Source organism: Haloarchaeobius amylolyticus (assembly GCF_026616195.1).
Lineage (GTDB): Archaea > Halobacteriota > Halobacteria > Halobacteriales > Natrialbaceae > Haloarchaeobius > Haloarchaeobius amylolyticus.
In genome coordinates this window covers 437673-880877 of the sequence record NZ_JANHDH010000001.1, presented here as the reverse complement: position 1 = coordinate 880877, position 443205 = coordinate 437673, and the positions used below count along the sequence as shown (strand labels likewise).

The window sequence follows — 443205 nt, the reverse complement described above, 5'->3', positions numbered from 1 at the left end:
CGTCGCCGATACGGTCCTCCTCCCGGGCAACCCGGAGCGTGTCGAGAAGATCACCGAGTTCTGGGACGACCACGAGGAGCGAGCCTACCACCGCGAGTACCGGACCGCGACCGGGACGTACGACGGCGTCCCCATCTCGGTCACCTCGACGGGTATCGGCTCGCCGTCTGCGGCCATCGCGGTCGAAGAACTGGCTCGCGTCGGCGTGGACACGTTCATCCGCGTCGGCTCCTGCGGTGCCATCCAGCCCGAGATGGACGTCGGCGACCTCGTCATCACGACCGGCGGGGTCCGCCAGGAGGGGACGAGCAAGGAGTACGTCCGTGAGGACTACCCCGCGACCGCCGACTTCGAGGTCGTGAGCGCGCTCATCGCGGCCGCAGAGCGCCTCGGCTACGACTACCACACCGGCATCACGATGTCCGCGGACTCCTTCTACGCCGGACAGGGCCGTCCCGGGTTCCAGGACTTCATGGCCGCCGGCGGCGAGGAACTGGTCGAGAACCTCAAGGAGGCGAACGTCAAGAACATCGAGATGGAGGCCGCCGGCATCATGACAATCGCGAACGTCTACGGCCTGCGCGCCGGGGCGGTCTGCTCGGTGTACGCGAACCGGGTCACCGGCGAGTTCCGGACCGAGGGTGAGTCCCGGGCCTCCGAGTGTGCGTCGCTGGCGACGAAACTGCTCGCGAAGATGGACGAGAAGAAGGCCGAAGCGGGCGTCGACCGCTGGCACGCCGGCCTCTCGCTGGACTGACGGGTCGGGTTCGGGAGGGGCGAACAGGCGACGAGGGTCGGGCTGCCCGCGCGGAGGGTCGTCGCACACCCGCCGTGTTCCCCGCGCGGCTGGCATCAGCGCACGGCGGGACTGGTGCCGTTCTGGTATTTGAACGCCCGGCCCCCACGGTCAGGGTGGCTGATTACGGTCGCCGGCCGCCATATGTGACGTATGGACCTCCAGTCGGTCGTCGCACGGGCGAAACTGGTCAAGCGCGTCTTCAGCGAGAAGAACGTGACCTTCCTCGCCGGCAGTATCGCCTACAGCGCGTTCGTCTCCCTCGTGCCGTTGCTCCTGTTCTTCTTCCTCGCCGTCTCCGTGTTCGGGGCCCCCGAGCTGCAACAGCGCATCGTCGAGGTCACGACCAGCAGCGTCTCCCCGTCGGTCGGCGGCGTCATCGAGGTGATGCTGGAACAGCAGAACGACGCGGGCACCGGGTCGACCGTCGGCGCGTCCATCATCGGCGTCCTCACGCTCGTCTGGGGTGCCATCAAGGTGTTCCGGGGCATCGACACCGCGTTCTCGGAAGTCTACGAGACCACCGCGAGGGAGTCCTTCGTCGGGCAGGTGAAGAAGAGCCTCCTGATGCTCGTCACCCTCACGCTGGGTGTCGTCGCGATGGTCGGTGCGACCAGCGTCGTCGCGTTCTTCTCGTTCGTCCCGTTCGTCGGGGTCGTGGTGCCCCTGGTGCTGGTCGTCGGCCTCGTCGTCGCGTTCTTCCCGATGTACTACCTGTTCCCCGACGTCGACCTCGAGCCACGCGCAGTGCTGCCCGGGACGGTCGTCGCGGCCGTCGGCTGGACCGTCCTGCAGGTGCTGTTCCAGATATACGCCTCGCTGAGCGGGGAGGACGGCAACCTCGTCGCGAGCATCCTGCTGCTCGTCACCTGGCTCTACTTCAGTGGCGTCGTCCTGCTGCTCGGTGCGGTCGTCAACGCGGTCGAGATGGACGGTGTCGACGTGACCGAGGACACTACCGCGGGGTCGTCGCAGTGAGCCGGGCGTGGGGCAGGCTGTCCGCGGTGTGAAGACGAGAGAGAAAGACGGCGGACCGGTCTACAGCGCGTCCCAGGACTTCCGGGCGCGGTTCCAGGAGGTGAGGGTCGCGATCCAGCGTGCGGCGATGAGCTTCTTCAGGGTCTCGGCGGGGAAGCCGCCGAACGTCGAGATGGGGAGCATGTCGACGTCGTGGGCGACGGCCTTGTCGCCGACGGAGACGACGGTCCCCTTGTCGTTGTGGGTCCACGTCTCCAGGCGCTGGCCGTTGATGGCGCGGAAGACGTTCTCGGCGGCGACCTCGGCGGCCTGCCAGGCGGCCTGGGCCGTCGGCGGGGCGGGGCGCTCGCCGGGCTGCTCGATGACCGCGGAGTCGCCGATTGCGAAGACGCGCTCGTCGGAGGTCTGGAAGGTCATGTCCGCGTTGACGCGGTTGTGCTCGTTCTCGAGGTCGACCTCGTCCATGCAGTCGTGGCCGGTGATACCGCCGGTCCACAGGAACACGTCGAAGTCGAGGGGCTCGCCCTCGTCGAAGTGGATTGTGCTCTCCTCGGCCTCGGTGATGGGGTCGTTCGTGAGAATCTCGATGTCGGCGTCCTCGAGGCGCTTGCGGAGTGCGCCCTGGATCTCGGCGTCGCCCGGCGGGAAGATCTCCTCCAGCGCCTCGACGAGGTAGATGTCCATCGGGGCGCGGTGCTTGTCGCGGAACTCCGCGATCTCACCGGCGGACTGGATGCCGGAGAGGCCGGCACCGCCGACGACGATGGTCGCGCGGTCGTCGCGGGTCGCGTCCTCGGCGGCCTGCTTGACCTGCTCGTGGATCTCGAGGGCGTCGTCGAGGTTCTTGAGCGTGAGCGCGTTCTCTTCCATCCCGGGGATGCCGTAGTAGGCGGTCTGGCTACCCAGCGCGACGACGACGTAGTCGTAGTCGACGGTGGTGCCGTCGGCGAGTTCGACGATGCGCTCGTCGACGTCGACGTCGGCGACCTCGCCCTTGATGAACTCCGTCCCGGGGTCGGCGATCTCACCGACGGGGATGGTGATCTTGTCCTGGACGTTCGGGTCCCGGATGCAGCGATGGGACTCGTGCAGAACGAGATGGTAGTCCTTGTCGGCGACCCAGGTCAGCTCCACGTTCGGGCCGACCTTCTCCTGTAAATCGTTGATGGTGCCCGCGCCGGCGTAGCCTGCACCGAGCACGACGACCTTCGTAGCCATACGGCAACCTCAGAAACCGACCGATACAAAGGTGTTGAAACCCCGCCGGGTGTGCGAAGTGTTGCCAGTCTAATGCTCAGGCTCTTCGGCCGGCGCCTCCATCCCGTCGATGCGAAGGATGACGATATTGTTGGTGTCGTCCTTCCCGTCGACGGTGCCCGTGATGCGGAGCTTCGAGAGGGGCGTCGGACCGACGATGACGGAGTCGCCCTCGTGGATGTCACGGACCGAGCCCTGGACGTGGATCTCGGCGCGGCAGAGCTCGGGATGGTGGACCGACGAGAGGTCGATCTCCTCGACGATGGCGTCCTCGACCTCCTCGCCCTCGTGGAAGAACGGGACGGTCGCGGGCTCGTCCATCTGCTGTATCTCGAGTGCCTCGTACGCTGCTGCGGTCGGTTTGTACCCGCCTTTCGGCCCCGGTACACCCTCGACCAGCTGGAGCGCCTTCAGGCTCTGCATCTGGTTCCGGATGGTGCCGGGGTTCCGGTCGACGCGTTCGGCGATGTCTTCACCCTTGACGGCGTCCTCCGTCTTCCGGTGGAGGTTGATGAGCGCCTGCAGGATGTTTTTCTGGCTCGGGGTCAGCTCGATTGACGACATGGAAAATCATTCGTAATTAGCGTCCTTAAAGGCGTGGGTGTGTCGTCGGGTCCGGAACACGTCTGTGTGGCAGTAAGAGGAGAGGAAACGATAGAGATACAAACCTGCTCGCACCACCCGCACCCATGCAGGACAAGCGCGTCCTCGTCACAGGTGGCGCAGGCTTCATCGGCTCGAATCTCGCGAACTATCTCGCCGAGGACAACGAGGTCGTCGTCGTCGACGACTGCTACCTCGGGACCCCCGAGAACCTCGACGACGACGTCGAGTTCGTCGAGGCCAGCGTCCTCGAGGACGACCTCCCGACCGAGGGCGTCGACGTCCTCTTCCACCTCGCGGCGCTCTCCTCGCTGAAGATGCACGAGGACTCCCGCGAGAACCTCCTCACCGGCCTTCGCGTCAACGTCGAGGGGTTCGCGAACACCGTCGAACAGTGTCGACAGGACGGCTGTGACACGGTCGTCTACGCGTCGACCTCCTCCATCTACGGGAGCCGGACCGAGCCCTCGCCCGAGTCGATGGCCGTCGAGGCCAACACCGGGTACGAGGCCTCGAAGCTCGCTCGCGAACGCTACGCCGAGTACTTCCACAACTACCACGACCTCTCGATGGCCGGCATGCGCTTCTTCTCCGTCTACCAGGGCTACGAGGACGGCGCCGAGGAGCACAAGGGCGAGTTCGCCAACATCGTCGCCCAGTTCGCGGACTGGCTGGCGAACGACGAACCGCCGGTCATCTACGGCGACGGGACCCACACCCGCGACCTGACCTACGTCGACGACATCGTCCGCGGACTGGAGGCCGCCGCCGACCACGAGCTGACGGGTATCTACAACCTCGGCACCGGCGAGCAGTACTCCGCGAACGAGATCGTCGAGACGCTCTGTGACATCATGGGCAAGGACATCGAGCCCGAGCACGTCGAGAACCCCATCGACGAGGACGTCTTCGTCCAGCACACCATGGCGGACCACGAGAAGATGACCGAGGCGACCGGCTGGGAACCGCAGGTCGGCTTCGAAGAGGGGATGCGGCGGGTCTGTTCGCCGTACCTGGACTGACCCAAGAAGAAAGAGAAGAGCCGAGCGTCGCGGGCGGTCAGTCGAACTTCCTGCCGTCGGTTATCGCCTCCCACTTGCGCGCCTTCGCGTACTCCTCGGTGTCGGCCGCGTAGGTCATCATGCGAACCACGGCCCATGGGAGCATCCACATCGCGATGAACCCGCCCGACGCGACGACGACGATGGCGGCCGCGTCGGGGCGGGCGACGAACAGCAACCAGTACGCGAACGCGCCGATGACCGCGTGGGTGCCGAGGCGGAGGAGGACCTGTTCGGCGCGGAGCTGCCGGAGGTCGTAGAGGGAGTTGTTCTGGAACAGACGGCCGAGGAGGATGGCGGCGAGGAGCCAGACGACGAACCGGAAGGGGAGACTGCCCAGCCCGTCGTAACTGGTCGATGCGTCCGTGCTCATGTGACTCAGTGACGCGGGATGGTGACTTGTAAGTGCGGGAAACTACAGCGAGCCCTTTCGTTATCGTGTCACCGATGCAATCGGTCGGTGGTGGCAGGCGACCCCGCCCGCGTCGCCGCCTCCCAGACCGGTTCGTTCTTACGGCCGCCGCGAGAATTGCGGGCCATGAGCAGGAAGGTCCGACTCATCGGGGCACCGACCGACTACGGAGCGAACCGACGTGGCGTCGACATGGGGCCGTCGGCCATCCGCTACGCCGGGCTCGCGGACGAACTCGACAACGCCGGCGTCGAGTGCATCGACACCGGCGACCTCCTCGTCCCGCCGGCGGAGACCCGCGACCCGGCCGCCGAGGAACCGACGGAGGAGGGCCGGGACGCCAAGTTCGTCCGCGAGGTCGAGGACGTCTGTACCCGCCTCTCCGAGCAGGTCGCCGACTCCATCGAGGAGGGCTACGTCCCGGTGGTCCTCGGCGGCGACCACTCCATCGCCATCGGGTCGCTGAAGGGTGCCTCCCGCGACGCCGAGATCGGCACCATCTGGTTCGACGCCCACGGCGACTACAACACGCCCGAGACCTCCCCCAGCGGGAACATCCACGGGATGCCCCTCGCGGCAGCGCTGGGCTACCGGGACTTCGCCGGCGTCGAGTGGGCGAACTCGCCGAACCTCAGCGAGGAGAACACGGTGTGGGTCGGCCTGCGCGACATCGACAGCCAGGAGGCCGAGGCCATCCGCGACAGCGAGGGCACGGTGTTCACGATGTCCGACATCGACGAACACGGCATCGCCGAGGTCGTCGACCAGGCGCTGGAGATCGCGACCGCGGGCGTCGACGGCATCCACGTCAGCCTCGACCTCGACTGGCTCGAACCCAACGAGGCTCCCGGCGTCGGGACCCCGGTCCACGGCGGCGTCACCTACCGCGAGGCCCACTACGCGCTCGAACGCGTCGCCGAGTACGACCGCAACCACGACGTGCTCCGGTCGATGGAGCTGGTCGAGGTGAACCCGGTGCTCGACGAGCAGAACCAGACCGCGAAGCTCGCGACCGAACTGGCGGCCAGCGGCCTCGGCAAGCGCATCATCTGAGGCTCCCGGCCGAGTTCGCCCCGGCTCAGCGACCGTTCCTCACGGGTCCCGGGCGCCACCCGGTGCCCACGAACTGTTGCTCGGCCCCTTCGTCTTGATGAGGTATGCGAGACAGAGCAGGGCGGGGACGACCGCCGGGAGCGAGAACGTCAGGAGGTTCGCGACGAGGGCGAGGAAGGAGGCGACGATACCCGCGGTCAGCGCCCACTCCTTCGCGGTCCAGATGCCGAGTGCGATGGGGAACAGACACACCCCGACGAGGACGACGAAGGCCGCGTACGGTGTGCTCTCGGTGCCGATGAACCCGATGCCGAACAGGACGAGGACGAGGGCGTTGAGTGCGAAGTACGCCCCGACGAGCCGGAGTTCTCTGGTCGGGTGCCTGACAACCATGGGGGGTGTGTTCACAGCACTTCCTGAAAAGTATCGTGGGGGATTCCGTCACGTCGAGGGGCTATCGATGCCGTCCCACACGTCGAGGAGGCTCGACACGTCGAGGAACGTCCGCGATTCTGCGACCAGGCCATCCTCGAACGCGTAGAGCACCATCCCGCCGGTACGGACCTGTTCGCCGGTCGCAGAGACACCGGCGATGGGGCGCTCGTGGGTCCCGGTCGCGCTGAAGTGGACCGCCACGAAGTCCCCTTCGCAGACGACGGCCCTGACGGTCGTTCGCAGGTCGGGGAACGCCTCGTGGACCGCGGCCACCGCGGCAGCCTCGCCCGCGGCGTCGGTCGGCTCGGTGGTCAGGCCACAGGCCTGGTAGTCCTCGGTCACGAGGTCGGGGTCGAACTGGCCCGTCTGCCACCGGCTCTCGAACAGGGAACAGGCGTGCTCGCGTCTCTCTCGAACCGTCTGGGCGGGTGGGCTGAGTGTCGGCATGGGTGGAACGTCGGCTGATGTCGGCCGGACGGCGGTCGGTTGCCCCACCGTCGTCGCTGGCGCCGCGTGTCCGCAGAGATGCACGCCGGCAGGATAGCTAATGAGCGACTAGACCGGTTCGACGAGCGAAAGAACGAGACTGCCGGGGGATTACTCCGCGGACTCGACCTCGACGTCGTCCTCGTGGTCGTCGGCCGCCGGGATGACCTCGACGGTCGCGACCGCGTCGTCCGCCTCGACGTCCATCACGGTCACACCCATGGTGTTGCGACCCTGGAGCGAGACGTCGGAGACGCGGGTCCGCATGATCTGGCCCTGTTCGGACATGACGACCGCGTGGTCGTCCTCGCCGACCGCCTTGACCGAGGTGACGGTCCCGTTGCGCTCGTTCGTCTTGATGTCGATGAGGCCCTTCCCGTAGCGGGACTGGCGCCGGTAGTTCGACAGGAGCGTGCGCTTGCCGTACCCGTTCTTCGTGACGGTCAGGAGCGCGCGGTCGTCGGACTCCTTCGTCGCGACGAGGCCGGCGACGTGGTCGTCCTCGTCCAGTTTGATGCCCCGGACACCGCGGGTGTTGCGGCCCATCGTCCGGACCTCGTCCTCGTCGAACCGGATGGTCATGCCCTGCTCGGTGCCGATGACGAGGTCGGTCGTCCCGTCGGTGACCTCCACGTCGGCGAGTTCGTCGCCCTCGTCGAGTTTGGCGGCGATGATGCCGGTCGAGAGGATGTTCTGGAAGTCCTCGGTCTTCGTGCGCTTGACGTAGCCGTTCCGGGTGACCATCGTGATGGCCTCGTCCTCGTCGAAGTCGTCCGTGTTGACGACGGCGGTGATCTCCTCGCCGTCGTCCAGGTCGATGATGTTCACGGCCGACTTCCCGCGGGCGGTGCGGGACATCTCGGGTATCTGGTAGCCCTTGAGCTGGTAGACCTGCCCGTGGTTGGTGAAGCAGAGGAGGTAGTCGTGGGTGCTCGCGCGGAACACCTTCGACACCCGGTCACCCTCCTTGATGTCGCCGCCGATGATGCCCTTGCCACCGCGGTTCTGGGCGTCGAAGGCGTCGACGGGCATGCGCTTGACGTAGTCGTCCTCGGTGAAGACGACGAGGACGTCCTCCTCGGGGATGAGGTCCTCGTGGGTGACCTCGCCGGTGTCCTCGACGAAGGAGGTGCGGCGGTCGTCGTCGAACTCGTCTTTCACGTCGCGGAGTTCGTCCTTGATGACCGAGAGCAGTTTCTCCTCGCTCGCGAGGACGGACTCGAGGTACTCGATGGTCTCCTGGACCTCCTCGTACTCGTCCTCGATCTCGGCCGCCTCCATGCTGGTGAGCGACCCGAGTTGCATCCGGACGATGTGCTCGGACTGGGCTTCCGAGAGGTCGTACGTCTCCTCGAGGCCGGCCTTCGCGGCGTCGCGGTCGTCGGAGTTCCGGATGAGTTCGACCACGTCGTCGATGTGGTCGAGCGCCTTCAGGCGGCCCTCGAGGATGTGGGCGCGGTCCTCGGCCTCCTGCAGGTCGTACTGCGAGCGCCGGCGGACGACCTCCTTGCGGTGGTCGATGTAGTGCTCGAGCGTCTCCTTCAGCGAGAGCACCTTCGGCTGGCCGTCGACCAGCGCGAGGTTGATGACGCCGAAGGTCTTCTCCAGGTGGTGCTCGACGAGCTGGTTCTTGACGACCTCGACGTTCGCGCCGCGCTTGAGGTCGATGGCGATTCGGACGCCGTCGCGGTCGGACTCGTCGCGCAGGTCCGAGATGCCCTCTATCTTGCCCTCGTTGACGTTGTCGGCGATGCGCTCGACGAGACGGGCCTTGTTCTCCTGGTAGGGCAGTTCGGTGATGACGATGCGTTTCCGGTCCTTCTTCCAGTCCTCGACCTCGAACTCGGCGCGGATGCGGATGCGCCCGCGGCCGGTCGCGTACGCCTTGCGGACGGCGTTGCGGCCGACGATGTTCGCGCCGGTCGGGAAGTCAGGCCCCTTGACGTGCTCCATCAGGTCGTTCACGTCGGCGTCGGGGTTGTCGATGACCTCGATGGTCGCGTCGATGATCTCGCCGAGGTTGTGCGGCGGGATGTTCGTCGACATCCCGACCGCGATACCGGTCGAGCCGTTGACGAGGAGGTTCGGGAAGGCCGCCGGGAGCACGTCGGGCTCCTGGAGGCGGTCGTCGTAGTTCGAGGAGAAGTCGACCGTGTCCTTCTCGATGTCCTCCATGAGCGTCTCGGCGATGGGCGCCATCCGGGCCTCGGTGTACCGCATGGCCGCGGCCGGGTCGCCGTCCATGCTGCCGAAGTTCCCCTGCCCGTCGACGAGGGGGTAGCGCATGGAGAACTCCTGAGCCATGCCGACGAGGGTGTCGTAGATGGCCTGGTCGCCGTGGGGGTGGTAGTCACCCATCGTCTCGCCGACGATGGACGAACTCTTGCGGTGGCTCGACCGACTCGTGACGCCCATGTCGTGCATCGCGTAGAGGATGCGGCGGTGGACGGGCTTCAGGCCGTCACGGACGTCGGGCAGGGCCCGACCCACGATGACGGACATCGCGTAGTCGATGTAGCTCTGCTCCATCTCGTCCTCGATGCGGACGTGCTCGATGCGGTCGGCTGGAACGTCGGGGGATTCGGGGGCTTCTGAACTCATCTAGATATCGACCCAGTTGGCTTCGGGAGCGTGTTCCTTGATGAACTCCTTGCGCGGGCCGACGGCGTCGCCCATCAGCACGGAGAACATCTTGTCCGCTGCGGCGGCGTCCTCGATGTTGATCTGCTTGAGGACGCGGCGGTCGGGGTCCATCGTGGTGGACCAGAGCTGCTCGGGGTTCATCTCGCCGAGGCCCTTGAACCGCTGGACCTGCGTCGGGTTCCCGTTGCACTTCTCCTCGACCACCTGCTCGCGCTCGGCCTCGTTCATCACGTCGTAGGTGTTCCCGTTGTAGCGGATGCGGTAGAGCGGCGGCTTCGTCGCGTAGACGTAGCCGGCCTCGAGCAGGGGGCGCATGTGCCGGTAGAGGAACGTCAGCAGGAGCGTCCGGATGTGCGCCCCGTCGACGTCGGCGTCGGTCGCCATGATGATCTTCTTGTAGCGGGCGTCCTCGATGTCGAACTCGTCACCGATGCCGGTACCGATGGCGGTGATGAGGTTGCGGATCTGCTCGTTCTCGAGGATGCGGTCGAGGCGGTGCTTCTCGACGTTGAGCACCTTCCCACGGATGGGCAGGACCGCCTGGAACTCGGGGGCGCGGGCCTGCTTCGCGCTGCCGCCCGCGGAGTCGCCCTCCACGATGAACAGCTCCGCCTGGTCGGGGTCGCGGGTCTGGCAGTCCGCGAGCTTGCCCGGCAGGGAGGTCGTCTCGAGCGCCGACTTCCGGCGCGTCAGCTCCTCGGCCTTCTTCGCGGCCTTGCGGGCCTTCGCGGCCTCGACAGCCTTCGAGATGACCGCCTGTGCGGTGTTCGGGTTCTCCTCGAAGTAGGTGCCGAGGTGTTCGTGCATCGCGCTCTCGACGATACCGCGGACCTCGGAGTTCCCGAGCTTCGTCTTGGTCTGGCCCTCGAACTGCGGGTCCGGGTGCTTCACGGAGATAACCGCGGTGAGCCCCTCGCGGATGTCGTCGCCCTTGAGGGTGTCGTCGAGGTCCTTCAGCAGCCCGTTGCTGGTCGCGTAGTCGTTGACGACGCGGGTCAGGGCCGTCTTGAACCCGGTGAGGTGGGTTCCGCCCTCGCGCGTGTTGATGTTGTTCGCGAAGGCGTGGATGGAGCCCTGGAGTTCGTCGGTCGCCTGCATCGCGACCTCGACCTGGATGTCCTCCTCCTCGTCCTCGAAGTAGATGACGTCGTCGTGGAGCGCGGTCTTGGTCTCGTTGAGATAGCGGACGAACGCCCGGATACCACCCTCGTAGTGGAACGTCTCGGACTTGCCGTCGCGCTCGTCGACGAGCGAGATGTTCACGCCCGAGTTGAGGAACGCCAGCTCGCGCAGCCGGTTCGCGAGCGTGGTGTAGGAGTAGTCGTCGGACTCGAAGATCTCCTGGTCGGGCCAGAAGTGGATTCGCGTCCCGTTCTCCTCGTCCGGCTCCATGTCGCGGACCCGGTCGAGTTCACCCTGGGGGACACCCCGCTCGAAGGCTTGCTTCCACACGGCACCGTCACGTGTCACCTCGACCTCGAGGCGCTCGGAGAGCGCGTTCACGACGCTCACACCGACGCCGTGGAGCCCACCCGAGACCTGGTAGGACTTGTTGTCGAACTTCCCACCCGCGTGCAGGACGGTCATGATGACCTCGACGGCGGGTTTGTCGTACTCGGCGTGGGTGTCGACGGGGATGCCGCGCCCGTCGTCCTCGACGCTGATGGAGTTGTCCTCGTGCACCGTGACGGTGATGTCGTCACAGTAGCCGGCGAGGGCCTCGTCGATGGAGTTGTCGACCACCTCGTAGACGAGATGGTGGAGACCCCGAGAGTCGGTAGAGCCGATATACATCGCCGGCCGCTTTCGTACGGCCTCCAGGCCTTCGAGGACCTGGATCTGACCGGCGCTGTATTCACTTTCTTCGGACATGAAAACCTGTATCCGGGTAGATTGCCGGGGCTAATAAAAGTCACGTGTGCGCTCGCGCGCGTGAGCCGAATTCACAGACGGCACCACGGCGACGCCCGGCGCGAGGAACCGTCATCTGGGGCCGATGCGGTCGCTCACGGCAGTGCAGTCAGCAGGTGAGAACGAAGCCTCAGATATCCTCGATGTCGTACGTCCCGAGCAGCTCGGTCCGGGTCTGCTGGTACCCACCGACGACGGCGAAGAACACGCCGAACGCGCCGAGCAGCATCACGGTCGACGCCTCGTGCCCGGTCGTCATCGTGTAGAGCGCGAGCGCGGCGAGCAACACGGCGTTGACCGCCGAGAACGCGATGCCCGCGAGGAACCACAGCGGCGTCTCGTCGACGGACCACGGGCTGTTCCGGAGCGTCAGGAGCGTCGCCGTCGAGACCAACAGGGCCGCGAGCGAGACGGCGACGACCACGAGCGTGTAGTCGGTTCCGGTGGGTCCGAGTATTGGCATCTCTTGACACGTTCGTACGAGAGGCCCCCATATGATTGTACTGGCCGGGGTGCTTCACTTTCACCGTGCTTGCGCACGGCTTTTAACCCCGCGGGCGAAACGTTGCGCCACAGAATGACGTCCTTCCAGTCGACACTCGGCGAGGAGGCAGGCATCGCCGAGGAGTTGGCCGAGAGCCAGCGGGCCATCTCCATCGCCGAGTTCTTCGAGAAGAACAAACAGATGCTCGGCTTCAACAGTGGCGCGCGAGGGCTCGTCACTGCGGTCAAGGAAGCCGTAGACAACGCCCTCGACGCCGCCGAAGAGGCCGGAATCCTCCCCGACGTCTACGTCGAGATACAGGAGGCTGGTGACTACTACCGCCTCATCGTCGAGGACAACGGGCCGGGCATCACCAAGGAATCGCTCCCGAAGGTCTTCGGGAAACTGCTCTACGGGAGTCGCTTTCACTCGCGCGAACAGTCCCGCGGGCAGCAGGGTATCGGTATCTCCGCGGCCGTCCTCTACTCCCAGCTGACCAGCGGCAAACCCGCAAAGATAACCTCCAGAACCGAGGGCGCCGCCGAGGCGAACTACTACGAGCTCATCATCGACACGGACGACAACGAGCCAGAGATCCGCGCGGAGTCGACCACCTCGTGGGACCGCCCCCACGGCACGCGCATCGAGCTGGAGATGGAGGCGAACATGCGGGCGCGCCAGCAGCTCCACGACTACATCCAGCACACCGCGGTCGTCAACCCCCACGCCCGCATCGAGCTGAAGGAACCGCAGGAGCACTTCAAGTACGAGCGCGCGACCGACGAACTCCCGAAGGAGACCGAGGAGATCCGCCCGCACCCGCACGGGGTCGAACTCGGGAACGTCCTGAAGATGCTGAAGGCGAGCGATTCGCACTCCGTCTCGGGCTTCCTCCAGTCCGAGTTCACCCGCGTCGGCCGCAAGACCTCGAACAACATCATCGACGCGTTCCGCGACCGCTACTACGGCCGCGAGATGGCGTGGACCCTGCCCGACGACGAGGCCCTCCAGGGGGCCATCGACGACGCGGTGAACAACAAGCCGGCGGACGCGAAGGCGACCTTCGCCGACGCCGTCGTCGCGAACCTCCACGACGCCGCGACCGACGGGCGCGTCGCCCACCACCAGGTCGCCGAGGCAGTGAACGACGCCGCCAGCGCCGACGACCTCGGGACCACCTTCGGCAGCACCGTCTGCGAGAACGTGGTCGAGGCGGTCTGGCGGACCATCACGGGCTTCGGGCTCGAGGAGGAGCCCGACCGACTGCGCGACGACGTCCGGGGCTACGCCGACGAGGCGACGAGCGTCCAGAAGGACGACGCCATCGTCGTCGCGTTCGCCGACCGCCTCGCCGCCAAGTTCGTCCCCGAGGAGGAAGACGACGACGTCCGGAACCGCCTCACCCGCAAGCAACTGCGGGACTACGTCGACCGCGCCGCGGACATGACCGAAGAGCGCGAGGAGGCGACCTTCGGCGACACCGCCCGCGAGAACGTGGTCGAGGCGGTCTGGGGCGGCATGGTGACGGTCCCGGACGACCCGCCGAGCGTCAAAGACCTCGCGGACGACCGCGACGGCGCGAGCGACCTCGTGTCGGCCATGCGCGTCACCGACATCATGGCCCCACCCACGTCGTGTCTCTCGCCCATCACCGACGACCTCGTCGAGGCCGGCCTGAAGAAGGTGTACGACGCCGAGTTCTACGCCTCCGCGACGCGCGACGCCGAGGTCCACGCCGGCGACCCGTTCATCGCCGAGGCCGGCATCGCCTACGGCGGCGAGTTGGCTGCCGAGGGACAGGCCGACCTGCTCCGGTTCGCCAACCGCGTCCCGCTGGTCTACAAGCGCGGTGGCTGTGCCATCACCGACGTGGTCAAGGGCATCGGCTGGCGCAACTACAACCTCGACCAGCCCGGCGGCTCGGGCATCCCGAACGGCCCGGTCGTCATCATGGTCCACGTCGCCTCGACCAACGTCCCCTTCACCAGCGAATCGAAGGACGCGGTCGCCTCCGTCGAGGTCATCCAGGACGAGATCGAACTCGCCATCCGCGAGGCCGCCCGCGAACTCAAGTCCTACCTGAAGAAGCAGCGCTCGATGCGCAAGCGCCAGAAGAAACAGAACGTCCTCGCGGAGATCCTCCCGCAGATGGCCGAGAAGGTCGCCCACGTCACGGGGCGCCCCCAGCCCAACATCGACGACGCGATGGCGCGCATCATGAACAACGTGCTCGTCGAGCGCGAGACCGAGGCCAACGGCGACAGCCAGACCGTCCGGGTCCTCGTCGAGAACCACTCCAGCAGGAACGAGTCTCCCGACGTGACGGACATCGTCACCGCCGAACCGCAGGACGTCTCCGACGGTGCGACCGTCGTCGAGATGGACGGCGAGTGGTTCGTCAAGTGGACGCCTGACGTCAAGAGCGGTGACGAGGCCATCCTCGAGTACACCGTCGCCGCGGACGCATCGTTCGACCTCAGCGTGAGCGAGGTCGAGGCAGCGAAACTCACCGTCAACCAATGAGCACCGACACAGACGCCGAGGCCCGGCAGAAACTCATCGACCTCGCCGCAGAGTTCTACGACCAGTTCGAGGGGGGCGAGATTCCCCGCATGACCCTCCCGACCCGCACGAAGTCCAACATCGAGTACGACGAGGACAAGAACGTGTGGGTGTACGGGGACCGCACCTCGACGCGCTCGGCCAACTCGGTCCGGGGCGCACGAAAACTGCTGAAGGCGGTCTACACCATCGACTTCCTCGCCCAGCAACTCGACGAGGACCGCTCGTCCACCCTGCGTGAGCTGTACTACCTCTCCGAGTCGTGGGACAACGAGGAGGCGCAGTTCAACGGGCAGGACGAGTCGAACAAACTCGTCGAGGACTTAGAGATCGTCAGCGAGGTCAAACGCGAGGACTTCCACATGCGGCCGGAGGAGTCGGGTGCGACCCTCATCGGCCCGCTGAAGATCCGCGAGCAGACCCGTCGCGGCGAGCGCGAGATCCACTGCCAGAAGGACGTCGGCGAGGGCGGCTACCAGATCCCGAACAACCCCGACACCGTCGAGTTCCTCGACCACGACATCGACTTCGTGATGTGCGTGGAGACCGGTGGTATGCGCGACCGTCTCGTCGAGAACGGCTTCGACGAGGACCACAACGCACTCGTCGTCCACCTCAAGGGGCAGCCCGCGCGAGCGACCCGTCGCATCACCAAGCGCCTGCACGACGAACTCGGCCTCCCGGTCGTGGTCTTCACTGACGGCGACCCGTGGTCGTACCGCATCTTCGGGTCGGTCGCCTACGGCTCCATCAAGTCCGCACACCTCTCGGAGTACCTCGCCACGCCGGAGGCCCGGTACGTCGGCATCCGGCCACAGGACATCGTCGAGTACGACCTGCCGACCGACCCGCTCTCGGACTCCGACATCAACGCACTGGAGTCCGAACTGGAGGACCCGCGCTTCCAGTCCGAGTTCTGGACCGAGCAGATCGAACTCCAGCTCGACATCGAGAAGAAGGCAGAACAGCAGGCACTCGCGGCTCGCGGCCTCGACTTCGTGACCGACACCTACCTGCCCGAGCGCCTCGACGAGATGGGCATCATCTGAGGACGGGTCACCACCGTCCGGGTCGGCAGCCAGTCCGACCGATTCTGGCGGCTCAGGTCCCGAGAGCGACGGCACCCGTCAGAAGTCGTGCTCGAACTCGAAGCCGCCGTCGTCGGAATCGGCGGTCGTCTCACTCTCGGACTCCTCCTCGTCTGCATCGGGAAGTTCCGTGTCCGTCTCCCCGTCGGCGCAGGACCGGCAGTAGTGGTTCGAGCCGGACTCGTAGGTCTTGACCGGGAGACCGGCCACGAGGAACTGGTCGGCGTAGCGGCGCTCGACCCCGGCCTCGATGGGCGACAGGCAGGCCGTACACGGCAGGTCCGGCTCGTAGACCACGCGCTCGGTCACGTCCTTCGTGCGGCCGAAGTCGGTGATGGAGTGGTCGGACCCCGAGGCCTTCGAGGCGGCGACGCCCCCGGCGAGCAACAGCGCGCCGATGGCCAGGACGACCGCGACCTCCTGGAAGATCAGCGCCAGCCCGAACAGCAGGGGCAGGAACAGCATGAGCCCCAGGAAGCCGAGGATGAGCCCGGCGACGACGGCCGCGGTCCCGCTGGACCGCGAGCCCTCGTGGGACTCGGTCACGACCGGACCGTTCGGGCCCTCGCGACGGGTCAAGATCAGGCGCTCGGCGTCGGCGTAGTACTTGTAGGCGGCGTAGGCGGCGTTCCCGAGCCCGGACGTCCACCAGATGGTCGCGAGCGCGATGATGACGTGCATCCCGGCGCTCCCGTACGACCGGTCGACGAGCACCACCCGGTCACCGTAGTCCTCCTCGACCTCCCACCCCTCGACGAGCCGGGCGTCGACGCGCTCGCGGAGGGCCGGGCCGTGGCGGCGACGGTCGTCGCGTCGGCTTTCCTCGCTGTACTGGCCGTCTTCGCGCTGGCGCTCCTCGCGTCGGTCGTCCTCCCGGCGCTGGCCGTCTTCGCGCTGGTTCTCGGTCCTGTTCCGTCGGTTCTCGTCTCCCCGTCGCTCGGACTCTCGCGGTCGGTCGTCTCGACGTCGTTCGCGCCGGGTCTGTGCTCGCCGACCGCTGTCGGCGTCGCTCTCGTGGAGGGGCGTCACGCGAGAGCCACACTGGGGACAGAACCGTGCATCGGCCCCGAGCCGGGACCCACACCGGGAACAGAACGGTGGGGCGGCCGTGCCCTCGTCGTCGCGGGGACTACCGGCGTCCATACGTCAACATAGTGACGAGCGCGGTAAATCGTTTTGGTCGCGGCGGTGTCGAAACAATGGTACGAGCTGTCTGTACTCCAGCGCTTGGTCCGGTAGGGACAGTACCGAACCACGACATGAGACGCGTGCTGGGCCTGCTCACACGCACTCTTATCGTATCGCCAATCCTATCACCCACATGAATGGACGACTGGTACTCGCAGTGGTACTGGCACTGACCGTCCTGAGCGCAGGGTGCCTCTCGGGGGACACCGGCGCCGACGTGACGACGACACCCACGACCGCTGGCTCCGGCGGGGGCGGCGACGGTTCGGGCGATGGCGCCGGTGACGGGTCGGGCGATGGTGGCCCCGTCTCGTCGCTCCAGCCGGGCGAGTGGACCGTCTTCGACTTCGACGAGCCGGCGACGTACACCTACGACGTCTACATGGAGGGCGAGGGTGACGGCCAGCTCGTCTGGGACGTCCAGAGCGTCGACGGCGACACCGTCACCGTCCGGATGGTCTACGACGTCGCCGGCGAGCGCTTCGAGTCGACGGTCACCGGGACGAAAGAGACCGTCCAGAGCCAGCTCTACACCAACCCCGCCGGCATCCTCCTCGTGACGACCATGTTCACGCCCGCGACCTGGTACGCCGGCCAGGACCTCAGCGAGGGCACCAAGTGGTCCTACACCACCCAGGATGGCTCGGCCTCCTTCGCGGTCACCGGGACCGACACCTACGCCAACGTCGAGTGCTACGCCTCCGAGATGACCGTCGACGGGCAGGTCCTCCACGCGGGCTGCTTCGCGCCGCAACTCGGCCTCGCACCCTACAGCGCGTACTACAACGAGGACGGTACCCTCTCGATGGAGATGACGCTCGTCAGCTACGAGAAGAACTGAACCCCGAATCTCACCGTTTTCGCCGTCTCCAGCGTTCTCACAACTCGTCGAGTACGACCGGGATACCCCGCCGTGCCACGTCCTTCGCGAACTCGCCCGAGTCCGTGGTGAGGATGTCGATGGTGTTGTAGTGGACCGGCAGGACGAGGTCCGGGTCCATCGCCTCGGCGAGGGCGGCCGACTCGTGGCGGTCCGACACCACGCTCCCGCCGATGTTCGCGAGGAACAGCGACACATCGAGTTCTGCGAACCCGTCGAGCGCGTCCGAATCACCCGGCCAGAACACCGAGACGCCGCCGATACCGACCTTGAACCCACAGCCGAAGCCCTCCGGGTGCGAGACGCTCCCGTCGGCCTTCGCGTGCGGGCCATCCGGCTCGTTGTACGCCGGGACCGACCACACGTCCACCCCGGCCGCGCTCACGTGGGCCTCGTCGTCGACCCGGACGACCTCGTAGGGGAGTTCGTCGACCGGTGTCACGTCGCGGTCGATGTTGCTCGCGTCGACCGCCTCGTACACCACGACCGTCGCCTCGCTGTCCGCGACCCGCGTCAGGGCGTCCGAATCGTAGTGGTGGTCGTGCGTGATACAGACCACGTCGCCGTCCTTCGGGTACTCGTCCTGCGGTTCGGGATGCGGGAGGTCCTGCCCGCCCGGGGGCTCCCACTCCCCCGAGAGCACGCCGTACCGGCCGGGGTCGAGGTAGACGACGGTCCCGTCCGGGGCCTCGATGCGCGTCGTCGCGTAGCCGAGCCAGTCGACCAGCAGGCCGTCGTGTCGAATCGTCATGTGGGGCGCTTGGCCGCCACCGCGGAAAAGCCTCCCGTCGGCGGAAACGACTACGTACTCCCGGGGCGAACGCGGTGGTAGTAGATGGCCCTGGAGTACCGACAGACGACCGACCCGTGTGGGATCGAGGTGCTGGACCCGCTGGCACAGGTCAGTGTGCAGTTCGAGACGTCCGGGAACCAGTTCTCACCAGGCCCGACGGACGTCCCGTTCTGGGACCTCGTCGACGAGACCATCGAACTGGAGACGGACCACGTCGAGTTCTCTAGCCAGTTTGTTCTGCATGTGTTCAACGAGGAGATGGAACAACTGCGACAGCGGTTCGGGAAGGAACAGTTCACATTACCTTTCGGTACCTATGTGATCAATTTCCCGAGCCCTGTGAAGATGTACTTGATGGTGACCGGTCAACCAGATATCCGAGGTGGAGTCGGTTATACACGGGTCGAATTTCAGGACCGTCGACAGGTCGTAATCGGGTTCCGGTCGAACCACTCCGAGCCGATGGCGACGATTCAGACACCGGACCGACCCGAGGACATGGCCACGGCTATAAGCGCACTCGGGGGGTCGTTCTCTACAACCTCACCGGACCGATCCTGGGCCGGACTCCGTGATTACCCACCGAAGCTCGAGCTCGGACCAACACTCTCGATTCCGGACGAAATAGAAACAAGAGAGACCGATATCGACGTCATCGTTCCCCCGCGATACGGGGCATTGTTCACCGCGGCGCCACTAACGTACTACCTCTCGGGGAGGCTTCGATCTGGACCGGAACCAGCCATAGTTGCCGGTGATGAGCACGTCGACATCGGGGTCGAACGATCACTCGAAGACGACCTCGTCAGGTTGCAGCGACAGATGTTCTTCCTCGATTGTGTCGTCCGGTCCATCGGTGTTTACCAGCACGACCCCATACTCGACGAAGCGACGATTTCGGAACTGCCCTTCGACCTGGATTGGGCCTATGACGCCACGCCTGCCGAGCGGTTACAAGCGTATCTCCAAGTAGAATTCACGGATATAGAAGCCGACATGCCGAGGATTCCGATGGTCGCTCACCTACCCCCACGACCAGAGTCTGTGACCGTTCTCCCTCACGTGCTACACCGGCTCGGAGCTGTTCGCCCTGCTAGAGGGCGCCCCACCAAGCCTGTCTCATCGACGATATCTGCCTTCACGCGGGATTTCGAATCCCCATTCAGCAGTGGAACTGTAAACGATATCCAGGACCAGTCATACGTCGAACTGTCAGCTCCGGATGATGCAGTGACGCAGGCCTGGTTCGGCCCGGGCATTCCGACGAATGCGAGTAAAGCGACGCAAGCGAGTCTCGAACACGGTCTAGATATCGATAACGAGAAAGATTCGATCAAGGTGGCGATGGTGTGTACCGACGAATCGATGCTGCCAGCGCGCGATGCACTCGACGATCTCTACGACAAAGACAGAGGCATCAACCGGGAAATCGTTCGTCTCTTCGACCCGGACCGGGCGAAACTGAGGTCGGTACTGGCTGACGACCAATACGACTTACTCCATTTCATCGGACATGCGAATCGGGCAGGACTCCACTGTCGAGATGGAGTACTGGACGTCGGTGACCTCGCCCGTGTCGGACCGGACCTGTTCGTCCTGAACGCCTGTGAGACGTACCACCAGGCGAGATCTCTGGTCGAACAAGGCGCTGTCGCCGGTGTCACGACGCACTCGCGTGTCGCCAACCGAGATGCGAACATCATCGGCCGGAACATCTCCCGGTTGCTCAGTGAGGGGTTCTCCATGAGTGCAGCCGTCGAGCAGGCGACGATGCATCTCGACTCGAGATCTCAGTATCTCGTGGTCGGTGACGGTCTTTCAAGGTTCTCTATCCGTGGAGATGTGACACCAACTGTGGTGACCGTCAATTTACGAGACGAAGATTCGGCGGTACTTTCGGTGAAGACGTACCTCTGGGAACCACACAAGGTCGGAACGGTGACGATGAACTGTGTCTACGCGGAAGACGAGACAGAGACAGAGTGGATGGACACGATATTCGATCCGGGAGAGACCTCTACATATACAATCGACCGTGTTCGCCTACCGAAGGCCGTCATGGAGTTCGGCGACTCGGAGACGGGACCCCCGCTCTGGGTGGCCGGTGAGCTCCACTGGCCAGAGTCAGAATCAGACGTCGAGCGCCTGCTCAAGGAGTAGGGTGACTCTTCGGTGAACCAGGAGGTGTCAGTCCAGTTCGTTCCACGACCGCTGCGTGTCGTAGTCGACGATTTCGATGATGTCGTCGACGGCTTCGAGCGGTTCGTCGAAGGCACGGCGCAGTATCTCGGCGGCGACGTAGGCGTCGGCGGAGGCGACCGGTTCGTGGAAGCGGACGGCGATACCGCAGTCGCCGTCGACCTCGACCGTCATCTGCTGGTCGGCGGCGACGGCGTGGACCATCCGGCGGACGTCGCCTTCGACGTCCTGGGCGTAGTGGACGCCCTTGATGTAGTCGTAGCGGCCTTCCGGGCCGTCGTAGAGGCGCACGCGGGTGTGGTCGGAGACCATCGGTCGGGCGAGGTGGGAGTCGAGGAACCGGGTGAGGCGGGCCCGGTCTTCGTCTGCGACCACGACGTCGCCCTCGGTGTTCCGCTCGACGTAATCCCACACGACTGCTGGCGGCACGTCCAGTTCTGTCGCACGCTCGAGTACCCATTCCGTCTGGTCCTCCCGAACACCACCGGGAGGGATGCCGAAGCTCATACGGCACAAAGCACACCCCACATGGTAAAAGATGTTGGCTTGAGAACCAATATTTTCAAAGTATTGTAGTTAATAGGCCGATATATTCAACACCTGTTCGATACTCTCGTCTCGCTTGGCCAAAGAGTCGTCTTCAAAATATACTTGTCCTCATAGTTCGACGTGTCCACCGATGGGCACCCCACGGTCGTTCGAACCACCGTTGACGCGGGCGCTCGCCTATCCTGCCAGGGTCGCGATCCTGGGAGTCGTCGTCGAGCGCCCGGACGAGCGCCTCGGAGCGAGCGAGATCGCCTCCGAGGCGAACCTCTCGCCGAGTACCTTCCACGACCACCGGGAGGAACTCATCGACCTGGGGCTGCTGGAGAAACACGACGGGGAGGGGTACCCGTCGTATTCGCTCGCCGACACCGACCAGACGGCACAGCTGGCAGAACTGAACGCGACGCTGAGCCGGGTATACGCCGAACGAGAGGATTACGCGGCGTCGGTCGAGGAGTTCGTCGAGTGAGCAAGAAGCGTTTTGATAGTGCGGCTGGTAGGAACCTCCGAATGGACGCCGACCGAATCGTCTTCGAGCGAGAACTGTCGGGTGCACAGTTCCGGGACAGTAGCGTCGAGACGGATTTCTCGTCGATCCTCGCCGACTACAAGAAGCACGGGTGTGCGATGCTGGTCACCGGTGCCGTGAGCGCAGCGACCGTCGCACGAGCGTTCCGACTGCTCGGTGGGGCGGCGGACGCGGACCGGAAACGGGTGGTCGTCACGCCGGGGTCCGAGCGGGACCCCGTCCCGTACCTCCCGGAGGGTGTGTCGCCGACCGACCCGGACGTCCGGGTCCATCGGGGTGACGAGTACCGCAGCCTGTCCGGTATCCGGGGGGCGGTCCTCGAATCGGTCGTCCGGTACGACAGTCGCGAGGACGGGCTGGAGCCCGGCCAGTTGCGGCTCCTCGCACCGGGTGCGGAGTCGTTGCTCGCCGGGAGCGACGCCGAGAGTCGAGAACACTTCCTGCGCGGGCTGGGAACCGTCGTCCGGGGGTGTCGCGGCATGGGTTACGTCCACCTCGGGACGGACGAGGTGTCGGACGACGTGGTCAACCTCTTCGACGGCTGGATCGAACTCAGAGAGACGGGGAACCGGGCACAGCAGCGCTGGCACGTCCCACCGGGCGAACGGACGACGAACTGGATGACGCTCTGAGCCCGGTGGTCACTGTTCCTCGGCCAGCCGTTCGACCCGTTCCAGCGAGTCCGCAGTGCCGGGTTCCTTGTCGTCCCTGACCGTCACGAACCGGGGGAAGCGGAGCGCGTAGCCGGAGGAGTACGTCGGCGACGCCTGTATCTCCTCGTATCCGACCTCGAAGACGACCGCCGGGGAGAGCGTGACAGTCTGGCCGACCTGCGACTGGACGTGTGGTTCGAGCAGGTCGGTCAGCTCCGCGAGCTCCTCGTCGGTGATGCCGGTGGCGACCTTGCCGATGGTCTCGAACGCGCCGGCGTCGGCGTCGCGGACCGATAGCTCGAAGGTGCCGAGCAGTTCCGCGCGCCGCCCCTCGCCCCACTCAGCGCCCGTGACGACACAGTCGAGGGTCTCGACGTCGGGTTTGCGCTTCAGCCACTGCTGGCCGCGTTTCCCGGGGCTGTACGTCGAGTCGGGGTCCTTCAGCATGATACCCTCGTGACCCGCTTCGAGTGCCGCCTCCTCGACCGACGCGACGGTCTCGGCGTCGGCGGTCAGCGTCAGGTCGGCGACGTTCGCATCGAGGACCGTCCCGAGGCGGTCGTGCCGGTCACGCAGGGGCGCGTCGAGGAGGTCCTCGCCGTCGGCGTGCAGGCAGTCGAACGCCCGGAGTTCGACGGTCACGTCCTCGCGGGCCTTCGCCACGTCGTGCTTCCGGCGGAAGCGCCGGAGCACCTGCTGGAAGGGGAGCGGGTCGCCCGAGTCGTCGATGGCGACGACCTCCCCGTCGAGGATGGCGGGCGCGTCGCAGGCGGACTCGACGAACTCCACGACCTCGGGGAGCGCGTCGGTCACGTCCTCCATGTTCCGGGAGAAGACCGAGACGGTCTCGCCGTCCCAGTGGACCTGGACGCGGGCACCGTCGAACTTCGTCTCGACCGCGGCTTCCGCCCAGGAGTCGAGCACGTCGGCGGCGGTCCCGGCCTGTGCGAGCATCGCCTGGACCGGGCGCCCGACCGTCAGGGTGTGCTCGGCGAGGCCGTCCTCGCCCTCCTCGCGGGCGGTTTCGGCCACCAAACCGTAGTCGTTCGTCACCTGGACGGCACGCTCGACGGCCGAAACCGGCACATCGAACGCCTCCGCGATGGCGTCGCGGACGGCCCCCTCACCCACGCCGATGCGCATCTCCGAGAGGACGAGTCGGGCGAGGTAGCGTGCCTCGTCGGGACTCGACCGGTTGAACAGCCCGAACAGCAGGTCGAGCTTCGTGTCCTGGCTGCCGTCGCCCTCGGTGGCGGCGAGGCGCTCGAAGTCGTCGTACAGCGAGGCGACCGTCAGGTCCTCGCCGCCGCCGGCGCCGAACGCGGCGAGTCCCTGCTGGCCGCCGAGGTCGTAGCTCGCGGCGACCGCGCCGATCTCGCCCACGTCTGCCAGTCGCGCCTCCACGTCGTCGGCGGTCACGTTCTGGCCCGCGGCGCGGGCGATTGCGGCGTACACCGTGTTCGGCCCGACGTCGAGTTTCCGCTCGTCCCACGCCGGGAAGACCCGGCCCTGGACGAACCGGGCCACGATGGGGAGGTCGTCCCCGGCGTCGCGGAACAGGTCGCAGACGAGCGAGACGGTCTCCAGGTCGGCCGGCTCTGCCTCGATGTCGGCCGCGCGGTCGGCGAAGGCGGCGAACTCCATTGCCGGACACTCCGCCCGACGCCGGTATAAGCGACCCGAATCTCGCGATGCACGCTGGGTAGCGAGTTCGCCATCTGTCCCCGAGGGTTCATACGCGAAGCCGAACCCAGACCCGGCGTGCTCTGACGAGTCACCGCCGACGGGAGTGCGGGTGTGCGACACCACCCGTCGGCGCGTCGCTGCGGTGTCGCCTGTCAGCAATCGCTGCCTCGAACGCGCGGCCAACCCTGAGTACCCGCGGGTTTGAAGACGGCCCCGGCCTGATTCGGAGGTATGCCGGAGGACGACCTCGCCGCAGCAGTCGAGGAGGTGCTCGCCGTCGACCCCGAGGCGTTCCAGACGCAGGTCGAGGAGGACGCGGAGGTCATCAAGGAGGAACTGGCGGCAGGGACGTTCGACAACCCCCAGGCCATCTTGGGGTTCGAGTACGAGTTCTACGCGGTCGCCGAGTCCGACGAGGACACCCAGGGCGAATCGGACGAGTTCGCCCTGACCCGCGTCCCGCGTCGACTCCTCGAGTTCATCGGGTTCGAGAAGGAACTCGGCCTGCACAACGCCGAGATGTCGACCAGCCCCCAGCCGTTCAACCGTCACGGTCTGCTCGCCCAGGAGCACGAGGTGCTCGCGCGGCTCCAGACCGCGCTCGATTGCACCCGGTCTGAGGGGATGCGACTGGTGAGCGACGGGATGTGGACCATCCCGCCGGAGGGAGAGACCGCCCGCGAGTACCTCACCGACAGCGTCGAGGACCGGGGCATCCGCATCGCCACCAACATGAGCGACAGCGCCCGGTACCACGCGATGGCGAACACCGACCGGGCGACCGCCGCCGGGATGCGCCTCGACGCCCCACACGTCGACCTCCAGGCGGACACCGTCTTCCCGGAGAGCCTCATCACCTCGATCCAGCCCCACTACCAGGTGCCCCACGCGGCCGACCTGCCGACGTACTTCAACTACGCCGTGCGCATCGCCGGGCCCCTCCTCGCGCTGGGGACGAACGCGCCGTTCTTCCCGCCGGACCTCTACAACGACGACGCCACCCCCGAAGAGATACTCGAGGACGCGTGGATGGAGCACCGCATCAGCGTGTTCGAGACGGTGCTCAACGCCGCCGAGGACACGGTCGGGAAGGTCCGGTTCCCCCGCGACCTCGACGACGTCGAGCAGGCCGTCGACCGCATCGCCCAGGACGACACGTTCGTGCCGATGCCGGTCGAGGAGTCGGACCGCTTCGACGACGCCTTCGCGCACTTCCGGACGAAACACGGCACGTACTGGCGGTGGGTCCGGCCGGTGTTCGGCGGCCCGACGCGCTCGTCGGCGAACGCCCGCATCGAGTTCCGGCCCATCCCGGCCCAGCCGACGGTGACCGACTCGGTCGCCTTCCAGGCCGTCTACGCCGGCCTGATGGACAGCCTGCCGCGGCTCGAACACCCGGTGCTGGACCTCGACTGGGAGCTCGCCCACGACAACTTCTACCAGGCCATGCGCGACGGGCTGGACGCCGAGTTCACCTGGATCACGAACGACGGGAAGGAGACCAAGGACACGACCGATATCTTCGCGGACATCTTCGACCACGCCGAGGCGGGCCTGAAGAACCGCGGCCTGGACGACGACGAGGCCGCACACTACCTCTACCCGCTCCGGACGCGGGTCCGGCAGGGGACCACCCCGGCGAGCTGGAAGCACGAGCGCGTCGCCGAGGCCGTCGCGGACGGGACCGACTTCGCCGACGCGGTCCACGCGACCCAGCGCGAGTACGTCTCGAACCAGCGACAGACCCTGCTGGACGGTACCTTCGCCGACTGGCTCCGGCAAGGCCGGAACTGATTATAGCCCCCACGCTGAAACGGGGGCACATGGTGACGTTCCTCTCCGGTGGCACCGGGACACCCAAACTCTTGGACGGTGCCGCTGCCGCCTTCTCGCCGGACGAGACGACAGTTATCGCCAACACCGGGGACGACATCGAACTCGGCGGGCTGTTCGTCTGCCCCGACATCGACACGTTGCTCTTCCAGGGTGGTGGTATCCTCGACCGCGAGACGTGGTGGGGCATCCGCGGGGACACCACCCGGACCCACGACGCCCTCTCCGACATCGCGAACGCGGTCGGGCTGCCGGCGGGCCCGAAGTTCCTGCCGCCGGAGCGACAGACCGCGGGGCGGGACCTCGCGCGCTGGCGGCGCTTCTCGGGGGTCGCGGAGTTCATGGAGATCGGTGACCGCGACCGCGCGGTCCACATCACCCGGACGAGCCTGCTCGACGAGGGCCACACCCTGTCGGAGGTGACGGAGAAACTCGCCTCGGGTTTCGGCCTGAGCATCGACATCCTGCCGATGACCGACGACCCGGTCGCGAGCCTCATCCACACCGACGAGGGGTTGATGCACTTCCAGGAGTACTGGGTCGCCCACCGGGCGGAACCCGACGTCGAGAACGTCGAGTTCCGGGGCTCCTCGAAGGCCGAGCCCGCGCCGGGCGTGCTCGACGCACTGGAGGACACGGTCGTCATCGGCCCGTCGAACCCCGTGACGAGCATCGGGCCGATGCTCTCGATTCCGGAGTTCGGGCAGGCGCTCAGCGAGACGACCGTCGTCGTGGTCTCGCCGTTCCTGGGCGACGAGGCGTTCTCCGGGCCGGCGGCGAAGTTGATGAACGCAGTGGGCGGGGAGCCGAGCACGAGCGGCCTGCGCGTCGCGTATCCGTTCGCCGACGCGTTCGTCGTCGACGAGTCCGACGACGTGGACTTCGACGCGCCGACCGTCCGGACGGACATCCGCATCGACGACCGCCAGGACGCCGGGCGGGTGTGCAAGGCCGTCGCCCGGGCCATCGACGCCGCCGAATGACCGCGGTCGAGTTCTCGCCCCGCGTCGCACTCGCCAGCCTGAGTGGCGAGGCCGACGCCGAGTGGGCACGCGCCGCCAGCGAGTACGCCGGACTGGCGTTCCTCGGCGGTATCGCGCTGGACGACCGGTCCCGCGAGGCGGCCCGCGAGCTGGTCGCCCGCGACCGGAACGAGTTCCTCCCGGAGGACCCGGTCGCGTTCGTCGACGAGCAACTCACAGCCCTCGCCGACGCACCGATCCGCGCCGGGTTCAACGTCCGGAGCGCGACGGTCGACCCGGTGGGGGAGGCGGCCCGCGTGTGCGCCGCCCACGACGCGATTCTGGAGGTCAACGCCCACTGCCGGCAGGACGAACTCTGTGCGGTCGGCTGTGGCGAGTCGCTGCTCCGGGACACCGACCGGCTCTGCGAGTACGTCGCGACGGCGGCCGAGGTGGGCGCGACGGTCAGCGTGAAGGTCCGCGCCGAGGTGCCCGGCGTCGACCTCCCGGCGACCGCGTCCCGGCTGGATTCGGCCGGGGCGTCGATGCTCCACGTCGACGCGATGGACTCCGAACCCGTCGTCCGCGACGTGGTCGACGCCTGTGACTGCGTGGTCGTCGCGAACAACGGTGTCAGGGACCGCGAGACGGTCCACGAGTACCTCGGCTACGGCGCCGACGCCGTCAGCGTCGGCCGGCCGAGCGACGACCCGCGGGTCATGGCACGGGTCTGCGAGGCGACCGAGGCGTGGTTCGCGGCGGGGGACTGACCAGCCGCGGATTCGCCGGTGGCGCTTCTTTCTTGAACGCGGGCGACGAACCGCGGGTATGCGAACACCAGCACAGAACGCGGAACTCGCCCTCCTGCTGGAGGTCGCGGGGACGCCGAAGCCGGGGAACGTCGACCGCCACCGTGACTTCGACGACCTCCGGTTCGAGCACTTCCTCGCGGGGGCGGTGGGCGCGAGCGAGGGCCTGCGAGCCGCCGAGGGTGGTGGCGGGGTCGGCGACGCGTTCGAGACCGCGGTCGCCGGGATGGCCGACCAGCGCGGCGGCAACACCCAGTTCGGCGCGCTGCTGTTGCTCGTCCCGCTGGTCCGGGCGGCCGGCGAGGATGCTCTGACACCCGCCGGTGTCGAGTCGGTCGTCGCGGACACGACGGTCGCCGACGCCGCCGGCTTCTACCGGGCGTTCGACCACGTCGACGTGTTCGTCGACGACCCGCCCGCGGACGCCGACGACCTCGACGCTCGCCGGGGGAGCGACGCGATTCCGGCGGTCGAGGAGCGCGGGCTGACCCTGTCCGACCTGATGGAGCTGAGCGCCCCCGAGGACGACAACGCCGTGGAGTGGACGACCGGCTTCCCCCGGACGTTCGCGGTCGCGGAGTCGGTCGCCGCCGGGACCGGGCCGGTCCCCGACCGCATCGCCGACGCCTTCCTCGCGCAACTCGCCGAACACCCCGACTCGCTGGTGGCGAAACAGCACGGGCGCGAGGTGGCCGACGAAGTCGCTTCGCGGGCTGCGGCCCTCCTCGACGACGAGGCACCGGCGGAGGCGGTCGACGCCTTCGGGGACGACCTCGTCGAGCGCGGCGTGAACCCCGGCACCACCGCCGACATCGTCGCGGCCGGGACGTTCGTGGCGCTGGAGCGCGACGAGGTGGTCGTATGAGTGGCGACGACGGCGTCGGGACTGCGGACTGGCCGGCCGACCTCCACGGCGTCACCGAGTCCGTGGTCGCGACGAAGGGGCCGAACGGTCGCTGGAACCTCGCGGCGCTGGGCCTGCACGCCGGCGACCCGGTGACCGCCCGGACGTGGGGCCGGACCCGGACCCGCATCAACTTCGACCGCCGGGGCGAGGCCGTCGTCCAGTTCACCCGCGACCCGGTTCACTTCACCGAGGCGGCCCTGAACGTCTTCGAGCGCGACGAGCCCGTGCTCGACAGCGCCGACGCCTGGGCCCGGGTCGACGTGGAGCACGTCACGACCGGCGACGACGGCACCACCGACTGGGCGGAGTGGCGGCTGTATCCCACCGAATCGGTGGTCGAGCGCGAGTCCGTGGTGCCGGTCAATCGCGCCGTCGGAGCGGTCATCGAGGCGACCGTCGCGGCCTCCCGGCTGGACGTGCCGAGTTACGACACCACGACGCTCCGCCAGCGGCTCTCGTACTTCGAGGCCGTGGTCGACCGCTGCGGCGGCGAGCGCGAGCGCGAGGCGATGGACCGAATCGCCGTACTCACGGACTGGAAGACGCAGAACGAATCCTTTTAGGGGCCGACCGAGGAATCAACCGGTATGGCAATCAAACCCGACTACGTCAAGAAGACGGGCACAATCCTGCTCGAACGGTACCCGAAGGCGTTCACCACGGACTTCGAGACGAACAAGAAGAGCGTCTCGAAGCTCACCAACATCGAGTCCAAGGGCGTCCGAAACCGCATCGCCGGCTACGTCACGCGCAAGAAGAGCTCCGGCGAACAGGAGTAACGCGGTTCTCACTGAGTTCTGCAGTCTCTCCTCGTGTCGAGTGACGACTCAGGCGTCGCTGTCTCCCGGCGAGTAGCGGTGTGCCCACTGTTCGTCGGCGTGTGCCCCGAGACAGAGGACCCGGCCGCTCGCGGTGTCGCCGGCGTCCTGGCCGACCGCGACGATGCCGCCGCCGGGTGCCGCCGCGATGTCGGCCGTCTCCAGTCGCCCGGTGAGGTCGGTTCGCCAGTACTGCCGGCCGTCGCCGTCACCGGTCTGGAGGACGGTTTCGTGGTCGCCGCCCTCACCGACGAGTGCCCAGCCCCGCCCGTTCCGGGCCGCGAGCGCGTCGACCGAGACGAAGCGCGTGTCGCTCTGCCAGCGCGTCTCGCCTGCCGCCGTCAGTCCCCGGACGCCGGAGACCGTGGACCCACCCGCCCCGGCCACGTAGCCGTCCCGCGTCGAGACGACGCTGCCGACGGTGCCGGGGTCGTGTGTCCGACCGGTGACGGCCGAGGCGAGGTCGAGCGGGTCCGGCGGGTCGCCACCATTCCAGGACCGCCAGCTGTCCTCCAGTGGGCCCTCCCCACGGGCGAAGGTCCCGGTCCACTGCTGGACGACGCCGTCGTCGTCGCTGCCGGTGAGGATTCGCTCGTCTCCCTCGACGGCGACCCCGTTCAGGTGTATCGTCGAACTGGTCGCGAGTGCGACCGGGTCGTCCACGAGGTCCGTCCTGAACCCCCAGAGGACGCTCTCGTACCCGTCGGTGGCGCCCTCGACCGGCCGTCGCCCGACGGCGAAGCCCCGCCGACCGTCGATGGCCAGCGCACCCTCCAGGTCGGCCGCCGGCGGGAACCGGACCGAGGCCGCGAGTCGACCCTCCTCGTAGCCCCTGAGTTCGGCAGGCCGGCGGGTCGTCTCGTCGCGCGACGCCGGGGCGAACACCTCCTCGAGAGTGATGAGGCTCTCCTGCCCGCGGCGGATGGCGGCCTGGACGTGCGGTTGCTCGTCCCGGATTCGACTGACGACCTGCCAGACCGGGTCGCCGCCCTCGTCCAGACTCAGGACGATGCGGTGGGTCCGGTTCCCGTCCGTGTCGAACTCGTGTCCGACGACGAGGAGCCGGTCCCCGTCCCGGACGACGGCCTCGAACCGGCTGCGGGTCGAACCGAACAGCGGGCCGTCCTGCAGGGCGAGTGCGCCGCCGCCGAGGACGGCTCCGCCGAGCACTGTGGTCCCGATGACGTCCCGGCGGAGCCACCGCTTCCTGCTGGCGGCGTCGCTGGCATCGCCGCCCGAGGGCGGCGAGCCGTCACCCCGGCGGTCGGTCGACGTATCGGGTGACTGTGAGGAGGGCATACTGGGTGCGAATCGTCCGTGGGCCTTGAACATGTCTGTTCGCTGTCCAACACGTCCGGGCGGGTGGAAGGACGAGAGGGCGGGATGGGACGACCGGCCCGCCGCCGGGTCGCCAGCCTGCCCCGACCCGAACCCCTTTCATCCGGACGCTCTTCGCCTCGGCCATGAACGAGCGACGACTCGGCTCGACTGGCGCACAGGTCACGGAGGTCGGCCTCGGCTGCTGGCAGATCGGTGGCGCCTGGGGCGACGTCTCCGAGGAGGACGGGAAGGCGGCGGTCCACGCGGCACTCGACGAGGGAATCAGGTTCCTCGACACGGCCGACGTGTACGGCGACGGCCGGAGCGAACGACTCATCCGGGAGGTCCTCGACGAGCGCGACGAGGAGCCCTTCGTGGCGACGAAGGCGGGCCGCCGGCTCGACCCGCACGAGACAGAGCGGTACAACCACGAGAACCTCGAACGCTTCGTGGACCGGAGCCGGGAGAACCTCGACGTGGACACCCTCGACCTCGTACAGTTGCACTGCCCGCCGACCGACGCGTACTACCAGCCCGAGACGTTCGACGCGATGGACGCCCTGAAAGACGCGGGCAAGCTCGCCCACTACGGCGTCTCGGTCGAGCGCGTCGAGGAGGCGATGAAGGCCATCGAGTACCCCGGCGTCGAGACGGTCCAGATAATCTTCAACCCGTTCCGCCAGCGCCCCGCCGAGCGGTTCTTCGAGGCGGCCCAGGCCGAGGACGTGGGCGTCATCGTCCGGGTCCCGCTGGCCTCGGGCCTGCTCACCGGGAAACTCGACGCCGACGCCGAGTTCCCCGAGAACGACCACCGGAACTTCAACCGCGAGGGCGAGGCGTTCGACATCGGCGAGACGTTCGCCGGCGTCCCGCTGGCCGAGGGCGTCGAGGCCGCCGAGGCGCTCCGGCCGGCGGTCCCGGAGAACGCGACGATGGCGCAGTTCGTGCTGCGCTGGATCCTCTCGTTCGACGCCGTCTCGACCGTCATCCCGGGCTCCACCTCCCCGGACCACATCGCGGACAACGTCGCGGCGGCCAGCCTCCCGGCGCCATCGCCGGAGGACCACCGGCTGGTCGAGGCGGTGTACGACGAGCGCGTTCGCCAGTACGTCCACCATCGCTGGTGAGGCGGTCGGAGACTCGCTTGCGGTCGCCGAGCGCGAACACCGTCGCCGGGAACGGGCTGGGCGACCAGGCCTGAGAAGAAGGGCGTTACTCGTCTGCCGGCCGGGACTCGGTCTCCGGTGCGTCCTCCGTGCCGGCTGGTTCCTCGGCAGTCGTCACGTCGGTCGCTTCGGCGGCGTCCTCGTCGTCCGCATCCCCGACCGCGTCCGTCTCCTCCTCCAGTTCCTCGACGATCTCCTCGCGTCGTTCCATCACCGCCGACGAGACGGCGTTCGAGGCCGCCGCGGTGGCGACCGGGTTGCCCTTGACGCGGGCGCTCCGGGCCACGGCCTCGGCGGCTTCGCGCGACGTCGCGGACCGTGCGGCGCGGCGGACCTGGGCGAGCGAGACGAGGGGTACGTCGGGGGCGGCGATGCCGACCGTGGCGTAGGAGGCGCCCGAGAGGAGGAGTTCGCGGCGGTGCATCGGGAACGAGCCGTCGCGCTCGTCGTCTGCGTCGGTCGGTTCGGTCGGAGTCGAAGGTGTCTCGTCCATGCGAATCACGTCGACGCGGGACCGGCGCGGGGGAGGCTGGGCCGGCCCGTTGGCTGGCCTGACATTCTGCGGGAGCGGGTAAACCAGTTGCGGCTGGCCGGTTCGGGCCGCGGGCTGCGGTCGGGCCGCGGTGACGACCGCAGCAAACGCTGACCCCACCCGAAGCGTTTTGCTGTGGCAGGGGTTTTCCGTCAATAATGACTGTACGTGTTGGCGTCCTCGGCGCGACCGGTGCCGTCGGACAGCGACTCATCCAGCTCCTCGAACCACACGACGACTTCGAAATCGCCGCACTCACGGCCAGTGACTCCAGCGCGGGGAAGACCTACCGCGAGGCCGCGAAGTGGCGCGTCGACTCGCCCATCCCGGAGAGCGTCGCAGAGCAGACCGTCACCGCGACCGACCCCGACGAGGTCCCCGACGACGTCGACCTGCTGTTCTCCTCGCTCCCGTCCTCGGTCGGCGAGGCCGTCGAACCCGCCTTCTGTGAGGCGGGCTACGTCGTCTCCTCGAACTCCTCGAACGCCCGGATGGCAGCGGACGTACCCCTCGTCATCCCCGAAGTGAACGCGGACCACCTCGACATGCTGGAGGTCCAGCGCGAGGAGCGCGGTTGGGACGGCGCGCTCGTGAAGAACCCCAACTGCTCGACCATCACCTTCGTCCCGACGCTCGCCGCGCTCGCCGACGCCGGCTACGAGCTCGAGACCGTCCACGTCTCGACCCTGCAGGCCGTCTCCGGCGCGGGCTACGACGGCGTCACCTCGATGGAGATCATCGACAACGCCATCCCGTACATCGGCGGCGAGGAGGACAAGCTCGAGACCGAGTCCCGCAAGCTCCTGGGGTCGTTCGACGGCGCGAGCATCGAACAGGAGGACTTCGAGGTCGCGGCCTCCTGTAACCGCATTCCGACGCTCGACGGCCACCTCGAGAACGTCTTCGTCGGCGCCGCCGAGGAGCTCACCCCCGAGGACGCCGCCGCGGCGATGCGCGAGTACCCGAGCCTCGACCTGCCCTCCTCGCCGGAGCCGCTCATCCACGTCTTCGACGAGCCGGACCGCCCGCAGCCCCGCCTCGACCGCACCCTCGGCGGCGGCATGGCCGTGGCTGCCGGCGGCTTCAAGCAGACCGGGCTCGGTCTCCAGTACAACTGCCTCTCGCACAACACCATCCGCGGCGCCGCGGGTGCGAGCGTCCTGAACGGCGAACTGCTGCTCTCGGAAGGCTACCTGTAGGGCAGCCCTCGATTCTCGCTACGCCTTCTCGTCGGTCGCCTTCAGCACGACCGGGTTGACCGGCGCACCCGAGCCACCGGGCACGTTCAACGGCGCGCCGGTGAACAGGAACTCGTAGATTCCGTCGGCGGCACAGGCCGCTCCGAGTGCCGACAGGTCCAGTATCTCCAGCAGCGTGATGCCGAGGTTCCGCAGGAGCGCGCCGTGCAGGGGTGCGAAGTACAGCTCCCCGTCGACGACCTGGGCGGCGCGCTCGATGGCGACGTTGTCCGCCCCGACGACGGGCGTCTCCAGCTCGTGGAACCAGCGCACCAGCTCCTCGCTGTAGACCAGTCCCGGTTCGGTCAGTGGGTCGTACTCGGCGTCCGGGTCACGGGCGCGCTCGACCGAGCCCGTGCGGACCAGGACGATGTCGTGTTCCTGCACCTCGACGCCCTGTGCCTCTGCGGTCGCGCGCAACTCGTCGAGGCCGATACCGAAGTCGGGCGCGAGCCGGCCGTCCTCGTCGCCGAACTGCCGGCCCACGTCGAGGAGGACGCCCCGGCCCGCGACGCCGGCACCCGCGGCCGCGGTCACGTCGGCCTGTCCGAGCCCGTAGGTCGTCGTGGTGTCGTAGGTCTCGAGGTCGCCGTCGAAATCCGCGTCCCTGAGGCCGGTGACGGGGTCGTCGTAGGTGGTCGGGGTCGCCGTGCTCGCCTGCGGATAGCCGTTGTAGAGGTGCTCGCCGTACCAGGCGTGGCCCAGGGCGTCCATGTGGGTCGTCCCCTGCAGGAACAGCCGGGTCGCGAACGCGTCGTCGGCGTACTTCAGGCCGCCCGGAAGCGGGATGGGACTGCCCTCGACGCCGTCGAACCGGGCGTCGAGCGTGTTGTCCTTCCGGGCCGGGAAGCGACCGACGAACAGGGGGTCCTGTGCCGCCTCGCCCGTCACGGAGAGTTGCAGCGTGAACCGCTCGATGCGCTTCCGTCCGCCGCTGACCGCGGCCTGCATCCCGTCGAAGGCCTCGGCGCTGCCGAGGAAGTTGAGCGCGCCGCGTTCGTCGTCCTCGCCCCAGCGCCCCCAGTTCGTGGGGAGGCCGTCGAGGAGGGCGGAGAGGTCGCCGGGCGTCGGGCCGCCCTCGGCCGCCGTCGGTGTCGCCGCGGCGGCCATCGCGAACACCGCGCCACAGCCGCGGAGGAACCCGCGTCGGTCGATGCCGGTGCCACAGTCACAGTCGTCGTTGTCGAAGGTCATGGGTGTCGCCGCGACGGGCACTCCGGCCGGCGCGACGACGGTGATAACCAGCGGAACCCGAATAAATCACCTACCGTATATGTCAGGGGCTGTCATACCGCTCGTGGACCCGCATCTCGATGGGCGAGGTCGGCCGCGTCGTGATGCTCGCGGCGAGGTCCAGCGACGGGTCCGAGACGAGTTCGAGGTGGTACGTCTGCAGGATGCTGGCGAGCACCAGCCGCGCTTCCATCATGGCGAACCGGTCGCCGATGCACCGCCGGGGCCCGCCACCGAACGGGAAGTAGGCGTATCTGGGCAGTTCGGCCTCGAAGTCGTCGGTCCAGCGGTCGGGCCGGAACGCCATCGGGTCGTCGTAGTGTGCCGGGTCGCGGTGGACCGTCCACTGGGGCATCGAGACGGGCGAGCCGGCCGGAATCCGGTACCCGTCGAACACCACGTCCTCGGTCGGTTCCCGGATGATGGCGTGGACCGGCGGGTAGAGCCGCATCGACTCCTTCACGACGCGTTCGAGGTAGGGCAGGTCCCCGAGGTCGGCCACGGTCGGGGTCGCGCCATCGAGATTCTCGTCGAGTTCCGTCACCAGTCGGTCCTCGATGTCTGGGTGCTGGGCGAGCACGAACAGGGTGAACGACAGCGAGAGCGCGGTCGTCTCGTGGCCGGCGAGGAACAGCGTCATCACCTCGTCGCGGAGCTGCTCGTCGCTCATCGTCCGGCCGTCCTCGTCCTCGGCCGCGAGGAGCGCGGAGATGACGTCGTCGCCGGGGTCGGCGCGGCGCTCCTCGATGATGTCCTCGACGACCGCCTCGAGCACCTGCATCGCCTCGTCGAACCGTCGCTTCCCCGGGGTCGGCACCCAGTTCGGGACCATCGACGAGGAGAGCGACTCCGCGTAGCCCATCACCACGTCCAGCGCCTCGGCGACGACCTCGGTCCGGTCGCTCACGTCCACGCCGAACAGCGACCGCGCGACGATCTCGCCGGTCAGGGCCAGCATGTCCTCGTGGACGTTGCGGACCTCGCCGGGGGTCCAGGTCGCCAGTTCGTCCTCGGTCTCCTCGACCATGATGTCGGCGTAGTGCGTGAGGGCGTCGGGGGCGAAGGCGGGCTGGATGCGGTGGCGCTGTTTGCGCCACTGCTCGCCCTCGCTGGTGAGCAGGCCCTGGCCGACCACCGGCGAGAGCAACGTCTGGAAGATATCGCCCTTGATGAACTTCTCGTTCTCGTGGACGAGGACGCGCTCGATATGCTCGGGGCCGGTCAGGAGGTAGAACGTCTCGGTGAGCACGTCGAAACTCGCCACCGGGCCGTAGGTCCGGGCGACCTTCGTCCGGAAGCCGAAGGGGTCGCGCTGGAAGTCGAGGGTACTGCCGAGGACGGGGAGGCCGCGGGGACCCGGCGGCCGCCAGTCCGTCGTCTGCTGGGGCATGTGTCGCCCCTTGGACCCCTCCGGCTATGAAACGCACGACGGCGGGCCTACACCTGCACCTGGTTCTCCAGGCCCTCGTACTCGCCCGTCTCGGTGACGTGGCGGACGTTCGAGGCCACGATGTCGGCGAGTCGCTCGTAGTAGTGCGGGGTGTGCCCGGCGTTGTGCGGGGTGATCTGGACGTTGCCGAGGTTCCAGAGGTCGTGGTCGGAGGGCAGCGGCTCGGGGTCGGTCACGTCCAGTGACGCGCCGCGGATCCACCGGCTCCGGAGCGCGTTGAGCAGCGCGTCGGTCTCGACGACCGGCCCGCGGGCGACGTTGACGACGACCGCCTCCGGCGGAAGCGTGACGAGTTCGGAGGTGCCGACGAGGCCCTCGGTCAGGTCGGTCAGGGGACACGCGAGGACGAGGTAGTCGGTGCGGGCGAGGGCGTCGTGGAGGGCGTCCTCGTCGAAGCCGATGACCTCGTCGGTCGGGCCGCCCTTGTCCGGCGAGTAGCGGACGCCGACTGTCTCGACGCCGAAGCCCTCCAGGCGCTTCGCGGTCGCCTGCCCGAGCGCACCCAGGCCGACGATGGTGACGGTCGAGCCCTCCAGCTCGTGGGTCTCGTAGCTCCGCCACTCGCGCTCGCGCTGACGCCGGAAGCCCTCGTGGAACCGCCGCGAGAACGTCAGGATGGCCCCGAGGACGTGCTCACCGATGTTCGGGCCGTGGACGCCCGAGGCGTTCGTGAGGGTGACGCCCTGCTCGGCCAGACGGTCCCGGGGGAGGTGCCCGGTCCCGGCGTAGGCGCAGGCGAACAGTTCGAGGTTCTCCGCGTGATCCAGCAACTCGTCGGTGAGCCACATGCCGGTGACGATCTCGGCGTCCTCGATACCCTCGCGCTCTTCTTTCGGGGTGCGGGCGAGGGTGACGTCGTGGTCCGGCAGGCGGTCGCGCAGGGCCTCGGCGTACTGCTCGATGGGGATTCCGTGTGCGCCTTTTCGAAGCACCAGCACGGCTGGGGCGTCGCTCATGGCTGGCCGAAGGAGGGCCGCGGGCTAACGGGTTACGGGATGGGGCGGGGCTTGCCGGAACTCGCAGCGGCCGGGCAGGGTGTGACAGACCTGTTGGCTGCCAAATCGTTTATGACGGACTGCGACTTTGGCATGGGTATGTTTCGCACCGCCAGGCGAGCCATCACGGTCGTGAACCGACGGCCGGCGGTGCTGCTGGGTGGGTTCGGGCTGGCGGTGGCACAGGGCATCGCCCTCCTCGTGGGCTGGACCGTCGCCACCGCGCTGGGCCTCTCGCTCGCGCCGGCGGTCGTGAGTGCGACCCTGGGCGAGAGCCTGGGTGCACTGGCTGCGGGTATCGTCGCCGGTTCGGCGGTCTGGGGCCTGCTCGCGCCGGCGGCCCTCGCCGCCATCTACCACCTCGGCCGCGAGACCCTCGTCTACGGGACACGCGGGGACGACCTCCCCGCGGAGGCCCGTCACGCCGTAAACGCAGTACGGGCGTACTACACCGAACTGCTCGCGGCCGCCGGCTGGCACCTCCTCGTCCGCCTCGTCGCGACCCTCCTCGCCTCGTTCGTCGTCTTCGGCCTCCTGCTCGTCGCGCTCACCCCCCTCCAGTTCCTCGGGTACCACACCCCGCTCGCGCTCCCCTGGGTCGACCCGGTGGACTACGGCATCCTCGCCCTGCTGGTCGTCGCCGGCGCACACGTCACCGGCGGCCTCCCGGTTCGCTTCTTCGACACCGTCTCGCTGTTCGCCGCCGAGCGCCCGAGCCGCGCCTGGGCGACGAGCCTGCGCTTCGCGCTTGTCCGCCCCGAGAAACTGCTCCGGTACGCCGTCGGCGTCTTCCCGCCTACGGCCGCCTTCGCCGTCGTCTTCTGGCTCACCGTCGAGGCGCTTCCCGGGCCGCTCGCGCTCCCCCTGGCCGGGTTCGTCTTCGTCGTCCTGGGCGGGTTCGTCGCGGCCTACACCCGGGCGTTCCACCTCTCGTTCTTCGAGTACACCGTCTCGCCGACGGTCTGCCGGCTGGCGCCCGCCGAGGCCGCGCCGGTCCGGTCGGTGACGGCCGAGGAACTGCCCGTGCTGACGGACAAACCGCGGACGCTCGCGAAGGTGCTCGTGTTCGTGTTGCTCGTGACGAGCGCGGGGGCGGTCCGGGTGGCCGACGTCGGTGGGACGGGTGACCCCGGCGTCGAGACGCCGACCGACCTGGACCGACTGGACGGCGATGGAGGTGCCAGTATCGAGCCCGCCGGCACGGACGCGAACGCGAAACCCGGTGCCATGCCGGAGACGGAGAAGAGCGGGGGCGGGACGGTGACCGACTGGCTCTGGGACGTCGCGCTCTACTGACGCCGACCCACGCTCAGTTCCCCTCGAACTCGGCCTCCTCGTCGCCGAAGAACGCCGCGTAGCCGCGCTCGTAGTCGCCGGAGTTGGCCAGCCGCGAGATGGCGTCCTTCTCGGCCGAGAGCTGTGCCGAGAGGGTCCGTTCGTCGGACTTGTCCAGCAGGCGCTTGACCGTCCCGAAGGCCTTCGTCGGGCCACCGGCGAGGTCGGTCGCGACCGCGTCCACCCGGTCCGGCCAGTCCTCGTCCGCGACGACCTCGGTCGCGAGCCCGTCCTCGACGGCCTGTTCGGCCGGGATGGGTTCGTCGAGCAGGGCGATCTCGCGGGCCTTCCGGTAGCCGACGAGGCGCGGCAGGAACCACGTCGAGCCGCCGTCGCCCGACAGGCCGATGCGGGGGTAGGTGAACTCGAAGCGCGAGTCCTCGTGGGCGAGCACCACGTCGCCCGCGAGCGCGAGGCCGAGGCCGCCACCCGCGGCGACCCCGTTGACGGCCGTGATGGTCGGCTTGGGCGCGGTCGCCAGCGTCTCGACCGCGCCGTGGAGCCGTCCCGCGAGGGTGTCGAGGCGCTTCGAGTCGGTGCTGTCGCCCTCGAACGTCGTGAGGTCGGCCCCGGTACAGAACGCCGGGCCGGCGCCCGTGAGGGTGAGACACCGGACGTCGTCGTCACCGGCGAGGTCGTCGGCCGCATCGCGGAGGTCCGCGGCGGTCTCCGGCGCCAGCGAGTTGTACTTCTCCGGGCGGTCGATGACGATGCGGCCGACGCCGTCGGTTCGCTCGACGGTCACGTGGTCGTAGTCGCTCATGTCCCGGCCTGCGCAGGGAGGCGACAAAAAGCCGCCGAGGCGGTTCGGGGGCTTTATTTGGGACTGCCGAGAGGGAACGAGGTATGAAGCGCGTTGACGTGGCCATCGTCGGCGGCGGGCCGGCCGGCACATGTGCCGCCATGGAAGCGGCCTATCACGGTGCGGACGCCCTCGTCCTGGAGAAGGGGGTGCCCCGCGCCGACCGAGAGGGCCTCGGCCCCGACTCGACGGACGCGGCCGGGATGCTCGACTACTGGGTCGACATCATGGACTTCGACCCCGACGAGTTCCCCGACGGCATCGTCCTGCAGGAGCTCGACGCGGTCGACTTCGTCGGCCCGACCGAGACGACGACCCTCCACAGCACCGGCATCGACTCCTCCTACGACGAGTTCGGCTACACCTTCCAGCGGGCCCGGATGGACGACTGGCTCCGCGAGCAGGCCGAGGAGGAGGGCGCGACCTACGAGGTCGGCGTCTCCGTCAGGAGCGTCGACTCGGACCTCGACGCCGAGTACCGCCACACCGTCCACCTCGCCGACGGCGAGGACGTCGAGGCGCGCTACCTCGTGCTCGCCGACGGCCCCCAGCGCACCGTCACCATCCCGACGCTGGACCAGTTCATGCCCGCGGGCAAGAGCGTCTCCGACGTGTTGAGCCCGCCGACGGCGAACCACATCGCCTACCAGGAGCACCGCGAGGTGCCCGAGGAACTGTTCGAGGAGGACCGCCTGAAGTTCTGGTGGGGCTGGATGCCCGGCGAGACCGCCTACCCGTGGATCTTCCCGAACGACGGCAACGTCGCCCGCATCGGCCTGACGATGCCCATCGGGATGACGCTCGACGACGTGGAGAACCCCGAGGCGTACCGCCTGCTCGACCCCGACGACGAGTCGCTCCCCCGCGCCGGCGAGTACATCCGCCGGCTGCTGGAGATCGAGTACGGCGACGAGTACGACATCGAGGAGGACTTCCCCCTCGTCGAGGACCGCGGGAAATCGGGCGGTACCGAGACCTACCCCATCTCCTCGACGAAGCCCATCGAGTCCCCGACCGCGGCCGGCATCGCGGTCGCCGGCGGCGCCATGGGCACCACCTCGGCGTTCCACGAGGGCGGCTACCACGTCGCCTGCCGGACCGGCAAGATCGCCGGCCGGCTCGCCGCCGTCGACTCGCTCGACCGGTACAACGACGTCTGGCGGAAGGCCGTCGGCGACGAACTGGTCCGGAACGTCACCTTCGCCGACATCGTCGCCGAGTACGGCCCCGACGACTGGGACGAGACGTTCCAGATGACGAACAAACTGCTCAGCGACGGCAGCGACGGCTCGCTCATCAAGAGCCGCCTCTCCGGTGGCATCTCCGGGCTGAAACTCCTCGCGACGTACAAGCGCACCAAGCGCTCGCTCCGCAAGAACGGCTACGTCCAGCTCACCGAGGACGACTACGCGGTCTGACCCGGCGCCCTTTCCGGCAGCCGGCGTCGCCTGACGACGTGTTTTTGTGCTGGCAGTCGAAGACAGGGCCATGACGCGACCCGACGCCGAGACGGACCCGTTCCTCTCCTACCTCGGCACCTACCGGCTCCCGGACCGCTTCGACCGCTCGGGGCGGTCGGCCGCGGTCGTCGGCGGTGCGATGGCCGGCCTCGCCGCCGCCCACGCCCTGCGGACGCTCGAGTACGACGTGACGCTCTACGAACGCCAGTCCTACGACGAGAAACGGGTGAACTGCGGCGAGGCGATGACGAACGTCTCGATGCTCCCGATGGCGAAGACCCGGACGAACGGCTTCGCGAACCACACGCCCGCCTTCGACGTGGAGGTCTACACCGGCGACACCGGTGCCCGCCAGCTCGCGGGCAAGGGCCGGTTCCCGTCGGAACACGGCTACGTCACGGACCGGAACCTCGTCGAGCGGACGTGGGCGAGACAGCTCGACGACCGGGGTGTCGACGTGGTCGAGAACCACGGCGTCTCGAAGGCCGAGTTCGAGTCCCTGCAGGCCGAACACGACATCGTCGTCGACGCGACCGGCCAGCCCTCGATGGCGAGCAAGGTCGAGGGCACGACCGGGGAGTACGCCGGCGCGATGACCGCCCTCAACGCCGACGTGGAGGGCGACTTCTCGGACCTCTACCCCGACTCGCTCATCATCTTCGAGAACTATCTGGGGTATTCGTGGGCGTTCCCGAAGTCGAAGACGAGAGCCAACGTCGGCATCGGTTGGGCACAGGACAAGAAGCCCGACGACTACATGGCCGCCTTCGAGCGCGCCTGCGAGCGCAACGACTGGCCCGTCCCCACCCGCGAGGAGGCCAACGTCTACACCATCCCGCGCGGCCCCTCGCTCGACCCCCGGCGCACCTACCTGCCCGAGAAGCGCGTCGTCCGGGTGGGCGACGCTGCCGGCATCGCGAACCGTTTCACCGGCAAGGGCATCTCGCAGGCCGTCGAATCCTCGTACCTGATGGCGAAACTCGCCGCCGAGGACAAGCTCGTCGACTACCCGCAGCACCTCTACCGGCGCCTGCGCAACGAGTACCGCCTCGCCTACATCGTCCGGGGTGCCCTGGAGGACGGCCGCCCGGACCTCCTCGGTGGCGTGATGGACGCCGTCTCGGGCATCGACGTGGAGGAGGTCGACCGCAACCCGAAGAAGGCGTTCCTCCGACTGGCGCGTCGCCCGAAACTGCTCGCGGGCCTGCTCCAGAACGAGACGATGCGGACCCGGCTCTACCGCGCCTACACCGACGACTGGGAGTACAAGCACATCCCGGGCGCGACGTGACCGGGGCGAGTCTTCCCGGCCCGCACCGAGTCGCAAGACCTTACCCCGGTCGCCGGCTACTCACGCCTGCGTGCCACAAGTCCCCGCTCCAAGCGAACCCATCTCGGCAGCGATGACGAAGCGGAGAACCCAGGTACGCGACATCGTAACTGCTGGTCGCGGCAAGCGACCCGCCCGGCACGAGGGTTTCCCGGTTGACGCGGCACGCCGCCAGGGATGATACCGGTCGTTAGTGTTCCGGGCGACAACTCCGAGTTCACCAGCGGTAGCTCCGCTGTGGACGTGTTCTCGCATCGCTGGTGCCTTCCGTGTACGACTCGTCTCGCGCGACCGAATCCTTATCGGGGACGTCCTACTATCTCAGACCACCATGGCCAGTTCGACGCGAGATGGGTCGCCACACGACGACGAGATCCGTCTGTGGCGCGAGGATAGCTGGTGGGTCGCCGAAGACGTCGAGTCAGGTGTCACCACACAGGGGGAGTCCCGCGAGGCCGCACTGGCGAACCTCGACGAGGCAGTTGCACTCCACAACGACGAGGTCGGCAGAGAACCGACCGACGAAGAACTCCGTGAGATGGGTATCGACCCTGCGGACAACGCGACTGGTGAACAGGAGCCGCCGGACGTTCTCGAATAGTCGATGGGGAGGAGAACGGTTCTCCGGCCGGGAAGTCGTGAAAGTGCTGGTCAACGTCGGCGGATTCGAGTGGCGTCGAACGACTGGTGACCACGCCCGATTGTACTACGAACATCCCACGAACGAAGACGACAGGCGGCGAGTCACGGTTCCACTACACGACGAACTCCGAACAGGGACGCTTCGTGGTATCGCCGACAGTGCTGGTGCGAGAGACTTCGAGGAGTTCTGTGAGTGGCTCGACCGTAATTCGTAGCCCTTGGCTGTGAATGCGGAGAACTCGATCTCTGTCTGAATCTACTAGTCGTTTGTCGATTGGTAGTGTTCCGGGCGACAGTCACTTCCTCACAGAGACACCTCTCGAACACCAGCAGTGTCGGCACGCACCGTGAACCACCGTCGACATACTTGTGTCTCGGTCCCGGAGTGGACGTATGCAACCATCCCACGTCCTCGTCCCGCTGGACGGGTCGCCACTCGCAGACGACGCGCTGGCACACGCACTCGCCGTCTTCGACTGTCCGGTGACGGTCTTGAACGTGGTGACGCCGCTCGATAGCGGCATGAGCGAGGGAGGTGTCATCGAGGTGGACTCGTCACGGGAGACGACCGCGCAGGAACGGGCCGAGTCCCTCATCGCGGACGCGAAACGCCGGGTCGAGGCGGCGGGCCAGACCGTAGACACCGCGGTCGAGACCGGCGACCCGGCGGAGACCATCCTCGCGTACGTCAGCGACCACGATGTCGACCACGTCGTGATGGGCGGCCACGGCGGGGAACGCAACGCACTCACCCGTCGTCTCCTCGGGACCGTCGCGTCGACCGTCGTCGGCGAATCCCCCGTCCCGGTGACGGTCATCAAGTGATCACACGCCGAGCACCGTGGCGAAGGCCCGGTAGAGCCCGAAGCCTATCACTATCGACGTCCCGAGCGTGAAGAACCAGAACCCGACGGTGAGACCGATCTTCCGGCGGGAGACGCCGGCGGAGCCACCGGCGAGCCCGCCACCGATCACGCCGGAGATGATGATGTTGTTGAACGAGATGGGGATGCCGAGCGCGATGGCGACCTGTGCGATGACGAACCCGGGCACCAGCGCGGCGATGGAGCGTCGGATGCCGAGCTGTGCGTACTCGCGGGACGTGGCCTGCAGCAGTCGTGGCGCGCCCATCCACGCCCCGGTGAGGATGCCAGTCGACCCGAGCGCCAGCAGCCCGATGACCGGCAGTCCCAGTTCGCCGCGGTAGAGGTTCTCCAGCGGCCCGGTCGCCAGTCCCACCTGGCTGCCGCCGCTGGAGAACGCGACGACGCTCCCGAGCACGATGAGGAAGGTCTTGACCCCCCTGTCGACGGAGGTCTGGGTTCGTCGGCGGATGAGGTGGAAGCTCACGGCGGCGAAGGCCAGCGTCACGACGACGGTGGCCACCTCGACGCCCCCGACGGTCAGGACCGGGACGACGCCCGAGACGAACCCGGCCACCGACTCCTGTGACGCACCCGTCGGAGACGGGATGATGCTCAGCTGGATGTTCGCGACGATGCCGCCGACGACGCCCGCGAGCAGGGGAATCGCCACCGTCTCCGGGATGTCGTCACGACGCAACATCTTGGCCGTGAGGTACGCGAGCCCACCGGAGACGGGCGGCACGAGCGCCCAGAACAGCGCGATGCGCCGGTACGTGTCGAACGCGGGTGCCCCACCGAGCGACAGCCCGACGCCGACCATCGCCCCCGTGGTCGCGAACGCGGCCGGCACCGGGTAGCCGGTGTAGACACCGAACGCCATGAAGGCGGTGGCGGTCAGGAGGCCGGTGGTCGCCGCCAGCGACGTGAACGCGATGCCGTCGATGAGCCCCGACCCGACGGTCTCCGAGATGCTCCCGCCCTGCGTGAGCGCACCCAGTGCGGCGAGGATACCGATGAGGAAGGCGGCGCGCATCGTCGAGACGGCGTTCGCGCCGATGGCCGGGGCGAACGGCGGCGAGTTGCTGTTCGCACCGAGCGCCCACGCCGTGGCGAAACTGGTGACGGTCGCGAGCGCGACGAGGACCCAGAACACGAGCCCCGTCATCGTCGGTGTGAGCGACCGCGGTCGGGTTCGGGACCGACAATCGGGGTACCGGTCCGTGCGGGGAGCCCCGTCTGGAGGTCGGCGCGGCCGCCGGCGGGACGAACCGACTGCTGGCCAGTCTGTACGCTCTCGTTTCCGACGAGTCTGGACCTGTCCGACCTCGGGTGATGCATCGTACGGGCTTCTCCCCGTCGGGGCAAAAGCGTTCGCGCTGGCGGCAGGACAGTTCGGGAGGACGACGCCTCCTGGCGCATCCGCGTTCGACTCTCCGACGTGACCGAGGGTGTCGGCGACGGCCCTACTCGCTCTCCTCGTCGCTCTCGTCGCCGTCCGGTGCCTCGTCGGTCTCCAGGAACCCGTGGTAGGGGCAGACGTACTCGTCCCGGATTATCTGCTCGTCGACGATGTCGAGGCCCAGCTCGTCGAGTTCGCTGGCGATGCGGTTGAGGTCGTCGTGGGTCTTGCCGATGGCGTTGACGTAGACGTTGCGCTTCCCGGTCATGATCTCGCGGACCGCCGTCACACCGTGGACCTCCCGGGCCTTCGTGGCGAGGGTGTCGCGCTCGGGCACCGGCGCGGTGCAGATGATCTTCGTGTAGAGCGGGTAGCCGGCCAGGTCGTAGTCGATGTCGACGTGGTAGCCGCGGATGATACCGCTCTCCTCGAGCTTGTTGAGCCGCGTCCGGACCGTGCTCGGGGAGAGGTCGAGTTGCTCGGCGATGTCGTTCGAGGAGGTCCGACGAGCGTCCTGCTGGAGGTGGTAGAGGATGGCCCTGTCGACGGAATCCAGTTCGCCGTCTTTCATGCTGGCGGGGCTTCGTCGCGGCGTGTCTTAGCAGTGTTCCATCGCCGTCGGTGTAGTGGCCCGTCACTGCCGGCGCGTGGGCCCTCGCACGCGTGTCCGGTTTCCCCTGTCGGTCGTATGCGCACCATTCCGATGACGACAGTAGATATTAACCGGGTAGATTTTGACGATTCGTCGATGGAATGCATGACTTTATACTAATCCGTGATTTAGGATGTGGTACGACCCCGTGTCCGGTCGTCGTCGAGAGGCCGGGCACACGTGCCACATCCATGCAACAGCAACCGACGGTACCGAGACCCCATGAACCGACCGACGACCAACCGAGCCACGACCGTACGGAGTTCGCCCGTTCCATCCCGGGACGCGACCGCGAGGAGGTGACGCCCGGCCCGGGCCACGGTCCATGAAGGAACTCGAACGCGACCTCGGCCTCCCCTCGGTGTTCGCCATCAGCATCGGCGCGATGATCGGCAGCGGCATCTTCATCCTGCCGGCACTCGCCCTCGAGATCGCCGGCCCGGCCGTCATCGTCGCCTACCTGCTCGCCGGGCTGCTCGTGGTCCCGGCCGCACTCTCGAAGTCCGAGATGGCCACCGCGATGCCAGAGGCCGGCGGGACCTACATCTACATCGAACGCGGGATGGGGCCCCTGCTGGGCACCATCGCGGGCGTCGGGACGTGGTTCTCGCTCTCGTTCAAGGGCGCACTCGCCCTCGTCGGGGGCGTGCCGTACCTGTTGCTCCTGTTCGACCTGCCGCTGAAGCCGGTCGCCATCGGCCTCGCGGCGCTGCTCATCCTGGTGAACCTCGTCGGCGCGAAACAGACCGGGCGCCTCCAGCTGGCCATCGTCGTGGTCATGCTGGCCGCCCTCGGCTGGTTCGCCGCCGGGAGCGCCACGAGCGTCCAGTCGGCCAACTACGGGAACTTCTTCGACGCGGGGGTCGGCGGCCTGCTGGCCGCCACGGGCCTGGTGTTCGTCTCCTACGCGGGCGTCACCAAGGTCGCGAGCATCGCCGAGGAGGTCGAGAACCCGAGCCGGAACATCCCGCTCGGCATCCTCGGATCGCTGGCGTTCACGACCCTGCTGTACGTGGCCATCGTGGCCGTCCTCGTCGGCATCACCGAACCCGGCAGCGTCGCCGGGTCGCTGACGCCGGTCGCCGTCGCCGCCGAGGTGACCCTCGGGCAGGCGGGCGTCGTCGCGGTCATCCTCGCGGCCATCCTCGCGCTCGTCTCGACGGCCAACGCCGGCATCCTCTCGTCGTCGCGCTACCCGTTCGCGATGAGCCGGGACGCGCTGGCGCCGCCGTCGCTCTCGACCATCAGCGAGCGCTTCGGGACGCCCGTCACCTCCATCACGCTCACGGGCGCGGTGCTGCTCGCGCTCATCGCGTTCGTCCCCATCCTCGAGATCGCCAAACTGGCCAGCGCCTTCCAGATCATGGTGTTCGTGCTCATCAACGTCGCCGTGGTCGCGTTCCGCGAGGGCGAGACCGAGTACGCACCGACGTTCCGGTCGCCACTGTACCCGTGGGTGCAGGGCTTCGGCGCGGTCGCCGGGGTCGGCCTCCTGACCCAGATGGGACCCATCGCGCTCGCCGGCGCGGCCGTCATCACGCTCGGGAGCGTCCTCTGGTACCTCGCCTACGTCCGCCCCCGCGTCGGCCGCGAGGGCGTCGCGACGGCCGCCATCCGGCGACAGGTCGGCAAGGGTGCCCTCACCGACATCGAGGCCGACGACGACCAGACCCACGAGGTCCTCGTCGCCGTCACGAAGGCAGTTGGCGAGCACCGCGAGCGCGCACTCGTCGCGCTGGCGGCCGACCTCGTCAGAGAACGCGACGGCCGGGTGGTCGTGGTCCGGTTCGAGGAGGTCCCGGACCAGGCGCCCCTCACCGACGAGGTGACCGTCCAGTCCTCGTCGGACCTCTCCTTCGAGACGCGGGTGGAGGCCCTCGCCGACGAGTTCGGCGTCGCGGTCGAGGCCGACGAGATCGTCAGTCACGACACGAAACACGCCATCGTCAACGTCGCCGAACACAGCGGCGTCGACGCCATCCTGACCGAGCACGAACCGCTCCGGCTCCGGTCGCGGCTGTTCGGCGACCCGGTCGACTGGGTCGTCCGCCACGCCCCCTGCGACGTGCTCCTCGTGGATAACGTCGGATACGACAGCCCGGAACGGGTCGCGCTGGCGGGCGACGGGCGCCCGTACACGGCGCTGGAGGTGAGCCTCGCCGAGGCGGTGGCCAGGGCCAACGATGGCCGCATCGCGCTCTGGGAGCCGGTCGATTCGGCGGACCCGGACGACCACGGCAGCACGGACGACCGGCCGGACACCGGCGGTGCCTACCGCGCCGGCCTCGCGGACGTGCTCTCGGTCCCCATGTCGACCGAGCCGGTCCGCGCCGACGGCGGTCGGCTGGCGAACCCGGACCTGCTGGTGCGAACCGGCGCCGACCCCCGGCTCCGGAGCGCGCTGCTCGACCGTCGGCCGGCGGTTCCGCGGCCGGGCTGTACGACCCTGACCGTCTACCCGCGGGCCGCGCGGCGGCCGTCGTTCGCCCGCCGGGTGCTCGAACGCTGGGTCTTCTGACCCGCCAGCGTCCGGGTTTCGGCCACCCCTCGATTCCTCACCGCTCCGCCTCGGCTGCCGCGGCCGCGCCACGGGGCGGCCGGTCCGTCTCCTCGTCGAACAGCCGCGCACAGAGCTTGCGCTCGCCGGCCCGGAGGTGCTGCATGAACGTCGACTGCGAGATGTCCATCAGGGCGGCGGTCTCCTCGCCGCTGGTCTCCCGGGGCCACTCGAAGTAGCCGGCGAAGTGCGCCGTCTGGAGGGCTTCGAGTTGCCGGTCGGTGAGGGCGTCCTCCAGAGCGGCCCGGAACTCGCCGCGGGTCTCCGTCGACCGCTCGCGCTCGCGCTGGGCGACGAGGGCGGCCCCGGAGTGCTGGGCGCAGACCGCCTCGACGACGCTGCCGACGGGCGCACTCTGGGGCAGTTCGGCGGTGACGCGCCCGCCGGCGGCGTCGGCGGTGAGCGAGTCCACCACACACCCCCGGTCGGCCAGCGTCGTCACGACGGAGTCGTCGCCGACGACGAACCGGACGACGGTCTCGTCCGGGCCCTCCGAGAGGACCTGCGCCGCCTCGAACCCGGCGTGGTCCGCGGCGTAGTCGCAGACGGCTTCGGCCGCCGCGTCCCGGACCGTGACGTACTCCACCGGGTCGCCCTCGGGGGCGACCGAGAGCCGGTCGAGGTCGACCGTGCAGTCGAGGGCGGCCGCGAGGTCGAACAGCGGCCCGCCGTCGGCGTCGCCGTCCAGCCGGAACGTGAGTTCGGTCACGCGGTCGGCGACGAGCGACTGCTTGCGCTCGGCGGCGTCGATGGCGTAGGCGATGGTCTCGCCCAGCTCGTCGAGGACGGACGGGTCCACCGCGTCGAGCGCGTCGGCGTCGGCCGCGTGGACGACGAGGGCGCCGTAGGAGACGTCCCGGTAGGTGAGCGGGACGGCCAGCGTCGCGGCCGACCCTGCCGGCGCGAACGCGGTGTCCTCGCCGGTTCCGGCGACCGCGGTCACGCCCTCCGAGAGGGCCCGGTCGACCGGGGTCTCGGCCGACGCCTCGTTCAGGGCGTCGACGACCGCGTCGAGGTCGCCGCGGTCGATGCCGGCGTGGGTGCGCTCTCGCACCGCGTCGTTGACCATGTTCCGGGTCGCGACCCAGGCGGCGTCGTAGGGGCCGGTCGCGGCGAACTGCTCGCAGGCCGCGCGCTCGACGTCGTCGCGGTCGTCGGCCTGCACGAGCCGGCGGTTCACCTCCCGGAGCACCTCGTTGGTCTCGTTGAGGTGTTCGAGGCGCTCCTTCTGGGCCCTGATGCGGAGTTCGCGCTCCTTGCGCTCGGTCACGTCGGTGTCGACGGCGACGAACCGGTCGACCGCGCCGGTCTCGTCCGTGATGGGGGCGACGGTCATGTCGACCCAGCAGAAGCTCCCGTCGCGGCGCTCGTTGATGATCTCGCCGTCCCAGACCTCGCCGTCGGTGATGGTGCCCCAGAGGTCGGCGTAGAAGGCGTCGTCGTGTTCGCCCGACCTCCAGAGGCTCGGGTCCTCGCCGACGACCTCCTCCGGGGCGAACCCCGTGACCGACTCGACGGCCGGGTTCGCGTACTCGATGGTCCCGTCGGTGTCGGTCAGGAAGATGGCGTGGCCGGCGTGTTCGACCGCCTTCCGGAAGCTCCGGAGCTCCTCGTTGGTCTCGCGGAGCCGGGTCTTGATGCGGTCCTCCTCCTCGACGTACTTCGAGAGGTAGTGGACGGTCGCGACCGCGAGCCCGCTGACGACGAGCCCGGGGAGTTCGGAGAGCCCGGTCACCGTCGTCGACAGCGCGGTCCAGGTCTGGCGCGCCGCCATCAGCGCGAGCATGAGCGTCAGGAACCCGAACCGGCGGTCCCGGCTCCGGTAGAGGAGCGCGAGCGAGTAGCCGACGCCCCCGAGCCGGAGCGCGATGGAGGCGGCCAGTATCGAGTTCACGGCCACGGGGCCCACCTCCGTCCAGTGTTCGGGCGAGTGCGGTGCATGGTCGAGTGTCCGGTCGCCACGCGGTAAAACCGGGACCCGCGTTTTCACGAGGCTGGAATCGGTCGGGAGCGCCACCTCGCGGCCGGTTCCGGCGGTATCTGGCGCGACCCCTCGCTGGCGGTGGCGCCCGGCGAGTTCCCGGGCCCAAACAGTATGGGTACCCGAAGATGGGGGTGTCTCGTCCCCGTCTCGAGGGTCCAACAGTATCGGTAGTACGCTCAGCCCCCTGGGGCGTGTCTGTCTACACGTGATGAACCCGAACCAGCCGCGGTACGGACGGGTGCCGAGAGGTGGTCGGCGATGAGTGGGGCCGACGACCGGGCCGACTCGACCCGGCGGCCCTCGGTCCCGGACACGCCGACGCTCGACCGGATGGTCGACGCGGAGACGGCCGACCCAGCGGAAGAACTCGCGAAGACCGACTACAGCACCGACCTCGGCGTGGCGATGGCCGAGGACGCGAAACGCGTCTCCCGGGGCGAGCTCTCCGGGGACGCCTACTGGGAGAAGTACGACGCGGCCGCAGAGGCCGAGTTCGGGGACGACTACCGCGCGACGCCGAACCCGGCCATCGACGGCGACGGCCAGACCGTCTCGCGCGAGACGGCCGACCGACTGGGCTGTTCGGTCGGCTCGATGGCCTCCGTCGCGGAATCGCTCGAACAGCCGGGCGAGGACGGCCCGGACGGCGACGAGACGTGGGGCATGGTCATCGACCTGCAGAAGTGCGTCGGCTGTGACTCCTGTACGGTCGCGTGCAAGGCCGAGAACCGCACGCCTCCGGGGGTCTCCTACAACGTCGTGATGGAGGAGGAACACGGCGAGTTCCCGAACGTCACCCGGACGAACGTCCCCCGCCCGTGCATGCAGTGTGAGAACCCGCCCTGCGTGCAGGTCTGTCCCGTCTCGGCGACCTACAAGATGGACAACGGGGTCGTCAACGTGGACTACGACCGCTGCATCGGCTGTCGCTACTGCATGATCGCCTGCCCGTACGGGGCGCGGTACTTCGACTTCGGCGAGAACTACGACGACGAGGTCGACGGCAGCGGCGAGGTGACGAGTCCGGAGTACGGCGTCGACCGTGGCCCCCGCGAGGACGGCAAGTCCCCGGTCGGCAACGTCCGGAAGTGCAGCATGTGCATGCACCGGCTGAACCGTGGCGAGGAACCAGCCTGCGTCGAGACGTGCGTGGGCGACGCCCGCAACGCGGGCGACCTGGACGACCCCGAGAGCGAGGTCGCCGAACTGGCCGACTCGACCCGCTCGTTCCAGCTCAAGGAGTCCGAGGGGACCGACCCCAACGTCTACTACCTCAAGTAGGACCATGGCAACGACCGAACTCGACTACGACCCCGGTTTCCGGAACGGACGGTTCCGCGTCGCGTGGTACGCCCTGCTGGCCGTCCTGCTGGCGGTCGGCGCGTGGGCCACGTGGCGCCGCATCAGCGTCGGCATGGCGAGTACGAACCTGTCGAGCATCGCGCCGTGGGGCGCGTGGGTCGCGTTCTACATCTACTTCGTCGGCCTCTCGGCGGGGGCGTTCCTCGTCAGCACGCTGGCGAACGTCTTCGAGGTGGAGGGACTGGAGAGGATCGACCGCGACGCGCTGTTCGCGGCCATCATCAGCATGGTCGTCGCGCTGCTGTTCGTCTGGACCGACCTCGGCCGGATGGACCGCATGTACCACCCCTTCATCTGGCGGCAGCCGACCTCCGCGCTCTCGTGGGAGGTCCACGCCTACGTCGCCTACATCGGCGTCCTCGTGACGGAGCTGTACTTCTCGATGCGCATCGACCTCGCCCGGGTCGCCGCGCACGCCGAGGGCTGGCGGGCGAGACTCTGTGGCCTGCTCACGCTCGGCCGGCGCGACACCTCCGAGGCGTCCCACGAGACCGACGAACGCTGGCTCAAGCGCGCCGGCCTGGTCGGCATCCCGCTGGCCATCTTCATGGTCCACGGCGGGACCGGCGTGCTGTTCGCGGTCGCGAAGGCCCGCCCCTACTGGAACAGCGGCCTGTTCCCGGTCATCTTCGTCATCTCGGCGGTGGTGTCCGGGACCGCCCTGGTCGCGGCGCTGTACGTCCTCCGGGCGAAGCTCCTCACCGGCGAGGCCCTCGACCGCGACCTGATGGACCGCCTCGGCCAGCTGCTCGGGGCGTTCGTCCTCGCCGATGCGGCCTTCACGGCCATCGACGCGCTCATCGCGCTCAACAGCCTGCACCCCCACGAGGTCGAGACCTGGCTCATCGTCCTGTTCGGCGAGATGTCGTGGTCGTTCTGGGTGTTCATGGTCGGCTTCGGCTGGGTCGTCCCGCTGGTGGTGCTGAGCAAGCGCGCCTGGCGACGCTCCGCCCTGCCACTGACGCTCTCGGGCCTGAGCGTCGTCGTCGGCATCGTCGCGGTGCGGTTCAACATCGTCGTGCCGCCACAGATACTGCCCGTCATGGAGGGGCTGCCACACGGCGAGTACTTCCCGAGTGCGGTCGAGTGGCTGACCTCGGCGGGGATGATCGCCGTCGGCCTGCTGCTGTACTCGCTCGGGGCCGAGGTGCTCCCGCTCCGGCCTCTCGACGGTGTGGGCTCGCAGGATGCATCGACCGCCGACCAGCCGACCGCCGCCACCGACGGCGGCGTCTCCGACCACGGAGGTGACGACAGATGAGTTCGACCGACGACCCGGACACCGACCCCGACGCAGACGCATCGCTCACGCGGCGCGACTTCGTGAAGGTCGCCGGCGGTATCGGCGCCGTCGCGGCCGGCGCGACCGCGTCCGTGAACCTCGACACGACCGACCTCTGGACCGACGACGCCGAGCACTACGTCGGTGACGACTTCGGCGACTACGGCGCCGACGACGTGCTCTACACCACCTGCGGGCAGTGCAACACCTTCTGCCCCATCAAGGTCCGGCTGGCCGACGGGAGCGAGACGGGCGAGTACAGCTCGCTGGTCCGCAAGCTCGCGGGCAACCCGTACTCGTTCCTCAACACCCAGCCGTTCGCGCAGGTGCCCTACGAGAGCGACCCCGAGGCGGTCGCCACCGGCGACCTCGAGGGGACCGGCGACGTCGACACCGACCGCTGGTCGGTCTCCGGCGGCCGGATGTGCCTCAAGGGCCAGGCCGGCATCCAGACCGCGTTCGACGCCTACCGCGTCCGCAAGCCGATGAAACGCGTCGGTCCGCGTGGCTCCGGCGAGTGGCGGACCATCTCGTGGGAGCAGGCGATCGAGGAGATCGTCGAGGGCGACGACGACCTCGGCCACCCGGGGCTGCGCGACATGTGGGCCTTCGCGCCGAAGGAGGAGGTCATGCGCGACTGGGAGGCGGTCCAGAACGACGAGATGGCCAAGGCCGACTTCGACGAGAAGTGGGGCGACGTGCTCATCGACACGGACCACCCCGACCTCGGGCCGAAGGCGAACCAGATCGTCGACGTCGGCGGCTTCCGGCGCAACTTCATCCGCGCCCGCCTCTGGAAGCAGGGGCTGGGCTCGGTCAACAGCATCCACCACGCCGGCACCTGTGGCTTCTCCAGCGTGATGGGGAACGTCCGGTCGTTCGGCGGCAAGAAGAAACGCCAGTTCGCCGACATCGAGAACTGCGAGTACCTGCTCGTCTGGGGCACCAACCCGATGGTCGCGAACAAGGGCCCGACGTGGCTCGCCCCGAAACTGACCAACGCCATCCAGGACGGCATGCGGATGGACGTGGTCGACCCGCGACTCTCGAAGACCGCGGAGAAGGCGGAGACGTGGGTCCCGGTCGAACCCGGCGCGGACGGCGCCCTCGCGATGGGGATGGCCCGCTGGATACTGGAGCACGACCGCCACGACGTCGAGTACCTGCGGAACCCGTCGAAGCCGGCGGCCGCGGCCGACGACGAACCGACCTGGAGCGACGCGACCCACCTCGTCCGGGTGGACGCCGAGGCCGGCCCGAAGGCGCGAGCAGCCGACCTCGGGCTGGTCGATTCCGACGCCGAGACCGCGGACGAGTTCGTGGTCGTCGACGCCGAGACGGGCGAGCCGGTGCCCGCCAGCGAGGCCGAGGCGGGCGTCCTCGACGTCGACCTCGAAGTCGACGGCGAGCGCGTCCGGAGCGCCTGGTCGCTCTACCGCGAGCGCGTGTTCGAGCACACCGTCGAGGAGTACGCCGAGATGGCGGGCGTCGAGCCCGACACCATCGCCGAGGTGGCCGACGAGTTCACCAGTCACGGGAAGCGCGCGGCCATCATGGCCTACCGCGGCCCGGCCAAGCACAGCAACGGCTTCCACAACCAGCGCGCCATCGCCACCCTCCAGCACCTCATCGGGAACTACGACTGGAAGGGCGGCCAGATAACGCCCTACGCCGGCTACAGTACGATGAGCGGCCGGTACCAGCTCGGGGCGGTCCCCGACGGTCACAGCCCGTGGGGCATCCCCCTGCTCCGCGGCGGCGTCAACTACGAGGACACGTCGCTGTTCGAGCGCGACGACGGCTACCCGGCGAAGCGGCCGTGGTTCCCCGTCGCGCCGCCGTACGCCGCCCAGGAGGTCTACGGGAGCGCGACGGACGAGTACCCGTACCCCATCGAGGCACTGTTCATCCGGCCGTACTCCAACAACCACGTGATGGCGGCGGCCGGCGGCGACCAGATTCCGGCCGTGCTCGAGGACACGGACGCCATCCCGCTGGTGGTCGCCAGCGACACCGTCATCGGCGAGACCAGCAAGTACGCCGACTACATCCTGCCCGAGCCGACCTACCTCGAACGCTGGGAGAACTTCGGCACCTACCCGAACAAGCGCCTCGCCGACGAGAAGATCAGCCAGCCGACGGTCCGGGTCGTCCCCGACGCCCGGCCGTTCGAGGACGTGCTCGTGGACATCTGGAAGGAACTCGACCTGCCCGGCGTCGGCGAGGACGCCATCCCGGACGCCGAGGGCGACCTGTGGCCGCTCCACCAGGCCGAGGACTTCTACCTCAAGCTCGTGGCGAACATCGCGTACGACCGCGAGCCGGTGGCCGACGCGACCGACGCCGAACTGGAGACCTTCCGGACGGCCCACGAGAAGGGCCTCGGCGACTACTTCGACCTCGACCGCTGGAAGCAGGCGGTCGAACCCGACGAGTGGCGCAAGGTCGTGACGGTCCTCAACCGCGGCGGCCGGTTCGAGGCGCCCGTCGAGGACTACGGCGACGCCTTCGCCGAGCACGGGTTCGACTACGACTACGCCGACCGCTACGACGACCGCTCGAACGCCTACGACGGCGAGCACATGCGGTACAAACTCGGTGCCCGGGCCGACTTCTACAGCGAGGTCGTCCCGAAGGGCAAGCACGCCTACACCGGCGAGCGCTTCGACCCACTGCCCCGGGTCGCGGACGTGCGCCACTACGACGGCTCGGTGCAGGCCGGCGTGGTCTCCGACGAGGAGCCGGACCGCCCGCTCCGGCTCATCAACTGGAAGCCCCGGACCCAGGGGATGCACCGCACGCAGAACAGCCCGTGGCTCCGCGAGACCCGGCCGGAGAACCCCCTCTGGCTGAACCCCGCGGACGCCACGGAGCGCGACATCGAGAACGGCGACCACATCGAGATCGACGCGGGTCGGCGCACCGTCGAGGGCGTCGCGATGGTCACGAGCGGTATCCGGCCCGGCGTCGTCGGCGCGATGTGGGGCTGGGGCCGCGAGGGCGACGGCGCGGTCGCGGAGACCGTCGACGGCGAGACCCGCGAGCCGGCGGGCCGCGACGGCACGACGCCCTACCGGTTCGCCGAGCCGATGCACGAGGACGCCGGCTACGCGAAGGGTCGCGACGCCGGCTTCGCCATCAACCACCTGCAGCCCCTCGACGCGGAGCTGGGCGACATCGGCATGAGCGACCTCATCGGCGGGAGCAACGCCCAGTACGACGCATTCGTCGAGGTCCGGAAGCGAGGTGACGGCGAATGAGCGCGGTCACCGCCCCCGGCGACGACCTGCCGGCGACCGACCCACAGGTGCTCCGGGCGCGCGCCCGGACCTACGACCTGCTCGCGGCCTGCCTCGACGGTGACGTCGACGTCCTCGCGGGTGCCATCGAGGACGGCGACTTCGCCCGGCTCTCGGCCGCGCTCCCGGTCGACCTCGCCCCCGACTTCGACGAGAATCCCGACCGCGACGCGCTCGCGGTCGGCTACGACAACCTGTTCGTCGTGCCGGGGCCGCACTACGTCCCGCCGTTCGCCTCGGCACACGCCACGGACCCGTCGGCCGACTACGAGTCCGATTCGGCCTACCACGCCGGCGACGCGGGCGGGGAGCTGCTCGGCGACCCCGCCGAGGCGGTCGCCCGGCTGTACACCGCCGCGGGCTTCGAGCCGACCCGGGGGGACGCCATCCCCGACCACGTCGCGGCCGTGTTCGAGTTCCTCGCCGCACTCGCGGCGACCGAAGCCGACCGGCGCGAGGCGGGCCGGCGCGAGGACGCAGACGGCCTGCGTCAGCTCCAGCGCCTCGCGCTCGACCGGCTCGGCTGGCTCGACACCTTCCACGAGCAGGTCCGCGAGGCGGACAGCGTCGAGGGCACCTTCGCCCGGCTCGTCGGCGTCGCCCGGACCTTCGCGGCGTGGGACGCCCGGGCCGGCGTCGGTGCCGCAGACGAGCCCGAACCGACCGCAGCAGTCGACAGCCGACACGATTCCCATGAGTGACGACGCAACCGCTTCCGACCTGCGGGACAGCCTCCGTCGCGTCGCGGACCCCGACCTCGACGCCGACGTGCTGACGACCGGCCTCGTCCGCGAGGTGACCGTCGAGGACGACACGGCCCACCTCGACCTCGCACTCGGGGCCGTCCACGCGCCGACCGACCAGCGCCTCGCCGACGAGGTCCGCGGGGTCGTCCGCGAGGCCGGGCTGGAGCCACACCTGACGGCGACGCCCGAGCGCGCACCCGGCGCGGACTCGGTGCTGCCCGGGGTCGACGCCGTCATCGCGGTCGCCTCCGGCAAGGGCGGCGTCGGGAAGTCGACCGTCGCCTCGAACCTCGCGGCCGGGCTCGCGGACCGCGGGGCCAGCGTCGGGCTGTTCGACGCCGACGTGTACGGCCCGAACGCGCCCCGGATGCTCGGGACGGACGCGACGCCAGAGGTCGAGACGGTCGACGGCGAGCGACGCCTCGTCCCGCCCGAGAACCACGGCGTGACGGTCGCCAGCGTCGGCTCGCTGGTCGGCGACGACGAGCCCGTCATCTGGCGCGGGCCGATGGCCCACAGCGCCCTGACCGACCTGCTCGACGACGTGGCCTGGGGCCGCCTCGACTACCTCGTCGTGGACCTGCCGCCGGGGACCGGCGACGCCCAGCTCTCGGTGCTGCAGAGCCTCCCCGTGACGGGCGCCGTCGTCGTGACGACCCCCCAGTCGGTCGCCACCGACGACACCCGGCGGAGCATGCGGGCCTTCGGCGAGTTCGACACGCCGGTCCTCGGCGTGGTCGAGAACATGCGGACGTTCGTCTGCCCGGACTGCGGGAGCGCCCACGACGTGTTCGGGTCGGGTGGCGGCGAGTCCCTCGCGGACGCGACCGACCTGCCCTACCTCGGGTCGCTCCCGCTCGACCCGGCGGTCCGCGAGGGCGGCGACGACGGGACGCCGGTCGTCCTCGGCGAGGGCGAGTCGGCCGAGCCCTTCCGGGACCTCACGGCCCGTATCGCCGACCAGGTGAGCCTGCTCCGGCGCCACCGCCGGATGAAGAACGTCGCCGACCCGCCCGAGGTGACGCCGTGAGCCGGGACGGGGCCACGACCACCGGGGTCGTCCTCGCCGGCGGCGACAGCACCCGGTTCGGGCAGGCCGAGAAGGCGACGGCGACGGTCGCCGGGCGGGCGATGGTCGACCACGCCGTCGCGGCGCACCACGAGGCGACCGGCCACCGGGTGGTCGTCGCCGGCGGCTCCCCCGCGAAGTGCGACCGACTCGCGCCAGCTATCGACGCGCCCGTCACGTTCGTCACCGACCCGCCGGGGTTCGGCGGCCCTCTCGCGGGGCTCGTCGCCGCGGCTCGCACGGTCCGGACGCCGACGGTCGTCGTGTCCGCCTGCGATATGCCACTCGTCTCGCCGGGACCGCTCCGGTGGCTCACCCGGGTCTGGCACCGATGTCCGGCTGCGGTCGACGCCGTGGTTCCCCGGGACGAGACCGGCACGAGTCAGCCACTCCTCGGGCTCTACGACGCGGCGGTCCTCGCCGACCCCCCGGTCGGTGGCGACGCGAGTCTCCGGGAGGTGCTGGACGCGCTGACCGTCCAGCACGTCTCGCCGGCCGACGAACCGGCCGGGTGCTCGCTCGCCAGGGCGACGACCAACGTCAACACGGCCCGCGAACTCGCCGCGCTGGCGCGCGAGGCGGGCGGACTGGACGGCGAGGGAGCGAGGGCGGGCTGTCGGTGCTGAGTGCCGGCGACGTCGCCGTGGGAGCCGCCACGCTTGCCCCGTACCAGCACCGTTAATCGGGTCCTGCGAGATATGCGGGGCATGGACGTCTTCGTCGCCGGCGGCTGCTCGTACGACACCATCGTCTACCTCGAGGAGTTCCCCCGGAGCCCGGGGACCCGAACCGCCCGTGGCTTCCAGGAGACCGTCGGCTCGACCGGCGTCGGCAAGTCGCTGAACCTCGGGCGCCTCGGCGTGGACGTGACGTTCCACGGGCTGGTCGGCGACGACCGGTACGGGGAAGCCATCGCGGAGACCTTCGTCGACGAGCCGGTGACCTTCCTCTCCGACGGGGACCCGAACGGGACCGAGCGCCACGTGAACCTGATGGACGCCGACGGGGAGCGTATCAGCATCTTCGTGGTGGAGCCGACGCCGGACCCGGACATCGACTACGACCGGCTCGAGGACCAGGTCGCCCGGAGCGACGTGGCCATCGTCAACCCCGTCGACTACACCCGACCGCTGCTCGCGGCGGCCGAGCGCCACGACACGCCCGTCTGGTGCGACGTCCACGACTACGACGGCGAGGACCCGCACTTCGACGAGTTCGTCGCGGCCGCGGACCGCCTGTTCCTGAGCGACGCGGGGCTGGCCGACCCCCGCGAGTTCATGCGCGAACAGGTCGCCGCCGGGACCGACCTCGTCGTCTGCACCCGGGGTGGCGACGGCTCCATCGCGCACACCGGCGACGGCGAGTGGGTCGAGGTCCCCGCCGGGGAGTTCGAGGTCGTGGACACGAACGGCGCGGGCGACGCCTACGTCGCCGGGTTCTGCTACGGCCACGCCCAGGGCGAGTCCGTCGAGACCTGCATGCGGCTCGGGACGCTCGCGGGCGGCCTCGCGGTCGAGTCGTGGGACCTCGCCAACCCCGCCCTCTCCCCCGACCGACTGGCGGCCGCGTTCGACCGGCGGTACGACGACGGGTGAGGGAGACGGGGGCAGAGAACCGGCCCCGGACGTGGCGGCTGCCGACCTGTCCGGGAGACGTACTCTTTTGTCCGTCTCGGGGGAACCATCGAGCATCCGACGATGGTCTCGCTCCCAGAACCGCTTCGCAGACTGGACCCGAGCCGCCGCATCCGCCACGTCATCTACTACCTCACCGGCCTCGTGGCGCTCGTGTTGCTGTACACCCTGGCGTACAACTACGCGCTGGCACGCCTGGAGGGCGTCGACCAGTCCATCTTCGCGTCGTTCGAGTTCGTCATCCAGACGATGACGACCACCGGGTACGGGCAGGACTCGGACCTCTGGAGCCACCCACTGATGTTCCTGTTCGTCGCCGCGATACAGCTCTCGGGTATCGCCATCGGCTTCTTCACGCTCCGGCTCATCATCATCCCGCTGTTCACCGGGGCCGAGGTCAACCTCGACGACCGGCTCAGCCGCAAGAACGACCACGTCGTCATCTGCGAGTACCGCCGCGACTCCGCGGTGTTGCTCGACGAACTCCGTGAACTCGGCATCGACTACGTCCTCATCTCCTCCTCGCGGGAGAACGCGGAGGAGCTCTCGAACCGCGGGTACGCCGCCATCCACGGCTCCCCGCAGGAGACGGAGACGTTCGAGCGAGCCAGCATCGACACCGCGCGGGCGGTCATCACCGACGCCGGCGACGCGAACGTCAACACGATACTCACCGTCAAGTCGGTCCGCCCCGAGGTCGAGGTCATCGCGCTGACCGACGACAGCGAGATGGCGGACGTCCTGCGGGCGGTCGGTGCGGACACCGTGCTGTCGCCACACGGCGTGCTGGGACACCGCCTCGCGGAGAAGGCTGTCGCGACGTTCAGTGCCGACCTCCGGGACACCATCGAGATCGGCGGCGACACGCGGCTGATGGAGCTGCCGGTCTCGGACACCAGCGAACTGGTCGGCCGCAAGATACGCGAGGCGAGGGTCAGGGAACGGACCGGCGCCACCATCGTCGGGGCCTGGATCGACGGCGAGTTACAGCTCCCGCCGAGCCCGGACGCGGTCGTCAAGCAGAACACCGTCCTGCTGGTGTCGGGCGAGGAGCGGGCCCTCGAGCAACTGAGCGAGTTCATCCGCCCGCCACGGTCGTTCACGGAGCACGAGCGGTTCGTCCTCGTCGGGCTGGGCGAGGTGGGTCACGCCGCCAGGTCGGTCATCCAGGAGGCCGGCGGCGAGGTCGTCACGGTCGACGTGGCGGACCGGCCCGAGGTGGACGTGGTCGGTGACGGCGGGTCCCGGGCGGTCCTCCGGGAGGCGGGCGTCGAGGAGGCCGGGGCTATCATCGTCGGCGTCCCGGACGATTCGGCCGCGCTCCTCACGACGGTCCTCGCACAGTCGCTCAACCCCGATATCGAGGTGCTGGTGCGCGTCAGCGACGCGGACACCACCCAGAAGGCGTTCACCGCCGGTGCCGACTACGTCCTGTCGGTGCCGCGGGTGAGCGCCAGGATGGTCGCGAAGGAGCTCCGCGGCGAGGACGTGCTGGCCCCGGCGAGCCAGATCCGGCTCGTCCGCGTGCCGACCAGTCCCTTCGCCGGGTCGACGCTCGCGGGCTCGAACATCTACGAGCAGACCGGCTGCCGGGTCATCGCCATCGAGGACGCGGCCGGCCAGACGGTGCCGGTCGACCCGGGGCGGGAGTTCACCGGCGACGAGCGGATGACCATCGTCGGGTCCGACGAGGCGGTCCAGCGGTTCCTCAAGCGGTTCGACGTGTCGCCGACGGAGTTCCGGTGAGCGCGGGGCGCCTTCACTCGCGATGGACAGTGCCGGAACCGGAACTTACACGAAGAATTATGAACGTACCGGCGGAAGCGTCCCCCATGAGCCGGTTCGAGCAGTTCGGGCACGAGCGACGGCGGCAGATATACCAGTACGTCGAACGTCGCGGTGCGGTCGAGCGCGAGGAGGCGCGCCAGAACGTCCTGGTGCGGCCGGAGAGCGCGTCGAAGCCGGCGCGGTCCGGCCCCGAGCTTGACCCCTCGGTCCCGATGCCGGCCGAGGAGTTCGACAGGCACGTCGCCGCACTCGTCGGCGACGGCTACCTCGAAGAGCGCGCGGGCAAGCTCCGGGTCGCGCTCCCCGTCGAGGACGAGGAGGCGACGGTCGAGCTTCCCGAGGCCGAGGCCACCGTCCGGCCGGCCCGGCAGGAGGACATCGCGGGCATCGTCGACGTCATCGAGGCCATCGCGGCCAGGGACGAGTACGTCGTCGCGAAGCGCCTCGCACAGACGGTGAGCCACGACGAGGTGCTCAGGCGGCACAACCGGAGCGAGAACCGCGTCTTCTTCGTCGCGACCGTCGACGACGAGCCCGTCGGCTGGCTCCACGTCGAGGCGGTGCAACTGCCGATGATGGACCACACCGCCGAGTTGACCGTGGGCATCCTGGAGGACTACCGCGGCCACGGCCTCGGGTCAACGCTGATGGAGCGCGGCCTCGGCTGGGCGCGCTCGCAGGGCTACCGGAAGGTGTACCAGAACATGCCGGCGACGAACGAGCAGGCGATCCGGTTCCTCGAGGAGGCGGGCTGGACCGCCGAGTCCGCCCGCGACGGCCACTACCTCATCGACGGCGAGCTGGTCGACGAGGTCCAGCTGGCCATCTGGGTCGACGAGTAGGTCGGGCGAAACTTTTCTACGGTCGCGGGTGAACCGCCGACGAGTACCACGTATGGGCGGGACACTGGAGTACGACGAGGCGGAGGCGCGCCGGGAGGAGGCCATCTACCGGACGCCCGCGGCGGCGGCCCGACGGAAGCGGGTCAGGGACCTGCTCGCGCTCGACCCCGGCGAGCGCGTCTGCGCCATCGGCTGTGGCCCCGGGTTCGAACCGCTCGAACTCGGCCGGGCCGTCGGGGCGACCGGCCAGGTCCTCGGGATCGACCGGAGCGACGCGATGCTGTCGCTGGCGGCCCGGCGTTGCGACGGCCAGCCGCAGGTGACGCTCTCGAAGGCGGACGCCCGGTCCCTGCCCGTGCCCGACGGGGCGGTCGACGCGGCGACCGCGGTGCAGGTGTACGAGTACCTCGACGACCCCGCCGACGCGCTCGCGGAACTGGCACGGGTGCTGCGCCCCGGCGGCCGCGCCGTCGTCTGTGACACCGACTTCGACTCGCTGGTGTGGCGGTCCGCGGACGACGAGCGCATGGCTCGCGTCCTCGACGCGTTCGACGACCACTGCCCCCGCCCCCGGCTCGGCTCGGCGCTGGCCCCGTACCTGCGCGACGCCGGGTTCCGTATCGAGCGCGTCGAGCCGAACACGATGCTGAACACCCGTCTCGACCCGGGCCGGTTCGCCTACCACCTCATGGCGTTCATCGAGGACTACGCGGCCGACCACGAGGCCATCGGCCCGGACGAGGCGGCCGCGTGGGTCGCGGACCTCCGCGAGCAGGACGAGGCCGGCGGGACGTTCTTCACCGTCACGCAGTACTGCTATCTCGTCCGGAAGGCGGCGCGGTAGCCCGTGCCGGTGGACCCGCCGCCAATGCTCAGTTCTCCGATACAACTTTGCCGCACGGCCGCGACCATCGGGTATGTCCTCCCCGAATCGCCGTCGGTTCCTGCTCGGCGCGGGCAGCGTCGCCAGCGTCGGACTGGCCGGCTGCACCGGTGTCCGGGAACGCCTCGGCGACCTCCGGCGCGAGTCCCCGGACCGCCGCGTCGCGCCGGACTGGCGGCCCGGACCGGGGACGTGGGCCGAACGCGGCCACGGCCCGGCGAACACGAAGCACAGTCCTCACGCGACGCCCCCGCGAGAGGAACCGGCAATCGCCTGGCGGCACGACCTCGACGGGTCGTACGACGGCGATATCGTGGTCGCCGATGGGAGGGTCTTCCTGGCGACCGATACCCACCTGCTGGCTCTGGACGCCACTGACGGGACGCTCCGGTGGGAGCACCCCCTCGACGCCCCGTGCCAGCTCAAGTACGTCGACGGCCGCCTCTACCAGCTGAACTGGGACACGCCCGAGTCCGACGTCGTGGCGTGGGCGTCCGACGGAACCGAACGGTGGCGCACGACCCTCCCCGGGCAACTTCGCGACGTGCACGAACAGGACGGCTACGTGTTCGTCACGGCGAGGGACAGGTACTGGACGCTGCACGCCGACACCGGGGCTGTCGTCCGGGCGCGAGACCAGTGGGTCCGGTACGTGGCTTCGGCGGGTGACGCGGTGTACGCGACCTACGGTGGGTCCCTCGTCCGGTACGACGTCGACGGACGGACCCTCGCGCAGCGGTGGCGAGCACGGAGTGACGCCGTGGGGACCCACGGGCGCCCCGTCGTCGTGGGTGAGCGAGTGTACGTGCCACGACAGGACTTCTCTGGCGACGGTGAGGGCGTGGTAGCGTACGACCCGGCCGGCGAGAAGCGACTCGGGGTCACGTTCGACGAGGGACCGCCACACCTGACTTGGACCGGTGATGGGCTACTCCTGGAGCCGACGACGACGGGCGACTGGAGCGGCCTGCTCGCGCTGGCCCCAGACGGGAGCCGGCGCTGGCGAACCGATGCGGTCGGAGGCGCCACCCCGATCGCCGCCGACGGCACGGTGTTCACGGGGTTCCCCCTGACCGCGCTCGACGCCCAGACGGGCGACCGGCTCTGGGAGCTGGACCTGGGTGGCCCGCGCCGGTTCGCGGCCGCGGGGTCGACGCTCTACGTCGGGACCCGCGAGGCCGTGTTCGCACTGCGAGCCTGACCTCGTGGGCGGGTCCAACACTTACCTCACGAGGGTGTGAAGAAGGCACATGGCAACCGGCACGGACCTCCTCGTCGCGGCGCTCATCTTCGGCGGTATCGGGCTGTTCCTGGTCGGCGCGGGCCTCCGCGAGGCCTATCTCGCGTTCCGGCTGTGGCGCATCCGACCGGTCCCCATCGGAGGACTCGACGAGGCCGCGGGGACCGTCACGGTCTCCGGGACCGTCGAACGACTCGACGAGACGGTGCGGGCGCCGCTGACCGGCACGGACTGTCTGGGGTACGCCTGGCGCGTCCTCGGGGTCCAGACGACCCGCGGGTTCGACGGTCGGATAGAACAGTCCTACCACCAGCTCGGCACGGGCCGGAAGGCCGTCCGGTTCCGGCTCCACGACCCGACCGGAAGCGTCGTCGTGGACCCGGACGGGGCGGCGCTCCGATTGCAGGAGGAGCACGTCGTCGACCCCGTCGACGACCCGGTTGGGCGTCGCGCCGGCACCCTGCCCGGGGTCGACTTCGACGGGCCTCGCCAGTACTACGAGGCGCGAATCGACGAGGGCGAGACCGTCGTCGTGCAGGCCGGCGTCCGCCCCAGCGACGACCCGCGCCTCGACGTGGAACGCGTCGGCGTCCAGCTCTCCGGGCGCGGCATGTACGTCTCCGACACCGGGCAACGACAGGCGATGCGACGGTCCGCGGGTGCGGCCGCACTCTCGCTGGTACTCGGGCTGGCCGCCCTCGCGGTCCTGGCCGTCATCGTCGGCGTGGTCCCGCTGTGACCGCCCCGAATCTGTAAGCCGGTTTCGCAGCGCTCGTCGAGTCGACGTCGCCGGGTCGCCGTCGTGGAGCTGACGACGAGTACCGGGCCGGCGCCGCGGGTCGCAGGGGAGCCGTGAGCGCTCAGAAGAGACCGAGTTGCTGGCAGGAGTCGAACCGGTCGTCGTCGAGGTAGACCGCGTCGCCGCGGCGTTCGACGCCGATTGGGTTCAACTCGTCGCCGCTACAGGGGCCGCTGGTGCAGAACCCGTCGTCGCAGTTGAACTGTGCGCCGTGCTTGTGGCAGACGATCTGTCCCTCCCTGACGAGGGCGCCGAGGCCCTTGTCGAGTTTCACGTCTGGTTCGTGGGGACAGGAGTTCTCCCAGGCGAGGACCGAGTCCCCGTTCCGGCACAGGAGTGCTTCGCGACTGTGCCCGCCCGCCGTGACCTCGAACCGGAGCGTCCCGTTCGCCGGGACCTCCTCGAACGCGGCGATGTGGTGTGGCCCGGGCGAGTTGCCCATTCCGTGTTCCTCTCGCATACCCTGACGTATTTAGGCCGCCCTAAAAAGAGTTGTCGAGGCGCGTTGACGGGTCACCAGAGCGAGATACCGGGACACCAGCCGGCGCCCGGCCCCCTGCGAGCAGTACCAGTTAGGGCCTATCGTGATAGCCGCCGGCCGCCTGGTATCGACCGATGCGACCGACCCGCACCCTGACCGTGCTCGTGGTTCTCCTGCTGGTCGCGGCGCCGGTCCTCGCGCACGTTCCGAACTTCCCGGTGGACAACACCAGCCCGGAGCAGGCCGTCGAGGTCCCGGACGCGGTGAAATCGTGGTCGTTCTACGACAGACTCGGGGACGGTGGCGCGAAGTACTACCGGGTCACGCTGTCGCCCGGCGAGCGCCTGCAGGTCGGGACGTTCACTCCCCGGGGCGGCGAGTTCACTCCCTCACTGGTCGTGATGAGTCCCTCACTGGAGGGAACCGGGGACGTGCCGGCGGGCGTGACGGTCCCCGAGGGGATGGGCGCCGTCGTGGTCGAGGGTGAACGCCCGGCGTCGGCCAGCTACGAACCGTTCGCGCCCTCGGCGAACTACCACACGGCCGAGTTCAGCAGGCAGGTCGAGACCGAGACGACGTACCTCGTCGCGGTCTACGAACCGGCGAACCGGAGCGGCCCTGCCGGGGTCGCACTCGGCTACAGCGAACAGTTCTCGCCGGTCGAGTACGCGATGGTCCCGTTCGACCTCGTCCGGACCCACCTCTGGGCGGGCCAGCATCCCCTCGTCGTCCTCGGCCCGATGCTCCTCGCGCTGGTGGCCGGTGCGAGTCTCACCAGGAATCGCTGGCGGGAAGACTGGGGGTCCGTCCCTGCCCGCCTCCTGTTGGCGGGTGGCGGGCTGTTCGTGCTCGGTAGTGGGCTGAACACGGCGCTCCAGATGGGGTTCGCCCTGCTCCGGACCGGGCCGACCGCCGGGGCGGTGGTCACGGGTCTGTTCGTCGTCGTCCCGGTGCTCTGTGGCGGCTGGGCGCTCGGGCTCGCACTCCGGGGCGACCTCGAACTCACCGCGGGCCGTCGGGCCGGTATCGCGGCCGCAGGTGGGCTGGCGCTGCTCACCTGGGCGGGGTTCATCATCGGCCCCGCCGCCCTGCTGGTCGTCGCGGTGGCTCCCGGCCGCGTGCTGAAGACGTAGAAGACGGGTCCAGAGTCGGCTGGCCTACAGGTCGGCGACGTCCTCGATGGCGTCGGTGAGAGCCTTGATGGACTCGAGGTCGTGTTCGCCCATGTGCCCGATGCGGAACGTCTTCTCGCCGAGGGCGGAGCCGTACCCGTTCGAGAAGACGTAGTCGTACTGCTCGGAGACTGCCTCGATGGTGGCGGCCACGTCGATGCCCTGGGTGTTCTCGATACAGCTCACGGTCTGGGACTCGTAGCCCGTCTCGGGGAACATGTCGAAGTGCTCGTGGGCCCAGTCGCGGGTGTACTCGGCCATCTCGCGGTGGCGCTGGTCGCGCCCCTCGTGCCCCTCCGCCAGCATGTGCTTCATCTGCTTCCGGTACGCGAGCATGACCGGAATCGCCGGCGTGGAGTGGGTCTGGCCCTTGCGGTCGTAGTAGTCGAGACAGCGCTGGAAACCGCCGTACCACGACGCCTCGTCCTTGCCGACCTCGCGGTCGTAGGCGTCGTCGCTGACGACGCAGACCGCCAGCCCCGGCGGCATGGCGAACGCCTTCTGGGTGGACGCGAAGATGACGTCGATGTCGTGCTCGTCGATGTCGACGTAGTCGCCGCCGAGGGCGGAGACCGCGTCCACGACGAAGTAGGTGTCCGGGTACTCCGCGACCACGTCGCCGATCTCCTCGATGGGGTTGCGGACGCCGGTCGAGGACTCGTTCATCACGGTCGCGACCACGTCGTAGTGCTTATCGCTCTCCTCGAGCGTCTCGCGGATGTCCTCGGGCTTGATGGCCTGGCCCCACTCGTACTCCAGCCGGTCGACGTTCTTCCCGAGTCGCTCGGCGACGTTGGCGTGGCGCTCGCTGAAGCTCCCACACGTCGGGACGAGGATGTTCTCGTCGACGAGGTTGAGCGTCGAGGCCTCCCAGAACTCGGTGCCGGAGGCCGTGAGGACGATGACGTCGTTGGTCGTGCCGAGGAAGTCCTTCGTGTCCTCGACGATGGTCGTGTAGAGGTCGGTCATCCGGTCCATCCGGTGGCCGAACATCGGCTGGGCCATCGCCTCGATGACGTCCTCGCGCACCTCGGTCGGGCCGGGGATGTACAGTGTCTTCTCGGGATAGTCGTCGGTATACTCGCGTTTCTCGGTCACGTGAACCACCTGAGTACGCTCCACTGCGTCGCCGGGTGGCATGGTACTTGTGATACCGGTTCCTTTGGCGCCGCGCCGCGGGCTCGCGAGGATAGTGGAAGATGGCAGGAATGGCGGCCGTCGGGTGGCAGACCCGGACCGGGCGACAGGTACCGGCGGCGGTGGCAGCCGCGCCGGCGAGGACGTGCACTGTGGTTGGCAGACAGGAACTCGCCCCGCCCATGGTAGTGTATGGCAGACGTTCGGGGCGGTGCGATGCTCCCTGTCGGGTGATTACCTCACCCTCACACTACCGTAGGCGCGCCGCGAAGATAACCGATCCAGTTCCCGACAGGTGACGAAACCACGGGGCGGGAACCGGGCCCGACCCCACGCAGGAGCGTCCTCAGGAGAGCCAGGAGGCGTCGGCGACGATGCCGCCCCGGTAGGTCCAGACCCGGCGACGGCCGACCAGCACGCCGCCCTCGTCGCCCGTCGTCAGCGACGCCTCGTCGAGGTCGCCGTCGCGGAACGTCGCCTCGACGTCGACCGTCCTGTCGGCGGCGGCCTCGAAACCGTCGTAGATGAACGCGGGGCAGGGCGCTGCGTCGGGCCCGTCACGACGGAGGCGCACCACGACGACGTCCTCGCCGTCGTGGCCCGTCCGGCGGGCGACCGAGACGCGCTCGAGTTCGTCGGGGGCCACGTCGACCGCCGCCTCGGCGAGCAGGGACGAGAAGGCCTCCGAGCCCCGGAACAGGCGCTCGTACCGCGTCGCACCGGCGTCGTCGAGCGGAGCCTCCTCTGTCATCGTCCAGAGTATCGCGGAGGTGAGTGATGAGTCCTCTGGCAGCCGGGGACCTGGAGTGACTGCCGGTCGTCAGTCGTCGCTGACGCCGAGGTCGGCGTCGTTGTCGTAGACCGTGAACCGGCCGACGTCGACGTGTTCGGAGAGCGTGTAGGCGCCCCCGACCAGCAGGACGAGGCCGATGAGCAGGGCGGGAACCGCGGGCAGTCCGTAGCCACTCGCGAGGAAGAGCAGGGTCGCGATGACCCCCGCGAGGACCGCGTACGGTATCTGCGTGTTGACGTGGTCGACGTGGTCGCTCGCCGCGAACATCGACGAGAGGACGGTCGTGTCCGAGATGGGCGAGCAGTGGTCACCGAACAGCGCGCCCGTCAGGATGGCCCCGATGGCCGACGGGAGCGGCGCGCCCAGCTGGTAGGCCAGCGGGACGGCGACCGGGAACAGGATACCCATCGTCCCCCAGGAGGTGCCGATGGAGAACGCGATGAGCATCGAGGAGACGAACACGATGGCGGGCAGCATCGCGGCGGTGATGACGCCCTCGGAGATGCCGACGATGAAGGGGCCGACGCCGAGCGTCTGCGAGACCGCCCCGATGGACCACGCGAGCGAGAGCACCGCGACCGGGAACATCACCATCTTGAAGCCCTCGAAGATGGCGTCGGAGACCGGTTCGAGGCCGACGCGGGCGTGGCCGACGAGGATGGCGAGGATGCTCCCCGCCCCGGCGAAGGCCGCCCACAGGATGGCGTTCGCGGTCGAGGCGTTCGAGATGGCCTGTACGAGGTTGTTCCCGAGCGTCTCGAAGTTCATGCCCAGCAGGGGCGTGACGACCGCGTCGACGGTCAGACCGCCGGTGAACAGCAGGCTGAACCCGGTCATGAACACCAGCGTGACGATGGGCACCGCGAAGTACCACCAGCGCGGGTCGAGGTCCTCGGGCGTCTCGATGTCGTCCTCCTGCGTCTCGATGAGGGGGTCGGCGTCGTCGCGCAGGACCTTCCCCGTCTGCTCGGCCCGCTGCTCGGCGCGCTTCATCGGACCGAACTCCCAGTCGGTCAGGATGACGATGAAGACGAGCGCCATCGCCAGCAGGCTGTAGAAGCGGAACGGGAGGCTCTTCAGGAACATCACGAACGGGTCGGCCTGGATGCCGAGGTTCGTGAACTGCTGGCGGATGAGCCCGACCTCGAAGCCGAGCCAGGTCGAGACCACGGCGACGCTCGCGGTCGGCGAGGTCGTCGAGTCGAGGATGTACGCCAGTTTCTCGCGGCTGATCTCGAACGTGTCGGTGATGGGGCGCATCACCGACCCCGTGATCATCGTCGACGCGTAGGAGTCGACGAAGATGAGCATCCCCAGGGTGGCGGTGCCCACCTCCGCCTGCTTGCGCGTCTGGATGCGCTCGGCGATGCGGGTCGCGAGCGCCGACATCCCGCCGGAGAGGAATATCATCCCCAGCATCGCGCCGACGAAGAAGGTGAACAGCAGCAGTTTCATGTTCCACGTTGCGGTCACGTTGCTCACCACGAACTCCAGGGCACGGGCCGCACCGGCGATCGGGTTGTAGCCGGTCAGGATGGTTCCACCGAGCCATATCCCCGCGAACAGCGACAGCAACACCTGTCGCGTCTTCAGGGTCAGGCCGATGGCGACCAGTGCCGGGAGCAGGCTGATGACGCCGTGTGTTTCTCCAGGCATCAACCGGAGTTGCTAAGGCAATCTGAAAAGATTGGTGTTCTGACGGCGCAACTGTTACGTTTCTGTCCCTACTCGGCCCAAAATATGCGTATTCGTGATTGCATCCGTTCACATTCGAACATCGTTCACCACCTGCACGGTCGGCGCGAGACCGGTCCGGTCACGCGGTCGAGACGGTACTCCCGTCACCCGACCGGGGTGGTCTCGGTGACGAGCGGGAACGTGACCTGTCGGCGGACCCGGTAGCGCCGCCGCCCCAGCGTGGTGTCCTCGCTGAGCACGACGTCGAGGTCGAGGAACAGCTCGGCGACGGGGTGGACGCGCGACGGTTCGAGGACGAACTCGAGCGTCAGGTTCGCGTCGCCGGGTGCGCGGCCACGGACCTGTCGCCCGAGGTCGGCGGCGCGCACCACCGTCCAGCCCGCGGCGTCGGTCGTGACCGAGAGCGGGTCCCAGCGGTCGTCCACCATCGGCCGGACGTAGACCGCGGCTTCGTGGGCGCTCCCGTCGCTCGGTGGGGCGCGAAGTTTGAGGGCGATGCGCTCGGTCCGGAGCCCCCTGCGGTGGTGGAACAGGGCGAACATCGGAATCCGGGGCTGCCCGGTCGGCTCGGCGGGCACCGGCGTCACCTGTCGAACCGTCAGTACGAACGGCAGGTCCTCGCCGCCGAACAGCTGGTGGCGCTCCATCCCGTCGCGGTCGACGGTCTCGCCCGTCCAGTCGATGGTCGTCTCCGGGCGGGTGCTCCGGCTCCCCAGGCAGCCAGCGAGCGAGAGGAGGCCGCCGGCACCCGCGGTGGCGAGCCATCGCCTGCGGGAACAGCGGGGACGCGAGTCCGGTATCATGCCCGAGATACGACGTATCGACCGATAGCTGTGCCGTGAGACTAGCTGTCCTCGTGCACTGCCGCCGGTTCCTCGCCCTCCTTCGTCCACTTCTTCTCGACGGCCCCGTTCGCCAGCACGACCACGTCACCGCCGTCGAGTTCGATGCGGGACTTGCGCAGGCCGATGCTCCTGACCTCGCCGGTCACCCCGTCGGTCGTCACCCGGTAGCCGGGGTTGAAGTCGGGGTCGCGCAGCAGGTAGACGCCGGCGACCGTGTCGGCGATCATCCCCGAGAGGGCGTAGGAGACGCCGAGGGCGATGAAGCCGGTCGCGGTGCCGAGGCTGGCCGCCACGTCGCCCATCCCGAGTATCTTGAGCAGGGCGAGCCCCGCGGCGAACCAGAGGAACAGGCCGGCGACGGTCACGCCGAGGCTCACGATGAGGTCCTGCTCGTCGGGGTAGATGGCGTCGAGGGCGCTGCGCGTGATCCGCAGTGCGATCTTGATGCCGACGTAGGAGAGGGTGAGGAAGACGAGCCCCATGACGAGCCGGGGGAACGCGTCGAGGACGCCCGCCTGGAAGGTGGTGAAGGTCTCCTGTACGAGTTCGACCAGGAAGTCGGCTGGACCGGCCATGGGCCGGTCGTCGAGTGCCGCGGACAAAACGGTTGGGTGACGGGACGTAGGCGGTCACCCCTCGTCGGCGCGGTCGCCCAACCGCCCGGCGAGTTCCGCCGCGACGCCCGTCAGGTGTGCCGTCCCGAACAGGGCGACGAGGAGGCCACCGAGCGTGTTGTACCCGAGGTCGAGCAGGGTGTCGTCGAGGCCGTACTGGGTGAGGACCGTTCCGGTCCCGAGTGCCCCCGCGAGGACGCTGATGTAGAACTCGAGGAGTTCCCACACGACACCGAAGGCCATCACGAACACGAGCAGGTAGACGAACAGGAACCGTGGCGGCAGGACGATGGCCTCGGCGTGTTCGTCCAGTGCCCGGGCCACGGCGTAGGCGACCCCGGCGACGAGCGACGACGACAGCGCGTGGGTCATGTGGTCCCACCACCACGTCGAGCCGTACAGCGTCGCGAGGTCGGCGCCGGGCAGTGGCAGGGTCCCCAGCGCGTGCAGGAACATCGCGACGGTGATCCACAGCACGAGGCCGACGCTCATCGTGAACCGGTAGTTGCGTTCGAGGTACGCCGGGAGGAAGGTCACACAGAGCCCGACGGCGGCGTTGACCACGACGCCGGCGTTCCCGAGCCACACCCCGACCGACAGGATGCCGAACATGACCGCCTGCAGGGTGTGGACGAGGGTGCCCTGTCGCTCCGGCGTGAGCCCGACGCGGCGCGCGACGCTCATGCGACCTCACCCTCGGCGGGGGTCGCGCCCGGGGCCGGGAGCCCGAGCTGTCTGCGGAAGTACCACCGGAAGACGAGCCCACCGACGACGCCGCCGAGCAGGGCCGCGGTGAACACCTGCATCAGCTCGGTGTTGGTCGCGACGAACCCGGTCCCGAGGTAGGTCGCCGAGAGAGCCGACCCGACCGCCCAGTAGCCGGCGAACGCCAGCGTCGTGAGGACGGTGAACGCGACCGCGACCGCGGCCGTCATCCGGACCGTGGTGACCAGCTGGAGCGTCGCGACGAGCAGCATGCCGAGGCCGGCGATACCGACGCCGGTGACCACCATCCCGACGAAGGCGGTCGTCTCGAACGCGCCGCCGAGCAGTGGCACCACGGCGAGCAACAGCAGTGGCCAGGGGACGGTCGTCGTCCACGACCGCGAGACGAGTGCCGGCGCGACCGCGATCAGCACCGCACTCAGCCCGAGGACCACGTCGACCACCCTGAACCGGAGCAGGCTGGACAGCGTCGCCAGTACCAGGAGGGCGGTGAGGACCCATGCGACGCCGGCGTTCACGCGACTGTGCGATTCGAACCATTCCCGTCGTAGCTCTTGGCTCATGTCTCCCCCTCGAGGACCCTGCCGGCCGGAGCAACCGCCCCGGTCATGCGTGTCAGTGCCTCACAGGAGCGGAGGGGACAGGCTCGAATAAGGATTTTTCGCGCCTGCTGGGGGGTCGGTCGATGCCGGAGCGACACATCGTCTCGGCGTCCCCGGTGTGCTCCTGCACTTATCTGCGAAGCGCCCGTCTGACCATGCATGGGACTGTTCCGGAAGTTCGGACGGCGGGTCGGCCGTCTCACCGAGGAGGCCCGCGAGGCGAAGGAGGCGCACGCCACGTATCGCTGTACGGAGTGCGAGGCAGGGTTCTACGAACACGAGGGCGAGTGCCCGGAGTGTGGCGGCCCGGTCGTCGTCGAGGCTGATGACGAAGCGGACGACGAGCCCGCCGACCGCGAGCAGACGCCAGACTCTGCGCGAACGGACGACCCCGAGTAAGCCGCCGGCCAGCGACTGCCAACGTTTTTGTCGACCCCACGACAGAGGCCACCATGGCCGACGATGGCGACGACGAGCGGTCGCTGGCGCACGAAGCCGTCGGCGTCGTCACCGGCGTCGCGACCGTCGTGCTGGCGCTGGTCGCGGGACTCGCGGCCGGCTTCGAGGTACTGCTGTTCCTCGTCCGCCTGTCGAACCGTCCCCGGTTCGCCGGGCAGGTCGACACGCCAGCGGTCGCGGTCGGGCTCCTCGCCGTCGTACTCGTCAGCGTGGCCGTCTTCCTCGCCTGCATCTACGTCGCCTCGCGGCTGTTCGAGGCGGTCGAGACGCGGGTGACCTGAACGCTACTCGTCGACGCGAACGAGGACCTGCGTCGCGAGGGGTTCCGGGAGGCTCTCTGCTCCCTCCTCGCCAGCGACGTCGACCGTCACCATCCCGAAGGGGGCGACCTCCGCGACCGTGAGTCTGGCACCCGGTTCGATGCCGGCGGCGACCAGGTACGAGAGGGTCTCCTCGTCCTGCGTGCCGATGCGGGTCACCTCGGCGGCAGTTCCCTCGGCGACGTCGACCAGCGAGACGGCCGCTGACTCACCGCGGAGTTCGAGGCTCGCGTCCGGGATGGGGTCGCCGTGGGGGTCGACCGCGGGGTGGCCGAGCACGCGGTCGATCTCCTCGCAGAGTCGGTCGCTGATGTGGTGTTCCAGCGCGTCCGCCTCGGCGTCGACCTCGCTGATGGCGAAGCCGAAGTGCTCGGTGAGCAGCGTCTCGACGAGGCGGTGTCTGCGGACGATACGGAGGGCTGCGCGTTCACCGTCAGGGGTGAGGACGACCGGCCGGTACGGCTCGCGGTCGATGAGGCCGCGGTCGGCCAGCACCTCGAACATGCTGGTGACCGAGGGGCGACTGACGCCGAGGCGGTCGGCGAGGTCGGCGTTCGACACCCGGCCCTCGGCGGCCCGTTCGAGGGTGTAGATCTGCCGGAGGTAGTCCTCCATCACGGGCGTCAGGTCGGCCGTCGCGTCGCGCTCGTCCCGCGCGTCGGGGCCAGTCGTCGCCATCTCAGTCGGAGGTGGCCTGGCTCTCGGCGCCCTCGCTGGCGTCGATGCTGCCGACCGTCGGCGTCGCATCCTCGCCGGTGCGGGCCTGGACCTTCCCGGCGACGACGGTCACGGCGTAGATGGCGACCGCGACGAGGACGATGACGCCCCCGGCCGTGGCCTCGCCGTAGTAGGCGACGGCGATGCCGACCGTGACCGCGAGTTCGGCGAGGACGACCGAGACGAGCAGCGACTCCGTGAAACTGCGCGAGACCTGTGCCGCGCCCGCCACGGGGACGACCAGCATCGCGGCGACGAGGATGACGCCCATGATCTGCATCGCGCCGACGACCACGAGCGCGGTCAGCATCACCATGACGCGGTTGTACCAGTTCACGTCGATACCGGCGACCGCGGCGGCCGTCTCGTCGAAGGTGACGTACAGCAACTGGTTCCGGGTGAGGCCGACCACGCCGACGATGACGAGGAACAGCACCAGCAGGATGGCGGCGTTCTCGGCCGAGACGGTCGAGAGGTTGCCGAACAGGTACTGGTTCACGCCGACCGCGAGCCCCCCGGCGTTGATGCTGATGAGCACGGTCCCCAGCGCGAACCCGGTCGAGAGCACGATGGCCATCGACACGTCGTTGTAAGCGCCGGTCGCCTCGGAGATGAGTTCGATGAGCAGCGCCGCGATGACCGCGACGACGACCGCCGTGAGGTAGGGCGAGACGCCGAGGTTCAACACGGCGTTCAGGAACAGCCCGATGGCGACGCCCGCGAAGGCGGTGTGCGCCAGCGCGTCCCCGATGAGCGCCAGCTGGCGGTGGACGAGGAACGTCCCGATGAGCGGGGCCATGACGCCGATACAGAGCCCGACGAGGATGGCGCGGTGCATGAAGCCGTACTGGAGGAACTCGATGCCGGTCGCGTCGTACAGCCCGTTCATCAGCACGGTCCATAGCGAGAGGAACCAGTAGAACGGTGCCAGCACGGTGTCGAGGGGGCTCGACGACTGGAGCAGCAGGCCCGACAGCGCGCCGGGTCCCGTCATCGCGAACCACCCAGCAGGCTGGCGGCGGTCCCGAAGGCACGGCCGAGGGCGTCGCTCTCGACGAACTCCTCGGTCGGCCCGTCGAAGTACACCTCGCGGTTGAGACAGACCACGCGCTCTGCGTGCTCGGTGACGGCGCTCAGGTCGTGCTCGATGAGCAGGACGGTGATGCCCTGCTCGTTGAGCGATTCGAGCAGGTCGTAGAACGCGTCGACCGACTCGACGTCGACGCCGACGGTCGGTTCGTCGAGTACGAGGAGTTCGGCCTTGCCGGCGAGCGCCCGGGCGATGAACGCGCGCTGGCGCTGGCCGCCCGAGAGCTTCGTCACCCGGCGGTCCGCGAAGGCGGTCATCCCGACCGTCTCCAGCGCATCGTCGACGATCTTCTCGTCCTCGGGGGAGAGGAGGCCGAAGCCGACGTGGGGGAACCGCCCCATGCGGACGACCTCGCGGACCGTGATGGGCATCTCCTTCGAGGCGCTGGCCTGCTGGGCGACGTAGCCGATGCGGGCCCCGTCGTCGAACTGGTGGGAGGGTTCGCCGAAGAGCCGGGCCGTGCCGGTGTCCGGGCGCAGGAGCCCGAGCATGAGCTTCATCAGCGTCGACTTCCCCGAGCCGTTCGGGCCGACCACGGCGACGTACTCCCCGCGGTCGATGCGCAGGGAGATGTCCTCGACGACCCGGCTCGCGGTGTAGCCGAAGTTCACGTTCGAGAGTTCGACGACGGGGTCGTCCGTAAGACGCGCACCCGTCGTCGCGTCGTCGGCCGGGGCGCTCATTCGAAGTTCCTCCACTGCTCCGCCCAGCCGTCGGGGCCGACGTCCTCGGGCGCCTCGTTCCCGAGAACGACCTCGAAGGTGGGCATGTTGATGTTGTAGGCGATCTCCTCGTAGCCCCAGTTGTTCTCGACCCACTCCTCGCGGACGCCGGCGTACGGCGTGACCGGGAAGTACGCCTCGACCTGCGTCTCGGCCAGGAGCTGCTTCGCGGGCTTCCGGGACTCGAACACGCCGTTGCCGATGTATCGGATGTCGTTCTCCTCGATGGTCTCCTTGGCCTTCGTGATGTCCGAGGGCTTCACGTCGCCGCTGGCGGCGAGGTTGACGACCAGTGGCCGCATCTCGACGCCGTAGCGGACGCCGATGTACTGGAAGGCGTTGTGCGCCGCCAGCTGGACGACCTTCCGGTCGGCGCGGTCGAAGATGTCCTGGTAGTCCGAATCGATGGTCTCCAGCACGTCCGTCTTGTACGTCTCGGCGTTCTCGCGGAGGGTGTCCTCGTGGTCGGGCGCGAGCTCGACCAGCCCCTCGGTGATGTTGTCGACCGAGATCTTCGCGCGCTGGGGGTCGAGCCAGAAGTGCGGGTCCTTCCCGCGGTTCTGGCCGACGCCCTCCTCGTCGGGGTCGAGGGTCGCCGCGAGGTCGGCCAGCTCGACGCCCTCGCGGACGTTGATGAGCTGCGTGTCGACGTTATCGTCCTTCAGCGTCTGGATGGCGCGGTCCGCCCAGGGCTGGAAGTCCTCGCCGACGTGGATGAAGGCGTCGGCCTCGATGATGTCGCGGGTGACGCTCGCGTTCGGCTCCCAGCCGTGGCCGTGCAGCCCGGTCGGGACGAGGTTCTTCACCGTGACGGGGGTGTCGGTGGCGAGCTTGCGCGCGAAGTCGAAGAAACTGAAGAAAGACGCGACTGCCACCGGACCGTCCTCGGAGCCGTCCGACTCGCCGGAGCTGGTGCCGCCGGAGACGTTGCCGAGACAGCCCGCAGCACCGGTCGCGAGGAGTCCCGCGCCGGCGGCCAGTGCACGCCGTCTGGTCACCTGTCGCCTGTTACTGGAACGCGTGTTCGATTCTGCCATTATCGGACTTAGAGTGAGTATGGTATTTAGTAGTAGTGCTCTAAATACCGAATTAGACAAATCTAATCCACTCGGGCCGCCCGTCTCGCCCCGGTCCCACACTGGCTCGGCCGAAGACCTTTCACTCGCCGGGCGCAGGTGCGGGTATGGACGGGGACCGGTCCACGGAAACTGGCGTGTCGCGGCGACGGCTCCTGCAGGCGGTTGCAGGGGGTGGCACCGCGGCACTCGCCGGCTGCTCGCTGCTGGAACGCGAGTCCGACGCGACGGCGACGACCATCGAGGACGACCGGGCGACGGCGCTCGCCGAGCGGTTCGCGCCGCGGCTCTCCTTCGACAGGTACGAGCGCTGGTTCCCGACGGACCCGCGCCAGTACGAGCACGAGGAAGACGGCGAGACCGTCGTCGACGGGTTCGACGCGTTCGACGGCTACACGAAGCAGTTCGAGGCGGGCGGTGAGCCGCCCGCCCCGACCGTGTTCTACCACGCCGTCGAGTACGAGGAGTCGCCGCTGGCGGTCGTGCAGTTCTGGTTCTACTCGGTGTTCGACCAGTTCACGACGAACTTCCACTGGCACGACTGGGAGCTGTTGCAGGTGTTCGTCGACACCGAGACCGACGAGCCACAGCTCTACGTCGCCAGCGCCCACTCGCGGAAGGTCCCGAACAACGAACACCTCGACCCCCAGCAGCGCCCGCGCATCCTCGCCGAACTCGGGTCGCACTCGAGCACCGTCTCGCTCAACGAGCGCCCGGAGAGCTTCCAGCGCCTCCCCGTCGGCGACGTGGCGGCCGACATCACCAACCGGGGGCTGGAGGCGCTCGAATCGCTGTCCCAGCTCCCCATCGCCTACGGGCTCCCCCGGGACGAGGGCGGGCGGTTGCCCTACGTCGTCCCCGAACTCGACGGGGCGCCCATCTACGAGCACGACCGGCTGCCGTCGGTCGACCGCGAGAGCCTGGTCGACGACGCGGTCACCATCCGGTCCTACGACGCGCTCTCCAGCCCGCCGGGGTCGATTCCCGCACGCGAACCCGGCCTGACGATGGAGCACGCGGGGCGGGAGGACACGGGTGCCGACGCCACCTACGACCTTGTCCCCACCACCGAGGCCGAGCACATCTCGGCGTTCACCGGGCCGCAGTTGAGCTTCGAGTTCGCGATTCCGGGGTTCGTCGAGGACGCGGTCGCGGGCCACATCACGACGGCCGGCGTGCCCTGGGACCAGACCCGGTACGCCAACCCGGCCGCCGACATCTCCGAACCGGCCCACCGCGCGACCCTCGCGGACCGGTACGACGCCATCGGCGCGCCGAGCGCGGTCAACAGCGTCATCGCCACGGTCTCCCGGACCATCTCGTCGGACGAGGCACCCGACGGTCAGGGCGTGACGACCGCCGAATCGCCCGTCGAGACGATGGCGCTGCTGGAGTCAGAGCCAGAGGCGGTCCCGACCTTCCGCGGGGTCGCGATGGTCCAGGACGTGCCCGCGGGCGAGCACCGGCTCACGGTCAACGGTGCCGGCTTCGAGCCCCACAGCGAGCCGGTCGGGGTCGAAGACGGCGGCAGCACCGCGGTCGCCGGCGTCGAGGGCGAGATACCCCTCGTGGCCAGCGAGGACGCCGTGAAGCTCCGAGTCGACGCCGACGGCACCGACGCGGACCTGACGGACGTCTCGGTGGCCGACGACTTCGGCGGGAGACTATACGAGGCCAGCATGGACGGCCCCGACGCCGTCTACGTCCACCGCGGCGGCGCGTACACCACCGAGGTCAGGGACAGCGACGACGCCATCGGAGCGTTCCGGGTCCGGCCCGGCACCGGCGCCGGTGATGGCGACAGCGACGACAGCGACGGCGACGACAGCGAGGTGACCATCGAGCGCCCGGACACCGGCAAGGCGTCGCTCTCGCGCTTCCTCGCCGACATCTCGGCCGAGACCGCCACCGACGTCGACCGGGCCACCGGCGCGGACGACGATGGGCGCCCGAGTTCCGTCAACGGCCTCGTGCAGGCGCTCGAAGCCATCTCCGAGGCCGCCGACCGGGCGGCGAAACGGGCGGCCGAGACGGACTCGAAGGGTGCCGACCGCGCCCTCGAGGCGGTCACCGAGTCGCTGGAGCGGGCCTCCCAGCGCCTCGCCGAGGCGCGCGAGGACGTGCCGGCGCCGACCGCGAAGGCTTCGGAGAAGCGCCTCGCACAGGCGGACCGCCGGGCTGAACAGGCGCTGGCGTCCGAGAAGCTCTGAGCCGTTCCGAAACCACTTAGCGCCACGACCCGTTCTCGCCGGGTATGAACCGGGACCGCTTCGTCACCCTCTCGCTGGTCGCCTTCGGGCTCGTGGTCACCAGTTTCATCGTCCTCGGCGTCAGTCGGATATTCCTCGGCTACCGGACGGCACAGCTCCTCTCGGCGCCCATCGGGCTCGTCGGGTTCGGGCTCGTCCTCGTGCTGTTCCTCGACGCGGTCCGGACCACGGTGGTCGGGTCGCGCGACCAGTGACGAACCGACAGCGGTCAGGAGGTGGCCGACACCCCCGGTAGCAGCAGACGCGGAAGAAACGGTTTTTCCTCGCCCGGCCGAACCGTGGCGTATGAACCTGCAACCGGTGGCCGACCTCGGCCCCGACGACCGACGGAACCTCTTCGAGCGGGACGCCGGCATCGACGAGATCCGCGGCGACGTCCGCGACATCGTCGAGCGCGTCGCCGAGGAGGGCGACGTGGCGGTCCGGGAGTTCTCCGAGGAGTTCGACGGCGTAGCGGTCGGCAACCTCGACGTCTCCGACGCGGCCGAGCGCGCCTACGAGGACCTCGACGAGGAGTTACGCGAGACCATCGAGACGGCGGCGGCGAACGTCCGCGAGTTCCACGAGCGCCAGGTCCCCGACGACTGGCGCGACGAGTTCCCGAGCGAATCCGGCACACGCGAGCTGGGCCGGCGCTTCCGACCCCTCCAGCGCGTCGGCGTCTACGCGCCCGGCGGGACCGCGGCGTACCCGTCCTCGGTCATCATGGGCGTCGTCCCCGCGAAGGTGGCCGGCGTGGACGAGGTCGTCGTCTGCACCCCGCCCGCCGAGGAGCTGAACCCGGTCACGCTGGCGGCCATCCACGCCGCCGGCGCGGACGAGGTGTACTCCGTGGGCGGCGCCCAGGCCGTGGCCGCGATGGCCTACGGGACCGAGTCCGTCCCGGCGGTCCAGAAGGTCGTCGGACCGGGCAACCGCTGGGTGACGGCCGCGAAGGCCGAGGTGCAGGGCGACGTAGCAATCGACTTCCTCGCCGGTCCCTCGGAGATCCTGGTCGTCGCCGACGAGACGGCGACCCCCGAGTACGTCGCTGCCGACCTCGTCGCCCAGGCCGAGCACGACCCGAACGCCTCCGTCGTCTGCGTCACCGACGACGAGGCCCTGGCCGAGGCCGTCGTCGAATCGGTCGACGAGCAGGTCGGCGAGCGCGAGCGCGAGGCGACCATCCGCGAGGCACTCGAGAACGACGCCTCAGGCGTCTTCGTCGCCCGGTCGATGAGCGAGGCCATCCTCTTCGCCGAGGAGTACGCCGCCGAGCACCTCTCCATCCAGGCCGACGACGACGAGGCCATCCTCGACCGCATCTCGAACGCCGGTAGCGTCTTCCTCGGCCCCTACACCCCGGTCGCGGCCGGCGACTACGCCTCCGGGACGAACCACGTCCTGCCGACCGGCGGGATGGCGAAGCGCCACGGCGGCCTCTCGGTCGACTCGTTCCTGCGGTCGACGACGGTCCAGCGACTCGACCGCGACGGCCTCGACTCGCTCTCGGACACCATCACGACGCTCGCAGAAGCCGAAGGGCTTGACGCCCACGCCGAGAGCGTCCGGAAACGGTTCGAGTAGTCACGGCCCTGGAAAAGCACTTCGAGCGATTCTGCCGAATCCGCCTAGTCGACGCCCTCCGGCGAGAGGTCGGTGTCGACGCCGATGCCACACAGGGCCATCGGCTCGCCATCGTCGTCGGTCAGCATGGTGGCGCTGAGTCGCTTCGGGACCGTCTCTCCCGACTTCGTGAGGACCCGTGCCTCGTAGACGACGGTCTCGCCCGCGTGGACCTCCTCGATGACCGAGGCGATCCGCTCGCGGTCCTCCTCGGCGAAGAACTGCTCCGGCGGTAACTCGCGCATCTCCTGTTCGGTGTAGCCCATCAGGTCCTGCAACGCCTGGTTCCAGCGCCAGGCCGTCCCGTCCGGGTGCGAGATGTAGAACGTGTCCGGGAGGGCGTCGAGGGCGGCGTCGAACAGTTCGCGTTCCTCCCTGAGTTGCTGTTTCGCCTCGTGCTGTTCGGTCACGTCGCGGGTGTTGACGACGAACCCCTCGACGGCGGGGTCGTCGCGGCGGTTCGCGGCCCGCGATTCCAGGACGTGCCAGGTCCCGTCGCCGTGCTCGAACCGGTAGGTCGCCGTCGGCCGGACCGAGGGGTCGTCGAGACACTCGCGGAAGGCGGTCTTCACGGACTCGCGGTCGTCGGGGTGGACGTACTCGAAGGAGCTCGTGCCGACGAGTTCTTCGGGGGGATAGCCGAGGATGCCCTCGGCGGCCGGGCTGACGTACTGGAAGACGCCCTCGGCGTCGAGGATGGCGACCGAGTCCGAGGAGTACTCGATGAGCGCCCGGTAGCGCTCCCGGCTCTTGCGGCGCTCGCGCTCGGCTCTGTACTTCGCGACGGCGTTGTCGATGCGGTTCGCCAGCACGAGGTAGCGGTCGGTGCCGCCGCCCTTCTGGAGGTACTCGGTCACCCCCGCGGAGATGGCCCGGCTGGCGATCTCTTCGGACCCCTTCCCGGTGAAGAGGATGAAGGGGAGGTCGTGGTGGCGCTCCTGCACCGCCGAGAGGAACGTCAGCCCGTCCATCCCGGGCATGTCGTAGTCGCTCACGATGCAGTCGTAGGTCGCATCGCCGTCGAGTTTCGACAGTGCCTCGTGTGCGTCGGTCTCCGTCTCGACGACCATGCTGTCGTGCTCGCGCTCCAGCATGGTCTTGGTCAGGTCGAGCAGCGCCTCGTCGTCGTCGACGTGAAGCACCCTGATGGAGCGCGACATTCAACCGGGAGAACCCACCGACGGGATTTAGAGATGTCGGCAACGGTCCTGACATGTCATGTGAGGTCGGCAACACAGTTAACATCCGTCGCGCCGATAGTTCGTAGCATGAGTACGGGAACCGCTGAGGGCGACGTCGGCACCCGCATCGAGGTGACGGAGACGGCCGCCGACGAGGCGCTGTCCCTCCTCGAGAGCGAGGACATGGACACCGACGTCTCGGGGCTTCGACTGTTCGTCCAGCAGGGCGGCTGCGCCGGCCTCTCGTACGGGATGCGATTCGACGACGAACCGGAGTCCGACGACACCATCTTCGAGCACCACGGACTGCGCGTCTTCGTCGACCCGGCGAGCATGAAGTACATCGAGGGCAGCGTGCTCGACTACGAGGGCGGGCTGCAGGGCGCCGGCTTCCACGTCGAGAACCCGAACGTCGTCAGCGAGTGCGGCTGTGGCGAATCGTTCCGGACGTAACCGAACCACTCGTTCTCACGAGAAGATTTATTCTCGACGTGTTCGCAGAGGAGAACATGTCCCCGAACCAGCAGTGGGAGTACAAGGTGGTCGAACTCTCGTCGTCCTTCTTCGGCCACGAGACGAAGGTCGACGAGGAATCGCTGAACGAACTCGGTGCCGAGGGGTGGGAACTGGTCGAGACGCTGTCGGAGGGCGGTGGCAACACGCAGGCGCTGGTGTTCAAGCGCGAGAAGTGACTGGCTGGTGTCGGATTGCCGCCGCGAGAAGGGTGTGAACGCAAGACCCGCGTCTGGCTCGGCGCGGGGTCGCCATGACGCTCCCGTGCTACTCCTCCAGTCTGAAGGCCACCTCCACTTCGGCCTGGTACTCGCGGTCCGCCGCCGAGGCGATCTCGACGCCGAGTTCCTGTACCTCGATCCAGTGGACGTTGTTCAGCGTGTCCTGTGCCCGGTCGATGGCGTCGTCGGCAGCGGCCTCGAAGCTCTCGTTGCTGGTGCCGATGAGTGTTATCTTCTTGAATACCATTCACGTGCTACCACTCACCATGGTAACTTAAACCTAGCCGCGGCGTCCGTCGATTCCACCCGTCTTCGGCCCGCAGCCTGACCTGTCAGGCCGTCCGTTGCTCCAGTCGGTGCCGGATGGCCCCGACCACGTCCGAGAGGTACGCCTGCCCCCAGACGGCCACGACGAGGCCGCCGAGGGTGTTGAACAGGAGGTCGCGCATGGTGTCGTCGACGCCGAACTGCGTGAGGAACGCCTTCCCCTCGTAGACGTTCGCGAGCAGCCCCAGCGCGAACTCCACCACCTCCCAGACGACCCCGAAGGCGATGACGAACGAGAGGATGAAGACGAACGTGAACCGTGGCGGGAGGTAGATGTCGTCGCGGTGCTCGTCGAGGGCCCGGACCGTGGCGTAGCCGGCCCCGGCGACCACCGAGGACGACAGCGCGTGGGTCATGTGGTCCCACCAGGAGGTGGCGACGTAGAGGTTCTTCGACATGCCGGGCAGTCCCGCGGTCCCGAGCGCGTGCAGGAACACCGCGGACGTGATCCACAGCGTCAGGCCGGCGTCCATCGGGATACCGTAGTCGCGTTCGAGGAGCGCGGGCAACTGGAGCACGAGGAGGCCGATGCCGGCGTTGACGACCACGCCCGGGCTCGGTTCGTAGAGGCCGACGAAGAACAGGCCGACCAGCCCGATCTCCATGGCGCGGCTCAGGAGGTGCTGGGCGCGTTCCGAGATGCCGAGGTAGTCCCGTATCCTCATTCGTCGGCCACCTCCTCCGCGAGTTCGGTCAGGCCCTCGTGGGCGACCTCCTCCGCGGCGTCCAGCGCCCGCCGGGCGACCTGCCGGCGCCGGCGGAAGTACAGCTCGAAGGTGACCCCGGCGCCCAGCCCCGCGGCGGTCGAGTAGACGAACTCCCACATCAGCAGGTCGAGGTCGTCGGGGCCCTCGTAGAAGGGCGTGCCGAGGTAGATGTGCGAGATCCACCGCAGGATGGCCCAGACGCCCGCGGCGGCGAGCGTCATCACGACGACGGTGAGGATGGCGAAGCCGACGGTCATCCGGACCGACGTGAACACGTGCAACTCGACCGCGACGATGAGTGCGACCGCGGCCACCGCGAGGTACGTCGCGAGCGCGCTCGACAGCGCGTTCGTGGCGAACACCCGGCCGATGACCGGGAGCGCGGCGAGCAAGAGCACCTCCCACGGGAGCATCACCCGGGGCGAGCGGAACGCGACCGGCGGGACGAGCGCGAGCGCGGCGACACCCACAGCGAAGGCTGCCCAGAGGAGCTCGCCGAACAGGACTTCCTCGACGGCGGTCAGGCCGACGAGGACGACCAGTAGCCACGCGAGCGCCGCGTTGACGCGGTGTTCTTCGAAGAGGCGACCGAGGTCCTGCGCCGTCATAGCTGGGCGTTGGCACCCGGCCGGTAAAAAAGGCTACCCGACGAAGACGCCGAGGGCCCCGAGCGACCCGAGGGCGGCGGCGGTGTAGAGCAGGGCGTACGCCGCCAGCGCGAGGGTGACCGCGGCGAGGCCGGTCAGGACCGCCGAGAACAGTCGGGCGACGTCCCAGTCCCGGCGGAGCCGTCGGACCGACCGGAGCAACCGCGCCCGGAACACGTCGGGGGCCGCGACGACGGTCCCGACCGCGAGGATGCTGAAGACGAAGTGGTAGGAGACGTCGAGCGTCGGCGGGGGGATGAGGAAGGCGACGCCGCCGTAGGCGAGGCCGGCGAGGGCGCGGGCGTCGAAGGTCGGGCGGAACTCTTCGGAGGCGTCGAGGACGACCCAGACCGCGAGCCAGACGGTCAGGAGTTCGAGTGCGAACGCGCCGAGCAGGTGCAGGGTCGGGTCCGGCGCGAGTACGACGCGCTCCGCGAACAGGAGCGTGTCGAGGGGCCAGAGCATGGCCGGGGGCTCGCCGGTGAACAGGTCACCCCACGGGTGACTGACGAGGCCGACCAGCGCCAGCGCGAAGGTCTCACCCGCGCCGAGCGCGGTCCGCCACCAGACCGCCAGCGCGACGGCCACGCCGGCGAAGACGAACGCGCCCATGACGACGAACCCGAGCAGGCCGTGCTTGACCGTGGCGACCAGCACGAGCGTCCCGAGGAGGAGCGTCCCGAGGAGCCGGGCGTGGTGGACCCAGCGCCCCCGGACGGCCCAGAGCGCGAACCCGAGCGCGGCGACGGGTGCGACGACGAGCGAGTGGGTCATCGCCCGGTGGACGACCGTACTCGCCGACCAGAACGCCTTCGTGACCGCGAAGACGCCGGTGAAGTCCGCGTGGACGACGCCCACGAGGGCGTACACCATGTCGACGTCGGGGACGGCGGCGAACGCGCCCGCGACCACCCCGAGGAGGAGCGCGCGGTCGCGGTCGACGTTCGCGAGGCGCCCACAGAGGGCGACGAGGGCGAACGCCAGGAGCGCGTGGCCGACCATCATAGCTACTGAAGGTATGACAGGCGACCGGATAAGTTAGTCGCTGGCTGGGGAGTGGTACCGTCCCTCACTCCTCGCCGGGGAGTGCCTCGGCGAGCTTCTCGACCGGGTGTGGCGGTCGCTCGGCCCCGGGTCGGTCGCCGAGCTGGGTCCGGCAGGACGCCCCCGGTGCGACCGGGGTGCCGTCGGCGTCGTCGACCTGCTCGAACAGGATGCGCCCGATGGCCTGCGAGAGGTCGTAGTGCTCGGTCTCGTAGCCGAACGACCCGGCCATCCCGCAGCAGCCTGAGTCGAGGGGGTCGACCCGGTAGCCGGCCCGCCGGAGCACGCCGACGGCGTGGTGGTCCTGCCCGATGGCCTTCTCGTTGCAGTGGCCGTGGTAGACCAGTCGCTCGTCGGGGGCCGCGAAGTCGATGGCCTCGGCCAGCCGATGCTCGTCGAGGAAGCGACAGAGGCCGCTGGTCGCGGCCATCACGGCGTCCCTGTCCGGACTCGCGGGCAGGAGGTCGGCGTACTCGTCCTGCACCATCACGGCCTCGGAGGGTTCGACGAAGACGACCTGCCAGCCGTCGTCGACCCGCGGCGCGACCGTCTCGACGAAGGTCTCCGCCCGGTCGCGGGCGTGGTCGAGGAACCCGAGGGAGTAGGCGGGGCGCCCGCTGGGGCCGAGGTCGGCCGGGACCGCGACGTGGACCCCCGCGGCTTCGAGTACCCGGACGGCCGCCTTCCCGACCGCGGGGTCGGTGTAGTTCGTGTAGGTGTCCGGGACGAGGACGACGCGGTGGTCGGCTCCCGAGGCGGACACCGACGAGCCACGCGCGTCGAACCAGTCGGTGAAGCTCTCGCGCTGGAAGGAGGGAAGCTCGCGCTCCGGGGCGATGCCCGCGACCGTCTCGGCGACGGCCCGCGACCCGGGCAGTTTCGCGGCCCAGTTCGAGACCGGCGCGAGCTTGCTTCCGAGCGCCGCCCACCGGTCGATGTCGCGGAAGAGGCGCTCCCGGAGGGTCGCCCCCTCGCGCTCGTGGTACTGGTGTTTCACCTCGCTCTTGAGCTTGGCGAGGTCGACGCCGGTCGGGCAGTCGCTCGCACAGCCCTTGCAGCCCACGCAGAGGTCCAGCACCTCGGCCTGGAACCGTTCGGAGTACAGCTCGTCCTCGTCCAGTTCGCCTGAGATGGCCGCCCGGAGCATGTTCGCGCGCCCCCGGGTGGTCTGTAGCTCCTCCTGACTGGCGCGGTAGGTCGGACACATCGTCCCCGAGCCCTCCTGCCGACAGGTGCCACAGCCGTTGCAGAGTTCGACCAGGTGCGCGAAGCCGCCGTCGTCGTCGAAGTCGAGTGCGGTCTGTGGCTCGACCGTCTGGTAGGCCGGGCCGTACCGGAGGTGCTCGCGCATGTCGGCGCCGACGCCGCGCTTCGTCGCCGGGCCGTGGTCGTCTGGCGAGTCGCGGTAGACGACGTTCCCCGGGTGACAGAGCCACTGCGGATCGAAGGCGGTCTTCACGCGCTTGAACGCGTCCCAGAGGGCGTCGCCGTACATCTTCGGGGTGAACTCGGTCCGGGCCATCCCGTCGCCGTGCTCGCCCGAGAACGAGCCGTGGTACTCCAGCACGAGGTCGGTCACGTCGTCGGCGATGGCGTGCATCGTCTCGACGTCGGCGCCGTCCTTGAGGTTCAGGATGGGTCGGATGTGGAGGGTGCCGACGCCGGCGTGGGCGAAGTACGCCGCCGAGGTGCCGTGCTTCTCGAGGACGGCCTGGAACTCCTGGACGTACTCGGCGAGCTGGTCCGGTGGGACGCTCGCGTCCTCGATGAACGGGTAGGGCTTCGGGTCGCCCTCCATCGACATGAGCAGCGGAATCGCGGCCTTGCGGAGCTTCCAGAGCCGGGCCTGCGCGTCGGCGTCGTAGGCCTCGATGCGGTCGAACGCGTCGCCCTCGGTCTGGAGGGTCGTCGTCACGTCGGCCATCGCGGCTGCGAAGTCGTCGTGGAGTTCGGAATCGAACTCGACCATCAGCAGGGCCGCCGCGTCCTCGGGGATGGGTTCGGCGTACTCGGCGTAGGCCTGGGACTCTCGGGCCATCGCCACGACCTGGTCGTCGACGAGTTCGACCGCGCTCACCTCGTGGGAGAGCGCGTCGGGGACCGCCGCGAGCGCGGTCACGAGGTCGTCGTAGGCGTACACCGCGAGGGCGCGCTCGTCGGGCCGGGTCACGAGGTCGAGTTCGGCCTCGACCACGACGCCGAGGGTGCCCTCGGCCCCGACCACGAGCTTCGCGAGGTTCATCACCTGCTCGCCGTCCTCCTCGCGGACGACCTTGTTGAGGTTGTAGCCCGAGACGCTGCGCTTGAGCTCGGGGTAGCGCGATTCGATCTCGGCCTCGTTCTCTGCCACGATGTCCCGGACGGTCCGGTGCAACTCTGCGACCCGGTCGTCGCGCGAGACGAGGTCGTCCCACTCGGGCGAGTCGAGCACCACGTCGCCGAACTCGGCGCGGGTCCCGTCGGGCAGGACCACCTCGACCTCGCGGACGTAGGCGTCCGTGATACCGTACCGGACCGAGTGCGCCCCGGTGGAGTTGTTCCCGATGCCGCCGCCGACGGTCGCGCGGGCGGAGGAGGCCGGGTCCGGCGCGAACTGCAGGCCGTGGGGTTCGAGACGCTCGTCGAGGTCGTCCTGCACCACGCCGGGCTGGATGCGGGCGACCTGCGCCTCGGGGTCCACCGAGAGCACGTCGTCCAGTTCGACCGAGCAGTCGAGCACGACACAGCCGGGGCCGATTCCCTGCCCGGCCAGCGAGGTGCCCGCCCCCCGCGGCATGATTGGCACCTCGTGGTCGGCCGCGACCGAGACCGCGGCCGCCACGTCGGCGGTGGTCTCGGGGACCACGACCCCGGCGGGCCGGGCCTGGTAGATGCTCCCGTCGGTCGCGTAGAGCACCTGCGCGTACTCGTCGAACCGGACCTCGCCGTCGACCGCCTCGCGGAGGTCGGCCGCGAGGGCGGTGTAGGCCTCGTCGTCCACGTGGTCGAACCCGAGTGCGTCGTGGCCGGGACGCAGGGAGCCGTCGGTCGCCATTGTCACACGTGAGCAGCCCTCACGGTTTAACGATTCGGGACGTTCGCCGGTGACACCACCTTTTTTGCCCCGACTGAGCCAACCAGTACGCATGTCCGAGATTCCCGACGCGCCCGACGTGGGCGAGCTGACACCGCCGAACCGAACGCTGATGGGGCCGGGCCCGAGCGACGTGCACCCGCGCGTCCTCCGGGCGATGAGCACGCCGCTGGTCGGTCATCTGGACCCGTCGTTCATCGACGTGATGAACGAGGTCCAGGAGCTGCTGCGGTACACGTTCCGGACCGGGAACAAGTGGACCATCCCGGTCTCGGGCACCGGCTCGGCCGCGATGGAGGCCGCCATCGGGAACGTCGTCGAACCCGGCGACACGATGCTCGTGCCGACGAACGGCTACTTCGGCGGCCGGATGGCCGAGATGGCCCGCCGCGCCGGCGGCGAGGTCGTCGAGGTCGACGCGCCGTGGGGCGAACCGCTCGCACCCGCGGACGTCGAGGACGCCTTCGCGACCCACCAGCCCGACGTGTTCGGGTTCGTCCACGCCGAGACGAGTACCGGCGTGCGCCAGCCGCAGGTGGCAGACCTCACCAGCATCGCGCACGAACACGACGCGCTCGTCATCGCGGACACCGTCACCAGCATCGGCGGCGTCGAGCTGCGCGTCGACGAGTGGGACATCGACGTGGCCTACGCCGGCCCGCAGAAGTGTCTCTCCTGCCCGCCGGGAGCGTCCCCCCTCACGCTCAACGAGGCCGCGATGGACAAGGTGCTCGGCCGTGAGGAACCCGCCCGGTCGTGGTACCTCGACCTCTCGCTGCTGGAGGGCTACTGGGGCGAGGAGCGCGCGTACCACCACACCGCACCCATCACGAACGTCTACGCCCTGCGCGAGGCCCTCCGCCTCGTCGCCGAGGAGGGCATCGAGAACCGCTGGGAGCGCCACCGCGAGATGGCCGGCGCGCTGAAGGCCGGCGTCGAGGCGATGGGCATGCAGATGAACGCCGCCGAGGAGTTCTGGCTCCCGAGCCTGAACGCGGTCCGGGTCCCCGAGGGCGTCGAGGACGGCGACGTCATCTCGCGGCTCATCGAGGACTACGACCTCGAGATCGCCGGCGGCCTCGGCGCGCTCTCGGGCGACATCTTCCGCATCGGCTGCATGGGCCACTCCGCCCGGCCGAAGAACGTCTCCTACCTCATGAGCGCGCTGGGCGCGGTGCTCGACGATATGGGTGCCGACGTCGACGCAGAAGCAGGCATCGCGGCGACCGCCGACCGTCTGTAGTCGACGCCGGACCGCGACGCGGTCGTCCTCCCGGTACTCGCGCTATCCTCTCAACTCGGCGGGGCGCGTTCGACCACGTACTGGTCGTCTTCGCCGACGCCGATGACGGCCCACTCGTAGGCCGGATTCGATTCCGAAACCCTGCGACGCACGCGCTCTGCGCGCTCCTTGTTCGTCACGAAACACTGCAGTCCGTCCCCCGCTGTCGACGGTGGCTCGCGCAAGTCCGTCGTCGCGGTCACGTGCACGACCTTCCAGTCGCGTTCTGCTCGGAACTCGTCCCCGTCCCCAGTGACGGTGTACCCCAGGCGGTCGAAGACCTTCCTGGCCTGCTCGCCGATGTGGCGGTTCGTGTTAACAGGGCACATTCGTTAGCTCGTACCGTAGCCACGGTAATAAATATTCACCCGTTTCTCACGGTCGAAATCAAGAGTGCTCGCGAAGAACCGCCGAGACGTTCACCGAACCGGGGAGTTCGTCACCGACCGTCAGAAACCGGGGGCGGTCACGAGAAGGGCTACTCGTGGGCCGCGTCCCACTCGGTCGGCTTGCGGAGGTTCCCGCACGCGTTGCACTGGATCCGTCCCATCGTGTCCATCGCGTTGTCGAACGTCTCGCAGTTCACGCAGAAGTAGCCGTACTTGCGCTCCTTCTCGGCGGTGCGGTAGGCGACGAGGAAGGGGGCCTTCGAGCCGCGGTCGCCCTCGCGCTGGGAGACGTACACCGTCTCGCCGTCTTCCGTCACTCGTTCCTCCAGTGCGGATTCGCTCATGGCCATCGCTTGGGAGGGGGCCCGCTTAGGTCTGTTCGTCCCGGACCTGCCGCAGGACGAAGGACTGGCCGTCGAAGCCGAACCGGAACGGCTGGTCGTCCCCGGCGAGCCACTCCACCTCGGGCCCGCGATACCGGGCCCTGGCGACGTCTGGTCGGGTCACGAAGGGCACGGTGTTCCGGAGTGGGTCGACCTGCATCACCTGCTCGGGGACGAGCGTCCGGTCCGCCGACGAGGCCGGTTCGAGCACCATCGTCGCCGGCTCACGCGCCGTCTCGACGGCCGGGCTGGTCACGACGACGGTGTCGCCGTCCTGTTCGACGGTCAGGTTCGCGTCGGCCTCGACCGAGACCGCGGGCGCGTCGACCGTCACGAGGGCGGCCATGTAGTCGAAGCGGTCTTCGAGCCGGTAGCTCACGCCGAAGGCGTAGGTTCCACCGCCGAGGTGCCCCATCCCGAGGGTATCGGGCACGTCGAGTGGGTCGCCGTGCGTCGCCAGCAGCGACCACGAGTTCTTCTCACCGGGCAGGAGTCGGCGAGCCGTCGGTCCGACCAGCCCGAACCGGATGGCCTTCCAGCCGTCGTCGGTGCGCTTGAACAGCTGCCAGTTGTCCGGGTTCCCGGTGACCTGCTGCGTCGAGTGGTTGACGAACTCGAACCCCAGGCTGGCCGGGAGGCTGACGGACTCCTGACTCGGCCGGAGGAAGACGGGTGTCTCGTGGGTGGCCTCGTGGAACCAGCTGGTGGTCCCCGGCCCGTCACCCAGTGCCGGAATCGAGGGGTCCTCGAACATCGAGAGTTGGGCGGGCCCGGGGGCGTCGCGCTCCCAGGCGACGACCGACAGGTCGGCCCCGAACGAGTACCGCCCGGTCGGGAAGCCGCTGGCCCCGGCCGTCACGAGGGCGTACTCGCCCGTGACCTCCTCCCGGGGGCCGAGTTCGAGCTCCGGCGGGAGGCTGAAGTCCTCGGTCGACCCGGCGAGCCGCCAGTGGACCGACTGCCCCTGCGCCCACTCGGCCGGCTCCTCGGCCAGCGGGTGGGCAGGCGTCGGGGCGGCGACGACCACCGTCGGCTCCTCCGCCTGGAACTCCGCCGTCGGGTACGCCGTGGACGCCCCGAACAGGGGAATCGACTCGGTGTCGACCGTCTCGTCCCAGCCGTTCCGGTTCTCGATGGTCGCGGCGACCCTGGCGGGGTGCTCCGCCGTCGCCGGGGCCGTGAACGCGAACGACGCGGTGACGCCGTCCTCGAGTTCGATGGCGCCCGGGACGAGGGCGACCGTGCGGTTCCCGACCGCGAACTGGCTGACGGTGGGGCCCTCTGCGATCAGGTTGCGGTCGTCGTCCTCTTGCCGGTCCTCGACGGTGACCGGGTGCTCGTCCTCGGTCTCGGGGTCGCGTGTCGGCGCGTCGAACGACTCCCGTCCGGACGTGTCGAAGAAGCCGGAGCACCCGGCGGAGAGGGCGGCCCCACAGCAGGCGAGGTAGTGGCGGCGCTGCATGGGCCGGACGTGACAGCGAATCGGTAAAGGTTTTCAGCAAGGTGAAAGATGGATTTCGGTCTCTGATGAGCAAGCGACAGCGCTCACTCGACCAGTTCGACGACTGCCCCGAATCCGTCGTGGCAGGACTCCGGACTGTACTCGACCCAGAACGCGTACGTTCCGGGTGCGAGGTCGCCGACGCTGGGTTCGGCCGGCCGGTCGGGGTCGCAGGGGAGCACCGTGTCGGCGCGGGCGCGAAGCCGCCAGCGTTGCGCGTCGCCGGGCCAGAGGGGGCTCCCGACATCGACGAGGGTGTGATGGGAACGAGACTCCCACACACCGTCGACGAGTTCGTACAGGACCCAGCGCGTCTGGTTCCCGAAGAGAGTCCGATTGCCCCGGTTCACCAGCGTGAACTCGATGGCAGCCGGGAGTTGCGCTCGTTCGGTACTCGGCCGCAGATACACCGGAGTTTCGGGTGTCGCGTCGTGGAACCAGGCCGTCTCGTCGGCGAGGGGAACCGGCGGGAACGTCGTTCCCGCGAACCGTGAGTCGCCGTCAGGAGACGGGCCGGGCGCACTCGTCTCCCAGATGGCCAGCATCGCGTCGAATCGCGGGATTCTGGTCTCGCCACCGGGGAACCCACGGAAGCGGTATCGTCCGGGAAGGAGCCGGTCTTCGTCCGGCCCGACGAGCAGGTGGTACTCCAGGACCACGCGCTCGCCCGGGTCGACCATGATCTGTCTGGGCGTCTCGGCCCACCCCTGGTTGGGGTGGTCGGTCGCCCGCCAGACCCCCGACGATGCACGCTCGACCGGGACGGGGTGTTCGAAGAAGGCGTGGTTCTCCGTGGGAAGGAGCCAGAGTGAGTGGTTCTCTCCGGTCGCCGTGCCACCCGCGAAGGCTGACACGGGTCTATTCGGCCCCTCGAAGGGGAGGTCGCCGAGTATCACCGGGCGTGGGTGGTCACCCTGGTTCTCGATGATCGCCCGAAGTCGGGGTGGCCCGTCGGCCTCCGTACGAAGTTCGGCGTGGAGCTGGACGCGGTCTCGACTGTCGAGCCGCGTCGGAAAGAGTGCGAGCGTCCGGTCGACCTCGGCGAGGTCGAGACGACTCGTCTCGGCGAACTCGTCCATACAGGAGAGAGACACGGGGGGCGCAAGGGCGTATCGCCGGTGTCTCTCGACCGGGCCCGCAAGAAATTTCTCGCGCGCCAACAGGAGTCCAGACGTGACCTGTCGCCTCCTCCACTACGCCGACATCGAAGCCGCCTACGACGTGCCCGAACGCGTCGGCCGCCTCGTCACGGCCATCGACGCGTTGCGCGACGAGCACACCGTCGTCACCGGGGGCGGGGACACCACCGGCCCCTGCGTCCTGTCGATGGCGACCGGCGGGGCGCAGGCCCTCGACTTCTTCGAGGCCGTCGACCCCGACGTGGACGTCTTCGGGAACCACGAGTTCGACGACTCGCCCGGGCGAGCCAGAGAACTGGCCGACGAGTCGCCCCAGACCTGGCTGAACGCGAACGTCTTCGACGACGGGGTGCGCTTCGCCCGCGAGGAGACCACGCCCGTCACGACCGTCGAGAGGGCCGGCGGCACGGTCGGCCTGTTCGGGCTCTCGCCGCCGGACCTCGCCGACATCAAGCCCCACCTCGACTTCGAGGTCGAGGACCCGGTCCCGGCCGGGGAGCGGGCGGTCCGGCTCCTCCACGACCGCCACGACGTGGACCACGTCGTCGGCGTCTCGCACTGCGGCGACGACACCGACCTCGCGGAAGCCATCGACGCCGCGGCCATCCTCGGCGGCCACGACCACGAGACCCGCGACGAGGTCGTCGCGGGGACCCGGCTGGTCCGGACCGGCGCGGCCGGCCGGCACCTCGTCGAAGTACGCATCGCCGACGACGGCACGACGGAGACGCGCTGGCACGACGTGACCGCGTTCGAGCCCGACGCGGCCGTCACGACCGCCCTGCGGGGGCGCCTCGCCGATCTCGGCCTCGGCGAGACCGTCACCGAGGTCGACGGGCCGGTGTCGCGCGACGTGCGGGACGGTGCGTCCCCGGTCGGCACCTTCGTCGCCGAGGCGTTCCGGCGGGCTGGCGATGGCGGTAACGCCGACGTCGGCCTCATCAACAGCCTGACGATGCGGGACTGTGGCGTCTCCCTCGACGGCGCGGTGACGCTGGCCGACCTGCACTCGCTGGTGCCCTTCGGTGGCGACCTCGTGACGCTCGCACTCACCGGGTCGGACCTGCGAGCCGTCGCGAGGGAGGCCGCGGGCTGGCACCTCGACCGCGACATCGAGCTCTGGAACGGCCAGTTCGCCGGGCTGGAGCTGACCTGGAACCCGGCCGCGGGCCGGGTCGAGTCGCTCACGGTCGGCGGCGAGCCGGTCGTCGCGGAGGGCGACCTCGTCGCGCCCGAGCGCGAGTTCACGATGACGACCATCCGGTACCTCGCCATCGAGGACGTGGAGTACCCGACGCTGACGGCGGACCAGCAGGTCGGCGAGCCGGGGCAGGTCCACGACGCGATGGCGGCTCACGGCCGCGAGCACGGGATTCCGACGCGGCCGCAGGGCTGGCTCACTCGCCGACAGCCGGGCGAGAAATCGAAGCCGACAAGTCGGTAGTCCGACTGGTCGGGGGCATGTCCCTCCGCATCCTCCACTACGCCGACGTGGAACGTGCGACCGACGAGCCCCGCCGGCTCGGTCGCCTCGTCGGCCTCGTCGAATCGCTCCGTGACGAGGAGACACTCGTCGTGGGCGCGGGCGACAACCTCGCGCCCGGCGTCCTCTCGCTCGTGACGGAGGGCCGGCAGGCACTCGACTTCTACGAGGCGGTCCAGCCCGACGCCGAGACGTTCGGCAACCACGACTTCGACCACGGGCCCGCCGCGACCCGCGACGTGGTCCGGGACTCGCCGATGCCCTGGGTCTGTGCGAACGTCTGCGAGGGCGAGGCGGCGGCCGACGACGCCTCCCCGGACGACCTGTTCGCCAGCGAGCAGGGGACCGTTTCCTGGCTCGTGGCCGAGCCCGGCGACCATCGGGTCGGCATCGTCGGCGTCACGACCCCGGAGACGCCAGAGATGAACCCCGAGGCCGAACCACTGGCCTTCCGCGACCCGGTCGAGATGGCGGCCGACGCGGTCGCCGCGGTCCGCGAGCGCGACGTGGACCACGTCGTCGTCCTCTCGCACATGGGCAGTGGCGACGACGACCTGGCCGAGGCACTGGACGTGGACTGCATCCTCGGCGGTCACGCCCACACCGAGCGCATCGAGACGATCGAGGGGACGCTGGTCGTCCGTCCCGGCGGGACCGCCGGTGGCCTCGCCGAGGTCGTCTTCGACGACCGGCCGACGGCCTACCGGTACCCACTCCGGGACGCGCCGGTTCACGAGGGCGTGGTCGAGGCGCTCGAAGCCCGCCGCCGCGAGGCCGGCCTCGCCGACGTGGTGGACACGGTCGAGGACCCGATTCCGGTCACCCGCACCGCGACGAAGCAGGGCGAGAGCCGCGTCGGCAACCTCGTCACCGACGCCTACCGGTGGGTCGCCGACGCCGACGTGGCGGTCCACTCGACCGGCGGGCTGCGCTCCGGCGACGCCCTCGCCGGCGAGGTGACGGCGGCGGACCTCGTCGGGCTCTGCCCGTTCGAGAACGACCTCGTCCGGCTCGAGGTCACCGGCGAGCAACTCCGGCGAACCGTCGCCAACCTCGGCCTCGTCCAGTACGACCCCGCCGACGTCCCGGCGCACTACTTCGGGCACGTCAGCGGCCTCGATATCGTCTGGGACGACGAGCGCCGCCAGCCGCGGTCCATCGCGGTCGGTGGCGACCCCGTCGGTGACGACGCGACCTACACGCTCGCGACCTCGAACTACTACGTCGAGTCCTCGCACCTGTTCGACGCGTTCGCCCCCGAGGACGTGACCGACTCCCTCGGGCCGCAGTACGAGGCGATCGTCGAGTACTGCCGCGAATGCGGCATCGAGGCGACGCTGGACGGGCGGATCGAGCGCCCACTGCTCGACGGCCAGACCGTCGTGTCGCGGCAGGACTGAGCGCGGTCGGGCTCGTCGCATCGGGTCGACTTCCAGCCGTCTCGTGTCGAAGCCTACTTGCGAAACCACCTGCAAGCCTGTCCGTATGTCCCCCCGTCTCCTCCACTACTCCGACGTCGAGAACGCCTACGACGACCCCGAACGCATCGGTCGCCTCGCCGGCACCATCCGCGAGCGCGACGGCGACGATGCACTGGTCGTCGGGACCGGCGACAACACCGCGCCCGGCGTGCTCGCGCTGGTCAACGAGGGCCGACAGGCGCTCGACTTCTTCGCGGCCATCGACACCGACCTGGAGACCTTCGGGAACCACGACTTCGACTTCGGGGCCGACGCCACCGTCGACCTCGTCGCCGACTCGCCCCAGACCTGGCTCACGGCGAACGTCCGCCAGAACGGCGACCGCTTCGCCGCGGCCCACACCGAGAGCTGGACCATCCGCGAGGTCGACGGCGCCCGCATCGGCTTCTTCGGCGTCACCGACCCCCGGACGCCCTCCATCAACCCGGCCGCGACCGGCCTCCACTTCACCGACCCCATCGCGGCCGCCGAGGAGGCCGTCGCCGACCTGCGTGCCGAGGGCGTCGACCACGTCGTGGCCGTCTCCCACCTCGGGAGCGACGACGAGGAACTCGCCGTCTCGGTCGACGTGGACTGCATCCTCGGCGGCCACGTCCACAGCATGGTCGAAGAGCGCATCGACGACACGTTGCTGGTGCGCCCCGGCGTCAACGGCGGGGCCATCTTCGAGGTCGAACTCGGACCCGACGGCGCGAGCGCGACCCGGCACGACCCGACCGAGGGGCCGCTCGACGAGTCCGTCGCCGACGCCCTCCGCACCCGGATGGACGAGGCCGACCTGACCGAGGTCGTCGCCGTGGTCGAGGACCCCATCCCCCGGAGCCACGCCGCGGCCTTCCGCGGCGAGAGCCGCATCGGCAACTTCGTCGCCGACGCCTACCGCTGGGCGACCGACGCGGACGTGGGGCTCCAGAACTCCGGCGGCATCCGCGAGGGTGACGAACTCGTCGGGGAGGTCACCATCGGCGACCTCATCTCGGTCGTCCCGTTCAAGGAACCCGTCACGGTCGCCGAGCTGACGGGCGCGGAACTGCTCGACACGCTCCGGCAGGCCAGCGGTGCCAACGTCGCCTTCGGCGAGCCCGACTGGTGGCACGCCCACCTCTCGGGCGCCCACGTCACCTGGGACCGCCAGACCCACGAACTCGTCCGTGCGACGGTCGACGGCGACCCCATCGACCCCGAGAGAACCTACACCCTCGCCACCACGGACTACCTCTTCCACACCGACCACGAGTTCCCGGCGCTCGACGACCAGCACCGTGCCGGCACCTACGACATCCAGTACGAGGTGCTGGCGGCGTACGCCCGCGAGTGCGGCGTCGACCCCGTCGTCGAGGGCCGCGTCGTCTGGAACGGCGACGACACGTGACGGTTTCCGTGACGGTACCCGATGACGGCGAGGTGATTCCGGTGCGGTGAGTGAGAAGGTTTACGCGTAATCGTCGACTAGTCTGGAACAGATGACCCGCGTGGTGGTTCCCGTCCGGTATCCGCTGACGAAGCATTCCCGTCGCACACTCGAATCGGCCATCGACGTGGCCCGCGAACACGAGGCCGCGCTGACCGTCCTGCACGTCAACCTCTACCAGGAGTCCAAGCGCGTGACCCGTTCCGACCTCAAGCGGGCCACCGAACGCGAGTTCGGCGCGCTGGAGCACGTCCGCTACGTCGTGCGCCGCGGCTTCCTGGTCGAGGAGACCATCCTCGACGAGGTCGCCTCCGAGGGCGCCGACGTCGTCGTCATCGGGAACAAGCAGGCTGGGCGCTGGCGACGCATGCTCCAGAAGCTCGTCGACGACCCCGACATCGACCAGTACCTGCGGCGCAACCTCGACTGCGAAGTGATAACGGTCCAGGCGGCCTGATACGGCGGTTCTGACGGTTCCGCGTTCTCGAGACGCTACTCCTCCTCGCGGTCGACGCCGGACGCCGGGCCTGCCTCGCCCGGCCGCACACCGCCCGGACCAGCCCGCCGAGTCTCACCCTCTCGCATCGAGATGGGGAGCTCGCCGCTCGTCTCGTCGAAGACGACGTGCGAGTGCGGGTAGGCGATCTCGACGTCGGCGTCCTCCAGTTTCGCCCAGACGTTCTCCTGTACCCGCGAGCGGACCGTGAGCAGTTTGTAGGGCTGTTTCGCCCAGTAGCGCAGCGTCAGCATCACGCCGTGGTCCGCGTACTGGTCGATGTAGCACGTCGGGGCGGCCGGGTAGCGCGCCGAGCCGATGCGGATGTCGGGGCCGCCCGGGATGACCATGTCGACCTCCTTCGCCGCGTCCTCGATGAGTTCGCGCGCCTCGTCGAGGTCGCCCTCGTAGGTCACGGTGATGGAGAGCGAGAGCCGGGTGCGTTCGTCCTCTGCGGAGTAGTTGACGACGTCCCGACCGCGGATGGAGGAGTTGTCGATGACGAGGAACGTGTTGTCGAGCGTGAATATCTTCGTGTACCGGATGGTGATGTCCTCGACGAAGCCGGTGGTGTCCCTGTCGGCGAGTTTGATCATGTCGCCGATCTCGTATGGCTGGTCGGCAAGCACGAACACCCCGTTGATGATGCTCCCGACGATGGGTGCGAGGACGATACCCAGGACGGCAGAGAACACCGTCACCGAGAGGAGGATGTCCCCGAACTGGAGCCCGAGCAGTGGGGCGACGATGGTGAACGCGATGCCCATCACCGCGATGCGGACCATCCGGAGGGCGGTCCGGGTGACGCTCGGGCGCTGGAGGCGCTGGGCGATGGTCCGGCCGAGAAGCCGGACGACTAGCTTCGAGGCGTACCACGCGAAGGTGATGATGGCCACCGCGAGCAGGAGGTTGACGAGTTCCTGGCTGGGGAACCACGGTGGGACGAGCTGGTCGAGCTGGCCGGCCAGCACATCGCTGATCGCGTCGACGCCGTTGGCCTCCTCTGCGGTGGTCGTCCCCGCTGGTCCACCACCGGCGCCGCCGGGCTGGCCGGTCGTGGTCTCGGCCCCGGCTGTCGTCGTCGACGTGTTCGTCCCGTCCTGTTCGACGGCCGCGCCCCCTGGCATATCCCACCCGTGACGCCCTCCGGAGATAAGGGTTGGGAAGCCGACAGCCCCCGGCAGGTATCGCTCGTCCACCCGGACTGTGACGTGATACCACAGGAGTCGATTCCGGAACCCAGTGCTACTCGGATTTCAGTAAATCATTTAGGGACGGACCGCAGTGTGTAGGGTATGCCATCCGACGACCTCCGTGGGACCATCGAACGTGTGGGGGACCGGTTCAATCTCGGCGAGTACGAGATCGACGCCTACCTCACCGTCCTCGACCACGGCCAGCTCACGGCGAGCGAGATCGCCGACCGGACAGAGATACCCCAGCCCCGGGTGTACGACACGGTGCGAAGCCTCTCCGACCGCGGCCTCGTCGAACTCCGCGAGTCCCGGCCGATGAAGATCATCGCGGTCGACCCCGACGACGCCTTCTCCGACGTGCAGTCCTCGCTCACGGAGATGGTCGACGAACTCGCGGCACGGTACACCGCCCCCGCCCGCGACACCGAGGCCGTCTCGCTGGTGAAGTCCCGCTCGACCATCCTGCGCTACCTCGAGGAGGTCATCGACGCCGCCGAGTACGAACTCTCGCTCTCGCTCACGCCCGACCTGCTGGAGCGGTTCCAGGACCTGCTGGCGACCCGCCACCACGAGGGCATCAGCATCGAACTCCTGGTCACGCCGGCCTCCAGCGCCCCGGACCCGGACGAGTACGACTACAGCCGCATCGCGACCTCGGTCCGCGCCCGGCGCGGTATCACCAGCCCGGTCATCGCGGTCGCCGACGGCGAGTACTCCATCTACGCGACCCAGGACGCCCTGCGCGACGACCAGGACCGCTACGGCGTCATCTTCAACCGGTCCGCACTGGGCTTCCTCGTCTCCGGGTTCTTCGGGACGGTCCTCTGGACGACCGCGAGCGAACTCTACAGCGACGGCGAGGACCGGCCGTTCCCGCGTCGCTACTCCTCGATCCGCCGGACGGTCAAGGACCTCATGGAGGAGGGTGGCGAGTTCTACGCCACCATCGAGGGCCGCGACGTCGAGACCGGTGCCCCCCGCATCGTGCAGGGGCGCATCACCGACATCTCCTTCGAGATGACCGAGGAGGTCGCCGGGCTCACCCTCGAGACCGGGGACGGCGACGAACTGACCGTCGGTGGCCGGGTCGCCGCGCTCGAGGACATCGAGGCCCACGAGATAACGGTCGGGCGGAACGAACCGCCCGAGGTCGAGCGCTGAGAACCGAGAATCGACGGCCCAGTCAGAACGTTCTCTCGCCGTCGTCGGTGACGACCGACTCGAGCAGCGACACCGGCGTCTCGTCGTAGGCCGGGTTGCACACCTCGAACCCCTCGGCCGGCTCGCGCATCACCTCGCTGGGCGAGCGGAACTCGTTCTCGAACCGGAAGCCGTCCTCGATGATCTTCGCGCCGGACCCGACCACGGTCACGGGTACGTCGCACTGGGCGGCCGTCGCCGCGATGGGGAAGGTCCCGACGCGGTTGTACAGGGTGTCCTCGACGATGCAGTCCATCCCGATGAGGACGCGGTCGCACTCGTCCATGTAGTAGCCGGCGCCACTGTCGGTGAGCAGGTGCGTCTCGACGCGGTCGTTCCCGGCGAGCGTCCGGGCGGTCTTCCGGCCGAGGTAGCGCGGGCGGGCCTCCGTGACGTACACGTCGATGTACGCACCGTCGCGGGTCGCCAGCTCGACGGCCTCGAGGACGGTCGAGGAGTAGTCGTGCGTGAGGACGGTCGTGCCGTCCTCGATGAGGTCCGTCGCGTTCTCCGCGGCGCGACGTTTCCCGTGCTCGACGTCGTCGACGACGGACTCGATGGCCTCGCTCAGTGCCGCCTTCGCGTCGGTGACCGTCTCCGGGTCGGCACCGTCGACGTGGGTGCAGACCCCGCGCATCGCGTTGTGCAGGGAGGCGTGCGACGGGTTCGCGCGCTGGAGCGCCTTCGCGTTGCGTTCCAGGCCGCGCTGGAACTCCTCGACCGTCGCGTACTCCCGGTCGAGCAGGTCGGCGAGCGCCTGGGTCGCCTTGACGGCGACGACCGACGAGGAGTGCGTCTGCATCTCTTCGATCTCCTCGACTGTCTCGTCTATCATGTGTGAACCGTCTGCGGTAGCCGGCAAAATCCTTTCCACTACGCTGGTCGGGTCGACCCGCCGACTGATTACGCTCCGGGTCCAACCACCGGCATGGTCGAAGTCACGTACTACTGTCCGTACTGCGGCGCGCTCACGAGCCTGGAGCGCGACGCCTACATGGCGGACAAGTGTGTCACCAGAGAGCCCCTCAAGGGCTGGTCCTACGAGAGCACGACGGGCGAGTACGAGGACGCCGACGGCGTCGAGTTCGTCTGTCTGGGCGACGCGGACCCCGAGCAGGACGGCTGTGGCCGGACGTTCTACCTGAACTTCGTCAAGTTCGCCGACGGCGAGGAGGTCTCTCACCGGATGCCGGACATCGACCGGCCCCGGTTCGATTTCAACGTGTAGGGAACCGGTGCGTGGATTTTTATCTCGCGCTGTTCTGAGGGCCGGTGATGGACGACGAGATACTCGACCACCAGCGCGAACTCGTGCGCCTGCTGGAGGAACAGGGCTGGGACGTGACGGAGACGGAGCTCTCGGTCTACGAGAGCCCCTGGGAGGACGACGACACGCCGGAGGCGAGCATCACGCTCAGCGCGCGCAAGCAGTTCCCGGGCGACGGCGACGACGAAGACGACGACGACAACCCGTACCGGGTGAAGTGAGCAGCGGCTGCGTGGCGCGTCGTGGCGAACAGGCGGCACCCGTACTCGGCCCCGCATCCGGTGTGCCGCGCGACCGCCTCGGCCGGGATGCAGTGGGGTTCAGACCACGGCCCGTCTGGCCGCGGCATCACGGATAAACCCGGGGACAAGGTTGAACTGCGACACGGGAGTCGGTGAGAGACGATGAGAACGACGGCTGCCCTCGTGGCCGCGACCGTCCCCTTCGTCGTCGCTACGGCAGTCGTTCTGGGCGACAGGACGGGTGAGTCGGTGTGAAGCTCTCTGACGGCCAGCGGCGACTCGTCGCCGGCGTCGCGCTGTTCCTGCTCGTGACGAGCCTGCTCGCCCTCGTCGCCGCCGGGGGCGGAAAGTACGGCATCAGCGAGAGCGTCGTCGAGGCGCTCGGATTCGGCGAGTTCCAGTCGCTGGTCGCGGCGTACGGCCTGGGCGGCCTCGCGGTGGCACTCGCCCTCGGCAAACTGGTCAGTATGAACAAGACCGACGAGGAACGCCACGGCCTCAACGAGCAGTGAGCAGAGGGGCGGTCAGCCCTTGATGTTGCAGACGGGGAAGGTCCGGACGACCTTGTCACCGATGCCGAGTTCGTCGCTGACGCGGACGACCTCGTCGACGTCCTTGTAGACGCCGGGGGCCTCCTCGGCGATGGTCGCGCCGGACTGGGCCTTGACGTAGATGTGCTGTTGCTCGCGGAGTTCGTCCTGCACGTCGCCGCCCCAGTAGTCCTTCTTCGCCTGGGTGCGGCTCATCAGCCGGCCCGCACCGTGGGCGGTCGAGCCGAACGTCTCCTTCATGGACTGTTCGCCGCCGCGGAGGACGTAGCTGCCCGCACCCATGCTGCCGGGGATGATGATGGGCTGGCCGACGCCCTGGTAGGCGGGCGGGAGTTCGGGGCGTCCGGCCGGGAAGGCCCGGGTCGCGCCCTTGCGGTGGACGTAGAGTTCGCGCTCCTCGAAGTCGACGGCGTCCTCGTCGGGGACGGCCTCGCCGTCCGCGTCGATGCCGACCTCGTGGACCTCCTTCTTCCCGATGTTGTGGGCCACGTCGTACAGCAGGTCCATCTCCATGTCCTGCCAGTCGCGGCCGAACACCTTCTCGAACACCTGCCGGGTGCGGTGCATGATGAGCTGGCGGTTCACCCACGCGAAGTTGATGGCGGCACACATCGCGCCGTAGTAGTCGTCGGCGAGTTGCGAGCCGGCGGGAGCCGCCGCCAGCTCCTTGTCCGGGAGCTGTTTGAGGAGGCCGGCGTGGGTCTTCTCGATCTTGCGCAGGTAGTCGGTGCAGGTCTGGTGGCCGAGGCCGCGCGACCCGCAGTGGATGAGGACGACGATCTGGTCCTCCTCCAGCCCGAACTCTGCGGCCACGTCGTCGCGGTAGACGTCGGTGACGCGCTGGACCTCGAGGAAGTGGTTGCCCGAGCCGAGGCTGCCGACCTGGTTCTTGCCGCGGTCCTTCGCCTTCTGGGATATCTTCGAGGGGTCGGCGTCGTGGCGCACGCCCTCGTCCTCGCAGTGTTCGAGGTCCTCGGGGACGGCCCAGTCGTTGGCCAGCGCCCACTCCATCCCGTGGTCGAGGATGTTCTCGATGTCGTCGATGGTGCCCTCGAAGACGCCGCCACCGCCGAGGCCCGAGGGGATGTTGGCGAACAGCGCCTCGACGAGTTCCTCCTCGCGGCCCTGGAGGTCGTCGTAGGTCAGGTTCGTCTTCATCATCCGGACGCCGCAGTTGATGTCGTAGCCGATCGCGCCGGGTGAGATGCAGCCGTTCTCGGCGTCCATCGCGCCGACCCCGCCGACGGGGAAGCCGTAGCCCTGGTGGCCGTCGGGCATGCAGATGGCGTACTTCGTGATGCCGGGGAGCTGCGTCGAGTTCTTCAGCTGTTCGAGCGTCTTGTCGTCGCTGATCTCGTCCAGGAGCGACTCGCTGGCGAGCACGCGCGCCGGGACGCGCATGTCGCCTTCCTTCGGAATCTCCCAGACGTAGTCACGGACCTTCCGGAGCGTGACGTCGCCTGCGTCGTAGGTGTCCATACCCGAAGATGGACGCGGCACCCCGGAAAGGATTTCGTTGATGGTCCCGCCGGCAGCGGTCGGGGCGACCGCCTCAGACGTCGAGGACGACGTACGCCCGCCAGCCATCGGCGGTCTCCTCGACGGCCATCTCGGAGTAGGTGACGGCCTTGATGTCGCGGGCCGAGACCTCGTCGAGGGGGACGCCGCGGGCGCTGCCCTCGAGGTGCCACTCGCCGTCGGCCTCCGCGATACTGGCCGCGTTCTCGACGGGGAGGACGAGGCGCACGTCGCGCTCGTAGATGAGCTGGTCGAGGTAGTCGAACAGGAGCGCCTCGGCGTTCTCGGCGTCGAGGGCGAACGAGAACCGGTCGCCGGTGTCCGGCCACTCGTCGCACATCGCGGCGGTGAGGCCGTCGGCGACCGCGGCGAACGTCTCCTCGAGGCTGTCGCCGGTGGCCTCGACGGCCACGTCGGCGGTGTGGTCCCGGAGCTGGAAACTCATTTGGCGTCTCTACTCGCCACGTCGGCCTCTGTCTGTCGGTTGTCGATGGGGTCGGTCGCCTCGTCCGCCTCGCTCCGGCCCATCCGGTCCTCGGCCTGCTGGAAGGCGTCCATCTGGCTGAGTTCGGCCTCGGAGAGGCGGGCATCGCCGTTCGCGGAGCCGTCGCCGGTCGCGACCCCGCTGGTCACGATGGTCCGGATGCCCTCCTCGACGGTCATGTCGACGTCCTCGACGCGGTGCTCGGGGACGTGGACGAGGTTCCCGCCCATCACCGGGTTGGGCGCCAGCGGGAGGAAGACGGTCACCATGTCGTTGCGGCCGGCGGCGGCCTGGAGGGCCGCGGGGGTGTCGGCGGTGAGGAACCCGAGGGTGTAGGTGTCCTCCTGCGGGAACTCGACGAGTTTCACGTCGCGGAAGTTCTGCTGGTCGCTCTCGACGATGACGTCCGACATCTCGCGGAAGCCGTCGTACACCGAGCCGACGCCGGGGATGGCGCCGATGAAGTCGTCGGCGTACTGGATGAACCGCTCGCCGAAGGTGAACCGCGTCAGGAAGCCGAGGCCGAGGATGACCGCGGTGAGCACCACCAGGGTCAGTATCTGCAGGACGAGTTCGGCCGTCGCGGGCGTGATGGCCGCGAAGACCCGTGCCTCGGCGGGGCTGAGGTCGTACGCCTGGATGAACTCGACGAACCCGGAGAGCGTCGAGAAGACGTAGCCCGCGAGCACGTTGAGGACCACCAGCGTCACGATGACCGGGACCACGATGGCGAGCCCGGCGACGAAGGCGTCCCTGATGGTATCGACGACGGTCCGACCTGCCTCGCGAGTCCGCTCGAACTCTTCGCCACCAGCTGACAGCATTGTTCATGTGAAGGACCGATACTGTTGAAAAACCACACCCAAACGGGTTCGACCGACCCCGGGCGAGGCGACCCACCGCTGGCGGCGACATCACTTCGGACTGCCGGTGGAATTATATCGTCGTGCCCTCCACTATCAGAACAGTGAGCGTCAACATCGACACGCGCGTCGTCGGTCCGGGGAACGACGAGTACGTCGAGGATGCGTGGCAGCTCAAAGAGCGCATCCGACAGCGCGAGGGCGTCCTCAAGCAGCGCAAGGGCTTCTTCAGCGACGCCTACCGGCGGTCGAAGGTCCACCTCTTCGTCGAGGACGGCCCGAGCACGTCCATCATCGGGTTCTGTGCGGTCCGCCGGGACGGGTACATCCTCTTCCTCGCCGTCGACCCCAGCCACCGCGGCGAGGACATCGGGAAGAAGCTCGTCGCGATGGTCGCGGAGGAACACCGCTCCGTGACATGCCACGCCCGGACCACGAACGAGAACGCGCTACGGTTCTACGAACACCTCGGGTTCGACATCAAACGACGCATCGACAACTACTACGAGGACGGCGGCGACGCCTACTACCTGAAGCTCGGCGACGACGCGAGCCTGACCGCGCGGCTCTCCGAGTTCATGCGCCGGTAGGACTGTTTCTCTGCCCCTCGACCGACTCCGCTAGGTTCTTTAGACGCCTCCTCTAACGAATCGAGAGCCATGGAAGAGCGCACCCGACGGTACCTCCGCGGTCGCTTCGGCGACCACTATCGACAGCTGTCGGTGACGCCGCCGCCGGACGCGAACGAGCGCGAGTGGGGGTGGGTCACCTGGAGTGCCGGTGGGACGACGATGGTCCGGCACAACTCGTGGCTGGACATCGGCGACCTCGGGACCTTCCTCGCGGACGAGCGCCCGCGCCACGTCTACTTCTCGGCCGGGCGGTACGACGACCCCGGCGCGGGGTCGATGTCGAAGAAGGGTTGGCGGTCCTCGGACCTCGTCTTCGACCTCGACGCCGACCACCTGCCGGGCGTCGACCCCGAAGAGGACGCCTACGCCGACATGCTCGAGACCTGCAAGGGCGCGCTCTTCCGCCTCTTAGAGCTGCTGGAGGACGACTTCGGCTTCGAGGACCTCACCATCGTCTTCTCGGGCGGCCGGGGCTACCACGTCCACGTCCGCGACGAGGGCGTCAAGGAACTCGGCCGCGGCCACCGACGCGAGATCGTCGACTACGTGCTGGCGACCGACGTGGACTTCGACACGTTGCTCCAGCACGAGGCGGTCGCCGGCATCGGCCGGAAGACCCCGGCCGACAAGAAGACCCTCGACACCACCGGCGGGTGGAGTCGCCGGGTGCAGCGCCGCATCGAGGCGTACGTCGACGACCTGCTCGAACTCGACGACGAGGACGCACTGGCGCGCCTACAGGAACTCGACGGTATCGGGCAGGGCCGCGCCGAGGGCATCCTGAACGCCGCGCGGACGAACGTCGACCAGATACGCGCCGGCAACGTGGACGTCCACCCGGCGTTCCTGACCCTCGCACGCAGCCTCGCCGCGGAGACGTTCACCGAGGAGACCGCCCCCATCGACGAGCCGGTGACGACCGACATCAACCGACTCATCCGGCTCCCGGGGAGCCTCCACGGCGGGAGCGGCCTCGAGGTGACGCGCATCCCGCGGGCCGACCTCGAGGACTTCGACCCGCTGCACGACGCGGTTCCCCGCACCTTCATCGGGAGCGAGATTCGGGTCACGGTCACCGAACCGGTCGAGGTACACCTCGGTGGCGGTACATTTACGTTGGAGCGTGGCGCACACACTGTACCGGAGTACGTGGGCGTGTTCTTGATGGCCCGCGGGCAGGCCGAGAAGGGGAAAGAATGAATCTGAACGAACTTCGCTCCGCGCTCGACACGGAACGACAGAAGGGTGGGCTCCAGCAACTGCGCGACTCGTTCTACCAGGAGGTCGCCGAGTACGTCGAGGAACTGAAGACGAAACGCGAGAGCAAGGCTGCCGAGGCCGACGACCCCTTCTCCTCGCCCGAGATCCAGCGCCTCACCGACGAGATAGAGACGGCGAAGAACGCCGCGGAGTCGCTGTACGAGCGCCGGCTCGGCAAGTTGGTCAAGCAGGCCAGTCTCGCAGCCGCCGACATGGCCAACGCCGAGCAGGTCCAGGGGCTCACGGCCGAGGAACGACAGCTCTACGACGACCTCGTGAGCCGCATCGAGGAGAACAAGGCGCACATGCTCGACGTGGTCGCGGGCGAGGCCGAGACGACGCCGGCCGCCCGCGCCGCCGACGAGGGCGAGGGAGCCGGGGCCGACGTCGGGGCCACGGACGACGTGCCCGACCCCGACCCGGCGCCGGAGTTCGACCCCGACCCCGCGACCGACCCGCCGGCCACGGAGGAGCAGACCGGCACGTCGACACCGGACCAGCCGGCCGACGACGAGGACGACGTACGGAGCGACCCAGACATCTCTGCGGCCGAGGCGCGGGCGGTCGCGGACGCCGACACGGGGTCGGCCACAGAAGACGGCGGCGTCTCCGCCGCGGACGTGATGGGAGACACGGCCGGCGACGAAACCACGGCTGGTGGGGACGAGCCCGCACCACAGGGCACACCGCCACAGGAACCCATCGACGAGGGCGCAGGCGACGACGGGGCGGTCCCGTCCCGCGAAGCCGACGGCGGCAGCGAGGCCGCGGCCGGCGCCGACGCGACCGACGAGGACCTCGACCGGACCGAGGTGCTCATCACCCGGGACGTGGGCGACATCTTCGGCGTCGACGAGCGCGAGTACTCGCTCTCGGCCGACGACGTGGTCGAACTCCCGTCGGCCAACGCCGACCCGCTGGTCGAACGCGACGCGGCGAAGCGACTGGAGTAGCTTTTTCTCGGGGGTTCACCAAGGACTCGCCATGACAGGGACGGTCGAGTCCATCCACATCGCACGCGAGTCCGGCGACCCCGTCGAGACGGTCGAAACCGTCGAGGCGGTCGCCGGCGCGGGCCTCCGGGGGGACCGCTACTTCGACGAGTCGGGGACGTTCTCCGACGGGACACCGCGGGGTATCACGCTCATCGAGGTCGAGGCCATCGAGGCGGCCGAGCGCGACTACGATATCTCCCTCGACCCGGGGGAACACCGGCGGAACGTCACCACCCGCGGCGTCGCCCTGAACCACCTCGTCGACGCGGAGTTCCGCGTCGGCGACGCGGTCTGTCGCGGCGTCGAGCTGTGCGAGCCCTGCTCGTACCTCGAATCGCTCACCGAGGACGGCGTCGCCTCCTCGCTGGTCCACCGCGGCGGCCTGCGCGCCGAGATAATCGAGACGGGGACGCTTTCGGTCGGGGACGGCGTCGAACCGCGCTGAAACGAAATCGACTAAAGCGCCCTGTTCGTTGCCGGGGCTATGCTCGACGAAGGCGAGGCGGCTCCGGACTTCGAACTGCACGACCAGAACGGCGACTCGGTCTCGCTCTCGGACTACCGCGGCCAGCGCGTCGTCCTGTACTTCTATCCCCGCGCGAACACCGAGGGCTGCACGACGCAGGCCTGCTCGTTCCGCGACAACTGGGACGCGTACCAGACCCACGACATCGCCGTCCTCGGCGTCAGCGACGACGAGGTCTCCGACCTCAAGACGTTCGAGGGGGACCACGACCTGCCCGTGACCCTGCTCTCGGACCCCGACGGCGAGGTGTCGACCCTCTACGAGTCCTACGGCGAGAAGCAGATGTTCGGGAACACCTTCGACGGCGTGTTCCGGAACACGTACGTCATCGACGAGTCCGGGGCCATCGAACGCGTCTACGAGGGCGTCGACCCCGAGGAACACGCGGAGACGATTCTATCGGACCTCGGCCTCGACCTCGACTGAGGCGTCCGACAGGGCACTCGAGCCCCGCCCGGGACGGGGTTCGTGGTCCCTCGTAGGTCGAATCCATTTACGTCTGCAACCTCATGTTCCGGGCGATGGTGACCTCGGCTTCACTCGAGGTGCTGCTCGACCACACGCAGGACAAGATCATCCTCCTCGACCCGGACGGGGAGATACAGTACGTCAACGAGGGCGCGAGGCGCATCCTCGGCTTCGACCCCGACGACCTCGTCGGCGAGGACGCCTTCTCGTACCTCCACCCCGACGACGTCGAACGGACGAGGGCAGCGTTCGAGCAGGCCATCGAGAGCGAGGGCTACACCGAGACCTCGGTGGAGTACCGCCACCGGGCCGACGACGGGTCGTGGGTGTGGCTGGAGGGACGGATGTCGAACGTGACCGACGACTCGCTCGACGGCTACGTGGTGAGTTCCCGGTGTATCTCCGACCGTATCGAGGCCCAGCGCGAGAGCAGGGAGACGGCGGCCCGGTTGCGGGAACTGTCCTCGACGACCGGCGAGGTGCTGTGGATGTTCGACAGCGACTGGTCCGAACTGCTGTTCGTCAATCCCGCCTACGAGGCGGTCTTCGGCGGGTCCATCGAGGAGGTCGAATCGGACCCGGCCGCGTTCCTCGACCAGATACACCCAGCGGACCTCCCGGCCGTCGAGGAGGCGATGGAACGCATCTCGGCGGGGGAGTCCGTCGAGATGGAGTACCGCGTCAACCCGGAGAAGGACTACAACGTCTGGCTCTGGGTCCAGGGCGAACCCATCGTCGAGGACGGCGAGGTCGTCCGGGTGACGGGTTTCTGCCGGGACATCACGGACCGCCACCGCCGGGAACGCCAGCTGTACGTGATGGACAACATCCTGCGACACAACCTCCGCAACAGCCTCGGTATCATCCTCGGGAACGCCCAGCTCATCGAGGAGGACATCCCCGACGCGGCCGACCGGACCGCGGTCATCCGCCAGACCGGCGAGGAACTCCTCGCGAGCGCCGAGAAGGAACGCGAGATAATCGAGGTCATCACGGAACAGACGATGCCCCGGCGGCTCGACGTGTCGTCGCTCGTCGCCGAGAGCGTCGAGACCATCCGGTCGCGGTTCCCGCGGGCACAGATCGAGTACGAGGGCGTCGACGAGGCCCACGCGTCTGTCATCGACGAGTTCGGACTGGCCGTCCTGGAGCTCCTCGAGAACACGGTCACCCACAGCCTGCGCGACGAGCCGACGGCCCGGGTCACCCTCGAGCAGGACGACGAGACGGTGACGCTGTGCATCGAGGACGACGCACCCGAGATACCCGAGGTCGAGTCGCGCGTCCTCCGGGGGGACCACGAGATGGACGAGGTGTACCACAGCAGCGGCCTCGGGCTCTGGCTCGTCTACTGGGTGGTGACGCTCTCGAACGGGAGCATCACGGTCGAGACCCTCGGAGAGGAGACGAGGAACCGGGTGCAGGTGACGGTTCCCCGGGCCCTGCGCGACGACTGAGCGTCGTCGGTTCCTCGGCGCGAGCCAAGACAGTTCGACGGCACACTCTCCCGTGTCACGGGTGAACCACGAGCCATGGTAGAGCGAACTCGCTCGCTGGGCTTCTGGGTCGCCTTCGCGATGGGGCTCGGGACGATGATCGCCGCCGGCATCTTCTCGCTGTCGGGCCAGGCCGTCCACGACGTCGGGTCGAGTGCCGTCGTCGCGTTCGTCATCGCGGCCGTCGTCGCCGGGGTGACCGCGGCATCCTACTCGGAGTTCGCATCGATATACGCACAGAACGGTGGCGGCTACCTGTTCTCGTCGCAGACGTTCGACAGTGACCGGTTGACGTTCGCGGTCGGCATGTCGCTGTTCCTCGGCTACACGGGGACGACCGCGTTCTACCTCGCCACGATGGACCACTGGGTCCGCAAGTTCATCCTCCCGGCCGGCATCCACCTCCCGCACGGGCTGGTCGGCATCCTCACCGCGCTCGCCCTCGGCGCGCTGAACGCGGGCGGGACCGAGGAGAGCGGGACGTTCCAGGTCGCGGTGACCGGGCTCAAGGTCATCGTACTCCTCATATTCGTCGGCGGGGCGCTGCAGTTCGCCGGGGTCCTGCCCGCGGTCGGCGAGTTCGCCGGGAACTTCGAGACCAAGCCCGTCGGCATCGTCTCGACGGCCGGGACCGCCTTCATCACCTTCTTCGGCTTCTCCGCCATCGCCGCCAGCGCCGGCGAGATAATCGAGCCGCGGAAGAACGTCCCGAAGGCCATCGCGGCGAGCATGCTGACGGTGACGGTGCTCTACATCTTCGTCATCGTCGCCCTCGTCAACACGCCGGCGAGCGTGCGGGGCGCCCTGACCGCCGGCGAGACCGCGATGGGGACGGTCGCGAAGGCCTTCATCGGCCCCATCGGGCAGTGGGTCATCGTCGCGGGGGCGGTGTTCTCGATGATCAGCGCCTCGAACGCCAGCATCCTCGCCGGTAGCGGAATCGGCTACCTGATGGGCCGGCGGGGACAGGCTCCACGCGACCTCTCGCGGGTCCACCCCGACTACGAGACGCCACTCTACGCGGTGGGGGCGGTCACCGGCGCCATCGTCGCGCTCATCGCGGTCTTCGTCTGGTTGCTCGGTGCGGGCGGGCCGGTCCACATCGGGCTGGCGGGGCTGACGAACTTCGCGACGCTGAACCTGCTCGCGCCGCTCGCGGTCGTGAACGTCGCGCTCGTCTACTCCCGCCGCCGGCACCCGGACCTCGACCGGCCCTTCGAGGTGCCCTTCGGGTCGGTGTTGCCGGTCGTGGGCGTCGTCGCGAACGTCGCCCTCATCGGCTTCCTCGCGGTGAAGGGCATGCGCTTCGGGAGCGCCCCCGAGGGCGCGCAGTTCGTCACGGCGGTCGGCGGGACGACCGTGGCCCTGCTGCCCTCGGTGCTCGGGCTGGTCGCCGGGGTCGTCGTCGAGGTCGTCGCCGTCGCCGCCTACCTCGCCTGGGGCGGCGAGGCCGACGTTGAGGACCTCGTCAGCGAGGTCGAGACGCCCGAACCGGCCGACGAAGCCGCCGCGACGACCGCCGACGAGGACGCCTTCACGGTGCTCGTGCCGGTCGAACGCGTCCAGAACGCCGCCACGTTCGGCCGCATCGCGGCCCGGCTCGGTCGGAAGGCGGGGACCGACACCGTCGTCCGCTTCCTCCGGGTGACGCAGGTCCCGGACCAGACGCCGACCGACGCCGTCGACGAGGTCGCCGCAGAGCGAGCGTCCCGGCTGACGGAGGCGCTCGACGACGCGGACCTCGCGGTCTCCTACGAGGTCGACGCGCACGTCTCGCGCGACCTCGGCTACGACATCGTCTCGACCGCCCGCGACGTGGACGCGGACCGCATCGTCATGGGGTACCCCGAGAAGAACGTCGCCGCCGTCGAGAAGGTGGAGTACGACGCGCCCTGTGACACCGTCTTCGTCGACGGGGAGATGGCCGACGCCGACTTCGACCGGGTCGTCGTCGGGGCCGGTGCGGGCCCCCATCACGAGGCGTTGCTCGCCAGCGCCCCGTCGCTGGTCCAGTCCGGCGGGCAGGTCCACGTGGTCTCGGTCGTCCCCCGCGGCAACGACGGCACGCCCGAGGACGCCGCCGAGACCACGGCCGCCTTCGACGAGGCGACGGTCGAGCACCACGACGTGCACTCCTCGGACGTGGCGACCTCGCTCGTCCTCGCCGCCGAGGAGCACGACGCCGTGTTGCTCGTCGGCGCCTCCCGGACCCGGCGGCTCCGGCGCTGGGTCTTCGGCAGCACGCCCGACCGGGTCGTCGAGCGAGCGGACGAGGCCGGGGTGCCGGTGCTGGTCTACGCGGCCGAGTCCGGCGCCCAGCGTCGCCTCGAGGAGTGGTCGTTCCCGGTCTACCGGTACCTGCGGCGGGCCGTGCCGACGTGACGCTGCGGGCTCGGCGGGGTCACGCCTCGTCGGCCAGACAGTACAGGTTGCCGTCGGCGCAGCCGACGTAGGCCCGGCCGTCGACGACCGCCGGGGACGAGTTCACGTACTTCTCGAACGCGACCCGCCAGCGCTCGCTCCCGTCGGCGCGGGCGACCGAGACGATGCCCTCGCCGTTCCCGACGTAGATCGCGTCTGCGGTGACCGCCGGCGAGGACCGGAAGTCGCCGTCGGAGTCGTAGGTCCAGGCGACGCTCCCGTCCGCGACCGAGAGCGCCTGTAGCCGACCGTAGTTCCCGTCGGCGGCCGGGCCGCTGGCCGTCGTGGTCGCGGGCTCGGTGGTTTCGGTCTCCGTCCCGTCGTCCTCCCCACCCCCCAGGAGGACCCCGGTGGTTCGCTTCCCGGCGACGAAGACGTGGTCCCCGTCGACCGCCGGCGAGCACTTCACGTTGGGCGTCCCGAGGTCGGTCCGCCAGCGAACCTCGCCGGTCTGGGCGTCCAGAGCCACACACGCTCCACTCCCATGGAGCCCCACGTAGACCGTCCCGTCGTGGTACGTCGGCGGCGCGGCGAAGGTCTTGGCGTCCCAGCGCCACTGCTCCTCGCCGGTCTCGACGTCGACCGCGTAGAACCGGTCCTCCTCGTTCCCGGCGAAGACCAGGCCGTCGCCGACGGCCGGCCCGGTGAACCAGTCGGTCGCGCCGAACTCCCACTGCTTCTCGCCGGAGTCAGCGTCGAGTGCCACCAGCAGGCCGGCCTTCGACTCGTCGGTGTCGCCGCTGACGACCGCGGGCATGGTCCCGGCGGTCCCGACGTAGACCGACCCGTCGTGGACCGTGAGCGCCTGCGACCACAGGTTGTGGTTCGTCTCGTGGGTCCAGACCGCCTCGCCGGTCTCCGCGTCGAGGGCTAGGACCGCCCCGTCGCTGTGGGCGGTGTAGACGACCCCGTCGACGACCGCCGGCGCACAGGGGACGAAGGGCCCGGTCTGGTATCGCCAGCGTCGCTCGCCAGATTCGGCGTCGAAGGCGTAGACGGCGTCGCCGCCGACGAAGACCGTCCCATCGACCACAGCCGGCGAGCAGTTCACGGTCGCCTTCGACCCGATGCCGGTCCACGCGACCGACGGGTCGCCGGGACCGGTGTTCCCGGGCGCGAAGCCCGTGTTCCCCGAATCGACGCCGAATTCGGTCCAGTCGACCGGGTCGGCATCGCTGGCGGGGGTGGTCGGCGCATCCCCGGTTCCGGGACCGCCGGCCGGGTCGGTCCGGTCGGAGAGCGTGGTCGCACAGCCCGCGAGACCGATACCGCCGGCCGTGAGGGCGAGTCGCTTGCAGTAGTCGCGACGGGAGGGCATGGTTCACGTCTCGGATTCCGTATATGAATGGTTTGTGCAAGGTGTGACGCAGGTTTCAGTCTGGGCCCCGGCAGGTGACCCGGTACCACACCTGCGATAGACCCAAGTGGTCGGTGCCGGTCCGCACCGACATGGACCTCGTCGAACTCCCCGCCGACGAAGCCGCCGTCCGTCGTTTCGTCGAATCCCTCTGGCTACCCTACAACCGCGAACTCGAGGCGACCGTCGAGCAGTTCGCCCTCGCTGACGACGTCGACCTCGTCGCCGAGGAGGTGCCGTTCCGGGTCGACCGAGTCGATACCGACGGCTACCGGCTGTGGGTCGCCGTCGACGGTGCCACCGCCGCGGACAGCCTCGCCGACGTCGACGGCGAGTTCGCCGGCTTCGTCGCGGCCGAACTCGACCCCGCCCCGAGCGTCTTCGACCGGCCGGACCGCCTGTTCGTCTGTGACATCTACGTCCGCGAGCCCTACCGCGGGACGGGACTGGCCGACGAGCTGTTCGACCGCCTGCGGGACTGGGCTCGCGAGGCGGGCTGCGAGGAGTTCAGTCTCGACCCACACGTGGACAACGAGCGAGCCATCGCCTTCTACGAGAAACTCGGCTTCGAGACGACCCAGGTCCACATGGTCGCCAGCGTAGAGGAATGAGAGCGGTCGCGGTTGCGGTGCGGTGCGGTCGCGGTTGCGGTAGTCGTCAAGCGCGGCACCTGCGAGCGAAGCGAGCAGCCTTTTTAGCGTAGCTTTTTGGACCGAGTGGTTCCCGCAGGGCGCCGGAGGCGCCCGAGGAAACTCGAGGTCTAAAAAGGTCCTATTGGAACGTCCGACCGAACTCGCGCTCTTCGAGTTCGGGCTGTTCCCGGCCGAAGCGCTGTTCGATCTCGGCGTAGCGTTCCTTGGTCTCCTCGGTCACGCTCGCGGTCACCTCCTTGAGCGCCTGTTCGAAGTGCTCCTTGGTGATGCGGACGTTGGTGACGGAGTCGTCCATGTCGTCGGGGTCGACGCTGTTGATGAACTCGCGGGTCGCGGCGAGGGAGGCTTCGCGGCAGACGGCCTCGATGTCCGCGCCGACGTAGCCCTCGGTCTTCTTCGCGAGCCATTCGAGGTCGACGCCGTCGGCCAGCGGCTTGTTCCGGGTGTGGACCTCGAAGATCTTCTCGCGGCCCTCCTCGTCGGGGACGGGGACGTGGACGTGACGGTCCAGCCGGCCCGGGCGCAGCAGGGCGCTGTCGATGAGGTCGGGACGGTTGGTCGTCGCGATGACGACAACGTCCTCCAGGTCCTCGAGCCCGTCGAGTTCGGTCAGCAGCTGCGAGACGACGCGTTCGCCGACGCCGGAGTCACCGGAGTGGCGGCCACGTTCGGTGGCGATGGAGTCGATCTCGTCGAAGAAGATGACCGTCGGGGCGTTCGACCGTGCCTTGTCGAACACCTCGCGGACGCCCTTCTCGGACTCGCCGACGTACTTGTTCAGCAGCTCCGGCCCCTTGATGGAGATGAAGTTGCTGTTGGCCTCGTTGGCGACGGCCTTCGCCAGCAGGGTCTTCCCGGTGCCCGGCGGGCCGTACATCAGAACGCCGCGGGCGGCCTCGAGGTCCATCGCCTGGAACACCTCGGGGTAGTCCAGCGGCCACTGGATGGTCTCGCGGAGGCGTTCTTTGGTGTCGTTCAGGCCGCCGACGTCGTTCCACGTGACGTCGGGGACCTCGACGAACACCTCGCGCATCGCCGAGGGTTTGACCGACTTCATGGCCTCCTTGAAATCGCCCTCGGTGACTTTGAGGTTCTCCAGGACCTCGGCGTCGATCTCCTCCTGTTCGAGGTCGAGTTCGGGACGGATGCGCCGGAGCGCGTTCATCGCGGCCTCCTTGGCGAGGCTCTCGATGTCGGCGCCGACGAACCCGTGGGTGTTCTCGGCGTACTGGTCGAGGTCCACGCTGTCCGACAGCGGCATGCTGCGGGTGTGGACCTGCATGATCTCGAGGCGGCCCTCCTTGTCGGGGACGCCGATCTCGATCTCGCGGTCGAACCGGCCACCGCGGCGGAGCGCGGGGTCGAGGGCGTCGACGCGGTTGGTCGCCGCGATGACGGTGACCTGGCCGCGCTCTTCGAGGCCGTCCATCAGCGAGAGGAGCTGGGCGACGACGCGGCGTTCCACGTCGCCGGAGGCCTCGCCGCGCTTGGACGCGATGGAGTCGATCTCGTCGATGAAGACGATGGCGGGCTGGTTCTCCTCGGCCTCCTCGAACACCTCACGGAGCTGCTCCTCGGACTCCCCGTAGTACTTGGACATGATCTCGGGGCCCGAGATGGTGTGGAAGTGCGCGTCGATCTCGTTGGCGACGGCCTTCGCGATGAGGGTCTTCCCGGTGCCCGGCGGGCCGTGCAGGAGCACGCCCTTCGGCGGCTCGATGCCGAGTTGCTTGAACAGCTCGGGGTGGCGCATCGGGAGCTCGATCATCTCGCGGACCTGGTCGAGCTCCTTGTCGAGGCCACCGATGTCCTCGTAGGTGACGCTGGGGACGCCCTCGCGGCCGCCACCGCCGGCGCCGCCGCTGATCTGCTCGGCGGGCTTCTCGCTGATCTGGATGTCGGTCGAGTCGGTCACGATGACCGTCCCCGAGGGGTTGGTCGATGCGATCTTCAGCGGGACGGACTGGCCGCTGCCGGCCATCGGGCCGAACGAGAGCGAGAACGGGACGGTCTGGCCGCCCTTGACGGCCTGTCCGCTCAGTTTGTCGCGGACGAGGGGGCCGATGTTCCCGCGGATGCGCAGGTTCTGCGGAAGGGCGACCGTGACGCTCTTGGCGGGCTTGACGTCGGCCTTCTCGACCTCGACGCGGTCGTCGATGCCGACGTTGGCCTGCTGGCGGATGCGCCCGTCGATGCGGATGACGCCCTGGCCCTGGTCCTCGGGGTAGCCGGGCCAGACGCGGGCGACGGCGCCGCCGTCACCCTTCCCGCTGATCTCGATGTAGTCGCCGTTCTCCAGGTCCAGTTCCTGCATGGAGACGCGGTCGATGGCGGCGAGGCCGCGGCCCGCGTCCTTCTGTTTGAGTGGTTTGACGGTGAGTTTCATGCATCGACCTCCATCTCGATAGTGAGGATGCCGTTTCTGATAAACGCTCGCGCGGTCCCGGGGACCTCGATCTCGAACTGGTCGTGGTCGTCGCTCGGGACGACGATGACGGTGTCACCGGCGACGTCCACGGTCGCCTCGGAACCGAGAGCGCCGAGGTCGGCGGCGATGACGTGCACGTCGTCGTAGGCGTAGTGGCGAACGAACCGCTCGCTTCCAGAGACGAATTCTTGTAAGTGCATGTACTTGCTAACCACAAGTTAGTCTTCATAGTATAAAAGGTTATCGCCTACCTAATCGGGGTACGGGAGCGGGTTCGGCGTTCTCGGGTAGAACTGCGGTTCACACCGGCTTAGGCTTTATGCCCTCCACCGACCAAGCCACGGGTATGCAGACCATCACGCACCACGGCCGCCGGACTGCGTACGAGGTATCCGACCGCGGTGGCGACGGGGCCCCGGTCCTGTTCGTCCACGGGAGCGGGGGAACACGACGCCTCTGGAAGTCCCAGTCGCGCCTGAGCGACGACCGACCCGTGGTCACGCTCGACCTGAGCGGGCACGGCGAGAGCGACGACATCGACGCCGACCCCGGCTACGAGTCGCTCTCGGCGTACGCGGACGACGTGTTGGCCGTCGCCGAGGAGACCGACGCGAGCGTCGTCGTCGGGAACTCGCTCGGTGGCGCCGTCGTCATGCACCTGCTGCTGGAGCGCGACCACGACTTCGACGGGGCCGTTCTCGCCGGGACCGGCGCGAAACTCGCCGTCCTCGACGACCTGCGCGAGTGGCTGGCGGACGACTTCGAGCGCGCAATCGAGTTCCTCCACGACGAGGACCGCCTCTTCCACGACCCGGACCCCCGCCTCGAAGAGCTCTCCATCCAGGGGATGCGGGCCTGCGGCCGCGCGGTCACCGAACGCGACTTCCTGACCTGCCACGAGTTCGACGTGCGCGACGAGGTGGCCCGCATCGACGTGCCGACGCTCTGTCTCGTCGGCGAGTACGACTACCTGACGCCGCCGCACTACCACGAGTTCCTCGCCGAGCGCATCGACGACTGCGAGCTGACCATCGTCGAGGAGGCGGCACATCTGGCGATGCTGGAACGGCCGGACGCGTTCAACGCCGCCGTCTCGGGGTTCTGTGAGCGAGTTGGAGAATAGGTGGGTTCGGTCGTCAGTACAGTTCGTCCAGGTCCTCCTCGACGTGGCTGTGTTCCTCGCCGGGGAACTCGCCGGACTCGACCGCCTCGCGGTAGCTGTCGATGGCGCTCGTCATCTCCTCGCGGAGGTTCCCGAACTCCCTGACGAACGACGGCGTCCAGTCCGACAGCCCGACCGCGTCGTCGACGACGAGCACCTGCCCGTCGCAGTCCGGGCCGGCCCCGATGCCGATGGTGGGGATGTCGATGGCCTCGGTCACCTGCGCGGCGACGTTCGAGGGGACGTGTTCGAGCACGAGCGAGAAGGCGCCGGCCGCCTCGTGCTGGCGCGCGAGGTCGAGGATGCGTTCTGCCTCCTCGTTCGAGGTGCCCTGGCGGGCGTAGCCGGTCTGGTTGACGCGCTGGGGCGTCAGGCCGAGGTGGGCCTGGACGGGGATGCCGAGCTGGACCATCCGCTCGGTCAGGTCGACGGTGTGCTCCCCGCATTCGAGTTTCACCGCGTGTGCGCCCGCCTCCTTGAGCATGCGCCCCGCGTTCTCGATGCTCTCGGCCTCGTCGTGGCCGTAGGAGAGGAACGGCATGTCCGCGATGACGAGTGCGTTCTCGGTCGCGCGTGCGACGGCGGCGGTGTGACTCGCCATCTGGTCGACGGTCACCGGGAGCGTCGAGTCGTGGCCGAGGACCGTGTTGCCGACGCTATCGCCGACGAGGATCATGTCGATCCCCCGCTCGTCGACGATCTCGGCGGTCACCGCGTCGTAGGCGGTGAGCATCGTGATGGGCTCCTCCCCCGACTTCGCGAGCACGTCTCGCACCGTGGTTGGCATAGGCAAGAATTGCACAGGGGGGTTCAAACGCCTGCCGATTATCGGCCAAACCGGCAGTGCTTATGTGGTGGCGGCCGCAGTTCCGGGCGTGACAGGGGACGACGAGGAAGGCGCCAGCGACGCTCCGGCCGCGGCCGACGAACCGCGAGACGAGCCTTCGGGCGGGCCGAGCACCCGCGAGGCCGTCGAGACGGACGACCTCTACGCCTGGGTCATGCAGACCACCTTCGTCGTCACCATCCTCGTCGGCGCGCCGCTGGTCGCCATCTTCTCCGTGCTGTTCGACCTCACGTCGTGGGCCGCCCGCGCCGAGTTCGCGGTCCGCATCGGTGCCATCGTCTGGTTCGTCACCGCTATCGGCGTGTTCGTCTACGCGAAGAAGTACCGCGAGCCGACCGGTGAGGCCGGCGAGGCAGGTGAAACCGGGGACGCCACCGAAACCGGCGATACGAGCGCCTGAGTCCGCGGCGTCAGACCCACTCGAAGTCGGTGCCGGCGCGCCGCGCGGTCTGTTCGTCGCGCTCGCTGTCGCCGACGAAGACGACCGACCGCGGGTGTCTGTCGATGGCCGAGACGGCGGTGAGCAACGGTTCCGGATGCGGTTTGTACGTCGCGACGGTGTCCCGCCCGACCACGGCGCGGACGTGGTCGCTGAGGCCGTGGGTCTCCAGCGCGATGTGGCAGGCGGCCTCGCAGTTCAGCGAACAGACCGCGATCGGCCGGTAGTCCTCGGCGAGGGCGTCGGCCAGCGGGAGGCGGTCGGAGGTCCGTGCCCCCTCGCGCTCGTGGTGCGCGATGGCCTCGTGGACCGGGTCGCGCAGGCCGTGCTCGGGGGCGTCCTCGAACAGGCCCCAGAGGTCCCGGCCGTCGGGCGAGACCCCGGCCTCCCGGTATACCGTCGTCACGTCGCTGGCGACCGCCTCCCAGTCCACGTCGAGGCGGACCAGGGTCCCGTCGAGGTCGTACACGACGCCGTCGTACTCGCTCGTCACGCCCGAGGGTACGCGAGCCAGCCGATTAAGCGGGTCGGTCGGGAGGCGTGGTACCATCCCGGTTACGGACCCCCTAGAAACCGCGTAGTTTTTCATCGTCGCAAGCGCATGACAGAGTATGACGGTCACCGTCACACCCGGTGGGAACGTCCACGACCAGACGCAGTCTCGGTCTGGGTGTTGCTGCCGCATCGAAGGCGGTGGCCACGCAGGAGACCGACACACGCGAGCGGGGTGGCCGTGATGGCTCTCCTTCGCGCACTCCGCATGCTGCGCGAGGACGTCCGGGCCGTGCTCGAGCGCGACCCGGCGGCGCGCGGCGTCCTCGAGGTCGTCACCTGTTACGCCGGCCTGCACGCCGTGTGGGGCCACCGCATCGCCCACCGGCTCTGGAACGACGGCTACCACCTGCCGGCACGCGTCCTCTCGCAGTTCGTCCGCTTCATGACCGGCGTCGAGATCCACCCCGGCGCGACGCTGGGTCGCCGGGTCGTCATCGACCACGGGATGGGCGTCGTCATCGGCGAGACCGCCGAGGTCGGCGACGACGTGCACATGTACCACGGCGTCACGCTGGGCGGGAACTCCCCGCGCCCGGAGAAGCGCCACCCGACGGTCGGCGACCGCGTCATCATCGGCGCGAACGCGACCCTCATCGGTGACATCACGCTCGGGGACGACGCACGCGTCGGCGCGGGGTCGGTCCTCACGACCGACGTCGAGCCGGGGGTCACCGTGACCGGGATTCCGGCGACGCCGTACGAGTCCAGCAGTGAGTCCGAGGCGGAGGACGAAGCGTCCGCTCCCGCGACCGAGGAAGACGGGAACGGGACCGTCGACTGCGTCGACGTGCCCTCGGAGGATGACGTGTCCGACGCCAGCACCGGCACGGAGGGCGTCCCCTCCGAGACCGACGGCGTCGAGGCGGACGACTAGGCGGGGTCGGCGGCCGCGCCGTCGGTGCCAGCACCGTCGGCCGCCACCCCGTCGACCACCCGCGACCCTTCTGCGACCGATTCGACGTCCAGCGAGCCGTCGCGCTGCTCGCCGCGGCTACAGCGCGCGGCCGTGACCACGACAGACTCCTCGTCCGAGACGACCGCGCCGCCGGTCGCCGTGACGGGGAACGGTAGGACGAACCGGACCGCGTGCTCGGTGCGGTCGGTCCCATCGGCGGTCTCGCGCTCGCCGAGCAGCCAGACGCAGACCGCGCCGTTCTCGACCCGGCAGTCGTAGTGGTGCTCGGGCTGGGCGGGGCGGTCGAACGTGAGTTCGAGGGCGTCGTCGGTCACCGTCAGGGTCGCGTCGACCCCCGCACGCTGGCGCCAGAGCGAGAATCGTTCCACGAGGCCGCCGATGGCCGGGACCAGCGTCCCCGCGACGACGCCCTCGCCCCGGAGGCGCTGCCAGGTGTACGAGGGCGGGCTCTCGGGCGCGTCCGGCGGTCCGTGGCGACCCTCGCGCAGGAAGTCGTCCCCGACCCGGTGGAAGGTCGCCTCGCCGTCGATAGCGTCTTCAGAATCGCAGCGCCGGAGGACCGGCCGGACCAGCCGGATGCCGCCGGTGGCCTCCGAGAGCCGGGTCACGACAACCCGCGAGCACGCCAGCGTGACCGGGTGCGAGAGTCGGGTCGAGGCGGCGAGTTCGTCGTCGCCGGACCGGACGACACGGGTGACCTCGGTCCCGCCGTCCTCGGTCGCCTCGACCCGGAGCGTCACCGACTCGGTCTCGCCGATGGCGGTCGTCAGTCGACACGTCAATGCGTCCGGGGAGACTGTGGCTGGCACTGCGAGGGGGTTCGCGAACCGCCGGTATAGTGCTTATTTCGCTCGATTGAGAACTCGACGGGGCGACCGATACTGTCGGAGGTAGGTGAGCCATGGATTTCGACACCTCCGGGTGTGAAACATCCTCACGAAGTCACGTCCGCCAGGTTCTCTTGAAATGTTCTATCGCTGTGTGTCTGGTTGGGTCGTGCTGACTACGGGGCGCGAGTCCGGTATCGCCCAGTTGCTTGGTGGGAATCGTTTGGATCGGTCGATTCAGAGGGCTGGGTCTGTCGTTCTATTGGTCTCGATATTCGAGGAACTCGGCGTATATCGGGACGGTCAACGTCCGTTTCCGGTCCCCCAATCGATACGTTGCTGTGACTTCGCTCGGTGTAGCAGCGACGAATTCTTCGAACTCGATATCTGTCTCATGGACGACCCCCCCATCGCAGTCTGCTGTTCTCCAATAGGCAGTAACTATGGCATCTGGACCGTCCTCTGATTTTCGTGTGGCCGATACGCCACCAGAAGCCACACGTTTACCGAATACGTCATTGACCTGTTTGGCTGCCACCTCGCCAGCCGCCTTCAGACAACGAGTCCGACTCCAGCTCTCGAATGGTTCGGTCGCAAAGTTGGCATTGCTGATTTCTTGCTTGGGGCCTGCCCAATGGGCGACGTATCTGACAGTTTCATCCGCTCCAAGGTACGTCACATTCTCATCGTCTTCGATGGAGACAACTGAGAGTTCAACATCGCTCTGTCCCCTGACCGGCCCGTGCATGGCGCATACTACTTGGTCACGTTGGATAATGGCCTCGCCTGATTCAATCCGGAGCCACTCAGAATAGACTCGACAAAATATGTGCCAGACTCGCACTCTCGGTTTATCGGAGGATTCAGCGAAAACAAGCCGAAACGGACGAACGACGGTTGCTGACTGCATCCCCCCTGCAGCACGCACGTTCTATCGAAACCAGCGGATTTAGACAGTTCTTTGACAGTCCCAGCGCCACGCGACCGGGACGTGGCCGTCGCAGCGGTCCTCCGGCGCACAGCGTGGCAGCCGGACGACGAGTTCGTCGTCCGTGACGGTCACCCGGGCGCCCTCGGCCGTGATGGGATACGGCGGAGCGACTGCCACCGCCACGTCCTCGTGTCTGGTCCGTGCCTCGCCGTCGCTTCTGGCGGCGTCCAGTTCCGCGGTCTCTGCCGCGGTCCCCGCCGCGGTTTCCGCCGGCTGTTCTGCCCGGGCGTCGTGGTGACGCTGCTCGGCCAGCCCCGTCAGGAACAACTCGCCGTTGCGGACCGAGGCGTCGCAGGTGAAGCTCCGGCCCTCGGGGCGCGGGACGGTGACCTGCATGGTCGTCTCGTCGTCCGACACCGTCACGGCTGCGTTGCTGGTCGACCGGGCGGTGGCGACCTGGAAGAGGCGTTCGCCGACCGACCGGACCGCCGGGGCGAGGGCGTCCGCGCCCGGCCAGGGCTGGTCCTCGTCGTACCAGCGGTACCAGAACTCGCGGGGACGCTCCCGGCGGGTCGGGAGCGACACCTCCTCGCGGACGAAGCGGTCTTCGACCCAGCGGAACGAGACGGAATCGCGGACGGGCGGCCGGTCGTCGAGTTCGCGGAGGGCAGGTGCGTAGCCGAGGCGACGACCCTGGTCGGTCTCGGCCGTCTCGGTTATCTCCAGTCGGGCGCCTTCGAGGGTGAGCGCGGCGTCGACGGCCGCGGCCCCGGTCGTGGTGTAGCGGGCGCCGTCCTCGGCGGTCGCGGTGAACGTCCGGGAGACCTGCGTCCCGTCCCCGAGCGGGAGCAGTTCGAGGTCGACCCGCTTCTGCCGGGCGTCCGCCGCGTCGAAGGCGCCGAGCAACTCGTCGACGACGGTCCGGTCTGCCTCGAGACTCATCGTTCGGGACTCACCCGAACCCACGATAAAACTGCTGCCTGCCGACGCTCAGTCGAGCAGGTGGCGGGCGATGATCTTCTTCTGTATCTCCGAGGTGCCCTCGTAGATGGTGAGGATCTTCGCGTCGCGGTAGAAGCGCTCGACCGGGAAGTCGGTCGTGTAGCCGTAGCCGCCGTGTATCTGGACGGCCTCGTTGGTCACGTCCATCGCGGCCTCGCTGGCGAAGTACTTCGCCTGGGAGGCGGCGAAGGCGGTCTCCATCTGGTCGCCCGCGGTCTTCTTCCGGGCGGCCTCGCGGGTGAGCAGGCGACCCGCGGTGAGCTGTGTCTGCATGTCCGCGAGCTTGTGGCGGATGGCCTGGAAGTCCGAGATGGGCTGGTCGAACTGCTCGCGGTCCTGGGCGTACTGCAGCGCCTCGTCGAAGGCGGCCTGGGCGAGCCCGACCGACTGGGCGGCGATGGCGATGCGGCCGCCGGTGAGGATGTGGAAGGCCGCCGAGAGACCCTTGCCCTCCTCGGTGAGCTGGTACGCCTCGGGGATGCGGACCCCGTCGAACATCAGCGTCGTCGTGTCGGAGGCGCGCAGGCCGAGCTTGTCCTCCTTCTTGCCGACCTCGAGCCCGTCGACCTCGCTCTTGGGGACGAGGAACTGGGTGATGGAGCCGGGGTCGTCGCGGTCGGTCTTCGCGAACAGGATGACGACGTCGCCGCGCTTCCCGTTCGTGATCCACTGCTTCTTGCCGTCGATGACGAACTCGTCGCCGTCGCGGCGGGCCACCGTCGACATCTCGGCCGGGTTCGAGCCGGCCTCGGGCTCGGAGAGGGCGAACGCGCCGACCGGCCGGCCCGTGGTCATCTCGGGCAGCCACGCCTCCTTGAGGTCCTCGTCGCCGAACTCGGCGATGCAGGAGGTCGCGAGGCCGTGGACCGAGAGGGCGGTCGCCACCGAGAGCATCCCGTAGGCGAGTTCCTCGTTGATGATGGCGTAGGTCATCGGGTCGGCGTCGTAGCCGCCGTACTCCTCGGGGACGGTGAGCCCGGTCAGGTCGAGGTCGGCGAGCTGGTCCCACACGTCCTCGGGGAAGGTCTGCTCGGCGTCGCACTCGGCCGCGACCGGCCGCAGTTCCTCCTCGGCGAACTCCCGGACGACGTCCCGGACCGCCGCCTGCTCCGTTGTCAGTTCCATACCACTCACTACGGACAGGGGTGGAAAAAGTTGCCTGATTATTCGTCGGCGACGAACGCCTCGACCGGTGTGGCCTCGTCCCAGACCCGCTCGAAGACCGACGCGCCCCACTCGACGCTCTCGGGCGACCGGGCGACGAGTTCCGTCTTGGCGTCGTAGCCACCCTCCAGTTTCGGCAGGGAGACACACACCTGGTCTTCGGTCACGGCCATCGCGAACCCGGCCGTGGTGACACGGACGTCGAGGTGGGCGGTCTCCTCCTCGGCTGGCCCGTCCGTCTCGACCGCGCCCTCCAGCAGCTGGGGCGTCACCAGCAACCGCGGCGACGGGTCATCACAGTCGACGAGCGCGTCGGCGAACCGGTCGTCGTACACCGGCGCGATGACGTCGACCGACGCCGAGCCCTCGATGGCGTCCTGGACGCACCGGGCCGCCCGGAACGGGTCGGCATCCGGCGACCGGACGACGGAGCAGCCCTCCAGCCGGTTGAGCGTCCGCCGGCCGCACTCGGGGAGGACGGAGAGGTCGTGCGTCTGCCAGTACTCGGCCGCGTCGTCCATGACGCCCTCGACGGCCTGGATCTGGTCGAGGAGGTCGTGGACGGCCCAGCCCGTTCCTGTCAGTGCCCAGTCACCGTCGTCGCGCTCGTAGACGTACCCTCGCCGCTGGAGTCGATTGAGTGCGTCGTACACCGCGGACTCGCTCGCACTGACGGCATCGACCACGGCCTGCCGGGGGCGGGCGTCCTCGGCGAGGGTATGCAACACTGCTCGTCGCGCAGCCGAGTTCGAGACGAACCCGAGTCGCTGCGTGGGACCAACCATGTCTCCCTTTCGTAACGCCGTCGACATATTACTTCTCCTCTAGGTATATTTACTACACGTTCCTGACGGGTCGGACCGGTCCAGAACGCATCGAACGCTCCAGCTCAGGTGGAACAACCCGGTACTCCCGGAATAATAACCTTTAGACAGGTTTCTGTCGAAGGGTGGACTGCTGTCTGTCGGTGCACCAGACGACCGGACCCCTCGCCGGTCGTTTACATCATCCGTCGAACCCCTGGCCGCCCTGTCCCCGCAGGTCGGCGACGACAGCATCCGGGGGCGACGCGATTCCCCCACCCTGGGCGAATCGGTCGCTCCCACCACCCCCACCGCCGTGTTCGTCGGTCACTGCCGATACGACGGACGCGGCATCGTGCCCATCCGTCGCTCCGACGACCACGAAGGTTCCTCCGTCGTCTCCGACGAGTGCCACCACGTCGGCGCGGTCCCCCGCTGCCGCTTCTACCACGGACCGGAGGTCGTTCGGTCCGACGTCCGTCACCGACCCGACCAGCCAGGTCGCCCCGTCGCGTTCGACCGGGTCGAGCGCGGCCAGCTGTGACTCGACCAGTTTCGTCCGGAGGGCCGCCAGCTCCGACTCCAGCCCGGCGACCTCGTCCTGCAGCCGGTCCACGGCCGCGGGGACGTCCTCGACGCCCGTGCCGAGCCGCCGGCTCGCCTGCAGCACCGACCGCTTCTCGGCGGCCCGTCGCTCGATGCTCCGGGGGCCGACCGCGAACTCGACCCGCGTCAGGCCCTCGCCGGGGTTCGACCGGTCCAGCACGGTGACCGGGCCGATCTCGCGGGTGTTCCGGACGTGGGTGCCGCCGCAGGCAGCCACGTCCCACGGCCCCGCCGAGGGCTGGCCGGGGACCACGTCGCCCTCGCCGACGGTGACCAGGCGGACCGACTCGGCGTCGGCGAACACGTCGGCCTCCGTCTTCGTGTTGAACGCGACGAACTCGTTCTCGTGGACCTCCTCGAGCGAGACCTCCTCCCAGGTCACCTCGCGGGACTCCCAGACCGCCTCGTTCACCAGGCGCTCCAGTTCGACCAGGACCGCGTCGTCGACATCGGTGGAGGTCTGGAAGTCGACGCGGACCTTCCCCACGTCGGCGGCGGGGGTCTCGGGGTCCGTCTCCTCGCCGGGGGCCGAGGCGGCCGAGATGCCGAACCCGCCGTAGCCGAGGTCGTCGAGCAACCGCCGCCCCGCGCCATAGAGGACGTGGCTGGCGGTGTGCGCCCGCATGCAGTACATCCGGAACGTCCAGTCGATGTCGCAGACGACGGTCTGTCCCGCCCGGAACGTCGGGTCCTCGGCGAGCGTGTGGACGTGGGTGCCGTCGTCGGCCTGTTGCACGTCGGCGACCGGCACCCCGCCGATGGTACCACGGTCGGCGGGCTGGCCGCCGCTCTCCGCGTAGAAGAAGCTGGTCTGGAGTCGCACCTCCCGGCCGTCGATGGCCGTCACGTCCGTCGAGAAGCGGGTCGTGTACGGCTCCGCCGCAGCCTGTTGGGTCATCGACCGAGGGAGACACGCCCCGGAGACAAAAACGCTGTGGGGACTACGAGTCGTCGAGTTTCACGTCGAGTCGGTCCTCGAGCGCGGCGATGAGGCCGCCGCCGATGCCGGCCTGGGTCGCCCGGCCCTGCTCGATGGCGATGATGTCGGACTCGTCGACGCCGAGTTCCTCGGCGAGTTCCCCGCGCTGGAGGCCCTCGGCCTGGCGCTTCTCGGTGACGAGCTTCCCGTAGTCCTTCACGAGGTACGGGAGGGGGTCGTCGTCGTAGTTGGTCCCCTCCTCCTCCCAGCGGGAGGAGTCGCCGTCCCAGACGTCGTTCGCCTTCGCGGCGTTCTGGACGGCCCGGCGCTTGCGGTCGGACTCGTCCTGCTGGTTCGAGCGGTTGCTCCCGCCCGATTGCTGCTTCTGTGCGTCGTCGTGGGGCGCACACGAAGGGCACACCTGCAGTGTCGCGCCCGCGACGTTCGCCTTCCGCAGGCCGTCGCTCGCCGCGCCGCAGAGCTCACAGGTGTCACCGTCGCTGCCACCCGACGAACCGCCCGTCGAGTACTTCGCCATACCCGACCCTACCGTGGCGTGGCATTTGAATACCCCGCTTTCTCGCGTTCCACCACGCCGCGGGCCGCCACCGGCCGCGGAAAAGGGCGGGCGTGCGCTCCCGCGGTACACGGAAAAACACCCCACGATGCTTACTCGCACGGCGGCGACGAAAAGACAGGCTTTTATTTATCCCCCCAGAACACGAAAGTGCAGCAAGACACAGCGAGCGTGGGTAGCCAAGCCAGGCCAACGGCGCAGCGTTGAGGGCGCTGTCCTGTAGAGGTCCGCCGGTTCAAATCCGGTCCCACGCATCGCACCGGTGGTCACCAACTCGGCCACCAACACGATGCGGGTGCTCTCCTGACGGACAGCACCCACGCACAACTTACTGACGACGCAACACCAGACAGCCTCGGCGCTGCCGTGTTGCGTTCGAAACGGAGCAACACCCCGGCAGCGGCGACGCTGTCCTGTCGGTTCCGGTGTGTGACAGGGGCCGATATGCTTTTTCCGCCACTCCGCCGATACCCGGACGATGTTCCCGACGGACGACCGCGCCCTCAACGAGCAGATCGCGCTGGTGTTGATGGTCGCGGTCGCGTTCGTCGGCGCCGGTGCGATATTCCTCGCGGGTGCCGATATCGCGTCGCTCGTCCAGGACCCACCACCGCAGGCCGAGTTCGGCTTCGCGTTCAACGCGAGCAGTGGAGTCGTGGCCGTCACGCACGAGGGCGGGGCGACCATCGACGCCGAGTCGGGGGCACTGTCTGTCGTGGTCCGGCCTGCCGGTGGCGGCGCACCGCAGAACGCGACGTGGGTTGGCGACGGGTCGGCGACGAGCGTGGCTGCCGGTAGCTCCTTCAGCCTCAACGCGAGCAACAGTCCCGGGACCGCGGACGCGACGTACCCGCCGGGGCTGGTCGCGGGCGACGTGGTCCAGGTCGTCTGGACCTCGCCCGGTGGCGGCCGGTCGGCTGTGCTCGCACGGTACGAGGTCACGGAGGACTCGAACCCCGCGGTCCGGTTCGAACAGGGCGTCGCCTACGAGTACTACGAGGCGGACTCGCAGTACTCGAGCATGCCGGACTTCTCGACGGAGACGCCGACGGCGGTCGGTGGGACCGGCGACTTCGACATCTCCGTCCGTGAGCGCGACAGCGAGTACGCGTTCCGGTTCAGGGGCCACGTCGTGGTCCCAGAGGACGGCCAGTACACCTTCTCGACGTCCTCCGACGACGGCAGCGAGCTGTACATCGACGGGGCTCGTGTGGTCGACAATCGCGGCCTGCACGGGGACCGAAAGCGATCCGGCACTGTGACGCTCACCGCGGGCTACCACCCAATCACCGTGACCCACTTCGAGCACACCGGGAACGAGGTGCTCGACGTGACGTGGGCCGGGCCGAGCTTCGGCGAGCAGCCCCTCGGAGTGAGTGCGCTCCGCAGGCAGCCGATACTGACCGCCGCGTTCACCCCGACGTGTGCCGGGCTGAACTGCTCGTTCGACGCGAGCGCCTCGACCGACGAGAGCGGGGCCATCCAGGAGTACCGCTGGGACTTCGGTGACGGAACCACGACGACCACCACCGGTCCGACCGTCGACCACGAGTACGGGTCGACCGGCGACCGGACGGTCACGCTGACCGTCCTCGGGTCGACGGGAGCGACCGAGACGACCAGCACCACGGTGACGGCAGAACCGATGCGCGCCCCGGACGCCACCGGTCCGACCGAGCAGGGCCTCGAGTACGAGCACTACGATGGGAACTGGGACGTCCTGCCGGACTTCGACGCGCTGACGCCGACCAGCACCGGTGAGACGACCGACTTCGACATCTTCGCCGCGGGGCAGGACGACGACACCTTCGCGTACCGGTACACCGGCTACGTCGAGGTGCCAGAGGACGGCGAGTACACGTTCTGGACCGGGTCAGACGACGGTAGCGCGCTGTACATCGGCGACGAGCAGGTCGTGAACAACGACGGGGCACACCCCTACCGCGAGGAATCGGGGACCATCGACCTCGAGACCGGGACCCACGAGATAACGGTCACCGTCTTCGAGCGGACGGGCCAGGAGTCCCTCGAGGTGTTCTGGGCCGGGCCGTCGTTCGGCAAGCAGGAGGTCCCGACCTCGCGGCTGGTGCGGAACCAGTCCTCGCCGGCCATCTGGGACGCGACCGAACCGTGGGCGTCGCCGGCCGCCGGTGGCGACGATGGCGACGGTCGCGACAGGCGCCCGGACCGACAGCAGGACACGACTTCCGCGGCCGACACGGTTAAGCGCTCACCGGCGGTTTCCAGCCGCTGAGAATCGGGCACCGGGTTATGCTGGCCTGTTCCTAACTCACGCTCACAGATGACTGACGATTCGACGGTCGACCGACGGACAGTGCTCAGAACGACAGGTGTCGTGCTCGCGACAGCAGGACTCGCCGGCTGTCTCGGCTCGGACAGCGAGGGCGAGCGGACGACGGCCGAACCGACCGAGGAACCGACGGACACCCCGACCGACATGGAGCCCTCCGGTGACACCGGCGCGGCGACCGTCGAGGTCGGCCCCGAGGGGGAGTACGTCTTCACGCCCGGGACGGCGGAACCGCTGACCGTGAGCGCCGGGACCACCGTGACCTTCGTCTGGGAGTCGGACACCCACAACATCGTCGTCACCGCCCAGCCCGACGGCGCGGACTGGGGTGGCCACGAACCCATCGAGAACACCGGCTTCGAGTACGAGTACACGTTCGACGTGCCCGGCACCTACGAGTACGTCTGCGAGCCCCACGAGGCGCTCGGGATGGTCGGCGAGCTCGTCGTCGAGGAGTGACGCGAGCCGCGGACTTCCCCACAGCACCGACCGACTGAGTAACCGCTTTCTGCCTGCGTTCCCGAGACCCCCGCATGGAGAAGACGGTAAAGCGGAACGTCCCGGCCCTGACGGCGGTGCTGACGGTGGTCTCGCTGGCACTCGTCATCGGGGCAGCACGGCAGCTCATCCCGAAGTCGATACTGCCGAAGGCACCGGAGTGGGTGCTCTCGGCCATCCCGCACGTGAACGCCGGCATCAGCCTCGTCGCCATCGTGGTCATCGTCGCCGGCCTGCGGGCGATCAAGCGCAACGACTACGAGCGTCACCGGAAACTGATGCTCGCCGGCGTCGGGCTCTTCCTGCTGTTCCTCGTGCTGTACCTCTACAAGGTCGCCCTGAAGGGCCCGAACGCGTTCCCCGGGACGGGCCTGGTCGAACTGGCGTACCTCGGCATCCTCGCGATACACATGCTGCTGGCCATCCTCTGCCTGCCGCTGCTGTACTACGTGCTGTTGCTCGCGTGGACGCACCCGATGAGCGAACTGAAGAACACGAGACATCCGACCATCGGCCGCATCGCCGCGCCCCTGTGGCTCGTCTCGTTCGTGCTGGGGAACGTGGTGTACGTGCTGCTGTACCTGGTCTACTGATTCTGGACGGCGCTCGCTACTGGTCGTCCCACCACTGCTCTCTCGTCACCGCGTAGACGTTCGAGTCGTGGTGTTCGCCGCCGACGAACGCCCAGTTCGGGAGCGTGCCGACGTGGCGCATGCCGATGGACTCCAGCAGCGCGTTGGACTTCTCGTTGAACGCGTAGGCCTCCGCCCGGACCGTCTGCATGCGGCGCTCCTCGAACAGGTAGTCGACGAGGGTGCGCGTCGCGTCGGTGCCGTAGCCCTGGCTCTGGGCGTCGGCCGCGAGCCAGCACGAGAGGATGGCGTGGCCGTGGCGCTCGTTCATCCAGTTCGACCGGATGAGGCCGGCGGGCTCGCCAGTCTCCCGGGCGACGATGAGCAGGGTGAGGTCGTCGTCGGAGGAGACCTCCTCCTCGAACCACTCCTCGTGTTGCTTCTGGTTGCGTGGCTGGGCGATACCGAGTGGGACGCGGACGTCGGGGTCGTTGACGCCCTCCGTGACGAACTCGAGGTCCTCCTCCTCGACGTTACAGAGGTCGACAACGTCGCCGGACAGGAATGTGGCTCCGGGCATGGGAGCACATTCACCGGCGGTTATATAAAGCCGTGTTCAGGTGTGGTACCATCAGGCAGGCGTCAGTTCCACGCGTCGGTCGTCGCCGACGGGGGCGAGCAGGGCCGCCGAGGCCTCATCGACGGGGCAGCGGTCGACGGTCTCACCGCTGAGGAAGGGAGAAAACTGTCGCTTGAGGGGTACCAGACGGGGGCAGGATGGGCCGTTCAGTCGTCCGCCGCGAGGTCCGCGCCGCCGATGACGGGGCGCTCCACGTCGCGGTCGGTCGTCTCGCCCTCGATGTCGTAGGGGTACTCGCCGGTGACACAGCCGAGACAGAGGTCGCTTCGGGAACTATCCAGCGCGCTGGCGACCGCGTCGATGGAGAGGTACGCCAGCGAGTCCGCGTCGATCTCCGCACAGATGTCGTCGGTGGACTGGCCGGACGCGATGAGTTCCTCGCGGGTGGCCATGTCGATGCCCATGTAACACGGCGCGACGATGGCGGGGGCACCGATGCGCATGTGGACCTCCTCGGCGCCGAAGTCCTTGAGCAGGGAGACGAGCTGGTTCGAGGTGGTCCCGCGGACGATGGAGTCGTCGATGATGGTGACGGTCTTGCCCTCGACGGTGGACTTGATGGGGTTGAGCTTCAGGCGGACCGCGCGCTCGCGCTCGTCCTGGGTCGGCATGATGAACGTCCGGCCGACGTAGCGGTTCTTCATCAGGCCCTCGGCGAAGTCGGTCTCGGCGCCGTCGTCCTGGGCGGCCTCGGCGTAGCCGGAGGCGAACGCGCGCCCCGAGTCGGGGACGGGCATGACCACGTCCGTCTCGATGCCGGACTCCTCCCAGAGCTTGCGGCCGAGTTCGCGTCGTACCTCGTAGACGAGGTGGTCGTCGATGACGGAGTCGGGGCGGGCGAAGTAGACGTGTTCGAAGAAGCAGTGGGCCGTGTTCTCCTGGTTCACGAGCTGGTAGGAGTCGAATCCTGTCCCGTCCTCGTGGAGGACGACGAGTTCGCCGGGTTTCACGTCCCGGACGAGTTCGCCGTCGAGCGTGTCGATGGCGGCGGACTCGGAGGCGAGCACGTAACCGTCCTCGAGCTTGCCGATGCAGAGCGGGCGGTTGCCCTCGGGGTCGCGCACGCCGAGGACGGTCTCGTCGTGCATGATGGTCAGCGAGTACGAGCCGTGGATGCGGCTCATGGTCCGCTTGACCGCGCGGACGAGGTCGGCCTCGAGCAGGTTGCGCGCGAGGTCGTGCGCGATGACCTCGGTGTCGCCGTCGGAGGTGAACGCGTGGCCCAGGCCGGCTAGCTCGTCGCGGATCTCGTCGGCGTTGACGAGGTTGCCGTTGTGGCTGAGCGCGAGCGACCCGGACTTGAACGAGACGGTGAAGGGCTGTGCGCAGGACTTGTCGACGCTGCCGGCGGTGGGATAGCGGACGTGGCCGATGCCGGACTCCCCGTTGAGGGCGTCGATGTCGGCCTCGTCGAACGCGTCGCCGACGAGTCCCATGGCGACGTGGTCGTGCTGCTGGAAGCCGTCGTGGGTGACGATGCCGGCCGACTCCTGCCCGCGGTGCTGGAGGGCGTACAGCGAGTAGTACAGCGGACGCGCGGCGTCGCGGTCGGCGAGGGAGACCCCCACCACGCCGCACTTCTCTGTCGGACCTTCCATCTGGGCGACTTCACCCGGCCCCTGTGTCATGGTCGAGGCTCAGGTGCCCGACGGTAAAAATCCCCGTGGTTGTGCCCTACTACCGGCTCTCGACCCCAGAGATATACACATACTTGCACATTTATGGCTGCACGGCCGGCAGGCAGCGGGACACACGTGGCAGCGGCTCTCGGCGGGACAGGGAGGTGACTCCGACTCGACGACGCACTGGAGAAGGCTGTCGCTCGGGAGGCGCTACGCGAAGACAGAAATCAGAGAATCTACTCGCCGGCCTTCGACTGCCAGGCGTACTCGCGACGCTTGGCGGACTTGCCGAATCCGCACGCCGAGCAGACCTTCTTCTTCGAGTGGTACGACTTCTCACCACAGCGTCGGCACTTGACGTGTGTGGTGGTGTTCTTCTTCCCCTGGGAGGGTGTTCCTGCGCCAGTCATGGGCTTATCGAGACGACGTTATCGCCGCGTATAATGGTTGTGTTGTCGTCCTGTTCGAGCACGAGGTTCATGTGCTGGTCGTAGCCAGTGAGTTCGCCCTCGTACGACTCGCCGTCCTTGAGTTTGACCGTGACGTCCTCGCCGACTGCCGCCTCGAGTACGTCGAGCGGTCGGCCACTCGATTCGCTCATACCTCGAAAGCTTAGCGTCGCGTGCTTAAACGTACCGAGTTAGTTCGACCGTGGAATCCCACCGGTGGGGCGGGTCAGACGTCGACCGCGAACGTGTCGTACCGGCTCGCCTGCTCGGTGAAGGCGGCCAGCAACTCGGCGACCTCCTCCAGGTCGTCGGTGTCGATGACCTCGACCGGCGTGTGCATGTAGCGGTTCGGGACGCTGATGTTGACCGTCGGGACGCCGCCGCGGGCGACGAAGAACTCGCGGGCGTCGGTCCCGGTCCCCATCCCGGCGGCCTGCAGCTGCACGTCGATGTCGGCGTCCGCGGCCGCCTTCCGCACCGCCTGCGTGACCACGGGGTGGTTCGCGCTACCGCGGCCGACGACCGGGCCGGCGCCGAGTTCGATGTCGCCCGCCTTGTCCGGGCGGCCACCGGGGTAGTCCGAGACGTGGGTCACGTCGACCACGAGGACCGCGTCGAGGTCGAGCTGGAAGCCGACCATCTTCGCGCCGCGCGTGCCCAGCTCCTCCTGGACGGTCGAGACCGCGACGACGGTCGCGTCGACCTCGGCCTCGGCGGCCAGCCGCAGGCCCTCTGCGGCGGTCCACGTGCCGACCCGGTTGTCCATGCCGCGGGCCGCGACGCGGGTGCCCATGAGTTCCTCGACCGTGCTGGAGAACGTGATGGGGTCGCCGACCTCGACGACCTCGGTGGCCTCCTCCCTGTCGGCCGCGCCGATGTCGACTGCCTGTTCGGAGATGTCGTCGAGCTTGTCCTCGTCGGCGTCGCGGAGGTGGATGGCCGTCTGGGCGATGACGCCCGAGACGGGGCCGTCGGCGGTGTGGACCGTGACGTGCTGGCCCTTCGTGACGGTGCGGTCCGACCCGCCGATGCTCCCGAGGTGGAGGAACCCGTCGTCGTCGATACGGTTGACGATGAAGCCGATCTCGTCGGCGTGGCCGGTCAGCGCGATGGTCGGCCCGTCGTCGCTCCCCTCGTAGGTCGCGATGGCGTTCCCGTAGTCGTCGGTCCGGACCTCGTCGGCGAACGCCTCGACGTAGTCCACCCAGACGCGCTGGCCGCGGGTCTCGTAGCCCGACGGACTCGGCGTCTCCAGCAGTTCCGTGAGGAAGTCCCACTGCGAATCGTTCATATCGGTGCCTTGGACGGGGGAGGTTTCAACCCCCCGGTTGCGGCGCCGTCGGGCCAGTCAACACAACGACTAAGGACATTGTCGAAGAAGTGAGAGGTATGGAGAAGTTAACCCTCCTCGAGATCCACCTGAACGACGAGGTCAGTTTCAGCAACGTCGTCGGCGGCGACGCCGATGAGGCCGAGGCGGCCACCGACGGGGGGACCGCCGAGGTCGCCGCCGACGCGGCCGCCGAGTCCCGGTCCGAATCGGACGCCGAGGCCGACGAGGCCGAGAGCGGCGGCCCCAACCCGCTGCTCCTGCTCGCCGGCTTCGTCGCGCTCGTGCTCGTCGCCGTCGGCGTCCGGAAACTCGTCGGGGGCGACGCCGACGAGGAGTTCGAACCGGAGATGGTCGACCTGGAGGCCGACGAGTAAGGAACCGGCGGCCGGCGGCGATTCTGGCCCCAGAACAGACAGAAGGGTTTTGCCTGCACGGGCCCAACTCGGGTCCGTGAGTCTCTTTCGTAGTGTTCGCGCGGTCGCCGCTTCCTCCAGTGGCGACGGCGTCATCGACTGGCACGCGGTCGCCGAGGCGGCGAAGGGCGCGACCGACCCCGGCTCGGTGACCCTCACCGCGGACGAGAAAGCCGGGTACGCGACGGACGTTCGCGACGCCCGGGACCGCGTTCGACAGGTCGCGGGCATCGACTTCGACGTCCCGCGGACCATCGAGATACAGCACCGTCATCACTGGATCGACGCGAACATCGGCACCTTCCGCCGGGTCCTCAGACCCCTCGAAGCACAGGAGGGGTCGATGTTCCCAGGCGTCGCCCGCACCGTCAACACCGGCACGATGTCGTTCATGCTCGGCTTCCTCGCCCGGAACGTCCTCGGGCAGTACGACCCCCTCCTGCTCGCCGGCGAGGAGGTCGACGCCGACCACGCGCTGTACTTCGTGCACCCGAACATCGTCCGCGTCTCAGACGCACTGGACGTGGACTTCCCTCGCTTCCGGCGCTGGATCGCCTTCCACGAGGTCACCCACGCCGCCGAGTTCGGGGCCGCCCCGTGGCTCTCGGAGTACCTCGAATCCCGCATGGAAGAGGGGCTCGCGGACCTCAAGCACGGCCACCTCGACCGCGAGGCCTTCCGCGAGATGAACGCGGCGATGACCGTCGTCGAGGGCTACGCCGAGTTGCTGATGGACCACGCGTTCGACGACGAGTACGAGGACCTCCGCCGGAAGGTCGACGCCCGCCGCAAGGGTGGTGGGCCGCTGACCAAGCTCGCCAAGCGCCTGCTCGGACTCGGCCTGAAGCGCCAGCAGTACGAGCGCGGCAAGGACTTCTTCGAGTACGTCGCGGCAGAGCGCGGTATCGCCGCCGCCGGCGTCGTCTGGGACGGGCCCGAGAACCTCCCGACCGACGAGGAACTCGACGCGCCCCGCAAGTGGCTGGCGCGCGTGAATCCCTGAGAACGAGCTTCGAATCCGCCTTTCTGCCCCTGAGAACGAGCTTCGAATCCGCCTTTCTGCCAGGCTACGGACGAGCGACCGCTATCGTCGCCGGCGCGAACTCCCCTGCCGGAACGCGTAGACGAGGTACGCCCACAGCAGCGCGCCGGCGACGGCACCGCCGACGATGCCGGCGGCGACGTAGAGGAGCGTCGCCTCGACCTGCAGGGCGACCATCGCACCGGAGGCGGCGACCATGGCGATGAAGCCGTACCGGAGCCTGTTCATCCCGATGCGCCGGTCTTCATCCGACATCGAGGGCCCGACCATGTCAGAGGTCGTGCGGGGCGGAGACGTGCATGCTCACGAACTGCCACTCCTGGTCGGCCTCGTCGATGCACTCGAGGGTGCCGCTCCAGCGCGAGTCGAAGCCCCAGCGCTGGCCCGTCTCGGTGTCGGTCCAGGCCATGCGGACCTCGTCGTGGAAGACGGCGTAGTCGTCGCGTTCGGTGACCGAGAGGTCGTGGCTCTCGACGGTCCACTCGTCGGTCGTCTTCGTCTGCCTGCGCAGGGCCTCGGCGACCGCGTCGTAGCCGCTGTACTGGGTGCTGATGGCGGCCTTCCAGGTCGCCTCGTCCTCCAGGAAGTAGGGGTAGAGCGGTTCTCCCCGCCGGAGGGCCTCGTAGTAGTCCCGGACCGTGTCCTCGGCGCTCATGTTCGTCCGAAGGGGACGGGGTGGCTTGAAAGCACCCCATCCGCCGACAGTTGCCGGGTGCTCGGCGGCGCGCCGTCGCCGCCTCAGCGACCCGTCGCCGACTCCGGCGGGACCAGCAACACGTTGTTGTTGCCCTGGGCGACGATGGACTCGGACGTGCTCCCGAGCAGGAGTCGCCGGAGCCGGCTCTGTCCCCGGGACCCCATGACGGTCACGGTGGCGCCGACGCGCTCTTCCTCGGCCAGAATCTCCTCGACGGTGTTGCCGGTCCGGACGGTGACGCCGGTCTCGACGCCCATCCGGTCCGCGAGTTCGGCCGCCATCGATTCGAGCCTCTCCCGTGCCTCGGCCTCGGTGCCCTCCTCGTCGGGCTGGTTCGGCCGCCGGACGTGGAGCAGGTCGACGCGCTGGGTCGCGCCGGTCAGCCGCGGGATGAACTCGAAGGCGGTCTCGGCGTTCTCGGAGAAGTCGGTCGGGTAGAGCACGTGCTGGAACAGGTGCTCCTTGACGACCTCGTGGTCGCCGTCCTCGCGGGCGATGCGCTCGACGAGGAGCGGCTTCACCGCGGTCCGGGCCACGTTCCGGGCGGTGCTCCCGATGAGCCGGTTCTGGAGCGGGCTCTGGCCGCGCGAGCCGACCACGATCATGTCGGCCAGCAACCGGTCGGCGAAGCCGTTGATGCGCCGATGTGGCGTCCCGCGGGCGACGTGGGTCTCCACCGTGAACCCGGCGTCCTCGAAGAACTGCCGCTGTCCCCTGAGTGCCTTCCGGGCGTCGGTCGCCACGTCCATCCCGGGCAGGCCGCTGGACACGTTGTCCGGCACCACGGTCACGAGGTGGACCTCGTCGACCCCGATGTTGTCCAGGCACTCCAGGCACGTCCTCGACCTGATGGCCGCCTCGTTCGCCTCCGAACGGTCTGTCGCGAATACGATGCGCATACTCGTACTACACGCCCCGGCGATTAATATTGTGCGGTTATTCCAATACCGCGAAAACAGGGTTGCGTACTCGGCTGTCGGGTTCGGGTATCGGACGTCTCGACCAGACGAACCACGCTGGACTGGCGGAGCAGTGTCGGAGCCGCAGAAGCAGTGGCCGGGTGCTGGAGCCTGCCTACATGAAGCCGCGGTCGACCTCGTCGTCCTCGATGAGGTCGTCCAGCTCGGCGTTCAGGACCTCCTCGGCCTCCTCGAACGTGGTCGAGAGGTCGTCGAGCCTGTCGGGGCGGTCGTACTGGTCGTACTCCATCGGCCCGAACGCGGGACTCTCCAGCGCGTCCATCATGTCGTCGAAGAGGTCCCCCGGCGTGGTCGGGGCGTCGGCGTGGGCCTGCAGCACCGCCTGGAGTCGCTTCGCCTTGTCCTCGGCGTCGTCCTCGTCCTCGGGCGGCGACTGGACCGCGAAGCGGCTCGCCTCCTCCTGCTCGGGGAAGAACGAGCCGATCTCGTCGTCGAGCTTGCGCGCGACCTGGGTCCCGACCCCCTTCACCTCGAACGGGTTCTTCGCGTAGGTCTTGAGGTGATAGACGCCACTGCTCGGGTGGCCGACGTAGAAGTCCTCGCCGAGGCCGTTCGCCCGGTCGCCGGCGACCGCACGCCAGTCGTCCGGGTCTGCCTTCGACTCGACCACGTCGGAGACGATGTCGTCCCAGTCTCTGACCCGCATACCCACCGGTACTCACTACGGAAGAAAGAACGTATCGCTGTCGGGGGCCGGTTGAGGGCCTCGGCGACCGCGAAGAGAGCCAGCGTTTATAGCCGAGCGCGACGGAACACCGACAGTGACTCTGCGAGGTGTCGTCACGGACGTGGGGGAGGAGCGGACTGTCAACACGAGTTACGGGACCTCCGACCTCGTGGAGGTCGGGCTCGACCGGCACGAGGCCGAACCCACGACCGTCACGCTCTGGGGCCGGTGGACCGAGACCGCCGAGGTCCTCGAACCCGGGATGGAACTGCTCGTCACCGAGCCCGAGCAGGACGAGTACCGCGGCGAAATCCAGTACTCCACCACCGGCGACTCCTACGTCGTCGTCGAACCGGACTTCCTCGTCAACGTGACCGACATCCGCCAGTGGGTGCAGTGCCCGCGGCTGTACTACCTGAACAAGCTCTCGCCGGTCCCGCTGGCGTACCCGGTGACGAAGGGGACCATCGTCCACCAGGTGTTCGGCGACCTGCTCCGCGGGCGCGACCTCGACGAGTCCGTCGAGGACCGGGTCCGCGGGAACGCGCTCGAACTCGGGCTGCTCGGGAAGTCGGCCGAGGACGTCGAACGCGAGGTCGAACAGAACGCCCGCGCCATCGAGGGCTGGCTGGCCCAGGGGCGGCTGAGCGACGAGGACGAGTGGCGCTCCGAGCAGTTGCTCATCTCCGAGACGTTCGGCATCAAGGGGCGGGCCGACGCCATCCGGCGGGGGCAGCCGGTCGAGTTGAAGACCGGGAAGAACCTCAAGTCAGACCCGCGGTTCCCCGACAAGATCCAGGCCGCGGCCTACGCCCTGCTGTTGCAGGAACGCGGCGTCCCGGTCGACACGGGGACGCTGCTCTACACGAAGAACGAAGCGCTCGACCGCGACGAGTTCACGGGCGACTTCTCCCCGGCGAAGGACTTCTCCATCGGCGGTGGCCTGCTCAAGTTCGTGGTCCGGGCCCGCAACGAACTCGCGGCACTGGAGCACGGCGTCGAGGTTCCCACGGGGTACGAGGCCGACGCTGACTGCGAGCGCTGCTTCGAGAGCGACACCTGCATGGTCGTCTCGGGGCGGCTGGACCAGACCTCGAAGGCCGGGCAGATCGGCCGCGCCATCCCCGAGGACGAGCGTGACTACTTCGACCGGATGTACCGGGCCATCGAGGCCGAGCGCCGCGAGTCCCACCGCTCCTTCGCCAAACTGTACAAGCAGAGCGCGGCGGAACGCGCCGACGAGGACCGGGCGCTGGTCGACCTCGAACCGGCCGGGAAGCGCGAACTCCCCGCCGGCCGGTGGGAACTCCGGGCGGAGCGCACCACCTCGGCCGTCTCGAAGATTCGCGAGGCCGACTACGTCCTCGCCAGCGACGGCGACCCCATCCGGGGCCACGCCGAACTCGCCAGAGTCGAGAAGTTGGGCGACGAGGAGATACTGCTCACGGCCGACGAGCCGGTCGACGTCCACCGGCTCGACACCTACCCCTCCGAGATGGGCATCAGCCGGATGTTGACGGCGGTCCACGACGCGCTGCTGAAGGGAGACGAACGCCGGAAGGACGTGCTGTTCGGCCGCCAGGAGCCGGAGTTCGAGACCACCGACGAGGTGTTCATCGACAACAACGAGGCGCAGGACGAGGCGGTCCGGAAGGCCGTCACGGCCCGCGACTGCGCCCTCATCCACGGCCCGCCGGGCACCGGGAAGACCTACACCATCGCGCGAGCCATCCGGGCGATGGTCGACCGGGGGGAGCGCGTCCTGCTCTCGGCGTTCACCAACCGGGCGGTCGACAACGCGCTCGAAGCACTGCGCGACCAGGGGATGGAGGACATCTGTCGCGTAGGCACCGAGTCCGGCGTCCGCGAGGACATGCTGGACCTCCGGCTCGACCAGACCGGCGACCCCGACGAGTGCGTGGCGGAACTCGAATCGGCGTCGGTGGTCGCCGCGACGACCGCCACCTGCGGCGGCACGGTCATGCGCGAGCAGGACTTCGACGTGGCGCTGGTCGACGAGGCCGGCCAGCTCACCGAACCCGGGACCCTCGCGGCGGTGAACCTCGCGTCGCGGTTCGTCCTCGTCGGCGACCACCAGCAGCTCCCGCCCGTCGTGCGGGCAGACGACGAGTTCCTGCACCGGTCGCTGTTCGAGCGCCTCGTCACGGAGTATCCCGACGCTGGCATCCTGCTCGACCGCCAGTACCGCATGTCCCAGCGCATCCAGGCGTTCTCCTCGCGGGAGTTCTACGACGGCCAGTTGCGCCCGGCCACGGGCGAGGTGGCGGGTCGCTCGCTCGCCGACCTGTCCGGGGTGTCGGTCGACGCGCTCCCCGGGCACCTCCGAGACGGCGTCGTCATGGTCGACACGCCGGGCGACGGGAACCGCCACACCGACGCGGTCGAGGCCGCGACGGTCCGGGAGGTCGTCGACGCGTACCTCGACGCCGGCCTGGAACCAGACGACGTGGGCGTCATCGCCCCGTTCCGGGCACAGGTCGCCGAGATCGGCAAGCAGGTGCCAGCGGGAATCGCGGTCGACACGGTCGACCGGTTCCAGGGCTCCGCGAAGGAGGTCATCGTCGTCTCGTTCGTCGCCTCCGGGGACCTCGAGAGCCCCATCTTCGAGGACTATCGCCGGATGAACGTCGCGCTGACCCGGGCGAAGCGGGCGCTGGTCCTCGTCGGCGACACCGAGACGCTCGCGACCGACGACGTGTACGCCCGGATGGTCGACTGGGCCGACCGCTGACCGGCCCCTCCAGACCGGCCGAGCCCCGCCGCGGGCGGCGACAGACGTATTGTCACCGAGTCGCATAGTCGGCCCCATGGCTTCGAACCGGGTGGCCGCAGGCGCCGGCGTCGGGGACGTCGACCTGCAGGGGAAGACGGTGCTGGTGACCGGGTCGACGGGGGGTATCGGGCGAGAGACCGCACTCGCGCTCGGGAGCCTCGGCGCCAGGGTCCTCGTCCACGGCCGGGACCGGGAGGCGGGGGCCGCGGTGGTCGAGGCGTTACACGAGGCCGGTGCAGAGGCCGAGTTCATCCGTGCCGACTTCGCCAGCCTCCCCGACGTGCGCGACCTCGCCGAAGACGTGAAGACCACGACCGGGCGGCTCGACGTGCTGGTCAACAACGCCGGCGGCTACTTCCGCGAGCCGCGGCTCACCGAGGCCGGCGTCGAGTACACCTTCGCGGTGAACCACCTCGCGCCGTTCCTGCTCACGAACCTCCTGATTCCGACCCTCCGGGCGGCCCCGGCGGGGCGCGTCGTGACGGTCTCCTCGGAGGCGCACCGGTCGGGGACGCTCGACCTCGACGCGGTCGAGTCGGTCGAGCGCTACGCGCCCTTCTCGGCGTACGCCCGGTCGAAACTGGCGAACGTCATGTTCACGTTCGAACTCGCCCGCCGACTGGACGCGGTGACCGCGAACTGCCTCCATCCGGGGGTGATTCCGGCCTCTGGGTTCATGCGCAACCTCCCCCTGCCCATCCGGGCGCCGGCGCAGTTCGTCGGGTCGGTGCTGACCTCGGTCCCGTTCTCGCCGGTGTCGTCGGTCCGCGAGGGGGCCGAGACGCCGGTCTACCTCGCGGCCTCCCCCGAGGTCGCCGACGTGACCGGCCGGTACTTCGACGACTGCCAGCCACGACGGGCCGCCGCCGCGGCCAGGGACGAGGGCGCCCAGCGTCGGCTCTGGGAGTACAGCGCCGAGGTCACCGGGCTGCAGGACATCGAGGAGGTCTGAGTCCGGACCTGCTTCCGTACATACACGAAAGGTTGAAACAATGTGGCTGCGAGGGGTCGCTATGGTTCGACTGGTCGACGCCAGCGAGGCGATACGGGCGGCCTTCCCCGCCGAGTACGCGGACGTGTACGCCGGTGTGACCTCGCTCGGCGACCCTGCCGTGTTGACGCTCCTGCTGGCGGTGGTGTACTGGACCTACCGCCGGGAGGCGACCGCACAGCTGGTCGGGTACGCCTTCGTCGCGTTCTCGCTGACGGTGCTCACGAAGGGCTTCTTCGCGATGCCACGGCCGCCGGAGGCGGTCTGGCTCGTCGAGACCGACGGGTACGGCTTCCCCAGTGGACACGCCATGGCCGGCGCGGTCGTCTACGGCGGCATGGCCCTCGAGTTCGGCTGGCTGGCGTCGCGGGCCCGGGCGGCGGCCGCCGCGGCCGTCGGCCTCGCGGTCGGGTTCTCCCGGGTCGTCCTCGGCGTCCACTACCTCGGCGACGTGCTGGTCGGGCTCGCACTCGGGGTCCTCGTGCTCCTCGCGGGGCGCACGCTCTGGCGTGACCGTCCCGTCGTCGGCTACGCCGTCGCGGCCGTGCTGGCCGTCCCGGCCCTGCTGGTCACCGGTGGGAGCGAGATGGCCCTCACGCTGTTCGGGTCCTGTCTGGGTGGCGTGCTCGGCTGTCAGGCGCTCCTCGAGGAGGGCCCCCCGGCGTCGCGGGCCGAGACGGCCACGCTCGCGGTCGTCGGCATCGTCGCGATTGTCGGAATCCGTGCCCTCGCGCCCGTGTTCGACTCCGTCTCGGTCGGTATCGTCCTCCACGACGCCCTGCTGGTGGCCGTGATACTCGCGCTGCCGGCGGCTGTCCGGACCGTCAGGGCCGCCATCCCGGTCCTGCCGGACCCCGCGACCACGAGAAAGTGACGTAATCTGATAGTTGCGAGGCTCTTTAATCCTGCCATGCCATATCGTACCACATGGGAAGCACCTACACAGACGTCGAGGACGAGACCATCGGCGAGGAGTCCGTCGACGAGCGGGAACGCGAAGACGAGTTGCGTGCCGCGCTGGCGAGCGTCGCCGCCGGTATCGTCGGGACGGCGCTGATGACACTGGTACTGGTCGTGATCAACGCGATATACGGACCGAGCCTGAACGTCTTCGCCACCCTCGCCGAGCTGGCCGGTGGGGGCTCGAACGTTCCACTCGGGTTCGTCCTGTTCTTCGGCGCCGGCGCGGTCGCCTGGCCGCTGCTGTTCGTGACGCTCGGGGCGTACCTGCCCGGGAAGACCCGCCCGCAGCAGGGGATGGTGTTCGCGGCCATCCTCTGGACCGGGTTCGTCACGGCGTTCGCGACGCGGTACACCGGGACCGACCTCCTGGTGTTCTTCGCGTTCTCCATCGTGACCCACCTGGTGTACGGCTACCTGCTCGGGTTCGTCTCGGCCCGGCTGACGGGCCACTACGAGCGCCCCGAACTCGCGGTCTGACCGCCCCGGCACCTCTCCTGCGCCCCGCACCCTCGACGCGGCCGACCTGTCGGTGACCGAGCACCTGGTCGGCTCGAATCCCGGACGAATTCTAGAACGATTCGCGACCGTCTCCGGAGAGAGTCGAGTCGAACCTTGAAAAATCGCCTTTTACCCGCTCTGTCTCCGCTCAGGTGGAGAACCATGCGAGACGCACCCACTTCCACGCGGCGTCGCTTCCTGACCATCGCTGCCGGCTCGACCGTGGTCGGGCTGGCCGGCTGTCTCGGCGGCGACTCGGGCGGTGACCCGACCGAGGAGGACCCGATGGGCGACGACGAGATGACCACCCAATCCGACGACGGTATGACGGACGATGGGATGACCGAGACGGACGACGAGATGACCGACGACATGATGTCGGTCACCTTCACCGTCACCATCGAGAACGTCTCCGAGAAGGGGACCATCACGACCGGCGACGGCGACGAGGTCGCGGTCCCGCTCTCGCCCGGCGCCTACGCCATCCACGACGACATGGCGACGGCGTTCTCGCCCGGCTCGGCCGCGAGCGCGGGCCTCGAAGCCCTCGCCGAGGACGGGATGCCCGGCGGCTACGCCGACGAACTCGCCGGCGCGGAACACGTGGCGAAGACCGGGACGTTCACCACCCCCGACGGCGCCGACGGTCCGGCGCCGATCTTCCCGGGCGAGACGTACTCCTTCGACGTGAAGGCCCACGCCGGCCAGCGCCTCTCGCTGGCGACCATGTTCGTCCAGTCGAACGACCTGTTCTACGCGTTCGAGCCGACGGGCATCCCGCTGTTCGAGGACGAGACGCCCATCTCGGGCGACGTGACCGACCGGCTCCTGCTGTGGGACGCGGGCACGGAGGAGAACCAGGAGCCCGGTGCCGGCCCCGACCAGGCCCCGCGCCAGTCCGGGCCCGACACCGGCCCGGCCGAGGACGGGCCGGTCCGGCGCATCGACGAGGTCGACGACATGTACCAGTACCCCGACACCGCCGAGGTGCTCAAGGTCACCGTCACGCAGATGTAGGTGCTGTCCCGGCTGAGCGCCCGGAGGAGGCAGGCGAGGCGGGTGTGGCCCCGTCTCGATTCCGGAGGAACCAATAGGCGCACCGTGAAAGTGCGACTATCATGTCCATCGACTGGCGCGACGTCACCCACATCACCAAGGTCGACCCGGCCGAGGCCCTGCCGGCGGACCTCGACATCATCGGCCACACGGACGCCGTCATGGTCGGCGGCTCCGACGGGGTCACACAGGCGAACTCGCTCGACGCCATCGAGCGAATCCGGGACACACACCCCGACCTCACCATCCTCCAGGAGCCCTACAGTTCGAGCCACGTCTCCTCGGAGACGGTCGAGGCCGCGGACTACCTCTCGGTCCCGGCGGTGTACAACGGCGACCGCGACAACTTCGTCGCCAAGCACGTCGAGTTCTTCACCCAGATCGGCCAGAAGCCCGAGGAGATGCTCGGGACGAGCATCCCCCTCGTGGGCGGGCTCATCCAGTCGAAGGCACAGGACGCCATCGAGGACGTCGCCGAGAAGGTCCTCGCGGAGGGCTACGTCATCCAGAACCTCGACTCGAAGGCGGCGACCGTCTCGGGCGTCGACACCCTCTACAGCACCGAGGAGGTCGCCGGCGCCGCGCTGGCGACCGAGTCGTTCTACGAGTTCCCCATCTTCTACATCGAGTACTCGGGCACCTACGGCGGCCCGGAGGACGTCGAGGCGGCCGCGCGGTACCTCGACGAGACCGCCCTCGTCTACGGCGGCGGCATCCAGAGCCAGGCACAGACCCAGAAGATACTCGCCGCCGGCGCGGACGCGGTCGTCGTCGGCGACTGCTTCCACGACGACCCGGACCGCTACCTCGAGACGATTCCCTGAGTCGGGGCGACCGACGGCCGCCAGTCACTCCTCCCCGCCCGCGATGGCACCGGTGCCAGTCATCGAGTCCTCGCCGATCTCGTCCAGCACGCGCTGATGGAACTCCTGTAAGGCCGCGCTCTCGTCCTCGGCGAGCACCACGTCGCTCGCCATCAGCGTCGCGAGGCCGAACGCCCGCGGCGTCGGGGAGTCGACCCGGGTGTGGGTCACCTCCAGCTGGTCGGCCTCGATGGCCCGGACGACCTCCTCGATACCCTCGACGTTGAGTTTGTCCTCCAGGATCTCGCGGTAGGTCTCTTCGATGACCGCGAAGTCCTCCAGGTCCTCGGCGAACCCGAGCAGCATCTCGCTGGAGACCTGCTGTTGCTTCGCGGACTTCTCGTAGCCCTTGTACCGCTTGAGTATCATCAGGGACCGCGTCGCGTTGATGCGGAAGTAGCGCTGGAGCAGTTCGGTCTCCGCGAGGCTCTGGCGCAGGAGGTCTCGCACCGCGGTCGCGTCCAGCGACTCGACGAGGCCGACCACGTCCACCTTCCGGTTCAGGGGCATCGACAGCACGAAGCCGTTGTCGGCGACGCTCAGGCCGACGTTGGCGTTCGTCTCCTGGGCACAGCGGTACGCCAGCAGCCGCGAGAAGCCGTCGTTGAACCGGCGGCCGTAGGTCGAGTGGACGTAGTACTGGCGCTTGTACTCCTGCCGGTCGACCTCCTCCTCGATGGCGAGGCGGTCGTCGGTGCTCAGGCTCTCCGGGCCCGTATATCGGATCTGCTCGTCGAACATCCGGGCGATGGCGCGGACGCTGTTGTCGTCGAGGGGGAACTGCCGGAGCCAGTGCCGGACCGCGGCCGCACCGCCGCGCTCGTGTTTCGCCAGCAGGTCGCCCTGGAAGCTCGCGAGTTCCTTCCCGAGGTCGTAGGAGAGAGGGAGGCGCTCGGAGTACCACGAGGGGACGGTCGGGGCGGCGCTGGTCGGGTCGACGTACACCTTCGAGCCGCGGCGGTACTTGAACTCGAAGTTGCGCCCGCCCAGCACGAACACGTCGCCGGGTTCGAGCGTGTCGAGGTAGTTCTCGTCGAGCTGGCCGACCCACTCGTTGTCGGCGCGGGTGAACACCTCGCAGGTGAACGAGTCGGGGATGGTCCCGATGTTCGTCATGTAGATGACGCGGGCGAGGCGGCCACGTTTCCCGACCAGCGTCTCGCCGACGGGGAAGTCGTCGTAGTGGTACTCGCCGTCGGGCGGGTCGTTCTCGTCGCGCCAGATCTTCGCGTAGACGTTGCGGTCCTCCAGCCCCTCGTAGTCCGCGGTGAGGTACCGGACGAGTTGCGCCCAGTCGTCGTCGGTGTACTCGCGGTAGGGCCACGCCGACCGGAGGATGTCGAGCACCTCGGCCTCGGGGCGGACCTCCGCGATGGCCATGCCGTAGACGTGCTGGGCGGCCACGTCCTGCGGTTGCTCGGGGATGGCGACCGAGTCGACGAACCCCTCCGCGGCCTTCTTGAGCATGACGGCGCACTCGACCAGTTCGTCCCGGTCGAGCGCGAACACCCGGCCGGTGACGGTCTGGCCGACCCGGTGGCCGGCCCGGCCGACGCGCTGGAGCAGCGAGGCGACCGACTTGGGCGAGCCGACCTGCACCACGAGGTCGACGTGGGGCATGTCGATGCCCAGTTCGAGACTGGTCGAGGAGGTCACCACGTCGAGGTCGCCGGCCTTGAGCTTCGCCTCGATGCCCTCGCGCACGTCCTTCGACATGCTCCCGTGGTGGCAGCCGGAGTTCTCCTCGTCGTAGCCCTCGTACTCCTCGCGGAGCCGCTTGAGCACGCGTTCGGCGCCCGAGCGCGTGTTCGTGAAGACCAGCGTGTTCGTGTGGTCCTGTATCAGCTCGTGGAGCTGGTCGTAGAACCGCTCCGTGACGACCGCCCCCGGGGTGTCGATGAGGTCGTCGGTCGGACAGCGCAACTGGAGGTCGAACTCGCGGGCGAAGCGCGTGTCGACGATCTCGTACTCTCGTGGCTCGCCGTCGTCCTGGCCGACGAGGAACTCGGCGACCTGGTCCAGCGGTTCGATGGTCGCCGAACAGCCGATTCTGGTGGGCGACTCGTGGGTCAGCGCCTCCAGTCGCTCCAGCGACACCGAGAGGTGGGTCCCGCGCTTGGAGGCCGCCAGCGAGTGTATCTCGTCGACGACGACGTACTCGATGGTCCGGAGCTTCTCGCGGAACTTCGGCGAGTCGAGCAGGATGGCCAGCGTCTCCGGCGTCGTGTTGAGGATGTGCGGCGTCTCCTCGAGCATCTTCTGGCGCTCGTTGCTGTCGGTGTCGCCGTGGCGGATGGCGTGGCGGACCTCGCCGACCGGTTCGCCGCGGTCGGTGGCGATGTCGCGGATGCCCTCCAGCGGTTCGGTGAGGTTCCGGTGGATGTCGTTGGCGAGCGACTTGAGGGGAGAGACGTAGAGGCAGTAGACCGAGTTCTCGAGGCCGTCGTCGGCCTCGCGTTCGCGGGCGAACAGCTCGTTCAGGATGGCCGTGAAGCTCGCGAGCGTCTTGCCCGAGCCGGTCGGCGAGCAGATGAGCGAGTTCTCGCCCTCGTGGATGAGTGGGATGGCCTCCTTCTGTGGCGGCGTGAAGAAGCCCTCGTTCTCGGCGGCGTAGGCCCCGAACTGGTCGACCCACCACTCGCGGACCGCGGGGTCGAGCAGGTCGAGGACGTGCTCGTCGTCGAGGGTGACCGTCTCCGGGTCGCCCTCGAAGCCCTCGGTCTCGGCGAGCAACGCTCTCCCGTCCATTGGCGGGGTCTCGGGGTTGCGCGGTCAAGTGCCTTTGCCTCGCGGACCACGGGGTAAGCGAACCGCTTTGTCTACGGAACTCGTCATATCGACCATGGGAGGGGAGAAGGGCGACCACGGCGAGCGGTCGCCGAGTCCGGAGTGGAGCGCCCTCGCGGGCGAGACCACCCGCGTACCGCGGGACGCCATCGTCGACGAGTGGGAGGCCTGCGTCGAGGCGATGGCGACGGATTCGCGGCGGGCAGTCGCGGTGCTGCGCGGTGTCGCGTCGCTCGCTTCGGAGGAACCGGACGCGGCGCTCCACACCGTCGCCGACGTGGCGCCCTACGCCGCCGCGGGCGCGACCAACGTCCGGCAGCAGGCGACCCTCGTGCTGGCCCGGCTCGCCGAACACGACCCCGGCGCGGCCGCCTGTGCGGTCGACGACCTCGGCGTGACGGTGGCGAACGCGCCCGACCTGCCGAGCCAGCGCCGGGCCACGACCGCGCTGGCGCACGTCGCCCGGGTCGACACCGGGGCGGTCGCCCGGGTCGCCGACGACCTGGTGCCACTGCTCGACAGCGACGACGACTTCCTGCGCGAGGACGCCGCACTCGCGCTGGGACGGGTAGCCCACCGCGGGTCGCTCCCGGTCGACCTCGACCTCGACGTGGACAGGCTGTTGCCGGCCTACGTGGCCGCGCTGGGCGCACAGTTCCGGCGGGCGGCCCGGGTCGACGCCCTCGACGACTGTCTCGCCGCGGGCGAGGAACTCGACGACCTGCTGGCGACCATCGCGGGCTGTGAGGACCTGCGTGCCACGCTCGCGGTCATCCTCGACGCGGTCGACGTCGCGGCGGCCCACGGCGGGGTCGCCCCCGAACCGCTCCGGGACCGGGTCGCGGGCGTCGCCGACCAGGCCGAGCGCATCGCCGAAGAGCAGTAGGGTCGGCTCGGTTCGGCGCGGTCGGGCCCCCGGGGAGCGTCAGGGCTTTCCCCGTGGCCCGTGGGCACTCGCACATGCGAGTCACCTTCCTCGGAACCGGGAGCGCGATGCCCACCGGCGACCGGGTCCAGACCGGTATCCTGCTCGAAGACGACGAGCCCCTGCTGGTCGACTGCGGGAGCGGCGTCCTGCACCGCCTCGCGCGCACGAACCGCGGCTACGAGGGCGTCGAGACGGTCCTGCTCACGCACCACCACCTCGACCACGTCTCCGACCTCATGGCGCTGCTGAAGGCGCGCTGGCTGGCTGGGGAGGAGACGCTGGAGGTCGTCGGGCCTGCGGGCACCGAAGACCTCGTGGACGGCCTGCTCGACGTCCACGACTACCTGCAGGGCCGCGTCGACCTGACGGTGCGCGAGGTCGGTGCCGACGAACCCTTCTCCGTGGCCGGCTTCGACGTGCGGGCCTTCGAGACGCGCCACTCGATGCCCTGCCTGGCGTATCGCTTCGACGACCGGTTCGTCTTCTCTGGCGACAGCGAGGCGTTCCGCGACCTGACCGAGTTCGCCGACGAGGCCGCGGTGCTGGCTCACGACTGCTCGTTCCCGGACGGCATCGACGTGTCGAACCACCCGACGCCCGCGACACTCGGCGAGGCGCTCGCCGGGCGCGACATCGGGCGCGTCTACCTCACCCACCTCTACCCGCACACCCACGGCGAGCACGGCGACATGCTCGACTCCATCGCGGAATCGTACGACGGCGACGTACGCATCGCCGACGACATGCTGTCGCTGACCATCGAGTAGCAACCGATTACCCGTTCAATTCTATTTATTCAGTTCGCCGATAGCAGTGGGTTTATGATGCAACTGCTGTTAGTAGCTTCATAACAACACAACTGTCGTATGAGTAGTCAACACAGCAGAGCCGCCGACGCCAGACGGGTGAGTCCCGCATGAAGGCGTTCGACCGGCTCACAGACGGTATCACGTCGCACAGTCGCATCGTCATCGTGGTCATGCTCGTCCTCACCGTCGCCATCGGCGCGGGGGCAGGCGGCGTCGAGAGCTCCTCCTCGCTCGACCAGTTCGAGAGCGACTCCCCCGAGGCGAAGGCGTCGGACTACATCAGCCAGAACTTCACCGCGGGCGACCAGGACACACAGATAACGCAGGTCATCGTCAGGAACCAGCAGCAGGACGGGAACGTCCTGACGAAGGACTCGCTCCTCCGGTCGCTGCAGTACCAGCAGGAGCTGCGGTCGAACCAGACCATCAACGAGACGTTCATCGAGGACAACGCCATCGTCGGCGTCTCGAACATCGTCGCCATCACCGCCATCACGCAGGAGCAGGCGGGCGAGCTGCAGGCTCGTGCGGCCGAACTCCAGCAGCGCCAGGAGCAACTCCAGCAGCAACAGGAACAGCTGAACGAGTCCTTCGCCCAGTTCGAGCAGGACCGGGCACAGGTCGAACAGCGCAGCCAGACGCTCAACCAGACCGCAGAGCTGCTGCGGGCCGAACTCACCGAGTTGCGCCAGAACCCGGACGCCGACGTCCGGACGCAGTTCGAGCAGGTGACGGCGAACACGTCGGTCACGCTGAACGAGACGCAGTACCGGACGTTCGAGCAGGCCGCCGAGGACCTGCGGAACGCCCAGAGCCAGTCCGAGGTCGAGGAGGCGTACACCCTCGGGACCCAGGGCGTCCTCAGGGCCGAGTTCCAGGCCCTGCAAGAGCGCAGCCAGGAACTCCAGCAGCGCGGGCAGGAACTCCAGCAGCAGGCCGACCAGCTGAAACAGGAGGGCCAGGAACTCCAGGAGGCCTTCAAGGAACTGCAGGCGGACCAGCAGGCACTCCAGGCGTCCGGCTCCCCGTCGCTGTCCGAGCAGATCGACCAGCTCGAGTCGATGAACGAGTCGGAGGTCGACGACGTGCTCGGCATCGTGCTCGCCGAGAGTGACGGCGAGAACGGCGGGTCGCCGTTCGCGGGCCGCGCGCTCCAGCTGATGGAGAAGAACTACGAGCCGGGCTCGACCACCGCGGACGCCCGGATGATGATCATCCAGCAGGTCAGCCAGTCCAGCAGCGACATCCAGGGTGGCGGCTCGGTCGCCGACGCGACCATCGACACCCAGCTGGAGATGCAGGACGTCGCCGAGGCGACCTCGCAGGACAACGGCGACGAGTACATCGTCTTCGGCTTCGGCGTCATCTCCCAGGAGATCGACCAGTCGCTGTCGGACTCGCTGGCCATCGTCGGGCCGTTCGCGCTGCTGTTCGTCATCGTCACGCTCGTCGTCGCGTATCGCGACCTGCTCGACATCGTCCTCGGCCTCGTCGGCATCTTCGCGGTGCTCATGTGGACGTTCGGGATGATGGGCTACCTCGACATCGCGTTCAACCAGATCATGATCGCGGTCCCGGTGTTGCTCATCGGGCTGTCCATCGACTACGCCATCCACATCTTCATGCGCCACCGTGAGGAGCGTCTGGACGAGAACACCCCGAGCGACGTGCGCGGCTCCATGCAGTACGCGCTCGCCGGCGTCGGCATCGCCCTCGTCTGGGTGACGGCGACGACGGTCATCGGGTTCCTCTCGAACCTGACCAGCCCGCTCGGGCCCATCGCGGACTTCGGTATCGTCTCCTCGTGGGGTATCGTCGCGGCGCTGGCCATCTTCGGGGCGTTCATCCCCGCGCTGAAGGTCGAGGCCGACAGCCTGCTCGAGGGCTGGGGCTTCGACCGCAAGAAGCGGGCATTCGGGACCGGCGGCGGCCGGTTCAGTCAGGTCCTGAAGGTCGGTTCCGTGCTGGCGAAGAAGGCCCCGGTCGTGGTCATCCTCGTCGCGCTCACCCTCTCCGCGGCCGGCGCCTACGGTGGCAGCCAGGTGTCGACCTCCTTCGCACAGGAGGACTTCATCGCCGGCGAACCGCCGGAGATCATGTACGAACTGCCCGAGCCGCTGAAGCCGGGCGAGTACAGCGCCAAGCAGAACCTCGACTACGTCAACGACAACTTCCAGCGCGAGGACTCGAACGCGCAGGTGCTGATAAAGGGTGGCCCGACGGACCCGAAGACGTTGCAAGCGTTGGCCGACGCGAACCGTCGCATCGACGACGGGGCGTACGACACGCCCTTCGCCGGTGCCAGTGGCGAGGTCAACACGCGGTCGCCCCTGACCGTCATGGCCCAGGTCGCGGCCGAGAACGAGAGCTTCAACCGGACGTTCACCGCCTCGGACACCGACGGTGACGGCGCGCCCGACCAGAACGTCACCGGGGTCTACGACCAGCTGTTCGAGGTCGCACCCGACCAGGCCGCCGGCGTCATCCACCGGACCGACGGCGGCTCCTACGAGGCCGTCCGCCTCGTCGTGCCCGTGAAGGGCGGCGCGTCCACCTCGGAGACGACCAAGGAGATGCGCGCCATCGCGGACAGCGTCGAGAGCGGCGCCGGGCTCGCCGACGGGCTGGTCATCGCGACCGGCTCGCCCGTGGTGAACGAGGTCGTCCAGAACGACCTGCTCGACACGGTCATCCAGAGCCTCGTCATCACGCTCGTCGCGGTGTTCCTCTTCCTGATGCTCGCCTACCGCATCACGGAGGGCAGCGCGACGCTGGGCATCGTCACCCTGCTCCCCGTCGCCCTCTCGGTGGCGTGGATCCTGGGGACGATGTACCTCATCGACATGCCGTTCAACGTGCTGACGGGGATGATCACGAGCCTGACCGTCGGGCTCGGGGTCGCCTACAGCATCCACGTCTCCGAGCGGTTCAACCTCGAGTTGGGCCGCCGCGACACGAAGTGGGAGGCGATGGACAAGACCATCACCGGGACCGGTGGTGCACTGCTCGGCTCCGCGGCCACCACGGTCGGTGGCTTCGGCGTGCTGAGCGTCGCCATCTTCCCGGCACTCCAGCAGTTCGGCATCATCACGGCACTCACCATCATCTACGCGTTCCTCGCGAGCGTGCTGGTGCTGCCGAGCCTCCTCGTGGTCTGGCACCGCTACGTCGGCGAGACCGACGACATGGTCCAGATAGAGGAGGAGCCCGAGGCCGCGCCGGTGCCGGCCGAGACGGGTAAGACCGAGACGGACGTCCCGGCCCAGGCAGCCACCACGAGCCCGAACGGCGGGGCGGTCGACACCGAGCAGGCCGACGAGGAAGCGGACAGCGCGGCGTCCGACGACGGCGAATGGACCTCGCTCGCGGCCGCGGACCAGCCCGCGACCGGCGACGAGGACGAGAGTGCTCCGGCCGGGGCCGTCCCGGCGACCACGCCGATCCTGCGCGGGACGCGGACCGTCGCGGACGAGACGCCGACGCCCGGCAGCGAGTTCACCGCGTCGCTGGCCATCCCGGACGCCGAGGGCCGCGTCATGCTCGCGGAACGGGTGCCCGGCACCGGGGGCGAGGTCTCCGAACTCTCGCCCCGGCCGACCTCCTACTCGATGGTCGGGCGCCGGCTGTACGTCCTGTGGGAGCTCGACGAGCCGACCGACCTCTCGCTGGCGTACTTCGCAAACGTCCCCGAGGACGCGAAGGCGGGTGAGCGACTCGAGTTCGAGTCCACGCTGCGCACCGCGGCCGGTGACGGCACCATCGAGGGGCCCGCGGAGCTGACGGTGATGACGCCGTTCCTCCGCGAGACGCTCGAGACGCCGCTCACCAAGACGACCCTCGACGAGGCCAGCCAGAAGGCCCGCGAGGGCAAGTTGACCCGTGACGAACTCGAGGTCCTCTACGAGCGCTGGCTCGACGGCGAGGACGACGCCGGCGCCGAGGCGACAACCGGGCAGGACGGGGGTGCGGACTTCCAGGGATGAGTGTCGAGGAAGACGACGCCATCGAGTCGCTGGAACGCCTCGGCCTCACCAGCTACGAGGCCAAGGTGTTCATCGCCCTGCAGAAGCTCGGCACCGGGACCGCCCGCGAGGTCTCCCGGGTCGCCGACGTGCCGCGTTCACAGGTGTACAGCGTGACGGAGGGACTGGAGGACCGCGGCCTCATCGAGGTCCAGCAGTCCAGCCCGATGCAGTACCGCCCCGTCAGCACCGACGAGGCGCGGTCGATGCTGCGCGAGCGCTTCGAGCGCGAGTCCGACCAGGCGTTCGACTACGTCGAGACGGTGCGAGAACAGTACGGCGACGACCAGGAGGAACAGGAGGCCATCTGGACCATCCGCGGCCGCGAGCGCATCTCCGACCGCGCCGCCGACCTCATCCGGCGCGCCGACGACTCGGTCGCCTACGCCGTCGCCTCCCCGGACCTCGTCTCGGACTCCATCGTCGAGGCCCTGCGGGCGTGCGCCGACCGCGGCGTCGACACGGCCGTGCTGAGCGAGGACCCCGCCGTCCGCGACCTGTTCGCCGACGAGGCGGGCATCCGGACCGACGAACCCGAGAACCCCCACGACGTCGACCCCGGCGAGGGTGGCCCCTGCCGTGGGGTGTTCGTCGACGACGACGCGCTGCTGATGAGCGTCCTCGGGAACGGGCAGGAACTGCCCGGCATCGACCAGGAGACGGCCTTCTGGAGCGAGGAGACGAACTTCGCGAAGATGCTCATCCAGCTGGCGAAGTCGGCCGGCGGTCCGGTCGAGTAGCGGCACCACTCTCTTCGATTTCTCGCATGTCCCGACAGCGACCCGTCAGCTGTCGCTATGTCGGTAGGCACTGTCAGGAAGGGGGTGGGTGGGGGAAAGGGTGGGGTGAGGGATGGGAGGGCGTCCGAAGCGGGGAGCCGGACGGCGTGGGGGCCTGTGACTCCGGTGGCACGGTGGTGGGATGGTGTCGAGCCTGTACGACGACCGCATCAGTACGTATCGGCTGCTGGGTATTGGAGCTATACCCAACGAGAATAGGGTCCGGTGTGCGAGCGGCTCAGACCGGGGCGACACGCGGCGGGTCGACTCCCACCGCGGCGAACAGCGACGGGTCGACAGCCGCGGCCGGGCCCGCGACGACGCGCGAGGAGTTGTTCGTCGCGTTCGCGTTCCCGTTCGGCGAATCCACCTCGCGGGTCAGCGTCAGGCCCGAGTCCGAGGGGATGTAGACCGTGTTCGGGTTCGAGCGGATGGCGTCGATGTACCGGAGCTGGAGGATCTCCGGGTTGTCGCGCAGCGCCTCGCCCTTGATGCGGATCTGTTCGGCCTCTGCCTCCGCCTCGATGACGGCGCGCTCTTTCTCCTTCTTCTCGATCTCGATCTCCGTCTCCTTCTTCTCCAGTCGCTTCTCGGTCGCCTGCTTCTCGTTGATGGCCTCGACGACCTTCGGCGGCAGCTGGACGTTGCGTATCTGGACGGTCTCCAGTGCGACGCCGTTGGCCTCGAACTCGGCGCTCAGCTGGGAGTTGATGCAGGTGCGGAACCTGTCGCGGTCGGTCGAGTAGATCTGCAGACCCTCGTACTCGGCGGCACAGCTCCGGACCGCAGAGCGCGCGGTCGGCCGGACGATCTTCCGGTTGATCTCCTCGTTCGAGGTGCCGACGGTCGAGTAGATGGCGTCGACCTCGTTCGGGACGACGTGGTACCGCACCGTCACGTCGATGTCGAGTTCCATCCCCTCCGAGGAGAGCGCCGTGATGGAGTCGTCGCGGTTCGACTTCACGCCCTCGCCGGAGGACGAACTCATCGTGTACTCCTGGGTCCGCACGTCGAAGTGGTGCGCCCCGTCGATGACGGGTAGCTTCACGTGCCAGCCGGGGCCGTAGACGCCGACGACCTTGCCCTGGCTCGTGTGTACCGCACGGGTCCCCTCGTCGACGGTAACGATGCCGCCGAAGACGAACGCCACGAGGACCACGACGAGCACGAGGAGGGTCAGGCCGGCGGCGGCGACCACGAGGCCGCGTCGGCCGCCACCACCACCGCTATCGCTACTCCCACTGCCACCACCGAGGTCGATGTCGAAATCGTCGGAACTCATCGGTGGCTGTCCCTCGGGAGCGGACCACCAATTCGTTTGCTATTCCTTCGTATCGAAAACAGGACAGGTCCCCGGACGAATGGGTGGGGTGCCGGCGGGTCAATCGAGCCGGTACCGCAACAGCGCCGCGATGCCGCCGAGGTTCTTCAGCTGCTGGCCCGGCGGGAACTCGCTGGAGAAGACGGTTATCTCGCCGCCCTTGCGCTCGACGTTCGTGATGAGCTCGTTCACGTCGAGGTCCCACTCGCCGTCGGGCCCGCGCTCCTCGCGCAGTTTCTCGTCGAGGACGAGCAGTCGGTCGATGGCGCCGTAGTCGGCGGCCTTCGCGACCATGTCCGGGCCGTAGGCGGCCTCGTGGCCGGTCGCGATGCGGGCGGTCAGCTCGTCGATGTACTCGGCCTCCTCGGCGATGCGGGTCTCGCGCTGGACGTCCTCGACCGCGCCGCGCTTGAGCACCTCGTGGACGCCCCGGTCGCCCACCGAGGCGGTGTCGACGATGGTCGTCTTCTCGGCGACCTCGGGGTGGTTCTGCTCGATGTACTTGAACGCGTCCTGCTTGGTGAAGCCGGGACCGGCGAGGATGACCGCGTCGACGTCCATCCGGGCCAGCGCCTGCGCCAGTTCCGCGAACAGCTCCGAGCGACCCCGGGCGTACTCGCCCTTGCCCGTCGTGCCCGTGAAGCTCCCGCGGTCCTCGGTGCCGTACTGGGCGACGGTGTGGATGTGCGCCTCGCCCTCCTCGACGGTCGCGATGGCCACGTCCGGGTTGTCCGCGGACTCCTCGGCCTCCGAGAGCCGGTCGAGCTGGTCTGGCTTCCACACCTTCTCGACCTCGATCTCGTCGTGCTCCTCGACGTTGAGCGTGTGGTGGAGGCCGAGCTGGTCCTCGCGGGAACAGCGTTCGATGGTCCCCGACACCCGCAGGCGGTTCGCGAACTTGTGGAACTCCACCTCCTCGACACCGATGGTCACGTGCATGTGCTCGCGCTCGCCGCCGGTGTCGCGCAACTGCTCGTCGTCGCGCTGGATGCGGCGCGTGGTGTCGCCGGCGACGAGGTCGCCGGGTTCGAGGACGTACTGGAGGTGCCACAGGTCGTCGATGGTCTCGGGGACGAGCGTGATGCGTTCCGAGCGCCCGTCGACCTGCACCCGCTCCTTGATCTGCATGTGGGCGATTCCGGCCGCCGGTCGTACAATCCTTTCCTTTCTCCCGCAGCGTGGCTACCCGACGACGCGCCGGTAGCCAGCGCCCGTCAGCCGGGCGGCGACCAGGCTGGTGTACACCGAGACGACGAGGGCGAACAGGCCGAGTGCGCCCCGGTTGGCGAGCACGACGCCGAAGAGGGTCGCGCCGATGCCACCGACGACGAACGCGACGGTCCACGTCAGGAAGTAGGCGCTGTGGCGGTAGACGTGGAGGCGACCGCGGGGGTCGAGTGCCTCGGCGAGGGAGCCATCGGTCGCGAGGACCGCCAGCGCGCCGGGAAACAGGTAGACGATGGCGAGGGCGAGACAGACCGTGACGGTGCCGCCGAGCACGAACAGGGCGCCGCCGCCCCCCGAGACCTCGCTCGGGGACAGCGAGCCGACGCCCTGGACCGTCACGAGCAGGACGACGGTCGGAATCGAGAGGCTGGCGACGGTCAGGACAGCGGTCCGGGCACCGTCGCTCCCCAGTTCCCGCATCGAGCCGAGGCTGGGCGGGTCGGCGTCGCCCGCGATGGTCGTGGCGACCACGGCGTGGCAGTACCCGGCCCAGAGCAGGACGGGAACGACGGCGAGCAGGGCCGGCACCAGCGCGACGACGGTCGGGTACAGGCCGACCGCGAACCGGGCGAGGAGGGCGGCCGCGAGGCCGAAGCCAGCGAGTGCGGCCCAGACGGTCCGGGCGTCGTCGCCACGGAAGGGGTAACGAAACGCGTCGACGAGCACTCAGCAGTCACCTCGGCGACGGGTCGGGCCGGTCATGGTTCGCGGTCGCACCCGGAGTCGCAAGTGCCTGCTGGTTCTCGACGCTGCCCCGAACCGGTCGTTAGACCGTTCGAGAAACCCACAACGGGTGCATAGGTTTATCGTGTGACATTGTGATAGGACCACATGGCAACCGACGACCTCACGGCAGACCCCATCAGCACTGCAGATTCGACCAGCGAGCCGACCGCGACATCGACCAGCGAGAAGACGAGCCTCGGCGTGGACGAGAACGTCGCCGGCGCGCTCGCCTACGTCTTCGGCGTCGTCTCCGGCGCCATCGTGTTCGTCCTCGAATCCGAGAACCAGTTCGTGCGGTTCCACGCCGCCCAGTCCATCGTCCTCTCCATCGCCATCTTCGCGGCGTCGTTCGCACTGGCGATGGTGAACATCGTCCTCGGTATCGTCATCGGTGGGCTCCTCGGCGGACTCATCTCGCTGGTGCTCTCGCTGGTCGGCCTCGTGGCAGGGTTCGGGGCGTTCGCGCTCTGGCTCTACATGCTTTACAAGACGTACCAGGGCGAGACGGTCCGGGTCCCGGTCGTCGCCGGCATCGCCGACAGCATCGCCTGAGACCGAGCGACGCGACCGACGCGACCTGTTTTCGCGACGCCCCTACTCCTCGAGGATGCGGCTCCCGCCCGGCGGGAGGAAGTGCTGTATCTTGTCCGGGCTGGCCACCTTCCTGACGAACGACGTGTCCGTGAACGCCTCGCGGAACCCCCGGTAGATGCGCTTTGCCACGTCGCCCTGTGCGAACCGGCCGGGTTCGACCCGCGCACTGACCTCGGTCCGGTCCTCGATGGCCGAGGGCGGCCCGCCGATGACCCGGGTCAGGGGCTCGCACTGGATGCCGACCGCACAGCCGACCGCGGTGTCGTTGTGGTAGGTTCGGTCGCGCCGGATGGCGAACGACCCCTTCTCGAGGTACTCGCCGCTCTCGGGCGTCTTGGTCACCTGGTCGCCGTCGACCGCGTACACGTCGGCGGCGAAGACGCCGTCCTTCCAGACCGAGGAGTACGTCACCGCGAACTGGGCGGCCTCCTCGATGCTCGACTCGGGGAAGTCGACGTCCCGTGACGGCTCGCTCGGGTCGGTCGCCTTCAGGACGGTGACGGGCGCGCCGTGGGCCTGCGTGTGGAACACCTTGTCGCCCTTGTCGAGGTACTTCTTGACCAGTTCCTCGTTCTGGTCGGCGTTCCGCCCGCCGATGACGAGGAAACCGTCGCTGGTGTGGAACCAGCGGAAGCGCTCGAACCACTTCTCGTCGGTCCGGATGGGCACCGACTGCAGAGCGAGCCAGTCGGTCTCGGCGTCCTCCTCGTCGCCCGCGTCGTCGTCTTCCTCCTCGCGGGCGTCCCACTGGTCGCGGCGCTCCTTGATGTCCGCGAGTTCCTCGCGGGTGTCCTCGATGGCCGCCAGCGCGCCCTCTTTCTTCTCCTCGACGCGCTTGGCCTCGGTGTAGAGCCGGTCCGCGTTCTTCTCGACGCCCTCGAACACGTCCACGGTGACGTCGGTCCCGTCGAGGTCGAGCGTGACGGTCCGTTCCGCTCCGTCGACCGAGACGACGGCCTCGGCCTCGGGGATGCCCTGCTCGGCCCCCTGGTCGAACTTCGCGGCGATGTCGTCCCACGGGACCTCCTCCTCGCGGGCGGCCCGGATGGTCGAACAGACCTCGTCGACCAGTCCGTAGTGGCTGTACAGCAGTTCGGCCTTCTCGCGCTCGGCCTCGGCCTGCTGCTCGAAGCCCTCGATGGCGCCCTCCTGCTGCTCGATGATGCGCTCGTGCTTGGCGATCTGCTCGGCGAAGTCCGGCCGGTTCGACCCGCTTTTGCCGCCGGACTCCTCCTCGTCCTCGACCTCGAGCTCGTAGAAGTAGTCGTCACAGGCGCCGTTGAACGTGTCGTAGACGTCGCTGGCGAGCGTCTCGCGCTCCTCCAGCGGGACCGGCGTCACGTCGAGGACGCGGCGGCTGCCCTCGTCGTCCTCGGGTTCCTCGTAGTAGATGCGGGGGTCGAGGTCGGCCGACGAGAGCGACTGCGCGAGGCGCTGGACCGCGTCGTATATCGCCTCGTACTCGGCCTCGCCCGCCTCGGCGATATCCATCGCCTTCTCGACGCCGGCGCGCTGGCAGAGCTCTTCGCCCCAGAGCCCGCCCCAGTTGAGCTGGGTGGCGAGCGTCCGGACCACGTCGGTGTCGGACTCGTTCATCTTCGCGACGAAGGCGTCGTAGTCCACCGTCAGCGGGTTCAGTCGCGACTCCGGGAACTCGTACAGCGAACCCGGCGCGACGGTTCGCGACTTGAGGCGGACGGTGTCGAGGCAGTCGACGACCTCGTAGTTCTCGTCGCAGACCGCGACGTTCCCGTGGCCGAACAGCTCGACGATGATCTTCGTGTCCTTGTCCTCGCGGGAGAACGAGAACTCGAGGATGCGGTCGAACTCGAACTGCTCGACGCCCTCGAAGTCAGCGCCGGAGAGGCGGTTGCGCAACATCATCGCGAAGTTCGGCGGCCGCCCGGGCGCGTCGGGGACGTGACTCGGCGCGGCGACGTGGGCGCGTTTCGTGTCGCCCACCTCCAGGAGCAACTCGACCCGGCCGCGCTCGAAGTCGCGCATCTTCAGGCGGAGCATGTCGTCGCCGTAGAGATACGCCTTGTCGAGCTTCGCGCCCCGGTAGGCGTTCAGCTCGGAGACGAGGGCGGCGAGGTCGACGCTCGTCAACTCTCGCTTGGGTTCCATGCGCGGGTTTTTACGTGGGGAGGGTAAGGGCCTGTCGTTCAGGACCGCCGGGCAGAACGGTTATGTCGCTCGTTCGAGTCGTCCCGACAACATGGCCGCAGGCCCGCCCTCCGCCCCCGACGGCGCGTCGATGATTCCCCTCCCGGCTCGGCTCGTCGGTGGGGCGACGATGGCACTCGTCGTGGTCGCGCTCGTCAGCTACGCCATCTACCTCGGTATCGTCGGCAAGGGCGCGAACGCGGCCGTCCTGCAGGTCTGTCTCGGCACGTTCGGCCTCGGTGTCGTGCTCGTGCTCTGGGACGAGTTGACCGACTTCTTCGACGAATCGCGGCCGTGAATCGCGTGGCGAACAGACGGACGCTGCGGGAGGAAACACGCGAGGCTGGCCCGTGCAACCGCTGGGCCTCGCGTGCTGGCTGGTCAGAACACGCCGATGGTGGCCGCCTGCTGGTACAAGAAGAGTCGGGTCGAGTCGGTCCGCACCCGCGTCTACAACCGCTTGCTCACGTACGGCCCATCCTGGTGGTACCCGAGCTTGTTCCGGTAGTACTCCCGGGCACCGATACCGGAGATGACGCTGACCTTGTCGTAGCCGGCGTCGGCCGCCAGTTCCTCGGCCTTCGCGAGTAGCTTCTGGCCGTAGCCCTTGTGCTGCCAGTCGTGGCTCTGCTGGCCGACCTCGACCATCGGGCCGTAGACGTGGAGTTCGCGGACGAGCGCGGCGTTCTGGAGTTCCCGTCGCACGGGGTCGCCAGGGAAGCGCAGGCGACAGAAGCCGACGAGGAGGTCCTTCTCGGGGTCCTCGTAGCTGATGAAGTGCTCGGTGCCGCCGGCGGCCTCGTAGGTCATCACGTCGAGTTCGACCTCGTCGGGCACCTCGTCGTTCATGCCGACCTCGCGACAGCGGATGCAGTCACAGGTCCAGCCGTGGTCCTCCATCTTCTTGCGGGCGAGCTGGCGGAGGTTGGACTTCCAGACGCCGGCGTCGATGAAGTCCGCGGGGATGTCGCGCTGGACGCGCTGGAGCCGGGTGTACTTCGGGATCATCGATTTGATCTCGGCGACGAGTTCGGCGGCCGTCTCGTTGTCCAGGGGTTCGTACTCGCCCTGGTGCCAGGAGTCGTAGACGAGGGTGCCGCGGACGACCAGCGTCGGGTAGATTTTGAGATAATCTGGCCGCCACTTCTCGTCCTCGAACAGCCGGCGGAAGTCCTCCAGGCACATCTCCCTGGACATGCCGGGCTGGCCGGGCATCATGTGGAAGCCGACCTTGAACGCCGAGTCACGGAGGCGCTGGTTGGCCTCGATGCTGGCCTGGGCGCCGTGGCCGCGGTGCATCTCGCGGTTGATGCGCTCGTAGGTTGTCTGGACGCCGACCTCGACCTTCGTGCCGCCGAGGTCGAGCATCCGGTCTATCTGCTCGGGGTCGCACCAGTCGGGCTTGGTCTCGAAGGTGGTCCCGATGTTGCGGACGTCGGCGGTCTCGTTCTCCGCGATGACGTCCTCCAGGTACTCGAAGTCGTACTCGTCGGGCGCTTGCGCGAAGCTCTCGCCCTCGGCGGGTTCGGGCTGCTTGTCCACGTCGTAGTCGTTCATCGCCTCCAGCGCGCGCTTGACGAACCACTCCTGGTAGTCGTGGCTCCGGGCGGTCATCGTCCCGCCCATCAGGATGAGTTCGACCTTGTCGACGGGGTGGCCGATCTCCCGGAGCTGTTCGAGCCGCAGGGTGACCTGCCCGTACGGGTCGTAGTCGTTCTGGACGCCGCGGGCCGCCGCGGGCTCGTGGCCGGTGTAGGACTGCGAACTGGAGAACTCGCTGGCCGGGCCGCCCGGGCAGTAGAGGCACTTCCCGTGCGGGCACATGTGCGGCGAGGTCATGATGGCCACCGGAGAGACGCCGGAGGCGGTCCGGACGGGCTTGCGCATGAGGACGGACTCCAGCTCCTCGCGGCGCTCCTGGGGCGCGTGGTCGAGAATCTCCGAGTTCTTGGGGACCTTCGGCGCGGAGTGTCGCGAACAGGCCTCGAGCTTGGCCGACTCCACGTCGTCGCGTTCGAGGTCGCCCGCGAGGATCTGCTCGACGAGGTCCTCGCAGACGGCCGCGAACGCGTCGGACTCGGTCGGGTCCGTCTCGGTACTCATTGCTATGGCATGGCCGTGTGACAGCAAAAAGGGTGTCGGGACCGCGTCGCTAGCGCTGGTCGCACGGCGCCCCACGCCCTCCTATATATATCGAATCGCGGAACCGTCATATCGCCTCGGCCCGTACACTGCCCACTCTGGGGGGAGCACAAGTGGGAGTACCGACAGTCGTTCCGTTAGCCGAACCGCTCGCGACCGACCCGAAGTGGACCGGGGGCAAGGGCGCGAACCTGGCGAGACTCGTGGCCGTGGACCTGCCGGTCCCGGCGGGGTTCTGCGTCACGACCGCGGTCTACTGCGAGGTGGTCGCCGACCCGACGGTGCAGGCCCGCATCGCCGCACTGGCCGACCTCGACCCCGCCGACACCGAGGGCATCAAGGAGGCCGGTCGGCGCACCCGCGAGGCCATCCGGGCGCAACGCCTGCCAGCCGCCATCAGGCAGGAGATAACCGCCGAACTCGGCATCCTGGGCATCGACGACGCCTACGCCATCCGGTCGAGCGCGACCGCCGAGGACCTGCCACACGCCTCCTTCGCCGGCCAGCACGACACCATCCTGAACGTCGTCGGGCCCAACGCGGTCTGCGGGACGGTCGTCGAGTGCATGGCCAGCGCGTTCACCGACCGGGCCATCGTCTACCGCCAGCGAAACGGTATCCCGCACGAGGCGGTCGGCTGCGCCGTCGTCGTCCAGCGCATGGTCTACCCCGAGGCGTCGGGCATCCTGTTCACGGCTGACCCGGTGTCGGGCAACCGCACCCGGGTCACCATCGACGCGGGCTACGGCCTCGGGGAGTCACAGGTCGGCGGCCGCGTCACCGCGGACACCGTCCACGCCGACGCGAGCACCGGCGAGGTCCTCGAGTACACCGTCGGCGAGAAGCGCGAGGCCGTCCACGCCACGCCCGGCGGCGGGACCGAGACGACGCAGGTCTCGGCGAAGAAGCGCCGCCAGCGCGTCCTCACCGACGCCGAGGTCCGCGGGCTCGTCGACATCGGGAACCAGGCCCACGACCTGTTCGGGGCACCGATGGACGTGGAGTGGTGCCGCGACGACGACAGGTTCCTGCTCCTCCAGGCGCGCCCCATCACGACCCTGTTTCCGGTCCCGGAACCCGCACCGGAAGACGACGCCCTGCACGTCTACTACAGCTGGAACCACAAGGAGGCGATGTCGGCGGCGATGCCGCCCCTCGTCGTGGACGTCTGGCGCGACCTCCTCACGGAATCCATGCGCCGGTTCGGCCTCGGGGGCGAACGCGAGGTCGCGACCGCCGGCGGGCGACTCTACCAGGACGTGACCCCCTTCGTCCGGAACCCGCGGCTCCGCGGGCGGTACCTGGCAGCCATGGCGAGCGTCGACGAACCCGCGGCCGTCGCCATCGACGCCTTCGTCTCCGAGCGCGACCCCTGGCCCGACGAGGCCGGGCTGGTCCGAACCGTGGGCCGGAACCTCGGGACGGCGACACGCGTCGCGCCCCTGCTCTCTCGCATCACCGGCAGTGCCCTCGGCGCGCTCGTGCTCGGGAGACCCGACGCTGCTGCGGCCCGCCAGCGCGAGTGGTACGACGAGTTCGCCGCGGACGCGGTCACGCGAATCCGGCGCGAGCAGACCGTCGAGGAGCGCGTCAAGACCGCCCTCGACGAACTCACGGGGTCGGTCTTCGGCGTGATGGGACGGTTCTTCCCGTTCTACGCGACGTTCGTCGCGGGCGCCGCGCTCCGGCGGCTCTGCCCCGGCCACGAGGCCGACATCGACGCGCTCGGACGCGGGCTGGCCGGCGACGTGGTCACCGACATGACGCTCGCACTCGGCGACCTCGCGGACCTCGCGCGGTCGCTCCCGGCGGTCGCACGCGCCATCGAGGCCGGGCAGGACCGCGAGACCGTCGCCCGAACCGAGGGCGGGGCCGCCTTCGACGCGGCGCTCCAGTCGTTCCTCGACGAGTACGGTTTCCGCGGGCCGACCGAGATAGACCTCTCGCGGCCCCGCTGGCGCGAGGACCCCTCGCAGGTGCTCCAGACCGTCCGGGGAGCGTTGCTCGGAGGCGAGACGGGGCTCCACCGGGCGCACTTCGCCGACCTGGTCGAGGAGGCCGAAGCGGCGGCGACCCGGCTGGAGGTCGCCGCAGCCGAGCAGGCAGGACGTGGTCCCCGCGGGCAGGCCAGGGCCGCCGCGGTCCGCCGACTGGTCGCGGTCTACCGCGGCTACCTCGCCCTCCGCGAGCACCCGAAGTACGGCATCGCGCGCCTGCTGGCCGCGGTCCGGGAGCAGCTGGTCGCCGCCGGGGAGACGCTCGAAGCCGCGGACGTACTCGTCGACACCGGGGACGTCTGGTACCTCCACCTCGACGAACTGCAGGCCGCACTCGCCGGGGAACCCATCGCGCCCGACCTCCGGCGGCGCAAGGCCCTGTTCGCCCACCATGCGGCCATGCACGCCCCACGGGTCGTCACCAGCGAGGGCGAGGCCCTGGGCGAGCCACGCATCGCCGAGGACGACGCGCTGGAAGGCACACCCGTCTCTCGGGGCGTGGTCGAGGGCTTCGCCAGAGTCGTCCGCGACCCGACCACAGAGACGCTGGCCCGCGGCGAGATCCTCGTCACGGAGTTCTGCGACCCCGGCATGACGCCCCTGTTCCTGAACGCGGCCGGCCTCGTCACCGAGGTCGGCGGTCGCATGACCCACGGTTCGCTGGTGGCCCGCGAGTACGGCATCCCGGCGGTCGTCTCGGTCCCGGCGGCGACGGCCCGCATCCAGACCGGCCAGCGCATCCGGGTCGATGGCACCCACGGGACGGTCGAGGTGCTCGACAGGATACCGACCGAGGAGTTCCCGAAACTGGAGCGGGTGCGGCCCGCGTTCGAGTCGGAGACTCCCGAGTCCGGAAGCGGGCCGGCGGCGTCGGACACGGCGGCGTCGCGGACCGACGGCTCTGCGTCTGAGCGACGACGAGAGGACTGAGAACGGCGCGAACGCCCTGTTCTACGGCTTGAACGACTTCGCGATGGCCGAGACCGTCGCGTTGAGCACGTCTTCGCGCTCGCCGGAGAGGTACTCGAGGTGGCCGTCGCGGCCACCGACGACGCTCAGGCCGGACTCGGGAACGACCTCCGCGACCTCGTCGGCGACGCCACGCATGTCGACGTGGTCCGTGCTGCGGAGGTAGAGGTCGTCGTCACCAAGTGCGAGCGTGACGAGCGTCTCGTCGGTCTCTGCGGCCTGCTCGCGGTGGAGCGCCTCGAGCAGGAGTTCCGTCGGCGGGAAGTCGAAGCGGTGCGTGAACGCGTCGGCGTCGAGCACGGCGAACTCGATGCCCTTCGCGGTGCGCGTCGAGACGTTGCGCCGGGCCGTCTCGAGTTCGCGCTCGAGCTTGATGCGGAACTGCTCGCTGACGTGGCCGGCGAGCCCGTCGCTCTCGTTGAACAGCAGGTCCGTGATGAGTTCGCGCTTGTCCTTGTAGGACTGGTAGTACGCCTCCAGCGCGATGGCCTCGCGGAGTTCGCGGGTCTCGTCGGCGTCGTAGCCGGCCTCGCTGGCGAGGTCGGTGTAGGCCGACGGCGCGTCCGCCCAGAAACTGACGGCGGGGAGGTGACGCAGGTCCTCGCGCACGTCCTCGTTGACGTGGGCCGCGACGTTCGCGGCGAGGGTCGCGCTCGTCACGTCGTCGCCCGACCCGGCGAGGTGCGGGTTGACGATGCCGGCGACCGAGTCGACGATCTCCTCGTCAGGGTGGCCCGCGTCGACGACGACACGGTCGGCGTCGTAGACGTCGAGCAGGTCGTAGCTCTCGCGGGACTCCAGCGTGCTGCCGAGGTCGGCGAGGACGACGAGCGGGAGCTGCTCGCCGTGGCGCTCGCGCGCGTCGAGCATGTCCGTCACGTCGTTCGTCGCGGCGTCCATGTCGTACACCGGCTCGTCGAGCGGGCGGCGCTCGAAGAAGTGGTAGACGGCGTCGTCGCGGGCGTGCTCCTCGCGGACGAGCGGGAGCACGGCGCGCTCGATGGCGGCGCCGGCGACGTAGCCCTCGGCCGTGGCGCGGTGGCGCACGACGACCGGGCGGGACTCGATGACGGCGCGGCGGATGGCGGTCGCGACCTCGCGGATCTCGTCGGTGACGGCCGCGACGGCGTCGTGGTCGGCGAGCAGGTCGATGCTGCCGGGGTCGGCCTCGTCGTCGATGGCGGCCTGCATGCGCTCGTCGACGGCGGCTGCCTCCTCGCCCTCGAGGATGGTCAGGGACTCCGTCTCGACCTGGATGTTGTCGTGGCGGCGCTCGACCTCGCCCTCGAGACGGACGACGTCGTCGACGCTGACGTCGGGGTAGGCGCGCACGCCGGCCTCCTCGAACGCGGCGCACTCGATGACGCCGCTCTCGTCGCGCAGTTCGAAGACGGTCGGGCCGGACGTCTGCCGGACGCTGATGACCTCGCCCTCGATGCTGACGACCTGGCCGACCTGCTCGGTCAGACCGTCGATCTGGGTCCGGGCGAGCGGTTCGTCGTCGCTCGGCTCGGGCGCGGCGTCGCTCTCGTCGGCGGTTGCGGGTTCGTCGGCGGCGGACTCGTCCTGTGCGGACTCCGCCTGTGCGGACTCCGCCTGCGCGGACTCATCGGTTCCGTCCTGCTCGTCGTCGGCCCCGGACGCGTCCGAGGCCGAGTCAGCGTTTCCCTCGTCGGGCGCCTCACCGGGTTCTTCGGTCTTGTCGCTGCTCGGGGTCGCGTCGCTGCCGTCGGGGGTGCGGACCTGCGTGGTGGCCTGCTGGGTCCCCTCGGTCGTCGCGGCGACCTCCTGCTTCTCCTCCTCCTCGGGCAGTTTGTCACCGCTCGGGTTGTCGATGAGCTTGCCGCGGAACTCGGCCTCGTCCTGGCGGATGGACCAGCCGAGGTCGATGTTGCCGTTGTCGCGCACGTCGGTGACCTGCACGTAGACGGTGTCGCCGGACTGCCAGTCGAGGCTGTCCAGGCGTCGGTCCAGCTCGCTCCGGTGCAGGAGCCCGGTGACGGACGTCCCGATGTCGACGAAGACGCCGAACTCGGCGAAGCCGTCGACGCTTCCCTCGTAGTAGCGTCCGGGGGTCAGTTGGTTCGGGGAGTTGCCCTCGAAGACGAAGACGACGTCCTCTTCGTGACTCTTGCAGATGTGCCCGTCGACCGAGGCACCACAGATGATACAGTTACCCATTTGCCGGAGTAGAATGGACCCGGCCTAAAACTGTTGTCGAAACTCGCTCAGCGGTACAGGGAGAGATACAGCATGCTGAACCCGACGATGAACGGCACCGTCTCGGCGATGTTGAAGTAGACGACGCCCTTGGTTATCTGCATGCTGATGTTCGTCAGGGCGACGCCCATGCTGATGAAGGCGAAGCCGATGAACGCCGATTCGAGCCGTTTACCGCCCTTCTGGTTGTACGCCTGAAAACTGATGAAGGTGAGTCCGAGCGCGAGCGCGAACAGGATCAGTCGCATCAGCATCAGCACCATCCCGGCGATTTCGATCAACTCGACCACGGTTGCTCACCTGCTACTGTGTCCGGGGATATAACTGCACCGCCGGGGGCCCGGTCAGCGACCGAGCTCGTCCCAGAGGCTGGAGAACCGGTCCGGGAGGTTCTCCTTGCGGTAGATACGGATGTCGTACTCGTCCTCCTTGAGCCGGATGACGGTCGCGTCGAAGTTGGACTTGATGGCGTCGTAGTGGTTCCCGTCCTTCGCGACGAGCGTCTCCGAGGTGACGAGGTCGTGTTCTTTGAGCATCTCGATTCGTCGGTACACCGTTGGGAGGGAGAGGTCACAGAACTCGGCGACCTGCTTGGCCGAGCGAGGCTCCTCGCTGACCGCGGCGAGCACTTCGCGCGCGTGCTCGTCGCCGATGGTGTCCAGAATCTCCTCGATTGGCCGCTCGTCGTCCACGGACATACGTCGCCGGTTCCGGACTATAAGGTTTTGGGCTCCGGTGGAATCCCCGAAATACGCAGGATGGGAACGGGATGGTGGTCGCATCGGCCACTATTTTTAAGTAGCCTCGCCAGTGCGAACAAGTGCTGGAACGTGGCCTACCTGGTGCGTTCCCAGGCCGCTACTAAGTGGTACCACAAGGTTATTTCTCAGCCTGAAAACGCTAATCGGGCATTATAACAGTAGAGGCTAATCTCCATGTATGGCAACGACTGACGACTCATTCAATGGGCTGACCGAACGCTGCGACTGCTGTGGCACGGAGACGCTGCACAAGGTCTCCGTCCAGATCATCACCGAGAGTTCCAAGCAGGAGAACGCGCAGTTCTCCCGGGAGCCGTACCGCGTCAAGGAGTGCCAGACCTGCGGCGAGCGCTCCAGCCAGCGGATGAACAACGCCTGAGGCGGCGCCAGAACCGACAGACCGACTGACGGACCGCCGGCACGACAGCTGGGTACTGTCCGCCGGCACGCGTATCCCACACCGGGTGGTTCGGGGCCTTCACATAGGTGCAAGGCGGAAGCCCACGGCTTCAGCCGTGGGGGAGGCCGACACTCGCGCCACTCACATTCTAGCACAGCGTGTCTGACTCCCCTGTGCTGCGGTTTTTATACGAGGACGAGGCCAGAGTCGGGTACAGATGGAGGTTTCACGTACCATCCCCGTCAAACTAGATGTCCCCGACGAGCGGTGCGTCGACCTCCATCGAACCATCTCGCAGTTCACCCACGCCTGCAATTACACTGTCCAGCACGGCAGGAACGACGAGGGCTTGCTCATCCTCAACAAGTCCACCATCCACGACGAAGTGTACCACGACCTGCGAGACGAGACAGACCTGCCTGCAAACCTCTGCGTTCGAGCGTACTCGAAAGCCGTCGAAGCCATGAAAAGCACCGTCGCAGACTGGAAGAAAGGTAACAGCCGACCACTCCCACGATTCACCGAACTATCCGCCGTCTACGACAAGCGAACGGTGACAATCAAGGATCGGTCGGCCACCCTCTCGACCATCAACGGACGAGTCGCCGTGGACTACGTTCTCGGTGACTACCAGAAGTCGTATCTGGATGATGAGGACTACGAAAAACGGATGGGGACGCTCCACTACCGCGAGGATGAGGACGCGTTCTACCTCCACATCGTCATCAAGAAAGAGGTCGAAGAACGGGACGGCGATACGGTACTGGGGGTGGATCTGAACCTGAAGAACGTCGCCGTGACCAGTACGGGGTCGTTCTACGACGGTGGCACCCTACTGTGGGGACAGAATCACTACTTCCGCGTGCGTCGAAGCCTTCAGCACAAAGGCACTCGCTCCGCCAAGCAGGTACTCCGGCGACTGTCGGGGCGAGAAAACCGCTTCGTGCTGAATCGCCTGCACACGATTTCTCGACGTATCGTCGAAGAAGCCGACGCCCACGATTGTTCGTACATCGCTGTCGAACAACTGACCCACATCCGCGAGCGGATGGATAATCGGAACGACCGAGTGAAGCGGCAGATGCACAACTGGGCGTTCCGCGAACTCCAGGAGATGCTCGCGTACAAGGCCGCAGAGTATGGTATCCGTGTTGAACAGATACCGCCCGCGTTTACGAGTCAGACCTGCTCGAAGTGCGGGCAGCAGTCCAGCACGAACCGCGACAGCAAGACTGGGTGGTTCGAGTGTAACGACTGTGGGTACTCGATTGATGGCGACTACAACGCCTCGAAGAACATCGGTCTCAAGTTGGTAACTGTACCAGAGGGCAAAAGCCCCTCTGGGTTGGGCGACGGTCATCTCGCCCTGAAGTCCGGGACGCTGAACGGGAACGGCGAGTACACCGCCTACTCCGATTCGGAGGCAGACCGGAAGTCCACGGACAAGCCCACGACTTCAGTCGTGGGTCGATGACTCGAAGACCGCGGACTCCTCTTCCAGTTCCTCGACGTCCTTCGTGAGCGACCGCACCTGCTCGGGGAAGAGCGCGACCTGTACCTCGTTGCCCTCGTCGTCCTCGAAGACGAGCTTGACGCGCTTGTCGCCGAACTCGCGCGCCTCGGCCGTCTCCACGTCGAAGAGCTTCGCCGACCCGGACTTGTTCGCGGGGCCGACGTTCTTGATGGACCCATCTTTGAGCTCGACCATGAAGTCACTGAGCTGTAGCGTGAGCATGCCGCGGGCTACGCCTTGTGGGACAAATAACCCGCCGGACGACCGTCGTGGACTGCCGTCGCGTGCAGTTTTAAGTTCATTTCGGGAGTAGTACCAGACGCCATGCAACTTACCTGGTACGGCCACTCGACGTGGCTCGTGACGGTCGGCGACACAGAGCTGCTCATCGACCCGTTCTTCGAGAACCCGAAGACGTCGACGGACCCCGAGGAGCTCGACCCCGACTACCTCCTGCTCACGCACGGCCACGCCGACCACATCGGCGACGTGGACCGCTACGAGGGGACGAAGCTGGTCGCCACGCCGGAGGTCGTCGAGTACTGCCGCGACGAGTTCGGCGAGTACGAGGCCGTCGGCGGCATGGGCATGAACCTCGGCGGCACCGTCGAGTGCGGTGACGCCTACATCACGATGCACCGTGCCGACCACACCAACGGGATGGACACCAGCTACGGCACCTCCGGCGGGATGCCGGCCGGGTTCATCATCTCCGACACCAAGCCCACGCAGGTCGCGGACGAGGACTCCCAGACCTTCTACCACGCGGGCGACACCTCGCTGATGACGGAGATGCGCGACGTCATCGGCCCGCACCTCCAGCCCGACGCCGCGGCCGTGCCCATCGGCGACCACTTCACCATGGGCCCGTGGCAGGCCGCCATCGCGGTCGACTGGCTCGACGTGGACTACGCGTTCCCGATGCACTACGACACGTTCCCGCCCATCGAGCAGGACCCGCAGGACTTCGTGAAGGAGGTCAAGGCGACCGGCAGCGACGCCGAGGTCGTCGTCCTCGAGGGCGACGAGTCCTGGGAACTGCCCGGGAGCCCGCTGGACTGATCGGCGGTCGCCCCGCCGAACACCCGGTCGACGCGACCACATCGCTTCTTTCCCGGTTCACCGACCGATTCGTCCCTCACGCGAGATAGGTCACACCGGTCACCTCGATAGAGAGTCCCGCATCCGACGGTGACTCGACCGCGATGTCCCACCCATGCGCGGTCGCGATGTCCTCGACGATGCTCAGTCCGAGGCCCGTCCCGCCCTCCTTCGTCGAGTAGCCGGTCTCGAACAGCCGGTCTGTCTCCGCGTCGTCGAGGCCGGCCCCGTCGTCGGTGACGGTGAAGCCGTCGGTGGTCGACGCGACCTGGACCCTCACGTCGGCGCCCCCGTGCTCGATGGCGTTGTTGAGCAGGTTCTCGAAGAACTGGGCGAGCCGACCCCAGTCCGCTTCGACCCGACCCTCGGCGTCGTTGACGAGTGTCGCCTCCGCCGTCTCGACGTTCCGCCACGCCTCGTCGACCACGTGGGAAAGCGGGACCGGGGCCATCTCCTCACTGCGGCGACCGTCGCGCGCGAGCGTGAGGAGCTGGCTCGTCAGCGAGTCGATCCGGTCGAGGCTCTCTGCCGCCACCGTGAGGTGCTCGCTGTCGTGCTCCTCCGCGGCCATCTCGATGCTCGCGGTGGCGACGCTCAGGGGGTTCCGGATGTCGTGGGAGAGGACCGACGCGAACTGTTCGAGGCGCTCGTTCTTGCGTTCGAGTTCGCGCTCGCGGGTCCGCTGGTCGGTCACGTCGCGGTAGAGCCACAGGTTCGCCTCGCCGTCGGGGAGTTCGTAGGGGACGTAGGTCCGCTCGACGATGCGGCCGTCGTCGAGTTCGAGCGCCTCGCCGTGGACCGGCTCGCGACGCTCCAGTACGTCGTCGAGGCGGGACAGGAACGGCTCGTCGTCGGCGAAGGTATCGGCGGCGTCCCGGGCCGCCCGGGCGCAGTCACGGCCGACGAGTTCGTCCGGTGGCTGGTCGATGTCGAGGACCTCACAGAGGGCCTGGTTGGCGACCACGACGGTGCGCGATTCGTCCTCGACGAGGACGCCGTAGGGCAGGTTCTCGACCAGCGTCTGGAGGACCACCGCCGAGGACGTCGCCTCTGACTCTCCCATCTCATCAGTCAGTTGAATCGTCGTGTGATTAATGCTTCCGGCTAGGTGTGTTGCACACCGCGGTTGCCGGGGGTCTCGCCGCTACTCGTAGCTCTGGTGGAGCAGTATCAACACCGCGATACTGGCGAACACGTCGGGGATGAACGCGAAGGGGCCGATGCTCGCGGCCAGCCCCTGCCGGAAGCCGCCGAAGACGATTGCGACCAGCGGGACCGACGTGATGGCGTACAGCAGCAGTGAGAGACAGAAGATGATGAGACTCAGCGTGAAGCGGTTCGGCAGCTCCCGGTACACCGTCAGGTAGTTGGCGGTCAGGGCGACGAGCAGGACGACCGTGAACGTCGAGACGAACGTCTTCACGAGCAACTGGAGGGCGATCTCGGGGTTCGACCCGAGCGGGAGCCGCCGGACGACCCGGACGAACACCAGCGTCGAGATGACGGCGATGACGAAGGCGACGACCGCGACCGTCAGCGTCCGCCGGCCCGCGCGCGACTCAGACATCCACATCACCCAGGTCCGCCTGGTCGGCGATCTCGTCGAGGACGTCCATGTTCGCTTCCATCTGGTCGGTCAGAAAGTAGGTCTTGCCGTAGTCGTCGCCCATGGTCATCAGTACGTTGTTCTCGGTCAGTAGCTCGAGGTGGTGCTGGACCGTCTTGTAGTCGAGGTCGAGCGCCTTCGAGAGCTGGTTGGTGTTCATCGGTCTCTGGTCGAGTGCGTAGACGATGCGCAGGCGGTTCCGCCCCCCGCGCGCACCGCCGATGAGCCACCAGAGCACCTTTCGCATCGATGTCTGTCTCCTGTACCGCGAAAACGGTAATAAGTCACGGGGGTCGCTGGCGGGTCGGTACCGGGGCCCGGCTGTCGGGTCGGGGGCGGTGGAGGGCCGTCACGGTAGCGTCAGGCGGGGGCGACGGGGCGCGCGCTTGCCTCGCCAGCAGACTCCTCGTCGGACAGTTCCTCGGCACGTTCCCTGATGTACTCGCGGACCTCGGCCCACGAGGCGCCGTCGTTTCGGAGGTCACGGGCCTCGGTGAGGGCCGTCCGTATCTCCTCGCGGGTCAGGTCGGACTCGTCGTGCAGGTGGTGTGCGACCCGCTTCACGGCCGCCCTCTTGCGGTCGTCGGTGGTGTACTGTCTCACCGTCTCGCGGACGGCCTGCCTGACCTCTGCCCGGTCCGCACCGTTCTCGCGGAGGTCGCGGGCGGTGGTGACCACGTCACGGACCTCCTCGCCGCTGAGTCCGTACCGGTGGGCGAGGTCGTGGACCTGCTTCACGTGGTGGAGCTTCTGGCGCCAGTCGGTACGGTCGACGCGCTGGGCGTCGAACTCGCGGAGGTTCGCCCGGACCGAGTCCTGGATGTCGTCCCAGGTCGCGCCCTTCTCGAACAGCGCGCGGGCCTCGGCGACGACGAGCCGAGCCTCGGACTCGCTCAGGTCGAACCGCGCCAGCAGGTGCTCGTACCGGGCCTGCCAGAGGCGGTCCTCGAGGGCGGTCGTGTCGACGCCGTAGTCCTGCAGTTGCCGGACGACGGCGTGCTTGATCTCGGGGATGGCCTCGCCCTCGTCGTACATGGTCACGACCATCGTCGTCAGTTCGTCGAGCTGGGCGTCGGTCAGGTCGTAGTGTCCCTGCAGCCTGTAGAGGACGCGGAGCTGGGACTTCTCGCGGATGTCGCGCTCGTCGACGCCGTACTGGCGCAGCGAGTCCACGACCTCGCGGCGTATCTCGGCGGCGCTCGCACCGTCTGCCTGCATTCGCTCGGCCTCGGCCACGATGGCGTCGACCTGGTCGTCGCTCAGGTCGAACAGGCCGAGGTACCACGCCAGTTCGGCGCTCCAGTCGCCGGTCGGTTCGGGTGCGGTCGTCGTCTCGTCGGGCGTCGCCCCGACCACGCCGAAGACACTCGACGTGAGGAGCAGGGCGGCGAACCCGACCGCGGTCAGCGTTCGTCTCTTCATGTCTGAACCTCGGCCTGACAGAGCCCGGACCTGCTAAAGAGCGTTCGCCGAGATTACAGGAAAGTCGACCACAGGTTAGACCCAATTTCGTCCCAGGGCAGTGCCAGAATCGGCCGAAGTCTGGCGGTTCTTGGTCTGCGCACCGCGCGCCAGGAGGTGTCGGAGACACCGGACAGCGACCACCGCGAAGCCAAGGCTTACCTCGGTTCCGTGAGACGTATGGAGTGCAATGTCCAAGGAAGTCCGCACCATCTCCGAGGAGGGGTTCAGCGCCACGAACGAGATCCGCGATTTCGAGACGACCATCGACGCCACCGGTGAGGACGCGCCGGACACACTGGAGAGCCTGCTGGCCTCCTACGCGGCGTGTTTCGTCCCCGCGCTCCGCGTCGCCGCCGAGCAGCGACAGGCCGGCGAGCTCGGGCGCGTCGAGATCCACACCACGGGCGACCTCAACGAGGACGACAAACTCGACGCCATCACCTTCGACGTGAAGGTCGAGAACGAGGTCGGCGACAAGGCCGACGCCGTCGTCGAGCGCGCCGAGGCCCTCTGCAAGGTCCACGACGCGCTCAAGGAGAGCCTGCACGCGACGGTCGAACTCGAAGACGGCGCGTTCTGAGGTAAGTGGCGGGTCTGGGGGGTGACTACCCCCGACCCCGTCTCACTCGTCCGGCCGCGGTAACGCGATGTACGTCTTCTCGACGACCTCGAAGGGATCGTACACCGACTGGTGGCAGCCACAGTAGCTCTTGTTCGCGGCACCGAACTTCGGCGCGTCGCCGCTGTCCTTGAACCCGGGGATGCAACAGAAGTGGGTACACTTGTTCAGGTAGGCGATACAGCCCTTCACGGTCGAGGCCGCCAGCCACTCGTCCTCCTCGGCGGCCGCCTCGATGCGCGGACTCCGGATGACCTGGACGGGGAGCGTCTCCTCGGAGGGGACCGAGTCCGCCTGCGAGCGCCAGTTGCAGGTCGCGGGCTTCCCGTAGCCGGGGTCGCCGATGTCGTTCGTCCAGTCCTCGTAGGGTTCGAAGTCCTCGGGGTGGACCTTCGCGCCGCCCTCGACGGATTCGCGCTGCCAGCCGTAGGTCGTCGCGGGGTCGTACCGGATGTAGTTGTCGTGGTCGGCGTCCGGCCGGATGTTGCGGTACGTCTGGACACCGCAGTACTGGAACCACCGCGAGGAGTAGGTGACACCGGCGATGTCCGTCTCGGCGACCGTTATCTCGGTGCCGTCCTCGAGCGTTCTGGTCTCGGCCTCGGGCCAGACGCCCTTGATGTAGCCCTCGTCGTCCGTCTCGAGGGGTATCTGGGGGAGGCCGCGGGGGGCAGGCCCGGCGGTGTTCCGGATGGCACGGTAGGTCACGGACCCGCCGCCCTTGCCCACGTCGGTCGTGCTGGTGTTCACCGCGGCCGCGCCGGCCGTCGTGATGGCGGCCATCGAGGAGCCACCGACGACGCCCTTGACGAACCGTCGTCTATCGGTCTCGGGAGGGTACTTGTCTTCGTCCATGAGGGGACCATCTCGCAATCGCGATGGATGACAGACGTAAGTATTGCCTGATTCTCACGGCCTGTCAAACGGCCGAAAACTTATGTATTCGAAGTGAAAATACTGTGGGGTCGACACCCTGCCCGAGACACAATTCTGATACGTACCCTTCCCGAACTACCGGCCATGGCAAACTGGCAGGACACCATCGTAGGCGACCGGATGACCGTCGACAAGGAGTTCACGCAGGAGGTCCTCGACTCCGAGTTCACGAACCAGGAGTGGGACCTCATCATGAGCGCCATCGAGTTCGAGATCGAGAACCCGGAGAACCCGGAGCAGGCACGCATCGTCGCCAACGACGAGAAGCTCTCGGCCGTCATCCCCGAGTTAGAGCGCATCTCCCAGCAGATGCAGGGCATGGGTGGCGCACCCGGCGGTGCTGGTGGTGGTGGCGGCGGCGGCGGTGGTGGTGGCCTGTTCGACTCCGTGAAGAACGCCCTCGGGATGGGTGGCAGCGACGAGAAACGCGAGGCGGAACGGTCCGAGGCGGCGAGCAGGCTGGCGACAGAGTACGCCGAGACCCTGCAGGCACACCTCGAGTCCAAGGGGCGCTGGGAGTCCGTCTGCGCCCGCGCCGCGAAGTCCGAGTAGAATCAGTCCCCTGCGTGGAACAGGGTCCGCTCGCTCGCCTCGTAGATGTTGATGAGTTCGGTGATGAGTTCGTCGTCTGTCTCGTCCTCCTCGCGGAGGGCGTCGAGTCGTTCCTGCGTCCTCTCGCTGATCTCGATGGTCGGCATACGGGTAGAGATACGACCGCGAGCCGATTAAATCTCATCCCGGTCCGCTGGTGACTCGCCCCGTCCCGGAGCACTCACCGGGCGTCCGACCCCGGGGCCGCGCCCGTCTCGCCGGCGAGCACCTGCAGCCAGTCCGGCTTGGCCTCGACCGCGACCGCGTCGAAGCCGTTCTCGGCGAACAGGGTCCGGACTTCTTCGACGGTGTAGCGCTCGAAGTAGCGCCCGTCCTCGGCGTAGCCGCTCTCGGTGCCGCGCTTGAGCGTCACCAGCGCCACGCCGTCGTCGGCGAGGACGCGGCGGAACTCGCGGATGGTCGCCGGGACGGCCTCGCGGGGGACGTGCAGGAGGGAGGCAGACGCCCAGAGCCCGTCGAAGTGTCCCGACGCGAACGGCAGGTCGCGCATATCGCCGCGGACGTACCGACCCTCGGGCACGGCCTCGCGGGCCGCCTGCAGGAAGGACCCCGTGCGGTCGAACCCGACCACGTCGAGGCCGCGGTCCGAGAAGACCGCGGTGTCGGCACCGGGGCCACAGCCCACGTCCAGCACGCACGGTCCGGAGAGGGCGTCGAAGAACCGCTCGCCGTACAGGTCGGCGACGGATTCGGTCTGGTACTTCTCGACGAACGCGTCGCTCTCGCCTTCGTAGACGGATTCGGTGCGGGAGACCTCGTCCATACCTCGGTGTCAGAACAGTGATTGAAAGTGGTACCGGTTTCGAGGCCGGTCCCCACAGCGCCGGCTCAGAGCCGGTCGACGATGGCCGCGGTGACCTCCTCGGTGGTCGCGTCGCCGCCGAGGTCGGGGGTGTTCGGACCCTCCGCGAGGGTCTCCTCGACCGCGTCGCGGACGCGCTGGCCCTCCTCGTCGTAGCCGAGGTACTCCAGCAGCATCGCCGCCGAGAGGACGGTCGCGCCGGGGTTGGCGACGCCCTCGCCCGCGATGTCGGGGGCGGTCCCGTGGACCGGCTCGAACAGGGCGTTCTCCGGGCCGATGTTCGCGCTCGGGAGCAGGCCGAGGCCGCCCACGAGGCCGGCCGCGAGGTCGGAGAGCACGTCGCCTGCGAGGTTCGGGCAGACGACCACGTCGAACTGCGTCGGGTCGAGACAGACGTGGGTCGCGAAGGCGTCCATCAAGACCTCCTCGGTCTCGACGTCGTTGGCCTCGGCCACGTCGACGACGGTGTCCCGGAAGCGCCCGTCGGTCTCGCGCATCACGTTCGCCTTGTGGGCGACGTGGAAGCCGTCGAGGCCGCGCTCGTCGACGTACTCGCAGGCGTACTCGGCGAGCTGGGCCGACGCCGACGAGGTGACGACGCGGGTCAGCGTCGAGAGGTCCTCGGAGAGGCGGTCCTCGTGGCCGGAGTAGACGCCCTCGGTGTTCTCGCGGAGGAAGACGAGGTCGGTCTCGGGGCGCAGCGCGTCCACGCCCGGGTACGCACGCGCCGGGCGCACGTTCACGAAGGAGTCCACGATGTCCCGCAGCGGGAGGATGACGTCGGCCGCGGTCTCGCCGGCCGCGCCGAACAGCGTCGCGTCGGCACGCGCCGCGAGCTCTCTGGTCTCCGGGGGGAGTGCCTCGCCCGTCTCTGCCTTCGTCGCGTCGCCTGCCTCACCGTACTCGAACTCGAAGTTGCCGACCGCGTCCAGCACCTCGACGGCGGCCGGGACGACCTCCTGCCCGATACCGTCGCCGGGGATGACGGCGATGTGTTCGCTCATTGGACGCGAAGACGGTAGGCCGGGGGGAAAGGTATTCGGTATCGGCAGATGTTCTCCGGGGCTGTCGGTGCGGCCGACGCGGGCGCTCTTCGCCCGGTCTCACCCCAAGACTTTTGTCCCCGGGCATCGAATTATTAAATGCAGAGACAGTGCGAAATTAAATCGCCAGTTTCTTGTATCAGTCTCCAGTAGCTACTTCTCCGGAGCACGAGCCTCCGGTGTTCGGCCGCATCACGGCCGGTGACGCACGCGACGACGACAGCACCACTCCCGACGAGCCGCCGCCACTCCGACAATCGACAGGACACATGAGAGACATCTCCGCCGGTTCCAGGTCCCCAGCTGACGCACGCCCTCCGGTCCACCCCGGTCGAGAGAACCGGGTCGTCACAGCAGACGGCCACTCGACGCTCCGGCGATGACGGGAGCACCGCCCGCGAACCAGCGACACACTGCACACATGTCCGACCACGCCACACCACCCGCGACCGACGTACCGCCCACCTTCGAGCAGTTCTCCGACCTGCAGTCCCTCGCCGACGAGGTCGACGCCGACTACCGCGAGACGCCCAACGACCACGAGAGCGAGAGCCACTGCGAGGCCGAATACGCCGGCCGTGCCATCGCCGGTATCACCGACGAGCAGGGCCGACTCCTGCTCATGGTCCACGAGCCCTCCGGTAAACCCCTCATGCCCAACGTGAAGGTCGAAGGCGACGAGGCGTGGCTCCCGCCCGCACTCGCGGAGATCGACCACCTGGTCGGCCTCGCGGTCGAGTTCGCCGGCACCGAGCGGATTCGCCGGGTCGACCACCACATCGAGGGCTCCGACGAGGTCTTCGAGTCCACGACCCACGTCGTGTTCCGCGCCGTCCCCGCGGCGGGACCCGAAGACCGCCCCGAACCCAGCCTGAACCCCGACGCCATCGAGAACGACGACGTCGACCCCGGTGACTTCACCGTCGACTGGTTCGCGTCGATTCCCGGCGACGAGTCCGGGATGGTTGAGGCCGACGCCGCGCTGTTCCTCGAGTGAGCACCACCGACCCCACCCACACCAGCAGGGCCGAACCGCCCGCACACCGTCCCCACCCACCACCATGACAGCGACAGACCAGACCCACCCCGACACCATCGACTGGAACCGGTACTGGACCGACGCCGACGACGAGGCCCGCGAGAGTGCGACCCCGAGCGCCCACCACATGCGCGAGCTACTGGCCGACTTCGTCGCCGCGAAGGGCGTCCCCGACACGGTCGCCGACGTGGGCTGTGGCCCCGGCGTCCTCACCTTCGACCTCGCGGAGCGCCACCCCGAGACGACCGTCCTCGGCTACGACGCCGCCGAGTCGATACTGGCCGAGAACCGGACTCGCGCCCGCGAGGAGCAACTCGAGAACGCGCGATTCGAGCAGGCCGTCCTCCCCGACTTCGACCCCGACACCGGGTTCGACCTCGTGGTCTGCTACGGGACGCTCTGTTACGTCCCAGAGTCCGAACAGGCACTCCAGGCCCTCTACGACGCGGTCGCGCCCGGCGGCCACCTCGTGCTGGGCTACATGAACAGCCGCGCCGCGGCCCACCATCGCCGGCTGCAGGCGGCCGACCCCGACGACCTGGACCACGAGTTCGACCCCGACGCTCACCGCGAGCGCTTCGGCCTCGTCATGCGCGAGGAGAGCACGCTCTCCTACCGGCAGATTCACGACGCCCTCGGCACCTGGCCGCGCAGTTTCTGGGAGGTCACGGAGAAGCCCGAGCAGCGCTGGGCGTGGGACCACGTGCCCTCGGTCTGGCTGCCGAAGTGAATCGACCCGACTGCACCGCCCGCGACCGACCGCACCACCCCATCCATGACGGAGAAACCGCCACAGCACGACCCGAGCACCGACGCCGCAAGTGACCAGCAAGCCCTCGCCATCCACGCCCCCGAGACCAGCCATACCGACGAGCAGATCTCCATCCGACTGACCGGCCTCATCCCCGGCGAGTCAGTCGAGTTCATCGCCTCCCTGACCGACGACGACGGCGTGGAATGGTACTCGGAACTGACCCTCCGGGCCGACGCCGAGGGTGCGGTCGACCTGTCCCAGCAGGCCCCCGAGACCGGCAGCTACGACGGCTGCGAGCCCATGGGCTGGCTCTGGGCGATGGACAACGACGCGGACGAGGCCTACCCCGCACTCGGTGCAACCCCGACCGTCGAGGTCGAGTTGCGAGCGACGACCGACACCGGGGAAGCGACCCGGTCCACCACCCGCGTCCTCTACGACCCCGGCATCACCAGCCGGCCCGTCGACCGCGAGGACGTCGTCGGCACGCTGTTCGAGCCGCCGGGAGACGGTCCACACCCCGCGATTCTGGACCTCCACGGCTCGGCCGGCCGCCTCGGCACCCGCCGGGCGAAACTCCTCGCCGACCAGGGTTACGCCACGCTCGCCATCGACTACTTCGGCGAGGGCGACCCCATCCCCGGCGAACACCGGAACGTCCCACTGGAGTACTTCGATTCGGCCCGGGACTGGCTCCGCGAGCAACCGGGAATCGACGCCGAGCGCGTCGGGGCCTTCGGCGTCTCCCGCGGTGCCGAACTCGCCCTCCTGCTCGGGTCCCGCCGCGACTGGGTCGGCGTCGTCGTCTCCTACGCCGGGAGCGCCCTCGCGTGGGACACGCCCTGTGGCGAACCGGCGTGGACCGACGGCGGCGACCCAGTCCCTCACATCGTCGCGGAACCGACGCCCGGCGCGAGCATCGAGCAGGGCCTCGACGACGGTGAAATCGAGCGCGCCGTCTCGCGGGTCGAGAACACGGACGGGCCGATACTCCTGCTCTCCGGTGGCGACGACGAGGTCTGGCAGTCGCGCTACCTCGCCGAGCTGGCCATCGACCGCCTCGACCGCCACGACTTCGCACACCCTTACGAGCACCTGACCTACGACGGCGTCGGCCATTACATCGGGACCCCCTATCAGCCACTCTCGGGTGTTGGTCCTGCCGAGGTCGCGAAGGCCACGGCTCGCGCCAGCGAGGATTCGTGGCCGCGGGTGCTGGAGTTCCTCGAGAAGGGGCTCGGCTCTGCCCGAGGCACTCGCGATGGGTGACAGAGGCCGCGGGTGAACCGCGAGAACAGGTAGGTCCGGCGCCGGTCAGGATGTGTCGACGCTGTCGGACTCGAGTATCGCCTTCAGGTTCTCCCCCTCCTCTCTCATGTGCGTCCTGACGGCGTCGAACTCGCGCCGGTTGAGGCGCGCACCGATCGGCCCGGTCCGGACCTTGATTCGTTGCGTGACTTCACAGCCGTCCTCCTGCGGGTCGAAGGTGAAACTGATCGACGGCATGAGGAGCCCGACGAGCAGCGAGGTCGGCTTGAACTCGATGTATCGGTCCGGGTCGACCTCGACGAATCGCACGGTTTTCTGCTGGGTCTTCCCGGCGATGCGCTCCTCGAAGTACGCTTCCGTTCCCGGTTCCAGCCCGTCGCCATCGACCCACCTGAACTCGACGTGGTCGGGATGCCACCGCTCGTAGTTCGCGTCCATCCGTTCGAAGAATCGGTAGACGTCGCCCGGGGACGCGTGAATCCTCGTCGTTTCCGCCAACAACATCTCGATATCTCTAGTCGACCCCCGACGAGATAGCTGTTCGTCCGGTATCTCCGGTCGATTTCTACCGGGTGTTCCCTGACGTGACTGAATCGCCACACCGGGGACGTCCGTCGAAACAGACAGTGAAAACGAGTTCAGACCCGCTTGCCGTCCTCGACGTACGGCAGACTCTCCGCCGTCTCGGAGACCGCCTGCGCGTTCGCCTTCATCAGCGCCGTGGTGTCCCAGACGCCCTCGACGAGCGCCTTTCGCTGGGCGTCGTCGACGGTCACGTCCACGGTGGTATCGCCGTAGGTGACCGTCTCGTTCGCCACGTCCACGTCGATGTCCTCGTCGGGGTGCTCGTCCACCCAGTCCTGGATGGCCTCGACCGTCTCGGTGTCGGCCGTGACCGTCGGGATACCGAGCGCGAGGCAGTTGCCCGCGAAGATCTCCGCGAAGGACTCGCCGACGAGCGCGTCGATACCCCAGCGCATGAGCGCCTGCGGGGCGTGCTCGCGCGAGGAGCCACAGCCGAAGTTGGAGTTGACCACGAGGACGTTCGCGCCCTCGAACTTCTCCTCGTTGAAGGGGTGCTCCTTCGGGTTGTCCTCGTCGTCGAAGCGCTGGTCGAAGAACGAGAACTGCCCGAGGCCGTCGAAGGTGACGACCTTCATGAAGCGCGCCGGGATGATCTGGTCCGTGTCGATGTCGTTGCCACGGACCGGGATACCCGTCCCGGAGACGTGTTCGACCGTCTCGGCGGGGCCGTCGTCACTCATTCGTGACCACCTCCGTCTCCTCGACGGTGCGAACGTCGGTCACTTCGCCGTTGATGGCCGCGGCGGCGACCATCCGCGGGTTCATCAGGACGGTGCGGCCGTCCTTCGACCCCTGGCGGCCGACGAAGTTCCGGTTCGACGAGGAGGCACACGCCTCGTCGCCCTCGAGGGTGTCCTCGTTCATGCCGAGGCACATCGAACAGCCGGCGTTGCGCCAGTCGAAGCCGGCGTTCTCGAAGACCTCCTTCAGGCCCTCCTGCTCGGCGGCCTCCTGGACGCGCTGGCTGCCGGGGACGACCAGTGCGCGGACGTCCTCGTGGACCTGCTTGCCCTTGACGATGCTCGCGGCGCGGCGCAGGTCCGGCAGGCGGGCGTTCGTACAGGAGCCGAGGAAGGCCACGTCGATGGGGTAGCCCTCCATCGTGTCGCCGGGTTCGACGCGCATGTGCTCCTGGGCGCGCCGAGCGGTGTCCTGCTTGTCCGCGGGCAGTTCCTCGGGTTCCGGGATGGGCTCGGTGACGCCGACGCCCTGCCCGGGGGTGGTCCCCCAGGTGACGACCGGCTCCAGCTCGGAGCCGTCGATGGTGACCACGTCGTCGTACTCGGCGTCCTCGTCGCTGCGGATGGACTCCCAGTACGCCTTGCGCTCCTCGAAGGCGTCGCCCTCGGGCACCTCGTCGCGGCCCTCCAGCCACTCGTAGGTGGTCTCGTCGGGGTTGACGTAGCCCGCGCGGGCACCGCCCTCGATGGACATGTTGCAGATGGACATCCGTCCCTCCATGTCGAGGTCCTCGATGGCCTCGCCGGCGTACTCGTAGACGTAGCCGACGCCGCCGTCGGTGCCGAGCCGGCGGATGATCTCGAGGATGACGTCTTTCGCCTCGACGCCGTCTGCCAGTTCGCCCGTGACCTCGATCTTTCTCACCTTCTGCTTCTCCATCGCGACCGTGCCCGTCGCGAGCACGTCGCGGATCTGGCTCGTCCCGATACCGAACGCCAGCGCGCCGAAGGCGCCGTGGGTCGACGTGTGGGAGTCGCCACAGACGATGGTCATGCCGGGCTGGGTGAGCCCCTGCTCCGGCCCGATGACGTGGACGATGCCCTGGTCGCCGGTGGTCGGGTCGGAGAAGTCGATGCCGGCCTCGCGCACGTTCTCCTCCAGTTCGGCCATCATCTCCTCGGCCGCGTCCTCCTCGTACGGGCGGGACTGGTCGGCCGTCGGGACGATGTGGTCGACGGTCGCGTGCGTGAGGTCCGGGTAGGCGACCTCCATGTCCCGCTCTCTGAGCATCCCGAACGCCTGCGGGCTGGTGACCTCGTGGATGAGGTGGAGGCCGACGAACAGCTGGTCCTGTCCGGTCGGCAGCGTCGTCACCTTGTGCCGGTCCCACACCTTGTCGTAGAGCGTGCCCTCGGACATCTTACTCCTCTGTCTCCTCGCCTACGCGCTCGCCCCCACGGGCGAAGGTCCGGTCGGTGCCTTCGCCGTCGTCGTGGGGCGGGGTGTGGTCGACGTCTTTCATCTCGGTTCCGGTCAACTCGTCCTCGTCCTCGACGTCCTCGCGCTCGGGGTCGCGGCCGCCGTCGGCGACGATGGTGACACCGTGTTCGAACACGGAGCCCATGCTCTCGCCGGTGTAGGGGTTGGTGTGGCTGACCTCTCGCATCGTTTCGTTGTTCTTGCTCATTGTCTCAGTCGTCTGCTGCGGGTGGTTCCTCGGGCTGTTCGTCTTCCTGTGCCTCCCACGCGAAGAGGCTGCGCAGCTCCTCGCCGACGGCCTCGATGTCGTGGTTCTCCTCGGCCTCCTTGAGCTGGGTGTAGCTCGGGCGGCCCGCCTGGTTCTCGGTGATCCACTGGCGGGCGAACTCGCCGTTCTGGACCTCCTCGAGGACCTCCTCCATCCTCTCGCGGGCGTGCTCGTCGACGATGCGGTCGCCGCGGGTCAGGCCGCCGTACTCGGCCGTGTCCGAGACGGAGTGCCACATGCCGCCGAGCCCGTCCTCGTACATCAGGTCGACGATGAGCTTCAGCTCGTTCAGGCACTCGAAGTAGGCCATCTCCGGGCTGTAGCCGGCGTCGACCAGCGTCTCGTAGCCCTGCTTGACCAGCGAAGTGACGCCGCCACAGAGGACGGCCTGCTCGCCGAACAGGTCGGTCTCGGTCTCCTCCTGGAACGTCGTCTCGATGACGCCGGCGCGGGTACAGCCGATGGCCTGGGCGTACGCCAGTGCCTCGGACTTCGCCTCGCCGGTCGTGTTCTGGTAGACCGCGACCAGGCCGGGGACGCCCTCGCCGTTCTCGTAGGTTCGCCGGACGATGTGGCCCGGCGACTTCGGGGCCACCATCGTCACGTCGACGTCCTCGGGCGGCTGGATCTGGTTGTAGTGGATGTTGAAGCCGTGGGCGAACTGGAGCGTGTCACCGGCGTCCAGCGCGGGCTCGATCTCCTCGAAGACGGCCGGCTGGACCGTGTCCGGCACCAGCACGACCACGACCTCGGCCTGTTCGGCGGCCTCGCGCGGCGTGGCGACGGCCAGCCCGTCGGCTTCCGCGGCGGCGCGCGAGGAGGAGTCCTCGCGCAGGCCGACGACCACGTCGACCCCGCTCTCGTCGAGGTTCTGGGCGTGGGCGTGGCCCTGGCTGCCGTAGCCGAGGACGGCTACCGTCTTGTCTTCGATGTACGTTGCGTCGGCGTCGTCGTCGTAGTAGACGTCTGTGGTGAACTCGTCTGTCATTGTCGTTGTGCGGTGTCGGTGGTGGCTCGCGCCAGTGCGGCGGTACCGGTGCGGGTGATCTCGCGAACGCCGAAGCGTTCGAACGTCTCGATGGCGGACTCGATCTTCTGTCGGCTCCCGGTTATCTCGACGGTGACCGTCTCCTGGCAGGCGTCGACCGTCTTCGCGTCGTACATGTCGGCGACGGCCGAGACCTGGTCCGGGTGGTCGGCGTCGACCTTGATGAGCGCCAGCTCGCGGTTGATGGCGTCGTCGGGCAGCTCGTTGACCGAGATGACCGGCACCAGTTTCCGGAGTTGCTTCTCTATCTGGTCGATGCCGGGGTCGGGCTCCTCGGTGACGACCGTGATGCGGGCCCTCGAGTCGTCCTCGGTCGGCCCGACGGTCAGGCTCTCGATGTTGAACTGCCGGCGGCTGAACAGGCCGGAGACGTCCGAGAGGACGCCCGGCTCGTGTTCGACCAGCACCGAGATGATGGCCCGGCGGGGCTCGTGTTCCGCCTCGACCTCGGGGTCGATGCGGATGCCCTGCTTGTTGCGCCGGCCCTCGGGGCGGGCGCGTTCCTCGGGCGCGGGGCCCTGCAGGCCGCCGCTCATAGGTGGCCCTCCGTCAGCGCGAACTGACCGTTGTCGCCGCCACTCGGAACCATCGGGTAGACGTTCGCCTCGGGGTCGACGTGGAAGTCGACGACGGCGGGCCCGTCGTAGTTCAGGGCCTCGTCGACCGCGTCGGCGACCTCGTCGTAGTCCTCGACCGCGATGCCCTTCGCGCCGAACGCCTCGGCGAGCTTGTCGAAGGCGGGCACCCAGGGGTACTCCGAGGCCATGCGGCGGCCGCCGAAGAAGGCGTCCTGCCACTGGCGGACCATCCCGATGTGCTCGTTGTTCAGCACCGCGACGGTGATGTCGAGGTTCTCGCGGACCGCCACGGAGAGTTCCTGCATCGTCATCAGGAACGAGCCGTCGCCCTCGAAGCAGACGACCTCCTGGTCGGGGGCCGCGACCTTCGCGCCGATGGCGGCGGGCAGCCCGTAGCCCATCGTGCCCAGGCCGTGGCTGGAGACCCAGGTCCGGGGCGTCTTGTACGTCCAGTACTGGGCGGCCCACATCTGGTGCTGGCCGACGCCGGTCGTGACGATGGCGTCGTCCGCGGTCGCCTCGTCGAACGCCTCGACCACGAACTCGGGTCGGAGGGGTTCGTCCTCGGGGGCGTGGTAGTCCATCGGGTACTCGGACTTCCACTGCTGGCAGGTCGCGCGCCACTTCTTCGTCTGGGGCGCCGCCTCGATGGCCTCGTCCAGCTGGTCGAGGACGGTGGCCGCGTCACCGACGAGCGGGTAGTCGGCCTCGACGTTCTTGCTGATCTCGGCGGGGTCGATGTCGATGTGGACGACCTCCGCGTCGGGCGCGAACGTCTCGATGCCGCCGGTCAGCCGGTCGTCGAACCGGCAGCCGACCGCGACGAGGCAGTCCGTCATCGTGATGGCCATGTTGGCGTAACCGGTGCCGTGCATGCCGGCCATCTCGAGGGACAGCTCGTGGTCCTCGGGGAACGAGCCCAGCGCGGGCATCGTCGTGACGACCGGGATGTCGTAGGTCGTCGCGAACTGTCGTGCCTCCTCGCTGGCGTCGCCCTTGATGACGCCGCCGCCGAACAACAGCAGCGGCTTGTTCGCGGACTGGATGGCGTCGGCGGCCGCCTCGACCGCGTCGGGTGCCGCGCTCTCGGTCACCTGGTACGTGTCCGGCAGCTGCGGCGGGCCGGCGTCGGCGTTCGAGTCGGCCTGCGTGATGTCCTTCGGCAGGTCGACCAGCGTCGGGCCGGGACGGCCCTCGCGCGCCAGCGCGAACGCCTCCGAGACGGTCGTGCCGACCGTGTCGGGGTGGCTCGCGAAGTAGTTCGTCTTCGTGATGGGCGCGGTGACGCCGGTCGTGTCCGTCTCCTGGAAGGCGTCGTTGCCGACGAACTCGGTCGGGACCTGCCCGGTCAGGGCGATCATCGGGTCCGAGTCCATCGAGGCGTCCGCGATGCCGGTCACGAGGTTGGTCGCGCCGGGGCCGGACGTGGCCATGCAGACGCCGGGTTCGCCGGCGACGATGCCGTAGGCGTCCGCCGCGTGGGAGGCACCCTGCTCGTGCGCCATCGTGACGTGGTAGATGTCGGAGTGGTACAGGGCGTCGTAGACGGGCATGATGGCCCCGCCCTGGACGCCGAAGGCGAACTCCACGCCGGCGGCCTCCAGCGACTCGATGACGGCGGTCGCGCCGGTCTTCGGGACGGTCGGTTCGGCGTCGGTGTCTGTCTCCGCGCCGGACGATTCACCGGTCGCTGTGCTGCTCGGAGTCGTGCTCGCGCGTTCACTCATGCTTTCGGTCCTGTGGCTGTCGCGTCGAACGCGGCTGGTGTCGGTCGGGAGCGATGCGGGGTGTCGGATGTGTACTGGGACATTGCTGACGTACGTGCTGTCGGCTGTGACTGATGGAACGATGCGGAAACCGGGTCAGGAGAGGGTGGTGTAGGGGCTAGACGGCCCCTACAATCGACAGCGTCCGTACGACAGCACCGCTGCTGGCGAGGCGTGCCCCGTCTGCAGCTGGTGACTGTCTCATTACCGACTGTGTACGACCCCCGGTTCATATAAACCTTGGTGGTGGGGCAGACCTTGCGGGGATGGCCCATCAGGCCCTCACCTCTTCGGTCTCCTCCTCGGTGGGGATACCGATGTCGCGAGCGAACTCGAAGAGCGTGCTCGCGGTGACGCGCTCCTTCTCCGCGCCGTGGTCCTTGACCTTGCGCGTGACCGCGCGTACCTGGGACTCGGTCGGGTCGAACCCGGCCTCGACCAGGTGCTGGCGGACGGCGTGGACGCCGGTGTGCTTGCCCAGCACCAGCTCGCGGCTGGCACCGACCATCTCCGGCGTCATGACGCCCGGTTCGAACGTGTCGGAGTTCTCGATGACCCCGGCGGCGTGGATACCGGACTCGTGGCTGAAGGCGTTGTCGCCGACGACCGGCTTGTTCGCCGGGACCGGCATGTCCGAGCGCGCCTCGACCAGTTTGCTCAGCTCCGTGATGCGGGTCGTGTCGATGCCCGTGTCGGCCTGGTACACCGACTCGACGGCCATGACGAACTCCTCGTAGGCCGCGTTGCCGGCGCGCTCGCCGATGCCGTTCACCGAGACCTGCGCCTGGTGGGCGCCGGCCTCGATGCCGGACAGGGCGTTGGCGGTCGCCAGCCCGAAGTCGTCGTGCGTGTGCACGTCGATGCGAGCCGTGGTGTGCTCGTTGATGGTCTCGATCATGTCGTAGAACCGCCGCGGGGTCGCGACCCCGCAGGTGTCCGGGACGTTGATCCAGTCGGTTCCGGCCTCGGTGACGGCCTCGACCATCTCGATGAGGAAGTCCTCGTCGGTCCGGGTGGCGTCCATGGGCGAGAACATACACTCGACGCCGGCCTCCTTGACGCGGCGGACCGATTCGATGGCTCGCTGTTTCACCTGTTCGCGGGTGGCGTGCATCGAGTCCTCGATCTGGACGTCGGAGGTGCTCACGAAGACGTGAATCATCTCGACGCCGGAGTCGATCGCGGCCTCGATGTCCTTGTCGACGACCCGGGCCAGCCCGCAGGTCGTCGCATCTGTGTACTTGGCGATGTCCGAGACGGCCTCGAACTCGGCGTCGGAGTTGACGGGGAACCCGGCCTCGATGACGTGGGTGCCCATCTCGTCCAGCACAGCCGCTATGTCCCGTTTGTCTTCGTAGGAGAAAGACGTCCGTGGGGACTGCTCGCCGTCCCGCAGTGTGGTGTCGAATACGCGTGCGGTGTCGAATTCAGTTGTGGCGTTCAGTGTGCCCTGGAAGAACTCGATCGCCCTGACTGGTGTCAGAGCGGGTGTCGTGGTGCGACATTGTATCTCACCCAAAGCCCGAACCCATATTTAAACTTGGTGGTGTGACAGGTCGCTGGCGCGCGGCGGAACGTGGCGAACGACCGTCATGAATCACAGAATCGCACGAGGGCGGCGACTACAGTCTGATACATATTCCTTATATTCCTACGAGTCTGCTTGTCCACATCCTGATACGAATGCGGGGCGGGGCTGCAGGTCGTGCCAGTTCGGGGTCGGTGCGACGGGGTGTGTGGCTCGCGCGCACTCCACGTCGTGGTGGCGGGTCGGTTCGACGTCCGTCAGGGGCGTGATGGCGGACCGACCGTCGGTCGCGCCGGCGGTGTACCGCGCCTAGCTTGCCTTTGGCCCCATCGTTATGTCGTTCCCGAGAGAAGATTCACGTATGACAGACCAGCAGGTCGTCGACCTCCTGAAGAAGGCGTACAGCGACGAGATCGAGACGGTGATGAACTACATGACGAACGCCATCGTCCTCGATGGCGTGCGCGCAGAGGAGATCAAAGAGAGTCTGGACCAGGACATCCAGGAGGAGCTGACACACGCGCGCCAGCTCGGCAACCGACTGAAGCAACTCGACGAGGCACCGCCTGGCTCCATGGAGTTCGAGGCCCGGCAGGAGACCCTCCAGCCCCCCGAGGACACGACGGACGTGCTCTCGGTCATCGAGGGCGTCATCGACGCCGAGGAGGACGCCATCGAGACCTACCGCGCCCTCATCGACGCGGCCGAGGCGGCCAACGACCCCGTGACCGAGGACATCGCGGTGTCGCTCCTCGCCGACGAGGAGGCCCACCGCACCGAGTTCCGTGGCTTCCGGAAGGAGTACAGGCAGGACTGACTGCGGCTAGTCGCCGGCCGTTCCGGCACCCGCGTTCTCTTCACCGTCCGACCCGTCGCCAGCCGCGGCGCCCTCGGCGGTCGCCTCGCCGAGGTCTGCACCCGCGTCGACCACCTCCCAGTGGTCGTCGTCGGGGAGCGCCCAGACCGTCCGCGTCGCCAGCGCCAGCGACCCGCCGAGCCACAGCGCCAGCCCGACGACGTTCGCCAGTATCGCGCTCGCCGGGACCGTCGCGGCTTCGACCGTCTGGACCGAGAGCGCCAGCACGAGCCCGCGGAAGGCACTCGCCGGGCTCAGCGCGAGCAGGTAGCGCAGGCCACCCGGCCCGACGACGCCGGCCGAGAGCGCCCCGACCAGCCCGAGGTCGAGCCCGACGACCAGCAGGACGACGAGGCCGACCGCGGCGGCGATGGCGCTCCGGCCGGTCGCGGCCACCGTCGAGACGGCGACGACCGCGGCCAGGACGACTCCGGCGTACAGCGTCGCCAGCAGCACGAACCGGAGGTAGGCCGTGAACGAGCCCTCGCCGCCGTGGGTCGCGATGGCCGGGTTCCCGCCGGGCGCGAGCAGGGCGGTCAGTATCCCGGCCAGCAGGAGCGTGACGAACACGACCGAGAGGACGACGGTCGCGCGGCCGAGGTACACCCCGAGGACGTACGCCCACCGCGGGAGGGGGTAGGTCCGCAGGACGGCCAGCTCCTTGCCGGCGGCGTCGGCCTGGATGGCGCGGTAGCCGAACGCGACCGCCAGCAGGGGCACCAGCACCTCGACCGGCGTGAGCAGGTCGACGGTCACGGGCACGTAGCCGGTCGTCCCGCTGGCGAGCGTCAGCCCGAGCAGGATGACCGCGAACCCGAGCGCCACCGCGACGTAGACCGGCGTCCGCACGACGGTCGTGAGCTCGCGGTCGACGACGGCCAGCAGGCGGTCGCGTGCCGTCGTCATCGGTCACCCTCCGTCTCCTCGTCCTCGGCCTGTCGGTCTGGCTCAGATTCCGCCCCCGAGCGGACGGTCAACTCGTCGCCGACGAGGGCGCGGAACGCGGCCTCAAGCGACTCCGTCTCCGTGTCCTCGAGCACCGCCTCGGGCGACCCCGACGCGACGATGCCGCCGCGGTCGAGGACGAGCAACTGGTCGGCGGTCTCCGCGCCGACGAGGTGGTGCGTCGCCAGCAGGACCGCCGTGCCCCGGTCGGCGATGGCGCCGATGGTCTCGAAGATGTGCGCCCGCATCGCCGGGTCGAGCCCGCTGGCCGGCTCGTCGAGCACCAGCAGGGGCGGGTCGCCGAGGACCGCCTGCCCGAGGCCGAGCAGGCGCTTCATGCCGCCCGAGAGCGCCGAGACGCGGCGGTCGGCGACCCCGTCGAGCCCGACCAGTTCGAGCGTCTCGGTAACCGAGACCTCGGCATCGAGCAGGTCGGCGTAGAACGACAGCGTCTCCTCGACGGTGAATCCCGGGCGGAACGTCGGCTCCTGCGGGCAGAACCCGACCGGCCGGGAGCCGCCGGCCGCCACGGTGACGGTCCCGGTGGTGGGCGACAGCAGCCCCGCCACGACGTGGACGAGCGTCGACTTCCCGGAGCCGTTCGGGCCCACGAGGGCGGTCACGGCCCCCTTCGGGACCGCGAACGACACGTCGTCGAACACCGTCACGTCCCCGAAGGAGACGCCGAGGTCGGTGGCGCTGGCGACTGGCTGGCCGGTCGTCGCGGCGGTCGCTGTTTCTACCGATTCGGACTGGTCGCTGGGCTGTTCAGTGGGCTGTTCTGTGGGTTGCTCGGTGTGCGATTCGTCCGCCGCGCCCGGCTGTTCGCTTGCGTCGCTCATGCGGTCACCTCCGTCGTGCTAGCCGTGGTCCGGTTCGCCCGGGCCTGCACCCAGTCGAGGGCGTCGGCGACCGCGTCCGGCCTGACGGGGCTGGCCCGGGGGGCCTCGTCGACGACGCCACTCGCCCGGAGGCCGGGGACCGACCCCTGCTGGGAGCGCAGGAGGTCCACGGCGGGCGAGTTGGCGAGGACGTGGACGTCCGGGCTGTCCGCGGCGTGGCGGTCGACCGGTCCGGTCGGGTGGAACGCCCGGTCGATGAAGCCGTCGCCGTCGCGGTCGACGCCGGGGGCGCCCGCCCAGTAGTTCCCGGCACCCGCGTCGGTCCAGACGCGGACTGGGCCCAGCGAGGCGAGGACGTACCGGTCGTTCGCCACCACGTCGTTGTCGACCACGGTGTTCGTCGGGATGAGCGTCGAGGCGGTGATGCCGATGTCGTTGCCGACCACGACGTTCCGGGCGAAGTACGACCGGTACGAGCCCACGTCGAGGCCGCGGTCGTTCCCGACGACGGTGTTCTCGACGACGTAGGAGGCTCTTCCAGCCACGTCCAGCCCGGTGGTCGAGTTCGTGACGTGGTTGGACGCGACGACGTTGTCCTCGGGGGCGGTCATGACGACGATGCCGATGTTGGTCTCGGTCGCCGTGTTGTTCGCCACCAGCGTCCCGGAGCTGTACATCTCGTGGACTCCGAAGCGCAGGTTCTGGAAGTGGTTGTCCCTGACGACGGTCCCGTCCCCGCGGTGCATGTAGACGCCGTCGCGCCCGCCGACGAACGTGGAGTCCTGGACGAGCATGCGCGAGTGGACCGTGATGGTGCTCATGAAGCCCTCGCGCCAGGGGCTCTCGCCGTCGACGCGGACGCGCTCGATGACGGTCCCGTCGCTGTAGCGCACCGTCACGCCGTTGGTCGGCGTGTCGATGTAGACGTCCGCGACGTAGGAACCGGGGGCGTGGTCGAACTCGATACCGGAGGCGGCGTAGCCGTAGGCGCGCAGGACCTGGGCGTCCCAGCGGTCGGTGTCGACCGAGACGTTCGGGGCGGCCTGGGCCTCGCCGATGCCGCGGATGGAGAGCCCCGTGACGGCCACCCGGTGGTCGAAGACCCGGAGGACGCTCCCGTTCCCGGTGCCGACGAGCCACGTCTCGTTCGCGCCCGCGCCGGCGATGGTCACCGGCTTGCGGACGGTGAGGTTCACGTCGGTGAACTCGCCGGCGGGCACCTGGATCGTGGTGTTCGGCGGGGCCTGCGCGATGGCGGCATCGAGTGTCGGCGCGTCCTGCCCGACCACGACCGAGACGGGCCGGTCGGTCAGTTGCCGGGCGTCGGCGGCGGCCGCGTCGGCCCAGGCGGTCCGGGTCGCGATGCGCTCCTCGGCGGCCGCCATCGAGAGCCGCGAGGCGCCGAAGTCGTGCTGGCGCAGAGTCTCCCAGTCGACGACGCGCCCGCCGTAGTCGTCGGCGACGGCGCGGGCGTCGTCGGCCTGCGAGAACGGCAGGATGGCCGCGCCGCCGGGCCGTCTCGCCGAGGAGTTCACCACGAAGTGGGCCTCCTCGACGGCGACCCAGCGGGTGACCCCCCGCTCGACCCGGACGTAGCCCTCCTCGGTCAGGGTCAGTTCGGCGGGCGAGTAGTCGGTCACGTAGATGCTGAGCGGGGTGCCGAACTGGCGCTCGCGGCCGTCGCGGTCGAGTTCGGTGACCAGCGACGCGATGCCCTGGTGGCCGACGACGTAGCGGTACCGCGAGTAGAACACCTCCGCCTGCGGGACCGAGAGGCCGCGGTCGCGGGCGGTCCGCAGTTCGGCCTCGGTCATGTCCGACATTGTGATGGTGTCGTCGAAGTCGACGACCGCGGCGCCCTCGCTCGGCGACACGTCCACGACGAAGACGGTGCTACTCACGAGCAACACCCCGGCGAGCACCGCGAGGACGTATCGCGACTCCATCGCTCACTTCCCGACCAGCGCGGGCGAGATGTCGTCGAACGCGACGACGGAGCCACCGTACTCGTCGGCGAAGGCGTCCGCGTCGTCCTGGTCCGAGAACGGGACGAAGTCGGGGCCCATCGCCCCCTGCACGTCGCTCTCGACGACGTAGTACATGTCCTCGGCCGCCCCGAACGACCCGGGCTCGGTGTGCGAGCTGATGTAGGGCGACCCCTCGGATTGGGAGACCGTGTACTCGACCGCCGAGTAGTCAGTGACGTAGGTCGCCGCGGCCGCCCAGTCGAGGTCGGTCTTCTCGAAGCGGTGCGGGAACAGGCACTGCTTCAGGGAATCGAAGCGGAAGGGCGAATCGTGGCCCTCCGGGTCCTCGCCCTTCCAGAACACCTGTCCGTTCGGGCCGGGGTGCTTCGAGATGACCATCCCGCAGACGTCACAGGCGTCCTGGTCGCCGATGGCGACCGCGGCCGGGGTCTCGCCGTCGCCCGACCCGCCGAGACAGCCGGCGATGCCGGTCGCCGCGACCGCGGCCCCTGTGGCGAGGACGGCCCGGCGAGTGGGGCCGGCGCTGGACTGGCGCTGCTGTTCGTGGTGCTGGCAGTGGTGACCTCCGTCGTGTTGGCACATGTGGGGACACTCCGAGCGGCCGTCGCTCACTAGAATGTTGTGCGGCAAGCACAATATCACTGCCTCCCGTTCCCAGTTTCTGGGTATCACTGCTCCTGCAGGGAGTTCGCTCCCGGAGCCGAGGATTTTTCTCACCGCACCCCGAGTAGACGCCCATGGGCGACTTCGACCTGGACCTGCGGGCCGTCGAGGACCACCTCGACGAGGACGACGAGGACGGCGACCTCGTCGGGGGCGTCGAACTGGGCATCCTCGACGGGTCCACCCCGCCGGCAGAGTGGATAGAGACGGTGATGAACGGCCGCATCCTCGTGTTGCACATCGAGGGCGACGTGAACGAACTCGCGGCCGGCTTCGCACGCGACGTGAAGAAGTCGGGCGGGGAACTCGTGCACTTCCGCGGGTTCCTCATCGTCTCCCCGCCGGGCATCGAGATCGACACGGGCCGGCTCTGAGACGCGACCCTTTCTTTCCCGCCGTGACCCGACCTACGCCTCGTCCCTGACCGTCAGGTAGTGCCCGTCGGGGTCGAGGATTCGCACCCGGTCGTCGTCGAGTCGGTCGACCTCGCAGGCGGCGTCCCCGACCGCGTCGACCACGACGTCGGGGTCGCCCGCGAAGCCGAGGTCGACGTGCAGGCCGCCGCGGGCGTCCGCGAGGCCGAGATGTGGCTCCCACAGCTCCAGCGCCATCGGGCCCTGCAGGCGGACCCGGGTGCGGTCCTCGCCCCGGTCGACGACCCCGAAGCCGAGGTCCCGGTAGAACGCCTCGGCGCGGTCGAGGTCGGCGACCTCGAGGACGACCTCGAAGACGCCGTCGATGCCGGGGCCCGCCACGTCGCTCTGGCCCAGCTCGACGCAGTTCCCGTCCGGGTCGTACAGGTAGAGCGACCGCGACTCCCCGAAGACGTGCTCGTCGAGGTCGTGCTCGCGGGCGAGTCGGTCCCACCAGTCGTCGTACTCGGTGGCCGGGATGGAGAACGCGTAGTGGGTGTGGACGCCGCCGCGGGGGACCGCGGCCGGGCGGCGCAACACGAGGTCGGTCTCCCCGGCCGCGTACGCGACCTCGGACTCGCTCCGGCGGCGCTCGGTCATGCCGAGCGTCTCGCCGTAGAAGTCCATCGCCGAGCCGAGGTACTTCACTTCGAGCGCCAGCCAGCGGAGGGTCGAGAGCATACCCCTCCTTCGTGGGCTGGTCGCTTAAACGTGGGTCGCGAGACGCGTCGCTCTCCGGCGCCGGTGTCTCGAAGAAATGCGTCGAGGAGGGAGGAATCGGACGGGCGGACTGTCAGGGTCGGAGTCCGTTGCGGGTGGTCGCCGACGGTGTCACCGACGACCGGGTGATGGCAGTGGACCGCAACAGTGGGTGGTCCGGGGCGTTACTCCCCGGCGAAGGTCGGCTGCTTGGCCGCTTCGCCGGCGATCTGGGGCTGGTACATCTTGTAGAGGCCCCACAGCAGCAGGATCACGAGGCCCAGGATGACCAGTCCCGTCCGGAGTGCCGGGTCGACCGCCGGGGTGGCGACGATCTCACCGGCGTCGTTCTTGACCGGGGAAGCCCCGTAGGGCTTGCCCGCCAGTATCTCCACGATGCCGAGGACGACGATCCCGATGAACATCAGCGCGCCGCTGAGTCCCATCGCCGTCTTGTCGATGATTTCGTTATCCATTGTCTGTCACCTCCTTAGCCGAGCAGGTACCGGAGCTTCGGGCGTTGCTTGACGAATCTGGTCTTCTCGATGATGGCGTCGAGGCCGAAGTACCGGCCGGCGCCGACCACCATCATGGTGGCGAACAGGAGCAGCCCCATGAGGTCCCCGTTCACCAGGCCGTGTCCGAAGCCGGCGTTGCCGACCCAGAACAGGACCATGAAGAAGACCCCGAAGAAGGACGCCAGCCGGACCAGCGCCCCGACCATCAGGCCGAGCCCGATGAGGGTCTCACCGAGCGGAACCAGGGCTGGGAGCGCCCAGCCGAAGTACTCCGCCATGAGCACCGGAATGGGCCCGAGGGCGGTCCCCGTCATCCCTTCGAGGTACGCGGGTGCGTAACTGAAGTTCAGCCCGCTGTCGATGAGCTTCGTCACCCCGGCGTGGAAGAACCACCAGCCGGTGATGACGCGCAGTAGTGCGAACCAGTATGCCGTCACTGGCCGTGCCAGGTCGAACTCGAACTCGTCCGCCAGTGGGTTGGCCGCTTGATAGGACATCGTTTCTCCTCACCTCACATGTGAACCTGTGGCCGCGATGCACGTATAAACGGGTGCGCATTCTCAGGGACTAAAAACGACGGAGGGCGCCACGGTCGCGTTCCCAGCCGATGAAAAACTGGGGGGCGGCACCCGGATGGAGGGGAACGAGGTCGGGGGCGTGAGTTGGAGGGATGGCGGCAGCGGGTCGGGGGCGTGAGTCGGAGGGATGGCGTCAGCGTGGGACCTTGGGAGATGGCGGCAGCGGGGTGGGGGATGACAGCCAGGCGTCCCGGTACCGCGCCGGGACGAGCCTACAGCGTCTCGCCGACCAGGTGGACGGCGAACACCGGGAGGCCGACCGCCATCCCGAGGAGGACCGTCCAGGCGACGAGCGCGAGCAGGACGGCGACGCCGGGGAACTGCGCGGCGGCGGTGCCGACCGCGGCCACGAGTGCGACCGCGACCAGCGCGAGCGCGAGGACGCGCAGTCCGACGTGGAGTAGTTCGACCGTGTGGTGCTTCAGAGCGGTTCGTTCGAGGGTGGCAGTTGCGTTCATCTACAGCTAGTAGTAGACCCCCGATGCACAAATAGGTAATCTGAATTACATTTCTGTAAGCCGTCGAACTGAAATTCGTTTCAGTACGGCGGCGGGCTGGCACCCCCCACCGTCCAGATGCTCAGGCGAGCCGCGAGGCGGGCTCGGCGTCGCCCTCGCTCCGTGCCAGGAGGTAACCGCCGAACACCAGCAGCCACACCATCGGCGGGTAGACGATCATGCGCTCGGTCCCGCCGTGGCCGATGGGGCCGAACAGCGCGGTGTTCCCGGCGTCCCCGAACGCCATGACGACGAGGAAGACCAGGCCGACCACGCCGGCGAGGACGGAGAGGACCCGCATCGGGCCCCGGACCACGGTCGCGACCCCGATGGCCTCCAGGTTGAACGCGAGGAAGGCCACGAGCGCGAACAGGCCGTGCAGGCCCGTCGGGCTGTCGAGCGGGAAGACACCGGTCCCGATGGCGCCGATGCCGGCCAGCACGAAGACCCCAAGGAGCCAGCGCTTGCCGTGGACGCGGTAGAGGTACAGCCCACCCACGATGTTCAGGGCGCCCACGAGGCCGAGGGAGGCGTTGAACAGCAGTGCAGTCTCGGACATGACCCCGAGGTCGCTGATGGCGGAGGGATTGAGTTCGTAGGCGGGGGCCATCGCCGCCGCGAGCATGATACCGACGAGGAACTCCGCGGCCAGGACGACGAAGGCCACGCCGGCGATGCGCTCGGCGCGGGCGACGGTCGTCTCGGTCGGTCGTTCGAACGAGGTGGGAGACGTGAATCTGGACATGTTCTGGTCACCAGCTAGAGATACGCGCCAGGAGAGGGTGACCGAGGAGGGTGATTCTCGCCCGATAAGAAATATGTCAGGACGTGTCTCGGTGGTCGTGGGGCCGGTCCTCACTCACTCATCCACTCACTCGCCCCCGGGGACGCGGGCGACCCCGAGCATGTGCGAGGAGAGGTCCACGACGGAGCGGTCCTCCCGCAGCAGGTCGTTCACCTCGCGGACCACCGTCTTGCGGTCCTCGTCCAGCGCGTCCTGGGCGTCCCGGCGGGTGGCGGCGACGCCCTCCAGTGCAGCCAGCGTCTCGACAAGGAGCCCGGAATCGGCGAGCAGGTCCTCGAGTTCTGCGGCCCGGAAGAAGTGGCAGTCGGCCATCACGGGCTCGACGTCGTGGCGGGCACACAGGTCGCCGGTGTAGTCCTGCTCGCGGACGAGGTCGGGGAGGATGGCGTAGTCGTCGTACTCGTCGTCGAGGCGCTCCCTCCCGGTCTCCTTGACCGTGTTCAGGACCGCCGAGAGCAGTCCCATCACGGAGACGAACACGGGCGCGCCGGGGCGCCCGACCCGCCGCAGCTCGCCGACGGCCTGCTCGCGCTCGGCCGCGTCGACCACGTGCGAGAGGGGACCACCGAGGCAGAGGACCGCGTCGAACGCGTCGTCGCCGAAGGCGAGGTCACGCACGTCGCCCTGCTGGAGGGTCACGCGGCCCTCGACGCCGTATTCGGACACCTTCTCGCGCGCGAGACCGAGCTGTTCCGAGCTCAGGTCCACGAGCGTCACGTCGTAGCCCTGCTCGGCCAGCCAGACGGTGTACCGCCCTGCAGCCCCGCCCACGTCGAGGACGTGGCCGGAATCGGGCAGGTATCGCGTCAGGTACTCTGTCGTGGCCTCCCACTCCAGCCGGTGGAAGAAGTCGCGGTCGAGGCGTTCCCACTCGCGGGTGCCGTACTGGTCGTAGAACGATTCGGGGTCGGTGGAGGGCGTGTCGCTCATACCTGTCGAGATGGCCGGATGACACTTGAATCGCGCCGGTGGTACGGGAGGGGCTGTCAGACCCACAGACGCGACTGTAGCATCCGTGCGAGCGCAGGTTCCGTTAGGCAGTCACTTATTCCCGTCGCGCGCTTACGTGCGGGTATGCCGATGAAAGGGTCCGGGTCCGCCGACCAGTACCGCATCGTGAACGAGCACGACGGTGGCTTCGGGTGGATCCCCTATCCGGACGAGACGATGCAGCGGGCGTGTCACGCCCTCGTCGTCGACGACGAGGTGTGGGTGGTCGACCCCGTCGATATCCCAGACCTCGACGAGTTGCTCGCAGAGCGCGGCGAGGTCGCCGGCGTGGTCGTCACGCTGGACCGCCACAAGCGCGACTCGGCGGCCATCGCGAACCGTCACGACGTGCCCGTCTACATCCCGACGTGGATGGACGGCGTGGCCGAGGAACTCGACGCGCCGGTCGAACGCTTCGGCGACGAACTCGCCGATACGGGCTACCGGACGCTCCGACTGCGGGACAACCGCTTCTGGCAGGAGGCCGGCCTCTGGAACCCGGAGACGGGGACGCTGTGGGTGCCCGAGTCGGTCGGCACCGTCTCGTACTTCTGTGGCTCCGGCGAGCGCCTGGGCGTCCACCCGATGCTCCGCGCCGTGCCGCCGAAGCGCCTGCTCGGCGACCTCGACCCGGACCGCATCCTCGTCGGACACGGTGAGGGCGTCGAACTCCGGCCGCGCGAGGCCCTGCAGGAGGCACTGTCGAACTCCCGCAAGAAGATGCTCGGGCTGTACGCGAAGAACGCGAAGTCGCTGCTGCCGGTCTGAACCCCGATCAACTCATTCTCGTGAGGCGGAGGGTGTTCGCGCCCCCGCCGGTCGCGTACACCGCGCCGTCGACGACGACCGGGCCGTGCTCGAAGCCGAGCCGGTCCTCGTCCGGTCCCCGATCGAGCTTCCAGCGTAGCTCGCCCGATGCCGCGTCGAGGACGGCCGGGACGGTTCCATCGTCCCGCCCGACGGTGGCGGTGACGTAGACCTTCCCGTCCGCAATCGTCAGCCCGGAGTCGTAGCTCCCGGCGTACTCACCGGTCGACCAGCACGGCGTGCCCGTCTCGGGGTCGAGCGCGTACAGCCTGCTCCGGGTCCCGACGTAGGCGTTCGCGCCGTCGCAGGCGACCACCGCCGGTTCGCCCCCGACGCTGTAGGCCCACCGGCGGTCGCCGGTCGCCGCGTCGAACCCGAACACGTCCCCGTCGATGGTCGCGGTCACGGCGGTCCCGTCGGCGACAGCCACGTTGCACCGAATGTGGGTCTCCGTCTTGTACCGCCAGCGCATCTCGCCGGAGGCCCGGTCGAGCGCGTAGACGTAGGTGTCGTCGTCGCCGTAGAAGACGGTGTCACCGACGACCGCAGGCGTCGAGACGGTCTCCTCGCCCGTCGTGTGCCTCCACAGGATGCTCCCGTCGGCCAGGTCGAGGGCGTACAGCGAGAGCCCGTAGGGGACGAAGGCGGTGCCGTCAGCGACGACCGGACTCCCACTGAAGAGGTCAGGATTCCCGGGTGGGCCGCTCCAGCGTTTCTCGCCGGTCGCCGGGTCGTAGCCGACGACGTGGTCCTCGGCGATGACGACCACCGCGGCCTCGCCGACCGCGGGCGACCCGCGTGGCTCCGTGATGCCCTGCTGCCAGACCGACTCACCGGTCTCGGTATCGACCGCGTACACCGTCGAATTCAGGTCGTGCGTGTACGCGCGACCGTCCGCGACGGCTGGCCGCGTGGTGCCCGAGACGCCGTCGATGGGGAACGTCCAGTCGACCGAGAACGGTGTCTCGGGGCCGGCCGCGGCGGGCGCGACGCCGGTCCCGGCCGGGTCGCCGCCGACGGTGTGCCAGCCGGGCGTCCCCTCGACGGTCGGCTCGTAGGCGCCACAGCCGTCGGCGCGGCCGACGCCAGGAAGGTCGGCTGCGTCACCGCCGGTGCGGTTACAGCCCGCGAGCGCGGCCAGCGAGCCGGTGGCGGCCAGCCCTCGGAGGAAGTCGCGGCGCTTCATGCGAGTTTCACCACCCCCCGGAGCTGGTGGGCGAGGTACAGCGCGTCGCCGGTCACGGCCGCCGAGACCACCGGCCGTCGGCCGTACTCGTCGTTCGAGAGGTCGTCTTCGACCTCTGCCGTGGGGTCGCCCCACTTGTGCGTCCCGTCCACCGGGTCGAACCCGGCCGCCCGGAGGTACACCGTGTCGTCGGTCACGGCCGGGCGCGAGAGGAAGGGCACCCCGTTCTCGAACCCGACGGTGACGAAGGTCGCCTCGTTGACGACGCGCCACTGCTCTGTCCCGTCCGAAAGCGAAAGCGCGTAGAGGTTCTTCGCGCCGACGTACACCCGCTCGCCGTCGGTGGCCGGCGCCCCGGTCGAATCGTGGCCGGTGACGAAGCGCCACTGGCGGTCGCCGGATTCGGCGTCGATGGCGTGTATCTGGTTCCCGGCGGTCGCGACGACCGTCCCGTCGACGACCGCGGGCGTGTTCGGCGGCCGGTAGCTCGCCGGGAACCCGTACGACCACCGCTGGCTCCCGTCGTGGTCGAACGCGAGGACGCGGGCGATCTGGTTGTCTCGCGATTCGGGGTTCTCGTGGAGGGTCACGTAGACGCCCGAGGCGTCGACCGCCGGAGCGCTGTTCACGGCGTAGGACTCGCCGCCGAGGATGCCGTCGAGGAAGCCCGACGGGTCGTGTCGCCAGCAGTGTTCGCCGTTCAGTTTGAACCCGTGGATGGTCCCCGAGTCGTCGGCGACGTAGCAGTGCGAGCCCGCGACGGTGCAGCCACCGATGGGCGCGCCGAGGTCCCTGCTCCAGTGGTGCTCGCCCTCGGTGGAGAAGACGTGGAGAGTGCCCCCGGCGTCCCCGACGAACAGCCGGTCGCCCGCGAGGGCCGGCGACCCGCCCGCGAGCCGAGGGAGGTCGACCCGCCAGTTCTCGTCGCCGGACTGGTCGTCGATGGCCACGAGGAACCCCGGTTCCTCCGAGCGTTCGTGCCTGACGTCGTAGTCACGCATCGCGGTGAAGACCTGCCCGTCGGCGACGAGGGGCGTACTGAAGTACCCCAGAAGATACGGCTTCGACCCGGTCTCGCGGGTGGCAGTCCAGCGGACGGCCGGGTCGGTCGGGCCGGCCGGCGCGTGGGCGGTGTTGGTCGGCCCGTAGCCGGCGAGCGGCCAGCGGTCGCGCGGGCGGTCGGGGTTGTCAGGCGGTGGCTCGCACGAGCCGCCACCGGCGTTGCAGCCGGCGAGGGCCGCGGTTCCGCCGGTGGCGAGGGCTGTGAGGAGGGCGCGGCGGCGCATGCCCGAAGCTCTGGAGGCCCGACATATGTTCTTTGTGACTGGTGCGGCGACGATACTTCGTGGGAGAGACCGGGACGCTGGGTACTGCTGATTCATAGTCGGTTATTGGGAAGTTTACGGCCTAAGCAGGGCCGAGAAGGTGTTTGGTCGATTCTCCGCGGTCTCATAGTCGGATTCCGCCCCGCAAGGTGGCTTGTGCAGGTGGGTCGTCGGGCGGTGCGGAATCGAGGACGAGATTCGGGTGTGCTGTCACGGTCGGGACGCCAGAGAGAAGACCGTTCAAACGCTCATGTACAGGAGGATGGGAGCCCTCCAGAGTACGAACCCGCGTCGGAGTTCGAACACAAGTGGGCGGTAGTTCTCAGATGGCCGCGCGGAGATCTTCAGAATCGGTTGCCGTCTCTCGATTACGATGTCCGATAGTGGGTACCTATTACAGGATGTCTGATAGACTCCGGCGTCTGAAACCCTCTAATTCAGGCTCGTCGACGGTCGTGCTCGTCCATCGCCAGGTCTGCCCTGTTCTTGCCCCCGTAACAGCCTCATACTCGGCTTTCCAGTACCGCCGGAGGCCACCTTGCGGGGCGGAACCGGACTATGAACTCGCGTATATCGGTCGAAAGGCCCTTGCCAGCCGCCTGGTGGCTCGAGAGCCCGCAATACGAGTATGAACTCAGTCCTGGTGCGCGAGTGGCAACCGTGGTCGTCCGGAGCCACCGGAACCGTCGCTCACCGCCATATCGAATCCGACATCTCAGATACCGTGGCTAGTCCTCACGGGGGCAGCGAGGAACGGGGAGCAGTCCTTCGCAGGTGAACTGCGGTGGCTTCACCAGGTCAGTCCTTCGTACGTGATACCCTCGCGGCGTTCGACGACGTGTCGGCCGTCGACGACGACCGGGTCGGCCATCGCGTCGAACTCGGCGTCGAGGGCGGCGAACTCGTCCCAGTCCGTGACGACCGCACAGCCGTCGGCTCCCTCAAGTGCCCCGGCCGCGGAGTCGACGTACGTGATGTCCACGTCGGGATAGCTCTCGCGGAAGCTCTCGGCCGCGACCGGGTCGTAGGCGACGACCTCGGCGCCGCGCTCGCGGAGTCCTTCGATGACAGGCAGGGCGCGGGTCCCGCGTACGTCGTCGGTCCCGGGCTTGAACGAGAGGCCCAGGACCGCGATGCGTGCGCCCGCGAGGTCGACGTGGTCGGCGAGCAGGTCGAGCAGGCGCTCGGGCTGGAGGTCGTTCACCTCGACCGCGGCCTCGAGCAGCGGCGGTTCGTAGCCCTGGTTCTTCGCGGCCGCGATGATGGCGGCGACGTCCTTCGGGAAGCAGGAGCCGCCCCACCCGAGGCCGGAGCGCAGGAAGCGCTCACCGATGCGGTCGTCCAGCCCGATGGCGTCGGCGACCTCGTAGGAGTCCACGTCGAACTCCTTGCAGATGTTCCCGAGGTCGTTGATGAGGCTGACCTTGCTCGCGAGGAACGCGTTGTTCGCGTACTTGATCATCTCGCCCTCGCGCAGGCCCGTCTCGACGATGGCCGGATCGGCGGCCTCGAAGATGGGTTCGAAGAGGTCGTGGAGGGTGTCGAGCGCCCATTCGTCGCCCTCCTGCGTCCCGAAGACGACCTTGTGAGGGTTCTGGAAGTCCTGGACAGCGGTGCCCATCTGGAGGAACTCCGGGCTGACCGCGACGTGGACGTCCTCGCCGATGGTCAGGTCGCCGCCCTCGGCCAGCAGGGGTGCGACGACCTCGTCGGTCGTCCCGGGGACGACCGTGCTCTTGACGATGACGAGGTGCTTGCCCTCTTTCTGTGCGAGCGTCTCGCCCAGCATCTCGGTCGCGGCCTCGACGACCGAGGTGTCGATGCTGCCGTCCTCGCGCGAGGGTGTGCCGACGGCGACGAACGTCACGTCCGTCTCCAGCACGGCGTCGTAATCGGTGGTGGCGCGCAGGCGGTCACCTGCATGCTCGCCGATGAGCTCGTCCAGCCCGGGTTCGTGGACCGGGGACTCGCCCGCGTTGATGCTCGCGACGATGTCCTCGTCGATGTCGACGTTGACGACGTCGTGGCCGAAGTCCGCGAGACAGGCGGCGGCCGTGGTCCCCACGTAGCCACTACCGATGATACTGACCTTCATTGCTCGCAGGTACTCGATGGCCGGTCTTTACCGTGATGGTTGCCGGAGGACAGGGACCACCATGGCTGGCAAGGGCCGTCGGCTATGGTGATAGCCACCGTCGTCTCACCACGTCATGACGAACGTCGCGGTCGCCTGCCAGGGCGGCGGGAGCCACACCGCCTTCGCCGCGGGAGCACTGCAACGTATCCTCGAGGACTGCCCCGACGAGTACAACCTGATAGCGCTGAGTGGGACCTCCGGCGGCGGCATCTGTGCGCTGCTCGGGTGGGCAGGGCTGGCTGCGGGCGCGCCCGAGACCGCGGTCTCGAACCTCACCGCGTTCTGGCGGGACGTGGCGGCTGATTCCTATGCCGAAGCCGTCGCGAACGACTGGTCGCTGGCGAGTAGCAGGTTCATGAGCGAATTCGGGTCCGTCGGCGTCAGCCCCTACTACAACCCCTGGGCCGACGTCGGACAGGACCAGTTGCGCGAGACAGTCTATCGCTACTGCGACGTGCCCGGTGCCTTCGAGGATAGCGAGGAGGCCGACAGCGATGAAGCCATCCCCGCACTGTTCCTCGGCGCGGTCGAGGTCCAGAGCGGCGACTTCACCGTGTTCACGACCGATGCAGACAGGGTGGCCGCGAAACCCGAAACCTTCCAGCACGTGGGTTCCCCCGACGAGGCGGCCGACGCTGCCCTCGCTTCGGCCGCTGTCCCGACCATCTTCGAAGCCGTCGAGATCGATGGCCGCTACTACTGGGACGGCCTGTTCTCGCAGAACCCGCCGATACGCCACTTCACGGCCGGCGTCGACGTCGCGGACAAGCCCGACGAGATCTGGATCGTCCGCATCGACCCCAAGGCGATGGACCCCGAAACTCGGACGGTCCCGCCGCGCTCGATGCTCGAGATAACCGACCGGCGGACCGAACTCTCGGGGAACCTCTCGCTCGACCAGGAGAAACACACCATCGAGACGGTGAACGCGTTCGTCGAGGGCAATCCCGATTACAAGGAGATACAGATTCGCGAGGTTACCCTGCGGAAGAACCTCGACGCGTACTCGAAGTTCGACCGCGACCCTGACTTCCTCGCCGACCTCCGACGCCGCGGCAGAAGCAGGGCGAGCGAGTTCTGGGACGGCTGAACCGGGTCTCGGTCCGGCCGGCCATCGTTATCCACAGCAGCGAGACGAACGACCGGACGGTTTTAATCATCACGCGTGCTAGAGACCGTCGTGGTCTACGTAACTCGCGGGTTGCTCGAGGTCCTCGTCGACATCGCCGAAGAGGCAGACCCGGAGGGCGTGACGCTCTCGCTCGCTGCCTCGGCGGCCGGCGACCTCGACGGCGCCGACGACCTCCCGCCCGAGACACCCGTCTTCACCGACTTCTACCTGCCCGACGCCGGGCGCTCGGTGAACGCGGTCTTCGGTGTCGACCTCTCGACGCCCCCCGGCCAGACCCACGGCCGGTTCGTCTCGCACCCGACCGGCGGGCGGTCCGTCTCTATCGAGGACGACCTGCACGCCGTCGTCTTCGTCGCGATTCCACCCTGGGAGGCCGAGACGGTCCGTGCCTTCGACCGTGCCGGCACCCAGCAGGAACTCTCGGTCGTCGACGCCGAGCCGCCCCAAGAACAGTTCCAGTGATTCTCTCGGCTGTTCCTCGCTACTCCAGGTAGCCCAGGTCCCGCAGCTGGTTCGTGATCTCGTCGAACTCCGCCTCCGACAGCCCGTCCGAGCGCTGGTGCTGGATGACGATGCTACGCAGCAGGAAGCGCACGAGGTCCGAGGTCGACGAGAAGCTCGTGCCCTCGATGGTTTCGTCGACGCGGTCGGCGAGGTCCTTCGGGATGGAGACCGTCGTGTACTCGGTCATACACGGGGTGAACACGCCGGTGCCCAAGTTGCTTTCGACCGAAGCATTTTGATGCTCGGGTCCCGACAGGACGCATATATGGCAATGCGCCCGCCGTCGAACGACACGAACGAAGCTGGCGCGATGGACTTCGGTATCGCGCGGGTAGACGCGGAACTCGACCACTACGACATCGACTACCCCGCCCGCGCCGAGGACCTCCAGAAGCGACTCGGCAACGTGGAGATACCCTATGACACCCGCGGGCGGACGATCAAACTCGGCAAGGCGATCGCCGAGGCCGGTGTCAGGGAGTTCGAAGACGAACAGGCCCTCCTGAACGCGCTGTATCCTGTGTTCGACGAGTACCGTTCGGGGAGCGTGAGTTTCGTCGAGCGGATGCGGGGCGTCCTGCCCTTCTAGTTCTCGGCCGAGGCGGTCTCTTCGACGGTCTCCGTGTCCGCGCGCGTCTCCTCCGCGATTCGTTCGAGGCGGCTGCGCTGTTCCTGATGCAGGGAGACGATGGTGTCCGCGAGCACGCCGAACATGGCGAGCTGAACGCCGAGTAGTAGGAGGACGCCGGCGAGCATCGCCAGGATGTTGTGCGGCACGCCTCTGAAGAACCACTCGTACCCGACCCACGCACCGATGAAGATACCGGCGAGGCCGCTCATACCACCGACGCTTCCGAAGTAGAACAAGGGATTGTGCGTCTTCGAGCGCAGGTACAGCGTCAGGAGGATACCGCCCCCATCCCGGAACGGCCGCAGGTTCGTCTGTGACTCGTCGGGGCGCGCGAGGTAGGTGATGTCGACCACTTCGGTTCGGATGCCCTGGCGCGCGCACTCAACGGCGAGTTCGGTCTCGATACCGAAGCCCTCCGCGTTGAGCGTCATCCGCTCGAACGACTCGCGAGTGAAGGCCCGGTAGCCGCTCAGGATGTCCCGGAAGTTCTGCCCGTGGATGACGGCGAAGCCCGTGTTGATCATCCGGTTGCCGAAGCGGTTGAGTCGCGTCATCGCCCCTGACTCCATGTCGGCGAACCGGTCGCCGATGACGTGCTCGGCGCGGCCCTCGAACAGAGGTTCGAGCATGTCGTGGGCTTCGTCGGGTCTGTAGGTTCCGTCACCGTCCAGCATCAAGACGTACTCCGCGTCGATGTGCTGGAGGACGCCCTCGCGGACGGCTTGCCCCTTTCCGGAGCCGCGTCCGGACCCGCTCTGCTTGACGACGCGTGCGCCGTGCTGTTGGGCGATGTCACGGGTTCCATCCGAGGAGTGCCCGTCGATGACGAGGACGTTCTCGAAGCCCTGCTCGCGCATTCCGTCGACAACCTCGCCGATGGTCGCCGCCTCGTTGTAGGTCGGGACCAGCACGCACACGTCGTCGCTGTCGGCCATCGCCCGGACTTCCTCGGTGCGGGCGCAAAAGAGTTGCTGTCGGCGTGCCGACGCGCGGGCTAAAAGTATTTAGCCACGGGAGAATGGAGACTGTTGTATGAAAGCAGTCGTCCTCGCAGCTGGGAAAGGTACGCGATTGCGGCCACTCACCGACGACAAACCGAAAGGCATGGTCGAGGTCGCCGGCAAACCAATCATCACGCACTGTCTGGAGCAACTTCGCGACCTCGGTGCCGACGAGTTCGTCATCGTCGTCGGCTACATGAAAGAGAAGATAATCAGTCACTACGGCGATGAATTTGAGGGCATACCCATCACGTACGCTCATCAACGAGAGCAGAAGGGCCTCGCGCATGCGTTATTGACTGTCGAGGAGCACATCGACGACGACTTCATGCTCATGCTCGGCGACAACATCTTCGACGCCAATCTGCAGGACGTGGTCCGTCGGCAGCGGGAGGATAGAGCTGATGCGGCCTTCCTGGTCGAGGAAGTGCCCTGGGAGGAGGCGAGTCGCTACGGCGTCTGTGCGACGAACCAGTATGGAGAGATTACGGACGTGGTCGAGAAGCCCGACGATCCGCCGTCGAACCTCGTGATGACCGGATTCTACACGTTCACGCCCGCAATCTTCCACGCCTGTCACCTCGTGCAGCCGTCGAACCGCGGCGAGTACGAGATATCTGATGCTGTGGACCTGCTGATTCAGAGTGGGCGGACCATCGACGCGATTCGTATCGACGGCTGGCGGAGTGATATCGGGTATCCGGAGGACCGAGAACAGACCGAGCACAAGCTTCAAGAAACGGGTGAAACCGGGGTTGACGACGACGCGGGCGCTCCAGATAAGGATGCTCAGGAAACGACCGCAGAGAGCCGGTCCGAGTAGATGCAGTCAGTAGTCGTAGCCGCCGGCAGGGGTACCCGAATGCGCCTCTGAACGTGAACCGGCTGGGACCGGTGCTCCTCATAGCCGGCGCCCAGTTAGTCGTATGAGTATTGGACGTGCGCACGCCGTACGTTGAGCGCGGCGTCATTCCTCGTTGGCTACCGTGACGAGGTCATCCGCGACCTCGGCGGCGACATCTGACACAGGCTCCCGTCGAATACGGTGAGTAGACCGAACAACTCAGGACTACTTACGCTGGCGACAGTTCGCTCCTTATGCTGAACAGCGACGTGGTCGTCACCGACGGGCTGGTTGGCGGGCTGGTCGAGGCCAGCTGCACTGCCGCCGGCAACGAAGCCCGTCAACGTACCCTCGAACTACGGCATCGTCAGCGACGGTTATGACCGGCTAGCCAAGCAGGCGGAGAAGCCCCCTAGCTGCATCGAACCTGCTGAATCTGGCACTTTACGAGTTCGAGGAGTCTATCTTCGACGCTATCAATCGTACTGAACTCAGTGAACGCAGCTAGTACGGAATCACGGACTCCAGATATCACATGCTAGACGGCGATGTAAAGGATGATGCGACGTTATCCGGCCCGGTCGTCGTCTAGGAGGGTGAGTGGTTTCGTAACGACCCCTATATCCAAGGGTCAGTGGTGCTGTACTCCGGCGCGGACATCGGTCTCAACTCCTTCGTTCGCGGTATGAGTATGGTCGGACCAGACGTTAGAGTTGGGAATATGGTAGAGGTGAAGAACTCGGACTGATGCGCGGTAGGAACGTTGTGCATCGAGAGTGCGTCTGAAATTGGTGTCTAGCAGGATTAGAACTTTAGGGCTGGCAGGAAGGTGGCCAATTTGCGCCACGAAAACGGGTACGTCCGGATGAATGTGAAGGGGTAGTGGGTCGATATCGGATGATTGAAGCTCAGCCTCGTGTCTTGACGAAGCGAAGATGGGAATGATTCTAGTTTAGATGCTGGCGTCGTGTTGGACGGGGAAGACGAGCAAGCTTGGCGAGGCGGTGATGCGGGACCGGTAAGCAAAGGTCGACCGCGTACAACCGACAATCACTAATCCAGCTGTAGCTGCTTTCTGAGGCCCTTCAGTGTCCGTTTTGAGAGATATGAAAACATATATGCGATGGCCGTGGAGAGGTTGACAATGAATCTCTCCTCGAAACTCGCCGAACGCACGGTGTTCGTCACCGGCGCGGACGGATTCGTCGGAAGTCATCTGGTCGATACACTCGTTGAGTACGACGCCAATGTCCACGTTTTCGTCCGTGCAACGTCGAGTGGCGAACTCAACAACATCCGTCACCACTCGGAGGATGTCACCGTTCACAGGGGCGACCTCCGAGACAAGCACTCGGTTGAGCGCGCGCTCTCCGCGCTCAAGGGTCATTCCGACTCGCTCATCTTCCACCTCGGGGCGCAGGCACACGTCGGTGAGTCGTGGGAACGCCCGTACGAGACGGTCGACGCGAATGTTGGCGGGACGCTCAACCTCCTCCAGTCTGTGGTTGACCTCGATTTGGACATCGCGAAGTTCGATACCGCTGGCACTTCCGAGGAGTACGGCAACGTTAGGGACGAGGTGCGTGAAAACCACGACTTCGTCGACGACGGCCGAGTCCTGCTCTCGGAGCGCTCGCCGGTCAACCCGACGAGCATCTACGCCACTTCGAAGTTGGCGGCGGACTTCCTGACGATGAACTACTACGACGCCTACGACGTGCCCACCGTCACCACGCGCATGTTCAATAACTATGGGCCACGACAGAACCCGCGCTACATCACAGGCACTATCATCTCGCAGGCGCTCAAACGGGATCGCGTCGAGCTCGGTAATCTAACCCCGAAACGCGACATGTGCTACGTTGAGGACGGCGTCCGTGGGCACCTCCACGTCGCGCTCGGTGGAAACCCCGGCGAGCAGTACGTCTACGGGTACGGCGAAAACGTTTCCATGCAGGAGTGGGCGGATACGATTCTGCGCGTCGGTACGGAGGAGGGCTACTGGGACGACCCGGAGATTGTCCAGGATGAGGACCGCTATCGACCGGGCGACAGCGATGTCGAGGAGCTACTTGTCGGTCATGAAAAACTGACTGAAGAGACTGGCTGGGAACCTGAGGTCGGTTGGGAAGAGGGCATACGGCGGACTATCGAGTGGTACGCTGAGAACGAACGGCGCTGGATTGGTCGGGTGGACTGGAGATGAGCTACTGGGACAACAAGTCGGTTATGGTGACTGGTGGCGCAGGCTTTCTCGGCAGTCACCTCGTGGACGACCTCAAGTCGCGCTCCGAGAACATCGACGTGTTCGTCCCACGGAGCGACGAGTACGACCTCAGGAACCGTGATGATATCCGCCGTGCACTCGACGACTCCGACCCCGACGTCGTCATCCATCTCGCCGCGACGGTCGGCGGTATTGGTGCGAACCGCGAGAACCCGGGGCGCTACTTCTACGACAATGCCGTTATGGGCATCGAACTCATCGAGCAGGCCCGCCAGTTTGACGTGGAGAAGTTCACTATACTCGGAACCATCTGTGCCTACCCTGAGGAGACGTCAGTCCCCTTTTCCGAGGATGATTTGTTTGACGGCTACCCCGAGCCGACGAACGCGCCCTACGGCATTGCGAAGAAGGCCCTGCTCACGCAGTCCAAAGCCTACCGGAAGCAGTACGACTTCGACAGCATCTACCTGATGCCGGTGAACCTCTACGGTCCGCGCGACGACTTCGACTTGGAGAGCTCACACGTCATTCCCGCCATCATCCGGAAGTGCGTGGAGGCGCGCGAACGCGGCGATAACAGCATCACTGCCTGGGGTACCGGCGAACCGACCCGTGAGTTCCTCTACGTGAAGGACGCTGCCGAAGGTATCCTCGATGCGACCGAGAAGTACGACCGGAGCGAGCCTGTAAACTTGGGGAGTGGCATGGAGATAAGCATCAGGGAACTGGTCGAAACTATCTCAGACGTGACCGGCTACGAGGGCGACGTCGAGTGGGATACGTCAAAGCCCGACGGACAGATGCGACGCTGTCTCGACACCTCGCGTGCGAAGGAGTACTTCGGCTGGGAGGCGACCACTGGCTTCGACACCGGACTGGAGCGCACGGTCGAGTGGTTCGAGAAAGAGTATGTCTGAGTTCACGCCGAAACTAGACCGTATCGCCGAAGACGAGTGGGAGACCGTCGTCAGGAACGTCCCTATCGTCTCCATCGACCTCGTCGTCCGCTCGCCGGACGGCATCGTCCTCGGGAAGCGGACGAACGAGCCGGCGAAAGGAGAGTGGTTCGTCCCCGGCGGCCGCGTTCACAAGCACGAACGACTTGTGGACGCCGCCCGCCGCGTCGCGAGCGATGAGCTCGGGGTCAAGGTCGAAGTTATCGGGGAACTTGGTGCATACGAACACCTCTACCACGAGGCCGAGCTCGACGGCGACGGCAAGCACTACCTCGCCAATGGGTTCGTCGTCGAGACCGACGTGGGTATCGACGAGATGGAACTCGACGACCAGCACGATGGACTGCGCGCGTTCGAGCCAGCGGATCTACCTACTGATCTCCACGAGTACACCGCTGCTTACTTACGCGACTCGAATAGCATTGAATTTCCACCAGAGTAACGATAATTTAGTCACCTAGAAACTCGCGGTCTGTCCACCACCGTACTGCCTGTCCGCGTTGTATAAAATAACTCGATGCCAGCGCCCAATCCGTCTTCGTCACAGGATGTACCTACTATATACACTAGGCTCAACGAACTGATGGTGATGGATTCATGACCGGAACGCAGCAGACCGACATTCGACCGCTTCTTGTCAACACTGCCGACACGGGTGGGTCGGCGACGGCCACGACGCGGATTCATCGGGGTCTTCGACGGCTTGGCGTAGACTCTCGGCTGCTGGTCCAGGAAAAGTCAACGGACGAACCAACCGTCGTCGGTCCCGAATCTACGATTGACCGGGCCTGGAGCTTGGCCCGTCCGCACGTGGATTTGCTCCCGTTGAGGCTGTACGGAAAGTCGGGAGGGTTCGGGATAAACTGGCTTCCTGAGCGGAAGCTCAGTTGGATACAAGATATCAACCCGGACCTAATCCACCTGAATTGGGTCTGGCGGGGCGCGCTTTCAGTTCGGAGTATCGGACGGCTCTCACGCCCGGTTGTCTGGCGCCTGCCCGATATGACCGCCTTTACTGGCGGCTGCCACTATTCCTTCGGCTGTGACCGGTTTGAGGAGCGTTGCGGAAGCTGTCCACAGCTAGATAGTAGCATCGATACAGACCTGTCCCGCATCGGCTGGCATCGCAAGGCTCACCACTGGGACGACCTTGACCTCACCATCGTCACACCGTCGACGTGGCTCGCGGAAGAGGCTCGACGGAGTTCCCTGTTTGGCGACAGACGCATCGAGGTTATCCCGAATGCACTCGATACCAAAACGTACAGGCCCCGGGACCCATCACTCGGCCGTGATTTTTTCGGGCTACCGTCTGACAAGCGACTCGTTCTCTTCGGTGCAGTTGATCCGATGGGTGACCACCGGAAGGGTGCTGATTTGTTGCAGGAGGCGCTTCAATCGCTCTCTGGGGATGTCGACGATGTTGAACTCGTCGTATTTGGTGCGAAAGAACCCTCCGAAGCACCGGATTTTGGGTTCCCAACCAACTACGTTGGCTACCTCCACGATGACCCAAGCCTTGTCATGCTGTACAGTGCTGCCGATGTCATGGTCGTCCCGTCGCGGTACGAGGGGTTCGGACAAACAGTCTCCGAATCACTGGCCTGCGGGACGCCGGTTGTGGCATTTGACGCAACCGGTCCCAGCGAAATCGTTGACCACACTGAGTCCGGTTATCTGGCACGGCCGTACGACAGTGAAGGCCTCTCGCGAGGTATCGATTGGGTGCTTAATGAGGCGAACACAGAGAATCTCAGCGAAACCGCACGCGAGCGTGCGGTTGAGCGGTATGAACAAGAAGCTGTCGCGGAACAGTATCTGGAACTCTACAATTCAATCCTCTGACTGAACAGGTCTCAAAGTTAGCTTTTCGACAAATAGAAAGTGCCGGTTTAGTGAACAATAGAATGCTTGTGGATTGTGATATTGAAGTACATTCTATGTTCACCTGTAGGCTTTGAGGAAAAGTTCAGTTTCACCTCGGGTATGGAGGTTCTCAACGGTGAAACCGAATCCTTCGAATCGTTCTCTTATGTCAGATACGGTGGTGCTGAAATCCTCAATGGAGGGGCGGTGGCTGACGCCAGGTAGGTGCACTTCACAGTAGACAATCCTACACTCTTGCTGCGAGAGGGCATCAGCTAGTCCTTCAATCACCAACGGTTCAGCACCTTCAACGTCGATTTTCACTACATTTGGCTGGGGGGCTCTCGTAGACGATATCAGCTGATCACCTGTGGTTGTCGGAACGTCTATAGTGGAGTCTGATTTCTCGGCTTGTATCGACGAAGAACCATAGCCGACATCTGCTACCGTGGGCTGGCTGAACTCAATACTACCAACTGAGTTTGAGAGCGCTTTCTCTATTACCGTTACGTTCGTCAGGCTGTTTCGCTCGATATCCTTCTTCAAGAGTTGGACGTTTGGCGGATACGGCTCAAATGCTATCACTTCCCCTTTGTGGCACTTCTTTGCTGCAAAGAGCGTGTAAAGACCGGTGTTCGCACCGATATCGTAGACGATGTCGTTTGTTTCGATTTCGCTAACAAAGTCCTTGAGCTCCGCTTGCTCCCAATGAAACCGTTCCACGTTGCGTCGTACCATCGTGCTGTTCGGTGCGGAGAAGGTAATCGAGTGTCCGCCAATGCGGAGGGAGTATTTTCCGCGGACAGCAGCGACACCGTACCTGAACCTCTTCGACAACCTGTCAAAGAGTCCTTTTGGGCCCTCATTTTGAAATACAGACACAAATTCGCTGATAATACTCTTCACGATTCGTTCACAGTTGATTAAGAATTCGTATAGCAGTTTTGGTCCACGGTGACCGCTGGTCTGAGGGTTCTCTGTTAGACATAACAGCCATCTCCAATTGCAGTCTCCTTCGTCCAAACGAGGTTGCGCTTCCGAATAGAATTTATAGGCCAAATAGATAGGCTATTGTATGACTCCACAAAGAGCTCTCGTAGCCGGCGGTGCCGGTTTTATCGGAAGCCACCTCTGTGACACCTTGCTTGATGAGGGGTACAGAGTATACTGCATCGACAACTTCGGGAGTGGGCGGTCAGGGAATATAGATCATCTTCTGGACAACCCGCGGTTTGAATTACAAGAGGTAGACATCCGACAACCGCTTGCTCTCCCACCAGTCGACGAAATATATCACCTTGCGTCCCGCGCTTCTCCACAGGACTTCACTGATTTTCCTGTCAGAATCGCTCTTACTAACACGGAGGGAACGCGCAACCTCCTTGACCACGCTGTCGCGTGTGAGGCAAAAATGCTCTTTGCAAGCACAAGCGAGGTATATGGGGACCCGAAAGTCCATCCACAAGAGGAGTCGTACACTGGAAACGTGAACATACGTGGTCCCCGTGGCTGTTACGACGAATCAAAACGGTTCGGTGAGACGCTCACAGTCGCCTATGAACAGGAGTATGACCTTGACGTTCGGACAGCACGTATCTTCAATACCTATGGCCCTCGTATGCGTCCCGACGATGGACGTGTGATTCCGAACTTCGTCACCCAAGCACTCACAGGGCGAGACCTAACGGTGTACGGTGACGGCTCGCAGACCCGGGCGTTTTGCTTCGTCGACGACTTGATTCGAGGACTCCGGAGACTGATGGATGCCGAAGATCTTCAGGGAGAGGTCGTTAATATCGGAAGTGAACAGGAGGTATCCATCAACGAGCTCGCTGAGACGGTTCTATCCCTCTGTGACACCGATAGCGGTCTGACCCACAAGCCGCTACCTGAGGACGACCCGGCAAAGCGCCGCCCCGACCTCACCAAAGCACGAGACATTCTCGGCTTTGAGCCGGAGGTTGATCTGAAGAATGGGCTTGAGCGGACTATCGAATACGTGAAGACCACACACAAGGCCAGTGCCTCACCCATGCTGGGAGAGTAATTCCGCCAGTAAAGACTTGACAGCCTTCGGGTTGACGACAATGTCTGACCCATCAGATTCGCAGGAAACGCTTACGTAGTCAAACCCGATACCTCGTGCGAGCGTAAAAAAACATGCATTTTCGTAAGACCCGAACAGTTCAATTATTTTAGCATCGGTTGAAAATATCATATTCGTTAGCCCTGCCCCATGAGGACCGAGAATGGTTTCTGCCTCCGCGAAACGCCGGACTTGTTCTTCAAAGCTGTGTTCACCGGGAACGAACCGCTCGAATCCATATTGATCAAGGACTGTCAAGAGGTCTGTCTCGTTCTGGACCCGGCGATTAGGTGCATCTGACCGTGATACATACAGCCGTCGTCCTCCTTCGTCCATATTGGTTGTAACAGCGGACCGAATCCGCTCGCCGAGTCGTTTTAGGGCGGCCGGAGAGTATATATACTCGCCCGATTTTGGCGAGCTTCGGTACCGTGCCGAGCCAATAATGATTTGGTGGGCTTGTGCCCTCCCGCCGGACCACTCCCTGAGCCGGTCTGAACCAATACCGGCTAGCGAGAGCGAATCAAGCACCCAACTCGGAGGGTCCGACGGAATCAGAACGAGAGGGTCTACGCCAGTTCGCTCGCAGTAGGCCTCTAGCGAAAACACCTTGACCAGATAGTCGGTTATCCAGTGGAAGTACTCGGTCGCCCACGGTCCAACAAACAAGAACAGTGGGTCGTCGTACCGCATTGTAGGTCGCTGGAACCGTGTCTGGACGGGGAGTTGTCCTGCGGCCAATGCCCGTACTGATGAATCGAGCAGCCGTGGGTACGTACCACGGGTTGATTCGAGGAGGATTCGCTTATCGACGGTTACGAGCGGCGACGGACCAATCACGGTCGCGTCGGTTATCTCCGCGACGAACGGCTTGGGGACAGTCCACTCGCCTACCTTTGCCGCGATCGCGTTGGGAAGCGGCCCGGTGTGACGCGGTCGATTAAACGTGTACTGCTCCACAGCCCCGAAGTTGAAAACCCTGCATCCCTCCGGTGGGTTAGCGAGCAACTCGTCACGGGTCAGCAGACGGGACCCGAGTAAACGGCGGTAAGCGTCCGCAAGTTCCGGCCTGGCCCGGCGATACAGTCTCCGTAACATCAATATCACTCAAGATATCCGAGGTGTTCAAGGTCCTGCCTGATAGCCTCGCTGTAGCTTTCTTCTTGTGAACCGGGGGGAAACTCCGTTCCGAGGGTTTCGTGGACCCGGTTACGGTAGCGCGTGAGTGACTCCGGATCTGGATTCGGTAATTCTGTCTCAGATTCGCGATCGTAAAGTCGTTCTTCACCGGAGGAATCGATAGTGTAGAGATGTTCAGTCGTCCGGATACTCTTTAGGCCTCTCCCGAGTCGGTCGACCATCTCCGGCGGGAGGTGGTCCTCGAACACTGTCGGCGTTTCGCGGACACCGTTCTCGGCAAACACTGCGTCGCGGGGGGGTGCTTCGAAAAGATCTTGACCATCTACAGAGGCTGGGACAGCTATATTAGATTTCCCACATAATGTCGGGAGGATATCAATGAGAGAGACAAAGTCGGATCGGGTAGAGCCAGCAGGGATGCTGGGACCAGACATCATTAGTGGTACGTGGAGACATGGTTCGAAGTGGAAGTACATGTGTCGGGTTAATCCATTCTCTCCTAAATGTTCACCATGGTCAGATACTAGGACAACAATTGTATTATCAAGTGCTCCAGAAGATTCGAGACGCCCGAAGAGCCTCGAAAGCTGATTATCAAGATAATCTACAGACGCTTCATATAGGGCGCGCATCGTCTCAAGTTCCGCAGTGGACAGGTGTTGAGAGTCGGCGAGCAGTTTCGCAAATCCACTGGGGTCGTTCATCTCAGTAATTTTATCCAAATGTACGTCTTGGCGGCTGATATACTCGGAAGTAATCGGCTCTAAGAATCCTAATTTAGACCGATTTAACTCTGGGACCTTCTTTTGTTTATACGGACGGGGAGGATTATATGGCCCATGAGCCGTTGTAATATTTATGAAAGAGAACCACGGTTCCTCAAGGGACTGCGTCTTGTTACTAAATACATCAATTAGATATGAAGTAAAATCGTCATCTCCGTATACTGCGCGCCGCAAAACCTCTTTAGGCATCGGACTCACCAACGAAGGATTTTCGATACCTCTTTTCAAATCTCCGAAACTAATTGAAGAGGGAATATCCTTCCATTTTTCAAGATACTCTTCAAATCCCCGATCGTAGTTCCAGTGTGACCCAATTCGTGAGGGGCCAGGCATACCAAACGTGGTATACCCTGCCTCTCGTAATAAATCTGCGATATGGGGTTTCGTCGGCGGGAAGTCAACTTGTCCACCGACTCCGTTGGTGGAGGGGTATTGCCCGCTGAAAAGTGCCGCGTGGGAGATAGACGATCCTGGACCTGCCGCGAAAGCCTGCTCAAAGATAGTCCCAGACTCCGCGAATCGATCAAAGAAGGGTGTTTCACGTTCCTTATTGTAAGGAGAAATATAATCTGGACGCAAAGTATCACAGACAACTAATAATATGTTGGGCTCTTCCACTGATGATTTCATATGCCTGTGTATCGGGTCCGGGGATAAATCTGTACTCCTTTCTCCCCAATCGATTTCCTAATAGATTCCTTATAAAAATCTGAGGGGAGGAATAATGGTGAATATTTTATTATTTCTGGTTCTCACGTCAGTTCGAGAAATCCGAAGGAAGTTGGCTGGTTTCACCTAGGGACAGACTGATTCACATTAATATAATTTCCATTATTTATATCCAAGAGCATCTAATTGCTCTTCTGCATCAAAATCCTTGACATCAACTTCACTCGTCGAATAGCCCGAAGATTTGTTCGCTGAAATCTCGGCCCAAGGAACATGGCGGACTTCCTTAGTAGGCGCCCCAAACGGGTGGCCATACACGTTCCATTCGCCGGCAGCATTACCATGGTCTGCCGTAAGGGCAACCTTCGCGTCGATTGAGTTGATCAGGGTAGTGATTCCATCCTCACCGAGTACCCAGTCCAAATTATCACGATACGCTTCAAACAAGGCCTCCCTGTCCAAGTCGTACCGGATCTGTTTCCAGATGTCAGCCCCCCAGCTATCTTCACCAACATTCGATGTGAACCACTCTGGACGAGACCGGAACGGCACGTGCGGTTGCATGTAGTGAACGACGAGCCGACTGATATCGTCTCTGTTGTGCCAGCAATTAATCGCGAGGTCTGTTAGTACGTCAGGTGGAACCGTTTCAACTCCATAATCGGTTTCTTGAACTCCGACTAAGCACAGTTCTCCAAACTGGTCCGGGTCAAGATTAGAAGCGTGCGGGTTTGCAGATATATATCCCACTTCAGACAAATCCTGATACTGTTGGTTAACAAAAGTGCTCTGGATCCACTCACTGCTTGTTGAACCTACTGATGTTAGGGATTCACAGTTTCTATCGTAGACGTTTCTGAAGGTATCGACACGGCATCCATCAAGTATACAAAGTACATCCCAGTCCTTCTCCCAAATTAGGTCGCCTGATAAGAAGCCACTAAGAGAAGTGAATAGGTGATTTTGTATATAATCGTTAACACCCCAAAGCACACGTACAACGCCATCATTATGATATAATTGACGAACCCTGCGAATCATAGATAGCCCTTATTTTATCCAAATTTATGTCTTATGGCTACTATGGGACAGTCAATTGCCATCATGTCCCCCCATTTAAATTCCCCACCATCTGATTTATTATAAACTTGATGAGTCCAAACATATTATCATTATATTGGATGTGTGCGTTGACTCACCAAGTGAGTTCATGACTGCATCTGGACTCCACAACGAGAAAATCGACTACTATTCACAAAAGTTATTTCGTGATATGACCAAGCCCACCCATGAGTATAAACAACGTCTACATCTTTGCCGCAGACGCCTTGAGAGACGACTATCTCCCAGATTCCGTCAAGGAAGTTGGGGAATACGTCCCAACTGTTTCATCTGGAACAATCTCCCCGGAGGGGTTCTCGAGTATCGTATCTGGACTTTATCCCTACCAGCATCAAACACATGCGTTTACAAACAGGCTTGAGCCACGGTTCAACTATTTGAACGCCGTCGCAGAGACCTATGATACCCGCTTCTTCCAGATTTACAACACCGAACTGGCTAAAGTGCTAGGAATGGAACAAGACACATCAAACCCTGTCGAAAGTCTTGAAGAACCGTTCATTGTCTTGGAGCGGGACATGACGACGCACGCACCATATAATTATTCAAGCTACAAGGACATCGATGTCGGACCCCAAGAGTACTTTGGCGGGAAAAACGTAGAGTGGAGCCGGATTCGATCCGATTACGAAGCAGCCAGTAAACAGGTGGGAGAACGCTTTCGACAGCGTCTCGACGAACTGGATTCGGCCGGACTCTTGGACGAGACCTTGGTGATATTCACCTCTGACCACGGGGAACTGCTCGGTGAGTACAGTGAGCAGAGTCATGGCGACCCCTTAGTGCCGGAGCTCGTCGAGGTCCCAACAGTTATCAGATGTCCGGATTCCTCGAGTCAGCCCGTAGTTCCAGAGTTTATGAGTCACGTCGATATCCTTCCAACAATCATTGACGCGTTAGACGAGGAGAAACCATGGACGATGCCTGGTGACTCGGTATTCACTGACGGAAGTCCTCCGTACCGACTGTGCGAACACCGTGACAAACCCCACAGTCTTGAGGAGTTCTCGTTCCAGAACTACTACGATCAGAATCTTCGGAGCGTCTGGGATGCCAACGGTGGAGTAGTGTTTAATGAGACAAGTGTCCCTGGTCTCGGCGTACATGCGTTCCGTCAGGCTCCGTTATTCAATCCGCTTCGAGGGAGGGATGTGTTCCGCGCTTTCGGTGCGCTCTACCACCATCTCCGGCCAACGAGAACGTTTGGGGACCCTGGATTCACTCCTTCCGAGGCCAGAGAGTACATTCAGGAGATTGATGACCTCTCGATTCGACTTTCCAAAGGAACGGAAGAAATTTCCGAGGAGGCCCGCGAAGAGCTGGAACATCTCGGATATCTGTAGTACCGGGAATCAGTGACTGGGCACAGGAATGCCCCACTGGTCGGTAATGCTGTCGGGAATTGGCCCTCAGGAACGTCACCACTAATCGGCAGCCTTTTCGCTCCCCCGAATATACCGCGACTCAACGATGGACGATGATGGTCGAACCGTTATTTTACTCGGAGATTATAACGGTGATTACTACCGTGAGGTGTCGCTCCGCGACGGGCTTCGGGCTCAAGGAGTTACCGTCCATGAGTGCAGGTACCGGGACGAACCATTGTTCTTGGGTCCAAAGAAACTCTCACTATTGCCGGTGTATTATTTGCGTATCTGGCGGGGCGTTCGGCGAATAACTCGAGAGAGTGAAGATGAGATTGACGCCATCCTTGTCACAAAATTTAATCCACTCATTCTCCCAATCGCTGCCCTGTTAGCATGGCGCTTGGGAGCGACGCTGGTCTACGACCTATTCGTCTCACTCGCGCGGACCGTCGAATTGCGCGACTACGACGACTGGAAGGTGAAGATTGTGTACTTGATTGAGTACTTTGCCCTGAGGTTGCCGGACCTGAACCTCACGGAAACTGACGCCTTCAGCGACCTCTATACTGACTACTACAATCTTCCTAGAAAGAAACTACTCGGGGTGCCAGTTGGTGCTGAAGACACTTGGTTCCATCCAGATAATATGGAGGATGCGGCTGAGGAGTTCACTGTTGTCTACTGGGGGAATTTCCTCCCGCACCATGGTCTCGACACTGTAATCGACGCGGCTGAAAGGCTTCGGGATGAGGACGTCTGTTTCGAGTTCTACGGCGAAGGTCCAGAAAGGAAGCGCATTCAAAGTCTGGTTGACCAGCGCGGTCTTAATGATGTCAGTTTCCATGGGAGAGTCCCCTGGGAGGAACTCTCTGTGGCCGCAGCAAGTGGGGATATCGCCCTCGGGATCTTCGCCGACGACATGCGTTCCGATGCGAGCATCACCAACAAGGTGTCCGAAGCGGTCGCCGCCGGTACCGCAGTTGTGACTATGGACGCACGCGGGGTCCGCGAATGGTTCGAACACGGTGAAGATATATACCTTGTGCCACCCGCCAATGGAGACGCATTGGCCGAAGCTATTCTGACACTCCGAGAAAATCCTGATCTCCGTAAAGAAATCGGGTCAAAAGGCCGCGAAACGTACGAACAGGCGTTCTCAATCGAGCGCATCGGAGCCACCATCATGGAGCGACTTGGATGGTCCACTCTGGATGAAGACTGATATTCAAGGAAGGTCTTACGCTGACGCCAAGACTTGTCTGAGGACATTCTCAGAGGCAGACAGTATTTTATAGCCGTGAGTAAAAATCATTAGTGACAGGTTGGCAGCAAACAACTGTTTCTGTTGTCGATCACTACCAACTGCCGAAATCACGCTTAGATCAACGCCGACGATTCCCCAGTGGTTCAGAGAAACCACGTGACTTATTCTACGACGATGCACCAAACGCCAGACTGTACACTCGTCGAAAAATACGGACTTACATAACGGTCAGAGTTTCAAACAATAGTTGGTCGCGTCCGGGTCAGGTCAAAAATATCCTTGTGTTAAATGATAGCAGAACAAGATGGCATGAGCACGTCAGTAAATGGCGAACCAGTGATATTTCGCTCTTTGAGGCGTTCGCACATAATCAGGGTGCTGATGAGAAACAGTTACATCTTAAAATTTGGACTATATAATCCGACGAAGAACTCTGGAGCCTCAGTGTGTCACACTATATCTCAACTGGGAGGTTATCGACTATCGTCATCCGAAACTGCGAAGAGATAGCCAACAGCAATCCGAAGTAGACCGCCGCCCCGAGGCTGACAAGGCAGGTAACGTACGCCGCGTTAAAGCTGGTGAGAGGATGGCCCTCCGTGAATGCCCGGACAGCGTAGACGATACTACCCATTGCAATTGCCGCTACCCACTGTCGGCCAATCTCACCTACGGGGGTCTGCACGTCAATCAGTTGATTCACGTACCGTGCAGAAACCACGATACCGACGATTCCTGAGAGGAGCGTTGCGACTGCTGCACCAACCCACTCATACAAATAGATGAGGACCAGATTTAGCACGATATTTGAGCCGATAAACACAGCGTTCGTTCGGAACGCGAGGTCTGGTCTATTAACCGCGTTAAGCGTGTTCAACAGCTGCTTTGTGTATGTATATATAAGGAGAGCGAACAAGAGGATTGCGAGCACCTCGGTACCAATTACGAAGCCCTCCCCATAGATACGTAGCAGTCTGTCTCCGACGATGAGGCCACCGACGAAGCCGGGAATCAGTAACAGCCCTGTATAAGTGAGAGCATTTTCTGTCAACGTGGCAACCGAACTATCATCATGGGAACTCGAAACCTTGCTCATCTCTGGGAACATGGCCGCGCGGATAGCGTCTCCGAACAGGTCAAGGACCATGCCGATTGACCAAGCAGCCGAGTAGATTCCCACGAATCCCGACGCAACGAATAACTTCAGGAGTAGGATGTCAAGCGTATTGAACACCCGGGATTGGACATTACCAAGCCAAGAGAATTTGGCGAAGTCGAATAACGATGTGAAGTGCCGTCGCGATGGGAATGCCGGGCGAACCCCGATATACTTGAAAGATATGAAACCTGGAATCGCTCGGGAAAGTGCATAAGCGGCAAGCATTGCTTGGAGCCCAGCCCCCGCGAACAGAAGAGTGATTTGGACGCTACTCCGGATGAGTTGCGCTAGCGTCGAGAGGATTGAAGAGATGTGGACGAGATGGCGACCTTGGATCGCTGCGCTCCCAAAGGAATTGAGCAGTGACGTAAGTACCATGATGATTAAGAGGAAAGTGACAGGAGTGCCGACATAGGCATTCACCCAGTCTCGGAGAAAGACGGTTACTCCAAGGACCAAGATACCGATACCACTTGTCGCCAGAAGGCCAGCACCGACGTACTCCGCCACCTCTTCTCCCTCGCTGAGGCGCTTAGTGATGGACTCAGACAGGCCGACCTTTCCCGCAATGGTCAGCCAAGCAACAAGGGCGAGAACTGTTGCGTACTGTCCTAGAACAGCCTCGCCGAGAATTCGTGCTAGTACTACAGATGCAGCGAAGCCAATGATAGAGCCGAGAAACTTGGAGATGAAGAAGATGGCGGATGTCTGGCCAAGACGCATATAATCTATTGTCGTGGGTTCTCGTGCATAAATGAACTGTATTCGGTACCGGGATGGACCGTCGACAAATTAAGGCCTCCCGGTTGGCCAACAGATTTTGATTCAGAAGAGCGTATAAGTAGCCGAAGCCGACCATTGAGGTGAAGATGAGTCAGGCGAAGAGTTGTTTTATCTATGTGAGTTCGGGTGCTCTGATGAGGGGAGACAAGCCGATTGGGGACGTGCTTTGTGAACAGAAAAACTAAGCACTCATTGTTGTCCGCAGACGTCTCTGGACCAGATGGCCCATTATACGTTTTGAGTATCACTTCCAGAACGACCGACTGGCGAGATACTTGAAACCACTACGGTACTCAAACAGTTTTTGTCGCGTAACTGCCTCTTATTATAGATAACACCGCGACCGTACTCCTTACACAACCGTGCTCCAAACGTCTCTCATGGGACTGGACCTGCTTGTGGCGCTCTGCCGGCCCGTGTTCTCGTCGTGCCAACCGACGTTCACGATCACGTCAAACCGGAACGAGATATTTGAGCGATAGGTTTCGTGATCTCCTCTATGTGTTCGCCGAAGTCCTTCTCGTTACAACCGACGAGCAAGTCGAACTACGCGTCGAAGAAGCCCGGTTACGTTATCTTCTAACTTAATTCGACAAGCGGTCTCCTCGTCGTTATGCGTTCGCCTTCTCGACGACATCAGGCGTCACCATCGCATACAGGTAGCCGAGTCCGACGACAGCAGTGAAGACGAAGATCGTAACAAGCTGTTTCACTCTCGGAATCGACGGGGACCGGGCGAGTTCGGCGACCCGCTTCGGAACGAAATGCGTTAGCAACTGCTTCAGGTACGCGCTCTTGTCGTCAGGTGCGTTGGGGTACAGCAGGTCCATGACTCGCTTCGAGTATCCTTGCCAGAAGGAACGACTGACCAGCCACCTGTAGTCACCCCGGTAGTCGAAGAGCTTGTGGTGGACGACCGCGTCCTCGACGAAAACCATCCCTTTCCCGTACTCCTCCAACATCCGGATTCCGGCGGGGGCTTCGTGTGCCTGGAGATGCTTGTCACCTTTTCGGCCCGTGTTCGGGTCGTAGCCACCGACGTTCAAGAACACGTCACGGCGATACGAGATGTTCGAGCCGTACGTATTCCGGACTTCCTCCCCGTCCTCGGCGAACCCGGGTTCGACACAGCCGACGAGCCAGTAGAACTCATCAGGAAAGAAATCTGGTTTCTCGACCTGCCAGTCTGGCCTGACGTCACCGCCAACAGCTAATGCATCAGTAGTCTCGTACGTCTCGACCAGCGTCTCAATCCAATCAGGCTCCGCAGTGGCGTCGTCGTCGATCATCGCGACGATCTCACCCTCGGCCAGCTCTGCTCCCTTTGTCCGACTGTACGAGATGCCGTGGTTCTCCTCGTTACAGTGGATTCGAACGTTTTCAACGTCACCGAAGTCGTCGACCGTCCACTCGTGCACCTCCTCGTTGCCGTCGATAACCAACACGACCTCGAGATCTTCGTATGTCTGGTCGAGAACACTTTCCACGCATTCGTGGAAGTACTCGTAGCGGTCCGTCGGGTACGTACAGACGACGACGGAGACTTTCATTGTGCGCACCAATCACGGACGCGCGAATAAGGGTTTTGAAAATCGGGTGACGGGAAGGTGTCTACACATGAACGGATTACACAAGGCTTATTCGTCGCTTCAGACTTTTCCCGTACAATGAGCACGTCGACTGGCGAGCAGACGGAATCCGAGCAGGTGAGTTCGGACTCCGTCATCGACCTTTTCAAACGCTGGTATCACGTGCCCGGCGTGGGGCTGATTATGGCCTTCATGCTCTGGGTGCGCCTCCAACCGCTAGATAACTTTATACGAAACGGGGAGGTGTTCTACGCGGGTAACGACGCCTGGTACCACCTCCGTCAGACCTCGTACACGGTTCGGCACTGGCCGACGACGATGCCGTACGACGTCTACAGCGAGTTCCCCACAGGCGTACGCGCAGACCAGTTCGGGACGCTGTTCGACCAGCTCGTCGCGACCGGCGCACTCATCGTGGGTCTCGGCGACCCCTCCCAGCATACCATCGCGATGTCGCTGCTGGTCGCACCGGCCGTGTTCGGGATGCTCGTCGCGATTCCGACGTACTTCATCGGCCGCCGCCTCGCCGGCCGCTTCGCCGGTGTCACCGCGGCACTGGTCCTCGCACTCCTCCCTGGTGTGTTCCTTCGACGCTCGACGGCCGGGTTCTCGGACCACCACGTCGCCGAGGTCCTGTTCCAGGCCATCACCGTGCTCGGCATCATGGTCGCTCTTCGCTCTGCGGAGCGCGAGAAGCCTATCTACGAACTCGTCGCGGACCGTGACTGGGACGCGATGCGGACGCCGGGCAAGTGGGCGGCCCTCGCCGGCATCTCCGCAGGCCTCTACATGTGGGTCTGGCCGCCGGCCGTGGTCCTCCTCGGTATCCTCGGGGTGTTCTTCGCCATCGCACTCTCTATCGAGTACTTTGCGGGTCGGAGTCCTGACCACCTGGCGTTCACCGGCATCGTCGTCGGTGTGGCTGCTGGATTCACCGTCCTCCTGAGCATCGACGAATTCGGTCTGGCCGTAACGTCGCTTTCGTTCCTCCAAGTCGGCCTCGGACTCGGCCTCGCCGCGGGTTGTGCGTTCATGGCGTGGCTCGCTCGCGTCTGGGACAGCACGGACACGGACCTCCTCCGGAACGCGTCGCTCGGCGCGTTCGGGCTATTGTTCCTCGGGATAATCCTGGGGGCAGTCGCGGACCTGCCGTTCCTCGGCCTGCCGTTCGCGCTCGTCCTCGTATTCGGAGGGCTCTTCGGAGCCGTCGCGTACATGCGCGACGAGAAAGCAGAGAAGAAAGCGTACTACCCCGTCGCTATCTCCTCGATTCTCGTCGCGGGTCTGACGGTGCTCAAACTCGCCCTTCCGGACGCATTCGGTATCCTCATCCGGAACGTCAACCGAACGATCGCGTTCGCCCAGAGCGACACCACCCTGACCATCGGTGAGGCGCAGGCGGTCGTCGGCGCGGGTGAACCGTTCATCCAGACGATGACCCAGTTCATGGGCGCGCAGTATGGACTGACCTACGTCGTCGCGGCCGCAGCCTTCCTCTGGCTCGGCTGGGACCTCTACTCGAGCGACGAGTACCGCGCAGAGTACCTCTTCGTCCTCGTCTGGGCGGTCTTCATGTTCCTGATGGCGATGACACAGGTGCGGTTCAACTACTACTTCGTCGTGACCGTCGCGGTCCTGAACGGCTACTTCATCGGCCGTGTCGTGCAGGTCGTCGGCCTTCCGGAGATCTCGACAGACATCAGCTACAGCGACATCAAGCCCTACCAGGTGATGTCCATCGTCGCAGTCGTCATGCTCGTCGTGATGCCCCTGACGCCGGTGCTGGCGATGACCTCGACGACGGTCGACGCACAGGCGGATAGCATGGGTCCCGGCTCGGTCATGCTCTGGGACAACAGCACCGACTGGATGGAGAAGAACACGCCCGAGCCCGGGCAGTACGGTGGCGCGAGCAACGAGCTGCCGTACTACGCGACCTACGAGAACCAGGACGACTTCGCCTACCCCAACGGGGCGTACGGCGTCATGTCCTGGTGGGACTACGGGCACTGGATTACGGTGAAAGGCGAGCGCATCCCGGTCGCCAACCCGTTCCAGCACAACGCGCGGGAGGCGTCCGACTACCTGCTCGCACAGAACGAGACGCACGCGAACCTGCTGCTGGAGGCACTGCCGAACATCCGCGAGGCGGACAAGCCGGTCGACCAGCTCTCGAACGAGGACCTGCAGCGTCTCGTCGACCAGCAGAACGACCAGCAGGCGGGTGAGGACACCCGATACGTCATGATCGACTACCAGATGGCGACCAGCAAGTTCGGCGCCATCGCCACCTGGACCGGGCCGAACCCCCAGACCTACTACACGAACAAGCAGGTGAACATCAACAACTCCTCGGTCGTCCTGCCCGGGATGAGCGAGCAGTACGAGAAGACGATGCTCTCGCGGCTGTACTACGACGACGCGAAGGGGCTCGAGCACTACCGGCTGGTGCACGAGAACCCCTCGCGCGTCGGTATCGCCTCGGTCGCAGTCAACCGGGAGGGTCAGTGGCGCGCCGCAGCGGTCAACCGGGCGTTCAACGTCCAGCAACTGCTGCAGTACCAGTTCAGCCCGCAGGTGCAGGTCTACGACACGCAGATAGAATCGGCCGTGAAGACCTACGAGCGCGTGCCCGGGGCGACCATCGCCGGCCAGGCGGACGTCTCCAGCGCGACGAACGTGACCGCGAGGGTCGAGCTGTCGTCCCAGACGACCAACCGGACGTTCAACTACACGCAGACGGTCCAGACCGACGGCCAGGGCAACTTCGAGCTCACGGTCCCGTATGCGACCGACGACGCGATGAGCGTCGAGGAAGGGACCAGCGACCCGACCGTCGAGGCCACCGGTGAGTACACCATCACGGTCGCCGGCTCGAACGAGACCGGAACCGTCGCGGTGCCCGAGTCGGCCATCATGACCGAGGACGGCGAGCCCATCACCGTGGACCTCTCGGCCTCGGGCGGCAACACGAACAGCTCGATCAGCACTGACGCGAACGCCACCGACTCTGAGTCCAGCGCGGACGACGACAAGCCGCGTCTGGTCCAGTCGGATTCCGGAACAGTCGCGCGCGCGGCCTAATCACCGAAGGACAACCGTTTTCTCGCTTCCAGCGATACCTGAGAGCGATGCGTGAGTCATTCGCGGTCTACCTGAAGGGATTCATGATGGGCGCGGCCGACACCGTCCCCGGTGTCTCTGGCGGTACCATCGCGCTCATCACCGGTATCTACGAACGGCTCATCGAGGCCATCACCGCGTTCGACCCGCGCGACCTCAGACACGTCCTGCGCGTGCACGAGGAGTCCGGGCGGACGGCCCTCCGTGACCTCTTCTACCGTGTCGACGCGCCGTTCCTCGTGATCCTCGGACTGGGTATCGCGACGGCCGTCATCACCCTCTCGCGGGTCCTGCACTCCGCCATCCAGCAGTACCCCGCGCTGGTCGCGGCGTTCTTCTTCGGGCTCATCGCGGCCTCCGCGGTGGTCCTCTATCGCGAGGTCGACGTCTCGACACCGAGCCGGCTCGCGGTGGCAACTGTCGGCATCGTGCTGGCCGCCAGCGTGACGCTGCTCCCGAAGAACGCACTGGGCCACTCCAGTCCCGTCGTGTTCGTCTCGGGCGCCATCGCGGTCTCTGCGATGGTCCTGCCCGGGGTCTCCGGGTCGTTCTTCCTCGTCGTCCTCCAGCAGTACGAGTACATGACGGGGACACTCAAGCGGTTCGTCGACGGGTCGCTGTCGCTCGTGAGTGGCGGTGAACTCCAGCCCGTGCTCGAGTCCGGGACGGTCGTCGTCACCTTCTGTACCGGGATGGTCATCGGCCTGCTGAGCATGTCCCGGCTCATCGACTGGGCACTCGACAACTACCGCGCCGGGACCCTGACCTTCCTCGTGAGCCTGATGGTCGGCGGCCTCGCGGTGCCGTTCGAGGAGATACTGGCCAAAGGGAACCTGTCCTCCGGTGAGTCGCTCGCAGGTATCGTGATCGTCGCGCTCGTCGGCGGGTTCCTGGTCCTCGGTGTGGACTACGTGACCCAGGACTTCGACTACGCCTGAGGACCGGGCTGCACCGTCGACGTGGCAGATTTGCTGTATTCTTCCGTTTGTAATCTTTATCGGTGATTTCTAGCGGCTACTTTCAAGAATTCTGGGTAATTTGTGAACATCAGAATAGAGATTCGTGCCATCTAGCTACGTATGTTTTCTAAACACCTAAGAAATATGTATTTTTTATAAGTAAATTTAAGATAGATTAATGTCATTCACTACCAAACGTGCTGTTGTCATGGAAGAAGACAACGACACCCTGGCGAACTACCTCGCAGAACACCCGCGGATGATCGGCGTGCTGTTCATGATTGGACTGCTGCTCATGCAGGCCAGTCCCGTAGTGGCAGGAAACAGCGCCACCTCTGGCCCGTGACAATACACGATAGAACATCGGTGTAGGATTTTCATTCTGAGAGGTTGACTGTGCCCAGCGTATTGTTCCAGTGGAGCCTACCCTCTAACTCGAATGGGTACATCGACCAAGTTAGGTAGTCGTTCAACTGCTGCTGCTTGATACGGAACGGTGGGAGTCCACCGGGATGAATGAAGTGTTGGTCAATGAAATCTAAATCAGGTGTCACACTCGAGCCGAGTTGGAATTTCTTCGTCGGGAAGAGGTCGAGTACGATCTCGTACTCATCGTCGACTGCGGTGGAGTCGATATGACACACCATCGGTGCGCCTGTCTCGGGTTGCACAATGTCTAGTGACCCATCACCAACAATCAGGTACTGGCTACCCATCTGGGTATACTGGTGAACCAATTCCACGGTTGCCCGAAGAGGGAACCCAAGGTTCAGTAGATGGGCAATCGCCTGTCCGATATCGATTGCGTGAGTGTTGACTACGTCTCCGAGCGTCGCGACACCACCGAATGACCCCAGTTCGACGAGTGCCTCTGCCTGTTCGAACGAGCGACAGGCGTTCAGTAGGAACACATCTACTGACACCGAGTCCAATCGTCTCACGTCAAGTTCACCATCAGGACATCGGAGTCCTGTCGGTGTGGCGTGACCGATGTAGTGGAGGAAGTCACAGCCGTCCTCCGTCAGGAGGTATTGGAGTTGGTCCTTTGAGACCCCGAAATACGAATCGACGCTGTATGGTTGGTCTTCCCGGTCCCCGTAAACACCATCCAGGGACATCTGTTCGTCCAGCATCTCCGGGTCGTTGCAAACGACCGTGATGTCGATTGACTCGTTCCGTTCGACGTTTCGAAGTTGGTTCTCGAACGATTCTACCGATGCTTTGGATGCACCGAGAGGAATTCCATCAGCAAACCATGCGTGTTCGATCGACTCACCAAGGCGAATCGGCTCAACGACCGACATCGAGACCTTACTACTGCTGTCACTGCGAGCGGTAGAGCGCACACCTTCGCTCTTTACCGTCTCTACGTTTCGAGAGATGCTAGTCGAATTGGCTCTCGGTTCGCGTACCACTCCAAGCTCGTTCACTATGTGTGGGATAGCCTCGATACTGGTAGGCTCACTCGGGAGATGTGCCGTGAGAGGCCATCTGGGAAGATATGGTTCGATAGTATCGAAATCGATTCTCAAATAAGATTCCAACTGGGCTGGGAGAGGTCGGTCGTACATCTCGGCCACGTCAAACGGAAGGTCTGCTTCGACCTGTGACCGTTCGTACGAATCGACCTGGTAAATCCCTTCAGTCCGAACGATACAATCCAGAAACAGCGTCTGTTTCAGGACTTCCGCTACTTCGTCTTCGAACCAGTCTCCACGTGAGAGGTCGTATTCGAAAGAACCGGTTGTAATTCTAGGATTATCACCGACTACGATTTTAGCGCCGAGATAGAACGCCAACGTCGACACTCCATAGATGTAACTGAAATCTGGGGGAATAACGATATCAATGCCAGTGTTCTTCGGCTCTATACCGGCTGGCAAATCGACTGACTCTCCCAATTTGATACGAGGCGGGTACCCACGTAAAGTTGGATAGGACCGTTCACAAGAGGTTGTCTTTAACGAAGAGGAGAGTGCGTTGACTGCCGTTATAATGTCCTCTGGGTCATCCGTCGTGGTGATCGTTCCAGCTGGCTTCTTATGATAGGACCTGACCCCGAATTGAACGGTCGTCTCTTCGGTGAAACTCACCTGAATGGAATCCATTCCCTTCGAAATCGTCGGGTTTCCAGCAAATTTCCAGTATAGCTTTACAGGGGCACTGAAATCCATACTATACTCGCCTATGCCCGGTTCGATTGTCCGGTGAGTTCTGACAGTACAGTCGATTTCCCCGTTAGTACTTCGCAGGTAGACTTCGGGAGACTGGCTCAATGTCAAGCTAGTCGCTTTTACACTGAAAGCTTCGTCGACAGGGTACCTGAATGAATCAACGTTACCCGACCTTGGCGAGACAGACGTATCGGTAAGGATTCTAATTTGCCGCTGTTTCACGTGGTCCTTGATGACCACTCCCGTCGGATTCTCGGTCGTTCGATAGCTTATCTTCATTTCTGGTGACGACCGCGCTCGTCCGCGCCGCGTCGGACGGTGTTCCCACTACTCCCGAATCACGCCAGGCAGATGACCGTGTGAATCGCGACGCCCAGGAGAGGGAGTCGTTGCCCATCGATTCCACGTCCGGTCGATCGCCAGTCGATGCTGCGTGCCAGTCGAGTGTATACCTACAGGGTACAGTTAGGACCACTTAAATTTCTGGTCAAAGATGATGTGTTTGAGACAACACTCGGTAGCACGTCGGAGAGGAAGGAACTGGCCGGGTCAGTCGTCGCCGAGCGCGTCCGCGACGACCTCCAGCGTGTGCCGGACGTCGTAGCCACTGCCGTGTTCCATCTGCATGGCGCAGGTCGGGCACTCGGTCAGTCCGGTCTCTGCGGGGGCGTCCTCCATGTGGTCGAACATCTCCTCACCGATAGCCATCGAGGCGTCGTAGTTCTCCTCCTTCCAGCCATAGGTGCCGGAGATGCCGGAGCAGGATTCGCCCACGTCGTGGGCGTCGACGCCCTCGACGTTACCGAGAACCTCCACGGCCTGCCCGTCGAGGCCCTGGTTGCGGGCGTGGCAGGGGGCGTGGTAGGCGAGGTCGTCGAACTCGCCGTCGTAGTCGTCGGTCTGGGCGAGTTCGCCCTCGAGGTCCTCGAAGGTGCGCAGGTACTCGACCGCGTCGTAGGTGTGGGCGGCGACGCGCTCGGTGTCCTCGAAGTCGAACAGTTCGGGGTACTCCTGTCGCAGCGCCATCGAGCAGGAGGTGCACGAGCAGACGACGTCGTAGCCGTCGTCGACGAGATCGGCGAAGGTCTCGACGTTGAACTTGGCGGCGCGGTGGGCGTCGTCGAGCATCCCGTTGGCGAACATGGGCGTGCCAGAGCAGCGCTGTTCCGGAACCCTGACCTCGTAGCCAAAGTGCTCGAACGCCTGCACGAGGGATTTGCCGACCTCGGGGGTGTTGTAGTTCGCGTAGTCGCCGTGGAAGTACGCGATGCGCCTGTCCTCGCTCTGGACCTGTGCGCCGCCGCGCTTGTCGAACCACTCGCGGAAGGTCTCGGTGGCGAACTCGGGGAAGTCACGCTCGGCGGTGATACCGAGCAGTTTCTCGTTGACCTTCTGGACGAGGGAGTTCCCCATCATGAAGTTCGTGAGCCGGGGGAACATCGAGCCGAGCTTGCCGAGGCGGCCGTAGTTCGCGAGGATGCGGTTGCGGATGTACTCCCGCGAGAAGGTGTCGAGGTGCTCGTCGACGTACTCGGCGCGGGCCGTGTTGTGCATCTGGCTGAGGGGCACGTCGGCGGGGCAGGCGCCGTCACAGCGCATGCAGTTCGAGCACTTCATCACCGACTTGTCGATGTCGGCGTCCTCCTTCTGTTTGAGCCGCCACTGTTCGGGCCCCTGGAACTTCGGGCCGGGGAACTCGTCGTCGACCTCGGCCACGGGGCACGAGGTATCGCACGTCGAGCACTTGTAGCAGCTGTCGGCCCCCGGGCGGAGGTCGGCCTCGCCCTCGGGGAACACCTGTATCGGTTCGAACTCGTCGTCGCCGGTTGTCGTGTCGTCAGTACTCATGTGTGTCCTCCTGCCCGCGTGCCGGCGAGCCAGCCGGTCGCGAGCGAGATACCGCTACCGGAGAGCTCCATCGCGAAGTCCGCCCCGCCGACGACGCTGCCGGCGGCGCGGAGGTTCTCGTAGGCGACCGCCCCGTCCGCGTCGAGCGGGCGGCCGTCCTCGTCGATTCGCACCCCGAACCGGGCGAACGCGTGGTCGCCGAAGGCGGCCTCGGCGGACCAGTCGTACCGGTCTTCGGGGTGGGGGACGTGCAGGCCGAACAGGGGCTCGCGGACCGACTCGCGGTCGGTCTCGATGCCCCTGCCGACCAGGCCGCCCGTCGCGAGCACGACCTGGTCGGGGTAGTGCGGGATGGCGGCGCCGTTTCGGTCCATCTCGAGCACGTCGATCCGTCCGTCCTCGGCCTCGAAGCCGACCATCGGGCAGCCGGTCGTGACGGCGACGCCGGCGTCGCGCAGGGCCGACCGCATCGTGTCGCGCAGGCGCATCCCGGGCAGGCTCGGCGGGCCTGTGGGCACCTCGAACACCGGGACGCCGAGCGCCTTCGACAGCGAGTCGACGACGGGCCCGGGGTGCTCACCGAGGACGGCCGGGAAGCCGACGCGGTCGGCGCCGGCGTCCTCGAGGTGGGGTTCGACGGTGCGCGCGAGGTCGCCGCGGACGCCGCCGTCCTCCGCGAGGAGTCTGGCGAGGCGGGTCGGCTTCACGTCGTCGCGTAGGTCGACGGGGAACGAGATCTCGACGCCCGTCACGTCGCCCGGGACCGTCTCGTCGAGTTGCCGGGCGGCCAGTGGGGCGTCGAAGTCGGGGTCGGCCTCGAAACTGACGAGCAGGGTGGCGCGTCCGTCGCCCGCGAGGCCGGCCGCCATGCTCTGCGGGTATCTGAAGGTGGGCTTGACCGTCCCCTGCGTGGTCGGCACGAGGACGTTCCGGTCGTCCTCGCTGCCGCGGTAGGCGTCGCCGGTCACCTCGTCGAAGAGCGCGAAGCCCTCTCGGATGGCCTCCTCGCCGGCGATGGTGTAGGGGTGCTCCTCGGGGAGGCTGTCGAGCCCTTCGAATGGGTCGGCGAGCAGGTCGCCGTCACCGCCCGCGTACCCGAGGCAGTCCGCGAGGCCGGACGCCTGGCGCATCGTGCTCTCCTTCGCGGAGACGAGGCGGACGTCCGCGCCGGTCTTCGCGGCGGCGAGCGCGGCGGTCGAGCCGGCGAGGCCGCCGCCGACGACGAGCACGTCGTCCGCGATCATCGGTCGGCACCTCCGCGACCGAAGGCGTCCCAGTCCACGTCGTCGGGGTCGTGCTCGTGCCCGCGGTTCCACGTGGTGGCGTGCATCGCGTGGTTGAGCATCGCCTGCTCCAGTTGCTCGCCCCAGAGGGCGTGGCGCTCACCCTTCCAGCGCTCCTGCCAGAGTTCGTCGAGGGCCGCGTCGGCCTTCCCGGCGTCGTACTCGGGGTGGAGTTCGTTCGCGACGCGGTGACAGCACATCCCGCCCTGGCAGTTCCCCATCGAGGCGCGGGTGCGGATGCGCACCGCGTTGAGGTCGGTCCCGGACTGGGCGATGGCGTCCTGCACCTCGGCGCGCGTGACGGCCTCGCACTCGCAGAGCACCGGGTTCGGGTCGGTCCCAGAGAGGACCTCGTCGGCGCGCGAGCCGAGGCGTTCCTTGCTCCGGCGCGCGACCGGGGAGCGCAGCCCGTAGGCGTTCATCCCCTGGTCGAGGCGCTCGGGGTCCTCGCTGCCGGGGAGGGGCACGTCCGCGGTCTGGCAGGAGGCGCGGACGCCCAGTTTGTCGCAGACGTGGTCGGCCACGTCCTCGGCCATCATGCGGTAGGTGGTGAACTTCCCGCCGACGACGCTGGTCAGGCCGTCGAGGTCGTCGCGGTCCTCGTGGTCGAGCAGGAAGAAGTCGCGCGTGATGTCGGTCGGGTCGGTCGTCCCGGTGTCCGGCGGTTCGTACAGCGGGCGGACGCCCCAGAACGACCGGACGGTCCGGGCGTCCGAGAGGATGGGGACGAGCTTCGACAGCTCGTCGATCATCTTGTCGACCTCCCAGCCCTCCTCGGGGTAGTCCTCGGGGTCCGAGACCTCCTCGTCGGTGGTGCCGAGGATGGCCGTCGTCTCGTGCGGGACGACGATGTCGGCGTCGCCCTTGGGTTTGCAGCGGTTGATGACCGTGTCGACCTGCCGGACGTTCATCACGACCATCACGCCCTTCGAGGGGCGGACCTCCACGTCGACGCCGGCCATCTCGCCGATGCGGCCCGCCCACGCCCCCGTCGCGTTGACGACGTAGTCGGCGTGGATGTCCTCCTCGCGCCCGGGCAGGCCGTGTTCGCGCTTGCCCGGCCCGGACTCGTGTTTGACCCGGGCGCCCGTCACGCGGTCGCCGTCGGTCAGCAGGTCGACGACCTTGGCGTGGGTCTCGACGCGCCCGCCGTGGTCCTCCGCGGAGATGGCGTTCGCGACGCAGAGCCGGAACGGGTCGACCGCCCCGTCCGGGACCTGGATGGCCCGGTCGATGTCCTTCGCGAGGTACGGTTCGACCTCGCGGGCCTCCTGGTTCGAGAGGACCTCCGTGGGGATGCCACAGTCCTCACAGCCCTGTAGCTTCTCCTCGAAGTACTCCTCCGTATCCTCGGGGCGTTTCACGAACATGCCACCGGTCATCTCGACGCAGTGGCTCGCGATGTCCCGGAGGACGCGATTCTCCTCGATGCACTCCGTCGCACTCGCCTGGTCGGCGACGGCGTATCGGCCGCCGCTGTGAAGCAGGCCGTGCATCCGGCCCGTCGTCCCGTGGGTCAGGTTGCCCTGCTCGACGAGTGTCACGTCGAGTCCACGCATGGCGAGGTCGCGGGCGATACCGGTACCCGTCGAGCCGCCGCCGATGACCAGGACGTCTGTTCTCGATGCCATTCGGTTGTCCCAACTCAGGAGCGTAGCTACTTTATTTTTTACCCTGTACCCGGCACCCTCCAGTAATTTCCGACTCGGTCGGTCGCGGTTCAGGTAAAACTCGCCATAGTTTCCTGTTCACGCCCGCTAAGTATCGGATTGCAGACGAGTGGCACCGGGTTTTATCATGATGGACCATACACTTTACTGGCAGTGGCCGACCCCCAGTAAACTACGGTCGGCCGGCACAGGGTAAACCATGGCAGACAAAACCTACGTTGGCGCGATAGACCAGGGGACGACAGGGACTCGATTCATGGTGTTCGACCACAGCGGGCAGGTGGTCGCGAACGCCTACGAGAAGCACGAACAGATCTACCCGGAACCGGGGTGGGTCGAGCACGACCCGATGGAGATCTGGGAGAACACGAAGGAGGTCGTGACCCGGGCGCTCGCAGAGGCGGGCGTCGAACCGGAGCAGCTCGAGGCACTCGGCATCACGAACCAGCGCGAGACGACGCTCATCTGGGACCCCGAGACGGGCAAGCCCATCCACAACGCGCTCGTCTGGCAGGACCGCCGGACGACCGACCGCGTCGAGGAGCTCCAGGCTGAGGACAAGGTCGAGTGGATCCGCGAGAAGACCGGCCTCGAGGCCGACGCGTACTTCTCCGCGACCAAGGCCGAGTGGCTCCTCGACAACGCCGACCCCATCAAGATGGAGCGCACGCGGCCCCAGGATATCCGCGACCGTGCCGAGGAGGGGGAGCTCCGGATGGGGACCATCGACTCGTGGCTCATCTACAAGCTCACGGGCAACCACATCACCGACGTCACGAACGCCTCCCGGACCATGCTCTACAACATCCGGGAGATGGAGTGGGACGACGAACTCCTCGACGAGTTCGACGTCCCGGCGGGGCTCCTGCCGGAGGTCCGGCCGTCGAGCGACGAGAACACCTACGGGACGACCGACGCCGAGGGCTTCCTCGGGGCGGAGGTCCCCGTCGCGGGAGCGCTGGGTGACCAGCAGGCCGCGCTGTTCGGCCAGACCTGTTTCGACGAGGGTGACGCGAAGAACACCTACGGGACGGGCTCGTTCTTCCTGATGAACACCGGCGAGGAGGCCGTCACCAGCGACCACGGCCTGCTCACGACCATCGGCTTCCAGCGCTCGGGCGAACCCGTCCAGTACGCGCTCGAGGGCGCCATCTTCATCACGGGTGCCGCCATCGAGTGGCTGGAGGACGTCGACCTCATCGACGACCCGGCCGAAACCGCCGAGCTGGCCCGCAGCGTCGACTCGACCGACGGCGTCTACGTCGTCCCGGCGTTCACCGGCCTCGGTGCGCCCCACTGGGACGGGCGCGCACGCGGGACCATCGTCGGGATGACCCGTGGCACCCGTCGCGAGCACATCGTCCGTGCGACGCTCGAATCCATCGCCTACCAGACCCGCGACGTGGCGGAGGCGATGGAGGCCGACTCCGGCATCGAGATGAACCGGCTCCGCGTCGACGGCGGGGCGGTCAAGAACAACTTCCTCTGCCAGCTCCAGTCCGACATCATCGACACGGAGATCGCCCGGCCGGAGGTCGACGAGACGACCGCCCTGGGCTCGGCCTACGCGGCCGGCCTCGCCGTCGGCTACTGGGACACCGTCGACGAGCTGCGCGACAACTGGCAGGTCGACCGCGAGTTCAGCCCGGACGCCGACGAGGCGGAGATGGACCGCAAGTTCGGCCGCTGGCACGACGCCGTCGAGCGCTCGCTCGACTGGGCGAAGGACGGTGGTGACTGACGATGGGGGTCGAGGCAGTCATCGAGGCGCTCGCCCAACCTGAACTGTGGATCGCCGCCTTCGCCGGCGGCGCGTTCGGGGCCGCACTCGGCGCACTCCCGGCGTTCATCTTCACGGGCTTCATGGTCATCGTGGGCGAGGCCGCCAACATCCTGAAGGCTGAACTCGCCGGCGCGGGCGTCATCGCCTCCGACGCGTTCACCCTCGGCATCACGGGTAGCATCGCGTTCGGCCCCGTCTTCGGGCCGCACGTCTCCTTCGCCGGTGGCGCGGCCGCGGCCGCCTACGCCGCCCGCAAGGGGTACATGGACACCGGCTTCGACTACCACGAGGCCAAGAACATCGCCCACGCGCTCGGGACGAAGCCCGACGTGCTCGCGGTCGGTGGTGTCTTCGGCATCCTCGGGATGCTCGTCCGGCAGGTCTCCTTCGGCTTCGCGATGCCGTGGGACCCCATCGCCATGGGCGTCGTCCTGTCGGCCGTCTTCCACCGGCTCATCCTCGGCTACTCCATCATCGGCAAGGTCCGGAGTTCGAGCATCTTCGACATGGGGCCGTTCAAGGCCGAGGAGATGCGCCAGACCGCAGAGGGCGGTGAGGTCGTCGCCGACGGCGGCACCGCCGTCGCGAAGGAGCGCCTGAAGGTCGAGCCGTGGCTCCCGCACCAGTACGAGTGGAGCGGGGTCGCGATGATCGGCCTCACGGTCGGCATCCTGGCGGCCTACATCGCGGTCACGACGGGGAGTTACTTCCTCGCGTTCGGCATCAGCGCGGCCAGTCTGGTGTTCCTGAACTGCGGCGTCGAGCAGATTCCCGTCACGCACCACATCTCGCTGCCCGCGAGCACGGCCGCGCTCGCCATCGTCCCGGCAGCAGAGGCCGTGCCGATGCTCCCGGCGCTGGCCATCGGCGCCGCCTTCGGCATCAGTGGCGCACTCACCGGTGAGGTCGTCCAGCGCGTGTTCTACGCGCACTCGGACACGCACTTCGACCCGCCGGCAGCAGCGATCGTCGTGAACACGTTCTTCATCGCGGTGCTGGCGATGGCGGGCGTGCTGCCCCAGGCCGGCTGGGTGCCGCTCCCCTGACCGTTCTGGGCAGGCGATTTTTATTTCCGACTCCCATACGACCGCAGTGAGACCAGCATTTCACATACGATACCCACAAGAATGGATCTGAAGACGCGGATACGTCGCCGCCAGCGGAACGGCACCGATGCGCCCATCATCCTCGAGTACGACGCCATCAGCCCGGTCGTCCACATGGAGGAACCGACGGGCCGCGGGCCGGTCATGGAGCGATTGCTCGACTACCTGGACCCGGTCTTCGACCGCGACCTCCCGATGAACGCCTACGTCTGGGGACCCGCCGGTTCGGGGAAGTCGGCCGTCCTCACCTCGCTCACGACCTCGCTCGACCGCCTCATCTCCCAGTCGCGGTCCGTCATCCACACCACGACCCGGGCCCAGACCGCGCCGGCCCCGACGTTCGTCTACGTCGACGCCCGGCAGGCGAACACCGACCTCGGGCTGTACCACGCCGTCCTCGACAGCATCCTCGACGAATCGGTCCCGAAGAAGGGCGTCGGGAGCGACGCGCTCCGGTCCCGGCTCGCGGACCTGCTGTCCGGCTCCCGCCAGAACGCGGTCGTCACCGTCGACCACGTCGGCGAACCCGGCACGCTCTCGCTCGCATCGCTCGCAGAGACCTTCGGGCACTTCGAGGACTCGCTGGCGTGGATCGCGGTCGGGCGCGACGCACCCGGCGACCTCCCGGCGGACGCGTGCCCGCCCGAGCACATCGAGATTCCGGCGTACGAACGCCACGCGCTCGTCGACGTCCTCACCGGTCGGGCGTCGGATGGCCTCGCCAGACAGGCCATCGAACACGGGCAGGTGCGGCGACTCGCGGACTGGGCGGACGGTGACGCCCACGACGCACTCGCCGGCCTGTTCAGTGCGGCCCACCTCGCGACCGTGGCGGGCCACGACCACATCCGGGAACGCGACCTCGAAGGCGGGATGGACGCGGTTCCACGCCCGTCGGTCTCGCTCGGGCGCGTGCTGACGCTCCCGGCGAACCGACAGCTCGTGCTCAGACAGCTGCTCGAACTCGACGAGACGGCGGCAGCGTCGGTCAGCGACGCCGCCGAGGCCATCGCGTCCGCGCCGGACGTGGACCTCTCGGCCGCGACCGTCAAGCGGTTCCTCTACGAACTCGCCGAGGCAGGCATCACCGAGCGCGTGCGGGCGGACCAGGCCGCCGACCGCGCGGGCCGACCGCCGAGTCGACTGGAGCCACGGTTCGCGACACTCGTGTTCAGGCGGCTGTACGACCTGCAGAACGAGTGAGTCCCTTCTACTGACCACCGTCTTCCGACCGGGAGCGTGAACGATTTAGGCCACCTGCCCCGAGCACAGGTATGACCGAACTCCCCCCACTCGTCCTCGACATCGACGGGACGCTCACGCGCCCCGACCACGGGCTCGACCCCCGTGTGTTCGACCCCATCCGCGACTGGCCCGCGCCGGTCGTCATCGCCACCGGGAAGGCGTTCCCCTACCCGGTCGCGCTCTGCCAGTTCATCGGCATCGAGGAGCGCGTCATCGCGGAGAACGGCGGCATCGGCTTCGTCGACGACGAGGTGCTCGTCCACGGCGACGGCGAGTCCGCGACCGCCGCGGTCGAGGCGTTCACCGAGAACGGCGGCGACCTCGGCTGGGGGCGCTCGGACCTCGTGAACCGCTGGCGCGAGACCGAGGTGGCCATCCGGCGCGACGCCGACGAGGAGTTGCTCCGACGCATCGCGACCGACCACGGCGTCGAGGTCGTCGATACCGGCTACGCGTTCCACGTCAAACAGGGCGACATGTCCAAGGGCCTGTTGCTGGAGGCGGTCGCCCCGCGGCTGGGGTACGAGCCGGCTGACTTCGTGGCCATCGGCGACTCCGAGAACGACGTGTCCACGTTCGAGCGCGTCGGCCGGAGCTACGCGACCGCGAACGCCGACGAGGCCGCGAAGGCGGCCGCCGACGTGGTCCTGGAGGGGGCTCACGCGACCGGGACGCTGGCGGCGCTCTCCTCGCTTCGGCAGTCGTAGGAGCAGGCGCGGTACCTTTCGCGATTGGGTGAGAACGAGTGCGGGGACCTGTCCGGGGACCGGTCGTCAGGGCATGGAGACGCCGCGGCGGGCGAGGAACTGGCTCGCCCGTTTTATCTCGACCGGGCTACCGACCAGCCGGCAGTGGCTCCCTTCGTCGAGGATGGTGAGTACGAACTCCTCGTCCAGGTCCTGTCGCACCTCTGTCAGGGCGTCGTCGGGGATCACGATCTGGGTGCTGTCACGGAGCTGCGACGGGTCTGGCATGCCTCGTTTCCGCCGTCTCGGCCGTTAGATATTAATGCACCGAAGTGTTCGGACCCACGGCTCGTGGGGACGCGTCCCACGACGCGCCACGACGCGAGTGGACAGGTTTTTCGGTGCAGACAGCGGACGTATCACCAAATGGGGCTGAAAGAGGAGATCGAGGAGATCGAAGAGGAGATAGCCAACACGCCCTACAACAAGTCGACGGAGGCCCACATCGGCCGGCTGAAGTCGAAGCTCGCACAGAAGAAGGAGAAACTGGAGAAGCAACAGTCGGGTAGCGGTGGCGGCCAGGGCTACGCCGTCGAGAAGCACGGCGACGCCTCGGTCGCCCTCGTCGGCTTCCCCAGCGTCGGGAAGTCCACGCTCATCAACGCGATGACCAACGCCGACTCCGAGACCGGCGAGTACGAGTTCACGACGCTGACGGTCAACCCCGGCATGGTCGACATCAAGGGCGCGGACATCCAGCTCCTCGACGTCCCCGGCCTCATCGAGGGCGCCGCGGAGGGCCGCGGTGGCGGGAAGGAGGTCCTCTCGGTCGTCCGCAGCGCCGACCTCCTCGTGTTCGTCCTCTCCGTGTTCGAGATCGAGCAGTACGACCGCCTCCGCGAGGAGCTCTACAACAACAAGATCCGCATCGACCAGAAGCCCCCGCGGGTCACCATCCGCAAGAAGATCAAGGACGGCATCAAGGTCACCTCCACGGTCGACCAGCCGATGGACGAGGACACCATCAAGCAGGTGCTGCGCGAGCACGGCTACGTCAACGCCGACGTCAACCTCGGCGAGGAACTCGACATCGACCGGCTCATCGACGGCATCATGGACAACCGCGTGTACACGCCCTCCATCGTCACCGTCAACAAGGCCGACCTCATCGACCCCGACTACAAGAGCCACGTCGACGAGGAACTCCGGAAGCGCGACCTCGACCCGGAGAAGGTGACGTTCATCTCGGCCGTCGAGGAGAAGGGCCTCGACGCGCTGAAAGAGCGCATCTGGGAGAACCTCGGGCTCATCCGCGTCTACATGGACAAGCCCGGCCGCGGCGTCGACTGGGAGGAACCCCTCGTCGTCCCCGAGGGCTCGACCATCGAGGACGCCCTGCCCGAACTCGGCGGGGACATCGAGAACCGCTTCCGGTTCGCCCGCATCCGTGGCCCGAGTGCGAAACACGACGGCCAGCAGGTCGGCAAGGAACACGTCCTCCAGGACGAGGACGTGCTGAAGCTCATCCTCCGCAAGTGACCGCCCGCGACACCGCTGGCTCCCGGGCCGCTCTCGGCCGGGTCGGCGCCATCCTCCTCGTGTTCCTGTGCCCCTGGGCGGTCGTTCTCGCCAACGGCGAACTCACGGCCGTCCTCCCCTTCGCCCTGTTCGACCCACAGCCGTTCCACCTCACCCTGCTGCAGGACTACCTGTTCCGGTTCACCGGCGGGTTCGCGAGCCTCCCACCCTTCCTCCAGGCGTGGCCACTCGCGACGCTCGCACTCCTCGCGGCGCTGGCCGCCGCCGTGGCTGCGTATGCGACCGGCCGCGAGGACCCTCGCGTGACGGGGGGCCTCCTCGTACTCGCGGGCATCACGAGCTTCCGGCTCGCCTTCGGCTTCCTCGCCCGGCCGAACCAGACCGCCATCCCGGTCGGTGGCTTCGTCGCCATCGTGCTCGCGTGGTGGCTGTACTGGCCGCTGGTTCGGAGGCAGTTCGTAGGATAGTTCATCACGCACGCGTGGGCGCGGTCCGGGTTCGCTTATCGCTCCTCCTCCAGTTCGATGCGCACCACCACGGTGTCACCGAGGCCCGCCGCCAGTTCCTCGACCGACGGGACCCTCTCGCCCTCGATGGCGATGGCCAGCCGGCTCACCTTGTCCAGCCCGTGGCGGTCGATGAACCCCCGGACGTACTCGGCGACCGCCTCGTCGTCCTCGATGACGGTGGCCGTGGCATCGCGTCGCTCCCCCCTGAGCCGTACCGTCACCGGTGCCCCACCTCGGAGATTCTTCCACCAGACGCGGTCGGTCTGGGAGGTGACGTAGAGGTCGCCGTTCAGTTCCTCGTACGCCACCGGCGTCGTGTACTGGGTCCCGCTCTTGCGCCCGGTGAAGGTCAGGAGCAACAGGGTGTCGCTCAGGAGTCCGTGCAGCGGGGACCGGAGCAGCAACTTCAGCAGTGGATTCACGAGGTACTCGAACACCGGTTTCGGGAGCGGCGGGCCACGAGTCTCGATCCGCCCTGTGGACTGCTGGCTGTCCGGTTCGCTCATGTTCTCAGATACCGGACGAGGCCGCATATCTCTTCCCGCGGGGGGTCGGGCGATGGTTCGGTTCCCGTCCCCGGGTACCCCGTCTGGCCTTCGTGTTCCGGTACCCATATGCGGCCCATCGACGTATCCCCGCCCATGTCAGCGACGCTCGACCACACGATGATGCGTGTCGAAGACCTGGAGGCCTCGCTCGACTGGTACCAGACACACCTGGACTACGAGGAGAAGGGTCGCTGGGAGGCGGACACCTTCACCAACGTCTACCTCGGCCCCGAGGACATGCACGACGCCGGTGCGACCCTCGAACTCACCTACAACCACGACGACCGTACCTACGAGATGGGCGACGCGTGGGGTCACATCGCGGTCCGCGTCGACGACGTCTACGACGCCTACGACGAACTCATGGCCCAGGGCGTCGAGGACTACCGCGACCCCGACTCCTGCGGCGGCTCCTACGCCTTCGTGACAGACCCCGACGGCCACGAGGTCGAGATCGTCGAGCGCGACTACGGCGCGAGGTGGAGCATCGACCACACCATGGTCCGTGTCGAGGACGCCGACGCCGCCATCGGCTGGTGGAGCCGCAAGTTCGACTACGACCTCGTCCGTCGCTCCGAACTCGACACGTTCGCGCTCTACTTCATGAAGCCCGGCGACGCACCCGAGGAGGCGATGACGATGGAGCTGACCTACAACTACGACGGTCGCTCCTACGACCAGGGCGACTCCTGGGGCCACGTCTGCGTGCGCGTGGACGACCTCGACGACGCCTGGGACGACCTGATGACCCGTGACGCCGCCGACTACCGCGACCCCGCGAGCTGTGACGACATGTACGCGTTCACGAAGACCAACGACGGTCACGAGGTCGAGCTTCTGGAACGCGAGTGATAACTCGAATTCGACTCAATCGGTGCGTGACGGCCTCAACACACTGATTCTATCTGTTTCTCGGCAATCCGATTGCGAACTACTTTAAGTATCTTGTGTCGGTGACGACGATTGCGACGCCAGAGCCGAAACCCGGCGAAAGCACGTCTGCAGGGGTGTGAGACGTGTTCGCATCACCACGGCTTCACCACAAAGCATTTATAACAATGGTCCGTGGCTTATTGATGTACCCCTACCCATGGTGACAGTACCGAGTACACCCGGTCGCCCCCCACAGGCGTCGGGTGCGAAAGGTGATGTCGCCGCCGAAACGAACCTACATTACAACCTATGACAGGAAACAAAGACAAAGCACGCAGCATTCTGCTGGCGGCGCTGATGGTCACGTCCGTCTTCGCGGGCGTCATCGCGTTCTCCGGTAGTGCGGCTGCGGACTCGACACTCGCGCCTTCGGTAAACAGCGCGGTCGAGTACGACGACGGTGGTACGTCCACCATCGAGATTGCACTCTCTGAAGCATCGAATTCCAGCCTCAGTCCGAACATCACCGTCACGAAGAACGGTAACGATGTCACTGGCGACTACAACGTTGACGCTACCGACGACGGTACGACGGGTACCCTCGTCCTTACGTCGACCACCGAAGACATCGACCCGACGGACACCCTTACGGTGACCATCGAGTCGGCTGACTACACGACGGGCACCTACACGCTCGGCGACGTCAGCCCGACCATCACCAGCTACACGGTCAACGCTGGTACCTCGGGCCAGAACTTCTACGCCGGTGGCAAGGTCGCGTTCATCGCGAACCAGACCGACACCGGTCTGGACGTCACGAAGGACGGTTCCGTCATCTTCAACGGTTCCACTGGTGCGAACAGCTCCACGTACGTGTTCAACACGGCTAACCGTAACGTCTCGGCGACCTACGGCTTCACGGTCTACGAGAACGGCTTCGAGAACTCCACGACCTTCGACCTGCGCGAGCTCACGCTCGACGCATCCGCCGACGACACGTCCATCACGACCGACGACTCCCTGACGGTCTCCGTCAGCGAGAACCGCGGTGGTGCGACGGTCCAGGGTGTCCTCCTGGACTCCAACGGCGACGAGGTCTCCTCGCAGGACGTCACGCTCGACGGCTCCGGTGAGGCTACCTTCGACTTCGGTACTCAGGACGCCGGCAACTACACGGTCGAAGTGACCGACGTCCAGACGGGCAAGTCCCTGACGACCGACACCATCGTGGTCGACGAGGCCGCGACCGGTGAGGTCAGCTTCGCCCAGAGTATCTACACCGACGAGATCGGTGACGTCGCTGACATCACCGTCAACTTCCAGAACACCGACTCCGCTGTCGTCCACATCGGTAGCGACGAGGCTGGCTACGAGGCCAACCTGACCGTCGTTGACGAGGACGGCGACGGCGAGGCGACCGTTCAGGTCAACACGTTCCTGCTCGGTGACACCGGTAACACGTCCGCTGCCTTCACCGCAGCAGGCGACGACACCGTTGCGAACCCGGAACAGGACGGCCTCGGTGGCAGCCTCATCGACACCGGTGACTACGACGTTGAGGTCCTGAAGGGCGACAGCGACAACTACGGCGACGACGCCGAGGCTGTCGCTACCCTGAACATCCGCGACCGCACGACCGACAACCTCCGCACGTGGACGGCCCCGCAGGGCGCGTCCGTCTCGGATGTCTCCGACATCCTCGCAGCCGTTGAGGACGGCACCATCACGCAGGACAGCTCCATCGCCGCTGGCGACGTCCTGATCCACGAGCTCGAGGCCTCCGGTCTCGAGGGTGTTACCGCCACGCAGGGCGGTCCGAACACCTCCGCTCAGTTCTTCAACGTGACCTCCAACACGAGCGCATCGCTCGCGGTCACGCAGACGAACCCCGGTCAGAACCGCCAGCCGCGCATGATCGAACTCGGCGCTGACAACACGACCGTCATCGCCGACGCTGACAACGAGACGTACTACCTCATCACCCCGACGGACGGCCTTCAGGCCAACCGCAGCGGGAACTGGGAATCGGTCCAGGCTGGTGACGAGTACGAGGCCAACTTCACCGTCGGTGAAGGCGTCCTCGCCAGCTCCGACCAGACCGTCACGACCGAGTTCGAGGTCGAGGAAGTCGACGTGACCCTCGACAAGAACGCGAACGACGAGGTCATCGTCTCCTCCGCCACGAACCAGAGCATCTCCGGGACCAGCACGCTCGCTGCTGGCTCCGAGGTCACGGTCCGTGTCAACAGTGACGACCAGAACGAGCCGTTCCTGAAGCCGGGCACGGCAACGGTCTCCAGCGACGGTACCTGGAGCCTTGAGCTCGACTTCAGCGACGTGCCTGCTGGTACGAACTACACGGTCTCCGTCCGCTACGACGGCAGCCAGTACGACTCCGCTGAGGGTCAGGTCGCTGAATCGGACCAGACCACGACGACGCAGCCGCCGACGACGACCACGACGCAGCCGCCGACGACGACCACGACGCAGCCGCCGACCACGACTACGACGGCTCCGCCGACGACCACGACGACCGAGCCGCCGACCACGACCACCACGTCCGGTGGCGACGGTGGTGACGGCGACGGTAACGGTGGTCAGCCCGGCTTCGGCATCGGCGTCGCGCTCGTCGCGCTCGTCGCTGCTGCGCTGCTCGCGGTCCGCCGCCAGAACTAATCGCTAACTAACCGGACCTCGTCCGGTCCTTGACGCACTCCGCTTTCTTTCGGACGCTACACCACACAGCGACAGCTCTGTGGGGCGATACCGGAGAGAAAGAGACGGTGCGATTCTGGTTCTGCGTCTACGCGTCGAGCAGGTCCTCGGGCGCGCCCGCGAGGTCGCGCAGGGCGTCGGCCTCGATGAGGTGGAGCTCGCCGGGAATCACGAGCAGGTGGAGCGGGTCGCCGAACTCGCGGTCGGCGAGCGCCGAGAGCCGGTCCGCGGCGACGAGCGGGTCGGGACTGCCGGCGCGGGCGACCACGACGCCGAGCGTGTCCGGGTAGTATTCAGCCAGCAGGGTCGCGGCGTAGTCCGCGGTCATGTACTCCTCGTGGTCGGGGTCGTCGCCGTCGGGGCCGCGGCCGACCTTGATGTCGAGGTAGACCACGGTGTGCAGGCCCTGTTCGCGGTTGGCGTCGATGGTGCGGCGGACGCTCTCGGGCACGTCGTCGCCGCCGTGAGCGTACTCGAAGGGGAGCGTCGTCGCCTTTCCGAAGCGGTAGTTCTGCAGGCCGGTGAGCGAGCTGGTGGCGGTCTGGGCGGTCGTCCCGTGGACGATGCGGGTGTCGATGCCGCGCTCCTGGGCGCGCAGGCGGAGGTCGACGTGGGTGGTCGAGATCATCGTGTCGCCGGCGGTCAGGAACGCCACGTCTTCGGACTCGGCAGCGTCGAGGATGTCCTCGGGGTGCTGTTCGACGCCGGGTCGGTCGCGGACCTCGATGTCGATGTCGTGGTAGGCTTCGAGGTCCGCCACGTCGGCACCGATGAGCTTGCTCGTGTAGAACTCCGCGTAGGCCCGGTCGGCGGCCTGGAGGCGCTCCGCCCCTTCGACGGTGATGGAGCGCTCGTCGTACAGGCCGAGGCCGATGAAGGTGAGCATACCGTCCGTAGCGCCATGACGGGCTATAACGTTTCGACCCGTGGGCGCGAGGGGCCACCGCGAAGCGTCAGCGTTAGGACGCCTGCACGGTTCGCACACGATATGAACGTCCCCTGCGTGCGAGTGGAGCGGTCGGCGGGCGAGGCGACGCGCCAGGCCCTCGCCGAGGCGGACCTGCTCTCCGACGAGTACCAGATTTCTGCTGCTGACGGCTGGGTGTACATCCCCGTGACCGACGCGGCCGCGGTCCCGGCCGAGTACGAGGTGGTCGAGTACGACGCCGAGAATCGCCGGACTCCGACGACGCCGGCTGACATCCTCGGCTACGAGCCGAGCCACGAGCGCCTGGGCGACATCGCCATCGTCGACGAGGACGACCCCGAGGTCGCGATGGAGATGGCACGGGCCATCGTCGACTCGGACTTGCCGGTCACGACGGTCGTGAACCGCGCCTCCGAGATTAAGGGCGAGCTTCGCGTCCGGGACTGGGACGTGCTCGTCGGCGAGGACACGGAGACGGTCCACCGCGAGTACGGCACCGAGTTCGCGCTGGACATCGCCGAGGTGTACTTCTCGCCCCGGCTCGCGACCGAGCGCCACCGCGTCGTCGAGCAGGTCCAGCCCGGCGAGCACGTCTTCGACATGTTCGCGGGCGTCGGCCCGTTCGCCATCCCGGCCGCGAAGCGCGAGGCAGAGGTCGTCGCCGTCGACCTGAACGAGCGCGCCATCGAGTACCTGCGGGAGAACGCCGAGCGAAACGGCGTGGCTGAGCGCGTGACCGCCATCCAGGGCGACGTGCGCGACGTGGCGGGCGAGTACGAGGGCTGGGCCGACCGCGTCCTGATGAACCTGCCCCACAGCGCCGACGAGTTCGTCGACACCGCGGTCGCACTCGCAGGCGACGAGTGCGTGCTCCACTACTACGACATCCAGCACGAGGACGACCGCTTCGGCCCGGGCGAGCGCGCCATCCGCGCCACCGCCGAACCCGAGTACGACGTGACCGTCGAGACCCGCCAGACCGTCCGGTCGTACGCGCCCCACGAGTACAACGTCTGCCTCGACGTTCGCCTGACGCGGCGGTGATGGTCGAGTCGATTCGCAACCCTTATTGGTATCATCGCAGTACGTGAAGATGCGTTCGAGTGCCCGACGCGGGCCCGAGCGAGTGTACGCCCGCGCCGGTGTAGCTCAGACTGGCTAGAGCGATTCCTTCGTAAGGAATAGGTCGAGGGTTCAAATCCCTCCACCGGCTTACTTCTCCCGCGAACTACGCCGCCGAGCACCTCGTGTGCTCGGCACTCGTGAGCGGGTGAATCAGTGACTGGAGGGATTTGAATCAGCGAGCGACTGCAAGGAGCGAGTGAGGTTCACAATCCGCTCCACCGGCTGTTGCTGCCGAATCGCATTCACGAGCAGAGCCGACTCTCGACTTCGTCCCTGTTCCCAGATTCCCGCCGACACCAGGCGAGTTAGAGAGTACCCTTGCTCGAGGCATCGGGTATCGTCAGCAGACGAAGGGTGAGAGCCGGTGAGAACGAACGGGTTCGCCCGGTTCGTCTCGGGCCGGCAGACGACCGAGAGGCGGCCACCCCGGTAGCACGGAACCTGACAGGATTTCGATGCCGTGGTGTCCGCCTCTGCTCCGCAGTTCAGCGGGGACGGTAATCCGTGGTTGCCATGATTTGTAATGGACAGAGGGCATCAGGGGCATCGACACCCGACTCCACCGGATACCCCTCTAGTCGATGCAATTACCATACTGCCGAGAGTAGTCCCTCGCATGCGAATCAAGACCCTCGTCAGCGACGTGATGCGCCAGACCATCGAGACGGTCTCCGCCGGCGCGACGGTACGGACCTGCGCCGAGCGTCTCCGGGACGCGGACGTCGGCTCGCTGGTCATCACGCGCGACGGTGACCCGGTCGGCATCGTCACGAAGAGCGACCTGGTGAGCCTCATCGCGGATGGGGCGGACCTCACCACACAGACCGCCGACTCGTTCATGTCCTCGCCCGTGGTGACGGTCGACCGGTCCCGGTCGGTCGAGCACGCGGCGTCCCTCCTGCGCGAGGAGGACATCGAACAGCTGGTCGTCACGGAGGGGGAGGCGCTCGTGGGCGTGCTGTCGGTGACGGAGCTGTCGTACTACCTGCCGCGGTTCCAGTACGAGACGACCGTCGAGACGGGCAAGGACTGGGAGTACGCCTACGAGGACCGGGAGAGCCAGGGCCTGAGCGTCGGCGACGTGGTGCGGTTCTCCCAGCGACTGACCGAGGCGGAGGTCGAGGAGTTCGCGTCCCTGAGCGGGGATACGAACCCGTTGCACCTCGACGACGCCTACGCCGAGCAGACCCGGTTCGGCGGCCGGATCGTCCACGGCGCGCTCGTCTCGAGCGTCATCAGCGCGGCCCTCGCGAAGCTCCCGGGACTGGTCATCTACCTCAACCAGAACCTGAGCTTCCGGGGGCCGGTCCACCTCGGCGACCACGTGACCGCCGTCTGCGAGGTGATGGACCGCGTCGGGGAGCGCCGCTATCGCCTCCAGACGGAGGTCTTCGACGACGACGAGGAACTCGTCATCTCGGGCGAGGCGGTCGTCCTCGTCGACGAGGCCCCCGCTGTGGAGCGCTAGGGGAGAGTCAGCGGACGACCGTCACCGGGACGGGCGAGCGCCGGAGGACGGTCTCCGCGACGCTCCCGAGGAAGACCCGCGAGAGCCCACTCCGACCGTGGCTGCCCATGACGACCGCGTCGACGTCGTTGGCGTCGATAAAGCGCAGGATCTCCCGGGCCGGGTTCCCCGTCTCGACGGCCGTGTCGACCGCGATGCCGCGGTCGGCCGCGACCGCTTCCGCCCTGTCGCACAGCTCCGCACCGTGTTCTCTGGCGGCCTCGACGTAGGAGCGCCCCTCGCTGGGACCCTTCGCCTCGGCGAGGTACACCGCCTCCACCGGGTCGACCACGTGCAGGACCGTGATGGCCGCGTCGGGGTAGAGGTCGAGTGCGTACGCGAGCGCCCGGTCACCGAGTGGTGACCCGTCGATGGCGACGAGGACGGTCTGCATGTACAGAGAGAGGACACCATCGCTGATAGGGGAGACGGGAACACTGGCGACGGGGACGGGAGGGAACTTCTTGGTCGTCCGAGGAGTACACCCGGGCGATGCTGCGAGAACTGCTCGGGGACGACGTCGGGGAGTCGGGTCGCTACATCGCGGAGGTCATCTACGGGGCGAACGACGGCATCGTGACGACCTTCGCGGTGGTCTCCGGGGTCGCCGGGGCCGCGCTGGAGCCGCGCATCGTCCTCATCCTCGGCGTCGCGAACCTGCTCGCCGACGGGTTCTCGATGGGGATGAGCAACTTCCTGAGCCGGCGGTCGGAACTCGACTACGCCGAGGCACAGGGCGAGCGCCGGGACGACGACGGCAAGACCCCGGGCCGGACGGCGCTGGCGACGTTCCTCGCGTTCGTGCTCGCGGGCTGGACGCCGCTGTTGCCGTACCTGCTGTCGGCCGCCCCGCTGTTCGAACTCTCCATCGCGATGACGGCGGTGGCGTTCTTCGCGGTCGGGGCGAGTCGGAGTCTGGTCACCGACCGCTCGTGGGTCCTCAACGGCATCGAGATGCTGGTCGTCGGGATGCTGGCCGCGTCGGTTGCCTACGGCGTCGGGAACCTGCTCTCGGGGCTGGCGTAAGCGTCCAGCCCTGCGGCTGGTGGATAGGATGGAGAGAGAAGCGGGAGCGGCTGGCTGTGTTACGTCTCGGTGACGTAGCGGTACGCGCTGAGGCTGAGCATGATGACGGCCGCGACGAGGCCGAGGAAGAACAGCGACACCAGCATGCCGAAGATGGCCTGACTGAAGCCGCCACGCATCCAGCTGAAGAGGTCGTTCGCGACGTCGAGGAGGATCAGCATCACCAGCAGGACTGCCTCGGCGAGGGCGAAGGGCTTGAGCCACGCGTTGCGGGAGAGGAAGCCGTCGTCGGCCTCGTGGGGACTCCGCATCTCGGCGGCGTCAGCCTCGGTTCCAGTGCTCATGTGAACAGTGTACGCGCCCCCACGCAGATAAAAATTGCCTGTTTCTCCCGTCACCGCGGCGAGGCGGAATCGGCGTCCTCGACCGGTGGCTCGGAGGGTTCGACGGTCGTTCGGTCCTCGTGGACCTCGCGCTCCCAGGTCCGACGTTCGTCAGGGTCGGGCGCGCCCGTGTCCGTCTCGGCCTCGACCTTCTCGGTGAGCAGGTCGACGGCCATCTGGTTGGCCCCTTCGGGGATGATGACGTCGGCGTTCTTCTTCGTCGGCGCGACGAACTGCTCGTGCATCGGCTTGACCGTCGAGAGGTACTGGTCGATGACGCCGGCGAGTTCGCGCTCGCGCTCGATGACGTCGCGCCGGATGCGCCGGAGGATACGCACGTCGGCGTCGGTCTCGACGTACACCCGCAGGTCGCACATGTCGATGATGGCCTCGTTGTAGAGCGCGAAGATACCCTCGACGACGATGACGTCGGACGGTTCGACCGTCACCGTCTCCTCCTTGCGGTTGTGGACGGTGAAGTCGTACTGGGGCATCTCGATGGGCTGGCCCATCAACAGCGAGTCGAGCTGGTCGATGAGCAGCTCCCACTCGAAGGCCTCGGGATGGTCGTAGTTGAGCTCCTCGCGTTCTGCCATCGCGAGGTCTGAGTTGTCCTCGTAGTAGTTGTCGAGTGGGATGCGTGTCACGGCCTCGCCGACCGTATCGGCGACCTCGCGGGCGACAGTCGTCTTGCCTGCCCCCGTCCCGCCCGCGATGCCGATGACGAACGTCGGGATGGTCATCGTCCGTACAACGGCCGAACAGGTTTTCAAAGAATCGATTCTGGCCAGCAGCCCCCGAGGTCCGCTCTGCCCGCTGACCGCCGGGTTACTCCCGCCGCGTAAGTGTCGGACAGTCTATATTATATCGGATGCTGGCCTAGTCGCAACCGACCCTGGGACCGGCCCGCGAGCGACCCAGCCGACGCGATGGTCGCGGGCGCGAGCGTGCCGGGACCACGACGATACTATGGCAAGAAAGCATCTGACACGGCGACAGCTCCTGCGGCTGGCGGGCGGTGGCCTGGCGGTCGGGACCCTCACCGGCGCCGGCCAGGCGGCGCCCGTCGCACACGACGGCGAGATGGCGGCGGGCAGTCACCGCATCGCGGACCTGACCCCCGAGGAACCCGAGGACCTGCGGCTGGTCGTCGCCTGGGAGGAGCGCTTCAACGGCCGCGTGGTCGACGCGTACCCGGCCGACCGGACGGGCGTGCAGGCGCCGCTCCTCTCTCGCGCGCAGTACCGGGACCGCTACCCGTCGGTCGACCCGCGGGCCATCGAGGGGGCGTTCCGCGAGCAGTTCCTCGACGTGAACGCACTCTACGGCGCCTCCGGCGACCAGCCACTGCTCGACCTCACGGGCATCCGGCCGGGTGACGAGGGCCAGCTGGACCTGTTCGTCCAGCCGGTCGGCGGGCACGGCATCGTCGGTGTGACCGGGCGACTGCTTCCGGCGACGGCGACAGCGACCGCGACCACCGAATCGGCGACAGCCGAGCCCGAGGGACCCACAGAGAACACCGCACCGGAGTCCGGGCCAGCAGCGACGCCCATGGCGACGGTGCCACTCGCCGACGCGGTCACCGCGAAACTCGTCCAGACCGGCCACGTCGGCGTGGGCGAACGAGCCACGGTCGTCCTCGCGGAGGGGACGCTCCGGGAGGTGCTGGCGGCGGTGGCCGAGCGACCGGTACCACTCGACGGCGACCTCGCGACCCCGACGCTCGACTGCACGACCGACCGGTCGGTCCCCCACGTCCGGCTCACCTGGCAACTCCCCGAGACGGCGACGGTGGCGGCCGACGACGAGGCGCGCTTCGACCTGCGGTTCACGGCGGTTCCGTGCCCGACCGGGACCCGGCCGAGTCTCTCGGTGACGTCGAAGTCCTACGCCCCGCGCGAGGGGGCCCTCGTCTACATCGTCCGCGTCCGGAACGACGGCCCGGGGACCGCCCGGAACGTCCGGGTCGTCCCGCAACGCCCTCCGGGAATCGAAGGCCAGCGGCAGGCCGTCGCCGGCTTCAGTAACTGTCTCGTCGACCAGTACGGCTGGCTCGAGGTGGAGGCCCTGCGGGTCCGTCGAGGCCCCACCGTGGCGATGCTCGCCGAGTTCTCGAAGGGCGACGCCGGCGGTGGCCTGACCTACGACGAGACGTTCGACCCGACCACGGGCGTCTGGCACCTCGGGACCGTCGAACCCGGGCAGGTCTTCGAGTTGCTCCTCTGGCTCCGGGCCGGTCCCTGCGCCCAGGGCGAGGTGTTCCGCAACACCGTCGAGGTCCGGACCGACGACTGGTTCGGCAACCGCCTGCACGACCCGGCGGCCTGGACGGCGACGACCCAGACAAGCCTCTCCTGAGCCCTCCCGGGCTCGCTCTTCGTCCTGTCGCGAACTCGTATCGTCTCGCTGGGGACCATGTGTCTGTGCTAAGCGTGCGCATCCCGTAGTACACGACGTCCGGGGGGACAGACATGACGACGTACCACCGACGGCGACGGCGGTTGCTCGCCCTCCTCGGTGCCGGAGTCGGCACCAGTCTGGGGGGCGGGCGCGCCAGCGCCGCAATCCAGCCGGCAGCACAGCCAGCACGAGCGCAACCAGCACCCAGCGGGGCGCCAGCAGTCGCAGAGACACCGACCGTGGAACTCGCCTGGCAGACGACCCGAAACGGCGTCGTCCAGCCGGGCGGGCAGGCGGCCTTCGTCGACGCGGCGGACGCGTTCGGCTGTGACGGGGGCGGGCCGACGGTCGACTTTACCGGCCTCGCGGCAGGCGACTACGGGTCGGTCTGGCTGAACCTGCGGCTCGTGGGCGGAAAGGGGGCGGCACTCCTGCGGGGCCGGCCCTGCAGAGACGACGGGCCACCAGCCATCGACGCGACGGTCATCCCGATTCAGACCGAGTACGGGGTCGCCCGGCCGATGCCGGGGCAGTTCCCGCTGACGGAGGAACTCGTGCCGAGCGACCTGCTTCCCATGGTCGAGGCGACCGTCGTCCAGATCGGCGACGACGAGGGCACGCCGGTAGAGACCGTCCTCGGAGAGGGGACCATGGAGTCGGTACTGACCGACATCGCGCAGGGTAACCTCTGGGTCGGCGCTGACCCGTCGATTGCGGGAAGTTGCCTCGTCCCGGGAGCGGCCGAGACGGTCCGGGTCGACTGGGCGGTTCCGGACGATGCGAGCCTGCCGGACTGCGAGGACGCGACGCTCGCGGTCGCGCTCGGCGCCGAGGCCATCGCCTGCGAACCGCCCGCGTAGCGACGCCCCGACTCGCTGCTCGCCTCGCCCGCGAACGCGACGCTTACCCGTCCCGACACACAACGACTCGGGTATGACCACCACCAGCGGTCGCTTCCGGGTGCTCGCCAACCCGCGCGAGGACGACGTCTGGACGTTCGTCTCGCTCCCCGAGGACCCCACAGAGCCGACCGAGGACGCCTACGAACTGGTCGACGTGGCCCACGCCGGCCACGGCGACCTCGACGAGACCGTCGCGAACCTCCGGCCGGGCTACGTCGTCGCGGCCGACCTCTCGTGGGCCACCGAGGACCCGACCGTCGAATCGCTCACCGTCGAGAAGCGCACGCTCTACGCCCACGCCGACGGTGTGACCAACCTGTTCGAGGCCGCCCAGGACGCCTGGCAGAACGCCCGCGCCCAGGGCGAGTCGATGGCCTCGCAGGTCACCCGCGACACCGACGGCGCGGTCAACGGCGTGCTCTACGTCTTCGGGGAACCGCCGGGCGCCGGCGACCTCTACGAGGAGTTCGTCTCGGGGCGCCGGCCCATCGAACCCCTCGTGGCCCGGGTGAACGAGAACGAGGAGCCGGGCGACCGCGAGGTGTTCGTACTGCGGCCCGCCGGCGAGGAGTTCGTCGTGGTCTACATCGCGCTGGCGAAAGAGGGCCTGCTCGCCGATACGGTCCGGGACACCTACGACCTGTCGCGGCCGGACGAACCGCTGGCCTGAGCACCGGCCGCCGACACATCCGGTATCCGAGAAGACTTTTGGCCCGTCCGGCCGCGTGCTGTGCTATGTCCATCCCCTCCCGCGCCCGCCGGCCATCCACCGCCTGCCGGTCACATCCTCGCCGGTCACTCTCGCGTCGCTCCCTCCTCGCCACCGTCGGCGCCGGCCTCACGACCGCCCTCGCCGGCTGTTCGCAGTTGTCCTCTTCCACCTCCTGCTCGACCGTCACGCCCGGTGCCGGTGACTGGCCACAGGTCGGCCACGACGCGCGCCACACCGGAGCCGACACCACGCTTCCGGACGTCCCGGCCGGCGGCGTCCACTGGCGCACCGACCTCGGTGACGACCTCGACCCGGCGGGCGTCGCGGTCGACGGCGACAAGGTCGTCGTGGGCGGCCGGCGCGCGCCGAACGCCGGCTTCCTCGGCCAGTGGTCGCTCGGCGACGGGGAGACGCTGGAAACGACAGACCTGGACGCCCGCGTGACCGGCCCGCCCGTGCTGACCGGCGACATTGTCCTCGTCTGCTGCACGGCCCCGGACGGGACGAACACGCTCCGCGCGTACGACCGAGCGTGGAACGAATGGTGGCGCCGTCCTCGCGGCGGCTCCCACGCCCAGCCGACACCTACAGTCGCCGGGTCGACGGTGTACGGTGGCGACAGCGACGGGACGGTCTTCGCACTCGACGCGGCTGACGGTACGCCGCGCTGGGAGCGGACCTTCGGCGACGAGCGACAGGGCGGCGCGGTCCACGCCCCGGTGACGGTCGGGGACGCCGGCGTGTACGTCCCGGTCGCCTCCTCGCGCGAGCAGGGCATCTACTGCCTGTCGCCCGAGGACGGACAGACGAGGTGGCAGCAGGAGTGGGTCGACGTGCAGTCGGTGATGGCGCTGACCGACGACCTGCTCCTGGTCAGCTACCCCTCCTACGAGGTCGCCGCGTTCGACGCCGAGACGGGCGAGCGCCGCTGGTCGACCGGACTGGACAGCCGCCGCATCTCGCCGCCGACCGTCGCCGACGACACCGTCGTCGTCGCGGACGAGACGGGCCTGTACGGCCTCGACGTCGCCACCGGGAAGCGACGCTGGAAGCGCACGACGGACGCGACAGCGTTCGCCAGGCCAGTCGTCGCGGGTGACACCGTCGTCGCCCAGACGACCGATGGCCTGGTCGGCTGTTCGGTATCGACCGGGAAGCGGCGCTGGACTGTCGAGGAGAGCTCCGGCGTCCCGGTCGTGCCCGTCGAGCACGGGTTCGTCTTCAGTCCGGAACCCAATGCGCTCGCCGTCTACACCGGCTGTCGGTCGTGACGGAGGCCGCTCGCCTCGACGTCACGCCTCGAACGCCAGTCGCTGCACCCGCCCGTCCGTGTAGATGACGTAGATCTCCTCGCGGCCGTCGTCGTCCGTGTCGGCCAGCACCGGGTGCGCGAGCACGTCCACGTCGCGGCCGTGGCTCGCCAGCACGTCGCCCGAGTCCGGCGCGACGACCGAGACGCCGCCGTCGTTGCTCGCGACCACGAGTTCGGCCGTGCCGTCGCCGTCCACGTCGCCCAGCACCGGCGGCGGCATCATGGTGACCTTCTCGGTCTCGACGGTGCTCTCCCACCGGACCGAGCCGTCGCGGCCGTCGAGGGCGACCAGCGAGCCGTCGCCCGCGGTGGCGAAGACGGTCGGGACGCCGTCGACCTCCCCCACGGCGTGGACCGCCGAGAGGAGCTTCCGGTCGTGCTGCCACTCCGGCTCGCCGGTCCGGCCGTCGACCGCGGCGACCTGTCCCTGCTGGGTGCCGACGACGAGTTCGCGGGCCGGGTCCGAATCGAGCTGGCCGGTCGTCATCCAGGTGACCGCGTCCGCGACTGTGGTCTCCCAGACGGCCGCGCCGTCGGCGTCGTAGGCCGCGAGGACGCCGTCCCGGCCCGCGATGGCGACCTCGGTGTGGCCGTCGCCGTCGAGGTCGGCGACGGCGGGCGTCGCCCAGACGTATGTCGAGCGGTTCACCGACCAGACGACCGCGCCGGCCTGCGAGCGCGCCTGGACGAGTCCCCGGACGTCCGCGACCAGCGTCTCCGGGGCGGCGTCGCCGGTGACGTTCGCCACGATAGGCTTCGAGTAGCCGTAGGCCGACAGCGGGTAGCGGTCCTCGACCGTCCCCGTCAGTGGGTCGTAGGCGACGAGGTCTCGCTCGGTCGTCGTCGCGAGGACCGACCGGGCGCCGTCGCCGTCGTGGTCGACCACGGACGGGTCCGCGACCGAGTGGGTGGTGCAGTTCGCGGCGGGGACCGGGTCGCGCCACCGTTCTGTCCCGGTCTCGGCGTCGAGCGCGACGAGGGCGCAGTTGTCGTAGGCGTTGGTCGAACTGACCGGCGCGAAGACCAGTGGCTCGCCGTCGACGACCGCGACCGCCGGCTCGTGGTGGTTGCTCCCGCCCGCGACCGTGGTGTCGCTCGTCCACGCGACCGTGAGGTCGCCGCCCTGGCCGCCGGAGAGGCCGACGTAGGCGACCCCGACGAGGCCGGCGACGATGACGAGCAGGGCGACGAGCGTGCGGGTGCGCATCGTGCTGGCGGTTCGGGACACGCTGGAAAAACGTTGCCCGTCCGCAGCCGCGATTCGACCGGCGAACCAACGGGATTTTGAGGGGTGCGGGCAGACTCGCTGGCAATGAGTCGGCTCACCCGTCTGCTGACCGCCGTGGTGGTCGCGTCGCTGGCGCTCGTCGCGCCGGTCAGCGCCCACGGGAACACGTCGGTCGCGCCGCCGATTCCCCCGATGCTGCTGTTCCTGGGGGCCGGCGGTGCCGTCCTGGCGACCGCGGTCGTCGTGAGCCGGCTGGACACGGAACCCGTGGGGGGCGAGGACGTGCTGGTCCGGGTCCCCGCCGGAATCGGCGAGGGACTCCGACTGGTGGCTCGCACCGCCTTCCTCGTCGGGTTCCTCGTGGCCATCTACACCGGCCTGACCGGGCCCCAGACCCCACAGGAGTTCGCGACCGTGTTCGTCTGGCCGGTCTGGTTCAAGGGCCTGCTCGTCGTCTCGGCAGTGGTCGGGAGCCCCTGGCGGTCGCTCTCGCCGTGGGAGACGCTGTACGACCTGCTCGCGCGACTGGAGGGCGACGAGCCCGCCCTCGGCGAGTACCCTGCCACGTTGGGGACCTGGCCGGCGGCCTTCGGCTTCCTCGTCCTCGTCGGCTTCGCGGAGAACCTCAGCGCGGTGCCGACGAGCCCCCGGCTGACCGCGGTCACCGTCGCCCTGTACGCGACAGTCATGCTGGTCGGGGGCGTGGTCTGGGGTCGCGAGTGGTTCGCGAAGGCCGACCCGCTGGCCGCGTTCTACCGACTCGTGGGGCGGGTCGCCCCGCTCTCGATCCGCCGGGCCGACTCGGGCGAGGCGTTCCACGTCGTCCAGACCTCGCCGTGGCGTGCCTGCAGCGAGGCCCTCCCGGACCGCGGTTCGGCCGCCCTCGCGGTCGCGGCGGTCTACACCGTGAGCTTCGACGGGCTGGAGGCGACGCCCGAGTACCAGCAACTCCGGTTCTGGACGCTGGAGACGCTCGGGCTCGGCGTCTACACGAAGCTCCTGCTCTACGTCGGCGGCTTCGTCGCGTTCCTCGCGCTGTTCTGGTTCACGGTCCGGGTCGCGGCCGGCCTCGGCGACGGGAATCCCCGGCGGGCGACGCTGGCCTTCGGCGCGACCCTGCTGCCCATCGCGGTCGGCTACGACCTCGCACACAACTACCCCTACGTCCTCCGGAACCTGCTGACGTTCGTCGAACTGGCGACCCAGCAGCCGGTGGCCGCGACGCCCCTCGCACTCGTCCCGCCGGCCGCCATCTGGGGGACCGAGGTGGTGCTGGTCGTCGCTGGCCACGTCGCTGCCGTACTCGCCGCCCACGCGGTGTCGCTCCGGGTGTTCGGCTCGCTCGACCTGGCGCGACGCGGGCACGCCCCCATGGTCGTCCTGATGCTCGGGTACACCGTGCTGTCGCTGTGGGTGTTCTCCCGCCCCGTGGTCACGACGGTCGCCTGACCCGCAGGCTGGCCGTTCCCGCCCGCTTCCGGCAGTTCGACCCGTGAACCACAACGGTTTTTTGCAACTTCTCGCTACACCGCACCATGCGACGCCGCCGACTCCTCCGCGCCCTCCCCGCGGCCGCACTCCCCGGTGTGGCCGGCTGTCTCGGTGACGGTTCCACCGGGACCGAGACGGCAACCACGACCAGTCCCCCGACGACCAGCCCGCCGACGACGAGCGCGCCGGACGGTCCCGCCGGCGTCTACGTCCAGTCCTTCCGCGAGGGCATGGCCACGTTCGGGCCAGTGACCGAGGGCGACTACACCTTCGCCCTCCTGCTCGCGGTCCCCCACGACTTCTGGACCGTCACCGGCACCGAGCGCTCCCCCAAGAAGAAGTCCGACGAGCACGCCGTCCACCTGATGGCACAGGTCTGGCACGAGGAGAGCGGGCAGGTCCTCGCCGACACCAGCCTCTCCGTCGAGCTCCTCCAGGACGGCGAACTCGTCAGCGAGGAGGTCATCTACCCGATGCTCTCCCAGCGGATGGGATTCCACTACGGCGGCAACTTCTCGCTCCCCGGCGACGGCAGCTACACCGCGAGACTGTCCGTCGCTGGCGTCCAGATCGGGCGCATGGGCTCGTTCGCGGACAAGTTCGGCGAGCCCGCGACCGCCGAGGTCGACTTCGAGTTCGACGAGCAGGTCCGGGAGAAGATGACCGTCACGGACCTCGAGGCCGCCGGCCAAAAGGGCGCCATCCGGCCGATGGAGATGGGGATGATGCCCATCGGCATCGCCCCGGAACCCGAGGACCTCCCCGGGATGACCATCGGGACGAAGCGGGTCGACGACGCCGACCTCGTCACGAAGGCCGTCGTGGGCGGCCGCTTCGCCGACTCGGACCAGGCGTACCTCTACGTCTCCGCGCGGACGCCCTACAACGACCTGCTGTTGCCGATGATGGGCCTCGACGCGACCGTCACCCGGGACGGCGAGACACTGTACGAGGGCAAGCTCGCCCGGGCCATCGACCCCGAGCTCCACTACCACTACGGCGCCACGATGCCCGTGGTCGAATCGGGCGACGAGGTCCAGCTGACCGTCACCGTGCCGCCGCAGGTCGCCCGACACGAGGGGTACGAGCGCGCGTTCCTCCAGATGGACGGCGCGACCCTGCGCGTCTAGCGATAACCCTTTTTTCGTGGAATCCGCAGGTGCGAGCATGCGCCGCCCCCTCGCCCTCCTCCTCGGTCTGGTGGTGGTCGCCGCAGCGGTCACGGCCGTCGTGACGCCGGCGGCCGCCCACGGGAACCACCTGAGCGTCGACGCGCAGGTCTCCAGCGACGGCACCATCGTCGTCGAATCGATGTTCATGACCAACCCCGGTCACCTCGTCGTCCACCAGGACCGCGACGGGTCCATCGGCCCGCCACTCGGCCACGCCAGCGTCTCGCAGGGCTTCCACTCGGACTTCGAGGTCGCCGTCGACGACGAGTACTGGGCCGACCAGAACGGCACCCGCACGTACTGGCTCGTCCTGCACCGCGACGACGGCGACGGCGAGTTCGAGCCCGGCAGCGACACGCCCATCCAGGGCATCGCCGGCCAGTACGCCGGCCAGCAGGTCACCGTCGGCAAGAGCGCCGACGGCGCGGTCCGGGTCGTCACCGGCGGGTTCACCACCCAGCGCGTCGACAGCGCCGCCGTGACGGTCCGTGGCGTCGACCTCGACCGGCCCGGCTACGTCGCCCTCCGGAACGTCACCGACGACGGCACGACCGGCGAGGTCGTCGGCACGAAGCGCCTCGATGCGGGCTCGCACGACAACGTGAGCGTGGCCGTCTCGGAGTCGTTCTTCGGCTCGCTCGCGACCGGCGAGACCGCGGAACTCGAGGCCATCCTCCACGCGGCCGACGGTGACGGCGAGTTCACTGTCGACGGGGACCAGCCCATCCGCGTCGGCGAGGAGACGGTCAGCTCCCGGTTCGACGTCAAGAAGGTCCAGAACGCGCAGGCGACCACGCAACCGCTCATCAACACGCCCGAACCCACGACGACGGGTGCCACGACCGGCCAGTCGTCGGCGACCGCCACGGGCCCCACCGCGGAGACCGGTGGCGCTGGCGGCGACTCCCAGAGCGCGGTTCCCGGCTTCACCGGTATCGCGACCGTAGTCGCCCTCGTCGCCGGGGCGCTGGTCTGGCGACGACGGGACTGACTGCTGCGACGCCTGCTGGCCTGCCTTCTTCACTGCCGACCCATCGTGATGTGCTTCCCGGGGCTATCTGCGACCACACCCAATGACAATAATACTCGATAATATTGTTTTGTCGTCGTAATAAGAAGGTTTATCTACCTTGTCTGGACTCTCTCAGGTAATGGCAGTTCGACAACCCCCCGCAGAACCGGTCTTCGATTGCCCGGACTGTGCTGGCAGCGTCAGTATCGTAGACAACTACCTGAAGTGCGAAGCGTGCGGCTACGCCCCCCGTCACGCCGCGGACTGAGCGACGAGACGGCCTCTCTCCTGCGTTTTTCCACGGTTCCAGACAGTTTTCTGTCTGATTCTGTCCTGTCGTAAGGGCGGACCCTGATTCGCGACCGTCCCCTAGATTCGCGTATGCCCGTCAAACGACGGACTCCAGACCCCGACAGGGAGCCGACGACCTCGGTCCCCGCGGGTGCGCTGGAGTCGTTCGCGGCGACCGTTCGCGGTGCAGTACTGGCTCCCGGCGACGAGGCGTACGAGGAAGCACGCCGGGTCTGGAACGGGATGATCGACCGACGGCCGGCCGTCATCGTGCGCTGTTCGGGCGTCGCCGATGTGGTCGCAGCCGTGGGGTTCGCCCGCGAGGAGGGACTGTCGCTGGCGGTCCGCGGCGGCGGCCACAACGTCGCCGGGACCGCCGTCTGCGACGACGGCCTCGTCGTGGACCTCTCGGCGATGACCGGCGTCCACGTCGACCCTGACGCGCAGACGGTCCGCGCCGAGGGCGGGGCGACGCTGGGTGACGTCGACCGGGAGACGCAGCTGTTCGGGCTGGCCACGCCCCTCGGGGTCGTCAGCAAGACCGGCATCGCCGGCCTGACGCTCAACGGCGGGCTCGGGCACCTGCGCCGGCAGTTCGGCCTATCATGTGACAACCTCGTCTCGGCCGAGGTCGTCACGGCCGCCGGCGAGGTCCTGACCGCCAGCGCGGCCGAGCACCCGGACCTCTTCTGGGCACTGCAGGGTGGCGGCGGGAACTTCGGCGTCGTCACCTCGTTCGAGTTCGCCTGCCACGAGGTCGGCCCCGAGGTCTCCGGGCTGTTCGTCCTCCACGCCGCCGACCACGCGACGGAGGTGTTCCAGCTCCTGCGCGAGTTCGCGGCCGACGCACCCGAGGAGGCGGCCGTCATCCCCTTCCTCGGGTTCGTGCCGGAACTCGAGGCGGTCCCGCCCGAGCAGTGGGGCGACCCGATGGTCGCCGTCCTCGGCTGCCACCTCGACCCGGGCGACGCTGGCGCGGCCGTCCTCGAACCCTTCCGCGAGGTCGGGACGCCCATCGCCGACCTGAGTGGCCCGATGGCCTACACCGACCTCCAGTCGATGCTCGACGAGGACTACCCCGACGGGCTCAACTACTACTGGAAGGCGACGTACCTCGACGACCTGGACGACGAACTCGTCGACCTGCTGGTGGAGCGCTGGCGGGCGAGTCCCTCGACGCTCTCGACCGTCGACGTCTGGCAACTCGGCGGTGCCATCGCGGACCGGCCCCAGGACGCGAGCGCGTTCTGGCACCGGGACAGGAGCTACCTGCTCACCTTCGAGGCGAACTGGGAGGACCCGGCCGACACCGACGCGAACGTCGCCTGGGCGCGCGAGAGCATCGACGCGGTCCGGCGGCTGGCGGGGGCGGTCGGCGGGTACGGGAACTTCCCGGGCTTCCACGAGGACCCGTCCCAGACGCTGTTCGGGGACAACCTCGACCGACTGGTCGCCGTCAAGACGCGGTACGACCCGGAGAACCTGTTCCGCCTCAACCAGAACGTTCAGCCGCGTACGGACGCGTCGCACTGACCCGGTTCGGCGGTTTCCTCGTCCTCAGTTCGGCCGGGGCGGGAGCCAGAGGTCCTCGAGTTCGGGCAGGTGCTTGACGTTGAAGACGACCTGCATCGTCTCCGTGGTCGGGGTCCCGATGCAGGAGAGGACGATGCCCTTCTCCGAGAGTTCGGGCGGGATGACGTGGTCGACGAACACCTCCATCTCGCCCTCGACGACCGCGACCGCGCAGTTCGCGCAGGCGCCGCCGCGACAGGAGAACGGCCACGACCGGTCGGCGTCCTCGGCGGCCTCGAGGAGGGAGTCGTCGCCGGTCACGACGAAGTAGCCGTGGTCCGAATCGTCCAGCCCCGCCTTGCGCGCCTTCTCGAAGAGGTCCTCGTCGTCCAGCGACCAGCCGTAGTCGTCGAGCACCTGGTACTCGAGGTACTCGACCTCGGTCTGGAACTCCTCGGGCGCGGCCGGCTCGGGCTCGGGCTCCGGGCGCGGGCGCGGCCCGCGCTTCCCGTTCTCCTTCTGCCAGGCCTCGACCTCCCCGGACGAGATGGCCTCGTAGGCGTCCTTCACGCGCTGGAACTCGCGTTTCGACCCGCCCTGGTCCGGGTGGGTCTCCATCGCCCGCTGCCGGTAGGCCTGGCGGACCTCGTCCTCGTCGGCCTCCTGGCTGACACCGAGGATCTCGAAGGGAGAGTCCACAGCCACAGTAGCGACAACAGCCCCTTAAATCGCTCTCACCCGGCACGGCTCGTACCCTGCCGGACTCTTTAAAAAAGACCTGCGCAACGTTTAACGGGAAGGGCAGGTGCTATAACCCGGACGCGTCTCATGTGTGGCATGAACGAGACGGTCGTGGACCTCCTGGCGGACAATCTCGAGCACGCCAGGGAGTTCGAGTCACGCTTCGACGAGGTACAGGACGCCCAGTTCCCGGACGCCGTCACGGTCTGTTGTTCGGACTCACGGGTCCTGCAGGACCACATGTGGGGCAACGACCAGCCCGGGCGCCTCTTCACCTGTGGCAACATCGGCAACCGCGTGATCCAGCGGACCGAGGCGGGCGAGGTCGTCGCCGGCGACGTGCTCTACCCGGTCGCACACACCGGGACGGAGACGGTCATCGTCGTGGGCCACACCGGCTGTGGCGCGGTCACGGCCACCTACGACTTCCTCGCCGGGAAGGGCGGGTCCGAGCCGGCCGGTATCGAGCACTGTATCGGTATCCTCGCACCGCACCTGGAGGAGGGCGTCGAGTCGCTGCCCGACGACCGTGGCCGCGCCGAGTCCATCAACTCGCTCGTCGAGTACAACGTCGACCAGCAGGTCCAGTTCCTCCTCGACAGCGACGACGTCCCCGACGACGTCGACGTGGTCGGCGTGGTCTACGACTTCCAGGACGTCTACGACGGCAAGCGCGGCGAGGTCCACGTCGTCAACGTCAACGGGGAGCGACGTGCGGGGGAACTCTGCGAGTCCGAACCGGCCCTCGAGGGGCGCATCCAGCGGCTCTGGGAGTACTGAGCAGCGTCGCTATCGAGGCTCGGACGGCCTCACCCGGCCGCCGACGCGGCATCGTCTCCCGCCTCCGGGCCGGCCCGGTCGTCCCGCCGGGACACCCGGGCCGCGAACTCCCGCACTGCGGCCGTGAAGTACTCCGGGTCGTCGAGGTTCGACGCGTGCCCCGCACCCGGGACCACGTCGACCTCGCAGTCCGCGAGCGTCTCGGCGAACTCCTTCGCGTGGCGCTTTACGAACCCCAGTTCCTGCTCGCCGTAGATGACGAGCGTCGGGACCGTGACCGTCTCGAGGTCGAGCGGGTACTCGTGTGCCCGCGACATCGACCTGATGACCTTCGTGAACTCCGGGGTGGTGATGGTCGGGCCGTCCTCGCGCAGTCGCTCGACCGCCTCGTAGTCGCCACTCGCGCCCGTCGAGACCCGTTCGGAGACCCAGACGTTGAGTCGCTCCAGTCGCTCGATACCCAGCACACGGACCAGCGGGACGAAGGCGTTCATCGCGACCCGCCGGAGGAACCACTCGCTCCGGGTGTGGATGGTGGGCGCGAAGGTATCCACGAGTACCAGCCCGGAGAGCCGGTCGGGATACCGGACGGCGTAGGCCTGCGCCACGAGGCCACCCATCGAGTGCCCGCAGACGATGGGCCGCTCCAGGCCGAGCGCCGTGACGAGTTCGTGCAGGTCGCTCGCGTAGAGGGCCACGTCGTAGCGGTCGCGACTCGACCCCCCGGTCCGGCCGTGCCCGCGAACGTCGTAGACCACGGTCGTGAAGTCCCCACGCAGGGCGGCCACCTGGTCGGCCCACATCCCCGAATCGACGATGGACCCGTGGACGAACACGATGGCGGGACCGTCCCCTCGTCGTTCGTAGTAGGTCTCGATGTCGTTCGTCCGTACTGTCGGCATGGGGGCTAGAGAGGCGTGCTGGAGATATCAACGTATGCGAGGTTCTCGCACGGAGAGAACGTCGGGTCGGCCGCGGCTCTCCCGCCGGTCACTCGAGGTCCTGCACGAACGTCACCTGCTTCGGCTCGAAGCCGGTGTCACGGTAGAACCGGCGGGCACCGTCGTTCTCCCACTCGCAGGCGACCTTCAGGTGGTCACAGCCGTTCTCCCTGGCGATGGCCTCGACGCGGGAGACGACCTCCGCACCGTAGCCCTGGTTCCGGTATGGCTCCCTGACGAGCAGGTTGACGATCTTGGTGAAGCGCGTGTACTCGCGCGACGGGTGCTCGCCCTCGCGGGTCGTGACCCAGCCGACGAGCTCACCGCCGTCCTCGACGAGGAACTCGGTCACGTCGTCGCTCTCGAGGTGGCGCCTGAAGCCGTCCGCGGGGACCTCGTCGGGGTCGTCGTAGGACAGTTCGTTGAACGCCGAGTACTGCTCCATCCCCGACGCGAGGGTGTACCAGCACTCGACGAGCGTGTCGAGGTCGTCCTCGGTCGCTTCGATGAGTTGCACGTTCCTGTACTCCAGTGTACTGGGTTATCGGTCTTGCCCCGGTGCGGGAGGGCACCCCAGAACGATTCGGCAGGAGTCTCTAAGTGCGAGCACGACGAGTGTCGAAGCGGAATGGATGCGGACGAGCGACGGCGGGACCCGGAGCGAATCGAGCGGTTCCTCGAACTCGTACTCGACACCGGGGAGATGAACGGGGCCTTCGTGGATACCGACCTCCGGCACACGTGGGTACACAACTCGGGGCCAGAACCTGCGCCCGAGGAGGTCATCGGGAAGAGCGACGCCGAGTTGTTCTCCGAGGAGGTAGCGGCCCCGACCATGGACATCAAGCGAGAGGCGATGGAGACGGAGTCACGGGTCGAACGCGAGTTCACCCTGGTCGAGCCGTGGGGCCAGCACCGCTACCGGGCCGCGGCCGAACCGCTCTACGACGAGTCCGGCGCGGCCGAGGGGGCGATGTTCACGGCCATCGACCTCTCCGAGCGCTACCAGTTCCTCGAACGGACGACGGACGCGGTCTTCACGGTGGATTCCGACTGGGAGATAACCTTCTGGGACGAGCGCATCACGGAGCGAACGGGCGTCGACCCCGAGACGGTCGTCGGCCGGAACCTCTGGGACGCCTTCGGCGACTCGATACCGGACGAACTCGCGACGCGATACCGCGAGACGATGGACACCGGCGAGCCGGCCAGACTGGAGCAGTACCTGCCCGAACCGTACGACTACTGGGTCGAGATACGGGTGTTCGCCGACGACGACGGGCTCTCGGTCTACTCGCGCGACATCACCGACCGGGTCGAACACGAACAGCGCATCGAGCGCCAGCGCGACACCCTCGACCTCCTGAACCAGGTGCTCAGACACGACATCCGGAACGACCTCCAGCTCGTGCTGGCGTACGCGGAATCCATCGTGGACGACCTCGACGAGGAGCACCGGGAGTACGTCGAGGCCATCTGCGACAGCGCCGACCACGCGGTCGATCTGACGACCACCGCGAGAGAGATCTCCGACGTGCTGCTGGCCGACGTCGGAGAGACCGAACAGGTGAACCTCCGTCCGGTCCTCGAGCGCGAGGTCGGGGCCGTCCGGGCGGGGAACCCGGGCGCCGCCATCGCCGTGGAGACCCCGGTCGCCGACGTGACCGTCCCGGCCAACGACCTGGTGAACTCGGTGTTCCGGAACCTGCTGAAGAACGCCGTCATCCACAACGACAAGGAGGTCGCCGATGTGACCGTCTCGACCGCGGTCCATGACGACGAGGTCGTCGTTCGCGTCGCCGACAACGGGCCGGGCATCCCGGACGACCACAAGGAGACGGTGTTCGGGAAAGGCGAGCGGGGCCTCGGGAGCCCGGGGACCGGTATCGGACTCTACCTCGTCAGGACGCTCGTCGAGAGCTACGACGGCCGGGTCACCGTCGCGGACAACGACCCGGAAGGGGCCGTGTTCTCGGTGTGGCTCCCGCTGGCGGAGGAGGCGTGACGACGATAGCTCACGCCGATTCCAGCATCGCGACGTAGTTCACGATGTCGTCGCCGGGGCGTATCGGTTCCTTCCACAGCACCTCGTAGCCGAGCGCGTCGAGTTCGGCCTCGACCGCCGCCTGCGAGCAGCCGACGTGTGGGTGCGCCTCGACGGTCAGGAGGCGGGGCCGGCAGGGCATCCCGCGAAGTATCTCCAGTTCGGCCCCTTCGCAGTCGAGGTCCAGCACGTCGCAGTCGGGCAGTTCGTCGGGCGGGACCTGCTCGCCGTCTGCCTCCCCGAAGATGCGCTCGCTGTTCGCCGAGACGGTCCCCACCGCGGCGTGTTCGACGCTCACCACGTCGGCGACGCGGTTCACGTCGATGGTTCGCCGGAGGATGGCGAGCATCCTCGGACTCGGCTCGTACGTCGTCACCGCCCCCTCGAAGTGTGTCATCCGCGCCGCGACGACCGAGGTGGTGCCCCAGCCGCCACCCACGACGACCACGCGGTCGCCGCGGCGGACGTGGCGCCGGAGCGCCCGGACGACGGTGCCCTCGTGGTCCGGGTAGTGGTCGGCCTCCTCGTCGAACTCGGTGCCGGGGACCGCGACCCCGTTGAGGACGCGTGTGGACGGCACCGGCTCTTCGGTTGCGTCGAGCATGGCTAAGAGCGACTCGGGCGCGTGGGAAAACGGTTCCCCGGGCGTGTGAACTTGTGACGCCCCGAGTAGAAGACGGGCTTCGTCAGCGGTTCTGGCGCTGTTCGACCTTGTTCAACTCGATGAGCAGCCGGAAGATGGCCTTCACGAGGTTCGCGTCGACCTCGAAGCGCTCGGCGTTCGCGCCGGCGCGGTCCATCACCGCCTGCTCCTGCTGTTCGTCGGTGGTCGGGAGGTCCTGGTCCGCCTTGACCTGCGCGATGGTGTCGGCGACGTACGTCCGTCTCGCGATGAGTTCGACGATGTCGCGGTCTATCTCCTCGATCTCCTCGCGGAGCTCGTCGAGGGTCATGTCGTCCGGCAGCCGGTCTGTCGTGTCGTCGTAAGCCATGTGTGTCCGTCTCGTTGGTTCCAGGTGTCTGCGAGCGATTCGAGCGTGTCGCGGTCGCCCACCGCGACGTAGCTGGGGCCGGTGCCCGACAGGGAGACGCCGTCCACGTCGGGCAGGGCTTCGAGCATCGGGTCGGTCGGGAAGCCGAGCGCGCCACAGAAGGCGAAACCGTTGACCGTCATGGCCTCGCCGTAGCGCCCGTCGAGGGCGAGTTCCGCGACGAGGTCGGCCATCGGCGCGACCCGTCTGCACCGCTCCGTATCGGCGTCGGCGCTGAATGCCTGCTGGTCGGGCCACCAGACCAGCACGTCCCAGTCGACCGCCTCGCGGGCGAGCAGTTCGTCCTGCGTGTTGTCGGTGACGGTGATGCCGCCGAGCATGCTGGCGCTGGCGTCGTCGAACGCGCCGGTGACCGTGACGCCGGCGTCGCGGGCGGCCTGCACGCCCAGCCGGCAGGCGTCGAGTGGGTCCGGGTCGACCCCGAGCGCGTCGCAGGTGGCCAGTACGGTGGCGTTGGCCGCGGCGCTCGAGGATTTGAGCCCGGCGGCCATCGGCACCTCGCTCTCGGTCCGCACGTGTGCGCCGGTCGTCGCAGCGTCGTCGCCCCACCGGGCCACCGCGAGCTCCGCGCAGCGCTCGACGAGGCCGGTGTCGGCGTCGGCAGCCTCCGCGACCTCGCCGCGGAACGCCCCCGAGTCGTCGAGGGTGACCTCTGCGGTCGTCTCGAGGTCTATCGCGAAGGCACAGCCTCGTCCGTTGGCGAGCGCGTTGAGCACCGTGCCCGCGGCCGGGGCGGTGGCGCGACCGTGACCGTCCATGTCAGTCCGGACTACGGACGTGAACTTGGGGGTTGCGGTGGGTGCGAATTCGGCCAGTGCTTCGGCGGGTGCGGCAGACGGCGGGCGACCGCGAGAGGTCTCTCCAGCCGCTCCCGCCAGCGTGGTCAGCCCTGGTACGTGGCCGACCTGGGCCCGTCTGAGGCCGGGCCGGGCGTCAACTGCTCGGGCGCCAGCACCTGCTGCAGGCCCTCCGCGAGGGGGCGGTGCTCGATGCCGAGTTCGCGCCTGGCCTTCGCGTTGTCCCCGAGGTAGGTCGCCCCGGCGAGCACGCGCAGGGCCTCCGAACTGTACTCGTCGGGCAGCGAGACGACTCGCTCCGCGAGTTCGGCCAGTCGCGACACCCCCATGAACCACGCCGCCGGCACGGTCCGCGGCGGGTCACGACCGAGGACCTCGCTGGCGCGCTGGACGGCCTCGGCGAGGGTGTGGGGCTCGCCCGCGGTGATGTACGTCTCGCCCGGCACGCCGCGGTCCATGGCGGCGACGTAGCCCTCGACGGCGTCGTCGACGTGCGCCCAGCAGAAGGCCGTCTTGCGGGGGACCACCGGCAGGGTCCCGTCGAGCCAGTCGACCGTCCGGTCGCGCAGCGAGAGCCTGCCATCGGGGCCGTAGATGGCGCCGGGCAGGACCGTCACGACCGGCACCCCCTCGGCGGCCATGGGTTCCGCGACCTCGTGGCGTGCCCGCCACATCGTCTCGTCGTAGACGGAGCGATGTGGTCCCTCGAACCGGTAGTCCTCGCCGACGAGCATGCCGCCGGTGTCCGAGTTCGCGGCGAGGCTCCCCCGGTAGACCACCTTCTCCACGTCGTGCTCGCGGGCGAGTTCGAGGACGTTCCGGGTTCCCCTGACGTTGACGCGTGCGATGGCTGCCGGGTCACGGTGGTCGGCGAGGGACCGCCCGCCGAGGTGGAACACCCTGTCCACGTCCTCGAAGGCGTGGCGGATGCGCTCCTTGGCAGCGACGTGCCCGCCACAGACCATGCAGCCGGACTCCGCCAGGTCGATGGCCTCCTCGGGGTTCTGCACCAGCACTGTCACCTCGTGCCCCCCGACGAGGAGTCTGTCGACCAGTCGGTGCGTGACGAACCCGGTTTCACCCGTGACGAGGTACCGCATACACCATTGCAGAGCAAGGTCGGCCATCAACCCCGCTGGTCCTCCCGGTCGCTCCCGCGCTGGAACGGTGGCGGCGACGCACCCGTCCCGACCGCCGACGCGGCGCCGGTGACACACGCCGCCGGCGGTGGCATTTCACCGCCCCTAAGCCCGCATAACGCGTCGTTACCGGTCGCTCAGGGTGGTCTCGCGGTGACGGGTCGAATCACTGTTGCACGCGCCGAACTGTTTCTGGCGCGCGACTCAGGACTGCCCGAGCAGGGCCTGCTCGTGTTCGAGTACCTCGCGCAGGCCCTCGTCGAAGGGCCGGTGCTCGATGCCGAGTTCGCGCCTGGCCTTCGCGTTGTCCCCGAGGTAGGTCGTCCCGGCGAGCACGCGCAGGGCCTCCGAACTGTACGCGTCGGGCAGCGAGACGACGTGTTCCGCGGCGCCCGCGAGCACCGACAGCGCCCGGAACCACGTCGGCGAGACGGCCCGGGGCGGGTCCCGGCCCACGATGTCGCTGGCGATGGCGAACGCCTCGACCAGCGTGTACGGTTCGCCCGCGACGATGTAGTCCTCGCCCGGGTCGCCCTGCTCCATGGCGGCGACGTGGGCGTCCACGACGTCGTCGACGTGTGCCCAGCAGTAGGCGGTCTCGCGGGGAATGACGGGCAGGTCGCCCTGCAGCCAGTCGACCCAGAGGTCGCGCAGCTGGCTGGTGTCGCCCGGCCCGTAGACCACGCCCGGCATGACCGTGACGATGGGGACCCCTCCCGCGGCCATCGGTGCGGCGACCTCGTGGTGGGCGCGCCACTTCGTCTCGTCGTACACCGAGAGGTGGTCGCCCTCGAAGCGGTAGTCCTCGTCGACGCGCGCCCCGTGCGTGTCCGAGTTGACGGCCAGCGTGCTGGTGTAGACGGCCTTCGGGATGTCGAGTTTGTCGACGAGTTCGAGGACCTTGCGGGTGCCCTCGACGTTGACCTGCTCGAGCAGGCCCGGGTCGTCGACGCCGAGTCGGTACAGCGCGGCGAGGTGGAACACGCCGTCGGTGCCGGCCATGGCCTCGCGCATGCTCGCCTGCTCGGTGACGTCCCCGGCGACGAGTTCGACCCCGTACTCCTCCAGGTCGGCCGCCTCGCCGGGCGAGCGGACGAGGGCCGTCACCTCGTGGCCGTCGTCGACGAGCCGGCGGGCGAGTCTCCCGCCGACGAAGCCCGTCGCGCCGGTGCAAAAGTAGTGCATACGCGGTGCTCCGTTGCCTGCTACATCAAGCTTTCACTCGCCACCGGCTCATCCTCGCCGGCTCACTCCCCGCGAGTCCGGAGCAGGTGGAAGACGTACGTCTGGACGTAGCCGGCGTACTGCCCGCCGAAGGTCTCCCGGAGCGCGCGCGAGGTCTCGGCGTAGTTGCCGCGGTCGCACTCGGGGTAGTAGTCGGCCACGACCGTCTGCATCCAGGTGTCGAGCGGGATGGCCTCGAGGTAGCCCAGCGAGAACAGGAGGATGCAGTCGGCCACCTTGTCGCCGACACCGACGAACGTCGTCATCGCGTCGCGGGCGTCCTCGTAGGCCATGTCGAAGAAGTCCGCGGGGTGGGCCTCGCCCGACGCGACCATCTCGGCGGTGCGCTGGACGTAGGGCGCGCGGTAGCCCAGTCCGAGGTCGCGCAGGTCCTGCTCGGTCGTGGCGGCGAGTTGCTCGGGCCGCGGGAAGGCGTGGTAGGTCCGCCCGTCGAACTCGACCTCGTCGCCGTAGGCGCGCGCCAGCGAGGAGACCATCTCGTGGATGCGCTCGACGCGCATCTGCGCCGAGCAGATGAACGATATCAGGCAACCGAATGGCGGGTCACGCACCAGTCGCAGCCCCCGGTGGGCCTCGTACGCCTCGTGGACGAGGTCGCGGTCCGGCGCGTCGGCGATGATGCGGTCGAGGTCGTCGTCGAGCCGCAGGAGGTGGGTGACGAGGTCGTGGGCGTCGACCGAGGACTCCCACTCGACGGCCTCGTCGGTCACCCGCACCCGGACGACGGTCGGGTCGTCGCCGGCGTCGTCTGGGACGGGCGTCGCGTCGCGGTCCTTCTCGTCGAGGTCGAGGACGGTGTAGTACCACGGCGAGCCGTCGTCGTCGCCCTCGTACATCCGGCCGTCCTCGCGTCGCCAGAGGTAGGACTGGCCGCTCTCGAGGGTGACGTGTGCGTCGAACCCGCCGGAGAGCGACGACAGCGGTATCGTCCCGGTTTCCATCACCCGGGCGTTGGCGTGGGGACGTTTCTGGCTTTCGGGTCGCAGCGGGCGGGGTACCGTGTCAGGGCCAACCTTGATACTACTTGCCCGGGAATGAAAAAACGACTATGAACTGCAGAGTGGTCGTCGAGGCTGCAGTGCCGGTTTACGACGTCGAGACAGAGGACGAGGCGATCCGCATCGCCATCTCGAAGACGGGCGAGATGCTGAATCCCGACCTCAACTACGTCGAGATCAACATGGGGTCGCGGACCTCCCCCGGTGGCGAAGAACTCCCGCCCGCCTTCATCGCAGCCGACGAAGCACTCGTCGCCCTGGAACTGGAGATGACGGTCTTCAACGTCGAGCGCGAGGAGCACGCCTCGCGCATCGCGCGCAAGGAGATCGGCCAGCGCCTGACCAACATCCCGCTCGAGGTCCTCGAGGTCGAGGTCATCGAGGAGGAGGAACTCGACGAGGAGACCGACGACGAGGCCGAGGTCGAACCGGAGGTCAGTTCACCTGACGGCGGCGAGGCTGTCGGCGACGAGGGCGAGGCGGACGACGAGGAAGAGGACGTCCTCCCGGAGTTCGAGGACCTGATAGAGTAACGCGAGACCGGTCGGTAGGGAGGATTCTTTTCGGGGTAAGTTACAGCGTAGGACTGCGCGCCGTCGTCAGTCTGCGGAGATGGCGACGGTCTCTTCGGTCTGCTCCTCGTGCATGTCCGAAGTGATTCCGGTCGCCAGTGCAAAGACTGCTGCCTTGTGGTCGGTTTTCGATTTGTGGATGGACGTTGGGCGAATACCAAGAGACTCGTACTCGTCGAGACTAAGGTCGTCCTCTGTCCGTGTGTCGTAGTGATTGCTTACCTCTGCCAGCAGGCCGTGAAGGTGAATGAGCTCCTGCTTCTTCATAACCAAACTGGTCTACCGGTTCAAGGGTTATATTATTATCCTGAGTCGCGTTAACACACGGCGTCAGTAGATTGGCGGTCTGAATGGGTAGAGCACACCGAAAATACGTTTTCGGGGTTGAATTAAGCAATATTTGCGATAGAAGAACCCAGTTCGGTGGAGTATCAAGATATTTCATCCGCTCGGCCCGAACGTTCCCCCATGGATTACGAAGACCACCTGGACCGAGCGATCGAGGAGTCCGCCGACGTCGAGGCGTCAGGTGACCGCTTCAGCGTCCCGGACCCCGAGGTCCGCCAGGAGGGGAAGATGACCGTCTACGAGAACTTCGACGGCACCGTCGACGTGCTCAACCGCGACGCGAACCACGTCATGAAGTTCCTCCAGAACGAGCTGGGGACGAGCGGCCACATCGACGAGAGCGGGCGCGCACGCCTCACCGGGTCGTTCCGACAGTCCCGCGTCGCGGACGCGCTGGACGCGTACGTCGAGGGATACGTCACCTGTAGCGAGTGCGGGTCGCCCGACACCCATCTCCAGGAGCGACAGGGCACCACCGTCCTGAAGTGCGACGCCTGTGGCGCGCTGTCGTCGGTCAGTCAGGGCTAGAAACCGCTACTGGAGCTGCCGGAGCGCGTCGAGGTCGTGTTCTGTCCGCATGAACTCCGCGGTGCGACGCGTCGCGTGGCAGTTCGGACAACTGAAATTCTTCCGCGGTCCGGGCAAGGAGCCGGGGTTCGACTCCCAGTCTTTCCGGCATTCCGGACACATGAGGCGGACGTAGGTTTCCACCATGGCCGTACCTAACACAGGTGGGTGTGAAAAACTTTGTCGCGGTAAGCGGTACCGTCCGTCAGCCAGCCATCGTCGGCGAGGGGGCGCCTAGAGGGACGTCAGCGAGGTGTCGGAGGCGTCGAGCAGCTCCTTGTACCGGTTGCGGATGGTGACCTCGGAGATGTTCGCCACGTCCGAGACCTGGTTCTGCGTGACCTTCTCGTTGGTCAGCAGGGCGGCGGCGTACACCGCGGCGGCCGCGAGGCCGACGGGGGACTTCCCGGAGTGGATGCCCGCCTCGCGGGCGTTCTCGAGGAGCTGGCGCGCGCGGCGCTCTGCCTCGTCGGAGAGGCCGAGTTCGCTGGCGAACCGGGGGACGTAGTTCTCGGGGTCCGCCGGCTTGATCTCGAGTTTGAGCTCGCGGACGATGTAGCGGTACGTCCGGGTCAGCTCCATCTTGTCGACGCGGCTGACCATGGCCATCTCGTCGAGGCTGCGGGGCGTCCCGGCCTGTCGCGCGGAGGCGTACAGGGCCGCGGTCGCCACACCCTCGATGGAGCGGCCGGGCAGGAGGTCCTCGTTGAGCGCGCGGCGGTAGATGACCGACGCGGTCTCGCGGACGTTGGCCGGGAGGCCCAGCGAACTCGCCATGCGGTCGATCTCGCCGAGCGCCTGCTTCAGGTTGCGCTCTTTCGAGTCGCGGGTGCGGAAGCGCTCGTTCCAGGTGCGGAGGCGCTGCATCTTCTGGCGCTGGCGGGCGCTCAGGGCACGCCCGTAGGCGTCCTTGTCCTGCCAGCCGATGTTGGTCGACAGGCCGTCGTCGTGCATCATCTTCGTCGTCGGGGCGCCGACGCGCGATTTCTCGTCCTTCTCCTTGGAGTCGAACGCGCGCCACTCGGGGCCGTGGTCGATGTTGACCTCCTCGACGACGAGCCCGCACTCGCCACAGACGACCTCGCCGTGGTCGCTGTCGGTGATCAGGTCGCCGCCGCACTCGGGGCAGTCGGTCTGCTCGCGCTGGACCTGTTTCTCTGCCTCGCCAGTGGTGGTCGTTCGGGTGGTGGTGTCGCTCATGATGTATCTCCCTCGTGATGGCCGCGGGCAGGTGCCGGTATGGGTGGAAAAATTCACGCCCAGACGGGGACCCGTCCTCACTCTAAGTAAGACCGCAAACTACTTAAAGTTATTGGTGGGTTTAAATACTCATGAGTTCAAAGCTTATCAGGCCATCGGTAATCGAAAAAAGGTTGATATCACTTTCGACACTCCAAAGAATATAACGCTGGCGGCCGCTGAGGGATGTCAGCGACCGGCGCGCCGGATACCGAATGCCAGCGTGCCAACCAGTGCGAGCGCGACCGCGACGATGCCGAAGCCGGGCGAGCCGCCGCTGTCGGCGTCGTCACCCGTGCCGTCGTCCATCATCGTGGTCCCCTCGCCCATGGTGGTTCCCTCGTCCATGGTCGTCGTCATCGTCGTCTCCGTCATCGACTCGCCCGTGTAGGTCACGGACGCGCCGGAGACGACCGCACCGTTCGCGACGTAGGGGCCGTCAGCACCGCCCTCGCTCTCGACGAAGGCGTACGTCTGGTCGTCGTTCGTGTCGCGGTGGGGCATCGCGATGAGCGTGGAGTCCTCCTCGACCGGCTGGTCGAGCGTGACCGTCACGTTCTCGTGCGTGCCCGGTGCGAGGTACGCGGAGGTGCCGCGGACGCTGTCGAAGACCGCGCCGTCCTGCAGGCTCGCGTCGTGGATGGTGACGAAGCCGCCGTCGTGGAGCGTCACCGAGTCGACCACGACCGTCTCACCCATCGTCTCCTGTGCCTGGAACGTCACGGTCGCCTGGACCGAGGCGCGGGCCGTGTCGACCACGGCACCGCCGTCTGCGGTGTAGGGCCCATCAGCGCCGCCCTCGTCCTCGACGAAGGAGTACGTCTGGTCGTCGTTCGTGTCCTGGTGCGCCATCGGGACCAGCGTCTGCGTGGACCGGATCGGGCTGTCGAGCGTGACGGTCACGTTCTCGTGGTGGCCGGCCTCGAGGTACGCGGAGGTGCCGACCACGCTGTCGAAGGTCGCCCCCGCGAACAGCGAGCTGTCGTGGACCGTCACGAAACCGCCCTCGGAGAGGTCGACGTCCTGCACGACGACCGTGTGCCCGTCGGAGGGCTGGTCGGCCATCGAGACGCTCGCGGAGATGGTGACGTTGCCCGCGTCGACCACGGCGCCACCGTCGGCGGTGTAGGGGCCGTCGTCGCCGCCTTCGCTCTCGACGAAGTCGTAGGCCTGGTCACCGTCGGTGTCCATGTGCGGCATCGCGATGAGGGAGCCGTCCTCGGTCATCGGCTCGTCGAGGACGACCGCGACGTCCTCGTGGTAGCCCGGGGCGAGGTACTGCGAGGTGCCACGGACGCTGTCGAAGACCGCGCCGTCCTGCAGGCTCGCGTCGTGCATCGTCACGAAGCCGCCCTCGGGCAGGAAGACCGAGTCGACGACGACGCGGTGGCCGCCGGCGGCCTGCGCGTCGAACGTCGCGGTCGCCTCGTCGGCGAGCGTCACCGCGGCCGTGTCGACGACCGCGCTCCCGTCGGCGGTGTAGGGCCCGTCGGCCTCACCCTCGGACGTGTCGAAGGTGTACGTCTGGTCACCGTCGGTGTCCCTGTGCGCCATCGGGACCAGCGTCGTGTTCTCCGTCAGGGGCTGCTCCAGCGTGATGCGCACGTTCTCGTGCACGCCTGCGCTCAGGTACTGGGAGGTCCCGCGGATGCTCTCGAAGACGGCGCCCTCGGTCACGGTCGCGTCGTGGACCGTCACGAAGCCGCCCTCGCTCAACTCGACGCGGTCGACGACGACGGTGTCGTTCGCGACCGGGCCGTCGGCCATCGAGACGGTCGCGGAGACCGCCACGTCGGCGGACTGCATCACGATGTCACCGCCGGCCGTGTACGGCCCGTCGACCGAGCCACTCGACGCGACGAAGGAGTAGGTCCGGTCGTCGTTCGTGTCCTGGTGCGCCATCGCGAACAGCGTGGCGTCCGACGAGAGCGTGTCGTCGAGGTGGACGGTGACGTCCTCGTGCGTGCCCGGTTCGAGGTACTGGGAGGTCCCCCGCACGCTCTCGAGCGTCTTCCCGTCACCCAGCGTCGCGTCGTGGATGGTGACGAAGCCACCCTCGGGGAGGGTCACCTCGTCGACCACGACGGTCGAGCCGCCGGAGGTCTGTCCGCTGAACTGTACCGCTGCGTCTGCCGCGGTCGTGCCCTGACCGGCGGCCGCCGTGCCCGCCAGCCCCGTGCTGACGAGCATCGCGACGACCACCAGCGTGGTGATGCGTTGCCGCATACACAGGACGTCGGACAGGGTATTAAAACCGATTTGCCGAACTGCGACCCAACGCTCACCCAATTCTGACCACAGTCTCGTCGCAGTGTTGCGGTTTCTGGGTTCGGCGACACTATGACTAGAATCGGGGAGGAAACGCGGAGGTGTATAAAAAGGCGGGTCGCGGAGAACGGTGCAGGCCGGGGCGGCAGGACGTGTCGACCGCGTCAGTCCCAGGTGACCCAGGCGAGGAACCCGAGGCCGATGGTCTGGAGCGCGTGGATGGCCATCTGCCACTGCCAGACGACGGTCGGCACCAGGCTCTCGTTGTGCCACCACGCCGAGAGGTCCGGGTCGATGAGGTAGTAGTAGAGGATCAGCAGGTTCTCCATGAGCAACAGCGCGGAGAAGACCAGCAGGCCCATCGTGTGCTTCGAGCGGAACTTCACGAAGTTCCGACCCCAGACGTACCCGAGGGAGAGCAGCAACACGACGTTGGCCACCGTCGCGGCCTTCGCCAGGTCGACCCAGATGCTCATCTATTCCTCCGTTTGCTGCAACCGTGGTTATACTCTTTCCCAATTTCGGCCATACTCAGTCCACCTTGTCCATGATGTCTTCGACGGTGTCCCAGTGGTGGCGGGCCTGGTCGGTCGGCAGGTAGATGGCCCCGTAGTCGTCGCCACTGTCTTTCACGATGTCGTTCTCCGCGAGGACGTCGAGGTGGTGTCGCACCGTCTTGTAGTCCAGGTCGAGGTCCTCGGCGAGCTGGTTGGCGTTCCGTGGGCGCTCGTCCAGCGCCCGCAGGATGCGGACGCGGTTCTCGCCACCGCGCGTCCCGGTCAACACGTACCACAGGACCGCCTCCATCGTCTACCCCCGACACGGGCCCCTCATGTAATTCCATCGCCAACGGGCGGCGAGATCCGCCGCGGTCCCGGCGGTCTCGGGCGCGAGTGCGAGCGAGCTACACCGTGAACAGGTGGCCCTCCCGCGGCACCTCGAACAGCCCGATGCGCGCGCCGGCGTCGAGCCACGCGTGCCCGTAGGAGAACGCGGCCAGCGCGTTCACCCAGTCGTCCTGCTCGCGGAAGTGCTCGCCGTCGTCGAGGTAGGACTCGGCCATCTCCAGGCACTCCAGGGCGGCCTCGCCCATCGGCGTGTCCGTCTGGGGCGCGACCTCGGCGGCGTCGAGGGCCTCGGCGAGCAGGTCGTGGTACCGGTTCGTCTTCTCGTGCAGGTCCGCGGCCATGCCCGAGTCGATGCGAGCGCCGGGGGTAAGCCCTTCGTCGTCGACCTGTGGCGAACCCCACCGGTCACCCGCGAGAGGACTTGGCTGCATCGTTATCCGGGGGCCGGCGCAACCCAGAGGAAATGCGTCTCGTACGCGTGCTGGTCGACGAATCGCAGGTGGACGACCTCCTCGACGTGCTCGAAGACGAGAACATCGACCACGTCATCACGTCGGAGGCCCGCCAGGACGACGACGCGGTCGTCATCGAGTTCCCCATCCCCATCCAGGCCGTCGACTACGTCCTCGACCAGTTGCGCGAGGCGGGGCTGGACGACGAACGCTACACCGTCATCTCGACGGCCGAGACGGCCAAGACGAACCACTACGACGAGCTTGAGGACCGGTTCGTCGCGGGCGTCGAGGAGGACGACACGGTCGCCAGCGAGGAGATACGCGGGAAGGCGCTGGGCATGCACCGGAACGCGCTCACCTACTACTCGATGACCGGCCTGAGCGCGGTCGTCGCCGCCATCGGCCTGTTGCTGGACTCGCCGGCCATCGTGGTCGGGGCGATGGTCATCGCGCCACAGGTCGGGCGGGCGCTCATCACGAGCGTCGGCATGGCCCTCGGCGACCGCCGGATGGTGAAACTCGGCGTGCGGACCCAGCTCGCGGGCTACGCGATGGCCGTCGTGGGCGCGACCCTGCTCGGGGTCGGTATCCGGTTCGGCCAGCTACTGCCCGTGAGTCTGCACGTCGCCGGCGTCGGGCAGGTGGCCAAGCGCGTCTCGCCGGGCCTGCTGTCGCTCGCGGTCGCGGTCTGTTCGGGGGCGGCCGGCGCGTTCGGGCTCGCGACCGCGCTCCCCGTCTCGCTCGTCGGCGTCATGATCGCCGCGGCGCTCATCCCGGCCGCGGCCGCGGTCGGCATCGGCATCGCGTGGGGCGAACCGATGGTCGCCATCGGCGCGTTCGTCCTCCTCGTGGCGAACGCGGTCGCGGTGAACCTCTCGGGCTTCGCGGTGCTGTGGTACCTCGGCTACCGCCCCGACGACTGGGAGGGGCTGTCCAGCCTGCGGGCGCCCCGCAAGCACTGGCCGACGTTCGTCACGCTCGTCGTGCTCCTGCTCATCGTGACCGCCGCGGGTACCGTCCTCGCCGGCAAGGCGTCCTTCGACACGCAGACCAACGAGGCCGTCACCGACGTACTCGAGAAGGAGGAGTACGCCGCCCTCGAACTGGTCGCCGTCGAGACGGAGATGACGGGGCTGGACGTCGCCGGGACCGACCCGGCGCGGTCGGTCACCGTGGTCGTCAACCGGCCCGTCGACCAGGAGTTCCCCCGACTCGCCTCGACGTTCGAACGGGCCATCGAACAGCAGACGCGGACGAACGTGTCGGTCGACGTCGAGTTCAACGAGGTCCAGTCGTCCGAGCGACGGAACGGGACGACGAGTGCCGGCGTGACGGGCGCGGCCTGTCCACCCGGACAGTCGTGCCATGCTAGTGCAAGACAGGATGGCGCAAGTCGTGCAGCACAACGCAACTATAAAAGCAGTACAGGCGGTAGGAACAGGCATGACAGACTCGCCGCACGTGGAGATCTACACCAAGGAGAACTGCCCGTACTGTGACAAAGCGAAGGCGCTCTTCGACGAGAAGGGTGTCGAGTACGTCACGTACAACGTGACCGGCGACGACGAGCTGTTCGAGGAGATGGTCGAGCGCGCGAACGGCCGCAAGACCGCGCCCGAGGTGTTCATCGACGACGAACTCATCGGCGGCTGGGACGACACCTGCGCCCTGAACGAGACCGGCGAGCTCGACGAGAAGCTCGGACTGGTCGCAGCCGACGGCGGCGGCGACGTCGCCGAGCACCGGAAGATGATCGTCGCCGGGACCGGCATCGCCGGCCTGACGGCGGCCATCTACGCGGCGCGCTCGAACAACGAGCCCCTCGTCATCGAGGGCGACGAGCCGGGTGGCCAGCTCACCCTGACGACCGACGTGGAGAACTACCCCGGCTTCCCCGAGGGCATCTCCGGGCCCGAGCTCATCAACAACATGAAAGAGCAGGCCAAGAAGTTCGGCGCCGAGACGAAGAACGGCATCATCACGGACGTCGACGACTCCTCGCGCCCGTTCCGCGTCGAACTCAAGGACGGGACGGTCTACACGGCCGACAGCGTCATCGCGGCCTCCGGCGCGTCCGCCCGAACGCTCGACATCCCCGGACAGGACGAGCTGATGGGCTACGGGCTCTCCACGTGTGCGACCTGTGACGGCGCGTTCTTCCGCGGCGAGGACATGCTCGTCGTCGGCGGGGGCGACGCCGCCATGGAGGAGGCCTCCTTCCTCACGAAGTTCGCGAACAAGGTGTACATCGCCCACCGCCGCGACGAGTTCCGCGCCGAGGACGTCTGGATCGACCGCGTCATGGACAAGGCCGACGCCGGCGAGATCGAGGTCCTCTGGAACACGGAGGTCACCGAACTCCACGGCTCCCAGGAGGAGGGGATGGACCACGTCACGCTGGTCGAGCACCCCGAGGGCCACCCGACGGCCAAGCTCGACGACCCAGAGACGAAGGAGTACGACATGGACGTCGGCGCGGTGTTCTACGCCATCGGCCACACGCCGAACACGGGCTACCTCGAGGGCACCGGCGTCGAGATGGACGACGAGGGCTACCTGAAGACGAAGGGCGGCTTCGGCGGCGGCCAGACCGAGACCCACGTCGAGGGCATCTTCGGCGCGGGCGACGTCGTCGACTACCACTACCAGCAGGCGGTCACCGCGGCCGGGATGGGCTGTAAGGCCGCACTCGACGCCGACGAGTACCTCGAGAGCCACGTGGCGACGAAGGCCGCGGGCGCCGAGTCCACGGCCGAGGCCGACGACTGAGTACCCGCTGGGGCGACAACTCAGCGCGGTGAGAACTCACCGACCTGAATACTCTACCTACTGTTTTTTACGGGTTCCTGTGGTGTATCACTCTGTACCATGGGGGCTGCGGACACAGAGACGGTGCCGCCGGTCGACGAGTGCGCGGTAGGGGTGGCCGCGCTCGACCCGGACGGGCGGTACGTCTTCGCGAACGGGACCTACGGGGCGATGTACGGGTACGACGACCCGGCGGACCTGCTCGGTGCGCACTGGCGGGAGTGTCTGCCACCGGTCGAGCACGGCGTCGTCGAGGAGGGACTGGAGGCGGTCGGCCGGACCGGTCGCTGGTTCGGCCGCATCCGCGTCGAGACGCCGGCGAGCGACGGCGGTGAAGACACGGCGGCTTCGGGGCGCGCCGCCGAGGACTACCCCGAGAGCCGCCGCGTGACCATCGTCCGGGCGTCGACCGGCGAGACCATCCTCGTCGTCAGGTCGGGGCGGGGGCCGCTGGACCACGAGACACAGCTCGCCGCCCTGAGCGAGGCGAGTCGCGACCTGTTCGAGGCGGAGGACCCCAAGGTCATCGCGAAGACGACGGTGAACGTCGCACAGAACGTCTTCGACCAGTCGTTCGTCGGCGTCTGGACGCGCGATGGCGACACCGGCCCGCTCGAACCACTCGCCGGCACCGACGGGCTCCGCGTCCTCACCGGCCACGAGTCGCTCACGCTCCCGGACATCAAGCAGGGGACGTTCGAGATGTCGGTCTTCGAGCGACGCGAACGCGTCCTCGTCGAGGACTTCGGGTCGACCGCGAACCGGGCGCATCCCGAACTCCCGCTGTCGGTCGTGTTGCTGGTCCCACTCGGCGACCGCGGCCTGCTCGTGGCGGGGGTCCCACACTCCGGGCAGTTCGGGGACCCGTCCGTCGAGTTGCTCACCATCCTCGGCCGGAACGCGGGGGCCGCCCTCGAACAGGCGTCCCAGCGGCGCGAACTCAGAGAGCGCAACGAGCGCCTCGACGAGTTCACCAGCATCGTCAGCCACGACCTGCGCAGTCCGCTCTCGGTCATCATCGCGAACACGGAACTCGCCCGGGAGACGGCGGAGGTCTCGTACCTCGACGACGTCGAGCGGGCGGCCCGGCGCATGGACCGCCTCATCGACGAACTGCTGACGCTCTCGCGGGAGGGCCAGGACATCGGGGCGGTCGAACCCGTCTCACTGGCGACCGTCGCCACGCTGGCGTGGAGTTCGATTCCGGCTCCCGACGCCACCCTCGAGGTCACGGCGGACACCACGGTCGAGGCCGACCCGGAGCGCTTCCAGACGCTCTTCGAGAACCTGTTCCGGAACGCCCTCGACCACGGCCCCGACGACGTCCACATCACGGTGGGGGTGACCGACGACTGCTTCTTCGTCGCCGACGACGGCCCGGGCATCCCACCCGAGAAGCGCGAGACCGTCTTCGAGCGCGGGTTCACCACCGACGCCGACGGGACCGGCTTCGGGCTGGCCATCGTCCAGCGGGTCGCCGACGCCCACGGCTGGGCGGTCGACCTCACCGAGTCCGCCGATGGCGGGGCGCGCTTCGAGTTCCACGGGGCCATCCCGGTCCAGCAGCGGTCCGCGCCACTGAACGAGTAGCGACGGGCGCGCCTTGCGGCCGGCGCTGTGCCGGCCGCCCGTGCATGCACCGGGCACGGAACCCATAGAGGCTTTACGTGCCAAGGCCGACTCCTGCAGTATGGCAGACGACATCGAGACGATCACGTTCACCATCGAGTCCGACGACGACAGCGACGAGGTCACACTCCCCGCGGACCTCCTCGACCTCCTCGCGGAGGGCGACCAGAGCCCCGCCGAGGTCGTCGGCGACATCGCGATGCTCTCCTTCGCCTCCCGTGCCCACCACATCGTCCACCACGGCGAGGGCGACGACCCCGAACTCGACGCCGTCGAGCAGGCCGCGATGGACCTCTTCGAGGAGCGCTTCGGCGTCACCTTCGGCGAGGCGACCGGCCACCAGCACTGACCCGGCGAACGGCGCCTGCGACCACGGCCCACACAGACCCAAGTACCGGGTCCGATAGCTTCTCAGTATGACCACCGCCCCGCCCAGTCTCGCGGCCGCCATCGACGAGCTGGAAGCGACCCACGACTGCACCGTCCTCGCGGCCCGCGACGTGGGGAGCCGGGCGTGGGGGCTCGCCAGCGAGGACAGCGACTACGACGTGGCGGTCCTGTTCCGGCAGTCGCCCGTCCGGTACGCGACCCTCGGCGAGTACGTCCCGAGCGTCGAGACGGAACACGGGCCCGACCTCGAGCTGACGGGCTGGAACGTCAGGCGCTTCGGCGAGTTGCTCGCGGACTCGAACCCCTCGACCCTCGAGTTCCTGCACTCGCCCCTGCGCTACCGCGAGTGCGACGCCCTGGCGCGTCTCGAGGCCGACGTGGCCGGCGACTTCCGGCCCATCCGGCTGTACCACCACTACCGGTCGCTCGCCGAGCACCAGTACCGCAAGTACATCGAGCGCCGGGTGCTGCGAGACGGCGAGCCCGCGCTGGTCGTCACCGACGAGACCGACACCCACTGGGTCGGCGAGCCGGTCGGGGACGGGCCGTCGAAGGTCCCGAAAGCCGACGACCGCTACGCCGAGGGGACCTGCGACCAGACGGTCAAGCGAACCCTGTACGTCATCCGGGCGGTCCTCTACGCGCGGTACGTCCGGGACACGCACGCGTTCCCCGCCCTCGACTTCCCGTCGTTCCTCGACGAGTGCGAGGCGGATGGCCGCGAGGACCCGTCCGTGCTGGCGCGAGCCCGTGACCTCGTCGCGCGCAAGCGTGCCGGTGAGGGCGATGTGGTCGTCGGGCAGGTGTTCACGCCCGACGAGGTCGCCCTCCCCGAGGAGATTCCGCCGGCCGAGCACGCGGTTCGCGGCATCGCCACTGCTCGGGTGAACCGGTTCGTCGAAGAAACGTTCGAGTTGTAGCCGCCTGCCGGAGGTCAGTCGTCGTCCGCTTCGAGCTCGAGGTCGACCTCGATGTCGATGACCTCCTCCTCTTCTTCGGTGCGCGGCGGTTCCTCACTGACCTCGCCCATCTGGACCTTCTTCGCGTACTCCAGGTCCTCTTCGATGATCTGGGATTCCTTGCCGAGGTGCTTGCGTTCGCGTCCGCGCTTCGTGTCTCCCATGACAGACGATATCTAGGACCACAGTTGCCTTAACTGGTTCGGCGGTTCCTCGCCAGTTCCTGACACGCCGACACCATCGGGACCCGGCTCAGGCGACCCGCCAGCGCAGCAGCACGCCGTCGTCCACGCGCTCGACGCCGGTCAGCTCCAGTTCGGGGAAGTCCGCGGTGAACCCCTCGCCGTCGGCCAGTGTGGGCGCGTCGCGCCCGCCGACGACCATCGCGCCGACGTACACCGTCAGCTGGTCCACGAGACCGGCCGCGAACAGCGAGTAGATGAGTTCGCCGCCGCCCTCGACCATCAGGCGCTCGATGCCGCGGGATTCGAGTTCGGCGAGCGCACCCGCGAGGTCGACGCGCTCTTCGCCCGCGACGACGACCTCTGCACCGGCGTCCTCCAGGGCTGCGATTCTGTCGTCGGGCGCCGCCTCGCTCACGCAGACGTAGGTCGTCGCGGTGTCGTCGAGGATTCGGGCGTCGGTGGGTGTGCGCGCCTTCGAGTCCGCGACGACCCGGGCCGGGTGCGGGCGCTGGCCCGTCGACTCGCGCTTCCCGATGCGCTCCTCGTCGTCCAGCGTCAGCGACGGGTCGTCGGCCAGCACCGTCCCGACCCCGACCATCACGCCGTCGTTCTGCGCCCGGACGTGGTCGACGCGCTCGAAGTCCTGCGGGCCACTGATGCGCAACTGCGCTCGCGTGCGCGAGGCGAGCTTGCCATCGGCGCTCATCGCGGCGTTGACGTGGACGTGCATGGTTCGGGTTGGGTGGCAGGAGGGGAAACTGGTTTCGGTGCTGTCGGTTCTGGTGGGTGGCTTCGGAGTCGTCGAGTTGGATGTTGGTACAGCGGTTGTTGGTGTCTCTGGTGGCGACAAGCAGCCCGCTCGTGCCGATGGCAGTGGAAGACCGCCACCGCCCCGCACAGCACCACGCCCTCCCCAGCCGACTCCCTCCGCTTCGCTTCGGTCGTCCCTCGCACAGTTCCGGCTCGGGGCTTCGCTGTCGCTCAGCACCCTCACCAGTGCGCGCCAGGGTGGGTGGTTGGATTCCGACGGAGCGACCCGACTCCAACACCGAATTCTCGCCCACACGCCCACGAATCCTTTTAAACGATGCCGCCGAACGCTCTCGCATGAGTCTCGACGACCGCGCCGAGGAGCTCGCCTCCGACCTCGGTGTCGACAAAGAGGAGGTCAAATCCGACCTTGAGAACCTGGTGTCGTACAGCGTCCCGATGGACGAAGCCGTCCAGAGCCTTCGCCGGAAGTACGGCGACGACTCCGGCGGCGGCAGTTCCGCGCCATCCGAGAAGACCATCGGCGACGTGACGCCCGACGACAGCAACGTCAGCGTCACCGCCCGCGTCCTGACGGTGGGCAAGCGGTCCATCCAGACCCAGGGCGAGGAGCAGGTCATCTTCGAGGGCGAACTCGCCGACGACACGGGGAAGATATCCTACACGGCCTGGACCGACTTCGGCCTCTCGGCCGGAGACACCGTCCAGATCGGCAACGCCGGCGTGCGCGAGTGGGACGGCCGGCCCGAACTCAACCTCGGCGAGAGCACCTCGCTCTCGTTCCTCGACGAGGACCTCGAGGTGGCCTACGAGATCGGCGGCGAGGCCCGCCTGCGCGACCTGCAGTCCGGCGACCGCGGCGTGACCGTCGAGGTCGCCGTCGAGGAGGTCGAACGCCGGACCATCGACGGCCGGAACGGCGAGACCGACATCCTCAGCGGCGTGTTCGGCGACGAGTCCGGCCGACTGCCGTTCACCTGCTGGGAGCCCGACCCGGCCATCGAGAACGGCGGGACGGTCCGCATCGAGAACGCCTACGTCCGGGAGTACCGCGGCGTCCCGGAGGTGAACGTCTCCGAGTTCTCGACGGTCACCGGGCTCGACCATAGCGTCGAGGTCGGCTCCGCGGCCAGCGAGATGAGCATCGCGGAGGCGGTCGCCTCCGGCGGTATCTACGACGTCGCACTCGTGGGCAACATCATCGCAGTCCGGGACGGCTCCGGGCTCATCGAGCGCTGCCCCGAGTGCAACCGCGTCGTCCAGAACGGCCAGTGTCGCGCCCACGGCGACGTCGAGGGCGTCGACGACCTGCGCGTGAAGGCCATCCTCGACGACGGGACGGGGACCGTGACCGTGGTCCTCGACCGCGACCTCACCGAGGAGGTGTACGACGGCACCCTGGAGGACGCGAAGCAACAGGCCCGGGACGCGATGGACAAGGAGGTCGTCGCCGACAGCATCCGTGACGCCATCGTCGGCCCGGAGTTCCGGGTCCGCGGGCACTTCTCGGTCGACGACTACGGCGCGAACCTCGACGCGACCGAGTTCGGCCGCACGGAGGACGACCCGGCCGACCGTGCGAAGGCGCTGCTTTCGGAGGTGGACGCATGAGTGGCATCCAGCGCCGCGAGGTTGCCTACCGCCTCTTCGCCAGCGAGTTCGACGACGCGACGCTCTCGCACCAGGAGTCCGACGAGGAGCGCGCCCCGAACTACGTCGTCACGCCCTCGGGCGCCCGGGTCAACCGCATCTTCGTCGTGGGCGTCCTGACCGAGGTCGAATCGGTCAACGAGGACGTGCTCCGGGGGCGCATCGTCGACCCGACCGGCGCGTTCGTCGTCTACGCCGGGCAGTACCAGCCCGACGAGATGGCCGCGCTCGAACAGGCCCAGCCGCCGCAGTTCGTCGCCGTGACGGGCAAGGCCCGCACCTTCTCGCCGGACGACTCCGACCGCGTCTACACCTCCATCCGCCCGGAGAGCATCAACGTGGTCGACGCCGAGACCCGCGACCGCTGGGTCGTCGGCACCGCCGAGCAGACCCTCCAGCGCGTCGCGACCTACGCCGAGGCCGCCGCGATGGACGAACACGGCGAGGCCCTCGCGGGTGCACTCGAGGCCGAGGGCGTCCCCGAGGGGCTTTCGAAGGGCATCCCCCTCGCGATGCAGCACTACGAGACCACCCCGGCGTACCTCGACGGCCTGCGCCAGACCGCCATCGAGGCGACCCGCGTCGTCGCGGGCGAGCAGGACGAGGTCTCGGGAAGCAGCCTCGCCCCCGGCGACCAGGGCGACGGGACCGTCACCTGGGGCGACCTCCGGGATTCGGAGCGTGCCGCCTTCGGCGTGATGCCCGTCGACCCGGGCGCCGGTGTCGAGCCGCCGGAACCGGCCGAGGGCGACGCTGCGGCGGACGAGGCAAGCGAGAGCGAGCCGACCGAGGAAGCCGACGCCGAGGTCGCTGCCGCGAGCGCGGGAGTGGACTCCGGCACCAGCGACGCAGAGGCCGAATCTACCGATGCCTCGGTCGATGCCGAACCGGAATCAGAGCCCGAACCGGCCGGTACGGACGACACCACGTCGGAACCCGAACCGGAGACGGAGCCAGCGACCGCCGACACCGAGTCCGAACCGGAAGTCGAGGCCGAGGCAGAGCCCGAATCGGAACCAGAAGTCGAGGCCGAACCCGAGCAAGAGCCCGAGCCAGCATCGAGCCTCGACTCGGCCGACGACGACGATATCGGCGACTTCGAACCGGGCGACCTCGGCGGCGACGACGCGGCCGCCGAGCCGGCGACCGAGGAGCCGGAACCGACTGCTGACGAACCGGCCACCGAGGAGCCGGCGGCCGCCGACACCGGTTCCGAGGGCATGTACCAGATGGACGACGAGGAGCGCCAGCAGATCGAAGAGGAGTTCGGCACCGACTTCACCTCCGGCTCCGAGGTCGACGAGCCGGGGAACGCCGACATCGACACGCCGTCGCCCGACGAACTGGCCGAGGAGGAAGCCGACGACGAAGCCGATGCAGCTGCCGAGCCGGATTCGGAGCCGGCGGAAGCCGAGACCGCGGCGGCATCCGCGGACGAGGCCGAGTCTGAAGCCGACGACACCGACGCCGACGAGGAACCCGCCGAGGACGTCGACCTCGACGACTACGTCATGGAGGTCATGAAAGAGCTCGACGACGGCGACGGCGCGGACCGCGAGGAACTCGTCGAGCAGGTCGTCGCCGACACCGGGTCGGCCGAGGCCGACGTCGAGGACGCCATCCAGAACGCCCTCATCGGGGGGCAGTGCTACGAGCCCGACGACGACACGCTCAAGCCCATCTGATGGCCGCGGTCGAACCGATCCCGAACAGCCCGGCCGCCGTGGTCGAGACGGGCGAGGAGCGACTCCTCGTCGTCGCGGACCTCCACGCCGGCATCGAAGACGCCCTCCGTGTCGAGCGCGGTGTCCACGTCCGGAGCCAGGCGAGCGACCGCCGCGAGCAGTTGCTCGACCTCGCGGCCGAGACCGACCCGGACCGCTTCCTCGTCCTGGGCGACATCATGCACTCCATCGGGGGGCCCGGCGGCGCGGAACGCGGCGAGATAGAGGTCCTGCTGGAGGAACTCGGCCTGCCGACCACCGTCGTCAAGGGGAACCACGACGGCGAGGTCGAGTCGTGGATCGACGCCGAGGTCACCGACGGGACCGGCGTCAGGCTCGGGGACGTGGGGTTCACCCACGGCCACACCTGGCCGTCGGCCGAGGTGCTGGGCGCGGCGGTCGTCTGCATGGGCCACGAACACCCCTGCGTCCGCCTGACCGACGAGGTCGGTGGCCGACGCATCGAGCGCGTCTGGCTCCGGGGCGACCTCGCCCGCGAGCCGTTCGCGGCGCGCGACGAGGCGCTCGTGGCCGACTGGCGACACCCGGAGCTGGTCGTCTTCCCGGCGTTCAACGACCTCTGCGGTGGCACGTGGGTCAACACGGAGAACGAGTTCCTCGCGCCGTTCCTCCCCACCGGGCTCGCCGACGGGCAGGCGTACCTGCTCGACGGGACGCGCCTCGGCGCGTATCAGCGCGTCTGACGGCCGGTCTCGGGCTGCTGTTCCGACCGGGCCGTCTCGAGTTCTGCCTCGAGTTCCGCGATGCGGTCGGTGAGCCGCGCGATCTCCTCGCGCAGGACCTCAAGGTCCTCGGACGGCTCTGCGTCCCGGCGACGCTCGGCAGCGGTGGCCGGCGGCTCCGCGAAGGGTTCGAACGTGCTCCCCCACGCGGGCGGCCCGTCGCTCGAGTCGGCGTCTTCGTCGGTGTTCGTGTCGACGCTGTTCTCGTCCTTTGTCCCCGACTCAGTAGCCGACGCTGCTGTCGGCGCCTCGCTCTCGGCGGCCGGTTCGCCACCCGCGGTCGGCTCGCTTTCGGTCACCCAGACCATGTCGTCGGGTTCGGTCGAGACATCTGCGCTGGCGGTGCTGGTTGTCCCCCCGTCGGCAGTGGGAGTCTCTGTGTCGGCCGTGTCGACAGTTGCGACGTCGGCCGCCGAGCCCTCGGCGCTGGACGCGTCCGGGGCGGCAGGCATGGCGGTCGCCCCGGCCTCGTCGGTTGCTTCTACGTCGTCGCTCGTGCCCTCCTCGACTGCCGGCTCCTCGACCGCCGTCTCCTCGTCGCCAGACCCGTCGTCCTCGACCGACGCGACCAGTTCGTCGATGCTCAGCTCGTCGTCGTCGCTCAGCCCGGGGAACGAGACCTCGTCGAGTTCGGCCTCGAGTTCGGCCGCGTCGACCGGGTCGAACTCGGCCTGCATCGCCGCGAACTCGGCGGCGGCGTCCTCGGACTGGGACTCGGACTCGCCCTCCGCCGCGGGCAGGGGCTCGGGCGCGTCGGACTCGAACAGCGGCGAGACGAGCACGTCCGAGACCTGCGAGCGGTCGGCCAGCGCGGAGACGATGCGCTCGGTCGGCTGGTCGGTCCTGACGACGGCCTCCACCACGTCGACGTTGCCCTCGCCGGCGAGGCGGCGCCCCCGGATGTCGAAGGCGTTCGCCAGCTCCTGGACCACGACGACGGCGCCGCCGCCGTGGTAGGTGTCGGTCGTCTCGACGCGGACGAGGTGGTCGCCGGGGCCGCCCGAGGCTTCGGCGAGGTCGTCGATGTCGTCGCTCGTCGGCAGGTCGAGGTCGCCCTCGCCGGCCCGATGGACCGGGTGGGGCCACGCCGTCGTCCCGTGGTCGACCTGGACCTCCGTCTCGGGCGGCTGGTCCTCACCGGGGCTCTCGGGCTGTGCCGGGGCGACCGGCGTCCCGAGGGACCGCTCCACGTCGTCGAGGACGCGGGTGAACCGGTCGGCCCGCGAGAACCCCCGGTCGACGCTGCGGACGTCGGTCTCCACGCCGACGGGCCGGAGCGACGGCGCGTTCGGGTCCGAGGTGACCCGGAGGTACGGTTCGGTCAGGAACCGATAGATGTGCTCGGGTCGCTGCAGCCACACCATGTAGAGCGTGACGACGGTCTCGCCGGGCGGGACCGAGCCGGTGTAGACCAGCCGGCCGTCCTCGAACCCGGTCCAGTTCACGCCGTCGTGGTCGGTGTGGACCGCCACGTCGTCGAACGTCACGTCCTCCGGGAGCTGTTCGGTCAACCGGACGCCCACGGGTGCCTCGCGCGCCGACTCGAACGCGAACTTGATGGCCGGCAGCGGTAACGTTTCCAAGTCGAGCCCCTTCCGCACCGTCACGCCATCCCTGGTGGCGTCGATGGTGTATCCCCCATACCATCCGGATACACTCATTTCGTGTATCAGAGACCGAGACAGGAGGAGATAGTCGCTTTGCTCAACTCGCCAACTGGAAGGCGTGAAATAAAGGTGACGGCCGTCGTCCGAGAGGATTAACCCCCTCGCCTCGCTAGTGCTGGCGATGACAGCGGACGCAGCCGCGTTCACGGTGCTCGGCGACGTCGTCCGGGGGGCGCTCTCCGAGCGGGGCTTCAGGACCCCGACCGAGACGCAGGCGCGCGCCATCCCGGCCATCGCCGAGGGTCGACACACCCTCGTCGTCGCGCCGACCGGGACGGGCAAGACGGAGACGGCGATGCTGCCGGTGTTCGACGCGCTCGTCGGCGAGGAGCGATTCGGCATCGGCGCGCTGTACGTGACGCCGCTGCGGGCGCTGAACCGCGACATGCGCGAGCGCCTCGACTGGTGGGGCGAGGAACTGGGGCTGGACATCGACGTGCGCCACGGCGACACCAGCGACTACCAGCGCAGCAAGCAGGCCAACGACCCGCCTGACGTGCTGGTGACGACGCCCGAGACGGTACAGGCGATGCTGACGGGGTCGAAACTGCGAGTCGCGCTGGAGGACGTCCAGCACATCGTGGTCGACGAGGTGCACGAACTCGCGGCCTCCAAGCGCGGCGCGCAGTTGACCATCGCGATGGAGCGCCTGCGCGAACTCGCCGGCGACTTCCAGCGTATCGGCCTCTCGGCGACGGTCGGCGACCCCGACGCGGTCGGCGCGTTCCTGACGGGTGGGGCGGACTGCGCCATCCGGCAGGTCGACGTGGGCAGCAACCTCGACCTGCGCGTGGTCGAGCCCGACGTCACCGACGAGGACGGGACGCTCGCCAGCGAGCTGATGACCGACGCGTCGGTGGCGAGTCACGTCCGCACCATCCGGGACATCGTCGCCGAGAACGAGTCCACCCTCATCTTCGTGAACACCCGCCAGACCGCCGAGGCGCTGGGCTCGCGGTTCAAGGAACTCGACCTCCCCATCGGCGTCCACCACGGGTCGCTCTCGAAGCAGGCCCGCATCGAGGTCGAGGACGCGTTCAAGGCCGGCGACATCGACGCCCTGCTGTGTACCTCCTCGATGGAACTGGGTATCGACGTGGGGCGCATCGACCACGTCGTCCAGTACCAGAGCCCGCGGCAGGTCGCCCGCCTGCTCCAGCGCGTCGGGCGGGCCGGCCACCGCCGGGACGAGGTCTCGGCCGGGACCATCGTCACGACCCGCGCCGACGACACCTTCGAGGCGCTGGCCATCACCCGGCAGGCGAAGGCCGGCGAGGTCGAGCCGGCGGGCATCCACGAGGGCAGTCTGGACGTGGTCGCCAACCAGATCCCCGGGCTGGCGATGGACTTCGGCGAGATATCCGGCCGGAAGGCGTACGACCTCGTCACCCGCGCCTACCCCTTCCGGGACCTCTCGGAGGACGACTTCAGGGCGGTCGTCCGCGAACTCCACGGGAACCGCGTCGTCTGGCTGGACGAGCAGGCCGACACCATCGAGAAGACCGGCGGCACCTGGCAGTACGTCTACGCGAACCTCTCGATGATCCCCGACGAGGAGACCTACGAGGTGTACGACATGGCCGCCGGCCAGCAGGTCGGGACCCTCGACGAGCGGTTCGTCACCACCTTCGCCTCCCCCGGCGAGGTGTTCATCCAGCGCGGGGAGATGTGGCGCATCGTCGAGGTCGACGACGAGACGTCGAAGGTGAAGGTCTCGCCCATCGAGGACCCCGCCGGCGAGGTGCCGACGTGGGTCGGCCAGGAGATTCCGGTGCCCGAGTCGGTGGCCCGAGAGGTGGGCGAGATGCGGGCGGTCGCGGAACCGCAGTTCGCCCGCGGCGCGCCCCGCGAGTCCGTGGCCCGGGAGTTCTGTTCCCGCTACCCCACCGACGAGCACACGGCGAGTTCCGCCCTCGAACAGTTCGAGCGCCAGGTCGAGGCCGAGGCGCCGATGCCGACCGCGGACCGCCTCGTCGTCGAGGGCCGGGCGACCACCTTCGTCGTGAACGCCCCCTTCGGCCACAAGGTGAACGCGACCCTCGGGCGGCTGCTCTCGGCGCTGCTCGGCCAGCGCACCGGCTCGACAGTCGGGCTGGATACGGACCCGTATCGCATCGAACTGGAGGTCCCCTCGGGCGTCGCCCTCGGCGAGGTCGAGGAGGTCCTGCGGACCACCGACCCGGACCACGTCGAGCCACTCATCGAACTCAGTCTGAAGAACTCCGACTCGCTGAAGTTCCGGCTCTCGCAGGTCGCCGCGAAGTTCGGCGCGCTCAAACGCTGGGAGGGCTCGGGCATCTCCGGGGACCGTCTGCTCGCGGCCCTGCGGGACACACCGATGTACGACGAAGCAGTGAGAGAGGTGTTCCACGAGGACCTGGCGGTCGAGGCGACCAGTGCGGTCCTCGAGGCCATCCAGGCCGACGACCTCGAGGTCGTCCTCCACGGCGACCTGAGCCCCATCGGGACCGACGGGCGCTCGGCCGGCAAGGAGCTGCTCTCGCCGGAGAACGCGGACGCGAGCGTCATCGAGACGGTCAAGGAGCGCATCCAGAACGACCGCGTCATCCTGTTCTGCCTGCACTGCCAGGAGTACGAGCGCACGAAGAAGGTCCGGCGGGTCCGCGACCAGCCCGAGTGCCCGAAGTGCGGGTCGACGCAGATCGCGGCGCTGAACCCGTGGGCCGACGAGGTCGTGACGGCGGTCCGGGCGAGCGAGAAGGACGAGGAACAGGAGAAACAGACCGAACGCGCCTACCGGGCGGCGAGTCTCGTCCAGAGCCACGGCAAGCAGGCCGTCATCGCGCTCGCGGCGCGTGGCGTCGGCCCGCACAACGCGGCCCGCATCATCAACAGGCTCCGCGAGGACGAGCAGGACTTCTACCGGGACATCCTCACGCAGGAGCGCCAGTACGCCCGCACGCAGAGCTTCTGGTAGGTCGAAAACGGCCCCGCCGACGGGGAAGGGGGGGAGTTGGGGGGTGTCGGCGGGGTGGGGAGTATGCAGCCTCAGAACGCCCGGTCACACAGTGGACAGTAGTAATCCGACGACGGCCCCGCGAGGGGCGTCGAGACGGTGTTCGCCGTGCCACAGTATGGGCAGTTGGGGGAGTACTGCATACTGGTAGTATCAACATCCGAATGTATAGCCCTGCGCTCTAATCTGTATGCGTCACTCGCCAGCGTACTCATACCAATTAGGGTATCCCGACCCCGAAACGCTGAAACCACTCGCCGCCTGCTTCCCAGACGAGACCGATGCGCTTCGTTCCCCAGGGCCGCCGCTTCGCCGCCGTCCCGCTCGCGCTCGCACCCATCGCCACCGTCGTGGCCACGCCCATCGCGGGCCTCGTCTGTGTCCTGCTCGGGGCCGCGACGCTGCACTTCTTCCGCGACCCGCCGCGGTCGCCACCCGAGTCGGGCGTCGTCTCGCCAGCCGACGGCCGCGTCTCGGTCGTCCGCGAGGAGGACGACGGCCGCCTCCGCGTCGGTGTGTTCATGAACGTCACCGACGTGCACGTGAACCGCGCGCCGGTCGCCGGCACGGTCGAGTCGGTCGAGCACTCGCCGGGCCTGCACCGCCCCGCGTTCTCGAAGGACTCGGACCGGAACGAGAAGGTCCACATCGAACTGGCCACAGACGACGGGCCGACCGAGGTCACGCTCATCGCGGGCGCGTTCGCCCGCCGCATCCACCCGTGGGTCGACGGTGGCGAACAGCTCGCCCGCGGCGAGCGCCTCGGTCACATCGCGTTCGGGAGTCGCGCCGACGTGCTGTTCCCGCCCGCGGTCGAGGAATCGGACCTCCGGGTGTCGAAGGGCGACACCGTCCGGGCGGGCGAGACGGTGCTGGTGGACCGCTGAGGACGCCCGGGCAGTCGACCGGTGACACAAGGTTTACCCTCACGCCCGTGAAGCGTCTCGTGTGAACTGGGAGGCGGTCCGCCGACGCTTGCCGACGCCGAGTGACGGCACCGGGGACGCTACCGACGGTGAGGACGCGGAGAGCCGCGAGACCCCGACGCTCACCCGCCGCCGGCTCGTGGCCGGTATGGGCGGGCTCGGGGCCCTCGGCGCGGGCAAGGCCGTCGACAACATCTTCCTCGGGTACGGCGTCCTCGTAGGGACCAACCTCCTGACGCAGGACCTGCCCACGCTCGCGGGCGAACGCCTCGGCCCGAGTCCCTTCGAGACGACGGTCACGGACCGGGGCGTCGCGGTCGAGGGCGGGGAGATACACGTCGCGGATTCCCCCGAGGGCGACCCCGACCCCGTCCTCTCGCTGGCAGCGTCTCCAGCCGACGCAGCGAGCATCGACGAGGAGTACGGCCTGCCCGGCGTCGCCACGGAACTCGTCCGTGACGACCCCCAGCTCGCAGCGATGCTCGGGGAGGCCAACGCGAGCGAGGTCGAGAACGTCCGGTTCGAGTTCCACCAGTACGAGGACTTCTTCGAGCGCGTCCGGAACGCGGAGGCCCGCCCCTTCAGCGTGATGCGGCTCCGCGGGAGCCGGTACCGCCCGGTCAGCACCGAGACGGTCCGGACCTTCACCGACGCCGACCCCGCGGACCCGAAGGCGGTCATCGAGGGCCTCGTCGGCGGGTTCCGCGAGTACTCCGGGTACGACATCCCGCGGTACGCCGCCGGCTCGCTCGAGGACAACGTCCTCATGGGCCACGGCGATTTGCGCCGGCACTTCGAGTCGCCGACCTCCTTCGACGCGCTGCTCGACGGGCGCAACACCGGCCTGTTCTGCTACGAGTTCGTCCACCGGTCCATCGAGGCGCTGCACGCCGTCCCCGCCCACGCACAGACCGCGCCCGTCTTCGGCGGCGTCGTCACCGACGCCCGCCACAAGCACGCCTACACGACGGTCGGGAGCGTCCTCCGCGAGGACGGCGACCTGGTGATTCCGGTCACCTTCGTCGACTACACGCACTCGACGCTGTACGACGACCTGCTGGCGACCGGGGTGCTCGGCCGGGGGCTGCGCGCCTACGACGACCGCCACCGGGCGGGCGAGATCTACTGGAACGCCTACGCCAGGGTGTAGGGCGGCCGACACCTCACGAACCCATCGGGTTTTTGGTCGACCCCTCCAGATACTGGGGCGTGTACATCGGGCATGGGCTCCTGGCGTTCGCACTCGGCGGTGCCCTGGGGCGGCACCTCGACCTGAGTCGCTCGCGAGCACTGGCGCTCGCGTTCGTCGCCGGCGCCTTCGGGATGGTCCCGGACGTGGACCTCGCCTACACGGTCTACGTCGTCGTCAAGGCCGGGCCGCAGAACGTCTTCCCGACCACCGAGTACGTCTGGGCCGAGGCCGGGTCGTGGGCGGTCCACCGCAAACTGACACACTCGCTCGTGGTCGGCGCCCTCGGCGTGGCCGTCGTCGGCTCCCTCGCCGCGGCGCTCCGCGACGACGCCCACCCCGCACTCGCGTTCGGCGGCCTCGGGGCCACACTCGCCGCGCTGTTCGCCGTCGTCCTCTCCTCGCACGAACTCATCGGTCTCATGACGCTCTCGCTGTACGTGCTCGCGGCTGCAGGCATCACCGTCTGGGCGGTCCGGCGCGACCTCGCGACGCGACTCGTGGCGGCCGCGGCCGCCGTCGGCCTGCTCTCGCACCCCTTCGGCGACGTGTTCATGGGGACGCCGCCGTCGTTCCTCTATCCCCTCTCCGCCATCGGCCCCGCCGAGAAACTCGCCATCGCGCCCGACCCGACGGTCAACCTCGTATCGCTGTTCGCACTGGAGGTCGGCCTCGCGTGGGCCGCCATCTGGACCGCGATGGGCCTCACCGAACGTCGGCTACTGAGCTACGTCACCCCGCGGGCCGTCCTCGGCGGCGGGTTCGCCGCGGCCGCGCTCGTCATCCCGCCGCCGACGCTCGACCTCGCGTACCACTTCGCGCTGGGGACCATCGGCGTCGGCGTGGCCGTCGGCGCGATGCCCTCGCTGGTCGTCGCACGTGGCTACGACCGCGAGACGGTCCTGCAGGGCCTCGGCACCAGTCTGGCGACGGTGACCTTCGCCATCACGGGCTACCTCGTCGCGTACGTCGTGCTGACGCCCTGATTCTGCTCAGACCGCTTCGCGGTGCTCCTCGACCACGGTAAGCCCCCGGTCGACAACGAGGACGAGTCGCTCGTCGTCCAGCGAGAAGGAGAGTTCGACCCGGAGTGGGTCTTCCTCGACCACGTCAGCCGTCTTCGTCGACAGCCAGTCGTGCTCCCACAGGGGCGTCTCCCGGACGTCGATGCCGTGGTCGTGGTGGAACGCGACGATGGCCGGGTGCGAGAGCAGCGCCGCGCCGAGGTCGCTGTACGAGCTGTCCCCACAGCGCTCGCACTCGTTCCGGACCGCGACCTCCCAGCCGTCGTCCTCGGTCAGCCAGTCCGGGGGGTCCGGGTCCCCGCTGGAGAGCACCCGGCGCGAGAGCGGGCCGTCACACGTCCCACAGAACCCGAACTCGTCGATGTGGATGTAGCGTTTCAGCCAGCGGTCGACGACCGCGGGGGCATCCTCGCGGGCGTGGCCCTCCATCACGCCGGCGGGCACCTCGATGTCGGTGAACATCTCGCCGCACTCTGGGCACTGGACGCGGATGCGGTCGGTCTCGAAGGCGAGTTCCATCTCCTCGCCGCAGAACAGACAGCCCGACCCGACGGGGACGGTCTCGCCATCGATGGTCTTGGTCAGGCCGCCGGAGAGGACCCCGCCGACGACGCGCTTGCCCGCGGCGGTGAGCTTGTACCGCCCCGCCGACCCGTCGTCGTCCTCGACCTTCCGGACGAACCGGTCTGTCAGTTTCCCGAGGTGGTAGTTGAACTGGCCGGTGTCGCGCATGCCGACGCGCTCGCGGAGCCGGGCGAAGGCGAGGGGTTCGTCGGCCTCGTTGAGTTCCTCGAGGATGCGAAAGCGCGTCTCGTGAGAGATGAGGGCGAACGCTTCGTCTGGTGGGAGCTGGTCGACGACGACGTCACTCATGGCCGAACAGTTCGGGAACCAGTCACAAGGAAGTTCGGGTGCGAGACACCGGTCGGCCGGTACCGCCTCGCTACAGTCGCTTCTTGGCGGCCTCGAAGTGGCGCGGCTCGATGACGAGCTCGTCCGTCTTCGCGTTGGCCTCCTCCGGTGAGAGCCCGTCGGCCAGCTCGCGGATGGCCCGCATCGAGGCGTCCCTGACGAGAGCCTCCACGTCGGCCCCGGTGTAGCCCGCCGTCTCGCTGGCGAGTTCGTCGAGGTCCACGTCCTCGCCGAGGGGCTTGCCTTCGGTCTTGACCTCGAGTATCTTCCGGCGGCCCGCCTCGTCGGGTTCGGGCACCATGATGTGGGTGTCGAGGCGGCCCGGCCGGAGCAGGGCGCGGTCGATGAACTCCATCCGGTTCGTCGCCGCGAGGACGACGAGGTTCGGGTTCTCGGCGAGGCCGTCGAGTTCGGTCAGGAGCTGGGAGACGACGCGTTCGGTCACCTCGTTGGTGTCGCCGTCGCGCTCGCCCGCGATGGCGTCGAGCTCGTCGAGGAAGATGATGGAGGGCGCGGACTGGCGGGCGCGCTCGAACACCTTCCGGACCGCCTTCTCGGACTCGCCGACGTAGCGGTCGAGCAGTTCCGGGCCGTCGACCCGGATGAAGTTCACGCCCGACTCGCCGGCGAGGGCGCGTGCGAGCAGGGTCTTCCCGGTCCCCGGCGGGCCGTGGAGGAGGACACCAGAGGGCGGGCTGGTGTTGGCAGCCTCGAACAGCGGGCCGTAGCTCAGCGGCCACTCGATGGCCTCCCGGAGCGTCTGCTTGGCGTCCTCCAGCCCGCCCACGTCCGAGAAGTCGACGTTGGGCTGCTCGGCGATGTACTCGCGCATCGCGGAGGGTTCGACCGACGCGAGCGCGGACTCGAAGTCGCTCTTCGAGACGGAGGGATTGCGGTTCCACGCCTCGCGCTCCTCGCCCTCGGCGGGGCGGTTCCGGATGGCGACCATCGCGGCCTCGCTCACGACGCTGTCGAGGTCGGCCCCGACGAAGCCGTGGGTCCGGCTGGCGATCTTGTCGAGGCTCACGTCGTCGGCCAGGGGCATCCCGCGGGTGTGGACGTCGAGGATCTCGCGGCGGCCACGCTCGTCCGGGACGCCGATCTCGATCTCGCGGTCGAACCGGCCGCCGCGACGGAGCGCGGGGTCGAGGGCGTCGACACGGTTGGTCGCGCCGATGACGACCACGTCGCCGCGCGATTCGAGGCCGTCCATCAGCGAGAGCAACTGGGCGACGACGCGGTTCTCCACGTCGCTCTCGTCGTCGCGCTTGCCCGCGATGGAGTCGATCTCGTCGAAGAAGACGATGGCTGGCGCCTCCTTGCGGGCTCGCTCGAACGTCTCCCGGATCTTCTCCTCGGACTCGCCCTTGTACTTCGACATCACCTCCGGGCCGGAGATGTTGATGAACGAGGCGTTGACCTCGTTGGCGACCGCCTTCGCGATGAGTGTCTTCCCGGTGCCCGGCGGCCCGTAGAGCAACACGCCGCGGGGCGGGTCGATGTTGAGCTTCTGGAACAGCTCCGGCTCGGAGAGCGGGAGTTCGACCATCTCGCGGACGAGTTCGAGCTCGTCGTCCAGCCCGCCGATGTCCTCGTAGGTGACGCCGCTGGGCTTCTCCGGGGGTGGCGACTGCGTGCCGTCGGCGGTCTTCGGCTGGCCGTCGGTCCCGGCGGGGGCGCGTCGCTCGGGGTCGTAGGCCTCACCCTCGACGACGATCTCGGTGGCGCTCGTGATGCGGACCGGCGAGTCGGGCGTGGTCGAGACGATGCGGAAGGGCGTCGAGGAGATGCGCTCCAGCCGGATGCGCTCGTTGACGCTGACCGGCCGGCCCTCGAGGTCGCGGGTGATGGCGCGCTGGATGATGCCGGTGGGGACGCGTTCGAGGGTCTCCGGCGGGGCGAGGTGGATGACCTCGGCGTCCTCGACCTCGCGGGCGGAGACGGTGACGCTCTCGCCGACCTTCGCGCCCGCGTTGGCCCGCGTGTCGGCGTCGATCTGGATGACGCCGTCGGGGACGTCGGGGCCGGCGGGCCAGACCTTCGCGACGCTCCGGCGGGACCCTTCGATGACGACGGTGTCGCCGCTCAGCACCCCGAGAGCCTTGCGGGCCGATTCGGGGATGCGTGCGACACCGCGACCGGCGTCGCGCTTCTCGGCGGCTCGTACCGTCATGACCAGGTCGGTCCCTGCCTGGGAACTCATACCGGTTTCTTTTCATCGACGTGACTTGAGAATTGTCCTCTGGGCATGCCTCGAAACTCCGGGTGAGGTTGAAAGGTGTCGGCCGGCATGGTTCCAGCATGGTCGTGAAACGAGAACGAGACGGCGAGACCTGGTACGAGTGCGAGGACTGCGGCCTCATGCTCGACGACCGGGACGACGCGAAGGCACACGAATCGGCGTGTACCGGCGAGGAGCCGGGGTATATCCAGTAGCCGTCTCGACAGCTCAGAGACGCTCGCGGTGTGTCTCGGCCAGTTCGGCGGCCTGCTCGCGGGTCTGGACGACCTCCCAGCGGACCTTCGCCGCGTCGCGGTAGGAGAGCGCCGACTTCAGCTCGTCGTGGAGGACGCCGTGGCCGACCGCGACGACGGTCCCGTCCTCGTCGCCGAGTTCGTACATCCCGAGCCGGTCGGGGACCGTCCCGAGGACCGAGCGGTCGAAGTCGTGCCAGCGCTTCGGGAGGGGCATCAGACGATCTCGTAGGAGTGCTCGCTCATCTCGTCCTCGGCGAAGACGAAGACCCGCCCGCGGGCCTCCTCCGGGTCGGCCTCGACGGTGACGCGGACGCCGCCGCGCTTGACCGTCACGCCGGGGAACAGCTCCTCCTCCTCGCCGGTGTCGAGCAGCAGGCGGCCGACACCGGTCGATTCGAGGATGTCGTCGCTGGTCTTGCGGTCGTTGACGTAGACGAGTACGCCCTCCGTCTCGGTCGGGTCCGTCACGAGGACCTGCACGAGCTTGCCGGGCGGGCACTCGACGCTCCCCTCCTGTTTGTCGGGGACGCCGTGGTAGAAGACAGAGCGCCCGTCGGTGTACTCGACGGCGATACCGCCGTCCTGGAGCTCGATGCCCAGGGTGCTGGGCGCGACGTTGCTGCGATGCTGGGACATGCGCGAGGCTTGGGCGTCGGGTGGGAAAAGCGCGCCGAAGAACGTTTTTCCGGCTCCCGACCGAACGTGAACGTATGTCAGGGGATGACCGCACTCGCGCACACGTCTTCGTCTCGGGTCGGGTCCAGGGGGTCTACTACCGGGCCAACACTCGCGACACCGCCCAGGAGAAGGACATCGACGGCTGGGTCCAGAACCTCCGCGATGGCCGCGTCGAGGCCGTCTTCGAGGGGCCTGAAGAAAAGGTCGAGTCGATGGTGGAGTGGTGTCACGAGGGCAGTCCCGCCGCCGAGGTCGAGTCTGTCGAGGCGGAGTACGAGGAGCCGGAGGGCGAGGACGGCTTCCGGATTCGCCGGTAAGAGCAGCTATTCCGGGAACAGTTCCTCGCCGCGGTCGAGGTCGTCGATGCGGGCGCACTCGGCTTCGCTGAGGCCGATGTCGGCCGCGGCGAGGTTGCCCTCCTGGTGCGTCCGACCGGCGGCCTTCGGAATCGTCACGACGCCTTCCTTCTGGCAGAGCCACGCGATGGCCACGTCGGCCGGGGTCGCGTCGTGGGAATCCGCGATGTCCTGCAGCGTCGGGTCGTCGAACACCTTGCCCTGCGCCAGCGGCGAGTACGCGACCACGGTCTCGTCGTGGGCGCGGTTGTCCGCGAGCAGCTCCGGCGTCTGGAAGAACGGATGGTACTCGATCTGGTGGGCGAAGATGGGGGCGTCGAGGTGCTCGCGGGCGGTTGCGAGTTCGGCTTTCGTGAAGTTCGAGACGCCGACGTGCTTCGTGAGGCCGTCCTCGACCAGGTCGTCGAACGCCGGGAGGGTCGTCGCCGGGTCGTAGGCTTCGATGGGCCGGTGGACGTAGAGCAGGTCCACCGAATCGACGCCGAGGCGGTCGAGACTCGCCGCCGTGCTCTCGCGGACGTCCTCGGGTGCGAGGTTGGTCGCCCAGACCTTCGTCGCGAGGAAGACGTCTTCTCTGGGCACGTCGCTCTTTGCGAGTCCCTCGCCAACGACGCCTTCGTTCTCGTATATCTGTGCGGTGTCGAGGTGGCGGTAGCCGGCATCGAGGGCGGACGCGATGGCGTCCGGGTCGTCGATACCCATGGTACCGAGGCCGACCAGCGGGAGTGTCATAGATGGTAACTCGGCGCCGAGTACGAAGTTCTTCTGTGTGGTGGGCCGGTGGTCGTCGGTTGCGGAGTTGCGTCGAGAGTCCCTGTGTCGGTTGTCGCTGGCGGCAGCGATTTCGAGAACAGGTTCACTCGAGCTTGCGTCGTGACAGCAGCCTCGCCCTCCCCAGCCGACTGGATGCTCGTTCCGTGTCGCTGCGCTCCACTACACTGCGCGTCTCATCCCTCGCGCGGCTCCGCCTCGCGGCTTCACTTCGTTCAGCACGCGAACCAGCACGCGCCACCCGGTTGTTCGATACTCGACTCCACCTCTGGGTTCGACGGACGCGACGCCACTCTTTACCTGCCACCGCCCGAACCACCGGCCATGATAACGAGCGACCGGATGGCACAGGTCGACCGGAACGCCGAGGCGCTCGGCGTCCCCCGGAAGCAGCTCATGGAGTCGAGCGGGAACGCGGTCGCCCGGGTGGTCCGCGAGCACGCCGACCCCGGTGACCAGGTCGTCGTCGTCGCGGGCCGCGGGAACAACGGCGGCGACGCCTTCGTGGCGGCGCGCTTTCTCGACGAGTTCGACGTCGAGACCATCCTGCTCGGGCGGGCCGAGACCATCACGACCGACATCGCCCGGGAGAACTGGGACGCCCTCCAGCAGGGCGAGTACGACGCCCGCGAGGTGCGGGACTCGGCCGACTTCTCGCTCCCCGACTGCGACCTCGTGGTCGACGCGATGCTCGGAACCGGCGTGACGGGGGCGCTTCGCGAACCGGAGGCGACCGCGGCCGAGGCCATCAACGACTCCTCGGCCTACGTCGTCTCGGTCGACGTGCCCTCTGGCGTCGACGCGGACACCGGCGAGTCCGCGGGCGTGGCGGTCCACGCCGACCACGTCGTCACCTTCCACGACGACAAGCCCGGGCTGGAGGCGGTCGACGCCCCCATCATCACCGTCGCGGACATCGGTATCCCGGATGCCGCAGAGCTGTTCGTCGAGCAGGGCGACCTGCTCGCACTCTCGCGCGACCCGCAGGCGCACAAGGGCGACTTCGGCGAGGTCCTCGTGGTCGGGGGCGGTCCCTACACCGGCGCGCCCGCCCTCGCCGGCCAGGCCGCGATGCGGGCCGGCTGCGACCTCGTCCACGTCGCCTGCCCCGAGAACGTCGCCGGGGAGGTCCAGGGCTACGAGGAGGGGCTCATCGTCCACGAACTCGCGGGCGACCTGCTCCGACCCCGGCACGTCGACGAGTTGCTCGACCGCGCCCTCGACGCCGACTGTGTCATCCTCGGACCGGGCCTCGGCCGGGCCAGCGGGACCCTCGACGCGGTCCGGGAGTTCCTCGAGAGCTACGACGGCCGGGCCGTGGTCGACGCCGACGCGCTCCGGGTCGTCCCCGACGCCGACACCGAGGCCGACCTCCTGTGTACGCCCCACCAGGGCGAACTCGCCGCGATGGGCGGCGAGACCGACGAGGACTGGGAGACACGCATGGACCTCGTGGAATCGTTCGCCGGCGACCTCGACCAGACGCTCCTCGTGAAGGGTGCCTACGACGTGGTCTCCGACGGCGAGACGACCCGGGTGAACCGGACCGGGAACCCGGGCATGACCGTCGGCGGGACCGGCGACGTGCTCGCGGGCATCTGCGGCGCGCTCGCGAGCACCCACGACCCCGTCGAGGCCGGCGGTATCGCGGCCTACGTGAATGGCGCCGCGGGCGACGCAGTCGTCGACGAGCAGGGGTACGGCCTGCTCGCCTCGGACCTGCTGCCCGAGATTCCCCACGCCATGTGGGGTGGTCGCGATGAGTGACGAGTTGACCCACACCGACGATGCAGGTGAAGCCCAGATGGTCGACGTGGGTGACAAACCAGACACGGCCCGGCGGGCCGTCGCCGAGGGGACGATCCACCTCCAGCCGTCGACCATTCAGGCCATCCGCGACAACGAGGTCGCGAAGGGCGACGTGCTGGCGACCGCCCGCATCGGGGCCATCCAGGCGGTCAAGCACACCTGGGAGACCATCCCGATGTGCCACCAGATTCCCGTGACCAACGTCGACACCGACTTCGACGTGGCCGACGACCACGTCACCCTGCGGGTCGCGGTCGAGACGACGGGCAAGACCGGCTGCGAGATGGAGGCCCTGGAGGGCGTCACAACCGGCCTCAACGTCGTCTGGGACATGGTGAAGGCTGCCGAGAAGGATGCCGACGGCCAGTACCCCGACACCAGAATCGAGGGCGTGCAGGTGGTCTCGAAGGAGAAACGGGAACTGTAGCGGCCACCCAAGAAACTATCCGTTTTCAGACAGACTGTCGAGCCATGCGACGACGTGCCCTCCTCTCCGGCCTGACCGCGGCCGCGACAGTCGGACTCGCCGGTTGCTCGGCGATGGACGATGACGACGACGACCCCGCGACCCTCGACCGCATGCTTCTCCGGTCTGACACCGGCGAGCCCGAACTGCTCTCGCTGACGCTCGTGTACGCGCCCCGGGACGGGTCAAACGAGCGTCCCATCTGGGGGACGTTCGAGGCCCCGGCCGCCGACGAGCCCCGCGCAGTCACCGACTTCGAGGGGGACCCAGGCTTCTACAGCCTGACCGCCGTCTCGGACCGACACCACACCCACGAGGTCGTCTCGTTCAACTCCCACGGGGCCGCCGTCGGTGCCGGCCCCCTCCAGTTCGAGGTGGTCGTCCAGGAGAGCGGTGACCTGTGGGCGAACCTGGGCGAGGCCGGCGACGAGGTGTCGATACCGGCGTAGGCCGCCCCCGGCCGGCCACCCTCACTCGCCGGTGAACGTCTCCAGCACGGCCGGTGACGCCCCCGAGCGCGAGAACACCGTCACGAGGTCGTCCGGTTCGACGGTCACGTCGCCCTTCGGCGTGATGACCGACCCGTCGCGCTCGATGGCGACGACGAGCACGTTCTCCCCGATGAGCCCCTCGTCCGCCGCCTCGGTCAGGGTCAGGCCCGCGATCGGGGCGTCGTCCGCGACCGACACCTCCACGACCTCGGCGCCGCCGGCGAGTTGCATCATGTCCGCGAGGGCGCTCCGGCGTGCGTCCTCCTGGGGGCCGAACGGTTCGTAGGGCCGCGTGCGCTCCTTCTGGACCAGTTGCTCGTCTTCGATTTCGACCCCAAGTTCCGTGAGAGCGCGGGCGATCCGCGTCACGGTGGCCATGTCGCCGCCGACCGCGACGACGTGGAGGTTCGCGCCGCCGGTCATCAACTGGCGGACGTTGACGACCCCGGGCACCTGGAGGGCCTTCTCCGCGATGGTCTCGCGCTCCGGGACGGGTGCCCGACAGATGAAGAGGTTCGTCAGTGGCGCGCCGGTTCGCTCGAAGTCCACGCTGGCGTGGTACCCCTGGATGACGCCGCGTTCTTCCAGTTGGGCGATGCGGTTCCGGATGGTGCCCGCCGAGACATTCATCTCCTCGGCGATCATCGGCGCCGAGACGTTCCGGGCGTCCCCCATCAGCCGGTAGATGATGCGACGGTCGATCTCGTCGATGCGGTCGCTCATACACTGGCTGGTGGGCGCGACGACCTACAATCTTCCTGCCCGCGACGAGATTACTGGATGCGAAATATAGAGCAATATATTTACTGAATCAGTAATTTAATCGGTGCGTTTATGTTCGAGGGGCGGTTCGGACACGGACAGCAACGCCGAACGACCGTCGTTCGGGAGAGAACCATGTCCAACGCACACCACGCACTGGTCGTCAGAACCGATGGGAAGATCGCCGACGGAATCGTCGAACTCGCCGTCGAACTGGCCGGCGACGGACTCCCACCAGGGTTCGAGCCGACCATCGAGGTCGTCGCGGCCGACCAGCAGGAGACGTTCCCGGCCGAGACAGCCAGGCACACGGCCTCGACTGCACTGCACGTCCGGGAGCTCGTCGACGACTCGGTGACCGTCGAGTGGCACACCGTCGAGGCCGAGACGCCTGCCGACGCGCTGGAGACGACGGCGACGGCCGAGGAACCCGGCATCGTCGTGGTGTCCGACGACCTCGGCGCCGCGGTCGCCGAGAGCGTGTTCGAGGCCACCGGCGCGACCGTCGTCCTCGCCCCGAACGACTGGCGACTCGACCGCGTCGAGACGGTCCTCGGCGCGGTCGGGACCGGCCCCTACGGAGGAAGCGTCGCCGAGACCGTCGGCGCGCTCGCGCACATCGCAGCGGCGGACGCGGAACTGGCCCACGTCGGCGACGAGGACGGCCTCCTCGACGCGGCGGCGGCCTGCGTGGACGACGTCCCCCTCGAGACCCGGCTGCTGTCGGGGACGGTCCACGAGGCGCTCTCCGATGCCGCATCGGACGCGGACGCCCTGGTCATCGGGGGGCCGAGTCACGACCACCTCCGCCAGCTCGCGTTCGGGTCGACCAGCCGGCGGCTCCGCGAGGAGTCGGACACGCTCACGCTGACCGTCTGGGCGGCCGACGACAGCCTCCGGGGTGACCACTGATGTACGTCATCGTCGTGGGTGCGGGCGACATCGGCTGGCCGCTCGTCGACATGGCGACAGGCGCCGGCCACGAGGTCGTCGTCGTGGACGCCGACGAGCAGACCGCGTCCGAGGTCGCCCGCGAGTTCGACTGCCTCGCCATCAACGACGACGCGACCGAGGCAGACACGCTCGAAGAGGCGGGGGCACGCCGGGCCGACGCCATCATCTCCACGGCGGAGTCCGACGCCACCAACATCATGGTGATGCTGCTCGCCGAGGAGTACGACGTCCCCTCGCGTGTCTCGGTCGTCCACAACACGGACCACATGTCACTGTTCCGGCGGTCCGGCGCGAACGTGGTCGAGAACCCCCAGAAGCTCATCTCGGAGCACCTCTTCCGGGCCGTCCAGCGCCCCTCGGTCTCGGACTGGATGCACCTCGCGGACGACGCCGAGGTGTTCGAGGTGCGAGTGGACGAGGAGGCCCCCATCGCCGGCCGTCGGCTCTCGGAGGCCGACGAGTCCGGGCTGCTCGCCCCCGACGTGCTGGTCGTCGCCATCGAGCGTGATGGCGGCGTCGTCACGCCGAAGGGCGGGACGACCATCCGGGCGGGAGACTCCGTGGCCGTGTTCTCGGAGCGTGGCTTCGCCGACGACGTACTGGAGACGTTCGGGGCAGAAGATCAGATCGCGACGGGCCACGCGGGCCTACTGTAACGGCGTCGAGAGGTCTGCCGCCCGCGAGCGCGCCTTCTCGACCACGGCGGGCCGTGCCTCGAAGTCGACGAGCACGTCGTCGTCGCCGTAGTTCACCTCCTCGACGTTCGCGTTGTCGTGGATCCACGAGACGACGCTCATCGTGTCGTCGGTCATCGGGAGGACGAGGCGCTCGCGCTCCCAGTCCGGGAGCTCGTCGACGATGCGCTCGCGCAGCTGGTCGACGTTGAGGGCCTCCTGGCCGGAGACGGCAACCGGGTTCGGCGCGAGCGCGGAGAGCGCCTCGCGCTTCTCCGCGAGTTCCTCGTCGTCGACCGAGTCGATCTTGTTCAGCACCGTGACGATGGGTGCCTCGTTGCGCTCGTACAGCGTGTCGTGGCTGGTGACGAGCTTCTCGCGGATCTCCTCGATGGGCTCGGAGACGTCCACGACGAGGAGGACGAGGTCGGCGCGGTACACCGAATCCAGCGTGGACTTGAACGACTCGACCAGCCAGTGGGGCAGGTCCGAGATGAACCCGACCGTGTCGGTCAGCAACACGTCGCGGGTGTCGAGGTCCATCCGGCGGGTGGTCGTCCCGAGCGTGGTGAACAGCCGGTCCTCGGACTCGGCGGTCGCGTCGAGGTCCGGGTGGAGGTCCTCGTTCTCGTCCACGTCGAGGTCGGCCGCCATCTGGCGCATCAGCGTCGACTTGCCGGCGTTGGTGTAGCCGGCGAGGGCGACGAGGTCGAAGCCGGCCTCGTGGCGGCGCTCGCGGCGCTTCTCCTCGGTCTGCTCGATGCGTTTCAGCTCGTCCCGGATGCGGCTGATCTGGTCTTTGATGTCCTGCTCGCGGCTCTCGTCGTACTCACCCAGGCCCATGAAGCCGGGGTGCTCGTCGCGCTTGGCGAGGCTGGTCTTCGCCTCGGCGCGCGGGAGTTCGTACCTGAGTTCGGCGAGTTCGACCTGGAGCTGTGCCTTCCGGGTCTGGGCACGCTGGCCGAATATCTCCAGGATGAGCGTGAAGCGGTCCATCACCTCACAGCCCTCGGGGAGCTTCTGGCCCAGGTTGTACGTCTGGTAGGGGCCGAGGCGGTTGTCGAAGATGACGACCGCGGCGTCCTCGCGGTGGGCGCACTCGGCGAGTTCGTCCGCCTTCCCCTCTCCGAACTGCAGGCCGGGGTCGGCCTTCCGGGACTGTGTCAGTTCACCGACTACCTCGTAGCCGGCGGCTCGTGCGAGTTCTCGGATCTCCGTGACGTCGGCGGTACCTGAATCGACGCGTTTCGCGATGAGTGCCTTCATGAGACGTATCCGGCGTTGTGACTACTGTATCTCCGGCTGCAGGTCGCTCCGACCGGGCGCCATCCCGGCCGGCGGGCGGTCTCAGCCTCGCCGGGCCTGCACCTCTGTTGGTCGTCGTGCTGTCATACTCGCACATTGCCGCCCCGTCCTCTTGAATCTCTTGTTGCGCGTTCCATCTTCGTGATATGTTTGCTGGCGAGGGGGCGGGCCAGTCGGGGACGGTGGCGGTGACGGCGGTAGAACGCCCCAAAAGACTTATCAGAAAGCGGCATACCTCTATGTGTATGATTCCGCTGGAGCTGAATCCGCAACAACTCGGCCTCGAGTTCGGTTCGGGTGCCGTCATCGGTGGCATCATCGGATTCGCTGCGAAGAAGATAGCCAAGATCATCGCGGTCCTGGTCGGGCTGGAGCTGGCACTGTTCAAGTTCCTCGAATCGAAGGGCTACATCACCGTCAAGTGGGACGAGCTGTCCGGGGGCATCCTCGGGGCCGCCCAGAACACCCAGGACATCCAGGCCGGCTGGATCGAGCCCATCCTCTCGACGCTCTCGGTCGGCGCGGGCTTCACCGGCGGCTTCCTCGTCGGCTTCAAGAAAGGGTAGTTCTTCAGGCTCCCGGCGACTCTTCTTTCGGCGTGAACGGCCCGATAGAGGCCGACAGGCGGGCGATGGTGGCGATGCGCAACACGTAGGCGAACAGCACCGCGAAGGGCGCGAACCCGAGTGCCAGCGCCGCGGCCACCACCACCAGCAGGGCGGTCCCCGCGACCGGCGGCCCCGTCGACAGCGCGTACGCCAGCACGACCAGCGCCATCGCCAGCAGCGACGGCGCACCGACGTAGAGCAACAGCCGGGAGAGCCGCGCGAGTTCCTGGTGGACGTACAGCGTCTTCAGGTACTGTCTCGTCACGCCGACGGCCCGGAGCAGCCCGCGTACGTCCTCGAGCGTCGAGCGCGCTGACTCCGAGAGCGCGTCAGCATGTGCCTCGCGGAGGTGACGCGCCGACCGCATGTTCTGGGAGTAGTTGTCCATCATGACGGCCGAGAGCACGTCGAACGTCTCGGCGCCGCGCTCGTCGAGTTTCTCGTCGACGCCGTCGGCGTAGTCCTCGATGTCGGACGCGAACTCGGTGACCGCGTCGTCGACGTCCTCGTCGTCGGACTCGGCGATACCCGACTCCAGGTTCTCGGCCCGGTCCTGCAGGGTGTCGACGACCAGCCGGGTGAACTCGGCCGGGTCGGTCGGCGGCGCGCTCACGTCGCTCCGGTCCTCGATGCGCTCCCGGAAGTCGATAGAGCCGTCCATCTTCTCGGCGATCTCCCCCGGCGACCCGAGCACGCGCGAGAGGACGAGCTGGTTGATGGAGAGGACGACGCTCACGATGGTGAACACGCCCGTGATGGTCGCCCCGAAGACCGGAATCACCGCACTCCCCTTCGCCGTCCCGATGATTCCGAGGACCCCCAGTGCGAGGACGAGGCCGAAGACGAGGAGGACGAAGGCCCCCGCGACCAGTCGGCGGTCGGCTTCGAGGAGGACCGAGTGGCGCAGCCCCTGCCACGAGGACGGTGCCGTCGAGTCGGCGGCGCCAGCGGGGTCGGTGACGGGGTCGTCGCGTTCGGCGTCGCTGTCGTCGCTGGTTTCCATGTGGTCGAACGGTCGCCCCGTGGGTCCTTACAGTGCGGGCCAAATCACCGCCGGAGGAACAGCTGGTGGGGCGTCGAGCCGCCGAGACCCCGACCGTTACCGCGTGCTCAGGTCGTCCTCGTCCTTGATGATGCGCGTCTCGGCCTCCCCGCTGGTCATGTCGTTGACCATGTCGTAGAAGTCGTTCTGCATCCCGGCCGGGAAGGTGACGACGCCGACCCACGAGCCGTCGTTCTGCCACTCCTCGCGCTCGAGGTCGCCGTAGTTGCGGACCTTCGCCTGCGTGCTGCCCGCGTAGTCGGCGGGGACGTGGACCGCGATGGTCACCTCGTCGAACCGGATGGGGATGACCGGGCGGAGCGCGTCGAGGGCGTCGTCGACCTGGCTCTCGACCGGCTCCATCGGGTCGACCTGGAAGCCCGCCTGCTCCAGCGCGGACTCGATGCGGTCCGGCGGGTGCGGGGCGTTGTCCATCTGCGGGTTGACCGCGTTCCGGGCGATCTTCTGGATGAGCTGTTTGCGCTTCTGTTCTTGCATCTCGCGGCGCTGCTCGGCCGTGATCTGTATCTCCCCGCGCTTGATGACCTCGGGGATGATCGCCATCGGGTCTGTCGTCTCGAAGACCTTCTCGAGGTCGTCCTCGGCGGGTCGGTCCCCGCGCGAGGCGTCCTCGAACACGTCCTCGGCCGCGATGACGTCCTCGAGGTCGCCCTCGAACTCGCCGCGCTTGATGGCCAGCGCGGCGTCAGGGTCCACGAGGACCTCGAAGCGTGCGCCGTGGCTCTCCAGTCGCGCCGTCACCGCTTCGTCAAGTGAAATCATACGCGAAACTTACGCGGTGTGGTTAAAAAGGTGTTTCCCGAACCGGGGGCGGTGGGGTTACTCCTCGGTCGACTCGTCGGCAGATTCGTCGGCGTCCTCGCTCTCCTCGGGCGCGAGCAGGTCGAGGTCGTCGAGGTACTCCTCGACCTCCTCGTCGGTGAGCGAGACGAAGCGCTCGGACTCCACGTCGACCGTGGCCATCCCGAGGCTCTCGGGGCGGAGGCCCTCCTCGTTCACCTCGCCGAGTGCGCGCAGGGCGAGTTCGATGCCGCCGTCGAGGTCGGCAGCGTCGTCGTAGTTCGTCTCGAGGTAGTCCTGTATCTCGCCGCGGTCGGCGCCGACGGCCAGCGCCTTCCACTCGTAGGGCGTGCCCGACGGGTCGGTCTCGAACAGGCGCGGTTCGCCGTTCTCGATGCCGCCGATGATGAGCGCGACGCCGAAGGGGCGGGCGCCACCGACCTGCGTGTACTGCTGGATGTGGTCGGTGACGTCCTTCGTCAGCGTCTCGACGCCGATGGGCTCGCCGTAACGCAGCTGATTGACCTGCGAGTCACGGCGCGCGAAGTCGATGAGCTGGCGGGCGTCGGCGACGTGGCCCGCGCTGGCGATGCCGATGTGGTCGTCGGCCTTGTGGATCTTCTCGACGCTCGACCGTTCCATCAGCGGCGAGCGGATGCGCTTGTCCACACAGAGGACGACCCCCTCGTTCGTTCGGACGCCGATGCTGGCGGTCCCTCGCTTCACCGCTTCGCGAGCGTACTCGACCTGGTAGAGGCGACCGTCCGGGGAGAAGATGGTGATACCCCGGTCGTACGCCTGTTGTGACGCTTGTCCCTGCATTGTAGATCACTCGAAATCGAGGTGCGTCGCGCCGATGTACTCGCCGTCGACCCGCACGTCGAGAACGGATTCTCGCTCGATAGCGGCCCGGTCGTCGTGCTCGAACGCGACGGTTCTCTGTCTCGCACCTTCCGACGGGCGTCCTAAATACTTTTCTTCACAGGCCCGTATCGTGCCCGAGATTCCCCGGACGTGGAGGCCGCAGTCGGCCCCGTTGATGCGGGCGATGCAGGCGATGGCGGCCCGGGCCGGCTCGGTGTGGCCGTGGCGCACGCGGACGATGGCCTCGCCGGCGCCGTCCTCGAAGTGGAACTGGATGACGGTGAGGTCGGCGTCGGCACTGCCCACGTCGCCGACGAGGTTCTGGGCGGCGTACCACAGCTCGCGCTGGAAGTCGCCGCGGGCGAACGACGCGTCGGGCGTCGACTCGATGCCGACGGCGAGGTAGCGCCGCTTCGGCCGGAGATGCTTCGGGAGGTGCTTCATCGACTTATGGGGCTCATTCGTCCACGGCCACGCGCTCGCCGACGAGGACGCCGACCTGGTCGTGGACCGGTTCGACCGCGGTCAGGACGAAGCCGGCGTCGGTGAAGGCGTCGGCGAGGTGGCCGACCGTCGAGGGGTCGTCGACCTCCGGCGAGTAGAACGGCTCGTCGGGGTCGGGCTCGCCGAAGAACATCACGTCGCCGAGGACGAACTTGCGGGGGCCGAGGTCGGCGATGGCCTGGATGGCCTCGCGCTTCTCCTCGTCGGAGAGGTGATGCATGGCGAAGTTCGAGACGACGACGTCGACGTCTCCCTCGAAGTTCGGTTCCCGGAAGGTGCCCTCGCCGAACTCGGTGTTGTCGAGTCCAGCCTCGGCGGCCTTCTCGCGGGCCTGTTCCAGCATGCCCTCGCTGATGTCGCGGCCGACGACTCTGCCGGCGTGCTCGGCGAGCGCGAGGCCGATGGCACCGGTGCCACAGCCGAGGTCGAGGACGGTGTCCTCGGCTGTCAGGTCCTCCTTCGCGTGGTCGAGGACGAACGAGACGCAGGCCTTGTACTCGTCCGTCTGGTTGACCTCGTCGTCGTAGCGACCGGCCATCTCGTCGAAGCGGGCGGCGTGTTCCTCAATCGGTCTCTTCATAGCGACCTCTACGCACGCCGGGTTCGATGAAAGCGTCGGAGTCGCGCTCGCGGTTCCGCGACGCGAGCCGACCCCACTCGCGCAGCCCCTCGGCGATCTGCTCGCGGTCGAAACCGATGGTCTCCCCGACCGCGAGCAGTTCGCGGGCGGCCCGCAACTGGAGGTGCGAGGACGGGTCGCCACTGACGACGTAGGGCACGTCGTACTTCTCGACGAGTTCGCGCAACTTGCGCAGCGACTGGAGGCTCTGGACGCGCTGGCCGCCCGTCTGCCGGAGCACGTGGTGCAGGTTGAACTCGACGCGGACACCGTTCTCGGCGGCCGCCTTCGCGAGGACGTGGTTGAAGTCCCCCTGCCCACGCATCGGGTGGGCAAGCACGTCGATGCGGGGCTGCTCGACCGCGAAGCGGTTCAGGGACTTCGAGCCGCCGTGTAGCAGCAAGAGCGTGTACTGGCGGCGGTAGTTGCCCACGTACCCCGACGCCTGGTTCTGGTCGTCGGCGCGGACCTCGAGGCCGCGGACCACGTCGATGCCGTACTCCTCGGCGATGCGCTCGGCGTCGTACTCGGCGCGAGCATCCCCGTGGTTGCGGACCACGATGCCGTCGTACCCGTACTCGGCGGCGGTGTGTGCGAACCGGGCGACTGTCGTCTCACCGTCGGGGTGGGCGTGGACGGCCTCGTACATAGAACGTGCTCCCGCCAGCAGGCACCTTACGCTTCCGATTCGGTCACCCGGGGCGCTCGACTCACTGCTCGCGCAGCGATTCGAGCGTGTCGCGGGCGTTCTCGACCGCGGCCGCCTTCTTGGCGGGGTAGGCCTCGACCTTCGCCCGGAAGGTGATGCCCTCACCGAGGGCGGTCTCGCCGGCGAAGGCGGCCTGCTTGTCGAGCCGCATGAACAGTTCGCAGTTCTCGGTCACCCGGTCGTCGAGTTCGCCGATGACGGACTCGATGTCCGCCAGTTCCGCCACCTTCGCGAGCACGTGGCGAACGTCGTCGGCGTTCTCGACCCGTGCCGAGAGCACGACGATGCGGTCGCCGTGGTGCCCCTCGTTGACCATGCGCTCGATCTCGTAGTCCTCGGGGAGGTAGTAGCGCAGTGCCTCCTCGACGCGTTTCTCGTCCTCGGTCGCGTAGCAGAACGCGCGCAGGTCGACGTAGTGGAACGGAACCTTCGGCATCTGAGAAGTGGATTACTCTTCGTCGTCTTCGTCGGCGGCGGCCTCGAGCTGGTCCTCCGGGATGCCCTGCTCCTGGCCGTCCTCGAACTGGATGGTGTACGTGGCGTCGCCGAACATGGTCTCCATGACCTGTGTGATCTTGCCGGTCTGGCCGTCGTACTCGCTGTGCTTGTCGTGCAGGACGACGCGGTCGTCTTCCTCGAAGCTCATACCTCGGCGTACCCACGGACCGATTAAAAAGGGACTGATTCGCGCCCGGCCCCGGTCGCTGGCGGCTGGTCGTCGTCGTGACGAACCGGCTCAGGCCGGCGCCTCGATGCCGAGTTCGTCGAGCAGCGTCCGTGCCGCCGCGGCGGACGACCCGGGACCGCGGGCGGTCACGAGGTCGCCGTCGACCGTGACGCTGGTGTCGCTGTCGAGTTCGGCGTCCCAGTTCCCGCCCGCGGCGACGACCTCGTCCTCGACCCAGTACGGGAGCTTGCGCCCGTCGGGCATCCGGTCGTACTCGTCGACGATGTCCTGCTCCCACGCGTTCGGGAAGCCGGTCACGTCCCGGCCCTCGACGACGAACTCGCCCGCGTCGTCACGGGTGAACGCGAGGATTCCGACGGCGTGACAGACCACGAGCGCGACCCCGTCGTCACCGGCCACGGCGTCCCGGAGGAGCCGCCGGGCGTCGCTGTCCTGGTTCACGTCCCACTCGGTCCCGTGGCCGCCGGGGAAGACGACCGCCTCGTAATCGGCCGCCTCCTCGCCCGCGACCGGGACCGGGTCGTTCAGTCGGTCGTCCGTCTCGTCGAACTCGCGGTAGTGCTCGGCCGTCTCCTCGCCCACGTCGTCGGGGTCGAGGGAAGCCTCGTCGACGACCGGCGGCTCGCCGGTCGGTGTCGCGACGGTCACGTCCACGCCGGCCTCGTCGAGCGTCGTGAGCGGCTCGATGCATTCTTCGGCCCAGTAGCCCTCCTCGCTGACGACGAACAGTGCGGAAGTCATTGCACCTCGGAATCGGGGCGTCCCGTTCCTAAACCCCGTGCCAACCGTCGGGCGTGCCGGCACCGAAGGGTTCTCCCGTGTCGAAGCGATTTTGCTCCTCGATACGATAGGTCATCACAATGATTCCCCTCGCTATCCGGTCTCTCGCTCGTATCGGTGCCGACCGACCGCCCTCCGTCGGGTCGGCGTGATGCGGGTCGACGACCTCTGGTACCTCGCGGACCAGGCCGACCAGTTCGCCCAGCAGCGGTACCACGACCTGCGCGACCGTCACGACGACCCGATGGAGGTCACCCGGACCCGGTACGTCTCACGCCGGCGCTTTCGCACCCTGGCGGAGCGGACGAACCGGACCGGCGCCCCCTACGGCGCCCACACCATCGTCTACCGGACCGACGGGGCGGTCCTGCTCGTCCGCCACGAGGGCGTCGACCTCTGGGTGCTGCCCGGCGGCGGCATCGACGGGGACGAGAGCTACCGCGAGGCCGCGGCCCGCGAACTCCGGGAGGAGGCCGGCGTCGAGGTGAGCTACGACGGGCTGGCCATCCTCACCCGGCTCCGCATCGTCAGCGGCGAGCAGTCGATGTGCGGCGTCCTCCCGGTGTACGCCGCCCGGGCGAAGACGACCGACCCCGACATCACGGACCCCGACGACGAGATCTCGGCGGCGCGGTGGTTCCACCGCCTGCCCGAGGACACCCGCGACCGTGAGGACCTCCTCGCGTGGCGCGAGCGCAACCTGCCGGAGCTGACCGGGTGACACACCGGGAGTACGTTTTTGTCGGCCGTCCACGAAGTCGACGGTAGGATGACCCTCTTCTGAGTCGGTGGTCGGGCCGCTCCCGGCCACCTCACCGGTCCGCACCGCCCGCCAGCCGCGACGCCGTCGTTCGCTTCGACGGCCCACACACGGCTCACAGAGCCGACTCACCACCCATGCGATACCGACAGGCCACAGCCGACGACCAGCCACGAATCGCCCGCGACCTCCTCGTGCCCGCCTACGAGGCGGCCGAGGAACGCGAACCCGAATACAGCAACCTCACCGACCAGGCCCGCACCGACCCCGACATCAGCTACTGGCTCGAGGAGGACGACCGCGTCCTGTTCGTCGCCGAGACCGACAGCGGTGACCTCGCCGGGAACGTCTCCGGTGCGGTCTCGCCCACGCCGCCCATCTACGACCGGCCACCCGCGGTCTACTGCGACGGCCTCTACGTGAAGCCCGAGTACCGCCGCGCGGGGGTCGCGACCGACCTTCTCGACCGGCTCGTGGCGTGGGGTCGCGAGCGCGACTGCGGGTTCTTCTCGCTCTCGGTCCACGTCGACAACGACGGCGGGAAGGCGTTCTTCGAGGACTACGGGATGACCCAGCAGTACCACTCGATGCGGATGCAGCTCTGAACCGCGTCAGGACTGGGCAGCCTACTCGAAGTCCCCGAACGTCTCCCCGTCCTGCGAGTCCGCCTTCATCCGGCGGATGGCCGCACTCGCCTGGCTCGCGTCGTAGCCGAAGTAGACGTCCTCGGCGTAGGCGTCGGCGACCTCGGTCGCGTGGATGAGACTGTCGATGTCGACGTCGACCGCGTACAGTTCGATAGAGAAGGGCTTCGACAGCGCGTCCTGGAACCCAGACGCGATGACCTCCAGCCAGTACGTCGTCGAGTACGCCATGTCGTAGAGGGGAACGACGAACTCGTCCACGTACTCCGAGAGGGCGTCGAGGTCGAGCCCCGCGCGCTCGTAGAGGTGGCCCGGGTACGGGTCGGGATACAGCGTGAGGTAGGTCTTCCCGGGGATGCGCTCGGTGGCCTCGGCGACGAACTCGGTGATGACGCTGGCGCGCCACGCGAAGCGGTCGTCGTACTCGCTCTCGGCGAAGGCCTCGTTGCAGTGCTCGCAGTAGCAGTACTCCTCGCGTGGGAACCCGACGTCGTCGAGGCGCACGTCCTCGTTCTCGGCCGCGCAGTCCTCGATCATCTCCAGCAGTCCCTCACGGTAGCGCTCGCGGGAGGGACAGATGTAGCCCCAGTCGAAGTACGGGCGCTCCCGCGTGGCCTGCTCACCGTCCTCGGTGACGGGGATGAGTTCCGGTTTCGCCTCACCGGCGGCCGTGTCGCCGAAGCAGGACACCATGTTCACCGCCTCGGCGACGGGTTCGACCGCCCGCCCGGTCACGTCCTTGACCTCGTAGAACGCCCGGTCGAACTCCGACCAGTCGAGTTCCGGTTCGTTGCGCGTGACGACGCCGTACATACCCGTGGCTGGGGAACCTGTAGGGGTACGTGTTTCGAAAAATGCGGGAACCAGTCGCGTGGCGGGTCTACTCTTCGACGTCGTAGTCGACCTCGACGGCGGTGCCGGATCCACCGGCGACCATCTTGTACACGAGGACGGCTGCGACCAGGGCAAGTACGAGTTTGAACTTCTTCGACATGGTAATTGGTTCGTCCGGTGACTATTTAGTCCTTTCTGGAGCAGGTTCCTTCCCTGGGGTGGTGTACTGTAACGAAACCGTGAACGAACCCACCCTGCTCGGCGGAACGTGTCAGTTGGTGGTGATGTGTGAGGCGATGTCCTCGCGGACGATGGTCTCGCAGTAGCTACAGCGCACGCCGTCACGGAGCACCTGGAACTCGGTGTCGACCGGCTCCTGGGCGTTCGTGATGCAGTTGTGGTTCGGACACGCGAGTACGCCCGAGACGGAGTCCGGACGCGAGACGCGGTGCTTCTCGACGACCTCGTAGTCGCGGACGATGTTGATGGTCGCGTCGGGCGCGATGAGCGAGAGCACGTCGACCTCGTCCTGGCTCAGCTCGCGGCCCTCGACCTTGACGACGTCCTTGGTCGCGAGCGTCCCCGACGGCACGTTCATCCCGATGGAGACCTGCTCACCACTCGTCCCATCGATACCGAGGATGGCCAGCACGTTCAGCGCCTGGCCGCCGCGGACGTGGTCGATGACGGTACCGTTGCGGATCTTCGAGACGCGGAGTTCCTTGTCGGTGTCGCTCATCGGTCTCCCTCCAGCAGCAGGTCGAGCAGTGCCATGCGGACGGGCACCCCGTTGTGGGCCTGTTCGAAGTAGTTCGCGTACGCGGTGTCGTCGATGTCGGCCGCGATCTCGTCGACCCTGGGCAGCGGGTGCATCACCGACAGGTCGTCCGAGGCCTCCTCCAGCGTCTCGGCGTCGATCTGGTACTCGCCGGCCACCTGCTGGTACTCGTTCTCGTCGGGGAAGCGCTCGCGCTGGATGCGCGTGACGTACAGCACGTCGAGTTCGGGCAGGATGGCGTCGAGTTCCGTGTGCTCGCGGACGTTCGCGCCCGCCTCGTGCAGGTCGAAGCGGACCGACCGCGGTAGCTTGAGCGACTCGGGCGCGATGAAGTGCTGGTTCGCGTCGAAGTTCGTCAGCGCGTTCGCCAGCGAGTGGACGGTGCGCCCGTACTTCAGGTCGCCCATGATGCCGATGGTCAGGTCGTCCAGCCCGGCGTTCTCGCGGATGGTGTAGAGGTCGAGCAGTGTCTGTGTCGGGTGGTGGCCCGCGCCGTCGCCGGCGTTGACCAGCGGCACCTCGACGAACTCGCTCGCCATCTTCGCCGCCCCCATCAGCGGGTGCCGGAGCACGAGCGCGTCGGCGTAGCCCTCGACGACGCGCATCGTGTCGGCCAGCGATTCGCCCTTCTTGACCGACGAGGACTCGACGGGGCCCATGTCGACCACGTCGCCGCCGAGTCGTTTCATCGCCGCCTCGAAGCTCATCTTCGTCCGGGTGCTCGGCTCGAAGAAGCACAGCCCGAGGAGCTTCCCGGCGTGGCGCTCGCCGAACGCCGCCGGGTTCTCGTCGACCTCGGCGGCGTGGTCGAGCACCGTCTCGATGTCCGCCCGCGAGAGCTGTTTCGCGGTGAGCAGGTGGTCGTGACGCATCAGGTTGATGACCTCGGCCACACACCTTCAACCTCACTGTTCGCGGTCGGTCGCGTCTCCGAGGACCTCCAGCAGCCGCCGGGCGTCGCGGACCTTCTCGTCGATGCGGTAGCAGTGGGACTTGACCGTCCCCACGTCGATGCCGAGCCGCCCGGCGATGTCGGCCTGCGTGAATCCCTGCTCACGGAGGGTCTGGACCGCCCCCTGCTGGTGGGAGAGACCGGCGCGGACGAGGGTGGCGACCCGCAGGGACGGGAGTACCAGGGGTGCGAGCGAGGTGGCCGTGTCGTCCGAGACGGTCTCCGGGGCAACGTCCCCGGCGTGGGTCGCGTGCACTGCCCGGACGGCGGCCGCAAGCTCGTCGGACAGGTCGAATCGGTCGGTCAGCCCGTCCCAGGTCGCATCGTCGACCCAGACGACGGTCACCAGCCCGGCGGCCCCCGTGACCGGTTCGGGAACCGTCTGTGCGTCGAGGTCGGCTCCGTACGCAGGAACGTCGGGGTTCGAGCCGGTGTAGTAGACGTGGATGGCGTCTGCCCCCTCGTGGAGGTCGTCGTGGATCCGGTCGAGGGCGGTGCCGAGTGCATCGCTGGCAACGTCGTGTCGGTCCGCGACCTCGTCGACCAGCGTCGCCGGTACTGGGCCAGACCTGGCTGTCATAGCTGCTGAGACGACCCCGGCGAGCAAGTAGTTTACGTATATTGTAAACCATCGCTCGGCGACCGTTCAAGTACCATGGCGCGGCCAGAGTCCCCATGCTCGCCATCGCCGGCGGCAAGGGCGGCGTCGGGAAGACCACCACGACGCTCGCGCTGGCCGCCACGCTCGGAGACAGCCGTCGCCCCGTCCGGGTCGTCGACGCCGACTGCGACATGCCCGACCTGCACACGCTGGCGGGGTGCGACCGGAAGCCGACCCTGGCCACGGTCGGGGACCCTGCCGCCCCGGCCGACAGCCCGGTTCCCGCCTACCCCGGGGTCCGCCTGGTCGGAGCGCCGACTCCCGGCGCAGGGACCAGTACCGACGTCGTCGCCGCCCTGCGGGCCCTCGCCGACGGCGACCGCCTGCCCACACTGGTCGACACGCCCGGTGGCGCCGGCCCGCCGGCGGTCGAGCCACTCCGGGCCGTCGACGCCGTTGTCCTCGTGAGCGACAGCACGCCCCAGTCGCTGCTGGACGCCGCGAAGACCGCCGCGATGGCGCGCCAGCTCGACGCGACGGTCGCCGGTGTCGTCCTCACTCGCACCCGCGACGCACCCGAGGGCGTGCCCGACCTCCTCGGCGCACCGGTGCTCGCGACCGTCCCGCCGGCGAGCCAACCGCTGGAGTGTGCCGGGGTCTGGCGGGCCTACGAGACCGCGGCCCGGGAGTTGGGTACGCAAACAATTATTTAGGTGGCGGCTGCTAACCGAGACGTAGATGGCTGGGCGGCTTGAGACTGGTATCGACGTGCTCGACCGGAAGCTCAACGGTGGTCTCCCACCGGGGGCGATCGTGGCGTTCACCGTGGACCCTGCGAGTCAATCCGAGCTTCTGCTGTACGAGCTGACCGCCGCCCGCGGCACCCTCTACCTGACGACCGAGCGTTCCGACCAGGCGGTCCGGGACGCCATCGAGAACACCAACGCGCCCGTCGGGAGCCCGACGGTCCGGGACATCTCGGGGTCGGAACCGCTCGACCAGGCCAACCGCCTCATCCGGGCGCTGCCGGAGGGTGCCAACCTCATCATCGACACCGCCGACGTGCTCGAACGCGGCGACCGCAACCGCTACCGGAGCTTCATGACCGAGCTCCAGACCCACATGGTCAACACGGGCTCCATCGCCTTCCTGCACTGCCTGAACGGCCACCACATCCCGACGAACCGGGACACCACGAAGCATATGGCAGACGTGGTGTTCGACCTCACCACGCAGGTCCGCGGGACCGAACTGGAGAACCGTCTCTCGGTGCCGAAGTTCCGCGGCGGCCAGGCGCTCACCGAGACGGTCAAGCTCGAACTCGCGGACCAGGTCGCCATCGACACCTCGCGCGACATCGCATAGCGAGTCCGGCGACCGACCCTGCCTCAGGCAGTGCGCTTTTGCGGGTTCGACCGATACTACCGCGAGAGACATTCATGCATGGGGGCCGCCGGGAAACACCAGTAGTCCAAATCAGAACAAATTACATGGAGGGTACTGAACAGGTGGGTAACGCGCAATCGGACGTCGCGACGACGCCTACTCTACCATGACTGAAACATACGATGTGGTTATCGCCGGTGCGGGCCCCGCGGGCGGGCAGGCGGCACGAGACCTCGCCTCGCGAGGGTACGACGTGGTCGTACTCGAGACCGAGGCCGAGGACGAGTTCCCGAGCAGGAGCAACAAGTCGACCGCGGGGACGTTCCCCTCCACCATGGCCGCGTTCGGCATCCCCGACGAGGTCGTGATGAACTTCACTGACGACGTGGTGCTCGAGTCCCCCAACCACCACTACCGGCGCCACCAGCCCGGCGCCGTCCTCGAGTTCGCCGACTTCAAGAACTGGCTGGTCGACGAGGCCGTGGCCGACGGCGCCGAGTACTGGTTCGACGCCCGCGTCTCCAGGCCCATCACCGAGGGCGGGGACATCGTGGGCGTGCAGTACAACGGCGACGAGGAGGTCTACGCCGACATCGTCATCGACGCCACCGGCCCGGCCGCCCCTCTCGCGAAGAAGCTCGACGTCTGCAACCTCAAGCGCGAGAAGCAGGCCATCGGCATCGAGTTCGAGTACGAGGGCATCGACGTCGACGCCGAGGGCTACGCCGACCTCACCGACGCGATGATGCTCCGGCTCGACCACGACATCGCCCCCGGCGGCTACTCGTGGATCTTCCACACGGGCGAAGACACCGCGAAGGTCGGTGTCTGCTACCTCCAGAACGAGAGCCACCGCCAGAACTCGAAGTCGGGCTACACCATCGACGACTACCTCCAGTACTGGGTCGACACCGACCCGCGCTTCGACGACGCCATCCGCAAGGAGGGCATCCAGCACCGCGGCTCCGCGCACATCCAGCTCCCGGACCGGATGAGCACGGACAACTTCATGGCCATCGGCGACACCGTCCCGACGGTCGACCCGCTCTGGGGCGAGGGCATCGACAAGTGCATGCGCTCGGGCCGGGTCGCCGCCGCGACCGCCGACCGGGTGCTCACCCACAGCGAGCGCGACACCTCCGCCTCGGAACTCGCCATCTACGACCAGCTCTGGCACGAGCGCGTCGCGCCGAAGGTCAAGACCCGGCTGTTCATGACCGAGATGCTGTACCGCGTCTCCAACGAGCGCTACGACGAGCTGATGCGGGACCTCCACAGCATGCCAGCCGACAAACTGGAGTCCGCCAACAAGGGCGACCTCCTCGGGATGCTCCGCATGATGAAACTGGAGGACCTCACGACGCTCGCGCGGACCGCGAAGGACTGGTACAGGAACTAGTTCCGACGACTTCGTTCTCTCTCTCTCGACTTCCTCACGAGCGACAGCGCCCGGTCGGTGTCGCTCGCGGCGCGAGTGCTGTCGCTATGTGACGGTGAAAACGGAGAGAAGGTCGGCGACTTACTCCTCGTCGAGGTCGGCTTCGATGTCCTCGGCGTCGATGTCGGCCTCCGCGAGGGCCTCCTCGATGTCGGCCGCGTCGGCACCGCCGGCGCCGCCGGCGCCGCCCATCATGCCACCCATGCCACCCATCATGCCGCCCATGCCACCGTCGATGGTCTCCTGGACGATGACACGGTCGATGTCGAGGTGCTGCATGAGCTGCTGTGCGACCTGCTGCTTGCCGAACATCCACTGCTGGTTCATCTGCAGCTGCGGGTCGGACTCGATGTAGAGCGTCTCCTTCTCGACCGTCTGGGTCTCGAACTCGGGCTCTGCGTCCTCGTCGTCCTCGTCGGACTCGACGCGGACCTCCTCCTCGACCTCGTCGGTCTCGAACCACATGTCGAGGTCGACGTCGAAGAACATGTGCATCAGGCCCTGGGCCTTCTCGACGCTGTCCTCGACGACCTCGGCGATCTCGTAGTCGTACTCGAGGTCCTCACCCGCGAGCGGGTGGTTGAAGTCGACGCGGGCGCGGCCACCGATGATGGTGTTGATGAAGCCCTGCTCGCCGTCGATCTGGACCTGTGCGCCGGGGCGGCGGGAGTCCTCGGGGATCTTCTCCGCGCTGACGGTGCGGACCTGGGAGTCGTCGTACTCGCCGAAGGCCTCGGCGGCGGGGATGGTGACGTGACCGGAGTCACCGACCTCCTTGCCGCGGAGCTCGTCCTCGACAGCGGCGAACATGTGACCCTCGCCCAGCACGATGACGCGGGGCTCGAAGGGACGACCCTCGTCGTCGACGCCCTCCTCCTCGGCGACCTCCGGGTCGGTCGTGTCGACCAGCTGGTCGCTCTCCTTCGTTCGCGCGGTGTACTCGAGCTTGATGAAGTCGCCGTCCTGCAGTCCTGTCGTCTCTGCCTCCTCTGCAGCCTCTTCCTCGGCTGCTGCGTCCTCACTCACTTCGTCCTCAGCGTCGGCCAGTTCGGCCTCTTGGTCATCGGTCATACGTTATCCGTCTCACGGTCAGCATTTAAGAACCACGTTTCTGGCCCAACGGCTACGCTTTTGATGCCCCTCGCTCACGGTACTGGCATGTACGAGGTGGAAGTGAAGGTGGCGGCGGCCCACGGCCCGGTCCGGGAGCGACTGGCCGCACAGGAGGCGGTCCCGGTCGACGCCGTCGTCCAGGAGGACGTGTACTACGACGCGCCCCACCGCGACTTCGCGGAGACCGACGAGGCGCTGCGCATCCGGCGCGAGGCGACCATCGAGGGCGGCCTGGACCAGGACGCCCCGCCCGCCGCGGCGTTCGAGCGCGTCGACCCGGCCGCGTTCGAGGCCAACGTGACGTACAAGGGGCCGCTGGTCGAGGCGGAGTCGAAGACCCGCGAGGAGTTCGAGACGCTGGTCGAAGACGGGGAGACGATGGACGAGATACTCGCGCGACTGGGCTTCGACCCGGCCGCGACGGTCCGCAAGCGCCGCGAACGCTTCGCCCTCGACGGCTACACCGTCACGCTGGACGCGGTCGAGGGCCTCGGCGAGTACGTCGAGTGCGAGGTCGAGACCGACGAGGGGGCGGTCGAGGACGCCCGCGAGGGCGCGTTCGAGGTACTGCGCTCGCTCGGGCTCGACCCCGACGAGCAGATTCGCACGTCGTACCTCGGGCTGTTGCTGGCAGAGGCGGCATCGGAACAGTAAATACGTTCTTTCGACACCATCTACATAGTCGATGGACGTTCCCATCTGGAACCTGACGCGGACGACCTACGGCCGCCGGTTCTACGAGTTCCTCGAGTCGCGCGGCCTGAAGCTCTCGTTGATGCACCTGTACCGGAAGGACCTCGGTGCAGAACCGCCGGGCGAGCCGCCAGCGGGCGTCTCTCTCTCGGTCCACGAGGCGGCGACCGTTCCCGAGTGGCCCGACGAGCAGTTCGAGTCACTGGCGGCGGAGGACCACGTCGTCCTGGCCCGGCTGGGCAAGACGGACGTGGACGACGGCAAGGTCGTCGGCTGGGTGTTCCTCACGACGGACCGCGCCAAGCACGTCGAGCCACTGGAGACGACGGTGCGCTTCGACGGCGTCTACGTCTGGCGGCTGTGGGTCGAACCCGAGTACCGCGAGCGCGGCATCGCCTCCGCGCTGGTCGCCGAGGGCACCCGTTTCGCCCGCGAGGAACTCGGCTGTGCCACCGCGACAGCCTTCATCGCGGTCGACAACCAGCCGTCGAGGTGGGTGTTCGAGTCGAGGGGCTTCACGGAGGCCACGCCGGCCCGCTACGTCGGGCTGTTCGGGTGGGAGCACCGGAGCGAACTCCTGCGGCGCACGTAACCTATATAGTATATAGTCTATTTATTTATATTTCCAGAAGACTTTAGCGGGAGGTTTCACGACGTCTAGCCACAGAATGTCAGACGAAAGCGAGCGGGCCGGCAGCCACCTGCAACGCACACTCGGCCGGAGCGCGAGACGGACCGGGTTCCGGTACGAACCCGGCAACATCCTGTACCGGCTGACGGTCGCCGACTACGTGAGCCTCGTGGCACTGTTCTTCGCGTGGACGGCGTCGCTGTTGTTCCTCTCCGGGGAGTCCAACTACGCGGTCGTCGTGATGTTCGTCGCGTTCCTGTTCGACAAGCTGGACGGCTACCTCGCGCGCCGACTCGACGTGACCTCCTCGCTCGGCAGACAGGTCGACTCCTTCATCGACATCTTCGTCTACCTCGTCACCGCGGCCCTGCTCTTCTACTACGAACTGGCCCCTCGCCTCGTACTCGGCGCGGAGGGCGAGATACTCCGCATCGCGACCAGCGCGGTCGTCGGCTTCTGCGTCCTCGCGTTCGGCGGCCTCCGGCTCATCCGGCACAACAACGAGGGCTTCATCGAGGACGACACGGGGACGAGCCACTACCACGGCATCACCGTCGTCCACGTCAACGCGGTCGTCGTCCTCAACTACCTCCTCGTGCTGTCCGTCGCCCCGCTGGGCCTCTGGAACGGCTGGGCCGCGGCGGCGACGACGATGGTCGTCTGTCCCCTGATGGTCTCGGACTACCGCAGTCCGAAGACCGAGTTCGTCCACTGGGTGGTCGGTGCGGCCTGCGTGGTGGTGTCGGCGGCGGTGCTGTGGGTCGAGTTCGGGCTCAGTCTCGCGGCGCTCGGGCTATGACACGGACGCTGCGGATCGACCCCCACGTCCACACCCGGTTCTCCTACGATGCTTCGGCGTCGGTCGAGGCGGTGCTCGAACACGCCGCCGCGGCCGGCCTCGACGGGCTGGTCGTGACCGACCACGACGCCATCGTGGGGAGCCGACGTGCGGTCGAGCTGGCCCCTGACTTCGGGCTGGTCGCCCTGCCCGGCGTCGAGGTGTCGACCGCCCACGGCCACCTGCTCGCGCTCGGGGTCACCGAGCGCCCGGAACCCCACCGCCCGCTCGGGGAGACGATGGACGCCATCCGCGACGCCGGCGGGGTCGCGGTCGTCCCGCACCCGTTCCGCCTGACCAGTCACGGGGTCCGCCGGAGCCACCTTGCCGACCCGGACGCGGTCGAGATCTTCAACGCCTGTACCCTGCTCTCGTACCGGAACCGGCAGGCCGCGGCCTACGCCGACCGGAACGGCCTCCCCGGCGTCGGCAGCAGCGACGCCCACACGCCGAGTGCGGTCGGTGACGGCTTCACCACGGTCGAGGTGGCGGACTCGGGCCACCGGACCGACGTGGACCCGGTGGCCATCCTCGACGCCATCCGCGCCGGCCGGACCACGGCCCACGGCCAGCGCGCCTCCCTGCTGCGCTACCTGAACAAGTACGCGGTCAACGCCTGGCTGGCGGCCGCGAGGCGGTGAGGATGCTCGGCGACTGGCTGCCCGACGGGCCGGTGTTCACCTCGCGGGCGAACCGCCGCAAGGCACTGCTGTCGGCGGTGGTGCTCGTCGGGGGCACGGTGCTCGCGGCGTGGCTGGTGGTGCAGGTGGAGCCCCGGGTGACCGACCAGTCGTGGCTCGCGGCCCAGTTCGCGCGGTTCGACCGGCTGGCCCCGGTCGTCTTCGTCGCCATCCAGACCGTCCAGGTGATACTCGCGCCCATCCCCGGGCAGACCCTCGGCGGCGTCGGCGGGTTCCTCTTCGGCTGGGTCGCCGGCACCGCCTACTCCATCCTCGGGGTGGCCATCGGGAGCCACGTCGTGTTTCTGTTCGCGCGGGCGTACGGCCGCCCCGCGGTCGAGGACTGGGTCACCGCCGACGTGCTCGACGGCTTCGACGACTTCGTCGACGACCACGGCGAACTCGGGCTCTTCCTCGCGTTCCTCTTCCCCGCGTTCCCCGACGACGCGCTCTGTTTCATCGCCGGCCTCTCGCCGGTCTCCGGCCGACGGTTCCTCCTGCTGGTGGTCGTCGGCCGCCTCCCGTCGTTCCTCGCGGTCGCCTACGCGGGCGACAGCCTCGCCACCGGCGACCCGTGGGAGTTCGCCGCCATCGTGGCGGTGCTCGGGGTCGGCTCGCTGGTGGCGTATCTCCGGCGCGACGCGCTGGTCGGACTGGTCGGGCGCGTGTCGGACACCTGACGCGCTCTATTACCGTCGAGAATATTCTGTCGCGGGGCCTTTTCCGCAAGTTATAGAAACTGGGGTGGTCAACTCCGGGTAATGACAGAGCGCAATATTCGCGTCGAGCCCATCGACAGGCTCGCGGTCGAAGACCAGGAGGTCGAGATCGTCGAGCGAAAGGGCATCGGCCACCCCGACTCTATCTGTGACGGTATCGCCGAGGCGGTCTCGCAGGCACTCGCACGAACCTACCTCGACCGCGTCGGACAGGTCCTCCACTACAACACCGACGAGACCCAGCTGGTCGCCGGCAGCGCCGCACCGGCCTTCGGCGGCGGCGAGGTCATCGAACCAATCTACCTGCTCATCGTCGGTCGTGCCACCAAGCACTACGTCGACGAGTCGGGCGAGGAGTACCACATCCCCGCGGAGACGGTCGCCCTGAAGGCCGCCCGCGAGTACCTCGGTGAGCACTTCCCGGAACTGGAGTTCGGCACCGACATCGTCGTCGACGTGAAGCTCGGCGAGGGCTCGGGCGACCTCCAGACCGTCTTCGGCGAGGACGGCGCCGCCGTCCCGATGGCCAACGACACCTCCTTCGGCGTCGGCCACGCGCCCAAGAGCGAGACCGAGCAGATCGTCCTCGAGGCCGAGCGTCGCCTCAACGGCGAGTACCACGACGAGAACCCGGCCATCGGTCAGGACGTGAAGATCATGGGCAAACGCGAGGGCGACCACATCGACATCACGGTCGCCGCCGCCATCGTCGACCGGTACGTCGAGGGCATGGACGACTACATCGACGAGGTGGAGTCCATCCGCGACTACGTCACCGAGGTCGCCCACGAGCACACCGACCGCGAGGTCGAGGTCCACGTCAACACCGCCGACGACTACGAGGAGGGCGCCATCTACCTCACGACGACCGGGACCTCCGCCGAGCAGGGTGACGACGGCTCCGTCGGCCGCGGGAACCGCGCCAACGGCCTCATCACGCCGAACCGCTCCATGTCGATGGAGGCGACCTCCGGCAAGAACCCGGTCAACCACATCGGGAAGATCTACAACCTCCTCAGCACCGACATCGCCGAGAGCGTCGTCGCCGAGGTCGACGGCATCCGCGACCTGCGCATCCGCCTGCTCTCCCAGATCGGCCGCCCCATCGACCAGCCCCACGTCGCAGACGCCCACGTCGTCACCGAGGAGGGCGTCGACCTCGCGGACATCGAGGCGGACGTGACGGCCATCATCGACCGCCAGCTCGCCGACGTGACCGACATCACCCGTCGCGTCATCGACGGCGAACTGACCACCTTCTGAGGCTCGACGGGGAGGCGCGGCGCTCCCCGGTCAGGCGCGCCACGCGAGCACCGCAACCGACTCCCTCTGCGGGTCGACGACCGCGACCCGGCACCGGACAGTGGTGGTCGTCCCCGACTCCGCACTGAGCGTCACGGTTCCCTCCTGTGTTCGGCCCGTCTCGCGCGTTCGTTCGACCAGCCGGGTCAGTCCGGCACCGAGCGCGGGAACGGTGAGCGCGAGCAAGGTGTCGCGCGAGTGTCGAACCAGCGTCAGGAACTCGTTGTTCGCCCCGACGATGGACTCGCCCTCGACGAGCATCGCGCCCGTCTCGTGGGCATGTAACACGCGCTCGGCGACGGTCTCCTCGCTCACTGCCACGTAGTCGGTCATGTCGCTGATGACGCAGACGTGTCCCCCACCGTCCATGTGGGCCATCGAGAGGTCCTTCGGGAAGCGAGAGCCGTCGCTGCGGACCCCGGTCACGCTCCCGCGCCAGGTCCCGACCGACGAGAGCTCAGGCATGATCTCTTCGCTGAACACCGCGACCTCCTCGTCGGTCGAGAGCACCTCCCACGTCTCCCCGAGCAACTCCGCCACCTCGTACCCGTGCATGGCGGCGTACGCCTCGTTCATGTAGACGTACCGCCCCTCGTCGTCGAGGATGGCGATGCCCTCGCGGGCCGCCTCGATGGCCTGCACGCGGAGGCGGAGCGCCTCCTCGGCCCGGCGCTTGTCGATGAGGTTCTTGACGCGGTTCGCGAGCAGCGCCAGCTGGTCGATGCCGCCCTTCTGGAGGTAGTCGCTGACACCGGCGGAGATGGCCTCGCTGGCGATCTCCTCGGAGCCCTTGCCGGTGAAGAGCACGAACGGGAGCCCGGCGTCGCGCTCGCGGACGACCGACAGGAAGGCGAGACCGTCCATACCGGGCATGTCGTAGTCGCTCACGACGCAGTCTATCTCGCGGTCGTCGATGATGGTGCGTCCCTCGTCGCCGCTCGTGGCCGTGACGACCTCGGCGTCCTCGTACTCCCGCTCGAGGTACGCGGCCGTGGCCTCGGCCATCTCCGGCTGGTCGTCGACGACGAGGATGGTGGGTGTTCGGCCGTCGTCACCGACGGGACCGAGGGTGCCGACGCTGGTCTCGGCGCGGCCGCTGACGAGGTCGCCGTCTCCGGAGGGCTGCGGGACGGGGTCCTGCGCGGGCATCGGTCAGTACACCCTTGGCCCCCGGTCAGTATGACCCTTTTCGAGGACCTATCAGGCCTGCTAGAGGAGAACGCTGCCTCCCTCGCGGTGTCCGGGGTATCCGACGGTCGTTTAAACTTCGATGCGGTACTCCCGGCCATGCATCCCCCGGGGGCCGGGACGGTCGTCGTGCGCCACGGCGACCTCAACGTGAAGAGCACGGGCGTCCAGCGACGCATGGAGCGCCGCCTCGTCGAGAACGTCGAGGCGTTGCTCGCGGCCGCGGGCGTCGACGCGACCGTCGAGCAGCCCTGGTCGCGCATCCTCGTCAGGACGGACGAGGCACAGGTCGAGGCCGCGACCGAGGCCGCCGCGAAGGCCTTCGGCGTCGTCTCCGCCAGCCCGGCCCTGTCGGTCCCGTCCGAGCGCGAGGCCATCACCGAGGCACTGGTCGCGACCGCCCGGGCGCACTACGACGGCGGGACGTTCGCGGTGAACGCCCGCCGGTCCGAGAAGTCCCTGCCATTCGACAGCGAGGACGCCCAGCGCTGGGGCGGGCAGGCCATCTGGGAGGCGGTCGAGGACGACTTCGAGCCCGCGGTCGACCTCGACGACCCGGACCTGACCTTCCACGTCGAGATCCGCGGCGACGAGACGTTCGTCTTCCTCGAACACGTCGACGGCCCCGGCGGCCTCCCGCTCGGGACGCAGGCACCCATGGTCGCGCTGGTCAGCGGCGGCATCGACTCGCCGGTGGCCGCCTTCGAACTCATGCGCCGCGGGAGTCCCGTCGTGCCGGTGTACGTCGATTTGGGAGACTACGGCGGTCCGGACCACGAGGCCCGGGCGGTCGAGACGGTGCGCACCCTGGCCGAGTACGCGCCCAACTTCGACCTCACACTGTGGAAGGTTCCAGCAGGGGACGTGGTCGCCGCCCTCGTGGACGCGGTCGAGACCGGACGCATGCTCGTCTTCCGGCGGTTCCTCTACGTGGTCGGCGAGCTCATCGCCGGCGAGACCGCGGCCGCGGGCGTCGTCACCGGCGAGGCGCTGGGCCAGAAGTCCAGCCAGACCGGCCAGAACTTCGCGGTCACCTCGCAGGCCATCGACCTGCCGGTCCACCGCCCGCTGCTCACGTGGGACAAGGCCGACATCGTCGAGGCGGCCCGCGACATCGGGACGTTCCACGACTCGACCATCCCCGCGGGCTGCAACCGGATGGTGCCGGCCCAGCCCGAGACCCACGGGTCGGTCGCCGCGGTCGCGGCCGCCGAACCCGACGACCTGCGAGAGCGTGCCCGCGAGGCGGTCGAACGCGCCGAGCGCGTCTCCTTCTGAGCGAAATCCACAAACCCCCCGCCCTCCAATGGCCGCCAGTGACCGACGTCTGTCTCATCGGCTCGGACGATTCCGTCCTCCGGTACGAGTTGCTCTCGCGCGAGACCGCCCGCGAGGCCCTCTCGACGTACGACCTCTGGGAACCGTTCGAGAACGCCATCGCCTGCCGGACGGTGAGCGTCGGGGCAGCCGTCTCGCTCTGTAACGACCTGAACTGGTACCTCGTGCGGTTCGTCGACGACGTGTTCGTCCGCGAACCCTCCATCGTCGAGGACGAGTGGCTCTCCCGGGACCTCGCGACACAGGTCAGAAACGATGCAGTCAAGCCCGACGAGACCGGGCAGTACTGCAAGATGTACGGAGTCCTGGCGAACGAGGAGGGGCCGCCGTCGCTGGTCGAACCGCTGTTCGTGCAACGGACCGACGACGGCCTGCCCGAGTACGACCTCCACCCGGACGTGGACGAGACGGTCGTCGTCCGGGTGAGCGCGGAGGAGTTCGGCGCATGACCGGGGGCCACGGGGTCGCCCAGGTCGACGGTCGACGCATCCACTACCGGCGGGCCGGCGTCTCCGGCCCGGTCGTCGTGCTCCTGCACGGCGGCGGCGTCGACGACGCGGGACTGTCCTGGAAACTGACCATCGAGGAACTGGCCGACGCGGGCTACCGGGTGTACGCCCCGGACTGGCCGGGCTACGGCGACAGCGACCCGCACGCCGAGCCGTCCATCGCGAGCTACGTCGAGGTGCTGGAGGGATTCTGTGAGGCGCTCGCGTTCGACAGCGTCTCGCTGGTCGGCATCTCGATGGGCGGGGCGGCCGCCCTCGGCTACACGCTCGCGCACCCCGAGCGCGTCGAGAAGCTCTCGCTCGTGGACAGCTACGGGCTGGGGTCGACCGTCCCGGCCGGCTCGGTCTGGTACACCCTCGCCCACCTGCCAGGGGCGAACGCGGCCGGCTGGTCGATGATGGGCGTCTCGAACGAGGCCGCCGCGCTCGGGCTCGGGAGCGTGGTCCACGACCCGAACGCGGTGCCCGGGGCGTTCGTCTCGGACGTCCGCCAGCGCGCCAGCGAGACCGGCGCGGGCCGGGCGTTCACGAGGTTCCAGCGCAACGAGATCGGGCCCGGCGGCCGCGTGAAGACGAACTACGCGGACCGCCTCGACGAACTCGACCTGCCGGTCCTGCTCGTCCACGGCGAGGGCGACCCCCTGTTCCCGGTGGGGTGGTCGCGCCGCGCCCACGACCGCATCGCGGACTCGGAACTGGTCGTGTTCGAGGACTGCGGGCACTGGACGCCCCGCGAGAAACCACTCCTGTTCAACACGGCCCTGGTCGAGTTCCTGCGCCGCGGCACGGGCGGGGACGCGGTGGCGGGGACCGCGACGGTCGAGAGCTGACCGCTCCCCCGAGACACTTCCCCGGCCGTCAGTCGAACAGCCCGAGCGACATGTATCGCTCGCCGGAGTCCCAGAAGACGGTGACGACGAGCGGGCAGTCGTCGTAGTCGCCGCCGTCGGCCTCGAGCGCCTCCTCGCCCTCCTCGCGGAGTTCCGCCGGCCCCGGCGGGCACTCGGCCTCGGGGTCCGCGATGCGTTCTGCCACCCGGTTCGCGACGACGTGCATCGCGCCGGAGGACTGGCCGACGAGGATGCCCTCCTCGCGGGCGAGCCGGCGACACGCGGCCTCCGCCTCGTCGAGTTCGACCGTCTCTATCTCGTCGATGAGGTCGGTGTCGAGGTTGTCGCTGACGAAGCCGGGGCCCATGCCCTGGAAGTCGTCGCTCCCGGCCTCGCCGGTCGAGAGGACCGCGTTCGAGGCGGGTTCGACGGCGACGGCGGTCATGTCCGGGAACTCCTCTTTCAGCCGCTTCACGTTGCCGGAGAAGGTGCCGCCGGTGCCGACGCCGGCGACGAAGTAGTCTATCTCGCGGTCGCCGACCTGTTCGAGTATCTCTTCGGCGGTCGTCCGGTAGTGTGCCCGCGGGTTCGCCGGGTTCTCGAACTGGCGGAGCTGGACCGCGCCCTCTTCTTCCTCTATCTCGTCGGCACGCGCCCGGGCCGTGGTCATGTCGCCGGTGACGAGTTCGATGTCGGCCCCGTACGCCTCCATGATCTCGCGGCGCTCCTGGGACATGTCGTCGGGCATGACGATGGTGATGTCGTAGCCCTTCGCGGCCGCGACCATGCAGAGCCCGATACCGGTGTTCCCGCTCGTCGGCTCGACGAGGCGGTCGCCCGGGGAGAGCTCGCCGGCCTGCTCGGCCGCCCGGACCATCTCGCGGGCCGGCCGGTCCTTCGCCGACCCGCCCGGATTGAACGACTCGACCTTCGCGGCGACCGTGACGCCGGGGGGCGAGGAGACCTGGACGAGTGGCGACCCGATGGCGTCCAGAATGCTCTGGTACATACCACGGGATTGTGCGGCCACGGATAAACCACCCGTGGACTCCGGCAGGACGTGCCCCGGCCGTCAGGGCCGGTCCCGCGAGACGCGGGCCGGGACTTCGACGCCGACGAGGCCGCCCAGGAAGTCCCGGTACACCGCGACCGCGTCGGGGACGCCCGCGAGGCTCACGACCGGGTTCACGTCGACCACGACCCAGTCGGCGGTCGCCTCGGCGGTGGAGGTGACGAGCGTCCCGGCTGGCACCTGACTGCCTGCGCCGAGCCGGACCGCGTCGAGTTCGAACACGCGGAGGCCGAACAGGTGCCTGACCCGCCGGACGATGGACTCGAGGCCGGGGTCGAGTGGCACCGACGCCAGCCCCGCCGGCGACTCGCGAACCGCCCGGACCGCCTCGCCGACCACGTGGACCTTCACGCTGGCGGTGTGCGGGACGTACGCCTCGACCAGTCGCTCGCCGTCGTACCGGACCGGCCCCGCCGTGACGAACTCGTGGTCGTGGCTGTGCTCGCGCCCCTCCTCGCGGGTCTTCACGAGAACCGGTGGTGTGAGCGAGACGGTCGCCGCGGACCCGAACTCGGCCCGGGGGACCGGCACCCCGGCGTGGACGAGCGCCTCGTGCCGGGCGAGCCGGTCGCTGGTCTGCCCGACCGCGGCCGCCGGGTTCACCGTCTCGATGCCGGCGGCGGCCGCCCGGTCGAGGTCGGCCAGCGACGCGGGCCGTCGCTTGGCCGCGTGGAACAGGTCCAGCCCGAGGGTCGCGAGGTCGTGGTGCTCGCGCTCCGGGTCCAGCCAGACCACCGCAGCGTGGTCGGCGAGCGATTCGAACGCCCGGCGCTTGCGCGGGTTGCCGCGGTCGCGCCAGTACGAGAGACCGATGCGAGGGCGAGACGACTGCAAAACTGGTGAAGAAAGGAGACGACCCGTGATAAACGGTGGCGCGACAGCGTTATGTCTCGTCGCACCTAGCCACAGTCGACTGATGGACGCCGACGATGGGACGTCGACGGTGGGCGGCCGGAACCCCGGGTTCGCGGCCGCGGCAACGACCGACTGGCTCGCCGGTGACGGGTCGGGACCGAGCGGGTTCGCCGCCGGCGACTCGTTCGCCGACGTTCCCCTGCGGCGGGACGGCCCGGCGCTGCTCGCACGCTTCGCAGAGCCAGCGACGACAGAGCCCGCGAGCATCGCGGTCGTCTCCGACGTGCACCTCTCGACGCGCGAGACCGGCTCGTGGAAGGTGTTCCACCGGACCGAGACGTTGCTCCGGCGGGCCGTCGCCGACCTGAACGACCACGACGTCGACCTCGTGGTGTTCACCGGCGACCTCACCGAGAACGGCGCGACCGCGGACTTCGAACTCGTGAGCGACGTGCTCGGCGAGTTGGACCACGAGTTCGTCGCGGTCCCCGGCAACCACGACGTGCCGAAGACCTTCGACGAGCACGCCGTGCCGCCCCTCTCGCGCTTCGAACGCGAGTACACCCCGGGTGGGTTCCCCTTCACCGTGGAGGCCGGCGGTGTCTCCATCCTCGGGCTGAACACGGCGCACGCCCCCGACGGCTCGCTGGACGACACCCACGAGGGGACCGTCTCGCCCGACCAGCGCGCGTGGCTGGCCGACGAGTTGCCCCGCCACGACGCGCCCCTCGTGGTCGGCCACCACAACCTGCCGGGACTGCTCGACGCGACCGGCGGGCACTCCTGGCGCGGCTCCTTCCCGATGCGCGACCCGGGCCCCTTCGCGGACGTGCTCGCCGGCGGTGGCGCCCCCCTGTACCTCTCCGGGCACCTCCACGTCCCGGCCGTCGCGGCCACCGCGGGCGTCCGCGAACTCGTCTCCCCCGCCGTCTGCTCGTTCCCGCAGGCGTACCTCGTCCTCGAGGTCGGCCCCGCCGGCACGAGCGTCTGGCACGTCCCCGTGGCGACCCGGGCCGACGCCACCGAGGCGCTCGACCTCGCCCACGCCTACAGCGAGCGCAGCCGGATGGTCGCCGGCATCGTCCGCCGGCAGACCGGCGCGTACCCCCTCGTGGACGAACTCGCGCCCGCGGACGAGCCGGGGTCGCCCGCCGCGACCGGCGAATGTGACTAACGTCTATTTTTTACTGCTCGGTGGCGAATCGGTGCGCATGGAACTCGAGACGATGCGCCCGACCCCGACGTGGGACGGCGCAGGCTACGAGGACAGCCTCGACGTGTGGCGCGCCCTCGCCGACGACATCGTGGTGAAGGTGTGGGGCGGCGACTGGTGCAAGGACTGCCGCAGCCAGCTCCCGGACTTCGGTGCGGCGCTGGCCGAGGCCGAGGTCGACGACGTCGAACACTACCCGGTCGAGAAGGCGGACGACGGCTCGAAGGTCGGCCCCGGCGTCGAGGAGTACGGCATCGAGTACATCCCGACGATCGTCGTCGAGGACGCCGACTCCGGCGAGGAACTCGCCCGGTTCGTCGAGGAGGAGGACCGGCCCATCGCGGTGTGGCTGGCCGAGGAACTCGAACAGTACGTCTGAGACGCCGTCTCCCGTTCTGCCGAACCGCTCGTCTCAGAGGTTCTCCTGCGCCCAGTCGATAGCCTCGCGGACGCTGTCGGTCGGCGGCGAGCAGGTGAACTGCTTGCAGGCGTAGACGGTCGGCCCGTCACGGGCCTCGCGGTCGGCCCAGACCGGCGGCGCCTCGTCGCAGTCGAGGTCGGCCAGCCAGCCCTCGAACGTCTCCTCGTCGGCCGGCCGGGGCGCCAGCAGACGCAGGGGCAGGTACGTCTCGGCGAGCGTCTCGCGCCACTCCTCGGGGCGCTCGTCGGCGACGAGGGTCAACTCGAGGTCGCCCGTGTTCCAGCGGTCCGCCGCCAGCACCAGCGAGGCGTACTCCAGCGGGCTGGACTCGATGCGGCCGCCGTGCGTGGTGAGCACCGACTCGACGACCGTCTCGAAGTCGTCCTCGGGCGCGAAGTGCGAGAGCGAGAGCAACACGTCGAGGGTGACGCCCAGCGAGGAGGGCGTCGACTGGTCGCGCAGTTCCTGCGGGCGGGCGACGAGGTCCTCGCCGCCGGCCGGCGTGAAGAAGACGGTCTCCTGCTCACTATCCCAGAACTCGCGCTCGATGGTCCGGGCGAGGTCGAGTGCGAAGTCGAGGTGGGCGTGGTCCCCGGTCGCCTGGTAGAGGTCGAAGGCGCCGCGGGCGAGGAACGCGTAGTCCTCGAGGTAGCCCTCGCCCTTCACGTCGCCGTCGGCGAAGCGGCGGGTCAGCCGGTTCGACTCCTCGTCCCACAGGTGCTCGCGGACGAACGCGAGGGCCTGCTCGGCGGGCTCTGCGTAGCCCTTATCGAGGACGATGGCGGCCTCGGCGAACGCAGAGAGCATCAGGCCGTTCCATCCGGCGAGGACCTTGTCGTCGCGGCGGGGTCGCGGGCGCTCTTCGCGGGCCTCGAAGATGGTCTGCTTCGCGTCGGCGAGGCGTGCCTCCACCTCGGCCTCGGGCAGGTCGTGGTCCTCGGCCAGCTGCTCGATGCTCGCCGAGAGCGTCAGCACGGTCTGGCCGTTCTCGAAGTTGCCCTTGCTCGTGACGCCGTAGCGGTCGCAGAACAGCTCGGCGTCCGTCTCGTCGTCGAGCACGTCCTGCACCTGTTCCGGCGTCCAGACGTAGAACGCGCCCTCCTCCTGCTCGCCCTCGGCGTTCGCGGACTGGGCGTCGAGCGTCGCGAAGAAGCCGCCGTCGTCGTGCTGGAGCTCGCGGGTGACGAACTCCAGGGTCTCCTCGACGCGGTCGCGGTAGCGCTCTTCACCCGTGACCTGGTAGCCCGCGAGGAAGATCCGGGAGAGTTCGGCGTTGTCGTACAGCATCTTCTCGAAGTGGGGCACCGTCCAGTCGCGGTCGGTGCAGTAGCGGTGGAAGCCACCGCCGACGTGGTCGTAGAGGCCGCCGTCGCCCATCGCGTCGAGGTTCGCCGTGACGGCCTCGCGGAAGCCCTCGCGCCCGGAGCGGTCGAAGGCGCGCAGGAGGACGTGCAGGCGAGCCTCCTGCGGGAACTTCGGCCCGGAGTTGCCGAAGCCGCCGTACTCGGCGTCGACGCTGCGCATCAGCGAGCCGGCGGCGTCGGAGAGGATGTCCTCGCCGGGGGCGTCCTCGCCCGGCGATTCGACGTCCTCCAGCTGGTCCTTCGCCACCCGGGTCCACTGCTCGGCCCGGTTCGCCATCTCCTCGCGCTGCTCCGGGTCGTTCCAGGACTCCGCGACGTTCTCCAGCAGGGAGAGGAAGCCGGGCATGTTGCGCCTGGCCTCCCGCGGGAAGTACGTCCCGACGTAGAAGGGCTTGCCCTCGGGTGTGAGCCACACCGAGAGGGGCCAGCCACCGCGGCCCGTGACGGCCTGACAGACCGTCTGGTAGATGGAGTCGAGGTCGGGGCGCTCCTCGCGGTCGACCTTGATGGGGACGAAGTGTTCGTTCAGGACCTCGGCGACGGCCTCGTCCTCGAAGCTCTCGTCCTCCATGACGTGACACCAGTGACACGCCGAGTAGCCCACCGAGAGGAAGATGGGTCTGTCCTCCTCGCGGGCTTTCGAGAGGGCGGCCTCGTCCCACGGCTGCCAGTTGACGGGGTTGTCCGCGTGCTGTCGGAGGTACGGCGATGCCTCCTCGTCGAGCCGGTTCCGCGCGGTTGGGTCACTCATGCCTCCCCCTTGGCTCGTCAGCCGGTAAAAGCGTGCGACTCGGGAGGCCGACGGTTCCCGTCGCCCACACGACCCAGCGCCGGGGAACCGACACGAACGTGTATAGTTCTGCTCGCGGGAAGGGCAACCTTTACACTCTCATGCGTACCGGTATCGCGTATGTCCGATACCCTCTTGCTCGTCGGCGGCGGCGGGCGCGAGCACGCCATCGCCCGGGCGCTCGACGAGTCTCCCGACCGAGACGAGTTCGACCTGTACGCCTGCGCCGGCAACCGCAACCCCGGCATCGCCCGTATCGCCGCGGGCTTCGAGACACTGGACACGAGCGACCCCGACGCGGTCGTCGCCTACGCCGAGGAGGTCGGCGCGACGCTGGCCGTCATCGGGCCGGAGAAACCCCTCGCCGAGGGCGTCGTCGACGCGCTCGAAGCCGCCGGCGTCTACGCCTTCGGGCCGAAGCAGGCCGACGCCCGCATCGAGGTGGACAAGTCGTTCCAGCGCGAGTTCATGGCCGAGCACGACATCCCCGGCTGCCCGGACTACGCCGTCTTCGACGACATGGAGGCCGCCTGCGAGTACATCGACGAGTACGACGGCGACCTCGCCGTCAAGCCCGCCGGCCTGACCGGCGGCAAGGGCGTCCGCGTCACCGGCGACCAGATCACCAAGGAGGAGGCCAAGGCGTACCTCCGTGACTCCGACTACGAGACGGTCGTCCTCGAGGAGCGCCTCGTGGGCGAGGAGTTCACCATCCAGGCCATCGTCGCCAACGACGACGTGCTCATCACGCCCGCCGTGCAGGACCACAAGCGCGCCTACGAGGGCGACGAGGGCCCCAACACGGGCGGCATGGGCAGCTACACCGACGCGAGCTTCCAGCTCCCGTTCATGACCGAGGCCGACAGCGTCGAGGCCCTGAACGTCCTCCGGTCGACCGTCGAGGCCCTCGACGACTACCGCGGCATCCTCTACGGCCAGTTCATGCTGACCGCGGAGGGCGTGAAGGTCGTCGAGTTCAACGCCCGGTTCGGCGACCCCGAGGCGATGAACACCCTCCCGGTCCTGAACACGGACTTCTACGAGATTCTGACGAAGGCCCGCGACGGCGAGCCCCTGCCGGAGCTCGACTTCCAGGAGAAGGCGACGGTCTGCAAGTACGCGACCCCCGCCGGCTACCCGACGAACCCGGAGGCCGGCACGAAGATCACCGTCGATGAAGACAGCGCGGGCGACGCGCTACTGTACTACGCCTCCGTCGACGAGCGCGACGACGGCATCTACACGACCACCTCGCGCGCCTTCGCGGTCGTCGGCGTCGCCGACACCATCGCCGCGGCGGAGGAACAGGCCGAGGACGCGCTGGCCGTCGCCGGCGAGGACGGCCTGCACATCCGCCACGACATCGGCAAGGCCGACCTCGTCCAGCGCCGCATCGACCACGTCGCCGAACTGCGCGGCGAGTAAGCCGACCCCTACGCCGCCGTCCCTTCTTCCCGGCGCTCGAACGCCGCCTGAACCGCCTCGCTCACGTCCAGCGCGTCCAGCTCGGCGGCCACGTCCACGTCGTCGAACCTGCCCCCGTCGCGCTGCTGGAGCACCCGGACGTGGTACAGGTACGACAGGCGTACCAGCCACAGGGCGTGCTCGAAGTCGTCGGAGGACTCGATGTAGTAGGTGGTCCACCCCGAATCGGTGAGCAGGTGGTGGACGCCGGTCTCGCCCGCCTCGACCAGCCGGTCCCGGAGCGCCTTCAGGTAGGAGATGTCGAGCATCCCCGAGTCGTGGACGTGGCCGATCTCCCGCGAGTCAACGAGGAAGGCGGTTCCGCCGTAGCGGTGTGCCTCCTGCCTGACGTGCGGCCAGTCCGTCACCGTCTCAACGAGCGATTCCACGACGTCCCCGATGAGTCCGGACGAGTCTGCCATGGCACCTCTAGGGCTGCTGCGGGAATCAACACGTCGCCGGCGGGCGCCGACCCGGCGGCCCGTCCGGCCGCGCGACCGGGGTGTTCATGGCCCCCGGCGCCGAAGCCGACCCCGTGAGCGACGACGAGTCCCGTCACGAACGCGTGACCGCGCACCCGACGCCTGGCCCGCTGAACTCCCTGCAGCACTGGCCGGACGCGAAGTCACCGCTCCGGGTGGCGTTCAACTACGCCGTCGTCTGGCTCGTCCGTATCTCGCCCTCCCTCCGGCTGAAGAACTGGCTGCTCGGCCTGCTCGGCGTCACCGTCGGCGAGGGCGTCTCGTGGGGGCTTGAGGCCACGCCCGACGTGTTCTGGCCCGAGCACATCACATTGGGCGACCACGTCATCGTCGGGTACGACGCCACCGTGCTCTGTCACGAGTTCCTGCAGGACGAGTATCGCGTCGGTGACGTGGTCGTCGGCGACCGGGCGATGATCGGCGCCGGCGCCATCGTCCTCCCCGGCGTCGAGATCGGCGAGGGCGCACAGGTCGCGGCGAACTCACTGGTCACCGAGGACGTGCCGGCAGGAGAGACCGTGGCCGGGGTGCCGGCCCGCCCGATGAGCGACTGGGCGATGCGCGACGCCGACGGCGACGACTGAGGCAGAAGCAGCGACTGGCGGCGACTACTCCCGGATCCTGACCACGCCGTTCTCGAAGACGCGGTTGTTCGGCACGATGTACTCCGTGCCACCGGACTCTATCTGGGTCACGAACAGGTCGACCTCCTGGACGACGCCCTGCTTGTCGCCGATCTCCACCTCGTCGCCGATGCCGTACGGCTGGCGCAGGAGCAGGTACATCCCGGCCGCGCTGGCCCGCAGGAAGTCCCGGAACGCCAGCCCGCCGAGGAAGATGAGCGCGAACAGGTACGCCGCGAGCAGGACGATGAGCGCGAGCATGTTCACGCCGATCTGGCTCAGCGCGACGAGGAACGCGATGTAGATGACGCTGTACTTCACGAGCCGCGGCAGGAGATTCACCTCGGGGAGTTTCACGCCGCGCAGGCGCTCGCTGGTCAACAACTCGGCCTTGTCGGCCGCGACGAAGCCGACGATGAGGACGAAGATGGCGATGAAGACGTCGGGGACGAACCAGACGATGCTCAGCCAGAACTGGTCGGTCCGGATGATGTTCGCGACGTGGACCGCCGCGAGCACCGCGATACCGTAGATGAACCACGAACTCAGCCGCGCGACGATGTCGACCGTCGAGGTGCCCAGACTGCGCGCACTCGACTCGAACGGCGTCCCCTCGACCATGTCCGGGACGCCCGCCGCCCGGAGCAGGCGCTTGTTCAGTTTCCCGACGAGGATGCCGACGACGACCCCCGCGACGATGACGCCGAGGGCGAGTACGAGCGGTTCCTGCAACAGTGCGCTCAGGTCCAGCCCGGTGCCGTTCCCGGTCGACGTCCCGGTTCCGGTGGTCGTGGTCCCGTCCTGTAGCAACGGGACGCCACCGGAGAGCGTGTCCGCTCGGCCCGCGGTCGACAGCCACCCGAGCATCGTCAGTAGTCCTCCGGGTCGATCTCGAGCAGCAACTCGCCGCTCTTGAACGCCCGAACCAGTCCGTCGCTCTCGGAGAGCACGATGGCCGTCGCGTTCGTGTCACGCGTCACCGCGCCCGCGGCCATGTGCCTGGCACCGAGGCCCTTCGGGATGTCGACGCCCTCCGCCGACGGTTCGAGGTAGCGGTAGGCGCTGACGATCTTCCCCGAGTCCGAGATGACGAACGCGCCGTCCAGTCGGGAGAACTCCTTCAGCATCACGTTCACGATGGGGTCGCCCACGTGCACGTGGCTCTTCTCGAAGGGGTTGTACGAGAGCGGGCGAGACTTGTTCATGACCTTCCCCGCGTCGCCGACCACGAACAGCGCGCCGACGGGCTTGCCCTTCTGGCCCTTCTTCCCGAGTTCGACCGCGAGCTCGAGCACGTTCTTGATGACGTTCGGCTCGGCCCGGGAGTTCGAGAACAGGTCGTACACGCCGGACTGCTTCGAGGCGTCGGCCCTGACCCGCGAGATGGTGTCGATACCACTGTCGAAGACGCTCGTCGCACAGAGCAACACGTCCCCGTCGTCGAGGAGCCCCGCGTCGAGCGCCCCCTCGAGTCCGAAGCGCACCCGCTCGGCGACGTTCTCGAACTCGAGTGGCAACTCGACGAACGAATCGGCGTCGACCGTGTTCTCCGTCCCGACGACGACAACCTCCGGCTCCTCCAGCTCCGAGAAGCGCTCGAAATACGAGCCACTCGGTGAGAAGAGCACTATCGCGTCGACGTCTGCGAGTATCTCGCCGAACAGCTCGCCCAGGTTCGCCATTGGGCGTAAGAACTAACCCGGGGTGAAAAAGGTTTGTGGGCTTGGTACGAAGGGCCCCGTCTCTTTCAGGCGGTCGTGTTCGTACTTTCCTGCCAGATGACGCTGTTCGTCGGCACGTGCACCACCAGTATCGTCACCCGGTCGCCCTGGGTCACGTTCGGCAGATCGACCGCGAGCCGCTCGCCCGCGGCCAGGACGCCGTCCGTCGACGCGGTCGTGACGAGCTCGCCCTCCGCGCTCGATTTGTTCACCATCCCCTCGACCCCTTCGAGGTTGGCCGACGTGAGAGCGCTCCCGGACGCCCGCAACGCGACCAGCCGGACCTGACTGTCGTTGCCGTGGTTCCGGATGACCACCTCCAGGTTCTGCATCTCCAGTTTCTCTCCCCCGTTGACCGTCACCGCCACCGTCCCGTCGCTCGCCGAGACCGGCTCCAGGTTCGCGTGCATCTGCGGCGACGGCTGGCGCTTCTCGTCCGCGAAGTCCAGCGCGTACACGCTCGCCGTGACGGCCATTATCAGTACGATGCCGACCATGAGCACCGTACTCACGACCGACGAGACACCCCGCCTCGATTGCATGCCCGAAGACTCGTCGTTTCGATATATGTTTCTGGTGGCCGATTCAGCCGTGAGATAGTGTGTCAGGCCTGCTGAAGGATTCCTATCCGGACGTGACGTGTGCAAGAAGAGTCTCTGTGGCAGGAGTGTCGGGTGTGTCGAGAGGACCGGTGCGACCGGATTCGAACCTCACTCGCTCCGCTTGCGCTTCGCAGCGAAACAGACCTGGGCTGCGCAGTCGGTGACTGGGGTTCCAGAACAGGTAGCTCTGTTGAAGTCTCTAGAGCCTACCAGAATTCAGGTGACACACGCAGAGGGTGACTCCATCATCGACGGTGGACCCGCATACTGACCCTGGTGTTTATACTATTCTTCCGTATATATTCGATATATGAGATTTGGAAGAACGAGTCGACTCCTCAATACCCACGGTGTCAATGCAATAATCCTCTCGGTAGCTGGCTTCGTGACGGTGATTGTCGGGGTACAGCAGGGGATTTTCCACGTTGCACCGGGGTACCAGGGGACGATTAACGCCGGTGGGGAAGCACTCGGTCGGCGAGAGTGGTTGCTCGCAGGAGTAGGAGCCGTTGGGGTTGTTGGGGCGGCTTTGTCCATCCGGAGGAAGCGTCTCTCCGTCGTGCCAGTTGTGGGAGGAGGAATCGTCCTATTCGAGGTGTTCCGGACGATTATTATCGCCTGGAATGCGCTCCCCTATCCGCTTTTCACGGAAACGACCTACCGAAGGTCTGGGGAGCCCGTCATGTTCATTCTCGGCGCAGAGCCCTTCATGCTCATCGCCGGTGGATCTCTCCTTTTCGGCGCCGGAATCGCCGGGATACGAGGGTCTACCCACCGAGAGGATGGTGATGAGATGTCGTCACCGCCATCGACCTCGGCCTAGTGTAGGTTCCTGGTTTTCGGCGTTAGAATCGGTCCAGTGCTGATGACGATCGCCGTGGTCTCTCGCTGGTAGTCAACCAGAACAACCCCGCAGGACTGGTTCAGCGTGCCACTCGTAGCGATTCACTCTCGGCCGACTCGCGCCCTGTATTCATCACGACCTTGACCGAGGACCGGCGAGCTGTCAGTAACGGCGCGCAAGATACAGAGGATGCAGTCAGCAGGGCGCAGATTGGTTCGACCTGCTTCGATTTCAGCCAACGACATTAAATTGAATAGCTAAATATGGAGCAGACCCTATCAGGACGAACCGGTATGCCCCCTCGGTCAATGGCTGCTGGAGGTTGGATGCGTTGACTTCTAGTGCCTGCTCTGAGAGGGTAATTTGCTCAGTGCGTGACTTCCCAGCTCCGAGTTGAGTCAGGCAGAGTTGATAGAACCGCTCTCCCGTCCATGTCACGTGCTTCCACCCCTTGCTGGTCTGGTATTGGAGTGCCCATGGGTTCTTACATCCCAGGGAGACGGACGAATCGCTGGTATTCGTGACTTCGAACTCGATGGTGTCCCCCAGATGGACAGGGCGATCGGTGAGTGAAAGTCTCAAATCGTCTCGGTAGTAAACTATCGGCTCCTGATCGAGGTACTCTGGACCTGAACCCTCCGAACCAAGGACAGTACATCCAGATATTGCGACCACACTTGTCCCGAACGAGGCCAATACTGTCCGACGTTTCATAGCCGCACGAACAGCGTACTACGATGAATCCTTTGGGGTATGTCAGCCATTTCTGGATTACCTGCCAGAGGCAATCCATCCGTGACCGATTCGCGCCCTCTATCCAGCAGAGCTACTGAAATCTATCACCTATTGAGAGGTTCGACAGGGCCGAACAGGTGGGACCGGATTTGAACCTCACTCGCTCACTTCGTTCGCTCGCTGGTTCAGAATCCGGTCCGTCCGATTGCTGCCGCTCACGAGTTGTTCGCGGCAGCAATGCGTGGGACCGGATTTGAACCGGCGGACTCCTACGAGACAGCGTCCTAAGCGCTGCGCCGTTTCCTGGCTTGGCTACCCACGCGCGACTCCGACTTTTCCGCTGGAAAGTAAGAACCTGTCGGGTTCGGTCCGGTGGTTTAAGTCCCCGAAGGCAGTACGGCGGGGTATGTACAGCGCACGAGACCGGGTGGACAACGAGGAGTGGCTGGCCGAGCTCCAGACCGCTGCCGACCGGCTCGAACTCGACGCTGACGCGCGGTCGTACGCGGTGGACCTCTTTCTCTCGTCGGTGCCGGAGTCCGAGCGGTCGAAGAAACCGGCGATGGCGGCGAGTCTCTACGCGGGGGCGCTCATCGCGAGCGACGGGCGCTCACAGACGGAGGTGGCCGAGGCTGCCGGCGTCTCGCGGTTGTCCATCCAGCAACGGTGGAAGGACGTGCTCGAATCGGCAGGGCTCGAACCGCCGTCGTGGTGAGGAGCGAACTCAGCGGGTGGCTTCGCGGCCCTTGCGCTCGGGCGTGAGGTTCCCGTGTTCGTCGATCTCGCCGTTGACGATGCGGGTACTGGAGATGATGTCGCCGTCCTCGGCGAGCACGTGGTCGACGACCGCTATCTCGAGGGGGTCGTGCCCGCGGTCCTCGCGGATCTCGTTGATCTTTCTGGCGCCGTCGACCGTCTCGGGTGAGACGACGAGGTAGTCGAACTGGGGTTCGGTCGCGATGCCCGTGGGTTCGGTGAGTTCGCGGACCTCGAACTCGCGCTCCATGCCCCGGGACATGGCGGCGAGTTCGGCCTCCAGGTCGCGCTTTCGCTCGTCGTATGACCGGACGTACCGGTCGACGTTCCGTGTCTTCGGGGCGAGCGTGTCGCTCGTCAGTCCGACGGTGACGTCTCCGAGTTCGAACGCTCGCTCGAAGAGGGCACGATGGCCGTCGTGCACGGGGTCGAACGTCCCGCCCAGCGCAACCTTCATGGACGGTGCAATGCCTGCCCTCGCAATAAAAGAGTCGGAAACAGCAGGTTACTCGGCGGACGTGGAGCCGTCGTCGCTGGCGCCTGCGTCGTCGGATTCGGCGTCGGACTCGTCGGCCTCGTCGTCCCCGTCGTCGACCTCCTCGACGGTGATGGTCACGGGTTCGCTGGTGCGCTCGTCGTCCGCCTCGTGGCCCTCGCGGTCGAGCATCTTGTCGAGGTTGAAGACGGTGTTGAGCTCCTCCTGGACCTGCCCGACGATGCCACTGACGAGTTCGCTCGGCGGGATGGCGGTGTACTCGTAGGGGTTGTTGCCCGCGCCCTTGCTCTGGCGCTTCTCGCGGTGGACGACCTCCTCCTCGTGGAGGGCCGCGAGCGCCTCACGGACCGTACTCGGGTAGAGGCCGGTGCCCTGGGCGATCTCCTCGCTCGTGCTCCCCGGCCGCTTCTGCAGGAAGACGTAGATCTTCGCGCGCGTCTCGGTGTCGAGCACCCAGGAGAGCAGGTCGACCAGCCCCTGGTCGAAGCCCTCGACGGCGCGGTCGCGCCCCTCTTCGATGCGCTCGCGGGGGGTTCGCTCCTCGCCGGCGTCGCTCTCTGTCCCGTGGTCCTCGGAATCAGTGGTATCGTCCGCAGACATGTCCTCTCAAGAAGGACAAAAGGAACCTGGCAGTAAAAACCCATTGCTCGGGTGGCACGCCCGGCCTGCTCAGAGCACGAGCGACTCGCACACCGCGTCGAGCCCCTCCTGCTCGTGGAGGCGACGCTGTCGGCTCGCTCCGCTCTCGTCGTCGTATATCTCGCGGATGCCGGTCACGCCGAGGCGCTCGCACTCGGTGTCGACGACCTCGCCGAGCGAGACGGTGCCGGAGGCGTCGGGCGCGACGAAGGCGGCGTCGTGGCCGTGGCGGATGGCCCGCCACTTGTTCTCGTCGAGGACTTCCCGGCGCAGCCCCTCCTCGCCGGTCCCGGTCTCGCCGTCCTCGAAGCGCGCCGAGAGGTCCTCGACCAGCGCCTTCGTGTACTCGACGAACGCCATGACCACGTCGGGGTCGGCGTTCGCGTCGGGGGCGCGGACCTCGACGGTCCCGTGGGCCGAGTGCGGGCGCACGTCGTACCACAGCTCGCCGCGGTCGTTGATCGAGTCGGTGTCGATGAGGAGGTTCTCGAAGCGCTGGTACTCCTCGAAGTCCGCGAATCGGGTCGGCATCCCCGTGTTGGGGAGGTTCTCGAATATCTTCGCCCGCGCCGAGGCGAGCCCGGTGTCGAAGCCGTTCCAGTACGGCGAGTTCGCCGAGAGCGCCAGCATCACGGGCAGGTACCAGCGCAGCTCGTTCGACACCCAGACCGCCTTGTCGGCGTCGTCGACGCCCACGTGGACGTGCAACCCTGCCGTCGTATTCCGGTGCTGTGGGTACTGGATGCGGTCGAGTTGCGCCCGGTAGCGCGGCTTCTGGGCGTGCTCGAGTTCGCGCCACTTCGCGGCCGGGTGCAGCCCCGCGGCCGCGACCCGGTAGCCGTGCTCGGCCGCGTACCCCGTCAGCGCCTCGCGGACCGCGTGCAACTGGTCCGAGGCCTCCGCGAGCGACTCGCACTTCGGCGTCTGCGTCTCGATGACCGTCTTGAACAGCTCGTGGTCGATGCGGTCCTCGAGGAGTTCCGGCGGGTCGCCCTCGTAGACCAGTGCGTCGCTCCCCGAGACGGGGCGGCCACGCTCGTCGACGACGAAGAACTCTTCCTCGATACCGAGCGTTCCCTCCTCGGCGAACACGTCAGGCGACCCTCGCTCCATCGGACCGTGGTTCGCGGCGACAACTAAAAAGCCGTTTGGAGTCGGGCGTTCCTACCGCGGACGCGCCACGACGCCGAGATGGTCGTCGTGGAGCGGGTCGAGTCGCTCGGTCGCGAGTATCTCGTACTCCTCTTTCATGTCCGAGAGGACGGCGTCGAACACGTCGCTCGGGTCGCCGGTCACGTCCTCGCTGCGGGCCTTGATGGCCGCGACCAGCCGGCCGTCGTCCGCGAGGAACTGCCGGTTCCGGCAGGCGACCTCGCCCTGCCCGCGCGTCGCCACGTCCTGCACGATGGCGTCGACCTCGCTCTCGACGACGTGGGCGTAGGTGTCGGGCTTGCGGGCGTCCTTGAGGAGCGGGAACAGGTTCGGGCGGTCCTCGGCGACGCCGACGAGCTGCCGGGTCGGGCGCGCCGCGAACTCGACCGCGTAGGTGGGGCCGGCGAAGTCGGCGACGTGGCTGACGGTCGTCCCGCTGGCCGCCCCGAGGTAGAGCACCGTGTCCCCGCCGGCGAGGCCGGTGTCGACCTCGCGGGCGAACAGCGCCCCGAGCTTCGAGCGACCCGGGTCCCACGCGCGCCACTCGCCGTCGGTCGGCTCGCCGTAGACCGGCGTCCCCTTCGTCGCGAGCCGCTCGTCGCCCGAGATGGTGCGTCGCTCGACGCCGTCGGGCAGACGGCCCGACGAGCCCCCGCTCGCTTCGCTCGCGGGGACGCCTTCAGGGAGCGTCATTCGCCGTCACCCCCGTCGGCGCCGGCGGCACCGTCCTCGGCACGTGCCTGTATCGTCGCGATGCGCTCGTCGAGTTCCGCGTCGAGTTCGGGCTTGCGCTCGCCGGAGTAGTGGTCCACGCGGGCCGCGATGCTCAACTTCCCGGCGAGTGCGCGGGCGGCCGACCCGCGGTCCTCCGGGCGCGTCCCGCGGACGTACTCGTGGGTGAAGATGACGCCGTGCTTCGGCGAGGAGGCGTGTCCCCGCAGATGGGCGAACAGGGCGTCCTCCGCGCCGAGGACCTGCACCGTCCCGCTCGGCTTCTTCGCCAGCGACTCCAGCCCGCCCGCCAGCGAGATGAGCCGCGCCGCGAGCACCGGCCCCGCCAGCGCCGCGAGGTTCGGCGCGACCTCGGGTGCCCGCGTCTCGACGTAGGACTCCAGGTCGTCCGCCTCGTTGGCCAGAGCGACGACGCGCTCGGCCAGCGAGACGACCTGCGTCTCGTCCGGGCCGGCCGGGTTGCGACCGGCGAGGTCCCGGGCGTACTGGATGCCGGCCCGGTCGTCGTCGAACAGCGCGTTCGCCCACTCGCTGGTGCGCTCGGCCAGCTCGTTCGCGGTGCGCAGGCAGTCGTCCATCGCCCGCACCGCGTGGACCAGTTGCTGGTCGCCGGCGCGCTCGCGCTCGGTCGCGGCGGCCCGCGTGGCGGTGACCGTCGCCTCGTGGAGCGCCGCGTAGTAGTCGTCCTCGTCCGCCGCGAAGCCGGACTCGACGGCCTGTGCCGGCCAGTCCGCGGGTGCCGCCGCGGCGCCGGACCGGATGGCGTCGGCGGCGGCGTCCGTCTCGTCGCGGTCCAGGCCGGCGAACCAGCCCGACCCCGGTGCGTCCTCGCTCATGTGGCGGTCGTATACGCCCGGTCTGTAAAGGCGTCCCGATACCGCGAGTGGTTGGGCCGGTGGGCGGGTCTAGCCACTCCCGAGGACGATATATCGGTAAATAGCCTCATGTATGGTTATTTTCCCGAAAGTATACGCTTCCCAAAGGTTTCATCCGTGTAATCGCCGTCTACTACGACAATGACGACCGATACCACGAGTGCCGGCGGCTCCGAGCCCCGGCCGCGAGGTGGCCGGACGCATGCCTGAGGACGACGAGGCGGCGACCACGTGGTCGCCGGCGGGCGTCGACCTGACCGACAGCGAGTACTACCTCAACCGCGAGCTGTCGGAGCTGGCCTTCCAGGGACGGGTGCTCCACGAGGGGCTCGACGACCGGAACCCGCCGCTGGAACGCCTCCGGTTCCTGGCGTACTTCACGAAGAACACGGACGAGTTCTTCATGAAGCGCGTCGGCGGGCTGAAACAGCAGATCGACGCCGGCGTCACGGAACGCTCGCCCGACGGCCGCACCCCGCAAGAGCAGTGGGAGGAGGTGGTGGACGCGGCGCGCCCGATGTTCGAGCGCCAGGCCGAGTCCTGGCAGACCGAGCTGAAACCGGCGCTCTCGGCGGCGGGCATCGACTTCTACGACCACGACGCGCTCTCGCCGGGCCAGCAGGAGGAACTACGCGAGTACTTCCAGGAGTCCATTCAGCCGACGCTCACCCCGCTCGCGTTCGACCCGGCACACCCCTTCCCGTTCATCTCGAACCTCTCGCTCTCGCTGGCGGTGCTCTCGGAGTCACAGGCGGACGAGGGCGTGACCTTCACGCGCATCAAGGTGCCACAGAACCAGCCCCGCCTCGTCGACGTGCCCGGCGAGGAGCAGAGCTACGTCCTGCTGGAGGACCTCATCGAGGCCAACATCGACCTGCTCCTCCCGAACATCGACATCCGGGACGTCTCGAAGTTCCGCGTGACCCGGAACGCCGAGGTCCGGCGGAACGAGGAGGTCGCCGAGGACCTCATCGACATGATCGAGGAGGTCATCGAGCAGCGCCGGTTCGCGACCGTCGTCCGGCTCGAGGTCGCCGAGGACATGCCAGAGTACTCGCTGGAGATACTCAAGGAGCAACTGAACCTGTCCGACCGCGAGGTGTACCGCCGACGCGGCCCCATCGACTTCCGGGACTTCTTCGACATCGCCGACCTCGACCGCCCGGACCTGAAACTGGACGAGTGGACCCCGCAGCCACACCCCCGGCTGCAGGCCGAACGCGACCCATTCGGCCGACAGGAGGACGAGGAGGTGAACATCTTCGAGGAGATACAGGAGGGGGACATCCTCGCGCACCACCCGTACCACTCCTTCGAGGGCACCGTCCAGCGCTTCCTCGAGGCGGCCGCGGAGGACCCGAACGTCCTCGCCGTGAAGGCGGCCATCTACCGGACCGCCAGCGACTCGAAGATCATCCAGAGCCTCATCGACGCGGCCGAGAACGGCAAGCAGGTCGCGGTGATGGTCGAGCTGAAGGCGCGCTTCGACGAGCAGAACAACCTCGAGTGGGTGCGCAAGCTCGAAGAGGAGGGTATCCACGTCGCCTACGGGACCGTCGGGCTGAAGACCCACACCAAGACCGCGCTGGTGGTCCGGCGCGAGGCCGACGGCGTGAAGATCTACTCCCACGTCGGCACGGGGAACTACCACTCCGAGACCGCGAAGGGCTACGTCGACCTCGGCATCCTCACGACCGACCGCGACACCGGGCAGGACCTCACGAAGGTCTTCAACTTCTTCACCGGCCCGACCCTCGACGAGCAGTTCCGCAAGCTCCTCATCGCGCCGGTGAACCTCCGCGAGCGCTTCACCGAGTGCATCCGGCGGGAGGCACGGCGCGCCCGCCGGGGCGAGGAGGCCCGCATCGTCGTGAAGATCAACGGGCTCGAGGACCCCGATATCGTCGAGGAGCTGTACCGGGCCTCCATGTCCGGCGTCGACATCGACCTCATCGTCCGGGACATCTGCCGGCTCCGGCCCGGGCTGGAGGGCATCAGCGAGAACGTCACCGTCCACTCCATCGTCGGCCGGTTCCTCGAGCACTCGCGCATCTTCTACTTCCGCAACGGCGGCGACCCCGAGTGGTACATCGGGTCGGCCGACTGGATGACCCGGAACCTCGACCACCGCGTCGAGGCGGTGACCCCCGTCGAGAGCCGGGACATCCGCAGGCAGCTGCGGTTCATCCTGGAGACGCAACTCACCGACAACCGTCGTCGCTGGCTCATGCAGAGCGACGGGACCTACGAACAGGTGACGCCGGCCGACGGCGAACCGGTCCGGGACACCCAGGACCGGCTGATGGCGGCGACCCTGCGGGCGGTCTCGCGCGATTCGGACCTCGGAATCGCCATGGACGGCGACGGCCACGACCACGACCTCGACCTGCTCGTCGAACCGGTCGACGACGAGGCCGAGCGCGCCGACAGCGAACCTGCCGACGCCGAACCTGCCGACAACGAACCGGCGGAGGCCGACACGGCGGAGGCCGAAGCGACCGTCGGGAACGACGGTGGCGAGGCGCTCCCGCCCGTCTTCCAGACCCACGACGAACACTGGTACGTCCCACAGAGCAACGACTACGACTGGGCCGTCCGGACCCGGGACGGGAAGCGCCGGTACTTCAAGTCCCGGCAGGGCGCGGCACAGCGGCTCCGGGAGGAGTACGAGTAGGGGCCGTCTCCCGGTGCGCGAGGTGCTTCGGTAGCCTCTCGCCGGGGCACGACCGGCCGACCTTAGTGACCATTATATTCTCGATATCCGCGGAACCAGTCACCCCGGAAGGCTTATACCTACGCGGTCATCGGTATCAATTAGCATAGACGCGGGCGACCGCGCAACAACCCATGAACAGTACGAACGACGAGACCCAGACCGGCCCGCCAGACATCAACAACCGCTACAGAGCACGTGACACCGACGAGGGACACGTAGAAATCTACGACTCCAAGAACGGGGACGCGTGGATCCGCTCCGACTACACACTCGACCTCGCGCGACCCAGCTGAGGCGGGCCGCCTTCTACCAGACCTTCGGCATCACCGCGTAGCGCAGCGTGAACGCCGGCCGTTCCTGCACCACGACCAGCGGCTCGCCCGGGCCGGTCTGGACCGTCAGGTCCCCGGAGACCGCGTCGAACAGCGCCGCGAACGCCTCGTCGTACTCGTTGGCGACGTCCGGTCCCTCGACGGTCGCCTCCAGTGTCCCGGCCGCCCGGGTGTACTGGCGGTTCTCGAGGACGAGGCGCAACTCGCCGTCCTCGACGACGAACGGGTACGACGAGAGGTGCGAGTCGAGTTCGACGCCGGCCGCGATGCGCTGCATCGACTCGGCGGTCGTCTCGACCACGGTCGGCGCCAGCGAGCCGTCCTCCAGCCGGAACCGTTCGTCCGCGGTGAACCGTCTAGGCAGCTCCATGGTTATCTGCTCGAACAGCTCCGGGTCGCGATAGCAGTCGATGTGGGCGGTGACCCGGCCGTTCGTTACCTGCAGGTCCGAGGCGTTCCCGGTCTCGGGGTCGCCCACGAACTCGACGGTGAGGTCGTCGGTCGGGTCGGTGGCGACCCACCCGAGCCACTGGAGCGTCTCCCGGATGTCGAAGATGGCCGTCACCGGGCCGTCGTGTGCCACCTCGCTACCCGGGAGCACGTCGGTCGAGACGGTCCCGTACGTCGCCAGCGACGAGTCGACGCTGCCCGCCGGGGTCTCGATACGGTCCTCGTGGACGCGCACGTACATCTCGTCGTAGTATGGGTCCGCGCTCCGGTCCGGCTTGACCCCCGCCATCGACACCATCCGGCGGAAGACGGCATGTGGGCCGTGGAGTCGTGCCAGCGTCCGCTCGTCCATATACCCTCGTGGATGCGCCCCCGGTACAAAAAGAGTTGGCGGGGATTACTCCATCTTCTCGAACGGCTGGTCGCAGTCGTTGCAGTAGTGCATCGACCGGCAGAGCGACGGGCCCTTCGGGTGGTCCCGGACGGTGTTCTCCGAGCCACAGTAGGGGCACTCCGCGCCCGTGCTGTCGCCGCTGGTCGTGACGGATGGGTCGGGTCGTCTCATATGCTCAGTCCGAACTCGCGCAGGTCTTCCTTGCCCTGTTCGGTCACCATCTCCAGGTTCCACTCCGGCGACCAGACGAGCCGCAGGTCCACGTCGGAGACGCCCTCCACGCCCGCGACGGCCTCGCGCATCTGGTCCTGGAGCATCGTCCGGGCCGGACACCCGGAGTAGGTCAGCGTCATGTCGACGGTGACCTCGCCGGTCCCTTCGTCCGCGGTCACGCCGTAGATGAGTCCGAGGTCCACGATGGAGATTGGCATCTCCGGGTCCTCGATCTCGTAGAGTACGTCCCAGACGTCGCGTTCGAGGCCCTCGCTGTCCTCGCCGGTCGCGGGGACCTCGTCGCTCGCTTCGCCCTCGACGTACTCGGTGTACGCGCAGGCGCTCGTGCCGGCGGGGTCGACGCAGTCGTCGTCCTGCGGGTCGACCGAGTCCGGCACGTCGTCCGGGTCGTACACGTCACTCATCGTCGGGGTCCTTCATGATGCGGCTCGCACTCTCGCGACCCAGCTCCTCGTAGGTGTGCGTGAAGTCGTCGTACAGGTCGAACCAGGCGTCGGTGTGGGACTGGTCGCGGCCCACCTCGTCGGGCGTCTGGAACGCCGAGTGGTGCATGTCGTACTGCTCGGGCAGTTCGGCGTCGTCGACGCTGAGGCCGAGGGACTCGAGGAAGGGCACGACCTCGTCGAGCCACTCCTCGCGCATCGTGACGAGGGGTTCGCTGCGGATACCCAGCTCGACGATGCGGTCCTCGACCGCCTCGTCGGTCGGGGAGAACAGCGTCAGCGCGTACGGGAACAGGCGGTCGAGAGCCTCCTGCACGCGCTCGCGGCCGTCGTCCTCCTCGCAGAGCCGGTCGAGCCAGTTCTCGGCGTGCTCGCGGTGGTAGCCCTCCTCGTCGAGGATCTTCCCGACGCGGTCGCGGATGCGCGGGTACGACGACTCCGCCAGCGCGCGGAGTCGGATGTCCTCGGCGACGTCGTAGAGGTACGACCGGAGGATGGCGTCGGCCCAGTCGCCCTCTTCGAACTCGAGTTCACAGAGGGTGGCGTGGCGCCACTCGTCGGCCGGGCGCTCCCAGATGAGGTCGGACTCGGTCGCGCCCCAGTCCTGGAGCAGGTCGTACCAGAGGCGGGCGTGGCCGTACTCGTCCTGGGCGATGTTCGCCAGGGCGAGGTCGGACTCGAGCGTCGGTGCCCTGACCTGCCACTCGGTGTAGCGCTCGGCGATGACGAACTCGTCGTCGGCCAGCCGGTAGAGCTGGTGCTCGATGGCCTCGCGCTCGTCCTCGGACAGTTCTTGCGGTTCGGGGAGTGTCTCGGCTGCTGCCATCAGTTACCACCTGCCTTCTCGACCTGTGCGCGGCGTTCGCGCTCTGCGGTCGCCTGTTCGCTCTCGGACTCCTCGACCTCCGAGGCGGCGGCCTCGAAGTTGTACGTCATGGCCCAGCGGTAGGCCTTGTCGGTCGTGCCGCCGAACTTCGCGTCCTCGGTGTCGACCTCGCCGATCTCCTTCTGGGGGACGACCCAGAGGCTGTTCGTCGGCTTGCGTCGGGCGTGCTGTACCTCGGCGAACATGAGCGCCATCTCGCGGTCCGGCGCGTGCACGTTGCCACAGTGGGTGTGGTACCCACCGGCTTTCTCCTGTCGGAATACTTCCCAGATCATGGTTCTCAGTCGGCTGCCTGCGGTTGGCTCCCGCCGTAGACGCGGCTCTCGTGGCGGTCCATCGATTCGCGGACCCACTCGACGGCCTCCTGGGCCTGCTGGCGGCCGTTGATCTGCTCGTGGCTGCCGTCGTAGTCGTTCTTCGCGATGGTGAAGAACTCGTCCCAGTCGAGGTCCTCCTCGACGACCTCGTAGGTGCCGTCGTCGTTCTTGTGGATACGCGGCTCGTCCGGGATCTCGAGGCCGTACTTCTCGGCCTTCGGGATGTACGCGTTGAGGAACGCGGTCCGGAGCTCGTCGTTGGACATCTGCTTCAGGCCGACCTCGCTGGCGAAGCCGTGGTGGGTCGACTTCTCGTTGGTGGGGCCGAAGAACTGGATGATGCGCGGCCACCACAGCTCGAAGGCCTCCTGGGTCATCTCCTGTTCCTTCTTCGAGCCGGTCATCAGCTCGTAGAGGATGGCCTCACCGTGCTTGACGTGGAAGCCCTCCTCGAAACAGACCTTGTCCATCGCGTGGGCGTAGGGCTCCCACGAGGTGGACTTCAGGGTGGCCTGGCGGCGCATCGCGGCGCCGTCGACGAAGAACGCGATCATGGGCGTCTCGACCCACGAGTCCATCGGGTAGTGGAAGCAGTTCAGGAACTTCCCCTTCCCCTCCGCGAGTTCGTCGAGCATCTCGTCGCGGGTCTTGATGCCCAGCGACTCTGCGGCGCGGTAGAGCAACTGCCCGTGGCCGATCTCGTCCTGCACCTTCGCGCTGAACGCGAGTTTGCGGTCGAGGCTCGGCGCCTGGCGGATGAAGGGCTTCTCCAGGTACGCGCCCATGATCTCCGAGTTCGCGTGGAACTGGATCATCCGTGTTGCGGCCTTGCGATACTCCTCTGGCATGTCGTCCTTGGGGCTGAACTCCCGGGGTCCGGCCCGTGCTTTGACCTCCTCGATGTCCATGGTCGTTCATCCACAATTATCCGCCCCAGCAACAAACCGATTCACCCGCCCATACACTGGGTTTATATACAGTTATCTCCAACAGACGTTCGTGATAGACGAGTGCCTCGTGGTCGAATTCCGGGTGACCGGTGACGACTGTCCGCTGGCCGATGCGACGCGCAAGACCGGGAGTAGCGTCGACGCTCGCCCGCCACAGCGTCGGAGCGACCAGAACGCACTCCTGCGGTTCAGTGCGGGTGCCGGCCCCGAACTGGCGGAGGTGCTCGACGCCGACGACCGCATCCGGTACCTCCACGCCTCGCACACCGACGACCGGGTGAACTTCCGGTGTCTCTCGAAGCACCCCTGCGTCGTCCACACGCTCTCGGACGCGGGGTTCATGGCCGAGTCGCTGCGGTACCGCGACGGCATCGAGACCTACACCGGCGCGGTCGTGGGGTACGACGTGCTGGAGGGGGTCCTCGAAGCCGCGGGCGAGACCGTCGGCGTGACGCTCGAACGGATCTACCCGCTCGGGAGCGAGGACGACGAGGTCGTCGCCCGCCGGTGGGGGTTCACGCCCGCACAGGAGGAGGCGCTCCGGGCCGCCAACGAGCTGGGGTACTTCGAGGTCCCCCGGCAGGTGACGGCGGGCGAGGTGGCCGACGCGCTCGGCATCAGCAAGTCGGCGTTCCTCGAACGCCTGCGACGGGGCCAGTCGGCACTGTTCGCGCAGGTGTTCGAGTGACTGGAGAAGGGTACGCCGGAAGCTAGCCCGTCTTGTACACACCGCGTGCGTCCGCGATGAGCGTGTCGTCGTCCGCGGCGTACACGTCCACGTCGACCGTCCCCACGTTCTTCCCGCAGCGGACCACGTCGGCCTCGGCGTAGAGGTCGCCCGTGCCAGCAGCGAGGTAGTCGATGCGCATGTCGATGGTCGGTACCGGCTGGTCGACCAGCGAGACCAGCGCCGCGCCGCCGACGGTGTCCGCGAGCGTGAACGTCACGCCCCCGTGGGCCATCAGCTGGTCGGCGTTCCACGACAGGTCCTCGCGCATCTCCAGGCGACCCTCCGCGTGGCCGTCCTCGGCCTCGGTCACGTCCACGCCGAGCAGGTCGGCGAACGGCATCGTCTCGAAGAACTCCTCGATGTCCATGTCCGGGTGTGCTCCGGGGAACCTCTTAACGGTTCATGACCCATGCAACACGGGCCGCTGTGCTTGTCTGCTCAGGGTCCGGGCGCGTGCTGTCAGACGCTCTACTCTAACTGTTTAGAGTAGGGGTTTCCGAGACACTTACAGAATAGAATCAACGGTTAATCCCATCCCCACCATACCATTAGTTGGCGATTTCACAGCGAACCGCTGTCGCCACCCCCATACTCCCCCCAACCCCCTTCCTGACGAACCCAACTCCCCAGAGACGGGTCCATCCGTGGCCAGTACCACGCCTCGTGAGCCCCTGCACCAGTGCGGCACGCGAGCGTCACGCGGCGGGACAGTCAGACACGCTGTCTCCATCCGAGTTTCGAGGCCCGCCGGTTAACTTTGTGGGTCACTAGCATACAAACGTACGATGAAGTGGAGGGAGTACGGCAGGCAGGGGTTCTGGCAGCAACCGATACCGCGTCGCGGTCCCGACCCCGGCGAGCAGGCCGACGCGGTCGAGGGAGTGGTCGCTGGCGAAGCCCTCACCAGGAGAGAGGACGATTCCGACCCGTCGACGAGCGGTCGGGACAGCAGGCGCTTCGAGACCCGAACGCTCTCCGACGGGGACGAGACCGTCCGCGTCCTCTGTGTCGACGACGACGAGAACTACGTGGAGTTGCTGTCGAACTACCTCGAGGAGGAGAACGACCGGCTTGAGACGACGGCGGTGACCAGCGCCGAGGCCGCCCTGTCTGCACTCGAAGGGACCTCCTTCGACTGCGTGGTCAGCGACTACGACATGCCCGAGCTGGACGGCCTCGAGCTACTGGACCGGGTCCGGTCGACGCACGAGGACCTCCCGTTCCTGCTGGTCACCGGGAAAGGGAGCGAGGAGATCGCGAGCGAGGCCATCAGCGAGGGGGTGACCGAGTACCTCCAGAAGGGGACCGGCCGCGAACAGTTCGCCGTCCTCGCGAACCGCATCGAGCGCGCCGCCGAGGCCTACCGGGCGAAGCAGGCCCTCGCGGAGAGCGAGCGCAAACTGGCCACGCTCATCAGCAACGTCCCGGGGATGGTCTACCGCTGTCGGAACGACCGGGACTGGACGATGGAGTTCGTGAGCGAGGGCTGTCGCGAGCTGACCGGATACGACCCCGAGGAGATCGAGTCCGGGACGGTCTCGTTCGGCCGCGACGTCATCCACCCCGACGACCGCGAGGACGTGTGGGAGACGGTCCAGGACCATCTCGGCGAGCGGGAACCGTTCGAGCTCACCTACCGAATCCTGCCGAAGGAGGGGACCCGCAAGTGGGTGTTCGAGCAGGGTCGGGGGGTCTTCGAGGGCGACGAGTTGCGCTCCATCGAGGGCGTCATCACCGACGTCACCGACATCAAAGAGCGCGAACTCCGGTTCGAGGCCATCTTCAACCAGACGTTCCAGTTCATGGGCCTGCTCGAACCCGACGGCACCATCCTCGAGGCCAACGACACCGCCCTGGAGTTCGGCGGGTTCGACCGCGAGGACGTGGTCGGCGACCTGCTCTGGAACACGCCCTGGTTCCCGGAGGACGAGGTCGAGCACGTCAGGGACCTCGTCGACCGCGCCGCCGACGGGGAGTTCGTCCGGACCGAGATGGACGTCATCGGTGCCGACCGGCTGGCCCGCGTCGACTTCTCCATCAAACCCGTCACCGACGAGGACGGCGACGTGGTCCTGCTGGTGCCCGAGGGCCGGGACATCACCAACCGCATCGAACGCGAGCGCGAACTCGAACGCGAGCGCGACCGCCTCGACGAGTTCACGAGCGTCGTCAGCCACGACCTCCGCAACCCGCTGACGGTCGCCCGCACGTCGCTCGAACTCGCCCGCGAGGACCCCGACCCCGAGCACTTCGACCGGGTGGAGCGAGCCCACGAGCGCATCGAGACGCTCATCGACGACCTGCTGACGCTCGCCCGCGAGGGCCAGCGCGTCGAGGAGACCGAACCGGTCGACCTCTGCCGGGTGGCCGAGGCCGCCTGGCAGACCATCGAGTCCGACGACGCCTCGCTCTCGGTCCCGGGCGCCGAGTACGTCGTCGAGGCCGACGAGCCGCGGCTGCGCCAGCTGTTCGAGAACCTCTTCTCGAACGCCGTGGCGTACGGCGGCGACAGCGTCCGGGTCGAGGTCGGCTCCCTCGACGGCGACGACGACGGCTTCTACGTCGCCGACGACGGCCCGGGCATCCCGCCAGAGGAACGAGAGGACGTGTTCGAGCACGGCTACTCGACCGCCGACGAGGGCACGGGGTTCGGGCTCTCCATCGTCGAGAGCATCGCCGAGGCACACGGGTGGTCCATCGACGTGACCGAGGGCGAGGACGGTGGTGCGCGCTTCGAGGTGGTCACCGGCGAGTGTACGCGGAAGCCGCCGAGCGAGGAGATGACGACGGCCGAGGAGCCGCCCACGGCCGAGGAGTGACCGCCGACGTGGCCGGAACAGGAACCATGACCAACAATTAAGCACCCCTGGAAAGTTCATCGTGTATGCGCATCGAGGACGACGACGGCGTACGTACCATCACCTTCGACCGACCGAACGTCATGAACGCGATGAACCTGGAGGTCGCCCAGGAACTCGCGGAGGCCGTCGCGGCGGCCGACCCCGTCGAGCACGACGCGGTCGTCATCACGGGCGACGACCCGGCCTTCTCCGCGGGCGGGGACATCCAGGCGATGAAGGAGCGCGAGGAGGGCCCGCGCGAGGCCTACGAGCGCGTCGCGGAGACGTTCAACCGCGCCGCCACCGAGATGCTGAACTGCGACGTGCCCATCGTCGCGAAGGTAAACGGTGACTGCGTGGGCGCCGGGCTGGCCCTCGTCGCCGCCGCGGACTTCGCGTACACGGTCCCGGACGCGACGTTCTCCTGTGCGTTCATCCGGGTCGGCCTCATCCCCGACACCGCGGCGACGTTCACCCTGCCGCGACTCGTGGGCCTGCGCACCGCGAAGCGCCTCACCTTCACGGGCGAGTTCTTCGACGGCGAGGACGCCGCCGAGATGGACCTCGTGAACGAGGCGGTCCCCGCCGAGGAACTCGACGAGGTCGTCGACGAGATGGTCGGCAAGCTCTCGCGCCGGCCGACCCGCACCATCGGGATGACCAAGCAGGCCATCCACGAGAACCTCGACAACGACTGGCGGAAGGCGCTCGACTACGAGAACATGATGCAGGTGCAGGCGTACATGTCCGACGAGCACGAGGAGGGCGTCGACGCCTTCCTCGAGGGCCGGGACCCCGAGTGGGACTGACGGCTCAGGCCAGTCGGCCGTAGGTCGTCCCCTGCCAGTAGTTGACCAGTTCGAGCGCGGTGCCCACGAGGCCGCCACCGAGGAACAGGAGGACGAGGAACCGCGGTTCGTTGCCGCCGACGTACAGGGCGACGCCCCAGACGGTCATCACGACCGCGAAACAGAGTTCGTAGAGCGCGTGCTCCCTGAACTGCCGGAACGCGGCGGCGAGGAAGAAGACGGTCGCGGAGCCGAACAACAGCAGCGTCGGCCAGTCAGGGTTCTCCAGTGCGGTCGTCACCACGCCGAAGACGAGCAGGACGAGCGCGAGGCCGAGTCGACTCGGTGAGAGACCCCGAGTCTGGAGGAGGTCGAGGACCATACGGGCGGCTTCTCACCGCCCCGACAAAAGTATCACTCCTCTGGAATCACGTACTCGACGCCCTCGGGCTCCTCGGCGGGGACCGAGATGACGATGGTGTTCGAGAGCCGGTTGGTCAGGCGGAGCTTCTTGCCCTCCATCGCCAGCCAGCCGACGAGGCAGTCGATGGGCAGGAAGAAGGCCTTCCCGAACGCCTGGACCGCGGCGGCGAGGAAGTCCGGGTGGTTCCCGCGCCGGTCGGTCACGCGGAGGTTCAACACCATCTTCCCGGCGGACTGCCCCCAGATGCCCTCCGAGAGCGTCCAGTAGACGAACAGCGCGAGGCCGTTGGTGCCCGCGAACGTGCTGAACCCGCCGATGGTGCCGAACTCGACGGAGAGGAGCGAGGGCAGCCCGACGAGGAACTCGTCGAACACCCCGAGGACGACGCTCACGAGGACCACGTCGATGAGCCAGGCGCCGAACCGGGTCTCCCACTTCGCGAGGTGCAGGGTCTTCTCGATAGTTTCAGTCATGAATAGAGATACAGTAAGTGAGACGATAAAGACGGCTGGTCGGTCTCAGTCCCGGAGAAACCGCCTGATGCTTCCGTCGAAGGCGTCCGGGTGCTCGATGACCGACTCGTGGCCCGCCCCGCGGAGCATCGCCAGCGTCCCCGCCGGGAGCGCGCCGACGGCCTCGCGGTAGTCCGCGGCCGTGAAGAACACGTCCGCGTCGCCCCCGACCACCAGCGTCGGGCAGTCCATCTCGGGGAGCAGGTCGCGGCCGTCGAAGGCGAGGCAGGCGTCCGCCGAGACGAGGAAGTCCTGCGGGTCGACCGGGTCGTACAGCAGGTCGTAGCCGACCGACCCGGTCTGCAGGACGCGGGCGAGGACCCCGTCGGCGACGATGCCGTATGCCTCGCGGTAGATGGGTCCCCACCGGCCGCGCTCGCCCCAGTCGCGCCAGCGTTCGACGACCGCGCGCCCCTCGTCGCCGAGGCGTGCCGCCGACAGCCCGAGGACCGCGCGGTCGACCCGGTCGTCACTGGCGGCGAGTGCCTGCAAAAGGAACCCACCCATCGAGAGCCCCATCACGTCGACGGGCGTCTCCTCGGCGTCGAGCGCGTCGAGGACGGCCTCGTAGTCGCGGGCCATGTCGGCGACGGTCGTCCCGGGCTGGATGCCGTGGGGGCGACTGACCATGTAGGCGGTGTGGGTGTCGGCGTATCGCCCGAGGTAGACCGCCATCAGGCGCGGGAACCACCACGAGTCGCCGACCGTGTGCAGCGGGTCGTTCAGGCCCGGAATCACGACGAGCGTCCGGGGACCGTCACCGGTCCTGACGAAGGGGTGACCGGCGAGGGTGCCGGTCTCGACGGAGGGAAACACGGGCGTAGGTTGGTGCCGCCTCGCGAAAAACGGTCTGGCTCCGGGGAACCCCCGCGTCGATTCAGTGCGCGTACTCGACGACCCCGATCTGCCGGTGCAGCCGCGGGTGGTCGAACCACGCCACGCGGTCCTCGCCCCACGAGACCGGCTCTCCGAGCGAGAAGGCGTCCCGGGCGTGGTCGAGGTCGGTCGCCTCCAGCAGGACGGCGCAGGGCGCCGGCCCGAAGTCGTCGAGCCTCCCGCCGAGGCGGTCGCCGGTCGGTTCCGCGAGCGCGACCGCCGCGCCGGGGAACCGGTGCAGGGTCGCGCCGAACCCGGTCGGGTCGACGGTCTCGGGCTGCGGGAGGCGGAACGCCCGGTCGAAGTCCTGTGCCAGCGGCGCGGCGTCCTTCGTCAGGACGACGACCTCGGCGATACCCCGGAGTGGCCCGTCCGCGAGGTCCTCGTGCGGGGTCACGCGGTAGCGCCGCGGGGTCCGGTCCTCGATGCAGAACGGGAGCGTCGCGCCGAGGGAGTCGCCGAGGATCGCCGTCTCCCACTCCACGTGCAGGCCGTCGGGGCGCTCGCGGCCGTCGCGGTCCGGGCCCGCCACGCGCAGGCCGGTGTCGAGTGCCCGGCGCAACGCCCCGCGGAGGTCCTCGGTCCGGATGCACCACGCACAGGGGCCGGCGTCACCCCGGATGAACTCGGGCCATCGGCTCGGGGTGGCCTCGCCGGTTGCCGTGATGAGTTCGAGATAGCTCCCGTCCGGGAAGCCGACGATGCTCATCTCGGTCGTTCCGTCGGCGTGCTCGCCGCCGTAGGTGGTCGGGAGGCCGACGGCGCGGCAGGCGGCCTCGGCGGCCTCACGGTCGGTCCAGGCGGTGGCGACGTGGTCGATGTGCAGGTCCATGCCCTAGGCGAGACGGCCAGCGAGAAAAGCGATTGGTGCGGTCGGGGGTCGAGACTCAGTTCAGGCCGAGGAACTCCTCTGCGTTCTCCCAGAGGATCTTGCGCTGGACCTCCTCCGGGAAGTCCAGTTCGGCGAACTGGTGGAGCCACTTCTCGGGGTCGAGCATCGGGTAGTCGGTCCCGAACATGACCTTGTCCTTCAGCAGGGTCTTCGCGTAGTGCAGCACCTGGTCGTCGATGTACGCCGGCATCCAGCCCGAGAGGTCCATGTAGACGTTGCCCTTCTGCTGGCAGATGGCGAGTTGCTCCTTCTCCCACGGGAACGCCGGGTGCGCGATGAGTATCTGGAGGTCGGGGTGCTCGGCCGCCACGTCGTCGAGCAGCATCGGGTCGCCGTACTTGATCTTCAGGCCGCGCCCGCCGGGTGCGCAGGCGCCGAGCGTCGAGTTCCCGCCGTGGAAGACACACGGGACGCCGAGGTCCTCGATGGTGTCCCACAGCTCGTCGTGCTCGGGGTCGGAGGGGTCGAACCCCTGGGCGATCTGCTGGAACTTGAAGCCGACGAGGTCCAGGTCCTCCACGCAGCGACGGGCCTCCTCGACGCAGTCGTCCTTGAGGGGGTCGACGCTCCCGAACCCGACGAAGAAGTCGTCGTGCTCGTCGCGGACCTCGGCGACGTACTCGTTCGGGACCGGCGGGTTGCCGGTGTTGGTCTCGGCGTCCCAGCCGAGCAGGACCGCCTTATCGATGCCGACGGCGCGGTACTCCTCGATCATCTCCTCGTAGGAGTTCGGCACCATCTCCTTGCCGAAGCGCTTCGCGGCGTCCTGCATCATCTCGCCGCCGGCGTCGAAGAGGAACTCCTCCGTCGGCTGGTGGGCGTGCGTGTCGATGATTCGCGGGTCGTCGGGGTCGACGACGCTCGGGAGGCTCATGTCACTCCCTGCGGCCGGCGGCGTGAAAAACGTCCCTGTTCGTTCGTGAGAGTCAGTCCGCGCCGAAGAGGCGTTCGACCCGGGACCGCAGGCCGAGGTCGCTCTTGGCCATGATGACGGTCGCGTCAGCCCGGCGGCCCACCTCCTCCGGGATGGCGCCGAAGACGAGTTGCTGGAAGAGGCCCTCCCGGGTCGCCCCGATGACGACGAGGTCGTGGTCGGCGGACGCCTCCACGATGGCGTCGGTGACCGAGTCGGCGGTCACCAACTCGGTCTCGACGGGGACGTCCTCGACCCGGTCGGCCGTCTCGGAGAGGACCGCCTCGGCCCGCCGGCGCCCGGTACCCTCCTCCCCGTCGACCGCGACGGTGAGGGCCGTGATGCTCGCGCCGGTCCGGCGGGCGATGGCCGACGCGACCTCGACGGAGAGCCCGGCGTGGGGCCCGCCGGCCGTCGGGAGCAGGATGGAGTCGACGGCCGTCGGCTGGCCGATGCGCTGGACCAGCACGTCACAGCGCGCCCGTTTCACGACCTCGTCCACGTTGCTCCCGAGGATGTAGTCGCGCCGCCGACCGCGGCCACGCCAGCCGAGCAACACGAGGTCGGCGTCGCGCTGCTCGACGGTGTTGAGGATGGCGGTCGACACGGAGTGACCGATGCGGATGACGCCGCTGACGGGGACCTCGGCGTCGTACTCCTCGGCGAAGTCGATGGCCGCGTCCAGGACCGCGCGCTGCTGGTCGACGAAGGCGCGGCCCTCCGAGAGTGGGGTCTGCTGTGGGACCGAGACCACGTTCGTCACCACGACGCTGGCGTCGCGTTCGCGGGCCACGTCGAGGGCGGTCCGCACGAGCTGGTCGACCGACGCCGGGTTCGCGATGGGCACGAGGATGGTCTCCTCGTGGTCGAACGCCGGCGTCTCCTCGGCGACGACCGTCGGCGTCTCCTCCTCGAACTTCTCCAGTTCCTTCTGGCGCGAGTAGCCGTAGTACAGCGCCAGCCCGAGCAGCATCCAGACGGTGGTCGCCCCGAGCGCGATGAGCCCCTCGTTCCGGGTCCCGATGCCGATTGCTTCCAGTCCGAGTTCGTAGATGAGCACGGGCGTCAGCAAGAGCTGGAGCGCGATGCCGATGAGCGGCGGCCAGGGCATGTAGGGAATCTCGAACGTCCGGGGGAGGTCCGGGTGGGTCGCGCGCATCTTCACGACGGTCCAGTTGACCTGCACGAACAGCAGGATGAACATGATGTCCGCCGAGGCGGCGACGCTCTCGATGGGGAGCGTGACCGCCATCAGGACGATGAGGACCGCCGAGAGGAAGATGGCGAGGTGGGGCGTGCGCTTCTCCGGGTGGATGGTGTCGAGCAGGGGCGGCAGCGACCGGTCCCGCCCCATCGCGAACGACACCCGCGAGGACGAGTAGATGGTCGCGTTCAGGGCGCTCATCGTCGCCGCCAGCCCCGCGATGAGGAGCAGTGGCGCGCCGTAGGGCACGAACTGGGCGGCGGCCTCGATGATACCCAGTTCGCCGAGGCCGCCGAGGAGTTCCCACGTCGGGACGCTCGCGGGGTCGCCGGAGACGCCCCCGGCCCGCGCGACGAGTTCCTCGGTCGGGGTGATGCCGCCGATGGCCGCGAAGGCGACCAGGACGTAGATGGGGACGACGATGACCATCGAGTAGAACACCGCCTTCGGGATGTTCTCCCCGGGGTCGACGACCTCCTCGCCGGACTGGACGATGATCTCGTATCCCTCGAACGCGATGTAGGTGAACCCCATCGCCCCGAGGATGCCGAACAGGCCGCCGGGGGCAAAGCGCGGACTGGCGACGAACTTCTGCGGCCAGTTCGGCGTCTGCAGGGTCGCGAGTATCCCGAACCCGACGAACAGCGCGAGGATGACGATCTTGATGGCGGTGACGACGACGCCGGCCTTCCCCGTCTCCTCGGCCCCGCGGTAGTTGATGTACGCGAACAGCGCGACCATCAGCGCCGCGAGCACCTTCTCCGCGAGCAGCCGGGTCAGGAAGCCGAAGAGGACGAAGTCGGACTCCAGCCCGGTCCCGAGGACGACGAACTCGGTGAGGAACACGCCGAAGGTGACCGCGTAGAGCGAGCACGCGACCGCGTGGGCGAACCAGCTCATCCAGCCTGCGAAGAAGCCGTTCGGGTCGACCAGCGCCTCCTTCACCCAGAGGTAGCCCCCGCCGGCCTCGGGGAACGCCGCGCCCAGTTCGGCGTAGGAGACGGCGGTGAACATCGCGACCAGCCCGTTCAGGAAGAACGCGAGGGTGAGCGCCGGCCCGGCGATGCCGGCCGCGAAGCCCGTCAGTGCGAAGACGCCCGCGCCGATCATCGCCCCGACCCCGATGAACGTCACGTCGAACAGGCTCATGTCCCGCGACAGTTCGGTCTCGATGGACTCCCCGCCGCCCCCGGCAGCGTCGCTCATGCCTACCGGACAGACGACAGCACGGGGAAAATGGGCGAGGCTGAATTCTCATGCCGATGTCCGGACCTGTTGTCCAGCCGGACCGTTCGGTTTCATTACCCTCCACCCGAATGCAGGGTGTATCGATGAACACGTTCGTCCTCGTGGTCGCCGGCTTCGGCGTCGCACTCGTCGGGTACAGCCTGTTCAGGTACCTCGGAAGCGCGCACAACAACCTCGTGGAGTCCAGAGAGCGCTGCCAGAAGACCTGGAGCGACGTCGAGGTCCTGCTCGAACGACGGGCCGAGGAGCTGGGGAACCTCGCCGACCTGACGAAACAGCACGTCTCCCACGAGAAGGACGTCCTCGAAGACGTCCTCGAGGCCCGGGAACGCGCCATCGAGGCCCAGTCCCCCGAGGAGGCCCAGGAGGCGCTGGTCGTCCTCCGTGAGTCCGCCCAGGAGCTCTACGACCTCTCCAGCGAGTACCCCGAACTCGACTCCAGCGACCGATTCGACGACCTCGCCCGCAGCATCGAACGCCTCGAACAGCGCCTCGAGAACCGTCGCGAGGAGTACAACGAGGCCGTCGCCGCGTACAACAGTCGGCTGAACCAGGTCCCGGAGCGGTTCATCGCGGACTACCGGAACTACCGCCGGCGCGAACCCTTCGTGGCCTCCGCGGAGGCCCACGAGGGCGTGGACCTGGACGACCGCCTCGACCTCGCCAGCCAGTAGATGGTCTTCGGCGTCCTGCTCTACGTCGGGTTGCTGGTCGGGTCGTTCCTCTCGGTGTTCGTCGGCCTCCAGTACGTCAGCGACGGCTTCCAGCGCTACCGCGAGGACCACGCGGTGACCGACACACCGATCTCGCGACTGGACGCGGTGGCACTCGGGACGGTCGCCGTCAGCGGGACGGTCCAGCCCCTCGGCGAGACGGTGCAGGTGCCGGTGGGCGACGAGGACTGCGTCTGCTACGACCTGACGGTCCGCGACCACACGACGACGGCGTGGTCGACCGAGGTGGACGAACGCGAGAGCGTCCCCTTCGTCGTCGACGACGGTCACGGGCGCGCCCGCGTCGACCCGGCCGCATTCACGCTGGACCTGACCGACGACCGGCAGGCGTCGTTCGAGGTGAAGAGCTACGACGACCCACCGGCACGGGTCGCCGCGTTCGCCGAGGACCGGGACCTCCCCGACCTCGGGATGTCGAAGGACCGCGAGTTCGAGTACGAGTACCTCGCCCCCGGCGACGAGGTGTACGTCTTCGGGCGGGCCACCATCGACGAGACGCGCGAGGACGAGGTGGCGAAACCCATCGTCGTCGAGGGCGACGTCGGCGACGCGCTGCTGGCGAACAAAGTGCGCGAGACGTTACAGGACGAACGCCGGTTCTCGCTCGTGAAGTCCGTCGCCATCGGCGTCGTGCTCTCGACGGTCGGCCTCGCGGCGTTCCTCTGGCTCTCGGGTATCGCCCAGCTATTCCTCGGCGCCTAGGCCCTCGCGGGCGCCCTCGGCGAACCCCTGGAACAGGCCACCGACGATGCCGGTGACGATGGCGTGTTCGACGATGCCGAGGACGACCGCGACGACCAGCCCGCCGAACGCCACCGCCGTCGAGGCCTCGCTCCCGGTGAGGGCCCCGTAGCCGTCGAGCAACAGGACGAACGTCGCGCCGGCGAGGACGAGGAAGAGCACGGCGTTGACGACGAACCGGACCGACCGGTACGTCTTGTGGATGCTCGCACGGACCGACCGGGGGAGCGCCCTGCTGCCGATACTCGGCAGTCTCGCGCCGATGTCCTCGACGGTGTTGTAGGCGATGCCGAGCGCGATGAGGGGGTACTCGGTGAGTCTGATGTCGCCGTCGGCCCAGCGCATCGCGGTCTCGAACTCCTCGAGTTCCTTCGTGGTGACGTGCCACTCGTCGGGTTCGGGCGCGGTGTCCTCGCCGCGGAGGCGCTTGGCGCAGTCGTCACAGAAGTCGTCCGGGATGTCCGCGAGGCCCCGGTCCGCCTCGGTCGAGGCCATGACGCAGTCCTCGTGGGACTGGAACCCGAACAGGCCGCCCGCGAACTGGCGCACGAGGCGCTCGAAGGCCACTCGCGCGTCGGCATCGAACTCGTCGCCGTCGACCAGCTGGTCGATGGTGACCACCGCGACCCCTTCCCCGTCGTGGAACATCCCGTTGACCTCGTCGCCGCCGTAGAGCCGGAGGGGCCTGTCGGTCACCGCGAACGCGAAGTCGGCGTCGGACGCGCCGGCCAGGGTCCGCAGGTACGCACTGGCCCGTGGCGGGTCGTCGTCGCGGTCCCGGTCGAGTTCCCCGAGCGCGCCGCGACGTGTCACCGGGATTCCGAATGTCTCCTCGTAGACCGACTCGACGGCCGCGACGGCCGCTGGAGAGACGTCGTCGACGGAGAACACCTCGACGGTCGGGACCTGTGAATGTGGAAATATCGACATCTATCGACTCGATAGCAGACGGGGACCGGCTAAATTCTATCGGCCAGTCCCGGGAGAATATGCGGACGGCTGTCGCCGGAGCCGCCCCGGTCGCCGGCGAGCCCACGAGGGTTGAGGTATCGCCAGACCAGCAATGCCTCGCTATGCCCGTCCGGGCCGTATCCTGAACGAGGGACATGGGGACCGACACTGCAGCACCACCGGCATCGACGACCGACCTGCGAGCAGCCAGCCGCGTCCGCCTCGCGTTCGGCATCATCGTCGTGGGCTTCGGCGTCTTCGTCGCGACGATGCCGGCGCTGGCGGGCAGCATCGTCCGGCTCTGGCTCGGCGTCGTGCTCGTCGGGGCGGGCATCGCCATGGTCGCCGACGCGAAGGTCGCGGACTCGCTCAGGGCGGGGTTGACGGGGGTCGCCGAGGCGATGGGCTACCTGCTCGTCGGGCTCGCACTCCTGCTGGTCCCACTCGGGCAGACGCGACTCGCGACCCTGTTCGCCATCCTCTACGGCGCGACCGGGTTGCTCCGGCTCGCGACCGCGGTCGCGACGCCGGTCCCGCCCCGGCGCGAGGCGGTCCTCAGCGGGGCCGCGCTGCTGGTCGTCGCGACGCTCCTCGTCGCCGACCTCCCGGGCCGGGCGGTGTGGGCGCTCGGCCTGCTGTGCGGGGCCGGTCTCGTCGTGGTCGGGCTCTCGATGACCGTCGGCGCGCTCAGGGGGTCGCCGGCACCGGACCAGTCTGAGCAGTCCGTCATCGAGGAGCAGGTGTGACCGGCGCCGAGACGGTCCGCGGCTCGTCCGGTTCCAGCACCGTCCGCGGCGGGACCGGCGTCGCCGGGGTGTGGCGGCTGACGAGCAGGCGCTGGAGCAGCGTGAGTTCCGGGGGTGCCGTCTTCTCGATGACCTCGTAGTCGATGACGACCCGGCCCGCCGACTCGTGGATGCGGAAGTAGTTCAGGCAGTACGCGGGGCGGTAGACCGGCGGGAGCAGCCCGAACCGGACCGGCACCCGGTCGAAGCGCTTCAGCCAGGTCCCCGTGTTGACGATGGCCCGGTTCTGGATGCGCCTGAGCGAGGGTCGGTGCGTGTGCCCGTAGATGAACGCCACCACGTCGGGCGTCGAGGCGAACACGTCCAGTGCCGCGTCGACGTAGTGGGCGTCCTCCTCCTCGACGACCGTCTCGGTGCTGAGGATGCCGAAGCGCCGGAGCGTCTGTCTCACGTCGCGGGCGAGGACGAACGCCGGGATGGCGAGTGCGACGAGCAGCCCCATCACGACGAAGTTGATGAAGAGGACGAGCGAGAAGACGTCGCCGACGATGCCGAACTGGCCGAGGAGGGCGGCGTCGGTGAAGACGCTGGTGCGCAGGAGGCCGACGCGCTCCAGCGTCGCCCCGACGACCCAGAGGAGCGTGAGGTTGAACAGCAGCAGGAACGGGAGCGAGGCGTACCGGAGGAACGGGCTCATCTCGCGGTAGTAGTAGTTCGAGATCATCCAGGCCGGGATGTCGGCCAGCGGCGTCACCGACTGGATGTCCTTCAGCCAGTTGTACCGCCCCCGCTTCGAGAGCTGGCCAGCCTTCCCGGTGACGTGCCGGTTGACGAAGTAGCCGAGGGGGTTCGCGAAGGGGTTGCCGAACTGCGGCAGCCGGTTGTTCGGGTCCTCCTGCATCCCGTGTTCGATCCAGAGGCGCTTCGAGCCGACCGGCCGGACGAGGTGGAGTTCGGGCTGGAGGTCGACGTTGTAGGCGGCGAGCCGGTCGACGTACTCGGGGTAGCCCGCCAGTTCGGCGTCGTGGTTCCCCGGGATGAGCGTGATGTCGACGGTCTCGCCGGTCCTGCGGAACTGCTCGAACAGGTCGGGGTGGTGCTCGACGAGCGCGTCGAACTTCGCCAGCCCCGTCAGTTCGGTGAACTCCCACAGGCCGAAGAGGTCGCCGTTGATGACGAGTTCGGCGTCCTCGTCGGTGGTCGCGAGGGTCTGCAGGAACTCGATGAGCTCCGACTCGAACGCGCACTCCTGGAGTTCCTCGTCACCCCCGATGTGGAGGTCGCTGATGACGTAGTACACCTCGGCCATGGCTGGAAGGGGTAGGCGCCCTGGCGGCTTACCAACTCTGTGCCGGTCCGTGACTGTCTCCGCCGGCGAGGGGACTAACGGCTGCTCGACACAGGACGGTGAGAGGTCCAGTGGGGCACTCGACACGAGTGACCGTCGCTCTGTCTCCTGCTTCTTGCGCCGCCTGTCCGGGTGGTGTCAGCACCTCGCGGCGGGATGCGACACGAGACGAACAGGACTCCCGAGACCTGCAAGCGCGGGCGACTTCTCGGGCGCACCCGAAGATTAGCTAATCCGTTCTGCGCCCTACCCTTCGGGGACCAACTCATGAGTGCAGACACCATCGCTGGGACCGGCGCGGGCACCGACGCGGAACAGACCGGCATCGAGGACTCGTGGCGGGCCCTGCTCGTGGTGGGCATCGCGCTGGCCGTCATGGGCATCCTCGCGGCGGTCTTCCCGCTGCTCACCGGCGTCTCGATAGCCCTGCTGTTCGGGGCCGCGCTGGTCGTCGGTGGGTTCTTCACCATCGCCCACGCGTTCTCCGCGCGGCGGTGGACCGGCTTCGTCTGGCAGACCATCCTCGCGGTCGTCTACGCCGTCGCCGGGATACTCGTCCTCGCGAACCCCGTCCTCGGGCTGGCGTCCCTGACCGTCCTGCTCGTCGCGTACCTCGTCTCGAGTGGCATCGTCCAGGTCGTGCTGGGCCTGCAGACCAGCGGCCAGCCGAACTCCGCCTGGCTCATCGTGGGCGGGGGCATCAGCCTCCTCGTCGCCGTCTTGCTGTTCCTCGGCCTCCCCTCGACGGCGACGTGGGCGATCGGCCTGCTGTTCGGCGTGCACCTGCTCGCAACCGGCATCTCGATGATCATGGTCGCGATGGGGACGAAGAAGGCCGTCGAGGCCGAGGAACCGACCCCGCCGACCGCGAGACCCGGCGGCGTCTGACCCCGGACGGTACCGGAGCCATGTCGACCGAACTCGGACACGAACCCGCCCCCGGCGACCTCCAGCCGGGGCTCTACGAGAGCCGACGCGTGTTGCTCTCGGTGGGGGTCGCCCTCGGCCTGCTCGGGCTGGTCGCCATCGTCTTCCCGCACGTGAGCAGCGTCTCGCTCGCGGTCGTGCTCGGGACGATACTGGTCGTCGGCGGGACCATCCAGGTCGCACACGCGTTCTCGGCCCGTGACTGGCGCGGCGTCGTCTGGCAGGGACTCGTCGCGGCCCTGTTCACCGCGCTCGGTATCCTCGTGCTGGCGAACCCGTCCCTCGGCCTCCTCTCGCTCTGGGTCCTGCTCGTCGCGCTGTTCCTGACGGTCGGCGTCGCCCAGTTCGTCCTGGGCGTCGGCATCCGCGGCGAACCGAACTGGCAGTGGCCACTCGTCGCCGGCAGCGTCTCCATCCTCGCCGCAGTCGCCCTCTGGCTGGGGCTCCCGTCGCCCGAACCGTGGGGCATCGGGCTCGTCTTCGGCATCGCCGTCGCGACGACGGGGCTCGCGCTCGTCATGCTGGCAGTGGGCGCACGACCCGCCGAGCCCACCGAGGATGCGACACCGGCGGCTGGGCGGGCGAGCGAACGATAGGGAGAGAGGCGGCTGTTCAGGGGTGGCCGGGCTTGTCGCCGTAGAAGTCACGACGCTTGAACATGAACTTCATGTCGCCCTGCAGGAGGATCTCGCCGTCCTGGTTGGTCGTCTCGGAGTCGATGACGACGAGGCCGGCATCCTCGCGGGACTCGAACTCCTTGGTCTCCGTGACCTCGAACTCGGACTGGATGGTGTCGCCGATGGTCAGCGGGTTCGGGACGTCCATGTAGTTCATGCCGAGGAAGGCGATGACGGTGCGCTCGACGAAGCCACAGCGCTGGACCATCCCTGTCGTGAGGATGAACGTCATCGGGCCGTGACCGATGCGCTCGCCGAAGGGCCCCTCCTCGGAGTACTCGGCGTTGGTGTGGAGTTCGGTCCAGTCGTCGGCGAACATGGAGTGGAAGACGAAGTCCGACTCGGTGACGGTCCGGCCGGCGCTCTCGAACGTCATCCCTTCCTCCATGTCCTCGAAGTAATGCGGTTCGTAACTGTAGACCATGAGCGACTGGTTCACCCGGTGCCCGTATAAATGGTACCCCGTCTACACGCGGGCGACGTGTGTCTACTGTCCGGTTCCCACGGCCCCGACCCCGGGGCCGTGACGGGTGCAGGTTCAGTGCTGCTGCGTCTCGTAGGCCGGCTCGTCGTAGCCTGCCTGGCGGCCGCCGCTGCGGGAGCGCTCCCAGTCGTCCTCCCAGAGGACGTGTGCGAGGAAGCCGCCGGCCGCGCCGAGGCCGATGGTGTAGATGGCCCCGATGACGGCGATGATGGCGAAGAGGAACAGCATGAACACGACCCCCATCGCTGCATCGGCGCCACCCAGCGCCCCGAGGAACCCGAACCCGACGAAGAACACCCCGACGAACAACATCGGGATGAGCGAGATGGCGCCGGACGCGGCGCCGATCTTCAGGCTCCCGTTACGGCGGGTGTCTCGCTCGAGGTAGCCCGAGATGAGGCCGCCGAGGACCGGCGAGAAGGGGACGAACGACAGCACGATGGCCGCGACCCCCCCGATTGCGGCGTTGATCCAGAACCCGTTCTCCGAACTGCGCTCGTCGAAATTGAGTGCCATATCGTTCATATCCCCCTCTCGAAATATAAAGATACGTACTGGTCACATGCTGGCACGGTGGGCGGACCGGCCCGCGTGTAGACGGGGTGGGCTATTTCACTGGGGCGGGTGAACCCCCCCGTATGCGTGATGCGTACGTGGTCGGGGCGGGCCAGTCCGACTTCGGCTCGTTCCCCGACGAGAGCTACCGGTCGCTGTTCGAGACCGCCTTCACGGCGGCGGTCGAGAGCGTCGACCGCGGTATCGACGCGGACGACTTCGACGAGGCCGTCGTCGGCACACTGGGTGTCGGCGGTCGCCAGCTGGGCCTCTCCGGGCCGGCCGTGACCGAGCACGTCGGCCTCCACGGCGTCCCGACGACGCGGGTCGAGAACGCCTGTGGCGCCTCCGGGTACGCGGTCCGGCAGGCGGTCCAGGCCGTCAAGTCGGGGATGGCCGACGTGGTGCTGGCGGGCGGGGTCGAGATCATGACCGACATGTCCAGCGACGCCACGAAGTACTGGCTGGGCGTCTCCGGCGAGACCGAGTGGGAGCGCCTCTCCGGGACCACCTTCGCGGGCGTGTACGCCCAGATGGCCAGCGCCCACATGGCCGAGCACGGGACGACGACGGAACAGCTCTCCCACGTCGCCGTGAAGAACCACAGCCACGGCGCAATGAACCCCCACGCCCAGCTCGGCTTCGAGTGCTCGCTGGAGGACGCGATGAACGCGCCCACGGTCGCGGACCCCCTCACCCTGTATCACTGCTGTCCGACGACCGACGGGGCGGCCTGCGCCATCGTCGTCAGCGAGGACGTGGTCGAGGAGTTCACCGACGAGCGCGTCCGGGTCGCGGGCGTCGGCGCGGCCTCTGACCGCGTCGGGCTGTTCCAGCGCGACACCTACACGAACGTCCCGGCGTCGAAGATGGCCGCGGACCGGGCCTACGAGATGGCCGGCATGGACCCGACGGAGATGGACTTCGCGGAGGTGCACGACTGCTTCGCCATCGCGGAGCTGATGGCCTACGAGGACCTCGGGTTCTGCGAACCGGGCGAGGCCGGTGAACTCGTCGCCTCCGGCGCGACCGATTACGGCGGCGACGTGGTCGTGAACACCTCCGGCGGCCTCAAGTCCAAGGGCCACCCCATCGGCGCGACCGGCGCCGGGCAGGTGGTCGAGGCGTTCAAGCAGCTGACCGACCAGGCCGGCGAGCGACAGGTCGAGGGCGCGACCCGCGGGCTGACCCACAACGTCGGCGGGAGCGGCGGGGCCGCGGTCGTCCACCTGTTCGAGCGCGAGGGGCCGGACGGCGCCGCCGCGGACGAGGAGGTGAGCGCGTGATGACGAACGGGTTCCGCGCGGTCGCGGGCTACGCGCCCCGGTTCCGCATCACGTCGGACGAGTTCGCCGAGGCGTGGGGACGCTTCGAGGCGGGCGGCATCGACGAGAAGGCGGTCGCGGGCGCGGACGAGGACGCCCTCACGATGGCCGCCGAGGTCGCCCGGGACGTCCTGCACGCGGACGGGACCGACGGGGACGACGTCTCCTACCTCGCCTTCGCGAGCACGACGCCCCCGATGGCCGAGGAGGACCTGACGGCCCGCCTTGGCGCGATGCTCGGCGTCCCCGAGACCGCGGCCCGGCGCTCCTTCTCCGGCAGCACCCGCGCCGGCACGCAGGCCCTGCTCGCGGCCATCGACGCCGACCTCGGCGACGGTATCGGCCTCGTCGTCGTCGCGGACTGCCCCCGCGGGCACCTCGACGACGCGGTCGACCACGCCGCCGGGGCCGGCGCGGCCGCCTTCGTCGTGGTCGACGAGGGCCTCGCGCAGGTGACCGACCGTGCCGAGTACGCCACGCCCTACCCGGGCACCCGGTTCCGTGAGACCGGCAGCGACCGCATCGAGGGGCTGGACGTGACGAACTACGACCGCCAGGCCTTCCGCGAGGTCGTCACCGGCGCGGCCGCACAGGTCGAGGCGCTCGACCCGGACGCCGCGGCCATCCAGTCGCCCGACGGCCGGCTCCCGTACCGCGTCGCCGGCGGCCTCGGCGTCGACACCGACACCATCGCGGCCTGCGCGACCGTCCACGAGCTGGGCGATACCGGCGCCGCGAGCGTCCCACTCGGCCTCGCGACGGCGCTCGCGGACGACGACCAGCAGACCATCCTCGGCGTCAGTTTCGGCAGCGGTGCCGGGTCGGACGCCCTCGTCCTCGAGTGCGAGGCCGGCCTGCCGTGTTCGCTCCGCCTCGACGGCGACGAACCCCTCAGCTACGCCGAGTACCTCCGCCAGCGCGGCGAGGTCACCTCCGGACCGCCCTCGGGCGGCGGTGCCTACGTCTCGGTGCCGTCGTGGAAGCGGAGCATCCCGCAGCGCTACCGGCTCGAAGCCGGGCGCTGTCCCGAGTGCGAGGCGCTCAACTTCCCGCCGGAGGGCGCCTGCAGCGAGTGCAACACCCTGGGCGACTACGAGCCGGTCGAGCTGGCAGGAACAGGTACGGTCGAGGCCCTGACGACCATCTCGCAGGGCGGTGCCCCACCCGAGTTCGCCGAGCAGCAGGCGAAGGCCGGCGACTTCGCGGTCGCCGTGGTCGCACTCGACGGCCCGACGTCGGGGTCGGTGAGCGCCCCGGCGCAGGTGACGGACGCGGCACCCGACGCGCTCTCCGTCGGCGATCCGGTGGAGACGGTCATCCGCCGCATCTACACGCAGGAGGGTGTGACGAGGTACGGTTTCAAGATTAGACCGCAGGACTGACTCCGCTCCCGCAGCGCCCCTTCTCCAGGGAGCGAACGAGATAAATCGGGAGACCGGTCGGTTCGGTCGCTACCGCGGTTCAGACTCGGCCTCGGGCTCCGGACTCGGGACGATCTGCCCGGCCGGCAGCAACGCCACGCACGCGACCGCGACGACCACGTGCATGAGCATGAGGACGATGACGCCGGCGAGCGTCGCCGCCTCGTCAGCGACGAGCAGGCCGAAGTCGGGGATGAACGACAGCGCGAGTACGGCGACGACGATGCGCTTGAACGTCCGGTCCGGGTTCTCGACCCGGGTGGTGAGCACCCAGTAGACGAGTGCGGCGCCGGCGGCCCCGACCACGGTCAGGAACAGGACCGGCGGGTACGCGAGCGCCATGAACCCCGGCGCGACCGACAGGGCGAGCGCGATGGCGAGCAACGCGGCGTTGCCGACCATCGACGCGACGATGGCGAGGACGACCCGGACAGGGTAGCCGTAGGGGGCGACGGTTCGACGGACAGCGGTGAGTGCGGTATCGAGTTGCATGGCGGATGTACGTATTCTGACGGCATAAGATGACGTGTCAGTGCTGGCGCTAACTTCCGGGGAACCACCTTCCCCGAGGTTTCTCCGTGGGGAGCACGTTCCCGGGTAGGCAGCGTGTTCCGGGGTGGTGGGTACGTTCCGGGGTGGTGACGGGGTCGCCGCGAGGTAATCACCCTCGCGTGCCTACGTCACTCAGAGAACATGGGCCGCGAACTCACGCGCCGGCAGAGCCTCGGCCTCTTCGGGGCCGGCGCGGTCGCCCTCGGGGTCGGCGGCGGCCTGGTCGGCGACCGCCTCACCCGCTGGGACTGTGCGACCGGGCCGCTCACGCGAGTGGCCACGACGGTCCTCGGTGCCGAGTTCACCGGGCTGTACCTCACGGACGACGGGACGCTCTTCTGCAACGTGGCCCACCCGGATGCGAGCAACGAGAAACCGTACGACTGCGGCGGCATCGGCGTCTTCGAGGGAGTGGACCTGACGGCGCTCCCCGCGACGGTCGACGCGCTCACCTACCCCTGGACCCGGCAGGGCAAGCGCGTCTTCCGGTCGTGCATCGGGGCCCATCGCGTGCTCTGCAACGGCGGCGACCGGCTGGCGACCGGGGAGCGCATCGGCGTGACGTACGCGGCGGACGGAACCGAGCTCACCGACGCGAGCAAGCCGGACTTCAACGGGTTCGTCGCCTTCCCCGACGACCCGTCGCAGGGCTACCTCTACACGGCGTGGGAACACATCCCGGCGGCGGTGAGCAGGCTGCACCTCCAGCGGACGGGCGCGGGCTGGCAGGTCCGGGGTGCCGAGAACCTCGACCTCCGGGCGCTCGACGGCCTCTGGAACACCTGCTTCGGGACGGTGTCGCCGTGGGGCACACCACTGCTCTCGGAGGAGTACGAACCGCCGGCGGCGAACTGGTACGCGGGCACGACCTGGAAGGACGCACACCTGCAGGTCGAACGCTACCTCGGCCGGCCGGGGAACCCGTACCGGTACGGCTGGATCGTGGAGGTGACCGAGCCGCTGGCGCGGACACCAGCACCGACGCGCCGGTTCGCACTCGGCCGGTTCTCCCACGAGGCCGCGGTTGTCATGCCGGACCGGCGTACCGTGTATCTCAGCGACGACGCGGCCGGCGGCGTGCTGTTCAAGTTCGTCGCCGACGCGCCGGGCGACCTCTCGGCGGGGACGCTCTTCGCCGCGAAACTCACGCAGGACCCGGGAACGGACCCGGCGACCGTCGGGTTCGACGTGGACTGGGTTCGGCTGGCGCACGGACGAGAAGCCGAGATCGCTCGCTGGGTCGCCGAGTACGAGGGGCAGGAAGTCGGCGACACGCAGGGCACCGCTGGCGAGACCGACTCGCCCGCCCGGTACCTCACCCGCGACGACGTACAGGCGTGGGCGGCCGGCGAGGCCGCCGACGACCGCGTCGCGTTCCTCGAATCCCGGCAGGCCGCCCTGGCGAGGGGAGCGACCGCCGAGTGGAACAAGATGGAGGGCGTCAACGTCCGCCCCGGCGCGGAACCGGGTGACTTCCTCTACATCGTGGTCTCCGCGGTCCGGGGGACGATGCGCTCGGCCGACGCAAGCGGGTTCGACGCCCGCCCCCGGGACGACATCGTGCTGGACCGTCACCCCTACGGGGTGCTGTACCGGGCACGGCTCGACACCGACTTCGACGTGGCCCGCATCGAGCCCGCGGTCGCCGGCTCCCAGACCACCTTCTGGGGGCCGGACAACGTCGTGGTGCTCCCGGACGGGCGCGTCCTCGTCGGAGAGGACGGCCCGCACGCACCGAACCAGCTCTGGCTGTACGACCCCGAGCACTGACCCCGAATCTGGCCGTCGTCGCGGCCCTGTCAGGCACTGACAATCATACGCTTGCCTGCCGAAGCGCCAACGTTTACGGCCCTCGCCCGAGCGGTATCGTTCATGAAAGTCTGTGTACTCGGAGCAGGCACGATGGGGCACGGAATCACACAGGTCTGCGCCATGGCCGGCCACTCCGTCACGATGCGCGACATCGAACAGGAGTACGTCGAGAACGGGATAGAGGGCATCCGCAAGAACCTCCAGGGCGGGGTCGACCGCGGCAAGGTCACCGAAGCCGAGATGGAGGAGACGCTCGACCGCATCGATACCGCGGTCGACCTCGACGAGGCGGTCCCGGGCGCGGACATCGTCGTCGAGGCGGTCCCGGAGAAGATGGACCTGAAGAAGCAGACCTTCGAGGACGTGGAGGCACTCGCGGGCGACGACACCGTCATCGCCTCGAACACCTCCTCGCTCTCGGTCACGGAGATCGCCAGCGCGCTCGACCACGACCAGCGCGCCGTCGGACTGCACTTCTTCAACCCGGTCCACATCATGCAACTGGTCGAGATCGTCGTGCCGGAACAGGCCAGCGAGGACACCGTCGAATTCGCCCAGGAGTTCGTCTCCGGTATCGACCGCGAACCCGTGACGGTCCGGGACTCCGCCGGCTTCGCGTCCTCGCGTCTCGGCGTCTCCCTCGGCGTGGAGGCCATCCGGATGCTGGAGGAGGGCGTCGCCTCCCCGCAGGACATCGACACCGCGATGGAACTCGGGTACAACCACCCGATGGGCCCCATCGAGCTGGGTGACGTGGTCGGGCTCGACGTGCGTCTCGACATCCTCGAGTACCTGCGCGAAGAGCTGGGCGAGCGCTTCCGCCCGCCGCAACTGCTCAAGCAGAAGGTTCGCGCCGGCAAGCTCGGCAAGAAGACCGGCGAGGGCTTCTACGTCTGGGAGGACGGCGAGATCGTCGGCACGAGCGGCGACTGGGGTGACGACTGATGGGTGAGGACGCGACCGACGCGGAGTCGGACGGTGCCGACGCCGTCGCGGCCGCCGAGGAGTGCGACCTCGTGGACGTCACGGTCGGTGACCACGCCGAGGGCGTCGGGACCGTCGTCCTGAACCGGCCGGACTCCCGGAACGCGCTGAACGCCCAGCTCCGGCGCGAACTCAAGTCGGTGCTCGACGCGGTCGAGGCCGACTCCGCCATCCGCGTGGTCGTCCTCACCGGTTCCGACGAGTCGAGTTCGTTCGTCGCGGGCGCGGACGTGACGGAACTGCGCGAGCGCGACGCCATCGAACAGCGCGACGCCTCCAAGCGCCCCCGCGTGTACGAGTACGTCGACGACCTGGAGAAACCGGTCATCGCCCGCATCAACGGGCACTGCCTCGGCGGCGGCTCCGAACTCGCGCTCGGCTGTGACGTGCGCATCGCACAGGAAGGCTCGAAGCTCGGCCAGCCCGAGATCAACCTCGGTATCATGCCCGGCGGTGGCGCGACCCAGCGCCTCCCCCGCCTCGTCGGCGAGGGTCAGGCCATGCGGCTCATCCTCTCTGGCGAACTCATCGACGCCGCGGAGGCCAACGACATCGGGCTCGTCGACGAGGTCTACCCCGAGGAGGACCTTGACGAGCGCGTCTACGACCTCGCCGGCCAGATGGCCGCGAAGTCCCCGCTCGCACTCGAGATCGCCAAGAAGGCCGTCAAGGCGGGCTCGCGGATGGGCCTCGAAGAGGGTATCGAGTACGAGGCCGAACTCTTCGCGCTGCTGTTCGCCAACGAGGACAAGAACGAGGGCATCGACGCGTTCTTCGAGGACAGAGAGCCCGAGTGGCAACCGCGCTGAGGGCCCCCCTCGCGGCAATCGCCCGTTCGTGTGAATTCGTTGAATAGTTCAGAAACGCCCGAGACCGTTCAAAGCCTCTTCTCGATTCTTCTTTCTGCGTGCACCGCGTGAAAGCACGGGTGCGTCGTACCCGCGTGACGCCCGTGTGAACGGCGAAAACGGTCCACAACCGTAGTCCCCCTATATGTTCGGTCCCTGCCAGTCTCGATGTGATGAGAGGTGCTTTCCCGACCCACGGTCCGGCTGCTGGGGGCAGCGGACCCGACGGCACTCGTGGTGTGACACACCGGGACGAGCGAGGGCAGTCCGCCATCCTCGCCGTCGTCCTCCTCGTGGGCATCGTCGCCATCGGCTCGGTGTCCATCGTCGTCCTCGGTGGTGTCGCCCTGCAGGAATCGAAAGACGATGCCGAGGACCAGCGCATCGAGCAGGTGTTCGTCCAGCTCGACGAGGGCGTCGACTCCGTCGCCCTCGGTGGGGGTGCGACCCGGCAGGTGGACTTCGACATCAGAACGAAAGAGGGCGCCGTCTTCCGGAAGAACACCGGCCGCATCGTCGTCTCCGCCAACGGGACAGAGATAGCGAACGAGTCCTTCGGCTCGATAGAGTACAGGCGGGACGGCAGCGTCTACGCCTACCAGGCTGGCGGCGTCTGGCGTGGCACCGGTGGCGACGCCAGCATGGTCGCCTCGCCGCAGTTCCACTACCGCGACGGCACGCTGAACCTGCCAATTCCGACGGTCAGTGGCGAACAACAGCTCTCCTCCGGCGTCGTCGAGATATCCAAGAACCAGACGATGGCCCCGGTGAACAACGTGGGCTACGTCGAGGGCGAGCTCGTGACCGTCGAGATCCAGAGCAAGTACTACAACGGCTGGGCCCAGTACCTCCGGGACCGCACCAACAACGTCGCCGTCTCGGTCGACGACGCGAACGAGACGGTGCTGGTCAAGCTCGGGCGGCCGATGGCGGACACCAACTTCACCCAGGGGGTGTACGCGACCGGCGGTGCCGATGGGGATGTGACCGTCGACAACGGCAGCCCACAGATAAACGGGCCGGTCCGGGCGGAAGGGAACATCTCCACGGGGGGAAGTGGGAACATCACCGGGACGACGCAACAGAACGTCGAGTCGGACCTCTCGGAGATCGACATGGTGATCGAGACGAAGGTCGACACGGCGAAGAACAGTAGCTCCATCACGACAGTCGACCCGGCGACGACCGAACTGAAGGACGGAAAGACCTACTTCGCGGATTCGGACGTCGTCGCTGACAGTCAGTCCATCGACGTCGACCTCGGGAACGGTGACGTGACGCTTATCCTGAACGGAAGTCTCTACCTCGAAAAGGAGGACCTGAACATCAACAACGAGACGGGCAACGCCTCGTTCAAGGTCTACATGACTGGCGACTACGGGATGAAAAAGAGCGTGGCCGGCGAGGAGGACGAGCCGGAACGCCTGCAGATATACGGGACCTCCGAGACCACCGTCTACATCACCGGCGGGTCGAACACGGAGTTCTACGGGACCATCTACGCACCCCGCGACGAGCCGGCACTCGACTCGAACGAGGCGAATCCTGTCTACGACCGCTACAAGAATGCCGACACCTGCGATGGCTGGGACGTCTGCATCATCCAGGGTGGCTCTGAGATCCACGGCGCCATCGTCGGCGGCCCGACCAAACTCGGCCAGAGCACCGAGATGACCTACGACTCCAGCCTCTCGACGCTCGACCCGGACCTCCAGCTCGAAGACGGCCTGTTCCCGCCGCCGATCACGTTCCTCCACGTCTCGGTCCACGAGGTGGAACTGGAGGACGGTGAGGACGATAACGAACGCATCGTCGTCGCCGACCACGCTGGCGCGGCGGTGGCGCACTGAGGGCGTCGGGCAGCATCTCTTCTCGTCGGTCGCAGTCAGCGACGACCGGGTTTCCTCCTGTTACGAGGATGTTCTTCGATTGACCAGTTCCACCGAGTACGTCGGACAGGTCACGACGGTTCGACTGCCAGTCAGGTCTCGGCCGACACGGACGAAAGAATGTTGCGGCCATCTACCGGCAACATTCAGCACGCCTTGAACGTCTCTTAGGGCCTTTCAAAGATTTCCTGAGGATTTCTTTCTGAAATTGTGTATTGAGTTTACTCCAGCAACGGGTGTCTCATTCAGGAAATATAGTAAAAAATTCGATTTCTATTTACGTGTCGGGTGCAATTCCTTTCACGATGATACGTCCCTCATCCACAGGGGTGGGCACCCGGGGGGGACAGGTGACCGGACAGGCACGCGGTGGGGACCGCAGTCAGACAGCAGTGGTAGCGATGGTGCTGCTCATCGGTCTCGTCACCATCGGCGTCGTCTCGATCCTCGTCGTCGGTGGGCTGACGCTCGAGGAGCAACAGCAAGAGAGCGAGACCAAGCGCATCGAGTACACGTTCCTCGAACTCGACCGGACCATCGACTCGGTCGCGCTGAGCGACGACGGCTCGGACCAGGTCGACTTCGCGCTCGGGTCGCGCGACGGGACCGTCCACCGGGAGAACACAGGTCGCATCACGGTGACCGCGAACGGGAGCGAACTCGCGAACCAGTCCTTCGGCTCCATCGAGTACCGCAAGGGCGAGACGGTGTACGCGTACCAGGCCGGCGGCGTCTGGCGCGGCACCGGCAACGAGACCGTCATGGTGGCAGCGCCGCAGTTCCACTACCGCGACGGCACCCTGAACCTCCCCATCCCGGTGGTCTCCGGGGAGGAGCGGCTCTCGAACGGCGTCGTGAAGGTGCGAAAGAACGGCACGCGGTCGCCCGTCAACCGGGTCGGCTACGTTGAAGGGCAGCTCGTCACCGTCGAGATACAGAGCGAGTACTACGCCGGCTGGGCCGAGTACCTCCGCGAGCGGACCAACGACGTCGCCGTCTCGGTCGACGAGGCGAACGAGACGGTCATCGTCAAGCTCGGGCGACCCCTCATCGACGGGAACTTCGCGCAGGGCGTGTACGCGACCGGCGGCGCCGAGGGCGACGTGAAGGTCGACGCGAACGGGAACGCCGGGGGCATCACGGGCCCGGTGAAGGCCGAGGGTGACATCGACAAGAAGAAGAACAACTCCATCAACGGCTCCGAGGAGCCGAACGTGAACGCGGACCTGACCGAGATCGACCCCGCCATCGAGCGCAAGGTCGAGGCCGCGAAGGACGACCCGAGTATGCCGCGGCCGAACCCCCTGACCGAGGAACTGGACCAGGGCAAGACCTACTACGTCGACTCCGACATCGTCTCGACCGGTGACGACATCGAGGTCGACCTCTCGGGCGGGAACGTCACGCTCATCGTCAACGGGAGCATCGCGCTGGAGGACGGCGACATCGAGATAGACAACCCGAGTCCGGGGACCGCGTTCCGCGTCTACACCACGGGCCACTTCGGCATGAAGAACGGGCAGGGCGGCATCACCGGCAAGGCGCAGCACCTCCAGGTGTACGGCACCTCGGACATGCAGGTCGGGTTCACCGGGGGCAGCACCGCCTTCTACGGCACCATCTACGCGCCGCGGGACGAGCCGGCACTGGACCCCGGCGAGACCAACGTCGCGACCATCGACACCAAGACCAAGTGCGACGGCTGGGACGTCTGCATCGCGACGGGGAACAGCAACATCGAGGGCGCCATCGTCGCCGGCCCGACCTACGTCGGGTCGAGCACGGGCCTGACCCACGACCCGAGCCTCGTCGGGACCGAGCCCACGCTCCAGCTCGAGGACGGCCTGTTCCCGCCGCCGATCACGTTCCTGCACGTCTCGGTCCACGACGTCCGGCTCGACGACGGTGACGAGGACGAGCGCATCGTCGTCGAGGCCGCCTGAGCACCCGGCGGGACATGTTACGTTCTGCTACCAATCTCCTTAGGTAGCTATCGGTGAAGCCTTATCGCCCGGAGACGGAAGAGAGGTGGTCTCAGAACACGGTTTACACCGGAGAGGAGACGAGTGTCTTCCCAGTGCCGCGGCCACGGACGCACATAGGATAGCCTCTCGCGATATCCCCGCGGGAGCCTTCTTACTCTGTGATGACACGTCGTAGTCCGAGGCCCGACGGGCGAGGGCGACGGTGGCCGGCAGCGATGTGCAGTCGTGGTGAGTCGGAGGCCATCGCCGTGGCCCTGCTGACCCTGCTCGTCACCGCCGGGGTCGTCAGCGTCCTCGTCGCCGGGCACGTCACGGTCCAGCAGCAGCAAGCAGCGGCAGAAGACACGCGCGTCGAGTTCGCCTTCCGCGAGTTCGACCGCGTCGTCGATAGCGTCGCCCTGGGTGAGGGCCGGGTCGACCAGGTCGACTTCGACGTGGACCGCAGCGACGCCACGATACAGCGCCGCGACGATGGCCGCCTCAGGGTCGTCTCTGGTGGGACCGAGATCGCGAACGTCTCGCTCGGGGCGGTCGAGTACCGCCGCGGCGACGACGTCTACGCGTACCAGGCCGGCGGCGTCTGGCGCGGCACCGGCGCGAACGCGACGATGGTGACCCCGCCGCAGTTCTCCTACCGCGAGGGGACGCTGAACGTGCAGGTCCCCATCGTCACCGGCGACGGGCAGCTCACCGACGGTCCCGTCACGGCGACCAAGCGCGGGACCAGGTCGTCCGTCAACCAGGTCGGCTACGTCGAGGGGCGGCTGGTGACCGTCGAGATACAGAGCGAGTACTACGCCGGCTGGGCCGAGTACCTCCGCGAGCGGACCAACGACGTCGCCGTCTCGGTCGACCACGCGAACCAGACCGTGGTCCTCAGCCTCGGTCGGCCCCTGGCGAAGGGGAGCTTCGACCACGGTGTGTACGCCACCGGTGGTGCCGGCGGCAACGTGACGGTGGATGCGGACGGCGGTGCCGGGGGTATCGACGGCCCGGTGGTCGCCGAGGGCGACGTCCAGACGAAGTCGAGCACCTCCATCGACGGGACGGTCGCGTCGAACGTCGACGCGTCGCTGACCGAGATCGACCCGGTCGTCGAACGACTCGTCGCAGACGCGGAGCGGAACGCATCGGTCCCGCGACCCGACCCCTTCACCGAGACGCTCGACGGGGGGCAGACGTACTACGTCGACGCCGACGTGGTCTCGACCGGCGAGGACGTCGACGTCGACCTCGCTGGCGGCAACGTGACGCTGCTGGTCGACGGGAACCTCTCGTTCGACGGCGGCGACATCCACGTGACCAACGGGTCGGCAGGCACGGCCTTCAGGGTGTACACGACCGGCAACTTCGGCCTCCACAACGGTATCGTTGGCGTCAGCGGCCACCCCGAGTACGTCCAGGTGTACGGTACCTCGGACATGCAGGTCGGGTTCACCGGCGGTAGCACGGAGTTCTACGGCCTCATCTACGCACCGCGCGAGGAGACTGCCCTCGCACCCGGCCAGCCGAACGAGGGCGTCGTCGGGACCGCCAGCGAGTGCGACGGCTGGGATACCTGCCTCGCGCAGGGGAACAGCAACGTCGTCGGTGCCATCGTCGGCGGGTCGACCTACGTCGGCCAGAGCACGGGGCTGGTCTACGACACCGCGCTCGTGGACCAGGAGCCGTCACTGGAGCTCGAACGCAGCCTCTTCCCGCCCGCGATCACCTTCCTGCACGTCTCGGTCCACGACGTCGCCCTCGAGGACGGTGACACGGCCGGGCGGGTCGTCCTCGACCACGCAGCACACGGGGTCGATGCGCGGACGTCCCTGCTCGTCGGAGAGGTCGCGGTTCCCCGGGGATGCAGGGCCACAACGTTCATGTTCGCGCCGAGACACCAGTAGTAGTTGTACTATTGAAACTTGCGGCCAGAGTTCCGTTTGCTGACAGTCGACGCCTGAAACGCTCTAGACTAGTTCTTGGGCCCTATCAGGGATTTGTTCTGAGATTATTCAGTTAGTACTATACAACCATCAGAAAGAACAACTGATTTCGTACGGCTGACCTTACAATTCTTATTTATAATCCCGTGACTACTCAGCAGTGTATGAGACGTCTCTCCACGAGGGGGGGAGACGGTACGTCGTGTCGGGGGACACAGGACGGCACAGCCCGAGGGCAGAGCGCACTGCTGGCGATCGTGTTGCTCGTAGCCGTCGTAACGATCGGCGCGGTCTCCATCGTCGTGGTCGGCGGGCTCACGCTCGAGGAGACCAGAGAGGACACCGAGGACGTCCGGATAGAGCAGGTGTTCGTCGAGCTGGAGCAGAACGTCAACTCGGTGGCGCTCGGCGAGGGGTCGAGCGACCAGACGAACTTCGACATCCGGACCCGCGAGGGAGCCATCCACCGCAAGGACACCGGGCGCATCGAGGTCTACACACAGAACATCGACATCGCGAACGAGTCGTTCGGCTCCATCGAGTACACCAGGGGCGAGACGGTGTACGCCTACCAGGCCGGTGGGGTCTGGCGCGGCACCGGTGACGACGCGGTCATGGTGTCGCCGCCGCAGTTCTACTACCGCGACGGCACGCTGAACCTCCCGATACCCATCATCTCGGGCGAGGAGCGCATCGACTCGGGCGTGGTCAACATCCGCAAGAACCGGACGATGTCGCCCATCAACCGCGTCGGCTACGTCGAGGGCGAGCTCGTGACGGTGAAGATCCACAGCGAGTACTACGGCGGGTGGGCGGACTACCTGCGCAAGCACACCAGCGAGCGGGCGGTCTCGGTGGACCACGCCAACGAGACGGTGAAGGTCAAGCTCGGCCGGCCCATCCTGAACGGCGACTTCAGACAGGGCGTGTACGCGACCGGCGGTGACGAGGGCGACGTCACGGTCCAGAGCGGGAACGCGGTCATCAACGGGCCGGTCCGGGCCGAGGGTGACGTGAACGTGAGCGGGGCCGGCAGCATCACCGGCTCCATCGAGTCCGGCATCGAGTCCGGCCTGTACGAACTCGACCCGGCCATCGAGTGGAAGGTGGAGGGGGCCCGGAACAACAGCTCGGTCCTCACCCCCAACAACCCCGGCAACAACATCACGATGGAGAACGGGAGCACGTACTTCTACGACCAGGACATCGACCTGACGAGCAACGACGTCCGGGTCGACCTCTCCGACGGGAACGTCACGCTCGTCCTCGACGGGAACATCTCGCTGGACGACGCGGACCTCGAGATCAACAACCCGACCGGCGACGCCGCCTTCCGGGTGTACACGACCGGGAACTTCGGGCTGCACAACGCCCAGGCCGGCTACGACAACAACTCCTCGCGCCTGCAGATCTACGGCACCTCGGACATGCAGGTCGCCATCACCGGCGGGAGCGACACGGAGTTCTTCGGGACCATCTACGCGCCCCGGGACTACCCGGCGATCGACGACGACGAGGAGAACGAGGCGGCCCTCTCCAGCCAGAGCAAGTGCGAAGGCTGGGACGTCTGCGTCGTCGCCGGGAGTTCGAACCTCGTGGGCGCCATCATCGGCGGGCCGACGAAGCTCGAACAGAACACCGAGTTCACCCACGACCCCTACCTGACCAACGTCGAACCGTCGCTCCAGATCGACGACCAGCTGTTCCCGCCGCCGATCACCTTCCTCCACGTCTCGCTGCACGAGGTCGAACTCGACGACGGTGACGAGGACGAACGACTCGCTCTCTCGTGAAGCCCCGCTAGAATAACTATTTATACATATCTAACGTCCTATTGGTTGGGCCTGTCCCAGGGGAGCGGCGCGACACAGTGTGACGCCGTCGAGACGGAGACAGGGGAAACGGGGAGAGTCACGTGTACGCAGAAGTACCAGCAGGACGGGGGGTCAGTACAGTCGTCGGTGTGTTACTAGTTATCACGATGGTGGTCGTCGCGAGCGCCGGCATCGCGGTGTTCGCGGGGACGGTCCTCACGGAGACCAGGTCGACCGCGGAGACGAACACCGCAGAGGCCGCGATGCTCGCGTTCGAGCACCGGGTCGAGAGCGTCGCACACTCCGAGGCGGGCGCGACGACGGTCCGGCTACCCGCGGCGGGAGCGACCGGGGTGTACACGCTCACGACCGGGACGATAACCGTCGAGACGCCGTCGGAGACGCTTCTCGAGGAGGACCTGACCGCGGTGGTCTACGAGCACCCGCGGGCGACGTTCGTCTACGAGGGCGGCGGGCTGTGGAAGGTGACCGAGGCGGGCACGGTCGTCCTCTCGACGCCGGAGCTCTCCTACCGCGACGACACGCTCTCGTTGCCGGTCATCGCCTTCGACGGGGATTCGGACCTCTCGTCGGGGACGCTGACGGTCGCGAAGGAACAGCCACTCGCGAGTGCGTCCGGGACGGTGTTCGTCGACGGGACGCCCACCACCGTCACGGTCGAATCGCCGTACTACACGGTCTGGGCCGAGCATTTCCGGTCGTTCGCCGGGTCGGCGGTCGTCGTCGATGCGCCTGCTCAGACCGTCTCGATGACCTTCGTCCCGGGCGCACAGACGACGCCCCGACTCGACAACGCTGCCGTCGCCACCGGTGGGGCCGACGGCGACATCTACGTCGGCACCGGCAGTTCGGTCGTCGACGGGTCGGTCGTCGCCAGCGGCGCCGTCACGGTCCAGGGCGCGGGCGCCATCACGGGCACCACGACCGAGCACCACGACGACGGCCTGTCGAGCCTCGACTGGGTCGTCGCCGCGACCGTCGACCGCGCCACCACGATGGCAGAGCCGGGCACCTTCCAGTCGCGCTCGGTCACGGTCTGTGACCCCGGCTGTGGGCCCGTCTCGGGTCAGGCAGTCACGGGCACCGCCGGCGTCCTGTCGTTCGACCCGACCGCCCACGCGACCACGGTCCTCGCCTCGGGCACCTACCTCGTCGACGGGAGCGGCGACCTCTCGCTCACCGGGGAGACCCTCGTCGTCGACCTGTCGGCGGGCAACGTGACGCTGGTCGTGCCGGGCGACGTGGTCCTGGACGGCGGGGACGTCACGGTCGTCGGCGCGGGCGGCGACGGCGTCCTCCGGGTGTACGCGGCCGGCAACTTCGCGATGCGCAACAGCGAGTTCCTGGTCACCGACGGCGACGCCCGCCACGCGCAGGTGTTCGGCCCCTCGACCATGCAGGTCGGGTTCGCCGGCGGGTCGACCAAGTTCGAGGGCGTCATCTACGCCCCGCGGGCCACCCCCGCGCTGGCACCCGGCGAGGCCAACGCTGCACAGCTGACCGGGGCCAGCCAGTGCGTCGGCTGGGACGTCTGCGTCGCGACCGGCTCGTCGTCGGTCACGGGTGCCATCGTCGCCGGCCCCATCGCCGTCAAACAGAGCACGACTGTCACCTACGACGCGTCGCTCGTCGGCATGCAACTCGACGTGATACCGGTCGACCTGTTCGACTCGCGGGTGTCCTACGTCCGCGTCCACGTCGACGTGGTCGACCTCCGGCAGTACTGACCGGGCGGCGAACGCCCCGTCTCAGGCCGGGTGGACGAGGTTCCGCATCAACTTGCGGACGTTCGCCTGCTCGTCGATCTGGCGCGGGTAGACCGCCATCGGGACGACGAAGTCAGACTCGTGCCCGACCGCGCCCGAGAGCAGGATGTAGACGTCGACGTCGCTCCCGCCGAGGGTCGCCGTCCCCTCGAACTTGCTGACGGTCTTCGCCGAGCCGAGTATCTGGACGGCGAACTGGTCGACCTCCTGGCCGACCGAGAAGCCCTCGTACTGGGACTGGAGCTGGGCCGCCAACTTGCGCGTGTCCCAGTCCTTCAGGGGGTTGAACGACTGCCCGAGCACCTCCACCTTCGGCGAGGAGATGAGCGCGAACACGCCCGCCTTCTGGTCCGACGCGATGGGCAGGTCGAGCGTCTTGTAGTACTGCGTGATCCAGTTGACGACCTTGACGGTCTTCTCCTGACCCGCCGCCGAGAACGTCTTCTCGATGGTCTGCTCTTTGGGCTCTTGCTTGACGTAGTTCGTCTCGCTCGCGACCTGGGAGTCGACCGCGACCTGGTCGGCCGTGAACTCGCTCGTGCCCGAGAGGATGCCCAGACACCCGGCGGTGGCAGCGATTCCAGCACTCGCACTACCCAGCAGCGTCCGTCGTGTCAGCTTCATACGGTCGCTCAATCGGCACGAAACAAAAGTCTGTTCGCCTACGTCGCTCGGTCTTCCACCGTGGCGACAGGTCAGTAGTGGAACGTCGCGCCGTCGTCGGTGTCCTCGACGGTGACGCCGATGGCCTCGAGTTCGTCGCGGAGGTCGTCGGCGCGCTCGTAGTTGCCGGCCTCGCGTTCGGCCTCGCGCACGTCGAGGACCAGCTGGACGACCTCGTCGGCGATGCTGGCCTCGCCGTCGGTCTCGGCCCCGAACTGGAAGCCGAGGACGCCGCCGCCGAGTTCCTCGAACGCGTCGATGGCGTCTCGCAGCGCGCGGTAGTCGTACTCGTCGCGCTCGCCGACGTGGGCGTTCACCGCGCTCACGAGTTCGAGCAGCGCGGTCGTCGCCTCGCGGGTGTTGAAGTCGTCGTTCATGCCCTCGGCGAACTCCCGGCGGGTACGCTCGACCGCGGACCGGAGGTCGCGGTCGGTGACCTTCGTCCGGGCGCCAGTCGAGTCACAGGCGTCGACCGCGGTCCGGTAGCCGCGTTCGAGGCGCTCCCAGCGTTCGCGGGCTTCGGCCAGCGTCTCGTCACTGAACACCGCCTTGTTGTGGTAGGCCGTCGAGACGAGGAACATCCGGACCACGTTCGGGCCCTCCTCGCGCAGCAGGTCCGAGACGGTGGTGAAGTTGCCCAGGCTGGAGGACATCTTCTCGGCCTTCGTCTCCAGCAGGCGGACGTGCAGCCAGTACTTCGAGAACTGCTGGCCGGTGGCGGCCTCGCTCTGGGCGACCTCGTTCTCGTGGTGGGGGAAGACGAGGTCCTGCCCGCCGACGTGGATGTCGATGGTCGAGTCGAGGTGGGTCATCGACATCGCCGAGCACTCGATGTGCCAGCCGGGCCGGCCCTCGCCCCACGGCGAGTCCCACGTCTGGCCGCTGGGGCACTCGTCGTCGCCGAGTGGGTGTCCCGCCTTGCGGTGCTCGCGGACAGACTCGGGCTTGACGCCGTCGGCCTTCCAGAGCGCGAAGTCCGCGGGGTGGCGCTTCTCCGCGAGTTCGTCCGGGTCGCCCTGCTCTTCGATCTCCTCGACCTGCTGGCCCGAGAGCTTGCCGTAGTCCTCGAAGGTGGTCACGTCGAAGTAGACCGAGCCGTTGGACTCGTAGGCGTGGCCCCCCTCGACCAGCGTCTCGATGAGGTCGACGATCTCCGGGACGTGCTCGGAGACGCGGGGGTAGACCTCGGCTCGCCTGAGGTTCAACCCGCGCATGTCGTCGAGCACGTCCTGGATGTAGTGCTCGGCGACCGCGGCCTCGTCGTCGCCGAGGTCGGGGTCCCCAGCACGGGCGACGATCTTCTCGTTCACGTCGGTGAAGTTCTCGACGTGGCGGACACCGTAGCCCTGGTGCTCCAGCCAGCGGTGCATCACGTCCACGTGTACCCAGCCGCGGGCGTGGCCGAGGTGGGCGGGGTCGGAGACGGTGAGGCCACAGTAGTAGAGCAGCACATCGTCGGGGTCCTGTGGCTCGAACGCCTCCTTCTCGCCCGTCAACGTGTTCGACACGTACAGGGTCATTACCTGCTTGTTCCCCTGCAGCCCCTTTAACCGATACGGTGACTGGTCACGGCGTGTCACCCGCCGGTTCGCGGACGGCCTCGGCGGCGGCCTCGACGGCGCGCAGGGCGTTGGCTGCCTCCCGGCGGTCGACCAGCACGACGAGCGCGTCCGCGTCGAACCCGAGGGCGGAGACGCCCACGCCGTCGGTCTCCAGCCGCCCGAGCACCTGCTGGCAGAGCGCCGCGTCGACCATCCCGGTCGCGAGGATGGCGGTCGCGCCGCCGCCGCTGGCCTTCGTGTAGCCCTGCTCGCCGACCCGGAGCAGTGGCTCGGTCCCGTCGTCCTCGTCGACCGGTGCGATGCCGCTCTGCATGGTGACGCGAACGTCCCGGTTACCCGTCTCGAAGTCGGGGAGTGCGTCGGCGTAGCGCCGGAGCGCCGTCGCCACCGCCTCCTCCTCGCCGTCGACCGAGAGGAACCGTGCGGCCGCAGAGTAGTTCACCACGCCCGCACGCAGGGCGGCGAGCAGGAAGGGGTGGTCGTCGGCCGCGTCGCGCGTCTCCCTCGCCAGCGTCATACTCGAACCCGGGCGGGCCCGACCGATAAACGACGCGGTCGTGTCCGGGTTCCACCAGTCACGGCCGGCCGAGTTTCGGGTAGCTCCGCGGGATGGTGAACCCCGCCATCTCCAGCCGGCGGTCCTCGGCCACGAGGGTCTCGACCCACGGCTCGCCGGCCGGCGTCAGCGCCGTCACGCCGTACCTGATGGGCGCGCCCTGCACGGTCTGCTCGGGCAGGTCGTAGCTGACCGTGGCGTAGGTCTCGGCGTGGGTCGGGTCCGAGAAGTCGATGCTCGCCGGGAGGTCGACGTAGGGGAGGTCGCGCTCGACCGCCATGTTCCGGTAGGTGAACGCCGCGTCGATGCCGCCGGCCTCGAGGGCGTTCAGGAGGCCCGTCTCGGCGAAGATGCGGGACTCGTCGAGGACATTCTCGGCGTCGATTCCGTCCGCGAGTCGCAGTGCCATCACGGTCCGGTAGCCCAGCGGGTCCAGTTTCGGGTCGGTCCGGCCGACCGCCACGTCCGGGTCCCGGACCGCCTCGCGCCAGTGCTGCCGTATCTGCCCGGCCCGGGCCGATTGGGGGTCGTAGGTCAGCACCAGCGCGTTCGTCGCGAACAGCGTGAACTCGTCGGTGATGCCCCGGAACAGCGCGGGGTCGGCGAGGGCCACCGCGTCCGGGTCCCGCAGGTCGTCGCGGACGAGCTGGGCGACGGTCGCCGACCCGTGCGCCTCGATGCTCGCACCCTCGGTGTTCGAGGCGACCGTGAGCAGCGAGCCGGCGACGAGCGCCGTCGGCGCGTCCTTCGACGCCGAGAGCTGCCCGTAGACGGTGCTCCCGAGCAGTCCGGCCGTTCCGGTGGCGGCGAGCGCCTGCAGGGTCCGGCGACGCGTCGGCATGTAACTGTCTGTCCGAACCTTCGAATCGGTTCGTAATGAATACTGGTTTCTATTCCCAGCGGGCTGGAACACGCGAACGTGTTCGCGTGTCCGGCCCAGACAGGGAGGCTGACCGGGCTGTGACGCCGTTCCCGTCCGCGCCGATTCGGGGCCTGCGACCAGCAGTCGGTTCGGAAATCGAAATCGGAAGTGGCCGTGGGAATGATTAAAGCAATATACTAGCCACTCGTTTGTGAAACCGAAACCGTACGCGGCCAGGTTCCAGGCATGACACACCCGAACACCGACCACCGACTCGACGATATCGACCGGCGCATCCTGTACGCACTGATGCAGGACGCCCGCAACACCGCCGCCTCGATAGCCGAGGAGGTGAACGTCTCGGGCGCGACCGTCCGGAACCGGATACGCAAACTCGAGGCCAACGACGTCATCCGGGGCTACCCGGTCCACCTCGACTTCGAGCGCGCTGGCGGCAACCTCACGAACCTCTACCTGTGTAACGTCCCCGTGCCGGAGCGCGAAGCCCTCGCGCACAAGGCGCGAGCGATACCGGGCGTCATCAACGTCCGGACGCTGATGACCGGGCGCGAGAACCTGCACGTGCTGGCGGTCGGCGAGACGACCAAGGACCTCCAGCGCGTCGCTCGCAACCTCTCGCAACTCGGCATCGAGATCGAGGACGAGGACCTCGTCGAGGACGAGTTCTTCAGCCCGTACACCCCGTTCAACCCCGACGTCGAGCAGCCCACGGGCCAGCCGAACGACTTCATCAGCCTCACCGGCGAGGCCAACATCGTCGAGATACCCGTCCAGCCGGACGCCCCCATCGCCGGCCTCTCCATCGAGGACGCGGTGGCACAGGGTATCCTCGACGACGACACGCTCATCATCGGCATCGAACGGGACGACCAGGAGCTGACGCCCCACGGCGATACGGTCGTCGAACCCGACGACATCGTCACCGTCCTCTCGCGGCACGGCTCCGGTGACGACGACGACGGCCTCGACCCGTTCTGCACACCGGAGACGTCGATCCGATGAGACAGACCGTCATGGCCACGCTCCCGACGCTACTGAAACGGCTGTTCACCCCGGACGAGACGCTCTCGGAGTGTCGGAACTGTGGCACCACGGTCGACCCGGACACCGACGCCTGCCCCAGCTGTGGGGCGGTCGAATTCTGTCACTACCAGATAGAATGAAACGCACACTCACCGATACGATAGTGGTACCGGTCGCGACCGAGGCAGACGCGCGTGGGACGGCCGAGGCGCTCGACGCACTCGGCGCGCACACGTTCGGGCGCATCATCGTCGTCCACGTCGTCGAGAAGGGCGACGGCGTCCCCGACAAGACGCCGGTCGAACAGTCGGAGACGGTCGCCGACAAGGCGTTCGCCACCTTCCGGAACACGTTCCCCGACGCCGAGACGAGCAAGGTGTACCGACGCGACGTGGTGAAGGGGATCGTCGAGTACGCCGACGAGGTCGACGCGAGCGCCATCGTGTTCCGGCCACGTGGTGGCTCCCGACTCGTCCAGTTCCTCGCCGGCGACCGCACCCTCAGACTCGTCACGGAGGCCGACTGTCCCGTCGTCGCGCTGCCGGAGGAGACGGAGGGATGACGGCGAACGACGAGGAACTCGCGAAGGACCTCGGATTGCTCTCGGCGCTGACCATCGGCGTCGGCACGATGATCGGCGCCGGCATCTTCGTCCTCCCCGGCCAGGCCGCGGCCGCCGCGGGCCCCGCGGTCGCCCTCTCGTTCGTCGTCGGCGGCGTCATCTCGCTGTTCACGGCGCTCTCGGCGTCCGAACTCGGCACCGCGATGCCGAAGGCTGGCGGCAGCTACTACTACGTCAACCACGCGCTCGGGCCCATCTTCGGGTCCATCGCGGGCTGGGGGAACTGGATGGGCCTCGCGTTCGCGAGCGCCTTCTACACCCTCGGCTTCGGCGAGTACCTCGCCACCTTCCTGCCCCTCCCGACCCTCACGCTCGGGCCACTCGCCCTCTCGGAGTTCCAGCTCGGCGCGCTGCTGGCCGGGTCGGCGTTCGTGCTCATCAACTACGTCGGCGCGAAGGAGACCGGGAAGATACAGATCGTCATCGTGACCCTGCTGGTCGGCATCCTCACCGTCTTCTCCGTCCTCGGCATCATGCAGGCCGACCTCTCGACCCTGCGGCCGTTCTTCCCCGAGGAGACGGGCGGTGCCGCGGCCGTCCTCCCCGCGACCGGCCTGGTGTTCGTCTCCTTCCTCGGCTTCGCGAAGATCACGACCGTCGCCGAGGAGCTGAAGAACCCCGGCCGGAACCTCCCGCTGGCGGTCGTCGGCAGCGTCGCCATCGTGACCGCCATGTACGCCATCATCATGGTCGTCCTGATGGGTGTCGTGAACTGGCGCCAGCTCGGCCCACAGGCCACGACGACGCCGGTCCTCGACGTCGCCGACATCGCGTTCGGGACCGTCGGCCTCGCCGGCCTCGGCGTCGGACTACTGACCTTCGCAGGCCTGCTCGCGACCGCCTCCAGTGCGAACGCCTCCATCCTCGCGTCCTCGCGAATCAACTTCGCGATGGGCCGTGACAAGCTCATCAGCGCGAAACTGAACGCCATCCACCCGAGCTTCGCGACCCCGTACCGGAGCATCGCCGTCACGGGCGGGCTCATCCTGCTGTTCATCGCCATCGGGGACGTGAAGGTACTCGCGAAGGCCGGCAGCGTCCTCCACCTCATCGTCTACGGCCTGCTCAACCTCGCCCTCATCGTGATGCGCGAGGCCGACGTCGACGAGTACCAGCCCGAGTTCGAGGTCCCGCTCTACCCCATCGTCCCCATCCTCGGCGCGCTCACCTCCTTCGGCCTCATCGCGTTCATGGAACCCATCGAGATCGGCCTCTCGCTGGTGTTCGTCGCCGGCGGCCTCGTCTGGTACCTCGTCTACGCGAAGGACAAGGCCGAGAAGAAGGGCATCCTGAGCCAGTACATCCTCGAACAGTCCGAGCAACTGCCCCAGGCGGCCGTCTCCGCCGCCGACACCGTCCAGCCCGACGGCGGCGACTACCGCGTCATGGTCCCCCTCGCGAACCCCGAACACGAGAAGGACCTCATCACGCTCGCCAGCGCCATCGCCCGCCAGCACGGCGGCACCGTCGACGCCGTCCACATCGTCACGGCCCCGGACCAGACCTCGCTCGGCCACGCCGCGGCCCACGCCGACGAACTCGAGGAGGACTACCACGCCGTGCTCGACGCCGCCGAGCGCGACGCCGAGACCTTCGGCGTCGACGTCGAGACCCACACCATCCTCTCGCACGAGTCCTTCGGCGAGATCTTCGACGCTGCCCGGACCCACGAGGCCGACATGGTCGTCATGGGCTGGGGGAAGCAGCGATTCGGCTCCCCCGGCCGCGTCGAGAGCGCGGTCGACGACCTCGCCGCCGACCTACCCTGTGACTTCCTCGTCCTCAAGGACCGCGGCTTCGACCCCGACCGCATCCTCGTCCCGACCGCCGGCGGCCCCGACTCCGACCTCTCCGCCGAGGTCGCGAAACTGCTCCAGTCGGAGTACGACTCCGACATCACGCTCCTGCACGTCGCCGACGCCGTCGAGGACGGCACCGCCTTCCTCGAAGAGTGGGCCGCCGACCACGACCTCGCCGACGCGACCATCCACGTCGAGGAAGGCGACGTCGAGAACGCCATCGAACGTGCCGCCACCGACGAGACCATGGTCATCATCGGCGCGACCGAACGCGGCCTCCTGAATCGACTGGTCAGAGGCTCGCTCGTGCTCGACGTCGTCGAGGACGTCGACTGCTCCGTGCTACTCGCCGAGCGTGCCCGGAAGCGTGGGGTAGTGGACCGGCTGCTGGGGGACTAGGGCGGTCAGCCGTCGGCCGGTTGCTGAAAGGAGGCGACGAGCGGGCCGACGTGCAGGCGGTTCTCAATCGAAGATGGTTCTCTCTCGCGACCGTAACGTCAGTGCGACCGTCACGGGGTCGCTGCTCGACGGCGGCGTCCACTCGTTGCTGTTGTCCACCACCAGGAAGTACCGGCCCGACGGGGCAGACCCCTTCTTCGCGTCATCCCCGTCGCCCTGGACGTACGGCTCGATGAGGTACTCGTACGGACGCTCCACGTCGTCGAGGAAGTTCACGAATCCATCCACTTCGAGCATCGTCACGTCGACCCGGCCACCCCGTGCCGTGACGTCGAGTTCGTAGACAACGTCCTCGTCGAACTGCAGCGAGAACGAGTGCCGTTCACCCCGGTCGAGGGAGAACCTGTGCTCGATTTTCGGCGTCATCGACTCCCCGGTACAGCCGGCGGTGGCCGTCGTTACCGCACACCAAAGACCGGCGATACACTGTCGTCGCGTTGCCATGTCGGACCGACCCACGGCCAGCGGAAAGAGCTTTTGGCAGAAGCAGCCGACGGCCGGTGGTTCCGGAGAGGGGACACCCTCTGCTCGCCGTCTGGTGCCACGAAAGAATGGGGACGGAGGGATTTGAACCCCCGATCGACTGATATCTCCGGTGTGTGCGCCTCGGAACTCCAGAGGGTCGTCGTCGCGGACCGATGATCAGTCGGCCGCTCGGTATATCAGCTGGAGTTTCGTCCCGGGCGCGTGGCCTCTGGAGTCAGTCGCCATGCCTGGCTTGGCCACGTCCCCTTCGCTCTCTCGTTTGGCGGTTCGCACTAAAGGGGTTTCGATTCAGACCGATTCGAGGGACCGCTCAGTCGCGGTCGGCCTCGCCCCACTCGCACTCCTGGCACTTGTAGCCGGTGACGAGTTCGGTGACGCTCGGCATGTAGACCACCTTGAGCACGTCGCCGCCGCAGTCGGGACACTCCCGGTCGGCGTCTTCGATGTTCTCGGCTTCCATGACGGACTCGCCCTCGACGAGTTCGGCGAGGCTCTTGGGGGTGACCATGCGACCCTCCACGACGCGATTGCCTGTCATGGGAGGAATGGAACGCCGGACGGCCGTAAGCCCTCCGGTCAGGACCGCGGTCAGTCGGCGCAGTCCGCGTGCTCGCTGGCGGCATCGACCGGCTGTTCCTCACCCGCACTGGGGTCCAGTGCGAGGACGGCCGAGACGAGCATGACCGCGAGCGGGGCGGAGTTGACCTCGAGGAGGCCCGCGATGGAGAGCGCGAGCAGGCCGAGGGCGACCGCGCTACCGAAGCGGAAGCGGTCGACGTCCATGCGCTGGCGGAGGTGCGGGCCGGCGATGGCGACCAGCAGGGCGAACGTGGCGCCCACGGCGGCCGCGGCGGTGGCCTTCGCGATGAGGACCACGTCGGGCGCCAGGGCGAGCTGGGGGTTCGAGAGGTCGAGGCTGACCAGCAGGCCGAGGCCGACGACGACCGCGGGCCGGGGGAGGTACTCCCCCACGCGGGCCGAGGCGGTCTTGGCGGCGACGGCCGCGATGACGAGCGCGGCGGCGCGCTTGAACGTCTCGGTGTCGAGGACGCTCTCGATGGTCGGCGCGATGGCGGCCTCGACGGCCGCGAGGGCGACGATGCCGATACCGACGATGGCGACGCTGGTGACGATCTCGCGGTGGGTGCCGTCCATCTCGGCGAGGATGACCGCCACGGTGGCGCTGCCGCCGAAGACGAGCAGGCCGACCTGGAGGATGCCGACCGGGCCGGAGAGCGCGCCGGCGAGCACCAGTGCCGGGAAGATACCGTCGACGAGCGAGAGGCCCATGACGGTCGCGAGCAGGCGGGTCTTCCCGCCGACGATGCCCTCGAGCTTGAGGGCGACCGGGTGGCGTGACGCGCTCATCGACCGGCTGGTGGGTGGGCCTGACCCGTGGCCCCGGGGTGGTAACGGCGGCGACGCGACGGCAGGGCGTCGGCGAACCGTTTGGTGGGTCGAAGGAGTGCAAATGTCTCCGCCAGCGAACGTGCGGTGTCGTCACGAACCTGGGCGAACGTGCGCGCGTCGAAGTCGATGGCGGAGTTCATACTCACACCACAGGGACCTGAATTGATAAGGATTGTGTGAGACGAGTGGCCATACGCCAACGAATTACTGGCCTATTTTTAAAGAGGCGCTATGTCTCGTAGCCAGTGAACAGTGACCACCGATAGTTCTGGTATCTGTGCACTGGGACTGTCCCCCCACACGGGGTGTGCAAGGGAACGCCACGGAGCGACTGTCTCGGAACGCTTTTGTGGGCCTCGTGCGGACCGCTTATATGGCGAAGGACGCTCACGAGGACGAGCCATTCTCCCAGAAGCTCCGTGTCCCAGAGGCATTGACGTTCGACGACGTACTGCTCCGACCGAAGGAGAGCCGCGTCGAACCGGACGAGGCGGACCTGACATCTCGCGTGTCGAAGAACGTGGAGCTTCCAGTTCCCGTTCTCTCCGCGGCGATGGACACCGTCACCGAGGCCGACATGGGCATCGCGATGGCCCGTAACGGCGGGCTCGGCGTCATCCACCGCAATCTGGACGTCGACGAGATGACCGCACACGTCGAGCGCGTCAAGCGCGCCGACGAACTCATCATCCGTGACGTGGTCACGGCCCAGCCCGAACAGACCGTCGAGGAGGTCGACGAGATGATGGAGCGCGAGGGCGTCAACGGCGCCCCCGTCGTCGACGAGGAGAACCGCGTCCTCGGCATCATCTCCGGCACCGACATCCGCCCGTACCTCGAGGTCGGCGAGCAGGACCGTGTCAGCGAGGCCATGACCGAGGAGGTCATCACGGCACCCAAGGGCGTCACCGCGCGCGAGGGGCTCGAACTCATGTACGAGCACAAGATCGAGCGCGTCCCCATCGTCGACGAGGACGACCGGCTCATCGGCCTGGTCACGATGCAGGGCATCCTCCAGCGCCGCGAGTACGACAACGCGGCCCGCGACGACGACGGGCGCCTCATCGCCGGCGCGGCCGTCGGCCCCTTCGAGGTCGACCGCGCCGTCGCCGCCGACGAGGCCGGTGCGGACGTCCTGTTCATCGACTGCGCGCACGCGCACAACCTCAACGTCATCGACAGCGCCCGCGAGATCAAGCAGAACGTCTCGGCCGACGTGGTCGTCGGGAACATCGGCACGAAGGAGGCCGCCGAGGACCTCGTCGACTTCGCGGACGGCCTGAAGGTCGGCATCGGCCCGGGCTCCATCTGTACGACCCGCGTCGTGAGTGGGTCGGGGATGCCCCAGATCACCGCCGTCTCCGAGGTCGCGGACGTGGCCCAGCGCCACGACGTGCCCGTCATCGCCGACGGTGGCATCCGCTACTCCGGTGACGCCATCAAGGCCATCGCCGCCGGCGCGGACGCGGTGATGCTCGGCTCGTACTTCGCCGGGACCGACGAGGCCCCCGGCCGCGTCGTCACGATGCAGGGCAAGAAGTACAAGCAGTACCGCGGGATGGGCAGCGTCGGCGCGATGCAGTCCGGCGACGGCCAGCGCTACCTCAAGGACGACGACGAGGACGAGGAGTACGTCCCCGAGGGCGTCGAGGCCGCGACTCCCTACAAGGGCCCGCTCGCGAAGGAACTCCACCAGCTCGTCGGCGGGATGCAGTCCGGCATGGGCTACGTCGGCGCCGAGACCATTCCCGAGTTCAAGGAGCGCTCGGAGTTCGTCCGCGTCTCGGCCGCGGGCCAGACCGAGAGCCACGCCCACGACGTGCTCATCACCGACGAAGCACCGAACTACAGTCCGGACGGGAACTGACCCCGGTCCTCAGAGTCCCTTCCCGGCGGTCTCGCACGCCGGCGAGCAGAACTCGTTCTCCGCGGCATTCGCACCCGGAAGCGCCTTGAAATCCGTACTACACTCCGAACAGGTGAACGTCTCGAAGTCGGACATGCCATCGTGACACACGGCCAGCGACGACAAAAACGTCGGGGCTACAGGGGTTCGCTCGCGGGATGTACCGGGTCTCGAAGAACTGTGGTCGCTGACAGGTCGGTTCTGCCGGGATTCGTGAGTATAGTCAACATTTAACATGAATCGGGTCGAACTCCAACGTGACCGCCATGGGCGTCATCGAATCCATCAAGAACGCGTTCCGGAGCGGTGAGGCGGGATCGACCGCGGCGTTCCGGTGCGAGTTCTGCGACGAGGAGTTCGAGACCGCGTACAGTATCTGCCCGTCCTGTGGCAGTGAAAAGGTCGAACCACTCGGTCCGCAGGACTGAGCCCACGTTCTTTCTGCGAGCAGTACCCGACCAGTGGTAACTGGTTCCTGACATGACACACCAACAGAAAACTCATTACGATGGAACCGTGACTTCCGATTGCAATGCATCCCCGCATTGCGTGCCGGATGGCCCTCCGTCAACCGTCGCCCCCATCGGCCGCCGGCACTCACGGGTCACGTGCCCCGCCCACCACGTGACCCCACCCCTCATCGCCATCCCATCTACGCAGTCCGGGCCGGGGGTCCGCCCCACCCGACCCCGGCTCGACTCGCCTTTTCACCCGGCTGACCGACCAGGTTATGTTGGTGCAGAGCATCCCTGACTTGCAGTCGGAAGAAGCTACCACGGCCCGGGCTCGAGAAGGGTCACCGAAGAGTCCGAGAACGTCGTGACTGACTGTGAATCGGTCGTCGAAGAAGCGGGCCGGGCGCGAATGAACCGCTGCGCGCGCCTCGGAAAATAATCGCACAGTAATCCAGACGGGTGCCCAACTGGGATTGCCAGGCCACCACTCTGTCTTCGGTTCCACCAAACATGGAATCAAACCACCGAACCGGCTACGAACTGGAACCGATCACGCCGCGAGAGGCAGTCGACCTCTACCTCGACACGCGGAAGACCGAACTCGCGGCCTCAAGCCTCACCGCACACCGCTCCAGACTCGGCCACTTCATCCGCTGGTGCGACGAACAGGACATCACCAACCTCAACGACCTCACCCCGAGAGACTTCACCAAGTTCTCCATCTGGCGGCGCGACGATGGCGACCTCAACAACGTCACCCTCAACACCCAGCTACACACCCTGCGCGTGTTCATCCGCAAGTGTGAGGCGTTCCAGGCCGTCCTACCCAGACTCCACGTGTACGTCGAACCCACCAGACTCGCTCCGAGAGAAGGTGTGCGCCATGCCTTCATCGAACCCGAGATTGCCAAGCGAATCATCAAGCACTACCGCAAATACGAGTACGCGAGCCTCGACCACGTGGTTCTCGAAATTCTCTGGGCGACCGGTGTTCGGACGGGCACCCTACGGAGCTTCGACCTGGACGACTGGAACAGCGGAGAACGCCGCCTGAATGCCCAGCACCGACCGGAGACCGAGACCCCGCTCAAGAACGGGGAAGACGGCCAGCGACCAATCGTCGTCTCGAAGCCAGCCGCGGAGGTCATCGATGACTACATCAAGACGAACCGGAACGACATCACCGACAAACACGGGCGGAAACCCCTGATTACGACCCGGTTCGGGAGACCAGCACGCCAGACAATCCGTAACATCATCTACCGGGCGACCCTGCCATGCGTCTACAGTGGGGAGTGCCCGCACAACAGAAACCCGACCACCTGCGAGTGGAACCAGAACAGACACAGTGCCTCGACCTGCCCATCGTCCCGCAGCCCGCACGGAATGCGGAAGGCCGCTATCACCGAGGCACGCAAGCGGGACATCCCCATCGAGGCGGTCTCGCTCCAGATGAACGTGAGTCCCGAGATCATCCGCAAGGTGTACGACAAACGGACCATCGAGGAGAAGACCACCGAGTACGCCCACTATTGGGACCTCGAACCGGCGGCAGACCGCGCCCAGAGCAAGCAGCAGACCGGAGGCTACTATGACTAACTACGACTTCAACCCGACCAGTGTGCAACAACTGATTGACGAGTACCGCGCCGCGTCCAACGACCGCGAAAAATGGGTGATAGAGAACAAGATATTGGCAATCACGCTCTGGGACACCTACGAGAAACGAGAGTGTGGGTTTGCAGCCTTCACCGAGGACGAGCTGGAAAAGATTAAGCAGGCCGTCGACACCGACGACAAGGAGGTCAAACGACTGCTCAGACGTGCCTATGTGAAGCGCCTGTAGCGTCTCCCGTGGACCGTCTGGTTCAGCGAAGAAGCGCGCCACACAAACCACCTCCCACACTGGAAAACTGACACCGGCATCCGAAGACTCCAGCAACCCACCCGTGGTCGAGTGCTGTTCGACCCGGTGGGTTATCCGGTGTAATAGACGCCTGCGGGGTTTGCGAACACTTCCGGTGCTGTCAGGTGACCTGAAGCCTCAGAATCGCCCAGGGTGCGTCCAGTGGCGACGGGTGAAAAGGTATTCACTGGTTGGTCCCGGCGCGTTGTAAGGGCCTTTATTCAAACCCACCGTCTGGAACCAAATGCCTGTGTTTCTTAATGTTGAACACGGCGACAAGTTCTAATATCCTCCCGGGAATAAGTGTATCTGAGGGACACAATTCTCGGCGACTGCTCGGTGAGTGCCAACCTCACCAGCAAGTTTAAATTCTCTCTCAACAATGTTTTTATATGAGGAGAATCTGCTGAGCTTCTGCTGCGTTTCCTCGTATTTTCGAACGTAATCAACCTGTCTCAGCGGCTACACCTCCACTCTGAATATTATGACTGCCATCAATTACAGTGCCAACTTTGTCTCGACTCCGACCATCGATCACGCCCGTCAACTGTGCCGACAGGCGGTCCTCGACGCCGCACAGGTGCCCCACCCGGTCGTGGTGAACGCGCTCCCGTCGATGGGAAAAAGTTGGTCCGCCACCAGTGTCCTGAGCGAGCTTGGCGTCCCCGGAACCATTCTCACCTCGCGCACGGACCTGTCTGAAGAACACATCGCGGGATGTGAAAAGGAGGGATTGACCTACTACCAAATCCCGTCCTTTTACCGAGACTGCCCCACGGCAGGGAAAAACAACGAACATGGAGACGCCTGGAAAACCAAATTCAACCGCAAATACAACCGGGGGAGGTCCGCCAAGTGGCTCCACGAGAATGCCCGGACCGTCTTTGGGGAGGAACTACCTTGTGGTCCGGAGTGCCCGTACATGGCTCAATTCCGAGACCCAGAGGAGGTTGCGACGGTAGACGTGATTATCGGGAACCACCAGCACGCCTATGTCTCCGAGTACATCGACGGCCGGGTCGTATTCATAGACGAGTTCCCCGGAGACGCATTTCTCAAGAAATTTGACTCCGATGAATATCAGCAGATTGTGTCTGAATTTCTGAAGAACGAGCCTACCCTCCCCTTCGAGAACTATGCTCAGCTTGAGGCAGCATTCTACAATCGGTCGAATAAGGCCGAGATTAAAGCATGGCGTCAGTCGAGTACCTGCCTACCTTCTCAAGCGAACTGGCACCGGACCGAGCACGGGCACATCAATGGACTACAACTCACCCGAGCCGCCCTCTCCTGGGACTGGCTGGAGAACGGGTGGAGGTGGGTTGACATAGGTGGCGGCTACACCGCGGCCAGGCACCCAGAGGACGGTGAAATCTGGTTGGCGAGCAAGCCAGACCTCTCAACTGCGGCCTCAGTGGTCGGCCTTGATGGTACGGCATCTCCCGTGCTCTGGCGATATTGTCTCGGACCTGAGACAGAGGTCATTCAGGTGCTATCCCGGAATGATGCGAACGTCTATCTGCGAGATACCCTCCAACTCCGCATCGTGCAACTGACCGACAACATTGAGCCGTATCTCAGTTCATACTGGATAAATCCGGGGCGAGATATGGCCGTCATCGAATACGTGTGCAATCACAATCAGAATGTAGGATTGATAACGTCGAAGAAGGCCAGAAACGAGCTTCTCAAGCGCGGTCTTGATGGCTTCATTCCAGAAGAAAATGTTCGTCATTACGGGATGGTCACAGGCACGAACGCACTGGCCCAGTGTGATGTGGGACTGATAATCGGTGCTCCACAGCGGTCCGACCGCGATATTGAGCGTTGGTGTGCGTTGATGGGTGAGTCGGTCAAGGCAGCACAGGGGGAGGATGGAAACCGCAGGGGCGGGAAGGCTCTCGATTTTGGCCCCATCGGGAACGAGGTCTCACAGCATTTCCGCGAGTATGATGTCCTCCAGGCGATTATGCGATTCAGCCGGGCCAACGGCACCGGGTCGCACGGCGCGACAGTCTACGTCTACACCGGGGCAATCCCGTCCTGGGTGGACGTGGAACGAGAATCGTGGCGGATTGTACCCACGAGTTCCAGCGTAGGACTGATGCAGGTGTGCAAGGCATTACACGAGCTTGGCGTCGACCAGGGCGAGTCTCGAACGACTACGGAGATTCAAAACTCAGTCGAGACGCTATCCGACGATCCAGTCAAACAGGACCAGACGCGGAAGGTACTGAAAGACCTTGCTCAGCGAGGAGACCTCCAGCAGGAGAAGCGCGGGAAGGACCTCTGTTGGTTTGACTACCGAGTTAACTTCGTCGGTGACCACGGTATCGTGCTTCCACGGTGAACACTTGATTTTGCCTAATTCTCCTCATTAGGAAGAATCCAGTGTGATAAAGTGCGATATGCAGACCGACCGGAGGTCGCGTTCATCGGAGAACGCCTGCGGCATGAGCACCACCCTCCTACGAGACTCCGAGGAGGAGTGGTGACCGATTCGGCGGGTTCTCCGTGCCACAGGACTTCTCGGTGGGGTGACCGGGCCGGAGTACACACAGGGCTCATTCAGACCGTCCATGCGGCCGGGACCCGGACAGCCCCGAAGGCCGCGCCCAGCAGGCTCGGCCGCTACAATGACTGACCGGAGGTCGCACTCACCGAAGAACCTCGCCCCTCGCACTTCCCGCCGCCGCGATCTTGGGGACATCACAGGGGCTACGCCTGGCTCGACCCGCCGTGATACCGTATCGCACGCACCACACGTAGAGATAAAAAACGGTATTTCCGCGAGTGGCCAACCCTTCCCCTCAGAACCCCCCGCCTGACGACCTGCTAACCCCGGCAGTGCCTGCCCCGCCACCCCAGGTATGGACCGACGCGACAGCCCCAAGGGGAGAGGTTGCATGAGGCCGGAGGGTTGTTGGCTACGGCGGTGAGACTGTGGAGAGGTCTGGACGACACCCCGGAAGGTGGTGGGCATAGTCAGTCGCGGTTCTCCGATGGTCAAGGGACCCCCACCGGCCGACCAACCGGTCAGGGCGACCGCGGACTGAGAGTACCCCTGATGGACAGGTGAACGACGGCAGTGGAGCAGTGAGCAGGGCGCTTCTTCGATGAATCAGGGTGCCCACGCGGTCGGTGGCGGGCAAGTTACTGGATGGGAATGTATAGAGACGAGACCATCACGGCACCGATGGGCGGATGCAGAACGTGGTTCGGTACGGCGGCGTACTCAAACGTGGGAGATTGCTCAATTTGGTCCTATGGAATATATCATTTCGAAGACCCCAGCGCAAGCAGCAGCCTGAACATATATAATCGAAGAAATCACTGTGGGTTCCTTGTGTACAACTTATGGTTGTTTTGCCCGGTGGATTTTTATAATTCCCCAACTATATGTTGTGTATGGGAGTCTCAAACAGCTACCTCCGGCCGTTCGCAGAGAACAATGAGTTTACCATGGAGGACCTGTCCAAAACTGATGCAGACTTAGAGCGAGCCATACAGCGCAATCTCTTGGAACACTTCAAACACGCCCGACTCAACACTGGAATGGACAACTGGGTCATCGAAAACCGCGATGGTGTATGGCTCGCATTCAACGAGTACGAACTACAGGAAGAACTGCGGAGAGCTGACATTGAGTTCGACCCTGCCCAGCTGAACGCAGTGGCTCACGCTCACCTCAATTCTTTTCAAGACATTGGCATTACACTCGAAATCCCTGGAAGCATTTCCCGCAGTTACGAAGACCCCTTCTTTTTCCCAGTCTTCGTAAAGTACCCCGAAGGATGGAAAGATGGGATCGCCCATACCCATCAGCGATTCAAAGAACTGGTGTTCCGTTACGAAATGAGCCCAGCAGAAGCACTGGACTACTGGGTCCTCGGGAACACGTCAGAAGAAACGAAAAGTTGGGCCACAGCGAGGAACGTGAACCCGGAGGCAATCCGCAAGAACATACGCCAAGCAGAGAGCAAATTAGAGGACGATGACCTTGGCGCATCCCACAGGAACTCGGTCATCCAAGCGGTCTCCATAGAAGACGTACCAGAGGATAAGCCGCACGACCCAGAAGCAGACCGGTTCTATATCCCTACCGACGAGCAGATCGAACGCTGGGACTAACTAACGCTAAGAGACACGCCCATACGCGAGGCTCCAATTTTCCAAAATTCTGTGAGCGACTAACCCTCCGATCGGGTACATCGCCACTGACGACTTACTAACCTCTTGGGGGTGCCAGATTACGGACCCATTCGGTGGTCGATGCTTTTCGGGTCAGTGTCGCGGCAGTCGCGGGTCGGAGGCTGGAATCGGGGGCGTTCTCCGGTGAAACAGGTGCCCCGCGCGGGCGAGCCTGCGGCAACGTTATCTCTGTGGGGTGCGTTTGAACGAGTAGAACCGCAAGACGTAGTGGACCCGGACCACTCCAGGGTGCGGACTCGCCGTCGGAAACCCGTGCAACTAACTCCCGGATCGAGTGCAATTACTTGTAACTGCCCGGGAGAACTGCTGAGACACGCGAATGTTTTTCGCGCGTCGAAGAAGCGGGCCGGGCGCGATTTGAACACGCGACCGTCTGATTAAGAGTCAGACGCTCTGCCTAACTGAGCTACCGGCCCAACTGCATCTCATCGTTACTGGTGGTAGTTAAAAAGGGTTATCATTCGAACCAGCCGCGGGTGAGTGTTCCAATCACGTGCCAGCGCCGGGACGGCGGGCCGTCGGTCCCGGCGAGGTGGCCCGGGTGGGCCGCGACCCACGAACCGGCGCGACGAGCCGTCTCGCCCCCGTCTCCGGGCGACCCGGCGCCTTCGGGACCGTTAAGTGCCCCGGGCGAAAGGTGTCTGACAACATGAGTGCCGGGGTCAGCATCTCCTCGATGTCGAAGTACGCCATCCTCGGGTGTGGGAGCGTCGGCCACGCCGTCGCCGAAGAACTGGTCGAGCAGGGCAAGGACGTCCTCATCGTCGACCGCGACGAGGGCCGCGTCGAGGCGCTGCGCGACCAGGACCTCAATGCCCAGACCGCCGACATCCGCGACGAGGCCGTCGCCGAGGAGGTCGCCAACTGCGACGTGGTCCTCATCATGGCCTCGGACATCGAGTCGAACAAGGCCGCGGTCCAGAACATCCGCGAGCAGGGCGGCGAGCAGTTCGTCGTCGTGCGGGCCTCTGACCCCGTCTCCGGGGACGAACTCACCGAGATGGGCGCGGACGTGGTCATCAACCCGTCGTCGGTCATCGCCGACGCGGCCATGCGCTCGCTCGAATCCGGCGAACTCGAGTACAAGGCGAACCAGCTCGCGGAGGTCCTCACCGACACCAAAGAGCGCGTCGCCATCCTCACCCACGACAGCCCGGACCCCGACTCCATCGCCTCCGCGGCGGCGCTGCAGGCCATCGCCGAACACCTCGGCGTCGAGGCCGACATCTGCTACCTCGGCGACATCGGCCACCAGGAGAACCGCGCGTTCGTCAACCTGCTCGGCATCGAGTTGCTGAACTGGGCCGACATCGAGGAGAAGGAGGTGTACGACACGATGGCGCTCGTCGACCACGCCAAGAGCGGCGACTCGCTCGACATCTCGGTCGACGTCATCATCGACCACTACGAGCCCGAGGAGGACCTCGACGCGGCGTTCCTCGACGTGCGCCCGAACATGTCCTCGACGTCGACCATCATGACGAAGTACATCCAGGAGTTCGACATGAAGGTCGACGAGGCGGTCGCGACCGCCCTCCTCTACGGAATCCGCGAGGAGACGCTGGACTTCAAGCGCGATACCACCCCGGCGGACCTGACCGCCGCGGCGTACCTCTACCCCTTCGCCAACCACGACCTGCTGGAGCAGGTCGAGTCGCCGTCGATGAGCCCGGAGACGCTGGACGTGCTCGCCGAGGCCATCCAGAACCGCGAGGTCCAGGGCAGTCACCTCGTCTCGAACGCGGGCTTCATCCGCGACCGCGAGGCGCTCGCGCAGGCGGCCCAGCACCTCCTCAACCTCGAGGGCATCACCACGACCGCGGTGTTCGGCATCGCCGACGACACCATCTTCCTCGCGGCACGCTCGAAGGACATCCGGATGAACATCGGCAAGGTGCTCGCCGACGCCTACGGCGACATCGGCGAGGCCGCGGGCCACTCCACCCAGGCCAGCGCGGAGATCTCGCTGGGCATCTTCACGGGCATCGAGACCAACGACGAGAACCGCGATACGCTCTTGCAACTCACCGAGGAGGCGGTGAAGCGGAAACTGTTCCAGGCGATGGGCGTCGAGAGCGGCGAGTCAGGAAACGGTAGCTAGACGCGGAGTCAGGCCGCGACCTCTTCGTCCTGGTCCGGCTTCTTCAGGCGTTCGATGACGTCGTTGACCAGCACCACGTCCCCGACCGCGCGCACCCAGCGGTACGGGATGAGGACGCCGCGCTCGCCGCTCTCGAGGCGGCCGTTGAACAGTTCGGGATTGAGTTCGTTCAGCGCGAGTCCGGTGACGGTTCTGTTGTCGATGTTCAGGCGGACGTCCTCGATCTCCCCAACGAAGACGCCGTTGTTCGAATAGACCTCGCGACCGACGAGGCTCGTTATCTCTTGCGGTGTCCCGTCCATACGCACCCTGAGGGCGAGACGGGTCTTAATTCTTGGTCAGACGGTCACGACAGGGTGTCGAGCAGGTCGCCGAACACGGCCAGGGCCTCCTCGCAGTGGCCGGCCGACCGGCCGAGGCTGAGCCGGACCGCCTCGGGCCGGTCGAAGAACCGGCCGGGGACGACCAGCAGGTCGTACTCCTCCCACGCCCGGGCCGCGAGGTCGTCGCCGCCGACCGACGCGTGTTCGACGAACCCGAACGACGAGCCGGGGGGAATCTCGCCCGCGAGGTCGTCGCGTTCGGCGACGAAGCCGGCGAGCAGTTCGTGGTTCGCCGCGAGCAGGTCGCGCTGGGCCGGGACGAGTTCCTCGCGGTGCTCGAGCGCCCGCGCCGCGAGGGCGACGCTCGGTTCGGCGAGCGCCGGCAGGTGCCACGCGACCGACCGGGCCGCCTCGACGAAGTCGGCGTCGGCGAGGAGCCAGCCGACGCGCAGGCCACCAAGTCCCATGAACTTGGTCAGCGAGCCGGTGACGACCGTGTTCTCGACGCCGGCGGCCGTCGGGGCTCCGAAGGGCCCGTCGGTCGTCAGGTCGGTGACGTAGGGGGCGTACACCTCGTCGACGAGTACCCGGGCACCGTAGTCGTCGGCGGCGCGGGCGGTCTCGGCGACCGTCTCGACCGCGGTGAACTCGCCGGAGGGGTTGTGCCGGTTGGTCGTGACGACGAGCCCCGCGTCGTCCATCAGGGCGGCCTCGACGCGGCCGGGGACGAGCGGATAGCCGTCCTCGGGCGGGCGGAGGAACCGGTCGACCCGGCCGCCGAGCGCCCGCGCGCTCGCCCGGAGCGGTTCGTACCCCGGCTTCTCGACGAGCACCTGCGGACCGGACGCGTCACCGGTGTCGCCTGCCTGCTGGATGGCGGTCGCGATGGCGACGAAGTTGGCCATGGTCGCCCCGGCGGTGACCAGCACGTTCGACTCGTCGACCCCGTAGCAGTCGGCCAGCTGGCGGTCGAGGTCCCGTTCCGGCGGCGGGTCGTCCAGTCCGGCCAGCCGGCCCGGGATCGGCCCGCGCTGGTGCTGGAAGGTGCCGCGGAGGTCGCTCGACCCGAGGTCGTGGGTTGCGGCCTCGGGCTTGCCCGCGATCCACTCCAGGTACTCGATGGTCGGGAACATATCACCCGCTCCCACGGCCTCGTAGTTGAGTGTTCGGCTCGCGGGCCGGCCGCTCGCGCCCGCAGTACATAAATACACAAAAATCTTTTATACAATGATTCAACACCCGGTGACATCCCGAGTGGATGAAGATAAATCTCTCACCCCGTTTGGTATGGATGCCGGGGTGCCTCTGACAATCCGGCCCTCGACGACCGGCCCTGCCCGAGCCGGTCGTTGACCGAGGGGGACTTCCCCCCTTGTTTCTGTCACCGACCGACTCTCCTACCGAGCCACGCGTCCGCGGTGTCGGCGCCGACAGGCCGCCACCGCCACGATAGACCCCACAACTAAGGCGTCCGGCCTCGGAACGTGCACCGATGAGCGAGTTGCTTACAGCCGTCAGACTCCTCGGCGGGTTCGTCCTCCTGCTGGCGAACGGCTTCTTCGTCGGGACCGAGTTCGCGATGACGCGGGTGAGACAGTTCTCCGAGTCGGAGTTCACCGGCCACCCGGGGCTCGAACGTGCCTGGGAGATGACCGAGGAGCTCGAGATATACCTCTCGGGCTGCCAGGTCGGTATCACGGTCTGTTCCATCGGGCTGGGCGTCGTCGCCGAGCCCGCGCTCTCGGCAGCCATCAACCCGCTGTTCGTCGCGGTAGGGCTCGCAGAGCCGGGCTCGCACGCGGCCGTCGCCGCCCTCACCGCCTTCGCGCTGATGAACTTCTCGCACGTCGTCATCGGCGAGCAGGCGCCGACGTACTTCGGGGTCGAGCGCACCAAGACCGCCGCGAAGTACGGCTCGCGACCGCTCTCGCTGTGGACGAAGCTCATGTCGCCGTTCATCCGGCTCGCCGACCGCATCGCGAAGGCCATCCTGGCCCTGTTCGGCGTCGAGATGACGCGCTCGTGGGCCGAGGAGGAACTCGAGGGGGAGGAAGACCAGCTCACCTCCCGTGCGGAGCTCCGGACGAAGATGGGCGACGTGCTGAGCCGGTCCAACCTCCCGCAGGAGCGCCGGCAGGAGGTCATCGCGGCGTTCGAGATCGGCGAGACGCCAGTCAGCGAGATCATGGTCCCCATCGACGAGGCCGTCGTCCTGCACGCGACGGACGACCTTGAGACCACCCTCGAACGCATGCAGGAGCACCCACACACCCGGTTCCCGCTGGTCGGCGACGGCTTCGACGACTACCGCGGGGCCGTCTACACCCCCGCCGTCCTGCGCAACATCGAGGGCCTCCGGGCGGGCAAGACCGACCTCGCCGACTGCACGGGCGAGCCCATGACCATCGACGCCGGGACCCCCGTCTCCGACGCCATCGACCAGTTCCAGGAGGCCGGCGAGGAGCTCGCACTGGTCGAACGCGACGGTGAGGTCGTCGGGATGCTCACACCCACCGACGCCTGGGAGACCATCACCGGCGAGCAGACCGACCCGCTCGACGCGTCATGACTCCCGTCCGCGCTCGTCGAGTTCGGTGTCGAATATCTCCCTGAACCGCTCGTAGGTCGAGTCCCCGACGGCATCGCGGACCAGTGCGAACGCGCCGCTGGCCCGCCGGTCGCGGGTCCGAGCCGCGGCCGACTCGACCAGCTGGTAGACGCCCGAGAGTTCCGCGTACATCAACAGGACGTTCACGTTGTCGAAGACCACCCAGCCCTCGCCTGGTTTGACGTAGTTCATCCCCCGTGCGAACCGCTGGTCGATGCCGCTCAGGTCGTTCGGGTGGACGACCGAGGCGGTCCACATCGGGCCGTCGTAGTCGACCGGCGACCCGGAGACCGGGACGACGCCGACCCTGTTCGGGTCGCCGCCGCGCTCGCGGACGAGCTGTTCGACCTTCGCCGGCGAGCGCGTCGTCGAGACGACCAGCAGGTTCTCGAACGCCGACCCGGGCAGCAGCGTGAGTGGCGACCGCAGCGACGAGATGAGCACGAGCGCCTGGGTGCCGGCGTCGACCGCCAGCGGGTCGGGCTCAGTCGTCCTCGGCATCTTCGAACCCTCCGGTGTCGGTGGTGGTCGCTGGCGGCGTCTCTGTCTCGAAGGAGGACCGGTCGGTGTCGATGAACTGCCGCGCGAAGTAGTAGATGCCGATGGTCGCACAGGTCGAGGCCCCGAGGTTCAGGACGCTCGTGACGAGGAAGGAACTGTAGAGCTCCGGGAGGATGACGTCGTACTCGATGAGCAGGCCGAGAACGTTCGAGACGGTGACGAGGAACAGGCCGACCGAGAGGCCCACGATGCCCTCGGTGTAGGCGACGTTCTGGGCGTAGGCGACGGCGGGGTAGAGCAACAGCAGGGAGGCCGCCAGGAAGAGGCCGATGTTGAGGGCGGTGACGACCTGGAACGGGTTCTCCAGCAACACCCGGAGCAGGTCCCGGAACAGGGTGTCGAGCACCAGGTCAAGCGCCATCAGAGGTCCCTCCGTTCGGTCAGCAGGTAGACGGCCTGCAGGGCCGCGACCACCGCCGCGAGCACGGCGACGGTGAACACGACGCTGAAGACGGCCCGGTAGTAGGGCAACTCGAACAGGTAGAACGCGGCGACCGGCGCGTTCGTGAGGATGAACGCGCCGAAGACGACGGGCATCGGCTTCAGCATCCGGTTGATGGGTGCGCCGCTGAACCCGCGGACCGCGATGAGCGACAGGGCGAAGCCGACGCTCAGGACGACGATGTTGAGCACCGTCACGGCCTGCACGAGGAGCCAGTAGGTCTCCTCGGATATCACCGGCGGCCACCTCGGCCGCCCGGTCCGGTCGGCTGTATCACTTTCTACCCATCCGTGATGACCGCTAAAAAATCCTTTGGCACGCGTTGGCGTGCCTGCGCGTGGTCGTCACATCGGTCCGGTTCAGATACCGAAGCCGTAGCGCATGACCCCCCCGGCGAGTGCGGTGACCGCACCGAGGACGGAGGTGATCGGTTCCGGGATGACGAACATGACCGCGCCAGCCGCGATTACCCAGGTCGAGAGTTCCATGGGAGAGACGAGTGGGTCCGGCCCCGAATGGTCCCGGCCTACACATCTGGCGGCCGCGACCGGACCCGCGGTCGCCCCGTCAGAGCAGCGCGTCGACGTCGGCGTGGTTCCGGAGCATCTCGACCATCGTGTCGACGGTCTCCTCGTCGCGGGTGCGCCCGACCCGGACGACGTCCTCGGCGCGCTCGACCGTCGTGATGGTGTTCGCCTGCACGACCATGATGGGGACGCCCTTCTCGGCGGCCTTGCCGAGGACGGCCCCCGACGGCCGGTGCCCACCCGTGAGGATGAGGCACTTCACGCCCGGCGCTTCGAGCGCGGCCGACTGGATGTCGGCGCGGTCCCCGCCCGTGATGACGGCGGCGTCCTTCGTCCGGCGGAAGCCGCGCAGGGCCGCGTCGGCCCCCATCGCGCCGACGCTGAAGCGTTCGACGAAGCCGTCCATCGGCACGTCCGTCAGCACGTCCGCGCCGAGTTCGTCGGCGAGTTCCTGCACCGTGACGCCGGCGAGGTGCTTCTCGCGCGGGACGATGCCGACGACGGGGACGCCCTGCTTCTCGAGGAACGGGACCACGTCGTCCTCCAGTTCCTCGTAGACCCCGTCGGCGACGCGGTTGAAGACGACGCCCCGGAGCCGGTCTTTGCCCACGTCGTCGACCGCCGCCAGCACCTCGTCGACGTCGTTGATGCGCTCGTAGCTGCAGACGAGCAGGACCTCGGCGTCGACGAGTTCGGCGATGTCGCCGTCGGCGATGTCGAGGATGTTCCCCGTGCTCAGGCCGCCGCCCTCGAGGAACAGCTGGTCGTACTCGGCGGCGAGGTTGTCGTAGGCGTCGCGGATGCGCTCGCGCACCTCGTCGGCGTCCTCCCGGCCGCGGACGACCTGCTGGATGAACGTCGGCGAGTAGACGACGGGCTCGAGTTCGTGCATCTCGGCGTCGAGGCCCAGCAGCTCCTTCGCGAGCATCGGGTCCTCGTCGAGCGTCTTGCCGACGTTCGACTGCAGGCGCGTGCCCTTCGGTTTCATGTAGCCGACGCTGCCGTCGCGCTCCTTGGCGATGCTGGCGAGGGCCAGGGTGATTGCTGTCTTGCCGGTGCTCTCTGCGTTCGCGGTGACGAGTAACGATTTCATAGGTCCTCCGTGTCCACGGTGAGTCTGATGTCGACCGCCTGGACCCCGTCGGGGCCGGCGACCAGTGGGTTGATGTCCAGTTCCAGTATCTGCGGGAAGTCGGTCACGAGCTGTGAGAGGCGCTGGATGGTCTCGACGACGCTGTCGACGTCGGCCGGGGTGCGGCCGCGGGCCCCGCGCAGTAGCGGCGCCGCCTGGATGTCGTCGATCATCTCGCGCGCCTCCGGTTCGGAGACGGGCGCGACCCGCAGCGTCGTGTCCTCCAGCACCTCGACGAAGATGCCGCCCAGTCCAAAGAGGACGAGCGGGCCGAACTGCGGGTCGCGGTTGACCCCGACGATGGTTTCAGTCCCTTCGTCGAGGTCGACCATCTCCTGGACCTGCACGCCCAGGATGTTCGCGTCCGGCTGGTAGTTCCGGGCGCGGGTGATGAGGTCCTCGAAGGCGTCGTACACGTCGTCGGTCTCGACGCCGACCTTCACCCCGCCGATGTCGGACTTGTGCAGGATGTCGGGGCTGACGATCTTCATCACGACCGGGCCGTCGATGTCGGCGGCGGTCTGGACCGCCTCTGCCGGCGAGTCGACGACCGCGCCCTCCGGCGTCGGGATGCCGTAGGCGTCGAGCAGCTCCATCGCCTCCACGCCGAGGCGGTTGTCGTCGCGGACCTTCGCCTGCTCCAGCACCTCGCGGGCGGCTTCGCGGTCCACGTCGAACTCGGTCGCGGCCTCGTAGTCGGTGTCCCGGATGCGCCGGTAGCGCGCCAGCGCGTCGATGCTGTCGACGGCGCGGGCCGGGTCGAAGTAGTTCGGGATGCCGGCCTCGCGCAGCGTCTCCGCCGCCGCGCCGGTGCGCTCCCCGCCCATCAGACAGGTGAGCAGCGGTTTCCCGTGGTCGGCCTGTCGGTCGACGACGACCTCGGCGAGGTCGCCGTAGTCGAGGACCGCGGTCGGCGCGCTGACGACCACGGCGGCCGCGACGTTCGGGTCGTCGAGGACGATGTCGATGGCCGTCTCGAAGCGCTCGATGTCGGCGTCCCCGATGGCGTCGACCGGGTTGTAGATGTTCGCCTCGTCCGGCATCTCCGCTTTGAGCCGGTCGAGGGTGTCCTCGGTGAACGAGGCGAGCGAGAGCGAGGAGTCCCCGATGGCGTCGGTCGCCATCACGCCGGGACCGCCCGCGTTCGTGATGACCGCCACCTCGTCGGTCTCGGGCAGCGGCTGGCCCGACAGCGCGCGGGCCGAGTCGAACAGCTCCTGGACCGACTCGGCACGCAGGACGCCGGCCTGTTCGAGGCCGGCCTCGTAGGCGGCCTCGCTGCCGGCGATGGCGCCGGTGTGGCTCGACGCGGCCTTCGCCCCGGCGTCGGTCCGCCCGGACTTGACCACGACGACCGGCGTGTCGTCGGTGGTGTCGCGGGCCGCCTCGATGAACTCGCGGCCGTCCTGGATGGACTCGAGGTAGCCCAGGACGACGTCCGTGTCGGGGTCGTCCCCCCACGACCGGACGAAGTCCGTCTCGTCCAGCACCGCCTTGTTGCCGAGCGAGACGACGTCCTTGAAGCCGATGTTCTGGTCGTTCGCCCAGTCCAGCACCGCGGTGATGAACGCGCCGGACTGGCTCATGAAGGAGATGTTGCCCGGCAGGGCCATCTCCGGGCCGAAGGTGGCGTTCATGTCCACCCCGGTGTTCATCACGCCGAGGCAGTTCGGCCCGACGAGGTTCAGGTCGTACTCCTCGGCGACCGCCTTCAGCTCCTGTTCACGGTTCGCCCCCTCGCCGCCGGTCTCGCCGAACCCGGCGGTGATGACGACGACGTTCGTGACGCCGGCCTCCCCGGCGTCTCGGACGACGTCGATGGCGTACTTTGCCGGCACGACGACCACCGCGAGGTCGACGGGGTCGGGGACGCCCTGCAGGTCGTCGTAACACGGTTCCCCGAGTACTTCGTCCCGACTCGGGTTCACCGCGACGACGTCCCCGTCGAAACTGCGGAGGTTCTCCAGTATCGCGCGCCCGACCGAGCCCTCGCGGTCGGTCGCCCCGACCACGGCGACCCGTTCCGGCGCGAACAAGCCTGTCAACGTTCCCATCAGCTAGACCGTCTCGTGGCCCGGGGATAAAGGTGCCTGACGGTTTCCATTTCGCGGGTATCGACCCGCCGCCGTCTGCGAGAGCTTCACTTGCAACGGTGGTGTGCTGGCACGTGACTGGCCCCGTTCACTCCGCCACGTCGGCCACCGTCGCGCCCGAATACTCCAGCAACTCGTCGGGTACGATGGGGAAGACGGTCGTCGGGGTGCCCGAGGCGACCCACACGGTCTCGAACTCGGTCAGCGTCTCGTCGAGGTACACCGGCAGGTCGGTCTCGTGGCAGAACGGCGGGACCCCGCCGATGCTCCAGCCCGTCGCCTCCTTCACCTCGTCGGGTTGTGCCATCCGGGCCGACTCGGCCCCCACGAGTTCGGCCAGTCTGTCGGTGTCGACCCGGTTCGCGCCCGAGGTGACGCTCACGACGACCTCGCCGTCGGCGACGAGGACGATGCTGCTGCCGATCTGGGCCACGTCGCAGCCGATGGCGTCGGCCGCGTCGGCGGCGGTCTTCGTCCCCTCCGGGAACTCGGTCACGTCCGGGACGAACCCGTAGCGGTCGCGGGCCTGTGCGACGAACTCGGCGGCGCTCTCGTGCATGGACGCGGTGAGTGCGCGGGTCGACAAAAAGCTACGTTCGCCGGTACGGCTTGCGCGCTACCGCTTCAGTTCGACCGAGAGGCAGTCGCCGGCGGCTCCCTCGCGCCTGACGTACCGGGTGCGGCCGGCCGGCGTCTCGCCGTCCCCGCCCTCCCGCCGGAGCTCGAAGCACTCGAACCGGACGACGAGCCGGCCGTCGGCCACGGTAGCGCGCAGGACCGGTCCGGTTCCGGTCACGACGACGTAGGGCGGCGCCGGCACCGGGTTCGCCCGGAGGTCGTACCCCGCGGCCTCGACCGCCGAGGCGAGCACTCCGGGAAGCCGTTCGAGGATTCCTTGCTGGCGGAGCAGGGCGGTCAGCGGCTCGACGACCTGCCGGCGGTCGGTGGCGGGGCCGTCCCACGCCGCGGCGACCTCGTCGGCACAGTCGCCGACCGCGGCGAGCAGGTCGCCGTGGGTGTCGAGCAGCGACTCCCTGACCGCCGTCTCGGTGGTGCGGGCAGGGGCGGTCGGGTCGTTCTGGCAATCCGAGCCGGGGTCGGTCACGGCATCGGGTTCGGGGCCCCAGGGCAAAAAGGCGACTCCGGGCCGGGTCGAGTCGGGTCGTGCCGGGACGGGGACGCCACCCATGCCCTGCGCCGGCGTGGCACGCCACCGACCAGACACAGCAGTTATCTGTTCGATTCCAGTACGGTCAGGTATGCCTTCGCCCTCCCGCCGCCGATTGCTACAGGTCGGATTCACGAGTACAGCGTCACTGGTCGGCCTCGCCGGCTGTCTCGACGAGTCGAGCAGTGGAGAGGACACGACCACGTCGCCGTCGGAGACGACCGACGAGACAGGGACGGCCACCGCGACCACGACGCAGTCAGGAGCAGGGGATTCCTCGGCCGTCGACGCCCTGCTCTCGTGGGTGCCAGCACCCGAGGCCTTCCCGCCCGCCGGCGGCGAGTTCGAACTCCTCACCGCCGACGCGGCGACCATCTACGAGCGTCGCGAGGCGTTCGCGGAGGACGGCTACGAGCGATTCCGGAAGACGGCCCTCGGCGCGGCGTCGCTCCTCGAACTCGAACAGGGGACCGTCGAGGCCGTCGTCCAGGCCCAGTCCAGTGCTCTCGTCCTCGCGTCGACGGGCACGGCCGACGCCGACCTCGCGACCGCCTTCACCGATGCGGGCCTCACCGAGGACGGCACGGTCGCGGGTCGGACGCAGTACACCGGCTCGGTCGACGGTGCGAACCTGACCTGCGTGGCGGTCGACGGCACCGTCGTCGTCGTGCAGGACGCCGAGGCGCCGACCGAGACCATCGCGGCGGTCCTCGGCGCGAAGAACGGCGAGGAACCGCGCTACGTCGGGTCGAGCGAGGACCTCGCCACGGTCCGCGAGGCGCTCCCCGGCGGCCACTTCGCCGTGATGGTTCCCCGAGACATCGAGGGCAGTGGGGTCGTCGCCTCGGGCACCGGCTTCGGGTACGCCTGGACGTTCGGGCCCGCGGAGACGACGGTCACGGTCGGTATCGCCTACCCCGAGGGCGAGGTCCCGGCCGGGAGCGACCTCACGGCCTACCTCGCGGACCGCCGGGGCTTCCGGGACTACGGCGAGTTCACCGTCGAGTCGCGGGGCAGGGTCCTGCTCGCGACGGGGACCATCCCGACCGAGAACTTCGACCTGCTCACCGACGGCGACCCGGGCGAGCGGACGACCCGGGGGACCCGGGCGCCACAGGTCCAGTTCGACTTCGAGTACGACCCCGACGCCGGAGAAGTCGTCATCACCCACTACGGCGGCGACGAGTTGCAGGCGGCGAACCTCACCGTGCGGCTCGAGGGCGAGGCGACCGCCGCACAGTGGGCACAGACCCACGAGTCCGTGCAGGCCGGCGACGCCCTCACCGTCGACGTGAGCGGTGCCGAGTCCGGTGCAGCGATCCAGATCGTCTGGGCCGAGGACGGCGTGAGTTCCGTCCTGGCGCGGTTCACGCTGCCCTGACCCGGACCGGCCTCTTCGTCTGCCGGGAAGCGGCGACAGGGGTCGCGGTCCGACCGTATTACCGGGTCCAGCCGTAAGGGCCGCACATGGTACAGAGACGGACGGTGCTCTCGGGCGTCGGGGCGACGCTCGCCCTCGGCTCGCTCGCCGGGTGCCTGGCGTCCATCCCCGGGCTCGGCGGAGATGGCGCCGGCGGCACACCCCGGGAGACCCTCGCTGGGTACGTCCCCGGCAGTGACGGCGACGACGGGCAGCCCCCACTCGACCTCATCTACGTCGACGCGAGACGTCTGGAGGCGGTCCGCGACCGGTTCCCCGGGACCGTCGGCCAGCAGATCGGGGCCCTGTACGACCCCGCGACCGTGGGCCTCCCACTCGAACGTGGCGACGTCGACGCGGTCCTCACCGCCCACCAGCTGTTCGTCCTCGGCGTCGACACCGACGGCCTCGTGCGAACGCTGGCCGACGGCGGGCTCACAGACGCCGGTCGCTACCGCGAGGTCCCACTGTTCGACCTCGACGGTCAGACGGTCGCCGCCGATTCTGGTGTCATCGTGCTCGGGACCGACGCCCGCGTCCGGGCGGCACTGGACGCGAATTCCGGTGGGGCTCCCTCGGTGGCCGACACCTCGACCGCGTACGACCACCTCGCCGGGGCCGCGGCCGGGACCGTCGACGTCTTCGGCGGCCGCACCGACGACGCCGGGGACGGCCGTCTCGGCACGCTCTACTCGTGGACGTTCCCGGCGGACACCGCCCGGTTGACCCTCGCGGTCGCGTTCGCCGACAGCACCGACCCGGACGCACTCGCGACCGCGACCGAGAGCGCCGGGGGACTGGCCGAGTACGACTGGGGTGACCGGACGACCGACGGCCCGGTCGTCTCGCAGGTCGGCACACAGCCCATCGGGGACTTCGACCTCCTGCGGGAGGGGACGCCGGGCGAGTCAGGGTCGTCGTCGGCCGAGGCAAAGCGCAGCTGCTGACGGGTCGGTGCCAGGAGAGAGACGGTGGGACAGAACGGAGAAGACGGGGAGCGGAGAGCGGGCCCCGGCCTACAGGACGATGCTCTTCTTCCGGAGGAAGGCGTGGATGGAGGCGTCGATGCCCTCACGCCCGATACCGGAGTCCTTGTTGCCGCCGAAGGGGATGTCGCCGAGGCCGTGGCTCGGGGCGCCGTTGATGCGGACCGCACCGGCGTCGATGACGTCGGCGAGGTTCATGGCGCGGTCGTAGTCGGCGGTGAAGACGGCGGCGTCGAGTGCGAGGTCGCCCTCGTTCGCCAGTTCGACGGCCTCGTCCTCGTCGGCGACCTTCGTCACGGCACAGACCGGGCCGAACTGCTCCTCGTGGACGATGCGGGCGTCGTGGGGCACGTCCGCGAGCAGGGTGGGCTCGAAGTCGCGACCGTCGCGTTCGCCGCCGGCGACGAGCGTCGCGCCCTTCTCGATGGCGTCGTCGACCAGTTCCTCGACCCAGTCCGCCTGGTCCTCGGAGATGAGGGGGCCGAGGTCGGTGTCCTCCTCGAAGAGGTCGCCCTTGACCCAGTCGCCCATCTTCTCCTCGATGTTCGCGACGAGCTCGTCGTGGACGTCCTCGTGGGCGAGGACGCGGGAGACGGCCGAGCAGCGCTGGCCGGCGTACTTGAGCGAGCCCTTCGCGGCGGCCGCGGCGGCCTCGTCGATGTCGGCGTCGGGGAAGACGATGGCCGGGGCGTTCCCGCCGAGTTCCATGTGGAGGTTGACCATGCCGGACTCCTTGGCGACGTGCTTGCCCGCGCCCGAGGAGCCGGTCATCGCGACCGCGTTGATGCGGTCGTCGCCGGCGAGGACGTCACCGATCTCGGAGCCCTTGCCGGTGACGAAGTTGAGCGTCCCGTCGGGGACGACCTCGTTCACGACCTCCGCGAGGATGGCGCCACTGACGGGCGTCTTCGTCGCGGGCTTGAGGACGACGCTGTTGCCCGCGGCGAGCGCCGGGGCGACCTGCAGCGCCGTGGTCGCGAGGGGGTAGTTGTACGGGGTGATGCAGAGGACGGTCCCGATGGGTTCGTGCTTGACGATGGCCTCCCAGCCCTCGTGGCCCGCCGTGGTGCCCTCGCGGTACTGGCCCTTGATCTGACGGATCTCCTCGGCGGCGCGCCGGAAGCGCTCGGCCGCGCTGCCGACCTCGCCACGGGCCGAGGAGATGGGCTTGCCCGCCTCGCGGACGATGACCTCCGCGAGTTCCTCCTCGCGTGCCTCGAGTTTGTCGGCGATCTCGAACATCCACTCCGCTCGCTCGACGACCGTCGTCTGCCGGAGCGTCTCCTTCATCTCGTGTGCCGCGGCGAGGGCGTCGTTCGCCTGCTCCGGGGAGGCCGCGACGACCTCCGCGAAGTGTCCCCCGTCGGCCAGGTCCGTCACCGGGAGCGTCGATTCGCTGTCGACCCACTCACCGCCGACGAGTAGCCGCTCTTTCCGCTGTGCCGTCTTCGTTGCCATACCAGTACATGCGACCGCCGGGACTAAAAATTTACTCATGAGCGAATTAACCGCCGGCAATCGTTGCCAGCGCCGGACCGTGCGCGCGCGAGGCCACTGGTGACACTGCCCACGACGACCAACGGCCGAGCCGGTCGCGACACCTCCCGCGGTCCGGTGCGGTCCAGACCGTGCCATGGCACGGCGACAAACGTCTAAGATATCAGTGAGCGCATACGATGGGGGAGTACCCAGGAGTCCGTCCGCAAGCAACTCCCCGAACTCGAGGAGTTCGTCCACTCCATCCACCACTACCTCGCGGACGACACGCTCTCCAGTGAGAGAACGGTCCGTTCTGCCGTCTCAGGGTTCGGCGTCGACGGTGTAGTCCGTCGCGATCCACCCGTCCGTGTTCCCCTGCTCGGAGAAGACCAGCCGGCCGGGGCTGGTCTCGTTCGCCTTGACCTGTGGCACCGACTCCGGTTCGTCCAGCTGTCCATCGCTCATACGAGTCCTTTAGGCAAACCTAAATCTAAACCTTGCGGTTCGACACGTCACCCCCGGGACCGGTGCGGCCGGAGCAGTCCGGGGACGGATTTAACCAGCTCTCGCGTGCAGGGTCGACCATGGAGTTCACCGTCGTCCAGGGAGACATCGCACAGCAGTCCGCAGACGCACTGGTGAACGCGGCCGGGACGAGCCTCCGCATGGGCAGTGGCGTCGCCGGCGCGCTCCGTCGCGGGGCGGGCGACGGCATCAACCAGGCGGCCATGGCGAAGGGCCCCGTCGACCTCGGCGCGGTCGCGGTGACCGACGCCTTCGACCTCGACGCCGAGTTCGTCGTCCACGCCGCCGCGATGCCGCACTACGGGGACGGACAGGCCACCGAGGAGAGCATCCGCGACGCGACCCGGAACGCGCTGGCGGCGGCCGACGAGCGCGGCTGCGAGTCGCTCGTCGTCCCCGCCCTCGGCTGTGGCGTCGCCGGGTTCGACCTCCGCGAGGGTGCCCGCCTCATCTGCGAGGAGCTCGCGGCCTACGAGCCCACGTCGCTCTCGGACGTGCGCTTCATCGCGTACGCCGACGACGAGTTCGAGACCATCCGCGAGGTCGCGAGCGAGTTCCAGTAGGCGGACCTGCCCGGTGCCGGGGGGCGCGCCGACTTTCTCGGTGTGGCCCGTAGCGACGGCATGGACGTGCCAGCCGACGCCCCGCCGGCCTGCCCCGTCTGCGACCACGACTACGACTCCGTCTCGGCACACCGGTCCGGCGTGATGGTGAACCTGCTCGACAACGAGCGCTACCGCCGGGTCTGCTTCGAGCCCCGCCCCGGCGGCGAACTCTGGTTCTTCCACCACACGCACGAGCAGGCCGGGACGGACTGAGTCCCCGGGCGCGACTCACGCCTCGACCGATACCCCCCACGTCTCGCGGGCGCTCTCCAGGTCGTCGCCGACGTGCTCGCCGCGGTAGCCGAAGATGTCGTCGTAGCCGCACTCGCTCATCAGGATGGGGACGAAGGGCTCCTCGGTGACGAGTTCGGTCCCGTCCGCCCTCGCGTAGGTCTCCCCGCCCTCGACCTGCTCGAAGTTGTCGACGACGAGTTCGGCCGCCTCGCCGTCGACGGGCTTCTCGACGGCCTCGCGGAGCGAGTAGAACGAGCTGTCGACGGTGTCGGGCTCGCCCGGCCGTGCGTCGGTCAACTGCAGGAACGCCCGGACGAGCGAGACGGCGTTCTCGGTCGCGTTCTCGGAGAGCTGGCGACCGGCCTCGACGGAGACCACGCCCTCGCACCCGGTGAAGGCACCGTCGGCCGCCTGCTGCTCGTCGACGACGTGTTCGACCGGGAGGGCGTCCGCGACCTCCTGTGCCCGCGGGTTGTCCCGGTCGACGAGCGCGATGGGTTCGTCGTGGCTGTGCGTGGTGTGGATGGAGAGGGTCGTGCAGTCGGCGAGTTCGCTCGCCAGTTCGGCGGCGAGGCGTTCCTCCCGGGCGTCCGCGTCGGTTGAGCCGGGGAAGGAGCGGTTCATGTCGGTATCCAGGTACCGCCGGTGGGCCGCCGTCGCGGGCGGGTTCGCGAGGACGAGTTTCACCGGGCGCTGCAGGTCCGGCGGCTCCTCCAGGACCTGCCTGATGGCGCGCACCCCGGCCGGTTCGTCGCCGTGGATGCCGCCGACCACCGCGAGCGACGGCTCCTCCTCGTCTGTCGGGCCGAGCACCTCCACGTCGATGGCTGCACTCCCGTCGAACATCTCGGTCGATGCTCGGGTCGCCAGACACCACAAAGGCCGGCCAAACACCGGTTGGCCGGCACGTGAGACGATAACAGCCGTCTAGTCGTGGCCGGAGACCGGCACCGGCTCGTACGGTTCCTCCAGCCACTCGACGTCGGAGTCCGAGAGGTCGATGTCGAGCGCCTCGACCGCGGCCTCGAGGTGTTCGATGCTGGTGGTGCCGACGATGGGTGCGTCGACCGTGTCCTTCGAGAAGAGCCACGCGAGGGCGATCTGGGCCATCTCGACACCCTCCTGTGCGGCGAGTTCCTGCACGCGCTCGTTCACCTCGCGGCCGCCACCCTCGAAGTACGGGTGGTTCTTGGCGTGACTGTCGGACTGCCCGCGGGTCGTCGCGTCGAACTCCTCGTGGGGCCGCGCGAGGTAGCCCCGGGCCAGCGGCGACCACGGGATGACGCCGACGCCCTCCCGCTCGCAGAGGGGGAGCATCTCGCGCTCCTCCTCGCGGTAGAGCAGGTTGTAGTGGTTCTGCATCGTGACGAAGCGGTCGAGGCCGAGCCGGTCGCTGGTGTGCAGCGACTCGGCGAACTGGTGGGCCCACATCGAGGACGCGCCCAGATAGCGCACCTGCCCGCGGCGGACCGCGTCGTCGAGCGCTCGCATGGTCTGCTCGATGGGCGTGTCGTCGTCCCAGCGGTGGATCTGGTAGAGGTCGATGGTGTCCATGCCGAGGCGGTCGAGCGAGTTCTCGAGTTCCTGCTCGATGGCCTTCCGCGAGAGGCCACCCGAGTTCGGGTCGTCCTCGTCCATCTGGAAGTAGCACTTGGTGGCGACGACGGCCTCGTCGCGCTGGCCCTCCAGGGCCTTGCCGAGGACGCGCTCGGACTCGCCGTCCGAGTACATGTTCGCGGTGTCGAAGAAGTTGATACCGAGGTCGAGCGCCCGGTTCACGAGTTCGATGCCCGCCTCCTCGTCGAGGACCCACTCGCGCCAGTCCGAGGTGCCGAAGCTCATGCAGCCGAGACAGATGCGGCTGACCTCCATGCCGGTGTCACCCAGTGTGGTGTACTCCATGGACGGGGCCACGACCGCCGGGGTGAAAAACATCGCCGCATTGATTAGGTATCCGACGTGATTTGGGTGAAATATGCGTGCCCTCCACCTCGCAGCCGCGGTCCTCGCGCTGGCCTGCCTGTTCGCCGCTGCGCCGGCGGCGGCCGACGCCGGCTCCCTCGCCCTGCAGGAGAACGAGTCCGACTCACCCGACGTGAACATCTACGGCCCGGAGACGGCCGTCTACAACTACAGCGAGGAGTTCAGGGTGAGCGTCCTGGGTGCCGACGTCGAGTCCGTGACCTGGAAGTTCCCGGACGGCTCGACCGCCACCGGGACCGAGACGACCTACCGGTTCATGGAAGAAGGCGACCGGACAATCACGGTCGTCGTCGAGACGACCGACGGCGAGACCCTCCGCGAGAGCGTGACCTACGACGTGTTCCACGCGGACGACGACGACGGCTGGAACCCGGTGCCGGCGCTGCAGTTCTTCGGCATGGTCGGGTTCTTCCTCCTCGTGCTGCTCGGCCTGAAGATGGTCGCGCTCCCGATGATACTCCGGGAGCTGTAGTCACATCCCGTCCAGACGTGGTGCAGCGACCTCCCAGAGGTGGCCATCGAGGTCTGCGAAGTACCCGGAGTAGCCGCCCCAGAACGTCTCCTGTGGCTCCTTGACGAGTTCCGCACCGGCTGCGACCGCTTCGGCCAGCAGCGCGTCGACGGCCTCCCGGTCCGGGACGTTGTGCGCCAGGGTCACGCCCGAGAACCCGTCCCCGTCCGGGGAGACGGTCGCGTCCTCGGCCAGCGCGTCCCAGGGATAGAGCGCGAGCCACGTGCCCGTCAGGGTGAAGAAGGCGATGTCGCTGTCCGGTTCCCGGTCGCGTAATGGCAGCCCGAGGCCGTCACGGTAGAACTCGATGGCGGCGTCGAGGTCGTCGACGCCGAGCGTCACGACGGTGATGCGAGGGTCCATGGCGAACAGAGGGGGAGCGGGACCAAGAAGCCGGAGGTCAGACCGACTCGGCGTTCACGAAGCGCATCCCGACGCGCATCCCGAGGTAGGTCACCACGCCGAGGGCGACGTAGCCGGCCGCGAACACCCAGGTGTACGTCCCGGGGCTGCCGATGGCGAGCCGGGCGATGGTGTTCGCCGGGTGCTCTGGCAGCAGGCCCGTCACCGTGATGGCCCCGAGCACCCCGGTCGAGTAGAGGAACTGCGCCTGCCGGCGGTCCGAGGCGAGCAGGGCGATGGTCAGTCCCGCGGTGACGACGGTGAACGAGAGGCCGGCCACGACGGCCACGAGCATCGGCCAGTTCGCGATTTTCGTCCCGTTGACCCACAGCAGGAGGAGCCAGACCGCGGCCTGGATGGGGGCGAGGATGGCCGTCGCGAGCAGTTTCGCGTCGACGATGTCCGCCAGCGAGACGGGCGCGACCCGCAGCAGTTCGAGGGTCCCGCGTTGCATCTCCTCGGTCAGCGAGTCCACCGCGATGGAGCCACTGATGAACACCGGGAGGAACATGAGCAGGGGTACGAGCACGGTGTAGGTGAACCCGAAGTAGGGGCTGGAGCCGCGCTTCTGTGGCACCTCCAGCACCCGGTGTTCGAGGCTCCCTGCGTACTCGCGGCGGAGGTTCTCCTCCATGGACTCCAGCGTATCCCGGACCTGCACGACGATGATGGTCGTCCGCAGGTTCTCCTTCGGCACGCTGGTCGTGACGAACACCGTCCCGTTCGCGCCCTGTGTGGCGACCATCACCGCGTCGACGCGCCGGTCCTGGAAGTCGGCTCTCGCGTCGGCGACCGACGCGTACCGGGTCGGGTCGATGCCGGACTGCCCGCGGACCGCCTGCAGCACCTCGTCGGAGGCGTTGCCCGTCACGGCCATGTCGAGCTGGTAGCCGTCGACCGAGCCGGGGTCGTACAGCGACACCAGCCCGACGACGAGGAACGAGGAGAACGTCGCCACGAACAGCTGGATGAGTAGCGCGAGCACGATGGTCTTCTCGCTCCGCAGCGAGGCGATCTCCCGGCGGGCGATGGTGAGCCGGGCACGCCAGGACGCGCCGCTGCCGTCGCTCGCCTCGTCTTCCCGCCGGGCGGCAGTGCTCCCGTGCTCGGGACGCGGCGGGTCACCCGACAAGGCCGGTCACCCCCATGTTGTAGCCGACGTGGACCACGACCGCGAGCACGAAGGCTCCGGCGTAGGCCCGCTTCGAGCGCTGGGCACCCAGCGCCGAGATGGTCGCCGTGACGGTGTGCAGCCCCAGCGGGAGCAAGAGCAGGCCGACGACGACCAGGGGGTCGACCCCACTGGCCGGGTCGGCGGCCGCCGCACCGGGATAGGCGCGGCCACCCAGTTCGAGGGTCTGGAGTTGCACCAGCTGGACGAGCAGGGTGAGCTTCTCGGCGAGGAAGAACGCGAGCCCGCTGACCAGCCCGAGTACGACCGCGGTCTTCGGCGACCGCTCGAACCGCGAGTACTCGAACCCGGCGTAGACGTGGATGCTCTTCGCGGTCTCCTCGATGAGCGCGATGGCCCCGAACAGCACCGGCACCGACAGCGCGGGCGGGATGATGAACAGGACCGCGATGGCGAGCAACTCCGCGACGAAGACGAACGGGAGGAACAGGGCCGTCACGAGCGCGACCGTCCGCTTGTTCCGCACCCGGGTCGCGACGGCGTCGAGCGCCTTCTGGTGGACCGGGCGCTGGCTGAACATGTCCTCCTCGCGGTAGGTACCCGCGCCGAAGGTGAACATCGCCATCGCGGTCAGGTAGAACGGGAGCGTGGAGAAGACGTACTGGCCCGCCGTCACGGCCTCGTTCTGCAGGTCCATGACGACCAGCGTCAGCGGCGAGATGAGCGCGATGGGCGTCACGTCCGTGAAGATGGCCGGGACGAACACGTAGGAGGTCATGAACACGGAGACGGTGATGGTGACGAAGGTCAGCTCCTTGAACGACCGCGCGAACATCCCGCCGACGAACGTCGCCGCGAGGAACACCAGCGCGATGGGGAGGACCGCCCCGACCGACACCGCCGACCCGCCGATGAGGATGGCGATGGCGACCGTGATGACCAGCAACGCGGCGAGGTAGGGCAGGGTCTTGCCGGCGATGATGTCACGGCGCGAGACGGGCGAGACCAGCATCAACTCGCCGCGGCGGTTGATGCGCTCGTTGATGATGGTGCTCCCGTACGCCTGGATGACGAAGTTCATCGGGACGATGAACAGGAACGCCAGCACCAGCGAGGCGAAGGGGAACGGCGGGCTGATGTTGCTCGGCGAGCCCGCGGTCGAGCCGCTGACGATGGAGGAACCGCCGAGTCGGGGCGCCTGCACCTGCCCGTCGCCGTCGGTTCCGTCGCCGGCCTGCCCGCCGTCGGTGCCGCCACCGGTTCCGGCATCGCTACCGCCACCGGCGCCGTCACTGCCGGTGCCGGCATCGCCGGTGCCGCCGGTCCCGGTCCCGCCCGTGAACTCGCTGCCGCCGCGGCTCTCGTACTGGACCTGGACGTCGACGGGGAAGGCGGCGCTCCGGTTCGACTCCTCGCCCATCAGCTGGTCGTTGTACTCCTGGACCGCGGTCCGGAACTCCGCGTAGGCCGCCTGTCCCTTCCGGGTCGAGCGCGGGATTGGTTCCCCGCGTTCGGGTATCAGGATGTCTATCTCGCCCGCTTTGAGGGAGCTGGCGCTGGCGTGGTCGGGTCTGGCCACGAACTGGCTCGTGTTCGTGACCACGTCGTGGTAGGGAGAGTCCGTCTCGACCCCGACGCGGTAGATGCCCTCGTCGAGGCCGGGGCCGTCGGCGACGACGGTCGGGCCGACCACGGCGCCGACGGCCACGAGGACGAGCGCGAGGGCGACCGTCTGCCGGTCGAGGGTGCCCGCGCTGCGGGCGACCTCCCACCGGGCGATGCGCAGTGTCTTGCGGAGCGAGAGGACCCGGTCGAACCCCGGCTTCCTCACGTCTCGGCCTCCCCGAGGGTCCGGTCGGTCTCCGTCTCGCGGGCCTCCTCCGGCGTCTCCCCGGCGATGTCGAGGAAGATGTCCTCCAGGCTCGGGTTCTCCGTCTGGAGGTCGACGACCGACCCACCGCGGGCGGTTGCCTGCGACCGGATGCGGTCGACCGCGGCCATGTCCGAGACGACCGTCTCGAAGCGCCCCTCGCCGACGCGCTCGCAGTCCTCGACCCGGACGTCGGTGAACACGTGGTAGGTCGTCCGGCCGTGCTCGCGGCGGATCTCTTCGAGGGTCCCGCGGGCGATGATGTCGCCGTGGTTCATCACGATGACGCGGTCGCAGATGCTCTCGACGTGGTAGAGGTTGTGCGCCGAGAAGACGATGGTCTTGCCCTGCTCGGCGAGCTGTTCGGTGAACTCGATGATGTAGTTCGTCGTGAGGGGGTCCAGCCCGGACGCCGGCTCGTCGTAGATGAGCACGTCCGGGTCGTTGACCAGCGACCGGGCGATGGCGACCTTGCGCTTCATCCCCTTCGACATGTCGCCGATGCGTCGTTCCCGGTGTTCGAGGTCGAGTCGGTCCAGGGCGGTCGTGATGCGCTCTCGCGCCACGTCGTCGGGCACGTCGTACAGGTCGGCGAAGAACTCGAGGTAGGAGTGCGCCGTCATCTCCTCGTACAGCGGGGACTCCTCGGGGAGGAAGCCGAGGTTGCGCCGCATGTCGGCGTCGCCGGCGGGCTGCCCGGCGACCGAGATGTGGCCGCTCGTCGGCTCGATGAGGCCGGCGAGCATCTTCAACGTCGTCGTCTTTCCGGCACCGTTCGGGCCGACGACGCCGAAGACCTCGCCGCGGTCGATGGTGAAGGAACTGCCGTCGACGGCCACGAACCCGTCGTACTCTTTTCGGAGGTCCTCGACGGTTATCATTCGTCGTCCTGAGCCAAGGTCGCGGCCTAGTTGAATATACCGGCCCCGCCGGTCAATCAGGTGACGTAAACGCCCTTCCGGCCGGTCGGTGGGCACCCGACGGTACCCTTATGCGACAGTATGCCATGGTGTACCACATGCAATCACGGCCACAGGTCCGGCTCGCACGCACCCCCGACGGGCGCCGGATAGAGGTCTCGCGGGACCTCCCCGTCGACCGGATGCTCGCGTGGGAACTGCTCACAGACACGTGGCGCTGGCCCGACTGGGGGCCGACGGTCACCGACGTAGAGGCTCCGGACCGGTTCATCTCGGCCGGGGACGAGGGGAAGGTCCGGGTCCTCGGCGGGCCGTGGGTCTCCTTCGCGGTGACGTTCGCCGACGGCGAGCGCTGGACCTGGGACGTGGCGGGCATCCCGGCGACCGGCCACCGGGCGGAGTACCTCGGCGAGGAGCAGTGCCGGGTCGTCTTCGAGGTACCACTGCTCGCGGCCGGCTACGTCCCGGTGTGCCAGCGGGCGCTGTCGAACATCGCGCGCATCCTGCTCGAGGAACCGGGCGAGCGCAACGAGACGGAGTGAGGACCCTCGAATCGCTGGTCGCTACGGTGGCCGTTCGAGCGAGAACCGGTCCCCGGTGCTCGCGTACCACGACCCGGCGAGACGGCCGACCGCGTCGAGTTTCTCCACGTCGACCTTCCCGTCGGTCGTGACGGCGTCGTCGACGTGCACGTAGACGACCTCGGCCAGGATGAGGCTCGAACCGCCCACGTCCTGCAGGTCGTACAGGTCGCACTCGAAGGCGATGGGCGACTCCGCGACCCGCGGGGGCGTCACCCGCGTCGAGTCGGCGCGGGTCGCACCCGAGTGGTCGAACTCGCTCTCCTCCTGGGGAAGAGTCGCCGCCGTCTGGTTCATCTGTTCGACGGTGTCGGCGGTCACGATGTTGACCACGAGTTCCCCGGTGTCGCGGACGTTCCGCGGGGTGTCCTTCAGGCCGTCCGGGCCGTCGACCGGCGCGAACACCAGTATGGGTGGGTCGATGGCCGCGACGGTGAAGAACGAGAACGGCGCGAGGTTGTCGACGCCGTCCTCACTCGTCGTGCTGACCCATGCGATCGGCCGCGGGACGACCGACCCGGAGAGGGTGCGGTAGAGCGAGCCCTCCACCTCGGCGGGGTCGATCTCCATCTAGAGGCCCACCCCGACCGCGTAGGGCCAGTCGGTTCCGGCGAGCACCAGGAACCCGAGTGCCGCGCCGAGCATCACGACGTTCTTCAGGAACGCGGTCATCTCGTTCTGTTGCTGTTCGGGGTCCTCCATCGTCCAGAAGTCGTGCATCATCGGGGTGGTCACCAGCAGGAACACCACGATGGCGCCCGCCCCGATGGCGGCGTAGGCGCCGAGGACGATGCTCAACCCGCCGAGGACGAGCATCCCGCCCGAGAACGTGACCGCGAGCTCGGGTGCCGGGACGCCCTTCATCGCTGCGTAGCCAGCCATGTCTTCGGTGTTCATGAAGTGGTTCAGCCCCATAAAGGCGAGCACGCCGCCGACGAGGACGCGGGCGGCGAGCAACACGAGCCCTGCGGAGCCGGTGAGTTCGAGCGCCATCTCAGGCCACCTCCGTGTCGAGGCCGGTGGTCGGTGCAGCGGTGCTGTCGTCGGTCGAAGTCCAGTGTGGTTTCATCGCGTTACCTAGTACGAGAACGAACCGACTTATAATTCAGGCGACACTAATGCAACCAGATGGCACCGAACCCAACCTGATAACATCGATGTCACGGGAACCTGTCCGGGGTCAGGAACTTTATACACCGCGACCGTAGCCGCGAACCGAGACGATGAACCCACTCAAGCCTCCCTGCATGCGCAAGGACTCGCACGCCAAAGAGGGCGCGAAGAAGGGTGCCGAGATCGGCGCCACCATCGGCAGCCCGCTCGGCCCGGTCGGCTCTGGCATCGGGGCCGGCTTCGGCGCCGCCAGCGGCCACATCGCCGGTGCGGTCCGCGACGGGGTGGAGGACGTCCTCAAGCCGTTCTGACACTGCCGACTCCCGTCGTGACGGGAGTCGCCACCCGAGCTGTCGGCATCCATCGTGGGCTGCCGTCCGCCGGTCTGAGCCGCCCTGCTCCCGTCTGACACACTAGCACAGGTAGAAAACCTTCAAACCCTCGCGGCGAATCTCTCCCCGTATGGACACCTACGAGTTGATCACTCGGAACACCGAGGAGGTCATCACGGAGGAGGAGGTTCGCGAACTGGCCGAGGACCCTACAGGGAAGCGGGTCTACGTCGGCTACGAGCCCTCCGGCGTGCTCCACGTCGGCCACCTCCTCACCGCGAACAAGCTCATCGACCTCCAGGACGCCGGGTTCGAGGTCGTCATCCTGCTCGCGGACGTACACGCCTACCTCAACGGGAAGGGGACGTTCGAGGAGATCCGCGACACCGCCGAGCAGATGCGCGCGCAGTTCCTCGCGTACGGGCTCGACGAGGCCCAGACGGAGTTCGTCTACGGGAGCGAGTTCCAGCTCGACGAGGACTACGTGCTCGACCTGCACGAACTCGAGCTCTCGACGAGCCTGAACCGCGCCCAGCGCGCGATGGCCGAGCTCCAGTCCGGCGAGACCGCGAAGGTCAGCCACGTCGTCTACCCCCTCATGCAGGCGCTGGACATCGAGTACCTCGACCTCGACCTCGCCATCGGCGGGCTCGACCAGCGCAAGGTGCACATGCTCCACCGCGAGGAGATGCCGACGCTGGACTACGACTCCCGGCCGTGCCTGCACACGCCCATCCTCGCCGACCTGACGACCGGCATCGGCAAGATGTCCTCCTCGAAGGGCGTCACCATCTCGATGGAGGACTCCTCCGAGGACCTCAAGGAGAAGGTCACCTCCGCGTTCTGCCCGCCGACGGCCGACCCCGAGCCCGACGACGAGGGCAACGAGCGCCACAATCCGGTGCTCGAACTGTACCAGTACCACGTCTTCCCGCGCTTCGAGTCCGTCACGGTCGAGCGCCCCGAGAAGTACGGCGGCGACCTCGTCTACGACGACTACGAGAGCCTCGAGGCGGACCTCGAATCGGGCGAACTCCACCCGCAGGACGCCAAGAACACGCTCGCGGAGTACCTCGACGACCTCGTCGCCGACGGCCGCGAGAAGCTCCGCGAGTTCCGCGCGAACTGAGCCGGCCTCGTTCTCGTTTTCGCTTCTCACCGCGTCGCGACGACCAGTGGCACCACGTGGACCGCCCCGACCAGCAGGTACGTCACGGGCGCGAGGGCCGGAAGCGCCAGCAGCGCGACCGCCAGCCCCGCCGCAGACAGGCTCGCCGCGCCGTAGACGAGGCGTGCAGCGGGGACGAACCACGCCGTCGCCGCGTACGCGACCGTGAACGACCCGAGCCACGGCAGCCAGCCCGCCAGGGCTGTGGCTGGTACCGGCGCGCCGAGGACCGCCGCGACGGTCCACACGGTCGCCGTCCCGTTCGTCGCGCCCCAGACCAGCAAGGGCGTCGAGAACCGGACGGTCGGCGGGGTCCGGGCGAGCCCCACGACGGTCATCGCCCCGAGCAGGCCGACCCAGAGTACCAGCACCGGCAGCGCGCCGGCGCCGAGCCACGCGGCGACCTGCGTCACGGTCCAGCCGATGGTCCCGACCAGCGCCCCGACCCGGAGGAACTGGTCGCTCGAGCGTTCGCTCACACCCGGTGGTAGGCGGGTGCGGACCGAGACTCCTTCGGACGGTTTCAAGACGGTACCCGGCGTAGGCGGGCGCATGAACGAGACGAGACGCGCGGTGCTCGACGCGCTCGCCGACGGCCCCATCTCCGGGCCGGCCCTGGCGGACGCGCTCGACGTCTCCCGCGCCGCGGTCTGGAAGCAGGTCGAGGCGCTCCGGGAGGCGGGGTTCACGGTCGAGAGCGGCGACGACGGCTACCGGCTCGCCGGGGTGCCCGACTACGGCGGCATGGCCATCGAGTACGGGCTGGACGCGCCCTACGAGGTCGAGTACCACGAGAGCATCGACTCGACGAACCGGCGCGCCCGCGAACTCGCCGGCGAGGGCGCCGCCGACGTGGTGGTCGTCGCCGACGAACAGACCGGCGGCCGCGGCCGGCTGGACCGCGAGTGGAACGCCCCCAGCGGCGGCGTCTGGGCGTCGGTCGTGCTTCGCCCCGAGATTCCCCCTGCACAGGTCCCGATCCTCACGCTGGCGGCCGCGGTCGCGGTCACCAGGGCTGCACGTGAAGCCGGCGTCGAGGCCGGCATCAAGTGGCCGAACGACGTCCTTGTCGAGGTGGGCGGGAACCAGCAGAAACTCGCCGGCATCCTCACCGAGATGGAGGGCGAGGCCGACCGCGTCTCCTGGGTCGTCGTCGGCATCGGCGTCAACGTCAACATCGACGCCGCCGACCTCCCGGAGACCGCGACGACGGTCCGGGAGCTGGTCGGCGACGTTGACCGCCGGACCTTCCTCCAGCGCGTGCTGGAGGAGTTCCACGACCTCGTTGAGGACACCGACGCGGTCCTGCCGGCGTGGCGCGACGCCTCGCTCACGCTCGGACAGCGCGTCCGGGTCGAGACGCCGGGTGAGGAGATAATCGGCGACGCGGTCGACGTGGCCTTCCCGGGCGCGTTGCTCGTCGAGACGGACGACGGGACGACCCGCGTCAGTGCCGGCGACTGCGAGCACCTGCGCCCCGTCGGCGAGGACTGACGGGTCCCTCGCCGGGACGTGGGCTAGCGGAAGACGATGGCCGCCGCCAGCGGGAGCGACGCGATGGCGGAGAACATCGCCATCCACGGGAGGACCAGCGCGAACATCGCGTTGATGAAACCGATGGCGGCCAGCGCGACAAGCTTGTCGCCGAGGTCCATCATTGGTCTAGCCTCGGCGTGGGATAGTATGGGCCTTGCGGCGAGCTATCACTCGGCCAACGCGTCACGCCTCCTCGCCGACCTGCACCGTCAACACGGGGACCGACGACGACCGGACGACGCGCTCGGCGACGCTCCCGAGCAGGAGCCGGTCGATGCCGCCGCGGCCGTGGGTGCCCATGACGACGAGGTCGCAGTCGTTCTCCTCGGCGTAGCGGACGACCTCCTTGCTCGGCGAACCCTCGAGTATCGTCCCGACGACGGGCACGTCCGCGGGGTCGGCGAGTGTCTGCACGCGCTCGATGGCGTGTTCGCCCTCCTGCTCGAGCATGTCGTGTAGTCCCTCCCACGAGGTCTCGATGGGGACGCCACCGTAACTCGCCGAGTTCAGGACGTAGACTGCGTGCAGCGTCGCGCCGTGGGCGACCGCCAGGTCGACCGCGTGCTGGATGGCGCGTTCGACGCCCTGTGAGCCGTCGGTCGGGACGAGGATTCGGTCGTACATGCGGTATGCTACCACGTACGCGAGCCGGAGGCTTTAGTTGTATCCCCGGTTCAGCCCACGACTTCGGACACGTCGCTCGTTCCCGCCCGCCTGACCACCGCCCGGACCGGGTCCCTGACGCCGGCGAGGTTGTCCGAGTCGCCGTCGAGGACGAGCAGTTTCGCCTCGCGGCCCGGTTCGATGCAGCCGTAGTTCAACCCCGCCAGTTCCGCACCGGAGAGCGTCGCCATGCGCAGGACCTCGGTCGCGGTCACGTCGCACAGTTTCGCCGTGAACTCCATCTCGCGGAACATCGACGGCGAGTTGAGCATCACGTTGTCCGTGCCGAGCGCGACCGTGGTGCGGTCGAGCCACTCGCGGATGGGTGGGAGCCCCACGTCCGTGACGAGGTTCGAGCGCGGGCAGACCGCGATGGGGGTCTCCTCTTCGGCCACGCGGGCGAGGTGACGCGGCTCGGGGTGGCACATGTGGACGAGGAAGTCCGGGTCGAGGTCCATCGCGGGGTCGATGTCCGAGGGGTCGGCCTCGCCGGCGTGGATACCGAACAACTTGCCGGCCTCGGCGGTCGCCCGGCGCTCCTCGCCGAACTCGGCGTCGTTCGCCCCCGAGGCCCCGAAGCCGTCGGCCTCGTCCAGCCGCATCGCGTCGATGGTCTCCCGGCCCAGTACGACCGGGTCGATGGCGAGGCCGTCCGCCGCCTCGCGGATGGCCCGGACACCCTCGACGCCGCCCTCACGGAACTCGACGCAGGTCGCGGTCCCGCCCGAGTACATGAACTGGAGCGACCGGCGCATCGCCGCCACCTTCTCCTCGTAGCTCGTCTGGCGGAGCAGCCGGTGCTTGAGCCCGTCCGGGGGCGCGACGAGTTCTTCGAGCGAGAGGCCGCCACCGGCCTCCTTCGCGATGGAGTCGCCGATGTGCGTGTGGGCGTTGACGAACGCCGGCAGGACGATGTCGTCGCTCTCGACCGGCGCCTCCTCGACCGCCTGTATCTCGCCGTCCTCGACGACGACGCGGCCCTCGACCGGCTCGAAGTCGCTGCCGGCGAGGATGGTGCCTTCCAGTATCATGCTCCCTCCGCGAACTGGTCGAGCGTCGCGTGCAGGCCCGCACCGACCTCCGAGACGAGCGCGCTCTCCTCGATGTCGAGGGTCCGGACCACCGCACTGCGCACCTGGTCGGTCGCCTCCGCCGGTGCGTACACACCCAGGCGCCACTGGGCCTGCTGGGCGGACTGCAGCGCCTGCACCAGCGGCGACTGCTCGTCGAGGCGGCGGGCCTCACCGTTGACCAGCACCCGCGTCGAGGACTCCTGCATCGACGGGTCGCCGGGCACGTCGAGGATGACCTCGCCGACGTCGACGCCGGCCTCGTCGGCGATCTCGAGCTCCCAGCCGCGGATGTCCTCGTGCTCGGCCGCGAGCAGGTGGTCGGGCACGTCGTCGTACTCGGCCC

Annotated in this window: 442 protein-coding genes, 5 tRNA genes and 2 pseudogenes (2 of these 449 running past the window's edge); 214 read left to right on the top strand and 235 right to left on the bottom strand. The window is 67.6% G+C overall.

Annotation, left to right across the window (positions count from 1 at the left end; genetic code table 11):
* Nucleotides 1-757, top strand: the 3' portion of a protein-coding gene (locus NOV86_RS04540; RefSeq protein ID WP_267640067.1) for a nucleoside phosphorylase. Its footprint begins 65 nt before the window's first position; 757 of the gene's 822 nt are visible here — the last part of the coding sequence; its start codon lies beyond the left edge, outside the window; it ends in the stop codon at nt 755-757.
* A gap of 192 nt (nt 758-949) precedes the next feature.
* A complete protein-coding gene (locus NOV86_RS04535) occupies nt 950-1774 on the top strand; it encodes a YihY/virulence factor BrkB family protein (RefSeq protein ID WP_267640066.1) in 825 nt (274 codons plus the stop codon).
* Between the two features lie 60 nt (nt 1775-1834).
* Here the strand turns inward: NOV86_RS04535 and NOV86_RS04530 are convergent, their stop codons facing one another.
* Both NOV86_RS04530 and NOV86_RS04525 read right to left on the bottom strand, forming a co-directional pair.
* Complete coding sequence (locus NOV86_RS04530) at nt 1835-2992, bottom strand: NAD(P)/FAD-dependent oxidoreductase (protein WP_267640065.1); 1158 nt, start codon at nt 2990-2992, stop codon at nt 1835-1837.
* Between the two features lie 69 nt (nt 2993-3061).
* The gene (locus tag NOV86_RS04525; protein ID WP_267640064.1) at nt 3062-3595 is read right to left on the bottom strand and encodes an Rrf2 family transcriptional regulator; all 534 of its coding nucleotides are present in this window, start codon (nt 3593-3595) and stop codon (nt 3062-3064) included.
* 125 nt (nt 3596-3720) lie between these two features.
* Between NOV86_RS04525 and NOV86_RS04520 the strand changes: the two genes are divergently transcribed.
* The gene (locus tag NOV86_RS04520; protein WP_267640063.1) at nt 3721-4656 is read left to right on the top strand and encodes an NAD-dependent epimerase/dehydratase family protein; all 936 of its coding nucleotides are present in this window, start codon (nt 3721-3723) and stop codon (nt 4654-4656) included.
* Nucleotides 4657-4693: 37 nt separating this feature from the next.
* Here the strand turns inward: NOV86_RS04520 and NOV86_RS04515 are convergent, their stop codons facing one another.
* Nucleotides 4694-5068: a hypothetical protein gene (locus NOV86_RS04515; protein ID WP_267640062.1), complete on the bottom strand. Its 375-nt coding sequence runs from the start codon at nt 5066-5068 to the stop codon at nt 4694-4696.
* Nucleotides 5069-5233: 165 nt separating this feature from the next.
* On the opposite strand from NOV86_RS04515, the gene rocF reads away from it, so the two are divergent.
* Entirely contained in the window at nt 5234-6160 is a 927-nt protein-coding gene (rocF, locus tag NOV86_RS04510; protein ID WP_267640061.1) for an arginase, read from the top strand.
* Nucleotides 6161-6199: 39 nt separating this feature from the next.
* On the opposite strand, the gene NOV86_RS04505 is transcribed toward rocF, so the two are convergent.
* The 5 genes from NOV86_RS04505 to NOV86_RS04485 form a co-directional block, all read right to left on the bottom strand.
* A complete protein-coding gene (locus NOV86_RS04505) occupies nt 6200-6553 on the bottom strand; it encodes a hypothetical protein (RefSeq protein ID WP_267640060.1) in 354 nt (117 codons plus the stop codon).
* Nucleotides 6554-6601: 48 nt separating this feature from the next.
* Nucleotides 6602-7042 carry an ester cyclase gene (locus NOV86_RS04500; RefSeq protein ID WP_267640059.1) on the bottom strand — a complete coding sequence of 147 codons (441 nt, stop codon included), beginning with the start codon at nt 7040-7042 and terminating at the stop codon, nt 6602-6604.
* 150 nt (nt 7043-7192) lie between these two features.
* A complete protein-coding gene (gene gyrA, locus NOV86_RS04495; protein ID WP_267640058.1) occupies nt 7193-9682 on the bottom strand; it encodes a DNA gyrase subunit A in 2490 nt (829 codons plus the stop codon).
* Nucleotides 9683-11596, bottom strand: coding sequence for a DNA topoisomerase (ATP-hydrolyzing) subunit B (gene gyrB, locus NOV86_RS04490; RefSeq protein WP_267640057.1), 1914 nt, complete (start codon nt 11594-11596; stop codon nt 9683-9685).
* Nucleotides 11597-11765: 169 nt separating this feature from the next.
* Complete coding sequence (locus tag NOV86_RS04485; RefSeq protein ID WP_267640056.1) at nt 11766-12098, bottom strand: hypothetical protein; 333 nt, start codon at nt 12096-12098, stop codon at nt 11766-11768.
* 114 nt (nt 12099-12212) lie between these two features.
* Between NOV86_RS04485 and NOV86_RS04480 the strand changes: the two genes are divergently transcribed.
* Entirely contained in the window at nt 12213-14642 is a 2430-nt protein-coding gene (locus NOV86_RS04480; protein ID WP_267640055.1) for a DNA topoisomerase VI subunit B, read from the top strand.
* Nucleotides 14639-15730, top strand: coding sequence for a DNA topoisomerase IV subunit A (locus NOV86_RS04475; RefSeq protein ID WP_267640054.1), 1092 nt, complete (start codon nt 14639-14641; stop codon nt 15728-15730). Before NOV86_RS04480 ends, NOV86_RS04475 begins: the two co-directional genes overlap by 4 nt.
* Before the next feature lie 78 nt (nt 15731-15808).
* Here NOV86_RS04475 and NOV86_RS04470 read toward each other — a convergent pair whose 3' ends face one another.
* Entirely contained in the window at nt 15809-16912 is a 1104-nt protein-coding gene (locus tag NOV86_RS04470; RefSeq protein WP_267640053.1) for a zinc ribbon domain-containing protein, read from the bottom strand.
* Nucleotides 16913-17090: 178 nt separating this feature from the next.
* Here NOV86_RS04470 and NOV86_RS04465 point away from each other — a divergent pair, with 178 nt between their 5' ends.
* Nucleotides 17091-17798, top strand: a complete 708-nt coding sequence (locus NOV86_RS04465; RefSeq protein ID WP_267640052.1) for a hypothetical protein — start codon at nt 17091-17093, stop codon at nt 17796-17798.
* Between the two features lie 37 nt (nt 17799-17835).
* On the opposite strand, the gene NOV86_RS04460 is transcribed toward NOV86_RS04465, so the two are convergent.
* A complete protein-coding gene (locus NOV86_RS04460) occupies nt 17836-18588 on the bottom strand; it encodes an MBL fold metallo-hydrolase (protein WP_267640051.1) in 753 nt (250 codons plus the stop codon).
* 84 nt (nt 18589-18672) lie between these two features.
* Here NOV86_RS04460 and NOV86_RS04455 point away from each other — a divergent pair, with 84 nt between their 5' ends.
* Nucleotides 18673-20790 (top strand): hypothetical protein, encoded by a 2118-nt coding sequence (locus NOV86_RS04455; RefSeq protein WP_267640050.1) that lies wholly within the window; start codon nt 18673-18675, stop codon nt 20788-20790.
* Between the two features lie 27 nt (nt 20791-20817).
* Here NOV86_RS04455 and NOV86_RS04450 read toward each other — a convergent pair whose 3' ends face one another.
* Nucleotides 20818-21336, bottom strand: coding sequence for a hypothetical protein (locus tag NOV86_RS04450; RefSeq protein WP_267640049.1), 519 nt, complete (start codon nt 21334-21336; stop codon nt 20818-20820).
* A 172-nt stretch (nt 21337-21508) separates the two neighbouring features.
* On the opposite strand from NOV86_RS04450, the gene NOV86_RS04445 reads away from it, so the two are divergent.
* Both NOV86_RS04445 and NOV86_RS04440 read left to right on the top strand, forming a co-directional pair.
* Nucleotides 21509-21847 (top strand): winged helix-turn-helix domain-containing protein, encoded by a 339-nt coding sequence (locus NOV86_RS04445; protein WP_267640048.1) that lies wholly within the window; start codon nt 21509-21511, stop codon nt 21845-21847.
* Between the two features lie 41 nt (nt 21848-21888).
* Nucleotides 21889-22539 carry a DUF7504 family protein gene (locus tag NOV86_RS04440; RefSeq protein ID WP_267640047.1) on the top strand — a complete coding sequence of 217 codons (651 nt, stop codon included), beginning with the start codon at nt 21889-21891 and terminating at the stop codon, nt 22537-22539.
* A gap of 9 nt (nt 22540-22548) precedes the next feature.
* Here the strand turns inward: NOV86_RS04440 and ligA are convergent, their stop codons facing one another.
* Entirely contained in the window at nt 22549-24204 is a 1656-nt protein-coding gene (ligA, locus tag NOV86_RS04435) for an ATP-dependent DNA ligase LigA (protein ID WP_267640046.1), read from the bottom strand.
* A gap of 273 nt (nt 24205-24477) precedes the next feature.
* Here ligA and NOV86_RS04430 point away from each other — a divergent pair, with 273 nt between their 5' ends.
* From NOV86_RS04430 to NOV86_RS04405, 6 genes are read left to right on the top strand one after another with little or no spacing between them, the layout of a single operon-like run.
* A complete protein-coding gene (locus tag NOV86_RS04430; RefSeq protein WP_267640045.1) occupies nt 24478-26040 on the top strand; it encodes a glutamate-cysteine ligase family protein in 1563 nt (520 codons plus the stop codon).
* A gap of 29 nt (nt 26041-26069) precedes the next feature.
* Nucleotides 26070-27062 carry a 2-phospho-L-lactate transferase gene (cofD, locus tag NOV86_RS04425; protein ID WP_267640044.1) on the top strand — a complete coding sequence of 331 codons (993 nt, stop codon included), beginning with the start codon at nt 26070-26072 and terminating at the stop codon, nt 27060-27062.
* Nucleotides 27059-27811, top strand: coding sequence for a tRNA-dihydrouridine synthase (locus NOV86_RS04420; RefSeq protein ID WP_267640043.1), 753 nt, complete (start codon nt 27059-27061; stop codon nt 27809-27811). Before cofD ends, NOV86_RS04420 begins: the two co-directional genes overlap by 4 nt.
* Before the next feature lie 58 nt (nt 27812-27869).
* Nucleotides 27870-28715 (top strand): triphosphoribosyl-dephospho-CoA synthase, encoded by an 846-nt coding sequence (locus NOV86_RS04415; protein ID WP_267640042.1) that lies wholly within the window; start codon nt 27870-27872, stop codon nt 28713-28715.
* A complete protein-coding gene (locus NOV86_RS04410; protein WP_267640041.1) occupies nt 28712-29320 on the top strand; it encodes a DUF447 domain-containing protein in 609 nt (202 codons plus the stop codon). Before NOV86_RS04415 ends, NOV86_RS04410 begins: the two co-directional genes overlap by 4 nt.
* 24 nt (nt 29321-29344) lie before the next feature.
* Entirely contained in the window at nt 29345-29536 is a 192-nt protein-coding gene (locus tag NOV86_RS04405) for a 30S ribosomal protein S17e (protein ID WP_267640040.1), read from the top strand.
* A gap of 48 nt (nt 29537-29584) precedes the next feature.
* Here the strand turns inward: NOV86_RS04405 and NOV86_RS04400 are convergent, their stop codons facing one another.
* Nucleotides 29585-30874, bottom strand: coding sequence for a hypothetical protein (locus NOV86_RS04400; RefSeq protein ID WP_267640039.1), 1290 nt, complete (start codon nt 30872-30874; stop codon nt 29585-29587).
* Between the two features lie 164 nt (nt 30875-31038).
* On the opposite strand from NOV86_RS04400, the gene NOV86_RS04395 reads away from it, so the two are divergent.
* Nucleotides 31039-32022 (top strand): aldo/keto reductase, encoded by a 984-nt coding sequence (locus tag NOV86_RS04395; RefSeq protein WP_267640038.1) that lies wholly within the window; start codon nt 31039-31041, stop codon nt 32020-32022.
* 85 nt (nt 32023-32107) lie between these two features.
* On the opposite strand, the gene NOV86_RS04390 is transcribed toward NOV86_RS04395, so the two are convergent.
* Nucleotides 32108-32554: a hypothetical protein gene (locus NOV86_RS04390; RefSeq protein WP_267640037.1), complete on the bottom strand. Its 447-nt coding sequence runs from the start codon at nt 32552-32554 to the stop codon at nt 32108-32110.
* A 197-nt stretch (nt 32555-32751) separates the two neighbouring features.
* Here NOV86_RS04390 and asd point away from each other — a divergent pair, with 197 nt between their 5' ends.
* Entirely contained in the window at nt 32752-33792 is a 1041-nt protein-coding gene (asd, locus tag NOV86_RS04385; RefSeq protein WP_267640036.1) for an aspartate-semialdehyde dehydrogenase, read from the top strand.
* Nucleotides 33793-33810: 18 nt separating this feature from the next.
* Here the strand turns inward: asd and NOV86_RS04380 are convergent, their stop codons facing one another.
* The 3 genes from NOV86_RS04380 to NOV86_RS04370 all read right to left on the bottom strand — a co-directional run bounded on the left by NOV86_RS04380 (nt 33811) and on the right by NOV86_RS04370 (nt 37470).
* A complete protein-coding gene (locus NOV86_RS04380) occupies nt 33811-35025 on the bottom strand; it encodes a cyclase family protein (protein ID WP_267640035.1) in 1215 nt (404 codons plus the stop codon).
* Between the two features lie 82 nt (nt 35026-35107).
* Nucleotides 35108-36454, bottom strand: a complete 1347-nt coding sequence (locus NOV86_RS04375) for a cytochrome P450 (RefSeq protein WP_267640034.1) — start codon at nt 36452-36454, stop codon at nt 35108-35110.
* Nucleotides 36455-36501: 47 nt separating this feature from the next.
* Nucleotides 36502-37470 (bottom strand): D-2-hydroxyacid dehydrogenase, encoded by a 969-nt coding sequence (locus NOV86_RS04370; protein WP_267640033.1) that lies wholly within the window; start codon nt 37468-37470, stop codon nt 36502-36504.
* Between the two features lie 138 nt (nt 37471-37608).
* On the opposite strand from NOV86_RS04370, the gene NOV86_RS04365 reads away from it, so the two are divergent.
* Nucleotides 37609-38805, top strand: a complete 1197-nt coding sequence (locus tag NOV86_RS04365; RefSeq protein WP_267640032.1) for a hypothetical protein — start codon at nt 37609-37611, stop codon at nt 38803-38805.
* A gap of 13 nt (nt 38806-38818) precedes the next feature.
* Here NOV86_RS04365 and NOV86_RS04360 read toward each other — a convergent pair whose 3' ends face one another.
* Nucleotides 38819-39607: an enoyl-CoA hydratase/isomerase family protein gene (locus tag NOV86_RS04360; protein WP_267640031.1), complete on the bottom strand. Its 789-nt coding sequence runs from the start codon at nt 39605-39607 to the stop codon at nt 38819-38821.
* A gap of 83 nt (nt 39608-39690) precedes the next feature.
* On the opposite strand from NOV86_RS04360, the gene NOV86_RS04355 reads away from it, so the two are divergent.
* The 5 genes and pseudogenes from NOV86_RS04355 (at nt 39691) to NOV86_RS04335 (ending at nt 43903) form a co-directional block, all read left to right on the top strand.
* Entirely contained in the window at nt 39691-41064 is a 1374-nt protein-coding gene (locus tag NOV86_RS04355; RefSeq protein ID WP_267640030.1) for an NAD(P)/FAD-dependent oxidoreductase, read from the top strand.
* 70 nt (nt 41065-41134) lie between these two features.
* The gene (locus NOV86_RS04350; protein WP_267640029.1) at nt 41135-42397 is read left to right on the top strand and encodes an NAD(P)/FAD-dependent oxidoreductase; all 1263 of its coding nucleotides are present in this window, start codon (nt 41135-41137) and stop codon (nt 42395-42397) included.
* A gap of 370 nt (nt 42398-42767) precedes the next feature.
* Nucleotides 42768-43037, top strand: coding sequence for a type II toxin-antitoxin system HicB family antitoxin (locus NOV86_RS04345; RefSeq protein WP_267640028.1), 270 nt, complete (start codon nt 42768-42770; stop codon nt 43035-43037).
* 3 nt (nt 43038-43040) lie between these two features.
* Nucleotides 43041-43293: pseudogene (locus NOV86_RS04340) on the top strand (type II toxin-antitoxin system HicA family toxin).
* Between the two features lie 178 nt (nt 43294-43471).
* Nucleotides 43472-43903 (top strand): universal stress protein, encoded by a 432-nt coding sequence (locus tag NOV86_RS04335; RefSeq protein WP_267640026.1) that lies wholly within the window; start codon nt 43472-43474, stop codon nt 43901-43903.
* Here NOV86_RS04335 and NOV86_RS04330 read toward each other — a convergent pair whose 3' ends face one another.
* Both NOV86_RS04330 and NOV86_RS04325 read right to left on the bottom strand, forming a co-directional pair.
* Nucleotides 43904-45109, bottom strand: coding sequence for an inorganic phosphate transporter (locus NOV86_RS04330; protein ID WP_267640025.1), 1206 nt, complete (start codon nt 45107-45109; stop codon nt 43904-43906). It abuts the gene before it with no gap.
* A 298-nt stretch (nt 45110-45407) separates the two neighbouring features.
* Nucleotides 45408-45914 carry an Lrp/AsnC family transcriptional regulator gene (locus NOV86_RS04325; protein ID WP_267640024.1) on the bottom strand — a complete coding sequence of 169 codons (507 nt, stop codon included), beginning with the start codon at nt 45912-45914 and terminating at the stop codon, nt 45408-45410.
* Between the two features lie 406 nt (nt 45915-46320).
* Between NOV86_RS04325 and NOV86_RS04320 the strand changes: the two genes are divergently transcribed.
* Complete coding sequence (locus tag NOV86_RS04320; protein WP_267640023.1) at nt 46321-48513, top strand: amino acid permease; 2193 nt, start codon at nt 46321-46323, stop codon at nt 48511-48513.
* Between the two features lie 37 nt (nt 48514-48550).
* On the opposite strand, the gene NOV86_RS04315 is transcribed toward NOV86_RS04320, so the two are convergent.
* Nucleotides 48551-50452, bottom strand: a complete 1902-nt coding sequence (locus NOV86_RS04315; RefSeq protein ID WP_267640022.1) for a bacterio-opsin activator domain-containing protein — start codon at nt 50450-50452, stop codon at nt 48551-48553.
* Nucleotides 50453-50794: 342 nt separating this feature from the next.
* Here NOV86_RS04315 and NOV86_RS04310 point away from each other — a divergent pair, with 342 nt between their 5' ends.
* From NOV86_RS04310 to NOV86_RS04255, 12 genes are all read left to right on the top strand, one after another.
* Nucleotides 50795-51817, top strand: coding sequence for a 4Fe-4S dicluster domain-containing protein (locus tag NOV86_RS04310; protein ID WP_267640021.1), 1023 nt, complete (start codon nt 50795-50797; stop codon nt 51815-51817).
* Nucleotides 51818-51821: 4 nt separating this feature from the next.
* Nucleotides 51822-53159 (top strand): NrfD/PsrC family molybdoenzyme membrane anchor subunit, encoded by a 1338-nt coding sequence (gene nrfD, locus NOV86_RS04305; protein ID WP_267640020.1) that lies wholly within the window; start codon nt 51822-51824, stop codon nt 53157-53159.
* Complete coding sequence (locus NOV86_RS04300) at nt 53156-56440, top strand: molybdopterin-dependent oxidoreductase (RefSeq protein ID WP_267640019.1); 3285 nt, start codon at nt 53156-53158, stop codon at nt 56438-56440. Before nrfD ends, NOV86_RS04300 begins: the two co-directional genes overlap by 4 nt.
* Complete coding sequence (locus NOV86_RS04295) at nt 56437-57180, top strand: TorD/DmsD family molecular chaperone (protein ID WP_267640018.1); 744 nt, start codon at nt 56437-56439, stop codon at nt 57178-57180. The genes NOV86_RS04300 and NOV86_RS04295 overlap by 4 nt, the downstream gene beginning before the upstream one ends.
* A complete protein-coding gene (locus NOV86_RS04290; RefSeq protein ID WP_267640017.1) occupies nt 57173-58255 on the top strand; it encodes an Mrp/NBP35 family ATP-binding protein in 1083 nt (360 codons plus the stop codon). The genes NOV86_RS04295 and NOV86_RS04290 overlap by 8 nt, the downstream gene beginning before the upstream one ends.
* On the top strand, nt 58252-58920 hold the full coding sequence (gene mobA, locus NOV86_RS04285) for a molybdenum cofactor guanylyltransferase (protein ID WP_267640016.1): 669 nt from the start codon (nt 58252-58254) through the stop codon (nt 58918-58920). The genes NOV86_RS04290 and mobA overlap by 4 nt, the downstream gene beginning before the upstream one ends.
* An 81-nt stretch (nt 58921-59001) precedes the next feature.
* Nucleotides 59002-59889, top strand: a complete 888-nt coding sequence (locus tag NOV86_RS04280) for a carbohydrate kinase family protein (RefSeq protein WP_267640015.1) — start codon at nt 59002-59004, stop codon at nt 59887-59889.
* Between the two features lie 102 nt (nt 59890-59991).
* On the top strand, nt 59992-61674 hold the full coding sequence (locus tag NOV86_RS04275) for an NAD-binding protein (protein WP_267640014.1): 1683 nt from the start codon (nt 59992-59994) through the stop codon (nt 61672-61674).
* 86 nt (nt 61675-61760) lie between these two features.
* Complete coding sequence (locus NOV86_RS04270) at nt 61761-62558, top strand: GNAT family N-acetyltransferase (protein ID WP_267640013.1); 798 nt, start codon at nt 61761-61763, stop codon at nt 62556-62558.
* A 52-nt stretch (nt 62559-62610) separates the two neighbouring features.
* Nucleotides 62611-63402 carry a methyltransferase domain-containing protein gene (locus tag NOV86_RS04265; RefSeq protein WP_267640012.1) on the top strand — a complete coding sequence of 264 codons (792 nt, stop codon included), beginning with the start codon at nt 62611-62613 and terminating at the stop codon, nt 63400-63402.
* A gap of 73 nt (nt 63403-63475) precedes the next feature.
* On the top strand, nt 63476-64642 hold the full coding sequence (locus NOV86_RS04260; protein WP_267640011.1) for an outer membrane protein assembly factor BamB family protein: 1167 nt from the start codon (nt 63476-63478) through the stop codon (nt 64640-64642).
* A gap of 49 nt (nt 64643-64691) precedes the next feature.
* Entirely contained in the window at nt 64692-65420 is a 729-nt protein-coding gene (locus NOV86_RS04255) for a hypothetical protein (protein WP_267640010.1), read from the top strand.
* 121 nt (nt 65421-65541) lie between these two features.
* On the opposite strand, the gene NOV86_RS04250 is transcribed toward NOV86_RS04255, so the two are convergent.
* Entirely contained in the window at nt 65542-65940 is a 399-nt protein-coding gene (locus NOV86_RS04250; RefSeq protein WP_267640009.1) for a Rieske (2Fe-2S) protein, read from the bottom strand.
* A 155-nt stretch (nt 65941-66095) separates the two neighbouring features.
* Here NOV86_RS04250 and NOV86_RS04245 point away from each other — a divergent pair, with 155 nt between their 5' ends.
* Nucleotides 66096-67094 (top strand): hypothetical protein, encoded by a 999-nt coding sequence (locus NOV86_RS04245; RefSeq protein ID WP_267640008.1) that lies wholly within the window; start codon nt 66096-66098, stop codon nt 67092-67094.
* Between the two features lie 24 nt (nt 67095-67118).
* Here NOV86_RS04245 and NOV86_RS04240 read toward each other — a convergent pair whose 3' ends face one another.
* From NOV86_RS04240 to NOV86_RS04210, 7 genes are all read right to left on the bottom strand, one after another.
* Nucleotides 67119-68231: a pyridoxal-phosphate-dependent aminotransferase family protein gene (locus NOV86_RS04240; protein ID WP_267640007.1), complete on the bottom strand. Its 1113-nt coding sequence runs from the start codon at nt 68229-68231 to the stop codon at nt 67119-67121.
* A gap of 385 nt (nt 68232-68616) precedes the next feature.
* Nucleotides 68617-69021, bottom strand: a complete 405-nt coding sequence (locus tag NOV86_RS04235) for a hypothetical protein (RefSeq protein WP_267640005.1) — start codon at nt 69019-69021, stop codon at nt 68617-68619.
* A 69-nt stretch (nt 69022-69090) separates the two neighbouring features.
* Nucleotides 69091-70719, bottom strand: a complete 1629-nt coding sequence (locus tag NOV86_RS04230; protein ID WP_267640004.1) for a Na+/H+ antiporter NhaC family protein — start codon at nt 70717-70719, stop codon at nt 69091-69093.
* 185 nt (nt 70720-70904) lie between these two features.
* The gene (locus tag NOV86_RS04225; RefSeq protein WP_267640002.1) at nt 70905-71564 is read right to left on the bottom strand and encodes a DUF8121 family protein; all 660 of its coding nucleotides are present in this window, start codon (nt 71562-71564) and stop codon (nt 70905-70907) included.
* A 41-nt stretch (nt 71565-71605) separates the two neighbouring features.
* A complete protein-coding gene (locus tag NOV86_RS04220; RefSeq protein ID WP_267640000.1) occupies nt 71606-72181 on the bottom strand; it encodes a mechanosensitive ion channel domain-containing protein in 576 nt (191 codons plus the stop codon).
* 54 nt (nt 72182-72235) lie between these two features.
* Nucleotides 72236-72904 (bottom strand): DUF2238 domain-containing protein, encoded by a 669-nt coding sequence (locus NOV86_RS04215; RefSeq protein WP_267639999.1) that lies wholly within the window; start codon nt 72902-72904, stop codon nt 72236-72238.
* Nucleotides 72901-73509, bottom strand: a complete 609-nt coding sequence (locus NOV86_RS04210) for a hypothetical protein (protein ID WP_267639998.1) — start codon at nt 73507-73509, stop codon at nt 72901-72903. Before NOV86_RS04210 ends, NOV86_RS04215 begins: the two co-directional genes overlap by 4 nt.
* A gap of 198 nt (nt 73510-73707) precedes the next feature.
* Between NOV86_RS04210 and NOV86_RS04205 the strand changes: the two genes are divergently transcribed.
* Nucleotides 73708-73947, top strand: coding sequence for a hypothetical protein (locus tag NOV86_RS04205; protein ID WP_267639997.1), 240 nt, complete (start codon nt 73708-73710; stop codon nt 73945-73947).
* A 53-nt stretch (nt 73948-74000) separates the two neighbouring features.
* Nucleotides 74001-74288 (top strand): hypothetical protein, encoded by a 288-nt coding sequence (locus NOV86_RS04200; RefSeq protein ID WP_267639996.1) that lies wholly within the window; start codon nt 74001-74003, stop codon nt 74286-74288.
* A 3-nt stretch (nt 74289-74291) separates the two neighbouring features.
* On the opposite strand, the gene NOV86_RS04195 is transcribed toward NOV86_RS04200, so the two are convergent.
* From NOV86_RS04195 to NOV86_RS04180, 4 genes are read right to left on the bottom strand one after another with little or no spacing between them, the layout of a single operon-like run.
* Complete coding sequence (locus NOV86_RS04195; RefSeq protein ID WP_267639994.1) at nt 74292-75005, bottom strand: metal-dependent transcriptional regulator; 714 nt, start codon at nt 75003-75005, stop codon at nt 74292-74294.
* A gap of 1 nt (nt 75006) precedes the next feature.
* Entirely contained in the window at nt 75007-76038 is a 1032-nt protein-coding gene (locus NOV86_RS04190) for a metal ABC transporter permease (RefSeq protein WP_267639993.1), read from the bottom strand.
* Nucleotides 76035-76817, bottom strand: a complete 783-nt coding sequence (locus NOV86_RS04185; RefSeq protein ID WP_267639991.1) for a metal ABC transporter ATP-binding protein — start codon at nt 76815-76817, stop codon at nt 76035-76037. Before NOV86_RS04185 ends, NOV86_RS04190 begins: the two co-directional genes overlap by 4 nt.
* Entirely contained in the window at nt 76814-77893 is a 1080-nt protein-coding gene (locus tag NOV86_RS04180; RefSeq protein ID WP_267639990.1) for a metal ABC transporter substrate-binding protein, read from the bottom strand. Before NOV86_RS04180 ends, NOV86_RS04185 begins: the two co-directional genes overlap by 4 nt.
* Nucleotides 77894-78039: 146 nt before the next feature.
* Here NOV86_RS04180 and NOV86_RS04175 point away from each other — a divergent pair, with 146 nt between their 5' ends.
* The 3 genes from NOV86_RS04175 to hisD all read left to right on the top strand — a co-directional run bounded on the left by NOV86_RS04175 (nt 78040) and on the right by hisD (nt 81768).
* Complete coding sequence (locus NOV86_RS04175; protein WP_267639989.1) at nt 78040-80142, top strand: hypothetical protein; 2103 nt, start codon at nt 78040-78042, stop codon at nt 80140-80142.
* Nucleotides 80143-80186: 44 nt separating this feature from the next.
* Entirely contained in the window at nt 80187-80396 is a 210-nt protein-coding gene (locus NOV86_RS04170) for a hypothetical protein (protein ID WP_267639988.1), read from the top strand.
* 91 nt (nt 80397-80487) lie between these two features.
* A complete protein-coding gene (gene hisD / locus NOV86_RS04165; protein WP_267639987.1) occupies nt 80488-81768 on the top strand; it encodes a histidinol dehydrogenase in 1281 nt (426 codons plus the stop codon).
* Nucleotides 81769-81812: 44 nt separating this feature from the next.
* Here the strand turns inward: hisD and NOV86_RS04160 are convergent, their stop codons facing one another.
* Complete coding sequence (locus NOV86_RS04160; RefSeq protein ID WP_267639985.1) at nt 81813-82967, bottom strand: PAS domain-containing response regulator; 1155 nt, start codon at nt 82965-82967, stop codon at nt 81813-81815.
* A gap of 108 nt (nt 82968-83075) precedes the next feature.
* On the opposite strand from NOV86_RS04160, the gene NOV86_RS04155 reads away from it, so the two are divergent.
* Both NOV86_RS04155 and sp36 read left to right on the top strand, forming a co-directional pair.
* Nucleotides 83076-83441, top strand: a complete 366-nt coding sequence (locus NOV86_RS04155; RefSeq protein WP_267639984.1) for a HesB/IscA family protein — start codon at nt 83076-83078, stop codon at nt 83439-83441.
* A gap of 56 nt (nt 83442-83497) precedes the next feature.
* Nucleotides 83498-83680, top strand: coding sequence for a Sp36 family protein (gene sp36, locus NOV86_RS04150; protein ID WP_267639983.1), 183 nt, complete (start codon nt 83498-83500; stop codon nt 83678-83680).
* An 88-nt stretch (nt 83681-83768) separates the two neighbouring features.
* Here sp36 and NOV86_RS04145 read toward each other — a convergent pair whose 3' ends face one another.
* From NOV86_RS04145 to NOV86_RS04125, 5 genes are all read right to left on the bottom strand, one after another.
* Nucleotides 83769-83969 (bottom strand): dodecin, encoded by a 201-nt coding sequence (locus NOV86_RS04145; protein ID WP_267639982.1) that lies wholly within the window; start codon nt 83967-83969, stop codon nt 83769-83771.
* Nucleotides 83970-84054: 85 nt separating this feature from the next.
* On the bottom strand, nt 84055-84714 hold the full coding sequence (locus NOV86_RS04140; protein WP_267639980.1) for a DUF2238 domain-containing protein: 660 nt from the start codon (nt 84712-84714) through the stop codon (nt 84055-84057).
* A complete protein-coding gene (locus tag NOV86_RS04135; protein ID WP_267639979.1) occupies nt 84711-85364 on the bottom strand; it encodes a hypothetical protein in 654 nt (217 codons plus the stop codon). The genes NOV86_RS04140 and NOV86_RS04135 overlap by 4 nt, the downstream gene beginning before the upstream one ends.
* 33 nt (nt 85365-85397) lie before the next feature.
* Nucleotides 85398-86408: a metal-dependent hydrolase gene (locus tag NOV86_RS04130; protein ID WP_267639977.1), complete on the bottom strand. Its 1011-nt coding sequence runs from the start codon at nt 86406-86408 to the stop codon at nt 85398-85400.
* 64 nt (nt 86409-86472) lie between these two features.
* Nucleotides 86473-89481, bottom strand: coding sequence for an FAD-binding and (Fe-S)-binding domain-containing protein (locus NOV86_RS04125; RefSeq protein WP_267639976.1), 3009 nt, complete (start codon nt 89479-89481; stop codon nt 86473-86475).
* Nucleotides 89482-89572: 91 nt separating this feature from the next.
* On the opposite strand from NOV86_RS04125, the gene NOV86_RS04120 reads away from it, so the two are divergent.
* A complete protein-coding gene (locus tag NOV86_RS04120) occupies nt 89573-90763 on the top strand; it encodes a pyridoxal-phosphate-dependent aminotransferase family protein (RefSeq protein ID WP_303647475.1) in 1191 nt (396 codons plus the stop codon).
* A 50-nt stretch (nt 90764-90813) separates the two neighbouring features.
* Here the strand turns inward: NOV86_RS04120 and NOV86_RS04115 are convergent, their stop codons facing one another.
* The 4 genes from NOV86_RS04115 to NOV86_RS04100 form a co-directional block, all read right to left on the bottom strand.
* Nucleotides 90814-91131, bottom strand: coding sequence for a DUF7116 family protein (locus NOV86_RS04115; RefSeq protein ID WP_267639975.1), 318 nt, complete (start codon nt 91129-91131; stop codon nt 90814-90816).
* Between the two features lie 149 nt (nt 91132-91280).
* The gene (locus NOV86_RS04110) at nt 91281-91520 is read right to left on the bottom strand and encodes a DUF5816 domain-containing protein (protein ID WP_368408757.1); all 240 of its coding nucleotides are present in this window, start codon (nt 91518-91520) and stop codon (nt 91281-91283) included.
* Nucleotides 91521-91560: 40 nt separating this feature from the next.
* Nucleotides 91561-93036, bottom strand: coding sequence for a hypothetical protein (locus NOV86_RS04105; protein ID WP_267639973.1), 1476 nt, complete (start codon nt 93034-93036; stop codon nt 91561-91563).
* 83 nt (nt 93037-93119) lie between these two features.
* Nucleotides 93120-94154 carry a hypothetical protein gene (locus tag NOV86_RS04100; RefSeq protein ID WP_267639972.1) on the bottom strand — a complete coding sequence of 345 codons (1035 nt, stop codon included), beginning with the start codon at nt 94152-94154 and terminating at the stop codon, nt 93120-93122.
* A gap of 94 nt (nt 94155-94248) precedes the next feature.
* Here NOV86_RS04100 and NOV86_RS04095 point away from each other — a divergent pair, with 94 nt between their 5' ends.
* The 4 genes from NOV86_RS04095 (at nt 94249) to NOV86_RS04080 (ending at nt 99046) form a co-directional block, all read left to right on the top strand.
* The gene (locus NOV86_RS04095; protein WP_267639971.1) at nt 94249-95658 is read left to right on the top strand and encodes a bifunctional metallophosphatase/5'-nucleotidase; all 1410 of its coding nucleotides are present in this window, start codon (nt 94249-94251) and stop codon (nt 95656-95658) included.
* Between the two features lie 17 nt (nt 95659-95675).
* Nucleotides 95676-97097 (top strand): bifunctional metallophosphatase/5'-nucleotidase, encoded by a 1422-nt coding sequence (locus tag NOV86_RS04090; RefSeq protein WP_267639970.1) that lies wholly within the window; start codon nt 95676-95678, stop codon nt 97095-97097.
* Between the two features lie 85 nt (nt 97098-97182).
* Entirely contained in the window at nt 97183-98550 is a 1368-nt protein-coding gene (locus NOV86_RS04085) for a bifunctional metallophosphatase/5'-nucleotidase (RefSeq protein ID WP_267639969.1), read from the top strand.
* 91 nt (nt 98551-98641) lie between these two features.
* Nucleotides 98642-99046 carry a universal stress protein gene (locus NOV86_RS04080; protein ID WP_267639968.1) on the top strand — a complete coding sequence of 135 codons (405 nt, stop codon included), beginning with the start codon at nt 98642-98644 and terminating at the stop codon, nt 99044-99046.
* Nucleotides 99047-99081: 35 nt separating this feature from the next.
* Here the strand turns inward: NOV86_RS04080 and NOV86_RS04075 are convergent, their stop codons facing one another.
* Nucleotides 99082-100212 carry a mechanosensitive ion channel family protein gene (locus tag NOV86_RS04075; protein ID WP_267639967.1) on the bottom strand — a complete coding sequence of 377 codons (1131 nt, stop codon included), beginning with the start codon at nt 100210-100212 and terminating at the stop codon, nt 99082-99084.
* Between the two features lie 168 nt (nt 100213-100380).
* Between NOV86_RS04075 and trmB the strand changes: the two genes are divergently transcribed.
* Nucleotides 100381-101442, top strand: a complete 1062-nt coding sequence (gene trmB, locus NOV86_RS04070; protein ID WP_267639966.1) for an HTH-type sugar sensing transcriptional regulator TrmB — start codon at nt 100381-100383, stop codon at nt 101440-101442.
* 22 nt (nt 101443-101464) lie between these two features.
* Here trmB and NOV86_RS04065 read toward each other — a convergent pair whose 3' ends face one another.
* Nucleotides 101465-102316 carry an eIF2B alpha/beta/delta subunit family protein gene (locus NOV86_RS04065; RefSeq protein WP_267639965.1) on the bottom strand — a complete coding sequence of 284 codons (852 nt, stop codon included), beginning with the start codon at nt 102314-102316 and terminating at the stop codon, nt 101465-101467.
* A gap of 93 nt (nt 102317-102409) precedes the next feature.
* On the opposite strand from NOV86_RS04065, the gene NOV86_RS04060 reads away from it, so the two are divergent.
* The 3 genes from NOV86_RS04060 to NOV86_RS04050 all read left to right on the top strand — a co-directional run bounded on the left by NOV86_RS04060 (nt 102410) and on the right by NOV86_RS04050 (nt 103502).
* Entirely contained in the window at nt 102410-102709 is a 300-nt protein-coding gene (locus tag NOV86_RS04060; RefSeq protein ID WP_267639964.1) for a DUF7969 family protein, read from the top strand.
* Nucleotides 102710-102756: 47 nt separating this feature from the next.
* Complete coding sequence (locus NOV86_RS04055; RefSeq protein WP_267639963.1) at nt 102757-102969, top strand: hypothetical protein; 213 nt, start codon at nt 102757-102759, stop codon at nt 102967-102969.
* A gap of 272 nt (nt 102970-103241) precedes the next feature.
* Complete coding sequence (locus NOV86_RS04050; RefSeq protein WP_267639962.1) at nt 103242-103502, top strand: hypothetical protein; 261 nt, start codon at nt 103242-103244, stop codon at nt 103500-103502.
* A 12-nt stretch (nt 103503-103514) separates the two neighbouring features.
* On the opposite strand, the gene NOV86_RS04045 is transcribed toward NOV86_RS04050, so the two are convergent.
* The 3 genes from NOV86_RS04045 to NOV86_RS04035 all read right to left on the bottom strand — a co-directional run bounded on the left by NOV86_RS04045 (nt 103515) and on the right by NOV86_RS04035 (nt 106367).
* The gene (locus NOV86_RS04045; RefSeq protein ID WP_267639961.1) at nt 103515-105020 is read right to left on the bottom strand and encodes an RtcB family protein; all 1506 of its coding nucleotides are present in this window, start codon (nt 105018-105020) and stop codon (nt 103515-103517) included.
* A 73-nt stretch (nt 105021-105093) separates the two neighbouring features.
* On the bottom strand, nt 105094-105504 hold the full coding sequence (locus tag NOV86_RS04040; RefSeq protein ID WP_267639960.1) for an archease: 411 nt from the start codon (nt 105502-105504) through the stop codon (nt 105094-105096).
* Nucleotides 105501-106367, bottom strand: coding sequence for a DUF502 domain-containing protein (locus tag NOV86_RS04035; RefSeq protein WP_267639959.1), 867 nt, complete (start codon nt 106365-106367; stop codon nt 105501-105503). Before NOV86_RS04035 ends, NOV86_RS04040 begins: the two co-directional genes overlap by 4 nt.
* A 143-nt stretch (nt 106368-106510) precedes the next feature.
* On the opposite strand from NOV86_RS04035, the gene NOV86_RS04030 reads away from it, so the two are divergent.
* The 7 genes from NOV86_RS04030 to NOV86_RS04000 all read left to right on the top strand — a co-directional run bounded on the left by NOV86_RS04030 (nt 106511) and on the right by NOV86_RS04000 (nt 114165).
* Nucleotides 106511-106996, top strand: coding sequence for a GNAT family N-acetyltransferase (locus NOV86_RS04030; RefSeq protein ID WP_267639958.1), 486 nt, complete (start codon nt 106511-106513; stop codon nt 106994-106996).
* 69 nt (nt 106997-107065) lie between these two features.
* The gene (priS, locus tag NOV86_RS04025) at nt 107066-108238 is read left to right on the top strand and encodes a DNA primase small subunit PriS (RefSeq protein WP_267639956.1); all 1173 of its coding nucleotides are present in this window, start codon (nt 107066-107068) and stop codon (nt 108236-108238) included.
* Nucleotides 108235-109251, top strand: coding sequence for a hypothetical protein (locus tag NOV86_RS04020; protein ID WP_267639955.1), 1017 nt, complete (start codon nt 108235-108237; stop codon nt 109249-109251). The genes priS and NOV86_RS04020 overlap by 4 nt, the downstream gene beginning before the upstream one ends.
* Nucleotides 109252-109282: 31 nt before the next feature.
* Nucleotides 109283-109738, top strand: coding sequence for an MOSC domain-containing protein (locus NOV86_RS04015; protein WP_267639954.1), 456 nt, complete (start codon nt 109283-109285; stop codon nt 109736-109738).
* Between the two features lie 39 nt (nt 109739-109777).
* Complete coding sequence (gene bcp, locus NOV86_RS04010; protein WP_267639953.1) at nt 109778-110245, top strand: thioredoxin-dependent thiol peroxidase; 468 nt, start codon at nt 109778-109780, stop codon at nt 110243-110245.
* Between the two features lie 95 nt (nt 110246-110340).
* On the top strand, nt 110341-111744 hold the full coding sequence (locus NOV86_RS04005) for a PAS domain-containing protein (RefSeq protein ID WP_267639952.1): 1404 nt from the start codon (nt 110341-110343) through the stop codon (nt 111742-111744).
* A gap of 75 nt (nt 111745-111819) precedes the next feature.
* Nucleotides 111820-114165, top strand: coding sequence for an amino acid permease (locus NOV86_RS04000; protein ID WP_267639951.1), 2346 nt, complete (start codon nt 111820-111822; stop codon nt 114163-114165).
* A gap of 19 nt (nt 114166-114184) precedes the next feature.
* On the opposite strand, the gene NOV86_RS03995 is transcribed toward NOV86_RS04000, so the two are convergent.
* Nucleotides 114185-115522 carry an outer membrane protein assembly factor BamB family protein gene (locus NOV86_RS03995; RefSeq protein WP_267639949.1) on the bottom strand — a complete coding sequence of 446 codons (1338 nt, stop codon included), beginning with the start codon at nt 115520-115522 and terminating at the stop codon, nt 114185-114187.
* Nucleotides 115523-115653: 131 nt separating this feature from the next.
* Here NOV86_RS03995 and NOV86_RS03990 point away from each other — a divergent pair, with 131 nt between their 5' ends.
* Nucleotides 115654-116172: a GNAT family N-acetyltransferase gene (locus NOV86_RS03990; protein WP_267639948.1), complete on the top strand. Its 519-nt coding sequence runs from the start codon at nt 115654-115656 to the stop codon at nt 116170-116172.
* 160 nt (nt 116173-116332) lie between these two features.
* Here NOV86_RS03990 and NOV86_RS03985 read toward each other — a convergent pair whose 3' ends face one another.
* The gene (locus NOV86_RS03985) at nt 116333-118600 is read right to left on the bottom strand and encodes a CDC48 family AAA ATPase (RefSeq protein ID WP_267639947.1); all 2268 of its coding nucleotides are present in this window, start codon (nt 118598-118600) and stop codon (nt 116333-116335) included.
* Nucleotides 118597-118842, bottom strand: a complete 246-nt coding sequence (locus NOV86_RS03980; RefSeq protein ID WP_267639946.1) for a DUF7127 family protein — start codon at nt 118840-118842, stop codon at nt 118597-118599. Before NOV86_RS03980 ends, NOV86_RS03985 begins: the two co-directional genes overlap by 4 nt.
* Before the next feature lie 146 nt (nt 118843-118988).
* Here NOV86_RS03980 and NOV86_RS03975 point away from each other — a divergent pair, with 146 nt between their 5' ends.
* Nucleotides 118989-119765, top strand: coding sequence for an alpha/beta fold hydrolase (locus NOV86_RS03975; protein ID WP_267639945.1), 777 nt, complete (start codon nt 118989-118991; stop codon nt 119763-119765).
* Between the two features lie 13 nt (nt 119766-119778).
* On the opposite strand, the gene panB is transcribed toward NOV86_RS03975, so the two are convergent.
* Nucleotides 119779-120591 carry a 3-methyl-2-oxobutanoate hydroxymethyltransferase gene (panB, locus tag NOV86_RS03970; protein WP_267639944.1) on the bottom strand — a complete coding sequence of 271 codons (813 nt, stop codon included), beginning with the start codon at nt 120589-120591 and terminating at the stop codon, nt 119779-119781.
* An 88-nt stretch (nt 120592-120679) separates the two neighbouring features.
* Between panB and NOV86_RS03965 the strand changes: the two genes are divergently transcribed.
* Entirely contained in the window at nt 120680-121051 is a 372-nt protein-coding gene (locus NOV86_RS03965) for a DUF5822 domain-containing protein (RefSeq protein WP_368408718.1), read from the top strand.
* Between the two features lie 10 nt (nt 121052-121061).
* Here NOV86_RS03965 and NOV86_RS03960 read toward each other — a convergent pair whose 3' ends face one another.
* A complete protein-coding gene (locus tag NOV86_RS03960) occupies nt 121062-121583 on the bottom strand; it encodes an HAD family hydrolase (RefSeq protein ID WP_267639943.1) in 522 nt (173 codons plus the stop codon).
* Nucleotides 121584-121826: 243 nt separating this feature from the next.
* Here NOV86_RS03960 and cysE point away from each other — a divergent pair.
* A pseudogene (gene cysE, locus NOV86_RS03955) lies at nt 121827-122336 on the top strand (serine O-acetyltransferase); the annotation flags it as partial.
* Between the two features lie 179 nt (nt 122337-122515).
* On the opposite strand, the gene NOV86_RS03950 reads toward cysE, so the two are convergent.
* The 7 genes from NOV86_RS03950 to NOV86_RS03920 all read right to left on the bottom strand — a co-directional run bounded on the left by NOV86_RS03950 (nt 122516) and on the right by NOV86_RS03920 (nt 129351).
* Entirely contained in the window at nt 122516-123370 is an 855-nt protein-coding gene (locus NOV86_RS03950; protein WP_267639942.1) for a hypothetical protein, read from the bottom strand.
* A gap of 277 nt (nt 123371-123647) precedes the next feature.
* Nucleotides 123648-124136, bottom strand: coding sequence for a hypothetical protein (locus tag NOV86_RS03945; protein WP_267639940.1), 489 nt, complete (start codon nt 124134-124136; stop codon nt 123648-123650).
* Nucleotides 124137-124337: 201 nt separating this feature from the next.
* Nucleotides 124338-125261 (bottom strand): hypothetical protein, encoded by a 924-nt coding sequence (locus tag NOV86_RS03940; RefSeq protein ID WP_267639939.1) that lies wholly within the window; start codon nt 125259-125261, stop codon nt 124338-124340.
* Nucleotides 125262-125309: 48 nt separating this feature from the next.
* Complete coding sequence (locus tag NOV86_RS03935; RefSeq protein WP_267639937.1) at nt 125310-126446, bottom strand: acyl-CoA dehydrogenase family protein; 1137 nt, start codon at nt 126444-126446, stop codon at nt 125310-125312.
* 38 nt (nt 126447-126484) lie between these two features.
* Nucleotides 126485-127270, bottom strand: coding sequence for a helix-turn-helix transcriptional regulator (locus tag NOV86_RS03930; protein ID WP_267639936.1), 786 nt, complete (start codon nt 127268-127270; stop codon nt 126485-126487).
* A 220-nt stretch (nt 127271-127490) separates the two neighbouring features.
* Complete coding sequence (locus NOV86_RS03925) at nt 127491-128792, bottom strand: alanine--tRNA ligase-related protein (RefSeq protein ID WP_267639935.1); 1302 nt, start codon at nt 128790-128792, stop codon at nt 127491-127493.
* A 43-nt stretch (nt 128793-128835) separates the two neighbouring features.
* Nucleotides 128836-129351: a helix-turn-helix domain-containing protein gene (locus NOV86_RS03920; RefSeq protein WP_267639934.1), complete on the bottom strand. Its 516-nt coding sequence runs from the start codon at nt 129349-129351 to the stop codon at nt 128836-128838.
* Between the two features lie 208 nt (nt 129352-129559).
* Between NOV86_RS03920 and NOV86_RS03915 the strand changes: the two genes are divergently transcribed.
* From NOV86_RS03915 to NOV86_RS03900, 4 genes are all read left to right on the top strand, one after another.
* Nucleotides 129560-129644, top strand: a tRNA-Leu gene (locus NOV86_RS03915).
* 224 nt (nt 129645-129868) lie between these two features.
* Nucleotides 129869-131644, top strand: a complete 1776-nt coding sequence (locus NOV86_RS03910; RefSeq protein WP_267639933.1) for a PA14 domain-containing protein — start codon at nt 129869-129871, stop codon at nt 131642-131644.
* A 48-nt stretch (nt 131645-131692) separates the two neighbouring features.
* Complete coding sequence (locus NOV86_RS03905) at nt 131693-132160, top strand: plastocyanin/azurin family copper-binding protein (RefSeq protein WP_267639932.1); 468 nt, start codon at nt 131693-131695, stop codon at nt 132158-132160.
* Between the two features lie 74 nt (nt 132161-132234).
* Nucleotides 132235-132792, top strand: a complete 558-nt coding sequence (locus tag NOV86_RS03900; RefSeq protein ID WP_267639931.1) for a DUF420 domain-containing protein — start codon at nt 132235-132237, stop codon at nt 132790-132792.
* 16 nt (nt 132793-132808) lie between these two features.
* Here the strand turns inward: NOV86_RS03900 and NOV86_RS03895 are convergent, their stop codons facing one another.
* From NOV86_RS03895 to NOV86_RS03875, 5 genes are all read right to left on the bottom strand, one after another.
* On the bottom strand, nt 132809-133351 hold the full coding sequence (locus NOV86_RS03895; protein ID WP_267639930.1) for a GNAT family N-acetyltransferase: 543 nt from the start codon (nt 133349-133351) through the stop codon (nt 132809-132811).
* Nucleotides 133352-133557: 206 nt separating this feature from the next.
* Nucleotides 133558-135039 (bottom strand): amidophosphoribosyltransferase, encoded by a 1482-nt coding sequence (purF, locus tag NOV86_RS03890; protein WP_267639929.1) that lies wholly within the window; start codon nt 135037-135039, stop codon nt 133558-133560.
* 230 nt (nt 135040-135269) lie between these two features.
* Nucleotides 135270-135443 (bottom strand): 50S ribosomal protein L37e, encoded by a 174-nt coding sequence (locus NOV86_RS03885; protein WP_267639927.1) that lies wholly within the window; start codon nt 135441-135443, stop codon nt 135270-135272.
* Entirely contained in the window at nt 135440-135634 is a 195-nt protein-coding gene (locus NOV86_RS03880) for an LSM domain-containing protein (protein ID WP_267639926.1), read from the bottom strand. Before NOV86_RS03880 ends, NOV86_RS03885 begins: the two co-directional genes overlap by 4 nt.
* A gap of 74 nt (nt 135635-135708) precedes the next feature.
* Nucleotides 135709-136773: a M20/M25/M40 family metallo-hydrolase gene (locus NOV86_RS03875; RefSeq protein ID WP_267639925.1), complete on the bottom strand. Its 1065-nt coding sequence runs from the start codon at nt 136771-136773 to the stop codon at nt 135709-135711.
* Nucleotides 136774-136871: 98 nt separating this feature from the next.
* Here NOV86_RS03875 and NOV86_RS03870 point away from each other — a divergent pair, with 98 nt between their 5' ends.
* Together NOV86_RS03870 and NOV86_RS03865 are read left to right on the top strand one after the other, a co-directional pair.
* Nucleotides 136872-137189 carry a hypothetical protein gene (locus tag NOV86_RS03870; RefSeq protein WP_267639924.1) on the top strand — a complete coding sequence of 106 codons (318 nt, stop codon included), beginning with the start codon at nt 136872-136874 and terminating at the stop codon, nt 137187-137189.
* Nucleotides 137190-137265: 76 nt separating this feature from the next.
* A complete protein-coding gene (locus NOV86_RS03865; RefSeq protein ID WP_267639922.1) occupies nt 137266-138231 on the top strand; it encodes a zinc-dependent metalloprotease in 966 nt (321 codons plus the stop codon).
* An 81-nt stretch (nt 138232-138312) separates the two neighbouring features.
* On the opposite strand, the gene NOV86_RS03860 is transcribed toward NOV86_RS03865, so the two are convergent.
* The 4 genes from NOV86_RS03860 to NOV86_RS03845 form a co-directional block, all read right to left on the bottom strand.
* A complete protein-coding gene (locus NOV86_RS03860) occupies nt 138313-138525 on the bottom strand; it encodes a DUF8527 family protein (protein ID WP_267639921.1) in 213 nt (70 codons plus the stop codon).
* Nucleotides 138526-138541: 16 nt separating this feature from the next.
* Complete coding sequence (locus NOV86_RS03855; protein ID WP_267639919.1) at nt 138542-138925, bottom strand: nuclear transport factor 2 family protein; 384 nt, start codon at nt 138923-138925, stop codon at nt 138542-138544.
* An 83-nt stretch (nt 138926-139008) separates the two neighbouring features.
* A complete protein-coding gene (locus tag NOV86_RS03850; RefSeq protein ID WP_267639918.1) occupies nt 139009-139866 on the bottom strand; it encodes a universal stress protein in 858 nt (285 codons plus the stop codon).
* A 175-nt stretch (nt 139867-140041) separates the two neighbouring features.
* On the bottom strand, nt 140042-140593 hold the full coding sequence (locus NOV86_RS03845; protein WP_267639917.1) for a hypothetical protein: 552 nt from the start codon (nt 140591-140593) through the stop codon (nt 140042-140044).
* 115 nt (nt 140594-140708) lie between these two features.
* Between NOV86_RS03845 and NOV86_RS03840 the strand changes: the two genes are divergently transcribed.
* From NOV86_RS03840 to NOV86_RS03815, 6 genes are all read left to right on the top strand, one after another.
* Nucleotides 140709-143366: an AAA domain-containing protein gene (locus NOV86_RS03840; RefSeq protein ID WP_267639915.1), complete on the top strand. Its 2658-nt coding sequence runs from the start codon at nt 140709-140711 to the stop codon at nt 143364-143366.
* 76 nt (nt 143367-143442) lie between these two features.
* Nucleotides 143443-144360, top strand: coding sequence for an SDR family oxidoreductase (locus tag NOV86_RS03835; protein WP_267639914.1), 918 nt, complete (start codon nt 143443-143445; stop codon nt 144358-144360).
* Nucleotides 144361-144421: 61 nt separating this feature from the next.
* Nucleotides 144422-145273 carry a phosphatase PAP2 family protein gene (locus NOV86_RS03830; protein ID WP_267639913.1) on the top strand — a complete coding sequence of 284 codons (852 nt, stop codon included), beginning with the start codon at nt 144422-144424 and terminating at the stop codon, nt 145271-145273.
* A gap of 53 nt (nt 145274-145326) precedes the next feature.
* Entirely contained in the window at nt 145327-145839 is a 513-nt protein-coding gene (locus tag NOV86_RS03825) for a DUF6789 family protein (protein WP_267639912.1), read from the top strand.
* A 183-nt stretch (nt 145840-146022) separates the two neighbouring features.
* Nucleotides 146023-146877, top strand: coding sequence for a spondin domain-containing protein (locus NOV86_RS03820; RefSeq protein ID WP_267639910.1), 855 nt, complete (start codon nt 146023-146025; stop codon nt 146875-146877).
* Nucleotides 146878-146978: 101 nt separating this feature from the next.
* The gene (locus NOV86_RS03815; RefSeq protein ID WP_267639909.1) at nt 146979-147740 is read left to right on the top strand and encodes a geranylgeranylglyceryl/heptaprenylglyceryl phosphate synthase; all 762 of its coding nucleotides are present in this window, start codon (nt 146979-146981) and stop codon (nt 147738-147740) included.
* Nucleotides 147741-147764: 24 nt separating this feature from the next.
* On the opposite strand, the gene NOV86_RS03810 is transcribed toward NOV86_RS03815, so the two are convergent.
* Complete coding sequence (locus NOV86_RS03810; RefSeq protein WP_267639907.1) at nt 147765-150527, bottom strand: ATP-dependent helicase; 2763 nt, start codon at nt 150525-150527, stop codon at nt 147765-147767.
* 94 nt (nt 150528-150621) lie between these two features.
* Between NOV86_RS03810 and NOV86_RS03805 the strand changes: the two genes are divergently transcribed.
* From NOV86_RS03805 to NOV86_RS03790, 4 genes are all read left to right on the top strand, one after another.
* Nucleotides 150622-151452: a hypothetical protein gene (locus NOV86_RS03805; protein WP_267639906.1), complete on the top strand. Its 831-nt coding sequence runs from the start codon at nt 150622-150624 to the stop codon at nt 151450-151452.
* A 74-nt stretch (nt 151453-151526) separates the two neighbouring features.
* Nucleotides 151527-152261: an MBL fold metallo-hydrolase gene (locus tag NOV86_RS03800; RefSeq protein ID WP_267639905.1), complete on the top strand. Its 735-nt coding sequence runs from the start codon at nt 151527-151529 to the stop codon at nt 152259-152261.
* Nucleotides 152262-152410: 149 nt separating this feature from the next.
* Entirely contained in the window at nt 152411-156286 is a 3876-nt protein-coding gene (locus tag NOV86_RS03795) for an MMPL family transporter (RefSeq protein WP_267639904.1), read from the top strand.
* Complete coding sequence (locus NOV86_RS03790; RefSeq protein ID WP_267639903.1) at nt 156283-157065, top strand: TrmB family transcriptional regulator; 783 nt, start codon at nt 156283-156285, stop codon at nt 157063-157065. Before NOV86_RS03795 ends, NOV86_RS03790 begins: the two co-directional genes overlap by 4 nt.
* Nucleotides 157066-157342: 277 nt before the next feature.
* Here NOV86_RS03790 and NOV86_RS03785 read toward each other — a convergent pair whose 3' ends face one another.
* The 3 genes from NOV86_RS03785 to NOV86_RS03775 all read right to left on the bottom strand — a co-directional run bounded on the left by NOV86_RS03785 (nt 157343) and on the right by NOV86_RS03775 (nt 160318).
* Complete coding sequence (locus NOV86_RS03785; protein ID WP_267639902.1) at nt 157343-158386, bottom strand: prohibitin family protein; 1044 nt, start codon at nt 158384-158386, stop codon at nt 157343-157345.
* Between the two features lie 99 nt (nt 158387-158485).
* Complete coding sequence (locus tag NOV86_RS03780) at nt 158486-159553, bottom strand: mRNA surveillance protein pelota (protein ID WP_267639901.1); 1068 nt, start codon at nt 159551-159553, stop codon at nt 158486-158488.
* 54 nt (nt 159554-159607) lie between these two features.
* Nucleotides 159608-160318, bottom strand: coding sequence for a DUF4013 domain-containing protein (locus NOV86_RS03775; RefSeq protein WP_267639900.1), 711 nt, complete (start codon nt 160316-160318; stop codon nt 159608-159610).
* Nucleotides 160319-160483: 165 nt separating this feature from the next.
* On the opposite strand from NOV86_RS03775, the gene NOV86_RS03770 reads away from it, so the two are divergent.
* A complete protein-coding gene (locus NOV86_RS03770; RefSeq protein WP_267639899.1) occupies nt 160484-160930 on the top strand; it encodes a DUF4870 domain-containing protein in 447 nt (148 codons plus the stop codon).
* Nucleotides 160931-160972: 42 nt separating this feature from the next.
* On the opposite strand, the gene rqcH is transcribed toward NOV86_RS03770, so the two are convergent.
* Nucleotides 160973-163099, bottom strand: coding sequence for a ribosome rescue protein RqcH (rqcH, locus tag NOV86_RS03765; RefSeq protein WP_267639897.1), 2127 nt, complete (start codon nt 163097-163099; stop codon nt 160973-160975).
* A 91-nt stretch (nt 163100-163190) separates the two neighbouring features.
* Here rqcH and NOV86_RS03760 point away from each other — a divergent pair, with 91 nt between their 5' ends.
* Nucleotides 163191-163436 carry a hypothetical protein gene (locus NOV86_RS03760; protein ID WP_267639896.1) on the top strand — a complete coding sequence of 82 codons (246 nt, stop codon included), beginning with the start codon at nt 163191-163193 and terminating at the stop codon, nt 163434-163436.
* Between the two features lie 152 nt (nt 163437-163588).
* On the opposite strand, the gene NOV86_RS03755 is transcribed toward NOV86_RS03760, so the two are convergent.
* Nucleotides 163589-165241: a tRNA uridine(34) 5-carboxymethylaminomethyl modification radical SAM/GNAT enzyme Elp3 gene (locus NOV86_RS03755; RefSeq protein ID WP_267639895.1), complete on the bottom strand. Its 1653-nt coding sequence runs from the start codon at nt 165239-165241 to the stop codon at nt 163589-163591.
* Between the two features lie 152 nt (nt 165242-165393).
* On the opposite strand from NOV86_RS03755, the gene NOV86_RS03750 reads away from it, so the two are divergent.
* A complete protein-coding gene (locus NOV86_RS03750) occupies nt 165394-168207 on the top strand; it encodes a PEP/pyruvate-binding domain-containing protein (RefSeq protein ID WP_267639894.1) in 2814 nt (937 codons plus the stop codon).
* Between the two features lie 21 nt (nt 168208-168228).
* On the opposite strand, the gene NOV86_RS03745 is transcribed toward NOV86_RS03750, so the two are convergent.
* From NOV86_RS03745 to NOV86_RS03735, 3 genes are all read right to left on the bottom strand, one after another.
* The gene (locus NOV86_RS03745) at nt 168229-170427 is read right to left on the bottom strand and encodes an OB-fold nucleic acid binding domain-containing protein (protein ID WP_267639893.1); all 2199 of its coding nucleotides are present in this window, start codon (nt 170425-170427) and stop codon (nt 168229-168231) included.
* A 47-nt stretch (nt 170428-170474) separates the two neighbouring features.
* Complete coding sequence (locus NOV86_RS03740) at nt 170475-170729, bottom strand: DUF7521 family protein (protein WP_267641703.1); 255 nt, start codon at nt 170727-170729, stop codon at nt 170475-170477.
* Between the two features lie 81 nt (nt 170730-170810).
* On the bottom strand, nt 170811-171164 hold the full coding sequence (locus tag NOV86_RS03735) for a winged helix-turn-helix domain-containing protein (protein ID WP_303647472.1): 354 nt from the start codon (nt 171162-171164) through the stop codon (nt 170811-170813).
* A gap of 241 nt (nt 171165-171405) precedes the next feature.
* Between NOV86_RS03735 and NOV86_RS03730 the strand changes: the two genes are divergently transcribed.
* On the top strand, nt 171406-171606 hold the full coding sequence (locus NOV86_RS03730; RefSeq protein ID WP_267639891.1) for a DUF7835 family putative zinc beta-ribbon protein: 201 nt from the start codon (nt 171406-171408) through the stop codon (nt 171604-171606).
* A 238-nt stretch (nt 171607-171844) separates the two neighbouring features.
* Complete coding sequence (locus NOV86_RS03725; protein ID WP_267639890.1) at nt 171845-173101, top strand: RNA-guided endonuclease InsQ/TnpB family protein; 1257 nt, start codon at nt 171845-171847, stop codon at nt 173099-173101.
* Here the strand turns inward: NOV86_RS03725 and NOV86_RS03720 are convergent.
* Entirely contained in the window at nt 173084-173362 is a 279-nt protein-coding gene (locus NOV86_RS03720; protein ID WP_267639889.1) for a hypothetical protein, read from the bottom strand. The two genes, NOV86_RS03725 and NOV86_RS03720, sit on opposite strands and share 18 nt — an antisense overlap.
* Before the next feature lie 102 nt (nt 173363-173464).
* Here NOV86_RS03720 and NOV86_RS03715 point away from each other — a divergent pair, with 102 nt between their 5' ends.
* Nucleotides 173465-174202 (top strand): metal-dependent hydrolase, encoded by a 738-nt coding sequence (locus tag NOV86_RS03715; protein ID WP_267639888.1) that lies wholly within the window; start codon nt 173465-173467, stop codon nt 174200-174202.
* Between the two features lie 76 nt (nt 174203-174278).
* On the opposite strand, the gene NOV86_RS03710 is transcribed toward NOV86_RS03715, so the two are convergent.
* The 4 genes from NOV86_RS03710 to NOV86_RS03695 all read right to left on the bottom strand — a co-directional run bounded on the left by NOV86_RS03710 (nt 174279) and on the right by NOV86_RS03695 (nt 177269).
* Nucleotides 174279-175304: a sensor histidine kinase gene (locus tag NOV86_RS03710; protein ID WP_267639887.1), complete on the bottom strand. Its 1026-nt coding sequence runs from the start codon at nt 175302-175304 to the stop codon at nt 174279-174281.
* Nucleotides 175305-175385: 81 nt separating this feature from the next.
* Nucleotides 175386-175808 (bottom strand): DUF8036 family membrane protein, encoded by a 423-nt coding sequence (locus NOV86_RS03705; RefSeq protein ID WP_267639886.1) that lies wholly within the window; start codon nt 175806-175808, stop codon nt 175386-175388.
* On the bottom strand, nt 175801-176085 hold the full coding sequence (locus NOV86_RS03700) for an ArsR/SmtB family transcription factor (protein WP_368408756.1): 285 nt from the start codon (nt 176083-176085) through the stop codon (nt 175801-175803). Before NOV86_RS03700 ends, NOV86_RS03705 begins: the two co-directional genes overlap by 8 nt.
* A 122-nt stretch (nt 176086-176207) precedes the next feature.
* Nucleotides 176208-177269, bottom strand: a complete 1062-nt coding sequence (locus NOV86_RS03695) for a hypothetical protein (RefSeq protein WP_267639884.1) — start codon at nt 177267-177269, stop codon at nt 176208-176210.
* Between the two features lie 229 nt (nt 177270-177498).
* Between NOV86_RS03695 and NOV86_RS03690 the strand changes: the two genes are divergently transcribed.
* The gene (locus NOV86_RS03690; RefSeq protein WP_267639883.1) at nt 177499-177891 is read left to right on the top strand and encodes an OsmC family protein; all 393 of its coding nucleotides are present in this window, start codon (nt 177499-177501) and stop codon (nt 177889-177891) included.
* A gap of 42 nt (nt 177892-177933) precedes the next feature.
* On the opposite strand, the gene NOV86_RS03685 is transcribed toward NOV86_RS03690, so the two are convergent.
* Nucleotides 177934-178785, bottom strand: coding sequence for a ubiquinol-cytochrome c reductase iron-sulfur subunit (locus NOV86_RS03685; RefSeq protein ID WP_267639882.1), 852 nt, complete (start codon nt 178783-178785; stop codon nt 177934-177936).
* A gap of 165 nt (nt 178786-178950) precedes the next feature.
* Between NOV86_RS03685 and NOV86_RS03680 the strand changes: the two genes are divergently transcribed.
* The gene (locus NOV86_RS03680) at nt 178951-179418 is read left to right on the top strand and encodes a DUF5799 family protein (protein ID WP_267639881.1); all 468 of its coding nucleotides are present in this window, start codon (nt 178951-178953) and stop codon (nt 179416-179418) included.
* A gap of 2 nt (nt 179419-179420) precedes the next feature.
* On the opposite strand, the gene NOV86_RS03675 is transcribed toward NOV86_RS03680, so the two are convergent.
* The 3 genes from NOV86_RS03675 to leuB form a co-directional block, all read right to left on the bottom strand.
* Complete coding sequence (locus tag NOV86_RS03675; RefSeq protein ID WP_267639879.1) at nt 179421-179564, bottom strand: DUF7557 family protein; 144 nt, start codon at nt 179562-179564, stop codon at nt 179421-179423.
* Between the two features lie 74 nt (nt 179565-179638).
* Entirely contained in the window at nt 179639-180241 is a 603-nt protein-coding gene (locus NOV86_RS03670; protein ID WP_267639878.1) for a class I SAM-dependent methyltransferase, read from the bottom strand.
* A gap of 65 nt (nt 180242-180306) precedes the next feature.
* Nucleotides 180307-181284 (bottom strand): 3-isopropylmalate dehydrogenase, encoded by a 978-nt coding sequence (gene leuB / locus NOV86_RS03665; RefSeq protein ID WP_267639877.1) that lies wholly within the window; start codon nt 181282-181284, stop codon nt 180307-180309.
* A gap of 460 nt (nt 181285-181744) precedes the next feature.
* Here leuB and NOV86_RS03660 point away from each other — a divergent pair, with 460 nt between their 5' ends.
* The 3 genes from NOV86_RS03660 (at nt 181745) to NOV86_RS03650 (ending at nt 184385) form a co-directional block, all read left to right on the top strand.
* A complete protein-coding gene (locus NOV86_RS03660; RefSeq protein WP_267639876.1) occupies nt 181745-182320 on the top strand; it encodes a hypothetical protein in 576 nt (191 codons plus the stop codon).
* Between the two features lie 64 nt (nt 182321-182384).
* On the top strand, nt 182385-183092 hold the full coding sequence (locus tag NOV86_RS03655; RefSeq protein WP_267639875.1) for a class I SAM-dependent methyltransferase: 708 nt from the start codon (nt 182385-182387) through the stop codon (nt 183090-183092).
* A gap of 45 nt (nt 183093-183137) precedes the next feature.
* Nucleotides 183138-184385, top strand: a complete 1248-nt coding sequence (locus tag NOV86_RS03650; protein ID WP_267639874.1) for an acyl-CoA thioester hydrolase/BAAT C-terminal domain-containing protein — start codon at nt 183138-183140, stop codon at nt 184383-184385.
* 45 nt (nt 184386-184430) lie between these two features.
* Here NOV86_RS03650 and NOV86_RS03645 read toward each other — a convergent pair whose 3' ends face one another.
* From NOV86_RS03645 to NOV86_RS03610, 8 genes are all read right to left on the bottom strand, one after another.
* Nucleotides 184431-184889 (bottom strand): SRPBCC family protein, encoded by a 459-nt coding sequence (locus tag NOV86_RS03645; protein WP_267639873.1) that lies wholly within the window; start codon nt 184887-184889, stop codon nt 184431-184433.
* A gap of 134 nt (nt 184890-185023) precedes the next feature.
* Nucleotides 185024-185650, bottom strand: coding sequence for a 3-isopropylmalate dehydratase small subunit (gene leuD / locus NOV86_RS03640; RefSeq protein ID WP_267639872.1), 627 nt, complete (start codon nt 185648-185650; stop codon nt 185024-185026).
* Complete coding sequence (gene leuC / locus NOV86_RS03635; protein WP_267639871.1) at nt 185643-187070, bottom strand: 3-isopropylmalate dehydratase large subunit; 1428 nt, start codon at nt 187068-187070, stop codon at nt 185643-185645. The genes leuD and leuC overlap by 8 nt, the downstream gene beginning before the upstream one ends.
* Before the next feature lies 1 nt (nt 187071).
* Complete coding sequence (locus NOV86_RS03630; protein WP_267639870.1) at nt 187072-187338, bottom strand: DUF7989 family protein; 267 nt, start codon at nt 187336-187338, stop codon at nt 187072-187074.
* Between the two features lie 4 nt (nt 187339-187342).
* Nucleotides 187343-188386 (bottom strand): ketol-acid reductoisomerase, encoded by a 1044-nt coding sequence (gene ilvC / locus NOV86_RS03625; protein WP_267639869.1) that lies wholly within the window; start codon nt 188384-188386, stop codon nt 187343-187345.
* Nucleotides 188383-188982, bottom strand: coding sequence for an acetolactate synthase small subunit (gene ilvN, locus NOV86_RS03620; protein ID WP_267639868.1), 600 nt, complete (start codon nt 188980-188982; stop codon nt 188383-188385). Before ilvN ends, ilvC begins: the two co-directional genes overlap by 4 nt.
* Nucleotides 188979-190751, bottom strand: a complete 1773-nt coding sequence (gene ilvB / locus NOV86_RS03615) for a biosynthetic-type acetolactate synthase large subunit (protein WP_267639867.1) — start codon at nt 190749-190751, stop codon at nt 188979-188981. The genes ilvN and ilvB overlap by 4 nt, the downstream gene beginning before the upstream one ends.
* Nucleotides 190752-191064: 313 nt before the next feature.
* Entirely contained in the window at nt 191065-192309 is a 1245-nt protein-coding gene (locus tag NOV86_RS03610) for a LeuA family protein (RefSeq protein ID WP_267639865.1), read from the bottom strand.
* 370 nt (nt 192310-192679) lie between these two features.
* Between NOV86_RS03610 and NOV86_RS03605 the strand changes: the two genes are divergently transcribed.
* A complete protein-coding gene (locus tag NOV86_RS03605) occupies nt 192680-193135 on the top strand; it encodes a ferritin-like domain-containing protein (RefSeq protein ID WP_267639864.1) in 456 nt (151 codons plus the stop codon).
* A gap of 6 nt (nt 193136-193141) precedes the next feature.
* On the opposite strand, the gene NOV86_RS03600 is transcribed toward NOV86_RS03605, so the two are convergent.
* From NOV86_RS03600 to NOV86_RS03585, 4 genes are read right to left on the bottom strand one after another with little or no spacing between them, the layout of a single operon-like run.
* Nucleotides 193142-194080 (bottom strand): ABC transporter permease, encoded by a 939-nt coding sequence (locus NOV86_RS03600; protein WP_267639863.1) that lies wholly within the window; start codon nt 194078-194080, stop codon nt 193142-193144.
* On the bottom strand, nt 194077-194961 hold the full coding sequence (locus NOV86_RS03595; RefSeq protein ID WP_267639862.1) for an ATP-binding cassette domain-containing protein: 885 nt from the start codon (nt 194959-194961) through the stop codon (nt 194077-194079). Before NOV86_RS03595 ends, NOV86_RS03600 begins: the two co-directional genes overlap by 4 nt.
* Nucleotides 194958-196907, bottom strand: a complete 1950-nt coding sequence (locus tag NOV86_RS03590; protein ID WP_267639860.1) for a NosD domain-containing protein — start codon at nt 196905-196907, stop codon at nt 194958-194960. The genes NOV86_RS03595 and NOV86_RS03590 overlap by 4 nt, the downstream gene beginning before the upstream one ends.
* A gap of 3 nt (nt 196908-196910) precedes the next feature.
* A complete protein-coding gene (locus NOV86_RS03585) occupies nt 196911-197531 on the bottom strand; it encodes a nitrous oxide reductase accessory protein NosL (protein ID WP_267639859.1) in 621 nt (206 codons plus the stop codon).
* A gap of 155 nt (nt 197532-197686) precedes the next feature.
* Here NOV86_RS03585 and NOV86_RS03580 point away from each other — a divergent pair, with 155 nt between their 5' ends.
* Nucleotides 197687-197986 (top strand): DUF5779 family protein, encoded by a 300-nt coding sequence (locus tag NOV86_RS03580; protein ID WP_267639858.1) that lies wholly within the window; start codon nt 197687-197689, stop codon nt 197984-197986.
* A gap of 33 nt (nt 197987-198019) precedes the next feature.
* Here NOV86_RS03580 and NOV86_RS03575 read toward each other — a convergent pair whose 3' ends face one another.
* The 6 genes from NOV86_RS03575 to NOV86_RS03550 all read right to left on the bottom strand — a co-directional run bounded on the left by NOV86_RS03575 (nt 198020) and on the right by NOV86_RS03550 (nt 202052).
* A complete protein-coding gene (locus NOV86_RS03575) occupies nt 198020-198706 on the bottom strand; it encodes a VOC family protein (RefSeq protein WP_267639857.1) in 687 nt (228 codons plus the stop codon).
* A gap of 203 nt (nt 198707-198909) precedes the next feature.
* Nucleotides 198910-199200, bottom strand: a complete 291-nt coding sequence (locus tag NOV86_RS03570) for a hypothetical protein (RefSeq protein WP_267639856.1) — start codon at nt 199198-199200, stop codon at nt 198910-198912.
* A gap of 14 nt (nt 199201-199214) precedes the next feature.
* Nucleotides 199215-199739, bottom strand: coding sequence for a DoxX family protein (locus NOV86_RS03565; RefSeq protein WP_267639855.1), 525 nt, complete (start codon nt 199737-199739; stop codon nt 199215-199217).
* A 293-nt stretch (nt 199740-200032) separates the two neighbouring features.
* Nucleotides 200033-200278 (bottom strand): hypothetical protein, encoded by a 246-nt coding sequence (locus NOV86_RS03560; RefSeq protein WP_267639854.1) that lies wholly within the window; start codon nt 200276-200278, stop codon nt 200033-200035.
* A 121-nt stretch (nt 200279-200399) separates the two neighbouring features.
* The gene (locus NOV86_RS03555; protein ID WP_267639853.1) at nt 200400-201062 is read right to left on the bottom strand and encodes a DUF998 domain-containing protein; all 663 of its coding nucleotides are present in this window, start codon (nt 201060-201062) and stop codon (nt 200400-200402) included.
* A 126-nt stretch (nt 201063-201188) separates the two neighbouring features.
* Nucleotides 201189-202052 carry a class I SAM-dependent methyltransferase gene (locus tag NOV86_RS03550; protein ID WP_267639852.1) on the bottom strand — a complete coding sequence of 288 codons (864 nt, stop codon included), beginning with the start codon at nt 202050-202052 and terminating at the stop codon, nt 201189-201191.
* A 144-nt stretch (nt 202053-202196) separates the two neighbouring features.
* On the opposite strand from NOV86_RS03550, the gene NOV86_RS03545 reads away from it, so the two are divergent.
* Entirely contained in the window at nt 202197-202880 is a 684-nt protein-coding gene (locus NOV86_RS03545; RefSeq protein WP_267639851.1) for a hypothetical protein, read from the top strand.
* 7 nt (nt 202881-202887) lie between these two features.
* On the opposite strand, the gene NOV86_RS03540 is transcribed toward NOV86_RS03545, so the two are convergent.
* From NOV86_RS03540 to aglM, 3 genes are all read right to left on the bottom strand, one after another.
* Entirely contained in the window at nt 202888-204105 is a 1218-nt protein-coding gene (locus NOV86_RS03540; protein ID WP_267639850.1) for an outer membrane protein assembly factor BamB family protein, read from the bottom strand.
* Entirely contained in the window at nt 204102-205391 is a 1290-nt protein-coding gene (locus tag NOV86_RS03535) for a PQQ-binding-like beta-propeller repeat protein (RefSeq protein WP_267639849.1), read from the bottom strand. Before NOV86_RS03535 ends, NOV86_RS03540 begins: the two co-directional genes overlap by 4 nt.
* A gap of 829 nt (nt 205392-206220) precedes the next feature.
* A complete protein-coding gene (aglM, locus tag NOV86_RS03530; protein ID WP_267639848.1) occupies nt 206221-207525 on the bottom strand; it encodes a UDP-glucose 6-dehydrogenase AglM in 1305 nt (434 codons plus the stop codon).
* 115 nt (nt 207526-207640) lie between these two features.
* Here aglM and NOV86_RS03525 point away from each other — a divergent pair, with 115 nt between their 5' ends.
* Entirely contained in the window at nt 207641-208657 is a 1017-nt protein-coding gene (locus tag NOV86_RS03525) for a patatin-like phospholipase family protein (protein ID WP_267639847.1), read from the top strand.
* A 90-nt stretch (nt 208658-208747) separates the two neighbouring features.
* Nucleotides 208748-209161 carry a JAB/MPN domain protein-containing protein gene (locus NOV86_RS03520; protein ID WP_267639846.1) on the top strand — a complete coding sequence of 138 codons (414 nt, stop codon included), beginning with the start codon at nt 208748-208750 and terminating at the stop codon, nt 209159-209161.
* 19 nt (nt 209162-209180) lie between these two features.
* Here the strand turns inward: NOV86_RS03520 and NOV86_RS03515 are convergent, their stop codons facing one another.
* Nucleotides 209181-209390: a ribbon-helix-helix domain-containing protein gene (locus NOV86_RS03515; RefSeq protein WP_267639845.1), complete on the bottom strand. Its 210-nt coding sequence runs from the start codon at nt 209388-209390 to the stop codon at nt 209181-209183.
* Between the two features lie 78 nt (nt 209391-209468).
* Between NOV86_RS03515 and NOV86_RS03510 the strand changes: the two genes are divergently transcribed.
* On the top strand, nt 209469-209792 hold the full coding sequence (locus NOV86_RS03510; RefSeq protein ID WP_267639844.1) for a hypothetical protein: 324 nt from the start codon (nt 209469-209471) through the stop codon (nt 209790-209792).
* On the opposite strand, the gene aglJ is transcribed toward NOV86_RS03510, so the two are convergent.
* Complete coding sequence (gene aglJ / locus NOV86_RS03505; protein WP_267639843.1) at nt 209789-210769, bottom strand: S-layer glycoprotein N-glycosyltransferase AglJ; 981 nt, start codon at nt 210767-210769, stop codon at nt 209789-209791. The two genes, NOV86_RS03510 and aglJ, sit on opposite strands and share 4 nt — an antisense overlap.
* A gap of 97 nt (nt 210770-210866) precedes the next feature.
* Between aglJ and aglF the strand changes: the two genes are divergently transcribed.
* The 5 genes from aglF to NOV86_RS03480 all read left to right on the top strand — a co-directional run bounded on the left by aglF (nt 210867) and on the right by NOV86_RS03480 (nt 216707).
* Nucleotides 210867-211658 (top strand): UTP--glucose-1-phosphate uridylyltransferase AglF, encoded by a 792-nt coding sequence (aglF, locus tag NOV86_RS03500; RefSeq protein ID WP_267639842.1) that lies wholly within the window; start codon nt 210867-210869, stop codon nt 211656-211658.
* A gap of 1165 nt (nt 211659-212823) precedes the next feature.
* Complete coding sequence (locus NOV86_RS03495) at nt 212824-213885, top strand: GDP-mannose 4,6-dehydratase (protein ID WP_267639841.1); 1062 nt, start codon at nt 212824-212826, stop codon at nt 213883-213885.
* Nucleotides 213882-214823 carry a GDP-L-fucose synthase family protein gene (locus NOV86_RS03490; RefSeq protein ID WP_267639840.1) on the top strand — a complete coding sequence of 314 codons (942 nt, stop codon included), beginning with the start codon at nt 213882-213884 and terminating at the stop codon, nt 214821-214823. Before NOV86_RS03495 ends, NOV86_RS03490 begins: the two co-directional genes overlap by 4 nt.
* Entirely contained in the window at nt 214816-215304 is a 489-nt protein-coding gene (locus NOV86_RS03485) for an NUDIX domain-containing protein (RefSeq protein ID WP_267639839.1), read from the top strand. Before NOV86_RS03490 ends, NOV86_RS03485 begins: the two co-directional genes overlap by 8 nt.
* Nucleotides 215305-215459: 155 nt before the next feature.
* Nucleotides 215460-216707 (top strand): glycosyltransferase family 4 protein, encoded by a 1248-nt coding sequence (locus tag NOV86_RS03480; protein WP_267639838.1) that lies wholly within the window; start codon nt 215460-215462, stop codon nt 216705-216707.
* A gap of 99 nt (nt 216708-216806) precedes the next feature.
* On the opposite strand, the gene NOV86_RS03475 is transcribed toward NOV86_RS03480, so the two are convergent.
* Nucleotides 216807-217634 (bottom strand): FkbM family methyltransferase, encoded by an 828-nt coding sequence (locus tag NOV86_RS03475; RefSeq protein ID WP_267639837.1) that lies wholly within the window; start codon nt 217632-217634, stop codon nt 216807-216809.
* A gap of 169 nt (nt 217635-217803) precedes the next feature.
* Between NOV86_RS03475 and NOV86_RS03470 the strand changes: the two genes are divergently transcribed.
* Nucleotides 217804-218775 (top strand): UDP-glucuronic acid decarboxylase family protein, encoded by a 972-nt coding sequence (locus NOV86_RS03470; protein WP_267639836.1) that lies wholly within the window; start codon nt 217804-217806, stop codon nt 218773-218775.
* Here the strand turns inward: NOV86_RS03470 and NOV86_RS03465 are convergent.
* The 3 genes from NOV86_RS03465 to NOV86_RS03455 all read right to left on the bottom strand — a co-directional run bounded on the left by NOV86_RS03465 (nt 218755) and on the right by NOV86_RS03455 (nt 222449).
* The gene (locus tag NOV86_RS03465; RefSeq protein ID WP_267639835.1) at nt 218755-219912 is read right to left on the bottom strand and encodes a glycosyltransferase family 61 protein; all 1158 of its coding nucleotides are present in this window, start codon (nt 219910-219912) and stop codon (nt 218755-218757) included. The genes NOV86_RS03470 and NOV86_RS03465 overlap by 21 nt on opposite strands.
* A 5-nt stretch (nt 219913-219917) precedes the next feature.
* On the bottom strand, nt 219918-221369 hold the full coding sequence (locus tag NOV86_RS03460) for a sulfatase family protein (RefSeq protein ID WP_267639834.1): 1452 nt from the start codon (nt 221367-221369) through the stop codon (nt 219918-219920).
* Nucleotides 221370-221570: 201 nt separating this feature from the next.
* The gene (locus NOV86_RS03455; RefSeq protein WP_267639833.1) at nt 221571-222449 is read right to left on the bottom strand and encodes an alkaline phosphatase family protein; all 879 of its coding nucleotides are present in this window, start codon (nt 222447-222449) and stop codon (nt 221571-221573) included.
* Between the two features lie 248 nt (nt 222450-222697).
* On the opposite strand from NOV86_RS03455, the gene NOV86_RS03450 reads away from it, so the two are divergent.
* A complete protein-coding gene (locus NOV86_RS03450) occupies nt 222698-223873 on the top strand; it encodes a sulfatase-like hydrolase/transferase (protein ID WP_267639832.1) in 1176 nt (391 codons plus the stop codon).
* Nucleotides 223874-224000: 127 nt separating this feature from the next.
* Complete coding sequence (locus NOV86_RS03445) at nt 224001-225119, top strand: glycosyltransferase family 4 protein (RefSeq protein WP_267639831.1); 1119 nt, start codon at nt 224001-224003, stop codon at nt 225117-225119.
* A gap of 496 nt (nt 225120-225615) precedes the next feature.
* Here the strand turns inward: NOV86_RS03445 and NOV86_RS03440 are convergent, their stop codons facing one another.
* Together NOV86_RS03440 and aglG are read right to left on the bottom strand one after the other, a co-directional pair.
* Nucleotides 225616-227043 carry an oligosaccharide flippase family protein gene (locus tag NOV86_RS03440; RefSeq protein WP_267639830.1) on the bottom strand — a complete coding sequence of 476 codons (1428 nt, stop codon included), beginning with the start codon at nt 227041-227043 and terminating at the stop codon, nt 225616-225618.
* 671 nt (nt 227044-227714) lie between these two features.
* Nucleotides 227715-228653, bottom strand: a complete 939-nt coding sequence (aglG, locus tag NOV86_RS03435) for a glucosyl-dolichyl phosphate glucuronosyltransferase (RefSeq protein WP_267639829.1) — start codon at nt 228651-228653, stop codon at nt 227715-227717.
* Nucleotides 228654-228770: 117 nt separating this feature from the next.
* Between aglG and NOV86_RS03430 the strand changes: the two genes are divergently transcribed.
* The 3 genes from NOV86_RS03430 (at nt 228771) to NOV86_RS03420 (ending at nt 233120) form a co-directional block, all read left to right on the top strand.
* Nucleotides 228771-231776, top strand: a complete 3006-nt coding sequence (locus NOV86_RS03430; protein ID WP_267639828.1) for an oligosaccharyl transferase, archaeosortase A system-associated — start codon at nt 228771-228773, stop codon at nt 231774-231776.
* Between the two features lie 47 nt (nt 231777-231823).
* Nucleotides 231824-232753 (top strand): DUF368 domain-containing protein, encoded by a 930-nt coding sequence (locus NOV86_RS03425; RefSeq protein WP_267639827.1) that lies wholly within the window; start codon nt 231824-231826, stop codon nt 232751-232753.
* A gap of 229 nt (nt 232754-232982) precedes the next feature.
* Complete coding sequence (locus NOV86_RS03420; RefSeq protein ID WP_267639826.1) at nt 232983-233120, top strand: DUF7503 family protein; 138 nt, start codon at nt 232983-232985, stop codon at nt 233118-233120.
* A gap of 31 nt (nt 233121-233151) precedes the next feature.
* On the opposite strand, the gene NOV86_RS03415 is transcribed toward NOV86_RS03420, so the two are convergent.
* The 4 genes from NOV86_RS03415 to glpA form a co-directional block, all read right to left on the bottom strand.
* Entirely contained in the window at nt 233152-235188 is a 2037-nt protein-coding gene (locus NOV86_RS03415; protein ID WP_267639825.1) for a hypothetical protein, read from the bottom strand.
* Nucleotides 235189-235497: 309 nt separating this feature from the next.
* Nucleotides 235498-236796 (bottom strand): anaerobic glycerol-3-phosphate dehydrogenase subunit C, encoded by a 1299-nt coding sequence (locus tag NOV86_RS03410; RefSeq protein ID WP_267639824.1) that lies wholly within the window; start codon nt 236794-236796, stop codon nt 235498-235500.
* A complete protein-coding gene (gene glpB / locus NOV86_RS03405; protein ID WP_267639823.1) occupies nt 236793-238040 on the bottom strand; it encodes a glycerol-3-phosphate dehydrogenase subunit GlpB in 1248 nt (415 codons plus the stop codon). The genes NOV86_RS03410 and glpB overlap by 4 nt, the downstream gene beginning before the upstream one ends.
* Nucleotides 238037-239710, bottom strand: a complete 1674-nt coding sequence (glpA, locus tag NOV86_RS03400; RefSeq protein WP_267639822.1) for an anaerobic glycerol-3-phosphate dehydrogenase subunit GlpA — start codon at nt 239708-239710, stop codon at nt 238037-238039. The genes glpB and glpA overlap by 4 nt, the downstream gene beginning before the upstream one ends.
* Nucleotides 239711-239948: 238 nt before the next feature.
* Between glpA and glpK the strand changes: the two genes are divergently transcribed.
* From glpK to NOV86_RS03380, 4 genes are all read left to right on the top strand, one after another.
* Nucleotides 239949-241490 (top strand): glycerol kinase GlpK, encoded by a 1542-nt coding sequence (gene glpK, locus NOV86_RS03395; RefSeq protein WP_267639821.1) that lies wholly within the window; start codon nt 239949-239951, stop codon nt 241488-241490.
* Between the two features lie 2 nt (nt 241491-241492).
* Nucleotides 241493-242578 (top strand): DUF7973 family transport facilitator, encoded by a 1086-nt coding sequence (locus tag NOV86_RS03390; protein WP_267639820.1) that lies wholly within the window; start codon nt 241493-241495, stop codon nt 242576-242578.
* A gap of 81 nt (nt 242579-242659) precedes the next feature.
* Complete coding sequence (locus NOV86_RS03385; protein ID WP_267639819.1) at nt 242660-243841, top strand: Cdc6/Cdc18 family protein; 1182 nt, start codon at nt 242660-242662, stop codon at nt 243839-243841.
* 71 nt (nt 243842-243912) lie between these two features.
* The gene (locus NOV86_RS03380) at nt 243913-244590 is read left to right on the top strand and encodes a phosphoglycolate phosphatase (RefSeq protein WP_267639818.1); all 678 of its coding nucleotides are present in this window, start codon (nt 243913-243915) and stop codon (nt 244588-244590) included.
* Nucleotides 244591-244656: 66 nt separating this feature from the next.
* On the opposite strand, the gene NOV86_RS03375 is transcribed toward NOV86_RS03380, so the two are convergent.
* A complete protein-coding gene (locus NOV86_RS03375) occupies nt 244657-244857 on the bottom strand; it encodes a VNG_1110C family protein (protein ID WP_267639817.1) in 201 nt (66 codons plus the stop codon).
* Nucleotides 244858-244995: 138 nt separating this feature from the next.
* Here NOV86_RS03375 and NOV86_RS03370 point away from each other — a divergent pair, with 138 nt between their 5' ends.
* Both NOV86_RS03370 and NOV86_RS03365 read left to right on the top strand, forming a co-directional pair.
* A complete protein-coding gene (locus NOV86_RS03370; RefSeq protein WP_267639816.1) occupies nt 244996-246108 on the top strand; it encodes an OBG GTPase family GTP-binding protein in 1113 nt (370 codons plus the stop codon).
* Nucleotides 246105-246575: a TIGR04206 family protein gene (locus NOV86_RS03365; protein ID WP_267639815.1), complete on the top strand. Its 471-nt coding sequence runs from the start codon at nt 246105-246107 to the stop codon at nt 246573-246575. The genes NOV86_RS03370 and NOV86_RS03365 overlap by 4 nt, the downstream gene beginning before the upstream one ends.
* A 35-nt stretch (nt 246576-246610) precedes the next feature.
* Here NOV86_RS03365 and NOV86_RS03360 read toward each other — a convergent pair whose 3' ends face one another.
* Complete coding sequence (locus NOV86_RS03360; protein WP_267639814.1) at nt 246611-247123, bottom strand: nitroreductase/quinone reductase family protein; 513 nt, start codon at nt 247121-247123, stop codon at nt 246611-246613.
* A gap of 135 nt (nt 247124-247258) precedes the next feature.
* On the opposite strand from NOV86_RS03360, the gene NOV86_RS03355 reads away from it, so the two are divergent.
* Together NOV86_RS03355 and NOV86_RS03350 are read left to right on the top strand one after the other, a co-directional pair.
* Complete coding sequence (locus NOV86_RS03355) at nt 247259-248017, top strand: VOC family protein (RefSeq protein ID WP_267639813.1); 759 nt, start codon at nt 247259-247261, stop codon at nt 248015-248017.
* Nucleotides 248018-248347: 330 nt separating this feature from the next.
* Nucleotides 248348-250714 (top strand): DUF7827 domain-containing protein, encoded by a 2367-nt coding sequence (locus tag NOV86_RS03350; protein ID WP_267639812.1) that lies wholly within the window; start codon nt 248348-248350, stop codon nt 250712-250714.
* A gap of 127 nt (nt 250715-250841) precedes the next feature.
* Here NOV86_RS03350 and dph5 read toward each other — a convergent pair whose 3' ends face one another.
* The gene (gene dph5 / locus NOV86_RS03345; protein ID WP_267639811.1) at nt 250842-251639 is read right to left on the bottom strand and encodes a diphthine synthase; all 798 of its coding nucleotides are present in this window, start codon (nt 251637-251639) and stop codon (nt 250842-250844) included.
* A 102-nt stretch (nt 251640-251741) separates the two neighbouring features.
* Between dph5 and NOV86_RS03340 the strand changes: the two genes are divergently transcribed.
* From NOV86_RS03340 to NOV86_RS03330, 3 genes are all read left to right on the top strand, one after another.
* A complete protein-coding gene (locus tag NOV86_RS03340; RefSeq protein ID WP_267639810.1) occupies nt 251742-252725 on the top strand; it encodes a class I SAM-dependent methyltransferase in 984 nt (327 codons plus the stop codon).
* Between the two features lie 94 nt (nt 252726-252819).
* A tRNA-Thr gene (locus tag NOV86_RS03335) sits at nt 252820-252894 on the top strand.
* Nucleotides 252895-253422: 528 nt separating this feature from the next.
* Nucleotides 253423-254274 carry a MaoC/PaaZ C-terminal domain-containing protein gene (locus tag NOV86_RS03330; RefSeq protein ID WP_267639809.1) on the top strand — a complete coding sequence of 284 codons (852 nt, stop codon included), beginning with the start codon at nt 253423-253425 and terminating at the stop codon, nt 254272-254274.
* Nucleotides 254275-254281: 7 nt separating this feature from the next.
* Here NOV86_RS03330 and NOV86_RS03325 read toward each other — a convergent pair whose 3' ends face one another.
* A complete protein-coding gene (locus NOV86_RS03325; protein WP_267639808.1) occupies nt 254282-254707 on the bottom strand; it encodes a universal stress protein in 426 nt (141 codons plus the stop codon).
* A 98-nt stretch (nt 254708-254805) separates the two neighbouring features.
* Between NOV86_RS03325 and NOV86_RS03320 the strand changes: the two genes are divergently transcribed.
* Nucleotides 254806-255339 (top strand): VIT1/CCC1 transporter family protein, encoded by a 534-nt coding sequence (locus NOV86_RS03320; RefSeq protein ID WP_267639807.1) that lies wholly within the window; start codon nt 254806-254808, stop codon nt 255337-255339.
* Between the two features lie 59 nt (nt 255340-255398).
* Here the strand turns inward: NOV86_RS03320 and NOV86_RS03315 are convergent, their stop codons facing one another.
* Entirely contained in the window at nt 255399-255683 is a 285-nt protein-coding gene (locus NOV86_RS03315; RefSeq protein WP_267639806.1) for a hypothetical protein, read from the bottom strand.
* 50 nt (nt 255684-255733) lie between these two features.
* Entirely contained in the window at nt 255734-256465 is a 732-nt protein-coding gene (gene udk / locus NOV86_RS03310) for a uridine kinase (protein ID WP_267639805.1), read from the bottom strand.
* Nucleotides 256466-256691: 226 nt separating this feature from the next.
* On the opposite strand from udk, the gene NOV86_RS03305 reads away from it, so the two are divergent.
* From NOV86_RS03305 to NOV86_RS03290, 4 genes are all read left to right on the top strand, one after another.
* Nucleotides 256692-258083, top strand: coding sequence for a hypothetical protein (locus NOV86_RS03305; protein WP_267639804.1), 1392 nt, complete (start codon nt 256692-256694; stop codon nt 258081-258083).
* A 113-nt stretch (nt 258084-258196) separates the two neighbouring features.
* Nucleotides 258197-258985, top strand: coding sequence for a hypothetical protein (locus tag NOV86_RS03300; protein WP_267639803.1), 789 nt, complete (start codon nt 258197-258199; stop codon nt 258983-258985).
* Nucleotides 258986-259058: 73 nt separating this feature from the next.
* On the top strand, nt 259059-259697 hold the full coding sequence (locus NOV86_RS03295) for a DUF6663 family protein (RefSeq protein ID WP_267639802.1): 639 nt from the start codon (nt 259059-259061) through the stop codon (nt 259695-259697).
* Between the two features lie 65 nt (nt 259698-259762).
* Nucleotides 259763-261010, top strand: a complete 1248-nt coding sequence (locus NOV86_RS03290) for an outer membrane protein assembly factor BamB family protein (protein WP_267639801.1) — start codon at nt 259763-259765, stop codon at nt 261008-261010.
* Between the two features lie 21 nt (nt 261011-261031).
* Here NOV86_RS03290 and NOV86_RS03285 read toward each other — a convergent pair whose 3' ends face one another.
* The gene (locus NOV86_RS03285; RefSeq protein WP_267639800.1) at nt 261032-262258 is read right to left on the bottom strand and encodes an outer membrane protein assembly factor BamB family protein; all 1227 of its coding nucleotides are present in this window, start codon (nt 262256-262258) and stop codon (nt 261032-261034) included.
* Between the two features lie 105 nt (nt 262259-262363).
* Here NOV86_RS03285 and NOV86_RS03280 point away from each other — a divergent pair, with 105 nt between their 5' ends.
* The 4 genes from NOV86_RS03280 (at nt 262364) to NOV86_RS03265 (ending at nt 267778) form a co-directional block, all read left to right on the top strand.
* On the top strand, nt 262364-263728 hold the full coding sequence (locus NOV86_RS03280) for a hypothetical protein (RefSeq protein ID WP_267639799.1): 1365 nt from the start codon (nt 262364-262366) through the stop codon (nt 263726-263728).
* Between the two features lie 86 nt (nt 263729-263814).
* Nucleotides 263815-264900 carry a DUF7350 domain-containing protein gene (locus NOV86_RS03275; protein ID WP_267639798.1) on the top strand — a complete coding sequence of 362 codons (1086 nt, stop codon included), beginning with the start codon at nt 263815-263817 and terminating at the stop codon, nt 264898-264900.
* A 37-nt stretch (nt 264901-264937) separates the two neighbouring features.
* Nucleotides 264938-265933, top strand: coding sequence for a DUF7282 domain-containing protein (locus NOV86_RS03270; RefSeq protein ID WP_267639797.1), 996 nt, complete (start codon nt 264938-264940; stop codon nt 265931-265933).
* Nucleotides 265934-266335: 402 nt separating this feature from the next.
* Nucleotides 266336-267778, top strand: coding sequence for an FAD-binding oxidoreductase (locus NOV86_RS03265; RefSeq protein ID WP_267639796.1), 1443 nt, complete (start codon nt 266336-266338; stop codon nt 267776-267778).
* A 24-nt stretch (nt 267779-267802) separates the two neighbouring features.
* Here the strand turns inward: NOV86_RS03265 and fer are convergent, their stop codons facing one another.
* Nucleotides 267803-268456 carry a ferredoxin Fer gene (gene fer, locus NOV86_RS03260; protein WP_267639795.1) on the bottom strand — a complete coding sequence of 218 codons (654 nt, stop codon included), beginning with the start codon at nt 268454-268456 and terminating at the stop codon, nt 267803-267805.
* Between the two features lie 138 nt (nt 268457-268594).
* Here fer and NOV86_RS03255 point away from each other — a divergent pair, with 138 nt between their 5' ends.
* Nucleotides 268595-269278, top strand: coding sequence for a carbonic anhydrase (locus NOV86_RS03255; RefSeq protein ID WP_267639794.1), 684 nt, complete (start codon nt 268595-268597; stop codon nt 269276-269278).
* A gap of 29 nt (nt 269279-269307) precedes the next feature.
* Here NOV86_RS03255 and NOV86_RS03250 read toward each other — a convergent pair whose 3' ends face one another.
* On the bottom strand, nt 269308-270180 hold the full coding sequence (locus NOV86_RS03250) for an alpha/beta fold hydrolase (RefSeq protein WP_267639793.1): 873 nt from the start codon (nt 270178-270180) through the stop codon (nt 269308-269310).
* A gap of 88 nt (nt 270181-270268) precedes the next feature.
* Nucleotides 270269-270736, bottom strand: a complete 468-nt coding sequence (locus tag NOV86_RS03245; protein WP_267639792.1) for a GNAT family N-acetyltransferase — start codon at nt 270734-270736, stop codon at nt 270269-270271.
* Nucleotides 270737-270847: 111 nt separating this feature from the next.
* Between NOV86_RS03245 and NOV86_RS03240 the strand changes: the two genes are divergently transcribed.
* A complete protein-coding gene (locus NOV86_RS03240) occupies nt 270848-272224 on the top strand; it encodes a PAS domain-containing protein (protein WP_267639791.1) in 1377 nt (458 codons plus the stop codon).
* Between the two features lie 10 nt (nt 272225-272234).
* Here NOV86_RS03240 and NOV86_RS03235 read toward each other — a convergent pair whose 3' ends face one another.
* From NOV86_RS03235 to NOV86_RS03210, 6 genes are all read right to left on the bottom strand, one after another.
* A complete protein-coding gene (locus tag NOV86_RS03235) occupies nt 272235-272867 on the bottom strand; it encodes an FkbM family methyltransferase (RefSeq protein WP_267639790.1) in 633 nt (210 codons plus the stop codon).
* Nucleotides 272868-272949: 82 nt separating this feature from the next.
* Complete coding sequence (locus NOV86_RS03230; RefSeq protein ID WP_368408717.1) at nt 272950-273255, bottom strand: chorismate mutase; 306 nt, start codon at nt 273253-273255, stop codon at nt 272950-272952.
* Nucleotides 273213-274073 carry a shikimate kinase gene (locus tag NOV86_RS03225; protein ID WP_267639789.1) on the bottom strand — a complete coding sequence of 287 codons (861 nt, stop codon included), beginning with the start codon at nt 274071-274073 and terminating at the stop codon, nt 273213-273215. The genes NOV86_RS03230 and NOV86_RS03225 overlap by 43 nt, the downstream gene beginning before the upstream one ends.
* A gap of 125 nt (nt 274074-274198) precedes the next feature.
* Nucleotides 274199-275212, bottom strand: coding sequence for an NAD-dependent epimerase/dehydratase family protein (locus tag NOV86_RS03220; RefSeq protein WP_267639788.1), 1014 nt, complete (start codon nt 275210-275212; stop codon nt 274199-274201).
* 243 nt (nt 275213-275455) lie between these two features.
* Complete coding sequence (locus NOV86_RS03215; RefSeq protein WP_267639787.1) at nt 275456-276436, bottom strand: NAD-dependent epimerase/dehydratase family protein; 981 nt, start codon at nt 276434-276436, stop codon at nt 275456-275458.
* A gap of 62 nt (nt 276437-276498) precedes the next feature.
* Entirely contained in the window at nt 276499-277437 is a 939-nt protein-coding gene (locus NOV86_RS03210; RefSeq protein ID WP_267639786.1) for a DNA-3-methyladenine glycosylase family protein, read from the bottom strand.
* Between the two features lie 107 nt (nt 277438-277544).
* Here NOV86_RS03210 and NOV86_RS03205 point away from each other — a divergent pair, with 107 nt between their 5' ends.
* Nucleotides 277545-278027 (top strand): DUF555 domain-containing protein, encoded by a 483-nt coding sequence (locus NOV86_RS03205; protein ID WP_267639785.1) that lies wholly within the window; start codon nt 277545-277547, stop codon nt 278025-278027.
* A gap of 66 nt (nt 278028-278093) precedes the next feature.
* On the opposite strand, the gene NOV86_RS03200 is transcribed toward NOV86_RS03205, so the two are convergent.
* Nucleotides 278094-278333 carry a UPF0058 family protein gene (locus NOV86_RS03200; protein WP_267639784.1) on the bottom strand — a complete coding sequence of 80 codons (240 nt, stop codon included), beginning with the start codon at nt 278331-278333 and terminating at the stop codon, nt 278094-278096.
* Between the two features lie 201 nt (nt 278334-278534).
* Here NOV86_RS03200 and NOV86_RS03195 point away from each other — a divergent pair, with 201 nt between their 5' ends.
* Nucleotides 278535-278942 carry a translation initiation factor IF-2 subunit beta gene (locus NOV86_RS03195; RefSeq protein WP_267639783.1) on the top strand — a complete coding sequence of 136 codons (408 nt, stop codon included), beginning with the start codon at nt 278535-278537 and terminating at the stop codon, nt 278940-278942.
* A gap of 6 nt (nt 278943-278948) precedes the next feature.
* Here NOV86_RS03195 and NOV86_RS03190 read toward each other — a convergent pair whose 3' ends face one another.
* The 6 genes from NOV86_RS03190 to NOV86_RS03165 all read right to left on the bottom strand — a co-directional run bounded on the left by NOV86_RS03190 (nt 278949) and on the right by NOV86_RS03165 (nt 283677).
* A complete protein-coding gene (locus NOV86_RS03190) occupies nt 278949-279128 on the bottom strand; it encodes a DUF7836 family putative zinc-binding protein (RefSeq protein ID WP_267639782.1) in 180 nt (59 codons plus the stop codon).
* A gap of 87 nt (nt 279129-279215) precedes the next feature.
* A complete protein-coding gene (locus tag NOV86_RS03185; protein WP_267639781.1) occupies nt 279216-280181 on the bottom strand; it encodes a transcription initiation factor IIB in 966 nt (321 codons plus the stop codon).
* Between the two features lie 228 nt (nt 280182-280409).
* Complete coding sequence (locus tag NOV86_RS03180; RefSeq protein ID WP_267639780.1) at nt 280410-282446, bottom strand: DUF7282 domain-containing protein; 2037 nt, start codon at nt 282444-282446, stop codon at nt 280410-280412.
* A 206-nt stretch (nt 282447-282652) separates the two neighbouring features.
* Entirely contained in the window at nt 282653-282964 is a 312-nt protein-coding gene (locus NOV86_RS03175) for a DUF8036 family membrane protein (protein ID WP_267639779.1), read from the bottom strand.
* 55 nt (nt 282965-283019) lie between these two features.
* Nucleotides 283020-283295 (bottom strand): winged helix-turn-helix domain-containing protein, encoded by a 276-nt coding sequence (locus NOV86_RS03170; protein ID WP_267639778.1) that lies wholly within the window; start codon nt 283293-283295, stop codon nt 283020-283022.
* Between the two features lie 97 nt (nt 283296-283392).
* A complete protein-coding gene (locus NOV86_RS03165) occupies nt 283393-283677 on the bottom strand; it encodes a DUF357 domain-containing protein (protein WP_267641700.1) in 285 nt (94 codons plus the stop codon).
* Nucleotides 283678-283799: 122 nt separating this feature from the next.
* On the opposite strand from NOV86_RS03165, the gene NOV86_RS03160 reads away from it, so the two are divergent.
* The 5 genes from NOV86_RS03160 to NOV86_RS03140 all read left to right on the top strand — a co-directional run bounded on the left by NOV86_RS03160 (nt 283800) and on the right by NOV86_RS03140 (nt 289538).
* Nucleotides 283800-285290: a TIGR00341 family protein gene (locus NOV86_RS03160; RefSeq protein ID WP_267639777.1), complete on the top strand. Its 1491-nt coding sequence runs from the start codon at nt 283800-283802 to the stop codon at nt 285288-285290.
* Nucleotides 285235-286560: an FAD-dependent oxidoreductase gene (locus NOV86_RS03155; RefSeq protein WP_267639776.1), complete on the top strand. Its 1326-nt coding sequence runs from the start codon at nt 285235-285237 to the stop codon at nt 286558-286560. Before NOV86_RS03160 ends, NOV86_RS03155 begins: the two co-directional genes overlap by 56 nt.
* Nucleotides 286561-286659: 99 nt before the next feature.
* The gene (locus NOV86_RS03150) at nt 286660-288189 is read left to right on the top strand and encodes a PAS domain-containing sensor histidine kinase (protein WP_267639775.1); all 1530 of its coding nucleotides are present in this window, start codon (nt 286660-286662) and stop codon (nt 288187-288189) included.
* A gap of 100 nt (nt 288190-288289) precedes the next feature.
* Complete coding sequence (locus tag NOV86_RS03145; RefSeq protein WP_267639774.1) at nt 288290-288577, top strand: DUF7545 family protein; 288 nt, start codon at nt 288290-288292, stop codon at nt 288575-288577.
* Nucleotides 288578-288644: 67 nt separating this feature from the next.
* The gene (locus tag NOV86_RS03140; RefSeq protein ID WP_267639773.1) at nt 288645-289538 is read left to right on the top strand and encodes a nucleotidyltransferase domain-containing protein; all 894 of its coding nucleotides are present in this window, start codon (nt 288645-288647) and stop codon (nt 289536-289538) included.
* 14 nt (nt 289539-289552) lie between these two features.
* Here NOV86_RS03140 and NOV86_RS03135 read toward each other — a convergent pair whose 3' ends face one another.
* Both NOV86_RS03135 and NOV86_RS03130 read right to left on the bottom strand, forming a co-directional pair.
* A complete protein-coding gene (locus NOV86_RS03135) occupies nt 289553-289741 on the bottom strand; it encodes a hypothetical protein (RefSeq protein ID WP_267639772.1) in 189 nt (62 codons plus the stop codon).
* Between the two features lie 88 nt (nt 289742-289829).
* A complete protein-coding gene (locus NOV86_RS03130) occupies nt 289830-290492 on the bottom strand; it encodes a 2,5-diamino-6-(ribosylamino)-4(3H)-pyrimidinone 5'-phosphate reductase (RefSeq protein WP_267639771.1) in 663 nt (220 codons plus the stop codon).
* Nucleotides 290493-290869: 377 nt separating this feature from the next.
* On the opposite strand from NOV86_RS03130, the gene NOV86_RS03125 reads away from it, so the two are divergent.
* From NOV86_RS03125 to NOV86_RS03115, 3 genes are read left to right on the top strand one after another with little or no spacing between them, the layout of a single operon-like run.
* Complete coding sequence (locus NOV86_RS03125) at nt 290870-292144, top strand: Single-stranded DNA binding protein (RefSeq protein WP_267639770.1); 1275 nt, start codon at nt 290870-290872, stop codon at nt 292142-292144.
* Complete coding sequence (locus NOV86_RS03120) at nt 292141-293868, top strand: hypothetical protein (RefSeq protein WP_267639769.1); 1728 nt, start codon at nt 292141-292143, stop codon at nt 293866-293868. Before NOV86_RS03125 ends, NOV86_RS03120 begins: the two co-directional genes overlap by 4 nt.
* Nucleotides 293868-294611 carry a metallophosphoesterase gene (locus tag NOV86_RS03115; RefSeq protein ID WP_267639768.1) on the top strand — a complete coding sequence of 248 codons (744 nt, stop codon included), beginning with the start codon at nt 293868-293870 and terminating at the stop codon, nt 294609-294611. The genes NOV86_RS03120 and NOV86_RS03115 overlap by 1 nt, the downstream gene beginning before the upstream one ends.
* Here the strand turns inward: NOV86_RS03115 and NOV86_RS03110 are convergent.
* The gene (locus tag NOV86_RS03110) at nt 294599-296311 is read right to left on the bottom strand and encodes a hypothetical protein (protein ID WP_267639767.1); all 1713 of its coding nucleotides are present in this window, start codon (nt 296309-296311) and stop codon (nt 294599-294601) included. The genes NOV86_RS03115 and NOV86_RS03110 overlap by 13 nt on opposite strands.
* A 127-nt stretch (nt 296312-296438) precedes the next feature.
* Between NOV86_RS03110 and NOV86_RS03105 the strand changes: the two genes are divergently transcribed.
* The 4 genes from NOV86_RS03105 to NOV86_RS03090 all read left to right on the top strand — a co-directional run bounded on the left by NOV86_RS03105 (nt 296439) and on the right by NOV86_RS03090 (nt 302395).
* Nucleotides 296439-299255, top strand: a complete 2817-nt coding sequence (locus tag NOV86_RS03105; protein ID WP_267639766.1) for a DEAD/DEAH box helicase — start codon at nt 296439-296441, stop codon at nt 299253-299255.
* Nucleotides 299256-299575: 320 nt separating this feature from the next.
* Nucleotides 299576-300181: a protein sorting system archaetidylserine decarboxylase gene (locus NOV86_RS03100; protein ID WP_267639765.1), complete on the top strand. Its 606-nt coding sequence runs from the start codon at nt 299576-299578 to the stop codon at nt 300179-300181.
* Between the two features lie 61 nt (nt 300182-300242).
* Nucleotides 300243-301370, top strand: coding sequence for a hypothetical protein (locus NOV86_RS03095; RefSeq protein ID WP_267639764.1), 1128 nt, complete (start codon nt 300243-300245; stop codon nt 301368-301370).
* Between the two features lie 59 nt (nt 301371-301429).
* Nucleotides 301430-302395, top strand: a complete 966-nt coding sequence (locus NOV86_RS03090) for a metal-dependent hydrolase (RefSeq protein ID WP_267639763.1) — start codon at nt 301430-301432, stop codon at nt 302393-302395.
* A 6-nt stretch (nt 302396-302401) separates the two neighbouring features.
* Here the strand turns inward: NOV86_RS03090 and NOV86_RS03085 are convergent, their stop codons facing one another.
* Both NOV86_RS03085 and NOV86_RS03080 read right to left on the bottom strand, forming a co-directional pair.
* Nucleotides 302402-303307 carry a winged helix-turn-helix domain-containing protein gene (locus NOV86_RS03085; protein ID WP_267639762.1) on the bottom strand — a complete coding sequence of 302 codons (906 nt, stop codon included), beginning with the start codon at nt 303305-303307 and terminating at the stop codon, nt 302402-302404.
* A gap of 70 nt (nt 303308-303377) precedes the next feature.
* Nucleotides 303378-305549 (bottom strand): CDC48 family AAA ATPase, encoded by a 2172-nt coding sequence (locus NOV86_RS03080; RefSeq protein WP_267639761.1) that lies wholly within the window; start codon nt 305547-305549, stop codon nt 303378-303380.
* A 98-nt stretch (nt 305550-305647) separates the two neighbouring features.
* Here NOV86_RS03080 and NOV86_RS03075 point away from each other — a divergent pair, with 98 nt between their 5' ends.
* Nucleotides 305648-305782, top strand: a complete 135-nt coding sequence (locus NOV86_RS03075) for a DUF7128 family protein (protein WP_267639760.1) — start codon at nt 305648-305650, stop codon at nt 305780-305782.
* Nucleotides 305783-305795: 13 nt separating this feature from the next.
* Here NOV86_RS03075 and NOV86_RS03070 read toward each other — a convergent pair whose 3' ends face one another.
* Entirely contained in the window at nt 305796-306038 is a 243-nt protein-coding gene (locus tag NOV86_RS03070) for a DUF7508 domain-containing protein (protein ID WP_267639759.1), read from the bottom strand.
* A complete protein-coding gene (locus NOV86_RS03065; RefSeq protein WP_267639758.1) occupies nt 306038-306460 on the bottom strand; it encodes a DUF5796 family protein in 423 nt (140 codons plus the stop codon). The genes NOV86_RS03070 and NOV86_RS03065 overlap by 1 nt, the downstream gene beginning before the upstream one ends.
* A gap of 74 nt (nt 306461-306534) precedes the next feature.
* Between NOV86_RS03065 and NOV86_RS03060 the strand changes: the two genes are divergently transcribed.
* A complete protein-coding gene (locus NOV86_RS03060; protein ID WP_267639757.1) occupies nt 306535-306819 on the top strand; it encodes an acylphosphatase in 285 nt (94 codons plus the stop codon).
* A gap of 6 nt (nt 306820-306825) precedes the next feature.
* On the opposite strand, the gene NOV86_RS03055 is transcribed toward NOV86_RS03060, so the two are convergent.
* Nucleotides 306826-307590: an aldo/keto reductase gene (locus NOV86_RS03055; protein WP_267639756.1), complete on the bottom strand. Its 765-nt coding sequence runs from the start codon at nt 307588-307590 to the stop codon at nt 306826-306828.
* Between the two features lie 363 nt (nt 307591-307953).
* Between NOV86_RS03055 and NOV86_RS03050 the strand changes: the two genes are divergently transcribed.
* Genes NOV86_RS03050 through NOV86_RS03040 form a run of 3 tightly spaced genes read left to right on the top strand, consistent with a single transcriptional unit; the run spans nt 307954 to nt 310353 of the window.
* Nucleotides 307954-309396 (top strand): NAD(P)H-hydrate dehydratase, encoded by a 1443-nt coding sequence (locus tag NOV86_RS03050; RefSeq protein WP_267639755.1) that lies wholly within the window; start codon nt 307954-307956, stop codon nt 309394-309396.
* Entirely contained in the window at nt 309389-309865 is a 477-nt protein-coding gene (gene moaC, locus NOV86_RS03045) for a cyclic pyranopterin monophosphate synthase MoaC (RefSeq protein ID WP_267639754.1), read from the top strand. Before NOV86_RS03050 ends, moaC begins: the two co-directional genes overlap by 8 nt.
* 44 nt (nt 309866-309909) lie before the next feature.
* Nucleotides 309910-310353 (top strand): hypothetical protein, encoded by a 444-nt coding sequence (locus tag NOV86_RS03040; RefSeq protein WP_267639753.1) that lies wholly within the window; start codon nt 309910-309912, stop codon nt 310351-310353.
* 21 nt (nt 310354-310374) lie between these two features.
* Here the strand turns inward: NOV86_RS03040 and NOV86_RS03035 are convergent, their stop codons facing one another.
* On the bottom strand, nt 310375-311118 hold the full coding sequence (locus tag NOV86_RS03035; RefSeq protein ID WP_267639752.1) for an Lrp/AsnC family transcriptional regulator: 744 nt from the start codon (nt 311116-311118) through the stop codon (nt 310375-310377).
* Nucleotides 311119-311292: 174 nt separating this feature from the next.
* Here NOV86_RS03035 and NOV86_RS03030 point away from each other — a divergent pair, with 174 nt between their 5' ends.
* Complete coding sequence (locus tag NOV86_RS03030) at nt 311293-312069, top strand: universal stress protein (protein ID WP_267639751.1); 777 nt, start codon at nt 311293-311295, stop codon at nt 312067-312069.
* On the top strand, nt 312069-312767 hold the full coding sequence (locus NOV86_RS03025; RefSeq protein ID WP_267639750.1) for a potassium channel family protein: 699 nt from the start codon (nt 312069-312071) through the stop codon (nt 312765-312767). The genes NOV86_RS03030 and NOV86_RS03025 overlap by 1 nt, the downstream gene beginning before the upstream one ends.
* Here the strand turns inward: NOV86_RS03025 and hflX are convergent.
* Nucleotides 312759-314051 carry a GTPase HflX gene (gene hflX, locus NOV86_RS03020; RefSeq protein WP_267639749.1) on the bottom strand — a complete coding sequence of 431 codons (1293 nt, stop codon included), beginning with the start codon at nt 314049-314051 and terminating at the stop codon, nt 312759-312761. The genes NOV86_RS03025 and hflX overlap by 9 nt on opposite strands.
* A gap of 284 nt (nt 314052-314335) precedes the next feature.
* On the opposite strand from hflX, the gene NOV86_RS03015 reads away from it, so the two are divergent.
* Nucleotides 314336-314656, top strand: coding sequence for an FUN14 domain-containing protein (locus NOV86_RS03015; RefSeq protein WP_267639748.1), 321 nt, complete (start codon nt 314336-314338; stop codon nt 314654-314656).
* Nucleotides 314657-314660: 4 nt separating this feature from the next.
* On the opposite strand, the gene NOV86_RS03010 is transcribed toward NOV86_RS03015, so the two are convergent.
* From NOV86_RS03010 to NOV86_RS02970, 9 genes are all read right to left on the bottom strand, one after another.
* Nucleotides 314661-315701: a DUF7972 family membrane protein gene (locus NOV86_RS03010; RefSeq protein ID WP_267639747.1), complete on the bottom strand. Its 1041-nt coding sequence runs from the start codon at nt 315699-315701 to the stop codon at nt 314661-314663.
* A gap of 96 nt (nt 315702-315797) precedes the next feature.
* Nucleotides 315798-316523, bottom strand: coding sequence for a ribosome assembly factor SBDS (locus tag NOV86_RS03005; protein ID WP_267639746.1), 726 nt, complete (start codon nt 316521-316523; stop codon nt 315798-315800).
* A gap of 57 nt (nt 316524-316580) precedes the next feature.
* Nucleotides 316581-317363 carry an archaeal proteasome endopeptidase complex subunit alpha gene (gene psmA / locus NOV86_RS03000; RefSeq protein ID WP_267639745.1) on the bottom strand — a complete coding sequence of 261 codons (783 nt, stop codon included), beginning with the start codon at nt 317361-317363 and terminating at the stop codon, nt 316581-316583.
* A 6-nt stretch (nt 317364-317369) separates the two neighbouring features.
* The gene (locus NOV86_RS02995; protein WP_267639744.1) at nt 317370-317849 is read right to left on the bottom strand and encodes an Rpp14/Pop5 family protein; all 480 of its coding nucleotides are present in this window, start codon (nt 317847-317849) and stop codon (nt 317370-317372) included.
* A gap of 13 nt (nt 317850-317862) precedes the next feature.
* On the bottom strand, nt 317863-318489 hold the full coding sequence (locus tag NOV86_RS02990; RefSeq protein ID WP_267639743.1) for a class I SAM-dependent methyltransferase: 627 nt from the start codon (nt 318487-318489) through the stop codon (nt 317863-317865).
* Nucleotides 318473-319177 (bottom strand): RNase P subunit p30 family protein, encoded by a 705-nt coding sequence (locus NOV86_RS02985; protein ID WP_267639742.1) that lies wholly within the window; start codon nt 319175-319177, stop codon nt 318473-318475. The genes NOV86_RS02990 and NOV86_RS02985 overlap by 17 nt, the downstream gene beginning before the upstream one ends.
* 61 nt (nt 319178-319238) lie before the next feature.
* Nucleotides 319239-319673: an RNA-binding protein gene (locus tag NOV86_RS02980; protein WP_267639741.1), complete on the bottom strand. Its 435-nt coding sequence runs from the start codon at nt 319671-319673 to the stop codon at nt 319239-319241.
* Between the two features lie 12 nt (nt 319674-319685).
* Entirely contained in the window at nt 319686-319883 is a 198-nt protein-coding gene (locus tag NOV86_RS02975) for a DUF1918 domain-containing protein (protein ID WP_267639740.1), read from the bottom strand.
* 90 nt (nt 319884-319973) lie between these two features.
* On the bottom strand, nt 319974-320666 hold the full coding sequence (locus NOV86_RS02970; RefSeq protein WP_267639739.1) for a type 1 glutamine amidotransferase domain-containing protein: 693 nt from the start codon (nt 320664-320666) through the stop codon (nt 319974-319976).
* A gap of 190 nt (nt 320667-320856) precedes the next feature.
* On the opposite strand from NOV86_RS02970, the gene NOV86_RS02965 reads away from it, so the two are divergent.
* Both NOV86_RS02965 and NOV86_RS02960 read left to right on the top strand, forming a co-directional pair.
* Nucleotides 320857-321426: an NUDIX hydrolase gene (locus NOV86_RS02965; protein WP_303647470.1), complete on the top strand. Its 570-nt coding sequence runs from the start codon at nt 320857-320859 to the stop codon at nt 321424-321426.
* A 176-nt stretch (nt 321427-321602) separates the two neighbouring features.
* The gene (locus NOV86_RS02960; RefSeq protein WP_267639737.1) at nt 321603-322070 is read left to right on the top strand and encodes a GNAT family N-acetyltransferase; all 468 of its coding nucleotides are present in this window, start codon (nt 321603-321605) and stop codon (nt 322068-322070) included.
* Nucleotides 322071-322091: 21 nt separating this feature from the next.
* Here the strand turns inward: NOV86_RS02960 and NOV86_RS02955 are convergent, their stop codons facing one another.
* The 4 genes from NOV86_RS02955 to NOV86_RS02940 all read right to left on the bottom strand — a co-directional run bounded on the left by NOV86_RS02955 (nt 322092) and on the right by NOV86_RS02940 (nt 325253).
* Nucleotides 322092-322922 (bottom strand): hypothetical protein, encoded by an 831-nt coding sequence (locus tag NOV86_RS02955; RefSeq protein WP_267639736.1) that lies wholly within the window; start codon nt 322920-322922, stop codon nt 322092-322094.
* Nucleotides 322923-323214: 292 nt separating this feature from the next.
* Entirely contained in the window at nt 323215-323682 is a 468-nt protein-coding gene (gene pyrI / locus NOV86_RS02950) for an aspartate carbamoyltransferase regulatory subunit (protein ID WP_267639735.1), read from the bottom strand.
* A complete protein-coding gene (pyrB, locus tag NOV86_RS02945) occupies nt 323679-324593 on the bottom strand; it encodes an aspartate carbamoyltransferase (protein ID WP_267641698.1) in 915 nt (304 codons plus the stop codon). Before pyrB ends, pyrI begins: the two co-directional genes overlap by 4 nt.
* A 33-nt stretch (nt 324594-324626) precedes the next feature.
* Complete coding sequence (locus tag NOV86_RS02940; RefSeq protein ID WP_267639734.1) at nt 324627-325253, bottom strand: DUF8048 family protein; 627 nt, start codon at nt 325251-325253, stop codon at nt 324627-324629.
* Nucleotides 325254-325348: 95 nt separating this feature from the next.
* On the opposite strand from NOV86_RS02940, the gene NOV86_RS02935 reads away from it, so the two are divergent.
* From NOV86_RS02935 to NOV86_RS02925, 3 genes are all read left to right on the top strand, one after another.
* Nucleotides 325349-325987, top strand: a complete 639-nt coding sequence (locus NOV86_RS02935) for a MinD/ParA family ATP-binding protein (protein ID WP_267639733.1) — start codon at nt 325349-325351, stop codon at nt 325985-325987.
* A gap of 25 nt (nt 325988-326012) precedes the next feature.
* The gene (locus tag NOV86_RS02930) at nt 326013-326639 is read left to right on the top strand and encodes an RAD55 family ATPase (protein WP_261651498.1); all 627 of its coding nucleotides are present in this window, start codon (nt 326013-326015) and stop codon (nt 326637-326639) included.
* Nucleotides 326640-326826: 187 nt separating this feature from the next.
* Complete coding sequence (locus NOV86_RS02925; RefSeq protein ID WP_267639732.1) at nt 326827-328059, top strand: digeranylgeranylglycerophospholipid reductase; 1233 nt, start codon at nt 326827-326829, stop codon at nt 328057-328059.
* Nucleotides 328060-328179: 120 nt separating this feature from the next.
* Here the strand turns inward: NOV86_RS02925 and NOV86_RS02920 are convergent, their stop codons facing one another.
* The gene (locus NOV86_RS02920; protein WP_267639731.1) at nt 328180-329169 is read right to left on the bottom strand and encodes an FKBP-type peptidyl-prolyl cis-trans isomerase; all 990 of its coding nucleotides are present in this window, start codon (nt 329167-329169) and stop codon (nt 328180-328182) included.
* Between the two features lie 87 nt (nt 329170-329256).
* Between NOV86_RS02920 and cyaB the strand changes: the two genes are divergently transcribed.
* From cyaB to NOV86_RS02890, 6 genes are all read left to right on the top strand, one after another.
* A complete protein-coding gene (cyaB, locus tag NOV86_RS02915) occupies nt 329257-329865 on the top strand; it encodes a class IV adenylate cyclase (protein ID WP_267639730.1) in 609 nt (202 codons plus the stop codon).
* A gap of 31 nt (nt 329866-329896) precedes the next feature.
* Complete coding sequence (locus NOV86_RS02910; protein ID WP_267639729.1) at nt 329897-330496, top strand: GNAT family N-acetyltransferase; 600 nt, start codon at nt 329897-329899, stop codon at nt 330494-330496.
* Nucleotides 330497-330572: 76 nt separating this feature from the next.
* The gene (locus tag NOV86_RS02905; protein ID WP_267639728.1) at nt 330573-331334 is read left to right on the top strand and encodes a CDP-alcohol phosphatidyltransferase family protein; all 762 of its coding nucleotides are present in this window, start codon (nt 330573-330575) and stop codon (nt 331332-331334) included.
* Nucleotides 331331-332014, top strand: coding sequence for a CehA/McbA family metallohydrolase (locus tag NOV86_RS02900; RefSeq protein ID WP_267639727.1), 684 nt, complete (start codon nt 331331-331333; stop codon nt 332012-332014). The genes NOV86_RS02905 and NOV86_RS02900 overlap by 4 nt, the downstream gene beginning before the upstream one ends.
* Nucleotides 332015-332016: 2 nt before the next feature.
* A complete protein-coding gene (locus tag NOV86_RS02895; RefSeq protein WP_267639726.1) occupies nt 332017-332733 on the top strand; it encodes a TVP38/TMEM64 family protein in 717 nt (238 codons plus the stop codon).
* Nucleotides 332734-332814: 81 nt separating this feature from the next.
* Complete coding sequence (locus NOV86_RS02890; protein WP_267639725.1) at nt 332815-334035, top strand: methionine adenosyltransferase; 1221 nt, start codon at nt 332815-332817, stop codon at nt 334033-334035.
* A 30-nt stretch (nt 334036-334065) separates the two neighbouring features.
* Here the strand turns inward: NOV86_RS02890 and NOV86_RS02885 are convergent, their stop codons facing one another.
* Nucleotides 334066-335223 carry a PAS domain-containing response regulator gene (locus NOV86_RS02885; RefSeq protein ID WP_267639724.1) on the bottom strand — a complete coding sequence of 386 codons (1158 nt, stop codon included), beginning with the start codon at nt 335221-335223 and terminating at the stop codon, nt 334066-334068.
* A gap of 138 nt (nt 335224-335361) precedes the next feature.
* Here NOV86_RS02885 and NOV86_RS02880 point away from each other — a divergent pair, with 138 nt between their 5' ends.
* Genes NOV86_RS02880 through NOV86_RS02870 form a run of 3 tightly spaced genes read left to right on the top strand, consistent with a single transcriptional unit; the run spans nt 335362 to nt 337939 of the window.
* Nucleotides 335362-336540, top strand: coding sequence for a tRNA sulfurtransferase (locus NOV86_RS02880; protein WP_267639723.1), 1179 nt, complete (start codon nt 335362-335364; stop codon nt 336538-336540).
* A 38-nt stretch (nt 336541-336578) separates the two neighbouring features.
* Nucleotides 336579-337049 carry a DUF5804 family protein gene (locus NOV86_RS02875; protein WP_267639722.1) on the top strand — a complete coding sequence of 157 codons (471 nt, stop codon included), beginning with the start codon at nt 336579-336581 and terminating at the stop codon, nt 337047-337049.
* Entirely contained in the window at nt 337046-337939 is an 894-nt protein-coding gene (locus NOV86_RS02870; RefSeq protein ID WP_267639721.1) for an alpha/beta fold hydrolase, read from the top strand. The genes NOV86_RS02875 and NOV86_RS02870 overlap by 4 nt, the downstream gene beginning before the upstream one ends.
* Nucleotides 337940-337967: 28 nt before the next feature.
* Here the strand turns inward: NOV86_RS02870 and NOV86_RS02865 are convergent, their stop codons facing one another.
* The gene (locus NOV86_RS02865; protein WP_267639720.1) at nt 337968-338948 is read right to left on the bottom strand and encodes a PLP-dependent cysteine synthase family protein; all 981 of its coding nucleotides are present in this window, start codon (nt 338946-338948) and stop codon (nt 337968-337970) included.
* Between the two features lie 63 nt (nt 338949-339011).
* Nucleotides 339012-339845, bottom strand: coding sequence for an ATP-grasp domain-containing protein (locus NOV86_RS02860; RefSeq protein ID WP_267639719.1), 834 nt, complete (start codon nt 339843-339845; stop codon nt 339012-339014).
* 82 nt (nt 339846-339927) lie between these two features.
* On the opposite strand from NOV86_RS02860, the gene NOV86_RS02855 reads away from it, so the two are divergent.
* Together NOV86_RS02855 and NOV86_RS02850 are read left to right on the top strand one after the other, a co-directional pair.
* Nucleotides 339928-341040, top strand: coding sequence for a metallophosphoesterase family protein (locus tag NOV86_RS02855; protein WP_267639718.1), 1113 nt, complete (start codon nt 339928-339930; stop codon nt 341038-341040).
* A 37-nt stretch (nt 341041-341077) separates the two neighbouring features.
* Complete coding sequence (locus NOV86_RS02850; protein ID WP_267639717.1) at nt 341078-341458, top strand: TlpA family protein disulfide reductase; 381 nt, start codon at nt 341078-341080, stop codon at nt 341456-341458.
* A 33-nt stretch (nt 341459-341491) separates the two neighbouring features.
* On the opposite strand, the gene NOV86_RS02845 is transcribed toward NOV86_RS02850, so the two are convergent.
* Nucleotides 341492-343615, bottom strand: a complete 2124-nt coding sequence (locus tag NOV86_RS02845; protein ID WP_267639716.1) for a thioredoxin domain-containing protein — start codon at nt 343613-343615, stop codon at nt 341492-341494.
* Between the two features lie 159 nt (nt 343616-343774).
* On the opposite strand from NOV86_RS02845, the gene purD reads away from it, so the two are divergent.
* Complete coding sequence (gene purD, locus NOV86_RS02840) at nt 343775-345079, top strand: phosphoribosylamine--glycine ligase (protein ID WP_267639715.1); 1305 nt, start codon at nt 343775-343777, stop codon at nt 345077-345079.
* Between the two features lie 8 nt (nt 345080-345087).
* Here purD and NOV86_RS02835 read toward each other — a convergent pair whose 3' ends face one another.
* Nucleotides 345088-345540: a luciferase domain-containing protein gene (locus tag NOV86_RS02835; protein WP_267639714.1), complete on the bottom strand. Its 453-nt coding sequence runs from the start codon at nt 345538-345540 to the stop codon at nt 345088-345090.
* A gap of 86 nt (nt 345541-345626) precedes the next feature.
* On the opposite strand from NOV86_RS02835, the gene NOV86_RS02830 reads away from it, so the two are divergent.
* Complete coding sequence (locus NOV86_RS02830; protein ID WP_267639713.1) at nt 345627-346184, top strand: acyltransferase; 558 nt, start codon at nt 345627-345629, stop codon at nt 346182-346184.
* A 24-nt stretch (nt 346185-346208) separates the two neighbouring features.
* On the opposite strand, the gene NOV86_RS02825 is transcribed toward NOV86_RS02830, so the two are convergent.
* From NOV86_RS02825 to NOV86_RS02815, 3 genes are all read right to left on the bottom strand, one after another.
* Nucleotides 346209-346973, bottom strand: a complete 765-nt coding sequence (locus NOV86_RS02825) for a mechanosensitive ion channel domain-containing protein (RefSeq protein WP_368408753.1) — start codon at nt 346971-346973, stop codon at nt 346209-346211.
* 119 nt (nt 346974-347092) lie between these two features.
* Nucleotides 347093-347905, bottom strand: coding sequence for a diadenylate cyclase DacZ (dacZ, locus tag NOV86_RS02820; protein WP_267639711.1), 813 nt, complete (start codon nt 347903-347905; stop codon nt 347093-347095).
* A gap of 65 nt (nt 347906-347970) precedes the next feature.
* The gene (locus NOV86_RS02815) at nt 347971-348486 is read right to left on the bottom strand and encodes an archaellin/type IV pilin N-terminal domain-containing protein (RefSeq protein WP_267639710.1); all 516 of its coding nucleotides are present in this window, start codon (nt 348484-348486) and stop codon (nt 347971-347973) included.
* A 370-nt stretch (nt 348487-348856) separates the two neighbouring features.
* Here NOV86_RS02815 and NOV86_RS02810 point away from each other — a divergent pair, with 370 nt between their 5' ends.
* Nucleotides 348857-349369, top strand: coding sequence for a hypothetical protein (locus NOV86_RS02810; protein WP_267639709.1), 513 nt, complete (start codon nt 348857-348859; stop codon nt 349367-349369).
* A gap of 994 nt (nt 349370-350363) precedes the next feature.
* Here the strand turns inward: NOV86_RS02810 and NOV86_RS02805 are convergent.
* A tRNA-Leu gene (locus tag NOV86_RS02805) sits at nt 350364-350447 on the bottom strand.
* Nucleotides 350448-350531: 84 nt separating this feature from the next.
* Between NOV86_RS02805 and NOV86_RS02800 the strand changes: the two genes are divergently transcribed.
* On the top strand, nt 350532-350840 hold the full coding sequence (locus NOV86_RS02800; RefSeq protein ID WP_267639708.1) for a transcription initiation factor IIB family protein: 309 nt from the start codon (nt 350532-350534) through the stop codon (nt 350838-350840).
* Between the two features lie 9 nt (nt 350841-350849).
* Here NOV86_RS02800 and NOV86_RS02795 read toward each other — a convergent pair whose 3' ends face one another.
* From NOV86_RS02795 to NOV86_RS02775, 5 genes are all read right to left on the bottom strand, one after another.
* The gene (locus NOV86_RS02795) at nt 350850-351338 is read right to left on the bottom strand and encodes a phosphopantetheine adenylyltransferase (RefSeq protein ID WP_267639707.1); all 489 of its coding nucleotides are present in this window, start codon (nt 351336-351338) and stop codon (nt 350850-350852) included.
* A 48-nt stretch (nt 351339-351386) separates the two neighbouring features.
* A complete protein-coding gene (locus NOV86_RS02790) occupies nt 351387-351977 on the bottom strand; it encodes a helix-turn-helix domain-containing protein (protein WP_267639706.1) in 591 nt (196 codons plus the stop codon).
* Between the two features lie 69 nt (nt 351978-352046).
* Nucleotides 352047-353129 carry a glutamate--cysteine ligase gene (locus NOV86_RS02785; protein ID WP_267639705.1) on the bottom strand — a complete coding sequence of 361 codons (1083 nt, stop codon included), beginning with the start codon at nt 353127-353129 and terminating at the stop codon, nt 352047-352049.
* Between the two features lie 51 nt (nt 353130-353180).
* On the bottom strand, nt 353181-353861 hold the full coding sequence (locus NOV86_RS02780; RefSeq protein ID WP_267639704.1) for a fibrillarin-like rRNA/tRNA 2'-O-methyltransferase: 681 nt from the start codon (nt 353859-353861) through the stop codon (nt 353181-353183).
* Nucleotides 353858-354736 carry an NOP5/NOP56 family protein gene (locus tag NOV86_RS02775; protein ID WP_267639703.1) on the bottom strand — a complete coding sequence of 293 codons (879 nt, stop codon included), beginning with the start codon at nt 354734-354736 and terminating at the stop codon, nt 353858-353860. Before NOV86_RS02775 ends, NOV86_RS02780 begins: the two co-directional genes overlap by 4 nt.
* A 241-nt stretch (nt 354737-354977) precedes the next feature.
* Between NOV86_RS02775 and ppk1 the strand changes: the two genes are divergently transcribed.
* Complete coding sequence (gene ppk1, locus NOV86_RS02770; RefSeq protein ID WP_267639702.1) at nt 354978-357449, top strand: polyphosphate kinase 1; 2472 nt, start codon at nt 354978-354980, stop codon at nt 357447-357449.
* 173 nt (nt 357450-357622) lie between these two features.
* Nucleotides 357623-357784: a DUF7331 family protein gene (locus NOV86_RS02765; RefSeq protein ID WP_267639701.1), complete on the top strand. Its 162-nt coding sequence runs from the start codon at nt 357623-357625 to the stop codon at nt 357782-357784.
* 13 nt (nt 357785-357797) lie between these two features.
* Here the strand turns inward: NOV86_RS02765 and NOV86_RS02760 are convergent, their stop codons facing one another.
* The 6 genes from NOV86_RS02760 to paaA are packed head-to-tail and all read right to left on the bottom strand — an operon-like array spanning nt 357798 to nt 361455.
* Nucleotides 357798-358625: a hypothetical protein gene (locus tag NOV86_RS02760; protein ID WP_267639700.1), complete on the bottom strand. Its 828-nt coding sequence runs from the start codon at nt 358623-358625 to the stop codon at nt 357798-357800.
* Between the two features lie 45 nt (nt 358626-358670).
* On the bottom strand, nt 358671-358838 hold the full coding sequence (paaE, locus tag NOV86_RS02755) for a 1,2-phenylacetyl-CoA epoxidase subunit PaaE (RefSeq protein ID WP_267639699.1): 168 nt from the start codon (nt 358836-358838) through the stop codon (nt 358671-358673).
* A complete protein-coding gene (paaD, locus tag NOV86_RS02750; RefSeq protein ID WP_267639698.1) occupies nt 358835-359305 on the bottom strand; it encodes a 1,2-phenylacetyl-CoA epoxidase subunit PaaD in 471 nt (156 codons plus the stop codon). The genes paaE and paaD overlap by 4 nt, the downstream gene beginning before the upstream one ends.
* Nucleotides 359298-360170, bottom strand: a complete 873-nt coding sequence (gene paaC / locus NOV86_RS02745) for a 1,2-phenylacetyl-CoA epoxidase subunit PaaC (RefSeq protein WP_267639697.1) — start codon at nt 360168-360170, stop codon at nt 359298-359300. The genes paaD and paaC overlap by 8 nt, the downstream gene beginning before the upstream one ends.
* Nucleotides 360170-360505, bottom strand: a complete 336-nt coding sequence (gene paaB, locus NOV86_RS02740) for a 1,2-phenylacetyl-CoA epoxidase subunit PaaB (RefSeq protein ID WP_267639696.1) — start codon at nt 360503-360505, stop codon at nt 360170-360172. Before paaB ends, paaC begins: the two co-directional genes overlap by 1 nt.
* Before the next feature lie 5 nt (nt 360506-360510).
* A complete protein-coding gene (paaA, locus tag NOV86_RS02735) occupies nt 360511-361455 on the bottom strand; it encodes a 1,2-phenylacetyl-CoA epoxidase subunit PaaA (protein ID WP_267639695.1) in 945 nt (314 codons plus the stop codon).
* A 91-nt stretch (nt 361456-361546) separates the two neighbouring features.
* Here paaA and NOV86_RS02730 point away from each other — a divergent pair, with 91 nt between their 5' ends.
* Nucleotides 361547-362185 (top strand): helix-turn-helix domain-containing protein, encoded by a 639-nt coding sequence (locus NOV86_RS02730; RefSeq protein WP_267639694.1) that lies wholly within the window; start codon nt 361547-361549, stop codon nt 362183-362185.
* Between the two features lie 22 nt (nt 362186-362207).
* Here the strand turns inward: NOV86_RS02730 and NOV86_RS02725 are convergent, their stop codons facing one another.
* Nucleotides 362208-362594: a PaaI family thioesterase gene (locus NOV86_RS02725; protein ID WP_267639693.1), complete on the bottom strand. Its 387-nt coding sequence runs from the start codon at nt 362592-362594 to the stop codon at nt 362208-362210.
* A 418-nt stretch (nt 362595-363012) separates the two neighbouring features.
* Between NOV86_RS02725 and NOV86_RS02720 the strand changes: the two genes are divergently transcribed.
* Nucleotides 363013-365046: a hybrid sensor histidine kinase/response regulator gene (locus NOV86_RS02720; RefSeq protein WP_267639692.1), complete on the top strand. Its 2034-nt coding sequence runs from the start codon at nt 363013-363015 to the stop codon at nt 365044-365046.
* 65 nt (nt 365047-365111) lie between these two features.
* Nucleotides 365112-365876, top strand: coding sequence for an enoyl-CoA hydratase/isomerase family protein (locus NOV86_RS02715; RefSeq protein WP_267639691.1), 765 nt, complete (start codon nt 365112-365114; stop codon nt 365874-365876).
* A gap of 4 nt (nt 365877-365880) precedes the next feature.
* On the opposite strand, the gene NOV86_RS02710 is transcribed toward NOV86_RS02715, so the two are convergent.
* The 6 genes from NOV86_RS02710 to NOV86_RS02685 form a co-directional block, all read right to left on the bottom strand.
* On the bottom strand, nt 365881-366237 hold the full coding sequence (locus tag NOV86_RS02710; protein WP_267639690.1) for a DUF8064 family membrane protein: 357 nt from the start codon (nt 366235-366237) through the stop codon (nt 365881-365883).
* 32 nt (nt 366238-366269) lie between these two features.
* Nucleotides 366270-366752: an RDD family protein gene (locus tag NOV86_RS02705; RefSeq protein ID WP_267639689.1), complete on the bottom strand. Its 483-nt coding sequence runs from the start codon at nt 366750-366752 to the stop codon at nt 366270-366272.
* A gap of 45 nt (nt 366753-366797) precedes the next feature.
* Nucleotides 366798-367607: an alpha/beta fold hydrolase gene (locus NOV86_RS02700; protein ID WP_267639688.1), complete on the bottom strand. Its 810-nt coding sequence runs from the start codon at nt 367605-367607 to the stop codon at nt 366798-366800.
* A gap of 61 nt (nt 367608-367668) precedes the next feature.
* The gene (locus NOV86_RS02695; protein ID WP_267639687.1) at nt 367669-368499 is read right to left on the bottom strand and encodes a VOC family protein; all 831 of its coding nucleotides are present in this window, start codon (nt 368497-368499) and stop codon (nt 367669-367671) included.
* 55 nt (nt 368500-368554) lie between these two features.
* Nucleotides 368555-369433: an amidohydrolase family protein gene (locus tag NOV86_RS02690; protein WP_267639686.1), complete on the bottom strand. Its 879-nt coding sequence runs from the start codon at nt 369431-369433 to the stop codon at nt 368555-368557.
* Nucleotides 369434-369485: 52 nt separating this feature from the next.
* Nucleotides 369486-371882: an amino acid permease gene (locus NOV86_RS02685; RefSeq protein WP_267639685.1), complete on the bottom strand. Its 2397-nt coding sequence runs from the start codon at nt 371880-371882 to the stop codon at nt 369486-369488.
* A gap of 125 nt (nt 371883-372007) precedes the next feature.
* Here NOV86_RS02685 and NOV86_RS02680 point away from each other — a divergent pair, with 125 nt between their 5' ends.
* Nucleotides 372008-372598: a LemA family protein gene (locus NOV86_RS02680; RefSeq protein ID WP_267639684.1), complete on the top strand. Its 591-nt coding sequence runs from the start codon at nt 372008-372010 to the stop codon at nt 372596-372598.
* Nucleotides 372599-373360 carry a GIDE domain-containing protein gene (locus NOV86_RS02675; RefSeq protein WP_267639683.1) on the top strand — a complete coding sequence of 254 codons (762 nt, stop codon included), beginning with the start codon at nt 372599-372601 and terminating at the stop codon, nt 373358-373360.
* Here NOV86_RS02675 and NOV86_RS02670 read toward each other — a convergent pair.
* Complete coding sequence (locus NOV86_RS02670; protein WP_267639682.1) at nt 373343-374329, bottom strand: hypothetical protein; 987 nt, start codon at nt 374327-374329, stop codon at nt 373343-373345. The genes NOV86_RS02675 and NOV86_RS02670 overlap by 18 nt on opposite strands.
* A 176-nt stretch (nt 374330-374505) precedes the next feature.
* Here NOV86_RS02670 and NOV86_RS02665 point away from each other — a divergent pair, with 176 nt between their 5' ends.
* Nucleotides 374506-375096, top strand: a complete 591-nt coding sequence (locus NOV86_RS02665) for a hypothetical protein (protein WP_267639681.1) — start codon at nt 374506-374508, stop codon at nt 375094-375096.
* Here NOV86_RS02665 and NOV86_RS02660 read toward each other — a convergent pair.
* Nucleotides 375077-376405 (bottom strand): metallophosphoesterase, encoded by a 1329-nt coding sequence (locus NOV86_RS02660; RefSeq protein WP_267639680.1) that lies wholly within the window; start codon nt 376403-376405, stop codon nt 375077-375079. The genes NOV86_RS02665 and NOV86_RS02660 overlap by 20 nt on opposite strands.
* A gap of 306 nt (nt 376406-376711) precedes the next feature.
* Here NOV86_RS02660 and NOV86_RS02655 point away from each other — a divergent pair, with 306 nt between their 5' ends.
* Nucleotides 376712-377332: an HdeD family acid-resistance protein gene (locus NOV86_RS02655; RefSeq protein WP_267639679.1), complete on the top strand. Its 621-nt coding sequence runs from the start codon at nt 376712-376714 to the stop codon at nt 377330-377332.
* A 20-nt stretch (nt 377333-377352) separates the two neighbouring features.
* The gene (locus tag NOV86_RS02650; RefSeq protein WP_267639678.1) at nt 377353-377967 is read left to right on the top strand and encodes an HdeD family acid-resistance protein; all 615 of its coding nucleotides are present in this window, start codon (nt 377353-377355) and stop codon (nt 377965-377967) included.
* Nucleotides 377968-377983: 16 nt separating this feature from the next.
* Here NOV86_RS02650 and NOV86_RS02645 read toward each other — a convergent pair whose 3' ends face one another.
* Nucleotides 377984-378472, bottom strand: a complete 489-nt coding sequence (locus NOV86_RS02645; protein ID WP_267639677.1) for a MaoC/PaaZ C-terminal domain-containing protein — start codon at nt 378470-378472, stop codon at nt 377984-377986.
* Between the two features lie 114 nt (nt 378473-378586).
* A complete protein-coding gene (locus NOV86_RS02640) occupies nt 378587-379048 on the bottom strand; it encodes a DUF5518 domain-containing protein (RefSeq protein ID WP_267639676.1) in 462 nt (153 codons plus the stop codon).
* Between the two features lie 122 nt (nt 379049-379170).
* Here NOV86_RS02640 and NOV86_RS02635 point away from each other — a divergent pair, with 122 nt between their 5' ends.
* A complete protein-coding gene (locus NOV86_RS02635) occupies nt 379171-380373 on the top strand; it encodes a thiolase domain-containing protein (protein WP_267639675.1) in 1203 nt (400 codons plus the stop codon).
* Nucleotides 380373-381794: an OB-fold domain-containing protein gene (locus NOV86_RS02630; RefSeq protein ID WP_267639674.1), complete on the top strand. Its 1422-nt coding sequence runs from the start codon at nt 380373-380375 to the stop codon at nt 381792-381794. Before NOV86_RS02635 ends, NOV86_RS02630 begins: the two co-directional genes overlap by 1 nt.
* Before the next feature lie 69 nt (nt 381795-381863).
* Here the strand turns inward: NOV86_RS02630 and NOV86_RS02625 are convergent, their stop codons facing one another.
* Nucleotides 381864-382325: a DUF6069 family protein gene (locus tag NOV86_RS02625; RefSeq protein ID WP_267639673.1), complete on the bottom strand. Its 462-nt coding sequence runs from the start codon at nt 382323-382325 to the stop codon at nt 381864-381866.
* A 201-nt stretch (nt 382326-382526) separates the two neighbouring features.
* Between NOV86_RS02625 and NOV86_RS02620 the strand changes: the two genes are divergently transcribed.
* The 8 genes from NOV86_RS02620 to NOV86_RS02585 all read left to right on the top strand — a co-directional run bounded on the left by NOV86_RS02620 (nt 382527) and on the right by NOV86_RS02585 (nt 395393).
* A complete protein-coding gene (locus NOV86_RS02620) occupies nt 382527-384155 on the top strand; it encodes an alkaline phosphatase PhoX (protein WP_267639672.1) in 1629 nt (542 codons plus the stop codon).
* A gap of 102 nt (nt 384156-384257) precedes the next feature.
* Entirely contained in the window at nt 384258-385142 is an 885-nt protein-coding gene (locus tag NOV86_RS02615) for a 3-hydroxyacyl-CoA dehydrogenase family protein (RefSeq protein ID WP_267639671.1), read from the top strand.
* Nucleotides 385142-385990: an enoyl-CoA hydratase/isomerase family protein gene (locus NOV86_RS02610; RefSeq protein WP_267639670.1), complete on the top strand. Its 849-nt coding sequence runs from the start codon at nt 385142-385144 to the stop codon at nt 385988-385990. The genes NOV86_RS02615 and NOV86_RS02610 overlap by 1 nt, the downstream gene beginning before the upstream one ends.
* A gap of 278 nt (nt 385991-386268) precedes the next feature.
* Nucleotides 386269-387879: a DUF7289 family protein gene (locus NOV86_RS02605; protein ID WP_267639669.1), complete on the top strand. Its 1611-nt coding sequence runs from the start codon at nt 386269-386271 to the stop codon at nt 387877-387879.
* Between the two features lie 344 nt (nt 387880-388223).
* A complete protein-coding gene (locus NOV86_RS02600) occupies nt 388224-389861 on the top strand; it encodes a DUF7289 family protein (RefSeq protein WP_438266704.1) in 1638 nt (545 codons plus the stop codon).
* A gap of 257 nt (nt 389862-390118) precedes the next feature.
* Nucleotides 390119-391792 carry a DUF7289 family protein gene (locus NOV86_RS02595; protein ID WP_267639667.1) on the top strand — a complete coding sequence of 558 codons (1674 nt, stop codon included), beginning with the start codon at nt 390119-390121 and terminating at the stop codon, nt 391790-391792.
* Between the two features lie 203 nt (nt 391793-391995).
* A complete protein-coding gene (locus tag NOV86_RS02590; RefSeq protein ID WP_438266703.1) occupies nt 391996-393624 on the top strand; it encodes a DUF7289 family protein in 1629 nt (542 codons plus the stop codon).
* Between the two features lie 122 nt (nt 393625-393746).
* A complete protein-coding gene (locus tag NOV86_RS02585) occupies nt 393747-395393 on the top strand; it encodes a DUF7289 family protein (protein ID WP_438266702.1) in 1647 nt (548 codons plus the stop codon).
* Nucleotides 395394-395414: 21 nt separating this feature from the next.
* Here NOV86_RS02585 and NOV86_RS02580 read toward each other — a convergent pair whose 3' ends face one another.
* From NOV86_RS02580 to NOV86_RS02565, 4 genes are all read right to left on the bottom strand, one after another.
* Nucleotides 395415-396056 (bottom strand): DUF6517 family protein, encoded by a 642-nt coding sequence (locus NOV86_RS02580; protein ID WP_267639664.1) that lies wholly within the window; start codon nt 396054-396056, stop codon nt 395415-395417.
* Nucleotides 396057-396127: 71 nt separating this feature from the next.
* The gene (gene cysS, locus NOV86_RS02575; protein ID WP_267639663.1) at nt 396128-397615 is read right to left on the bottom strand and encodes a cysteine--tRNA ligase; all 1488 of its coding nucleotides are present in this window, start codon (nt 397613-397615) and stop codon (nt 396128-396130) included.
* A gap of 46 nt (nt 397616-397661) precedes the next feature.
* Entirely contained in the window at nt 397662-398174 is a 513-nt protein-coding gene (locus NOV86_RS02570; RefSeq protein WP_267639662.1) for a DUF7523 family protein, read from the bottom strand.
* Nucleotides 398175-398232: 58 nt separating this feature from the next.
* Complete coding sequence (locus NOV86_RS02565) at nt 398233-399054, bottom strand: extracellular solute-binding protein (RefSeq protein ID WP_267639661.1); 822 nt, start codon at nt 399052-399054, stop codon at nt 398233-398235.
* Between the two features lie 267 nt (nt 399055-399321).
* Here NOV86_RS02565 and NOV86_RS02560 point away from each other — a divergent pair, with 267 nt between their 5' ends.
* The 4 genes from NOV86_RS02560 to NOV86_RS02545 are packed head-to-tail and all read left to right on the top strand — an operon-like array spanning nt 399322 to nt 402939.
* Nucleotides 399322-400098: an Lrp/AsnC family transcriptional regulator gene (locus tag NOV86_RS02560; RefSeq protein WP_267639660.1), complete on the top strand. Its 777-nt coding sequence runs from the start codon at nt 399322-399324 to the stop codon at nt 400096-400098.
* Nucleotides 400095-400259: a hypothetical protein gene (locus NOV86_RS02555; RefSeq protein ID WP_267639659.1), complete on the top strand. Its 165-nt coding sequence runs from the start codon at nt 400095-400097 to the stop codon at nt 400257-400259. The genes NOV86_RS02560 and NOV86_RS02555 overlap by 4 nt, the downstream gene beginning before the upstream one ends.
* Nucleotides 400256-400681, top strand: coding sequence for a universal stress protein (locus NOV86_RS02550; protein WP_267639658.1), 426 nt, complete (start codon nt 400256-400258; stop codon nt 400679-400681). The genes NOV86_RS02555 and NOV86_RS02550 overlap by 4 nt, the downstream gene beginning before the upstream one ends.
* Complete coding sequence (locus NOV86_RS02545; RefSeq protein ID WP_267639657.1) at nt 400678-402939, top strand: amino acid permease; 2262 nt, start codon at nt 400678-400680, stop codon at nt 402937-402939. The genes NOV86_RS02550 and NOV86_RS02545 overlap by 4 nt, the downstream gene beginning before the upstream one ends.
* A gap of 63 nt (nt 402940-403002) precedes the next feature.
* On the opposite strand, the gene NOV86_RS02540 is transcribed toward NOV86_RS02545, so the two are convergent.
* The 5 genes from NOV86_RS02540 to NOV86_RS02520 form a co-directional block, all read right to left on the bottom strand.
* A complete protein-coding gene (locus tag NOV86_RS02540; protein WP_267639656.1) occupies nt 403003-403443 on the bottom strand; it encodes a hypothetical protein in 441 nt (146 codons plus the stop codon).
* 108 nt (nt 403444-403551) lie between these two features.
* Nucleotides 403552-403731, bottom strand: a tRNA-Trp gene (locus NOV86_RS02535).
* A gap of 64 nt (nt 403732-403795) precedes the next feature.
* Nucleotides 403796-404023, bottom strand: coding sequence for a DUF5795 family protein (locus tag NOV86_RS02530; RefSeq protein ID WP_267639655.1), 228 nt, complete (start codon nt 404021-404023; stop codon nt 403796-403798).
* A 50-nt stretch (nt 404024-404073) separates the two neighbouring features.
* Entirely contained in the window at nt 404074-404853 is a 780-nt protein-coding gene (locus tag NOV86_RS02525) for a DUF5794 domain-containing protein (RefSeq protein ID WP_267639654.1), read from the bottom strand.
* Nucleotides 404850-405035 (bottom strand): hypothetical protein, encoded by a 186-nt coding sequence (locus tag NOV86_RS02520; RefSeq protein ID WP_267639653.1) that lies wholly within the window; start codon nt 405033-405035, stop codon nt 404850-404852. Before NOV86_RS02520 ends, NOV86_RS02525 begins: the two co-directional genes overlap by 4 nt.
* Nucleotides 405036-405268: 233 nt before the next feature.
* Between NOV86_RS02520 and guaB the strand changes: the two genes are divergently transcribed.
* A complete protein-coding gene (guaB, locus tag NOV86_RS02515) occupies nt 405269-406762 on the top strand; it encodes an IMP dehydrogenase (protein ID WP_267639652.1) in 1494 nt (497 codons plus the stop codon).
* Between the two features lie 9 nt (nt 406763-406771).
* Here the strand turns inward: guaB and NOV86_RS02510 are convergent, their stop codons facing one another.
* Nucleotides 406772-406897, bottom strand: a complete 126-nt coding sequence (locus NOV86_RS02510) for a hypothetical protein (protein WP_267639651.1) — start codon at nt 406895-406897, stop codon at nt 406772-406774.
* A gap of 161 nt (nt 406898-407058) precedes the next feature.
* Here NOV86_RS02510 and NOV86_RS02505 point away from each other — a divergent pair, with 161 nt between their 5' ends.
* The 5 genes from NOV86_RS02505 to NOV86_RS02485 all read left to right on the top strand — a co-directional run bounded on the left by NOV86_RS02505 (nt 407059) and on the right by NOV86_RS02485 (nt 413293).
* Entirely contained in the window at nt 407059-407229 is a 171-nt protein-coding gene (locus NOV86_RS02505) for a hypothetical protein (RefSeq protein ID WP_267639650.1), read from the top strand.
* A gap of 537 nt (nt 407230-407766) precedes the next feature.
* Nucleotides 407767-408855, top strand: a complete 1089-nt coding sequence (locus NOV86_RS02500; protein ID WP_267639649.1) for a tyrosine-type recombinase/integrase — start codon at nt 407767-407769, stop codon at nt 408853-408855.
* Entirely contained in the window at nt 408848-409102 is a 255-nt protein-coding gene (locus NOV86_RS02495; protein ID WP_267639648.1) for a hypothetical protein, read from the top strand. Before NOV86_RS02500 ends, NOV86_RS02495 begins: the two co-directional genes overlap by 8 nt.
* A 544-nt stretch (nt 409103-409646) precedes the next feature.
* Nucleotides 409647-411512 (top strand): hypothetical protein, encoded by a 1866-nt coding sequence (locus tag NOV86_RS02490; protein ID WP_267639647.1) that lies wholly within the window; start codon nt 409647-409649, stop codon nt 411510-411512.
* Nucleotides 411513-412570: 1058 nt separating this feature from the next.
* Nucleotides 412571-413293 carry a hypothetical protein gene (locus NOV86_RS02485; protein WP_267639646.1) on the top strand — a complete coding sequence of 241 codons (723 nt, stop codon included), beginning with the start codon at nt 412571-412573 and terminating at the stop codon, nt 413291-413293.
* 423 nt (nt 413294-413716) lie between these two features.
* Here NOV86_RS02485 and NOV86_RS02480 read toward each other — a convergent pair.
* Nucleotides 413717-413790: transfer RNA gene (locus NOV86_RS02480), tRNA-Lys, on the bottom strand.
* 233 nt (nt 413791-414023) lie between these two features.
* Here NOV86_RS02480 and NOV86_RS02475 point away from each other — a divergent pair.
* Nucleotides 414024-415475 (top strand): DHH family phosphoesterase, encoded by a 1452-nt coding sequence (locus tag NOV86_RS02475; RefSeq protein WP_267639645.1) that lies wholly within the window; start codon nt 414024-414026, stop codon nt 415473-415475.
* 8 nt (nt 415476-415483) lie between these two features.
* On the opposite strand, the gene NOV86_RS02470 is transcribed toward NOV86_RS02475, so the two are convergent.
* Together NOV86_RS02470 and NOV86_RS02465 are read right to left on the bottom strand one after the other, a co-directional pair.
* Entirely contained in the window at nt 415484-415777 is a 294-nt protein-coding gene (locus NOV86_RS02470) for a PRC-barrel domain-containing protein (RefSeq protein ID WP_267639644.1), read from the bottom strand.
* 44 nt (nt 415778-415821) lie between these two features.
* A complete protein-coding gene (locus NOV86_RS02465) occupies nt 415822-416931 on the bottom strand; it encodes a pyridoxal phosphate-dependent aminotransferase (RefSeq protein WP_267639643.1) in 1110 nt (369 codons plus the stop codon).
* 359 nt (nt 416932-417290) lie between these two features.
* Here NOV86_RS02465 and NOV86_RS02460 point away from each other — a divergent pair, with 359 nt between their 5' ends.
* Entirely contained in the window at nt 417291-418367 is a 1077-nt protein-coding gene (locus NOV86_RS02460; RefSeq protein WP_267639642.1) for a CNNM domain-containing protein, read from the top strand.
* On the opposite strand, the gene NOV86_RS02455 is transcribed toward NOV86_RS02460, so the two are convergent.
* From NOV86_RS02455 to NOV86_RS02420, 8 genes are all read right to left on the bottom strand, one after another.
* A complete protein-coding gene (locus tag NOV86_RS02455; protein ID WP_267639641.1) occupies nt 418362-418907 on the bottom strand; it encodes a DUF7504 family protein in 546 nt (181 codons plus the stop codon). The two genes, NOV86_RS02460 and NOV86_RS02455, sit on opposite strands and share 6 nt — an antisense overlap.
* Entirely contained in the window at nt 418891-419328 is a 438-nt protein-coding gene (locus tag NOV86_RS02450) for a hypothetical protein (RefSeq protein WP_267639640.1), read from the bottom strand. Before NOV86_RS02450 ends, NOV86_RS02455 begins: the two co-directional genes overlap by 17 nt.
* Complete coding sequence (locus NOV86_RS02445) at nt 419328-419645, bottom strand: hypothetical protein (RefSeq protein ID WP_267639639.1); 318 nt, start codon at nt 419643-419645, stop codon at nt 419328-419330. Before NOV86_RS02445 ends, NOV86_RS02450 begins: the two co-directional genes overlap by 1 nt.
* 123 nt (nt 419646-419768) lie before the next feature.
* Entirely contained in the window at nt 419769-419897 is a 129-nt protein-coding gene (locus NOV86_RS02440; RefSeq protein ID WP_267639638.1) for a hypothetical protein, read from the bottom strand.
* A gap of 79 nt (nt 419898-419976) precedes the next feature.
* Complete coding sequence (locus NOV86_RS02435; protein ID WP_267639637.1) at nt 419977-421029, bottom strand: phosphotransacetylase family protein; 1053 nt, start codon at nt 421027-421029, stop codon at nt 419977-419979.
* Nucleotides 421026-423122, bottom strand: coding sequence for an acetate--CoA ligase alpha subunit (gene acs, locus NOV86_RS02430; RefSeq protein WP_267639636.1), 2097 nt, complete (start codon nt 423120-423122; stop codon nt 421026-421028). The genes NOV86_RS02435 and acs overlap by 4 nt, the downstream gene beginning before the upstream one ends.
* 127 nt (nt 423123-423249) lie before the next feature.
* A complete protein-coding gene (locus NOV86_RS02425) occupies nt 423250-423720 on the bottom strand; it encodes a YbaK/EbsC family protein (RefSeq protein ID WP_267639635.1) in 471 nt (156 codons plus the stop codon).
* Between the two features lie 57 nt (nt 423721-423777).
* Complete coding sequence (locus NOV86_RS02420) at nt 423778-424266, bottom strand: DUF7988 family protein (RefSeq protein WP_267639634.1); 489 nt, start codon at nt 424264-424266, stop codon at nt 423778-423780.
* Nucleotides 424267-424420: 154 nt separating this feature from the next.
* On the opposite strand from NOV86_RS02420, the gene NOV86_RS02415 reads away from it, so the two are divergent.
* Both NOV86_RS02415 and NOV86_RS02410 read left to right on the top strand, forming a co-directional pair.
* A complete protein-coding gene (locus NOV86_RS02415) occupies nt 424421-425710 on the top strand; it encodes a hypothetical protein (protein ID WP_267639633.1) in 1290 nt (429 codons plus the stop codon).
* 86 nt (nt 425711-425796) lie between these two features.
* Complete coding sequence (locus NOV86_RS02410; RefSeq protein WP_267639632.1) at nt 425797-426696, top strand: hypothetical protein; 900 nt, start codon at nt 425797-425799, stop codon at nt 426694-426696.
* A gap of 69 nt (nt 426697-426765) precedes the next feature.
* Here the strand turns inward: NOV86_RS02410 and NOV86_RS02405 are convergent, their stop codons facing one another.
* Together NOV86_RS02405 and NOV86_RS02400 are read right to left on the bottom strand one after the other, a co-directional pair.
* Nucleotides 426766-428193, bottom strand: coding sequence for an aldehyde dehydrogenase family protein (locus NOV86_RS02405; protein WP_267639631.1), 1428 nt, complete (start codon nt 428191-428193; stop codon nt 426766-426768).
* Nucleotides 428194-428535: 342 nt separating this feature from the next.
* Nucleotides 428536-428679 (bottom strand): hypothetical protein, encoded by a 144-nt coding sequence (locus NOV86_RS02400; RefSeq protein WP_267639630.1) that lies wholly within the window; start codon nt 428677-428679, stop codon nt 428536-428538.
* A 119-nt stretch (nt 428680-428798) separates the two neighbouring features.
* Here NOV86_RS02400 and NOV86_RS02395 point away from each other — a divergent pair, with 119 nt between their 5' ends.
* On the top strand, nt 428799-429302 hold the full coding sequence (locus NOV86_RS02395) for a macro domain-containing protein (RefSeq protein WP_267639629.1): 504 nt from the start codon (nt 428799-428801) through the stop codon (nt 429300-429302).
* Between the two features lie 60 nt (nt 429303-429362).
* A complete protein-coding gene (locus NOV86_RS02390) occupies nt 429363-429557 on the top strand; it encodes a DUF8145 family protein (RefSeq protein WP_303647536.1) in 195 nt (64 codons plus the stop codon).
* A 15-nt stretch (nt 429558-429572) separates the two neighbouring features.
* On the opposite strand, the gene NOV86_RS02385 is transcribed toward NOV86_RS02390, so the two are convergent.
* Nucleotides 429573-430424 carry a M14 family metallopeptidase gene (locus NOV86_RS02385; protein WP_267639627.1) on the bottom strand — a complete coding sequence of 284 codons (852 nt, stop codon included), beginning with the start codon at nt 430422-430424 and terminating at the stop codon, nt 429573-429575.
* Nucleotides 430425-430505: 81 nt separating this feature from the next.
* Nucleotides 430506-431480 (bottom strand): aldo/keto reductase, encoded by a 975-nt coding sequence (locus tag NOV86_RS02380; RefSeq protein ID WP_267639626.1) that lies wholly within the window; start codon nt 431478-431480, stop codon nt 430506-430508.
* Between the two features lie 73 nt (nt 431481-431553).
* Between NOV86_RS02380 and NOV86_RS02375 the strand changes: the two genes are divergently transcribed.
* Nucleotides 431554-432033: a PKD domain-containing protein gene (locus NOV86_RS02375; protein ID WP_267639625.1), complete on the top strand. Its 480-nt coding sequence runs from the start codon at nt 431554-431556 to the stop codon at nt 432031-432033.
* On the opposite strand, the gene NOV86_RS02370 is transcribed toward NOV86_RS02375, so the two are convergent.
* The 4 genes from NOV86_RS02370 to NOV86_RS02355 all read right to left on the bottom strand — a co-directional run bounded on the left by NOV86_RS02370 (nt 432034) and on the right by NOV86_RS02355 (nt 436357).
* Complete coding sequence (locus NOV86_RS02370) at nt 432034-432435, bottom strand: VOC family protein (protein WP_267639624.1); 402 nt, start codon at nt 432433-432435, stop codon at nt 432034-432036.
* A gap of 37 nt (nt 432436-432472) precedes the next feature.
* On the bottom strand, nt 432473-433504 hold the full coding sequence (locus tag NOV86_RS02365; RefSeq protein ID WP_438266714.1) for an ABC transporter permease: 1032 nt from the start codon (nt 433502-433504) through the stop codon (nt 432473-432475).
* 91 nt (nt 433505-433595) lie between these two features.
* Nucleotides 433596-435437, bottom strand: coding sequence for an ABC transporter permease (locus NOV86_RS02360; protein ID WP_267639622.1), 1842 nt, complete (start codon nt 435435-435437; stop codon nt 433596-433598).
* Nucleotides 435434-436357: an ABC transporter ATP-binding protein gene (locus tag NOV86_RS02355; protein WP_267639621.1), complete on the bottom strand. Its 924-nt coding sequence runs from the start codon at nt 436355-436357 to the stop codon at nt 435434-435436. The genes NOV86_RS02360 and NOV86_RS02355 overlap by 4 nt, the downstream gene beginning before the upstream one ends.
* 137 nt (nt 436358-436494) lie before the next feature.
* On the opposite strand from NOV86_RS02355, the gene NOV86_RS02350 reads away from it, so the two are divergent.
* Entirely contained in the window at nt 436495-436938 is a 444-nt protein-coding gene (locus NOV86_RS02350) for an SRPBCC family protein (RefSeq protein ID WP_267639620.1), read from the top strand.
* Nucleotides 436939-436959: 21 nt separating this feature from the next.
* On the opposite strand, the gene NOV86_RS02345 is transcribed toward NOV86_RS02350, so the two are convergent.
* Entirely contained in the window at nt 436960-437547 is a 588-nt protein-coding gene (locus NOV86_RS02345; protein ID WP_267639619.1) for a flavin reductase family protein, read from the bottom strand.
* Entirely contained in the window at nt 437548-437970 is a 423-nt protein-coding gene (locus NOV86_RS02340; protein WP_267639618.1) for a DoxX family protein, read from the bottom strand.
* Nucleotides 437971-438200: 230 nt separating this feature from the next.
* On the opposite strand from NOV86_RS02340, the gene NOV86_RS02335 reads away from it, so the two are divergent.
* Nucleotides 438201-438401 (top strand): hypothetical protein, encoded by a 201-nt coding sequence (locus NOV86_RS02335; RefSeq protein WP_267639617.1) that lies wholly within the window; start codon nt 438201-438203, stop codon nt 438399-438401.
* A gap of 151 nt (nt 438402-438552) precedes the next feature.
* Nucleotides 438553-439551, top strand: coding sequence for a tyrosine--tRNA ligase (locus tag NOV86_RS02330; protein ID WP_267639616.1), 999 nt, complete (start codon nt 438553-438555; stop codon nt 439549-439551).
* Between the two features lie 26 nt (nt 439552-439577).
* On the opposite strand, the gene NOV86_RS02325 is transcribed toward NOV86_RS02330, so the two are convergent.
* Nucleotides 439578-440069, bottom strand: coding sequence for a hypothetical protein (locus tag NOV86_RS02325; RefSeq protein WP_267639615.1), 492 nt, complete (start codon nt 440067-440069; stop codon nt 439578-439580).
* Between the two features lie 73 nt (nt 440070-440142).
* Between NOV86_RS02325 and NOV86_RS02320 the strand changes: the two genes are divergently transcribed.
* On the top strand, nt 440143-441084 hold the full coding sequence (locus NOV86_RS02320; protein ID WP_267639614.1) for a biotin--[acetyl-CoA-carboxylase] ligase: 942 nt from the start codon (nt 440143-440145) through the stop codon (nt 441082-441084).
* A 23-nt stretch (nt 441085-441107) separates the two neighbouring features.
* On the opposite strand, the gene NOV86_RS02315 is transcribed toward NOV86_RS02320, so the two are convergent.
* The 4 genes from NOV86_RS02315 to NOV86_RS02300 form a co-directional block, all read right to left on the bottom strand.
* Entirely contained in the window at nt 441108-441248 is a 141-nt protein-coding gene (locus NOV86_RS02315) for a hypothetical protein (protein ID WP_267639613.1), read from the bottom strand.
* 61 nt (nt 441249-441309) lie between these two features.
* Nucleotides 441310-441750 carry a universal stress protein gene (locus NOV86_RS02310; RefSeq protein ID WP_267639612.1) on the bottom strand — a complete coding sequence of 147 codons (441 nt, stop codon included), beginning with the start codon at nt 441748-441750 and terminating at the stop codon, nt 441310-441312.
* A 50-nt stretch (nt 441751-441800) separates the two neighbouring features.
* The gene (locus NOV86_RS02305; protein ID WP_267639611.1) at nt 441801-442820 is read right to left on the bottom strand and encodes an amidohydrolase family protein; all 1020 of its coding nucleotides are present in this window, start codon (nt 442818-442820) and stop codon (nt 441801-441803) included.
* Nucleotides 442817-443205 carry the 3' end of an HD domain-containing protein gene (locus tag NOV86_RS02300; protein WP_267639610.1) on the bottom strand. The gene runs 844 nt beyond the window's last position, so only the last 389 of its 1233 coding nucleotides appear in the window; the start codon falls outside the window, past its right edge — the gene reads right to left on this strand; the stop codon is at nt 442817-442819. Before NOV86_RS02300 ends, NOV86_RS02305 begins: the two co-directional genes overlap by 4 nt.

Bases quoted from the DNA above. Each gene is read 5' to 3' on its own strand.
- NOV86_RS02400 (WP_267639630.1), bottom strand. From the start codon at position 428,679: ATGAGCGATGGACAGCTGGACGAACCGGAGTCGGTGCCACAGGTCAAG.
- NOV86_RS03185 (WP_267639781.1), bottom strand. From the start codon at position 280,181: ATGAGCGACACCACCACCCGAACGACCACCACTGGCGAGGCAGAGAAA.
- NOV86_RS03515 (WP_267639845.1), bottom strand. From the start codon at position 209,390: ATGACCGAGTACACGACGGTCTCCATCCCGAAGGACCTCGCCGACCGC.
- NOV86_RS04380 (WP_267640035.1), bottom strand. From the start codon at position 35,025: ATGACCTTCGACAACGACGACTGTGACTGTGGCACCGGCATCGACCGA.
- NOV86_RS03180 (WP_267639780.1), bottom strand. From the start codon at position 282,446: ATGCGGCAACGCATCACCACGCTGGTGGTCGTCGCGATGCTCGTCAGC.
- cofD (WP_267640044.1), top strand. From the start codon at position 26,070: ATGGTGACGTTCCTCTCCGGTGGCACCGGGACACCCAAACTCTTGGAC.
- NOV86_RS03165 (WP_267641700.1), bottom strand. From the start codon at position 283,677: ATGGCCGCGGACCTGCACGAGAAGACGAACCGGTACCACGACCTGCTC.
- purD (WP_267639715.1), top strand. From the start codon at position 343,775: ATGTCCGATACCCTCTTGCTCGTCGGCGGCGGCGGGCGCGAGCACGCC.
- ilvC (WP_267639869.1), bottom strand. From the start codon at position 188,386: ATGACAGACGAGTTCACCACAGACGTCTACTACGACGACGACGCCGAC.
- NOV86_RS04120 (WP_303647475.1), top strand. From the start codon at position 89,573: ATGTCCGAGATTCCCGACGCGCCCGACGTGGGCGAGCTGACACCGCCG.
- leuC (WP_267639871.1), bottom strand. From the start codon at position 187,070: ATGTCCGAGGGCACGCTCTACGACAAGGTGTGGGACCGGCACAAGGTG.
- NOV86_RS03170 (WP_267639778.1), bottom strand. From the start codon at position 283,295: ATGGAGGCGGTCCTGTGGTACGTGTTGACCGGGACGCGCGGTGGCGAG.
- NOV86_RS04200 (WP_267639996.1), top strand. From the start codon at position 74,001: ATGGCCGACGATGGCGACGACGAGCGGTCGCTGGCGCACGAAGCCGTC.
- NOV86_RS03575 (WP_267639857.1), bottom strand. From the start codon at position 198,706: ATGCTCTCGACCCTCCGCTGGCTGGCGCTCGAAGTGAAGTACCTCGGC.
- NOV86_RS02625 (WP_267639673.1), bottom strand. From the start codon at position 382,325: ATGCAACTCGATACCGCACTCACCGCTGTCCGTCGAACCGTCGCCCCC.
- paaC (WP_267639697.1), bottom strand. From the start codon at position 360,170: ATGGCAGCAGCCGAGACACTCCCCGAACCGCAAGAACTGTCCGAGGAC.
- NOV86_RS02580 (WP_267639664.1), bottom strand. From the start codon at position 396,056: ATGAAGCTGACACGACGGACGCTGCTGGGTAGTGCGAGTGCTGGAATC.
- NOV86_RS03925 (WP_267639935.1), bottom strand. From the start codon at position 128,792: ATGACCCAACAGGCTGCGGCGGAGCCGTACACGACCCGCTTCTCGACG.
- NOV86_RS04345 (WP_267640028.1), top strand. From the start codon at position 42,768: ATGGCCAGTTCGACGCGAGATGGGTCGCCACACGACGACGAGATCCGT.
- NOV86_RS03835 (WP_267639914.1), top strand. From the start codon at position 143,443: ATGGCTTCGAACCGGGTGGCCGCAGGCGCCGGCGTCGGGGACGTCGAC.
- NOV86_RS04085 (WP_267639969.1), top strand. From the start codon at position 97,183: ATGTCCCCCCGTCTCCTCCACTACTCCGACGTCGAGAACGCCTACGAC.
- NOV86_RS02310 (WP_267639612.1), bottom strand. From the start codon at position 441,750: ATGTACGACCGAATCCTCGTCCCGACCGACGGCTCACAGGGCGTCGAA.
- NOV86_RS03040 (WP_267639753.1), top strand. From the start codon at position 309,910: ATGCGACGACGTGCCCTCCTCTCCGGCCTGACCGCGGCCGCGACAGTC.
- NOV86_RS02500 (WP_267639649.1), top strand. From the start codon at position 407,767: ATGGAATCAAACCACCGAACCGGCTACGAACTGGAACCGATCACGCCG.
- NOV86_RS02525 (WP_267639654.1), bottom strand. From the start codon at position 404,853: ATGAGCGCGTCACGCCACCCGGTCGCCCTCAAGCTCGAGGGCATCGTC.
- NOV86_RS03880 (WP_267639926.1), bottom strand. From the start codon at position 135,634: ATGAGCGAATCGAGTGGCCGACCGCTCGACGTACTCGAGGCGGCAGTC.
- cyaB (WP_267639730.1), top strand. From the start codon at position 329,257: ATGTACGAGGTGGAAGTGAAGGTGGCGGCGGCCCACGGCCCGGTCCGG.
- NOV86_RS02390 (WP_303647536.1), top strand. From the start codon at position 429,363: ATGGACGTGCCAGCCGACGCCCCGCCGGCCTGCCCCGTCTGCGACCAC.
- NOV86_RS02490 (WP_267639647.1), top strand. From the start codon at position 409,647: ATGACTGCCATCAATTACAGTGCCAACTTTGTCTCGACTCCGACCATC.
- NOV86_RS02305 (WP_267639611.1), bottom strand. From the start codon at position 442,820: ATGATACTGGAAGGCACCATCCTCGCCGGCAGCGACTTCGAGCCGGTC.
- NOV86_RS03655 (WP_267639875.1), top strand. From the start codon at position 182,385: ATGACAGCGACAGACCAGACCCACCCCGACACCATCGACTGGAACCGG.
- NOV86_RS03060 (WP_267639757.1), top strand. From the start codon at position 306,535: ATGTCAGGGGATGACCGCACTCGCGCACACGTCTTCGTCTCGGGTCGG.
- NOV86_RS03485 (WP_267639839.1), top strand. From the start codon at position 214,816: ATGTCTGAGTTCACGCCGAAACTAGACCGTATCGCCGAAGACGAGTGG.
- NOV86_RS03480 (WP_267639838.1), top strand. From the start codon at position 215,460: ATGACCGGAACGCAGCAGACCGACATTCGACCGCTTCTTGTCAACACT.
- NOV86_RS03465 (WP_267639835.1), bottom strand. From the start codon at position 219,912: ATGTTACGGAGACTGTATCGCCGGGCCAGGCCGGAACTTGCGGACGCT.
- NOV86_RS03905 (WP_267639932.1), top strand. From the start codon at position 131,693: ATGACTGACGATTCGACGGTCGACCGACGGACAGTGCTCAGAACGACA.
- NOV86_RS03945 (WP_267639940.1), bottom strand. From the start codon at position 124,136: ATGCACGGGCCGGTCAGGGGACAGAGCGATGTTGAACTCTCAGTTGTC.
- NOV86_RS02815 (WP_267639710.1), bottom strand. From the start codon at position 348,486: ATGCAATCGAGGCGGGGTGTCTCGTCGGTCGTGAGTACGGTGCTCATG.
- NOV86_RS02655 (WP_267639679.1), top strand. From the start codon at position 376,712: ATGAGTGCAGACACCATCGCTGGGACCGGCGCGGGCACCGACGCGGAA.
- NOV86_RS03910 (WP_267639933.1), top strand. From the start codon at position 129,869: ATGTTCCCGACGGACGACCGCGCCCTCAACGAGCAGATCGCGCTGGTG.
- NOV86_RS04300 (WP_267640019.1), top strand. From the start codon at position 53,156: ATGAGTTCGACCGACGACCCGGACACCGACCCCGACGCAGACGCATCG.
- NOV86_RS02465 (WP_267639643.1), bottom strand. From the start codon at position 416,931: ATGTTCCCGACCATCGAGTACCTGGAGTGGATCGCGGGCAAGCCCGAG.
- NOV86_RS02910 (WP_267639729.1), top strand. From the start codon at position 329,897: ATGGACGTTCCCATCTGGAACCTGACGCGGACGACCTACGGCCGCCGG.
- NOV86_RS03085 (WP_267639762.1), bottom strand. From the start codon at position 303,307: ATGAGTGACGTCGTCGTCGACCAGCTCCCACCAGACGAAGCGTTCGCC.
- NOV86_RS04475 (WP_267640054.1), top strand. From the start codon at position 14,639: ATGAGCACCGACACAGACGCCGAGGCCCGGCAGAAACTCATCGACCTC.
- NOV86_RS03920 (WP_267639934.1), bottom strand. From the start codon at position 129,351: ATGGCGAAGTACTCGACGGGCGGTTCGTCGGGTGGCAGCGACGGTGAC.
- rocF (WP_267640061.1), top strand. From the start codon at position 5,234: ATGAGCAGGAAGGTCCGACTCATCGGGGCACCGACCGACTACGGAGCG.
- NOV86_RS02355 (WP_267639621.1), bottom strand. From the start codon at position 436,357: ATGATAACCGTCGAGGACCTCCGAAAAGAGTACGACGGGTTCGTGGCC.
- NOV86_RS04065 (WP_267639965.1), bottom strand. From the start codon at position 102,316: ATGATAGACGAGACAGTCGAGGAGATCGAAGAGATGCAGACGCACTCC.
- NOV86_RS04125 (WP_267639976.1), bottom strand. From the start codon at position 89,481: ATGGCGACCGACGGCTCCCTGCGTCCCGGCCACGACGCACTCGGGTTC.
- NOV86_RS03810 (WP_267639907.1), bottom strand. From the start codon at position 150,527: ATGGACGGGAGAGCGTTGCTCGCCGAGACCGAGGGCTTCGAGGGCGAC.
- NOV86_RS02345 (WP_267639619.1), bottom strand. From the start codon at position 437,547: ATGGAGATCGACCCCGCCGAGGTGGAGGGCTCGCTCTACCGCACCCTC.
- NOV86_RS02830 (WP_267639713.1), top strand. From the start codon at position 345,627: ATGGCCCCCGGCGCCGAAGCCGACCCCGTGAGCGACGACGAGTCCCGT.
- ilvB (WP_267639867.1), bottom strand. From the start codon at position 190,751: ATGAGTGAACGCGCGAGCACGACTCCGAGCAGCACAGCGACCGGTGAA.
- NOV86_RS04430 (WP_267640045.1), top strand. From the start codon at position 24,478: ATGCCGGAGGACGACCTCGCCGCAGCAGTCGAGGAGGTGCTCGCCGTC.
- NOV86_RS03320 (WP_267639807.1), top strand. From the start codon at position 254,806: ATGCTGCGAGAACTGCTCGGGGACGACGTCGGGGAGTCGGGTCGCTAC.
- NOV86_RS03685 (WP_267639882.1), bottom strand. From the start codon at position 178,785: ATGGACGAAGACAAGTACCCTCCCGAGACCGATAGACGACGGTTCGTC.
- NOV86_RS03645 (WP_267639873.1), bottom strand. From the start codon at position 184,889: ATGTTGTTGGCGGAAACGACGAGGATTCACGCGTCCCCGGGCGACGTC.
- aglF (WP_267639842.1), top strand. From the start codon at position 210,867: ATGAAAGCAGTCGTCCTCGCAGCTGGGAAAGGTACGCGATTGCGGCCA.
- rqcH (WP_267639897.1), bottom strand. From the start codon at position 163,099: ATGGAACCCAAGCGAGAGTTGACGAGCGTCGACCTCGCCGCCCTCGTC.
- NOV86_RS02410 (WP_267639632.1), top strand. From the start codon at position 425,797: ATGGTACAGAGACGGACGGTGCTCTCGGGCGTCGGGGCGACGCTCGCC.
- NOV86_RS03315 (WP_267639806.1), bottom strand. From the start codon at position 255,683: ATGAGCACTGGAACCGAGGCTGACGCCGCCGAGATGCGGAGTCCCCAC.
- NOV86_RS03545 (WP_267639851.1), top strand. From the start codon at position 202,197: ATGCCGATGAAAGGGTCCGGGTCCGCCGACCAGTACCGCATCGTGAAC.
- NOV86_RS02870 (WP_267639721.1), top strand. From the start codon at position 337,046: ATGACCGGGGGCCACGGGGTCGCCCAGGTCGACGGTCGACGCATCCAC.
- NOV86_RS03150 (WP_267639775.1), top strand. From the start codon at position 286,660: ATGGGGGCTGCGGACACAGAGACGGTGCCGCCGGTCGACGAGTGCGCG.
- NOV86_RS04170 (WP_267639988.1), top strand. From the start codon at position 80,187: ATGAACCGGGACCGCTTCGTCACCCTCTCGCTGGTCGCCTTCGGGCTC.
- NOV86_RS04390 (WP_267640037.1), bottom strand. From the start codon at position 32,554: ATGGACGAGACACCTTCGACTCCGACCGAACCGACCGACGCAGACGAC.
- NOV86_RS04225 (WP_267640002.1), bottom strand. From the start codon at position 71,564: ATGATACCGGACTCGCGTCCCCGCTGTTCCCGCAGGCGATGGCTCGCC.
- NOV86_RS03510 (WP_267639844.1), top strand. From the start codon at position 209,469: ATGGCAATGCGCCCGCCGTCGAACGACACGAACGAAGCTGGCGCGATG.
- NOV86_RS04280 (WP_267640015.1), top strand. From the start codon at position 59,002: ATGGACGTCTTCGTCGCCGGCGGCTGCTCGTACGACACCATCGTCTAC.
- NOV86_RS02495 (WP_267639648.1), top strand. From the start codon at position 408,848: ATGACTAACTACGACTTCAACCCGACCAGTGTGCAACAACTGATTGAC.
- NOV86_RS02415 (WP_267639633.1), top strand. From the start codon at position 424,421: ATGCCTTCGCCCTCCCGCCGCCGATTGCTACAGGTCGGATTCACGAGT.
- NOV86_RS02680 (WP_267639684.1), top strand. From the start codon at position 372,008: ATGAACACGTTCGTCCTCGTGGTCGCCGGCTTCGGCGTCGCACTCGTC.
- NOV86_RS02855 (WP_267639718.1), top strand. From the start codon at position 339,928: ATGGACGCCGACGATGGGACGTCGACGGTGGGCGGCCGGAACCCCGGG.
- NOV86_RS03135 (WP_267639772.1), bottom strand. From the start codon at position 289,741: ATGGGAGACACGAAGCGCGGACGCGAACGCAAGCACCTCGGCAAGGAA.
- NOV86_RS03030 (WP_267639751.1), top strand. From the start codon at position 311,293: ATGTCCAACGCACACCACGCACTGGTCGTCAGAACCGATGGGAAGATC.
- NOV86_RS03035 (WP_267639752.1), bottom strand. From the start codon at position 311,118: ATGAGCGACCGCATCGACGAGATCGACCGTCGCATCATCTACCGGCTG.
- NOV86_RS02320 (WP_267639614.1), top strand. From the start codon at position 440,143: ATGAACGAGACGAGACGCGCGGTGCTCGACGCGCTCGCCGACGGCCCC.
- NOV86_RS03550 (WP_267639852.1), bottom strand. From the start codon at position 202,052: ATGAGCGACACGCCCTCCACCGACCCCGAATCGTTCTACGACCAGTAC.
- NOV86_RS03995 (WP_267639949.1), bottom strand. From the start codon at position 115,522: ATGCCCTCCCGTCGCGACTACTGCAAGCGACTCGCCCTCACGGCCGGC.
- NOV86_RS02785 (WP_267639705.1), bottom strand. From the start codon at position 353,129: ATGGAGCGAGGGTCGCCTGACGTGTTCGCCGAGGAGGGAACGCTCGGT.
- NOV86_RS03745 (WP_267639893.1), bottom strand. From the start codon at position 170,427: ATGGGTAACTGTATCATCTGTGGTGCCTCGGTCGACGGGCACATCTGC.
- NOV86_RS03565 (WP_267639855.1), bottom strand. From the start codon at position 199,739: ATGTCCTATCAAGCGGCCAACCCACTGGCGGACGAGTTCGAGTTCGAC.
- NOV86_RS02670 (WP_267639682.1), bottom strand. From the start codon at position 374,329: ATGTCGATATTTCCACATTCACAGGTCCCGACCGTCGAGGTGTTCTCC.
- NOV86_RS02895 (WP_267639726.1), top strand. From the start codon at position 332,017: ATGCTCGGCGACTGGCTGCCCGACGGGCCGGTGTTCACCTCGCGGGCG.
- NOV86_RS02475 (WP_267639645.1), top strand. From the start codon at position 414,024: ATGAGTGCCGGGGTCAGCATCTCCTCGATGTCGAAGTACGCCATCCTC.
- NOV86_RS04190 (WP_267639993.1), bottom strand. From the start codon at position 76,038: ATGACGGGACCCGGCGCGCTGTCGGGCCTGCTGCTCCAGTCGTCGAGC.
- NOV86_RS04080 (WP_267639968.1), top strand. From the start codon at position 98,642: ATGACCCGCGTGGTGGTTCCCGTCCGGTATCCGCTGACGAAGCATTCC.
- NOV86_RS04075 (WP_267639967.1), bottom strand. From the start codon at position 100,212: ATGCCAGGGGGCGCGGCCGTCGAACAGGACGGGACGAACACGTCGACG.
- NOV86_RS04465 (WP_267640052.1), top strand. From the start codon at position 17,091: ATGAATGGACGACTGGTACTCGCAGTGGTACTGGCACTGACCGTCCTG.
- NOV86_RS04045 (WP_267639961.1), bottom strand. From the start codon at position 105,020: ATGGACACCTACGACGCAGGCGACGTCACGCTCCGGAAGGTCCGTGAC.
- NOV86_RS03290 (WP_267639801.1), top strand. From the start codon at position 259,763: ATGTCCATCCCCTCCCGCGCCCGCCGGCCATCCACCGCCTGCCGGTCA.
- NOV86_RS02560 (WP_267639660.1), top strand. From the start codon at position 399,322: ATGACACACCCGAACACCGACCACCGACTCGACGATATCGACCGGCGC.
- NOV86_RS03560 (WP_267639854.1), bottom strand. From the start codon at position 200,278: ATGAACGCAACTGCCACCCTCGAACGAACCGCTCTGAAGCACCACACG.
- asd (WP_267640036.1), top strand. From the start codon at position 32,752: ATGACTGTACGTGTTGGCGTCCTCGGCGCGACCGGTGCCGTCGGACAG.
- purF (WP_267639929.1), bottom strand. From the start codon at position 135,039: ATGACACAGGGGCCGGGTGAAGTCGCCCAGATGGAAGGTCCGACAGAG.
- NOV86_RS02930 (WP_261651498.1), top strand. From the start codon at position 326,013: ATGGCTGGGCGGCTTGAGACTGGTATCGACGTGCTCGACCGGAAGCTC.
- NOV86_RS03710 (WP_267639887.1), bottom strand. From the start codon at position 175,304: ATGGGAGAGTCAGAGGCGACGTCCTCGGCGGTGGTCCTCCAGACGCTG.
- NOV86_RS04450 (WP_267640049.1), bottom strand. From the start codon at position 21,336: ATGAGCTTCGGCATCCCTCCCGGTGGTGTTCGGGAGGACCAGACGGAA.
- moaC (WP_267639754.1), top strand. From the start codon at position 309,389: ATGAGTGACGAGTTGACCCACACCGACGATGCAGGTGAAGCCCAGATG.
- NOV86_RS02995 (WP_267639744.1), bottom strand. From the start codon at position 317,849: ATGAAGCACCTCCCGAAGCATCTCCGGCCGAAGCGGCGCTACCTCGCC.
- NOV86_RS03425 (WP_267639827.1), top strand. From the start codon at position 231,824: ATGCGTGAGTCATTCGCGGTCTACCTGAAGGGATTCATGATGGGCGCG.
- NOV86_RS02975 (WP_267639740.1), bottom strand. From the start codon at position 319,883: ATGAGCTTCGAGGAAGACGACCGCGTCGTCCTGCACGACAAGCACAGC.
- NOV86_RS04155 (WP_267639984.1), top strand. From the start codon at position 83,076: ATGAGTACGGGAACCGCTGAGGGCGACGTCGGCACCCGCATCGAGGTG.
- ilvN (WP_267639868.1), bottom strand. From the start codon at position 188,982: ATGAGCGGCGGCCTGCAGGGCCCCGCGCCCGAGGAACGCGCCCGCCCC.
- NOV86_RS04180 (WP_267639990.1), bottom strand. From the start codon at position 77,893: ATGGCAGAATCGAACACGCGTTCCAGTAACAGGCGACAGGTGACCAGA.
- NOV86_RS03410 (WP_267639824.1), bottom strand. From the start codon at position 236,796: ATGAGTACTGACGACACGACAACCGGCGACGACGAGTTCGAACCGATA.
- NOV86_RS04480 (WP_267640055.1), top strand. From the start codon at position 12,213: ATGACGTCCTTCCAGTCGACACTCGGCGAGGAGGCAGGCATCGCCGAG.
- NOV86_RS03105 (WP_267639766.1), top strand. From the start codon at position 296,439: ATGACAGCGGACGCAGCCGCGTTCACGGTGCTCGGCGACGTCGTCCGG.
- NOV86_RS04090 (WP_267639970.1), top strand. From the start codon at position 95,676: ATGTCCCTCCGCATCCTCCACTACGCCGACGTGGAACGTGCGACCGAC.
- NOV86_RS03730 (WP_267639891.1), top strand. From the start codon at position 171,406: ATGGCAACGACTGACGACTCATTCAATGGGCTGACCGAACGCTGCGAC.
- NOV86_RS04245 (WP_267640008.1), top strand. From the start codon at position 66,096: ATGCGACCGACCCGCACCCTGACCGTGCTCGTGGTTCTCCTGCTGGTC.
- NOV86_RS02845 (WP_267639716.1), bottom strand. From the start codon at position 343,615: ATGAGTGACCCAACCGCGCGGAACCGGCTCGACGAGGAGGCATCGCCG.
- NOV86_RS03815 (WP_267639909.1), top strand. From the start codon at position 146,979: ATGTCCATCGACTGGCGCGACGTCACCCACATCACCAAGGTCGACCCG.
- NOV86_RS02880 (WP_267639723.1), top strand. From the start codon at position 335,362: ATGCATCCCCCGGGGGCCGGGACGGTCGTCGTGCGCCACGGCGACCTC.
- NOV86_RS04350 (WP_267640029.1), top strand. From the start codon at position 41,135: ATGACGCGACCCGACGCCGAGACGGACCCGTTCCTCTCCTACCTCGGC.
- NOV86_RS03740 (WP_267641703.1), bottom strand. From the start codon at position 170,729: ATGGTGCTGATGCTGATGCGACTGATCCTGTTCGCGCTCGCGCTCGGA.
- NOV86_RS03720 (WP_267639889.1), bottom strand. From the start codon at position 173,362: ATGCTCACGCTACAGCTCAGTGACTTCATGGTCGAGCTCAAAGATGGG.
- dacZ (WP_267639711.1), bottom strand. From the start codon at position 347,905: ATGGCGAACCTGGGCGAGCTGTTCGGCGAGATACTCGCAGACGTCGAC.
- dph5 (WP_267639811.1), bottom strand. From the start codon at position 251,639: ATGCTCACCTTCATCGGCCTCGGCCTGTACGACGAGCGCTCCATCACC.
- NOV86_RS02545 (WP_267639657.1), top strand. From the start codon at position 400,678: ATGACGGCGAACGACGAGGAACTCGCGAAGGACCTCGGATTGCTCTCG.
- NOV86_RS04035 (WP_267639959.1), bottom strand. From the start codon at position 106,367: ATGCTGTCAGCTGGTGGCGAAGAGTTCGAGCGGACTCGCGAGGCAGGT.
- NOV86_RS02590 (WP_438266703.1), top strand. From the start codon at position 391,996: ATGAGACGTCTCTCCACGAGGGGGGGAGACGGTACGTCGTGTCGGGGG.
- NOV86_RS02640 (WP_267639676.1), bottom strand. From the start codon at position 379,048: ATGGCACTCAATTTCGACGAGCGCAGTTCGGAGAACGGGTTCTGGATC.
- NOV86_RS04440 (WP_267640047.1), top strand. From the start codon at position 21,889: ATGGACGCCGACCGAATCGTCTTCGAGCGAGAACTGTCGGGTGCACAG.
- NOV86_RS02440 (WP_267639638.1), bottom strand. From the start codon at position 419,897: ATGGAACTCTCGACCTGGGTAATCGCGGCTGGCGCGGTCATGTTCGTC.
- leuB (WP_267639877.1), bottom strand. From the start codon at position 181,284: ATGAGCGAACACATCGCCGTCATCCCCGGCGACGGTATCGGGCAGGAG.
- NOV86_RS03200 (WP_267639784.1), bottom strand. From the start codon at position 278,333: ATGAAGAAGCAGGAGCTCATTCACCTTCACGGCCTGCTGGCAGAGGTA.
- NOV86_RS03430 (WP_267639828.1), top strand. From the start codon at position 228,771: ATGAGCACGTCGACTGGCGAGCAGACGGAATCCGAGCAGGTGAGTTCG.
- udk (WP_267639805.1), bottom strand. From the start codon at position 256,465: ATGACCATCCCGACGTTCGTCATCGGCATCGCGGGCGGGACGGGGGCA.
- NOV86_RS03770 (WP_267639899.1), top strand. From the start codon at position 160,484: ATGGCAACCGACGACCTCACGGCAGACCCCATCAGCACTGCAGATTCG.
- NOV86_RS02800 (WP_267639708.1), top strand. From the start codon at position 350,532: ATGTACAGCGCACGAGACCGGGTGGACAACGAGGAGTGGCTGGCCGAG.
- NOV86_RS02650 (WP_267639678.1), top strand. From the start codon at position 377,353: ATGTCGACCGAACTCGGACACGAACCCGCCCCCGGCGACCTCCAGCCG.
- NOV86_RS03975 (WP_267639945.1), top strand. From the start codon at position 118,989: ATGCAGACCATCACGCACCACGGCCGCCGGACTGCGTACGAGGTATCC.
- NOV86_RS03690 (WP_267639883.1), top strand. From the start codon at position 177,499: ATGTCCAAGGAAGTCCGCACCATCTCCGAGGAGGGGTTCAGCGCCACG.
- NOV86_RS02685 (WP_267639685.1), bottom strand. From the start codon at position 371,882: ATGAGCGACGCTGCCGGGGGCGGCGGGGAGTCCATCGAGACCGAACTG.
- NOV86_RS03110 (WP_267639767.1), bottom strand. From the start codon at position 296,311: ATGAGTGTATCCGGATGGTATGGGGGATACACCATCGACGCCACCAGG.
- NOV86_RS03585 (WP_267639859.1), bottom strand. From the start codon at position 197,531: ATGTGCCAACACGACGGAGGTCACCACTGCCAGCACCACGAACAGCAG.
- aglJ (WP_267639843.1), bottom strand. From the start codon at position 210,769: ATGGCCGACAGCGACGACGTGTGCGTGCTGGTCCCGACCTACAACGAG.
- NOV86_RS02395 (WP_267639629.1), top strand. From the start codon at position 428,799: ATGGAGTTCACCGTCGTCCAGGGAGACATCGCACAGCAGTCCGCAGAC.
- NOV86_RS02885 (WP_267639724.1), bottom strand. From the start codon at position 335,223: ATGCCCGCGCAGGACCCCGTCCCGCAGCCCTCCGGAGACGGCGACCTC.
- NOV86_RS03680 (WP_267639881.1), top strand. From the start codon at position 178,951: ATGGCAAACTGGCAGGACACCATCGTAGGCGACCGGATGACCGTCGAC.
- NOV86_RS02450 (WP_267639640.1), bottom strand. From the start codon at position 419,328: ATGGCGCTTGACCTGGTGCTCGACACCCTGTTCCGGGACCTGCTCCGG.
- NOV86_RS02540 (WP_267639656.1), bottom strand. From the start codon at position 403,443: ATGGCAACGCGACGACAGTGTATCGCCGGTCTTTGGTGTGCGGTAACG.
- NOV86_RS04410 (WP_267640041.1), top strand. From the start codon at position 28,712: ATGAGTGGCGACGACGGCGTCGGGACTGCGGACTGGCCGGCCGACCTC.
- NOV86_RS02675 (WP_267639683.1), top strand. From the start codon at position 372,599: ATGGTCTTCGGCGTCCTGCTCTACGTCGGGTTGCTGGTCGGGTCGTTC.
- NOV86_RS03650 (WP_267639874.1), top strand. From the start codon at position 183,138: ATGACGGAGAAACCGCCACAGCACGACCCGAGCACCGACGCCGCAAGT.
- NOV86_RS03525 (WP_267639847.1), top strand. From the start codon at position 207,641: ATGACGAACGTCGCGGTCGCCTGCCAGGGCGGCGGGAGCCACACCGCC.
- NOV86_RS03670 (WP_267639878.1), bottom strand. From the start codon at position 180,241: ATGGACGAGGTCTCCCGCACCGAATCCGTCTACGAAGGCGAGAGCGAC.
- NOV86_RS03380 (WP_267639818.1), top strand. From the start codon at position 243,913: ATGACCGAACTCCCCCCACTCGTCCTCGACATCGACGGGACGCTCACG.
- NOV86_RS02865 (WP_267639720.1), bottom strand. From the start codon at position 338,948: ATGTACCAGAGCATTCTGGACGCCATCGGGTCGCCACTCGTCCAGGTC.
- NOV86_RS04185 (WP_267639991.1), bottom strand. From the start codon at position 76,817: ATGAGCGCCCCGGCCGACGACGCGACGACGGGTGCGCGTCTTACGGAC.
- aglG (WP_267639829.1), bottom strand. From the start codon at position 228,653: ATGAAAGTCTCCGTCGTCGTCTGTACGTACCCGACGGACCGCTACGAG.
- NOV86_RS02900 (WP_267639727.1), top strand. From the start codon at position 331,331: ATGACACGGACGCTGCGGATCGACCCCCACGTCCACACCCGGTTCTCC.
- NOV86_RS03940 (WP_267639939.1), bottom strand. From the start codon at position 125,261: ATGAGTCTCGAGGCAGACCGGACCGTCGTCGACGAGTTGCTCGGCGCC.
- NOV86_RS04295 (WP_267640018.1), top strand. From the start codon at position 56,437: ATGAGCGCGGTCACCGCCCCCGGCGACGACCTGCCGGCGACCGACCCA.
- NOV86_RS02980 (WP_267639741.1), bottom strand. From the start codon at position 319,673: ATGCCGAAGGTTCCGTTCCACTACGTCGACCTGCGCGCGTTCTGCTAC.
- NOV86_RS03590 (WP_267639860.1), bottom strand. From the start codon at position 196,907: ATGGAGTCGCGATACGTCCTCGCGGTGCTCGCCGGGGTGTTGCTCGTG.
- NOV86_RS04265 (WP_267640012.1), top strand. From the start codon at position 62,611: ATGGGCGGGACACTGGAGTACGACGAGGCGGAGGCGCGCCGGGAGGAG.
- trmB (WP_267639966.1), top strand. From the start codon at position 100,381: ATGCCATCCGACGACCTCCGTGGGACCATCGAACGTGTGGGGGACCGG.
- NOV86_RS04375 (WP_267640034.1), bottom strand. From the start codon at position 36,454: ATGCCCCAGCAGACGACGGACTGGCGGCCGCCGGGTCCCCGCGGCCTC.
- NOV86_RS04255 (WP_267640010.1), top strand. From the start codon at position 64,692: ATGGCAACCGGCACGGACCTCCTCGTCGCGGCGCTCATCTTCGGCGGT.
- NOV86_RS02555 (WP_267639659.1), top strand. From the start codon at position 400,095: ATGAGACAGACCGTCATGGCCACGCTCCCGACGCTACTGAAACGGCTG.
- NOV86_RS04135 (WP_267639979.1), bottom strand. From the start codon at position 85,364: ATGACGGCGCAGGACCTCGGTCGCCTCTTCGAAGAACACCGCGTCAAC.
- NOV86_RS04400 (WP_267640039.1), bottom strand. From the start codon at position 30,874: ATGCCCTCCTCACAGTCACCCGATACGTCGACCGACCGCCGGGGTGAC.
- NOV86_RS02965 (WP_303647470.1), top strand. From the start codon at position 320,857: ATGCGGGTCGACGACCTCTGGTACCTCGCGGACCAGGCCGACCAGTTC.
- NOV86_RS03900 (WP_267639931.1), top strand. From the start codon at position 132,235: ATGGAGAAGACGGTAAAGCGGAACGTCCCGGCCCTGACGGCGGTGCTG.
- hisD (WP_267639987.1), top strand. From the start codon at position 80,488: ATGAACCTGCAACCGGTGGCCGACCTCGGCCCCGACGACCGACGGAAC.
- NOV86_RS03885 (WP_267639927.1), bottom strand. From the start codon at position 135,443: ATGACTGGCGCAGGAACACCCTCCCAGGGGAAGAAGAACACCACCACA.
- paaD (WP_267639698.1), bottom strand. From the start codon at position 359,305: ATGAGTGACGTGTACGACCCGGACGACGTGCCGGACTCGGTCGACCCG.
- NOV86_RS04500 (WP_267640059.1), bottom strand. From the start codon at position 7,042: ATGCCGACACTCAGCCCACCCGCCCAGACGGTTCGAGAGAGACGCGAG.
- gyrB (WP_267640057.1), bottom strand. From the start codon at position 11,596: ATGTCCGAAGAAAGTGAATACAGCGCCGGTCAGATCCAGGTCCTCGAA.
- NOV86_RS04405 (WP_267640040.1), top strand. From the start codon at position 29,345: ATGGCAATCAAACCCGACTACGTCAAGAAGACGGGCACAATCCTGCTC.
- NOV86_RS02340 (WP_267639618.1), bottom strand. From the start codon at position 437,970: ATGGCGCTCGAACTCACCGGCTCCGCAGGGCTCGTGTTGCTCGCCGCC.
- NOV86_RS03930 (WP_267639936.1), bottom strand. From the start codon at position 127,270: ATGGTTGGTCCCACGCAGCGACTCGGGTTCGTCTCGAACTCGGCTGCG.
- NOV86_RS03225 (WP_267639789.1), bottom strand. From the start codon at position 274,073: ATGGACGGTCACGGTCGCGCCACCGCCCCGGCCGCGGGCACGGTGCTC.
- NOV86_RS03850 (WP_267639918.1), bottom strand. From the start codon at position 139,866: ATGCGCATCGTATTCGCGACAGACCGTTCGGAGGCGAACGAGGCGGCC.
- pyrB (WP_267641698.1), bottom strand. From the start codon at position 324,593: ATGCGTCACGACCACCTGCTCACCGCGAAACAGCTCTCGCGGGCGGAC.
- NOV86_RS03540 (WP_267639850.1), bottom strand. From the start codon at position 204,105: ATGAAGCGCCGCGACTTCCTCCGAGGGCTGGCCGCCACCGGCTCGCTG.
- NOV86_RS02600 (WP_438266704.1), top strand. From the start codon at position 388,224: ATGATACGTCCCTCATCCACAGGGGTGGGCACCCGGGGGGGACAGGTG.
- NOV86_RS03705 (WP_267639886.1), bottom strand. From the start codon at position 175,808: ATGTCTGAGTCGCGCGCGGGCCGGCGGACGCTGACGGTCGCGGTCGTC.
- NOV86_RS02370 (WP_267639624.1), bottom strand. From the start codon at position 432,435: ATGGACCCTCGCATCACCGTCGTGACGCTCGGCGTCGACGACCTCGAC.
- NOV86_RS03860 (WP_267639921.1), bottom strand. From the start codon at position 138,525: ATGTCGGATGAAGACCGGCGCATCGGGATGAACAGGCTCCGGTACGGC.
- NOV86_RS04270 (WP_267640013.1), top strand. From the start codon at position 61,761: ATGAGCCGGTTCGAGCAGTTCGGGCACGAGCGACGGCGGCAGATATAC.
- priS (WP_267639956.1), top strand. From the start codon at position 107,066: ATGGAAGAGCGCACCCGACGGTACCTCCGCGGTCGCTTCGGCGACCAC.
- NOV86_RS04320 (WP_267640023.1), top strand. From the start codon at position 46,321: ATGAAGGAACTCGAACGCGACCTCGGCCTCCCCTCGGTGTTCGCCATC.
- cysS (WP_267639663.1), bottom strand. From the start codon at position 397,615: ATGACCCTGTACGTGTCGAACACGTTGACGGGCGAGAAGGAGGCGTTC.
- NOV86_RS02550 (WP_267639658.1), top strand. From the start codon at position 400,256: ATGAAACGCACACTCACCGATACGATAGTGGTACCGGTCGCGACCGAG.
- NOV86_RS02925 (WP_267639732.1), top strand. From the start codon at position 326,827: ATGACTGAAACATACGATGTGGTTATCGCCGGTGCGGGCCCCGCGGGC.
- NOV86_RS02720 (WP_267639692.1), top strand. From the start codon at position 363,013: ATGAAGTGGAGGGAGTACGGCAGGCAGGGGTTCTGGCAGCAACCGATA.
- NOV86_RS04260 (WP_267640011.1), top strand. From the start codon at position 63,476: ATGTCCTCCCCGAATCGCCGTCGGTTCCTGCTCGGCGCGGGCAGCGTC.
- NOV86_RS03535 (WP_267639849.1), bottom strand. From the start codon at position 205,391: ATGCGCCGCCGCGCCCTCCTCACAGCCCTCGCCACCGGCGGAACCGCG.
- NOV86_RS03985 (WP_267639947.1), bottom strand. From the start codon at position 118,600: ATGAAACTCACCGTCAAACCACTCAAACAGAAGGACGCGGGCCGCGGC.
- NOV86_RS03050 (WP_267639755.1), top strand. From the start codon at position 307,954: ATGATAACGAGCGACCGGATGGCACAGGTCGACCGGAACGCCGAGGCG.
- NOV86_RS04505 (WP_267640060.1), bottom strand. From the start codon at position 6,553: ATGGTTGTCAGGCACCCGACCAGAGAACTCCGGCTCGTCGGGGCGTAC.
- NOV86_RS03270 (WP_267639797.1), top strand. From the start codon at position 264,938: ATGCGCCGCCCCCTCGCCCTCCTCCTCGGTCTGGTGGTGGTCGCCGCA.
- NOV86_RS03385 (WP_267639819.1), top strand. From the start codon at position 242,660: ATGGATCTGAAGACGCGGATACGTCGCCGCCAGCGGAACGGCACCGAT.
- NOV86_RS03445 (WP_267639831.1), top strand. From the start codon at position 224,001: ATGGACGATGATGGTCGAACCGTTATTTTACTCGGAGATTATAACGGT.
- paaB (WP_267639696.1), bottom strand. From the start codon at position 360,505: ATGATCTGGGAAGTATTCCGACAGGAGAAAGCCGGTGGGTACCACACC.
- NOV86_RS04485 (WP_267640056.1), bottom strand. From the start codon at position 12,098: ATGCCAATACTCGGACCCACCGGAACCGACTACACGCTCGTGGTCGTC.
- NOV86_RS04355 (WP_267640030.1), top strand. From the start codon at position 39,691: ATGAAGCGCGTTGACGTGGCCATCGTCGGCGGCGGGCCGGCCGGCACA.
- NOV86_RS03450 (WP_267639832.1), top strand. From the start codon at position 222,698: ATGAGTATAAACAACGTCTACATCTTTGCCGCAGACGCCTTGAGAGAC.
- NOV86_RS02510 (WP_267639651.1), bottom strand. From the start codon at position 406,897: ATGTCCGACTTCGAGACGTTCACCTGTTCGGAGTGTAGTACGGATTTC.
- NOV86_RS02665 (WP_267639681.1), top strand. From the start codon at position 374,506: ATGGGGACCGACACTGCAGCACCACCGGCATCGACGACCGACCTGCGA.
- NOV86_RS04000 (WP_267639951.1), top strand. From the start codon at position 111,820: ATGGTAGAGCGAACTCGCTCGCTGGGCTTCTGGGTCGCCTTCGCGATG.
- NOV86_RS03555 (WP_267639853.1), bottom strand. From the start codon at position 201,062: ATGTCCAGATTCACGTCTCCCACCTCGTTCGAACGACCGACCGAGACG.
- NOV86_RS04360 (WP_267640031.1), bottom strand. From the start codon at position 39,607: ATGAGCGACTACGACCACGTGACCGTCGAGCGAACCGACGGCGTCGGC.
- NOV86_RS04175 (WP_267639989.1), top strand. From the start codon at position 78,040: ATGGACGGGGACCGGTCCACGGAAACTGGCGTGTCGCGGCGACGGCTC.
- NOV86_RS03360 (WP_267639814.1), bottom strand. From the start codon at position 247,123: ATGAGCGAACCGGACAGCCAGCAGTCCACAGGGCGGATCGAGACTCGT.
- NOV86_RS03595 (WP_267639862.1), bottom strand. From the start codon at position 194,961: ATGAGCGACGCAAGCGAACAGCCGGGCGCGGCGGACGAATCGCACACC.
- NOV86_RS03055 (WP_267639756.1), bottom strand. From the start codon at position 307,590: ATGACACTCCCGCTGGTCGGCCTCGGTACCATGGGTATCGACGACCCG.
- NOV86_RS02565 (WP_267639661.1), bottom strand. From the start codon at position 399,054: ATGCCGACGCGTCGCCGGACCCTGCAGGCGCTCGCCGCCACCGGAACG.
- NOV86_RS03160 (WP_267639777.1), top strand. From the start codon at position 283,800: ATGCGTCTCGTACGCGTGCTGGTCGACGAATCGCAGGTGGACGACCTC.
- NOV86_RS04005 (WP_267639952.1), top strand. From the start codon at position 110,341: ATGGTGACCTCGGCTTCACTCGAGGTGCTGCTCGACCACACGCAGGAC.
- NOV86_RS03115 (WP_267639768.1), top strand. From the start codon at position 293,868: ATGGCCGCGGTCGAACCGATCCCGAACAGCCCGGCCGCCGTGGTCGAG.
- NOV86_RS03755 (WP_267639895.1), bottom strand. From the start codon at position 165,241: ATGAGTACCGAGACGGACCCGACCGAGTCCGACGCGTTCGCGGCCGTC.
- NOV86_RS03600 (WP_267639863.1), bottom strand. From the start codon at position 194,080: ATGACGACGGCACGCGACCGCCTGCTGGCCGTCGTCGACCGCGAGCTC.
- NOV86_RS02520 (WP_267639653.1), bottom strand. From the start codon at position 405,035: ATGAACTCCGCCATCGACTTCGACGCGCGCACGTTCGCCCAGGTTCGT.
- NOV86_RS03895 (WP_267639930.1), bottom strand. From the start codon at position 133,351: ATGCCCGGAGCCACATTCCTGTCCGGCGACGTTGTCGACCTCTGTAAC.
- NOV86_RS03870 (WP_267639924.1), top strand. From the start codon at position 136,872: ATGGAGAAGTTAACCCTCCTCGAGATCCACCTGAACGACGAGGTCAGT.
- leuD (WP_267639872.1), bottom strand. From the start codon at position 185,650: ATGAGTGACGACGGCCCCGCCGAGACGGTCGAACACGTCTCCGGGACG.
- NOV86_RS03010 (WP_267639747.1), bottom strand. From the start codon at position 315,701: ATGGAAACCAGCGACGACAGCGACGCCGAACGCGACGACCCCGTCACC.
- NOV86_RS04520 (WP_267640063.1), top strand. From the start codon at position 3,721: ATGCAGGACAAGCGCGTCCTCGTCACAGGTGGCGCAGGCTTCATCGGC.
- NOV86_RS02725 (WP_267639693.1), bottom strand. From the start codon at position 362,594: ATGGACATCGAGGAGTTCTTCGAGACGATGCCGTTCGCCGACCTGCTC.
- NOV86_RS04015 (WP_267639954.1), top strand. From the start codon at position 109,283: ATGACAGGGACGGTCGAGTCCATCCACATCGCACGCGAGTCCGGCGAC.
- NOV86_RS02935 (WP_267639733.1), top strand. From the start codon at position 325,349: ATGCTCGCCATCGCCGGCGGCAAGGGCGGCGTCGGGAAGACCACCACG.
- NOV86_RS03675 (WP_267639879.1), bottom strand. From the start codon at position 179,564: ATGCCGACCATCGAGATCAGCGAGAGGACGCAGGAACGACTCGACGCC.
- NOV86_RS03760 (WP_267639896.1), top strand. From the start codon at position 163,191: ATGGCCGCAGGCCCGCCCTCCGCCCCCGACGGCGCGTCGATGATTCCC.
- NOV86_RS04330 (WP_267640025.1), bottom strand. From the start codon at position 45,109: ATGACGGGGCTCGTGTTCTGGGTCCTCGTCGCGCTCGCGACCGTCACC.
- NOV86_RS02760 (WP_267639700.1), bottom strand. From the start codon at position 358,625: ATGGACGAGCGGACGCTGGCACGACTCCACGGCCCACATGCCGTCTTC.
- NOV86_RS04215 (WP_267639999.1), bottom strand. From the start codon at position 72,904: ATGAGCGTCGCGCGCCGCGTCGGGCTCACGCCGGAGCGACAGGGCACC.
- NOV86_RS03280 (WP_267639799.1), top strand. From the start codon at position 262,364: ATGAGTCGGCTCACCCGTCTGCTGACCGCCGTGGTGGTCGCGTCGCTG.
- NOV86_RS03695 (WP_267639884.1), bottom strand. From the start codon at position 177,269: ATGAAGAGACGAACGCTGACCGCGGTCGGGTTCGCCGCCCTGCTCCTC.
- NOV86_RS02955 (WP_267639736.1), bottom strand. From the start codon at position 322,922: ATGTACGGCGTCGTCACGCGCAACGAACCGGAACTCGACTGGTCGGAG.
- NOV86_RS02615 (WP_267639671.1), top strand. From the start codon at position 384,258: ATGAAAGTCTGTGTACTCGGAGCAGGCACGATGGGGCACGGAATCACA.
- NOV86_RS04310 (WP_267640021.1), top strand. From the start codon at position 50,795: ATGAGTGGGGCCGACGACCGGGCCGACTCGACCCGGCGGCCCTCGGTC.
- NOV86_RS02765 (WP_267639701.1), top strand. From the start codon at position 357,623: ATGAACAGTACGAACGACGAGACCCAGACCGGCCCGCCAGACATCAAC.
- NOV86_RS02985 (WP_267639742.1), bottom strand. From the start codon at position 319,177: ATGTACGAGGCCGTCCACGCCCACCCCGACGGTGAGACGACAGTCGCC.
- NOV86_RS03300 (WP_267639803.1), top strand. From the start codon at position 258,197: ATGACGACGTACCACCGACGGCGACGGCGGTTGCTCGCCCTCCTCGGT.
- ligA (WP_267640046.1), bottom strand. From the start codon at position 24,204: ATGGAGTTCGCCGCCTTCGCCGACCGCGCGGCCGACATCGAGGCAGAG.
- NOV86_RS04195 (WP_267639994.1), bottom strand. From the start codon at position 75,005: ATGGCGACGACTGGCCCCGACGCGCGGGACGAGCGCGACGCGACGGCC.
- NOV86_RS03175 (WP_267639779.1), bottom strand. From the start codon at position 282,964: ATGAGCATCTGGGTCGACCTGGCGAAGGCCGCGACGGTGGCCAACGTC.
- NOV86_RS03460 (WP_267639834.1), bottom strand. From the start codon at position 221,369: ATGAAATCATCAGTGGAAGAGCCCAACATATTATTAGTTGTCTGTGAT.
- NOV86_RS03470 (WP_267639836.1), top strand. From the start codon at position 217,804: ATGACTCCACAAAGAGCTCTCGTAGCCGGCGGTGCCGGTTTTATCGGA.
- NOV86_RS03845 (WP_267639917.1), bottom strand. From the start codon at position 140,593: ATGCGGGTCAGAGACTGGGACGACATCGTCTCCGACGTGGTCGAGTCG.
- paaE (WP_267639699.1), bottom strand. From the start codon at position 358,838: ATGAGACGACCCGACCCATCCGTCACGACCAGCGGCGACAGCACGGGC.
- NOV86_RS04525 (WP_267640064.1), bottom strand. From the start codon at position 3,595: ATGTCGTCAATCGAGCTGACCCCGAGCCAGAAAAACATCCTGCAGGCG.
- NOV86_RS03215 (WP_267639787.1), bottom strand. From the start codon at position 276,436: ATGCACTACTTTTGCACCGGCGCGACGGGCTTCGTCGGCGGGAGACTC.
- glpB (WP_267639823.1), bottom strand. From the start codon at position 238,040: ATGATCGCGGACGACGTGCTCGTCGTCGGCGGCGGCCTCGCCGGCTCG.
- NOV86_RS02905 (WP_267639728.1), top strand. From the start codon at position 330,573: ATGTCAGACGAAAGCGAGCGGGCCGGCAGCCACCTGCAACGCACACTC.
- NOV86_RS04130 (WP_267639977.1), bottom strand. From the start codon at position 86,408: ATGATGGTCGGCCACGCGCTCCTGGCGTTCGCCCTCGTCGCCCTCTGT.
- nrfD (WP_267640020.1), top strand. From the start codon at position 51,822: ATGGCAACGACCGAACTCGACTACGACCCCGGTTTCCGGAACGGACGG.
- NOV86_RS04220 (WP_267640000.1), bottom strand. From the start codon at position 72,181: ATGGCCGGTCCAGCCGACTTCCTGGTCGAACTCGTACAGGAGACCTTC.
- NOV86_RS02620 (WP_267639672.1), top strand. From the start codon at position 382,527: ATGGGCCGCGAACTCACGCGCCGGCAGAGCCTCGGCCTCTTCGGGGCC.
- NOV86_RS02470 (WP_267639644.1), bottom strand. From the start codon at position 415,777: ATGGACGGGACACCGCAAGAGATAACGAGCCTCGTCGGTCGCGAGGTC.
- NOV86_RS02380 (WP_267639626.1), bottom strand. From the start codon at position 431,480: ATGGAGTACACCACACTGGGTGACACCGGCATGGAGGTCAGCCGCATC.
- NOV86_RS03780 (WP_267639901.1), bottom strand. From the start codon at position 159,553: ATGCAGATCAAGGAGCGGGTGCAGGTCGACGGGCGCTCGGAACGCATC.
- NOV86_RS03305 (WP_267639804.1), top strand. From the start codon at position 256,692: ATGGCAAGAAAGCATCTGACACGGCGACAGCTCCTGCGGCTGGCGGGC.
- NOV86_RS04205 (WP_267639997.1), top strand. From the start codon at position 73,708: ATGGGACTGTTCCGGAAGTTCGGACGGCGGGTCGGCCGTCTCACCGAG.
- NOV86_RS03205 (WP_267639785.1), top strand. From the start codon at position 277,545: ATGAACTGCAGAGTGGTCGTCGAGGCTGCAGTGCCGGTTTACGACGTC.
- NOV86_RS03220 (WP_267639788.1), bottom strand. From the start codon at position 275,212: ATGCGGTACCTCGTCACGGGTGAAACCGGGTTCGTCACGCACCGACTG.
- NOV86_RS02795 (WP_267639707.1), bottom strand. From the start codon at position 351,338: ATGAAGGTTGCGCTGGGCGGGACGTTCGACCCCGTGCACGACGGCCAT.
- NOV86_RS02960 (WP_267639737.1), top strand. From the start codon at position 321,603: ATGCGATACCGACAGGCCACAGCCGACGACCAGCCACGAATCGCCCGC.
- acs (WP_267639636.1), bottom strand. From the start codon at position 423,122: ATGGGAACGTTGACAGGCTTGTTCGCGCCGGAACGGGTCGCCGTGGTC.
- NOV86_RS03275 (WP_267639798.1), top strand. From the start codon at position 263,815: ATGCGACGCCGCCGACTCCTCCGCGCCCTCCCCGCGGCCGCACTCCCC.
- NOV86_RS04290 (WP_267640017.1), top strand. From the start codon at position 57,173: ATGAGTGACGACGCAACCGCTTCCGACCTGCGGGACAGCCTCCGTCGC.
- NOV86_RS03065 (WP_267639758.1), bottom strand. From the start codon at position 306,460: ATGTCCCAGCATCGCAGCAACGTCGCGCCCAGCACCCTGGGCATCGAG.
- NOV86_RS03155 (WP_267639776.1), top strand. From the start codon at position 285,235: ATGACAGACTCGCCGCACGTGGAGATCTACACCAAGGAGAACTGCCCG.
- NOV86_RS03120 (WP_267639769.1), top strand. From the start codon at position 292,141: ATGAGTGGCATCCAGCGCCGCGAGGTTGCCTACCGCCTCTTCGCCAGC.
- NOV86_RS04515 (WP_267640062.1), bottom strand. From the start codon at position 5,068: ATGAGCACGGACGCATCGACCAGTTACGACGGGCTGGGCAGTCTCCCC.
- NOV86_RS03265 (WP_267639796.1), top strand. From the start codon at position 266,336: ATGCCCGTCAAACGACGGACTCCAGACCCCGACAGGGAGCCGACGACC.
- NOV86_RS03100 (WP_267639765.1), top strand. From the start codon at position 299,576: ATGCGCTTCGTTCCCCAGGGCCGCCGCTTCGCCGCCGTCCCGCTCGCG.
- NOV86_RS03325 (WP_267639808.1), bottom strand. From the start codon at position 254,707: ATGCAGACCGTCCTCGTCGCCATCGACGGGTCACCACTCGGTGACCGG.
- NOV86_RS03070 (WP_267639759.1), bottom strand. From the start codon at position 306,038: ATGCCCCTCCCGAAGCGCTGGCACGACTTCGACCGCTCGGTCCTCGGG.
- NOV86_RS04140 (WP_267639980.1), bottom strand. From the start codon at position 84,714: ATGAGGATACGGGACTACCTCGGCATCTCGGAACGCGCCCAGCACCTC.
- NOV86_RS03390 (WP_267639820.1), top strand. From the start codon at position 241,493: ATGGGGGTCGAGGCAGTCATCGAGGCGCTCGCCCAACCTGAACTGTGG.
- NOV86_RS03295 (WP_267639802.1), top strand. From the start codon at position 259,059: ATGACCACCACCAGCGGTCGCTTCCGGGTGCTCGCCAACCCGCGCGAG.
- NOV86_RS02645 (WP_267639677.1), bottom strand. From the start codon at position 378,472: ATGGTCTACAGTTACGAACCGCATTACTTCGAGGACATGGAGGAAGGG.
- NOV86_RS03630 (WP_267639870.1), bottom strand. From the start codon at position 187,338: ATGAGCAAGAACAACGAAACGATGCGAGAGGTCAGCCACACCAACCCC.
- NOV86_RS04415 (WP_267640042.1), top strand. From the start codon at position 27,870: ATGCGAACACCAGCACAGAACGCGGAACTCGCCCTCCTGCTGGAGGTC.
- panB (WP_267639944.1), bottom strand. From the start codon at position 120,591: ATGCCAACCACGGTGCGAGACGTGCTCGCGAAGTCGGGGGAGGAGCCC.
- NOV86_RS02435 (WP_267639637.1), bottom strand. From the start codon at position 421,029: ATGAAATCGTTACTCGTCACCGCGAACGCAGAGAGCACCGGCAAGACA.
- NOV86_RS02710 (WP_267639690.1), bottom strand. From the start codon at position 366,237: ATGGTCCTCGACCTCCTCCAGACTCGGGGTCTCTCACCGAGTCGACTC.
- NOV86_RS02630 (WP_267639674.1), top strand. From the start codon at position 380,373: ATGACGAACGGGTTCCGCGCGGTCGCGGGCTACGCGCCCCGGTTCCGC.
- NOV86_RS03855 (WP_267639919.1), bottom strand. From the start codon at position 138,925: ATGAGCGCCGAGGACACGGTCCGGGACTACTACGAGGCCCTCCGGCGG.
- NOV86_RS04230 (WP_267640004.1), bottom strand. From the start codon at position 70,719: ATGCCTGGAGAAACACACGGCGTCATCAGCCTGCTCCCGGCACTGGTC.
- NOV86_RS02485 (WP_267639646.1), top strand. From the start codon at position 412,571: ATGGGAGTCTCAAACAGCTACCTCCGGCCGTTCGCAGAGAACAATGAG.
- NOV86_RS03285 (WP_267639800.1), bottom strand. From the start codon at position 262,258: ATGCGCACCCGCACGCTCGTCGCCCTGCTCGTCATCGTCGCCGGCCTC.
- NOV86_RS03495 (WP_267639841.1), top strand. From the start codon at position 212,824: ATGAATCTCTCCTCGAAACTCGCCGAACGCACGGTGTTCGTCACCGGC.
- NOV86_RS04210 (WP_267639998.1), bottom strand. From the start codon at position 73,509: ATGAGCCAAGAGCTACGACGGGAATGGTTCGAATCGCACAGTCGCGTG.
- NOV86_RS03440 (WP_267639830.1), bottom strand. From the start codon at position 227,043: ATGCGTCTTGGCCAGACATCCGCCATCTTCTTCATCTCCAAGTTTCTC.
- NOV86_RS04470 (WP_267640053.1), bottom strand. From the start codon at position 16,912: ATGGACGCCGGTAGTCCCCGCGACGACGAGGGCACGGCCGCCCCACCG.
- NOV86_RS04530 (WP_267640065.1), bottom strand. From the start codon at position 2,992: ATGGCTACGAAGGTCGTCGTGCTCGGTGCAGGCTACGCCGGCGCGGGC.
- aglM (WP_267639848.1), bottom strand. From the start codon at position 207,525: ATGAAGGTCAGTATCATCGGTAGTGGCTACGTGGGGACCACGGCCGCC.
- NOV86_RS03330 (WP_267639809.1), top strand. From the start codon at position 253,423: ATGCGAATCAAGACCCTCGTCAGCGACGTGATGCGCCAGACCATCGAG.
- NOV86_RS03455 (WP_267639833.1), bottom strand. From the start codon at position 222,449: ATGATTCGCAGGGTTCGTCAATTATATCATAATGATGGCGTTGTACGT.
- NOV86_RS03715 (WP_267639888.1), top strand. From the start codon at position 173,465: ATGCAACTTACCTGGTACGGCCACTCGACGTGGCTCGTGACGGTCGGC.
- NOV86_RS03785 (WP_267639902.1), bottom strand. From the start codon at position 158,386: ATGAGTTCCGACGATTTCGACATCGACCTCGGTGGTGGCAGTGGGAGT.
- NOV86_RS04235 (WP_267640005.1), bottom strand. From the start codon at position 69,021: ATGACAGAGGAGGCTCCGCTCGACGACGCCGGTGCGACGCGGTACGAG.
- NOV86_RS02790 (WP_267639706.1), bottom strand. From the start codon at position 351,977: ATGTCTGCGGACGATACCACTGATTCCGAGGACCACGGGACAGAGAGC.
- pyrI (WP_267639735.1), bottom strand. From the start codon at position 323,682: ATGAGCGACACCGACAAGGAACTCCGCGTCTCGAAGATCCGCAACGGT.
- NOV86_RS03735 (WP_303647472.1), bottom strand. From the start codon at position 171,164: ATGTCCGTGGACGACGAGCGGCCAATCGAGGAGATTCTGGACACCATC.
- NOV86_RS02595 (WP_267639667.1), top strand. From the start codon at position 390,119: ATGTGCAGTCGTGGTGAGTCGGAGGCCATCGCCGTGGCCCTGCTGACC.
- NOV86_RS03370 (WP_267639816.1), top strand. From the start codon at position 244,996: ATGGGGCTGAAAGAGGAGATCGAGGAGATCGAAGAGGAGATAGCCAAC.
- NOV86_RS02330 (WP_267639616.1), top strand. From the start codon at position 438,553: ATGGACACCTACGAGTTGATCACTCGGAACACCGAGGAGGTCATCACG.
- NOV86_RS04455 (WP_267640050.1), top strand. From the start codon at position 18,673: ATGGCCCTGGAGTACCGACAGACGACCGACCCGTGTGGGATCGAGGTG.
- NOV86_RS03255 (WP_267639794.1), top strand. From the start codon at position 268,595: ATGAACGAGACGGTCGTGGACCTCCTGGCGGACAATCTCGAGCACGCC.
- NOV86_RS03190 (WP_267639782.1), bottom strand. From the start codon at position 279,128: ATGGTGGAAACCTACGTCCGCCTCATGTGTCCGGAATGCCGGAAAGAC.
- NOV86_RS03195 (WP_267639783.1), top strand. From the start codon at position 278,535: ATGGATTACGAAGACCACCTGGACCGAGCGATCGAGGAGTCCGCCGAC.
- NOV86_RS04020 (WP_267639955.1), top strand. From the start codon at position 108,235: ATGAATCTGAACGAACTTCGCTCCGCGCTCGACACGGAACGACAGAAG.
- NOV86_RS03140 (WP_267639773.1), top strand. From the start codon at position 288,645: ATGACCACCGCCCCGCCCAGTCTCGCGGCCGCCATCGACGAGCTGGAA.
- NOV86_RS02405 (WP_267639631.1), bottom strand. From the start codon at position 428,193: ATGGCAACGAAGACGGCACAGCGGAAAGAGCGGCTACTCGTCGGCGGT.
- NOV86_RS03790 (WP_267639903.1), top strand. From the start codon at position 156,283: ATGAGTGTCGAGGAAGACGACGCCATCGAGTCGCTGGAACGCCTCGGC.
- NOV86_RS02810 (WP_267639709.1), top strand. From the start codon at position 348,857: ATGAGATTTGGAAGAACGAGTCGACTCCTCAATACCCACGGTGTCAAT.
- NOV86_RS02610 (WP_267639670.1), top strand. From the start codon at position 385,142: ATGGGTGAGGACGCGACCGACGCGGAGTCGGACGGTGCCGACGCCGTC.
- NOV86_RS03240 (WP_267639791.1), top strand. From the start codon at position 270,848: ATGGATGCGGACGAGCGACGGCGGGACCCGGAGCGAATCGAGCGGTTC.
- NOV86_RS02695 (WP_267639687.1), bottom strand. From the start codon at position 368,499: ATGGACCTGCACATCGACCACGTCGCCACCGCCTGGACCGACCGTGAG.
- NOV86_RS03230 (WP_368408717.1), bottom strand. From the start codon at position 273,255: ATGGCTTACGACGACACGACAGACCGGCTGCCGGACGACATGACCCTC.
- NOV86_RS03580 (WP_267639858.1), top strand. From the start codon at position 197,687: ATGGGCGACTTCGACCTGGACCTGCGGGCCGTCGAGGACCACCTCGAC.
- NOV86_RS03145 (WP_267639774.1), top strand. From the start codon at position 288,290: ATGGCAGACGACATCGAGACGATCACGTTCACCATCGAGTCCGACGAC.
- NOV86_RS02350 (WP_267639620.1), top strand. From the start codon at position 436,495: ATGCAATCACGGCCACAGGTCCGGCTCGCACGCACCCCCGACGGGCGC.
- NOV86_RS02455 (WP_267639641.1), bottom strand. From the start codon at position 418,907: ATGCCGAGGACGACTGAGCCCGACCCGCTGGCGGTCGACGCCGGCACC.
- NOV86_RS02850 (WP_267639717.1), top strand. From the start codon at position 341,078: ATGGAACTCGAGACGATGCGCCCGACCCCGACGTGGGACGGCGCAGGC.
- NOV86_RS02890 (WP_267639725.1), top strand. From the start codon at position 332,815: ATGACAGAGCGCAATATTCGCGTCGAGCCCATCGACAGGCTCGCGGTC.
- NOV86_RS03375 (WP_267639817.1), bottom strand. From the start codon at position 244,857: ATGCCAGACCCGTCGCAGCTCCGTGACAGCACCCAGATCGTGATCCCC.
- NOV86_RS04100 (WP_267639972.1), bottom strand. From the start codon at position 94,154: ATGGACGAGTTCGCCGAGACGAGTCGTCTCGACCTCGCCGAGGTCGAC.
- NOV86_RS03660 (WP_267639876.1), top strand. From the start codon at position 181,745: ATGTCCGACCACGCCACACCACCCGCGACCGACGTACCGCCCACCTTC.
- NOV86_RS03805 (WP_267639906.1), top strand. From the start codon at position 150,622: ATGGGAGGGGAGAAGGGCGACCACGGCGAGCGGTCGCCGAGTCCGGAG.
- glpA (WP_267639822.1), bottom strand. From the start codon at position 239,710: ATGGCATCGAGAACAGACGTCCTGGTCATCGGCGGCGGCTCGACGGGT.
- NOV86_RS04275 (WP_267640014.1), top strand. From the start codon at position 59,992: ATGGTCTCGCTCCCAGAACCGCTTCGCAGACTGGACCCGAGCCGCCGC.
- NOV86_RS03875 (WP_267639925.1), bottom strand. From the start codon at position 136,773: ATGAACGATTCGCAGTGGGACTTCCTCACGGAACTGCTGGAGACGCCG.
- NOV86_RS04105 (WP_267639973.1), bottom strand. From the start codon at position 93,036: ATGCAGCGCCGCCACTACCTCGCCTGCTGTGGGGCCGCCCTCTCCGCC.
- NOV86_RS03725 (WP_267639890.1), top strand. From the start codon at position 171,845: ATGGAGGTTTCACGTACCATCCCCGTCAAACTAGATGTCCCCGACGAG.
- NOV86_RS02940 (WP_267639734.1), bottom strand. From the start codon at position 325,253: ATGACAGCCAGGTCTGGCCCAGTACCGGCGACGCTGGTCGACGAGGTC.
- NOV86_RS03350 (WP_267639812.1), top strand. From the start codon at position 248,348: ATGACAGGAAACAAAGACAAAGCACGCAGCATTCTGCTGGCGGCGCTG.
- NOV86_RS03800 (WP_267639905.1), top strand. From the start codon at position 151,527: ATGCGAGTCACCTTCCTCGGAACCGGGAGCGCGATGCCCACCGGCGAC.
- NOV86_RS04445 (WP_267640048.1), top strand. From the start codon at position 21,509: ATGGGCACCCCACGGTCGTTCGAACCACCGTTGACGCGGGCGCTCGCC.
- NOV86_RS03935 (WP_267639937.1), bottom strand. From the start codon at position 126,446: ATGGAACTGACAACGGAGCAGGCGGCGGTCCGGGACGTCGTCCGGGAG.
- NOV86_RS03570 (WP_267639856.1), bottom strand. From the start codon at position 199,200: ATGGATAACGAAATCATCGACAAGACGGCGATGGGACTCAGCGGCGCG.
- ppk1 (WP_267639702.1), top strand. From the start codon at position 354,978: ATGCCTGAGGACGACGAGGCGGCGACCACGTGGTCGCCGGCGGGCGTC.
- NOV86_RS04395 (WP_267640038.1), top strand. From the start codon at position 31,039: ATGAACGAGCGACGACTCGGCTCGACTGGCGCACAGGTCACGGAGGTC.
- NOV86_RS02385 (WP_267639627.1), bottom strand. From the start codon at position 430,424: ATGTTCGACGGGAGTGCAGCCATCGACGTGGAGGTGCTCGGCCCGACA.
- paaA (WP_267639695.1), bottom strand. From the start codon at position 361,455: ATGGACATCGAGGAGGTCAAAGCACGGGCCGGACCCCGGGAGTTCAGC.
- NOV86_RS04460 (WP_267640051.1), bottom strand. From the start codon at position 18,588: ATGACGATTCGACACGACGGCCTGCTGGTCGACTGGCTCGGCTACGCG.
- NOV86_RS02570 (WP_267639662.1), bottom strand. From the start codon at position 398,174: ATGACGCTGGCGAGGGAGACGCGCGACGCGGCCGACGACCACCCCTTC.
- NOV86_RS04040 (WP_267639960.1), bottom strand. From the start codon at position 105,504: ATGAGTTTCCAGCTCCGGGACCACACCGCCGACGTGGCCGTCGAGGCC.
- NOV86_RS04420 (WP_267640043.1), top strand. From the start codon at position 27,059: ATGACCGCGGTCGAGTTCTCGCCCCGCGTCGCACTCGCCAGCCTGAGT.
- NOV86_RS04115 (WP_267639975.1), bottom strand. From the start codon at position 91,131: ATGTGCCCTGTTAACACGAACCGCCACATCGGCGAGCAGGCCAGGAAG.
- NOV86_RS03980 (WP_267639946.1), bottom strand. From the start codon at position 118,842: ATGCACTTACAAGAATTCGTCTCTGGAAGCGAGCGGTTCGTTCGCCAC.
- NOV86_RS02635 (WP_267639675.1), top strand. From the start codon at position 379,171: ATGCGTGATGCGTACGTGGTCGGGGCGGGCCAGTCCGACTTCGGCTCG.
- NOV86_RS04535 (WP_267640066.1), top strand. From the start codon at position 950: ATGGACCTCCAGTCGGTCGTCGCACGGGCGAAACTGGTCAAGCGCGTC.
- NOV86_RS02460 (WP_267639642.1), top strand. From the start codon at position 417,291: ATGAGCGAGTTGCTTACAGCCGTCAGACTCCTCGGCGGGTTCGTCCTC.
- NOV86_RS02715 (WP_267639691.1), top strand. From the start codon at position 365,112: ATGCGCATCGAGGACGACGACGGCGTACGTACCATCACCTTCGACCGA.
- NOV86_RS03130 (WP_267639771.1), bottom strand. From the start codon at position 290,492: ATGCACGTCCACGTCAACGCCGCGATGAGCGCCGATGGCAAGCTCGCC.
- NOV86_RS03795 (WP_267639904.1), top strand. From the start codon at position 152,411: ATGAAGGCGTTCGACCGGCTCACAGACGGTATCACGTCGCACAGTCGC.
- guaB (WP_267639652.1), top strand. From the start codon at position 405,269: ATGGCGAAGGACGCTCACGAGGACGAGCCATTCTCCCAGAAGCTCCGT.
- NOV86_RS03820 (WP_267639910.1), top strand. From the start codon at position 146,023: ATGCGAGACGCACCCACTTCCACGCGGCGTCGCTTCCTGACCATCGCT.
- NOV86_RS03125 (WP_267639770.1), top strand. From the start codon at position 290,870: ATGAGTCTCGACGACCGCGCCGAGGAGCTCGCCTCCGACCTCGGTGTC.
- NOV86_RS02375 (WP_267639625.1), top strand. From the start codon at position 431,554: ATGCGTGCCCTCCACCTCGCAGCCGCGGTCCTCGCGCTGGCCTGCCTG.
- NOV86_RS02690 (WP_267639686.1), bottom strand. From the start codon at position 369,433: ATGAGCCTCCCGAGCGTCGTCGACCCCGACGACCCGCGAATCATCGAC.
- glpK (WP_267639821.1), top strand. From the start codon at position 239,949: ATGGCAGACAAAACCTACGTTGGCGCGATAGACCAGGGGACGACAGGG.
- NOV86_RS03340 (WP_267639810.1), top strand. From the start codon at position 251,742: ATGAACGTCCCCTGCGTGCGAGTGGAGCGGTCGGCGGGCGAGGCGACG.
- NOV86_RS02835 (WP_267639714.1), bottom strand. From the start codon at position 345,540: ATGGCAGACTCGTCCGGACTCATCGGGGACGTCGTGGAATCGCTCGTT.
- NOV86_RS03075 (WP_267639760.1), top strand. From the start codon at position 305,648: ATGGTCGTGAAACGAGAACGAGACGGCGAGACCTGGTACGAGTGCGAG.
- NOV86_RS02425 (WP_267639635.1), bottom strand. From the start codon at position 423,720: ATGCACGAGAGCGCCGCCGAGTTCGTCGCACAGGCCCGCGACCGCTAC.
- psmA (WP_267639745.1), bottom strand. From the start codon at position 317,363: ATGCAGGGACAAGCGTCACAACAGGCGTACGACCGGGGTATCACCATC.
- NOV86_RS03825 (WP_267639912.1), top strand. From the start codon at position 145,327: ATGGGAAGCACCTACACAGACGTCGAGGACGAGACCATCGGCGAGGAG.
- NOV86_RS02660 (WP_267639680.1), bottom strand. From the start codon at position 376,405: ATGGCCGAGGTGTACTACGTCATCAGCGACCTCCACATCGGGGGTGAC.
- NOV86_RS03605 (WP_267639864.1), top strand. From the start codon at position 192,680: ATGACAGACCAGCAGGTCGTCGACCTCCTGAAGAAGGCGTACAGCGAC.
- NOV86_RS03005 (WP_267639746.1), bottom strand. From the start codon at position 316,523: ATGATTTCACTTGACGAAGCGGTGACGGCGCGACTGGAGAGCCACGGC.
- NOV86_RS02705 (WP_267639689.1), bottom strand. From the start codon at position 366,752: ATGACTGAAACTATCGAGAAGACCCTGCACCTCGCGAAGTGGGAGACC.
- NOV86_RS02780 (WP_267639704.1), bottom strand. From the start codon at position 353,861: ATGACGCTCCCTGAAGGCGTCCCCGCGAGCGAAGCGAGCGGGGGCTCG.
- NOV86_RS02315 (WP_267639613.1), bottom strand. From the start codon at position 441,248: ATGATGGACCTCGGCGACAAGCTTGTCGCGCTGGCCGCCATCGGTTTC.
- gyrA (WP_267640058.1), bottom strand. From the start codon at position 9,682: ATGAGTTCAGAAGCCCCCGAATCCCCCGACGTTCCAGCCGACCGCATC.
- NOV86_RS04160 (WP_267639985.1), bottom strand. From the start codon at position 82,967: ATGTCGCGCTCCATCAGGGTGCTTCACGTCGACGACGACGAGGCGCTG.
- NOV86_RS02990 (WP_267639743.1), bottom strand. From the start codon at position 318,489: ATGAAGAGACCGATTGAGGAACACGCCGCCCGCTTCGACGAGATGGCC.
- NOV86_RS03490 (WP_267639840.1), top strand. From the start codon at position 213,882: ATGAGCTACTGGGACAACAAGTCGGTTATGGTGACTGGTGGCGCAGGC.
- bcp (WP_267639953.1), top strand. From the start codon at position 109,778: ATGCTCGACGAAGGCGAGGCGGCTCCGGACTTCGAACTGCACGACCAG.
- NOV86_RS04060 (WP_267639964.1), top strand. From the start codon at position 102,410: ATGGTCGAAGTCACGTACTACTGTCCGTACTGCGGCGCGCTCACGAGC.
- NOV86_RS03025 (WP_267639750.1), top strand. From the start codon at position 312,069: ATGTACGTCATCGTCGTGGGTGCGGGCGACATCGGCTGGCCGCTCGTC.
- NOV86_RS03250 (WP_267639793.1), bottom strand. From the start codon at position 270,180: ATGCCGACAGTACGGACGAACGACATCGAGACCTACTACGAACGACGA.
- NOV86_RS02970 (WP_267639739.1), bottom strand. From the start codon at position 320,666: ATGACTTCCGCACTGTTCGTCGTCAGCGAGGAGGGCTACTGGGCCGAA.
- NOV86_RS04370 (WP_267640033.1), bottom strand. From the start codon at position 37,470: ATGAGCGACGCCCCAGCCGTGCTGGTGCTTCGAAAAGGCGCACACGGA.
- NOV86_RS02920 (WP_267639731.1), bottom strand. From the start codon at position 329,169: ATGACCGATGACCAAGAGGCCGAACTGGCCGACGCTGAGGACGAAGTG.
- NOV86_RS03830 (WP_267639913.1), top strand. From the start codon at position 144,422: ATGGTTCGACTGGTCGACGCCAGCGAGGCGATACGGGCGGCCTTCCCC.
- NOV86_RS04250 (WP_267640009.1), bottom strand. From the start codon at position 65,940: ATGCGAGAGGAACACGGAATGGGCAACTCGCCCGGGCCACACCACATC.
- hflX (WP_267639749.1), bottom strand. From the start codon at position 314,051: ATGAAGGCACTCATCGCGAAACGCGTCGATTCAGGTACCGCCGACGTC.
- NOV86_RS02335 (WP_267639617.1), top strand. From the start codon at position 438,201: ATGAACCCACTCAAGCCTCCCTGCATGCGCAAGGACTCGCACGCCAAA.
- NOV86_RS04325 (WP_267640024.1), bottom strand. From the start codon at position 45,914: ATGAAAGACGGCGAACTGGATTCCGTCGACAGGGCCATCCTCTACCAC.
- NOV86_RS03210 (WP_267639786.1), bottom strand. From the start codon at position 277,437: ATGGAAACCGGGACGATACCGCTGTCGTCGCTCTCCGGCGGGTTCGAC.
- NOV86_RS03235 (WP_267639790.1), bottom strand. From the start codon at position 272,867: ATGCTCGACGCAACCGAAGAGCCGGTGCCGTCCACACGCGTCCTCAAC.
- NOV86_RS03420 (WP_267639826.1), top strand. From the start codon at position 232,983: ATGGAAGAAGACAACGACACCCTGGCGAACTACCTCGCAGAACACCCG.
- sp36 (WP_267639983.1), top strand. From the start codon at position 83,498: ATGTCCCCGAACCAGCAGTGGGAGTACAAGGTGGTCGAACTCTCGTCG.
- NOV86_RS03990 (WP_267639948.1), top strand. From the start codon at position 115,654: ATGGACCTCGTCGAACTCCCCGCCGACGAAGCCGCCGTCCGTCGTTTC.
- NOV86_RS03015 (WP_267639748.1), top strand. From the start codon at position 314,336: ATGATTCCGCTGGAGCTGAATCCGCAACAACTCGGCCTCGAGTTCGGT.
- NOV86_RS04145 (WP_267639982.1), bottom strand. From the start codon at position 83,969: ATGGTATTCAAGAAGATAACACTCATCGGCACCAGCAACGAGAGCTTC.
- NOV86_RS04335 (WP_267640026.1), top strand. From the start codon at position 43,472: ATGCAACCATCCCACGTCCTCGTCCCGCTGGACGGGTCGCCACTCGCA.
- NOV86_RS02530 (WP_267639655.1), bottom strand. From the start codon at position 404,023: ATGACAGGCAATCGCGTCGTGGAGGGTCGCATGGTCACCCCCAAGAGC.
- NOV86_RS03080 (WP_267639761.1), bottom strand. From the start codon at position 305,549: ATGAGTTCCCAGGCAGGGACCGACCTGGTCATGACGGTACGAGCCGCC.
- NOV86_RS04365 (WP_267640032.1), top strand. From the start codon at position 37,609: ATGTTTCGCACCGCCAGGCGAGCCATCACGGTCGTGAACCGACGGCCG.
- NOV86_RS03355 (WP_267639813.1), top strand. From the start codon at position 247,259: ATGTCAGCGACGCTCGACCACACGATGATGCGTGTCGAAGACCTGGAG.
- NOV86_RS04055 (WP_267639963.1), top strand. From the start codon at position 102,757: ATGGACGACGAGATACTCGACCACCAGCGCGAACTCGTGCGCCTGCTG.
- NOV86_RS02775 (WP_267639703.1), bottom strand. From the start codon at position 354,736: ATGAGCGAGGACGCACCGGGGTCGGGCTGGTTCGCCGGCCTGGACCGC.